We start from the raw sequence: 461,373 nt of genomic DNA, 5'->3' as shown, positions 1-461,373 counted from the left end.
TTTATTCACGATCGCAGCATGCGCGAAAGTGGTCATGATACAACCAATAGACTGGTCGGAATCTGTGCTAATTTGAATACGGTTGCCATAAATAGTCTGCTTTATAAATATGAAACTGATATTGCTTTTTTGATCGGAAAATATTTTAAAAACGAATTTCAATATTTTGAAGACAAATCTTTTTCGAGTGAATATTGGATTTCAAAAGCGGCTTCCAGAAAAGAAAAGATCAATATAATGTGCTGGAATCCCGAAAACGGAATTTATTTTGATTACAATTTTGTAACCGAGGAACAGCATTTCTTTGAAGCTGCTACAACATTTTATCCGCTTTGGGCAAAAATAAGTACGCCTGAACAAGCAGATATTTTGGTAAAAAAGACGCTTCCAAAATTTAAAATGAAAGGCGGAATTGCCGGAAGTACAAAGGAATCAATTGCAGAATTAGATGACAATTCACCAATTCGCCAATGGGATTATCCTTTTGGCTGGGCACCTCATCAAATGCTTTTGTGGGAAGGTTTGCTGAATTATAATTTTAACGAAGAAGCGCAGGAAATGGTGTATCGCTGGCTTTGGCTAATTACCAGAAATGCTGTCGATTATAACGGAACCATTCCGGAGAAATTTGATTTATCCATCAGTTCGCACAAAATCTTTGCAGAATACGGAAATGTAGGAACCGAGTTTGACTATATAACCGAAGAAGGTTTTGGATGGATGAACGCCTCTTTTCAATACGGCTTAACCATTTTAGAAGAGGATCTAAAACAAAAATTATCAGCTTTAGTTGATCCTGATGAATTGTTTTAATTTTTAAAATGACAAACCCGACAGGTTTTAAAAACCTGTCGGGTTTACTATCCTTGGAAAAGTAGACTAGACTTTTCTTCCCATTAAATTTTCACCAAAAGTTCTCAAAATATTTTTCTTTTCGGCGTTAATATCCATTTTTTCTAACGTTTCAAAGGCTTTAAAAGTGTACATTTCAATGGCTTCCTGAGTCGCTTTTGAAGCTCCGGATTCGTTAAAAATCGCTTTTGCCGTTTCTATTTTTTCTAAATTATCTTCTAATTGCAATCCAAATAATTGTTGTAATTCTGCTGCTTTTTCTTCAGATGAAAATTCAATTGCTTTTAGATATAAATACGTTTTTTTGTTTTCAATAATATCTCCTCCAACCTGTTTTCCAAAAGTTTCCGGATCTCCAAAAGCATCTAAAAAATCATCCTGTAACTGAAATGCCAAACCTAAATTAAGTCCGAAATCATAAATTAAATCGGCTTCTTTTTCAGAAGTTTTGGCTACAATTGCTCCCATTTTCATGGCTGCGGCAACTAAAACTGCTGTTTTATATTCGATCATTTTCAGGTATTCCGGAATGGTCACATTGCTTCTTTCTTCAAAATCAACATCCCATTGTTGTCCTTCGCAAACTTCAAGTGCTGTTTTGCTGAATAATTTCGCTAAATCCCTAAAAATTGTTGGTTCGTATTGTTCAAAATACTGGTAAGCCAGAATTAACATCGCATCACCAGAGAGAATTCCGGTGTTGATATTCCATTTTTCATGAACGGTAACTTGTCCTCTTCGTAAAGGAGCATCATCCATAATGTCATCATGAACTAACGAAAAATTATGAAAAACTTCAACCGCCATTGCTGCCGGAAGTGCTATTTTATAATCGGCATCAAAAACTTCTGAAGCCATTAAGGTAAGTACCGGACGCATTCGTTTTCCGCCAAGCCCTAAAATATAGGTAATAGGTTCATAAAGATTTTTGGGTTCTTTGTCTATGCTTTGGTTTTCTAAATAACTAATAAAAAATTCCTGGTACTGACTTATATCGTGCATAAAAATGAAAATCTGTTTATCAAGGCTCAAAGATACAACTCAAATGTTAATTGATGTAATTAATTTGTAAGACAAAAAAAGAAACAACTTTGTTTTTTAAATTCAGGATTACTTTAAAATATAAAGCCGTTTTGATAATTATCAAAACGGCTTTATATTTTAAAAAGTTGTTGTCTATTTAATTTTAATAATCACTGATGATTATTTTTTCAGTGAAAGTATTTTTTTCTGTTACGACTTTTAAAATGTAAATACCTGATTTTGATTTACTGGATAAATCAATTTGTAATTCGGTTTGATTACTAAATTTTGATTCTTGAAGTAAAATTGAGTTTTGATCAAAAATTTGATAATTACCAGATGATATTTCCCCTAAAGTAAATTTAAAAACTCCCGTTGAAGGATTTGGAGAAACTATAGGTTCAATTTTTGCAATTCTATTTTCTGCGCAGGGTGCTGGTGGGAAAACATTGAAAACTTTGCAAGTTATCACACCTGTGCATAAATTTTTGTTACATACTGTAAATGGTGTTGCTTTGTTAGGTCTATAGTGTATTTCATCTCCAGGTCCCCATATAAAAGCCGGAGTAACTGTGGTTATACCATTATTGAATCCATTAGATGCTGTAAAAGTAACATTAAATGTAGTGGCAGTACAGATGCTGCTTTCGTTTTCCGGCAATGTTACATTAAAATAACCAGCGGGAGTAGGAGGCACTGTACTACTTAATACTTTAAATGATGATGCAGTACTAGTAGCTGTGCAACCACCAATAAAGTTGGCTACCGCACTAATTGCTATTGTGCTTCCAACAGTGGCTGAAGTAGTTGGGTAAATTGTTACTTGTCTTATTCCGTTTACAATTGTTTCTGCAGATATGTTGCAATTTGGCGCATTCCAAGTTACATTAGTCAAACCAGTTTGATCAGGATATTTAAAAACAAGTCCCGCATCTCTGCAGATATAGTCTTGATTAGCAGGACTAGTTACAAATGATATTGATCTTGCAGATCTGGTTATTATTTTTGTACTTGTAGCTGTATAATTTGATAATCCATTAATCCTTTTTACTAAACATGTTGCTGTAATATTTCCATTTACGTTTGGAGTAACTGTTATACAGCTAGAACCTTGCCCGGAAATAATTGTTCCCCCACTAATTATCCAAGTAAAAGAATCGGCATCATCATAATCACTGGCGCATATTTGTACATTATCATTACTGCAATCTAAAATAGATGTTGGTGAAATTGTAGGGGCTTTTATTGTATGAACTCTGACTGCATAAGGTCCTGTTGCTCCAATTATGCCAGTATAAAGCCCATTTATGTCTTTAAATTGTCCTACGGCTATTGGTGTAATTGCGCTAAAGCGAGGTGCTTGATCTCCAAAAGTAATGGTAGCCGTTATAACTGATGGGCTGGTTGCTGATACATTTGTGCCGGAGGATTGGGTGTATTGATATGTTGTAACATTCTGCCCGTTTATATTCCCGCTGATAGCACTACTGCCACTTATTGGAGCGGTTATAGTCCAATAATTTAGTGAGTAAGTTGTGCTTGAAGTAGTAGGAGGTATCGGATTATAAACAAAAGTAAAAGTATTAGCTTGTCCAACTTCAACTTCTAGGGGACTGTTGATTATATTGACAGTTCCTCCCTGAGCAATTAATAAATTAGTGCAGATGGTAACACATAAAAGTAATAGTTTTTTCATAAAATTATTAAGTGATTAGTTCTTTTCATTTTTGTATTATACTGGGCTGAAAAGTATTGTTGTCCCTTTATTATTAATTAATTAGAATGATAAATATTGTACGAAAAATATGTAATATAATTGTTATTTCCTACAAAATTTTATTTTATTGATTTATTCATTTCCTTTTGTTAACATTTAAATTAAAAAAAATCTCTTCAAATTAAAAAAAACTTGGAAACTTGTTTGGTGTTTAGAGTTTCCTGTTTATATTTGCACTCGTAATTGGAAACCAAGAACACTTAAAAAGTTTCCATATGAAGTTTAGATAATTTATAAACTAAACAAAACCAAATAGTTATGAAGACAACATGGACCTTAGATTCTAGCCAATCAGATGTTTTGATTAAAATGAGACATTCGATAATCGCCTACTTAGGAGGAACTACAAATAAATTTGACGGGTATGTTAATATTGAAGACAATGAAATTGAAGATGCTTCAGTCGAATTTTCATTAGATATTAATAATAAAAATGACAGTTTTCAGCAAATCGATTCTCATATGCAGTTGAATGACTTATTCAATGTAAATGAGCATCCGATTATCAGTTTTAAATCGACATCCTTTCAGAAAATTAATGATAATATTAATTTCTTCAAAGGAGATTTGACTATAAAAGATGTTACTAAAGTAGTGGAACTTGATGCAGAATTTATTGGTGTCCACTCTTACAACGGGCAAAAGAAAGTTGCTTTTGAAATTAAAGGAGATATAAAACGCCAGGATTTTGGTTTAGATTATAATGCACTTAACTACAATGGAGGTTTGGCATTGGGAAAAGATATTAAACTTATTGCAAATTTAGAATTTAGTATATAAATCTTACATAATGAATAAATTAATGTAAAATTATTACAAATATAATGGAAACTATTTTTTTAGGTTTTAGATCCCTAATTATATTTGTAATGCAATTTGAATTAAAATGAAAGAGAAAATCATATCAAAGGCGAGTGAATTATTTTTAAGACTCGGTTTTAAAAGTGTTACGATGGATGATATTGCAGGTGAAATGTGTATTTCTAAAAAAACGATTTACAAATATTTCTGCAATAAAGAGGTGCTGATTGAAGAAAGTACTTCAATGGTTCATAAACAAGTTCATGAGGTTATTGATACCATTGTTGCAAAAAATTATAATGCCATTCATGAGAATTTTGAAATTCGTGAAATGTTTCGGGATATGTTTAAAAATGCAAGTGATACTTCGCCTCTTTATCAGTTAAAAAAGCATTATCCGGAAATCTATCATAATGTAATGACACATGAAATAGATCAGTGCAATCATTATTTTAAAGATAATATCGTAAAAGGAATAAGTGAAAATTTATACAGAGCAGATTTGAATATTGATATTTATGTGAAATTTTATTACACGCTGATTTTTCATATTAATGAAACTACTGTCTCTGAAAGAGAAGCCCAAAAAATAGAATTAGAAGCGTTGGAATATCATACCAGAGCTATGGCAACCGAAAAAGGAATAATCGAATTAGAAAAACAACTTAAAAAAATTAGTACTTAATTAATCAATCTATATGAAACGAATAATTCTTATATTTTTGTGTTCAATTGGCTTGACTGCCAACGCACAAGTCAAAACCCTAACCTTAAAAGAGGCACTTACATACGCGTTGCAAAACAAAGCGGATGCTAAAAAATCTAAACTACAGGTTGAAAATAGTGAGTATCAAATTCAGGAAATTCGCTCAAGAGCTTTACCACAAATTTCGGGTAACGCAAGTTTAACTTATAATCCAATTCTACAAACAAGTGTAATCGATGGAGGATCTTTTGGCCAGCCGGGAACTTCTATTCAGGCTACTTTTGGTCAAAAATGGACTTCAGGAGCTGGAATTTCTTTGAGCCAGGCATTGTTTGATCAGTCTGTTTTTACAGGATTAAGAGCTGCTAAATCGACTCGTGAATTTTATCAAATAAACGATCAGTTGACAGAAGAGCAAGTTATCGAAAGAGTTGCAAATAACTACTATGGAGTATATGTTCAACGTGAAAGATTAATTTTATTAGATAGCAACTACGTTAATACTACTAAAGTTCGTGATATCGTACAGGGGCAATTTGACAACGGTCTGGCTAAAAAAATTGATTTGGACCGTATTATTGTAAAAATGTCAAACATTGATACAGAACGTCAACAAATTAAAAACCAGATTACTTTACAGGAAAATGCATTGAAGTTTTATATGGGTATGCCAATTGAAGCTCAAATCGAGATTCCAAAAGAGGAATTTGAAGTGGTTCCTGCCGCATTAACTGAAGTTCCGAATGTTGAAAACAGAACAGAATATTTGCTTTTGAAAAAACAAGAAGAATTATTAGTCTTTAATAAGAAAGCTGTTGAAGCAGGTTATTATCCAACATTATCTCTGGTTGCAGGTTATAATTATATAGGTCAGGGTCCTGAAATGCCTCTTTTTGCTAAACCAAAAGACGGAGTATACTGGTCTGATTACTCTGCAATTGGATTGAATTTACATGTACCAATCTTTACAGGTTTCGGAACACGTGCCAAAGTAAGACAAGCAGATGTTCAAATCAGATCGCTTCAGGAAGATATTAAAGATACCAAACTTTCATTGGATCTTGATTACAGAAACGCAATGGCTCAAATAGAGAACAACCTTATCACGATTAATAATCAAAAGGAAAACATGCGTTTGGCTAAAGAAATTTTAAGCGATACAAAAAACAATTACCTTCAGGGGTTGGCATCATTAACCGATTTATTGGATGCTGAAAATGAATCTCTTGAAGCTCAAAATAATTTTACAAGAGCAGTTTTAAATTACAAAATTGCTGAAATAACACTAATCAAATCGAAAGGCGAACTAAAAACTCTTATTAAATAACTAATTACAATGAAGAAAACTATTATAACAATCGTAATCATAATCGCGGCCTTAGGGGTGATTGGATATATCTTAAATAATAATAAGAAGGAGAATAAAGCTAAAACCGATATCGTTGCTGAAAAAAATGCTGCGGTTTCAGTAAAAATTTCTCCGGTTAAAACAGAAGAAGTTTCACTTGACTTCGTTGCAAATGGAAATTTCCAACCAATTCAACAACTTACTTTCTCTGCTGAGAAATCAGGAAAAGTAATCAGCGTTTTGGCAAAAGAAGGAGATTACGTAAGAGTGGGTCAGACTTTATTGACAATGAGAGGAGACGTAATCAATGTAAATGCACAGCAAGCACAAGCTGTATACGCAAACGCAAAATCGGATTATGCGAGATATGAAAATGCTTTTAAAACAGGTGGTGTTACAAAACAGCAATTGGACCAGGCAAAATTAGCCTTAACAAATGCGCAATCTAGCTTAACTGAGGCAAACATTAATGTTGGAGATACGAGAGTAAAAGCACCAATCAACGGATTTATCAATAAAAAATATATTGAGCCAGGATCTATCTTGACAGGAATGCCGGCAACTGCATTGTTTGATATCGTTAACGTTTCTAAATTAAAATTAGTAGTTACAGTAAACGAAAATCAGGTGGCAAGTTTAAAGGTTGGGAATACTATCAATGTAACTGCTAGTGTTTATCCTGATAAAACTTTCTCCGGAAAAATTACTTTTATTGCTGCAAAATCAGACGAGAGTTTAAACTTTCCTGTTGAAATCGAAATTGCAAACAATACAAATAATGACCTGAAAGCAGGTATGTACGGAACTGCAAATTTTGCTTCAAACCAACAAAAACAACAGTTGATGGTTGTACCTAGAAATGCGTTCGTAGGAAGTGTAAGCAGTAACGAAATTTTTGTAGCTGAAAATGGTATCGCAAAATTGAAAAAAGTAACTGCTGGAAGAATTTTAGGAGATCAGGTAGAAATCATCAATGGATTATCTGATGGCGAAAAAGTAATTACTACAGGTCAGATTAACTTACAAGACGGTAACAGAGTAGAAATTATTAAATAAAGTAATTAGTGATTAGTACATAGTACTTAGCCTTAGAGTTAGTCAAACTAAATAACTCCATGTACTAAGGACTAAAAACTAAGGACTTAATAAATTTAAAAGAAATATATGAAATTAGCCGAAATATCCATAAAACGTCCGTCGTTAGTAATTGTATTGTTTACAATTCTGACACTTGGTGGATTGTTCAGTTACAGCCAGTTAGGTTATGAGCTGATCCCTAAATTTGAGCAAAACGTTATTACAATTTCTACCATTTATCCTGGAGCTTCTCCAAGTGAGGTAGAAAATACAGTAACCAAGAAAATTGAGGATGCGATCGCATCTTTAGAGAATGTCAAGAAAATTGATTCGAAATCATACGAAAGTTTATCTATTGTTTCGATTACCCTGACATCAAATGCAAAAGTCGATTTCTCATTAAATGATGCGCAGCGAAAAATCAATGCGATTATTAGTGATTTACCAGATGATGCTGAAACCCCTTCGTTAACCAAATTCTCGCTGAGTGATTTACCAATCATGACGCTTGGTGCCAACGGAAAAATGGACGAAGCGGAGTTTTATGACTTAATTGATAAAAAAATTGCTCCTATTTTGTCTCGTGTACAAGGTGTGGCGCAGGTAAATATTATTGGTGGTGAGGAACGTGAGATTCAGGTAAATCTTGATGCATTAAAAATGCAGGGTTACGGATTATCTATTCCACAGGTTCAACAAAATATTTTGAGTTCGAATTTAGATTTCCCAACAGGAAACATCCAAACCAGAAATCAAAAAATATTAATTCGTTTAGCGGGTAAATATAAAAGTGTTGAAGAATTAAGAAACTTAGTTGTTTCTTCTCAAAACGGAATTCAGGTTCGTTTAAGTGATATTGCTGATGTTCAGGATACTCAAAAAGTAGCAGAGAAAATATCTCGTGTAGATCAAAAAAGTGCGATTGTTTTACAAATCGTTAAACAATCTGATGCAAACGCGGTTGCAGTAAGTGAGCAATTATTGAAAACAATTGCTACTCTTGAAAAAGATTATGAAAAGAATCACTTAAAATTAGAAGTTGCAAAAGATAGTACAATCTTTACTTTAGAAGCAGCAGATTCTGTTGTTCACGATTTATTGATAGCGGTAATTCTGGTAGCATTTGTAATGTTGTTCTTCCTGCACAGTATTAGAAACTCGTTGATCGTAATGGTTTCTATTCCGGCATCTTTGATTGCTACGTTTATTGGTATTTATTTAATGGGATATACTTTAAACTTAATGAGTTTATTAGGACTATCTCTGGTGGTTGGTATTCTGGTCGATGACGCGATTGTGGTCCTCGAGAATATTTATCGACATATGGAAATGGGTAAAAGCCGAATCCGTGCATCATATGATGGAACAGCGGAAATTGGTGGAACCGTAACTTCGATTACCTTAGTAATTGTGGTGGTATTCTTGCCTATAGCTATGAGTTCAGGTTTGGTTTCTAATATTATTACACAATTCTGTGTTACGGTAATTATATCAACTTTGCTATCACTTTTAGCTTCATTTACTATTATTCCATGGTTATCATCTCGTTTTGGTAAATTAGAGCATATTGAAGGAAAGAATTTATTTGGAAGAATTATTCTTGGATTTGAAAGTTATTTGACACGTTTCACCAACTGGGTTTCTGAATTATTGACTTGGTGTTTAGATCATTATATTAAAACTATTTTAGTTGTTTTGGTATTGTTCTTTGGATCAACAATAGGATTAATGGGTGGAGGTTTCATTGGAGGAGAGTTTTTCGCATCTTCTGATAGTGGAGAGTTCTTAGTTCAAATTGAAATGCCGAAAGATGCGTCGTTAGAACAAACAAACTTCATGACCCAAAAAGCAGAAGCTTATTTGAAAGCTCAGGAATATGTTCACAGTCAGATTACAACAGTAGGACAAACTTCTGAAGGTTTTGGAGCATCTCAGGCTACAGCTTATAAAGCAGAGATAGACGTAAAAATGATCGAACAAAAAGATCGTACAGATGATGCAAATGTTTACGCTGCAAAAATCAAACGTAAATTAGAAAAAGTATTGGTTGGAGCAAAAGTAAAAACGGTTCCGGTAGGTATCTTAGGTACTGCTGAAGATGCAACTTTAGGATTAATTGTAACAGGTCCTTCAACTGAAGCAGCTATGGCATTCGCCAAAAAAGCCGAAGCCGAATTACGTACTATTCCTGGAACAACAGAGATCAAATTAACAGTTGAAGATGGTAACCCTGAGATTAACGTTAAGGTAGATCGTGATAAAATGGCTGCTTTAGGATTGACATTACAAACAGTTGGTTTAACGATGCAAACAGCTTTTAGTGGAAATACAGACGGTAAATACAGAGCTGGTGAATACGAATATGATATCAATATCAGATACAATGCATTCGACAGAAAAAGTATTACGGATGTTAGTAATTTGATTTTCATTAATGCTGCAGGTCAACAAATTAAATTATCTCAATTTGCAACCATTACAGAAGGTTCAGGACCTAGCCAATTAGAGCGTAGAGATAAATCAGCGTCGGTAACTGTAAAAGGACAAAACGTTGGGGTTCCTTCAGGAACAATTGTTACACAATGGCAGGCGAAGTTAGACAAACTTCAAAAACCAGCTGGTGTTAACTATATCTGGGGAGGTGACCAGGAGAATCAATCAGAAGGGTTTGGTACTTTAGGAATCGCTTTATTAGCCGCTATTATTTTGGTTTATCTTGTAATGGTGAGTTTATATGACAGTTTCGTTCACCCGTTTGTGGTATTGTTTGCGATTCCGCTTTCGTTTATTGGTGCGATGTTGGCATTGGCTTTAACAAATAACTCATTAAACATCTTTACCATTTTAGGTATCATCATGTTGATTGGTCTGGTGTGTAAGAATGCGATCATGCTTGTCGATTATACGAACCAAAGAAGAGCAGCCGGAGAATCAATCAGAACGGCATTAATTCAGGCGAATCATGCTCGTTTGCGTCCGATTTTGATGACTACTATTGCGATGGTATTTGGAATGTTCCCAATTGCATTAGCATCTGGAGCCGGAGCTGAATGGAAAAACGGTTTGGCTTGGGTAATTATTGGAGGATTAATTTCTTCTTTATTCCTAACCTTGATTGTGGTTCCGGTTATTTATAACATCATGGAGAAAATAATTGCTAAAGTTAGCAAAGGAGATAAAATCGATTACGAAGCTGAAATGGTTGCTGATTATGAGCATACAGAATTAAGTGAAGACGGTTTTAATCCGAAACATACCCATTAATTGTTGATTTAATTTTAGATTGAAAAAATCCCAAATTCCGAAAGGAGTTTGGGATTTTTTATTATTTCCAAATAAAGCTTAGTTTGGAATTTTTGGAATTTTTGGAATTTTTTTTATTGGAATCTAATCCCTTTATTTCTTCACAATTTTGACTGTTTTCGTTTTTCCTTCTGATTTTACTTTTAACAAATAAACCCCTGAGGAGACATTTGATAAATCAATTTCAGAGTAATGAACCTTTATGTTGTGAATAAAAAATAGTTGTTCTTTATTTTTAATTTCCGTTCTTGTTTGATACATAGAATTTAGATTGAAAAAATCCCAAATTCCAATTAAGGAGTTTGGGATTTTTCATTGTTTCCTAATGAAGCGTCAGTTTGGAATTTGGACTCGAGCGCTAGCGAACAGGCGAAGCAATTTCTTTATTGGAATTTAACTCCTTTATTTCTTCACAATTTTGACTGTTTTCGTTTTTCCTTCTGATTTTACTTTTAACAAATAAACCCCTGAGGAGACATTTGATAAATCAATTTCAGAGTGATCGCTATTTATTGTTTTAGATAAAATAGATTGTCCGGTAACTGAAACTATTTCAACCTCATCAATAACAGCGGTATTGTTTATAGTTAAAGTATACTGCACAGGATTTGGATAGAATTTAAAATTAGCTAATACAAAATCTGGTGTTGAAAGGGCACCATTCAATTTGGCGGTTACCGCAAGACGTTCTTTGCTTTCAATTCCGTTGACAGTTTGAGACGCATAATATGTCGTTCCGTTAACCAAAACTGTTGATAATGGCAGAGGGTTTTCGTTTGTTTTGCTGGTTTTTCCTTCTAAAGTATTAGGAGTGCTATACCACTTAATATTTTGTCCATTAACAATAAGATCTGCTAAAGTTTGCCCGGGTTTAAAATCAACAGTTATTGCCTCTTTATTTTCTATTAAAGGAGCTGGCGGATTAATAACAAAATTCAACATTACATAACATCCACTTTCGTCCCGAACAATTACAGTGTAGTTGCCGGCTTCTAAATTTGTGAATGTATTATTTGCAGAAAATAAATTTGTATTAGGAGAAATGGCATAGAGGTATTTACCCGAACCACCCACAGCGGTTATGGTTACAGTTTGATCTACAACAGTTAAAGAGGCAGTTATAGGCAGTGGTGCTGTTAATTCTACAGCTGAAATTGCTGTACAGCCATTGCTGTCCCGAACTGATATAATATGAGAACCTGCAGGCACATTAAAAAGGTTACTGCTTTGAAATGGGCTTCCATTCAATGAATAAACATATGGTGCCTGACCACCAATAACATTAGCTATAATTGATCCATTCTGCGTACAAGTTATTGGTGAAACAATAGTTGCCATTAATAGTAAAGGATTTACAGGATCGATTGTTGCAACAAGCGAAGTTGTATTATATTGGTAGTCGCGCACTTTTATAGCATAACTTCCAGGTGTAGAGGTACTAAACACATTCGAAGTTGTATAAGTAATTCCGTTGTCAAATGAATATTGATACGGAGCAGTTCCTCCAATTGCACTTACCGTTATAATTCCATTAGAATTGCACGTTAAAGGAATTACACTCGTCGTAGCAACAAGTGCCGGCGGCGATACGATGGTAATTCCTGGTTGTAAAAATGTACATCCACGTGCATCTGTAAGCTCTGCAACATAAGATCCAGATGTTAAATTTGTAAAGATGCTAAAGGTTTGTGGCGCGATTATTTCTGTTCCATTACTATTTTTAAGAGAATAAAAATAAGGAGCGGTTCCTCCGGAAGCAGCAACAGTTATTTTTCCGTCACTATTCATTGATGATGTAGGATTTATAATGCTGACTGATAGTGATAAAGACGCTGGCTGTGCTATTATTATTGTAGACGTAGTAGTACATCCGCCAACATCTTTTGCAGTAATATTATATAGTCCGGGAGCTAAACCACTGAAAGTATTTGATGAGGTATATCCGGTTCCTATTGAATACGTATAAGGAGCATTTCCTCCGGTTGCTGTTGCTGTTATTTTTCCATCTTGAGATCCGTTACAATTAACATCACTTTTAGTTAAATTAATTGCTAAAGAATTAGGCTGAGAAATTGTCGTATAAAATGACATAGAGCACCCTTTACTGTCCTTAACAGATACATTATAAATTCCAGCGATTAAATTATTAAAGGTTTTATTTGAAAAATAATCAGTACCATTTATAGAATAGCTGTAAGGAACTGTGCCACCAGAAGCATTTACAGTAATTGTTCCGGTAGCCGAATTAAAGCAAGTTGCATTTGTAATATCAATAGTAGATGCCAGGGCTGAAGGCTGAGTAATCACTGCAGGTTTTGTAACAATACAACCTAGTTTGTCTTTTACTGAAACAGTATAGTTGCCTGGTGCTAAATTACTAAATGTATTACCAGACTGGTATCCTGCACCAATTGAATACGTAAAAGGAGCAATTCCGCCAGTTGCAGTAACTCTTATCAATCCGTTATTATTACCGTTACAAGAAACATTTGTAATTGCAGTACTCATAGCTATTGGAGTATATGGTGCAATAGTGATGACCTTTCTAACAATACAACCAGCATTATCCAGAATATTTACCGTATAATTACGGGCAGCATATACGTTAAACGTATTTGTAAGACTGTTAGGTCCATTATCTACCGAATATAAGTATGGAGCAAGTCCGCCAGTTACAGTAGCTTTAATCGTAGCACTACCAGTACAATCGAGAGGTCTAATTATAGCAACATCAACAACTAATGGTACAAGCGGATCGATTACTATAGTAGTTGTGTTCGAAATCGTATTGGCAGCATCTTTTACCACTGCATTATACGTTCCGGCATTTAGAGTAGTAAAAACATTGGCCGTTTTGTATGTTAATCCACCATCAATTGAATATTGATAAGGAGCTATTCCTCCGGCAGCGGTAACAGTAATTGTTGCCTTAACACCACAATTTAGTGGTTTGGTAATAGCTGCTGTAGAAGTTAAAGGAATTGGATCTTCGATAGTTACATTGTATGAAGACTCACAACCATTTGCATCTTTTACAAATACATTATGTTGTCCCGAACTTAAATTTGTAAAAACGTTCCCATACTGAAAATTCACATTATCTGCAGAATATTGATAAGGAGCTGTTCCTCCGGTAGCGATAACAGTTACAGTTTGGCCTTCAATATTAATATTGGAAAGTATAGAAGTTGGTTGTGTTATTACATATTCGAACTCTGATGAACAGCCAATGGCATCTCTTGCTCTAATCGTATAAGTTCCGGCGTTAAGTCCACTGTAAATATTGCTAATAGTATAAGGACTATTATTTATAGAGTATTCGTAGGGAGCTTGCCCGCCAACAGGATTAATTATTATAGACGCAGTACCGCCGTAACATGATATTGAAGTGTCTGATGCTGTTATAACTAAAGGCGAAGGAGATTGAACTATTGTAGATAGTATTGGTGAAACACAACTATTGCTGTCTTTTATAACTATATTATAAGTTCCAGTAAGAACATTAGTAAAAACATTAGCAGGGCCATAAGTTACTCCTCCATCTATAGAATAAATATAGGGTACTTGTCCTCCTGTTGCCTGAACAGTTATTGAATTATTAATACAATCTGAAGGTGTAACCACAGTAGTTGCAGTTATCGGACTAGGTGAATTTACTACAATTGTGTTTGAATTAGAGAACGTATTTGCAAAGTCTTTTACTTTTACAGTATACGTTCCGGCCGGAACATTAGTAAAAGTATTGGTCAATTGATACGATGCTCCCCCATTTATTGAATATGCGTATGGTGGTTTGCCACCTGCAGCATTAACAGCTATAGAAGCACCACTTATACAATCTGATTCTTTAACGAGTATTGCCGAAGAAATTAAAGGATCCGGAACCACAACCGATGTCGCAAATGTTCTTGTACAGCCGTTAGAATCTCTTACTTCTATAAGATAATTTCCTGAAGTTAAAACAGTAAAAACATTACTAGTTTGATAAGAACCCCCATCTAAAGAATATTGATAAGGAGCAGTTCCTCCAGATGAAGTTAAGGTTATGTTCTGGCCTGAAGTCGATAAAAGTACAGTTAAAACTGTTGGCTGATTGATTGCATGATAAATAGTTGATACACAACCAGCAGCATCTCTTACTTTAAGTGTATAAGTTCCGGCATTAAGTGTGGTGAAAATATTGCTACTCGTATAAACGCCATTATTTATAGCATATTGATATGGAGCCTTTCCACCAGTAGCAGTAATTGTTAGGGAAGCATCACCAACACCGTTACATAATATTGAAGTATTTGAAGCAGTTATAACTAAAGGTGTCGCAGGCTGTATTGTTGTGGTTACAGATGAAGATAAACATCCTTTACTGTCTTTTACAATTATAACATAAGTACCAGGATTTGGAGCGCTAAAAACATTAGAAGAAGTAAAAGTCATTCCGCCGTCAAATGAGTAAATATAGGGCGATTTTCCTCCTGTAGCTATAGCAGTTATTGTTCCGGTACTACAATTTGTTGGGTTTATAACAAGAGCAGTTGCGCTTAAAACAACAAGTGGATTTATTGTTATTGCAGTTGGATTTGAAATCGTATTTACCGCGTCTTTTGCAGTTATAGAATATGTTCCTGCTGGTAAATTAATAAAATTATTATTGACTTGGAAAGGACTACCATTTAAGGAATAAGTATAAGGAGATTGTCCACCAGCAGCAAATACAGCTATTGAAGCGTTGCTATTTGCACTACAATCCATTTCCTTGGTTATAATAGCCGTAGCAGTTAAAGCAGGTAGCACAGTTGCAGGAACAGTTGCTATACAACCGTTGCCGTCTCTTACCATAAAAATATGGTTTCCAGGTGTTAAGTTTTGAAAAACTGGACTTGGCTGATAGTTTATTCCTTCTAAAGAATATTGATAAGGTGCAGTTCCTCCAATTGCCGTAATAGTTGCCATTTGGCCCGAAACCATTGAGGTTGTATTTAATGTTGCAGGTTGTGTTATTGTGTAATTAATGGTAACATCAGGACAGATAGGGTTATTGCCTCGTACTTTTATAGTATAAACTCCGGCTACCAAATTATTATAATGATTGTTACTTGTAAAGAGACTGCCATTTATTGAATATTGATAGGAGCCACTTGGAGAAACATTAATGGTCAACGATGCCGTATTGCTTCCCTGACATAACACTGGTGTATTAGAAGCTGATACATTTAAAGAAGGAAATACAGTAAAGTCAAAATAATTAGTTGAAATAGTTCCATTATTATCTATTCTTCCGTAAATTTTTGTTATCCCCGGAGTACCAATATAATTCGTTGGGTTGGCAATGACATTTGTGTTATTAGTTGCATCTTCCAGACTCAAATGATAACTTACAGTAGTTTCATCCGGATTTAAATTACCAATGAAATCTGCTTTTAAAGAAGTCAGATTAAAAGGTTCCGTTTCGCAGATGGTAACCTTGGTAACTTGGGCATAAAATAGATTGGTAAACAAGAAAAGAAAACAAAGTAAAGTTTTTTTCATAGTATTAGATTTGTTAAAATGGACTTAACAAATGTAACACAATAAATATTGTTAAAATTACGGTATCCCGTAAATACATAAAAATTTGAACCTAAAATGAAGCTTTCATTTTAAATACAAACAATGGTTATAATAATCTATAATAGCCTTACCCTCCAATAAAACATCCGCACCTATAATACCATGAACAGCTTTTGCTTTGTAAGCTTCCAAGGCTTCATTAACATGTGAAAGATCAAAAATAACAATACTAAAATCCTGATTTTTCCAGCTTCCCAATTGTAATAAATTGTTGCCTGAAATTTCTGTTTTCATTCCGGTTCCGCCGGCTCCTGAAGCTTTTGTTTTAGATTTTTTTGAGGCTAATTCAAAACGTTCAATACTTTCAAATCCTACACAGGAATTAGAAGCTCCGGTATCTAAAATGAAATTACCAGAAACACCATTGATTTTAGCTTTTATCAAAAGATGTTGTGTTTTGGTGACTTTGAATTTTATTTTTTTGTAATTCTCTTTTTTGAGAATCTGGTGAAGATTTTCCATTTCTGATAATGATTGAAAATCAAAAATAAACCAATTACAGTCAAAAAGCTAATGATGTAATAGATATAATTATTTGATTCTTCTTCAGATGAAATGGAGCCGTAATACACAAACGAGCTCCAGTAATAAGGAGATTTCTTTGCATTTGAAATGGTCTTATCATTTAAAAAAGCAATTTTAGCATTGGCATTGGCTTCAAAATACGGAACATCATTTTTGATATTTTTATAAAAATCAGTCATGAAAACGGATGTCGTATAATCGTTTACTTTCCATAAAGAAAATAGCAAATTTTGTGCGCCGGCAAACTGAAAACCTCTTGCAACGCTCATTGCACCTTCTGCTTTATAGAGTTTTCCAATTCCGGTTTCACAGGCACTTAAAACTACTAAATCCGGATTGAGGTTGAGGTTATACAATTCAGTATATAAAATTTCCTGATCATAAAATTTAATACTCGCCGGAGTTTCAATATCGCCTGAAGAGGCATGGGTACTCAAATGCAAAATCGAATAATTTGCAGCATTCTTTTTAAAATTGGTGAAACTGGCTTTCGAATTTTCTAAATATTTTCCTTTGAAATTATTTCGAATAGATTCTAATTCTTTTTTCGAATAAGACAATTCAAAAGCCGTTTTTTCAAATATTGGAAAAACGCCTAAAATTGTTTTTTCTGAATTTGAAACAGGTTTTGAATTCAAATAAAAACTAGCCGAAGTATTATAAGCAATCTTAAAGTCATTCAACAAATAATGCATTTTGGCAAAATTGGTTGTCTTTGATTCTTTGGTAATCAAAGCTTCAAAAGGCAGAAAATTCAAAATGCCATCTGGAATAATGATGAGGTTTTTATATATTGCGTTTTGAGGTAATTTCAACATGTCGTAAAGCACTTTTCCGTATTTATTATATCCGGAAATATCGTTTGTAATAGCATCTGCGGAATTAAAATAATCTATAAATTGTGCAATTTTAGGAATTGCAGTATCTGTAATATTAATAAGTTGAAGATTAATTTTCTGATTTTGTAAAGTGAAATAAAACAAATTTTCATCACCCATAAAATAATAAACCATTAACGCTTTGTCTTTTTCCAATTTTGACAAAAGAGTTTTCAAATCGAAATTTTCAGAAATTGAAGTAGAATTTTTAAATTGAATTTGCTTCAGCGAAAGCATTAATTCGTTTTGTTTTTTTATTGCCGAATTAATATTTGAAATATTAGCCGAATTTCCTTTTTGTTGTTCTTTTAAAATATTATTATTTAAGTTTTGAAATTCTTTTAAAAGTAATTTTTCTTGTGTCGAAGCCAATTTAATAGTGTTGCGATAACCTTTTAAAATTCCGGATTTTGTTTTTTCTGATAATTGAAAAGCTTCTTCTAAATATTGAATTTTGTTTTCTGCCTGATACAAACGTTCGTAAATCGAAAGACATTTTTCAGTACGGTTTCTGGCTCGCATTTGAGTAATGATTTTTGAGTTTTCATGAACCAAAACATTCATCAGTAAATCTTCAATATGAAAAGAAAGTAGATAAGCTAAAAGTGCTTTTTTGGGTTGATTTTGTTTGATATAAATAGCAGCTTTCAAATCAAGAACATCTAATAAAGCTGTCTCAGCATACAAATCATTTTGTTTTGGCAGAATGGTTTTTGAATTGTAATTTGGAATTAAAACTTTAAAAACAGCTTCAATTTCTTTAGAACTTTCAGTATATTTTCGTTGTTCAAATAGTAACAAAGCCTTTTCATAATACAATTTTGCGATTTGTCTCGGTTGTTGATTCGGAGTTTCAAAAAACAATTTTTCTGCCTTTTTTAAATAAAAATTAGCAAGCTGGTAGTTTTGCCATCTTATGTTTAACGAAGCCAAATTTCTGTAACAATTTGATAAAGTTCCTGATTGATCTTTTTCCTTTTCCAAATATTGAATTGCAGCTTTAAATGATTTCTCAGTATTATCAGTTGAACTCACAACAAATAAAAACTTATTAGAATTCAACATATAATTATTCCCCAAATTATTCAATAAAATCCCTTTTTGAACATTCGATAATTTCTCCGTCTTCAAAGTATTTTCCAATAACTCAATCGCAAAAGAAATCTTGCCAGAACTCTGATAAACATTTGATAAATTCAAAATTGCAGCAAATTTTTGTTTTGAGGCGTCAGGATAATTTTTGGAAGTATTGACAATAAAAAAATATTGTTTAATGGTGTTTTCGGCACTGTCATAATCACCCAAAACCGTGTATAAATTCCCTAAAGGTTTTAGACAAAATTCAATAATATCATAATTAGAGAGTTGTTGCTTTTGATAAATTTGCCAGGCTTTTTCATAACTCGAAATCGCTTTTTCGGTTTGTCCGAATTGATTTTCATAATACGCTTTATTACAGTTTAAAACCACAATCGCCAGCAATTCATCGGAAGTTTTTGGTTTGGAATTTTTCCAGAAATCAGCTTCCGTTTTCGTTAAATTTTGTAACGCTTTCGCGGAAGGATGAGCGACGAAAACATCAATTGCATTATATATTTTATCTTCCTGATGCTGTCCAAAAACATTCAGATTTATAAAAAAAAATATAAACCAGATAAGATTACGTATTTTTCTTCCACCATATAAGTAATATAAGTTCATATTATATTGTTGCGTATAATTCTAAGATTAAAATAAATAGGTCATATAAGCTCTATAAATACTATGTTAGTTCTTAAACATAAAGAAGCATATTTCGATAATAAGTAATCAGCTTTTAACATGAACTTATATTACTTATATGATGAAAAAATCAAAACTTCCATATCCCATAAAACTGGAAATAGTTAAAATTCTGTTCAAAGTTGATTACGTATCTCGCGCCCAAACTCGGACCAATTCTCGCAAAACCTGCCGTTAAATCAAACAAAAGGCCTGTTTTAAAATCAGCAAAAGAATTTTTTATCGTATTAGATGTTGTGGTGGTACTAATTAAAAAATTCTCTTTATCACCTTCAAAAGTTTCGATTTTTATATTCTGATTTTGTTCTTCAGAGACATTGATGTTCGCCTGAATTCCGGCACCAATTCCAATATAATTATTAATGTTGTACCGAATCAAAAGCGGAACTTCCCAATTGACATTTTTGTTTTCCGTTTCAGTTGTTGTACGGACCAATTGTCTTACTCCGTTTGCGTTTGTATTTATTACATTTTGAATATCAACTTCGCTATCATATTTATTTAAAGCATTAACCCATTCTGCCTGCCAATAAAAACGATACGATTTAAAAGGCGATATTGTGGCACCCACAAAATAACTCGTCGATTTTTCTAAATCGGGATAGAGATTATAACCAGCTTTTGCACCAATCGAAATTCCGGGTAAGAATCGGGTAGTAGCGTAATTGGTAATTATAGGTTCGTTTTTATCAAATATAATTGCCGTTCGGCTTCGGGTTTTTACTTTATGAAAGTCTTCTGCAAACTTCATTGAATATTTTACAAAACCTTTGGTAGAATCTTTTTCATGTACATTTTTCTGTTCGCTTCCGGGTAAATAAATGTTTTTGAAAGTAAAGAAAATCTGTTTTTGTTTGATGATCGTATCCAGACAACTTACGGTTGGTTCTTCGTCTTTTGGACAAATCGGACATTTAGGATACATGTCTTCAATCTGAAAAGTCTTTTTGTCAAACATATCCGGAATATCCGTTTCTAACCGAATCATTCTCGCCGGACCTTCGCCGTTGTTTTGAAAACGGGTTTTAAAATTCACTCTTTTAAAACGCACCAATCTGTAATTCATAAAACTTCCGTTGGATCCCATTTTGTTTGGGTCGTGAGAAGTTACGATTTCCATTTCGAGATTTTTTATTTTATGGTTTTTATAACTTCGATTTGGAACAAAAATCCCACGCATTGTAACCGTTGCGCTGGTATCTTTAATCATTTCCGGAGTAGTTTTAAACGTATAAAAAACATTGTGTGTTTCGCCAGGATTTGTATCATCAAATTCTAAAATATTGACATTATGATATAATTTATTTGCTTCTGATAAGGAAGCATCCAAATCTTCTTCAGCGGTTGTATTTCGGTATTTTTTGAGTTTGATTGTATTTTCGGCGGAAGCCAGATAATTTTTAGAATCATCAAGATCATCTACTGAAGCAACAGTGTTTTCTTTTACTTCACGTTCGTTGGCATAGGTTCTAAAATCGACCAATTCAAAATTATTGTTTTTGAATTGCTTTTCATTATAAAACAAATACAGTTTTCCGCTCGCAACATAATGCTCCAAATTTTGATAACCTACTACGACTACCATTTCCTGTTCGGGAATAGGATCGCAGTTTTTGATAATCGCAAATCCGTTTTGATCTTCTATGGAAGCGATGTCTTTATAGTTGGTATCTGTAATATCATTTACAGCTACTTTTTTAGGTCGCGTTGCCGGTGGTTTTCCGTTATCGTAATTGTTGGTTACGGCAAGTTTTGTGGTGTAAGTTCCTTTGTTCTTATAAACGTGTTTCGGTTCGGCTTCTTTACTGTAATGCCCGTCACCGAGTTCCCATAAATAAGAATAACTTGGTTTTGGCGCACCTGCAATCGGAATCAAGGGCGGTGTTTCTGGCTTAAAAGTAACGGCATTTCCGTTTTGAATAAAACCAATAGAGGCTCTTCGGGTTATGGTGTCTTTTACTTTGGTTTGTCCTATTGAGAGAATAGAAAATAGAATAAAGAAAATAGACAAAAGTGGTTTCATAGCTAGTAGTTTTTTAGCCCTGATAGTAGTGGAAATCCTTTTGCTGGCTCCTTTAGACAGGAAAAGATTGCAACGAATAGCAGGATTAGCTTCTAAAAATCATCAAAGTTAATTTTAAAAACTGGATTAAATGTAAAAAAAAGTGATGAGCAAATCACCACTTTTTCTTAAAAAGTATTTTGTAAGTTACTGAATAGCATTGATTGCGGCTATCAGTTGTGCTTCGGTACCGACTACAGTTTCAGCAAGTGTAAAGGTGTAAACATCGTTTGCAGCAACAGTTACGGCTTTTATTGCATAACGCCAATTGCCATTCTCCTCAGTCACAAAAATCACGTGACATTTTAAACCAATCGGAATTTGACCGTAATGTTCGCTGAATAATCCTGCGGCTGTGTAAGTATCTAATTTAGCCAATGCATTTTGTCCTTCACCATCGTAAGACAAATAAACAGCGCTATTGTTATTGTCATAACCATCAGGAGCATCTACAAGAAGGGTTGTTTTAGGTCTTGGGTCGCTGTAGAAACGATCCACATTTGTCCATCCAAAGTTTCCAAAAGTTACATAATAGTTGGCACCTTCACCCTGAACACCACCTTTTCCGCCATTAGCATCTTTGGCTTCTCTCCAGGCTAATTCTCCTTTATCGTCGATTACACCAGCCCATAAAGTCATGGCATTGTCTAAACCATCTGTTAAAGCAGTCGGAATCATCATATTCATAGAACAGGAATTTTGAAGCTCAACGCCGCCCTGAGTGGCTTTGATAAAGATTTCACCTCCGGAAATTAATAGGTTTTTCTTTCCGTCAGCCGTAATTCCCATTGTTGGTTTATTCGTAACCAACATATTTCCTTTGTCAAAAAGCTCGATGTATTCGATGTCTACAGTTCCTGTTACCGGATTTCCATTTTTAGTTAAACAGTTTCCGTTGATATTTACTTTTACTCCTTTTGCAGAAGTAAAGGTTACTGCTCCGGCTCCGGCTGTAATAGTAAAATTTTGTGTGTTTCTTTTAACTCCTTTTTCACTGATACTTTTAAATGCTGCCGAAGTTGGAGGCGAAATAATAATGTCATCACCATCACTGTTAGTGTCGCAACTTACTAACGTGATTACTAATAAAAATAAAAGACTGATAGTTTTAAATTTTGTGTTCATGATTTCTGGTTTTTATAAATCTGTCTTGATTCGTTTCAAGTGGTTTTCAGATTCTGGTTGTTAATTTTAATTTTATATTCTTATATCAATTCGGGTTTGATATTGTTACCCTTATTTTCAAAATTTATTTTTTAAGCTTGTTTATATGGTTATATCAACTCGTCATTAAAATTGTTACCTCTGTTTTTTATTTTTTTAATTCATACTGAGAGGCATTTGTCTTCAAAGAGGTTTCCGTCTTCATCAACGGCGACCAGTATGTTCTTTTTCTGCGAAAGCGTAATTATTAGATACAACCAGACAAATGACCAAAGTCCAAATGTCAGACAAGTCAAAAAGAGATGGAAGGAATGTTTGATGGCTTTTTTTTCTTTGGATAAAACCACATAAGGCAGCTTCTCGTTATGTTCAATAACTACAAAACCATTTCGTTTTTTGGCCGAAATCATTTCGTAAAATTGATCCAGATTTTTATTGTTTGTAAATTGATACGTTTCCATTTCTCTTAATTTTTTATTGTTTTAAAAGATTGTTGTACCGTTATATCAATTTGATTTTGTAATTGTTACCCTTGTAAAAGAGATTTAATTCAGATTCTTTTTCTAAATTAGCTATCAAAAAGTTTTTTATGGGCGCAAATAAAATTCATCCTGACCAAATGTATATTGAAGGACTTGCTGCAAATGATTCGGCAATCATTCAGTCTATATATAAGAAGTTCGTTCCAAAAGTCGTTTTTTTCGTCATGAATAATTCCGGCGATAAAGAACAGGCACAGGATATTGTTCAGGAAGTCATGATTTTGCTTTTTAATCAGGCGAAAGCCAATACATTAAAATTAACCTGCCCGTTTGATGCCTACTTTTTTTTATTATGTAAAAGGAAATGGCTCAATGAGTTTAAAAAAAGATCTAATAAAGGGGTAACAATTAATGAAGATGTAGTATCTATGAATGAATCTGCACTCGAATTAATTGGACAAACAGAAGAATTTGACGAAAAACAACAACTTTTTGATACCATGTTTCAGAAATTGGGAGATAAATGTCAGGAGCTTTTAAAACTAAGTTTTTCAATTAAATCGATGGAGGAAGTTGCTGAAAAACTCAACGTTACTTACGGCTATGTCCGTAAAAAGAAATCGTTGTGCGTGGGTCAGTTAACGCAGTGGATTCAGGAAGCCAAAAATTTTAATTCTCTAAAAAACAATTAGTCATGAACGAAGAACGCTATATATTATTTGACCAATATCTTCAAAGCGAAATGACTGCTGCTGAAAAAACTGATTTTGAAAAGCAATTAGCCGAAGACCCGGAATTTGCATCAGAATTTGAGACTTTCAAGGCTGTACAACTTCAATTGGAAAACAAATTTGGATTTGAAGCCGAAAGAGAAGCGTTTAAGGAAAATCTGACTCAAATTTCAGAAAAGCATTTCAATAATAGTAAACCAAAAGTAGTATTGATGCGTCCGTGGTATTTAGCAGCGGCAGCCTCTGTAATTATTTTATTCGGATTGTTCTTTTTTGACTATAATCAGAATCCGTCTTTTAACGATTATAATCATCCAGGACAAGCTCATTTTACAGAAAGGAGCACTACAAATGTGCATTTATTGCAAGCCGAAAAAGCTTTTAATACCAGAAAGTTTAAGGAAGCCATTCCGTTTTTTGAGGCAGCTTTAAAAGAAAACAAAGCTCCGGAAGTTCAGTATTATTATGGGATTTCTTTATTACAAGTTAGTCACTATCAAAAAGCCGAAGCTGTTTTTAACGAATTGAAAGCCACAAGCCCGATTTATAAAGACAAGTCACTTTGGAATCTGGCTTTAATAAAATTAAAACAAAAAGATTATAAAGGCTGCAGGCAGATCCTGCAAACCATTTCTCAGGATTATGAGGATTATGACGAAGTTCAGGAGCTTTTAGATGCTTTAGATTAGTTTTATTTCACAGAGATACACGAAGAATTATTCGCAGAGTTTTAAAAAGCTTTGCGAATTTTTTTTAACCGCAAGGTGCACAAAGGGTTTACGCAATCCCGAAGCCTCGGGACGCAAAGTTTTTAATTTTCTTTGCGTTCCATAGCGTAAACCCTTTGTGCACCTTGCGGTTAAATACTTTTTCGCCTTTACGTAAAGCCGTAATTAAATTCGAATTTTAATAACTACATTCGAACTTATTTTATGCCAAAATACCCAAATCTATTTATAACCTAACCATTATTAAATGAAAAAAATTACCCTCTTTTTTCTTTTAGTTCTCACACAAATTACCTTCGGCCAGGCCAAAATTACAGAAACCGAAAAACTTGCCGCAATCTGTAAAGTTTGGGGATTCTTAAAATATTATCATCCAAAAGTAGCCAGTGGAGAGTTAAATTGGGATCAACAACTTCTCGATATTTTACCAAAAATTGATAAGGCACAAACCAAAGCAGAATTCTCTTTAGTTCTGGAAAATTGGATTGATGATCTTGGTCCGGTAAAAGAAATTGCGCCAATTGCTACACCAAAAGATGTCAGGTTTTTTGACAAAAATTTTGATTTAAGCTGGATTAATAGTAATAAATTGTTTTCAAAAAGGCTTTCGAAAAAGCTCAAATTTGTTGAAGAAAACAGATTTCAGGGCAAACAGTTTTATGTTGAAGGAAAAGAACATGTTGAGAATGTCTCTTTGATAAATGAGCGTTATGATGATCCCAATTTTAATGATAAAAATTCCAAACTTCGAATGATATTTATGTACTGGAATGTTGTCGAATATTTTTTTCCGTTTAAATATTTAATGAGTCAGAAATGGGATGAAACTTTAACAGAAATATTACCTGAGGTTGTCAAAGCTGAAAATCACAATGATTTTTACATAGCAATGAAAAAAATGGTTTCAAAAATGGATGACAGCCATACAGAGTTTTTTGTATATCAGTCGGCTTCGACAGGAGAAGGAAAAAGCAGATTTTTTCCTGCTGACGGAAAAATTATTGATGAAAAAATAGTGGTGACAGAAATTTTAGGCGACAGTCTGGCCGAGGCTTATGACATTAAAGTAGGCGATGTAATCACGAAAATAAATGACAAAACAATTAAGGATATTATCTCAGAAAAGAGAGATGTAATCTGTGCTTCAAACGATGCTGCTTATTTAGACAAACTGACAAAGATTATCTTGATGAATTCCTCAGATAATGTTAAAGTAGAATTTCTGAAAGATGGGAAATACGAAACAAAAGATATGATTTGGTTTGATTATCATGATTCTCACAGAAATGAATTTAAAAAGGGAGCCATGAAAAAGAAAGACAAGTTTAAGCTTTTAGATAATAATATTGGCTATGTCGACATGGGGATTATTAAACCGAGAAATATTCCAGCAATGATTGAAGCTTTAAAAGCTTCCAAAGCAATTGTTTTTGATATGAGAAATTATCCAAACGGAACTTTTAGAGAAATATCACAATTTTTAAATTCTCAGGAAAAAGAATTTGCCATTTACACGCGCCCATATTATGGTTATCCGGGAAAATTTATTTGGGATGGCGGAACGAAAAGCGGTTCTGAAAACAAAGATAATTACAAAGGAAAAGTGATTGTTTTGCTTAATGAGAACTCAATTAGTCAATCTGAATGGACTGCAATGTGTTTCCAGACATCGGGCAATACGACAATTATTGGAAGTCAGACAGCAGGGGCAGATGGAAATGTAAGTCAGTTTGACTTTCAGGGATTCCATACTTTGTTTTCAGGAATTGGGGTTTATTATCCTGACGGAAGAGAAACACAAAGAATAGGTATCGTTCCGGATATTGAAGTAAAACCAACCATAAAAGGAATTCAGGAAGGAAAAGATGAGGTTTTAGATCGTGCTTTGCTTTTTGTTGAGACTGGGAAATAACACCTGGTTTGTCATCCTGAGGAACGAAGGATCACACACGTAATTCTACAAAGATTGGCAATTTACTTTGCGGAGCTTCTTGTGTGGTCTTCGTTTCTCAGGATGACAAGATTCATCAAGATTATTTTCAAACAGAAAAATCAGCGTCATCCGTGTGCCATTTGCCACCATTTCCTCAAGATTGGGAAAGTTTTTAATATTGTCGTAATTTTGGCTTTTTAAAAATTACACCATTGAATTCAACAATCATAATTACCGATACACACACACATTTATATTCTGAAGAGTTTGATCAGGATCGTGACGAAATGATGCAGAGAGCCATAAATTCAGGAGTAACACGTTTTTTTATTCCCGCAATTGATGCTGCTGCAACACAATCTATGTACGATTTAGAGCAAAACTATCCTGATTATGTTTTTTTGATGATGGGTTTGCATCCCACTTACGTAAAAGATAATTATGAGGAAGAATTAAAACACGTCGAAACCGAATTGGCCAGAAGAAAATTCTATGCTGTCGGCGAAATCGGGATTGATTTGTATTGGGATAAAACGCATTTGAAAGAACAGCAAATTGCTTTTAGAAGACAAATTCAATTGGCAAAACAATATAAATTGCCAATCGTAATTCATTGCCGTGAAGCTTTTGATGAAATTTTTGAAATTTTAGAAGAAGAAAAATCAGATGATTTATTTGGAATTTTTCATTGTTTTACAGGAACTCATGAGCAAGCTTTACAGGCAATATCCTATAATATGAAACTGGGAATTGGCGGAGTCGTAACTTTTAAAAACGGAAAAATCGATCAGTTTCTAAATCAAATCGATTTAAAACATATTGTTTTGGAGACCGATTCTCCTTATTTAGCGCCGATTCCGTACCGTGGAAAACGAAATGAAAGCAGTTATTTAGTGAATATTTTGGTAAAATTATCTTATATTTATACTATTTCTGAAGAAGAAATAGCAAAAATTACCACGCAAAATTCAAAAGACGTTTTTGGTATTTAATAGACAACTAACAATACTTTAATTTTTTTTTTGTTCTTTTGCCCACCTAAATAAATAAAATAGATATTTATAATGCAGAGATTTGATGCCATTCGACCGTTTTATGATTCAGAAATAAATGAAGCACTTCGTGATGTTGTGAATCATCCGATGATGAAAACCATGATGAACTTTACTTTTCCGGAAGTAAATGATGAGGTTTGGAAAGAGCAGCTTAAAAAAACACATTCAATTCGTGATTTTCAATGCAATTTTATTTATAATACAATTCAAAAGGTTCTTGAAAAAAGTTCTGAAGGTCTTACAACTTCAGGATTTGAAAAACTTGAAAAAAATACTTCTTACTTGTTTATTTCTAATCACAGAGATATTTTACTGGATACAACTTTGTTAAATGTCTGTTTGTTCGAACATGGTTTGGTCATGACAGCGTCTGCAATTGGAGACAATCTGGTAAAAAAAGCATTCTTAAGTACTTTGGCAAAATTGAATAGAAACTTTTTGGTTTTAAGAGGTTTAACACCAAGAGAAATGTTGCAGAGTTCTAAACTATTGGCAGAATATATGGGGCAATTATTGCTTCGCGAAAATCGTTCAGTTTGGATTGCTCAAAGAGAAGGAAGAACAAAAGACGGAAATGACGAAACGAATCCGGGAGTTTTAAAAATGATCGGAATGGGTTCAGACGAAGCTAATTTGATGGATTATTTTAAGAAATTAAAAATCGTTCCGGTTTCAATTTCATATGAATATGATCCGACAGATGTTTTGAAAATGCCACAATTAATGGCAGAATCAAAGAACGAAGTTTATATTAAAGAAAAAAATGAGGATTTCATGACCATTTTAAGTGGTATTATGGGAACCAAAAAAAGAATACATATTTCAGTTGGCGATGTTTTAGATACTGAAATTGATCAGATCGTTGCTGAAAATGACAACGCCAACAAACAAATCCAGGCGTTGGCACAAGTTATTGATGACTCCATTTTATCTAGTTACCGATTATGGCCAACAAACTTTATTGCTTACGATATTTTAAACGAAACGGATAAATTTTCTCATTTGTATAGAGAAAGTGAAAAATCACTTTTTGAACGTCGTTTAGAAATGAGAATCGGATGCAATAATCCGGTTACCAGACAAGGATTTTTATCAATGTATGCCAATCCGGTTGTCAATAAATTAAAATATCAGGATGTCATCTAAAGCTAAAATACTCTTGATTTATACCGGAGGAACCATCGGTATGAGCAAAGATTTTGAAACTGGCGCACTCAAAGCGTTCAACTTTGGAAAACTGTTGCAAAAGATTCCGGAAATCAAACAATTAGATTGTGAGATTGAAACCGTTTCTTTTGAACATCCTATAGATTCATCGAATATGAATCCGGAAATGTGGACCAAAATAGCCACGATAATTGAGGAAAATTATATCGCTTATGACGGATTTGTGGTTCTTCACGGATCAGATACCATGTCCTATTCCGCTTCAGCATTGAGCTTTATGTTGGAGAATTTAGCAAAACCAGTTGTGTTTACGGGTTCTCAATTGCCAATAGGAGATTTACGTACTGATGCCAAAGAAAACCTGATTACGGCAATCCAGATTGCTTCACTTCAGGAAAATGGACAACCAGTTATTACCGAAGTTTGTTTGTATTTTGAATATAAATTGTACCGAGGCAACCGAACTTCAAAAGTAAATGCTGAACATTTCAGGGCCTTTACAGCACCAAATTATCCTGAATTAGTTGAATCCGGAGTTCATCTTAAATTAAACAGACATTTATTTCTTCCCATAAAAAAAGACGCCAAACTGATTGTCCACAAAAATTTAGACAATCATGTAGCCATTATAAAAATGTTTCCCGGAATGAGCGAAATCGTTTTGTCTTCGATTTTATCCATTAAGGGTTTACGCGGAATTGTCCTTGAAACGTATGGTTCAGGAAACGCTCCAACCGAAGATTGGTTTTTGAATTTAATTCAGAAAGCGATTCAGTCTGGTTTGCATATTGTAAACGTAACACAATGTTCAGGAGGAAGCGTCAATATGGGGCAATACGAAACCAGTACAGCCTTAAAATCACTTGGCGTTATTTCAGGAAAAGACATTACTACAGAAGCCGCAATTACAAAATTGATGTATTTGCTAGGACATAATATTCAGCAGGAAAATTTCAAAACTATTTTTGAAACGGCGTTGCGTGGGGAGATTTCGCTGTAATTTTCTTTACCATAAGTGATATAAGTTCATCTTAGAAAAGTAAAAGCGACATAGTTTTGTCATCCTGACGGAGGAAGGATCACACTAGAAGCTCCGCACAGTAACTTTCCAATCTTTGTTGAAATACGAGTGTGATCCTTCCTCCGTCAGGATGACAAGATTGCGGATAATTGGAATTTTCTTTCCTAAGATTGGAATTTGGATTTTAATTTTTTGGATTTCTATACTGAACCGGACAAGTCTCCAATTCTTCCTCAGTACTATGTCTTTTATAATAAACATACACAATTACTGAAATAATACAAATGATTCCCTGAATTGCAACTGTATTTCGGGTTCCGATACTATGTGAAACATATCCAATTATCAAACTTCCCACAGGAATCATTCCCTGATACGCCATTAAATAATAACTGATACTTCTTGAACGCATATTGACTGAACTTTGTGTCTGGACATAAATGTTTATAGCTGAGGTTTGCGCCATCATTCCCACACCGCTCAGAGCCATACAAATAAGCGCAACAGTTAAACTATTTGAATAAGCAAGTATAATAATGCTAAAGCCTAATAATAAGCTCGCAGCGATCATTATTTTGTTCATATTGTCGGCTTTTTTAAGATTAGCCAAATAAATGGCTGATACAATAGATCCAATTCCGGCAGCGCTTTCGAACCAACTGAAAGTTTGGGCGTTTCCACTAAAAAGGTCCTTGGCAAAAACCGGCATTAAAGTATTAAAAGAAATCACAAATAAACTACTGCACATTAACATCAATAGCATTTTTGCCATATCAGTTTCTTTTTTAACGTAATCTAAACCTTCAATAAAATCATCCCACATTTTTAATTTGTCAGTTGCTTTAATGTGTGGCGTGATTTTCATCATTAATAATGAAATCAAAACCGGAATATAGCTTAAGAAATTTCCAATAAAACAAATGTCTTCACCGTATTGATGTAAAATAATTCCCGCTAAGGCCGGACCGGCAATTCGGGCAAAATTATTTAAGGTTGAGTTTAAGGCGACCGCATTTGGTAAATCTTCCCTATCATCAACGATATCAATCATCATAGTTTGTCTGCAAGTCATGTCGAACGAATTGATAATCCCCTGAAATAAACTTAAAGCCAAAATAAAATTGATGTTATATATTTTTAAATAAATCAGCAAAGCCAAAGCTCCAGCCTGAAACATTGACAACGACTGTAGTAAAATCATGCTTTTATGTCTGTCGTAACGGCCAATGATGCTTCCGGCAATTGGCGCCAGAAATAAAGACGGAATCATACTTAAAAAAGTGGCTAAACCCAATAAAAAAACAGATCCGGTAACGCTGTAAACCATCCAACTTACAGCTGTTTTTTGAAGCCAGGTTCCGATAACAGAAACCGATTGTCCATAAAAGAACAATTTGAAGTTTTTTGATTTTAACGCTTTAAACATAACCGTTGATATTTTTTTACAAAGTTCGGAATTATGATTTCATTAGAAAAATTAATAATTTTACTGATAACAAGTAGTAAAACTTATCGATATGGAAATCTATCAACTTGAATATTTCATTAAAACAGCTGCCGTTTTGCATTTTACTAAAGCAGCCGAATTGTGTTTTGTAACCCAATCCGGACTTTCACAGCAAATTAAAAAACTGGAAGAAGAACTCGGAATGCCTTTGTTTGTTAGGATTGGAAAGAAAGTTCAGCTTACAGAGGCAGGATCTGTTTTTTTAATTCACGCCAAACAAATTATAGAAAATGTGCAAAGTGGCAAACAGGCTATTGATGATTTAAACCACATGATTGGTGGAGAATTACGAATTGGTGTAACGTATATTTTTGGGCTTTTGGTTTTGCCAATCGTCGATTTGTTTGCCAAAACCTATCCGCATTTAAAAATTGTTGTCGAATATGGCACAACCGAACCTTTGGAACAAAAACTATTGAATAACGAATTGGATTTGGTTTTGGTTATTTCTTCAAATGAAATTGAATTACCTTTTCAAAAAGTACCATTATTTACTTCAAAGTTGGTTTTGGCGGTTTCAAAAACGCATCCGTTAGCGGTTTTAGATAAAATTTCTTTTAAAAAAATAGAAGATCTTCCGCTTATTTTACCTGTGAAAGGGTTTAATTCAAGAGAATTTCTTGATGAATTGTTTTTGAAAAACAATATGAAGCCCACCGTTTCGATTGAATTAAACGCGGTTCATGCTTTATTACGATTAGTAGGAGATAGCGATTATTGGGCAACAATTGTAACCGAGAAAGCCTTAAAAGGCTGGGATAATATCAAAGCAATCAACATTACAGGAGTTGCAACGCAACGAGATTCGTTCATGCTAACGATAGAAGGCGCGTATCAAAAAAAGGCAGTAAAATTATTTATGGAAGAGTTTAGAAAAAGTATGTAAACTAATTTTTGATTTTGTTTTTGTAACTCAGTTTTTTTTGTGTTCTTTGCAGACCAATAAAGAGAGGTGTCCGAGTGGTTTAAGGAGCTAGCCTGGAAAGCTAGTATATGGGTAACTGTATCGAGGGTTCGAATCCCTTCCTCTCTGCAAGAAGAAAATCCCTTATGAAAATTCATAAGGGATTTTTTGTTTTAAAAATTACTATAGTTTTATCTCAAACAAACTAAAAGAGCCTTCTTTATAATGCTCCGGTAATTCTCTTGTCCATTCAATAGTGCTAATTCCTTTGTAATCGAAACCGCAACTCGTGTAATATTTATTTATTCTTTCATTACCGCTGTGTGTGTCTAGTCTGATGTATTCTTTGCCATTTTCTTTGGCATAAACTTTAGCCCATTCTACAATTTTTGTGACATAGGATTTTCCTCTGAATTTTGGATTTGTTGCAATACGATGTAAGTATATGGCAGGATCTTTAGCAGCTTCTTTCCAGATAATCAAATCATTAAAAGTAAGTACAAAGGTGCAGGCAATTTCATTTCCTTCTTTGATAATAAAATGACGGTTTTCGTCAATTTCTTTTTCGATCAGGGATTTTTCAAAACCTCTCCAGCTTTTATTATTGACTGTTTTTTGATAAGATGTCGCCTGATTATAGATGTCGAAAACAGCATCGATATCTTGTTCTGTAGTTTTTAAAAATTCCATTTTTAAAAGGTATTCTGTAGATTAATGAATTCTTCAAAGATAAATTTTCAGCTGTTTAAAGTTTGATGAATTGTATTAGTTTTAACTTTTTTCATCAGCATTTAACCAAACCACATTTTGCTCTGATTTGTGATCCTGACCAATAATATCCCGATATAAATCTGGTCTTCGAGCTTTTATATAACGATTTCCTCCCGCCTGAAAACATTTTTCAGGAGTAATTATTGCGGTCGCGAAAGAGTCTTCAAAAGTTCTGCATTCGGCTAAAATATCTCCGAATGGGTCAATAATCATAGAACAGCCATTTTTTAATTGATCATCATCCATGCCAATCGGATTAGAAAATATCGCATAAACTGCATTGTCATAGGCTCTCGCAGGTAACCATTTCATTAGCCAGTCGCGACCTTTCATCCCGTCGAATTCTAATCGTAAAGAGGTAGGATCAGCTTCACGGTTTTCCCAAAGTTGAGGCGCAACAAAACCAGCGCCCGGTCGGGTAGAAGGTGTACACATTGTAACGTGAGGCATGAAAATAATATCGGCACCTAAAAGTTTTGTAGCCCGAACATTTTCGATAATATTATTATCATAGCAAATTAAAATCCCGCATTTCCACCCTTCAATTTCAAAAACACAATATTGATTGCCTGGTGTGAGATATGGATTTATAAAAGGATGAAGTTTCCTGTATTTTGCAACTAAACCATTTTTATCTACACAAACATAAGCTTTGAAAAGATTGTCGTTTTCGTCCTTTTCAAAAAGTCCCGCCAGAATTACGATATCATTCTTTTTTGCAATTTCAATAAGTTTTGAAATACTTTCTCCATCTGGAATACTTTCTGCCAAATCCAGCATTTGTTCTTTCGATAAATGCCTTGCAAACGTGTATCCTGTAATTGAACATTCGTGAAACGAAATAACATTGCAACCCTCGCCGGAAGCTTTCTGCGAGAGCTTTTCGATTACAGATAAATTGTATTTTTTATCGCCACTCTTATTTTCAAACTGAGCCGTAGCTATTTTTATATTTTTCATTTTTGAAGCTATTAATTGGAATCAAAAATAGCAATAGGAAAAATTTATAAATTGTATAAAACCGACATTTTATACTGTAATGGAAGGAAATGTTTTCAGGAGATTATTGGCCAATTTCCCCGTATTATGTAAATATTCTGTTGGAGTGATTCCGGTTTGTTTTTTAAATTCTTTTATTAAATGCGATTGATCTGAAAATCCTGCATCGTAACAAATTGCTGTCAGATTAAGATATTCGGTTTTGTGTTTTAATAATTTTAGAAAATGATGTAGCCTTACAACGTTGCCAAATTTCTTCGGATTTAATCCGATACATTCCTTAAATTTTCTTTCAAGATGCCTTTCGGTATACCCGGTATGATCAACTAATTGTTTTACAGAAAAACATCCTTTATTGGCAAGAATAAAATCTAAAGAACTATTTATTATTAATTGGTTTGATTCTGATTTTTTAGAGATAAGAGTTTTAAAAAATTCATTTAAGAGCTTAATTTTCTCATTAGTATCATTTTTTTCAGATAATCTTTCCTCAAGAGAAATACCTTTTTTGCCAAAAACAGCATCTGTACTAATAATTGAATCCTGAAATTCATTGGCCGAAATTTGTAATAACTGATTTATTCCATTAGGTTGAAAAACAACAATTACTAAAGCAATTTCATTATCAGAATAAATGTCTTTAAAGCCATTGAGCTGTCCGTACAAAAAAGAGCCTGGCAAATAGGTTTTTATTTCATGATTAGTAATATCAGAAATGAGTTTGCTTTTTAAAGAAAAGACAATACCCATATTACCATCAGAAAACAAACGAAGTTTTTGAATAGTCGTTTCCTTATTATCCAGAAAAAGATAATGTTTGATATAAGGAGATAATTCTTTTGACGGTAAAACTTGCATGAAAGTATTTTAATCAAATTTAAAAAGAAATTCTGAATTTGTTTTAAAACGATGAAAAACAGATCAATTTATCTTGAAATTTGAAAAATTTTAATCCTGCAAAGCCATTTTTACCTGAGGCAGCATTTTTTCTACAAACATTTTATAAGCCAACTCAGAAGGATGTAATCCATCAGAAGCAACTAAACTAGTATTGTTTAATCCTTGTCTGGTAATATCAGTTATAGAAACAAAAGTGATTCCGTTCATCATACAATAATTCTCAGCAAACGTATTGTATTTGTTTATTTCGGTACTAATTTTTTCCTGATTCATTGACATTTTTCCAAAAGGGGTGTAAGCATAATCAGGAATAGAAAGAACAATGACATTTTTTTTATCGCCTTTCGCTAAAGCAATTGATTTGGTTACTAATTGCGGAAACTCCTTTTCATAGATAGAGAAATCTCTACCCTGATATTGATTGTTTACACCAATTAAAAGAGTAGCCAAGTCATAATTAGCATCTGGATTTTGAGTGTTTATTGCTGAAATTAAATTGGTAGTTGTCCAGCCGGTAGTCGCAATTATTTTTAATGAAAAATTACTTTCCGGATAGATAGACTTTAAACTTGATTTGAGCTGTTCAGGAAAACGGCAAGTTTCACAAACACTTTGCCCAATAGTATAGCTATCACCTAAAGCTAAATAATTTATTGATTTTGAAATTGGAATAGTTGGAACCGGAATAGTTGGAGGAATAACAGCCGGAGGATTTACTGCCGTTTCTGAACTTGATTCGTCAGCACTACAGCTTAACAAAAAAGTGGAAAGGATAACGATAACTATTTGTTTGAATTGCGATTTCATAATTTGAATAAATTAGATTCTGAATTATTCTAAACAAATAGTTACGTTAAATAACTTGTTTTGGTTTTATGCATTGCTGTTTTTACCAGAGTTTTGATCTCTTTTATAGTTTTTCGGCCTCCTTATAAATGTTTCTGTCCATAACGATATTTAATCTTTCAAACATTTCGGAAATATTAAAACCTTCTTTTTTATATTCGGACTGAACAGTTTCTTTTGCTTTTTTCAAAACAGCTTCGTTTTCCCAAACGGCAATTGTCATATAAATTAAATTTCCGTTTTCATCAGTGCGCTCATAAGCGTCATCTTTTATAAATCCGTTTAAGTGTTTGATAAAGTTTCTATTAATGCGTACCCTTTCTAAGAATTCTTGTTTTGATTTTTCGGGAACGATAAATTTATCGATAAAAATTTGTTTCATGGCTTCTGATTTTTTGGACTCTGTATGTGAGTTTACAATTGCTGTTTGTGCATGTGTTTTACTACTAAAGAATGCCAAACAGATGACTCCGATTAAAAGATTTGTTTTCATAATTCTTAATTTTTGTTGATGTAAAATTTAGAATTGCAAGCATCAAATCATTGTAAAAAATCAGTGATTTACCAGAAGGAAGGAAATTTGAAAAATTCAGACGGAGTTTGGCCGGTAAATAATTTGAAGTCTTTATTAAAATGGGACTGATCAAAATATCCTGCATCAAATACCAAATCGATGAGGTTTTGATTGTCTTGTTTTTGGTCGATAATTGCTTTTATCCGCACAACATAACAAAACTGTTTTGGAGATGATCCAATTGTCTTTCTAAACCTTTTTTCAAAAGCATCCTGACTGATATAAAGTGCGTCGGCGAGTTCTTTTATTTTGATAACACCATTTTTAGATTGGATTATGGCAACTGCTGCTGAGATTAATTTATCGGGTTTGTAGTCGTGCAATCTTGATACAAGAAATTGTTCTATAATAGCAATTTTTTGGTTATTGGTTTTTGCTTCCGCTAAAAGTTCTTCTATGATTGCTGTTTTTTCCTGCGGAATAAAATTATCCAGTGAAACACTTTCTTCAAATAATTCATGAAGCGGTTCTTTAAAAAAGGCTTTGGCTCCGGCTTCTTTAAATTGAATGACTATGGTTGTAGTATCTTTTGAGTAATTGATCAGACGCACAGATTTACGAATTCCTGAAATTGTAGAAATAGGTAGATTATCTTGACAATTTTCTCTGATATAATTTACATTTCCTTTGCAGCGAAAGGCTATAGCAAGAGAAGTGTTGGGCAAAACCCTATTTACCACTTCATCCTGACTTTCTATAATTTTGTAAGTCCTTACGAAAGGTTTTAATTGTTCTGTTGGTATGAAATCTACAATTTTCATTTTATATGTAGTTTACAATCAGGGAATACCAAAGATATGGAAAACAATTTTTAGAATAAAACGGTATTGTTTAAATAATAAAATCCCAAAACTTAAAATGAAGCAATGTCCAATTAAGTTTTGGGATTATTTTGATTAAGTATCGAGTCAGTACTATTGTTATGGTTTTATACCATCTCTGCTTTCATGATAATTTCTTCTTCAATGGCATTCCAAAGTCCGATTCGTTTTTCTAAGGCCAAAATCGAAATTTCTTCGACATCTTTCCATTTTTGAGCATCCTCTTCGCATAAATCTGTGATCATTTGCATTGCCATTGGACCATGTTCATCAGCATCTAATTCAATATGTCTTTCAAAATAATATAGTAGTTTGCTTAAATCAGTTTCAGGTAGATTTTTTTGAAAGTTTTTTAAGATTGCAGTAAACATACTCGGAATCAGATCTTCTCTTCCAAAAGTAAAGGCTGCAGCAATTTCATGTGGTTTTCCTTGTTCGATAACTCTGAAGGTAAAATCTAAAAAAGCTTTTACATCAGGATGTAGTGAGCTCTGTTTTATGGCAACAAAAATATTATGCAGCGAATGTACTTCAGACAAAAACTTATTTATTCCAGTGGTGTCAGCATCACAATCTTCCATGGCTTCAAGATACATTTCGTAATGGCTTTGCCTTCTTCCGTCAATTGTCAAATCAGTTTCTTCGGCAAGAACAATTTCATTGATCAAATATCTTGTTTCAGGATTTTTTGTAGCAAACCAAGGAGTTGTTGTGCAGGTAAGTTTGGCTTGTAAAGCTTTTAATAGTGACATAAAATCCCAAACGGCAAAAATATGATTTTCTAAGAAAACGTGTAAATCATCAATGCTTTGGATTTTGTTATATAAAGAATGTTGTAAAAGTTGTTCTTTTTGAGGTTGAATGCTATTGTTTATAGTTTCAATATTCATTTGCGGTATTTTTTGCAAATATAAAAAGCTTCCTCATAAGAAGAAGCTTTTAGTATTGTTTTTGTATATATTTTAATAGTTATCTCTTATTTAAAGGCCGAAATTCCAGTTACATCCATTCCGGTTATCAATAAATGAATGTCGTGAGTACCTTCATAAGTGATCACACTTTCAAGATTCATCATATGACGCATAATTGAATATTCGCCGGTAATTCCCATTCCGCCTAACATTTGTCTGGCTTCGCGTGCAATGTGAATCGCCATATCGACATTATTACGTTTTGCCATCGAAATTTGTGCCGTTGTAGCTTTTCCTTCGTTTCTTAAAACACCTAAACGCCAGGTTAATAATTGGGCTTTGGTAATTTCGGTAATCATCTCTGCTAATTTTTTCTGTTGCAATTGCGTTCCTCCAATTGGTTTTCCAAACTGAATTCTTTCTTTGGCATAACGCAAAGCAGTATCATAACAGTCCATCGCAGCACCAATTGCACCCCATGCAATTCCGTATCGGGCAGAATCTAAACAACCAAGAGGAGCTCCTAATCCTGATTTATTTGGTAACAAATTTTCTTTGGGAACTTTTACATTATCAAAAATTAATTCACCGGTTGATGAGGCACGAAGCGACCATTTATTGTGCGTTTCCGGAGTTGTAAAACCTTCCATTCCACGTTCAACGATTAAACCGTGAATTCTTCCTTCTTCATTTTTAGCCCAAACCACTGCAATATCTGCAAAAGGTGCATTTGAAATCCACATTTTAGCACCGTTTAAAAGATAATGGTCTCCCATATCTTTAAAATTGGTAATCATACTTCCCGGATCAGAACCGTGATCAGGCTCAGTTAAACCGAAACAGCCCATGAATTCTCCGGTAGCTAGTTTTGGTAAATATTTCATTCGCTGTTCTTCGTTCCCGTATTTCCAGATTGGATACATTACCAATGAAGACTGAACAGATGAAGTCGATCGTACACCAGAATCACCACGTTCAATTTCCTGCATGATTAAACCATACGAGATTTGATCTAATCCCGCACCACCATATTCAACGGGAATATAAGGTCCGAAGCCACCAATTTCTCCGAGTCCTTTTATAATTTGTTTAGGAAATTCTGCCTTTTGAGCGTATTCTTCTATAATAGGAGAAACTTCTCTTTTTACCCATGCACGTGCAGATTCGCGAACTAATTTATGTTCGTCTGTCAATAAATCGTCAAGGTTGAAATAATCTGGAGCCTGAAATAAGTCTGGTTTCATTTTTTGATAGTTTTACAAAACAAATTTACGCAATAAAAATATAACAAAACAAAGCTAAATTGTTATATTTTTTTAATTTCGCAACAAAATTAACAACAGTATGGCAAATAAATTTTAGTTTATTGAAAATTTAAGCGTTATTTTTGAAATCCAAAAACAAATAAATGAGGCTAATCATCTCTTTTTTACTACTTTTTGTTCTAAATATTGGTTTTTCTCAAAAAAAACAAATTAGTGAACAGGAGTATTTAGCGTTGCAAGAAAAAATTCGCATTAGTTTAAGTACTAACTTCGATACTAGTCTTGCATATGCTAAAGAAATGATGAAATCTAAAAATTATAAGCATTTGGCTTTTGCCAATAGTGCTGCCTCATATTTATTTCAAATAAAAGGAAATGTTAATAAATCTGATGAAAGCTATAAACGGGCTCTTGAATATTGCAATAAAATACCTGACTCTCCAGAAAAAACAAAACTTAAAGGATACATTTACAATTTCAGAGGTTTAACAGAATGGAATAGAGGAAATTTTAGTAAGGCTCTTGAAAGCTACCAAACTGGAATTAAATATTCCCTAGAAGTCGGAGATGTAATTCAAATTGTAAAATTTAAAAGTAACATTGCCTTAGTTAACGAAGAAGTTGGTAATTATCAATTAGCTATTAAAAATTTAAGACAAAATAATGATTTTATTGACCAGAATGAGAGAGTCTATCCTTCCAATCAATTTCAAAATAGTAAAAGTAATATAAATCTTGACTTAGCAAGTACTTACGAAGGGTATTATATGAAAAACCGAAGCAAGATGCATCTACTTGATTCGGCTGAATATTTCTATAAAAAGTCAATCACATATTCTCAAAATTTTACTAATAATAAAATTAGTGCAAAATTGAGTTTAGGTAATATATATTTAATCAAAAAAGATTATATAAATGCCGAAAAAACGTACTATGACATAATATTTCTATCAAAACAAAATAACTTCGAGGAAGTTTTTCAAATAGCAAACTACAATTTGGGCGATCTGTATTACTCTATGAAGAAATATGATAAGGCATTAATTTTTTTTAAGAAAGTTGATTCTATTTCGTTAAAAAATAAGTCTTTAGATAAAAGTTATTTAAAATCAAATTATTATCAGGCTAAAATTTATAGCTTAAAAAATGAACCACAGTTAGCTTACAAACATTCGAGAATATATCTGGATACTTATGACAAATCTCAAACGAAACTAAGAGATGAATCCCAGGAAGTTAATTATAAGCTTGGAGTTGAGAGCGTTGGTGATGAAATGATGAATATTCAGGAAAAATATAAATATGAAGTATTTTGGAATAAGGCACTAAGAGTTTTCTACGTTTTGCTTGTTGTTACAATTGTATTTTTATTAATAAAAAACATTAGAGATAAAAATAAGGCACATAAAAAGATGAATGCCTTAATTGAAGAGTTTAAAGCTAATTTAGAGAAAAAAGAAAAGGTCTCTTATATTGATGAAATTGAAATGGTTGAATCAGAGGATGTGCAACTTAAAAAAGACAATGTTAATTTAAGTATTGATGAAGCTAAAGAAAATAAAATTGTTGAGAAATTATTAGTACTTGAAAGCAAATTGGAATACTTAAATCCGGATTTTACTTTGTCATATGTTGCTAAAAAAATAAAAACAAATACTACTTATCTATCTTATGTGGTTAATAAAAGATTTGGTAAATCTTTTGGTGAATATTCTAATGAACTAAAAATTAATTATGTAATCAATGAAATGATTACCAATCATATGTATAGGAAATATTCTACACAGGCTATTGCAGAAAGTGTAGGTTTTAAAAATGCTGTTTCTTTTGCGAAGTCTTTTCGTAAAAGAACCGGTGTATCTCCCGCTCAATTCGCAAGTAATATCTAAATCTATTAATATCTTTTAAAAATTGATATTTAAAAAAAATGGATTTTTATTATAATATTTGTTTAACAGAACTGAACAAAATTTTAGAGAATTGATTATTACTAAGAAATATAGTCTTTAAAAAAAATATTCGCAAAAGAACCAAAATTTTGGGACTTGTGCGAATAATAATTATTGTTTAAGAATTTTCTCACGGATTACCTGATCCTCCTTTTTTGTCAGGATTATTAGGATCAATTTCCCCATCTCCTCCTCGAACGGTTTTTTGTTGGTTCTTAGATAATTTTTCTGCTTCGAAATCTTCGAATTTTGATTTTTGATTTGCCATGTTATTATGTATTAGGATTATTACACACCAAAACTAGACAAAAAGGAAAACGCTTCGTCAAGATTAGGGTTTTAAGGGTTTTTAGGAAACACTTATGCTATTAACACCTTATTAATCAATTGATTATGCTTTTATTCGGAGTGATATAATTTATAAATTGTATGTAGTATAATTGATAAAATGTCTGTGTTGAGCGTTTTTTTTTGGATAAAAACACTAATCTTTGTACTGTAATCATGATTTAAACGATTCGAAAAGATGTTAAAACTTGTCCAAAAATTTTTACAAATAAATAGATACTCAGATATAAAAAATGAGTTTAAGGATTTGTTTCTTTCTCATCCAAATTATCCAAGTTTATTTGCGATAACAGATTCGTTAGATCTTTTGTCAATAGAAAACGCAGCAATAAGAGTTCCGAAAGAACAGATAGTAGATTTGCCGGCAAATTTTTTAGCATACTTTCAGGATGAACTTATATTGGTAGAAAAAGCCAAAAATGATGTTCGTATTACAACAGAAAAAAAAGGACCATTTAAAATGGCTTATGAAAAATTCCTTTTAGACTGGAATGGAGTAATTGTAGCGATCGAACCAAATAATGTAATTGCAAGAGAGAATTTAAAAGTAGAATATAATTGGTTAAAATATTCGTTACCTCTTTTTCTTTTGGTTGGGCTATCGTTTTTTTATAATACCTATAATTTGTTTAGTCTTGTTTTTTTAACAACATCTATATTAGGTCTTATTGTTAGCATATTTATAGTACAGGAGAAGTTAGGTTTTAAAAATAGTATAATTTCAAAATTTTGCAATCTGAGCTCCAATTCTTCATGCAATTCTGTTATGAATGCCAATGAAGGAACTCAGAACAAAATGTTTAATTTTTCAGATTTACCGTTGATTTTTTTCGGTTCAGGTTTGATTTCAATTTTAGTGAGCCCTTTTAATTCGGCAATCTTTATCGGATTTTTAAGCATGCTGGCTATTCCTGTAATAGTATCGTCTATTTGGATTCAGAAATTTGAGATTCAAAAATGGTGCGTAATGTGTCTGGTAGTTTCGTTCTTAATTTTTACGCAAAGTGTAATATGGTTTACATCAGACTTTTTTACACTGACTTTTGCTTTTGAAAGTATATTCCCATTCTTGTTTTCTTTGGTTCTTCTTGTCCCAATGTGGCTTGTTGCAAAACCAATGATAAAAAATATACTGAAAAGTGATAACTCTATTAAAGATCTGAAAAAATTCAAAAGAAATTATTCCTTGTTAAACTTTTTGTCCAAAAAAGTGATAAATACAAATGGATTTGAAGATTTGAGAGGGTTGAATTTTGGTAACAGAAATGCAGCAGTAAAACTTTCTGTAATTATTAGCCCGAGTTGTGCACATTGCAATACGACATTTCAGGAAGCATTTGATTTGGTTTTGAAATTTCCGGACAGAATATTTTTAAAAGTTTTATTTAATATCAATCCGGAGAATACTGATAATCCATATAAAGCAGTTGTAGAAAGGCTTTTAACAATAAACAGATCAACACCCGGAAAAACGGTTGAAGCAATTTCGGATTGGCATATCAAGAAAATGAACCTGAAAAAATGGTTGAAAAAATGGCATGTAGAATCTGTAAGCATGATGATTAATCAGGAGATTAATAAACAATACGAATGGTGTTCTAAGAATAATTTTAATTATACACCGGTTAAAATTGTAAATGAAAAATTATTCCCGAACGAGTATGAACTAAACGAATTGAAATATTTTCTAAACGATTATATTGAAGATATTGAAGTTCTTGAAAAAATCGCATAAGAGTAGAAGAGAAAGAAGACAGAAGCTTCAAATGTCTTAAAAGGATTGAAGCCAAAAAAAATAGAACCTATGTTAAAGAATATTTTAAACCTCGAAGGGACACAGGAATTAACAGCAAATGAGCAAAAAATGATCATTGCTAGTAATGTAAAAGAAGCATCTTCAAGATGTGAGGCCTGGATTAATGACGAAGATTGTGCAGCATAGTCTTTGGTTGAAAAAAATTATTGGCAATTAAATTTGATTAAAAATTAAAGCACAATTCGCTTTTGGTTTTTTAATTTTTATAAGTATTACAATATAAAGCCTTATCAGAAATTTAGTCATGTTTTTTTTTGAATTTGTAGGCGCTCGATCGTGGAACATTGAGCAAATATCCCAACATTGATGATTGGTGTCGGGATTCTCAGGAAATTGGTCACTGTGTTGATTTTATTTGGTTAGGGTTAACCAGTGCCATGTCCTAGAGAAATTGTATTGCTAAATTTTTATTTTTTAGATAGTTAGACAGAGAAGATTTATTTCTTCTCTGTTTTTTTTTACTATTAAATCAAAAAATATAATCTTAAATTGCTCCGGAATAAATTAATTAGAAATTGAAAAAATTTACGCATTATCAGCAAGCTGATTTTAAAGATTGCGGACCAACATGTTTGAAAATTATTGCCAAACATTACGGCAAAACAATCAATATTCAGGATTTACGAGACATTAGCGAAACAACTCGTGAGGGAAGTAATTTGCTTTTTTTAAGTGATGCTGCAGAGAAAATTGGTTTTAGGACTTTAGGCGTAAAATTAAATTTAGAGAGATTACAAGAAGCACCTTTGCCATGTATTTTGCATTGGAACAAAAATCATTATGTAGTTCTCTATAAAATCAGGAAAAATACTTATTATATTTCAGATCCGGGTTTTGGGCTCATCGAATACAGTAAAGAAGATTTTATTAAATTCTGGATTGGAAATAATGCCGATAATACAACAAAGGAAGGTGTAGCATTATTGATGGAAGCAGCACCTAAATTTTACCAGTCTGAATTTGATAAAGAAGAAAATAAAGGATTAGGTTTTAGACTGTTATCACAATATGTATTGCGTTATAAATCTTTTCTCGCTCAGTTAAGTATTGGTTTGGTTGCCAGTAGTTTATTAATGCTTATTTCGCCATTTCTAACACAAAGTATTGTTGATGTTGGTATACAGAATCAAAATCTTCATTTCATTTATTTAATTCTTTTTGCACAATTATTCCTTTTTGCAGGAAAAACGGGTTTAGAACTTATCAGGAGCTGGATTTTGCTTCACCTTTCTACCCGAATAAATATCTCGCTCATTTCAGATTTTTTTATTAAACTGATGAATCTGCCAATTTCGTTTTTTGATGTCCGAATGACAAGTGATATCATGCAGCGCATTAATGATCATCGTCGTATCGAAAAAATTCTGACGACATCATCTTTAAATGTCTTGTTTTCAATGATTAATATGGTTGTTTTGGGAGCTGTTCTGGCTTACTTTAACCTGAAGATATTCCTGGTGTTTTTTATAGGAAGTCTGCTGTATTTTGGATGGATAACTTTATTCTTAAAAAGAAGGGAAATTTTAGATTACAAACGTTTTGCTGAGGTCTCGCAAGAGCAAAGTAAGGTGATGGAACTGATCAATGGAATGCAGGAAATTAAACTTCATAATGCTGAAAAACAAAAACGCTGGGGTTGGGAATATGTTCAGGCAAGACTTTTCAGGGTTTCCATAAAAGGATTGATCTTAGAACAAACCCAGACGACAGGCTCTTCTTTTATTAATGAATTGAAAAATATTTTCATCATATTTCTTTCGGCTAAATTGGTTATCGACGGCTCAATTACACTCGGAATGATGCTGGCAATCAGTTCCATTGTTGGAAGTTTAAATGGACCAATAACACAACTTATAGAATTTGTCAGAGAATTGCAGGATGCCAAAATATCATTGGCACGACTTTCTGAAATTCATGAGAAAGAAGATGAAATACAACAGGAAGTACATCAGACAAATGAAGTTCCAATTGATTGTGATATTACGCTAAAAAATGTTTCTTATCGCTATTTGGGATCCGATATTCCTGTTTTGGATGATTTGAATTTAACGATTCCGGCCAATAAAGTAACGGCAATTGTGGGCGTTAGCGGAAGCGGCAAAACAACCCTTATGAAATTGCTTCTTAAATTTTATGAACCCGAAAAAGGAGAAATAAACATTGGAAATGCACAACTAAAAAATATTGCTCAAAAAGCCTGGCGATCTAATGTTGGCGCAGTAATGCAGGAGGGATTCATTTTTAGCGATACGATTGCTAATAATATTGCTTTTGGAGTTGATAAAATAGATAAAGAACGTTTGGTATATGCAGCAGATGTAGCCAATATAAAAGAATATATTAGTGGCCTGCCATTGGGTTACAATACAAAAATTGGCGCAGAAGGAGTGGGAATGAGTACCGGACAAAAACAAAGATTATTGATTGCAAGAGCAGTTTATAAAAACCCGGAGATATTATTTTTTGATGAGGCAACATCAGCCTTAGACGCTAATAATGAAAAAGCAATTATGCAAAAACTAGATATCTTTTTTAAAAATAAAACGGTTATCGTGATCGCACATCGACTCAGTACAGTAATGAATGCGGATCAGATTGTCGTTTTGGATAAAGGAAAAATTATCGAAATTGGAAATCATTCAGCATTGGTAGAACAAAAAGGGAATTATTTTGAGTTGGTTAAAAATCAATTGCAATTAGGGAATTAAATTATGGTAGAAGATAATACTACATTCGAATTAAGAAGTGAAGAAGTTCAGGACATTCTCACCAAAGTACCACATTGGATGATCCGATGGGGAACTGTTTTGATATTTGCCATCATCTTTATACTCTTTTTTGTTTCCTGGTTTATAAAATATCCGGATGTTGTAAACACCGAAATTGTGATTACAACCAATATTCCACCGGAAAAGATTGTGTCAAAATCATCGGGGAGAATTGAAGCTATTTTAGTAAAAAATAAAGCCACGGTTTCAAAAAACACTACGTTAGCCATTATAGAAAATACGGCAAATTATAAGGATGTTTTTTTATTGAAAAGTATAGTTGAAAATTATAATATCAACGATTCGGAAAAAAATTTTCCGTTTGCTTTATTAAAGAATAAGCAATTGGGAGAAATTGAAAGTGCTTTTGCTGTTTTTCAAAAAGATTATGAAGCAGAGCAGCTCAATAAAAATTTACAGCCTTTTGAAGTCGAAAACAGAGCACAGATTTCTGAGAAGGTTCAGATAAAGGAAAGACTGGATATTTTGCAACAGCAAAAAGTTTTAAACGAAAGTGAATTGCAACTACAAAAAAATGAAATTGCCCGTTTTGAAACGCTGTTCAATAAAGGAATTATTTCAGCCCAGGAAATGGAAGCTAAAAAACTGGGTTATCTTCAGGCGCAAAAGAGTTATAAGGGCTTATTAACGTCAATATCTCAATTAAGGTCTTCCTTGATTGATAACAAAAAATTGAGCCAGAATTCGCAGATAAGCGGCACTAAAGAAGAAGTTAACCTTGGAAGAAACATGGCGCAATCATTTTATCAGCTTAAAAAAGTTATAAAAGACTGGGAATTGGCCTATACCTTAAAATCATCTGTAAGTGGTGTGGTTACTTTTTTGCAGGTCTGGACAGAAAACCAAACCATAAATTCCGGCGATAATGTGTTCTCGATTATTCCTGATGCAAAAAATGGTTTTATAGGAAAAGTAAAAGCTCCGGCATTAAATTCGGGTAAAATAAAAGTGGGACAAAAAGTTAATATCAGATTGGCCAATTTCCCGGACAGAGAATTTGGGGTATTAAGAGGCAAAATTCAAAATATCTCCCTTGTTCCGGATAAAGATGGTAATCTGCTTTTGGATGTTGCACTCCCAAACGGATTACAAACTTCTTATAATAAACAAATTGTATTTCAGCAGGAAATGAAAGGAACTGCTGAAATTGTAACCGAAGATTTACGATTAATTGAAAGAATTTTATATCAGTTTAAGAGTATCTTCGAACAAGTTTAAAAAATAACCACAAACTATATTAACCAACCAAAAACCATTCTAATGAAGAAAACTTTATTTCTTGTCCTTATTTTAGTATTTCAAAATGCATTTTCAAAACCCATTACTGAAACTCAAAAACTTGCTGCGACTTGCAAAGTTTGGGGATTTTTAAAATTTTACCATCCTAATGTGACAGACGGCAGTAAAAATTGGGACGAACAATTGTTTCAAATTTTACCAAAGGTTGAAGAAGCGCAAAGCTCAGAAGCATTTTCTTTGATAATCGAAAATTGGATAACTTCTTTAGGAGAAGTAAAAGAATATAAAACGCCTAAATCAACTTCAAAAAAAGAGTATTTTGATAAAAACTTCGACTTGTCATGGTTTTCAAAAAATGATTTATTCTCGAAATCACTTTCGAAAAAATTAAAATTTATTGAAGAAAACAGAATTCAGGGCAAACAATTTTATTACACATCAGATCCATATATAAAAGTCCAAAATGAAATTAAATATCCTGATTTTAAATGGACCGATAAAAATTTGCGCCTTTTAGCTCTTTTTCGTTATTGGAATCAAATGGAATATTTTTTCCCGTACAAATATAAAATGGATGAAAATTGGGATGCTGTTTTGGTGGAAATTTTGCCAAGATTTATTTCCCCGGAATCAGAAAAAGATTTTGTACTGGCAATGCGAGAAATATCAATAAAATTGGACGATACACACGCGTCAACACAAACAAGCAAAATGTTTGATTATTTTGGAGATAAATTTACACCTTTTGATGTTGCATTTATTGATAATAAAGCCGTGGTTGTTAATCTCAAAAACGATTCATTGGCTAAAAATGATGATATTAGAATTGGTGATGTAATAACAAAAGTAGACGGAAAAAAGGTTGAAGATTTAATTAATGAAAACCTGAAATATGCCGAAGGATCAAACAAACCTGCCATTTTAAAAAATATTTACTGGGCTGTCTTTAATGGAAAAACACCATCTATCGGAATTGAATTTAGTCGTGAAAATAAGATTTCAAATAAAACCATTAAAAGGTATAAATATCAGGATTTAAAAATTCAATTTCATGATACAGAGAAGTGGAAACTTTTAGAGGATAATATTGGATATGTTGATGTTGAGTCGATTAAAGCCGATGAGCTTCCGGCTGTTATGGAAAAATTCAAAAATACAAAGGCCATTATTTACGATGCCAGAAAATATCCGCAGGAAGATAATATTGAGGAAGATCTTGCCTCATATTTGTATCCGGAAAATAAAGCTTTTGCCAAATTTATTGACGCTGATTTGACTTATCCGGGCAGATATATTTGGAGAGAAGATCAAAAAACCGGTAAAACAAATCCCGATTATTATAAAGGCAAAGTGATTATTTTAGAAAATGAAAAAACGCAAAGTCACGGAGAACATTTAGTAATGTGTTTACAAGCAGCGCCAAACGCAACAATTATAGGAAGCCAAACCGCTGGTGCTGATGGAGGTACCTGCAGATTTGAAATTATAAAAGGTTATAATACAATATTTACTGGTTTTGGTATTTTTTATCCCAATAAAAAAGAAACCCAACGCATTGGTATCGTTCCTGATGTTGAAGTAAAGCCAACAATTTTGGGGATTCAGCAAGGAAAAGATGAGGTTTTGGACCGAGCAATTTTATTTGCTAAAAACGGAAAGTAAAAATTATGTAATCTTTGTCAAAGTTTTAAACTTTGACAAAGATGCTTTTTACATCTTCAAATAAAACTCCTTCGTCAATTCAATATATTCAGGAGTGTAAACATGTCGGTCTATTTCAATAACTAATTCATCGAATTCAATTTCATTAGTTTCATTTCGGCTAAAAGCCAATAAACTGCGCTTGATTTCAGATTTTGGAGTTCCTTTTACACGCGTAATTTTGATTGGATATAATTCAGATTCTTTTGCTAAGGCGATGAATTTTTCTTCTTCCTTGAAAGGAATAATTAAAGCGAATATTCCGTTTTCTGAAAGCAATAAATCGGCTGCTTCTACTAATTCTTCAAAAGGCATAGCATCCTGAAAACGGGCTAAATCGCGATGTTCATTTTCTGTTTTATAATCTTCAGCATAAAAAGGTGGATTCGAAACAATCAGATCATATTCATCTTCAGGTTCTTCAATAAATTCATCCAGACCGGCGTGAAAGCAAAATAAACGATCACCCCAAGGAGAATTTTCAAAATTTTCTACTGCCTGTTCATACGCATCCTCGTCAATTTCAAGAGCATCAATTTGTTCCGCATGAGTTCGCTGGGCAAGCATCAAAGCGATAATTCCTGTTCCTGCACCAACATCTAAAATGCTAAACGGATTGTGATGAATTGGAGTCCAGGCTCCTAGTAAAACACCGTCAGTTCCTACTTTCATAGCGGTTTTATCTTGTTCGATAGAAAATTGCTTGAAAGTGAATTTAGACATTGCTGAAAAATTTAAAATAAAGATTTATGAAATAGCGAGCAACTGAAAACTGCGACAGAAAACTGAAAACTTTTTACAAGTACATTTCCACCAATCCTTCTGGAAGATTCATGATAACCTTCTTGTTTTCTCGGTCAATTTTTACAAGGAAATGGTCAATCATCGGAATTAGCATTTCGACTTCACCATTTAAAACTTCAAAAAGTGGTTGTGCAGTAGTATCATTTACAGCGACGATTTTTCCAAAAACGCCTACACGTTGGTCTTCGATTTCAAAACCAATAACCTCGTGGAAATAAAATTTGTTGCCGGAAAGTTTTGGCAGCATATTTAAAGGAAGATAAATAGCATTGCCCATTATAGCATCTGCATCTTCTTCAGTGTTCATGTCTTCAAAACGGATCCTGAGAAAATCGTTTTTGTGCAATGAACTTTTTTCAATAAAAAAAGGAACCAGGTGTTTGTTGCATTCAACAAACACTGATTCCAGATTTTCGTATAACTCAGGTTCGTCCGTGTCTAAATAAGCCAGAACTTCACCTTTGAAACTAAATTTTTTAGCGATTTTACCTAAATAAAAACAATCTTCTTTACGCATTCTCGCTAAGTAAAATTATGCTTCAGTTGTTTCGTTATTTTCTTCAGCAGCAGGAGCTTCTTCAGTAGCAGCTTCCGCTTCAACTTCAGCAACTTCTTCTTCTTCAACTGCAGGAGTTGCAGCAGCGATAGCATCAGCTTCAGCCTGAGCTGCAGCAGCTAAACGTTTAGCGTTAACTTCTTGTTCTGCTTTAAAAGCTTTAGCTTTAGCATCAGCTTGCGCTTTTGTTAAACCGTCTTTTTTAGCATCAACTTTTCCAGCTTTAGCATCTAACCAGGCAGCTAATTTAGCATCAGCTTGTTCTTGAGTTAAAGCACCTTTACGAATACCTCCATCAAGGTGGTGTTTCAATAAAGCACCTTTGTAAGAAAGAATTGCTCTGGCAGTATCAGTTGGCTGTGCACCATTGTGCAACCATTTTACAGCGCTATCAATGTTTAATTCGATAGTTGCAGGGTTTGTGTTTGGATTGTAAGTACCGATTTTCTCTAAGTATTTACCATCTCTTTTTGAGCGTGCATCTGCAGCTACAACCCAGTAAAAAGGTTTTTGTTTTTTACCGTGTCTTTGTAATCTAATTTTTACTGACATAATCTTATGATTAAATTTTGAGGTACTCGACCTCTGTTAATTAAGGGCGCAAAGATATAATTTTTTTGTGAATTATACGTTCCAAACAGTATTAAATATATTTCAGGTAAATTTTTGCCATTTTTTAAGGTTTTTATAATCAATTTTTTAAATATTTATTTCAAATAAGGTACTTTTGTATCAAATTCATTCTACATGAAAAAAATCTTTTATTTCCTATCACTTCTTTTTATCATTACATCTTGTACTGAAGATGTTAAGTTCAATAATCCTGCTTTTCAAGGCTTGAAGGATAACGTTTTTTGGAGAGCAAGTGGGTATAAGGCAAATACGTTAACAAATGGGAATGTAATAATAGAAGGTGATTTGGGATATGAAAAAGTGATTTTAAAAATTCCATTCACAGCCGAGAAAACCTATGTTCTTGGCGTAGATGATGTTTCAACGGCATCTTATTCAAATACATTTCCGGGACAATTGGCAGATTTTGCAACCAGTACAAATAAGGGAAGTGGTCAAATTGTGATTACCGATTATGATACTGAAAACAAGACCATTTCAGGAACTTTTAAATTTACGGCCTTGAACAAAGATGCAACTGATACTGAAAATTCTAAAGTTATTTTTACCGAAGGGGTTTTTTATAAAATCCCATTTCCATCTAATTTAGAGTACTAATTTTTTTAAGTTTTTAATTTACAATCATTTGGTTTTGGTTGATTTTGTCTTTTTAAATCAAAATAAAAACATAAATAAACTAATATATAGTAGATTACGGAAAAATAAGACTACATTTGCTACATTATTATAAATAAGTACATATGAACATTTTTGTTGGAAGCCTTCCATTCAGTATTGAGGAAGCAGATTTAAGAGAGTCTTTCGAGGCTTACGGAGCAGTAGATTCAGTTAAGATCATTACTGATAAATTTACAGGAAGAAGCAAAGGTTTTGGTTTTGTTGAGATGCCAAACGATGCTGAAGCTCAAAAAGCAATTGATGAATTGAACGGAGCTACTGTTCAAGGTCGTGCAATTGTGGTTAATAAATCTGAACCGAAACCAGAAGGCGAAAGAAGAAGCTTCAACAATAACAGTCGTGGTGGAGATTCACGCGGAGGTTATGGTGGAGGAAACAGCCGTGGTGGAAATGACCGTGGTGGTAACAGAGGAGGATATTAATATTTTTTTCTAAATATATAAAAGGGATCAACGAAAGTTGATCCCTTTTTTTATGTGGTAAATTTTGTTTCAGGTTTGATTTGTTTCAAGTTTCAAGTTGGAAAACCTGAAACCTGAAACAAAAATTAACTATAAGTTTTCTACAAGCCAATCTCCAACTTCACTGGTTTTGTATGCTTTTGATCCTTTTGGAGCTAAATCTTCAGTAACAATTCCTTGTTCTAATGATTTATTTACAACTGCTCTAATGGCTTCAGCTTCGTCTTTTAATCCGAAAGCATCTTCGAACATCATGGCTGCGGATAAAATAGTCGCTAATGGATTAGCAATATTTAATCCGGTAGCTTGTGGGTAAGATCCGTGGATTGGTTCGTATAAGGATGTATGTTCTCCAACAGAAGCAGAAGGCATTAATCCCATAGAACCTGAAATTACAGACGCTTCGTCAGTTAAAATATCTCCGAATAAATTTTCAGTAATTAATACATCATAAGAGTTTGGCCATTGAACCAATCTCATGGCAACAGCATCAACAAATTCGTATGAAACTGTAACTTCAGGGTAATCTTTTTCCATTGCCTGAACTGTTTCTCTCCATAAACGTGAAGTTTCCAAAACGTTTGCCTTATCAACACAGCATAGTTTTTTGCTTCTTGTCATGGCTAATTCAAAACCTTTTTTTGCTAAACGTTGTACTTCAGCTCTTGTGTAAACACAGTTGTCAAAAGCAGTTTCTCCATTGTCTCTTCTTCCTTTTTCTCCAAAGTAGATTCCGCCAGTTAATTCTCTTAAGAAAACCAAATCAGTTCCTTCGATTCTTTCTCTTTTTAAAGGAGAATTATCAATTAAAGAAGGGAAAGTAAAAGTTGGACGTACATTAGCAAACAATCCTAATTTTTTACGCATCAACAATAATCCCTGCTCCGGACGAACTGGTGCGCTTGGATCATTATCATATTTTGGATGACCAATTGCTCCAAATAAAACAGCATCGGCTTTCATACAAACTTCGTGCGTTTCATCAGGATAAGGAACTCCAACTGCGTCGATAGCGCATGCTCCTGTAAGAGCCGGTGTCCATGTTATTTCGTGATTGAATTTTTTTGCAATAGCATCAGATACTTTTACAGCTTCATTTATTACTTCTGGTCCGATTCCGTCACCGGCTAAAAGGGCTATGTTAAATTTCATTTTTTTTAAAGTTTCTAAGATTCTGAGTTTCTAAGATTCTAAGTTTTTATCTTAGTTAGTCAGAATTCTAATTTATAATTGTTTTTAGGTTTTTATGTTTCAAAGTTTCTGAGTTGTTAAGATTCTAAGTTCAAAGAAAAACTTAGAACCTTAGAATCTTAGCAACTTAGTACCTTAGGCTATTACATTAAGCATTTTTTGCGTCGCAATAATCGCCGCAACGGTTTGATCCGAATCTAAACCGCGGGTTTTAAATTCTTTTTCGTTGTTTACCCAGGTGATGATCGTTTCGCACAAAGCATCAGAACTACTTCCGGGCGGAATTCTTACGGCGTAATCAATTAATTTAGGAAGCGTTAGCTTTTTGCTTTTGTAAATTTTTGATAAAGCATTCATAAAAGCATCAAACTGACCATCGCCCTGAGCATTTTCCTCAATGACTTCGCCATCAATTTTTAAAAGCAAAGTAGTTGACGGACGCATTCCTTTTGAGTGTACTAATATATAGGACTCGATTGTAATTTTTTCTTCGTAAGTATGGCTGTCCAGAACATCAGAGATAATGTATGGTAAATCTTCCTTGGTAACGGTTTCTTTTTTATCGCCCAGTTCAATGATTCTTTGGGTAACCAATTTCAAATCTTCCTGGTTTAATTTCAAACCTAATTCCTGAAGATTTTTTTCGATATTGGCTTTTCCGGAAGTTTTTCCTAAAGCGTATTTTCTTTTTCTTCCGAAACGTTCCGGAAGTAAATCATTAAAGTATAAATTATTTTTATTGTCACCGTCAGCGTGAATTCCGGCAGTTTGCGTGAAAACATTATCGCCGACAATTGGCTTGTTGGCAGGAATTCTATATCCGGTAAAAGTTTCAACCAGCTTACTTACGGTATATAAAGAGGTTTCCTTAATATTGATGCTAACTTCCGGCAAATAGTCATTTATTACTGCAACAGTACTTTCAAGCGGCGCATTTCCTGCACGTTCTCCCATTCCGTTTACGGTTACGTGAAGTCCGTTTATACCGGCTTTTATCGCTTCCATAACATTGGCAACGCTTAAATCGTAGTCGTTATGCGCGTGAAAATCAAAATGAATGGTTGGATATTTTGCTCTGATTTTTGAAATAAATTCGAATGTAAAAGACGGAATTAAAACGCCTAAAGTATCAGGCAATAAAATTCTTTTAATAGGCTGAGTGGCTAAGAAATCCAGAAACTGAAATACATAATCGGGGGAATTTCGCATTCCGTTGCTCCAGTCTTCCAGATAAACATTGGTTTCAATATTATTTTCTTTTGCTAAAGCGATGATTTGTGCGATTTCTGAAAAGTGTTGTTCCGGTGTTTTTTTCAATTGATGCGTTAAGTGATTCATTGAACCTTTGGTCAACAAATTTTGCACTTTGGCGCCTGCTTTTTTCATCCATTCGATAGAAACTCCTCCGTCTACAAACGAAAGTACTTCAATTCGGTTGATATACCCTTTTTCAGTTGCCCAGGTCGTAATGCCTTTTACAGCCTGAAATTCGCCTTCGCTTACGCGGGCAGAAGCAATTTCGATTCTGTCAATATTTAATTCCTCCAACAATAATTGTGCAATGGTCAATTTTTCTGCAGCAGAAAAGGATACTCCTGAGGTTTGTTCACCATCACGGAGCGTCGTGTCCATTATTTCAATTTTTCTTTTTTCCATTTTAATATTGTTTGCTTTTAATAAGCATGAGTAATCTGAATATTCTATTTTTTCGTTATCAGAATTAAACCTGTCGACCAGCACATTTTTGTTAATTGAATGTCTTGTCTTTTTTCTAATTCCAGAATAAGCTTTTCAACGTTTTTGTCGTGATTTGCCGGCCAATTTCTTTGAGGCAACATATCGTCTATTAAATAGATGCCTCCTGAATTCAATAAGTTTAGGGTTTCATCTAAAACTACATATTTGCCAGGCCAGGCATCTGCAAAAATCAAATCAAATTTTAAACCTTTATAGTTTAAAATCCATTTTTCAGCATCTTCACAAACGAATGAAATATTTGATTTTTGAAAATATTTTTTTGCAATGTTTTGATATTCTGCTGAATTGTCAATTGAAATCAATTTTGAGTTTTCACTCATTCCTTCAACCATCCACGCAAGTGATAATCCGGTTCCGGTTCCTAATTCTAAAAAGTGGCCGTCTTTTTTTGTTGCAATTAATGTTCTGAGCAAACTCCCCGTTTGTAAATCTGATGGCATTGAAAACGAAATTTTTTCAGAACCAGTTTTGATTTCTGAATACCATTTAGGTAATACAATGTTGTTGTCGTTCATTTTTGGAAAAGTTTGTTCAATTAATGCTTCAATATCAATTCAAAAATTAAATCAAATGCAGTTACTAAACCCAACCCAAAAGGAGAAGTTTTTAGTAACTGCATTTTTATAGGTTATTTTTTAGTAAGGAAGTTTATCGGCGAAAGCCACAATATCTTCTTTAATATTTTGTAAATAATCAATGTCATCGAAGCCATTAATCATGTTATTCTTTTTGTATCCGTTAATTGCAAAAGATTCTGATTGACCAGTTGCCAATAAAGTAATCGTTTGGTTTGGCAAGTTGATTTCTAATTCTGTTTTAGGATCAGCTTCGATCGCTTTAAAGATTGTATCAGCAAATTCCGGGCTAACCTGAACTGGCAAAACACCAATATTCAAACAGTTTCCTTTGAAGATATCAGCAAAGAAACTCGAAACTACAGCTCTAAAACCATAATCGTAAACTGCCCACGCAGCATGTTCTCTTGAAGATCCTGAACCAAAGTTTTTTCCTCCAACCAGGATTTTTCCGTTGTAAGTTGAATCGTTTAAAACGAAATCAGCTTTTGGGGTATCATCTCCGTTATATCTCCAGTCTCTAAAAAGATTGTCGCCAAAACCTTCACGTTTTGTCGCTTTCAGGAAACGAGCCGGAATAATTTGATCCGTATCTACGTTCTCAATTGGCAGTGGCACTGCACTGCTGGTAAGTATATTAAATTTATCGTATGCCATTTTTGTTTTGCTTTAGGCTGTAGGCAATAAGCTTTAAGCTTTTTTCTACAGCGTTTATTTTAGTATTGAATTTTAGCTTAAAGCCTATTGCTTAAAGCTTACAGCGGAATTAAAATAATTCTCTCGGATCAGTTAGTTTTCCTGTAACAGCAGCAGCGGCAGCCATAATTGGACTCGCTAATAATGTTCTTGAACCAGGACCCTGACGACCTTCAAAGTTTCTGTTTGATGTACTCACCGCATATTTTCCAGCTGGAACTTTATCATCGTTCATTGCCAAACATGCTGAACATCCTGGCTGACGTAATACAAAACCAGCTTCAGTTAAGATATCTAAAATACCTTCTTCTTTAATTTGAGCTTCAACTACGTGAGAACCCGGAACTAACCAAGCCGTAACATTATCAGCTTTTTTTCTTCCTTTTACAATTTCGGCGAAAGCCCTAAAATCTTCAATACGTCCGTTTGTACAACTTCCTAAGAAAACATAATCAATTGGTTTTCCAATCATCACATCATCTTCCTGGAAGCCCATGTAAGCAAGCGATTTTTTGTAAGTTTCCTCACCTCCTTCAACCTGGTTGGCATTCGGAATATGTTTAGAGATACCAATTCCCATTCCAGGGTTAGTACCATAAGTAATCATTGGCTCAATGTCTGCAGCGTTGATGTTTAATTCAGCATCAAAAACAGCATCAGCATCAGTTTTAAGTGTTTTCCAATATTCAACAGCTTTAGTCCAGGCTTCTCCTTTTGGAGCATATAATCTTCCTTCAAGGAAATCAAAAGTCTTTTGGTCAGGCGCGATCATTCCACCACGCGCACCCATTTCGATACTTAGGTTACAAACCGTCATACGGCCTTCCATAGTCATGTTTTCGAAAACATCTCCGGCGTACTCAACAAAATAACCCGTTCCTCCAGAAGTAGTTAATTGTGCAATAATATAAAGTGCAACATCTTTTGGACCAACACCTTTACTCAATTGACCGTTTACGTTGATACGCATTTTCTTTGGTTTTGGCTGCATGATACATTGTGTAGAAAGCACCATCTCAACCTCAGAAGTTCCGATACCAAAAGCAATAGCTCCAAAAGCACCGTGAGTAGAGGTATGTGAATCTCCACAAACAATAGTAGCACCTGGCAAAGTAATTCCGTTTTCAGGACCAACTACGTGTACAATTCCATTTTTAATGTGACCTAATCCCCAGTGTGAAATTCCGTATTCGGCAGCATTATCTTCAAGCGCTTTAAGCTGATTGGCAGATAGTGCATCTTCAACTGGTAAATGTTGGTTTATGGTTGGTGTATTGTGATCTGCAGTTGCAAAAGTACGCTCTGGGTAAAGAACCTTAACGCCTCTGGCTTTTAATCCTAAAAAAGCAACAGGACTCGTAACTTCATGAATGAAATGACGGTCAATAAAAAACACATCTGGTCCATCTTCAATTTTACGCACTACATGTGAATCCCACACTTTGTCAAATAATGTCTTACTCATTTTTTATTTTTTTTAATTGTAATTTCTATAATCACAGCAATTTTCTGATAATAGCAAAACAAAAGTAAAAAAAGATACAAAGTGGTCAATTTCAATATTTCATTATATACGATACCCAAACTAAATACAAATTGCTATTCGTAATTTATCCGTTTAATTTTGGTCGGAAAATGAATGATAAATCACTTTTGTTTTTCTTTTTTAGATTAATTTTGACTGGATTGCTTTTAATTTTAATAGTTTGCAAATTTATCTCAAAATCAATATGAAAAATAGGTTTTTGTTCTAAAAAATGTAACAAAATGAATAAAAATAGTAATAATTGTTAGTTTTTGATTCTTTAGAAGAATTTGAGAAGTTGTCAATTAATATGATTTTGAAGGCTGAAAAATCAATTTAGAATGGATATTGGTAAGTTCAATTTTAATTCAAATACTACGACATCCAAGAAGTGTATTTTTATGAAAATTTATGAATTTTAAGAGGAAAATTGAGTTGGAATATGGTGAGAATTTATTCAAAAACTAATTCAGTGAATTTTTAAACTCTAATGGTGTCAGGCTGGTTTTCTTTTTGAATAGTTTACTGAATGATTGAGGATATTCAAAACCAAGTTGATAGGCTATTTCGGCTACCGAAAGATTGGTAGAAATGAGGAAGTCCTTAGATTTTTCAATCAATTTGGAATGAATGTGTTGTTGTGCATTTTGTCCGGTTAAATTCCGGAGCATGTCGCTTAGGTAATGTGTGGAAACATTAATTTGTGAAGCAAGAAAATCGACTGTAGGTAATCCTCTTTTTAAGGTTTCGGCATTATTCAGATAATTGTCAAGTGTTTCTTCTACTTTGACTAATAAATCACTGCTGATTGTTTTTCGTGTGATGAATTGGCGTTTGTAAAAACGATTGCTATAATTAAGTAAAACGTCAATATAGGAAACGATTACGTCCTGACTCATTTCGTCTATCGCGGTGTGAAGTTCGTTATCAATGCTGTTTAATAATCCTATGATAGTTGTTTTTTCAGTGTCAGAAAGATGTAGCGCTTCGTTGGTATCGTAGGAGAAGAAGCCATATTTTTTGATGGTTTTCCCTAAAGGATAATTTCTAATAAAGTCCGGATGAAAAAGCAGTGTATAGCCAAAATATTCAATTCCTTCTTGATTATCGGTAAAAATCAATTGATTGGGAGATGTAAACATTAATCCGCCTTCATTAAAATCATAATAACCCTGGCCGTAGCCCATTTTTCCATTAGTAGAATATTTATAGGATATTTTATAAAAATCGAGCAGGAAATGATTATTAGTTAAATCAGCATTTATAACCAGTTTGGTATTATCAACCAAAGTGATCAGCGGATGAAGTGGTTTTGATAAGTTAAATAAACTATGAAATTGAGATATAGAGGAAATTCTTTTCGGATTATTGTTTTTCTTTTCCATGATATAAATGTATAAAAAAATAAAAACTAATACCGTACAGATGATCAAAACCTGAACGGTATCAGTAATAAATTATGCTCCCAGAAATTGTTTTCCCAATGCAGCGCGAAAAACTTCATCGCCTTGTTCTAGTCTTTGTTTGTACAGCGCTTTAGCGTCTTCTCCCGCTACATATCTCAGTTGGATTTTTCCATCTGTTGCAGCTTCATAAACTACATCGGCAATTTGTTCCGGAGTCGATGCCATTTCAAACATGGTATCAACACTTGCAAATAAGCTGTTTGTCATTGCTTCGTATTCAGGTTTAGTTCCTGAATCAAGCGAGCCATGAAGGAATTCTGTTTTGATACCGCCCGGAGAAACTGTTTTTATATTTACTCCAAAGGAATTTAATTCATAAGCCATACTTTCACTCCAGCCTTCCAATGCCCATTTGGTTGCGTGATAAACAGAGCCTAAAGGAAAAGCAATCAATCCGCCGATAGAAGTAGTTGAGATGAATAATCCGCTTTTTCTTTCTCTGAAATAGGGAATAAAAGCATTGGTAACACGAATTACTCCTAATAAGTTAGTGTTAAGTTGTTTTGTGATCTGATCGTCGTTAAAGCTTTCTAAGGGACCAATTAAACCATATCCTGCGTTGTTAAAAACAACATCAATATCTCCCAATTCAAGAGCTTTTTGAACCGTACTTTGTATTTGATCATAATTGGTAACATCCAATGGTAATAGCGTTACATTTTTTAAACCGGAAAGTTCTGTTTCCTTTTCAGGATTTCTCATTGTTGCGATTACATTCCATCCTTGTTTATGGAATAATTTTGCTGTAGCTTTTCCTAATCCTGAAGAAGCGCCTGTAATAAAAATAGTTTTCATAATGAATTGTTTTAAATTGTTGAGGCAAAGTTCAGGATAGAGTGCAATTTAAAAGTGTTCATTTTGGTGCAATGAGTATCCAAAATGAATAATCGAAGTTTTTAGCTTCAAAAAATGAAATTCGATGCTTTTGTTAACAACTTTCGCTTCGTTATTTCTGTAAAAAAAGCGTAAATTTGAACCTCCTCCATTTTCTATAAGGTGATTTTTTATCCTCCATATAATCAAATGTTTATATTGGAAAAATTGGAATTTGGAATTTAATTTTTGCTATTTAAACGTATGTATTTAATATTCGATACCGAAACAACCGGATTACCAAAACGCTGGGACGCCCCAATAACCGATTCTGATAACTGGCCTCGCTGTATTCAGATCGCATGGCAGTTGCATGACGAAATGGGGACGCTTGTTGAACATCAGGATTATTTGGTAAAACCGGACGGATTTAATATTCCGTACGATGCCGAACGTATTCACGGAATTTCGACTGAATTGGCTGAAGCCGATGGAATCACGCTGGCAGAAGTTTTGGAGAAATTCAATATCGCTTTAAGCAAAACCAAATTTATTGTTGGTCAGAATTTAGGTTTCGACGTTAATATTATGGGAGCTGAATTCCATAGAATGGGCGTGGATTCTCCAATGAGTACGATGCCGGTTTTGGATACCTGTACTGAAGTTACTGCTTCATTATTACAGCTTCCCGGAGGTCGTGGAGGAAGATTCAAATTACCTACTTTAACAGAGTTACACAGCTATCTTTTTAATAAACCTTTTGCGGAAGCGCACAACGCAACTGCCGACGTTGAAGCAACTACGCGTTGTTTTTTAGAGTTAATCAGAAGAGAGGTTTTTACTAAAGAAGAATTAGATGTTCCGAAGGATTATTTTAAGGAATTTCAAGATAGAAATCCACAGGAATTTCCTTTAATCGGATTAAAACACATCAATTTAAAAGCCGCTTCTGATAAAATCAGGGAGCAAATTAAAGCTTTACAGGTTGATGATGTGCAAACTACGGTTTCGGCCTCTGACAGAGCCGATTTTAAAGCAGCAAAATACGCGCATTTACACAATCATACACAGTTTTCAGTTCTTCAATCGACTATAGGAATTGGGAATATTGTTGCTGCTACAGCCAAAAATGGAATGCCGGCGGTTGCTATGACAGATACAGGAAACATGATGGGAGCTTTCCATTTTGTGAGCGCTGTTATGAACCACAATAAAGCGGCATCCGGAAAAAACAAAGCTTTGGTGGAAGCTGGAGAGGAGCCAACAGAAACGGAAATAAAACCAATTGTAGGTTGCGAATTTAATGTTTGTGAGAATCACTTAGATAAAAGCAAAAAAGACAACGGAAATCAGGTTGTGTTATTAGCCAAAAATAAAAACGGTTATCATAATCTGGCAAAAATGTCGTCGATCGCATTTACAGAAGGTTTTTATTATGTTCCGAGAATTGATCGAAATATCATCGAAAAATACAAGGAAGATATCATGGTTTTGTCCGGAAATTTATACGGAGAAATCCAGAGTAAAATTCTGAACATTGGTGAAAACCAGGCCGAAGAAGCTTTGATTTGGTGGAAAGAACAATTTGGAGATGATTTCTATCTGGAAGTCATGCGCCACAATCAGGAAGATGAAAATCGTGTAAACAAAACTCTGATTGAATTTTCTCAGAAGCACAATGTCAAATTAATTGCGACCAATAATACTTACTATTTAAATAAGGAAGATGCTAATGCGCACGATATTTTATTGTGTGTAAAAGACGGTGAAAAACAGGCAACACCAATTGGCCGTGGCCGTGGTTATCGTTACGGATTGCCAAATCAGGAATATTATTATAAGTCGGAAGAAGAGATGAAAAAACTCTTTGCCGATTTGCCCGAAGCGATTATCAATATTCAGGAAATCGTTGATAAAGTTGAAGGTTATTCACTTTATCGTGATGTATTGCTTCCAAAATTTGATATTCCGGAAGAATTTATTGTTCCCGAAGATGAAGCCGATGGAGGTGTAAGAGGTGAAAATAAATATCTGCGACACCTTACCATGGTGGGTGCGAAAAAGAGATATGGTGAAATTACAGAGTCGATTGAGGAACGTTTGGATTTTGAGTTGCTAACGATTTCAAATTCCGGATATCCGGGTTACTTTTTGATCGTTCAGGATTTCATTGCGGAGGCAAGAAATATGGACGTTTCGGTAGGGCCGGGTCGTGGATCTGCGGCCGGATCGGCCGTTGCTTACTGTTTAGGAATTACCAATATTGATCCGATTAAGTACGATTTGCTTTTTGAGCGTTTCCTGAATCCGGATCGTGTATCCATGCCCGATATTGATATCGATTTTGATGACGAAGGCCGTGGTCGTGTTATGGATTACGTAATCAATAAATACGGGAAAAATCAGGTAGCACAGATTATCACTTATGGTAAAATGGCAACCAAATCAGCGATTCGTGATACGGCACGTGTATTGGATTTACCTTTATTTGAAGCCGACAGAATTGCAAAACTGATTCCGGCAATGATGCCGTCGAAGTGGAATTTGGCGCGTTTTATTTCTGAAAACGAAGATGAAGTTAAAAAAGCGCTTCGTTCTGATGAATTCGAGAATGTAAAAGAATTGATAGCCATTGCTAATGAAGATGATTTGGCTGGAGAAACCATTCAGCAGGCAAAAATCCTTGAAGGTTCGATGCGAAATACCGGAATTCACGCCTGTGGTGTAATTATCACGCCATCGGATATTACAAATTTCGTTCCGGTTACAACCGCAAAAGATTCTGATTTATATGTAACGCAGTTTGATAACTCGGTTGCTGAAAGTGCCGGATTACTAAAAATGGACTTCCTGGGTCTGAAGACCCTTACCTTAATAAAAGATACGGTTAAGCTGGTAAAATACAGAACAAATATTGATTTAGATCCGGATACTTTTCCTATTGACGATGTTGAAACGTATGCGCTTTTCCAAAGGGGAGAAACGGTTGGAATCTTCCAATACGAGTCACCCGGAATGCAGAAATACATGAAAGATCTGAAGCCGACAGTTTTTGGAGATTTAATTGCCATGAACGCCTTGTATCGTCCGGGGCCTTTAGAATATATTCCGTCTTTTGTTCGAAGAAAAAATGGAGAAGAGGAAATCAAATACGATTTAGATGCTTGTGAAGAATATTTAGGAGAAACTTACGGAATTACAGTTTACCAGGAGCAGGTAATGCTTTTGTCGCAATCGCTGGCTGGTTTTACAAAAGGTGAGGCCGACGTTTTGCGTAAAGCGATGGGTAAAAAACAAAAGGACGTTCTGGATAAAATGAAACCGAAATTTGTTGAACAGGCTGCCCTAAAAGGTCACGATGCCAAAATTTTAGAGAAAATCTGGAAAGACTGGGAAGCATTTGCGAGTTACGCTTTCAATAAATCGCACTCTACTTGTTACGCCTGGATCGCGTACCAAACAGCATATTTAAAAGCGCATTATCCTGCAGAATATATGGCGGCGGTGCTTTCGAATAATATGAACGATATCAAACAAGTTTCGTTTTTCATGGAAGAATGTAAACGTATGGGATTGCAGGTTTTGGGTCCGGATGTGAATGAGTCGTATTATAAGTTTACAGTAAACGATAGTTACGCTGTTCGTTTTGGAATGGGAGCGATTAAAGGTGTAGGTTCCGGAGCTGTGGCAACAATTGTGGAAAACAGAAAAGACGGCAGATATAAATCGATTTTTGATTTAGCGAAGCGAATTGATTTGCGCGCTGCCAATAAAAAAGCGATTGAAAATCTGGCTTTGGCCGGAGGTTTCGATTCTTTTGAAGGAACTACAAGAGCGCAGTATTTTCATGATGATGGTGACGGAATTACGTTTTATGAAAAAGCGATACGCTACGGGTCAAAGTTTCAGGAAAACGAGAATTCATCCCAGGTAAGTTTGTTTGGTGAAGCAAGTGAAGTTCAGATTGCCGAGCCTGTCGTGCCTCCGTGTGAAGACTGGAGTACAATGGAAAAACTAGCCAAAGAAAAAGAAGTTGTCGGGATTTATATTTCGGGTCATCCTTTAGATGATTTTAGATTTGAGATGAAATACTTCTGTAATGCCAGATTAGAGGCATTGAAAAGCATGGAGCTATATGTGGGTAAAAATCTAAATTTTGCCGGAATTATTAATAACGTGCAGCATCGTGTAGCCAAAAATGGAAAAGGCTGGGCAGTATTTAACTTAGAGGGATACGATGAAAGTTATGAGTTTAAGATTTTTGGCGAAGAATATTTAAAATTCAGGCATTTCCTGATTCAGAATAATTTTGCCTACCTGAAAGTTTTAATAAAAGATGGCTGGGTAAATCACGATACAGGCAAAAAATCAGAACCAAGATTGCAGTTTGTTGAGGTTAGGCAATTGCAGGATATATTAGAGGTTTTTGCTAAAAAGCTAATTCTGCTGTTGAATATTAAAGATTTGCAAACTGATTTCATTCATACACTGAGTCATTTATTTAATGCTTATAAAGGAGATAATACAGTGACTTTTGAGATCATGGAATTAGAAAACATAAAACGTTTGGTTGAGGTCGAAACCAATACTGACTTTGAAGAAACTGAAGACGCTGTTTTTGCAGATGAAAATGAAAATGAAGATGTTGATTCGCCATTAGGAGAAACCAAAATTCAGGAGCTAAAAGAAGTTGAAGAAATAAAAGTAGTAACGAAATTAACCATGCCAAGCAGAAGACTAAAAGTGAGAATTTCTACGGAGTTATTACAGGAATTAGAGAAGTTGCAGGTAAATTTTAAGCTAAATTAAATTTTAACAGTTAAAATTTAGAACTATGCGAAATTTTTATGTTAAAAATATGCATGCATAGTAGTTTTTTAGTAATATTGCCCGAAATTACAACGATTTCGTGCCAAGTCTAACTTTGCAAACCAACAGAATATGTTAAAATATTATAAGTTTGCATAAATTAATTAAATCAGAATTATGAAAAAGAACCTATTTTTATTAGGATTATTAGTTTGCTCTATGGCCACAATGGCGCAAACAGAAAAAGCAGATAAACCAGAAAGCTGGTATTTTAAATTAGGAGGATCATATTTTGTTCAAACAGCTGCTACAGAATTTCCAATTGTAAATGGTGCATTACCTAATACAGATGTTTATGCTGCAGATGGTACAACTTTAATTTCAAGAGAAACAAATCATGGCTCATTTGGAGAAGGCTTCCGTACAGGTCTAACTGCAGGATACCGTTTTTCAACTCGTTTAGGTGTAGAAGTAGGATTTAACTATTTCAGTAGTGCCAGTAAAACTATGGTGCAAACCACTAATAGATTAGTTGCAGCTGGTCCTGTTTTTGCTAGTGGAAAAGCAGTGGGAAAAATTCAGGCTTTTGATGTTGCTCCAGCGCTTGTATTGTTTTTAGGTGAATCTAAAGGCTTTGAACCTTACACTAAAGTAGGAGTTATTGTTCCTGTTCATGGAGATTTGACAATTAAAACAGATAGAACTTATACAACTCCGGCAGGTACTGTGAATAGTTATGCTAAAGATGTAGTAAAGCCTAACCCAACAGTTGGATTTTTGGCTGCATTAGGAACATCTTATAAATTAGGAACACACATTGCTATTTTCGGAGAATTAGAATACCGTAACTTTACAGTTCATGGTAAAACTAAAGAAACTGAGGTATATACTGAAAACGGAGTAGATAGATTAAATACACCTACAAATTTCCGTCCTGATGCATCATATTCTGCAAGCCATACTAAATATGTTGAGCAAATTAACACAACATCAAACAGTAAAGTAACTAATGCTGCAGGATTTGATAACACAAGAGCTACAGATGATATTAGTTCTTATGTTGGAATTTCTGGTTTAGGTTTGACTTTAGGTTTAAGATACAGCCTATAATTCTAAAGAAATTTAAAGTTTATAAAAAAAAGAGGGTATTCGAAAGAATATCCTCTTTTTTTGTTTTACGGCTTTTTGTCATCCTGAGGAACGAAGGATCACACAAGGAGCTCGACAAAGATTGACGTCCCTTTGCGGATTTTCTTGTGTGATCCTTCGTTCCTCAGGAGGACAATACTAGTCGACAAAATCATTTTATTTCGAATTTCTAAACTCCTTCAAAACTTCATCAATAACCCAGCTTGTTCTGGCAGCCGAAGTTCCTTTAGAAGGAGAAAGTCCTTCATTACCTAAAAGTTCATTAACTACAGTTTCAATAAGTGGTTGTTGAATATGAAGAGGGTTTTCAATTTCGAAACTTTCTTTTTCTCCATTTGCATATTGAATATGAATAGGATCATTCCCAAAAGTTGAAAAAGATATTTTTCCTTTATCGCCAACAATTTCGGTATTATCATAACGTTCAAAACTCGCGAAATTCCATAAACCTGTTCCGTGAATCCCATTTTCAAATAGAAAAGACATGGATACCGAATCTTCGGCAGGATAGGCTTTAAGTTGAGAACTTGCATGTCCACGAACAGATTGGATCGGACCTAATACAAAATCAAGAAAATCTAAAGTATGGCAGGCTAAATCAACAAATATTCCACCACCAGAAATGTGTGGTAAAACGGTCCATGGCAAATTGATTTCGTCGTCATAACGTTCTTCAAACGGATGATATAAAACACAGTTTACATGTCTTACAGTTCCAATTTTATTCTGATCAATTAGTTCTTTTATTTTTAAGAATCTTGGCAAACTTCTTCTGTAATAAGCTACGAATAAAGGAACGTTATGTTGTTTGCAAACACTAATCATTTCGTTGCATTCTTCAAATGACAAAGCCATTGGTTTTTCGACGTAAACAGGTTTTCCTGCTTTGGCGCACAAAATCGTATATTCTTTATGAGAAGATGGAGGAGTGGCGATATAAACGGCATCAACTTCCGGATCGTTTATTAAGTCAATTGCATTCGAATACCATTTGGGAACATTATGACGTTTGGCGTAATCTTCGGCAAGTTTGGCATCTCTTCGCATTACAGCTACCAATGCAGAGTTTGGAGTTTTTTGAAAGCCCGGACCACTTTTAACTTCGGTTACATTGCCACAGCCTATTATTCCCCATTTTATGATTTTCATTTTTTCATTTTTTAGTTAATTCAAATTTAAAAAGGTTTGCCACGAATTACACCAATTTCCACGAATTATTTTTTCACGCAGATTTAAAGAGATTTAAGCTGATGCGCGCAGATTTTTTATTTATTAAATCAAATAATATCTGCCTAAATCTGCAGAATCTGCGTGAAACAAATATCTATGCAGACTTAAAAAATAAGCCATGAATTACACGAATTTAATTAGTAAAAATTCGTGTAATTTGTGGCAAAAAAATAGCCACGAAATCACAAAATAATTCGTGAATTCGTGGCTAAAAGAAACTTAAGTTTTATTTACTTTTTCGGCAAAGCTGTAAAGCCCATATTGTAAAGCGTGAACGCCTGAACATCTACATTTTCCTGAATAGAGGCCGCAACAGATTTTCCTGCTCCGTGACCGGCTTTTACATCAATACGAATTAATACCGGATTGTCACCCGTTTGTTTTTCCTGTAATTCAGCAGCAAATTTAAAACTGTGTGCCGGAACAACGCGGTCGTCATGATCTCCTGTTGTTACCATTGTTGCAGGATATTTAATGCCTGTTTTTACGTTTTGAACCGGAGAATACCCTTTTAGATATTCAAACATTTCTTTATTATCCTGAGCCGTTCCATAATCGTATGCCCAACCAGCTCCGGCCGTAAAAGTATGGTAACGCAACATGTCCATAACACCAACAGCTGGCAATGCTACTTTCATTAAGTCCGGGCGTTGTGTCATGGTTGCACCAACTAATAAACCTCCATTAGAACCTCCACGAATGGCTAAGAAATCTGATGAGGTATATTTTTGAGTGATTAGATATTCGCCAGCTGCAATAAAATCGTCAAACACATTTTGTTTTTGCAATTTCGTCCCGGCATCATGCCATTTTTTTCCATATTCACCACCACCTCTTAAATTGGCAACGGCATAAACACCTCCGTTTTCCATCCAAACCGCATTTGCAATACTGAAAGCGGGTGTTAAACTGATATTAAATCCACCATAACCGTAAAGAATTGTTGGGTTTTTACCGTTTAATTTTAATCCTTTTTTATAAGTAATAATCATCGGGATTTTAGTTCCGTCTTTTGAAGTGTAGAATACTTGTTTTGATTCATAATCTTCACTTTTGAAATCTACTTTCGGTTTTTGATAAATTTCAGATTTACCTGATTTTGGTTCCAGTGAATAAATGCTTCCTGGAGTTGTGTAGTTTGTAAAACTGTAATACAAAGTTTTTTCATGTTTTTTTCCACCAAATCCGCTTGCAGTTCCTACTGCCGGAAGTTTGATCTCACGAACTAATTTTCCGTTATAATCGTATTGTTGTACAAACGAAACGGCGTCTTTAGTATAATTGGCAAAAAAATATCCGCCGCCCGTTGAAGGCGATAAAATGTCTTGCGTTTCTTTGATAAAATCTTTCCAGTTTTCTGGTTTCGGATTGCTTACATCTACCGTTACAACGCGTTTGTTTGGCGCATTTAAATCAGTTTCGATAAACAATTTGCTTCCTTCGTTTTCAATAATTGAATTGTCGCTGTTGAAGTTGTCTACAATAGTTACAATTGGACTGTTTGCAGCAGTTAAATCCTTAATGTATAACTCGTTTCCATAGGTCGAATTTGCTGCTGAAATCACTAAATAACGATCATCTTCCGTTACATAACCACCAACATATCTTCTTTTTTGATCTGCTCCAAAAATTACTTTGTCTTCTTTTTGAGAAGTTCCCAGTTTATGGAAATACAATTTATGCTGATCTGTTTTAGCAGATAATTCACTTCCTTTTGGTTTGTCATAACTTGAATAATAAAATCCGTCGTTACCGTGCCATGAGATTCCGCTGAATTTTACATCAACTAAAGTATCTTCTAAAACTTTTTTAGACAAAGCATCAATAATAATTACTTTTCTCCAGTCGCTTCCGCCTTCAGAAATGGCATAAGCTGCTTTTGATCCGTCCTTAGAAAAATCCAGTCCGCCAAGTGAAGTAGTTCCGTCTTTAGAAAAAGTATTTGGATCCAGGAAAACTTCTTCTTTTCCATCTTGTCCTTTTCTGTAAATAACAGACTGATTTTGAAGTCCGTTGTTTTTTGAATAGTAAGTATATTTTCCTTCAGTAGAGGGGGCGCTTATTTTCTCATAATTCCAAAGTTTTTCCATTCGTTTTTTTAGCTCATCACGAAACGGAATTTTATCCAAATAGCCATAAGTAACTTTGTTTTCAGCTTGAACCCAAGCCCCGGTTTCGGCCGATTTATCGTCTTCAAGCCAACGATACGGATCGTTTACTTTAGTGTCAAAGTACACATCGACAGTTTCGCCTTTTTTTGTTTCCGGGTATTGAATTTTATTTTGTCCAAATGAAATTCCTGCAGTTGTAATAGCCATTATAAGAAATGTTTTTTTCATTGTTTAAGTTTAACGGTTTTAACAAAAATAGCATTTTTTGTTAGATGATAAATATTTAACCGCAAAGTGCGCAAAGTGTTTTACGCAAGGGTTGCAATGTTTAAAATAAAGCTTTGCGAACTTAGCGTAATTCCTTAGCGTTCCTTGCGGTTAAATTAAAAGTTACAGATTAAAATTTACTCCTAAAACAATGTTTCTTCCAATATTCGGGATGCCATCTGTTTTTAATCTGGAAAGGTGTGCAATATATTCTTTATCAAATAAATTGTTTCCGTTCAGGTTTACATCGAAAGCAGTTTTACCCAATTTTACAGTTCCTCCAAAACCTAAGTTTACCAAAGTATAACCTTTTGAAGCCGTTTCAAAGCCACTTACATTATCCTGTTTAAAAGTTGAGGAAACGTTTAAAGTTGCGAAACCTTCCTGTAACCAATCTTTGATTTTGAATTCAGTTCTAATTGTATTGTTCCAATTGTTAGCCGGAATTAATGGTAAGTAATCTTTGTTGTCTTTTTTACCCGTTACGGTTTCAAAACTTGTTTCAAAATGCAACCAGTCTAACGGATGCGGGTGAAAATGCAATCCGGCTTCACCACCATACAATTGTGCGTTATCCTGTACGTAGGCAAAAACGTCATTGTCATCACGAGTTTCTCCGGTCGGCGAAGTATAGATATAATTGTTTATGTGATTGTAAAATCCGTTTACGAAGAATTCAAAGTGTGAATTTTTATATTCTAAGTTTAAATCCGTCTGAACGTTTTGTTCGGTTTTCAAATTAGCGTTTCCAATTTCATAACGGTTAGTTCCTTCGTGAACTCCGTTTGAAGTTAATTCGGCTAAATTTGGCGCTCTAAATCCTGTTGCGACATTCAATCGAAGTGTTAAAGGTTCTGCTAATTTGGTTTTATAGCCCAAAGAAGCATTAAAGCTGTCGAACGATCTGTCTAAAGCCTCAAAATAACCTTCTTCGCCTGAAATTCCGTGCGCTTCTGAAGTAACGTTTCTATTGTCAAAACGTAATCCGGCTTGTAAAACACTATTATTCCATTCATAATTTGCTGTTCCAAAAACACCAAAATCATTTGTTGTTGCATCCGGAATCAAATATTCTTCACCAAAATTAGTATTGGTTTGATGCATTCCCTGAACGCCTAAAATTGTTTCAATTTTGCCCATTTTTGGGAAATGATATTTTGCGTTGTAATTGAACGTATTCAGTTTCATTCGTAAAGAGGCGTTGTTACTGTCTTCAAATTCGCTTCTGTCGTTGGCGATATAACCCAAATCAACATCTAATTTTGAGTTTTCAAAGAAAATAACATTGTTTAAACTCAACAAATGATTGAAAATTCCCTGTCTCGGAAATTGTGTGTCTTTGCTTGAAGATTGTTCTGCAATTCCATCTTCCGGCATTCCAAGATCCAATTTATTGTAATTGTATCTCAAAACACTTGAGAAGCTTGAATTACTATATCCAATTCCGGTTTTAAAATCGGTTTCATTATAACGTGAATTTGTTACTCGGTCGCCATCAGCAATTTTATAGTCAGAGTGTGTATTGAAACTTCCTCTGGCCAAAAATTTCCAGTTGTCTGTAGACGTTTTTAATCCAATTGATGAATTGCTTCCTTGTGTATTCGTGAAATATTTTTGACTAAAATTAGCCTTGAAAGTATTAGCATCGGCAAATTTTTCAGGATTGAAATATAAAACGCCACCTAAAGCATCAGAACCATATAATAAAGAGGCAGGTCCTTTAATTACTTCGACGCTTTCAATTCCGGCATCGTTTAAACCTAAACCATGTTCGTCTCCAAACTGCTGATTTTCGATACGAACACCTTGAGAATAAACCAAAACACGATTACCGCTTAAACCACGAATAACCGGTTTTCCGATAGAAGTTCCGGTTGAAATTTGAGAAACTCCGGGAATTGTTGCCAAACCTTCGATTAAAGTTGAGGTTCCTTTTTGTTGTAAGGTTTTGATACTTTCATGCTCGACTTTCATAACGTTTTGCGATTGCAATTTGTTGAAAGGAGTCGAAACCACAACTTCATCCATTTCAAAAACAGATTCTGAAAGTGTAATGTCTAAAGTGTTTTCTTTTAATAATTTAGCAATTGTCTTGTTTTGAGTGGTAAAACCAACAAAAGTAAAAGCAACCCTAAAACTTCCGTTTGGGAGATTGGTAAATTCGTATTTTCCGTTTGCGTCAGTGGTTGTTCCTTTATGTAATTCGGGTGCATAAACTGAAACACCCGGTAATGGTTGATTTTGAAGATCAGTTACGATTCCGGAAACAGAATTTTGAGCAGTTAGTATGCCCGAAAACCCTAAAATAAGGGCTAATATGATTTTTTTCATTTGAAAATGATGCTATAGTTTAATTGATTTTTCTTTTAGAATAAAAACAGAAATCAGAGCAAACTTGCCAATCCGGATAGTTTCAGGAGGGAAAATTTATTCTTTTTCTCATTTTATAATAAGAATTTGAGTTTACTTCGAATATTTCGAAATCTAGGAAACTATAACCGTAGGAGGACCACGCAGTAAATAAGCACTTCCTGAAAAAGAAAGGATGCTTTCTGAGAAGACAAAGAAAAAAGGTATTTCTTCATGAAAAGTTTGAAATGCGAAAGAAAAATTTTCAGGAACAATATAGCTTCCAAAAGCAAAATGACATACATAACACAAATCATAATCATGATGCTGATGCGTTATTTCACCACTCGGATCACTATAGTCGTGGTGACATTGTTTTTCTGAAAGTTGCTTTACAATATGCTCATAACTGTGTATCGACTGAAACAATATCGAGAACAATATTGTCAGTGCGAAAGAAACACTTAATATGAGCTGCTTTTTTTTCATGCAGGACAAAGGTATAAAAGAGCAATGAAAAATTGATTCATTTTTTAGATTCTGTTGCTAATTTGTTGAAAAAAAAGCAACAAATAGTTTTATTCGTCGTGAAAAAGAGAATAATTACTTTCAAATGGTATCCTGAACTGGCATTATATTATATTTGTGTGAAATAAATCAAAGCTAAAAAACGTTTATTTGAAAACCACATTAAAACCAAAATACGATATGCGATTCCTTTTTAGTTGTTTGTTTTTAGTTTCGTTTTTAAACGTTTTTTCGCAGGACGAAGTGAAACCTGAAATAAAACCTGTGATTAAAATTGATTCCCTATATCGTGAAGATCAGTTTTATTTTACGGTAACATATAATCTCTTGGTTCAGGGACCTCCAGGCTTAAAACAGGATAAGTTTTCTGCCGGACTTTCCGGAGGTTTTCTGCGCGATTTTCCCCTCAATAAAAAACGAACATTTGCCATAGCTCCTGGTTTAGGAATAAGTTATCAGAATTATTATCAAAATCTGACGGTTTCAACAGCTATTGACGGATCATTACTTTATGGAGTAAACAGTTATGACGAATTTGTCTCGAATAGGTTTAGACAATATTCAGTTGATTTACCAATAGAATTTAGATGGAGAAATTCTACTTTTGAAAGTACTAAATTCTGGAGAATTTATACAGGAATAAAATTTAGCTATGTTTTTGCAGCTAAATCTGTTTTGAAAGACGGAGAGAACACTTATAAAATTAAGAATAATCCGGATTTAAATGATTTTCAATATGGAGCTTACATTTCAGCAGGATACAATACCTGGAATATTTATGCCTATTATGGTTTAAATCCGTTGTATAAATCTACGGTAAAGACTATAAACGGAGAAAGTGTCAATATGAGAACATTAAACCTTGGATTGGTTTTTTATATTCTATAGCCACAAATATAAAAACAATAGCTGCGGTAAAACACCGAGTAATAAACCAATCAGTATTTCTTTACCTGTGTGAGCTTGCATTTCTAATCTTGAAGAAGCTACAATGCCGGTCATTAAAATCATAAAAGCAGCCCAATACGGATTTTGCATTTGCAAGTGGATATTCAAACCAATTACAAAAATGCTAAAACCGCTCATGGCCATAGTATGCAGACTTGCTTTTATCTTAAAAAGCGAACATATCAATGCTAAAATAGTACTGAACAACGCACCCAAAAAAAAGAAATGAAGTTCAGGATAACGCGCAATAACGATGCTTCTTTTTACCAGAAGGATATATAAAAAACACTGCAAAACAAGTGGAATTTTACGTTGTGATGTTTCCGCAACCATTATAGAATCGACATGTCCGGTGGAACGAAGCAGCAAGAAAAACAAAACCGGTACTAAAATCGTAATAATCAGAATTTGAAATAACACATAATATTTCTCCTGATTGGTGAAAATATCTCCTTTGCAAAAAAGATAAAACAAAGTAGCATACATCGAAATAAAAATCGGATGTAGGATATAGGAGAATAGTGGAAGTATCTTTTTCAAAACGCTGTATTTTGTGGTATTCAGCAAATATAATAATGTTTTTTGCCACGCATTACACAAATTTTCACAAATTATATTTAAAATCTTTACCTCATTTTAGAAACGAATAAGAATTAAATCTATGAAAATCTCTTAATCTGTGGCTAATTATTTAAGCCAAATATTAGTGAAAATTTGTGAAATTCGTGGCAAACCTTTTTCTAAATTTGACAAAAGAAACTTTCTAAATGAGCATAAATTTAAAAAACCTTATTTCAGTTCTTGACGCCAAATGGATCGGTCCTGATACTGATATTTTTATTGATCATATTTCTATCGACAGCCGTTCGTTGCAAAACGGATCAAAAACATTATTTTTTGCTTTATCCGGCGTTAATAATGATGCTCATTTATATATTCCGGAGTTGATAGAAAAAGGAGTTAAGAATTTTGTAGTTCATCAAATTCCGAAAAACAGTGAAGGGAAAGCTAATTTTTTGGTAGTAAAAAACACGCTCAAAGCTTTACAACAGTTTGCAGGTTATTATCGGGCCCTTTTTGATTTTCCGATACTCGGAATAACCGGAAGCAATGGAAAAACGATTGTAAAAGAATGGCTTAATTTTTTATTAAGTCCCGATTATAATGTTATCAGAAGCCCTAAAAGTTATAATTCTCAGGTTGGTGTTCCGCTTTCAGTGATTGCCATTAACGAAAAACATAATTTGGGTATTTTCGAAGCCGGAATTTCGACGGTTAACGAAATGAGTAAAGTCGAAAATATCATTAAACCAACGATCGGAGTTTTAACCAATATTGGTCCGGCACACGATGAAGGCTTTGACAATTTAGAGCAGAAAATCAAAGAGAAATTATTGCTTTTCAAAGAATCGGAAGTTATTATTTATCAAAAAAATAAACTTGTTGATCAATGTTTAAAGATCTTTTCTGAGGAATATCCGTTAAAAGAAAGGGAACTTTTTTCCTGGAGTTTTAGCGATAATTCTGCAGATGTATTTATTCTGGAAAAGGAAAACAGAAATGAAAAAACCACTATTCAATATCAATATCAAAACGAATTTTTCGATTTAGAAATTCCTTTTCAGGATGCTGCTTCTATTGAAAATGCGATTTCCTGTTTATTGGTTTTGCTTTACTTTAATTATGATTTTGAAACGATTCAGGGTCGCATGAAAATGTTGTATCCGGTCGAAATGCGTTTGGAAGTAAAGAACGGAATCAACAATTGCAGCATTATTGATGACAGTTATAGTTCCGATTTTCAATCCTTAAAAATTGCTTTGGATTTTCTGGAAAGCCAGCAAAAAAAGAACGCAACGAAAACCGTTATTTTATCTGATATTTTCCAAAGCGGATTTTCAAACGAAGAGTTGTATTCTAAAGTGGCTCAGCTTATTGCCGATAATAAAGTTAATAGAGTAATTGGAATTGGAGCGACTATTACATCTTTTAAAAACAAATTTCTGAATATCATCACATTTAAAAATACAGCCGAATTTATTTCGAAGTTCGAAAGTTTAAATTTCAATAATGAGACGATTTTGATTAAAGGAGCGAGATCGTTTCAGTTTGAAGAAATTGTTTCTTTGCTTGAAGAAAAAACGCATGAAACGGTTCTTGAAATAAATTTAGATTCTATTAGTCATAACCTGAATTTCTTTAAAGCGAAACTGGATCCAGAAGTAAAAATCATGGTCATGGTAAAAGCTTTCGGATATGGAAATGGAGGTTTGGAAATTGCAAAATTACTCGAACATCATAAAGCAGATTATTTAGGTGTGGCTTTCGCCGATGAAGGAATTTCATTGAAAAACGGTGGAATTAAACTACCCATTATGGTTTTGAATCCGGAATCGACCAGTTTTCCTTCGATTATTCAATATCAATTAGAACCAGAAATTTACAGCATAAAAGGATTAAATGCCTTTTTGAAAATTGCCCGCGAGAAGAATCTGAAGAATTTTCCAATTCATATAAAATTAGATACCGGAATGCATCGTTTGGGTTTTGAAGAAAATACGATTGATGAATTGATTGAAACTTTAAAAGGAAATACAACCGTTCGCATTCAGAGTGTTTTGTCACATATGGCAACGAGTGACGAAATGAAGCATTATGAGTTTGCGCTTTCGCAGATTAATTTATTCGAAAAATTATCTTCAAAAGTAATTTCAGAATTAAACATTAATCCAATTCGCCATATTCTGAATACATCCGGAATTAGCAATTTCCCGAACGCGCAATATAATATGGTTCGTTTAGGAATTGGTTTATACGGAGTTTCCAATGATCCATCGGAACAAAAATATTTAGAAAACGTGGGAACATTGAAATCGATTGTTTCTCAGGTTCGAACGATTCCTGCAGGCGATAGCGTTGGTTACGGACGTCGTTTTATGGCAGAGAAGGAAACAAAAATTGCTACAATTCCAATTGGGTACGCTGACGGAATCTCCAGATTATGGGGAAATCAGGTTGGATTTGTTACGATTAAAAATCAAAAAGCATTTATTGTTGGAAGTGTTTGTATGGATATGTTGATGGTTGATGTAAGCGAAATTGATTGCAAAGAAGGAGATTCGGTTATTATTTTCGGCGAAAGCCCAACGGTTATCGAAATGGCAGAAGCTTTAAAAACAATTCCGTATGAAATTATGACAAGTATTTCACAACGTGTAAAAAGGGTATTTTTCAGATAGTTTTCAGTATTTTTTAAAGAAAATTACGTATTTTCGATATACTTAATTATAAATTTAAAGAAACAATTATGAGTGTACTTTCGGAATTTAAGGAATTTGCAATGAAAGGCAACGTAGTCGATTTGGCTGTGGGTGTCATTATTGGAGCTGCTTTTGGTAAAATTGTAAGCTCATTAATTGAAAATGTAATTACTCCATTGATATTAAAACCTGCATTAGATGCGGCGCATTTATCGACGATCGAAGAATTAACAGCTTTTGGAGGAGTAAAATATGGGCTGTTTATTTCGGCTGTAATTAACTTTATAATTGTTGCATTTGTATTGTTCTTAATTATTAAAGGAATAAATAAAATGAAGAAGAAAGATGAGGTTGTTGTGCCACCTGCAGGACCAACGCAAGAAGAATTGCTTACGCAAATTAGAGATCTATTAAAAAATAAACAATAATATACTATACCGCTACACTAAGTCTAACTTAACCGTTCCTTAATTGGAGGGGTTTTTTTTATATAATGTTTAATTTGTAACATTTTGTTATTTTTTGTGAAGCATCTTGTTTTGACTTTTATTATGTATACTTTTGCATTATAATTTAGATTTAATTCATACTAAAAATATAAAAATGAGAATAGCGGTTGTAGGTGCCACTGGTATGGTTGGCGAGGTAATGCTTAAAGTTTTAGCGGAAAGAAATTTTCCGGTTACAGAATTGATTCCTGTTGCATCTGAAAGATCAGTAGGAAAAGAAATTGAATATAAAGGAACAAAATATAAAGTTGTAGGAATGCAAACAGCAGTTGATATGAAAGCTGATATTGCAGTTTTCTCTGCCGGAGGTGATACTTCATTAGAATGGGCACCAAAATTTGCTGCAGTCGGAACAACAGTTATTGATAATTCATCGGCATGGAGAATGGACCCTACAAAAAAATTAGTAGTACCTGAAATCAATGCTGACACCTTAACAAAAGAAGATAAAATTATTGCAAATCCAAACTGCTCTACTATTCAAATGGTATTGGCATTGGCTCCTTTGCACAAAAAATACAACATTAGAAGAATCATAGTTTCTACTTACCAATCGATCACCGGAACTGGTGTAAAAGCGGTAAGACAATTAGAAAACGAGTATGCCGGAATTCAGGGTGAAATGGCTTACAAATACCCAATTCACAGAAATGCGATTCCACATTGTGATAGTTTCGAAGAAAACGGATACACTAAAGAAGAAATGAAGTTAGTTCGCGAAACTCAAAAAATTCTTGGTGACAACACCATCAGAGTGACGGCTACTGCAGTACGTGTTCCGGTTGTTGGCGGACATAGTGAAGCGGTAAATGTTGAGTTTACAAATGATTTTGATGTAAATGAAGTTCGTGAAATTTTACACCATACTGATGGAGTAGTAGTTCAGGATAATTTAGATACTTTTACATACCCAATGCCATTATATGCAGAAGGTAAAAATGATGTTTTTGTTGGGAGAATTCGTCGTGACGAAAGCCAGCCAAATACATTAAACATGTGGATTGTTGCTGATAACCTAAGAAAAGGAGCCGCTACAAACACCATTCAAATCGCTGAGTATTTAATTTCAGCTGGTTTAGTATAATTAGAGATTAAAGAAAATTGTTATAAAGGAAAAACCGTAATTGCAGTAATGTAATTACGGTTTTTTTGTGGAATTAATTTATGCAGCAAACCCGATAGGTTTTTAAAACCTGTCGGTTTAATTAAGCGCATAAAAAAAGCGAGAATCTAAATTCTCGCTTTTTTATTTTAATATTAAGCAGGATATTTTAAGCAAAAATTCCAAATTCCATAGTCAAACTATTGGAATTTGGAATTTTAAAATATTGTAATTTATTCTTTAATATTCAGGAGCCAGTTCTAATTCCAGTCCTTCTAATTCTGTAGTAATTGGAATCTGACAGCCTAAACGACTATTAGATTTAACATAAAACGCTTCCGACAGCATGGCTTCTTCTTCATCTCCCATTTCAGGTAATGCAACATCATTTAGAACGTAACACTGGCAAGAGGCGCACATGGCCATTCCGCCACAGGTTCCTTCAACAGGAAGTTCGTATGCCTTGCATAACTCCATTATATTCATTGCCATATCAGTTGGAGCCTGTAATTCGTGTATAACTCCTTCTCGATCCTTAATCTTTATTAATACATCCATTTTTAATTAATTGGAATTTTAGGGGTCAGGATTTTATAACGTGAAAAAATCCTTGTTTATAGTTAACTAGTTGGTTTTAGGCTAAATGCGTATTCCTTTTTACTGCTCTCTTTAAGATGCATTTTTAAGCCAAGTGTGTTACCACTCTTTTCTAATATTGTTACTATTGCAATAACAGAATAATAATCTTTGTCTGACTGAAAAATTAAAGTTCCCTCATATGTTGAGTTTACTACACCTTGTTTATCAGTTGTTACAGTTAATTTTCTCGGATGTGAAAATTCTGCAGCGCTATATGTTGCCTTGTTTGAAAATTTTGGTTTTCCTTCGCAGATATCATATAGAAAATCATAATTGCCAATTCTTAAACTTCCTTCCTCAGCAGCAGCATTAGTTGAAAAAACGATTTGTCCTGCATATTTAAAATCTGACCATTCTTCAGAATCATTTACCCAGGCTTTGTCAACAATTAAAGTTTGACTTTGTTGTGCGTAATTTACGGAAACAAAAAATAACAATAAAAATAGAGCGTAGTAGTTCTTCATAATTAATGATTTAGGGATTATGTTACAAATTTAAGTTAAAATGTAATAAACCCTCAACTAAAACTCTTAATTCTTTAGCTTGTTTTTTACTGATTCTGTAATATAAGCGGTAATTTTGAGTGATTTGTTTATGATTTATAAAGAAAACATTCAAAAGAACTATTATTCTTGTTAATGGACTGAAGCCGCAAGGACAGAAAAACGCCTGTTTGTTACATGATATTTACCACAGTTTCAATCTGTGGCGCATATTTTTTAATTGTTGTTTCAACCCCTGCTTTTAGCGTCATTTGATTTACGCTACAGCTAATACATGCGCCTTCGAGACGAACTTTAACATGTTTGTCGTCGTCTATAGAAATAAGCGTAATATCTCCTCCATCAGAATTTAAAAAAGGTCTGATCTCATCCAGAGCTAGTAATACGTTGCTTGTTAATTCTTCTGTTGTCATAATTTTATATATCAATTAGAGAATTAGATAATCAGAAAATGTGTCAATTAGATAATTGTCTTGTGCTCATTATCTAATTATCAAATTATCTCATTATCTAATTTTATCTCAATTATCTAATTCTTTTTAACTGCTGAACATCCAGCCATTGTTGTAATTTTAATGGCTTCGGTTGCTGGTAAGCTATCGTTTCTGTTTACTGTTTCCTGTACCACATTTCTGGTAATTTCTTCAAAAATAGTTTCAATTACAGAAGCCGTTTGTAAAGCTGCCGGACGACCGTAATCTCCTGCTTCACGAATTGACTGTACAATTGGCACTTCTCCTAAGAATGGAACATCTAAATCTTCTGCAAGATTTTTAGCTCCTTCCTGTCCAAAGATATAGTATTTATTGTCAGGTAATTCTTCTGGTGTAAAGTACGCCATATTTTCAATGATTCCCAAAACAGGAACATTAATATTGTCCTGCATAAACATTGAAACTCCTTTTTTAGCATCTGCAAGTGCCACAGCCTGAGGTGTACTTACAACTACAGCTCCGGTTATTGGCAATGATTGCATAATCGAAAGGTGAATGTCTCCGGTTCCAGGAGGTAAATCGATTAGCATGAAATCTAATTCTCCCCAATCTGCATCAAAGATCATTTGGTTTAAAGCTTTTGCAGCCATAGGACCTCTCCAGATTACTGCCTGGCTTGGTGCTGTAAAGAATCCGATAGAAAGTATTTTGACTTCAAAACTTTCGATTGGTTTCATTTTTGATTTCCCGTCAACGGTAATCGAAATTGGTTTTTCATTTTCAACGTCAAACATAATTGGCATCGAAGGGCCGTAAATATCAGCGTCTAAAACTCCAACGGCAAAACCCATTTTGGCAAGTGTTACGGCAAGATTTGCAGTAACAGTTGATTTTCCAACGCCACCTTTTCCAGAGGCAACGGCAATAATATTTTTGATTCCCGGAATTGCTTTTCCTTTTATTTCGTTAGGATTTTCCTTTGCTTCAACTTTAATATTTACTTTAACTTTAGCTTCGGGCGATACCAATTCGTGAATTGTTTTTTTGATATCATCTTCGGCCCTTTTTTTAATATGCATTGCCGGTGTGTGCAATAGTAAATCTACGACAACTTCATCACCAAAAGTAATAACATTGGCAACAGCACCGCTTTCAACCATATTTTTTCCTTCTCCGGCTATGGTAATTGTTTCCAGAGCTTTAAGAATTTCTTTTCTATCTAATTTCATTTTTAATGTAGGTGTTTCTATTGGTGAAACTTATTTAAACACTATCTTTATTTAAACTCGTTTCAGACTGCAAAGATAACAGATTATGTTCGGATTTCTGCCCTTTTTGAATCGTATTTATTGATATCGAAATTATTCAAAATGATACTATTGCGCTTTTTTGGCCAGCAAATAAAAATTATGAACTTTAATAACTTAGTTTATAAGAAAAGAAACCCGTCAGATTTAGTAAATCTGGCGGGTTTCTTAAAAAAAATGGTCTACAAGTTTATTCGTATTTTAGATATTTTAAAATGTCTATTTTGGTTACCTGATAGGCTTTTGCCAAAACAATCATTAACGTTAAAACCAATAAAGAAACTAATGCAATGCTAAAGGGAATCACTGAAACATTGATTCTGAAAGCGAAATTCTCCAGCCATTTTTGCAACAAAATATAAGCAGGGACAATTCCGATTGCAAATCCCAGCAAACAAAAAATAACATATTGTTTTGATAATTCTTTTAGCAAAATATCAGTTTCGGCTCCCAATGTTTTTCTAATCGCAATTTCTTTCAATCTTCTCTCCATCGAAAATGATGCCAAAGCAAACAGTCCAAAAATGGCAATTACAATCACAATTAAGTTCAGGATAAAGAATAAATCTTTTTGTTTTACCTGCTCCTGATAGGTTTTTGCAAAACCCTTATTTACAAATTCATAGTCAAAAGGATAATCGGGATTTACATTTTTCTCCCAATAACTTTTTAGTTTGGCCAGTGTTTCGCTTAAATTATTCGGTGAGACTTTTACATAAACATTATTAAAGTTATTCCACTTTAAAGTTTTAAGGTTGACAAAAACCATCGGCGGAACTTTGTCCTGAAGTCCTGTAATATGAAAATCTTTTACAACGCCCACGATTTTAAATTTCAAATTTTCTCCATCGTCGTCTCCCCAGCCAGATGTTATAATCGTATTTATTGGGTTTTTAAGGTTTAAAGTTTTAACCAGGGTTTCATTCATCAACATATTACTAACCGTATCTGAAGCAAACTCCGGAGATAAATCACGACCCTGAACCATTTTTATTTTCATCATTTCAAGGAAGCCAAAATCCATTTCAACATTTCTTGGTTGTACGGCAATACCATTGTGGGTAAATCCTGAACTCGAATTGGTACTGTTTCCAAAAGTTCCTGCAAAAGTAGAAATTTCCTCAACTCCTGATATTTTTTTGATTTCCTGCTTCATAGCAAGATATTTGTCTGTTCTTTGTTTTCGTTCAGGAGTATTAAACGGAATTCTTAATACCTGATTACCACTAAAACCAAGTTCTTTGTTCATCATATAAGCAACCTGAGAATTTACAATCAAGGCACCAATGATAAAAAAGGCAGCAATTCCAAACTGAAAAATCAACATCGAATTCCGTATCCAGATTCCACTTTTACTTCGGGAAAAATTTCCTTTTAAAACTTTTAAAGTTTCAAAATTGGAGATATAAACGGCAGGGAAAATACCCGCAAGAACAATTACTAATCCAAATATAAAAATGAGCTGCAGGTAAAATTCACCACCATTCATGGTTAAAGTTTTCTTCAAAAAGTTGTTGTAGTAAGGCAGGGAAAGTTCCACAATTGCCAAAGCGAATATTATAGATAGAATAACAATTATGGCTGTTTCAAATATAAACTGCGTTGTAATCTGACTTTTTGTGGCGCCTACAATTTTACGGACACCCACTTCTTTTGCACGTTTTATTGCCGAAGCCGTTGCGAGGTTAATATAATTTACGAGAGATAAAACCAGAATCAAAATAGATAAACCAACCATAATATAAAGCAATTGCAAATTGCCTCTTCCTTCCGGAAAATTAATTCCCTGAGAAGATTTTGTTCCATATAAACGAGCCGTTTGCAATTGGTCGATGATAACCGTTGTTTCACCATTTTCTTTAAGATATTGTGCTACAGTCTGGCCACTTTCTTTAGCGTCTTTTACGGTCCTGTTGACAAAATTTACATTTTGCATTTTCTTTAAAAGCGCAATGGGATCAGTGCCTTTTTTGACTTTAATCATCATGCCGTAATTGAAATTTCCCCAGCTCGTTTTGTCCCCTTCACGCTGAACGCCTCCAAAAACGTAGTTAGGTTGTATAGAAGACGGTTTCATTAAACGGTAAACGGATTTTACAGTATAAAACTTATTACCATAATTGATCGACTGACCAATTGGATCCTGATTGTTAAAAAGCAATTTGGCCGTTTCTTCAGCTATTGCAACGCTATTGTCTTCTTTCAGGATATTAGTCTTGGCTCCTTGTACAATTGGAAAGGGAAAAACATCAAAAAAACCATTGTCGGCAACTGTGATTTTGTCTGCCATTATTTTTTTGTTCTGATATTTAATTGGAGCATTATCATACCAGGTATTGTTGAAAAAACAAATAGATTCAATTTCAGGAATGGTGGCTTTACAGGTTTCTCCAAAAGGAATAGAATTTGATGCCCAGGTATTGCCTGTTCCTCCAATTTTGTTCAAAACCTGATAAGTGTTTTCTTTTTCAGGATTCCATTGATCGTAGGCGTTTTCGTTATTCCAATATAAAATAGCGAAAATTACTCCGGCAACCCCAATGCTTAATCCTAAAACATTTAAAAACGAAAACAGTTTGCTTTGCTTTAAATGATAAATAAATATTTTAAACCAGTTAAAAATCATGGTGTGTTTTGTTTATGATTAGTTATTTTTTAAGGTCTAATAGGTTTTAAACCTTTTAGATCATTGCTAATATTTTGCAAACAAATCCAATTAGGATTGTGATCGCAGTTACAATAAATTTTATCATCTTGAAATTATTTAGCGTCCATAAAAACATCTACATTTCTCTGATTGAATCGCTCAGAGAATATTACACCGTCTTTCATATGAATCGTTTTTTGCGAAAACGAAGCATCATAATCAGAGTGGGTTACCATCAAAATTGTCGCGCCTTTTGCGTGCAAATCTGTTAAGAGTTCCATTACCTCATTACCATTTTTACTGTCCAGATTTCCGGTTGGCTCATCGGCTAAGATGATTTTCGGATCGTTTACCAAAGCTCTCGCAACCGCAACTCTTTGTTGTTGTCCTCCCGAAAGCTGTTGAGGATAATGTTTCAAACGATGAGAGATATTTAATTTCTCGGCAATAGCCTCAATTTTTTGTTTTCTTTCTGATGCTTTTACGTTGTTGTACAATAAAGGCAATTCGATATTGTCGTAAACAGAAAGTTCGTCTATCAAATTGAAATTTTGAAAAATGAATCCGATGTTTTCTTTACGAACAGCAGCTCTTCCTTTTTCTTTTAGACCAATCATTTCCTGATCTAATAATTTATAACTTCCATCGGTAGCACTGTCCAAAAGTCCGATGATATTTAGTAAAGTCGATTTTCCACAACCTGAAGGTCCCATGATAGTTAAAAAATCACCTTTTTTAATTTCTAAAGAAATACCGCTTAAGGCTGATGTTTCTACTTCTTCTGTTCTAAAAACTTTGGTTAAATTTTGAATTGTTATCATAATGGTAAAGCTGTTAAATGTTATTATTCGTTTTTTGATTGATGATTTTGATTGATGATTGAAACTCTTTTTTTAGTTATGAATTATGAATTATGAGTTATAAGTTGTGAGTTGACTGCGACTGAAAACTGTTACTGTGAACTAATCGATAACTCTTCTACATCTTTATAATCTGTATAAGAGGATGTGATCACAGATTCACCTTCTTTTAAGCCTTCCAGAATTTCATAATACGAAGGATTTTCTCTGCCTAATTTGATGTTTCTCCTTTCGGCTTTATTTCCTTTGACTACAAAAATCCATTTGCCGGCAGTTTCCTGATTGAAGCTTCCTTTTGGAACCACTAATGTTTTGTTTTTCTCTGATAAAATCAGTTTTACACCAAAACTAAGTCCGTCTTGCAAAACGATTTCTTCTTTAGAAGTAAATGCCAATTCGACTGTAAAGTGACCACTTTTTACTTCCGGAATTACTTTGGTTACTAAAACCTCTAAAGTTTTTCCTTTAAATTCTACCTGACCTTTTAAACCTTCGCGAACTTTTTCCAGATAAAACTCATCAACATCGGCAGCCAATTTGTATCCTTTTTTTGAATCGATTTTTCCGATGCTTTCTCCTGCCTGGAATGTTTTTCCTAAAACGGGTTCAAATGAGGTTAATCTTCCAGATTCAGGAGCAGTGATTAAAAAGTTCTTTTTGTTGTTTCTCAAAATATCCAAACTTTTTTCCATCGTCTGAATCGAACGGTTGATTTGTGAAATCTGAACCTGATTCGTTTGTTTCTCTTTTTGGATACTTTGCTGAATCGTTCTTTTTCGTTCTTCCTGAAAACGTAAACTTTCTTTGAAGGTATTCCAGTCGTTTTTAGAGATTACTTCCTTCTCATATAAACGAGCATTCATATCGTATAATCTTTTGGCATCGTTATAATCGTGTTCGATCAAAACCAAATCTTTATTTAAATTTAATTCCTGATTTCTAATGTTCAGTTTTCCGGTATTCAAGTTGTTGATTTGCTCAATAATGGCGGTTTCCTGAGTAAGATAATTTAGTTCTGTATTCGGATTGTACAAACGGGCCAATGATTGCCCTTGGGTTACCATCGCGCCATTTTCAACAAAAATCTCTTTTACAGATCCTCCTTCTGTAACGTTTACAAGCATTACGTTCAAAGGTTCAACTTTGGCCTGAAAAACAACAAAATCTTCAAAAAAGGCTTTTTCGATTTTTTGAACGGATAGTTCTTCGGCTTTTACATTTAAACTTCTTTTGGTGTTAAACGAAAAAAAGATGATGACAGCCAAAACTAAAAAAACTCCAATTGCTATTGTGAGATATCTAAATTTTCTATTTTTACGAGGAATTACCTTGTCCATTTTATAAATAATTTGTTGATTACCAATAGGTAAATATTGTGCCACAAAATTTATTATTTGTAAAGCCTTGATTTTAAAGAAGCTTTAAAAACCATTCAAAAAAAGGAGTGTTCGATAATGAACAGTTGACCGTTCAAAATCGGACAAAAACAGACAGATGCGAAAAAAACTAGCCCAAATATTAATTGTTGACGATCAGGAAGAAATTCTTTTTTCGGCAAAAATGATTCTCAAAAAACATTTTGAAACCATTTTTACCACAAACAATCCCAAAAAAATCATTTCTCTTTTAAGCGAAAATGAAATAAATGTGGTTTTATTGGATATGAATTACCGCATTGGTTTTGAAGACGGTCGCGAAGGAATTCATTGGCTGAAAGAAATCAAAACGCTTTCGCCTCAAACCATTGTGATTTTAATGACGGCGTTTGGTAAAATCGAAACCGCTGTTGAAGGCATAAAAATTGGTGCTTTTGATTATGTTTTGAAACCCTGGCACAACGAAAAATTATTGGAAACGATTGACAAGGCTGTCGCCGAAAGCAGAAAAAACAATAAAAAACCAGTAATCGAAAAAACCGAAAAAAGATATTTCACAGGAACTTCCCAAAAAATAAAACAAGCGTATTCTATAGCTGAAAGAGTAGCGAAAACCGATGCCAACGTTTTGATTTTAGGCGAAAACGGAACCGGAAAATATGTTTTTGCCGAGTTTATTCATCAAAATTCAGAACGAAAAAACCAGCCTTTTGTTCACGTTGATTTGGGTTCTCTAAGTGATAATTTATTTGAAAGTGAACTTTTTGGCTACGCAAAAGGCGCTTTTACCGATGCTAAAATGGATACTCCGGGAAGATTCGAAATGGCTTCAAAAGGCACTATTTTTCTCGACGAAATCGGAAATATTCCATTGCATTTACAAGCCAAATTGTTACATGTTCTACAAACTAAAACGGTTACACGCTTAGGCGAAAGCAAACCAAGACCTTTAAATGTCCGCATTATTTCGGCAACCAACAGCGATATTAAAGCAGAGGTAAAAAACAAAACCTTCCGTGAAGATTTGCTTTACCGAATCAATACTATGGAAATTCAGTTGCCCTCTTTACGTGAAAGAAAAGATGATATTGTTCCGATGGCGAATTTTATCCTCGATCAGATTTCCGAAAAATACAATCATGGTCCCGAAGCTTCGGGATGGCAATTTGAAGAAAATGCAGGCCCGTATCTGGAAAAATATCCATGGAAAGGAAATGTCCGCGAAATGGAGAACAAAATCGAACGCGCTTTGATTTTAGCCGATAATAATACGATAACGGTTCACGACTTGGATATCTTAGATTTTGAAGAAGTTCAGGAAAACGATGAAAATCCGTTATCTGAAATGGAGAAAACAGCTATCGAAAAAGCCTTATTCAAACACCACGGCAACATCAGCAAAACTGCGGAAGAACTAGGTTTATCAAGAGCAGCTTTATACAGAAGAATTGAGAAATACGATTTGAAAAATACTTAAGCACTGGGTTGATTTTACCGCAAAGCACGCTAAGTATTTTTTTTGTTGTGTTTGTAATTGTCTTTATTAAGTTCGCAAAGCTTTGTGTTATGACCATTGCGTAAACCCTTCGAACTCCTATGAGTGCGTTAATTTTACCGCAAAGCACGCAAAGTATTTTATTCGTTGTGTGTGCAGTTGGCTTTATTAAGTTCGCAAAGCTTTGTGTAGCGACCTTTGCGTAAACCCTTTGCGAACTTTGCGGTTAAATTTTAAGCATTATTAAGAAAAAAAATAAATGAAAAATTGGAAGTTTTATAACGCCTTATTTGTGAGAGTCTTGTTTGTCATGATGCTCTTTTTCTTTTGCGTTTTTCTGATCTATAAAATGTTTTATTACAATGCCATTTTGGTTGGACTTTTTGCCGTAATAATGTTGTTTGAAATGTATTTTTTCGTCAAAAACCAATTGCTGTTTTATGACAGAACATTGCTTTCCATGCTTCAAAAAGACTTTTCAACCAATTTTCCCGAAGAGAATAAAAAAGACAATTTTGAGAGTTTATACCTTTTATACGAGGCTTTAAAAATTCAGCAGCAAGAGCAAACCTCAAAAGAACTGGTATACCAATCTATATTAAATAGCATTGATACCGGAACGCTGATTTTAGAAAAAGAAAATGACGAGTGGAATATTTTTCTGATGAACGATTGTTTCTCTAATTTGTTTAAAGTGCCAAAAGTCAGTCATTGGAGTTACTTAAAAAACTATTTGCCATCACTTTGTAATGAAATCGAGAAATCTGATTTTGCCGAAGTAAAGTCGGCTATTTCGATAAAAATTGAAGAACAGGATTTGCAGACTTTTGTGCTTCAAACCTCACTTACCAAAACGTATAACAAAGAATATTTCATTATTTTATTGGATAGTATTCAGCGTGTGATTGAGAAAAAGGAAAAAGAAGCCTGGATCAATCTGATGAAAATTATTTCGCATGAGTTAATGAATTCCTTGACGCCAATTCGCGCGCTTTCGCAGAATTTACTCCAAATTGTCGATCAGGAAAAACTCGAAGAAGATGATTTCGAGGACATTAAAAGCAGTATTTCGACAATCATAAACAGAAGTGATCATATTCAGGTTTTTGTTGAAAATTATCGAAAATTGGCGATGCTTCCGACTCCTACAAAAGAGATGACACCAATAAATGCGCTTTTCGAAGATTGCCTGCGAATCATGAATCCGATTTTAAAGGCTGAAAATATTGAATTGATAAATGATATAAACAGTTCACGTTCGATTTTAATTGATAAAAATCAGATGGAGCAGGTGATCATCAATTTGATTACCAATAGTATTTATGCTTTAAAAGAGAAAAGCGAAAAGAAAATGTTTCTGTCAAGTTACACCGAAAACAATCGTTTTTTCATCACGATATCTGATAACGGAAAAGGAATTGATTCTGAAATTAGAGACAAAGTTTTTCTACCCTTTTTCACCACCAGAAAAGACGGCGCGGGAATTGGTTTAACGCTTTCCAAAAACATCATCGAAGCGCACGGAGGTTATTTAAGTTATCAAACTGATGAAGATAAAACGAGCTTTGTTATTTGTTTGATTTGATACGGATTCATCTTTGTCAAGATTTGTATGCTTATTTTTGTCATTCCGAGGAACGAGGAATCCCCGCAAGTAACTCCGCAACGAAAACCCAATCTTTGTCGAGCTTCTCGCGGGGATTCCTCGTTCCTCGGAATGACAAGATTGTGGTTATTTGTTATGTAGAAAAAAAAACTTAGTATTCCATTTCAGGCGTCCAAAAATGTTTTTCCAAATCTATAATTTGATTGTCTATAACTTCAATGCCTTCACTTTCCAAAAGTTGCTGCATTAAATTCGTTCCGTCAAAATGGTGTTTTCCGGTCAAAAGTCCTTTTCTATTGACAACGCGGTGCGCGGGAACATCATCCCTATTATGACAGGCATTCATGGCCCAGCCCACCATTCGGGCAGAGCGGGCAGTTCCTAAAGCTTTTGCAATAGCGCCATAAGAAGTCACTTTCCCGTACGGAATTTGTCTGGCGATCTCATAAACTCTTTCAAAAAAATTATCTTCAGCCATAAGTTTAAAATTGGTTTCACGCAGATTTTGCAGATTTGAGCAGATCAAATATAAATCTTTTAATCCTTAATAAGTTGAATATTTTACCAAATAGAAGATAGGTTTAGTAAAAAAATATATCCCTTTAAATCTGCTTAAATCTGCAAAATCTGCGTGAAATATTTTTTTACCACAAAAGAGCAAATCCCTTAATCTGTGGCAAACTAAATCTTTACCCGAAATAGTAATTCAAAATATTAAAAAGAGTAACCACAGCAACTAAACCGGTAATACTTCCAATAATAGTATTCATATTACGCATCAGGTAATCAGTCTTCTTTTCTATTTTTCCGAAGAAGCCAATATAACTGTATAGTGCAGCAAACGAACCCAAAACAGAACCCATTACAAAAGTAAAAATGATATTGCTTTCAAATACAAAAAGGTGGTAAGAAGCTAAAGTAACACTTACCAAAACGTAATATGGAATCGGGAAGAAGTTCAGGCCTGAAAGCAACATTCCTAAGAAGAAACGGCTTTTTTTACTGCTCTTTTTGATTTTCGATTTCTTTTTGGTTTTCGGTTCTTTGGCAATAAATAAAAAGTATATCGTCAAGATCGAAAAAATAACAAATCCTACTTCGCGCAGCAACGTTACAACATCAGGGCGATTGTCAATAACGTGCGCAAACAGAAGAGCTACATAAACCTGAAAAAAAATCACTACAAGCGCTCCCAAAACAAACCATAAAGCATTTTTTCTTCCTTCTTTCAAATTTACTTTAGCTGCGGTCATGTTGATTAAACCAGGCGGAATAATCCCAATGAAAGCGGCAATGAAACCTGAAAGTAATGGAGTAATTAAGACCATTCAGTTGTTTGATGGGTTAGTGAAATCTGTTTTTCAAAATTAAATTAGTCTTTAATTTTGAAACGAATATACGTAATTGCCTTGTTAATTTCTAAATATTGTTTTTCGTAAAAAGTCTGAAAAGCAGTAACTTCTTCCGGACTTCCTTCGTTTTTATATACATTATGGTTGGCATATAAAACCTCGTGGCCTTCACCATGAAGCAATCCAAGGGTGTAGCCGTGCATGAATTCACTATCGGTTTTAAGATTTACGACACCGTCTTTTTTAAGGATTTTTTTGTACAATTTCAAAAACTCAGAATTCGTCATTCTGTGTTTTGTTCTTTTGTATTTGATTTGCGGATCCGGAAAAGTAATCCAGATTTCGTCTACTTCATTTTCGTTAAAAATATGGTCAATCAATTCAATTTGAGTTCGAATAAAAGCGACATTATGCAATCCGTTTTCAACAGCGGTTTTAGCACCTCTCCAGAAACGTGCTCCTTTAATATCAATTCCGATAAAATTTTTGTCCGGATATCTTTCTGCTAATCCAACAGAATATTCTCCTTTTCCACATCCTAATTCTAAAACTAATGGATTGTCATTTTTAAAGAAATCAGAGTTCCATTTTCCTTTTAAAGGCATTAAATCGCCTACAACTTCTTCTCTGGTTGGTTGAAAAACGTTTTGAAATGTTTCGTTTTCTCTGAATCTTTTTAGTTTATTTTTACTTCCCACTTTTACAAAAATTTTCAGCAAAATTAAGGAATATAAACGAATGAAAATAGCGCAATTACGTTTAAAGTTTTTTGCTACGATTTTTTATATTGAGGGTCTTTTTTTTAACCGCAAATTTCACAAATTTCCGCGAATTAATATCAATGAGCAAAGTCAAAAAAATTTGTGGAAATTTGTGTAATTTGTGGTAAACTTTTTAATATCACCCGTAATGCGGTTCCGTAATTGGTTTTGATTTTGGATCTAAAGTTTCATCGTGTTGTGATAAATCCAGTCCGATGTGTTCTGATTCTTCTGAAACTCTTAGTGGGATTATGAAATTCGTCACTTTGAATAAGAAATAAGCTCCGAAGAAAGTAAAAATAGAAACCAGTACCAACGCCATCATATGATGTCCGAAAACACTCCAGCCTCCGTGTAACAAACTCGCATCTTCACCGTGAGCGAAAATAGCAGTCAGAATCATTCCCATAATTCCACCAACACCGTGACAGGCAAAAACGTCAAGCGTATCATCAAATCTTTTAGAGAAACGACAGTTTACTACTGAATTTGAAACCAAGGCGGTAACGAATCCAAAAAACATGCTTTCAGGAACCGATACAAATCCTGCAGCAGGAGTAATGGCAACTAAACCTACTACAGCACCAATACAGGCTCCTAAAGCGGATACTTTTCTGCCGTTCATACGGTCAAAGAAAACCCAGGTTAACATGGCTGCTGCCGATGAAGTGGTCGTTGTTGCAAAAGCCATTGCAGCAGTTCCGTTGGCCGCAAGCGCTGAACCCGCATTGAACCCGAACCAGCCAAACCAAAGCATTCCGGTTCCTAATAACACAAACGGAATATTGGTTGGAATATGGTCGCTGTTTTTTCTTTTTCCTAAAACCAGAACTCCGGCCAAAGCAGCGAATCCTGAGCTCATATGCACTACTGTTCCTCCGGCGAAATCTTTAACGCCAAAATAACTTCCTAAAACTCCGGTTGGATACCAAACGGCGTGACATAAAGGAGCGTATATGAAAATGGTAAATAAACTGATAAAAATTAAATAAGAGATAAAACGAACGCGCTCTGCAAACGAACCTGTAATAATTGCCGGAGCGATAATCGCAAATTTCATTTGGAACAAAGCAAAAAGCATAAACGGAATCGTGCTTGCCAGTTTTTTATGTGGTAAAATATTAACGTAATCCATAAAGGCAAAAGTGGTTGGATTTCCGAAGAAGCTGTAAAAATGTTCTCCCGATCCAAAACCTACCGGATCTCCAAAAGCTAAACTGAAGCCAACGACAACCCATAAAAGCGTTACAACGCCCAAACAGATGAAACTTTGTAACATGGTTGAAATGACATTTTTCTTACCTACCATTCCGCCATAGAAAAAAGACAATCCTGGCGTCATGATCAAAACCAGACAGCAAGACGTTAACATCCAGGCAACATCGGCAGGAACGATTTGATCTAAAGTGCCAAATTCTGATAACACGTAATTGTTTTCGGTAACTGTTGGCCAAAATGCGCCCGTAATACAAACTAAACTTATAATAATAAAGGAAATGATCCAGCGTCTTTCTATTTTCATTTTTCAAATACTTTATTGAACCCTATTTTTTTTGGGGTCAAAGTTAAAAAAAAATAAAGATTTTGATTTTGAGGGCTGTAAAAATAGAGGCTAAGTTTTTATTTTAGTCAATATTGTAAAATTCGGGTTGTTTTTTTGAGACAATGTTATTTTGGGCTTCTAAATTTCGGCTAATATTGTCAATTACATTATAATTAAATTGATATAATTTTTTGTAAAGCCTTAGAAAAGTTAGGATTATAAGAAGAAACTTAGAAAATGTTTTATTTTTTCTTTAGCTTCTCAATCAAAGCGTCTTCGATTGGTGCTTTTATTTTAATTGCAGCATTCACTTCGTCATTCGGAACGGTCATCGATAAAACATAATGCTGAATTTTCCATTCTTTTCCCACTTTAACCAAAACGCCAGAACCGCGACAAATTTTCATTTGTGTATTAAGCAATTCATCAAACCAGGCAACATTTCCGGTTTTATCAAAAAAGATATGACGTTCTAAAGCCGTAAAATTCCATGTTTTGCCACTTTTGAAAAAAGGTTGTGCCCATTTTTGAAAGTCTGGTTTTACCCAGTTTTCCGTAGCATCCGTCCCAATGAAAATCGCATCTTCGGTCATGGCATTAAAGTAATCGTCAAATTTTACATCGGCGGCTGCTTTGTGCCAGGCATCGAGTGTTTTGTTGATTTTTTCTTTTTCCGCATTTTGAGCATTTAGAAAAGTAGTAACAAATAATAAAAGTAGGATGGTTTTTTTCATGGTAAAGGTTATTTGAGTTAAAGGTAAGGAAATATTTTTTCACCATATAAGTGATGTAAGTTCATTTAAATGGGATGTTTACTTTGTGCTTAATTTTTTAAATAGAAGCTCATATAAGTATTGGAGATAGGAGTCGCAAGGCTTATTTGTCATCCTGAGGAACGAAGGATCACACAAGGAACTCGACAAAGATTGGCGAGTCTCTATGCGGAGCTACTAGTGTGATCCTTCGTTCCTCAGGATGACAAACTGAACCTAAAAACAAAAACTTTGCGCCTTAGTGCCTTTGTGTGGAAATTCATAAAAACTTAAATTTTCTTAAATTACTTATATGGTTTAAACATAAACATTCATTTACTATATTTGAATGCTCTAAAATACCACATCATGAATCCGAAAATATTTATCAGTTCGATCGTTATTACTTCTTTGCTTTTTGTGTCTTGCAAAAAGGAATTAGAACCTCAGGAAAGTACACCCACTTCTGAATTAGTTAAATTGGGATTGGTAAAAGATACGGCAAAAGTCAAGTCGGTAGTAGAGGCAGCACAGCCACAAACCAATCCGAATACGGTATTGGGAGAAACAAAAGGAATGAATCCGGCACACGGACAGCCAGGACACCGTTGTGATATTGCAGTGGGCGCGCCGTTGAATTCTGCTCCAACGCAAGGACAAACGGCAACGGCTCAGCCAACACAAACAGTACAGGTAAATCCGAATCAGAAAAATATGGTAACCACAACAACGGTTGCGGCTCCGGTAAAAGTGGCAAAAGGAATGAATCCGTCACACGGACAACCAGGTCATAGATGTGATATTCCGGTTGGAGCGCCTTTAAATTCTCCGGTTGCAAAACCAGTTGCTGCAACTTCAACATCAGCACAAAGCGGAAGCACCTCGCAGACTTTTACAGTTACACCACCACCGGCTACAAACGCCAATGCAGTTCCAGCCTTATTAAGTACCGAAGCACCAAAAGTTGCCGAAGGAATGAATCCGGCTCACGGACAACCGGGACACCGTTGCGACATCGCAGTAGGTCAGCCTTTACCGAAATCCTAAATTTTTCCACCATATAAGTGATTATAAGTTCATTTAATTGGGGTGTTTACTTTGCGCTATTTTTTCACCATATAAGTGATTATGAGTTCATTTAATTGGGATGTTTACTTTGCGTTAAATTTGTAAATAATAGAAGGTCATATAAGATTGAACTTAAATTTCACGCAAAGTCGCGAAGTCGCAAAGAAAAATAAACTTTGCGACTTCGCGACTTTGCGTGAGAATTGCCCACCATACGCAACCTAATATGTACTTTTATTATGTCCAGTAAAAAAAATAAGCGCAAAATTATTAAATGAACTTATAATCACTTATATGGTGGAAAATTAAGCACAAAGTTATTAAATGAACTATATCGCTTATATGGTGAAAAAAACGCCCGCTATATATCTAAAATGTTTTCTGTTTCTCGAAAGTAGTGGTCAATGTTTTTTTAGCTTTAGCCAAAGCGCCACTAAAAGCTTTTTCAAGTGTATCTGAGTGTTCTGTAACGGTTATGGGTTGTAGTTTTGCTGTGCGGACTTCGATTACACATTTTTTATCGTTTAAGCTGAATTTCTCGCCATTTTCATCTCCGAAATGTACTTCAACGCGGGTAATTTTTTCTTCAAAACGGGTAAGCCCTTTTTCTAATTCTCCAGAAAAATAAGCTTCTAATCTTTCGTGTCCTTCGATGTTTTTGTCGGTATTGATTTGAATTTTCATATGGTTTATATTTTAATGATTATTCTCAAAGCTATCTTTTTTAAAATGGAAAGCCAAGTGAGTTAATAAAACATTATGAAATTTTAAGCTCATTTTCTGTTATTGCGATTCCGAGGCTTCGGATGAGGAATTCCTATAGTATTGTAAGGCTAAACGAAGTCGTTTGTCAGGCTGAGCGGAGTCGAAGCCCCCGCAAGTAGCTCGACAATCAAAAGCAAATCAAAACTAAAATTATTCCCTGTAATTTTTTTAATTGATACTGAACGCCCGCGTTTTTTGGTATCTTTGCAGTCCTAAACTTCAAGATTATGAATTCAGAAAAACTTCTTGCCCATGTGGTATGCTGGCGGTATTGGAAACAACTGCAACGCTTTCTTGAAGGCGTAGGACAGCTAACCCACATGGGTTTTATATTTCCTAAACTTCAAGATTATGAGTACCAACACGCTTTCAAAAGAAGCCGAAGTCCGGCTAATTGATTTTTTCAACAAATCAGTCGATCCGGAAACTATGGCAAAAACAATTAGACGAATAAATTACCTTTTCGCCTTAAGTGTAATGCGAGAATGCGAAACGCTTCAAACTAATATTACAACCATAGAAAATGGTTTTTATTGGCTGAATGAATTAGCAGAAATTTTAAATCCTTATTTTGAGGTTGAATAAATTAGAATGGAAAAGCCACTGTGAAGTGGCTTTTTTTGTTTTGTTTTCCTGTGTGTTTTGTCATTTTGAGGAACGAAGAATCCCCGCAAGTAGCTCGACAATCAAGAGTAACTAAAAAGAAATATACTATTTTCTAAAGTCTTTTCTTATTTCGTTGCTTACTTCTCCGAGCAAAAATATAAATGCATTCTCAACTATTTCTGTAGATGAAAATTTAAGTGCATCAGATTTCCAAACAACATTTTTCGAGTAATCTAAATCAAATTTGTATTCAATTCTTCTAAGAAGTTGTGGTTCATTATTTGTTGAATAAAAACGATTGTTGTGTTGACTAATGATACCTTTTAGACGTCTTTCCTCAAAGGATACGTGCTGAGCGGTATTTGAATATTCAATATTAAACTGAAAAGTTATACTAAATTTTTCACATCGAATAACTGCAAAAGAAATATCATTGGATTCATAAGCAAAATTCAAGCCTGTGGAATCCTTATATAATGCTACTTTATCATTCAATTGCTTATTAAAATTTTCCATTTCATTTTTCAAAATGACCGCACCGCCAAACGAGTCAATAAGAGCATTTAATTCTTGATTAATTTTCCTTTCGTTTAATAATGCTTTTGCAGTGTCGATAATCGGGTCAATTACTGGCTTGTCAAAATTTGGAATAGCTCCCAATTTTGGAATTTTAATAGCTGGTTGGTCGTAAATGAGTTTTGCTAATTTATGCAATTCAGAATAATAGATTTTATCATCAACCATATTATGATAAATCTTTGATTTAAGGAATCTTGGTGAACTAGTTTTTGAGTCACCTATTCTAAGGATAGGTAGAAATTTAATTTTGGTAATTGGTGATTCAAAAATTTCTTGGGTAATCATCAAGCTTTCATATCCAACTCCACTTTTTCTTTCTTCGGCTCTTGCTTTATAATTAGGTGTAAGTATTATTAAAACCTTATCAGCCTTTTCAATAGACTGTTCCATAAAGTATGTTAGGTCTCTTCCTGCACTTAGCTCGAATTGGTCTAAAATAACTTTTACACCATACTCTTCCATTAAATCAGTTGCAAGCTTTAAAATCCATTCTTGATGTACGGTGTTATCCCAAGAATAAGAGATAAATACTGTTTTTCTTTTTTCTTCCATCTATCAGATACCCTACCTTAAAAGTTTATGATTTTCATCGCTAATGTAAGATTATTTTCCAACTCAGCATTACTGCATTATATTTGTTTTTTTCCAATTACAAATTGAGAGGGCTATATTTAATCTGTATAAAAAATACGTGTTTTAAACAATTTTAACGCGTTGTTTAATAAAAGCAATACAGATTACCATAAATGTGATATTTTAGCTTAAAACAAATAAAACAAGGCTAAAAAGCCATGGTGTGAAGTCGTATTTATTAACAACACAACAAGTGCACTTGTCTCTCATTAATCGGAATATCTGTAAAATACATTTTAAGTAATTGATTTACAGTGCATTAATGCGTGTTTTTTAATTCGTGCAATTTGCCAATATATGTTAATAACAAAATTACTACATAAGTATATTATGAAGTATCTTTACAACAAGGAAAAAGGCATAGAAAATTAGGTAACATTGAAGCCTTGCCTACAACACAAGAAAGGAGTAAATTTGCTCTGGAAATATTATAATAAGAAAAACGTATGAAGATGTACGTAATGATATGTGTAAGTGTACACCCGAACCTGCAAAGCCATCAATGATGGCAGGGTTCATAGGCTTGGTTAAAACGATATTGCTTCGAGGCTCTTTAGTTTTAATCCAACATATTATCGAAAGATATATGTAAATCTTAGAAGGCTCGATAGTTCCCGCTATCGGGTCTTCTTTTTATTATAAAAAGTGTCCTTTACAGTAGTGCAAATGTATCAAATTATTTCGCATATATACAAATTATTTGACAATATTACGTCAAATAATTTACATAAGATTGTTTGAAGTCAGTGTTTTAGCGCAAGTACATATTTGAATAAACGTTAGTTCTGACACCCTTACATAGTTTTATCCAGTATTGCTTTAACCTTTTGAACTGTACCAAGAGATACATCAGCAATGCTACACTCAATTTATCCCAAGTGTATATAGTCAAATATAAAATCATTGATGTCTTCTCCTTCAGAGTCAAATTTTAAAATTATTCTAGAACATAAATTATCAACCCAATTTTCAATTTCTTCTAAAGAATTAATGTCATTGAGAAAAGACAAAAGCTCATTTTGATTTGTAAAATCATCTATAAACATAAGAATGTCTTCCTTAAAGCTATCTGCATAATTTTCATTTGGTTGCGACAAGTAATTTTCTAAATGTTGAATTTTTCCATTAAAGCTTAACATAAGATTTTTATTTCAAAGATAAACAAAACCCGGACTATACTCCGTTGTTTTAGAGTCTACATTTTGCAACTTTTGTTAACATGGATATTAAGCAAAAATTCGGACTTAAAATAAAGGAGTTTAGAAAACTCAAAGGATTGTCTCAAGAAAAGCTAGCCAATTTAGCAGAGATAGACCGAACCTATCTACCAACGATTGAAAAAGGTGAAAGAAATGTTTCTATTGAAGTTGTTGAGCGATTAGCGAAAGCTTTAGAAGTAAAAGTAAGAGACTTATTCGATGAATAGGGCTTATTACGCCAATTCTATTTTCGACTTTTGTATCGAAAATGGAAACAGTATTTATGGGAAAATATCTGGTGAATATGATTTTAATAAACTGACAATTCAGCAATCTAATGCATGGAAAAGTCAAATTGAAATTTTAAAACAAACAATCTTAAGTTTTAACGGAAGAATTTATTTTGAATTTACTATTCCTAGAATGGGCAAAAGAGTTGATAATATCTTAATTATTGATAATTGCATTTTTGTTTTAGAATTTAAGATTGGTTCAAATGTGTATGATAAATATGCAAAAGATCAAGCCTTTGATTATGGTTTGGATTTGAATAATTTTCATGAAGGAAGTCATAATAAAATTATTATTCCCATTTTAATTGCTGACAAAGCAAGCAATATTAGTAATGTCTACAAAAAGAGTTTTGATGCTTTATATGAGACAATTGTAGCAAATGAAAATAATTTATCTGAAGTAATATCCGAAACTTTAATAAAGTTTAAAAGCTCAGAAACTATAAATGTTGAAAATTGGGAAAATTCAATATATAAACCAACTCCAACAATTATAGAAGCGGCTACAGCTTTATATAAAAAACATAATGTTTCTGAAATTTCAAGAAGTGATTCTGGCGCAGAAAATTTATCTGTTACTTCAGAATGTATTTCTGAAATTATAGATTATTCGAAAAATAAAAGTAGAAAATCAATTTGCTTTATAACTGGAGTTCCGGGCGCAGGAAAGACATTAGCGGGATTAAATATTGCAAATTTGCGTTCAAACTATAAAGAGGAAGAACATGCTGTTTTTCTTTCTGGAAATGGTCCGTTAGTTGACGTTTTAAGAGAAGCGTTAGCTAGAGATAAATTTGCAAGTGCAAAAGAGATAAATGAAAAAATAACGATGGATTCTGCTAGATCTAAGATAAAATCTTTTATTCAAAATATTCATCATTTTAGAGATGATGCTATAAAAGATCCCGAAAACTCGCCTATTGAAAAAGTAACCATTTTTGACGAAGCACAAAGAGCGTGGACAAGAGAAAAAGCTTCAAATTTTATGAAAAAGAATAAAGGACTTTTGGACTTTGATAAATCGGAACCAGAATTTCTTATTGAAGTAATGGATAGACATGAAGATTGGTGCACAATTGTTTGTTTGATTGGAGGTGGCCAGGAAATTAATACAGGAGAAGCTGGTTTAGAAGAATGGATTAGACCATTTTTAAATAAGTTTCAAGATTGGGATATTTACTATTCGTCTAAAATTATTGAAGATGAAAATTATATCAAAGACAATGGAGTAATGGCAATTTTAAGTGATAAGAATGCAATAAAGAAAGATGAATTGCATTTGTCAATTTCATTGAGATCATTTAGAAGTGCCCAATTATCTAGTTTTATTCAGGAAATAATAAATAATAATATTGAAAAGGCTAAAGAAATCTATGAGTTTTTTATTAAAGAATCTTATCCAATAAAAATAACTCGTGATCTAGATAAGGCTAGAAATTGGTTAAAAATTTCTGCAAAAGGATCAGAAAGAATAGGTATCGTAGCCTCATCAGGAGGAATTCGTTTAAGACCTTTTGGATTAAATGTGAAAGCTAAAATTGATGCACCAATTTGGTTTCTTAATGATAAGAATGACATTCGTTCATCTTATTTTCTTGAAGAGGTAGCTACAGAATTTGATATACAAGGGTTAGAATTAGATTGGACTTGTGTTGCTTGGGATGGCGACCTATTTTATGACAGTAATAAGTGGAATTATAAAAAATTTACAGGAACTTCTTGGAAAAATATAAATAGTGCTGAAATTACAAATTACTTAATTAATTCTTATAGAGTTTTACTAACAAGAGCCAGACAAGGAATGGTAATTTATATTCCATACGGCAATAATGAAGATGTAACGAGACAGGAATTTATGTATGATGGAACTTTTGAATTTTTTAAATCTTTAGGGATAGAAGAAATTTAATTTTTCTAAACCTTCTCATAAAACCAAGTCCCCTAGCCCTGATAGAAGCGGTATCCTTTTGTGCCGGTGTTCGGCACAAAAGATACAAGTGGATAGCAGGAAAGAGCTCCTAATGAAAAAGAAATTCCAAAATTTAAATTGCTTCACCTATTCGCTATCGCTCGGGTCCAAATTCCAATTCTTTCTTTGTGTAGACTTTGGTGCCAATCTTTGGCGAGTTTCTAGTGTGATCCTTCCTTCGTCAGGATGACAAGATTGTGGCAACTTTGGCGAGTTTCTTGCGTGACTCTTCGACTTCGTTCAGAGTGACAAACTGCGCGTTGTAAGGCGTAATAAATGGATTATCTCTCCTTTTTATTCTTCCCCTTATCCTTCTTCCCCCACTTAATTTTCATTTTCCCGCCATCATCAACAGCAAGTAAATGCAAAACAATGCCACGATCACGTACAGCGTCGCGTTCGGCTTTGGTGGCGAGTTTGGCGTCGTCTTTGGAGTTTCGGAGGGGGATGGTGAGGGCTAAATTGGTGCCGCGGCCAAAGGAATAAATACCCTCGGCATCGAAGTTGAGCACGCTGGAACTTATCGTTAGTTTATTGACATCGACGAGTTCGCCACGAAGTTTGAAATCGCCGGATAAATCGCTGAAGGTGATGTTTTCGACATCGCGAAACGGAAACGCAAATTTGCCCACTTTCATTATAGGTTCAAAGTTGACTAAAGCGCCGTGGCTGACATTGAAAGTCAGATTTCCGTGTGTCGAATTAGGAACCAATTCGCCGTTGCTGTTGATCATACCGGTTACATTGGCCTTGCTGGTGAGTCTTCCGCGGATGTTATTGGGAGAAAACGATTTGATGCCGAAGTTGCTGAACGACTTTAAAAAACTGGTAATATCTACCTGATTGACCTGTGCGTTGGAGGCGAAACTATAATTTTTGCCCGTTGGAGAAAGTGTGGTGTTAAAATTAATGCTTCCGTTACAGGTTTGCAGTGAACCGTTTTTAATCACCAATCGGGAATCGATCATCTGGATTTGGGCTTTTGTATTGGTGGCGGTGAGTTTATTGTAGATGATTTTATCGGCTTTGAGGTTAATGTCGACAATACATTTTTCGATTGCGTCTCGTAATTGATGCGACATAGAAGGTTTTTTTGAAGTCACTTTCTTTTTTTGAGAAGTAGCCAAAACGCCCAGAAACTGTTTGACATCAATACTTGGGCAATAGATATTCCAGTTTACGACCATTTTTTCGGGTGCATCGTAATAGAGATTCAGGAAATTATTGATTCTTCCGTCTATAAAAATGGTGTTGTTTTTATTTTTATAGGCAATTTTATTAATGATCAAAGCTTCTTGTGTAAAATCAAGCTGCACATTGATTTTTTCGGCGTGAACGTTTTTCGGAATAAAATGGAAAGAAACATTTTTAACGTCTACGTTCCCAATAAAACGTGGTTTAGTGATGTATAAATTGACAATATCAAACTGAAATTTTAAGTTGATCGTGGCATGGCCTTCAGTAAAATGAATCCATTTTTCGGTGTTTTCTTCGTTCATAACCGGAAGGTCAAAATCAGAATTTACAACTCCGGTTGCCAAAGGTTTTTCGAGATTGTTGATCGATAATTGCGCAATTTTAAGTGGTACATTTCTGTATTTGGCAGAAAAACGCGTTAGAATTACAGCCGAATTAGCATCGCTAAAACCTTCCTTTGGTTTGAAATTATTGGTAAAAATACCTTTGAAGTCACAATCGGTCAATAAGCCATCCGGAATGCTCAATTCGTTATTGTGCACTTCGGCCTGAACCACAATTCGGGGATCACCTTCGGCATTAAAATCGCCTTTGATGTCGCAATTCACATCGATTTCTTTTTTTAAATTAAAGTGATTCAGCTTGGAACTGATGTTTGCCGATAATAAATTGGAAGCATTTTGCCATAAAATCGTGGTGCTGATATTGATTCCGAATAGCGCGCTGCCTTTGGCTAAATTGAAAAAAGCAATAATATCAAATGCATCGGATCCAATCTTTAAGCCATCGGTTTTTACGTCTATTTTTTCTCTTTCTGCGGAATAAGTAACGGCAAAAGTTCCTTTGAGTCGTTTTTGTTTGGCAAAACTTCCATGAACGGTATTAAACGCCAAACTTCCAATTTGAGTGTCTAAAAAAACATCGGTTTCCCAATCGTCTCCATCGTAATTGACTTTTGATTGTAAACTGGCCACATCAAAATCAAATAATTTATGTCCGATTCGATTGTCTAAAATAAAATGAACTTTGCTGAGGTCGACCTCATCGATTGTGGTTTCACTATCCGATTGGGTTTCGGGTGCTTTTTTCTTTTTCGGTTTAAAGATATCCGAGTTCGAATAGCCGTTTTCGGCTTTATAAAGATAAACCTGAGCGTCGTTGATCAGGATTTTATGAATGTTGATTTCCTTTTGCAGCAGACTCCAGACGTTTAAACGCACTTCTATTTCTTTGGCTTTTAGTAAAGTATGTTTGTGGTTTTTCCATTGTTTGTCTTTGAGTTCGACATCTTTTAGCGCCAAAGTAAAATTCGGCAAACCGGTTAAAAATTTATACTGAAAATCGCCAATATGAAAATCACCGTTTATATTATCGTTGATTTTAGTATTGATTTTGGCCATGATCTCGGTTTTGTTCCGATTAAAATAAATCGATAGTCCCGCACCGGCAATTAAAACTAATGCAATAAGTCCCAAAACAAAAAAGCCAAACCATTTAGCGTATTTTTTAAAACGTGCCGACTGTAAAAATTGTTTTATTTTATGTAAAGTTGCTGCCATCTGGACGAATTTTCTTAATCATTAAAGATAAGATAAAAATTGGTGTCATTTTAATATTTTGGTTTTCAATTTATTAAGATGCAAAGGCTTGTGAATTACAGACATGAAAATTATATAACTATTGACAATGCATTTATAATCAAAACTAATTTGGGAATGGTGTTTCATTCGTATTTAATTTTTAAATTTGTACTCTAGTTTGAAGATTAATAATTCAGACATAATTTAAACCTAAGATATTATGGCATTAGCAATAACAGATGCTACTTTTGACGAAGTAGTTTTAAAATCAGATAAACCAGTAATGGTAGATTTTTGGGCAGCATGGTGTGGTCCTTGTAGAATGGTTGGTCCAATCATTGACCAATTGAGCGATGAGTACGCAGGTAAAGTAGTTGTTGGTAAGGTAGATGTAGATGCAAACCAGGAATTCGCTGCAAAATATGGTGTGCGTAACATACCAACCGTTTTGGTTTTTCATAACGGTGAAGTTGTAGGTAAACAAGTAGGAGTTGCTCCGAAACAAACTTACGCAGATAGTTTAGACGCTTTGTTGTAATCGTAAGATTATAATTGATATAAAAAAGGTTTGGCGAAAGTCAAGCCTTTTTTATTGGATAAAGGTTTTTTTTTGCCACGAATTGCACGAATTTTCACTAATTGAAATGGCTTGAATTGTTGTCTTTTAACCACAAATTACACAAATTTTCGCAAATTAAAATGTTTGAAAGTTAGGATCGATTTTTTGACAAAGATTGGGAGGATTAAAATGATTTTTTATCTGTAGCAAGATAAAAAATTTGTGAAAATTTGTGCAATTTGCGGTAAACCTTTTTTTAAGCACAATCAAAATAAAATTAGTGCAATTGCTTCGCCTGCTCCCTTCGGTCGGGTAGTGGCAACCCTTTTTTCTAAAACACGATTGTAAAAGTAGTTCCGGAATCTGGTTTTGAAACGACTTCGATTTTAGCATTGATTGCCGTTGCCAGATCGCGGATTAAATGCAGGCCCAAACCAGATTTGATTCCGATGACTTCTGAGTCGTCATAAAGGGCTTTAAATTTTTCCTGTGTTCCGCCCGGGCCGTTGTCGGTTATGGAAAGAAAGGTTTGATTGTCTTTTTGCCAGGCTTTCCAGATTATTTTTCCGTTTTCCGTTTTGTCGAGTGCTTTTATGGCGTTTCCGGTTAGGTTTCGGATGATGGTTTTTAGGTAATTTTCATCAGTATTTAAGATGAGGTTTTCAGGATCTTCAAAGGAGATTTCGATGTTTTCTACGCTTGAGAAATGCTTTTGGGTTTCTTCAAATAAAACAGCAATCGGAAAAGGATGAAACTGCGGTTTAAAGTTCTCCATCTGTCCTTTGCTCCACAACAAAATATCTTCCATAGACGATAATAAATTCTCAGCTCCTGAAATTACTTTGCTCTGCATTCTTAAAGCCGTCGCCTCATCAATCAGTTCCGGGTTTTCTTTTTGAAGATGCAAAAAGTGAATTAAATTCGAAACCGGACTTCTCAAATCGTGATTTAAAATCGCAAAGAAACGGGCTTTTGTCTTATTCGCTTCGTCTAATTCGGCATTCAAAAGCTGTAATTTCTGATTGGTTTTCTTTCGGTTTTGACTTTGTTTGAATAATAAAAGAAGAATAATGCCAACCAGTGCCAACCCGGAAATGAGGAAAATACGCTGTTTTTTAGCATCTGCAATCTGAATGTTTTTGATGGTATTTTGAGCCGAGAGATTTTTAATTTCCTGACCTTTAGCTTTGTTTTGAAAACGGGCTTCGGCATTGGCAATATTCTGTTTTGCCGATTCGAGCATCATTTCGTCACTGGCTTTGCTGTAAATCTCGTTGTATTTGTAGGCTTCTTTCCAAAGTCCTAACGCTGCATAACTTTGCGATAGTTTTTTATTGATGTTGACATACGATTCTTTATCATAGGTATAAGCATTTTTTGAGGCCAGCGTCAGGATTTCGATAGCTTTTTTATAATCTCCTTTTTCATATAAAACCCTTCCCATAACAGCATTGGCTTCCATAATAATATCATCGTCATTTGATTTTTGCCCGAGTGAAACTGCTTTTTTAGCGTAATAATAAGCGGCATTGGTCTGGCGTTCGTTTACGTAATATTCAGACAGGCTTCGGTTGGCAAAACTCAAATTCAGAAATAATGAATCTTTAACGGTTGGATAGGTATAAATCAGCTTGTAATATTTTTGAATGCTGTCTAATTTTTTCATCGGAACAAAACACTGCAAATAATAATTGCACAAAAAAGCACTCACGTAGGGTGAAGTTTTTACATAAGGCTTTGCTTCATTTAAATATTCGAGTGCTTTTTCATATTGTTTCATTTTGGTGTAAGCCGCCGCAATTTGACTGTACGAAATTCCGGTATTTTCTGTATTCGCAACACTCTGTGAAATTTGCTTTTTGAAATTGATTGCTTTTAACTGATAATCAATAAAGGTTTCGTATTGGGCATTGTTGAGGTAATATTCAGCTATGCTTCCGTAAAGAACGGCTTTTGTATAGGTGTTTTTTGTGGTGTCCAGTACTTTTTTTACGTAGTTGGCCAGCGCTTTGTTTTTAGCCGTTTCATTCAGCGCATAATACATATAATTAAGACGTGATAATGCAATGGTCAAATTTTTAAGATGCCTGGCTTTTTTAGCATACTTCAGTGATGATTCATAATTGACTAAGGCTTCTTTGTATTGATTGTTGCTGAACTCATACGCATAACCTTTAAAATAATAGAATTTACTCAGAAAGGCCGGATGCTTTTGTGAAAGGTTTATTCCTTTTTCGGCAACCGCCAAAAGTGCTGAATAATGTTCTGCACTTTGAATTTCATTACAATATTTTACCCAGGCAAAAAGTTTTTGTTCGGTAGTTTTAAATCGTACTAAATTGGGTTCCGGCTGTGCAAAGGCAGCGCATGTTATAAAAAGCAATAACAGGAATCCCAGTTTTTTCATGAAATAAAGTTTAGGTTTTCTTTATAACTTCTTCCCACCGGAATAGCGATATTGTTGTTTAAAATGATTTCTGATGTATTTATTTTTTGGATAAACTGTTTCTGCACTGCAAAACTTCTGTGAATTCGGATGAAGGACTGAAAATGATCTTCCTTCAAAAGATTTCCGATACTCGATAAAACACAATGTCTTTTTTTATTGGTAATAATCAAAGTGTAGTCTTTTAAGGCTTCGAGGTATAGAATTTCGTGCAGTTTTACTTTTGTCTGTTCGTGACCTTCTTTGATATAAATGGTGTCGCCGCCAATGCTGGCTTCAAAAAGAGAGGCTTTGAGTTTTACTTCCATAAACTCTTCAATTCGGCTTACGGTTTGTGAGAAACGATCTAGTTTTAAGGGTTTTACGATAAAATCAAGGGTTTCAATTTCAAAACTTTCTACCGCATGTTCCGGATGTGCGGTTATAAAAATACATACCGGAATTTCCAGTGCTTTTTTTCGGAACTCAATTCCGCTTAAACCCGGCATATCAATATCGAGAAATAAGATATCAAGATCTGTGGTGTCAATAAAAGGAAGCGCCTCTTCAGTCGATTCAAAAACGCCCAAAATATCCAGAACAGGAAATTTTTTAGCAAACGATACTACCGTCAGCCTGTCAATTTCGTCGTCGTCAATAATAATACAGGTGTATTTTTTGGTCATTTATTTGATTTTTGCGTCGTCTGTCTATTTAAAATGTCGTCTGTCTATTAGTGGTTTTTAGGCCGATTTTAATCCTGCAAATTTGTCTCGTAATACTTCATCAGCGAAAAATAAACAAGCTTTTGACTTTTACAAAAATAATGCTATTGAATTAAATAAGAACCATTTAATAAATTTTTAAACTAAATTATTATGAAAATTTTAAAAACCATTTTGACGCTTTTTTCTATCGCAATTTTCGCTGCTTCTTGCAGTAGTGATGATGGAGTTGACGGAACTAACGGAGTTGATGGACAGCCAGGGGCACCCGGAGCAACAGGAACGGCAAATGTTATTTATAGCGCATGGATAAATGCTCCGACAGCCGTTGCAGAAACGGTAGACGGAACTTCCGGAATGTCTACAACAATTAATGCACCGCAATTATCAGCTGATATTCTTGCAAAAGGGACCGTATTGGTGTACGTGTCTTTTGGATCGGGAACATTCGCAGTACCTTATACCTCGACTGCAGGCGGATTTGTGAATACAATTACCGCTATTTCTTCTCTTACAAAAATCAAATTATTCCGCTTTAGACATGATCAGGCAGCAACTGTAAACATTCCAACCTCACTATCATGGCGCTATATTTTGATTCCGGGTGGCGTTGCCGCTGCAACAGCAAAAACTGCTAAACCAGATTATACTAAAATGAGTTACGAAGAAGTTTGTGCGCAGTTAAATATTCAGCCTTAATTTTTTGAACAACAATAAAAACAGATAAGAACACTAAAAAATATATTATTATGAAATCTTTAAAAACCCTTATTACCCTTTTAGCAGTTACCTTATTTACCATTTCCTGCAGCAGTGACGACGACAAACCAGAGGCAATTCAATATAATGAAGAAAATCCTTTAGACGCTTATATGGCGGGATCTGGTTTCAGCCAAAAAGCGGTAGACGTAAAAAATTCAGGAATTTATGAATATGGCTTTAGTTTTAAACCAACCGTAACCGGTAAAATTAACGCGTTAATTGTAAAAATTCCAGACGTAAACAGTGCGTTAAGAATAACTGTTTGGGATGCAGCAACGAAGACAGTTATAAAATCGGAAACTATAAATGTTCCGACAGCGAATGTTACCGTAGAAAAAAGTATTACTCCAATTACTTTAACAAAAGACAAAGAATACTTTTTCACCGTAAACAGCGACGACTGGATTAACAGAACAAAAACCGACGGATCTGCTGCGACTTATCCTATAGTAGCAGGAAACATTACGATTACAGGTTATGCTTATATCTCAAGTACGGCGGCAGAAACTATTTTTCCAACCAATGCGCGTAATACCTATTACGCAGGTGATATGACTTTTAAATTTCAACAAACGGAGTAATTTGTTTTTGGATAGTTTGAATTAGTAAGTTTTGAAAAGGTCTGGCAATCGTCAGACCTTTTTTTAGCATTAAGGGTTTTCAATTTTTTTTCGCCACGAATTCACGAATTATTTTAAAATTAATTAATATAAAATTCGTGAATTCGTGGCGGTTTTTTTTAAACAACAGACAGAATGTCTTCCAGAACCAATCCTTTTTTTTATTTTTAACGAATCTTATATTTCTTAAAAATGAAAATCCGCTACAGCTTTCTTTGTCTTTTTACTTTTATTACAATTGGTTTTTCGCAATCCAAACAAAAAGGGAATCCTGTTTTAGAAAATGGCGTTTCAGAGCAAATGGCTATTTTTCGCAAACAGCAAATCTCGAATGTTTCTTATGGATTGTCTTTTGAGATTCCGAATCAGAAAGAGCAGGATATTATTTCCACTTTAAATTTAGAATTGACTATCTCAGATTTAAGCCAGCCTTTGTATTTGGACTTTAAGGAGAAATCTGCGAATATAAAATCAGTTTTGGCAAACGGAAAAAACATTGCCATTTTGCACGAAAAAGGACATATTGTTATTCCGGTTGAAAGTTTAATTTCAGGAAAAAATACCATTACCATTTCTTTCATCGCAGGCAATTTATCGCTGAATCGTAACGACGATTTTTTATACACTTTATTAGTTCCGGATCGCGCCAGTACTTTATTTCCGTGTTTTGACCAGCCGGATATAAAAGCGACCTATAAGCTGAGTTTGACCGTGCCAACAGACTGGTCGGTTTTGGCTGGAGCTGATGTAAAAGAGAAGGTTGAAAAAGGCGATTTTACAGCTTATACTTTTGGAGAATCAGACAAAATGAGTACCTATTTGTTTTCTTTTGTGGCGGGGAAATTTAAAAGCGTAACACAAAAACCCGGCAATTTAGAAATGACCATGTTGTATCGCGAAAATAATCCGGAGAAGATTCAGGTAAGTACCGATACGATTTTTAAACTACACCAACAATCGTTAGAATTCTTAGAAAAATATACTAATTACAAGTTCCCATTTCAGAAGTTGGATTTTGCTTCGATTCCTGTTTTTCAGTATGGCGGAATGGAACATGTTGGGGCGATTCAGTACAAAGAATCGACTTTGTTTTTGGATAATAGCGCTACAGATAGTGAGAAATTAGACAGGGCAAAACTGATTGCCCACGAAACTTCGCATATGTGGTTTGGTGATTTGGTAACGATGAAATGGTTTGATGATGTGTGGATGAAAGAAGTGTTTGCGAATTTTATGGCAGACAAAATCATGAATCCGATTTTCCCGAAAGTGAATCATAATTTGCAGTTTTTTAGTGCGCATTATGCCAACGCTTACGCGGAGGATCGCTCTTTGGGTACACATCCGATTAAACAGCATTTAGCCAATTTGAAAGATGCAGGTTCGCTTTACGGCGCCATTATTTACAACAAAGCACCAATCATGATGCGTCAGTTAGAAGCTTCAATGGGAAAAGAAGCCTTCCAAAAAGGAATTGAAAAATACATTAAAAAATACGCCAACGACAATGCCGACTGGAATAATCTGGTTGAAATTCTGGATGCCGAAACGCCGCTCGACATGCAAAAATGGAGTCAGGTTTGGGTGAATAAATCGGGGAGAGCCATTTTTAGCAATAAAATAGAATATGATGCTAAAAACAAAATCAAGAAGTTTGAAATAGAGCAAAAAGCAGAAGATAAATCAGGAAATGTCTGGCCTCAGGTTTTTCAGGTTGGGTTGGTTTACGCGGATAATGTGAAAGTCTTAAACGTCAATATAAAAGAGAAAAACCTTCTTTTGAAAGAAGCTGTTGGGCTTGAGAAACCGATACTTGTTGTTTACAATTACAATGGTTTTGGATACGGTGTTTTTCCGCTTGACGGGAATCACTTAGAAGCTATTTCAAGTTTGAAAGATGAGGTTGCAAGAGCTTCTTCTTACAGCAATCTTTATGAAAAAACTTTAATTGGAAACATTCCCCCGATCAAAGCTTTTGATTGTTTCTTGAAAGGAATTCAAACAGAAGAGAATGAATTGGTTTTAAAAATTGCTTCCAATAATTTGAATTCAGTTTTTTGGAAATTCCTTACAGAGAAGCAACAGCATAAAGTTCAGCAACAACTTGAGACTATCTTATACGAAAGATTGCAAACGAATTTGACCAGTAATATCAAAAAGACGTTATTCAATTTATTTAGTTCCATTGCCTATTCTGATTCGGCGAAAGCCAAATTATACCAGATCTGGAATAAAGAAACTGTGATTCCGAATTTGAAATTAAACGAAGACGATTACACCAATATCGCGATGAATCTGGCAATTTTTAAACATGAAAAGGCAGATGAAATTTTGAATAAAACAAGAACAACCATCACCAATCCTGACAAACAAAAGCGATTTGAGTTTTTATTACCTTCATTATCCAAAGACGAATTGGTTCGTGGCGCTTTTATGGAATCCTTAAAAGACGATAAAAACAGAGAAAAAGAAGCGTGGGTTTCGGTTGGTCTGGCGAATATTCATCATCCGTTGCGTCAGGAAAGTGCACAGCAATATATCCGATTTTCATTAGATTTGACAGAAGAAATTCAGCACACCGGAGACATTTTCTTTCCGAAAGACTGGCTGAATAATACGATTGGGAAATATTCGTCGAAATATGCTTTTGATGAAGTGCAGCGTTTCTTAAAAGAAAACCCTAATTTTAGTCCGATATTAAAACGAAAATTATTTCAGGCGACAGACGGTTTGTACCGCGCCCAAAATATTAAAAAAGAAACCGAATGAAAATTGAATCGGAAATAGAGAAAGTCTCCAGTTTTCAGCATCTCGAAATGCTGGCGAATCAGGTTGTGGAAGGTTTTATATCCGGAATGCACAAGAGTCCGTTTCATGGATTTTCGGCTGAATTTGCCGAGCATAAAGTCTACAACGCAGGAGAAAGCACCAAACATATCGATTGGAAATTATTTGCCAAAACGGATCGTTTGTACACGAAACGTTTTGAGGAAGAAACCAATTTACGCTGTCATCTTATTGTCGATAATTCGTCGTCGATGCATTATCCGGAACTAAAATCGAATCAGCCTTTTTATGAAAAGAAGATTGGTTTTGCGGTTTTGGCGTCGGCAGTTTTGATGAATATTTTAAAGAAACAACGCGATGCCGTTGGATTAAGCGTTTTCTCAGACAGCTACGAATATTATGCTCCCGAAAAAGGAAGCGACCGTCACCATAGAATGCTGCTCAATAAACTGGAACAATTATTAGAACAACCAAAAGTCAAAAAAAGCACGGATACTATTACGTATTTGCATCAGATTGCAGAGAAAATGCACCGCCGTTCGATGATTATTTTGTTTACCGATATGTTTCAGTCCGAAGACGACGAAAAGCTTTTTAATGCGCTACAACATCTAAAACACAACAAACATAAAGTAGTTTTGTTTCATGTGGTTGATCATGAAACCGAGTTGAAATTCGATTTTGATAACACACCAAGGAAGTTTATTGATGTAGAATCAGGTGAAGAAGTATCGATTTTTGCTGATAATGTCAAAATAGAATATGAAAAAAGGGCAGAAGCGTACTTTAAAAACCTGGCTTTAACCTGCGCGAAGAACCAAATTAAGTACGTTCCGGTGAATGTCGGTGATAATTTTGAAAAAATCCTGACTACATATTTAGTTGAAAAACAAAACTTTGGCTAAGGATTTAAAAATATATTTAATTTTTTTTAGCAAAACACTTGCAGAAATGAAATTCTGTACTATCTTTGCAACCGCAATAACGCAGAGGTTTGGTAGTTCAGTTGGTTAGAATACATGCCTGTCACGCATGGGGTCGCGGGTTCGAGTCCCGTCCAGACCGCAATATTGGGGAAAGCCTTTCTTTTAAGAAAGGCTTTTTTGCCCAAAAACGGTATCTAAGATTAGTTGTGTTGTTTGCTACGACTTTGTAACTCGTAGCTGGTTTAGTAGTTAGACCAATGAAAAGCTTTCCACTTTTGTGGATGGCTTTTTTGATTTACGACACTTTTGTTTTAACCGCAAAGGGCGCTATCGGGATACGCAAAGTCCGCAAAGTTTTTTTAAAGCTTTGCGGACTTTGTTCTTTATAATGATTTATTGAATTGGATTTTAAACATAGCCCGTGGTTTCAACCACGGGGGCACAATCATGAATACAATCCGGAATCCCCGTGGTTGAAACCATGGGCTATGTTAAGCAAGATGATGGATGTTTCTGTACGAAAAACCTTTGTCAAAGTTTCAAACTTTGACAAAGGTTTGCGTATTAAATTAGAATTTGGCGCCGATGCTTCGGGATAAAATATTGGAATTTAGGGAATTAAAATTTTCTCAATTTTAATTCCCTAAAACCCTTGCAGAATCAAAGTTCTATCGTATTTTTGCAATCACAATAACGCAGTTGGTTTGGTAGTTCAGTTGGTTAGAATACATGCCTGTCACGCATGGGGTCGCGGGTTCGAGTCCCGTCCAGACCGCAATATTGGAAGAAGCCTTTCTTAACGGAAAGGCTTTTTTGTTTTTAGATGCTTCTTAAAATTAACAAAAAAAGATAGTTAAGTTTCAGAATTTACATTTTATTATTTTTCGAATAAAATTATCTGTTCAGTTTTGGCGAAGTTCTTTTTACTTCTTTTGCTATTTTTAGCCAAGATTGTATTCCCTAATCCGTTACCTTGGGATTTTACAAAGATCAATTTTTAGTAGATACGCATAACTGCCCTATTTTTTTCTTCAATTGACCATTGAACCTGCCATGCTCTACCGTCAATTTGATCAATCATGATAAAATTATATATATTGGTTGTTGGATAAAGAAAAAATCTACCATTTTTCTCTTCTTCTTTATTTACTAGAGATATGTCCGATAGTGTCGTTTCAAACCTGTTTTCGTTTTCAGTGCTCCATTGAACTTGTCGCATCTGTCCGTTTCTTGTGTTTAATTTTATAAATGTATACATATTTCTTGTCGAAAAAAGCCTATATACAACAGTGCTATCTGTAGAAATGTTTTGAATAGGAGCTTGTGATGTACTTTGAGCAAACGAAATCGTTGCAAATAATACAAAAAACAGTGTGATTAATCTTGTTTTCATAATTATTATATAGTTAGGTCTTGAATTCCTGATGGGTCATTATATATTAACCACTAAATAAGTGCTAATATACAAGCAGTTTAAAGCAAGTTTTAATGCTCGAAAGAACTTATAAGCTTTAATACGAAATAATTACTTAAATGCTTAGAATTATTGCTATCAGGCGTATTTCTAACAAGTAAAAGAATTAAGAGCTTTAGGACTTGTGTTAGGCGTTCTTAGTTTGTACTATGGATAATCGTTCTTGTGTCTTAATTGTTATTTTACTTATAGTCGTTTATAGTATTAAGCTAATTTAGCTAATAAATAATACCCTTATTATACTAAACGCTCTATTTTTAATTTAAGAGCTTGATATAGTTCGTTTTTGTAATCAATTTTTTTGTCTAAAAACATTTCGTAATTTTTAATAAAGGCTTTAGTTTTTGTGCTTCTATTTGTAGAGGTGTTGGAAAGGTCAAATTTTTCCAGTTCTTTGTGAAAACCACTTCTCTTTATTGTTTGAAATTTTAAGTGTTTTTCAGTATCTCTCTTGCTAATTTTATCAAAATCGATTATTTTTTCTTCTGAAATTAAATCTACAAATTGTATTTTTTCGAGACGTTCTATCAATTTATTGTTTAGTTTTTTCCAATTTTTAATTATGTCATTAATGGTTCGGGCATTTTCTTTAAAAAAGGGTATTCCTGAAACTTTTTTAATAACTATTTCAAAACGGAAAAAGAAGAATTTCTTATGCACGTTTATTTTAATTGGGTCAGTACCAAAGTTTTTATTGTTTTTGTTGATTTCTAAATATTTTTCATAAAATTTATATTTGATGTTGTTCTCCTTTTTTTCTTTATTTTTTTTGCCCTTAAAATAAATTGTTGTGTCCTCAACTTCTCTTCTAAAACTGCGATACTTTACAAAACAATTTATTAATTCTTTAAGTTTAGATTTTAATAAAAGTGTTACTCCGATTTCTAATTGTTTTACTTTTGCATTTAATAAATCTTCTTCTTTGATGCCGATTTTAAGACTTAAAAGGTTTATGCAATCTATAAATTGATATAAGGACAAATTTTGTCTTGTATTTCGTCCAAAATACCATTTTCTTATACTCCCATTGAAACCAATTGTGCATTTATTTTTTCCATAATCGTAATATAATAACACGTTTATATGAAATGGATTTTTAACGCCTGATTTTTCATTTACAATTCTACGGCTAAAAATACATCTATTGGGATATTTGCTTTTACGATAACTATCAAGTGACCAATAATTTTTCACGGGTGTAAATTCTGATATTTTTACTTTAATTCTATCCATGATTTAATTATTTTTTTTGAATAAATTTTTCTAAGTCTGTCCGTCTAATCAGTATTTTTCCATTGACAATTTTTTGATTACTTTTCAAACCTTTTTTTCTGTATCCATCAATGATTTTTCTGCTTAATCCAAACTCGGTTTCAATATCGTGTATAGATAACCATTCTTTATTGTATTCAGGACGTTCTGATAATTCCAATAATAGTTTTCTCGTTTCAATAGCAAGCTTTACAAGGTTGCTATAGGCTTTTTTCTCAATTAAAATCTGTGTATTCATAGTTTTAAGTTTTATACTTTCTATATATAATACCAGAATAACAATATTTTTGTTTTGTAAAATTCTATAATTAACATTTTTGATTTATAAAAAACAGTAAATCAAAGTGTTATAAAACAAAAAAAACGGCTTTAGTAGCCGTTTTCCTTTTTCAATAATTATATTTTTTTAAGATGCGTAAAGTTTAAATAAAAAATGATGCAACATAAATTCATTTCCGTTTCGTGTATGTTTACTTGTAAAAGTAAAATTATTATTTTCAATAGAATCTAATTCTATTCCATTTTGGATTAAATCTCCATTTGGAGATAAGTCAGTTCCAGTATTTAACTTTGAAATTATAGAGTTTTTTATCTTATCAACTTCTCCTTCTAATACAAATCCTAACATCCCTCCAAAAGTATTAAACTGAGCGTACTTACCGTTAAAGTGTCTATATACTCCTCCATCTTTTTTTGATTTATTATAAACATATTCATTTATGGAAACAGTGCTATTTGTTAAGTTTTTACATTCAACCGAATAATATTTTAGCGTTTCTTTTTCAATATCAATCCAATCACTATGCTGAAATTTTATATCATAAAAACCTGGTTGATTATATTTAACTTTAGGCTCAAGATTAATTATAATTCCTTCAATGAAAATTCTTTTATCTTTTGTTTCAAACCAATTGTTTATATAATCCTTAATTAAGTCTTCGATATGTTTTCTTTTTGTTTTCTTTTTTTCAATTTCAATTAACGTAGTTAATTCATCAAAGTCAAATTCTTTATAGAATTTTAATAAATGAAAATGTATTAGTTTAATCCAAAATTCATCATCTTTGATTCTTTTTTTTCTACTACTATCAGGAAGGATATAGGTTTTTGGTAATCGAATATATTCTCTGTCCATATTTATATTCGATTTAATATTTCCTGACCATCTTCGAAGGCTTTAGTTTCGGTCCAGTTTGTATTATCATCTTTACGAAGTATATAAATACAATTTTTACCGAATATTCTTTCCTGAGAAGCTAAGAAGTTTTCACTTGGATTTTGTATAAAAATCTCATTTATAATAAATTTTGAAACTTTTTCGGTTGTTACTTTTTCATTTTCAGAATTAAAATAAATTCCAAAAACAACAAGTTTAAACTCAGTATAATGATGATGTTTAACAATGATCCTATTTTCGAAATAAACTTCTATAGATTCAAGAAGAGCTATTTCGAATTTTTTTAATTCAGCTTTATTAACCTTATCTTTTTTCGTAAAAAAATCATTTATTCTTAGTCTGTCTATAAAATTAATTTTATATAAAGAAAAAATTAAATCATTAATTTTTTTTTCGACCTTATCGGTGTACTTAATTTTTTGAACAGCTAAATTTTTGCTTATTTCAGTTATCTCAGTTACTAAGGTGTCATCTAAAACTTTTGGAATTGGAATCATTTTAATATCATCAATTCCAATTCTAGGAAACGAATCGAGAACTCTTTTTCTTAGGTATTGATTAATAAAGTAATCACATAATTTTGAATTTAAAATAGCAGAAATTAAATAGTATAATTCTGGATTAGCTAACTTTAAAATATATACAGAAAAATCAAAATAATTTTTTTCACTTGAGTAAACAGCCCTTAAATTGTTTCCCAATCTTGATAAAATTATTTTTTCTCCAGTATAAATATCTTCGGTTCTAGGTCTATGAAAATTTTCTAAGTTATTTATATATCTTAAACCACTAGAAATATAGAAAGGATTAAGGTCTTTAGGTTTAATATAGCAAGTGTTATAGTCTAGTTTTTTTTCATCACTAAAATATTTTTCTACAAATGAATTCAATAATTTATGTTTCGATTTATCATCTAGTTTTTTCCAATCATTTTCATCAAGATTAAACTCTTTTTTTCTAGCATCTTCACCCCAAATTTCAAATCCTCGATGGATAAAACTTTCACCTTTTTTATCACATTGAATAAAATCATTAAGCGTTTTATTATTCGCTATTTTTTTTAACAAGAGTTTGTCAAATTCATTTCCAATTAAAAAATCACGCAATCTAATTTCTTCTTTGATTATACTTTCTTGACTAATTTCAATTACTTTGTCTTCCTGTATGATTAGTAGTTCAAATGGTTTTTCAGAAAATAACCCCATTTCAACTGGATAATATTCAATTATATTTTTATTTGTAATATTATTAAATATTAAAGCATTTACACTTTCTTTAGCATTTTCAAAAAGTATATTTTTTACTTTAGATAATTCATATATTTTTTCAATCCCATAGTTTTCATAAAAGTATCTTTGGAATTTTTTAGAATTATCATTATAAAAATTCGAATTATTTGAGACGAAACCAAAACGAGTATTTTCGTTGCTCCAATCTTTTATTTTCATTAAAAAACATTGTGAAATTTGGTGCTTTCCAACAATTTCCTTTGCTTTTAATTCTTTTCCTAAATAATTTACTAAATATTCATTTAAAAACTCAACTTCTTCATCACTGGATTTGATTTCAAAAAAAGGTGGGTTTCCAACTATATAGTCAAATTTTTTATCAAAAAAAGGAGCTTCTTTAGTATCTAATGAATTATGACAAATAATATTTTCAAAAAATGAATATTTTTTAAATAACCGAACTTCATTTTCATTCTTTAACTCAGCTGAAATAAATTCTTTTATTTCTTCAGGGTCTAAATCTCTAAATATTTGTAATGATAAAGAAAAAATTGTAAATCTCTGTGCAATAGATTTTTTTTCAATTCCAAAAATATTTTCAGAAAGTAATTTAATTCTATGTTCTATTTTTTCAGATACTTTTTTTGCACTACAAGGATTGTTCTCGAGAAGTTTTTGAAAAGCAACAATTAAAAACATTCCAGAACCACATGATGGATCTAATACTTTGCCTATTTTTTGAATTGGGATAACATCATCAATTATAAGTTGAGCTAATTTTTTTGGTGTATAAAAAATCCCACTTTTTTTCTGATCTTCTTTTAAAAAGATTTCATAAATATAACTTATAAATTCTACGGGGATAATGCTGAATTGAAAATCAAAAAGCGAAAGTTGTCCATTTAGTGTAGTTCCAGAGATTGAATGATAAATTAAGTCTAATACATTATCATTAAGATAATCAACGCTTATCTCGGGAGTTACGAATAGATAATTATTAAAAATTTCATTAATTATCTTAAATAAGTGATTAATCTTTTTAGCTTCCTTTTTTATTAATAAGTCCTTGTACGATAATGGGTTGTCTATAAAGTGGTGTTCGTAAAAAAAAGAATTTATAATATGATTGTCTTCTAAATATTTAATGTATAAAGTTCTATCGATTAAGGCTTGAACAATATCTTCATTTTTAGTTTCGGTAAATAAATCTTTTTTTAAGTTTTCGAGTGTGTAAACAAGTTCTTTATCAATAGTTTTTGATTTCTTAATTTTATCAATAAAGTTTTTATAATTTAACCAAAATGCACCACTATCAAATTCCCATTTATTTATCTTATCTAATTTATCGTTATCAGTAAAATTTCCAGAAAAAGTATCAATCTTATAATTATATATTTCTGATATAGGAGATGTTTTGGCATAAAAAAGATCCAATATAAAATTATCTGCAAACAGGTTAGTTTTGTTTGGTTCTTGAAGAGAGAAAATTAAATCAGCTTTATCTTCGTTCCAGATATATTTTCTAATCTCTTTAAATTCTTTATGAGATAGGGTTTTAGTGATTAAATAAAATGAAGTTTTAGTTTGAGGAGGGCATTCATAAAAAAAGATGTGATTCTCAATTTTTTCAGACAGAACCTTATCGGTTTCAAAAAAAACCTTTTTTAATTTTAAATTATCTTTAAAATTAAATCCTTTTGAAAGAAAGAAATCTTTTATAGTACTCATTTAAAAGGATAATGGATTGATATTTAAGGGCTTATGGATGTTATTTTGTTGTTTTCATCCTAACCAACAAATATAGAAGTTAATTTTTACAATTCATAAATTAAAAAGTTAATAGGTGATTATATTAGAAAATTTATGTTATTCCTTAATTCTAAGTTTGTTTTGATTGCAACTATTTTGAAAGACAATGAAGGATTTGATTTAAGAACTTTTATTTTTAATATGTAGTGTGTTAAAAATTGCTTAAATTGTTGCCTTAACAAGTAATCTTCTAAAATATGTCAAATTTCACGGTGCGAGTTGAATTACACACAGGACACAAAACATACGATCCATTAGATAGTAAGGATTATGATAATTTACATACAGCTATGAAAGCGGAAGGATTTTCAACAACAATTAAGATAGATAAGATTTCTTATCATTTACCAAGGGCAGAATATAACAAAGTTACTGACAACAGCAAAGACGAGGTTATGAATGCAGCAAAAAGAGCTTGTGCAAAAACTGGTAGAGAATATTCGTTATTAATTACTGAAGATATAAATCCAAGAGGTATCTTTAATTTGAAACATGTTTTAAAATAAAACTTAAATCGGAATTATGTTTGCTGTATATGTTTATAAAAGGCATTTTAAAGCAATGTTTTGATTTTAAGACTTAGTTGTACTCTTTTTTTAAATTAGATTAGAGAAATGGAGCTTTTTGTTTTTATATTTTTTTCTTTATTATAGTTTTTGAATCATTTAGAATTGGTATTGATATTTCAATTTTATAAGTTCCTTTGTTTTCAAATTTATTATTAAGATATATTTCTATAATATTGTTATTGCTCATAAAATTGTAATAGTCCTTAGTCTTTTCTACAAGTTTAAATTCGGATTTGGTTAACTCAAGGATGATATCATCTAATAGTTTTTTGTCTGAAAACTCAAAAGAAGTTGTTCTTACATCATTTCCAATTCCATTATCTCTCGCAATATAACTTTCTATATGCTGATTAGAATTTATGTAAGAATACCATTCGTCAACAGGCTCTAAGTTTTTTGGATAATTAACTAATTTCCAATCAGAATTTAAAATTGTAGAAATTTTATCAGAAGAAGTTTTAGATATTCGAAGCAAGTCAGATATTTTTGTCAATAGATTAATTTTTTTAATCGTATTGGTTTTTGAGTTAGAAATATTGTTTAGAGGGTTTGTTTTTTCAGGAACAATTACTCTCGTTTCTGTATTCTCTGATAAGTATCTACCGTTATTTTTTTTGTTTATAATAACATTGATTGAATAGCAATTTTGTGGCAGAGGATAGTCATTGTCAGATTTCGTTTGTATCGTTACAATTCTATTACCATCTTCATACATTGAATTAGTTGAAGGTTTTCCTTTTAAAACAAATCCTTGATAAGTTAAGTTCTTCCTGATCCTGTTTAATAAGTCTTTATCGTCAGAAATAAAATTTGTAAACCAAAACGTTTGTTGAGTGTTTAAATCCATTTTACCACACTTTTTTAGGACTTGTTTCTGCTTGTCTTTATTGAATGTAAATGTATATCGTTCTGTAACAAAACCTCTTTCCGATGTGTCCTGAATAGGTGGTTGTAATTTCCAAGTATATTGCAATTCATTAACCATTTCTTCTGCGTTTAGCTCAGAAATTTCTAATAAATCTTTTAGATTATTGACTTGTGAATTACCTTGAATAGTTGAGGAAATAACAATTAAAATTGTAAATATTAAACGTTTCATATGATTACTTTTCAGCTAAAATAATAAAAAAGTATATTATATGCGGTTTATTTTATGAGGTAAATTATATGCGGTAAAATTTCAAATTTCGTTTAATGGAAAATTTGGACAAAGATATCGACACTATAATCCTGCAAATTGCTGAAAAGATTAAAGCATTAAGAAAAGAAAAAGGTTTCACTAGCTATGAAACCTTTGCCTTCGAATACGATATTAATCGAGTTCAATATTGGAGAATTGAAAAGGGTAATAATATTACGCTTAAAACCCTTATCAAAGTTCTCGCAATTCATAATTTAACACTGAATGAGTTTTTTAAAGATTTGTGATTTTGAGCATTTTCCATTGTTTAGTTTTTAGAGTTAAAATTTACATTATTCATTATGTTTTTCATCTGAGTAACATCTACACCAGTATATGAATAAGTTTGGCTTAGCTTTTTATGTCCCATCATTTTTGAGATATAAAATACATTTACATTATTATTTAGTAAAGTAGTGCCAAAGGTGTGACGAGCAAGATGGAAATGAAGTGTTTTTTTTATTTCAGCAATTTCTCCAATTGTTTTTAAATATCTATTTACAGTTTGGTTTTCTATCGGAGGGAAAATGCTTTCATTATCTTCTCTTTGATTATAAAATTTGCAGATTATTTTTTTTGCATTTACATTAACTGGCACTTTTAAATCGACATTGGTTTTAATTTGTTTTAAAGTAATTATTCCATTTTTATAGTTTTCTTTTTTCAAAGCAACAACATCGCTAAAACGCATTCCAGTATAGCAACTGAAAAGAAACATATTTCTGGTTAGTTCTAGATGCTTTTTTAAAGAGAGATCACATTTGATAATTTGATTAATTTCAGGAACGGTTAAATATTCCTCTCTTGTTCTAGGAGAAACATTTTGTAATCCTTTCCAAGATTCGTTTTTTAGAGCATCTAATTTTACAGCTTCTTTCAAAGCCCTTTTCAGAAATTTAATCATATTGTATCTTCCACTATTGGTTTCAATTAAATAGTTGTCAAATTCAATCATAAAAGCGTAATCGATTTCTGAGAGTTTTAAATTTGGCTTAAAATCTTTCAATTTCTTGCCTAAGGTTACATAATGTATTTGGGTACTTTTTTTTATGGTAAGAAAATGCCTTTTACAAAATGATTCATAAAATTTAGAAAACAATAGCTCATCTTCTGAATCGGATTTCCCATTCCAGAAATTAGAAATTTCATCTTTAGAAAGTGATTTACCAAGGCTTTTGCTTTCTCGAATAAAGTCTTCAAGTTTTTGCTTCTTTTTTTTAATTACAGCATTTAGATTTCCAAAGCCTTTTCCAATACCTTGTTCGATGTTTTTATCCCAATACCTTTCTTCTATAAACTCAGAAGAAGAAAATTTTTGCGTTACATTATTGCGTTGCAATACAATGTGAATTGGACAAGTTCCATCTTTTCTAATTTTGTCCGTTCTTAAAACCGCTCGTACGGTAAAGTAGTTTGTTTCCATATAATATTATTTTGGAGTTATTGCTTTATTTAATAACTCTAGTAAGCTTTTTTTTCTCTCACGAAATTTCGGCTAAATTATATATAAAACCTTACAAATATTAAATAAACTTCTCATATTCTGATTGTTGTGTGTTTTTGCAATTTTTAAAGTTTAACATTTTCAGTTATTTATGTAAGTAAAAAACTATAAGAAATATCTAAAAAATAGCTTTGTAGAGCATGAAAAACTTGGAAGGCAGACTTTTTTTAATTCAATTGATCAATATATTTGTAATTGAAATTTATAGGAAACATCCCCTAGGACATTCCCCTTAAATTCTTAGCCTCTTTAAAGTATTGGATTTACTAACAATATATGGAGAAGTTCGAGTCCCGTCCAGACCGCTTAAATTTTAAAATGCCTTTCTTAACGGAAAGGCATTTTTGTTTTTTGGCTTAACCGCAAAAGGCGCTAAGATTTACGCATTCCGAAGCCTCGGGATGCAGGACTTTTTTAAAATTTTGTATTTCAACATAGCCCGAGGTTTCAACCTTGGGAGACGTATTGAGATGCTTTATATCGTCATTATACATTGCGCTCCCAAGGTTGAAACCTTGGGCTATGTTGGTAGCTTTGCGAACTTTGCGTTTTTAACCTTGCGAACTTTACGGTTAAATTTCTTTCTTATCTTTATAATAAGAAACCACAATAATGGAACGATCAACCTTCAAAATAGACAAGTACTACCTCACAAAAGTAGATGCTGATAAAAAAAGCATTTATTGTCACCATGATTTGATGGGAGAGTTGTTGGTTCCGACGCACAAACATGATAAAGCACAAATGCTTTATGCCGAAGGTGATGTGGTTTTTGTAACGACGGAAACGAAAAGCTATTTTTTACCGGCAAGACATTTTATCTGGATTCCGGCTGGCGTAGAGCATAGTATTCAGCCAAAGTCGGAAAATGTGATGATGCGAAATCTATATTTTCCGGTAGAGAAAGATGAAGATCTCTTTTATAAAAACGAAGGTATTTATCCGGTAAATAATTTACTGCTTCAAATGATGCTTTTTACCAATCAGTGGAATGGCGATTTAAAGAAAGGTTCTCCAAACTTTACAATTGCCAAAGCAATAAAAGCAATTCTTCCTCAAATTTGCACTAACAATCTGCCTTTGGAATTACCACAGCCAAAAGACAAACGACTAGGAAAAATACTTCGACATGTTGAGAATAATTTAGGAGAAACAATTCTCTTTTCTGAAGTTGCTCATGAATTCGGTTATAGCGAACGCTCTTTGTATCGCTTGTTTCAGAAAGATCTTAAAATGTCTTTTATTCAGTATTATACTATCAGAAGAATTTTAAAAGCAATTGAATTGCTGCTTGACAGAAAACTTTCGGTTAAAGAAGTGGCACAGGAAGTCGGCTATAGCAGTGTACCGACATTTAGTAATACGTTTTTTAAAATCCTTGGACAAAGACCTTCTGATTATTTAAATGGGGAAGATGTTTTGAAAAGCAGATAAAAAATTATTTCTCTCGCAGATTTTGGTGATTTAGCAGATAAAAAAGAAAAAAATCTGCCGACTCTGCTAAATCTGCGAGAGACTTTAAAATAATCACTGCCACTTCTTAATTTGCAATAAATTGTTTTCCAGTGTTTTAATATAGCGTTTTCGAAAATCACAATTTTAACATTTGTCCGAAATGAATATGTTATTGACTTTTTAGAATTATCAGTCAACAAAATAATATGGGAACTTTGCACCATAAAATTATTTATGTAATCATGTTCCTTAAAACAACAAATTCTACAGAAGATTGTTTTCTCAAAATCGGGCTGTTATTTCTAATTGTATTTACATTCAATAGTGTACAAGCACAGGAAATTCATTCAGTTTCATTAAATGAAGCTTTGAAACTAGCTAAAGAAAACAACAAAAAAATCCTCAGATCGCAATTAGAGGCGACGCTCTCAGAGCAAAACATCAAAGAAACAAAAGAACTTCGTCTGCCGGACATCGAATTAAACGGCGAGTATTCCCGAATTACCAATATCACTGAATTCAAAGGAAACGGTTTCCTGAACGGCAAAGAAGTAACGAAGGCAATTCCTGAAATCTATCAGGTGAATTCCACTTTTAAAATGCCAATTTATGCTGGAAATAAGATCAATAACGCCATCAAAATTGCTAATCAGGAAAGTGAAATTGCCAAAATAAAAACAGAAAAGGCAGAAAACGATATTGAGATTGAAGTGGTTGCAAATTATTTAGCGATTTATAAAATGATGGAACTTCAAAAGATTTTTGAAGAAAACATCAAAGAAGAAAAAAGCCGATTGAAAGAAGTACAGTCGCTTCAAAAATACGGAACGCTTACCAAAAATGAAGTTATTAGAGCCGAATTACAGCTTTCGGATCGTGAGTTAAATGCGCTAACAAATTCCAAAAACATAAAAATTGCGCTTCACGATCTGAAAACTTTAATTCAGTTTCCGGAAAACGAAGAAATCACAATTGATACAACGTCAAATATTGATGAAATGAATGGCTTAGATCCGTATGAATTTTATTTGAGTAAAGCTTCTCAGAATGAAGAAATGCGAATCGCGAGTCAGGAATTAGCCATCAAAAAAACGGAGCTAAAATTGGTTAAAGGAAATTATCTGCCAACGGTAAACTTCTTTGGAAATTATGGTTTTTATTATCCGAACTACAAATTTTTTCCACCAAATCCGTATTTATACACTTTAGGACAAGTAGGTATTGAAGCTCATTTTGATATTTCGGCTTTGTATAAAAACAAAACTAAAATGCAGCAGGCCAATACCAAAATCGAATGGCAGCAAATGCAGTCTGAAATTATAAAAGATGAAATTCAGGATAAGCTATACAAAGAGCATACGCAATATCAGGAAATCCTTGAAAAATTTGTAGTGGTAGACAAAGCTTTGGATTTGGCCAATGAAAATTACCGCATTGTAAAGCTGAAATACTTAAACCAATTGGTTTTAATAACAGAAATGGTGGATGCTGATAATGCTTTATTACAGGCGAAATATAACAAAGTTTCGACCCGATTGGATGCTGTTCTGAAACATTATGAGTTGTTGCATACGGCGGGAATACTTCCTCAGAGTTAGCTCAGTAGAGGCAAGAAGTTAGAAGCAGGAGACAAGATTTTAGATTTTGGAAAATAGAATATAGAGAATAGAAAATAGACAAGAAAATATATTTAAAGGTTATGGTTAAGATAAAAAATGAAACTAGAAGAAACAGAACGTTTCATATACTAATAACAATTATTGCGTGTTCGCTTGTCGTGAGCGGGGTTATTTTGGGAATTTGGTTTTATGTTTTCAATAGCAATCACGAGGAGACGAATGACGCTCAGGTGGAGCAATATGTAACACCCATTATGTCAAGAATTACGGGTTATGTACAGGAAGTTCGTTTTGACGAAAATCAATTTGTGCACAAAGGCGATACTTTGGTGGTAATTGATAACAGGGAATACAAATCGAAATTGAATGTGGCGCTTGCCGATGTGCAAAGTGCGCAGCAAAGTAGTGTTGTGGCTCAAAAAAATGTAGCAAATACAGCAAGTACAACCGCAATTGGAGAATCGCAATTAGATGCTGCCAAATCGAATCTTTGGAAAACAAAATTAGAATACGAAAGATACAAGGCTTTGGTAAAAGAGGAAGCGGCGACTTCACAGCAATTGGAGAAAGTAAAAGCAGATTATGAATCGGCGCATGCGCATTTTCAGGAAATGAAAGACAGAATTCATTCCTCTAATTTAAGTACCTCAGTTGCTGAAGCCAATGTTCCTACAACGCAGACTAATATTGCTTCTAAACAAGCTGTTGCTGATAATGCGGCATTATTTCTTTCGTACACGATCATTACAGCTCCTTATGATGGCTGGGTTGGAAAAAGAACTTTGCAACCTGGACAATTGGTAAAAGAAGGGCAGTCTTTACTTTCGATTGTAAGCAAAGAAAAATGGATTACCGCCAATTTTAAAGAAACACAATTGCAATATTTAACCGTTGGACAGGAAGTTAAAATTCAGGCGGATGCCATAAACGATAAAGAATTTACCGGAATCATCACTTCGTTATCTCCGGCAAGCGGAGCAAGATTTTCTTTGCTTCCTCCGGATAATGCAACAGGAAACTTCGTGAAAATCGAACAAAGAATTCCGGTTAGAATTCAGTTGAAAGACAACGATAAACAAACCGATTTTTTAAGAGCCGGAATGAATATCACGGTTATCGCCGAACACCACTAAAATGGAAGATAAAAGCATTTTTAAATCCTGGGTTCCAAAATGGGCAATCATTATTATTTTGTTTGTCTGTTTGCTGCATTCCATGATTTTATTGGGAGTTTATACTTCAAACGTAACCTACGCGGCAAGTTTTCTGGACATTGAACCAGAAGATTTGCAGTTTGCGATGTGCGTGACATACGGAACTTTGCTGGCCACAATTTTGATCGAAAGCCGATTTTCGAGTTTTTTCCCTGCAAAGAATTATCTGATGGCGGTTTATTCGGTAATCGGAATTACGATTATTTCATCGGCGTACATTACCAACTTTTATCTTTTTTTACTGCTGCGAGTTGTCGAAGGAATTTTAATGGCGCTTCCGGTAATTACGATCAGACAATTGCTGATCGAGCAGTTTAATTCTAAAAACGCGATTATAATTGGTTTCTCCTTTTATTACGGTTCATTGTTATTGTCAACGCCATTTATTATGAATATTGCCGTATGGTTTCTTGATCATTATGATTGGAAATACATGCTGTATGTTTCGGGCGGACTTCAGGTTTTGAATGTCTTTTTGATCCTGGTGACTTTTAGAGGGCATAGAATCACAAAGAAAATTCCACTGTATCAAATTGACTGGCTGAGTTATATTTTGGTTTTAACCGCCATTCTTTGTGGTGCTTACTTCTTTGTTTATGCAGAGAAAAAATACTGGTTTCAGTCTTCTGAAATGGTTTTAATGTTGATAATTGCCCTGATAACAGGAGGTTTGTTCATCTTTAAAGAGCTTTTGGTAAAAAGACCAACTTTTAATTTTGAAGTTTTTAAATATGCCAATTTGCGCATTGGCTTTCTATTATTTTTCCTTTTTTATATCAGCAGAGCAACGCTAAGTCTTTGTCATTCTGCGATGTTCTCCATTTGGAATTGGGATCCGTCGCGCGTTGCGGGCGTGCAATACATTAACGGATTAGGAAATGTAATCGGACTGATTTTGGCTGCTTATTTTTTGATGAAATCCGTTTCGACCAAAGTTATTTTTATCATTGGATTTTCTCTTATTGCGTTGTTTCATTTCTGGTTTACGTTTCTGTTTGTACCCGATGTGGCTTTATCAGATATTATAATTCCGTACATTTTGCAAGGTATTGGAGTTGGATTTTTATTCGTTCCGTTAATCTTGTTTACCACATCTTCCGTTCCGGCTAAGATGGCGGTTTCTTCGGGAATTGTTGGTGTTTCTGGACGTTTTTGGGGAAGTACAATTGGATTTTGTGTTATGCAGAATGCAATGGTATTTTTAAACAAAAAACACTTTTTAAAACTCAGTCAGTTTGTAACCGGCGAAAGCCCCGAAGCACAACAAACCATTGCGTCAACAGCACAGAGTTTTATGGCAAAAGGATATTCGCTTGACGAATCAAATACTTTGGCGCTTAAAAAAGTTTTCGGAACCATTACCAAACAATCCACTTTATTGGCAGATATGGAGATTTATACCATTGTTGGTTATGGTTTGGTTGTTTTGATTATTCTTATTGCATTAAATCAGCATTTAAAAGAGACCATGACTTTGGTTAAGAGCAAGATTTGGATTGGCTGATAAAAGTTTTTTTTGTTTCAGGTTTCTCCTCATTTTTGTCATTTCGAGGAACGAGAAATCCTCGCGAGAAGCTCGACAAAGATTAGATATTCGTTGTGGAGTTACTTGCGAGGATTTCTCCTACGTCGAAATGACAAACAGTACGTTCAATCCATTTATTTAATAACAAATCTTTATGAATCTCTGCGAGAAACCTCCGCGCGACTCTGTGAAATTAATTATCTTGCGACCGTTAAAAAAACAAAATATATAATGAAGCAGCAATGTGTTATTTTTGATATGGACGGCGTGATTTGTCACACGAATCCACATCATGCAAAAGCTTTCGAGGCGTTTTTCGATAAATATGAAATTCGGCATTCAGAACAAGAATTTGAAGAACATATGTACGGAAAACATAACGGTTATATCATGTCGCATTTCTTTAAGCGTGCGATTACCGGAGAAGAACTTACAAAACTGGAAGACGAAAAAGAAGGAATGTTCCGTGAGGTTTATAAAGATAAAGTCGAAACGATTCCGCATTATTTGGATTTTTTAAGCGAATTGAAATCTCGTGGTTTTAAAACGGCTGTTGCAACATCTGCGCCACGCGCGAATTTGGATTTGATTGCGAACGTCTTAAAACTAGATGAAAAAATGGATTCAATGATGTCAAGTGAAGATGTAAAACATCATAAACCAAATCCGGAAGTATATCTAAAATCGGCAGAACGTGTTGGCGTTTCTCCTTCGGATTGTGTTGTTTTCGAAGATTCTTTTTCGGGCGTTACAGCGGGATTAAATGCAGGAATGAAAGTGGTTGGCGTTTTGAGTACGCATACAAAAGAACAATTGCCTCCTTGTGATTTTTATATTAATGATTATAGTGAGGTTAATGTGGAGAAGATTTTGGAGTTGTTGAATAATTAAGACCTGTTTTACGCATCGTGTGTCATTCTGAGGAACGAAGAATCACACTAGCGACTCGACAAAGATTGGCGACATTCTGTATGGAGTTCCTTGTGTGATTCTTCGTTCCTCAGAATGACAAATATTGTGCTTACTGTATTGGTTTAGACCTCCAGATCTATTTCACAGATTTTAAAAACGTTCTTGGAACATCTAGAAACTCCTGATAGCAAGTATTACTTGGACAATTATCATTTAATTTTGAATGTTCTGCGATTCTGATACTTATCGTTTCTTTTCCTTCATCAGTTCCTTTGTAAATCTCCCCAACTTTAAAAGTTCGTCTGACTATTCCAACAACACCGCCAACGGTTATAGTAGCAGAATATTCAGCTGTAAATTGAAAATCTCCGCTTGCAGGTGTAGGTGTGCTTTCATCAGAGTTACAAGAAATTATTCCTAAAGTCAGAATAAAGAAAAATAGAATTTTTTTCATAAGTATCTTTTTTTATTAGATGCTTAATTATCAAATAGGTTGCGTCTAATTATGATTTTTTTGAAGACTATTAAAATAATTAAAATTCGATAAAGAAATAAAAGATTTCTTTTGAATAGCCTTCAGTTTTAACGAGAGATTTTTTTAGTTTTCTTCCCAAAACATTTTTTTATTGTGCTCTACGAGATATAAACAGACATTTCCTTTTTCATCTATTTGTTTTTTTAAATCAAAGCTATAGGATCCTTTAGATTTTGTATTTCTTCCTGTACCGCACCAGCTCCAATTGAGTTGATGTATTTTTTTATTATTTATAATCGAGCTAATTTGCTCGTATGGTAAGTCATCATCAAATCTAAATTCTTTAAAGTCGATATATTCTGTTGAACCATCACTTTTCAGATGTCCAATCAAAGTTCCGGCGACAATTAATGAATCAAGATCTTCTCCGGTTTTGTTGTGGAATTTTATATGAATGTTTCTAAAATTTATAAAACTACTTAAGATGATTAAGCTTAATAAACCCACAATAAACAGTTCGATCTTTCTCTCTTTGGATATTTGCATCTCCTTATAAATGAATTTGTTAAAATGTGAATTTATAAATTTTTTACATAACAGGTAAAAGGCTTTAGCCGAAAAATTATTCGTTCTTAATCGATTTTATCTTAATGTTCCTGAAATCAATTGGCGAGCGCTCATAATTCAAAGAAATTTTACCTTCTGTCGAAGAAGCCTCCGTGCATTCATTTACCAATTTCCCGTTTAAATATTGTGTAATTTTTCCGTTATAAGATTTAATAACAATAGCATTCCATTCACCATACGGATTTTCATTAGCTAAAAACTTAGGAGAAACTACACTTGCACCGGCTTCAATTAATTTTCCATTTACTTTTGCCGTTACCTGATCGAGGAAAATAAAATCTCCCGTAGTATTTTCTTTTATTTGAAATTGAATTCCTTTCGGCCAGATTTTGTCAGAGCCATCTAAAGGAATATTATACATTACACCGCTATTTTTTGTGCTGGTTGTTTTGTATTTCTCTTCGAGATTCCATCTGTATTCTAAGGTAAGTTCAAAATTTTTATAGCTTTTTTTGGTCATTAAACAGCTATTGTCATTTCCATGCATGCGAATCATTCCGTCTTTAAACTCGTAAATATCTGATGGTTTCTGCTGTGCTGTATTGGTTTTAGTAAAAGCATACCAATCGTCCATTTCCAAGCTTTTTTGCTGAACGAGACAGGAGCTTAAAATAAAAAGAACAATAATAGCAAAAGTTGATTTTTTGAACATAGGGAAAAGTTTAAAGCTGATTGATGATTAGTAAAAAGTAAAAATAAGGATACCCGCTAATATAAAAAATAGACTTTTCTGTTTTTTTGTTTTGAAACGGTTTTTAAACCATATAAGGAATATAAGTTCATTTAAATAAAATGAGCATAATAATGTTCAGTTTTAATTGGAGATTTTTTATGGTTGAAAGGGAAAAGCTTGAGCCGAATTTATGCGATTACAAACATTAAAGCCATATATAAAAAGACAGATAAGCTTAATAGAATCCATAGAATTTTGTGAACGATTTTCATTCTTAAATCCCGAATAATTAAAATAGAGTTTACCAAAGAAAAAAGGATAAGAAAACAACTTAAAAATAAAGTTATAGTACTAACAGATGCGTATAGCCAAAGAAATTCACCTGAACCTCTAAACCTTGAAACAAGTTTGTGTATTATACCACTTAGTAAAAATAAAATTGGAATCAGAATTGCAAATTGCTGTGTTTCATCAAGATTTCTATATTTTTTCAATAGAATGTTCTTCATTATTATTTTAAAGGGAAATCAAACAATTCCTTAGGCTCAACATCTAAAGCATTGGCGATTTTTACAAGAGTTTTTATGCCAGTATTTAGCTTGCCAACTTCCAATCGTGCTATTTGAGATTTGGTAATATTGCAGTCGTCGGCCAAACCTTGTTGGGATAAGCCTTTCTTTTCACGCAGCTGTCTAATGTGAATTCCAAGATTTACAATAAAAGTTTCTTCTGAAATATTCATATTTCAAAAGTCACAAGATTTATTTTGTTCATGTAGGCAAATTTGCCTACAATTTATTATATTTGACTGATCAAAAAAATAAGACAATGACTACAGAAAACCTTTCCAAAGAAACTGAAATCAGATTAATAGAATTCTTCACAAAGACTATTAATTCTGAAGATATGGCAAAGACAATACGACAAGTAAATTATGTTCTTTCGTTATGCGCAATTAGAGGCTGCGAAACCATAGAAACTGAATTCAACAATCTTGAAGATAATTTTTATTGGCTGAATAAATTGGCGGAAGTTTTGGATCCTTATTTGGAGGTTGAATGAAGTAAAGTATGTTTTCGGACAAACATTGCAAGTTACCTTGTGATTTTGATGAAAGCCTAAAAAAGTATTTAAAAGAAATTAATTTTTAATAATAAATTAAATAGTATAAAAAAAAAGCGGTTACACTGAATGTCGTAATAATGCTTAATAATGAATAGAAATTTGTTCTTGTGATTCTTTTTCCATGCGAATCATATTTGTCGAATGGTTGAGTTTTAATAGATGATTCAAATCTACTTTTCTCCATCATTTCGTATTCAATAAATATAAGGAAGCAAAGATTTAATATGGGAATAAAAATTGTTTTTACTGGGATTGGATTTTCAATTTTTGATAAAGCAAAAAAGCCAGCGATTAAAATATTATTGAATACAAATAGTTTATCATGAATTCTGTCAAAATGCTTTAGAATATTTTTTAATCCTTCTTCTTCTGTGCGAGTGAAGTTACGGTCAATTCTTTCCTGTTCTCTTTGAGATTCTTCAAAATCAAAATCTTCCATAATTGTTATTTATTTTTATCAAATCATTAATTTTGGCTATTTACAAGTCTATAGAATTTCTTTCCAGTCTCAGTTATTGAATATAAACTGTTGGATTGTTTATGAATTATATCGTAAGATTCTAATAATGTTAAAAATTTACCACTTACATCTGTTTTTTCCACAGGAGAATAATCTCTTTGGATATAATCGATAATATTTTCATATTCTTTAAGTTCCTTTGGATTATTTCTTACTCTATTAGCAAAAATAGATAATTCATCATTAGAATTTATATTGTCGTTTGAATTATTAAGAAGCTTTTCTAAAGTTACTGTTGGTTCTTTTTTTTGATACTCTTGTATTTGTAAATTTAGATGTTTTATTTCTAGGTTCTTATCTTCTACTAGCTTTGCAAATCTTTCTTCTTGTTTAGATATTTGTTCTCTTAATTCAATTGATTGTTCGATACTTAAAAGTTGCTTCTTGTCTACAATGTTTTTTTGATCAACTCTCCACTTATTAAATTTTAGAGATAACCAATATGCACCATTTGTTATAAATGGAACTATCGTAATGATAATTATCGATGAAACAAAGGGAAAAATAAGGATATTTCCTATGCTTGAAAAATTATTGACTATATAATCAATTTTGTTTGAATCAATTTTATCTTGAGAAACAAAAAAAGTTAAATATATAATTTTCCAATTCCATATAGACCATGAAATTATAAAAGAACCATAAAAAGGACTAGTAGTTCTTTCATATATAATCTGATCAAAAGACTTTTTTAAATCGGCTATCATTTTTGTGATTATTTAATAAATTGTTTTATAGGACTATATTTTATTTCTTTTCAAATGTAATTATAGAAAAGATAGATGCAGTGTTGTAGCAGATTGTTTATCAACAACTTTAACAACAAAAAACAAAACGAAGTAAAAACAAAAAAGCTCCTGAGTTATCTCAGAAGCTTTTTCAGTGCGGATAATAGGCGCACAAGTATGTATTTACATGCAAATCCATTCGAATCCAGTTATTGGAAAACCCTTATTTTTCAATGTATAACAAGAGTTTAGATTTTTATTCTCGCACTGACTAGCACATTTATACATAAATTAAGGGGGAAATACGGGGGAAAAATATATCTTTGAATTATGGCAACAGTTAACTTTAAGATACAGAAAGACCCTAAGTCAGACCCTACTCAGATTTATGTAAGATTCAAAGGTAATGGTTTTGATAGAGAAGCTCCCATTGGAATTTTGGTTTCAAAAAAAGAATGGAGTCAACCAAAACAAAGAATCAAAACGACTTTTGATTCTGACAGCACCAGAAACATGATTAACAGTCAATTGACGGAGCTTAAAGCAGAAATAATCAATCAATACAATGAGGATAGTCATAATGGTATTGAAATTTCTATCCAATGGTTAAAGAATCTTATTAATGTTTTTCATAACAAACCTAGCTCAAATGAAGGTGACGCAAAAATATTCTTAACCGCCTTCTCTGATAAATTTTCAAAAGACGCCGAAAACAAAACAAACGTAAAGACAGGTGAAAAGTTGAATATAAGAACCATTCAAGACTATCAAAATTCATCTAATAAATTAAAATCCTTTGAGTCATATGCTGGAAAAAAACTAAAAATTGATTCAATTGACTTAGTTCTACATAAAGAACTAATAGATTATCTAAGGTCTGTTGAATTATTAGGAGAAAATACGATTGGTGGTATTATTGACAATCTTAAAGCTTTTCTAAGAGAAGCACAAAAGATAGGATTGAAGGTAAATCCAATTTTTAAAGACAAAAATTTCTTTTCACCCTTTTTAAAAACAAAAGACATTTATTTTGATGAAGAAGAAATTTTAAAAATAAAGGAGCACCATTTTGAAATTAATACCTACTTAGACAATGCTAGAGATTGGCTTATTATTGGTGTGTGGACAGGTTTGAGAGTTTCTGACCTTTTAACTTTAAATAAAAAAGATTTTAAAAATGGATTCATTGACAATATAAATTTTAAGACCGAAATTCCTGTAACTATACCAATCCATCCTTATATAAAGGAAATTTTAGATAAAAGAAATGGTGAATTACCTAGAGAAATAAGTGAGCAAAAATTCAATGACTATATAAAAGATGTTGCAAGAGAAGTTGGATTTAAAGAAAAGGTCATTGGCTCAAAAACGATGGAAATAAAAGACGAACAAGGAAAGCCAAAATTAGACATAAATGGCAAAAAAATCCATCGTAAAGTTGTTGGGTCTTATTATAAATATGAATTGGTCAAGACCCATATTTGCAGAAGGTCTTTCGCCACCAATTTATACGGCAAAATAGACACTTTAACGATAATGAAAATCACTGGGCACCAAACAGAAAAACAGTTTTTATCTTACATTAAAACAACTGAAAAACAACATGCTGTTAGACTAAGTGAACATTGGGCAAATTACTATAATGAAGCACTCTAGCTCAGAGACCTCATATACTCATTAACATCAGAGTTTTTAAACTTCACACTCCTACCTAGACCACATTTTTTTAATTTACCCTTAGTTACAAGATTGTCAACTTGACGAACCGATATTCCTAATTTTCTTGCTACTTTAATCTTATCCAACAAATAATCATCGAAATAATAATTTTTCGATAATTCTTCCAATAAGTTATTTTTAAACTGTTCGAATTTTATTGCTGTAAGTCTTTCGACTTCATTGTTAATTTGCGTTTGTAACGCTTCTTGATTAATAATACTACTAGTTAACATGACACACAGCTACCACATCTCAGTTTTTTATAAAGGTAGCGAGAGTTATTTTTCCTCAATTAGAGGCTTTAAGAAGATTACCTTCTCACTAGTAGCCAAAATAAAGAATCAACCCAAATTGACTAGAAATAGCATTCAGAGTGCTATCCTTACGAAGATACGAATTTAAATTGATAGTGTCAAGTAGCCAATCGAAAAAAGTTACGTTACAGGCTCTTCTATATTCAAAATATTAAGGAAAAAGCTATATTAGCCAAACAAAAATTTTACCATGACCATCCAACAATATCTGACTAAAATCGAAACGCTCTATAAAACAGGAAACGCAAGAGAACATTCTTATCGTGGCGATTTGCAAAATCTTATCATGGCAATTTTGCCAGATGTTCTGGTAACAAATGAACCTGCTAGAGTTGCATGTGGAGCACCCGACTATGTTTTGACCCGTAAGGACATTCCCGTGGGTTATATTGAAGCAAAAGACATTGGAGTTGATTTGGGTAGCAAGACATTAAAAGAGCAATTTGAACGCTATAAATCAGGATTGTCAAATTTGATTTTTACTGATTACATGGATTTTCATTTTTATAAAGATGGCGAACTGACCACCAAAATTGCGATTGCTAAAATTGAAGATGGTGTCATCTTGCCATTAACGGAAAATTTTGAACAATTTTCTGAACTGATTAAAAACTTTGCATTAACTGTTACTCAGAGCATCAAATCGCCAACCAAACTGGCTCAGATGATGGCGGGAAAAGCAAAGCTGATGGCGAGTGTGATTGAGAAATCTTTGAACATTGACGACCAACAAGAACACCGCTCACAGCTAAAATCACAAATGCTTTCGTTTCAACAAATGTTGATTCACGACATAGACAACAAAGCGTTTGCCGATATCTATTCGCAAACTATAGCTTACGGAATGTTTGCGGCTCGCTACCACGACCCAACTTTGCCGACATTCTCACGAATGGAAGCGGCTGAGCTTATCCCAAAATCAAATCCGTTTCTTAGAAAATTATTTCAGGACATTGCAGGTTTTGACCTTGATACTCGTTTGACATGGATAGTGGATGAATTGGTCAATATTTTTCTTGCTTCGGATGTTGCACAGATTATGAAAAACTTTGGTAGAAGTACCAAACAGGAAGACCCAGTAGTTCACTTTTACGAAACTTTCTTAGGAGAATACAACCCCGCATTAAGAAAAGCTCGTGGAGTTTGGTACACGCCTCAACCTGTAGTAAATTTTATTGTTCGTGCCGTTGATGATATTTTAAAGACTGAATTTGATTTACCGCAAGGTCTAGCTGATACAAGCAAAATCAAAATCAAGAAAAAAGCAATAACCCAAACCAAAGCTAAGGACGCCAAAATAAAAGAAGTTGAAACTGAAGTTGAAGTACACAAAGTACAAATTCTAGACCCAGCCACAGGAACAGGGACATTTTTAGCTGAGGTTGTAAAGCACATTCACAAGAAATTTGAAGGGCAACAAGGTATTTGGAGCAAATATGTCACCAAAGACCTTATTCCTCGTTTGAACGGCTTTGAGTTATTGATGGCATCATACGCAATGGCACACCTTAAAATGGATATGTTACTGACCGAGACAGGATACAAACCAACAGACGAGCAACGTTTCAGGATTTTCTTAACCAACTCCTTAGAAGAAGCCCATCCTGATACTCAAACATTGTTTAGCTCTTGGCTTTCTGATGAAGCCGACCAAGCTAATGCCATAAAACGTGACGCTCCTGTTATGGTAGTTATGGGAAATCCTCCTTATAGTGGTGAAAGTGCTAATAAAGGGCAATGGATTATGAACCTTATGGAAGATTATAAAAAAGAACCAGGCGGAAAAGAAAAACTAAGAGAACGTAATCCGAAATGGATAAACGATGATTATGTGAAATTTATGCGGTTTGGTCAATACTTTATTGACAAAAATGGGAGTGGTATTTTAGCATTTATTAATCCACATGGATTTTTGGATAATCCAACTTTTAGAGGAATGCGTTGGAGTTTACTACAAAGCTTCGATAAGATTTATACTGTCGATTTACATGGTAATAGTAAGAAGAAAGAAACCTCTCCAGATGGTTCAATTGACCAAAATGTTTTTGACATTATGCAAGGTGTATCCATAAACCTTTTAATTAAAACAGGGAAAAAGAAAAAAGATGAACTTGCGCAAGTTTATCAATACGATTTATTTGGAAAGCGAAATTTGAAATATGATTTTTTAACTAACAACAATATTAATTCTATAAATTTTAATTCTTTAAGATTAATAGAACCTAACTTTTATTTTAAAGCTAGTGATGTAGAAATCGAAAGTATATACAAAAAATTTATGCCTTTGAACGAGTTATTCATAAAATCAACAATTGGAGTACAAACTCACAGAGATGAATTAGTTGTTGATTTCAATAAGAATAATTTAGTATCTCGCATAAACTCAATTTTTGATTCAACTGAGTTAAATCCTCTAATAAGTAAGCATAATATTAAAGAATCAAAAAGTTGGAATTTAGAATTAGCAAGAAATAAAACTAAAGAATTCAAAATAACGGAAATTAGAGAACTTTGTTATCGTCCTTTTGACAATCGATTCATTTATTATAATGACAATTTTGTTGATAGAACAAGAAGAATAGTAGGAAAAGAAATTATGAGAGATAATTTAGTTTTAAATTTTCCTAAAATTGTAAAAGTAAATTGGAATCATTCCCTTATTACAAAAGCGATACCAACAGCAATTTCTATGGATATAAACGGTACTTATTTCGCACCACTTTACCTTTATCCTGAAACTACTGCCCAACAAACATTAGATGGCAATATTCAAAGAATCCCTAATTTAAATACAGAAATTGTAAAACAAATTGCTGAAGGAGCAGAAATGTCTTTTACCAATGAAAAAGAAGGAACACCAAATACCTTCGCTCCAATAGATTTGTTGGATTATATCTATGCTATTTTGCATTCACCAAGTTATCGAGAGAAATATAAAGAGTTTTTAAAAATTGATTTTCCACGTGTGCCGGCTCCGCCGGACAAGATTAAATTCTGGGAATTAGTTAAATTAGGTGGAGAATTAAGAGGAATCCATTTGTTAGAAAGTTCTATAGTAGAAAAGTACATCACCCAATATCCCGAAGATGGTGACAACATGGTTACAAAATCCAAGTACGAGCAACGTAACTTTGTAGTTGAAAACGATACTATTTCACATAACGACACCCCTGAACCTATGGGAAGAGTTTACATAAACGATACCCAGTATTTTGAGAATGTTCCAGAAGTATCTTGGAACTTTTACATTGGTGGCTACCAACCTGCTCAAAAATGGCTCAAAGACCGTAAAGACCGAGAATTGAGTTTTGAGGATATTTTGCACTACCAAAAAATTATCGTGGCTCTAACGGAGACTGATAGAATTATGAAAGAAATTGATACGATTGAAATTTAAGACATGGCATCTAGTGATGTAATGAAGATATTTAATAAAACCGATAAATTAGATACTTTACAGAAAAATCCAAAAGTTAGAATCGGTGTTTATTATAAATAGTACTCAAAAACTTAAAACAACCTTTGACCAAAATATCGAAGGTTGTTTTTTTAATTATAAAGTAATTTTGAAAAAATATTCAATATAAGTAACACCTGTTAAATATCGTTATTAAGTAAATTTGTGATGAATCTGCTCCGCAGGTCAATCACAAATAATAACGTTTGTTTTTATAGAATTTATTAAATTTTTAATTTCATAACTTGGTTCAAGGAACATGATTTTTAAATAATCAATACAAGTGACGTTACTTTTAGAATGGCAAATCATCTGGTTCTTCAACTTTAATTTCGGCATTGTAATCAAAATGATTTCGGTCAATGGCTTCTGTTATTAAATTCAACACTTCCTCTGGTAAATCAAGCAAGTGTTTACTTATTTCGTCTCTGATTTTTAATTCTTTAGGATTGTTTGAACTGGTAAGAGCAGATACTTCTGTAAATCCTCGTAGTTCAAATCTTTTTAGAATTGAAGAATAGCTTCTCGACAATTTGTTAGGAATATCATTAATTTCTTCCCATTCCTTAATATGGTCGATTTCATTTTGTTCTTGCCAACCTGTCATTAATTTAAATCTTCCTGTTTCAATTATGTAATGCAACAAAATAAGCTCGTCATCTTTAAGCTTTTTCGAAGTTATTATGCTTATAAACTTTGAAAAAAGGTCTGTTGGATTTGAAGAAATTGTTTTTAATGGTTGTGTCGGTTGTGGCTGTACTGTTAGAGGTTGTACTATTGTTTTGCCTTCTTCCTTTATGATAGGTTTTTGTACAGCCTCACTTAAAACAGGAGGTGTAATGATATCTGATTTATAATTGTTAATTTCCGCTATAAACTTCTTTACACTTTGGGAAATAATAATGTGACTTTTAGATATGTCGAAGTCCTCGGAAATCAATTGTAGAAATGATAAAATCCTCTCTTCATCATTGATGTAAAACCCAATTTCTCTTGGGTCTAATGCACCACTTTGAAACTCTTTGCTTGACAAGTTAAAGTTAGGTGTGAAAATTGCCGCATGTTTATTCTCGATAATCCAAGCCGCACCCATTTCATTTAGACAAGCAATACTTTGATAATATTCTTCTGATAAGAGGTAAATCACAAATGGCTTTTCTGTAATTTGAGATTTTAGCCAGTTAAATATATTTTGGCTAACAGGAATTCCGTATGCTGTATTACTTGTAAAAATTATTTCATTCTCTTTAAGACCGACACTCCTTAATAATTCCACTAATCTATCTCCATAAAATTTATTCCTGGATGAATGTGAGATGAATATTTTCATTTATATGTTTTTGTTTTAAAATTGCTGATAATTTTCTCTTGCCTTTTGCTGTTAGTTGCTTAATCAATGAGAAGAAGAATCGTTCACAACGTTTATTAAATCTTCCTTTAGCCACTCAGAAAACATTTGATTCAATCCTTCAATCTCTAATTCAACAGAAGTTTCAAGTTCTTGTCCTGTTTTTCCTTTCTGCAATTCTAGTATTTCAACTTGTCGTTTTAATATTGATTTTAAGTAGTAACTATTCATAAGATTCGTTGAATGGATGTTCATCAAAAAAGTACCTATGTCAATTTTAAATGTGGGATTATTTAATTCGTCTTTTATATCGTCAAAATTCATGTCATTTATTTTAAATTAGTAATTTGTAGTTCTATTCAGTTTTTAATACAAAGATTTCCTTCTTAAACGATTCTCAACCCAATTTGGGCGATTGTTTTCAACAAATTCATAGTCAGCTTCTGTTGGATTATTGGTCAAGCCGATGTCTTCTAATTTTAAATGCCTGTCTACGAATTTACTTAATGATACAGAAGCGTTCATTCCGTTCATAATAAAACCATTTCCAAATTGTTGATTTATAAAAATAATTTTTTTATTTATTAATCCAGTTATTGTTGAATTGTCAATTGGAACTTCTAAAGATGAGCTTTGATTGATTATAAATTCACGTAAGACAGATTGTTCGTGATAATCAAGATTTCGAAGTTTCTCAATGTATTCTTTTTTAATTTTCCTAAACTTCAATTTATTCGAAATACTTTTAAAAATCCATATTATGGAATTTACAAATACAAGTCCAGAAGTCGAAATAAAAACTAACCCTACAATCCAGCCATACGAATCATTCAGTTTTTCCAAATGAAGTCGTTTAAGCAATTCTGCATCAGAAAACAGAATAAACCCAGATAGAACAGCAAACAGAAAAAAGAACTTTGCAGGAAGTTTGGTTAAATCAAATAATGCTTTTAGATTGTCCATAGTGTTGTGGTTTTTCAGTATTGTTCTTTAAAAGAAATTTAATCAAATATAGAAAAGAATTCGTATGAATTATTTTGGAGACATAACTTATATAGAATATTCTACACAAACTGTATCAAAAGCTTAACTGTATCAAAATAAATCTATCAAACATATTTTTTGATACGTTGATATGTATCAAAAATATTCTTTGATTTATTTTGTCATGTCCCGAAATACCTGGACTTTTGATTTATCGAAAAACAAAAAATTATACACGCCATGCAAAACGCTATCATTATTTCAAGATGTTCATCTAACGACCAAAGACAAGATGTCTACAGACAACAACAAGAACTTTTATCGACATATGGAACTCAATACAATATTGTAAAAGAATTCACCTACTATAAAAGTGGAACTAAAAATGATGAGGTTAATGCAGAAATTTTGGAATTTGCCATCAAAAATAATGTGAACCATATTATTGCTTTAGAGATTTCGAGAATTTCCCGCAAAATATCATCGTTCGCCTTGTTTTTGGAAAAATGCAACGAAAACAAAATCAATATTATTATCGATAATTTTAAATTGCACACTCTTTTGTCATCAGGAGAAATTAACGGTATGGTTCAGACTATGCTTTCTATAGCTTCGACCTTTGCCTCTTTAGAATTATCTATGATTTCTGAACGTTTAAATTCAGGAAGAGCAAAATATATTCGTGATGGTGGAAAACTTGGGCGTAAACTTGGCTCAGAAAAAGACACCAAGAAACTAATTACAGAACATGCTGACATTGTGAAGTTCTTAAAACAAGGTCAATCAATTAGAAATACCATGGTACTCACAGGAAAATCAAGTGGGACAGTACAAAAAATAAAAAAATTAGTAGCATAGGTATAAAATAAAAATCCTCACATAATTTGTGAGGATTTTATTTTTGTGAAACAATGCACGCACCACATGATTGTAATATCTGTTTCTAAGCTCTAAAACGACATTTCTATAAGTAGACCATAGAACAAATACCTGTATGATTGCCTACCATAAAGAACCATTTGGAACAATAAAACACCTAAAAAACCCCAAAAAAAAATTTGAGCACCTATCCAATGTACCATGTTTTTTAATGAAAATTCAGTAAAAACAAGGTAGGTAACGACACTATTCTCTACTTAGGAAGGAAGGGAGTACTAACCCAATTGCTCTATCCGTTTTCTAATTTGTTCAATTTCCCTCTCCAATTGCAATCTCTGCAACTGCTTTTGTAGCTCTTGTTTGTGCTGAGGTTCATTCTCAATTTGGATTTGCATTTGCTTTAACCTGATTTTGTCATCAATACTAGTTACCATGATAATTCTAAATATCGTTGAGGAACATATCTGAATTTATAAAAATCACTTTCCTTGTATAATTCATCGCATTTAAGTTCCCATCTTTCTTTTAAAACTTCATTTCCCCAATGGGTAGAAACTTGCAGTCCACATAGTATTTTCCATTCCGTACCATTCCTTCTTAGTTGTTCATAAACTGGTTTTGTTAGATTTGGGTTAAATGCTTTATATCTTTCATAATTGTATGCCTGCAATGGATTTGGTTTTAACCCCATATCCTTTTTGAATTGTTCATTATCAAATTCTTTTTTCATAATTGTTTATTTTAAATTATTGTTATTGTTCCACTTTTTTTCAAGTAGTTTGTGACACTACTACGATTATTTATTTTCTCAACCTGAAACCTATAATCGCTCTTGTTTATATATTTTTCTAGCACCTCATTAACAGCATTTGTCATCTCATTATTATAGCCATCAGCCAAAGCGTGAACATGATTAAAATTCCTTCTGTCCTTCTCAATAACATACGCAATATTGCAACTTGGTAATTTTTCTTTAACCTCATTAATCAACTGGGTGTGGTATTTGACATCATAATCATATTTCAAATTCCAAGTCACCAAAGTTTCCCATTTATGATTTGTTAGAGTAGTTTGTGATTTTGTATAAATTGGCATGAATTCATCAATTATCGTGTAGTGGATTTGCCATGCTCTAGCATTTCGTTTAAGTAAATTTGGCATGTTGGCATATTTTTCACTTACCAATTTCATGCGATATTTTAAGGTTCTAGGAGATAACCCTGTTATTTCTTGTAGCTGATTTAGTTGATAATAGATTTTAACTCTACTACTGTTAATATTATTTATTATTTCTTTAGCGTTTACTTTCATAATTTTAATTTTAAACTTGATGTAATTAGGACAAGAGAGGTTTAATCCAATATGCCCTTTCAAATAAATATGCACCAAATAGAAAAAAAATTAATTATTTGCACTTATTTCTTCAACGATACTTCTTATTTAAAAATAAGTCAAGCGAATTAGAATCGGAAATGCAAAAAGGGTTGAAACAGGAATCGAAAGCCCTTTATTCATTGAGAGGAAAAGAATAAAAAAATAAAATAATTTTGGATGCGTAGAAATAGAAAGCAAAAAAATAATTGTAAGTTGAGGTTTGTAATTTTATACCATGAATAAGAATTGCACCTATAATTTCAAGTTTAGGAATTAAATATAATCATCATTGGAACATGAATCCTTTACTAATCTTTCAATGGATTTAAAATGATTTTGGGGGAAATACGGGGGTAGACTAAAATAAAAAATCCTTTAAACGTTAGTTTATAACGGTTAAAGGATTTTTAAAGTGCGGATAATAGGACTCGAACCTACACGCCTTGCGGCACCAGATCCTAAGTCTGGCATGTCTACCAATTTCACCATATCCGCGTAATTGTGGGTGCAAAGATAAGCATAACTTCGAATTTTCAAAGCATTTTCGAAAAAAAATATTAATTCTCTTTTTTGTATTTTTGAATTTCTATAAAAATAATTTAAATGGAAAATATTAAGTCGTACGTTCAACAACATAAAGATCGCTTTATCAATGAGTTGATCGAATTATTAAAAATTCCGTCGGTAAGTGCCGACACCGCATATTCGCAAGATGTTATCGACACCGCAGAGGCTGTAAAAGAAAGTTTATCAAAAGCAGGCTGCGATTTTGTCGAAACTTGCGATACTCCGGGTTACCCAATTATCTACGGAGAGAAAATAATCGACCCAAATTTACCAACCGTTTTAGTTTACGGACATTATGATGTTCAGCCGCCAGATCCAATGGAATTATGGACATCACCACCATTTGAACCTGTTATCAAAAAAACCGAAATTCACCCTGAAGGAGCCATTTTCGCGCGTGGTGCCTGCGACGACAAAGGGCAAATGTACATGCACGTAAAAGCGTTAGAATATATGGTACAAAGCAATACGTTGCCTTGTAACGTAAAATTCATGATAGAAGGCGAAGAAGAAGTTGGTTCGGCAAGTTTAGCCTGGTTTGTAGAACGTAATCAGGAAAAACTGAAAAATGATGTTATCCTAATTTCAGATACCGGAATGATCTCCAACCAACAACCGTCAATTACAACAGGTTTAAGAGGTTTGAGTTATGTTGAGGTTGAAGTTACCGGTCCAAATCGTGATTTACATTCAGGTTTATACGGTGGAGCAGTAGCAAACCCGATAAACGTTCTGGCTAAAATGATTGCTTCATTACACGATGAAGACAATCATATTACGATTCCGGGATTCTACGATAAAGTACAGGAATTATCAACTGAAGAAAGAGCCGAAATGGCGAAAGCACCTTTCAGTTTAGAAAAATATAAAAAAGCTTTAGACTTAAATGATGTTTACGGCGAAAAAGGATATGTAACCAACGAACGCAACTCAATCCGTCCAACATTAGATGTAAACGGAATCTGGGGTGGTTACCAGGGTGAAGGAGCAAAAACGGTTATTGCGAGCAAAGCTTTTGCTAAAATCTCAATGCGTTTGGTTCCAAATCAGGATTGGCATGAAATCACAGAACTTTTCACTAAACATTTCACAAGCATTGCACCGGCCGGAGTTACGGTAAAAGTGACACCGCACCACGGAGGTCAGGGTTATGTTACGCCAATTGACAGCATTGGATATCAGGCAGCAAATAAAGCATACACAGAAACGTTTGGCGTTCCTGCCATTCCGGTTCGTTCAGGAGGAAGTATTCCGATTGTGGCTTTGTTCGAAAAAGAACTAAAAAGCAAAACGATTTTAATGGGCTTCGGTTTGGATTCTGATGCGATTCACTCGCCAAACGAGCATTTCGGAATCTTCAATTACTTAAAAGGAATCGAAACTATTCCGTTGTTTTACAAATATTTTGTGGAATTAAGTAAGTAAGGTTTTGCCACGAAGGCGCTAAGACGCTAAGTTTTTTAAGTTTCAGCTCTTTGTCAAAGTTTAGAACTTTGACAAAGATTAATTTCAAACATATAAATCCGTTCAGAAATGAGCGGATTTTTTTTGTTTCAAAAACTTTGTGTCTTTGATCCTTCGTGGCTGAGGAAACCTTAGATCCTTAGCAACTTAGCTCCTCAGAACCTTTTTTTAAAAAAAAACTTGCACATTAAAATTTTATCTCTACATTTGTAGAGCGACATCTATAAGTGTAGAGATAAAAAAAAAGAAAGTATGCGTTATCTGTTTGTAATATTTTTTTTCGGAGTGCTGCTTTCAGGCTGTAAAAGCAAACCCATCAATCAGAAGATCGATCATAAAAAAGAAGGCGTTTGGATGGATGACTACACGCAAGATAGTGTCAGATACAAATCGTTTGAATATTACAAACACGATGAACCGGTAAAAAAGTGGAAATCCTACATTGGAGGAAAAATTTACAAAACGGAGAAATACAAAAACGGAGTTTGTATGGTAACATATTATTACGAAAACGGAAAAATACAATCAAAAGGAAAAACAAAAATAGAAGTCAATGCAGCAGAAACACATTGGTTCTATTTTGGAGACTGGAAATTCTATTCGGATAAAGGAAAATTAACCGAAATCAAAAAGTATAATAACGGCGATTTGATCTCGGAGGAAAGAATAAAGAATAAAGAATAAAGAATAAAGAATAAAGAATAAAGAATAAAGAATAAAGAATAAAGAATAAAGAATAAAGAATTTAATCTTAGCAACTTAGTATCTCAGAACCTTAGAACCTCAAAAAAATGCAATTATCAAACTCAGAAGAACAATTAATGGAACATCTCTGGAAGCTTGAAAAAGCTTTTATGAAAGATTTGCTGGAAGCGTATCCGGAACCTAAACCGGCCACAACAACCGTTGCTACGCTTTTGAAAAGAATGATTGACAAGAAATTTGTCGCCTATAATGAATTCGGAAATTCAAGGGAATATTATCCGCTGGTTAAAAAGACGGTTTATTTCTCGAAACATGTAAACGGATTAATTAGTAGTTTCTTTAATAATTCGGCCTCACAATTTGCTTCTTTTTTTACAACCGAGACGAATTTGTCGACGTCGGAATTAGAAGAACTTAAGAAAATAATTGACAGTCAAATTCAAAAAAAGAAAAAATGATAACATATCTTTTAAAATCCGGAATACTGCTTTTTATTTTTTATGCAATTTATAAATTGCTTTTAGAAAACGAAAAAATGTTTCATTTCAATCGTGCTTATTTGTTAGGGAGTTTAGTTTTTAGTTTGATAACTCCGTTGCAAATTATTTCGTTTGAATCTTCTTTTTCGAACAAAACCGGACTAGTCCAACTCGATGAATTGGTAATTCAGAAAAGCACTGAAAATCTTGTGTCGGTCTCCGTGAATGATTTTTTAACTGTTTTAATCGCAGTTTCTTACGGTGTGGTGGTTTTGTTGTTAATGCTTCGGTTTATTTTGAATTTATATTCATTTTATAAGAGAACAAAAAGAAGTGAAGTACGATTTATAGAAGATGAAAAAGTAGTTTTGATAGAAGAGCCTATCTTGCCACATTCGTTTTGGAAATCTATTTTTATCAATAAAGAAGCATTTGATAATGGTAAGATTCCATCTGAATTAATAGCGCATGAAAAAGCGCATTTAGAACAAAAACATACTTTGGATATTCTTTTTGTTGAAGTTTTACAAATTGTGTTTTGGTTTAACCCGTTGTTTCTTTTCTATAAAAAAGCGATTAAACTTAATCACGAATTTTTGGCAGATGAAGCCGTAAATAAGCAATTTGGTAAAGTTAAAAGTTACCAAAAGCTATTGCTGGATTTTGCAGCAATTGAAAACACAATTTCGCTTGCAAGTACTATTAATTATCAAATAACTAAAAAACGTTTACTCATGATGACCAAAAAAGAATCTTCGATTAAAATTGTATTAAAAGTGTTTAGTGTAGGTGTAGTTTATGCTTTACTATTATTTGTTTTCAGTACAAAAACTATCGCTCAAACAGTTAAAAATAAAGCTGAGGTTGCGGAAAAAGATATCTATGAAAATGATGCAATCGAAAACCAGCCTGAGTTTCCGGGTGGTGTGACAGCTTTTTATAAATTTGTTGGATCCAATTTTAAAATGCCTGCTGAAGCCGATAAAAATAAAATAGAAGGAAAAGCGTATATGCAGTTTGTTGTTGAAAAAGATGGAAGCTTATCTGACTTGAGAACAATGAAAGATATTGGTTACGGAATAGGAGATGAAGTAATTCGTGTATTAAAACTTTCTCCAAAATGGACTGCAGGCTCTATAAACGGAAAACCGGTTCGCGTAATGTATAGTCTGCCAATAACAATTCAGGCAGCGAAATAAGTGTTTAAGAAAAAGGTTCAAAGGAGCAGAGGTTCAAAGGGACAAAGGCTTAACTCCGGACTCTTAGAGGTTTAGTAATTAATACATTTCAATAGAAACCTTTGCACCTTTGTCACTCAAAAAAAAATCCGCTTCCAGACATTAGAAGCGGATAAAATTAAAAACTAAAAAAAAATTCTCAAAAAAAGTAATCAGAACTAAAACAGGTCCGGATTATATCCAAAGTAAGGCATGGTTTGTTCGTTAAAAACAACACCATACTCTTCTAATTCTTTTAAAATAGGCAGGTAAACTTCTTTTTTAATAGGAAGCTGTACGCCCGGAGTTGTAATTTTTCCATTCAAAATCAATAAGGTTGCCATAGCCACAGGAAGTCCGACTGTTTTTGCCATAGCAGTATAAGTTTGATCGTCTCCAATGCAAACCATTTTCGAATCGATTTGTGTTTTTTCACCATACAATTCATAACCGAATTTATGATACATCACAATCATATCTTTGTCATCTGGTGCTAAAGTCCAGCTATCAGCTAATATTTTTTCTAATATTTGAGCAGGAGTGGCATTTGGTAAATTCACCTTTTTGTCAGGATTAAATAAGTCCAGTTCCAAAAGTTTGTCCCACATAATATCGTCCTGATCAATCTTTAAGATCAATCGCATTTTAATTTCAACAGAATCCGTTGGATGATAAGGCAAAAAAGAGTTTGTAAATTGGCGGTAACTCATGTTTTCAGAATCTTCCATAATATAGCTGTCATCTGTCATTCCGAGTTGGACAAACATATTCCATGCTTTCGAAAAACCAACTCTTCTGACCGTTCCCCGATATAAAGTCAGTATATCATCTAAACCATAAATAGAGCGATATTTAAGCGAATCACGGTTGGAATAGGCCTCAAATTTACCGTAGCCCTCTACTTCAAGAAACTCCGTTCTGCGAAATAAAGTTCCGTATGGAATGTATTTATAAGTGCCTTCCTGGATAAATTTTGCTGCACCACCCTGACCCGCCAATACTACATTTCTTGGAGCCCAGGTAAATTTGTAATTCCACAAATTATTATCTGATTCCGGGGCTACCAAGCCGCCACAAAACGATTCAAAAAGCAGCATATTACCGCCTTTCGACCTAATTTCATCAATAACTTTCATGGCACTCATGTGGTCGATTCCGGGGTCAAGACCAATTTCATTCATGAAAATCAGATTGTTCTTTTTTGCTTCTTCATCAAGTGCCTGCATTGCATCACTTATATAAGAAGCTGTTACAAGATGTTTTTTGAACTGAAGGCAATCTTTTGCAATTTCTATATGCAGATGAGCCGGCAACATCGAAATAACAATAGAGGCGCTTTCTATCGCTGCTTTTCTTTCGTCGGTATCAAATATGTTTAAAGCAATTGGAGTAGCATTAGGATGATTTTCTGTCTTTTTTTCGGCTAAAGCCAATGATAAGTCGGCTACAATAAGATGTAGATTTTCGCTTTCTGATTTTGATAGTAAATAACGTATCAATGAAGAGGCTGATCTTCCGGCTCCGATAATTAAAATGCTTCTCATATTTTAAATATATAACACAAATATATTAAATTGTTACAAATATAACAATTGAAATGATTTAAAAAAATGAATTCTTTTTTATTTCTGACAAAAAAGTAAAGGATTCTTTTTCCGCAAAAAGATTTTAGAAAGTAAAAAGCTTTTTGAATACTTTGAAGTATTTTTGTTTTAAATTAAAAGTATAGAAAATTATGAAAAGAAGAATCATACTCACTGGTGCATTTATTGGAATGTTAGCTATTATTTTGGGAGCTTTTGGAGCACATCTTCTAAAAAAATATTTATCAGTTGAGCAGCTGGTTACTTTTGAAACCGGAGTTCGTTATCAGATGTATCATGCTTTCTTTTTGTTTTTTCTTTCAACCCGAAAAGAGTTTACTCCTAAAGCTTTAAAAACAATCTATAATCTAACGGTTGCCGGTGTCGTTCTGTTTAGTGGTTCTATCTATTTATTAGCTACAAAAAACCTTACATTATTCGATTCTAAAATTATCGTATTCGCAACACCTTTAGGCGGTTTTCTATTAATTCTCGCTTGGTTGGCATTATTCGTTAGTATTTTTAAGCAAAAATCATAAAATACAGAATAAAAAATTCTATCTAAAAATTAATCTTTAATTTTGTCTCATAAATAACATAAAACTTTACTTCTGTGAATTTTTATTCTTTTTAGTCGTTATCGATAAAAAATATAACAATTCAGTATCCTTTAATATAAGTATTTAAGAATCAGAATGAAGAATGTTTTTGTACTCAAAAAAATAATATACACAACGACAAAATTATGGACACTCACACACTTTTCTCGCAATCGATTTCGTTAAGCGAATTAGGAATTGAAAATGCTAAAGTTCACTATCAATTATCAGCAGATGAACTGCATGCTATTACAGTGCAATCAGGACAAGGTGTCGAAAATGCTACAGGCGCATTGGCGATCAATACAGGCGAGTTCACAGGACGTTCTCCGCAAGATCGTTTTATCGTAAAAGATAGTATTACAGAAGATAAAGTTTGGTGGGGAAATGTAAATATTCCGTTTTCATCAGAAGCTTTTGAAAAATTATATAATAAAGTAACACAGTTTTTATCTAATAAAGAAGTATTTGTGCGCGATTCATACGTTTGTGCAGATGCTAATTACAGATTAAATGTTCGTGTAGTAACAGAAACGGCCTGGTCTAATTTGTTTTGCTACAATATGTTTTTAAGACCAGAAGAGTCGGAACTAGCCAACTTTACACCGGAATGGACTGTAATTTGTGCACCAAGTTTTATGGCAGATCCTGCTGTAGACGGAACACGTCAGTCTAATTTTGCGATTTTAGATTTTACAAAAAAAGTAGCACTTATTGGAGGAACAGGATATACAGGAGAAATGAAAAAAGGTATTTTCTCTGCCTTAAACTTCATTTTACCAGTTTTCGAAAATACATTGCCTATGCACTGTAGTGCGAACGTTGGTGAAGCGGGAGATACTGCGATTTTCTTCGGATTATCAGGAACAGGAAAAACAACTTTATCTGCAGACCCAGCACGTAAATTAATTGGTGATGATGAGCACGGATGGACTGCTGAAAACACTGTCTTTAATTTTGAAGGCGGTTGTTATGCTAAAGTAATCAACTTATCTGAAGAAAATGAACCGGACATTTTTAGAGCGATCAAAAAAGGAGCGCTTTTAGAAAATGTGGTTTTCAAAGCGGGAACAAACGAAGTGGATTATGATGATGTATCGATCACTCAAAATACGCGTGTAAGTTACCCAATAACGCATATTGACAATATTCAGCCAGGTTCTATTGGCCACAATCCAAAAAATATATTTTTCTTAACGGCAGATTCTTTCGGAATTTTGCCTCCAATCTCAAAATTGACTCCAGGTCAGGCTGCTTACCATTTTATTTCAGGATATACTGCAAAAGTTGCCGGAACTGAAGCTGGTGTAACAGAACCACAACCTAACTTTTCAGCTTGTTTTGGAGCGCCATTTATGCCTTTGCACCCAACACGTTATGCAGAAATGCTGACTAAAAAAATGAAGGATGCAGACGTAAAAGTTTGGTTGATCAACACAGGTTGGACAGGCGGAGCTTACGGAACAGGAAGCCGTATGAAATTAAAATATACCCGTGCTATGATTACCGCTGCATTAAACGGTGAATTAGATAATGTAGAATTTAAAAATCACGCCGTATTTGGAATTGCAAAACCACAATCTTGCCCGAATGTTCCAGAAGAGATTTTGAATCCTAGAAATACTTGGGAAGACAAAGATTTATATGATAAAAAAGCGTTAGAATTAGCTGCGAAATTCAAAGCTAATTTTGCCAAATTTGAAGAGTTTGCGAATGCTGAAATCTTAGCAGGCGCACCGATTACAGAATAAAAGGGGATTATTTGATTCAAACTAAAAAAAGCTGTTCATTATGAACAGCTTTTTTGTTTGGTCTTCAATCGCAGTAAAAAAAATAAAAAAATAAAACACTGAAACCTGCGATTGAAAAACCTAAATAATTATTTTTTAGCTTGATCAATACATTCCTGCATCAAATCCCAGGCATAATAATGAAAGGTCATTCCGTTGCTCATGGCTACAAAAAGTCCGTTTTTATATTTTCCTCCTAAATTAATACTGGTTGCATCAGCACCATCACATTCTATTGTTGAAGTTGGAATTTCAGCCAATAAAGGATAATTGTTCGGATTACCTTTTGCACCTTCTCTTGGATATACCATAAAAGTATTTGCCTGTTGGTTGGATACTAAAATGTATCCGGTAGAATCTGTTTTTTTATAAATTGCGATTCCTTCATTATCGGCTGTAAAACCAGTTTTTCCGAATAAGGACATTTCTTTATTATCATTTAAAGCAGGATCAGCTTTGTATTTTCTGATTCCGAATTGTTCGTCGCAGTATAAAATCGTTCCCAATTCATTATCAACCGCAATGGCTTCGATTTCTTTCTTTCCGCTATAAGCTCCAAATTTGCGAACAACTTTTCCAGTTGCAACTTTTCCATTTCCTGAAAGTTCATATTGCCATAAATAACTTCCTGACGGCCCTGATTTTCTTCCAACTACAGCAAAAATTTTATGATCACTTGGTCGTGTGTATAAAGCAACTCCCATTGGATCGCGTAATTCTTCATTTTCAAAAACCGGAATTCCGCCGTTGTCAATTGCTTTTAAATCAGGTAAGCTGAAAATTCTGATTTTGTTAGTTTCACGTTCTGTAGTAACGGCTACGTCAACTTTTTTTCCATCAATTACTAAACCGTAAGCGATATCAACATTATTCGGACGTTTTAGAACTTCTGATTTACCGACCATTTTTCCATTTAAATCAAAAGCATACAAACCGCCATCAGTATCTTTATCTGTTCCGACAATTATGCTTTTTGTGGAATCCGTAGGATGAATCCAGATTGAAGGATCATCGGTATCGTGAGGCAAGGCTTCTGTAACTGCTGTTGGTTTAACGGCATTTTTAGCAACGGGCGCTAATTTATCATCTTTACAAGAAATGAATAAAACACTTAAAAGTAAAAAAATGATTATAGAGTTGTTTTTCATTTGAGTTTCATTTGAATAAATTAGACAGAACCGCAAAGTCCTGTCTAATTTAAGAATTTTATAAATGGTTATTACAAGTCAAATTTCAATCCCAAATTATATCGGGCCTGATAATATTCTGCTTGTTTGGTGTGCGCTTCAACTCCTTGGTAGTAACGCAACGGTTGGTTTGTTAAGTTGTTGGCTTCAGCAAAAACGCGAAGTTGTTTTGTAATTTTGAAAGAAGCATTTGCATCTAAGAAAAATTGCTTGTCATAATAGCTGTCTTTGTAAGATTCAGAACCCAATTCATCTAAATAATCTGATGTGAAGTTGGTTGAAATTCTTGCTGAAAAACGTTTGTTTTCCCAAGATAAAGAACCATTAAACATATGCGGTGTTGTTCCCGGAAGACTGATGTCGTTTCTTTCATTTCCATCTTCATCGGCAATTCCTTTTGCTTTTGATTTTGTATAAGTGTAGTTCAAATAGATTCCAAATCCTTTTAAGAATTTCCCTGGTAAGAAATCCAACTGACGTTGAAACGCAACTTCAAAACCATAAACATCAACTTTATCTCCGTTTCTTGATTGCACGAATGACCAGTTTTCGCCAACCGGAATTGGGTTGATCTGATTTGGAAAATCAGTAGCAAATTTTACGCTGTCGTATTGATTATCGCTATAATTGTAAATGAAATCATTTAATCTTTTGTAGAAAACACCCCCAGAAATCAAACCAACTGATTTGAAATAATTCTCAGCCATGAAATCATAGTTATAAGAATATGTTGCATCAAGGTCTGGATTTCCAGCTGTAATTTCTTTATCTGCAGCAATATTGTTTACATAAGGAGCTAATGCATAATAGTTTGGTCGGGCCAAAGCTGTTGTCGCAGCGGCTCTTAAAACTAAATCTTTTGTGGCATTATATTGAAATGAAATGCTTGGCAATAAATTAGTGTAAGAGTTTGTATTGTTGATTTTGCTCTCTAATTCTTCTTCATCCAAAACTCTGTTTCCTGTATAATCAATATGAGTGTTCTCTAAACGGAAACCTAAAACCATCGAAAGTTTGTCGTTAAAATCCTGATCCCATCTTACATAAGCTGCATAAATATTTTCCTTAGCGTTGTAATTAACCGCCAGATATTCTGATGGACTTGCCTCTTTATCAAACAAAGCAGGATTATTCAAGTCTAAACTTCCTAAAAAGTTAGCCGAAGCAAAAGTTCCCGGAACATATTTACTTCCCGGATTAAATTTGATACCATCGTAATAACTTGTTGAAACTTCAGATAATAACCCCATTCCGTCATTGATTGGCTCATAAGAATAGAACATATTGTTTCTTTCTTTTTCTTTCAAACGAAGTCTAAGACCGGTTCTCAATCGTCCTTTTTCAGATGGAATAATCGTGAAAGGAAAACGAATGTTGATTTTTGCACCAAATTCACTTTCGCTTGTTTCATCTGTATTTTCAGTAACCGAATCAAATTCAAATTCATCTGTAGATTCGCCAACGGCTGTCATTAAAGGAAATCTTGGATCAGATAAATCTTCCATCATTTCTAAACCTTTCTGACGGTATTCGATATAACGTTCCTGCGGACGATATTCTCTCGCTTTTGCATAATTTGCAGACCAGTCTAAGTCTAATTTAGAGTTGATCAAATGCTCTCCACGAATCGAATAATTTTGAACACGCTGATCTTCTAATCTTCTGTTTTTGTTTCTGTTGTTGTCAACTCCACCTTTTGTCTGACGTTTTACACGACCTTCAAAACCAATAATTTCTTCTCCATTATAAAGAGGTTCAATATCGTCATAAGTAGTTCTGAAACGGTTTTCTCTATCGTCTCTCCAGTTGTAAATGGCATTAGCGAAAATCGTATTATTTTCATCAAATTTATAATCTAAAGCTACAGAACCGCTTCGGCGAATACGTTGCACATCATATTTTCGAACTTCAGAAGCTTGTAAATATTCATTTCCGAAATCATCTTTTACCCATTCGTTTTCGATATTATCAGATCCGTAATCTACATTATTGTATGACCCACTGAAAACGGCTCCTAATTTATTGTCAAAAAAACAATTTCCGTAAACTAATCCTGCAGTGTAAGAAGCATGCTCGCGAATTGGCAAATAACCTCCAGCAAGTGTTGCTGAGATTCTTTCGCCATTTGGAGTTGCTCTTGTAATTAAGTTTACAGAACCTCCAATTGCATCGGCATCCATGTCTGAAGTTAAAGTTTTGTTTACTTCAATAGTCGAAATCATATCAGATGGAATCAAGTCCATTTGTACGTTTCTGTTGTCTCCTTCTGCAGATGGAATTCGGTCTCCATTCAAAGTTACCGAGTTCAATGACGGAGCCAAACCTCTAATAATAATATTTCTGGCTTCACCCTGATCATTTTGCATTGTGATACCCGGAACACGTTTTAAAGCGTCTCCAACGTTAGCATCAGGAAAACGCCCCATTTGATCAGATGAAATTACGTTTCCAATATTTTTATTATTTTTTTGTTGATTTAAAGCTTTAGCCTGACCTTTTAAAATGTCTCCAACAACCACTTCGTTCAATTCTGTTCCTGAAGTTTTAAGTGCAAAATCAATAACGTTATTTTTTCCTGCTTCTACTTTTATTTCCTGAGTTATAGCAGTGTATCCTATATATTTTACCTGAACCTGATAAGTTCCTTCGTTAATGTTAAGCAATTCAAAACGACCATTGTAATCTGAAACGGTGTATTTGTTTTCGCCTACAATCTGAATCATTGCTCCAGGCAACGGAAGTTTGTCATCAATATCTAATACTTTTCCGGAAATTATGGCTTTTTGAGCGTATCCTGAAAAGGCAAATAACATAAAAGTTAGTAATAAATAAATTTTTTTCATTTTGGTTTAGTTTGATTTGTTGCGAAACTATAACCTTAGTGTTACTAAAACCCTTTATAGAAATTAACATACTGTTATGATTAATCTTATAAAAAGCAAACTTATTAATGTTTAAATAACTTTAATCAACCTAAATAATCTGGTCGCAAGTAAAAACAAATCAACTATTTACCTCAGAATTAAATTTTTGGCGCTAAATTTGCCCTATCAATCAATCAAAAATCATCAATCATGTTAAAACAATTTTTTATCCTTTGTTCTGGCGCCGACAGAGATCTGCTCGAAGGCTGTTCAGAAGGCGAACAAACCAAATATGTTGGTATTGGGGCCACCGTTTTTTTTACCGCAGTTATGGCTTTCCTTGCCAGTGCTTATGCACTTTTTACTGTTTTTGATTCAATTTATCCCGCCCTTATTTTTGGATTTGTCTGGAGTTTACTGATCTTCAATTTAGACCGATTTATTGTTTCGACTATCAAAAAAAGAGATCGTTTCATGGATGAATTTCTGCAAGCGACTCCCCGAATTATATTGGCTATTATTATTGCAATCGTAATTTCGAAACCATTGGAAATTAAAATCTTCGAAAAAGAAATCAATACTGTTTTATTGAAGGAAAAAAACGAAATGGAATTGGCCAATAAAAAACAAGTTGGAAATTATTTCAAATCAGATTTAGATAAAAACAAATCAGAAATTGCTTCTTTAAAAGCAGATATTGTAAAGAAAGAAAAAGAAGTAAACGCTTTATATTCCACTTACATTACAGAAGCTGAAGGAACTGCCGGAACTAAAAAATTAGGGAAAGGCCCTGTTTATAAAGAGAAACGCGAGAAACACGACGCCTCTTTAAAAGAATTTGCTGAATTAAAAACAATCAACGAAGCTAAAATTGCTGAGAAGGAAAAAACAGGCAAACAATTACAAGCTGATTTAGATAAAAAAGTTTCGCAAACGCAACCTATTATTGAAGGTTTTGATGGTTTAATGGCACGTATAAATGCGTTGAATAAATTGCCATGGATGCCATCATTCTTTATAATGCTTTTATTTTTAGCAATCGAAACTTCTCCAATTATTGCCAAATTATTAGCACCAAAAGGTGAATTTGACATCAAACAGGAAGAAGCAGAAACGGCTATGAAAGCGACGTTAGAGCAAAACAAATACCAACGCGAATTGCTGATTAAAACGAGCGCTGAAATGCATGACAGAGTTTATGCTGATATTGCAGAGGATAAAAGCCTGTACGATCTGCAACGTAAAAATGCAAAGGAATTATTAGAACTGCAATCCAATAGTTTTGTAGAAAAACAGAAAGCTACACTTTAAAATTTAACCGCAAAGTTCGCAAAGATTTTACGCAAGGTTCGCAAAGTTATATAAAAAGAAAACCATCAGCCCAGCTGATGGTTTTTTTTGCTTTTCCTTGTGTACTTTGCGTAAAATCTTTGCGAACCTTGCGGTTAAGCCTTATTACATATAACTCAAAATGTCTTTTTTATAAGCATCATATTCACCTTGCATGATCAATCCGTTATCAAGAAGTTTTTTATAATTCTGTAATTTATCAAAAAGCTCTTCTTTAGATAATTCACTTAATTTGCGTTCTCCTGAAGGTTGTGCTGGCTGAATTGGCTCAAAAGTTTCTGTGTAAGAAGGCGTTGTAGCTGGCATAATTTCAGCATAATTGGTCACCTCTTCTGTTTCAACTTCTTCAACTGCTTCTTCTTCCTCTTCATATTCTGGTTCAACAACTTCCTGAATAGGTGTTGCAGTTATAACTGGGTTTTTCAAGATGTCCAATTGTTCTTTGGCGTAAGTGAAAATCTTTCTGGCCTGAATTTTCGGAATATAATCGATAGAAGCCTGAATATCAGTTTTTGTAGAAAAAGAAAACTCTGAACCTAAAATATTTTCTTTTACAAAAGTACCCACGATTTCATCCCAGGTGTAATCTGTAAAGTCCATTGAAAGACCTAAGTTTTTAGGTTTGCAGATAATAATTCTTTTGTTTGTTAATACAATACTATCTGGAAAAACAGTAATTGCTGGTTTTTTTTGAACCGCGATATATCCAACTTCTTCACCTTTCATCAATAAATCATTGAGTTTTGAAGTGATTTTTTCAATCGCTTTTGGATCTTGTTCTTCGTTTAGAAATTTTTTAAATTGTTCTTTCATGTTTGATAAATTGCTAAGTAACTGAGTTGCTAAGTTTTTGATTGACGTTGCAAATGTAATGCCTAATTTTCTAATTCGATAATTTCGTTCTGAATTTTCTTTGTCAAACTTTTGAAAACCAATTCATACGAATGATCGATGAGTTCTTTTATAAAAGCTGTCGACAAACTGCTATTCAGCGCAATAGTATTCCAGTGTACTTTGCTCATATGAAAACCTGGTTTTATCTCATCATATTCGGCTCGTAGTTCCTGGGCACGTTCAGGATCACATTTTAAATTGACCGATGGTTCGTTCTTTTCCCATTGCGATAGGGAAGATAAAGCAAACATTTTTCCGCCCACTTTAAAAACCAATGTGTCTTCATCAAAAGGAAAATGTTCGCTGACACCTTTTTTCGAAAGACAATATTCGTAGTATGTTTCTAGATTCATAATCTTTATTATTTACCAATTTCACCTAAATGTGTGTACTTAAAACCACTTTCATATTTTAAACCGTAACCAAATATCCGATCCATTGCTGAATGTGAAAATAAAATAATTCCAATCAATTGTAAAAGTTCAAGTTTTAAATAGTAACCTAAAATATAAACTAAAATCGCGATTCCACGATGATGAAATATATTGTAGAAAAATGCTCCGCTCTTATTTCCAAAGACATAACCAAACATTGATAAATCTGGAGCTAAGATTAAAATTAAAAACCACCACCATTCAAAATTTAAAAGGCTAAATAAATAAATTCCGAGGATAAATAATCCTAATTCTTCAAGTTTGATTATTGTTTTCATAATTTCTTTTCCATCATTTTTTCGGGATGTTCCAAAGCTTTAAAACCAAATTTCTCATATAAAAAATGGGCATCGGTTGTGGCCAATCTCCAAATTTGAATGTTTTTTAAAATGGATTCGTTCATCATGTTTTCAATTAAAATAGATGAGTAGCCTTTACCACGATGTTCCTCAGTCATAAAAACGTCCATTACATATCCAAAAACCACATAATCTGTAATTACGCGTGCGAAACCAATTTGTTTGTCGTCAAGATAAATTCCGAAACAAACCGAAGCATCAATGGTAGTCTGCACCTCTTCAATCGTTCTTCCGGCGGCCCAATAAATGTCTTTTAGGAAGTTTTGTATGAAGGGAACATCAAGTTTGGTTTTATCAGTCGAAACGGTAATTTGATTCATGTTTTTTGAATAGTTTCTGAGTTGCTAAGATACTAAGAGGACTTAGCTTCTCAGAATCTTAGAACCTTAGCAACTTTGTATTACATTTTAATTTTATTGTCAATTTTTTCAACGGGTTTTGCAATAAAACCCGGTGCATCAAATCGGTAACCAAAATACAATAATCCGTAAACTTTATCATTACTAATCCTATTGTTTTTGTCTTCATTATAAGAACTGACGCTGAAATTTAAACTGGCGCCAAAAAGTATTCGATCCGAATTATATCCCATCTTTAAGCCTCCATCTAAATTTCTGGTGAAATAGGTTTCTTTCTCTATCGTTTCAACTCCGGCATCTTTACTTTTATCCTTCATGAATTTTACTCCAATGGATGGAGATAAATTGGGAGCGATATAAAAATTTTTATGGATAATAAAATTGTAATAATATCCCGCGGCAAGCTTAAGGTCAAACTCTTTTTGTTTGCCATCGAGATCATCTGATTTAGATCGGATCGTGTTGTAACTATAAATCAACGACGGAAGAAAACTTCCGGCGCTCTTTTTTTGCCATTCTGTAAATGAGGTAATGCTTTTAAGAGAGAATTTAGGATTAAAAAGATAAGAAGTCGACATTCCTAATTGCAAGGTTTTAAAATCCGGAAATTGAATATAAGGATCTTTTCCTTCAATCCAGGTTGGATCAAACTCAGACATGTTGGCAACATAATAGCCTTTTGTTTTGCTGTAATTTACGGTTTGAAGCCATCTTCCTAAAAAGAAACGAAAGTTATAATCTGAGAAAGTAGATTTTCCTTTGAGGTCTTCGTCTTTATTTCCGCCAAAAAACTTCGGGTAAAATCCGTAACTGAAACCGATGAATTTATAATCGACACTTAGAAATAGTTTGTAGCTATTATTGGTTTCCAAATCCAGATTTGATCCCTTTTTATTATTGAGCAAATAATTGTCGCTTTGGGTGCTCAAATTTGCTCTGATCATTATTTTATCCGGATAATAAATAAAATTAGCTGTATCTAGAGGTTTCTCATTTTGGCTATAAAGTGAGGAGAAATTCAGGAAAAAAATCGTCAGAAAAATACATATAAGCGTATACTGATTGGTCTGATTTGCGATTTGTTTTGTAGCTGTTTTCAATTCAAAAATAGTTACTTAATTAGTACTAATATAAAACTAGTAATTAATAATCAATAATTTACTATAGAATATAAAATAGGTTTGCTCGGACTTGCATCGTTTTCAAAAGAGGCGATTTGTAGGTTTAAAACGTAATTTCCATCCTGAATTTCGTCCGGAACAAATATCATTTCTGTAATCGTTGCATTGAATTGTGCGTCGGTATTTAATTGATGTGTGTCTTTGACATTCCAAAACGCTTTATGAGCCAATAATTTTCCTTCGTCATGCTCTTTGTCAACACTTGGCAAATCGATCAGTAAATGCTGAATTTCGCTTTCGCGGATGAAAATCGCCGCTTCCTCAGATAAATAAGGCGGATTTGTATTGGAATATTTTCTTGATTTTTTCTCCTTTTGATTTGGAAGAGTTCTGATAATAATGGCTTCTGTTTTTGTTCCATTTAAAGAAGCCGAAATTTGATCTTTTGTAATAACGAAATCCTCTCCAATCTTTTCAGGTTCAATTGTAATCAATTTAGCAAAAAAGAAAAATCGCTTTAAAGCCTGATTGATGCTGTAAAAATCATTTGTAATATGGCCCAGACATTCCGTATGCGTACCATGTCCGTGCGGATTAAAGAAAATATTATTGAAGTTAGTCGATGATTTCCCGTCCGAAACTTTACCAATCCAATCGCCAAAAACAACGGGTTCAATAACCGGTTTTTCGATGTACCAGGCAATTGGATTTTCGTCTGTATTGGTTAACGGAATAGAAATATCAATGGGTTTTGATAAGTCGATTTCGAAGTTGTTGATTTTTGCTAGCATGATTATTTAACCGCAAGGGTCGCTAAGGGTTTACGCAAGGTTCGCAAGATTTATTTTTTGCTTCTAAATTTAGAATCTATAGTTTATTTACAACTCTCTTAATCCCGTTTTTTATTAAAATGACATTAAAATTTAGCAATAAACCTAATTTGCAATCTGTTAATTTTAAATAGGTCAACAGTTGAGCAAAATGAATTTCATTTAAAGCATCAACTGATTTTATTTCCAAAATTAATTTATTTTCAACTATAATATCTAATCGATAGCCAATTTCTAGTTTTATTTCTTCGTAAATTAATGGTAATGGTTTTTGTTTTTCAATTCTTAAACCTGTCTTCTTCAATTCAAAATAGAGGCATTCTTCATAAGCGCTTTCTAAAAGTCCCGGGCCTAAAGTTTGATGGACTTTTAAAGCACAATCAAAAACGATTCTTGATAATTCATTCTCTGACATAAAGTAACCTTTAATTATATTTTTAATGTTTGTAAAAATACAATTAAATTTATAAATATAAGATTATTCTTATATATAAAAAGCTTTGCGACCTTTGCGTAAACACTTAGCGCACCTTGCGGTTAAGCTATTCTTCCAAATTTAAATAAAATAAATCTGAAGCAATTCCATCCGTTAAGAATTTTCCTTTTGCAGTTGGTTTTAGAATGTTATTTTCGATTGAAAGTAAATCATCGTTTAAGAATTTCTGACTTTGTTTTTGTAGATAATCCAAATATTCCAAACCAAATTCCTTTTCAATTCGTTCTAAGGAAACGCCCCAAATCGTTCGCAATCCCGTCATAATATATTCGTTATAACGATCCGATTTTGAGAGGATTTCAGTTTCAATCGGTAAAATATTTTCCTGAATCGATTTCAAGTAAAGTGAATTATTCGCCACATTCCAGCCTCTTTTTTCGCCGTCATAACTGTGTGCAGAAGGACCGATTCCGATATATTTTTTTCCTAACCAGTACGCCGAATTGTTTCGGGAGAAATAATTCTCTTTCCCAAAATTCGATAATTCGTAATGTATAAAACCATTTTTTTGAAGGGTGTCGACCAAAATCATAAAATGATTCGAAGCGACTTCGTCTTGTGGTTCAGCAATTTTTCCGGTATCAATTAGTTTTCTCAAGGCTGTTTTCGGTTCAACTGTCAAAGCATAACTCGAAATATGCGGAACACCAAAACTTAAAGCGGTTTCAATATTTTGCTTCCACATTTCATCGGTTAATCCTGGAATTCCGTAAATCAAATCCAACGAAATATTATCAAAATATTTGACAGCTTCTTCTAAACATTTTTTGGCTTCCGCTGAATTATGCGCACGATTCATCATTTTCAAATCGTCTTCATAAAAAGACTGAATCCCGATACTCAAACGGTTTATCGGACTTTTGGATAATGCTAAAATACGCTCAGAAGACAAATCATCCGGATTGGCTTCCAACGTAATTTCCGGATTTTCTGAGACTTTATAGTTTTTGTAAACTTCTGAGATTAGAAAGTTTATTTCTTCGTTTGACAATACAGAAGGAGTTCCGCCGCCAAAATATATGGTTTCAATTTGATTGTCACTTCGAGCGGAGTCGAGAAGTTCAAACTCATTTTTACGCATGCCGATTTCTTTGGCCAAAGCCAAAACCATTTCATCTTTCTTCTTCATCGAAGTTGAAAAATGAAAATCGCAATAATGGCAAGCCTGTTTGCAAAAAGGGATATGAATGTAGATACCGCTCATTTTAGTATTCAGTGTTCAGGTTTTTAGTGTTCAGATTTTAGTGTTCAGTGTTCAGTTTTTTAGTATTCAGATTATAGCAATAACTAAAAACGGATCACTGATTACTCCTTTCTGACTCCAAACTTCTCTGGGTTTAGTAGCATATAGTTTAATAATTTGCCTATTTCAATACTTTCGGATAAAAGTTGATTATACGATTCGTTTGAGATATATTTACAATTAAGGGCGAATTCCAGCCAAACTTGTGTTTCAGAATTTTCACCATCAGAGTCAGTTAATTTACTATAAAAATGTTTCGGATAAATACGTTTTCTGTAAGCTTCAGCGATAGTAACTGGAACACTTCTGGATGAACGTCTAATTTGATCTGTTAATGAATAGGTTTCCTCTTTCGGAAACTGTTTTGTAATATTAAATATCTTCATTGCTAAAGAAAAAGACTTTTTGTAAGCCAGTAAATCTTGAAATTTCATTATGTTTTTTATTCATAACGATTGTTTTGTAAGAAAATTATACATAAAAAATTCTTTTATAGCTAATAACTGATCACTATAAATCTGACCACTGAATACTACTTCCTCACTTTGTCTTCATTTTGTTTCACAAAAGCATCCCAACCCGAATAACTTTTCCCGGCTACAATTTTTCCGGAATTAAAGAAATGACAAACGGCTGCTGCCAAACCATCGGTTGAATCGAGATTTTTTGGTAATTCTTTTAAACCTAAAAGCTGTTGTAGCATTTTGGCAACTTGTTCTTTGCTGGCATTTCCATTTCCGGTAATGGCCATTTTTATCTTTTTTGGTTCGTATTCTGTAATCGGAATATCTCTTGAAAGTCCCGCAGCCATGGCAACGCCTTGCGCACGTCCTAACTTTAGCATCGATTGAACATTCTTTCCGAAGAAAGGCGCTTCAATCGCAATTTCGTCTGGATGATGCGTTTCGATTAATTCGATGGTACGCTCAAAAATGATTTTTAGTTTTTGGTAATGATTGTCATATTTGGACAATTGCAGTTCGTTCAACTGCAAAAACTCCATTTTTTTATTGGTGACTTTTATCAATCCAAAACCCATGATTGTGGTTCCTGGGTCGATTCCTAATATGATGCGTTCTTTTGTCAAGGAGTTTTTTGTTTCAAGTTTCAGGTTTCAAGTTTCAGCTCTAGAAAATTGACTCATTTTCTAATTTTCTAATTGGCACATTCTCATTGCCACCTTTTCAAATTGATTACTTTTGCGGCATGATTTCAATTCCTCACAAAGCTAAGCAATTCCTAGTTCTTCTGATCAAACTTTTGATTGTAGGCGGTGCATTTTATTTTATTTACAATCAGTTGGCAAACAACGATAAACTCGATTGGCAAAAGTTCATTGTATTGTTTCGTAAAAATCAATCGGTTTTAGGAATTGGATTTATATTGCTTTTGAGTGTTTTGAATCGGTATTTCGAGATTTTAAAATGGCAGAATCTGGCAAAAGTTATTCATCAGATTTCTTTAGGAGAAGCGACAAAACAAGTTTTAGCCGCATTAACTGCCGGAATTTTCACTCCAAATGGAGTAGGAGAGTATGCCGGAAAAGCGTTGTATTACCCGAAATCTGAAGCTAAAAATGTCATTTTTCTGAATTTAATCTGCAACGGAATCCAGATGATTTTGACAGTGATTTTCGGAACAATCGGTTTACTTTTTCTAGGCTACTGGAAATGGGTTCTAATAATAATCGCAATATCTATTTTCTTTCTTCTATTTTCTATTTTCTTAAAAAGTATAAAAATCAAAGGTTATTCCATCGAAAAACTGATTCAGAAAATTAATGAGATTCCGAAACCAATTCATCGGAAAAATATACTGTTAGGAATCTTGCGTTATTTGGTTTTCTCACATCAATATTACTTTTTATTTTTAGTTTTTGACGTCAATTTGCCTTATTGGACTTTGATTTCAACCATTGCTGTTGTTTACTTTTTGGCATCTTCACTACCAACTTTTCAGTTTTTAGATTTTGCCGTGAAAGGAAGTGTTGCGGTTTATTTCTTCGGAATATTACATGTAAACGAATGGATTGTGGTTTTTATAAGTACATTAATGTGGTTTTTAAATGTGGTGTTACCAGTGGTTTGGGGAAGTTATTATGTGCTGAATTTTAAAACAAAAACGATAGAATGATTTTGGTTTTATTTTCCATATTGCTAATTTATTCTATCAGTATAAGTATGTTGATTTTTGGCTTTAGCCGAATAAAAAAATATCAAAAGGCAGCTTTAGTGCCAAAAACGAGTTTTACGATTATAGTTCCGTTTCGAAATGAAGAAGAAAACCTTCCGAATCTTTTAGATAGTTTCTCAAAATTAAATTATCCAGCAGAGTTGTTTGAAGTTATTTTAGTTGATGATAGTTCTCGGGAAAAATTTCAAGTTTCAGGTTTCAGGTTTCAGGTTTCGGTAGTTGACAACATGAGAGCATCAAATTCTCCTAAAAAAGACGCTATTACAACAGCAATGCAGCACGTAAAAACCAATTGGGTAATTACGACTGATGCGGATTGTCTTGTTCCTGCAAACTGGCTTTTAACGTTCGATAATTATATTCAGGAAAATCAGGTTTCGATGTTGGCTGGAGCTGTTTCTTATAATTGTGAAAATTCATTTTTGCATCATTTTCAGCAATTAGATTTAACGAGTCTGCAAGGCGCTACAATTGGAAGTTTTGGAATTAGTAAGGCTTTTATGTGTAATGGAGCTAATTTTGCGTATACAAAATCTTTGTTTGAAAAACTTAACGGATTTGACGGAAATAATAAAATTGCCAGTGGTGATGATGTTTTTTTATTGCAAAAAGCAGTAGAAAAATTCCCAAAAGAAGTTCATTATTTAAAAGCTGAAGAAGCGATTGTAACAACCAAACCAGCAGAAAATTGGAAATTGTTATTTTATCAAAGAGTACGCTGGGCAGCCAAAACAAGTTCTTATAAAAGCACTTTCGGGAAGTTTTTAGGGTTGATTGTTTTCTTCGGAAATCTGAGTTTTGTAATCGGATTTTTCTTTTTACTGTTTGGAATTTGGTCGTATCCAATTTTTGTTTTGTTCGCCTTTTTTAAATTTGGGATTGATTTTGTTTTGCTTTACATCTCGAATCAATTCTTGATAAGAAGCCGAATTAAAAGCGTGTTTTTGAGTAGTTTACTTTATCCTTTTTTTAGTTCGGCTGTGGCCTTGTACAGTTTGTTTGGTTCTTATGAATGGAAGGGAAGAAGATTTAAAGTTTAAATCCCAATTTTATAAATTCCAAATTCCAGAACGTATAAACGCAATCTTGTCATCTTGACAAAGATTACAGTAGAAGTTCTAAAAGAAATTTGCCAATCGTTGTCGAGTTCCGAGTGTGATCCCTCGTTCCTCGGGATGACAAATAAAACGAAGCGTCTTTTGAAAAGGAGTGCCCTAGCCCTGATAGCAGCGGTATCCTTTTTCTTGCTCCTTTAGCAAGGAAAAGATACAAGCGGATAGCAGGAAATAGCTCCTTAAAATTCTGATGATTTATTTCTGATCTTTAGCCTTAATAATAACAGGCAGAATAAATTGCGTTTTTACGGGAATGCCGCGTTTGATCGCAGGATTTACTTTCGGGAAATCGACTAAACGGGCGTGCAGAATGCTGTCAATTTTGATGGTATCGTAAGCAACAGAATCTTTAGGAAACTGTGGTTCGAATTTCATCGTTGCATTTGGAAAAACGGTTACTTTGACTTCGATGGTGTCCAATTCCGGATAAAGAATTGATAAAGTGTCAATGTCTAGTTTCGCCTCAATAAGTTGTCCCATAACCTCAAAAAAACATTGTTGACGCAGTTTTTTGTCGGCTATTTTTTCACATTCGGCGACTGACGGATATTCGTCAACTTCTTTCCAGTTAATTGCTTTTAATTCTTTTTGAAGTAATTCTTTTTCAGACGGAACCTGCTTCTCAAAATATTGACAAGAATTAAAAAAGATAAAAACTAAAAAAATAGGAAACTGCTTCAAGGTTTTAATATTGATTGTAAACGAATTAGATTATAAAAATACGATTATTTTTTTTGAGATGCTTTGTATTGCAAATATTCTTCGTAGCTTTCTGAGAGCCATTTTTCTTTGTTTGTCGCGGCAATTTCTTTCTGATCAGGATATAAATGCGCCAAGCGATCTGAAAAAGTGGCAATCTGAACCGTATAATTGTAAAATTCGGTTTTTGTTAAAGTAATATTTGGATCATTTTTTCGATTAAAATACTCGAAGAAAAGGGCATCAAATTCCTTCATAGAAAAATTTAATACTTTTTTCTTATTACTTTTATAAATACTGTCCTGAAGTAATTGATCATCGACAGATAGTTTTTTAACTTGTGCATATGCAATATTATTGATCGGGCAGATCAAAAAACAAATAAAAAATAATTTTAAAAGTCTAAACATTGTCTAATTTTTCTGACGGCTTGAAGACAAATTTACAAAAAAATATATGGATTTACTACTGTTTACACTTGGATTTATATGCATTATTGTTGGGATTTTTGGTAGTTTTCTGCCCGTTTTGCCTGGTTTATCGAGTTGCTGGGTTGGACTGCTATTATTGTACTTAACAAAGGCTGTCGAAAATAATTATTGGGTTCTGGGCATAACTCTTTTAATAACTATTGTAATCACAGTTCTGGATTACATAATTCCCGCAAAGGGAACTAAAAAATTTGGCGGTAGTTCGTACGGAATTTGGGGAACCAATATTGGTTTAATTGTAGGGATTCTTTCTCCAATTCCTTTTGGCGTTATCATAGGGCCATTTGTTGGGGCACTTATTGGAGAACTTATTTATGACTCCAAAAACCACAAAAGAGCGTTAAAAGCTGCTACTGGATCTTTGCTTGGTTTTCTGGCTTCTAGTTTTATTAATTTTATGTTTTGTATTATTTTTCTAGGTATTTTTATACATATAACATGGGAATATCGAAACTTATTATTTTAATTATGTAACATTGCCCTAAGTTTTTTCCTATTTTTTTAAAATTTTAATGTAAGGCTTTAACTTTTTTTAAAAAATATTTTCTTTTTATTTTGATAACGAAAGGGTTATGTTTATTGGTGATACGAAGTTTTTGCCCAAAATAAATGTTAAATTCACCATTAAATTTTTAACTTAATCTTTGGAAATGTTAAAATATTTTATATTTTTATCCTGATAAACGATAAAAAAGCCCCTTTTATCGATTATTTTGAATTAATTTAAATAATTTTTAAATGATTAAATTATGACTCCTAACCTACAAATTGAACTTAGACGTTTTATTTCTTCTAATGTTGTTTCAAAATTGAACAAGTTTTATTTTGAAAATGATGCACTTTTAATAAAAGGAATCGATGTATCGATCGGAACCGTTTTAATGGGATTGTATAATAGGGCCGAGGAGTCGGGTTTTTACAAAGAACTTACCACATTAATTGCAGAGGATTCCACCTTTTATCAGGAAGTCGATTTTGCATCAGGCAGAATCTTATCAGTTGACGATTGTTATCGTTTAGAAGGAAACGCGTTATTGAAAGGAATTTTCACGGAAAAAAAAGGAAGAATTTCTGAAATGATTTCAAACGAAGTCGGAATCAAAAGCGAAACCGCAAGAGAAATACTTAACTTCTCAGCATTACTAGTAGTTTCTTACCTTAAGAACAACCTGCAGTTACTAGACAGTTTAAAATTACTTCTTGAAGAACAAAAAAGAGAAATTTTAAACAGCATTCAACCCGGAATCAAAATTATCTTAGGATTTTCATGTCATGAAGTAGTTGAAGACAAAAATCAAACCATGGGAAGATCTATTTTTACCCTTTTCGGACACAACTTTTTCAGTTTCTAAATAAAAAAATCCCATCTTACAAAAGTAAAACAGGATTTATATTCTTGAATTTGAATCGTTTCTTAAACGTTTTTCAAATTGATAATTTCTTGTTCGGTCAAAAAGCGCCAATTACCTCTTGGTAAATTCTTTTTGGTTAAACCGGCAAAAGAAACACGATCTATACGTAAAACATCATAATCGAAGTTTTCGAAAATAGCGCGAACCACTTTTACATTCGATGAACGTAATTTAAGACCAATTTCGCTCTTTGGCTCATTATCAATATAACTAACTTCTTCAACAAATACGCGGTGTCCGTCAAGAACCAAACCTTTGCTGATTTTTTCTAAATCCTCAAATTTTAAGTTTTTGTCTATTGAAACCTGGTAAATTTTGGACGATTTCTGACTAGGTAAAGTAAATTTACGAATCATATCTGTATCGTTGGTGAATAACAACAAACCAGTAGTGTTTTTGTCCATTCTTCCAATCGGAGCAATTTTTGCTGTGGTAGAACCACGAACCAATTCTAAAACGTTACGATATTCCTGACCTTCGTCAAGTGCAGTGGTAAAGTTTTTAGGTTTGTTCAGTAAGATGTATTCTTTCTTTTCAGGAGTTAGAGTAACGCCGTCAAAATTTACAACATCGTCTAATTTTACTAAATAACCCATTTCAGTAACCGGAACGCCATTTACTTTAACGTTTCCAGACTGAATGTATATATCGGCATCACGACGCGAGCAAACACCTGAATTAGAGATGTATTTGTTCAAACGAATCTCGTCTGCAGCTTTCTGTCTTTTCGGAGCCTGATTTTGTTTTTTAATTTTTTCTGCTTTTTCTTCTTCAGCAGCTTTAACAGCCGGCTTCACTTTTTTTGGCCCTTGCGCACGCTTCGCCATAGGAGGTTTTGGCTTGCTAGAGTTTGATTTCGAGCTGTTTGGTCTCGAACCACCTCTTTTATTATTGCCTTCCTTATTGTTCATAAATTCTGTAATTTGTGCAAAGATAGTTTATTCTTGCTAAATAATCTTAAGTTCATTGTTCTTAGATTAATAGCTGTTGTTTTTAGGCGTTTCAGGAGCGTCATAATTGACTTCTTTTGAGGATTTTGAAGTAAGCTGTTTCGCAGAGATTCACAAAGTTAAACAAGGAGTTACACAAAGTTTTAAAAAAATCTCTGCGAATCTTTGTGGAATTCTCAGTGAATCTCTGTGTAATAATTTACTAAAACCTGGAAATAAGAGCTTTCCCGTGCCACAATACACTGGGATTAATCAAAACAATGCAACAAACACCTGAAACAATCAGGAATTTCAAAACATTATGAAGCAGTAGGTATTGTTCTTTTGAATTCGATTTCCATAAATAAATCAGGAAAAAAAGCAACACTCCAAAACAGACATAAAAGTAAATGTCCATATAGCCAACATCATAAACGTTGATCAAAACATACACCGGAAGTACAGTCAAAATGGTCAAAACCGTAATAATTTGTTTAGAAACCGTTTCGTTATAAAGTATCGGAATTGTTCTGTAATCGTTTGCTAAGTCGCCTTTTAAGTTTTCTAAGTCCTTTATCATTTCCCGAATCAGCAATAATAAAAACAAGAAAACTGCATGTGCTGAAATCACCATAAAATGACTCATATGGTCTTCAATTTCTTCAAATGAAATCTTGTTGTAGAAATATAAAAGAATTGCAAAAAAGGGTATAACGGCCATGAATGCAGCCATTAAATTGCCAACGATTGGATATTTTTTAATTTTATGAGAGTAAAACCAAATCAGAAAAATATAAGCCGAAAAGAATAAAAAAGCACGCCAGGAAACAATGAACGCCATCAAAACAGCAATGAAATTCAAAGTAAAATAAACGGATAATTTTGTTTTCTGACTTACCAGCCGGTCCAACATTGATTTATTGGGGCGATTGATTAAATCCTTCTGGCTGTCGTAAAAATTATTGATAATATAACCCGAAGCAATAGTGATTGCAGAAGCAAAAACAATTAGAAATAAATTAAAATCAAGCAAAATATCCAGTGCTCTTTTCTCTGGAGCCAGGATGAAAATAGCAGATAAATATTGTGCTAAAACAATAATTGGAATGTTATAGCCTCTCACGACAGAGAACAAACTAACAATTTTCATTACTAAAAGTTTGTGCTGTCTGCTTAACATTTTAAAATTTAAGTTTGGGATTATGACGTAATTTAAGATTTTTTGCTGAAGTTGTATTTTAGTTAAAGTTAATTTTAACAATTTAGAAATGTTTACTAATTCGTTTCTACACCACTAAACAATAAAATCATTGTACTAAAACAATAAAATCTAAAAAAAGTACTTAATTTTTAGAACTGATAAACTACTTCTAATTTATAGTCTTTTAAAGAAGCTTTAGCGCGTTCTAAATCTTCGGTAAAACCAAGAATATAACCGCCACCGCCAGAACCGCAAAGTTTTAAGTAGTAATCGTTAGTGTCAATTCCGTGTTGCCAGATTCCATGAAATTGCTCCGGAATCATTGGTTTGAAGTTATTTAAAACGACCTTAGAAAGCTTTTTAGTATTGGTAAACAAAGATTTCATGTCGCCATGCAAAAAGTTTTCTACGCAGGCATCTGTATATTTAACAAATTGGTTTTTAAGCATCGCACGGAAACCTTTGTCTTTTAGGTTTTCCATGAAAATGTTTACCATTGGAGCCGTTTCACCTACAATTCCTGAGTCTAATAAAAAAACAGCGCCTTTTCCGTCAAAACTTTGAGTCGGAATTCCGGTTGCTTCAATATTATCTTTAGAATTGATTAAAATCGGAATGCTTAAATAACTGTTTAAAGGATCTAAACCAGAGCTTTTTCCGTGGAAAAAACTCTCCATTTGAGAAAATATATTTTTTAGTTGTAGCAGTTTTTCGCGAGTTAAATTCTCTAAAACTGTTATTTTGTGAGTCGCATATTTATCGTAAATCGCAGCAACCAAAGCACCACTGCTTCCAACTCCGTATCCTTGTGGAATACTTGAATCGAAATACATTCCGGTTTCAACATCATTTTTCAAAGCCGCCAAATCAAAAGCAACCAAATCCGGTTGTTCAGTCTGTAAAGTCTCAAGATAAGTTGCAAAACGTTTTAAACTTGCGTTTGATGCTATTGCTTCTGTCGAAGGATCTTCGATTCTCTTCAAAGCACCATTGTAAAAATTATAAGGAATAGAAAGTCCTTTAGAGTCACGAATGATTCCGTATTCTCCAAAGAGTAATATTTTTGAGTAAAATAATGGTCCTTTCATAATGTATTTAAAGTCTAAAAATCTAAATTTTAATTAAAGATACGGAAAATTATAATGCAATTGATCCTTCTCCAATTTCATCGCAAATGTACTGACCATTCTGACAAAATACAACTAATTCGTCCTTAATAAATTGTAATACTTTTTCGCTAACGTTTTCGGGATAAAGTACATGCACATTTGCACCCGCATCAAGCGTAAAACAAACCGGAATCTGGGTTTCATTTCTGAATTTCCAGATCGCATTGATGATTTGCAAAGTGTTTGGTTTCATTAAAATAAAATACGGCATTGAAGTCATCATCATAGCGTGCAAGGTCAACGCCTCACTTTCAACAACTTTAATGAATCCTTCCAGATTTCCACTTTCAAAAATGGCAATTAACTGATCCAGATTTTCATGTGCCTGAGCAAAACGTCTTTCGGCATATGGATGATCGTGCATCAAGTCATGTCCAACTGTACTCGAGACTTGTTTTTCTCCTTTATCAACTAATAAAATTGTATCCTGATAATTCTTAAAATTCTCATGAATAGCATATGGAAATTCAACCCCAAATAAATCTGAACTTCCTTCAATATTTGCCTGATTTCCCCAAACCACAACATTTCCTTTTACACTTCTACAGGCACTTCCAGAACCTAAACGTGCTAAAAATGATGCTTTTTGATAGAAGTAGTCATCTGCCATTTCAGGATTCAGCACTTTCTCCAAACTCATGAAATTCATTGCCAAAGCCGCCATTCCTGATGCAGAAGAAGCTATTCCGGAACTGTGTGGAAACGTATTTTGCGTATCAATTGTAAAATGATATTCTTTCAAAAATGGAAGATAAACTTCAATTCGTTCTAGAAATTTCTGAATTTTTGGTTTAAAATCTTCTTTTGGTTTTCCTTCAAATAGTAAATCAAAAGAAAATGTATCGTTTGTCACATTGAGCGAAGTCGAAATGTCTTTTTTCGTAAAGCCCAACTTCGTAATCGTTTTACAGTTATTCAACGTAAAACTAACTGAAGGATTTGCCGGAATTTGATTGTCTTTCTTTCCCCAATATTTTACTAGTGCAATATTGCTGGGAGCGCTCCACTCAAAATTTCCGTTTTCGATTGTAGAAGTATATTTTTTAGGAATAAAATCAGTTGTTGTAAACATGAAATATAAATTTTGGCAAAGATAGTTTTTAAAATATTTCACCATATAAGTTATATAAGAAAATGTAAGCGGGACTAAAACTAAAATGAACTTATATGACTTATGTGGTTTAAACTTTCTTTTTAGTTATTTTTGAATAAAAAAGAAATAAAAAAGAAATAAAAATGAACAAAATAACACGAATCGCGATCGCTGTAATCGTTTGTTTAGCGGTAGGATATTCTTCCTCTACTTTTACTAAAGCAGGGGTGGAGACTTGGTATCCAACAATTTTAAAACCAAGTTTTAATCCGCCAAATTGGGTTTTTATGCCCGTTTGGACGTTGCTTTTTATTTTAATGGGAGTTGCAGCCGGTTTAGTTTGGGATAAAATAAAGGAGCAAAACGAAGAAGTAAAAAAAGCTCTGGGTTTCTTTTTGGCCCAATTGATACTAAATGCAGTGTGGTCGTATATTTTCTTCGGATTAAAGAACCCAATGTTAGCTTTAGTCGAAATTGTGCTGTTATGGCTGATGATTTATGAAACGTACTTAAAATTCACCAAGATCAATAAAACTGCTGGTTATTTACTGATTCCTTATATGGCTTGGGTAAGTTTTGCAGGAATTTTGAATGCTAGTATTTGGTGGTTGAATCGATAAATTTTAGTTTCAGGTTTAATTAATCCGTTTTACTTTATGAATAAATTCAGGGCATTTTTGGTTATTTTGATTTTGGTTTCGTTTAAGTCTTTTGCCTGTTTAAATGGTGAAACTAAGATTCTTAAGAATGGAGCTTATGTTTATATAGATTATAGAGGGCTTGTTCCACACGGACATCATTTTTTAAGTAGGGAATTTCCTCAGATTATAAAACAACTTGACAGCTTATATAGAAAGACAAATGATATTGATTATTTGTCTGATAAAGGATATGTTTTAATTGTTCAAAAAAAGTATGACGAAGCATTAAAATTGTATTTGAACATTGAAAAAATTAAGCCTAATCGATATTCAACAGCATCAAATATTGGAACTCTTTATGAGTTAATGGGAGAAAACCAAAAAGCGTATAATTGGATTAAGAAATCTATCGAAATAAATCCTGAATCACATAATGGTTCTGAATGGTTACATCTTAATATATTAAAAGCAAAGATTGAAAAGATTGACGATGCTAATTTGGGACAATTTTTAATAAACAATAGTTTTGGCAAAGATGTAATTCCAAAAATAGATTTGCCAAAAGCAACATTAAAAGAGTTAGCCAATTCAATTTATTATCAGGTTAATGAGCGTATGAGTTTTATAAAACCAAAGGATAAAATTATTTCAACTCTTCTCTTTGAACTTGGTAATGCGGTTAAGATAATTGGGGAAAATGAAAATGCGATACAAATTTATAATTTATCTAAAGAATATGGTTTTCAAGATGAATTAGTTAATCAGAGAATAATTTATTGCTATCAAAGTAAAAATAAATATGTTGAAAAAGAAAATCAGAAATTATACGAAAATATTACAAAGGTAAAACGAAGTAAACAAGGTGTTGATGTTGATTACGTTGATCAAATAGAAAGCGGATTAATTATTTTATCCATTATAGCTGCACTTTTATTAATTGTTTCAATTATCCTTTATTTGAAATTGAAGAATCTAAGGGATTATATTCTTCTAAATGATTTTTCGAAATAGTTTAGTTTTTAATCTCAACTTTCAACTTCTTAAATTCATCATTTTTAGCAGTCAAAAAATCCATTGTTGCCAAAATATTAGGATGGTCTAGTAGTGTTTTAGATTTTGGATCGGCATCACAAAATTGAAGAAAAAGTTCTTTTTCTTCAGCGTTTAATTTTAAATCTTGAGAAAAAAAAGTTTCCGGAACTGATGTCTGGACAAGTTTTTTAAAGTCAATCTTTTCTATTTTCTTTTTGGGTTTTTCTTTTTCTTTTTTAAATAAATCAGAAATTAGACTCCCAACTGCTATAAAATTTACACCATTTGTAATAGTTCCGTCATAAACTCCTGTATATTTTTGCAAAGAGCGAGACGGTAATACAGTTGAACCTTCGCCAGCAGCGCCTACATGAGGAAAATTTATTTTTGTTATTACAACTTCATCTAATTCTTCTGGCTTTAAAATCATATTAACCACAAGATTATTAGTTTCAATATTTTGAGATGTTACTTTTAATCTTGAAAAGAGATAATCCTTAGAAAAGAAAATCAAACTGTCTTTTACATTGGCCAAAATATCGAACTCCCCTAAACTGTTTGTAGTTGTGCTGGTTTTAGCTGTTTTATTAATAACCTCGATGCCTTTGAGAACGGAGTTTTGAGAAAGAACTTTTCCATGAAGTAATTTTTCTGTTTGAGAAATAGAAAGTTGGTAAGTGAAAAAAGAAATTGTTGTGAGTAATTTTACTTTCATCTAATTAATTTTTTTCGTTTCCAATTTCTTAAACTCTTCATTTTTAGCATATAAAAAATCCATTGTTGCCAAAACATTAGGATGCTCTAAAAGTGTTTTAGATTTAGGGTCGGCATCGCAGAATTTTATAAAAAGTTCTTTTTCTTTAGATGTAATATTTAAGTTTTTAAGAAAAAACTCAGGTGGACAAGAAGTGATAATTAGTTTTTTGAAAAGGTCATCATGAGGCTCAATTTTTTTCTTCGGTTTGTCAAAAATTGGGTAACTAAAATTCATAGCATTTTTAATTTTACCATCATAAACAGTAACCTTTGTAGTAACATTATCAAATTGCTTGCGAATTTTAATTTTATTTATTTCTTCTCTATTATTTGCGATCTTTTTAAGTTCAGTTTTGTTAAAAACAGATCTTGAAACTACGACATTCTCCAATTCTTCGGCTTTTGGATTCATCTCAATAATGAGATAGCTTTTTTCCAGATCTTTCAAAGTTAGCTTCAATCTTGTAAATAAGTAATCCTTTGAAAAAAACAATAAACTGTCCTGCTCTTTTGCTAAAATAGAAAACTCTCCCAATTCATTTGTTCTCGTACTAGTTTGGGCATTTTTGTTTATGACTTCAACATTTTTAAGTACGAGTTCTTGAGAAATGACTTTTCCGTGAAGAAGTTTTTCCGTTTGAGAAATAGAAAGTTGGTAAGTGAAAAATGAAATTGTGGTAAGTAATTTTACTTTCATCTAATGGTATTTAGTTGATAGTAAAATTATTAGAATTGTCTTAACGAAAACTTACAGAATCTGTAAATTCTTGTTAATTCGGTTTTTTTGAAGTTTTCAGTCACAGTCACAGTTTTCAGAAGGACTGCGACTGAAAACTGCGACTGTGTACTTTTTATAAAATCTCAATTAAATCTGAAGGTGTATTTATGATCAATTTTGCGCCGCTGGCAATCAGTTCTTCTTCCGTTCTGTAGCCCCATGAAACACCAAGCGGAAACATATTGGCATTGGTTGCTGTTAGCATGTCAATATCAGAATCGCCTATAAAAATGATTTCTTCTGTTTTTAAATTCCAGTTTTTGCTTATTTCAAGTGCTTCAAACGGATTAGGTTTTTTAAGCGCTTCGGTACTTAAACCAACGGCAGTATTAAAATAATCCGGGAATATTTCTGATGCTATCTTTTTCGTAAGCTCATCTGCCTTGTTTGAGAAGACCGCTAATTTGATATCTCTTGAAACTAAATTATCCAGCAATTCAACAATTCCTGCGTAAGGTTTTGTTTTGAGCGTACAAATTTCACGATAGGCTGTAATCATATTTTCGAAACAAACTTCGATTTCATTTTCAGAATTGTTTGTTGCAGGTAAAGCTTTGCTTACCAGATTTCGCAATCCGCTTCCGATAAAATATTGATAAGCATCATAAGTATGCGTTGGATAATTTAGATCAGTTAACACAGTATTCATTGCATCTGAAATGTCTTCTAATGAGTTGACTAAGGTTCCGTCTAAATCAAAAATAATTCCTTTGTATTTCATTTTTTTTAAATATTATTGGCTAAAATAAACCCGCTTGTCCAGGCATTCTGAAAGTTAAAACCTCCGGTAATTGCATCAATATTTACTATTTCGCCTGCAAAATATAGGTTTTGATGTAATTTACTTTCCATGGTTTTAAAGTTGATTTCTTTTAAATCGATTCCGCCGGCTGTTACGAATTCTTCTTTAAAAGTACTTTTTCCGTTTACCTGAAATTTTGCTTTTGTGAGTTGAGAAGCTAAATTCTGTAATTGTATTTTAGATAGATCAGCCCATTTTGTTTCCGGCTCAATTTCAGAAGCTAAAACCAAACTTTCCCATAAACGATTCGGAAAGTCGAAAGGAGATTTTTTTGAAACGGCTTTTTTGGCGTGTTCCTGTTTTAAGTCTTTTAGTATTTTCTCCGCATCTTCGGTATCGACATCATTTAACCAATTCACGAAAATCGTAAACTGATAATTTTTGTCGAATAAAATGCGTGCGCCCCAAGCTGACAGTTTCAGAATCGCAGGGCCGCTCATTCCCCAATGGGTGATTAATAAAGGTCCAGTTGATTCTAGCTTGGTGTCTTTTACGTTTACGGTAACTTGTGCCGCAACGCCGGGCAATTCTTTAATACGTGAATCTTTTATGTTGAAAGTAAACAGGGAAGGGACAGGGCTCACAATCGCGTGTCCTTTCTCCTGAAGCATTTCCCAGATTTTAGGATTGCTTCCGGTCGACAGAACTAATTTTTCGGCTATAAATTTATCGTTTTGAGTGTCGATTTTCCAATGATTTTCTGCTTTGTAAATCGATTGTACGCTTTGACCCGTCAACACTTTTATGCCTAATTTTTCTGTTGCTTTTAAGAAACAATCAATTATGGTTTGAGAAGAATTGGAGACCGGAAACATTCTTCCGTCGTCTTCGATTTTTAGTTCAACACCATGTTTTTCGAACCATTCAATGGTATCTCCAGAACAAAATTGATGAAAAGGACCGCGAAGTTCTTTTTCACCACGCGGATAAAATTTGACCAATTCATTCGGTTCAAAACAGGCGTGCGTTACGTTGCATCGTCCGCCACCGGAAACGCGGACTTTAGAAAGTACTTCTTTCCCTCTTTCTAAAATGGCAATTTTTAGTTTCGGATTTTTCTCTGCAATATTTATCGCCGTAAAAAAACCTGCAGCGCCTCCACCAACAATTAGGATGTCGAAATTTTGAGTCATATTATTTTTTTTGCCACGAATTTCACGAATTGGCACTAATTTTTTCTGCCACAGATTTCACAGATTCAAAGGATTTTAAATCTGTGTAGATCCTTTAATCTGTGGCTATATTTTTCTTTATAATTTATCTGGAAAATCAGTGATTATTCCGTCTACTTTAAAACTTTTTATTTTTTGAATATCTTCCTCGATATTTACTGTCCATGGCAAAACCAGAAATCCTTTTTTTTGTATTTCAGGAGTGTTTTCCTCATTCAATAAATGATAATAGGGGTGAATGGCCTTTGCTTTTATTGTTTCGGCGAAAGCCAAAGCCAAATCAAGATTGGTTTCTGTCAAAACGCCAATCGGAATTTTTGAATCGAAATTATGAACTTCCTGCAAGGTATTCCAATCAAAACTCGAAACAATAAAATGATCGTAACTCCATTTTTTTTCTGAAACATATTCATCAATGAGAGAAACGACCTTTGTTAATGTATCTCCATTTTTCAATTCTATATTGATGAAACATTTTTTGTTTACCAAATCAAAAACTTCATTTAAAGTTGGAATTTCATGCTTTTCAGCAATCAAAAACGATTTTAACTCCGGCAAAGATAAGGTATTTACAAAACCTTTTCCGTTGGTCATTTTGTCGATAGTTTCGTCGTGAATTACGATTATATGTCCGTCGGCACTTAAGTGAACGTCGAGTTCGATTCCGTCAGCATTTAGGTCTAATGCTTTCTGAAAGGCTTGTAAAGTATTCTCGGGTTCGTAGCCTTTGGCACCGCGATGTGCAATCTTGAGCATGTCTTGAGAGTTTAACCGCAAAGGTCGCAAAGTTTTACGCAAAGTGCGCTAAGGATTTATTAAAAAAGTTTGCCACGAATTTCACAAATCTCCACGAATTAATTTATCATATTTAATTTTGTGAAAATTTGTGAAATTCGTGGCAAAAAAATATATTTTGCGAGCCTTGCGCAAAACTTTGCGCTCCTTGCGGTTAAGTACGTTCCAATAAAACAATATCAAATTCGCTATCAATAGTGACTTTCCCATCGATAACTTCGACGTTTTGATCTGAATAACTATCTTTTAATTTTGTTCCATTTTCGAAAATAGCATTTACCGGAATTTCTTTTGTGCCTTTTGGTAAATCTAAACCAATAACGACTTTATCTTCGAAAGTTCCTTTGGAGAAAGTTCTGGAGAAAACATAAAATTCAGAACTAATTTGCTGATGAATTCCTCCGCCAATTGCAGGATGATTTCTTCTGAACTGCCCTAATTTCTGCCAATGTAAAAGTGTTTGTTTGGTTTCCTGATTGTTTAGTATATCATCCCAATTCATGTTGGAACGTAAAGTTGCATCGCCATTTGTTCCTTCTACAACTAAAGATCTTCCAGATTCATCTCCATAATAAACTTGCGACATTCCCGGAGACAATAATAATTTGGTTCCGGCCTCGATGCCTTTTGTTCTGTTGGCGTCAAAAGGCTGACCATCGTCATGAGAAGACATATAATTAAGGACAGAATATCCTTTTAATTCATTGTTTAAAGCATTTGAATATTTCGAAAATAAACCTTCATAATTGTTTTGAGCAGCGTTCCATTTAAATTCAAAATTGATCATGCTGTTGAAACCATTCTGAAAGTAATTTACTTTTCGGTCTCCAAAATCATAATCCTGACCACCGCTGATTCCGTAGCCGTAAACTTCGGCAATCGTATAAAACGGATTTTGATCTAAAACCTGCAACGGATGATGTTTCTTCCAGGTTTCAAAAGCGTAATCACATTCCTTTTTAAAATCTGCCCAAACGTCTTCGTTGGTGTGTTTTACGGTATCGGCTCTGTAACCGTCAATTCCGAATTCAACGATATAATCTGTAAGCCATTTAATGATGTAATATTTAGGTGTTCTTGGATAATTTGTTCTTTTGAAAAATTCATCCAACGAAGCTATTTCTTTTTCATAACGGCCTTCTTTTTTCCATTTTTCAATTAAAAAAGGAGGGAGTTGCACTTCCTGAGTGCTTTCTGTTCTTACATCCGGAAGATTATCAACTAAAGTACACATCGTTGTGTTTTCAAACGATTTGTAATCGCAAACGACTCCTGTTCTAACCCAATCAGAAGGCCAAACAGGATCTTCAGGAGTTACGGGACCGGTATGATTGATTACGCCATCTAGAATAATTCTGATGCCTTTTTCATGTGCTTTTTGAACAAGATTGGCCAAATCTTCTTTGGTTCCGAAATTCGGATCCAAAGCTGTCCAGTCTTTTGCCCAATAGCCATGAAAGCCATAACTCAAGCCAGTTCCTTCGTCAACACCATCGTGAATTTGCTCTACTATCGGCGTAAGCCAAATGGCATTTATTCCTAATCGCTCAAAATAGCCTGATTCGATTTTTTTTGTAATTCCGATAATATCTCCGCCTTCAAATCCGCGTAGTTTTCCAGGCGTTTTCGTTCTGTTGAAGTTTAAATCGTTTTCCGTATTTCCATTATAAAAACGATCGGTAAGTAAAAAGTAGACATTTGCTCCTTCCCAAACGAAAGGTGTTTTTGAAGTATTTTCGTTATGCATTGAAACTGATTTTGAGCCAGAACAACTCGTGATTAAGAATACTAAAGGTAAAAAAAGGAAAATGTATTTTTTCATTTATTCTGAATTTAACAAGCATTTATAATTTGTTCTAAATAAAATTTCCGCCACGAATTACTTCGTCTGTTCGTCCTTCGTCCTCGAGTCACGAATTATTTTAATACTCTCTGAAAATATAAATTCGTGAATTCGTGGCGGAAAAATAGTTGCCTAAATTTTTAAACACATAGAAACATAGGTTTTCCTTCTTTTGAAAAGGTTGAAAAAAAATGACAAATCATTTTACACATAGCTATGTGTTTTAATGCAAGTGAAACGCCTTTTTTCAGACTATCAAAAACTATTTCTCTATGTGTTTGAATAAAATATTTATTCCAATTCTAAAATCAAAGCTGATTTTGGCTCCAATGTAATTTCAGTGGCTAAATCGAATGTTTTTCCTGTCAAAACATCTTTTCCTGATTTAAAGTTTTTGATATTTTCTTTAAAACGATTTGTCTTCACAGTTTGTGCTTTTGCATTGTTATTGAAAACCACCATTACCGTTTTTGTATCAGTATATCTGAAATAAACATAAGTGTTGTTTTCAGGAATATAATGCGTCATTTTCCCTGTATGAATAGCTTCATTTGATTTTCTCCAGTTGAATAATTTTGAAGTAAAATCGAAGTATTGTGCTTGCTCAGCTGTCCTTCCTGCTGCGGTCAAGCCATTGTTTTTGTCGCCAGCCCATCCGCCAGGAAAATCTCTTCGAATGTCTGCGTCGCCCTTGCCTTTGTCACCGCCCATTCCAATTTCTGAACCGTAGTAAACTTGTGGAATTCCACGAACTGTGGCCAATAAAGTCATCGCCAGTTTGTATTTGGGAAGATCGTATTTAAACTTCTCATTCATACGATCGGTATCGTGATTTTCGGCAAAAACCAAAATATTATTTGTATTTGGATATAAATAATCCATTGCAAAATTGTTATAGAATTTAATCAACCCGTTGTCCCAGCTTGGTTCGTCTTCGTTGAAGGCAGAAGTAACCTGACTTTGAAGCGTAAAATCCATTACACTTGGTAAATTCGAATTGTAATTTTCAATGGCGCCAATTTTACTGTCTTTTTGCCAATACGCTAAATTTGCCTGATTGTGCATCCAGATTTCACCAACAATATTAAAATTAGGATATTCATTCGTAATTGCTTTTGCCCAATTAGCCATTGCCGTTTGGTCAGAATAATTATAAGTATCTACTCTAAAACCGTCAAGATTAGCATATTCAATCCACCAAATGGCATTTTGAGTCAGGTATTTTGCCACTAAAGGATTTCTCAAATTCAAGTCTGGCATAGAAGGTACAAACCATCCATCAACACAAATTTCCTGATCTATTTTTGACGCATGAATATCTGTAATTACTTCACGTCTGTGGTGCGTTTGTGTGAAGTTTTCAAATTGATTGAACCAGCTTTTGGTTGGCATGTCTTTCATCATCCAGTGGGTAATTCCCCAGTGATTGGTAACATAATCCATAACCAGTTTCATGTCTTTTTTGTGCATTTCTGCAGATAAGCGAACGTAGTCTTCATTGGTTCCATAACGAGAATCTATTTTATAAACATCAGATTGTCCGTAACCATGATACGAATGTTTTGCGTCATTGTCCTGGCATAAAGGCGTACTCCAAACCGTTGTCGCACCTAAAGACGAAATATAATCTAAGTTTTTAATAATTCCTTCAATATCTCCGCCGTGACGCCCGCCTGGTTCTGCGCGATTTCCTTTTTCTGTTAAAATGGCATCACTGTCGTTTTTCGGATTTCCATTAGCAAAACGGTCCGGCATGATTAGGTAAATCAAGTCTGATGAATCGTAGCTTTTGCGGTCAGCCGAATTGGCTCTTCTTTCTTTAAGAGCATATTTTTGAGTAAAAGCGACTTTGTTATTGGCTTTAAAAGAGAAAACCAATTCTGAGGCTTTGAGGTTTTGTGTGTCGATTGTTACAAAAAGATAGTTCGGGTTTTCTGTTTTTTCGACATTTTTAATCGCCACATTGTTTGAAACCGAAGCTTCATATTGTGCAATATTTTTTCCGTAGAACATAATCTGCAACTCCGGATTTTTCATTCCTGCGTACCAAAATGGCGGTTCTACTTTCTGAATTTGCGCTTTCGCGGAAGCAGAAAAGATCAGAACGAAAAGGAGTATTTTGAAGAATGTGTGGTTTGTTTGAAATGATGTTTTTTGGATGTTCATAATATCTAGATGTAATTATCTTCATTGTCAGTTCGAGCGGAGTCGAGAACCTTTGCGGCATCTCGACTCCGCTCGATGTGACAAAAAATATGTTATTAAAAAAAAAGACAAGTGATTTTGGGGAAAATCACTTGTCTTTAAAAAAATTATTTAGTTTCAATTATGCTGATTGCATAACCTCCGCCTGGAGCAGATAACTGTGATAATTGTGATTTATTGGTTACAGCAATTTTCCTGATCGTATAAGCTTGCGGATTTGTTTTGTAATGCGCATCTTTTGCATCAGCATAAATTGTTGCTGTGTATTTTTTGCCTTTTTCAAGGAAACTGAAATCGATGTTTGATGTACGCGAATTGTCTCCGTTTACGTTTCCAACAAACCAGTTGTTTGTCCCTTTTGCTTTACGTGCAACTGTAATAAAATCGCCTGGTTCAGCCTCAATATATTTACTTTCAGACCAATCTACAGCCACATCTTTAATGAACTGGAAAGCATCTGGAAAACGGTTATAGTTCTCTGGAGTATCAGCCGCCATTTGTAACGGGCTGTACATCGTAACGTATAAAGCCAACTGATTACAGATGGTACTGTTTACATGTGATTTGTTATCCGGATTCATTTTGCTGATATCCATTTCGAAGATTCCCGGAGTATAATCCATTGGACCTCCAATTAATCTTGTGAATGGCAATACCGTAACGTGATTTGGTTTAGAACCTCCAAAAGCTTGGTATTCTGTTCCTCTTGCAGCTTCGTTTCCAATTAAGTTCGGGTACGTTCTCGCAATTCCTGTTGGGCGAACTGCTTCGTGAGCATTCACCATAATTTTATAATCAGCTGCTTTTTCGACGGCATATTGATAATGGTTTACAATCCATTGATCGTAATGATTTTCACCGCGAGGCAAAATGTCTCCAACGTATCCACTTTTTACAGCATCGTATCCGTTGTCTTTCATGAATTGGTATGCTTTGTCCATATGACGCTCGTAGTTACGAACTGAACCTGAAGTTTCATGGTGCATGATGATTTTGATTCCTTTAGATTTTGCGTATTCGTGCAAACCTTTTACATCAAAATCCGGGTAAGGTGTTACGAAATCAAAAACATAATCTTTTGAATGTCCAAACCAGTCTTCCCAGCCTTCGTTCCATCCTTCAACCAAAACAGCGTCGAAACCATTTGCAGCAGCAAAATCAATATATTTTTTTACGTTAGCATTGTTTGCTCCGTGTGTTCCGCTTGGTTTTGCTTTTGAGAAATCAGAAACACCCAATTGTACTGTTGGAAAATCGTTTGTGTACGACCAAGAGCTTTTTCCTGTAATCATTTCCCACCAAACACCAATATATTTTACTGGTTTAATCCAGGAAGTATCATCAATTTTTGACGGATCGTTTAAGTTGTAAGTCATTTTTGAAGCTAAGATTTCTCTCGCATCATCGCTCACCATAATTGTTCGCCACGGCGAATGGCTCGGTGCCTGCATATAACCTTTGTCTCCTTTTGCATCCGGCGTTAACCAGGATTCAAAAATCATGTTTTTGTCATCTAAATTCAAATGCATACAAGAATAATTGATCAAAGCCGCTTCGTGCAGGTTGATGTAGATTCCGTCATTCGTTTTTAACATCAAAGAAGTCTGAACTCCTGTTGGAGAAAAAGATTTTTGAGAAACGTTTGCTGTATATGCTTTTTGAGATAAACCTCGAATTTCAGATAATTTCGATTTTGTATAATCGTATTCCTGTGTATCATAATCTCCCGGAATCCAAAAAGCCGTGTGGTCGCCCGCCATTGCAAATTGTGTTCTTTCTTCTTTGATTACGAAATACGTAAGGTTCTTTTGAGTTGGGAATTCATATCTAAATCCAAGTCCGTCATCAAATAAACGGAAACGGATTACGATTTGTCTGTCTGTGCCTTTTTGATTTAAAGTAACAGCCAGTTCATTATAATGATTTCTGATATTGTCCACTTCTCCCCAAACCGGTTTCCAGGTTTCATCAAAAGTGGAAGTTTTAGTATCAACAACCGTAAAATCATTCAATAAAGATTTTTTGTCATCTTTAAGTTCAAGACCTAATTTACTGGTTTTTACTACGTCTTTGTTTTTGTATTTTAAGCTGTAAGTTGGCGTTCCGTCATTTTGAAGCGAAAATTCCATTACGAACTTTCCTTCGGGTGATTTTAATTGTTGTGCATTTGCAAGCGAGCTAAACGCAAACAAGATTAAACTTGCGAAAAATAAGTTTTTCATGTTTTTTATTTTTAAGGTATTAATCAATTTGTACAAATTTACTTGCAATTATAGAATTTCCGTTCACTACAATTGTTAAATCTTGGTCACCATCAACGGTAAAAGTTGTTTCGTTATGATTTACAGTTACTTTCAAAATTTGATTTCTGAAATTAATTTTAAACGAATAGCCTTTCCATTCTTTTGGGATTTTTGGAGAGAAATGAAGCTGGTCATTTTTAACACGCATTCCTCCAAAACCTTCTACAATGCTCATCCATGTTCCGGCCATTGAAGTAATGTGACAACCTTCTTCTACTTCTTTATTATAATCATCTAAATCCAGACGAGAAGTTCTCAAATAGAAAGTATAAGCCATATCCATTTTGTCTAAATGGGCAGCCTGAATCGAGTGAACGCAAGGCGAAAGTGAACTTTCATGAACCGTAAATGACTCATAAAAATCAAAATTACGTTCTAATTCTTCTTTAGAAAAATGATCTTCGAAGAAATAGAAACATTGTAAAACATCCGCTTGTTTAATGTATGGAGAACGAAGAACGCGATCCCAAGACCATTTTTGATTGATTGGGCGTTGTGAACGATCTAAATCTTTTACCGGAACTAAATCTTTGTCCAAGAAGCCGTCTTGCTGTAAGTAAATACCCAATTCTTTTGAAGTAGGGAAGTACATATCATCGGCTACTTTTTTCCATTCCTGAATTTCATGCGCCGAAAGGCTTACTTTTTCCAAAATGCGTTTGTGATCTGCAGGATATTCTAAAGCTACTTTTTTAATTTGTTCCGATGCATAATCGATACACCATTTTGCAATATAATTGGTGTAAAAATTATTGTTGATGTTATTTTCATATTCATTTGGACCTGTAACGCCCAAAATCACATATTGATTTTTTTCTTTAGAAAAAGAAGCTCTCTGATGCCAAAAACGAGCAATTCCGATTAATACTTCTAAGCCTTTTTCAGGAATATATGAGTAATCCCCGGTAAAACGGTGGTAATTGTAAATGGCAAAAGCGATCGCACCATTTCTGTGAATTTCTTCATGCGTGATTTCCCATTCGTTGTGGCATTCTTCTCCATTCATGGTAACCATCGGATACAGCGCTGCGCCATTTTTGAAACCTAAATTGTCCTTTGCATTTTCAATCGCTTTATCCAATTGATTGAAACGATATGTCAATAAGTTTCTTGCAACCTGCTGATCTTTTGTCGCCATGTAAAACGGAATACAATAAGCCTCAGTGTCCCAATAAGTAGATCCACCGTATTTTTCTCCGGTAAAACCTTTTGGTCCGATGTTCAAACGAGAATCTTTTCCTAAATAAGTTTGATTTAATTGGAAGATGTTGAAACGAATTCCCTGTTGTGCTTTCACGTCGCCATCAATAGTAATATCTGACATTTCCCAGATTTTGCTCCAGGCGTCAATTTGATTTTGAAGTAAAGCATCATATCCTAAATTAACGGCAGCTTTAATTGTTTTTTCGGCTGCAGCCAAAGTGTTTTCGTGATTTAAAGAAACCGTATATCCCCCAATTTTTTGAATCGATGAGGTTTTTCCTTTAGCGATAATAGTTCCATAAGTAAACTGAACTTTATCTGTCGTTGAGTCGATTGTTGAAGGCGAAATGTTTACGTTTTCTCCGTTTGCAAAAATCGTATTATGCATGAAAGTCGTAACTTTAAAATGCGTTTTAAAAGTCTGCGCCGTTACAAAAGCTTCGTTTGCTCCTTTTTTTACTTCAAGAGGTTCCCAGAATTTTTCTTCCCAGTTGGCATCTTCATTGGTAACTCCTGCGTCAATATAAGGTTTGTAAACAATTTTGGCGTCTTTGTTTAAAGGCGTGATTTCGTATTTGATAATTCCGGCTTCATCCAAATCCAAAGAAAGAAAACGGCGAATGTTTACGGCAATTTCGGTTCCGTTTTTCAATGTCGCTTCAAAAGAACGGTTGTACCATCCTTCTTTCATATTCAATTCTCTGCGGAAGTTTTTAACCTCCGTACAAGTATTTAAATCTAAGTTTTCTTCGTTGATTTTAACGTCAATTCCAATCCAGTTTGGAGCATTTAATACTTTCGCAAAATATTTTGGATATCCGTTTTTCCACCAGCCCACTTTAGTTTTGTCCGGGTAATAAATTCCGGCGATATAACTTCCCTGAAAAGTTTCGCCAGAGTATGTTTCTTCAAAATTGGCACGTTGTCCCATAGCACCGTTCCCGATACTAAAAAGACTCTCAGACGATTTTACTCTTTCTACATCAAATCCTTCTTCTATGATGGACCAATTGTCTGGTTTTATATAATCTTGATTCATTTTTTCTTTAATTAGATAATTGGGCAATTAGATAATTAGAAAATGTGCCGATATGATAATTAGATAATTACTTCTTTTGGCTATTCTAATTTTGATTTTATCTTTTAATTGCTCGTTTGTACTATTTTACTTTTTTAATTAGTTGATTTATTTTTCAAGCCAATTAGATACTAGTCAATTAGAAAATTAGAAAATTCAAGTTTGGAGAATTATCTAATTTTCTAATTGGCACATTTTCTAATTAATTAGTTTCTCAATAAAGCTTGTTTCGATTTGGGTAAAATCTTTAAAAATATAATCAGCTTCATGTAAAATTGTTTCCTCACCAATTCCAACACTTACCATTTCTCCTATGTTTGCAGCCTGAATTCCGGCAACAGAATCTTCAAATACAATTGCATTTTTTGGATCAATATTTAATAATTGAGCCGCTTTTAAGAAAACCTCCGGATCCGGTTTTGCATTGGTAACGTCGTTTCCGTCAACAATAACATCGAAATAAGAAAGGATTCCCGTTTTTTCAAGAATTGGTCGGGCATTTTTACTCGCTGAGCCTAATGCAATTCCCTGGTTTTTATCTTTTAATAATTGCAGAATTTTAAAAACTCCAGGAAGAATCTCGCTTTCGTCCATGTCAACTAAATAAGATAGGTAATCTTCATTTTTTTGAATTAACCATTTGTCTTTGTCTTCCTGCGAAGCCTGAACATTTCCTAATCCAAGTATAATATCTAACGAACGTACACGGCTCACGCCTTTAAGCAGTTCGTTGTCTTCATGCGTAAAATTTATGTTTAAAGACTGAGCGATTTTTTGCCAGGCTAAAAAATGGTATTTGGCGGTATCAACGATCACGCCGTCAAGATCGAATATGAATGCTTTTTTCATTATAAGGGAAATTCTTATTTATGATTTTTGAATAGTGTCGTCTACATCTTTTACTTTATAGACTAAAAGAGCAGCAATTAGAAAACTTACACCACTTGTAATTAAGGCGTAAATAGCATCGCCATTGTAAAGATATTTTACAATTGGACCTCCAATAAGTGCATTTACAATTTGTGGAATAACAACGAAGAAGTTGAAAATCCCCATATAAACACCCATTTTTTTAGGAGCAATTGATCCTGCAAGAATAGCGTAAGGCATAGCCAAAATACTGGCCCAGGCCACGCCAATTAAAATCATTGGAAGTACAACCCAGTCTTCATTTGGCATAAAGTAAATCGAAATTAATCCGATTCCCCCAATGATAAGTGATACGGCGTGAGTTGATTTACGACCGATTTTTTTAGCGATAAACGGTAAGAAAAACAAAGCGATAATGGCAGAAACTAAATTGTAAACTCCAAATAAAATTCCGACCCAGTCACCAGCATCCTGATATTGCTGACTTGATGTGTCCTCTAAAGGCAGTCCGTAAATGTGATGTGCAATGGCGGGAGTTGTAAAAACCCACATTCCGAATAATCCAAACCAGGAAAAAAACTGAACCCAACTCAACTGACGCATTGTTGTTGGCATTTTTGCAAAATCAGTAAAGATGTCTGTTAGTTTAGATTTTTCCTCAGATGGAATATCTTTTTCACTTTGTGGATCTTCAAAATTGGACAATTCTTCCGGCGTATATTCTTTTGTTGTAAAAAGCGTTACGAGGATTGAACCAATTAAAACTGCAGCTCCAATGATAAACGATAATTTCAGATTTAAAGGAATACTTCCCGGAACCGCATTGTTTGAAATGTGACACCATTTTGTTAAAACATAAGGCAACGCAGAACCAATAACAGCTCCAAAACCAATTAAAGAAGTTTGGATACTGAATCCTGCAGTACGCTGATCTGTTCTTAAATTATCACCAACCAAAGCACGAAATGGCTCCATGGCAATGTTGAAAGAAGCATCCATGATCATTAACATTCCGGCTCCAACCCATAAAGCAGGCAGTACAGAAATGAAAATATTAGCCTGTGGCATTAAAATTAATCCAACCGAAGCTAAAATAGCACCTACCAGAAAAAAAGGCTTTCTTCTCCCAAAACGTCCCCAGGTTTTATCACTGTAATGACCAATAACAGGCTGTACTATTAATCCCATAAGAGGAGCAATAATCCAGAACCATGATAGTTCATGTACGTCGGCACCAAAAATTTGAAGAATTCTGCTGGCATTTGCATTCTGAAGTGCAAATCCCATTTGTATTCCTAAGAAACCGAAACTCATGTTCCAAATTTCCCAGAAACTTAATTTACGCTTTTCCATTATCGTAATTAAAAAATTAATTAGACGATAAGCGCTTTGCTTATCAAAACTTACTGTTTTTTCGAAGTAAAAGTAAAAGCTTTGACGGCCGTAAAAGTATAAATTATTTTTAGATATAGCCTAACAAAAAAGCCATAAATATTATTTATGGCTTTAGAAAAGGTTGATTTTAAGAATTTTAGTCAGTAGATTCTCTTTTTATTAAGTGCGTTTCTATAACTTCAGTAGTATAATTTTCATTTTCTTCTTCGTCATCATCATGTCCGGCTTCCAACCTTTCAATTAGCATTTTAGCGGCTTTATTACCCATTTTTTCACCACTTTGACTTACGGTTGTAATGCTTGGGGTTGAGTATTTTGATATAATTCCGTCGGTAAATGCAATTACGGCTAGATCTTCAGGAACTTTAAGTCCCATTTTGTTAGCTGTTTTGATAATTGTAACGGCAAAAAGCTCATTTACAGCAAAAACAGCATCAAAAGCTCTGTCATGTAAAAGCTGACTGATAGTAATTTCACAGGTATCTACATCTTCAATTTTGATGATTAAATCCTCGTTGAAAGGTAATCCGTTGTCTAAAAGTGCTTTTTCGTACCCGTCAGTTCTTAATTTTCCAACGCTCACATAATCGACAGTGGTAACTAGAGCGATCTTTTTTCTGCCATTATCAATTAAACTCTGAACTGCTTCATAAGCAGCAGCCTTATCATCAATAATAACTTTATCGCACAAAATATCATTGGTCACACGGTCGAACATTACAACCGGCATTCCCTGATTTATAACTTCAGTAATATGGTGAAAGTCACCTTTATACTGGGTTTCTTTAGAAAGAGACATGATGAAACCATCGATACTTCCGTTGGCTAACATTTCCATATTTAAGACTTCCTTGTCGAAAGAATCATCAGATAAACAGATGACAACACTGTAGCCATTTTCGTTGGCAACCTGCTCTATTCCGTTGATTACAGTGGAGAAAAAATAATGTACAATTTCCGGAATGATAATACCAATACTTTTGGTTTTTCGATTTTTTAAACTAAGGGCAATATTGTTGGGTTTATAGTTATAAAACTTTGCAAAAGCCTGAACTTTTAAGCGCGTTTCTTCTCCTATTTCCAGACTGTTTCTTAGTGATTTTGAGACAGTTGAAATAGAGACGTCCAGTTCCTTTGCAATCTGTTTTAGGGTGATTTTACGTTTCATATGTATTATTGAAAAAAATCTAATTAATAATAAAGGTATCTTTTATTTTCTGATTTAGCATTTTTTGACTTAAAAGATTACAAAAAATAGAAAGTTTTCAACACTACCACGTTTTCGTAAACCAATTAAAATGACCTCTTGTTGAGCGTGTTAATTAATTCCTAATTTTGAAATTCGAAGTAAAATTAAAAACTTAACTAACAATCACAAACTCAAACTAATTTAAACAAAAAGTATGAAAACAATTTACAAAAAGTTGTTATTTTTATTCCTATTGTTGCCGTTTTCTGTGTTAGCTCAAAACACTTTAAGCGGGACTGTTGTCGATAAAGCAACAGGTCAGCCAATACCGGGAGTAAATGTAAATGTACAAGGTGCTCCAAGCGGTGCATCAACAGGATTTGATGGTAATTACCAACTATCAAATGTTAAAAGCGGAAACAAAATTGTCGTTTCTTTTATTGGATACAAAACGCAAACCCTTGATTTCAATGGGCAAAAAACACTAAACGTTTCTTTAGAAGAAGATACGAACCAACTTAAAGAAGTTGTGGTACAAGTAGGTTACGGTACTGTTAAGAAAAAGGACGCAACCGGTTCTGTATCGCAAATCGCTGCAAAAGATTTTAATAAAGGAATTAATGTTACTCCAGAGAGTTTAATTAGTGGCCGTATTGCAGGTGTTAACGTTACAGGAGGCGGAGCACCAGGAGCAAAAGCGGATATTAGAATTCGTGGAGGATCATCATTGACTGCTTCTAATGAGCCATTAATCGTTTTGGATGGATTGCCTTTAAGTAACGCTGTTCCGAGTGGAGCAACAAGTATCTTATCGACTATTGATCCTAATGATATTGAATCATTTACAGTTCTTAAAGATGCAGCAGCAGCAGCAATCTACGGATCGAGAGCAGCAAATGGTGTAATTGTTATTACTACTAAAAAAGGAACAAAAGGTGGTGTAAAAGTTAACTTTAGTTCTCAGGTTGGTATTAATACAGTAGCGAATCAGGTTGATGTATTAAGTGCTGATCAATTTCGTGAATTAGTAAATACAAAAGGTTCAGCTGCTCAACAAGCTTTAATGGGTACTGCAAATACAAACTGGCAGGATGAAATTTTCCATACTGCATTAACAACCAACAATAACATATCTGTTAGTGGTGCTTTATTTAATAAATTACCAGTACGTTTATCTGTTGGAAATGTTGATAATCCAGGAATCTTAAGAAACACTTCTTTTGAAAGAACTACGACATCGTTATCGTTAAATCCGGTTTTGTTTGATAACCATTTAAAAATTGATATTAGTGGGAATTTATCTTTTGGAAAAAACCAATTTCAGGATGAAGCTGCAGTAATAGGAAGCGCTATAGGTTTTGATCCAACGCAGTCAGTTTACAGTGCAGGTTCTCGTTACGGAGGATATTTTGAATGGTTAGAAAGTAATGGAAATTTACCATTATTGCCAGCAAGAAACCCTGTGGCAAGATTAAACCAAGATGAAAGAAGAGCAACTTCAACCAGAAAATGGGGGAATGTTAGATTGGATTATAAATTCCATTTCTTTGAAGATTTAAGAATCGTTGCTGAAGCTGGTATTGACAGATTTGATAGTAGTGGTTATACTGAAGTTAGTACCCAAAGTGCTTTAGGATATCAGCCAAATCCATTTAGTTCAGGAAATTGGACTAATTTCGGAAACTACTCAAGCTATACTGATATGTTGCAAAACAAAAACTTAAATACTTATTTCAACTATACAAAAGATTTAGGTAAATTTAAAATTGACGCGACAGCAGGTTATAACTACCAATTGTTTCAAAAAGAGAAGTATCAATCTGGAGAAATAAGACAACCAAATCCTAATGAGGATGTTATTACTGATCCGGACATTAACTTACAGTCTTACTTTGGACGTCTGAATTTAGGTTATGATAGCAGATACTTAGTTACTTTAAACTATAGAAGAGATGGAACTTCACGTTTCTCTGAAGAAAACAGATGGGGTAATTTTGCCGGAGTTGCTTTAGCATGGAATGTTGCTGAAGAAGCTTTCTTAAAAGATAACGAAACTTTATCAAGCTTAAAATTAAGATTTGGATATGGTACAACCGGACAACAAGATATTCCGGCACAGTATGATTATTTAAGACGTGTTACTTTAGGAACAATTAACACACAGTATATTTTCGGTGGAAAAGTATATTCTACTGCAAGACCTGAAGGTTATAACGAAAATATTAAATGGGAAGAATTAGCTGAAACTAACGTTGGTGTTGATTTTGGTTTCCTTAATGACAGAATTACTGGTACAGTGAACTACTTTGATAAAAAATCAAGTGATTTATTAGCTGATGTAGTAGTTCCTGACGGAGCAAATATCAGAAACCAAGGTACTTATAACATTGGTAGCGTAAGAACTAAAGGTATTGAATTTAATATTCAGTCAGATATCGTTAAAAATGATAATTTAACGTGGAATGTTGCTTTTAATACAACTTATATTGATCAAAAAATCACAGATTTAGGAATTACTGTTCCTGGTTTCCAAGGTTACCTTTCTGGAGATAATATTGCAGGAGGTGCCGGAAATAAAATTCAGGTTAACTCAGTAGGTTATGCGCCTAATTCATTTTTAGTATACGAGCAATTATATGATGCTAATAAAAAACCAATTGCCGGTGCTTATGTTGACAGAAATGGTGATGGAAAATTAGACGATGGAGATCGTTACAGATTCCACAAACCAGCACCGGATTACACATTCGGTTTGTTTTCTACTTTAAACTACAAAAAGTTTGATTTTACAATGAACTGGAGAGCTAGTTTAGGGAATTACATTTTTGATAACGTAAGTTCTAATTTAGGTTATTCTGATGCAGGTTTAAGAAGGCAAACAGATTTATCTAACGTAAGTTCAGATTATCTTAATACTGGTTTCACTTTTGAAGATAATGGTACATCTCGTTATTTGTCTAACTATTTTATTAAAGATGCTTCTTTTATCAAACTTGACAATGTAACTCTAGGATATACTTTTGATAAGACATTACTAAAAGCAGCTTCTTTAAGATTTACTGCAGGAGTTCAAAATGTTTTTGTTCTTACTAAATACGACGGTTTAGATCCTGAGAAATTCAACGGAATCGATAATAATGTTTACCCAAGAGCCAGAACTTTCTTGTTTGGAGTAAATGCAAGCTTCTAGTAGAATATTGAAAACAAATTTTAAAAACAAATAAAATGAAAATATCATTTAAATATATATCTTATTTTTTCCTATTCATTTTAGGATTAAGTATGACGCTTACCTCGTGTACGGACGATTTAAACGTGACACCGGGCGATGATGATGAGTTTCTATCTGAATCATTTTTTAAAGATCCGACATCATATAAACAAGTATTGGCAAAATTATATGCGGGATTATATGTAGGAGGAAATGACGGAGATTCAACACCGGATATTGCAGGAATTGGAGGAGATTTCAGTAGTTACTTAAGATTACTTTTCGTAACACAGGAGCTTCCAACAGATGAGGCGATTATTGCATGGGCTGATGGTACTTTGCCAACAATAAATACACAAACATGGTCACCTGCAAACGAATTTTTAGCAGGGACATTTTCAAGAGCATTCTATGAAATTAGTGTTGCTAATGAATTTTTAAGACAGACGACAGATGAAAAATTGAATGAAAGAGGTGTTGATGCAAATCTTAAGGCTGAAATCGCAACTTTTAGAGCTGAAGCTCGTTTTTTAAGAGCGTTTTCTTATTATAATTTAATGGATTTGTTCGGAAATGTGCCAATAACTACAGAAAACGACCCTGTTGGTTTCTTTTACCCGGAACAAAAAACAAGAGCAGAAGTTTTTACTTTTATTGAATCTGAATTGAAAGATTTAGATACAAGTCTTGCTGCGCCAAAAACAAATGAATATGGAAGAATCGATAAAACTGCTGCTAAATTTTTACTAGCACAGATTTATCTAAATTCTAAAGTTTACACTGGTACTGACAGAAATAATGATGCGGCAGTATTGTGTAATGATATTATTACAACTTCAGGATACACTTTTGCTAATGTTCCTTACAACTATTTGTTCTCTGCAGATAATGATAAAAATGGTGCACAATCAGAGTTCATCTTCCCAGTTATAGGTGATGGAAATGCTATTAGAGCAATTGGTGGAGGGATGAGTTTTATTATACATGCTTCGATCGGAGGAACTATGGATGCTTCATCAAGAGGTATGGACGGTGGATGGTTTGGAACCAGAACCCGTAAGGAGTTTGTTGCCCTTTTTCCTGATGTAACTGCGACTGGAGATAAAAGAGGAACATTTTATACAGATGGTCAATCTTTAGATATTAATAATGTTGGAACTTTCACAGATGGATATGCAGTTACAAAGTATATCAACAAAAAGGCTGATGGTAGTGCAGCACAAAGAACTGATATGCCGGATACAGATTTTCCTATGTTCAGATTATCTGATGCTTATTTGATGTATGCTGAAGCAACGGTAAGAGGTGCTTCTTCAGGAAATATTGCAACGGCAGTAGGTTATATCAATAAAATCAGAACCAGAGCAAATGCTACACAAATTAGTGCTGCAGATTTAACTCTTGATTTTATTTTAAATGAAAGAGGAAGAGAATTGTTCTGGGAATGTCACAGAAGAACTGATTTAATTCGTTTTGGAAAATTCACAGGCGGATCTAAAATCTGGCAATGGAAAGGCGGTACTATGAATGGTACTTCAACTGAATCTTATAGAGATTTAATGCCTATTCCTTCCAGAATTATTCAGGCAAATCCAACTTTGAAGCAAAACCCAGGATACTAACACCTTTATAAAACAGTAAAATGAAAAATATATATAAAATTTTAATCGCATTTATTGGTGTATTGGCAGTGTCATGTAATGCTGATGCTGTAGATGACAGACCAATAGTTTCAGCTGTTTCGGCACCAGAAATTACTGCACCGGCTACAGGATCAAAATATGTTTTGGATGCTAATAAACCATCAGAAGTAGCCGCAAAATTTACATGGTCAGCTGCAACCTATTCAACAGCTGTAGTTGTAAAATATACTTTGTTAATTGATAAAAAAGGTGGTGATTTTAAAGCTGCTAAAACCCTTGCAACAACAACTAGTATAACGGAAGCCTCAGTACTTGCTAAAGATTTAAATCAGGCAGCAATTGATCTTGGTGCAGCAACAGAAGTTGTTTCTCAGTTTGATGTAAAAATCACTTCAAGTGTTGCAGGAGCTATTCCTCAGGAAGGTAAAACACTGATCACAATCAGTGTAACTCCTTACACAGGTAGAGTTGATTACAACTTTAAAGAATGGTACCTGGTTGGAGACGCTACGGTTTCAGGATGGGACAATAATAAAGGAAACCAAATCTTATTCAGAAATCCAAAAAATGCAAATGAATATAAATTTACAGGATTCTTTAAAAAAGGTTATTTCAAAACCATTACAAACTTAGGAAGCTGGGCTCCAATGTATGGAGGCTCAGGAGGAACTTTAGTGTATAGAGGAACAGAGGCGGCTCCGGATCCTGCTAGTTTTGAAATTCCGGCTGATGGATATTACACTTTCATTATGGATGTTGATAAATTAACCTATAAACTTACCCCTTATGATGCTTCTGCTGCAAAATCATATGCAACAGTGGGTATTATTGGAGACAGTACACCGGGTGGTTGGGATTCTTCAACACCAATGGTAAAATCTACTTTTAATGGACACATTTGGAGCCTTGGAAAAACTGCATTGAAAGATGGCGGACTTAAATTTAGAGCAAATGATAATTGGGATGTTTCGTGGGGCGGAAATACTGCTTTCTCAGGAGGTGGCACAGGAGACAACATACCAGTTGCAAAATCGAAATATGTTATTTATTTCAATGATTTAGACGGAAGTTATTTAATGATTCCAAATCAAGAGTAATATTTTTAAATATTTAAAGGGCTATCTATAAGGTAGCCCTTTTTTACTCCAACTAATCAAACTAACCACATTATGAAAAAAACTTTACTATTGATCACATTTTTGTGGTCTGTGGCTACTTTTGCCCAGTTGCAAACGATAAGTTACTCCATAAATCCTCCTACTTTTGAAGATACAGCGTCTATTACTATTACAATTGATGGAAAGACAATTAATGAGAGTGCTTGGTCAGTAACAGGAAATGCACTATATCTTTGGTCATGGTCTTATGATGTAAATGACACAAATCAAATGGATTCTCCATCTAATGGATCCTGGACAGCGTCAAATGAAGCTAGTAAATTTACATACAACGCAGGAACGGATACTTATACCAAAACATTTATTTCATCAGTTTACTTTAATAGAAACGGAATTGGAAAAATAGGCTTTTTGGTTAAAGCAAAAGACGGATCCGGAACAAAACAATCCCAGGATATTTTAGTTGAAGTTGGTTCTTTTCAGGCAACACTAACTTCTCCGGCTGAAAATAGTACTACAATTATTGCTTCTGGTTCTAATTTCAATATTGCAGCTACAAATACAAACGGAGCGGCAAGTTATATATTAAAAGCAAACGGTACGACAATCGATTCAAATGCAAGTACATCTTCTTATTCATTTAATCATATCAATATAGTAGCCAATCAAAGTTATGAATTGAGTGTAGTTCAGGGTGCGACAACTATAGTTAAAAAGTTTTCGTTAATAGTAAATCCAACTACAGTTTTAGAAGCTATGCCCGCAGGATTAGTTGACGGAATTAATTACAATACTTCAGACGCAACAAAAGCAACTTTAGTATTAGATGCGCCTTTAAAGGACTTTGTCTATGTTGCCGGAAGTTTTAATAACTGGCAGCCTACAACAGCGTATGCTATGAAAAAAGATCCGGTTTCAGGTAAATTTTGGTTAGAAGTAAGTGGGTTAGTTTCAGGTGTAAATAATACGTATCAGTATTGGGTAGTCGACGCAACTCCACTTACAAATTCGCCGGCAATGGTAAAAACAGCAGATCCTTATTCTACGCTGATTCTATCTCCTTATGATGATGGTGGAATTCCGGCAGCTTCTTATCCAAATATGCCCGTTTACCCAGCGGGGCAAAACTTTGAAGTTACGATTCTTAAAACGGGACAAACTCCGTATAATTGGCAGGTAACTAATTTCAGTAAACCTGAAAAAGATAAATTGGTTGTTTACGAGGTTTTGGTTCGTGATTTTGATGCAAGTAGAAATTATCAAAGCTTAATTGATAGAATAGGTTACTTTAAAACACTTAAAATAAATGCAATCGAATTGATGCCGGTAATGGAATTTGAAGGCAATGAAAGCTGGGGATATAATACTTCATTTCACATGGCTTTAGATAAGTTTTATGGTACTTCGGATAAGTTAAAAGAACTTATTGATGTATGTCATCAAAATGGAATTGCGGTTATCCTTGATGTGGCTTTAAACCACGCTTTCGGTAGAAATCCGATGGTAAGAATGTGGATGAATGATCCTGATGGAGATGGTTTTGGATCGCCAACAACAGAGAATCCTTATTTTAATACAGTTGCGAAACACAGTTATAGTGTGGGAGAAGATTTTAATCATCAATCGGCAAAAACACAATATTATGTAGATCGCGTTATCAAACAATGGATTGAAGAATATAAAATTGATGGCTTCCGTTGGGATTTAACCAAAGGATTTACACAAGAATGTACTGCTGCAGATGAATCTTGTACAAATGGATATCGCCCGGACAGAGTTGCGGTTTTAAAGAAATACGCTGATTACTCATGGAGTTTAGATCCTACACATTACACTATTTTTGAACATTTAGGATCTGATGCTGAAGAACAGGAATGGGCAAACTACAGAATCGCTGAAACGCCAAGCAAAGGAGTGATGATGTGGGGAAAAATGACAGATCAGTATAATCAATTGTCAATGGGATATGCTACAGATAATAATATTTCAAGAATGATGAGTTCCAGTCGTGGTTTTACAGCAAACCGTTTAATGGGTTATGCTGAAAGTCATGATGAAGAACGTTTAATGTATAAAAATGTACAATACGGTAATTCGGCAGGAACTTATAATGTAAAAACATTGAATACCGGATTGTCAAGAATGTCTGCAATTGGTGCGGTTTCATTATTAATACCTGGTCCAAAAATGATTTGGCATTTTGGCGAATTAGGCTGGGATGATTCTATTTTTACGTGTAAGGACGGAAGTGTAAATGATGCTTCAGGAACTCTTTCAGGCGATTGTAAATTAGATACCAAGCCACAGCCACAATGGAGTGAAAATTGGATAGGAGATACAAATCGAAATAAAATTTACTACGATTGGGCTAAAATGATTAACCTGAAAGTAACAGAGCCGGTATTTCTTGGGACAGCTACAATGGCAAATGCAAACACGTTAACGGTAAATGTGAAAATTACAAATAGCAATCTTGCTGTGACACAATTAAAAGATGTGCTGATTTTAGCCAATTTTGATGTGACAGCCCAAAATGTTGCCACTGGTTTTCAATACACCGGAACCTGGTATAATTTAATGGATAATACTTCTCTAAATGTTACTGATGTTAATGCCACAATAAATTTAGGTCCGGGAGAATATAGAATTTACGGAAATAAAACAGCCAATCTGGCGATTCCTGAATTCGAAAAAGCAAACTCGGTTAATTTATATCCAAATCCGGTTTTGAACCATTTTACTTTAAATATTGCAACAACAAAAGTTCAGGTTTATGCAATGTCTGGTCAATTGGTAAAAAGTTTTACTCCGAATGGGAATATAGATTTTCAATTTGGCGTAAGCGAATTAAAAACGGGATTATATATAGTGAAAGCAATTGATGAAAATAATAAAGTTCAGGTTATGAAATTTATTAAAAAATAAAATTAGAAGTACAGTCATTATTTCTAATGATGAATGTTTGGTTAGTTTAGTAATGCGAAAGGGCTGTCAAAAAAATTGACAGCCTTTTCAATTTTAAGTTGATTTGGTTATTTTTTCTGATCGTATTCGCCAATCATAGAAAAATAACCAAAAGTTCCCAAGCCTAAAACGATTAATGGGGTAAGAATAAATAGGATAATAATTCCAAAGACTAAATCATCCTGCTGGTCCGATAGAAATTTGGGCAAACCAAATTCAAAGACACAAAAATAAGCCGCGGCAATGGATAGTATAATCCACAAAACACCTAAAATTTTTTTAACTGTATTCATATTATGTAGGTTTTAAAGGTGATTCGTTTTGTTTTTATTATCGATGTAAACCATTCCTATTACAAAACAGACCGATGCAATAATAATTGGATACCAAAGTCCGTCAAGATAAAAGTCGGCTTTTCCACTGGCTTTTGCATGTGTTACAAAATAGGTCGAAATTGCAGGAAGCAAACCTCCAAAAATTCCATTCCCAACATGATACGGCAACGACATCGAAGTGTATCTGATTTTTGTTGGAAACATTTCTACTAAAAATGCAGCAATAGGTCCGTAAACCATTGTTACAAATAACACCTGAACAAAGACCCAAAAAATTAAAGCCCACTCATCTTCAGAATTTATTTTGATTGAAATAGTACTTTGAGATGTTTTTTTATTGGCAAAATCTGTTTTCTTTTCTATATACGAAGTTCCGTCTGTATAGGTTTTAGAGATAGTGGTTACAATATCATTATTCTTCGTTGTTTCAATGTTTTTCGTTGTTTTTTCAACGATTTCGGTTTTGTAACTCACATTAGTAGTGTTGTACATTTCTTTGTATATAGAACGATAAGATAAAATCGCGAGTAACATTCCAAACATCATAATGTATTTACGACCTACTTTGTCGCTCAGCCATCCAAAGACAATAAAAAATGGAGTTCCTATTAAAAGTGCAATTCCTAAAAGCCCGTCAACTTGTGAAGAATCTACATTCATAACGGTTTTCATAAAACTCATGGCATAGAACTGTCCCGTATACCAAACAACACCTTGTCCCATTGTTGCTCCAAAAAGGGCTAATAAAACAAATTTTAAATTATATCGGTTTCCAAAACTTTCTTTAAGCGGATTTGCACTGGTAGTTCCTTCTTTTTTAGCCTTGGCAAATACAGGAGATTCGTCCATATTTTTTCGGATTAAATAAGAAACTCCAACCATAACGATAGAAACCCAAAACGGAACTCGCCATCCCCAGGAATCAAAGTCTTCTGCTGAAAGGACATTTTTAGTTGCCAGTATCACCATTAACGAAATGAATAAACCAACAGTAGCTGTGGTTTGAATCCAGGAAGTCCAATATCCTTTTTGTCCAACAGGAGCGTGTTCTGCAACATAAGTCGCTGCCCCTCCATATTCACCACCAAGAGCAAGTCCTTGTAACAAACGTAGAATTAGCACTAATAAAGGAGCTAGAAAACCTATAGTTTCATAACTCGGAATACATCCTATTAAAAATGTAGAGCCACCCATTAATAATAAGGTAGCCATAAAAGTATATTTACGACCAATAATATCACCAAGTCTTCCAAAAAACAAAGCACCAAAAGGGCGAACCACAAATCCGGCAGCGAAAGTCGCTAATGTTGATAAAAAGGCAGCTGTTGGATTATCACTTGGAAAAAATTTGGTAGAAATTACAACAGCTAAGCTTCCAAAAATATAGAAATCATACCATTCAATCATTGTTCCCATCGAGGAAGCTGAAATAACTTTCCAAATGCCTTTAGTCGAAGTTTTGCTCATAAAACGCTCTGTGTTTTTAATAGTAAATAAAATAGTAAAGTATGATTTTACGAATATATAAGATATTTTTTTATTTAGTTGATACTTTTTTAACAAAAACAACTTAATTGTTGACTTTACACTTTTTAGTAGTAATAAAGTTTCAAAGTGAAAGATTTTAACCGCGAAGAGCGCTAAGATTTACGCGAGGGTCGCTATGTTTTTCTGCAAAAAGATAAGATATAATGGTTTTTGTTTGTTCAAAAATCGAAGAATCAAAACGAATCTACATAATCAAGAACATAGCCTACGTTTCAACCGTTGGGACACTAATATACATGCATTATCAATATGTATTCCCAAGGTTGAAACCTTGGGTTATAAAAAGGTAGAATTTCAGAGTTGTAACCTTGAGTTTTTCTTTAACCGCAAACACGCAAAAAAAAGCGCGGTTCTCAAAGTTTAATAAAACCCTGTGAACTTTGCGTAAACCTTAGCGTTCCTTGCGGTTAAGCTTTATTGGAATTTGGAATTTAAATTTTCTCAAGGTATTAAAAACAAAAAACCCACTCAGTTGAGTGGGTTTTGGTGGTACCTCCAGGGATCGAACCAGGGACACATGGATTTTCAGTCCATTGCTCTACCATCTGAGCTAAGGTACCGTGTTGTGCTCATTGCGGGTGCAAAGATAGAATCATTTTTCGTTTATCCAAAACATTTTTTTAAAAAAATCAATTCGTATCTTCGCGTTGATAAAAAAACAAACATGGTTTTAGCGGTTGATGTAGGAAACACTCGAATTAAAGCGGCTGTCTTTGAGGGAAGTACTGTTGTTGAAAATTTTATTTTTGAGAAAAATGAACTCGAAAAAAAAATTAAAATAATTTTAGAAAAATTTCAAAACTGCACCGATTTGGTCGTTGCTTCGGTTGGAAATGTCGAAAGACAGTCTTTTTTGACATTCGAAGGTCAGCTAAAAATTCATTTTTTAACTCATGAAGATGTTTTCCCTTTCATCAATAAATATGCAACGCCAAAAACTTTAGGAATTGATCGAATGGTTTTGGCTGCCGGAGCTACGTTGCAATTCCCAAAACAAAATAGATTAGTAATTGATGCCGGAACTTGCATAACTTACGATTTTATCGACGAAAATGATAATTATCTGGGCGGAGCGATCTCCCCAGGTTTGCGATTGCGTTACGAAGCATTGCATAATTTCACGGCCAAACTGCCTTTATTAACACTAGATACTCCTGAATCCTATATAGGAAACTCTACCAAAGAAGCGATTCATTCTGGTGTTGTCAATGGGTTCGTCTATGAGATTGATGGTTTTATCGATGAATATCGGGAGAACTTTTCAAATTTTATAATAATTTTAACGGGTGGCGATGCAGAATTTTTGGCTAAACGATTAAAAAATACCATATTTGCCAATTCAAATTTCCTTTTGGAAAGTTTGAACCAAACATTTCAATATAAAATCGACAATGATTAAAAAAATTATAATAAGTGCTTGTTTACTTATCTCGTTCGTTTCATTTGCTCAGCAAGGTACAGCTTCTCCTTATTCTTTTTACGGAATTGGTGATGCAAGATTCAAAGGTACTCTTGAAAACAGATCTATGGGTGGCGTATCAGTAGAGCAGGATAGTATTCACTTGAATATTGATAACCCTTCAAGTTATGCGAGTTTAAGACAGACTACATTTACGATTGGAGGAACTTTTGGAACATCTACATTAAAAAATACTAATGAATCTGCAAAAGCGCAAAGATCTACTTTTGATTATTTAGCAGTAGGAATTCCGATGGGTAAATTTGGAGCTGCTTTTGGTTTGGTTCCGTTATCTTCTGTGGGATATAAAATTATAAATAATAATTCTGATGTAACTGGTGCAACAAATAGTCAGTTTGAAGGAAAAGGTGGTGTTAATAAGGTATTCTTTGGTTTAGGATATAAGATTTTGCCAAATTGGAATATTGGAGCTGATGTACAATATAATTTTGGACAAATTACAACAACAAGTATTGAAGGTATTACAGACGTTGCAAGTGTAACCCGAGAAACGAATCAATCTGAATTATCTGGTGTGAATTTTAACATTGGTACTATGTATCAAAGAAAGATTTATAAAAAAACGACTTTATTTACTAGCTTAAGTTACACTTTTGCAAGTACTTTAAAATCGGATAATGCGAGAATTATTTCGGTTTCCGGAGATCCGGATCCTTATGAATATCCATCAACAGAAACTAATTTAAAATTACCTAATAAATTAACGATTGGTGTTGGTGTTGGAGAGGCGAGAAAATGGTTAGTTGGTACTACATTAGCTTTTCAGGGTGATGGACGATATGCAAACTACTATAACTCTAGTGATGATGTACGTTACGAGAAGTATTCGAAATATGCGGTTGGAGGATATTACATTCCAAATTATACTTCGTTTTCAAGTTACTTCAGCAGAATTACCTATAGAGCTGGTTTGAAATATGAGAAAATTGGTTTAGTAATTAATAACCAGTCAATTAATGATGTCGGAATGACTTTAGGGGCTGGATTCCCTATTACCGGATCTTTTTCAAATGTGAATTTAGGAATTGAATTTGGTAAAAGAGGAACTACATCTGCAGGTTTGATCCAGGAAAATTATATGAACTTTAGTTTAAGCTTCTCTTTTAACGACAGATGGTTCGTGAAGAGTAAATTCAATTAAACATAAACTGTTGTGTTTTTTTAAGCTCATTACAATTTACTACATTTGGCAAATGAATTTACCAAAGAAATATATTATAACCGCTGTCACAGTTCTTGCTGTGACACTGTTTTTTGGATGTGAAAGTAATTTTAAGGAAGTTCAAAAAATTAACTTTTCAGAATTTGTTCCGGGAAGTGATGCAGATACGGTTAACATAAAATATACTGATTCAGGACGCATTACAGGGGTTCTTAAAAGCCGAAAAATGCTGGATTATTCTAATCTGGAATTTCCTTTTACTGAATTCCCAAAAGGAATTGATGTTACGCTTTATGATAAAAAACAAAAGCGTACTTTTATAAAAGCAAATTACGCGGTTTCCTATAAACAAACCGGAATTATAGATTTACAGGGTAAAGTAAAAATTACTTCAGAAACCGGTCAGATGCTCGAAACAGAACAACTGTATTTCGACCAGAAAAATGAATGGTTTTATACCGAAAGAAAATTTAAACTTACCGATGCTAAAGGAGTTTCAAATGGTCAGGGAATTGACTTTAGTAAAGATTTTAAAGTGATAAATTCACAACGAATAACAGGCGAATTAGAAGCCAACGAATAAAACAATTATGGGTTACTTAAAATATACACAATACGTTTACATTGCATTTGCGGTTTACTTTATTTACGACGGAGTTATTAAGTTAAATGAAGGTAATGAAAATTATGCCTTGAGCTTTATAATTGCCGGAATGGCAGTTTTTATGTTTTTCTTCAGAAGAAAATTTGTCAAGAAATTTGATGATCGTAATAAAAAACAGTAAAAATGGAAATTAGTATTATAATACTTTGTTTAATACTATCAGCCTTTTTTTCAGGAATGGAAATAGCTTTTATTTCCTCGAACAAAATTTATCTTGGGATCGAAAAAAAACAAGATAATTTTGCTTCCCAGATTTTAACCAAACTTACAGAGAATCCCTCAAAATTTATTGCCGCAATGCTTATTGGTAATAATGTCGCTTTGGTTATTTACGGGTTTTTTATGGGTGATTTAATTTTAAAATGCATCACCAAATTAGGATATCATTTTTCGGATATTACCAGTTTATTGGTTCAGACCCTGATTTCAACTTTTATCGTTTTAATTACCGCTGAATTTCTACCGAAAGTCTTCTTTCAGATTTATGCCAATTCTTTGATTAAGATTTTGGCTGTTCCTGCTTATTTGTTTTACCGTTTGTTTTATTACATATCTACTTTTTTTATATGGATTTCAGATTTTGTTTTGAGAAAATTCTTTAAAACAGAAGGGGATCAGGTGCAACTCTATTTTAGTAAAGTGGAACTTGGAAATTATATTACGGAACAAATGAATTCAGTTGAAGATGACGATGAAGTAGATTCTGAAATTCAGATTTTTCAGAATGCATTAGAATTTTCAGGTGTAAAAGCGCGCGATATTATGACGCCGCGTACCGAAATCGTTGATATAGATTTATTTGACAGTATAACAGATCTTAAAGAACTTTTTATAGAGACTGGTTATTCTAAGATTGTAGTCAGTCAAAACTCACTCGATGATATTGTAGGTTATGTGCATTCATTCGATTTATTCAAAAAACCAAAGACGATAAAATCAGTTTTGATGACAGTTGAGTTTGTTCCTGAAACTATTTTGATAAAAGACGCTTTAAATCTTTTGATTAAAAAGAGAAAAAATGTCGCTGTTGTTTTAGATGAATATGGAGGTACTTCCGGAATTATTACGATAGAAGATATTGTGGAGGAGTTGTTTGGGGAAATTGAAGATGAACATGATTTAGATGAAGAATTAATCGAGCAGGAATTGGGTGAGGGTAAGTATTTGTTTTCTACAAGATTAGATGTTGAATACCTAAATGAAGCCTATAAATTAATGATTCCTGAAGAAGACTCATACGGGACTCTGGGAGGGTTTATAGTGAATTTTACGAAGGAAATTCCTTTGAAAGGAGAAGAAATTGTAATAGATAACTATCATTTCGTGATAGAAGAAGCCACAAATAAGAAAATTGAATTAGTAAAAATGACAATAAAAGAGTGATTTCTTTTATTAATTAAAAAAATTGTGCAAAAAAAATTGCTAGTTGTATTGTTATTAACTAGATAATTGTATTTTCGCAAACTGAATATAAAATTAACGATAATAAAAATGGCAGTTTTAGCAAAAATTAGACAGCGTTCCGCATTATTGATAGGAGTTATTGCACTTGCATTATTTGCATTTATAATACAAGATCTATTCAACAGCGGTACTTTTGGTCAAAGTTCAAAAGATGTGGGAAGCATCGATGGAAAAGATATTTCATTTGAAGACTTTAGAGTTAAAGTTAGTAATGTTGAAAAAAGTGGGCAGGGAATTACTTCCACTGAAGCTGCAAACAGAGTTTGGGATCAAGAAGTTTCAATCGCATTATTATCAGCTCAGTTTGATAAATTAGGATTGAGAGTTGGAGAAAAACACTTAATTGAAGTTTTGAAAGCAGATCCGAATATTGGAAAAAACCCAATGTTCCTTAATGCTGCAGGTATGTTTGATATTGTGAAATTTAAAGAGTATTTCAAAACAAACCCTGAAGCAGCTCAATATATTTCTGCAAAAGAAAAAGATGCTGAATTAAATGCAAAATTTCAAATCTACAATACGTTAATTAAATCTGGACTTTACACAACTGCTAGTGAAGGAAAGTTGAAATACGAAATGGAAGCTAACAAAGTGAACTTTGCTTATGTTGGTGCATTGTATTCTTCTATTAAAGATAGTGATGTGAAAATTTCTGATGATGAGATTGTAGCTTATATGAAGAAAAACGAGAAGAAATTCAAAGCGGACGAAACTCGTGAGATTCAATATGTTTTAGTAGAAGATAAAGCTTCAAAAGAAGATGAAGCTGAAATTAAAGCTAAAATCACAGGATTATTAAACGGAAGTGTTGTTTACAATGCTAAAACTGGTAAAAATGATACTTTAGCTGGTTTCAGAAGCGCAACAAATGTTGCTGAATTTGTAAACGCAAATTCTGATGTTCCTTATGATTCTACATATGTGCCTAAAAATAGTTTACCTGCAGTAGATGCTGATAAATTATTCAGCTTACCTGCTGGTGCAATTTATGGACCTTACGTTTTTGGAAGATACTACGCTATTTCTAAGTCTTTAGGATTTAAAGCTGGAGTAAATGCAAAAGCAAGTCATATCTTAATTGGTTACGAAGGATCTCAAACTCCAAACCAAAAAGAAAAAAGAACTAAAGAAGAAGCTAAAGCTAAAGCTGAAGAAATTTTAGCTCAGGTTCAGGCTAATCCTGATAGCTTCATGATGTTGGCTTTTACAAGCTCTGATGATTCATCTGCACAGCAAGGTGGTGATTTAGGATATTTTGGTCCAAATCAAATGGTAAAACCATTCAATGATTTTGTATTCAATAACGGAATTGGAAAAGTTGGTTTAGTAGAAACTCCTTTTGGTTTCCACATTATCAAAATTACAGATAAACAAGACGGAATTCGTTTAGCTACAATCGCTCAAAAAATTGAGCCATCTGAAGCTACTTCTGATAAAGTATTTACATTGGCAACTAAATTCGAAATGGATGCTGCTGATAAAGATTTTGCTGCTACAGCAAAAGAATTAGGTCTAAAAGTTGCTGCTCCGGTAACTGCAAAAGCTATGGATGAAGCGTTTGGTCCATTAGGAAACCAACGTAACATTGTAAGATGGGCATTTGACAAAGAAACTAGTATTGGAGATGTAAAACGTTTTGAATTAGCTAATATTGGTCACGTAATTGCTCAATACAAAAGCGAAAACAAATCAGGTTTAGTATCTGTTACGATGGCCAGACCTTATGTTGAGCCAATCTTGAAAAACAAGAAAAAAGCTGAAATGTTAAAAGCTAAATTGACTGGATCAAGCCTTGAAGCTATTGCTAAAAGTGCAGGTGTAGCTGTTCAACAAGCTGCTAACGTTACTATGGATAATCCTGTTTTACCTGGCGGAGTTGGACAAGAGCCAAAAGTTGTTGGAAACGCATTTGCTTTAACGGCAAATAAAGTTTCTGCTCCAATTGAAGGAAATACAGGTGTATATGTTGTAAAAAACATCAGTACTATAAAAGCTCCGGCAATTGCTAACCACGCAGAATATGTGGCTAAAGTAAAAGCTCAAAGCGCATCTGATTCAAGCAGAATTTTACCAGCGTTGAAAAACAATGCTAAAATAGAAGATAACAGACTGCAGTTTAACTACTAAGTAGTACTTAATAAATATAAGAAACCCGAAGCATTTTAAATGTTTCGGGTTTTTCTGTTTTTAATAGGGTTGTCACTTGTTTTTTGTAATAAAGACCTATTTGTTTTTCTTTAATTATATAGGAATAATCGAAATATAATTTAAAAAATTTGTGATATTCAAAATTATACAGTTAATTTGCTCGAATTTTTGTTGTAGGAAAATAGATTTGATTTTAATGAATGTTAAATAAAAATTGTGAAGAAATGATACAAAACTACCCTAATTATCAAGTGTTTAATGTTTTTCATGTTTAATTTTTTTAAAAGAAAGCCCAGAGTATATTCCAAAATAGAAAATCATATCTATGGAATAATAACGGAACTTTTAAAAGTCAGCAGTACCGACATCAATGTTGATGAGCTGGGAGGTAAGTACTATTTAAGTAATGAAGAACAGCATTTTAAAGTTACTATATTGAGTAACGATTATGTTATAAGGTTGACTAATACACGCGATTCTGTTGCTGAAAAGTACGATAAGATTTTTGTAGAAGATGTTTTAAAAGCAGTTAAGGAAGAGAAACATCGCAGAATGGAATTGGTGTATGATTCTATCAACAACAGTATAGAAAAAATGGCAGAACGTTTACACAATACGCTTATTGAATCTAATGAGCAGGAAAGCCAGAAGGTTCGTCGCCTGGAGACAAAAGATATTAAAAGCAAAAAAGTGAATTATTAAAGTCACTTTTTTGCTTTTAGGTAGGTTATCCAATATTTTTATTGCTGCAAAATCATTTCGTCATAAGTAAGGATTGTTTCGTATCCTTGTGAGGTGAAATATTCTTTTGGGTTTTCTTTTGAAATTGCCATTACAAAATCTCCACCCCAGGCACCAAGACTTTTTACAACTCCATTAAAGTCTGGAAATACAATTTCTTTAATAGTTTGTAGTTCCAGAATGTTGCTCAAATGTATTTCATGCTTTTCTACAAAATGTGCAAATTCGTTAAGTGTTTTTGCTTCCAGTATAGCTCTTGTAATTTTATTGTTATCCTGAATATTTTCTGCTAAATTTTCATTTTTGTTGTTGTAATAAGCTTTGATGGCGATTTTACTACTTTGTTTTTTATTTAGGTAAACAAAAAAGATGTTTTTAGTAAATTCAGGATTGAATTCTACCTTTTCTACGATTGGCAAATTTTGCTCTAATCGATAAATAATAGGAGTATTATTTTGAGCGCAGGCAATATCATAACCACTACCTCCAAAACTGTTTTTAAGCAAAGTAAAAGCATCAATTTTTGTCCACCGCGCTACATTGTTTAATAAAGTTGATGAAGTCCCTAATCCCCAGTTTTTTGGAAAAGTAAGATGAGTGCTGATTTTATATCCCTCAGAATTATTTATAAAATCGGGATTTAAAAGATAAGCTTCGTGTAAAATGTTAGTTAAAGTTGTTTTTACAGTTTCGATTTTTGACTCAACATTATTTATTATTTCAGAAAATGAAATAGTATCTTCAAACCACAAGTGATCATCAAAATTATAACTTTTCCATTGTATTTCCTGGTTTGAACCCTTTTCTACAACTAAATCCTGGCCAAATTTTGTAGGTAAGGCAAAGGCTTTGGCGCCATCTAAAACCAGATATTCGCCTGTTATTAAAAGTTTTCCGTTACTATAAAAGGTTTTTTTCATTCTGTATTTTTTAGCCTCAATATATTGTGTTTTTATAATAAATTCAATATTTTAAAATTGCTTCGCCTGTTCGCTGGTGCTCGAGTCCAAATTCCAATTATTGTTGGGATTTGGAATTTTTTCGGAAACTATAATATTTGGAATTTTTTATTTGTTTTATTTTCGTAAATTCTCGATAAATTCAACTACAGCGCTATGTGAAACGACATTTTTCTTAAAATGTGATTTAATTAAATGACGTTCTTCTTCGTTGGCTTCAAATTGATTGATAATATTGTTTAAGTGCATTTTCATATGTCCTTCCTGAATTCCGGTTGTCGTTAAAGAACGTAAGGCAGCAAAGTTTTGTGCCAGACCTGCAACCGCAACGATTTCCATTAATTCTTGTGCCGATGGTTTTTCAAGCATTTCAAGACATAGCTTTACCAACGGATGTAAAGAAGTAAGTCCGCCAACAGTTCCTAAGGCAAGTGGGATTTCTAACCAAAAAGTAAATATTCCGTTTTCGATTTTAGCATGTGATAGACTCGAATATTGACCATTGCGAGAAGCGTACGCATGAACGCCAGCTTCAACTGCTCTAAAATCGTTTCCGGTAGCTAAAATTACCGCATCGACTCCGTTCATAATACCTTTATTGTGTGTTACGGCCCTAAAAGGCTCAACTTCGGCAATTTGAACAGCCTGAACAAATCGTTCGGCGAAATCCTGTGGATCGGTGATATGCTTCTCTGCTAAATCTTCTATTGGGCAGGAAACTTCAGCTCGAACAAGGCAATTCGGAACATAATTGGATAAAATGCTCATAATTACTTTGATAGTCTCGTTTTCTGAAAAAAGATCAGAATCCTGAAATTCATTTTTTAAAGTTGTGGCAAATTGCTCTAAACAGGAATTAATGAAATTAGCTCCCATACTGTCTTTCGTTTCGAAAGTAGCATGAAGCTGAAAGTAGTTTTCTAATAAACTTCTTTTGTCTTTAAGTTTGATATCTAAAATTCCGCCACCGCGTTGTTGCATATTTTTGGTTATACTTTGGGTATCAGAGAAAAATTTAGGTTTTATTTGGTCAAAGAAAGAGTGTAGTTTTTCTGTATCTCCATTAAATGTAAAATGAACCTGACCAATTTTTTCGGTATTAATAACTGTTGTTTTAAATCCGCCACGAGTAGCCCAGTATTTTGCAGATTTTGAAGCTGCGGCAACAACAGAACTTTCTTCAATTGCCATCGGAATTGTTTTATATTTTCCGTTGATTAAAAAATTAGGAGCAACTCCCAGTGGAATATAAAAATTTGTGATCGTATTTTCGATGAATTCATCATGCAATTGTTGAAGCTTCTCATCTGAATTCCAGTAATTTCTTATGATATTAAGTGCCTCATTTGGGGTAGAAAAATATTCATTGGCGATCCAGTTTATTTTTTCTTTTTTGGATAATTTAGAGAATCCGGCAACAGCATTGTTCATTTTCAGTATATTAAATAATAATGTTGTGGCAAAGATACCAATTTAAGAGTTTTGTTTACAATCTATTTGAAGTTTGAAAAGTACGCAATCGTTATTTTTTTTAACATTTAACACTTAAAATGTGTATTATGTTTATTTTTTTTACTAAAATTGGGCTCTTTTTATATTTAAAACAATTCTAATGAATACAAGTAAAATAACGGTAGTACTTTTATTTTTAGTTGCTACTGTATTTGGACAACAAAAAATTACTGTCGAAAACATTTATGGAGGGACATTCAAGGCGAAAGGAATGGACGAACTTCAATCACTAAAAAACACAGATCAATATACTGTTTTAAATGCTGATCAGGCCAGCAGAAGCATGCAAATCGACTTATATGATTTTGCAACTTTAAAAAAAGTGTCTAATTTAATTGATACAAAAAATCATAAGGAACTTTCGAACGGAATTGATAGTTATACTTTTGATGCCTCAGAAAAAAAGATTTTAATTGCATGCAATACGAATAAAATCTTCCGTCACTCTTTTACTGCAGATTATTTTTTATACGATATTTCTTCAAAATCCTTAATCAAACTTTTCGATTTTCAGGTTCAGGAACCAACTTTCTCACCTGATGGGGCTAAAATCGCTTATGCCAGAGAAAATAATCTTTATGTATATGATGTAGCTTCTAAAAAATCAACAGCAGTTACTACTGATGGGAAGAAAAATGCCGTTATTAATGGTATTACGGATTGGGTTTATGAAGAAGAATTTGCATTTGTCCGGGCTTTTGACTGGAGTAAAGACAGTAAGAAACTAGCTTATATTCGTTTTGACGAAAGTGCTGTTCCAGAATTTTCAATGTCAATGTTTCATAAAGATTTATATCCAACCATTGAAACGTTTAAATATCCAAAGGCAGGAGAAAAAAATTCAGTAGTTTCATTACATATATATGATGCAGCTGCAAATGCAACCAAAAAAGTTGATTTAGGAAATTATAATGACTTTTATATTGCAAGGCTACAATGGACAAATGATAATAATGTATTATCAGCTCAGGTTTTAAATCGTCATCAGGACAATCTTGATTTGTTATTTGTAGACGGAACCACAGCTGCTGCGAAAGTGGTTTTAAATGAAAAAGACAAAGCTTACATAGATGTTACAGATAATTTGACATTCTTAAAAGATAACAGCTTTATCTGGACAAGCGAAAAAGATGGTTTTAATCATATTTATGTATATGATAAAACAGGAAAACTTAAAAATCAGGTTACAAAAGGAAATTGGGAAGTGGTGTCTTACTACGGTTTCGATGAAAAAACAAAAACTATTTTCTATCAATCTACAGAAAATGGTTCAATCAACAGAGATATTTACAGAATTGGTTTAGAGGGAAAAAGCAAATTACGTTTAACAACAAAAGTTGGAACAAGCGTTGCGACTTTCAGCCCTAATTTCCAATACTTCATTAATACTTTCTCAAGTAATTCACAGCCTACAACTTATACTTTAAACGAGGCAAAAACGGGAAAAGAAATACAGATTATCGAAAATAATCAGGCACTTGCCGATAAGCTAAAATCGTATAATCTTCCTGCAAAAGAATTCTTCGTTTTAAAAACGGCTAAAGGAAACGAACTTAATGCATGGATTTTAAAGCCAAAAGATTTTGATCCTTCTAAAAAATATCCTGTCTTCATGTACCAATATTCAGGCCCGGGATCTCAACAAGTAAATAACGACTGGAATAATTCTGATGATTATTGGTTTTTGTCACTTACACAGCAAGGCTATATTGTAGCTTGTGTTGACGGAAGAGGAACAGGTTTTAAGGGTGCTGATTTCAAAAAAATTACTCAAAAAGAGCTTGGAAAATATGAAGTTGAAGATCAGATTGATGCTGCAAAAGTAATTGGAGCTTATCCATATGTTGATGCTTCAAGAATTGGAATCTTTGGATGGAGTTATGGAGGTTTTATGGCTTCAAACTGTATTTTTCAAGGAAACGACGTTTTTAAAATGGCAATTGCAGTAGCTCCGGTAACAAACTGGCGTTTTTACGATAGTGTTTACACAGAAAGATACATGCAGACGCCTCAGGAAAATGCAAGCGGATACGATCAGAATTCTCCAATAAATCACGTTGATAAATTAAAAGGTAAGTTTTTATTGATTCACGGATCAGGTGATGACAACGTTCATGTGCAAAACTCAATGCAAATGATGGAAGCATTAATTCAGGCTAATAAACAATTTGATTCTCAGATATATCCAGATAAAAATCATGGTATTTTTGGAGGCAAAACGAGAATTCAGCTTTATAATAAAATGACTAACTTTATCAAAGAAAACTTATAATCTAAATCTTTTAACCTTAAATAAATAATGAATAATATGGGAGAAACTCAAGTAAAAACTGCGCATCCAAAAGGACTTTGGGTATTGTTTGGAACGGAGATGTGGGAGAGGTTCAATTTTTATGGAATGCGAGCTTTATTGACTTTATTTCTTGTGAACTCATTATTAATGAAAGAAGAAGAAGCTTCATTAATTTATGGTGGTTTTTTAGGGCTTTGCTATTTAACGCCAATGTTAGGCGGTTTTGTTGCTGACCGTTTTTTAGGAAACAGAAATTGTATCTTATTAGGTGGATTATTAATGGCAACAGGACAAATGTTGTTGTTTACTAGTGGAAGTATTTTTGAAGGTAATTTAGAAATGGCCAAAGCTATTATGTACTGTGGATTAGGTGTTATTGTTTTTGGTAACGGATTCTTCAAACCAAATATTTCTAGTATGGTTGGAAGTTTGTATCCGAAACAAGAAAAAACAAAATTAGATACCGCTTTCACGATTTTCTATATGGGAATTAACATGGGAGCTTTCTTAGGGCAGTCTATTTGTCCTTTGTTAGGAGATGTTAAAGATGCTGGCGGAATTAGAGATATTCATGCTTTCAGATGGGGGTTCTTAGCTGCTTCAGCGGCAATGCTTATCGGAACAGTTCTTTTTTACTTCTTAAAAAATAAATATGTGGTTTCTCCGGAAGGAAGACCATTAGGTGGATTGCCTTCTAAAAATGTAGCAGCTGATTTTGAAGAAGGAGAGGCACAAAAAGCCAATTTTTCTTCTAAAGCATTAACTATTGCCGGAATTGCATTTATCGCTTTAGGTTTCTTTTTCCACTATGTCGTAGGTCAGAATTTAATTTACACTTTGATTTATTCTAGTGGATTGGCATTGGCCGGATTAATTATCTCGGATACTTCATTGACTAAAATTGAAAGAGACAGAATTATTGTAATTTATATTGTGTCATTCTTTATTATTTTCTTTTGGGCTGCATTCGAGCAGGCTGGTTCTTCATTGACTTTTATAGCCGACAATCAAACTGACAGACATTTCTTTGGTTACTTAATGCCGCCATCAATGGTTCAAATTTTTAATGGATTATTTGTGGTAATTATGGCAGTTCCATTTAGTATTCTCTGGGATACATTAAGAGCAAAAGACAGAGAACCAATTTCTCCGGTAAAATTGGCTGCGGGCTTAGTAATAATTTCGATCAGTTTCTTTATGATCGCAACTCAGGTTTCATACATTGGAACTTCTGGATTGCTTTTAGTAAAATGGCTTATTTTATTGTATTTCTTAAATACATGTGCTGAGTTGTGTTTGTCTCCAATTGGTTTGTCGTTGGTAGGTAAATTATCTCCAAAGCGTTTTGCTTCGTTACTTTATGGAGTATTCTTTTTGTCAAATGCTTCGGGTTATGCTTTAGGAGGAACTTTAGGTTCTATTTTGCCTGCAACCGGAGATAAATTTGAAAAAGCAAAAGAATTAGGAATCGATCTTCAGGCAGTTTTAGATAATAAAATTGTTCCAACTGCAGAGCAATTATCTCTTTTAGAAAAACACCAAATCAGTGCGCATAACCACTTTTTTGCCGGATTCGAAATTCATAACTTATATGAGTTCTTTATGGTATTTGTGGTTCTTACAGGTATCGCTGCAATTATATTATTTGCTTTGACTCCGTTCCTGAAAAAAATGATGCACGGGGTTAGATAACATGGAAAGCAATACAATTACGTTAGAAGAAATACAAAATTTTAAAGGCAAGTACCCAAAACAATTGTGGTACTTGTTTTTGGTTGAAATGTGGGAGCGTTTTTGTTTCTACGGAATGAGAGGGGTTTTAGCGTTTTTCATGGTTGATCAATTAGGTTTACTTGAAGGAAAAGCTAATCTTCAATACGGGGCTATTCAGGCTTTTGTATATGCCTTTACTTTTATTGGTGGAATCTTTGCTGATAAAGTTTTAGGTTTCAAAAAATCATTACTGTTTGGAGGGATTATCATGATTTTGGGGAATTTGCTTATCGCTGCCTCTCCTCATGATTTCTTTTATTATGGAATAACTTTATCAATTATTGGAACTGGTTTCTTTAAACCAAACGTATCTTCAATGGTAGGGGAATTATATCATGAAAGTGACGGACGCAGAGATGCGGGTTACGGGCTTTTTTATGCCGGAATCAATATTGGTGGAATGCTTGGAGGTGCAATTCCGATTTATTTAGGAAAAAATTATTCCTGGAGTTTGTGTTTCCTGTCTTCAGCAGTTGTTATGATTATTGGAGTGGTTACATTTCTTTTAACCAAAAAGCATTTGGCTCCAATTGGAAATTCTCCATTAGAAGGACAAACTCCTAAAAAGAGAAGAATGAACGAGATTGCGGTTTATCTTGGTTCAATAGTAGTAATTCCGTTTATTTATATTATGGTAATTAATTCTGATTATACAGATTATTTCATGTATACTATCGGGGTGATTGCACTAGGATATTTTTTCTTTGAATTATTGAGAATCAAGGAAAGAAAGCAGCAATATAAATTATTAGCGGCTTTCATTTTTATCTTTGGGTATTTTATGTTTATGGCAATTTCCGAGCAATCCGGAGGATCTTTATCCTTATTTGCAAAAGATAATTTATCAAACAAATTGTTGTTTTTTAATATTGACCCCAATGTGGTTAATAATAGTATCAATTCGCTATATGTTATTATTTTTAGTCCTCTGGTTGGTATTTTATGGATTTTTCTCTACAAAAGAAAAATTGAGCCTAATACCGTAATCAAATTTGGGCTTTCTTTTATATTATTGGCAGCTGGTTTCTTTATTTTTTACAGTGCCAGATTTTTTATTAATCCGGAAGGATTAAGCTCTTTAAATGTTTTTGCTTTAGGATATCTGATTTACACGCTTGGAGAATTATGTATTGGCCCAATTGGAATGTCGGTAATTACTAAATTGTCGCCTAAACGTTTGTTCGGAATGATGATGGGATTATGGTTTCTTTCAAGTGCTTTTGGTCAATTAGCGGCAGGAAAGTTAGGTTCAGAAATGTCAAATGCAAATACGGGAGCAACTTTAATGTCTAAACTTATTGCTTATACAGATGGGTATTATCAGTTGGCACTTTATTCGCTTATTGCGGGTATCGTTTTGATTGTGACAACTCCCTTAATTAAAAAATTAATGCAAGAAGTAAAATAGACGGCATTTTGCAATGTATATTTTGTTTAAATTTGTAAAAAATTAAAGCAGTATGAAAAAAATATTTTTGATTACCTTTTTTTTAACTGGTGTGTTTGCAATGCAATCACAAGAGTTGAAATGGTATACTGATGTAAAAGAAGCTATTACTGAGAGTAATAAAGTACATAAGCCAATGTTGATGTTTTTTACAGGAAGTGATTGGTGTGGATGGTGTATTCGTCTTCAGAATGAAGTTTTAAAAACGCCTGAATTTACAAAATGGGCTGCTGAAAACGTAATTTTAGTTGAATTAGATTATCCAAGAAGAACACCTCAAACTCCTGAAATCAAAAATCAGAATAACGAATTGCAACAGGCTTTTGGAATTCAGGGATTCCCTACCATTTATTTTACAAGTGCAGAAGCGAAAGACGGAAAGGTAAACTTTAAAGGTCTTGGTCAAACAGGATATGTTGCCGGTGGACCTAGTGCATGGTTAGCGGTTGCTAATGGAATTGTAACTCAAAAAAGCACTAATTAGATAAAATTAAAATTTAAAAATACTTTAAAACCTTATACTTTGTATAAGGTTTTTTTTGTTTAGTAAGAAAAGGTGTCCTTAATTTTATGTTCAATTGTTAATTTGTTATTTTATTGTAATTAAAAAAACACATTGTGTATTTTTTGTATTAATTAAAATTGGAAAATTAAAATAATATGTTAATTTCGTCTCACTAATCTAACCAAAACCGAAATCATATGACCAAAAAATTACTTATCCTACTATTTTTTTTAGGTTCATTTTTTACGCATGCTCAGAACTTAGTTTGGAGAACTAATATGACTGACGCAATTGCTATTAGTAATGAACAAAGAAAACCAATGTTAATTTTATTCACTGCCTCAGGTGTAGGGGAAAATCTTCAAAATGAAATATTTAAAACGCCCGACTTTGCGGTATGGTCGCGTGATAATGTCATTTTAGTAAGACTTGATTTGTCAGACTCAGCTGCATCTGACGGTGACAAAGAACAAAATATAAAACTTAAAAATGCTTTTGGAGTTGAAGAGCTGCCTGAAGTATGTTTTGCGCTGGCATCCATCCGAAAAAACAAAACTACCTTTAGTGCTTTAGGGAAAATTGCCTATAAGCCTGGGGGAGCAAAAGCGTGGATTGCAGAATCTAACGCACTATTGCATCCTAGTGAATAGTAAGCTTTGAATTAAGTTGATTAATAATCCCTTTTTGCCTGATGGTAAAAGGGGATTTTTTTTTTGAATTGATTGTAATTGTCACAAAGAGTTTTGTAATTTATTACATGATTTTTTTTCATTTCCTTAAAAATTTGATGTTTTATTAATAAATTCCGTTTTTTTGTATTTTTATTAACTTTTTTGTCTAAATAACACTTGTTTCATAGAGATATTATATTAATTTAGTCGCATAAACCTACTTAAAACCCAAATTATTATGATCAAAAAATTACTAATCCTACTGTTTTTTTTAGGTACATTTCTTACGCATGCACAAAACTTAGTTTGGAAAACGACTATGACGGATGCTGTTGCTGCAGGTATGGAACAAAAAAAACCGCTCTTAATATATTTTACAATTGAAGGGGCACCACAAAAAATTCAAACTGAAATATTTAATACTCCAGATTTTGCAGTTTGGTCGCGAGAAAATGTTATTTTAGTAAAGCTTGACTTGTCAGATCCTAAGATTTCAGATGCTGAAAGAGAACAGAATACTAAATTAAAAAGTGCATTTGGTGTGGATGAATTACCTGAGGTTTGTTTTACCATAGGTTCTGTTAGAAAAGAGAAAACTACTTTCAATTTGTTAGGTAAACTTCCATATAGACCAGGAGGAGCAATTCCGTGGCTAAAACAATCTAATCTGATTTTGAATCCGGAATAATAATCTTCAGTTTAATTTGTAGAATCCCTTTTCGCTTGTAGAGTGAAAAGGGATTCTTTTTTTATGACAGGAACTTTTCCAGTATTTTTGAAGTGAATACGAATTGGAGCCATCCGCAATAACTAATTTTGGATGTAAGTCTTTTAAAACACGGTCCATGTTTATTTTTGGAGACGCTGTCAACAAAAGAATGTCTGGTTTAATTCTATTTTCAGAGATACCGGAACTATCTATTATCAATATTTTTCTTCCATTAAAAAACAAGATGTTTTTGATTTTATTTATTGATTTTAAAACTCCAAAATTTGCAACTAAATAAGCTTCCGAAACGTTATTTTTTGATTCTTTTTCTGAAAGAACATTTGTAAAAAGTGTGATGTCTTTACCAATTCTTTCAGTGATGACTGTTTTTTTCTTTGCGTTGTAAACAATTAATTCTTGCTTGCTTTCGATTTCTTTTTTGGTTTGAATGAATGTAATCTGAATCATAATTATTGTGACAAGGACGATAATAAGTTTATTGTGAGAAGGTCTTTTAAACCAAATAATGGCTGCAATTAAAAACAAGTAAAAAGAAATTAAATGATAGGAATTAAAGCTAATATTTTTGATTACAAATGATTCGAAAGAAGCTACATAATGTATAATTTGATTTAAAACATAAATGCTTTTTTCAAAAATTTGAATTAGAATCAAAGGGCAGTTTGTGAATACAGAAATGAGCATAACTACAATACCAACTATCATTATAAAAGATAGCACAGGTAGAATTAGAATATTGGTTACAAAAAAAAGTGCCGGAAACTGATGAAAGTAATATAAGCAAATTGGGAATGTACCAATTTGAGCTGCGAATGAAACAGTTAATGCTTCCCAGATATATTTGACTATTTTATTTTTAGGAAGCCAAATGTTCTTTAATAATGGCTGTAACCAGAGTATCGAAAATAATGCGATATAACTTAATTGGAATCCGACGTCAAACAAAAAGTAAGGTTCGAAAAGTAATATCAGTAAAATGGAGACTAATAAGGTATGGTAAGTATTACTGTTTCTATGTAAATGATTTCCAATAGCCAAAAATGAAAACATTACTACTGATCGCAAAACGGGTGGCGAGAGCCCTGAAATAATTGCAAAAAGAGATAGTGAAATTAAAATTGTAACCAATTTTATGAAAGAACCCTTTTGAGTGTTTGGGATTGGTTTGAGTATAAATAATATAAATAACATTATAAAACCAACATGTAGTCCTGAAACAGACAAAACGTGAGTTGCACCCGAATATTGATAATCCTGAATAATATCTGAAGAGATTTCTTGCTGCTGACCAAGGATTAATGCAAGTGCAACATTCATTTCTTCTTTATTAAATTTTGCTTTTTCAAGATTGTAAACTATTCTTGTATTTAAACGAGAAGCATAAAACCAGATGTCTTTTTTGATTTTTTTGTTGACGGCAATTTCTACTTTTGAAGTATAGATCTGAGCATATATTTGTTTATTGGCAAGATATTGAGCGTAATCAAATTGATTTGGGTTTTTAGGTGAATTAGTATGTTGAAGGACGGTTTTAGTTCTGATACTATTTCCAATAACGAAATAATTTTTGATACTGTCTTTCGCTATGTTTACAATGATTCTGCCGGAATAATACTTATTATCGATGCTATTTATAAGAGCAATGTAACGATCATTGTAAGTATTACTTTTTAGTTTTTCGCGCAATGTAATGTCGATACAATGCGGGCTTTCGAATGCATTTTTATAATGTATATAATTGGAGCTTTGAAAAGAATCGGTATTGATTGATAATGCAATTATGCCAATACAAAATGAAGTGTAATAAGTGCTTAAACCGAAGAATATATTCAACTTTTTATTTTTTTTTGAGAAAAAATAAAAAGTTGAAAGAAGCACTACACCAATAAAAAGATATAGTACTGAAATTGTAATTAAAGGTAGCCTATAATATGCGGCCACAATACCAAAACCAGAGCCAAAGGTTATTTTAGCCAATGGAAAATCTAATACTTTCATGGCTTAAAAGTATTAAAAAATTGTAAGAAAAATAATATTTATTTAATAATATTATTCGACGACTCTGTTAATCTGAGCAAAAGAATTTTTGTAATAAGGTTCTTTTGTGGAAGAAATGATAACTCCTTTTGAAGTGGAAGAGTGCACAAATTTTATCTCATCAGATTTAACTTCCGTAATTAAACCAACGTGATTAATTTGTTTGCTTTTATTGGTTTTAAAGAAAATTAAATCGCCTTTTTGAGCGTCGTCAATATTAATTATTTTTCCAATTTTAGATTGCTCATTAGAGCTGCGTGGTAGTTTTATATTTTCAGATTCGAAAGTGGTAAATACTAATCCTGAGCAATCAAAGCCGCTTTTTGTTGTTCCACCGGCTTTGTATTTTACTCCAATATTATCAGTTGCATTTTTAATTAAATGATTGACTGTAGATTTATTTTCTCTTTTACTGTCTCTATTATTTACGGCAGAAGAAGTTGATTTACAAGAAGTAAAAACTATAGACAGGAAAATAAAAATCAGTACTTTTTTCAAAACAATAAGTCTTTAATGTTGCTTTAAATCTGCTACAATTAGTTTTGCAGTTTTTTTACTGGCACCAACACCGCCTAATTTCTGTTCCAAAATATCATAATTTTTAAGCAACTTTTCTCGATAGTGCGGTTCAAGTAACTTTTGAAGTTCTTCTTTAATTCGTTTGGTGTTGCAGTCAGCCTGAATTAATTCGGTTACAACCTCTTGGTCCATAATTAAATTGACAAGGGAAATATATTTCAGCGTAATAATTCGTTTTGCAATTTGATACGAAATTGAACTTCCTTTATAGCAAACTACTTCGGGAACTTTAAAAAGAGCTGTTTCTAATGTTGCTGTTCCTGATGTTACCAGAGCAGCTGTTGAGGAACGTAATAAATCGTACGTTTTGTTCGAGACAAATTTGATGTTTTTATTGCTGATAAATTGCTGATAAAACTCGTATTCCTGGCTTGGAGCGCCGGCAATTACAAATTCATATTCCTGAAAATCATCAACAACACTTAGCATTACGCTTAGCATTTTTGTGATTTCCTGTTTTCGACTTCCTGGTAAAACAGCAATAATGGGTTTTTCTCCCAATTGATGTTCCTTTCTAAAAACAGTTTCATCAAAAGAAGGTTGATTCTGGATGGCATCAATCAAAGGATGTCCCACAAAATCTACCGGAAAATGATGTTTGTCCTCGTAAAAGCTTTTCTCGAAAGGTAAAATCACAAACATTTTATCGACATCCTGTTTTATGGCTTTAATCCTGTTTTCTTTCCAGGCCCAGATTTGGGGTGAAATATAGTAATGTGTTTTGTAATTTAGTTCTTTGGCCCATTTTGCAATACGCATGTTAAAACCGGGATAATCAATAAATATGATAACATCTGGTTTGAACTCCAATATATCTTTTTTGCAAAAAGTAATATTGCTTAAAATAGTTTTCAAATTAAAAACAACTTCAATGAAACCCATAAATGCCAGTTCGCGATAGTGTTTTACTAAAGTCCCGCCGTTTTTTTGCATTAAATCGCCACCCCAAAATCTAATATCAGCCTGAGGGTCCTCCTCATATAATGCTTTCATTAAATTGGAACCATGTAAATCTCCGGAAGCTTCACCAGCAATGATGTAATATTTCATATGATTTTTTTTGAGAACTGTTTCTGTTATTAAGAGCAGAATTTTTTTTGCAGTACAAAGATAAGATTTAAATGAACAAAGTTGAAATTGCCAGAACAATCACGGCTAAAACAACACCTCGAGCCATTAACTCCTTGTCTCTTTTTAATAAAATTAAAAATACAGCCAGATCTAAAAGAGTGCCCAGAGTAATTATTTTTCCTAAATAACCATAATGCTTAATGGTCTCAATACCTGATGAAAGATCAAAAGTGGTAAAGAATGTGATAAACAAATAGCTTCCAAGAAGAGCAGTAAATATTCCAATAATAAAACCAATAAGAATGTCTTTTTTATTCATTTAATTTCCAGGTATTAAGTTGTTGCATAGTATGATGTGCTGTTAAATCAAATTGAACGGGAACGACTGAAATGTATCCATTTTCCAAGGCCCATTCATCAGTGTCTTCACCTTTATCTTCGTTAGTGAATTTTCCTGTAAGCCAGTAATAATCTTTTCCGTAAGGAGTTTGGCGTTTGTCAAATTTTTGAGCATAATAGGCTTTCGCCTGACGGCAAATTTTTATTCCTTTAATTTCTTTTTCCTTTAATTTCGGAAAATTAACGTTTAAAACTACTCCGGCAGGTAATTTATTGGCAAGGGTTTCGAGTGTTATTTTTTTGACAAATGATTTAACGGGCTCAAAATCGGCATTCCAGTCAAAATCTAATAAAGAAAAACCAATTGCCTGAATACCTTCAATTCCTGCCTCAACCGCGGCGCTCATTGTTCCTGAATAAATAACATTTATAGAAGAATTTGAACCGTGATTGATTCCTGACACACACAAATCAGGTTTCCTGTGCAGGATTTCATTTACCGCCAGTTTTACACAATCTACAGGTGTTCCGGAACAGCTATATTCGGTAATAGAAGCATTTTCCTTTGAAATTTTATCCAGAAATAAGGTATTATTGATGGTAATGGCATGTCCCATTGCGCTTTGAGGTTTGTCAGGGGCAACCACGATTACATCGCCAATAGTTTCCATCACACTTATCAAAGCTCTGATTCCGGGTGCTAAAATTCCGTCATCATTAGTAACTAATATTAAAGGTTTTTCATTTTTCATGCCGGGATTTCATTTTTGATTTGTCAAAATTAAAGCTTGTTAGAGCAAATGTAGTAACAGATTTTGGTAGAATACTAACAAATAAATAAAAATTGTCAACTAAATTAAAGAACGTTTTCGTGCATCAAACATTTTTATATCTTTAACAAAAAATTATAGTGAACTTGGCTGTCTTGGCATAGTTTTTACCGTAACTTAGATTAAAAAATTGATGAATGCTATTATTAAATTTATGAAAAGAAATTATAAAATACTTATAGCCGTATTATGCTTGTCATTAACATTATTTGCTTTTAAAATTAATGCAGATAAGTCAGTAGATCCGGATCCAAATAGAGATAAAACACTTTTAGAATTACTTGCCTTTGTTATTGAAAAAGGACATTACAGTCCGGCTGAAATAAATGATGAGTTCTCTAAAGGAATTTTTAAAGACTATATTGATGCTTTAGATCCTTCAAAAAGGTTCTTTTTGCAGTCTGATATTGATGAATTTAAACAATATGAGCTACAATTAGATGACCAGTTTTTGAATAAGGATCTGACGTTTTTCAATCTGACTTATACGAGATTGATGAAGAGAATGGAAGAGAGTAAAAAACGTTACAAAACGATTTTGGCACAACCTTTCAATTATAACGTTGACGAAACTTTTAATGCAGATTATGAGCATCTTCCATATGCTAAAAATGCAACTGAAATTAATGAAAGATGGAGAAAACAGATTAAATTATCTACACTTTCATCTCTTGTTACTAAACAAAAATTAGAAGAAGATAAAAAGAAAACAGATGCTGCTTACAAAGCAAAATCTTTTGAAACTTTGGAAAAAGAAACTCGTGAGAGTTCTTTAAAATCTTTAGATGATAATTTTAGTTTAATTAAAGATTTGAATAAAGAAGATTGGTTTTCTGTGTACGTAAATTCAATTATGACACGTTTTGATCCGCATACAAGCTACTTTGCACCAGAGGAAAAAGATCGTTTTGATGTAAATATCAGTGGAAAATTAGAAGGTATTGGAGCTAGATTAACTAAGAAAAATGACTTCACTCAAATTGATGAATTAATTTCAGGAGGACCCGCATGGAAAGGGAAACAGCTTGAAGCTGGTGATTTAATTTTGAAAGTAGCTCAAGGAAATGAGGAGCCTGTAGATGTTGTAGGTATGCGTTTGGATGATGTTGTGAAAAAAATTAAAGGACACAAAGGAACAGAAGTAAAGCTTACAGTTAAAAAGGTTGATGGAAGTATAAAAGTAATTTCAATCATCAGAGATGTGGTTGAAATTGAAGAAACATATGCAAAATCTAGTATTGTTGAAAGAAACGGATTGAAATATGGGGTAATTTATTTGCCTAAATTCTATATTGATTTTGAAAATAAAGATGGTCGTGATGCCGGAAAAGATATTGCTCTTGAAGTAGAAAGATTGAAAAAAGAAGACATCAACGGAATTGTGCTTGATGTTCGTGATGATGGTGGTGGATCTTTATCTACAGTAGTTGATATTGCAGGTTTGTTTATTGAAGAAGGACCAATTGTTCAGGTAAAATCTGCAGGTAAAAAGAAAGAAGTTTTATACGATAAAGATAAAAAAATCGAGTGGGACGGACCATTAGTAATTATGGTAAACAGCTTCTCAGCTTCGGCTTCAGAAATTTTAGCAGCCGCAATTCAGGATTACAAACGTGGAGTCATTATTGGAAGTAAACAAACTTACGGAAAAGGTACAGTACAAAACGTTTTAGACTTGAATCAATTTGTTCGTAACGCAAATTACGGAGATTTAGGAGCTTTGAAAATTACTGGGCAAAAGTTCTACAGAATTAATGGTGGTTCAACTCAGTTAGAAGGGGTTCATAGTGATGTGGTTATGCCGGATCGTTATGCTTACTTAAAAATGGGTGAACGTGATATTGACAATGCAATGCCATGGGATAAAATTGATCCGGCGGATTATAACACCTGGACTTCAAATGAGAAATTTAATCAGGCGATTGCAAACAGTAGAAGTAGAATTGCAGGTAATGCTCAGTTTAAATTAATTGAGGATAATGCTAAATGGATTGATGTTAAAAATAAAGAGAACACCTATAGTTTAAATATCAATAGTTTTAAAGCAACTCAGGAACAAGTTGAAAATGAAGGTAAAAAATACAAACCAATTGCTGATTACAAAAACAATCTGGTTTTTAAATCTTTACCTTACGAAGAACTTGAAATGAATAGCGATGCTACCTTAAAAGAAAAAAGAGATGCCTGGCATCAATCGTTAGCAAAAGATGTTTATGTAGAAGAAGCATTAAACGTATTAGATGATTTACAAACTAAAGGTTTAGTAAAAAATAGTATTACACCTAAAATGAAAAAAGATAAATTAGTAAAATCTTAATTTTAGAAAGATGATTTGTTATTAAACGCTCCGGAAAATTTATTTTTCGGAGCGTTTTTTTTGTAAGTTTAATTAATAAAGATATTCTATAGATGAGAAATTATATTTTGTTTGGTTTGATGATTTCACTATCAATTTCCTGTAAAAAAGAAATGATAAATAGTAATGTTAAAAATGATTTGAAAGAGACTGAATCCAATTTTGTGTCAAATCAGAGTCGTACAGATTCGGTTTATACTTTTGCTTATTTACCAACTTCAACAACGAAACAAATTGTAAAACATAAATATTATACACTTTCTTATAATGAAAAATTTGAGCAGGCTGAATGGGTTGCTTATGAGTTAAAGAAGGAGTATTTAAAAAATAACGATTTTAAAAGGCCTTATTTTATCGAAGATCCAAAAGTGACAACAGGTTCTGCTGATTGGAGAAACTATAAAAAATCAGGTTATGATAAAGGACATCTTTGTCCTGCCGGGGATATGGAGTTTGATAAAAGTGCTTATACGGATACTTTTTTTACTTCAAATATATCTCCTCAAAAACATGATTTTAATAGCGGTGTCTGGAATAGATTAGAACAAAAAGTACGTTACTGGGCTGGTAAGTATAACGACATATATATTGTAACTGGTGGAATTTTGAAAGATTCAAATGAAAAAATAGGAACAGAAAAAATATCTGTTCCTAAATATTTTTATAAAATCATTTTGGCTAAATCAGGAAAAGAGCATAAGGCTATCGCTTTTTTGGTCCCGAATGAAGATAGCGATAAGTCACTTTATGATTTCGTAGTTCCGATTGAAACTTTAGAAAAAATGACCGGAATTGATTTCTTTCCTAATTTGAAAAATTTAGAAAGTAGTAAGAGCTTTTAATTCGGCAATAGTTTGAGTAGGATTCTCTGCTCTAAAAACAAAGCTTCCGGCAACTAAAACATCGGCTCCGGCTTCTACCAATTGTTTTGCATTTTTGCTGGTTACACCGCCGTCAATTTCAATAATGGTTGAAGCATTTTTACGTGCAATTAAGGCTTTAAGCTTTGCAACCTTAGTATAAGTGTTTTCAATGAATGATTGTCCTCCAAAACCAGGATTCACACTCATGATAAGTACTAAGTCAATATCGTTGATTACATCTTCTAATAAATCGATATTGGTATGTGGATTTATCGCAACTCCTGCTTTCATTCCTTCCGCTTTAATGGCTTGCAAGGTTCTATGTAAGTGGGTACAAGCCTCATAATGTACAGTTAAAATGTTTGCACCTAAATCTGCAAAAGTTTTAATATAACGATCCGGGTCGACGATCATCAAATGTACGTCGATTGTTTTTTTAGCATGTCTCGAAATGGCTTCCAAAACTGGCATTCCAAAAGAAATATTCGGAACAAAAACTCCGTCCATAATATCAATATGAAACCAATCAGCCTGACTGTTGTTGATCATTTCGATATCACGTTGCAAATTAGCAAAATCAGCTGCAAGAACAGAAGGAGCAATAAGTGTATTCTTCATTTTGTGTAGTTGTGTGTTATTTTGGCAAAGATAATTTTTTAACCGCAAAGTTCGTAAAGGTTTACGCAAAGTTCGCAAAGTGTGTCTACATATATTTCAATAAATACAGAGTTCACAAAGCTTTGTGAACTTTGTGTTTTTACTACATTCTATAAAAAAATCTTTGCGAACTTTGCGGATAATAATAAAAATAAAAAACTCCGGTAATCAGCCGGAGTTTCAATCATCAATCAAAAAACGAACAGTCAATCAAACTGTTGTTTGCTTTAAGGTCCAATATAAGTAGTTTCGAAATAAATTCCAAATTCCAATAAAATAATTGGGATTTGGAATTTCTAATATTGGGTTTTGTGGGTTTTTTACCCAAGATAAGTTTTAAGAATTTTACTTCTTGAAGTATGTTTTAATCTGCGGATTGCTTTTTCTTTAATCTGGCGTACACGTTCACGGGTTAAGTCGAAAGTTTCTCCAATTTCTTCTAATGTCATTGGGTGTTGATCACCAAGACCAAAATACAAACGAACAACATCAGCTTCTCTTGGAGTTAATGTTTCTAATGAACGTTCAATTTCAGTACGTAATGATTCGTGAATTAACTCTCTGTCAGGATTTGGAGATTCTCCAGAACGTAAAACGTCATAAAGGTTAGAATCTTCTCCTTCAACAAGAGGGGCATCCATTGATAAGTGACGACCAGAGTTTTTCATAGACTCTTTTACGTCATTTACAGTCATGTCAAGTTCTTTTGCAATTTCTTCAGCAGAAGGTGGACGCTCATTAGATTGCTCTAATAATGCATACATTTTGTTGATTTTATTGATAGAACCAATTTTGTTTAATGGTAAACGAACAATACGTGATTGTTCTGCTAAAGCCTGAAGGATTGATTGACGAATCCACCAAACTGCGTAAGAAATAAATTTAAAACCACGAGTTTCATCAAAACGTTGAGCGGCTTTAATTAATCCTAAGTTTCCTTCGTTAATTAAATCAGGAAGCGTTAATCCTTGATTTTGATATTGTTTTGCTACCGATACTACGAAACGTAGGTTGGCTTTTGTAAGTTTTTCTAAAGCTCTTTGATCACCAGCCTTTATTCTTTGTGCTAATTCTACCTCTTCATCAGCGGTAATTAGGTCAACTTTTCCGATTTCTTGTAGATATTTATCTAACGATGCAGTTTCACGATTGGTTACCTGCTTGGTGATTTTAAGTTGTCTCATTGTCTTGTCTCCTTATTTTTAAAGTGTACAAATGGTTATACGTAAGAAGTTTCAAAAAAGTTACAACAATTTGAAAAATATTTTTAAAATTTATAATTGACTCCCGTTTGTAAAGCAAAACTATAAGGCTTCGCATCGCCATTTTCTTTAAAAGTGCTCAAATAATACTTAAAAAGTGGATTTATATCTAAACCAAATTTATCGTTTAATTTATAACTGATACCTAGTCCTAAATTGTATGAAATATTAACGCCCGAAATGTTTTTTGCTTCGCCAATATGCTGCATTGAAACGTTTTCCGATTTTAAATAAAGTTGGTTTTTATCTAAAATTAAAAAGCTAAATCCGGTAAAAACATCCATTCCAATTTTAGTTTCATTCTTTATGATCGCATAATTAAATTCCATTGGAAGTTCATAATAAGAAAGTTTTTGTACTAAATCAATGTTATTAGAATTACCAAATGTTTGTTGTATGTTAACATCTGACTTTAATGCTATATTTTTGAAATTAGTAATTAAGTTTTGATCCAGCCTTGTTGAAATTTTTAAGTTTATCTTAGAAAATCCTGCCCTAAAACCAATTCTGTCATACATGTTTTTGACATATATTCCGTAATGAGAAGTTATGGGATGACTTTTTGATAGGTTATTCAATGTTGGATTAATCATCGATTCGCTGTTTAACGACCCAAAAATTGCTGGACCGTAAAAAATATGCACGCTAAAATCCGGGTTTGATTCCGTGGTTTTATTAATGTATTCTTTCTTTATATATTCTCTTTTTGGAGTTGTTGTTTTCTTTGAATTTAGACTGTCAATTTTTGCAATAGTGTCTTTTTTTATTTCGCAGATTTCGGGGACAATTTCTGTATTATTATATTTTAAAGTATCTTTTTCTGATATTCTATTTTTAGGATTTTTAACGATTAATGGCTTCGTTGCAATCTTTTTATTGTTCTTAGTACTATTATTTATAATAGTTTTTGTTGAATTTTTCTTTAAAGTTTTGTTCGTTTTAATTACTGCTTTTTTGCTTTTATTAAGACTTGGTTTGGTTGTTTTTTTTGCAGCACTTAATTTTAGCGGTTTTGTATTAATTTGTTCTTTTTTAATAACAACTTTATATTTTTTTACAACCTCATATTCTTCATATTCATTTGTGGTCGATACTAATTTGCTTGATTCTTTTACCAGTTTTATGCTTTTGGTTTTTTTAATTGTGGTAGTTTCGTCTGAGCCTGATTTTTTTAGATTTGGATTTGAATTTATACTTTGAACAGAAGTTTTATTTGATTTTGAATTTGAAACTTCAGTTTTTAATTCTTTTTTTGCTGAAACTTCTTGTTTTTGATTTTTATCTTGAAAATCAAAATTATAATAAAGTAATGATGATAAGAACGCAATAGCTGCCACGCTTGGAATTAACCAAAATAGAAGTCTTTTGTTTCTTTTTTTATTCAGATCTGTTTCAATTTTTGACCAAACAAAATCATTTGGAGTTTTATCCAAATCTGCTAATTTATTTTTGATCGCTTTTCCTATTTCAGTTCTATTTTCCATTTTTCTGCTTAGAATAATAAAATGTACTTTTTGATTTAATTTTTTCTTTCAAAATCTGTTTTGCTCTATGGAGGTTTGATTTCGAAGTGCTTTCAGAAATTGATAACATACTGGCAATTTCCTGATGCGAATAATCGTCTAATTCATATAAACTGAAAACCAATCTATATTGATGGGGGAGTTGCTGAACGAAAGATAATATTGTGTCAATGGAGAAATCTATTTCGTTTTCATCGATGCTATCATCTTGAGGATAATCATCTTTGATGGCTGTCAAAGTATAAGACTGCTTATATCTGGTTATAGCTTTATTAATGGTTATTCTTTTAATCCAACCTTCAAAAGTTCCATTTCCCTTGTAATTTTTTATATTGGTAAATATTTCAATAAAGGAGTCATGAAGGTTATCTTCAGCTTCAGCTTCATTAGGGCAATACTTAAGACTTAGCACAAAAAGAGTTTTTTTATACGTTTGGTATAATTCTTCTTGTGCTTTTCTATTTTGCTTGCTGCAATCCTTTATGAGTTGATCTAAATTCAATTTTTAGTATTATAATTTTGAGATTTCTACTGTACTCTGACAGGAGAATCCTTGCGCTCCTTTGCCGTATCCTGAAATGGTCCCTTTTGTGAAATCTTTAGCAAAATAAAAGGTTGCCTCGGTACCTTGTCCTTCTATTAAAATGATTGAACCACTAACTACAGTCCATTCGATGTCATCTAATTTGAAATTTGCTTTATAGGTATATTTATAACTGTTTCCCGCTTTAACTAATATTCTTCCATCAGTATCGCAGCACGTGCCGGTTGTTTTTATTTGATTACAGTCTGGATCTTGGTCTAAGTATTTACTTTCATCAACAGAATTCGCCTGATTATATGAATCATTACTGCATGAAAATGTAAATAATACCACTGTTGCTAAAATTATTGATGTGATTTTTTTCATAGCTTGATTTCTTTTTATAATTAATAGTATTTAAAAAATAAAAAGGTTGCGTATAAAACATAAAAAAACCCCGGTCCAAATTTTGAAACGAGGTTCTTAAAAATTATTTCTAATTTTAGTTTAAGTTAGATTCTTGAATTTCAATGATTTTATTTATAAAAACAGGTTTTCCATTAGCTGAAAATCCTTCCAAAATTATTTCGTATTTTCCTGCTACATCAGAGCTATAAAAAGAAATATTGGAGTTTGAGCCGCTCAAATCAACTTTTGGTATCCATAACAATTGATGTCTGTAATCCGGAATTCTTTCATTTTGATTGTTTGAGTAATCTGGCTGAAAATATTCTTTTTTATATTGAGGTCTTAAAAGTTCAGGTCTAAGTATAAAATTGCCTTTAAGATTAGTATCGTAATCTCCATTTTTGGTTGTAAATGAAACAATTCCATTAAATGATTTCGAACCATAATAATAAAGTCCTTTTACAACATTAACTTTATAAATATTTTTAGGATTGTAAGTGAACAATTCATTTACATTTTGAATAATTAATCCGTCAACTATTATTAGAGCTGGTATTGTCGATTCATAATTGGGGTCATAATCATAAACGTGTATCGAATAATTGTTGTTTTCTTTTTTAAAGTAAACACCTGCAACAACTTCTGTAATAGTTTCTGCCATGGTCGGGAATCGTGTAAATACATCCAATTTATATTCTTTCGATAAAGAGCCATAAAATGCAATACTATCATTAGGAATTATAGTGCTGTCTTTCTTTTTGGTATAATAAGCATTTTCGATTTGAGTCGAAACTAATCGCTCGGTTACATTGTTTACAAATTCGAAATTAAATTCAAAAACAGGGAAGTTTAAATTTGAAATATCTATGTCTTGAGGTTGATCCATTACAACTTTAAAATCTTCTTTGTTATCCTCAATAACCTGAACAATAATGTTTGAATTTGGATTCGGTTTTTCCAGGTTAAATTGGAATTTACCATGATCATCCGTTTTCGTTAATTTTAAAATATTGTTTTTGCCTACAATGGAAAGAGCTACTTTTTTATTTTTAATTTCCGTTGTGTTAGAGGATAATTTTCCACTTATAATTTCTCCACGTAACTCCGGAAGTGAAAAATTAGTATTGTTTATTTCATTGCTAAAATTTGTGTTTTGTTTTTTTGTTTGTAATTCATTGAAATTTATTTTATTTTGAGATAGTAAACCATCTGCTTTTCTAACAGATAAAATATAATTTCCTTTAGCAAATTCCTGAGAACCCGTATTTATTTTAAGTTCTATTTTATCTCTGTTTTTAAATATTCTGTTTTTTAAATCAAAAGAAATATTCTCATTCGTTACAATTTCTGATGATAGCGTTTTCTGAGAAATACTATTCTTTGATTTTTCTTTATAAGGATTTATTATAAAAATATCCTGAATAAAATATCCTGAAACGTTTTTGTTCAGCATCCAGTTCGTATAACCAATTATCTTATAGCTTCCGGTTTCCAATGTAGTTGGAATAAAAAAATCGCCATTTGAAATTCCGTTTTCAAGGAATAGTTTGTGAGTAAAAATGGTTTTCTTATTACTGTCTATTAGTTTTAGATAGGCAACTTTGCTATATTTTGATTGAATATTTGTTGTGCTATTTACACAGAAAAATTGGTAGAGTAAAGTTTCTCCGGTTAGGAATGAATTGCCATTTGTGCTAACGTAAATTGACTCGTTTAACTTTTTGTCAATTTCATTCAGTTCATTTATAGAATTGTTTTTCTGAGCAAAAGAAATTTGCTGAAAACTTACCATTAAAGCTATAACTAATATGTATTTTAATCTATCCAAAATGATGGTTTTATGTTTGATGAAAATGACGTACAATCTCCGCATTCGATAGGGTATAATAAATATTGAGTACCGTCATTTGGAAAAAAGACTTTGATTTTTGTTCTGATATATTCTACTATTAAATTTCCCTGGCAGCCTGCGTTTGGATTTGTTGAAAAGCAATAATTGAAAAAATATTGTCCAAGATCTATCTCTGGGATTTCGGTAGGACAATCATATGGATATGGTGGCTTCGTTATAGTAAAAAGATCTGTATAATTGAAAAATAATCTTTTTTCAGAACAAGACGATACATCAAAGTAGCCTATTACTTTTTCAGAAGGATTATCTACAGATTTAATATTTCCGTAAAAGAATCCTGGTTGTGTCTGAGATAAAATACTTCCATTGTTCGATATTTCTTTTAATGTTTCAGAAAAAGTATGAGCAGCCAAACTTTGAACATATTGTTTTACTAAAATGCTGTATCTATTCCTTATAAAATTATCTGTTCTAGGGATAAATCTAACAGGAAAATTGCTTACTTTATCTTCTGATAAGTGACTAGTACTAGTTAATAACAAAGTGTTTGATTTTTCTGTTGTATAGCAAATCCTGGCTTCAGTTGTTCTTGGTTGTAAACTCACGGCTCCGTTATTTACAACTAATTGTTCTCTAAACCATTTTGGGGCAATTATTTGAGAAGTTTCTTCATATTCATATCTGTAATATTTTGATGAATTAGTTGGGTCGGTACTATTTACAGTAATTTCTGCTCCAAGAATTCCTTCTTTAGTTATTGCTGCAACGTTCAAACTTTCAATCTGGGTTTGTTGCGGTAATTTTTCTGCGCTTGAAACGTATGATCTTCCATCTTGTGTGCGAATATGCAATTCATAAGTTCTGCCCGGACTTGCCTGAAATTGATTTATCGAAGTATAAGATGTTGCATTTTCTTTAAAATCATATTTGTTTCCCTGATCATCGGTCACAAAAACAATAGCTTTGGTTTCGAATGTTGGTATTTTTTCTTCAAGCTTATAGGTTCTGGTAAGTTTTATTTCCTGAGTTTTATATTGATCAGTTATAGTGGCTTCTATTGTAATAACATCATCAAATCCGTTAGTTTGATATTCATACGGAGTAGTACACCCAATAGTTGCTAAGAGTACTAATATTGTGAGAAATCTAAATAAGACTTTCATGACTTTAAAATTTAAAATTATAAGTAATAGTAGGAATGGGAACTGCAAAAATCGAGGTCTGATAGGCTTTTATCTGTCCGTCCTTTGTTACAAAAAAGATGGAGTAAGGATTATTTCTTCCCAATACATTGTAGATCGAAATATTCCAGAAACTATGTGCTAATTTTTTTATTTTATGATTTCCTTCAATGTTAAGTCCTATGTCAAGTCTGTAATAGTCAGGTATCCTATATTTATTTCGGTCACTGTACATTGTATATTCAGCACCTTGATAAGTATATTTACCAATTGGGTAGGTAACCGGTCTTCCGGTTTGATATACAAAATTAGACGAAAAACTATAGCGATGTGTAAATTTATAATTCATTACAATGCTAAAGTCATGTGGCTTGTCAAAATTGGTTGGGAAATATTCACCGTTATTTACTTTTTCATCATTAAACTGACTGTCTAATTTTATAAATGCTCTTGAATAAGTATATCCAATCCATCCATTAAGTCTTCCGTTAGGTTTTTTCAATAAAAATTCAACTCCATAAGCTTTTCCATCTCCTTGCAATAATTCGGTTTCTAAATCCTGATTTAAAAGAATATTAGCGCCTACTTTGTAATCTAAAATGTTTTTAGATGTTTTATAATATCCTTCCAGACTTAGTTCAATATCGTTATATTCTAGTTTTTTGAAAATTCCAAGAGAATATTGTAGTCCACTTTGAGGCTTAACATTTAAATCAGATAATTTCCAGGTATCAGTTGGTGATTGTGTTGTATTAGTTGTTAGCAAATGGATATACTGGTAGTTTTTGTCGAATCCTGCCTTTACAAATAAACTTTCATCAAAAATATAGCGCAAACCTATTCTCGGTTCAAAACCACCCGAGGTATTAATTACGTCATTATTGCCATATGTTTTTTCTTCAACAACAGTTGAAGGTGTCATAGGAACTCCTTCCTGATAAATTTTTTGTGTGGATGGACCTAAAGCCGCATATAAAGAATATCGGGCTCCAATATCCAGTAATAATTTTTCGGTTATGGTAAATTTATCAGAGAAAAACAGAGCCGATTCCAATCCTTTTTCATCATCAACTTTTTTAGGACTCACGATTGAAGTTGTACCATTGGGTGTTAATTCTCCCGGACTAATATTGTATAATTTGCTTTCGATTCCGTAAGTGAATTTATGTTTTTCATTAAATTCACTATTGAATTTTAAATCTACCTTAGTCTCATTTATTTTAAATTTAAACAGAAATGATTCAGGATTAGTTGATTCATAATTAATGCTGTATTTATAACCGCTGTTGGTAAAGTTTAATTCACTACTGTTTTTTTCGTTAAAAGCATGTTTCCATTTCAAAGAAACAAGACTATTGCTGTATTTATAAATAGAATCAGGAGTTATACTGTAAGCGTCTTTACTATAATATCCTGTTCCTTCTACCGAATTGTTTTTGTTTATTTTGTGACTGTATTTTGCAAATAAATCATAAAAAGAAGCCTGGCTATTTTTTAGATTTTCATCATCAAGTTGCTTTAGAATCCAATCTGAATACGTGGCTCTTCCGCCCACTAATAAACTTGCTTTGTCTTTTACAACAGGAATTGAAACTGTAAGATTGCTTGTTACCGGGCCAATCCCGCCTTCTCCTGAGATTTTTTCTGTATTTCCATTTTTAGAAACAATATCAAAAACAGAAGATAATCTACCTCCGAATTCTGGTGGTATTCCGCCTTTATAAATATCAACTTTGTTTATTGTATATGGATTTACAGATGAGAAAAATCCAAAAAGATGCGTAGGATTATAGATGGTTGCATTGTCTAATAATATCAGGTTCTGATCTTCTTTTCCTCCTCTGACATTAAATCCTGAAGAACCTTCACCAGCAGTTTTTATTCCGGGAATAGTTAATGCAACTTTAAAAATATCACGCTCTCCAAGTACTAATGGGATATTTTTAATTCCCTCAGCTTCAATAGTTGTTACCCCTGTAATAGCGGTTCTGATATTTTGGCTGTCTTTCCCTTTTACCAATACTTCATCTAATTGATTTATTTTTTCGATAATCGAAAAATCTAAAGTACCGTTACTATAAATCATGATTTTTCGGGAAGCACTATTATGAAATATAGATTCAATTTCTATTGTGCTTAGTCCTGTCGGAAGTTTTAAACTGTAAAACCCTTCAGCATTTGTAATAGTCGATATTGCAGTATTTTTTGCTTTTACCGTTATATCTGCCAGAGGTTTACCATCTTTTAAATCCGTAATATGACCAGAAAGTGTATAAAGTTCAACATCTGAATCTAAAGTTTCTTTACCAATTAATGCAATTGGTGCTGCTGCTTTTGATTTATTTCTTTTAAGGGAATCATATTGTTGAAAAAAGATTGGCGCATTAGAATCTTTTGTACCATTACTTGGTAATTTGCTATAAATGATACTGTTTTTGGTTAGTACGATTTTATTTTTATTAATGAAAAAATTAAGGTCGGTATCTTCTAAAACTTTTGATAATAATTCTTCAATAGTCTTATTTGAGTAATCGCCTGAAATTAAAACAGTATTGTCCAACCAATCGTCCTGGAAATAAAATTTATAATTGGTAGAGGCTTCAATTTTTTTTAAAACATCAACTCTGCTGATGTTGTTGTAATTAATGTTAATCGTGTTTTTTTGAACTTGCGAATACATTAATTGATTAAAACCGAAAAATAATAAAAGGATAGTAAATATTCTCATTTGGATGATTTCTGCAAATTTTAATTATTAATGTATTTGATAAGGTTTTTCATGAATAGAGAAGGATTACCTTTTCTTAAGTCTCTATTCATAAGATAGAAATCATTTATTTTTCTTTTACTGTCAGGAAACAGCGTTATAATTTCTTTTTTTTCACTTATCAAATTATACTTGTTTTCTTTCAATAAGATAAACTCGTATTTTGGTATATAATCAATTAAATTAATTTCATCCTTGGCACTTTTCTTTTTTTCTTTATAATATTTGATATAAAGCTTGATATTATTTTTAATTAATACTTCTTCATAATACCCACCTTTAAAAATTGCCGTATTTAATTCTTTAAGGTTAGTAAATTTCTCATTGCCAATAGTAAAAGATTTGATTTTATCTTTCACAAGGTTTATTTTGGTTGTATTAGCTTCATCATAAGGTCTTAAAACTAATTCGTCACTATAAATATCGTATTTCAAAAACAAATCAAAATAGATTTGCTCATCGTAATTAATGCTTCCTTTCTTGAATTCATCAGTTAAGTAACGATTTTGATTAGTAGGAGTCTTGTCAAAATTTAAATGTGCTAATCCATTTTTGAAGTCCAGAGATTCTAAACCTAAATTTTTGTCGAACCAATTATAGACTATAATATCATCATTTGTTTGACTTTGGGCGTGGTAAATATTTAAGAATAATCCAAATAAAACAAGGAAAATAGTTTTTTGTTGATGATTTTTCAAAGGATTGGCCGTTTAAGTGATTTGTTTTGGTTGATTTCAAAAGTATTAAAAAAATGTTATAGATTATGACTGCATATGTTAAAATGTGATAAAATATTTGTTTTTATTAACGAAAAATCCCAATTCAAATAAATGAATTGGGATTTTTTATGAAAAAACCTTTTTAAAATAAGGTCTATAATTCTTAATATGAGAAAAACTAAATCTTTTTAATTAGCAGTTACATTTTTCACTTCGATAGTTTCTTTTAAAGAAACTGGAATTCCTTTTTCCGTAAATCCTTCCAAATTTATTTCATAAACTCCAGGTACATCAGAGGTGAAAAAATAAATTATATTTTCAGCTTTTTCTAATGTTAATTCAGGTTGCCAAAGCAATTGATATCTATAATCAGGAATTCTGTCATATTTAGTTCGGTCTGTATAATCTTGTTTAAAATATATAGTTTTATTTAGCGGTCTTTGAATTTCGGACTTTAGAATGTAGCTGCCTGTTGTTTTACTCAGGTAATCTTTATTTTTTGTAGTAATGCTAATGATACCATTAAATGCTTTTGGTCCATAAAGATAAATTCCGGGAACAACACTAACCTTGTATATATTCTCAGTTTTATAATCAACTAATTCATTAACATTTTGAATTAATAATCCGTCGACTAGTACCAACGCAGGTTCTGAAAAATATTTTAAATCGTAATTTATATCTCTCACATTTAATGTGAAATTATTATTTTCTTCACGATAATAAACTTCTTTAATCACCTCTGTAACTGTTTCTTTTAAACTTGGAAATTTTGTGTAGTCTTCAAGAATGTATTCTTTTTCTAACGGATGGTAAAAAGGAGTTGTTTTAGTGTTGCTTTCTATACTATCTTTTTTGATAGAATAATAGTTATTCTCAATTTGATTTGCAATTGATCTCTCTTCAATACTTTTTTTGTAATCAGAAGTAAGATTTAGTTCATTTATAAATTTCAATTTTGACAAGTCGTATCCTTTATCTTTATCAATTTCTATTTTGTAATCATTTTTATCATTTTCAACAACCTGAAAAATTGCATTAGGATAATTTGGATTTTTATCTAAAATAAAATTGAATTTACCATGTTCATTAGTTTCGGCAATTTTAAAAGCAAAACCTGTTCCTGGTATTGATAATGCCACGTCTTTACCCGCAATTTGTTTTGGGTCTTTTGTATTTGTAATGCTGCCAGAGATTATTTCTCCTCTAAGTTCAGGTAAAAATAGTATACTATCATTAACTGTGTTTGCTAATTGATTATCAGTATTTGATTTTGCAAATTCATAAGAATTCATTGGTTTTATTCCTGGTAAATTGTCTATTTTTTTTATGGAAAGTGAAAAACTTCCTTTATTAATAATAGAATTAGATGATCTTATTTTAAGTAAAATTTGCTCTCTTTTTGCTGCTGTCTTTTTATCCAATTCTAAAGTAAAAGATTCATCTTTTGGTTGGTTATTACTCAATCCAGCCTGTGGAATTGTTACTTTTTGAGTATTAGGATCTTTATTTACATAGTTGTTTTTATTTGTTGAATAAGGATTTATTACAAAAAGCTCTGTCTCAGAAATTTTTGAATCTTTTTTGTTCAACATCCAGTTGGTGTAGGCAATCAGTTTATAATTTCCTGTGGTAAATGTTGTCGGAATAAAAAAATCACCTTGCCCAGTTGCATTGTCAAGATAAATTTTGTTCATTAAAACAACCTGATTTTTGTCGTTAACAATTTCTACATGAGCTATTTTGCTTATGTTGCTTAAGTGATTGTTCGCTGGATTTACACAATAAAGCTTACAATGTAATGTCTCACCAACAACTAAAGTTGTGGTGTTTAAATGAACAAATATATTTTCGCTCGTCGCTTTGTTTATAGTTTCATTTTTGCTTAATGAACTATTCTGTGCAATAGCAGGAGGAAGTGCCATTAACATCACGATACTTATTATTTTTTTTAATCTATCCAAAATAAAGGTTTAATGTTAGATGAAATTTTGGTGCAGTCGCCACAAGGTGAGGGAACAAATATAATTACTTCCATATTATCTCGAGATCCATAAAATATTTTCTCAGGTACAGGTGATTTAATTAAGGCAAGTATTGTTGAGCCCGCACAACCTTTGGCGTCCCAACAGTTTAATAATTCTGCTGATGTACAGTCATAAGCAAATGGCGGATACGGATCATCTGCAAATAACGCTCTAAAATCTACAAAGATTCTTTTTGATGAAACAGAAGACACTTCAAAATAACCGATTACCTTCTCATCAGGATTGTCATCAGATTTTAAATTACCGTAATTAAATCCGGGTTGAACCTGAGAAAAAAGACTTGAAGATGTAGAGAGGGTTTTTAGAGTGGTATAATACGTATACGATTCTAAGTTTTGAATATATTGACGTACAATAATACTGTAGCGCTCATTAAGTACCGGATTTTTGATATCTATAAATCTTATTGGGAGATTGATACGGTCTTCACTCAAACCCACTGTACTCAAGAGAATCAAATCATCTGATTTTTTTGTCGAATAGCATATTCTGGTTTCGCCTTCCCTTGGAACAATAAGATATTTTGGTTCCTCTATGTTTGGACTGTTTGGATCTACTATAAGTTTATTACGATTCCAATAAGGAGATACTACTTTGTATGTTTCTTCATATTCGTATCTGTAAAACCGTGATTTTCCGTTTGGATCAAAGCTACTTACCATTATTTGTACGCCTTTATTTCCATCAATAGTTGCTGCTTTTGACTCTACCTCAATTTCATTAACTTCGGTTAAAGTTTGTGCTGCAGAGGAATACGATTTTCCGTCTTTTGTTATAATGTTTAAGCGATATGATTTTCCTGGAATTGCCTGAAAATCATTTTTTGAGACATAAAGACCCGAAAATTCCTCAAGTTCAAACTCAAAAGTATTTTTGTCGCTGTCAGTTACATAAACATTTGCTCCTTTTTCAAAAGTTGGTCCATTTTCTTCAAGACGATATGACCTGGTAATTTTTATTTCCTGTTTTTTTAATTCATTTGTAATATTTGCCTGAACTACAAGTATACTTTCAAACGTAGAATTTGTTTGAAAAACGTATTGCTCTGTACAACTACCAATAGAAAGACAAAAAAGTATTAAAACAAATGTCTTATATAAAAGTCTGATAGGTCTGATTATAAATTTCATTTATTCTAATTATTAAAATTTGACATTATAAGTTATGGTCGGTATCGGCACAGAAAATATAGAAGTTTTATAAGCTTTTATCTGACCATCTGTTGTAATAAAAAAGATAGAATAAGGATTATTTCTTCCTAAGACATTATAGACAGATATATTCCAGAAACTATGTGATAATTTTTTTATTTTATGGTTGCCTTCAATATTAAAACCAAGATCTAGTCTGTAATAATCAGGAATTCTAAATTTGTTTCGATCACTATATAAGGTGTATTCCATGCCATTATAAATATAACTTCCAATAGGATAGGTAATTGGTCGTCCTGATTGATATACAAAATTACCAGATAAACTATATCTTTTGGTGAATTTATAATTTAAAACAGCACTTACTTCATGAGGTTTGTCGAAGTTTGTTGGAAAATAATGTCCATTGTTAACTTTTTCATCAATGAACTCGGTGTTTATTCTAATAAAAGTTCGGGAATAAGTATATCCTAACCAACCATTAAGTTTTCCTGCGTTCTTTTTTAATAATACTTCAACTCCGTATGCCTTTCCTTCGCCTTGTAAAAGTTGAGTTTCGGTATTTTCATTTAGTAACAATTCAGATCCCACTTTATAGTCTAATAAATTATTTGATTTTTTATAATAACCTTCTAAACTTAGTTCGATATTATCATTATCAAGATTTTTATAAAAGCCCAATGAAAATTGTTGTGCTTCTTGTGGAGCAATATTTAAATCAGACAGCTTCCACGAGTCAGTTGGTGATTGTGTAGTATTATTTGTTAGTAAATGAATGTATTGAAAGGTTTTGTCATAACTTGCTTTCACAGAGAAATCATCAGTAAACAAATAACGTGCTGCTATTCTTGGTTCGAAACCGCCATAAGTTTTAATGACTTCATTTTTCTTATAATGCTGTGTTCCAATAACGGTATTGTCATTAACGGGCGCATTACTTTCGTAAATTCTTTGCGTAGATTCACCAAGTGCAGAATATGTAGAGTAACGTAATCCCATGCTAATTAATATTTTTTCACTAAGCGTGTAATTGTCTGAAAAATATATTGCCGATTCCAAAGCTTTTTCATCTTCTATATTTACTGGAATTATGGTTGATTTAGGATCTTTCGGATTAAGATATCCCGGATCAACATTATAAAGTTTGCTTGAGACACCATAGTTAAAGGCATGTTTACTATTGAGTGCATAATTAGCATTGGCTATAAATTGGGTTTCATTTAATTTGTACCCATAATCAAAAGAATTTGGAGTTCCGTTATTATAGTCAATATTAAATTTATAATTACTATTGGTAAATATTAAGTCGGCCTTGCTTTTGCTACTAAAGGCGTGATTCCATTTCAATGAAACCAATGCATTACTATATTTATAAACCGAATCAGAAGAAATACTAAAACGATCTTTACTATAATATAGCGTAGATTCAATATTGTTATTGGTATTTATTTTGTGATTGTATTTTATAATTCCATCAAAAAATGCTGCCTGACTATTTTTTAAGGATTCATCATCCAGCGTTTTTAAAATCCATTCGGAATAAGTAGTTCTTACACCAACTAATAAACTGGATTTGTTTTTTACTATTGGAGTTCCTATGGTAAGATTACTTGTGACAGAGCCAATTCCACCTTCACCAGAGAATTTCTCGGGATTGCCATTTTTAGAAGCAATGTCAAAAACAGAAGATAATCTTCCGCCAAACCTCGCAGGAATACTACCTTTATATATGTCTACTTTGCTTGTCGTATAAGGATTAACAGCAGAGAAAAAACCTAAAAAGTGAGAGGTATTATATAAAACTGCATTGTCTAAAAGAATTAAATTTTGATCGTCTTTTCCTCCTCTAACATTAAATCCTGCAGAACCTTCTCCTGTAGTTTTTATTCCTGGTAAGGTTGTAGCAACTCTAAAAATGTCTCTTTCGCCAAGAACAAGAGGGATATTTTTTATTCCTTCAACATCAATGCTGGAAACCCCTGCAATAACATTTTTTACATTTTTGTCTGCATTCTTCTTTATAATGACTTCGTCTAATTCGTTTATACTTTCATATAAAGTAATGTCTAATTGACCATTATCATAAACCATTAGGGTTTCTACTTCTTTCTTGAAATTGATCGATTCGATTTCGATGTAATTAAGCCCAAATGGTACCTGAAGCGCATAATAGCCTTCATTATTAGTTACCGTACTTATGCTTTGATCACGAACTTTAATGCTTACATTAGAAACTGTTTTTCCTGTTTTTTTATTTTTTATAAATCCCGAAAGTGTATAGAATTTGGATTCCCTACCTTTTTTTTCTTTTCCAATATAGGTAATGCCTGAATTAATATTATTGTGTTTTAATGTATCATATTGTTGCTGAAATACAGGTTTTGCTAAAACGACAGCTTCAACCTTGTTTGGCTGGGTAGTAGTCGAAGGTTCAAAATAATCATCAGGTAGCGAATCGTAAATAATGCTGTTTTTTATCAGGATTATTTCTTTATCAGTTATAAAATAATTGAGATCGGTTTTCTCAAAAATACTGGTTAATATATCTTCAATTGAAGTATTCTCGTATTTTTTATTAATGATAATGGTTTCGTTTTTAAACCAGGCCTGATTGAAATAAAATTTATAACCAGTATTTTTTTCAATAGCTTCTAATGCTGATTTTAAATCTGTATTGTTAAATTCAACAGATATTTTTTTTGTTTTTTCCTGACTAAAAGATAATGCATGAAAAGTTAATAAAAATAGCGCTAGTATAATTTTTCTCATTTTTAATTGGATACATTATTGGAAATAGTGTTTATTTCTTTTATTAAATTTTCAATAAAAACTTTATTATCTGATTCCTCTACTTGAACATTCTTAGTGTAATAATTTTTTATTTTGCTTTTATATTCTGGAAAAATTTTGATAACGTCACTTTTTGAACTTATTCTATAATAGGCATCTTTGTATTTTAAAATAAATTCATTTTTTTCTTTAAACTCATCTGTGCTATTTTGATTAACCCCATCAGAAATAGTTTTGGTGTCAATTACTTTTGTTCTGCTTTTATGATGTTTAATATAAAGAATGTTGTCTTTAGAAAAGATAATTTCCTGATAATAGCCAGTCATATCTGCCGGACATGAAGGATTGTTGTAATTAATATTAACAAACTGCTTGTTGTAAATGTTGAATCGGGCGGTTTTTTCTTTAATGACATTTATTCCCATATAGTCAAATTCGCCAATTGGCCTACAAACTAAGATATCATTATTAACATCGTATTTAAGTTCGACATTATAATAATCCTGATCTTCATATTTAAGAGAACCAGTGGTAAATTTTCCTGAAATATAATAACTATGGCTATTGTCCAGCGTTCTGTAATAATTTACATGACGGGAACCATTATAAATGGCTAAATTTTCTTTGCCGATTGTAGTGTCAAACCAATTATTGATGGGAGTTTTATCGTGGATTGTTTGACTGTGAGTGGCGTAAATGTTTAAGAATAATCCAAATAAAGTAAGGAAAATCGATTTTTTTTGATAATTTTTCAAAGGATTCTGTGGCTTTTGATGAATTGTTTTGGTAATTTCAAAAGTATCAAAAAAATGTTACAAATTTCACGTTTAAGTGTTAAATTGTAATATAATATATATGTTTTAAAACGAAAAACCCCAATTCAAATAAATGAATTGGGGTTTTCTATGAATAAACCTTTAGTAAACTAAGATCTGATTACTCTTTTTTCTCCTCACGTGGAGGTCTTTGTAAAAGTGCTTTTCTTGACACTTTTTCTTTTTTAGTTTTAGGATCAACACCTAAGTATTTCACTTCAAAAACATCACCCATGTTAACTACATCAGTAACATTTTCAGTGCGTTCCCAAGCTAACTCAGATACGTGTAATAAAACTTCATTTCCTGGTGCAGCAGTATATTCAACTACAGCTCCAAAATCTAACATTTTAATTACTTTTACTTCGTAAGCTTCTCCCATTTGTGGTTTAAAAGTGATTGACTTAATTTTAGCCAATACTGCTTCAATTCCAGCAGGATCTGTACCTAAGATTTCGATAACACCTTCTTCGTTTACTTCGTTGATTACAATAGTTGTTCCAGTAGCTTTTTGTAATTCCTGAATTACTTTTCCTCCAGGTCCAATTAATGCTCCAATAAAGTTTCCAGGAATAGTTCTGGTAATGATTTTAGGAGAATGTGCTTTAACATCTGCATTTGGTTTTGCAAGAGTTTCAAGTAATTTTCCTAAAATATGCAAACGTCCATCACGAGCCTGAGCTAAAGCCTGCTCCATGATTTCGTATTTCAATCCGTCAATTTTGATGTCCATTTGACAAGCTGTAATACCTTCTGAAGTTCCAGTTACCTTGAAATCCATATCTCCTAAATGATCTTCATCACCTAAAATATCAGATAAAACTGCAAAACGCTCACCATCAGTAATCAATCCCATCGCAATTCCAGAAACTGGACGAATCATTTGAATACCAGCATCCATTAATGCTAATGTTCCAGCACAAACTGTTGCCATAGAAGATGAACCATTTGATTCCAATACTTCAGAGACAACTCTGATTGTATATGGATTTTCAACAGGAATCATGTTTTTCAAAGCTCTTTGTGCAAGATTTCCATGTCCAACTTCTCTTCTTGAAGTTCCTCTTAACGGACGAGCTTCTCCTGTAGAAAATGGTGGGAAGTTATAATGCAAATAAAATTTTTCTTCTCCTTGTTCAGATGGTGAATCAATTTGGTTTGCTTCTCTAGACGTTCCTAAAGTTGCTGTTGCCAAAGCTTGAGTTTCTCCACGCGTAAATAATGCTGAACCGTGAACAGATGGTAAATAATCTACTTCACACCAGATTGGTCTGATTTCTGTAGTCTTTCTTCCGTCAAGACGAGTTCCTAAATCTAAAGTTACATTACGAACAGCTTCTTTATTAGTTTTATAGAAGTATTTAGAAACTAAATCTCCGTTTTCTGCCAATTCTTCTTCCGTAAATAATGCTTTTACTTCTTCTTTTACAGCATCAAATGCAGCAGAACGTTCATGTTTAGCTGAACCTTTGCTTGCAATGGCGTAAATCTTATCATAAGCCGCTGCTTTTACTTTTGCGTAAATGGCATCGTCTGTTTTTTCAGTTTCATAAGTACGAACTTCTTTTTTTCCAAAAGCAGCAGCTAATCTTTCCTGCGCTGCAATTTGTACTTTAATATGTTCGTGAGCAAATTTAATTGCTTCTAACATTTCTGCTTCTGAGATTTCTTTCATTTCTCCTTCTACCATTGCGATAGAATCGGTCGAAGCTCCAATCATCATATCAATATCAGATAATTCTAATTGTGCACGAGATGGATTGATGATAAATTGACCGTCAATTCTTCCAACTCTAGCTTCAGAAATTAAAGTTTCGAAAGGAATGTCAGACAAAGCAAGTGCTGCCGAAGCTGCCAATCCTGCTAGTGCATCTGGCATAACTTCATCATCATGAGACATTAATTGAATCATAACCTGAACTTCTGCGTGATAATCACTTGGGAAAAGTGGACGCAAAACACGGTCAACTAATCTCATTGTTAATACTTCGCTATCACTAGGGCGAGCTTCTCTTTTAAAGAAACCTCCAGGAAAACGACCTGCTGCTGCAAATTTTTCGCGATAATCTACCGTCAATGGTAAAAAATCGATACCTGGGCTTGCTTTTCTTGATGATACAACTGTTCCTAAAATGACAGTTTTACCAATTCTTACTACTACAGAACCATCAGCTTGTTTAGCTAAACGACCCGTCTCGATTGTGATGCTTCTGCCATCACCTAAATCGATCTTTTCTACAAATAATTGTGGAATCATAATTTTTCCTTATTGGTTATACAATGGGTTTTAGTTGTGTTGTAGTTGTTGTGTGTAGTTGTTGTTTCTAAAACCCAATGAAAAACCAAACTTTTTTTAATGTCAATATCAATTTCAAAAATCAATATTAATGTGTTTGTAAAGTTAAAAATCTAAAATCTGATTTTTAAAATTTTAAATAAAAAAAGAGGCACTTTCGCACCTCTTTCCTATATTGATTATTTTCTGATATTCAATACTTTGATAATCTCACGATATCTGTTGATTTCTTTCTTTTTCAAGTAATCCAACAAAGCTCTTCTTTTACCTACTAATAGTACAAGTGAACGCTCAGTGTTGTAATCGTGACGATTTTTTTTCAAGTGCTCAGTTAAGTGTGAAATTCTGTAAGTGAACAATGCAATCTGACCTTCTGCACTTCCAGTGTTTGTAGCACTTCCATGTTGTGCAAAAATCTCTTCTTTCTTTTCTTTAGTTAAATACATTCCAATATTATTTAATGATTTTTATGTATGTCTTTACAACTTTTGTAAGACGGGTGCAAAATTAGAACTTTTTTTTGAAAAAAAAGAATTTTATCTCCCATTTTTTGTAATTGTGATAGGTAAGGAGTAAAATGCCCTTTCCGGAATGCCTCTTTTTAAACCCGGATTCCATTTTTTTGCATTCTTAATCACGTTAAGAACGCTTTCGTCTATTCCATAGCCAACACCTTTTAGTATTTTAGGATCAACAAGCGTTCCATCCTTATCTACTATAAAGGTCATGTATATTTTTCCTGTTACATCTCGGGCGTCAGCCGGAATAATAATTGATTTTGCCACATAACTATAAAAAGAATTTATACCTTTTTTAGGAGTAGGACGCTGTTCGATAGTGGTATATGGATGTTCAATATTTAATGAATCTATGCTTACTCCTGAAACGAGTTTTCCGTTTTGATGATTTTCTGTAAAGCTATATTTTGATTTTAGAGATTTTCCTTTCCAAATTCCATCTCGCAAACCATCCTTTACTTTTCCGGCTTCTTCAATAAACTTATCCTTGTATTCCATATCCCCATTACCGGAAATTATTTTTTGTTCCTTTTTATCGTTCCAGTAATTATTGAGTTTATAATTGGTTTCGTTGTTTTTATTGGTATAATACTCAAATTCAGACTGTATATTTCCGTTTTCATACCAGTTGAATTCTTTACCTGTTTTTTTATTATCTAAATAATTAACAGTTGATTTTTTGTTGCCATTTTCATAATAGTAAACAAACTGGCCTTGACGTTTAAGTATATCTTTATCAGATGAAGTTCCTATCGTTTTTAAAGCTTTAGATTTGTAATATTCTTTAATGATGTAGGATTTTTTTTCTGAATAATATTCTTCGACAATTCTAATATACTTATAGTTGTCCTCAGTGCTTTCAACCCAGCTAGAATCCAGATAAATTATTTTGCCTGCCGGAATTGCAGTTTGAGAAAATAGTTTTGTAGAAATTGCGAAAAAAAAGAATACACGTAAAATTAGTTTCATAAAATGATTAAAAGTAAAGTTTACGCGAATGTATTATTTTTAGTACAATTTAGCAACCTCTTGATTTACAAACTCCAAAAATCTTTCGTCAGCTTCAGTAAACGGATCAATAACATGGCTGTCAATATCGATCTGGCCAATATTTACTCCATTTACAAATAAAGGAACCACAATTTCAGACTTTACTGTAAAGCTGCAAGCAATATAATTGTCCTGAGCGGCAACGTCCGGAACAACAAAATTAGCATTGCTTTCTGCAACTTGTCCACAGATACCTTTGCCAAAAGGAATTACAGTATGATCTGTTTCTGTCCCTACATAAGGACCAAGATGTAAGGTTTTATTTTCGTGATTCGCAAAATAAAATCCAACCCAGTTGTAATATTCTACATTTTCGTTTAATAGCTGGCATATTGCCAATAATTTTTCGTCTCTAACGTTATTATTATCAGCAACAATAGCGCTTATTTTTGGTTGTAATTCCTGAAATGTCATGATATAAAAATTTTATACAAAAGTATTTAAAGCTAATATCAAAAAATACATAAATTTGAAAAAAAATTCTCTTGAAAAAATATTTAGTACAATTTAAGCCTTTCTTGATTTTTATAGGCACTTTCTTTTCGGCTTATATTGTGCTGACCTTACTTTATAAATTTTATTTAAACAGTTTTGCGGCCAATGATGTTGATGGAATAACGGCTATTGTTAGTCATAATGTAGAACAGTTAATGCAGTTATTTAATTGTGATATCATTATTCACAAAAGTGTATTACATCCTTATTTTGAAGTGTGGTATAAAGGAAAATTTACAATCAGAATTATCGAAGGTTGCAATGCAATAAGTGTTATTATTCTATTTGTCTCTTTTGTAATTGCTTTTTCCGGAAAATTCAAAACGACTTTATTGTTTATAATAGGAGGAAGTGTTTTAATTTATATTTTAAATGTGATTCGCATTGCAATTTTAACTGTTCTGCTATTTTGGTTTCCTGAAAATGAACATATTTTGCATGGAGTTTTATTTCCTTTAATTATTTACGGATTGGTTTTTATCTTATGGGTATTTTGGGTTAATAAATTTTCAAAATATGCTAAGTAAATTATGGGAGCATAAGGTTAAAATTCTAATCACAATATTTATTGTAATGTGTTTTGGATTGATAAGAACTTTTGAAAGTCAATTGTTTTATGATCCATTTCTGGATTATTTCGAGTCAGATTTCAAAAATTTACCATTTCCTCCGTTTGATGTTTTTAAGCTTTTTTGCGGGCTCTTCTTTCGATATTTTTTAAATACTGTTTTATCGTTGATACTTATTTATGCACTATTTCGCGATAGAGAAATTTTAAAGTTCAGTACTTTTCTTTATGTGTTTTTTTTAGCATTACTCTTGGTGCTGTTTTTTGTAATTCTGGATTATTTTCCTGACGGAAATTGGTTGCTTTTTTATGTGCGACGATTTATTATTCAGCCGATATTCGTTTTGCTTTTTATTCCTGCATTTTATTATCAGCAAGTAAATTTCAAAAAATAACATTTCATTTAATCTTTTCTGCGGTTTTTTAAATAGTTTTGCAGTATGAATTTAAAAAAGTGCACAGGATTATTTTTAGCGTTCCTATTGTTGGTTTCCAACATTGGGTTTGCTTTTGATGTGCATTATTGCGGAGGAGAAATCGCTTCTGTTTCATTAAATACTTCAGTTTCGGCATCTCCGGAAAAGAGCTGCTGCGGATCTTCCGAAAAAAAATCATCTTGTTGTAAAGATAAAGTAGTGCATTTCGAAAAGAAATCGGATAATGCTACTTTCAAAATATTCTTTTTTCAAATTGCTTTTCCGGCCGTAATTCAAGAGTATAAACCAATTGCGTTTTTATCTGTTCCAAATTTCAAAAGCAATCAAATCATTTCGTATTACTCTGATGCGAATGCGCCCCCCTTATTCAAGTTATATAATCAATATATTTTCTACTCCTGATTTTAATGTTTTAGAATCAAGTCTTTTTATGGCTTGAAGTATGCTGTTTTTTAGTTTTTCTGTTTTGAAGATAAACTTTGAAAAACAGTTTTCTAATTACTATTAAAAATCATTTTTTATGCAAAAAAATATCATGCTGTTTAGTATGATTTTGCTTTCTGTATCTGTTTTTTCACAAGAAGATTTACAGGAAGTAAAAATAACTAAAAAGCAAAAAGGAATAAAAAAATCCTATACACTTACTGCCAATACAACGGTAATTACAAGTAAAGAATTATTAAAAGCGGCTTGTTGTAACCTGGCCGAAAGTTTCGAAACAAACCCATCGATAGATGTTAATTTTTCGGATGCCTTAACAGGGACCAAACAAATAAAAATGTTAGGTTTAACAAGTCCGTATTTGATGATTACGGAAGAAAACATTCCGTCAGTTCGTGGAGCTTCTCAGGCTTATGGATTATCTTTTACACCCGGAACCTGGATCGAAAGTGTTCAGATTACCAAAGGAGCTGGTAGTGTTATTAACGGTTATGAAAGTATTTCAGGGCAAATAAATACTGAGCTTTTAAAGCCACTGAGCGATATTCCGTTTTTCCTGAATGCTTACGGGTCTACTGATGCCCGTTTTGAATTGAATACACACTTCAATAAAAAAATATCTGATAAATGGGCAACAAGTTTATTCGTTCACGGAAACACTCGTGTAGCCAAAAACGATATGAATAATGATGGATTTCTTGATAATCCGTTAGGAAAACAAATCAATGTTTTAAACCGATATCAATATTATAATCCCGAAAGCGGTCTGGTGAGTTTTATCAATTTCAGATATATGAATGATAAAAAACAAACCGGCGAAGTTGATTTTGATAAAGACAGAGATCGCGGAACAACGAATCACTGGGGTTCTGAAATCAATACCGAACGTTTTGATGTGTCGACTAAAATTGGTTATGTTTTTAAAGATATGCCTTACCAGAGTATTGGTTTTCAAAATGCTTTTAACAGCCATAATCAGAACTCTTATTTTGGATTAAATCTTTATGATATTAAGCAGAATAGTTTTTATTCGAATTTAATTTTCAATTCGATTATAAATAATACGAAGCACAAATTTACCACGGGCTTAAATTTCACCTATGATCAATATCAGGAATTTGTGAATGTAACAGATTATAGCCGAATTGATAACTCAGTCGGAGCATTCTTTGAATACACTTATGATAATACAGATAATTTCAGTTTAATATTAGGTGGAAGAGTGGACAATCATAATCGATTAGGTTTTTTTGTAACACCTCGTTTGCACATGCGCTATAATCCCTGGGAAAATGGTGTAATTCGTTTTTCCGCTGGAAAAGGAAAGCGTTCAGCTAATATTTTTGCCGAAAATCAACAGCTTTTTGCAAGTTCCAGAGCTTTTTCGATATTAGATAATAATGGAAAAATTTACGGTTTGAATCCTGAAATTGCCTGGAATTACGGACTAAGTTTTTCGCAGAAATTTAGACTTTTCAATAAAAATGCCGAAGCTGGTTTTGATTTTTACAGAACCGATTTCCAAAATCAGGCTGTTGTCGATTTGATGCAAAGTCCACAGGATGTTTTGTTTTATAATTTAAAAGGAAGTTCATTTGCGAATAGCTTTCAATTGGAATTTAATTATGAATTAATTCATAATTTGAATTTGAGAACAGCATATAAATATTATGATATTCAAACAGATTATTTAAGGGGGACTTTTCAGCGCCCGTTGCAGGCCAAACATCGTTTTTTAGGGAATTTAGAATATGAAACTCCAATGAATGACGATAAACAATGGAAGTTCGATTATACTTTTAATTGGTCAGGAGAACAACAATTACCTTATACTGCATCGAATCCGGAAGAAGACCAGTTTCCTGAATTTTCGCCTTCATATGCTGTTATGAATGTTCAGATTACAAGAGTTTTTTCGCCAGTTTTCGAAGTATACATTGGTGGAGAAAACATTGGGAATTATAAACAGCAAAAAGCAATTCTGGGTGCCGAAGATCCATTTGGACCGAACTTTGACGCTTCTGTAGCTTACGCACCAATTTTTGGACAAATGTATTATGCAGGATTACGTTTTAAAATAAAATAAGAAATACAATATCAATTTTAAAAATCAATTACAATAACACTAAATAATTAATACAATGAAGAATTTAATTTTAATTGCAATGATCGCTCTTTTAGGTTTTTCGGCTCAGGCTCAAACTAAAAAAAATAAGAATTTAAAATATACTACTGAAGTTAATGGAAACTGCGAGCAATGTAAAAAGCGTATAGAAAAAGCGGCATTTAGCGTACCAGGAGTTAAGACTGCCAGTTGGGACATTAGTTCGCATCAGTTGACGGTTATTTTGAATGAAGAAAAAAGTTCACCGGAGGATTTGAACAAAGCCATTGCGAAAGTAGGGCATGATACAAAAGAGGTAAAAGCAACACAAACAGATTACGATAATTTACATACGTGTTGTAAGTACGAAAGAGACTAATATTTTTTAGAAAGCCAAGTATTGGCTTGGCTTTCTTTATCGTTAATTTATCTTTAAAATGCCGTAATTTATTGTGGTTAAACTAAATTATTCTTACTTTCACAAACTTATAAATGTAACCAAACTCATTTTATGAATAATTTTGATTGGACTCAATTAGTCAACCCTGAATTTTATATAACTTTAAGTATCGGCGGTTTTCAAATTGGTTTATACATAGTGCTGTTTATCGTTTTTGCGGAAACAGGACTTTTTGCAGGTTTTTTTCTTCCCGGAGACAGTTTACTTTTTTTGGCAGGTATTTACAGTCGTGACTTAGTTCAAAATGTATTTTATATTCCTAGTGATTTTTTAAATGTTTTTTTACTTTCAACTCTAGTAGCCATCATGGGTGTTTTAGGAAACATGACAGGGTATTGGTTCGGTGCTAAAAGCGGTTATTATTTATTTAAGAAAGAAGACAGTTTTTGGTTTAAAAAGAAGTACTTATTACAATCAAAAGATTTCTTTGAAAAATATGGTGGAAAGGCAATAATTTACGCTCGTTTTTTACCAATTTTTAGAACTTTTGCCCCAATTATAGCCGGTATTGTTTCTATGGATAAAAAGAAATTTATGTTCTATAATATTTTAAGCTCTTTTTTATGGTCTTTTATATTGATTTTTTCAGGACATTATTTATACGGAGTCTTTTTAGAGCGAGGAATAGATCTAAAAGAACATATAGAATATATTATCATAATCATAATTATTATATCTACTTTCCCTGTTTTGCTTAAGCTATTAAAGAAAAGACCGATAGAAAAGATATAAGACTACAAATCAAGAATAAAAAAAGTCCGAAGTTCATAAAAACTTCGGACTTTTTTTATGTTTAAGAAACTTAAAGCGAGACATCCACAGTTCTTAAGTTGATTATATAAATATTTAAATTATAGCACACGGTTTCAATAGTGAGAGATTGTAATAGTGTTAGTATTCTGCCTCAATGTTGAAATCGTAAGCAATAATATATTATAGGTTTCGAATTATAATCCAAATCTATTTGATATTGGAATTTGGAATTTTAAAAATTGATTATTAGTGTTTTACCATTCATTTACTTTATTAGCATCCATTTTTAAGAATATAAACAGTAAAATAGTAAAGCCCCAGAGTCCGGAACCCCCATAAGAAAAGAAGGGTAACGGAACTCCAATTGTTGGGAAAATCCCGATAACCATTGCAATATTCACAAAAAAGTGTGTGAATAAAATGGCAGCAACGCAATAACCATATACCCTGCTGAATTTTGTTTTTTGTCTCTCAGCTAAGTATATTACACGTAAAAATAAACCAACAAAAAGCGCAATCACCACAAGTGACCCGGCAAATCCCCATTCTTCACCCACTGTTGTAAAAATATAATCGGTATGTTGTTCTGGTACAAATCCGCCTTTAGTTTGAGTTCCTTCTAAGAAACCTTTTCCAACCCAGCCACCTGATCCAATAGCAATTTCTGACTGATTGGTGTTGTATCCAATACCTTTCATATCGACTGTTTTTCCTAATAAAATATTAAAACGATCTCTATGGTGTTGTTTGAAAACGTTATCAAAAACATAGTCTACGGATAAAACAAAAGCTGAAATACCAACTAGTATTAAGCCGCTTAAGATTATATTTCGGTCTACAACCCTTCCTTTAAAATGAATAATCATTAGAACCCCTAAGGCGATTAAAATAACCACATAGGGCTCTAAAACGAGTGTCAGGACAAATAGTAAAATGGTTATAAAACCTGTCCAAACATACCATGATGGTAAGCCTTCCCTGTACAATACAATAATAAAAATACTGTAAATAAGAGCACTACCGGGATCGGGTTGGGGTAAAATTAGTAATACAGGTAAAAAGACAATTGCTAAAGCCTGAACTTGCCTGTTTACGTCTTTTAGATTTATTTGAGTGTCACTTAAATATTTGGCCAATGCCAGTGAAGTTGCAGCTTTTGCAAACTCAGAAGGCTGTAATGTGAAGCTTCCAATTGCATACCAGCATCTTTGTCCGGCAATTGTTTTTCCGAATACAAATAATCCTGCCAATGATAATAAGGAAACTCCGAAAATAATACTGGCGTATTTTTCGTAGAATTTTCCATCAACAAAAAGGACAACGAATATTAAAGGTATAGTACAACCAATGAAAATTAATTGCTTTTGATAGGTTCCTTCTGTAGATAGTAATGATGAAGAATATATATTCAGCCACCCTAATATTACTAAAGCAGTATAGATAAAGACACTTATCCAGTCGATATTATTTTTTACACTTTGATTTCTCATTTGAAATAATCTTTCTTAGTTGTCTGTGGTGTCTGTGGTTGTTTTTTTAATTTCGGTCTTAGGATTTACTACTTTTGGAACGATAATTTTAGCTTTTAAAACAGAATCTTTTGGAGTTGTTTCAATAGCGCTTGCTTCAGTCATTCCTCCTAATTTTGCATATTCAACTGCTAAACTTTTATTTAAAACTCTCGTTTCTAAATCTGTTCGGGTAATCTTTTTTCTAAGATATTTTTCGATCATCAAACTAGCAATCGGACCAGCAACGGTTGCACCAAAACCCCCATTTTCAATCATAATAGCGATTGCAATTTTCGGGTTGTCTTTTGGAGCAAAAGCCACAAAAATAGAGTGGTCTTTTAGTTTTGTTCTTACACCATCAATTTTTGCAAAGTTCTCAGCTGTACCTGTTTTCCCACAAATATCAATTCCTTCTACTCTAAGAGCATAAGCAGTTCCTTTGTTATACACATCAAATAAACCAGCTATAACTGGTGGAAAATACTTTTTATCAATAGTAGTTTCGTGTTTGGTTGTATATTTAGCGTCTATCTTTTTACCTTCAATTTTTTTAATAATGTGAGGCGTGTAATAATAACCCTGATTTGCAACCGTCGCCATCATATTAGCAAGCTGAATAGGAGTCATTAAAACTTCTCCCTGACCAATAGCGTTAGAAACAATTGTTGTACTTCTCCATCCGCCATTAGGGTATATTTTTTTATACGTTTTAGAAGTTGGTATGTTTCCTTTTTTACCAGTTGGTAAATCATATCCCATAAACTGACCTAATCCAAAACTTTTTACGTGGTCACTCCAAATATCTACTGCCTGACCAGGATCTTTATATTTATTGATGGTTAGCATGTAAGATTGTGCAAAATACGTATTGCAGGAGTTGTAAATTCCATTATTTAATTGATGCGGCCCAAAACCGTGACATTTCATAAATCTGCCTCTACCATAACTAAAACCATGATGACACATAAAAGTAGTCTGCTCATTAATTACACCTTCCTGAAGTGCCACCAAACCAGTTAGGATTTTAAATGGAGATCCCGGAGGATATTCTGCCAGAAGACCTCTGTCGTATAAAGGTTTTGCGATCGAATCGTGATATAAAAGGGTGTAGTTTTTAGATCTTTGTCTTCCAACCAAAATACCCGGATCATAAGACGGAGCAGTAACTAAAGCTAAGATTTCACCTGTTTTTGGTTCAATTGCAACGATTCCACCTCTTTTATTGATCATTAATTCTTCGCCGTACTTTTGTAGTTCAGCATCAATAGTCAGATTAATGTCTTCTCCGGCAACAGCGATCGTATCATATTTTCCATTTTTATAGGAACCTATTTCTCGGTTGTATTTATCCTTTTGAATGTATTTTACACCTTTTATACCGCGTAAAACTTCTTCGTAGCTTTCTTCAACACCTTGCCTTCCAATTAAGTCACCACTATTGTAATAAGGATTTTTAGCAATTAATTTTTCATTTACCTGTAGAATAGAACCAAAAATATTGGCGCCATAATCTACTTCATAATCACGAAGCGATCTTTTTTGGAAATAAAATCCTTCAAACTTTCTGATTTTCTCCTGAAAAGCAGCAAATTCACTTTTGTTTAATTGAGATAAAAATACAGAAGGTAATCTAGGGCTATATACTCTCGCTTTGGCAACTCTTTTTTCGTAATCTTCTTTAGTAATATTAAGTAAAGTACAGAATTCATCAACATCCAGGTTTTCCTTAATATCGCGGGGAATAACCATAATATCATAAGAAGCCTGATTGGCGACTAATAATTTACCATTTCGGTCATAAATATAACCTCTTTCAGGATAGTCATACTGTTTTTTTATTGCGTTGTTATCAGATTTTAATTTAAATGAATCATCAATAATTTGCAGATAAAATACCCTGATCAACAGCAAAGATGCTGCGATAATAATTAAGGAGGGCAGCAAAACTTTTCTCATCGTTTATTGGGCTTAATAAGATATATTATTATGATTGAAATAATTATTGTAAAAATGGTACTAAACAGAGTTCTAAGTAAAATATCCCAAATAAATTTAAACTGAAAAGCTTCGAGTATAAATAATATTATGTGATGTAATAAAACAGAAACCAGTATGAATGAAAAACGTTCAGGTGTTAGGGATTCGTTTAATTTTATCGTTTGATATTCATAACTCAGTCCAAATGAAAATTTAAAAATATACGGTCTGTAATAGGCCAGAATAACACATGCAGTCGCATGAATTCCTCCCGAATTACAAAACATATCCATTGTAAGACCAAGTAAAAAACTTGAAATTATTAAACCTGATCTATTGCTGTTTACAGGATATAGAATAATATACAGAATGTACGGAAAAGGACTTATGTATCCTAAAAAATTCATATTATTAAAAATAACAATCTGAATTGCCAGTAACATAATAAATCGAAAAATATTGACTAACAATGCGCTATTCATCTTTTTCCTTTTTTTCTAAATTAATAAGTTCTTCTCTATCCTTGCTTTTGATAATATATACGTGGCCTAAGTTTGTCATATCATTAAACAACTTAACTTTTATAACATAATAACTTGTGCCTTCTTTTTTGTAAACAATATCTACCGTACCAATATTAATTCCTTCTGGAAAAATTACAGACTGTCCGCCTGTAACAATGGTGTCTCCTTTTTTTACAGACGCTAGTCTAGGAACATCTTCTAATTGAACAAATCCAGTGCTTTTTCCGTTCCAGGTTAATGAACCAAAGTGATTTGATTTTTTTAGTTTCGCGTTGATTTGCGATTTCATATTTAAAATACTTATCACTGTTGAATATCTTGGCGATGTGTTATCTATGACTCCGATAATCCCCAAGCTATTAATTACTCCCATATCTGGTTTAACACCTTCATTTTCTCCGGAATTTAACGTAATATAGTTTTCGTGTCTGTTATACGAGTTATGAATTACTTTTGAAACAATAATGTCAGCAGGCTTTACTCCTTTTACACTATCTGCCAACGGTATTTTTGTAGTGTCCTCTTTATTAAAAAGAAGACTTTTTAATCTTGCGTTTTCAAGTACAAGTTCGTCGTTTTCGGTTCTTAGATTCAAATATTCATTAATATGATTAATTTTCTCATAAACACCTCCGCTTAAAAAATTAGCTGAACTGATTACTTTGCTTCTGTGATATGAATGAGATTGAATGCTGAGAACCAACGAAATACCTAAAAGCAGCAAAAACAGCAATCGGTTACTGTTTCTTATAATGAAATTAAAAATTTGCTGCATTTCTTGTTTGGTTATTTTGTTTCAGGATATGCTTTAAGGTTTCAAATTTTATGAGAGTCAAATTTGATCATTTGACTCTCATAAAAAATATTAGTTATTGTTTTGAATCTTATTTAATTAAGATACTTTTAAATTTTGCAATGTTTTTTAATGCCATTCCAGTTCCACGAACTACCGCTCTTAAAGGATCTTCGGCAATGTAAACAGGTAAGTCTGTTTTTAGTGAAATACGTTTGTCAAGACCTCTTAACATAGATCCACCACCAGCTAAATAAATACCTGTGTTATAAATATCGGCAGCTAATTCAGGAGGAGTTTGAGATAAAGTCTCCATTACAGCATCTTCAATACGTTGAATTGATTTGTCTAATGCTTTTGCAATTTCACGATACGAAACATCTACTTGTTTTGGTTTTCCGGTTAGTAAATCTCTACCCTGAACTGACATATCTTCTGGCGGTCCGTCTAAATCTTCGATAGCAGCCCCAATCTGAATTTTTATTTTCTCAGCAGTACTTTCTCCCACAAAAAGATTGTGTTGTGTACGCATGTAATAAACAATATCATTTGTGAAAACGTCACCTGCAATTTTTACAGATTTATCACATACAATTCCACCTAATGCAATAACAGCAATTTCAGTTGTACCACCTCCAATATCAACAATCATATTTCCTTTTGGTTGCATGATATCGATACCAATACCAATTGCTGCTGCCATAGGCTCATGAATTAAATAAACTTCTTTTCCGTTTACTCTTTCACAAGATTCTTTAACAGCTCTCATTTCAACCTCAGTAATTCCTGATGGAATACATACTACCATTCTTAAAGCTGGAGTAAACATTCTTTTTTTCAATGCCGGAATACTTTTAATGAACATATTGATCATTTTTTCTGAAGCATCAAAATCGGCAATTACACCATCCTTCAAAGGCCTTATGGTCTTGATGTTTTCATGCGTTTTACCTTGCATCATGTTGGCTTCCTTACCAACAGCAATGATTTTGCCTGATATTCTGTCACGTGCAACGATTGACGGACTATCAATAACAACTTTATCATTATGAATGATTAAAGTGTTTGCGGTACCAAGGTCTATCGCAATATCCTCGGTCATGAAATCAAAAAATCCCATAAGTTTTTTAGGGGTTTAAAATGTTATAAATAATTATCGAACAAAGTTAAACAAATTAATGTTTAAAATGACGTGTTCCTGTAAATACCATTGCAAGATTATTTTCGTTGCAATAATTGATGCTTAATTCGTCTTTTATTGATCCACCAGGCTGAATTACAGCTGTAATTCCTGCTTTTTTGGCTAATTCTACACAATCCGGAAAAGGGAAAAATGCATCACTTGCCATTGAAGCTCCTGTTAAATCAAATCCGAAAGCTTTTGCTTTATCAACAGCCTGCATCAAAGCATCAACTCTTGATGTCTGACCAGTTCCTGATGAAATTAAAGTTCCGTTTTTAGCAAATACGATTGTATTTGATTTTGTGTTTTTACAAATTTTAGAAGCAAAAATTAAATCTTCTATTTCTTGTGCAGTTGGCTCTGTTGTAGTAACGGTTTTTAAATGCTCTTTAGTATCTGTAATATTATTTCTGTCCTGAATTAACAAACCATTAAGACATGTTCTCACTTGTCTTGAAGGTAATTCAATTTCATTTTGAACTAATATAATTCTGTTTTTCTTTTCTTGTAAAACAGCAATTGCATCATCATCATAACTTGGAGCAATTACAACCTCGCAGAATAATTTGTTAATTTCTTGTGCTGTCGATAAATCAATTTTAGTGTTTGCAATCAAAACTCCACCAAATGCTGATGTTGGATCACAAGCTAAAGCTGCTAAATATGCTTCGCTAATTGTTTTTCTTGAAGCTAAACCACAAGCGTTATTATGTTTTAAAATAGCGAATGTTGGTCCGTCAGTTTTAAATTCATTAATTAAATTTACTGCAGCATCAACATCTAATAAATTGTTGTACGACAGCTCTTTTCCGTGAACTTTTTTAAACATTGCATCAAAATCTCCGAAGAAAAATCCTTTTTGATGAGGGTTTTCTCCATATCTTAAAACCTGACCACCTGCAATGCTTTCTTTGTAAATAGTTTCGTCAGTATTAAAATAATTAAAAATAGCACCGTCATAATGAGAAGAAACGTGGAATGCTTTTGTAGCAAGTAATCTTCTGTTCTCTAATGTTGTTGCTCCGTTTTGTTCTGTAATCAAATCTAAAAGCAAGCTGTACTCATTTACAGAAGCTACAATTACCGTGTCTTTGAAGTTTTTTGCACCGGCACGAATTAATGAAATTCCGCCAATATCAATTTTTTCAATAATATCTTGTTCACTTGCACCAGATGCAACCGTTTTTTCAAAAGGATATAAATCAACAATTACTAAATCAATCTGAGGAATATCAAATTCTTTCATTTGCTGAACATCACTTTCATTATCCTGACGATTTAAAATTCCGCCAAAAATTTTCGGGTGTAAAGTTTTTACTCTTCCTCCAAGAATTTCAGGAAATGAAGTAATGTCTTCTACAGGAACTACAGGAATTCCAAGGTTTTTTATAAAATCTTCAGTTCCTCCAGTCGAATATAATGTTACGTTTTGTTCATGCAATTTTCTAACGATTGGCTCTAGTCCATCTTTCGAAAAAACAGATATTAATGCTGATTGAATTTTTTTTGTTGTGCTCATTGTGTAGTTATGTTTTTCAGACTGCAAAAGTAGTTTTTTTAAATATTATTTTAAAGAAAATTAATGTAACATTCTCTTAAAAAAAACTACTGATGAGTAAGTTAACTTTTATTAGGTTTTTGATTTTAATTTATTGAATTTTACTTTATTGAAAAATACGAAAATATGCTACTTTATTTAAGATTATTAAAGGAAAGTCTGAGCTTTGCCATAAATGCTTTGCGAAATAATAAATTGCGTACATTATTGTCGTTGTTAGGGGTTACGATTGGTATTTTTTCGATTATTGCTGTTTTGGCTGCCGTTGATTCTCTCGATCGTAAAATTTCTAAAGATTTGAGCAGCTTAGATAAAAATACAATTTATTTAATGAAATTTTGCTTTGGCCCATCTGAAATTCCACAATGGAAAAGAGAACAGTTTCCAAATGTGAAATATGATGAATATATCGCTTTAAAAAACTCGCTAAATAATACACAACAGGTCGGTTATCAGCTTTTTGTAAATAGAGAAAGTTTAAAATATGATTCAAAAACTGTTGCCGATGTAAATATGGTTCCTTCTTCTTATGAAATGGTTGATATTGATGGATTAACTTTTGATAAAGGAAGATTTTATACCGAATCGGAATCTAATTCCGGATCACCAGTAATTGTTCTGGGTTATGAAATTGCGACTGGACTTTTTGGTTCTGACGATCCTATCGGAAAAAGTATTCGTTTGTATGGACAACGTTTTACTGTTATTGGCGTTATGACAAAACAAGGCGCGGGATTTTTTGGAGATAGTAATGATACATCTGTTTATTTTCCGGCTAACTTTTTACGAAGAATGTATGGTGATAGTGATGCTATGACGCCTGTAATTGTTTTAAAGCCTGTCAAAGGAATTGATATGGATGCTTATAAAGCTGAAGTGGCGCAGAAACTGAGAGCTATTCGTGGAATGAAAGCTGGCGAAATAGATAATTTTTTCATAAATGTACTTTCTGGATTCACTGATTTTATTGATGGAATTTTAGGTCAGATGAACGTTGTTGGATGGATTATCAGTGGATTTTCTCTTTTAGTAGGAGGGTTCGGAATTGCGAATATTATGTTTGTTTCGGTTAAAGAGCGAACGAACTTAATTGGAATTCAAAAATCATTGGGAGCAAAAAATCGTTTTATATTATTTCAATTTTTGTTTGAAGCTATAATCCTTTCTGTTATCGGAGGAATAATTGGACTTTTAATGGTTTGGGGGATTGCACTGATTTTAACGAAAGTGCTTGATTTCGAATTTGTTTTAAGCTTTGGGAATATAATTTTAGGAACTACGTTAGCAGCTATTATTGGATTAATATCCGGAATTCTTCCGGCAATTTCTGCAGCCAATTTGGATCCGGTTGAGGCTATTCGAACTGGAATGTAGAATATTGTTTTTGTGTTATTAATTGTGATTTTTTTTAGACGAATAGATAATTAGATACTTACTTTGGTAAGTAAGGAATTTAAATCAATAAATAAATGAGCTTTAACTTGAAACCCGTCGATACCGTTGAGTCTATTTCTAGAGAAGATTTTAAAAAGAACTATTTAGATAAGAGAAAACCTTTAATTATAAAAGGATTAACAAAAGACTGGCCTGCAAGAGACAAGTGGTCAACGGATTATTTTAAGCAAATTGCAGGAGATATTGAGGTGAAACTAGTTGACAATTCCAAAGCAGATCCTACAAAAATAATCAATGCTTCTATTGCCAGTATGAAATTTGGTGATTACCTGGATTTAATAAAAAGGGAGCCAACACAATTGCGTATTTTTTTCTTCAATCTTTTCAAACACAGACCAGAATTAATTAATGACGTGAAAGTTCCCAAAGAATTAATGGGTGGTTTTATAGAAAGTATGCCTGCCATGTTTTTTGGAGGCTCAAGTGCCTTCACCTTTTTACATTATGACATCGATTTGCCACATCTTTTTCATACGCATTTTGGGGGAAGAAAACATATTATATTGTTTGACTACAAATGGAAGAAAAGACTTTATTGTGTTCCAAATACTACTTACGCTTTAGAAGATTATGACGTTTCCAATCCTGATTTTGAAAAATTTCCCGCTCTGAGAGGCGTAGAAGGATATGAAGTTTTTCTGGAACACGGAGATACTTTATTTATGCCAACCGGGATGTGGCATTGGATGCGCTACATAGACGGTTCTTTTTCACTAAGTCTTCGTGCATGGGATCAATCGATAACCCGAAAAATGGCCAGTGTTTGGAGTTTGTTCATGCATGGCGCAGTTGATAGTGCCATAAAAATAGTTTTTAGAGAACGTTATGCTATATGGCGTGAGAAGCTATCTTTTAAAATAGCAGAAAAAGAATTGAAAAAGGGCAGGCCAAAAAATTAATGCACAATTTATAGTTGCTATTTTTGGACAAGAGAAAACATAAAAAAATCCCAAGAATATTTTTCCTTGGGATTTTGTGTTTTTAGAAGTTTTAAAACTATCTAATTGTATTATTTTGAATCAAATCGATATACAAGTTGATCTTGTCTTTCAATTCTTTTCTAGGCGTGATAAAGTCTAAGAAACCATGCTCTAAAAGAAATTCAGCAGTCTGGAAACCTTCTGGTAAATCTTTACCAGTTGTGTCACGAACAACACGAGGTCCGGCAAAACCAATCAAAGCACCTGGCTCAGAAATATTAATATCTCCTAACATAGCATAAGATGCAGTTGTTCCTCCGGTTGTTGGATCTGTACAAAGTGAAATGTAAGGTAATTTTGCTTCTGCCAATTGAGCCAATTTTACTGATGTTTTTGCTAATTGCATTAACGAATAAGCAGCCTCCATCATACGAGCTCCACCAGATTTAGAAATCATTACAAAAGGCAATTTGTTTTTAATCGCGTGATCAATACCTCTGGCAATTTTTTCTCCTACAACAGCTCCCATAGATCCTCCGATAAAGGCAAAATCCATACAGCAAATTACAAGTTCTCTTCCTTTAGATTTTCCTACTCCCGTACGTACAGCGTCCTTAAGGTGTGTTTTTTCCATCACATCTTTTAATCTTTCTGCATATTTTTTTGTATCCACAAAATGCAGAGGATCTTTTGATGTCATGTTTTTATCTAACTCAACAAATTCGTTGTTGTCGAATAAAATTTCAAAATAGGTTGCGCTTCCAATTCGAACGTGAAAATCATCTTCAGGGCTAACAAACAAGTTTCTGGCTAATTCGTCAGCATCAATAATTTTTCCGGTAGGAGATTTGTACCACAATCCTTTCGGAACGTCCATCTTATCTTCTGTAGCGGTCGTAATCCCTTTTTCCTGTCTTTTAAACCAAGCCATATTTATTAATTTTGTTGTTTCAGGTTTCAAGTTGCATAACTTGAAACCTGAAACTTTAAACTTTTACTTATAGTGTATTCACGTTATTCAAGTCTGCAAAAGCTTGTTCAAGTCTTGCATTGAATGTCACTTCGCTTTCACGAACCCATCTTCTTGGGTCATAATATTTTTTGTTAGGAACATCAGCACCTTCCGGGTTACCAATTTGAGATTTCAAATAGTCAATGTTCTTAACCATATAATCACGAATTCCTTCAGTATATGCAAATTGTAAATCTGTATCAATGTTCATTTTGATAACTCCGTAGCTAATTCCTTCTCTGATTTCTTCAAGCGTAGAACCTGAACCTCCATGGAAAACAAAATCTACCGGGTTATGTCCAGTGTTGAATTTGTTTTGAACGAAATCCTGAGAATTTTTTAAGATTTTTGGAGTTAATTTTACGTTTCCTGGTTTGTAAACCCCGTGAACGTTTCCAAAAGCAGCTGCAATCGTAAATTTAGGACTTACTTTAGATAATTCTTCGTAAGCATAAGCTACTTCTTCTGGTTGTGTGTATAATTTTGAACTGTCAACATCAGAGTTGTCAACACCATCTTCTTCACCACCTGTAATACCTAGCTCGATTTCTAATGTCATACCCATTTTACTCATTCTTGCTAAATACTCTTTACAGATCTCAATATTTTCTTCGATTGGCTCCTCAGACAAATCGATCATATGTGAACTGAATAGTGGCTTTCCTGTTTCTGCAAAATGTTTTTCAGATGCATCTAACAAGCCATCAATCCAAGGTAATAATTTTTTTGCACAGTGGTCAGTGTGTAAAATTACAGTTGCTCCGTAAGCTTCTGCCAATGCGTGAATATGTTTTGCTCCTGCAATTCCACCAGCAATTGCTGATTTCTCACCTGCGTTAGACAATCCTTTTCCTGCGTTAAATTGTGCTCCTCCGTTTGAAAATTGAATGATAACTGGCGCATTAAGTTTCGCTGCAGTTTCAAGAACTCCATTAATTGTGCTTGACCCCGTAACATTTACTGCTGGAAGTGCAAATCCTTTTTCTTTCGCATAATTAAAAATCTCTTGTACCTGATCTCCTGTAGCTACTCCTGGTTTAATATTGTGTGCCATTGTAATTTTTTTTAGTTGTTTTTAGGTTTTTAGGTTGCAAAAATAAGAATTAATTAGCATTAGAAAGGATAATTTATTCCAAAATTTAAAACGGAGTGCCCAAAATTGTACTCTTTGAACCAGCGGTCTCCCTTCTCATGTGCCGGATTATAAGTCTTGAAGCCTAAATCTAATCGAATTACAAAAAAGCTTAAATCGTATCGTAATCCGAATCCTGTACCTAAAGCAATTTCAGCTAAATCGTTTACGTTGGAGAATTTTGCCTTCTCGTCGGTGACATTATCGAGCACATTCCAGATATTTCCGGCATCTGCAAAGATAGCTCCCTTAACATCTCCGAAAACCTTGAATCGGAATTCGGCACTCAGCGCAATTTTCATATTTGCCTCGTTAAAATCATCCAAAGCATCTGTACTTCCCGGACCTAATGAGTAAGGTTGCCACGCACGATTATCATTTGAACCTCCGGAATAATAACTTCGTGAAAACGGAATATAATCTGAATTGCCAAAAGGAATCGCAATTCCGAAAAAGCTTCGAACGGCTAAAACTTTCTCTTTTCCGAAATCCCAGTGTTTGATATAATCGAACTCTGTTTTAAGATATTCTGAATATTCTAAGTTGAATATTTCATAATTGCCATTTATATTTTTTTGAAGATTTGCTATATTAGAAACAGCAGATAATAAAGTTCCAGCCGATTCTATTTTAGCCTTAAACTGATAAAAAGTATTGTCAGCAAGATCTTTTTTTGTTGTTTTAGTAAACGTATAGCTTGAAGCCAAAATGAAGTCATTTTCAGTTAAACGAACTCTTCGTTCTTCTATACTCTTTACGTCTTGATATTGCTCATCCGCTGGTGTTAAGAGTGTCTGTTCTGTCAGCACATCATTAGTAAAGCCAGTAGTTCCCTTCGGAATAGTTAGATTTTTTTTATCTTGTTCTTCTGGTACATCTCCCCAGTTGAGAGGGTTAATATTGTAGTCTTTACCAATGTTATTTAGTTCATCATAAGAAGAAGTATAAACATTAAAGTAATTATCCGGATTTAAGTTACGCACGAATTGTGCATTCAATACTTCAAGCTTAGCAGTATTAAGACGTTTTGGGGACCAGTTGTAAGATAATCCACCGGTAAAATTTTCTTTATCCAAACCAATATTTCGCTGTTTTGAGAAACCTGCAGCAATAGTGGTCGAAGGAATCATCCTTTTTGGAATAATTTTTTCAGTTCCAAAAGGCATTAAGATCCTTGGGAAATTAAGTTTTGTGTCAATTCCGTATTCCGAAACATTAAAAAAATTATCATTCGGATTAGCCATGTCTTTTGATGAACCAACATTTACACGTGCCGAAATTTCTAATGTTTCAGCTCTGTTAAAGACGTTTCTGATTGTCTCTGAAACACTGGCTCCAATTCCAAAATCCTGAATGTTGGAGTGTGTAACATCAAAGGTGGCACCGAAACTATATTTTTTCCTTGGTGTCAGATAAACATTCGCTATTAATGACTGAGCTGTTGAATCTCGTTTATCGACTTCATATTGTATCGAAGGATAATTAAAAATCTTCAGGTTGTTTAAATAACGAGAGGAAAGTGTTGTTCTTGTATCAGAGTAGGTACTTCCTTTATTAATAAAAATAGCATCAGTAATCGCGCGTGGCTTATATTTTAACTTTTTGTAACTGTACAAATTAAAGTTTTTGTAAGTTGTACTATCGTTTATTTTGTTTTTTGCATTAGCCGCTGAATAATCAGTATAAATATTGACGTCACTTATTTTGTACAATTTAAATGGTTCAGTTCTGCTTGAATCTCTTTCCTGAATATTATTATTGTTAATTTTTAAATTAATGTCTGCCTTATTTTTTTTGCCAATTGTATCTATATCAAAAGTAATATAAGTTGGCTGGAAGAAATAAGCACCATGATTTCTGAAATAAGTGGTTATACGATTTTTCTCTTCTTCAAAATCTGAAGTTTTATATTGCTTTCCGGATTTTAAAACTGAAGGTTCCGGATTTGTTTTATATAAGGAATCTAAAGCCGGAGTTAAAATAGTTGTTCTGATAGAGTCTAAAGTATAGCCCGGACCAGTAAGAATATTGTAATTTATTCTTGCTTTTTTTGGTGCTATGCTATCAATTGTGTAATCAGTTTTCACATTAAAATAACCATTATTGAAATAATAGAATTTTAAACGTAATAAAGATTTTTTTGTTTTTGTAGTATCAATAATAACTGGCGGTTCACCAGTGTTTTTTAAGAATTCGTGTAAACCTTTGTACAAAAATGATTGTCCAAGTCGGTCAACTTGTTTTGCAGATAAAAATTTTGCCTGACGTTCGTACAGGCCCGGATTATTTTTAAATTTTGCCTGATAAGTAGAATCTGGATTTAAATTAGCTAAATTGTACAAATTTAAACGCAATTTATACCCTAACAGAGTACCATTTGGTTTTTGATACATCTGATTTGATGCAGTTTCATCATTGGTATTCTTTCCATTAACAAGAATATTATTTTTTACAAGAAGTTTTTTTCCATCAGGAACTCTTTTTACAGCATCACAAGCGCAAATAAATATTGCTATTAGAATAAATGCTATTATTTTTGTGGAATTATTTTTCAAGTGTTCTAAAATATTTAATTCAAAAGTACATTATTTTATGGTTAGTAAAAACCAAATAAAACTTATAACAGGTTTGCATCAAAAAAAGCAACGTTTTGCAAATCAATTATTTTTTGCCGAAGGAGTAAAAGTAATTCAGGAATTGTTGCAATCCAATTTTGAATTAGAGCATTTATACACGACTTTAAATGATTTTGAGACTGTTCAGTCTTCAAAGCGTACTCTTGTTAATGAGCAGGAACTTAAAAAAATAAGTGCTTTGGCAACTCCAAATTCTTGTTTAGCTGTATTCAAAATCCCTGCCGAAAATAAAATAATCGACTCTGGATTAATCATTGCGCTAGACGATATTAGAGATCCCGGAAATTTGGGAACAATTTTACGTCTTTGTGACTGGTTTGGTATCAAACAAATCATTTGCTCTAAAGAAACAGTAGATATTTATAATCCAAAGGTAGTCCAGGCCACAATGGGTTCTATTGCCAGAGTAAATGTCAACTATATTGATTTAAAAACTTTTATCACACAAACAAAATTACCGGTTTTTGGAACTTTTATGGACGGTGCTAACATATATCAATCAAGTTTGCCTCAAAATGGAATCATTATTATGGGTAATGAAGCTAATGGTATTTCAGCAGAAATTGAAAAAATAATAACCAGCAGAATCTCAATTCCAAGGTTTGGAGAACTACAAAAAACGGAAAGTTTAAATGTAGCTACCGCAACAGCAATTATTCTTAGTGAATTTAAACGAAATAGTTAAGAATTTGTTTTAATGAAAAGTGAAATTTATTAAAATTGCCCGCGATTTCATAGAGTCGATATTATCCGTCCATGGACTTGGTCCTTTTGCAGGGTTATCACGAATTAATTCATCAGTGATTCCAAACATACCTCTGATCGAAGGAGAGAAAATAAAATATTCCGAGAAGATATCAATCCCAAAACCTATCTCATAAGCTGCAGTCCAGGGTTTTACTCTAAATTTAGCCTCGAAATTGTCATCTTGCGATTTTGAATTACTAGATAAATTTAGTGTAGTTGACATTCCGCCTACTAAATAAGGACGAATGTTTCCCGTTCTTAAGGCTGAGAATTTCAATAACAAAGGAAAATGAATATAGGTACTGTTTACTTCTCTTAAGTAATCTTGTTCAGAAGCCATATTAGGAAAATACAAATCACGTTTTGTATAATACAAACCTGGTTCAAAACGTAAATTAATGTATTCCTGCAATCTTAAATCGGCAACAACGCCGACATTAAAACCAGTAGTCTTTTTTACCTGAATATCAGGACCGGGATTTTTGTAGTCAAATTTAAAATCAAAACTATTAAAACCTAAATAATAACCAAAATACAGGCGTTGTTTTTGCCAGTTTTCAAGATTGATTATAGGGTCTTTGCTAAACATACTTTTAGCAAATTGCGAATATCCTTTTGTCGATAAGACTAATAAAAGTAAGATTACTGTTTTTTTCATACTATTTTTTAGAAGCAGAATAAATGGTTGCAACTCCAAAAGTTTGAGGCATTGCCACAACATCTATAAACCCAATTTTTCTCAAAATATTGTTTAAGGCTTCTCCGTAAGGAAAAACGGCTGCAGATTCTGATAAATAGCCATAAGCCGAATTATCTTTTGAAAATAATTTTCCGATTATTGGAAGTATATTTTTGCTGTAAAATCTATAACCTTGTTTATATGGAGTTTTATCCGGAACTGAAGTTTCTAAAATAACAAATACACCGCCTGGTTTTAAAACTCTTAAGATTTCAGAAAAACCTTTTTCCAGGTTTTCAAAATTTCGTACTCCAAAACCAACGGTAATGGCATCAAAGTAATTGTCTTCAAAAGGAATATTTTCAGAATCACCTAAAACTAAATCTATAATATTAGAAAGGTTTTTATCTTCAACTTTCTTTTTACCAACTTCAAGCATTCCTGCCGAAATATCCAAACCAATGATTTTTTCAGCCTTTGTCTGAGCCATTAAAATAGCTAAATCACCAGTTCCTGTTGCAATATCAAGAATGATTTTCGGATTAGTGTCCGATACGATTTTTAATACTTTTTTTCGCCATTTAATGTCGATTCCAAATGAAATTACGCGATTCAAATTGTCGTAATTCCCAGAGATGTTATCAAACATTTGGGCAACCTGTTCTTTTTTACCTAAAGAAGAGTCTTTATATGGGGTTATTTTTTCAGACATTTTTTTTATTTACGCAAATATAATACAATCTGTGTTAACTGTAATTGCGTTTTTTAATTTGTAAATCAAATGTTTTAAAATAAGCTTTTTAGAAGGTATTTGGTTTTTAATTTTGTGCTCACCAAAAGCAGGTATTTTCAAAAAATCACTAAAAGTGGGTATTGTGAGATGCCGAATATATAGCCAATTTTGCTAAAGATAAAATGATGAAAATTTTAATGATTGATAGAATAAAATGACTTAAATCAAATGAATACTTTCTTGCACTGGTAATTTCATTTGTTCTTGTAGTAGTTTTGAAAGTGTTGTTTTTAGACCGCAATACTATTTTTTATAAGTGCAAAATACGTTCTTAGGATTAAATTTGTTTTTGGAAATTTTAATTTTCTTGCCTTTAATATCTTAGTGGTATTTGTTATTAAAGGCTCTTTTTGAGATTTATTCTCAAATAACTTTAAATGTTATTCAGTTAATTCAAATGTTTTAGACATTTGTGATTTTTACAAAAACTATTCCTGAAAGAGTCAGATCTAAAAAAATCAATCGTTTTAAAAAACATCCTTCAAAAGAGGATGTTTTTTTATTTATCGTCGAATGTAAGTTTCGTAAGTGTAATCATAAAGATGTTTTTCATCTTTGAAATTTTCTTCAGATTCAACTAATTGCCAGTCGGTTTTGTCAATTTCAGGAAAATAAGCATCAGCATCAAAGCTATGATGGACTTTAGTTATTTCTAATATATCTGCATGCTCCATTCCTAAATTGTAAATTTCGCCTCCGCCAATGATGTATGAATCTTCATTTTCAGGACAAACAGCAATCGCTTTTTCTATACTGTCAACAACAATACAACCTTCCGGATTGTAATCTTTTTGTCGTGTTATTACAACATGAACTCTGTTTGGTAATGGTTTTGGGAAGCTTTCAAAAGTTTTTCTTCCCATAATAATATGATGATTTGTTGTAAGCGATTTGAATCTTTTGAAATCATTTGGCAAATGCCACACTAACTCATTATTTTTTCCAAGAGCATTATTTTCTGCAACAGCCGCTATCATTATAATCATGGTATTCTAACTAAATTTTATTATCGGTATCCTCATTAACTCTGGACTCTAATTGACTGATTCTTTTTTGTTGCAAAGCAACAAGCCTGTCAATTTGTTCTCTTTCCCATTTTTTGTTCATGAAACGATCTGTGATGTAGACTTTTATAAAATGTAAAATGAAGATAAAAAACCAAATTGTAATGCCCCAAATACACCAATTTTGATCCGTGTTAGCTCCAAAACCAAAAAATCTGTTCGCAATAAATAAAAATAAACTGCCTAAAAGAAAAAGCACAAAATGAAAATATAGGATTTTCTTCTGTCTAAGTCTTCTACGGGCATATTCATATTGTTCGTGCACTTCCTTTTCCATAAGACAATTAATGAATTAATGAGGTTATAAAGTTAAAATTTATTTTGAAATCATGGTATTTTTGATCGTAGAATATTTGTATTCAACAGAATGGTAAATGAGAAACACGAAATTATAGGTGCTTTAAATTATTGATAAGGTTAAAAAAACAAGCTGTTTTTGCTATAATCATAAATCGGTAAGGGGGCTATTGAATGTTAGGTTGAATTTCTGTAATTTAGATGTATAAATCTAAAAACTAAATAGTTATGTCTTTAAAGAAACAATTTATCAAAACAAAACCAGTGTGTAAAGTTACATTTTCTGTGGAGGCTAAAGATGCAAATTCAGCTGCTGTAGTTGGAGATTTTAACAATTGGAATCCGGAAGAAGGAACTTTGAGCAAGTTAAAGAACGGAACTTTTAAAGCAACTTATGACCTAGTAAAAGATGCAATTTATGAGTTTAAATATGTAATTGACGGATTGTATGTAAATGATCCTGAAGCTGATTCTTATAAATGGAATGACTTTGCCGGAAGTGAAAATAGTGTTTTAGTTGTATAAAAAATCCGCTTAGTATGAGCGGATTTTTTTTATTTATACAGCAACACTTCCTTTTATACCAGCATGTGGTTCATAATCTAAAAGTGTAAAATCGTTATAATCAAAATCAAAAATATTCTTGATCTCTGGATTTAAAATCATTTTTGGTAATGGTTTTGGGTCACGGCTTAATTGCAGCTCTAATTGCTCAATATGATTGTTGTAAATATGTGCATCTCCAAAAGTGTGAATGAATTCGCCTGCATCTAAATCACAAACTTGGGCGATCATCATGGTTAACAGTGCATAAGAAGCAATATTAAAAGGAACACCTAAAAAGATGTCAGCACTCCGTTGATACAATTGACAAGAAAGTTTGCCCTTTGTCTCGCCTTTTTCAACATCGGGACTTGAAACATAAAACTGAAAAAAGGCATGACAAGGAGGTAAAGCTGCCTTATTATTGGCTACGTTTTCTTCAAATGATTTTTTTGTATCCGGTAAAACAGACGGGTTCCAGGCTGAAACCAACATTCTTCGGCTATTTGGATTTGTTTTTAGTTCTGTAATCAACTCAGAGATCTGATCAATTTCTTCGCTATTCCAATTGCGCCATTGATGCCCATAAACGGGACCTAAATCTCCATTTGAATCTGCCCAGGCATCCCATATTTTTACTCCGTTTTCCTGAAGATATTTGATATTGGTATCGCCTTTTAAAAACCAAAGTAATTCGTAAATGATAGATTTTAAATGTAGTTTTTTGGTCGTAACCATTGGGAAACCTTCACTTAAATCAAAACGCATTTGGTAGCCAAAAACACTTTTCGTTCCTGTTCCTGTTCGGTCTCCTTTTTGGCAACCGGTTTCTAAAACATGTTTTACTAAATCTAAGTATTGCTTCATGATTGCTTTAAGCTTTAGGCTTTAAGCTTTAGGCTTTTTCCTAATGCTTATAGCTTGTTTTTTATATTTTGTGCTTTAGCTTATAGCCTAAAGCTTATGGCTTACAGCCTTAAAATTATCTTTTCGAAATTTCGTCTCTAATTTTTGCTGCTTTTTCATAATCTTCCTGAGAAACGGCCTGATCTAAAAGCTCATTTAGTTCCTGTAAAGTATGTTTTGCATAAACATCACCAGATTGATTGCTTTCTTCTTCATGGCCAAAAGTCTCCGGGTTAGAAAGGACATCGTCAATTTCCTGAGCGCCAGAATCGGTGTCAGCAGTATTAGATTTTAAATAAATTCCCGCTTTATCAAGAATGTTTTTGTAAGTGAAAATCGGAGCATTAAATCGAAGTGCTAAAGCAATCGCGTCAGAAGTTCTGGCGTCAATAATTTCTTCTATTTTATCTCTTTCGCAGATCAAACTTGAATAAAAAACACCATCAACCAATTTGTGAATGATTACTTGTTTTACAACAATATCAAATCTTTCAGCAAAGTTTTTGAATAAATCGTGTGTTAATGGGCGAGGAGGTTTAATTTCTTTTTCTAAGGCAATAGCAATCGATTGGGCTTCAAAAGCACCAATGACAATTGGTAATTTTCTTTCACCATCAACTTCATTCAAAATTAGGGCATAAGCGCCATTTTGAGTTTGACTGTATGAAATTCCTTTTATGGACAATTTTACTAGACTCATATATATGGGTAAAAAAGGGCAATTAATGCCGCATTTTAATACTTTTTTTGATTGAAAAATAAAGGTGCAATTTTAATCAAAAAATATGGAACAAAAAAGCTACCTAAAACAAAGATACGATTATCTTGTTTTTAGGCAGCTATATTTTTATAGAGAATTTTAAATTAAGAATGTTGTGCTTTAAAAGCTTTTAATTTCTCAATTAATTTTGGTACAATTTCAAATGCATCTCCAACAACTCCATAATCAGCAACTTTAAAGAAAGGCGCTTCGGGATCACTGTTGATTACTACTTTTACTTTCGACGAGTTGATACCGGCAATGTGCTGAATCGCTCCTGAAATTCCAACTGCAATATATAAGTTTGTTGCAACTGGTTTTCCTGTTTGTCCAACGTGCTCGCTGTGAGGTCTCCATCCTAAATCAGAAACTGGTTTAGAACATGCTGTTGCAGCACCTAATACAGCTGCCAAATCTTCGATTAACCCCCAGTTTTCCGGACCTTTTAATCCACGTCCTCCGGAGACGACTACATCTGCATCAGCAATAGAAACTTTTCCGCTTACTTTTTCTACAGATTCTACTTTTACTCCAAAATCATTGTCTCCAATAGATGGGTTGAAATCTTCTTCAGTTGCAGATCCTGCACTTTCAAAAATTCCGTAAGAATTTTTAGCTAAACCAAGAACTTTTACATCTGTACTGATTTCCGTAATGTTGAAAGCTTTGTTTGAGAAAGCATTTCTTTTTACCTGAAATGGAGAAGTGCTAACTGGTAATCCAACGACATTTGAAGCAAAACCTGCATTTAACGCCACTGCAACTAATGATGAAAGATAGATACTATCTGTTGTAGAAGAAAGTAATACTAATTTTGTTCCTTCTTTTTCAGCAGCCTGTTTGATCACATCGGCGTAAGCCTTAGCTGTAAAACCTGCTAATTTATCGTTGTTTACTTTTAGAACTTTATCAACTCCGTATTTTGACAGCTCACTTACATCGCTTGTGTTAACTGTCAAAGCCGTTACGGTTGTTCCTAACGATTCTGCTACTTTTTTAGCGTAAGAAGCTAATTCAAAAGCAACTTTTTTAAATTTTCCTTCTGCAGATTCTGCATATATTAATATTGACATAATTTTTTGTTTTGAAGTTTAAAGTTTCAGGTTTCATGTTTTGCAACTGAAAACTGGGACTGAAAACTGATTACTAGATTACTTTCGCTTCGTTGTGTAATAAATTAACTAACTCATCTAAATTATCAGGAGAAACTAATTTCACTGCTGATTTAGGAGCTGGTTTTTCAAATTTCACTGCTTTTGTATTTACAGGAGCATCAACTGGCTCAAGAATAGTCAAGGCCTTTGTTCTTGCTGTCATAATTCCTCTCATGTTTGGAATACGTAAATCTTTTTCTTCAACAAGACCTTTTTGTCCACCAATAATTAAAGGCAGAGTAGTGCTTACAGTTTCTTTTCCACCGTCAATTTCACGAACTGCTTTTACATTGCTTCCATCAACAGTTACGCTTGTACAGGAGTTCAAGAAGTTAGAACCTAAAATTCCTGCAATCATTCCGGGAACCATTCCACCATTATAATCTAAAGATTCTTTTCCTGCAATTACAAGATCGTAACCTCCGTTTTTAATTACTTCTGCTAATTGTTTTGCAACAAAAAAACCATCCGTTGGATTAGCATTTACACGAATAGCTTCGTTTGCACCAATTGCTAATGCTTTACGCAAAGTTGGCTCTGTATCTGGACCTCCAACATTCACAACAGTTACAGTTGCTCCTTGTTGTTCCTGAAACCAAATTGCACGTGTTAAACCAAACTCGTCATTAGGATTAATTACATATTGTACACCGTTGGTATCGAATTCTGAATCACCATTGGAGAAGTTAATTTTTGAAGTAGTATCAGGCACATGGCTGATGCAAACTAATATTTTCATAAGTATATATTTTGATATTTATAATATGGTTTGACAAATTTAGAAATTAAAATCGGAATAATATACTATGCATGCATAATATTTTTTAAAAACTATTACGTTTTCGAAGATTATGGAATTTGAAAGTGCTTTTGTTGGAATACGAAATTGAAAATTCAGTTATTTAGCCTGATTCTTAGGAATTTTGCAATAGCGTTTCATTGAACAACTGTTAAACTTACAGGCAATTTATACTACTTTTTGATTTGTTTCGTTAATACGATGGAATTTGCTGAAATCAGAATTAAACAAATAAGCCAGAGTTTGTCTGAAAAATGTTTTTATGTGCGGAATAATCATAATTATATCGATTTCGTAAATATCACAATAAAATTTTAAAAGTTAAAAGCAGTGAAGAGGCGGAAGTTCGTGTGATTTTAAATTCAATTTATGCTTTTAAGTTATTTAAAATATTTATTTTTGCTCTTCAGAAAATTCAACATACAATATAAATATGAGAACAATACAATTTAGAGAGGCCATTTGCGAAGCGATGAGCGAAGAAATGCGTCACGATGAATCCATATATTTAATGGGCGAAGAAGTTGCAGAATATAACGGAGCATACAAAGCTTCAAAAGGAATGCTTGCTGAGTTTGGCGAAAAAAGAGTAATTGATACTCCAATTGCTGAGCTTGGTTTTACAGGAATTGCAGTAGGATCAGCTATGAACGGCTGTCGTCCTATTGTTGAGTACATGACTTTCAACTTCTGTTTAGTAGGTATTGATCAAATTATAAATAACGCTGCTAAAATGCGTCAAATGACAGGAGGACAATTTAATGTGCCTATCGTTTTTCGTGGACCAACTGCTTCGGCAGGTCAATTAGGAGCTACTCACTCTCAGGCTTTAGAAAACTGGTTTGCAAACACTCCAGGACTTAAAGTAATTGTGCCTTCAACTCCTTATGATGCAAAAGGACTTTTAAAATCTGCTATTCGCGACAATGATCCTGTAATTTTTATGGAATCTGAGCAAATGTATGGCGACAAGGGAGAAGTGCCAGACGGGGAATATACAATTCCATTAGGAGTTGCTGATATCAAACGTGAAGGAACAGATGTTACTATCGTTTCTTTTGGAAAAATCATCAAAGAAGCTTTTATTGCTGCTGATGAATTAGCTAAAGAAGGAATTTCATGTGAGATTATCGATTTAAGAACAGTTCGTCCAATGGATAACGAAGCGATCTTAAAATCAGTTAAAAAAACAAATCGTTTAGTAATTTTAGAAGAAGCGTGGCCATTTGCAAGTATTTCTTCTGAAATCACTTATATTGTTCAGGAACAAGCTTTTGATTTTCTTGATGCGCCAATTCAACGTATTACAACTGCAGATACTCCTGCGCCTTACTCTCCTGTTTTACTAAAAGACTGGTTGCCAAATGCAGCTGATGTAGTAAAAGCAGTAAAGAAAGTAATGTACAAATAATCAAATAAACAATACTTATAAAACTTCATCAGTCATATTAATTGATGAAGTTTTTTTTTGCCAGATGATAAAGAAAATAATTTTACTCAGCCTGTTTTTTGTATTTGCATTTGCGAATATAGCTACTGCACAAACTAAAGTGAGCGGAATTGTTTTGGATAAACTGAATCAGCCTATTCCGTTTGCAAATATTGTTTTTAAAGGTTCAAACACCGGAATAGTTTCCAATGAAGATGGTCGTTTTTATTTGGAATCACCAAAAACGTATACCGCTTTATTAGTTACATCTGCAGGATTTTCAGATAAGGAAATTCCGTTGGAAAAAGCTGTTAATTATAATTTTAAAATAGTTTTAGGCGAAGCCGAAGCCTTAAACGAAGTTGTAATTTTTACTGGAAAAACATCTAAAAAAAATAATCCGGCATTAGATATTTTGAGGAAAATTTGGGAAAGAAAGCGTAAAAACGGTTTGTACCAATTCAATCAGTATGAAATGCAGAAGTACGAAAAAGTCGAGTTTGATATGAACACGATCGATAGTGCTTTTATGAAGAATAAACTCTTCAAAGGGATGGAGTTTGTGTTTGATCATGTGGATACTTCTGATGTTACCGGAAAAACCTATCTGCCAATCTTTATCAATGAATCAGTTTATGACGTTTACGGCGACAATAAATTAAAGAAAGTAAAAGAGAATATTAAAGGAAGTAAAACTTCTGGTTTCAATGGAAATCAACAGATTTTATCTTTTGTAAAAGATCTTTATTCTGAATATAATATTTACGATAATCACCTTACCTTTTTTGATAAGAGTTTTACAAGTCCGCTTTCAAAAACGGGTATTGACGTTTATAACTATGTCTTAAAAGACAGTGCTTATATCGATAAAAAATGGTGTTATAATATTGTTTTTTATCCAAGACGTAAAAATGAGTTGACTTTTAAAGGAGATTTTTGGGTAAACGATACCACTTTTGCAATCAAGAAAATTAATATGGGTGTTACTAAAAGCGCCAATATTAACTGGGTTAAAGATATTTATATCGAACAGGAATTTGATGTAGAAAATGATTCTGTTTTCCTTTTGACCCGTGATTATATGATGTCTGATTTTGCCTTGAATAAAAAGGAAAAATCAAAAGGAGTCTACGGAAAACGAACGACTTTATATCGAAATCATAAATTCAATATTCAGAAGCCTGAGAAGTTTTACAAAGAAGAAGTTAATTATATAGACAACGCGGTTTATGACCGGCCTGATGAATTTTGGGACGAGAATCGTTTTGAGAAATTAAATAAAGATGAGTTGGGTATTTATAAAATGCTCGATACTTTGCAGACCGTCAAGCGATTCAAGCAAATATATAACTTAGTATCCATTTTAGGAAGTGGGTATATAGAGTTCAAAAACTTTGATTACGGTCCTATTTTCTCCACATTTGGCTACAACGAAGTCGAAGGTTTAAGAGTTCGCGTAGGAGGAAGAACGTATTTTGGACCAAATGATTCGTGGCGTGTACAAGCTTATACGGCCTATGGTTTTGATGATAGTAAATTTAAATATGGTGTTTCCGGAAAATGGATGCTTGATAAGAAAAAACGATTCATTATTTCTGGAGGAAACAGGCGCGACATCGAGCAAATTGGAGCAAGTTTAACGACAACTAATGATATTCTCGGACGAAGTTTTGCTTCTTCTGCGTTGTTTACAACAGGAAGTAATGGAAAATTAACGAACATTAATTTGAGTAACATTTCATTTGAAATGGAACCCATGAAGAATTTTGTTGTTCAGGCGGGTCTTTCCTATAGAACTTTAGAATCGGCGTCGCCTACTTTTAGTCTGGATTATTATACTACTTTACCAAGCGCTTCTAATCCTGCGGGAGTTGTTGCAAGTGCAGTAACACAATCGGAAGCTAATATTCAGTTTGAGTTTATGCCAAATCGAAAAACTATTGGTTTTGGAGTAGAACGTGATCTTGTTGATAGTCCGTTTAGTCATTTCTTTGTGAATTTTAGTTATGGTTTAAAAGGAGTTTTCAATAGTGACTTTGCTTATGAAAAAATACAGATTTATTACAAACAACCTATCATTATTGGTGCTCTGGGAAGATCAAATATTATTTTGGAAACCGGAAAAACTTTTGGTACAATTCCGTTAGGATTAATGAGTGTAATTCCGGGTAACCAGACTTATTTCACAATTGAAAATACGTTTAGTAACCTGAATTTCTACGAATTCATAACAGATCAATATACAACTTTGCAATGGAATCATGATTTTGGAGGAAGGCTGTTTGCCAGAATTCCATTTATGAGAAAACTGAATTGGAGAGAATTTGTAGGTGTAAAAGGAGTTTACGGAACTATATCAGATGCAAATAGAGCCATTAATGCTTCAGATCAGCCTTATAATGCGCCAGAAAATGTATACTGGGAATATAATGCCGGAATCGGAAATATCTTCAAAGTTTTCAGAATCGATTTCTCCTGGAGAGGCAGTTATTTAAATGCTCCGGATGCTAATAAATTTGCAGTAAAAGGATCTTTCGGATTTTATTTCTAGATATAAAGCGAAAGCTTACAATTTAATAATCTCGCAAAGACGCCAAGTCGCTAAGTTTTAAATTCTTTGCGTCTCTGCGTCTTTGCGAGATTCTTTTTTATTTAATTTTGAATTAGACTTAAGAGTAAAGAAATGCAAGAAGCAATAGATTTTCTATCAACTAAAAATCCAATATTTCAGGAAATTATTGAGAAATATGGTTTGCCGCCAATTCCGAAACGTCCTCAGGGTTTTGAAACTTTGGTATTGCTGATACTTGAACAACAAGTTTCTATAGATTCGGCGAAAGCCACATTTTTAAAAATCAAAGCGTACACAACTTGCAATCCTGAAAACATGTTTGCTTTATCTGATGAAGAATTTCGTGCATTAGGTGTAAGTCGACAAAAAACAAAATATATCAAAATACTTTCGGAAGCCGTTTTGAATAAAGAGATAGATATAGAAAGTTTAGCTGTAAAATCTGCAAAACAAGTTCGGGAAGAACTCATAAAATTAAAAGGAATTGGAAATTGGACTATTGATATTTATTTAATGTTTTGTCTTCAGGAGCCGGATTTGATTCCGCTTGGTGATATTGCAGTGGTCAATACAATCAAAGAATTATTAGATATTCACGACAAAAACGAAATGGAAATTCATGCTGAACAATGGAGTCCTTATCGCTCTTACGCAACCTATTTGTTGTGGCATTATTACTTAAATAAACGAAATCGAAAAATTACCTATTAACTATCTGTTATATAAAAGGAAAGTATATTAATTTATCGATAAAATCCATAGATTAATGTACTTTTTTCATTGTAAAAAAGGATTCTTTAGGTTACTTTTGCAATCGAATTTATAGAAATAATAAAAAACGAAAATGACCGCAGACAAACTAACGACTTTCGATGTATTAATCGAAATACCAAGAGGAAGCAGAAATAAATACGAATACGATTTTGAAATCAAAAGAATGCGTTTCGACAGAATGTTATTCTCTTCAATGATGTACCCGGCTGATTATGGATTTATTCCGGAAACTTTAGCTCTTGATGGTGATCCTCTTGATGTATTGGTTTTGATAAATGAACCAACTTTCCCTGGATGTGTTATAGAAGTAAAGCCAATTGGTGTTTTCCACATGGCAGACGATAAAGGACCAGACGAAAAAATCATTTGTGTACCAGTTTCAGATCCAATCTGGAATTCATTAAATGACCTTTCAGATATTAATGGACACTTATTGAAAGAAATCGAGCATTTCTTCCAGGTTTACAAAGACCTTGAAAACAAAAAAGTTGATGTTGAAGGTTGGGGAGATGTAAACGAAGCATTTGCAATTATTGCTGAGTGTACGAAGCGTTTTGATGATATCGAAAATAAACCAGAGGGATTATTTAGTATTAAATAATTTTTACCCTATTCTATTATAAAAAAAGCAATACTCCGTTAGGAGTATTGCTTTTTTGTTTAAATTCGTTTTAGTTAGTTTATTGACTATTAACCAAAACCATTACTATATTATGAATGCATTTATGATTTACTTGCCAATTGTCATGGCAATTTTAGGATTACTTTTCATGGGAATAAAAAGGACTTGGGTTTTAAAACAAGACGCCGGAGATGGTAAAATGAAAGAAATTTCAGATCACATTTATGAAGGCGCCCTCGCATTTTTAAAAGCTGAATATCGATTGTTGACTTTCTTCGTAATTGGTGCCAGTTTAGTATTAGCAGGAGTTTCTTTTATCGTTCCTACCACACATATATTAATAGTAGTTGCTTTTATTTTTGGCGCCTTTTTCTCAGCCTTAGCTGGAAATATGGGAATGAAAATAGCAACTAAAACGAATGTAAGAACAACGCAGGCCGCACGTACAAGTTTGCCTCAGGCTTTGAAAGTTTCTTTTGGAGGCGGAACCGTAATGGGATTAGGCGTTGCAGGTCTTGCCGTATTAGGATTAACGGGTTTCTTTATCGTTTTCTTTCAAATATTCATGAACGGTACCTGGACATCATCTGAAGATATGACTAAGGTTTTAGAGACTTTAGCCGGGTTTTCGCTTGGTGCAGAATCAATAGCATTATTCGCCAGAGTAGGTGGTGGAATTTACACGAAAGCAGCCGACGTTGGTGCCGATTTAGTTGGTAAAGTAGAAGCAGGAATTCCCGAAGATGATCCTCGTAATCCAGCTACTATTGCCGATAACGTGGGTGATAATGTGGGAGATGTTGCCGGAATGGGAGCTGATTTATTTGGTTCATACGTAGCGACAGTTTTAGCAGCTATGGTTTTAGGTAATTATGTGATCAAAGATATGGGCGGTTCTATTCAGGACGCTTTCGGAGGAATTGGTCCAATTTTACTACCAATGGCAATTGCCGGTTTCGGAATTTTATTTTCGATTATCGGAACTATGTTAGTAAAAATCTCTGATGATAATGCTAAAGAAGCACAAGTACAAAAAGCATTAAATATAGGAAACTGGGTTTCAATTGCATTAACGGCAATTGCATGTTTTTTCTTAGTTCAATATATGTTACCAGAGACGATGCAGATGAGTTTCTTTGGAGAAGGCTCTAAAGATATTTCATCAATGCGTGTTTTTTATGCCACTTTGGTTGGGTTAGTAGTTGGTGGAGCAATTTCATCAGTAACAGAATACTATACAGGATTGGGTACAAAGCCCGTTATGGCGATTGTACAAAAATCATCTACAGGAGCAGGAACAAACGTAATTGCCGGTTTAGCAACCGGAATGATTTCGACTTTCCCGACCGTTTTATTATTCGCCGCAGCAATCTGGATTTCTTATGCTTTGGCTGGTTTTTACGGAGTTGCTTTGGCTGCTTCAGCAATGATGGCAACAACAGCAATGCAATTAGCAATTGATGCTTTCGGACCTATCTCTGACAATGCCGGAGGAATTGCCGAAATGAGCGAATTGCCGAAAGAAGTGCGTACAAGAACAGATATTCTAGATTCGGTAGGAAATACAACTGCTGCAACCGGAAAAGGTTTTGCAATTGCATCAGCAGCTTTAACTTCGTTGGCTTTGTTTGCTGCTTATGTAACTTTTACTGGAATTGACGGAATTAATATTTTTAAAGCGCCAGTTCTGGCAATGTTATTTGTCGGTGGAATGATTCCGGTAGTTTTTTCAGCATTAGCAATGAATTCTGTGGGGAAAGCCGCAATGGATATGGTTTACGAAGTACGTCGTCAGTTTAAGGAAATTCCGGGAATTATGGAAGGAACCGGAAAACCAGAATATGGTAAATGCGTAGAGATTTCTACAAAAGCGGCTTTACGTGAAATGATGTTACCTGGAATTTTGACAATTGGTTTCCCGATTGCAATTGTATTATTGGGTAAATTAGTTTACGGAGATAACAATCAGTTAATTGCTGAAATGTTAGGTGGATATATGGCAGGAGTTACTGTTTCTGGAGTGCTTTGGGCAGTTTTTCAAAACAACGCCGGAGGTGCTTGGGATAATGCTAAAAAATCTTTTGAAGCCGGAGTTATGATTAACGGTGAAATGACATACAAAGGTTCTGATGCACATAAAGCTGCGGTGACTGGAGATACTGTTGGAGATCCGTTTAAAGATACTTCCGGACCATCAATGAACATCTTAATTAAATTGACTTGTTTAATTGGATTGGTTATTGCTCCAATTTTAGGAGAAGGTCATTCGTCTTCAGCTATGGCTGAAAAGGGTTCTTGTTGTAAAATGGAAATGAATGCAGCTGGTGCTTCTAAATGTGGAGATCTGTCAGGAATGACAAAAGAAGAATGTATTAAAATGTGCAAAGAAAAAGGATGTACCGCTGAAGAAACAGCAAAATGTCTGGCTCATTATGATGCAAACGGAAAATACACTCATCAAAAAACAGATTGTTTCGATACAACCAAATACAGTAAAAATAGAGTTGAGGTTAATTTGTCAACTACGAATGGTGTCACAGTTGGAACCGTAACCAAAACTGAAAACGGAAAAACGACAACTGAAGTTTACGAAGGAACTGAAGAAGAAGTGAAAGCAAAAATTGAAGCTGCGAAATAAAAAATGATTGATACCTTTGTCAAAGTTTAAAACTTCGACAAAGGTTTTAAATAAAAAAATGCCTCTAAATTTTTTTTAGAGGCATTTTTTATTCGTGCATATCCGTGGAATTTGTGTTTCTAAAACAATCCGTTCAATTCAGCATCAATTCTATTAATGATGTTTCCTAAATCTTCTGGATTATCTACGAAGTTGATATTGTCAACATCTATAATCAAAAGTTTTCCTTTAGTATAAGTCTGAACCCAGGCTTCATATCTCTCGTTCAATCGACTTAAATAATCAATTGAAATTGAATTCTCGTATTCTCGTCCGCGTTTGTGAATTTGACCCACTAAATTCGGTATAGAACTTCTTAAGTAAATCAATAAATCAGGAGCTTTTACTAACGATTCCATTAATTCAAAAAGAGAAGTATAATTTTCGAAATCACGGCTTGTCATTAATCCCATTGAATATAAGTTGGGAGCAAAAATATAAGCATCTTCATAAATCGTTCTGTCCTGAATGATTTTTTTTCCGCTTTCACGAATTTGTTGCACCTGACGAAATCTACTGTTTAAGAAGTAAATCTGCAAATTAAATGACCAACGCTCCATCTGGTGGTAAAAATCATCTAAGTACGGATTGTCAACAACATCTTCATAATGGGGTTCCCATTTAAAGTGTTTGGCTAATAATTTAGTTAAAGTTGTCTTTCCTGCGCCTATATTTCCTGCTATTGCTATGTGCATTACGGTGTTACGATTTTATAATTGGTGATTTCTTTAGCTGTAAAAATAGATAAAATTTGGTCTTTGTAGCAGAATTTATCAAAGCTTTTTTGCAAAATTTCAATTTCAGAAAAGGTATCCAAGTCAGCACTTGTTTTGTCTTTAAAATACAGCAGATTAGCTTTTCTAAAAATGTAAGAATTTGGATTTATAATTTCGATTTGGTCAAAGGCAGGTATTTTTCCTAAAGCAGTTATTTTTCCAAAAATATCACAAGAAAAGAAATTGTTTTTTTTATCAATCCAATAAAAAGTATTAAAGTCAGTCTGATAATATTTTATCCCTTCTGTTAAAGGTGTAGAAACCGTTTTGTATTCATTTTTTAAATAATCAAAAAGACCAATTTGTTGATTTAAGGTGTTGAAAATCCACAACTGATTTTGGGTTGACATGCCAATAGCTGGTACAACAATAGGAATACTGTTTTGGGAAAAATTAATTTCTGTCATTTTATTTAATTGATTATCTAATAAAACAACGGTATTAAAATCTTCATAAAACAAAACTATTTTAAGAGGATTTAGAATGTCAACTTTGGTAATATTTCCCAATGAAACATTTTTGTACTCAAAAATCTCATTTCCTTTAGTTTTTCTAAAAACATTATTTTTAATATGATAAGAAAATCCAAAAGAATCATATCCTAAGAAATCATCAATATCAGTATTAAATTGAGAGATTAAGGTTGCGTTTGTTTTTTGATTTTGTGCAGAAACAGCTGAGAATGAACAGGCAATAAAAAGTAGAATTAAAATTTTTTGCACTGTTTTGCTCATAAGAAGTAGGTTTCAAAAGAGCCAAATTACAAAAAACTATAGTACGAAATGGCTTAAATTGTATATTAAGTTTGATTTTGTCTTTAAAACTTTTCAAAATTGCAACAATCTAATTAACAACTGATTTCGTCGATAGGTTATTGGTATTGATATATTTAATTTTCAGTATTTTAAAATTAATAATACATTTGAGAGTAAGTTTTATTGATTTACTCAATTTAAAAGAAGATGCAATGAGAAAAATATTTATATATATGTCTTTGATACTCGTATTTACTCAAATGCGTGCACAAAAAGATTTTCAGGGAATGGCTGTTTATGAGTCAAAAACGCAGGCACCTAAAATGGATGGAATGCGTGCGAACAGAGATATTACACCTGAAATGCAGAAAAACATGGAAGAGCGCATGAAAAAAATGCTGGAGAAAACCTTTATTTTAAATTTTGATAAATCGGCTTCTATTTATAAAGAAGAAGAAAAATTAGAAACTCCGGGGCAACAAGGCGGGGGAATGCGAATCATGATGAACTCTTTTATGGGAGGTGGTGGCACTTTTTATAAAGATGTAAAAAGTAAATCGTATACCGTAGATAAAGAATTTATGGGAAAAGAGTTTCTGGTGATAGATTCTCTGCCAAAATTAAACTGGAAAATGGAATCTGAAACCAAACAAATTGGTGGCTATACTTGTTATAAAGCAACAGCGGTAAAAGAAGCCAGCAAAACTGATTTTAGAAATTTCAGACCTAAAAATGGCGACGACAAAAAGCCTGAAGACAAAAAAGAAGATACCAAAAAAACTTCAGGAGAAACAAAAACCAATTTTGCAGACAATTTTGAAATTCCAAAAGAGATTATCATAACTGCATGGTATTCTCCGGAAATTCCCGTAAACCAAGGGCCAGAGAATTATTGGGGTTTGCCTGGTTTGATTTTAGAAGTAAATGATGGAAGAACCACTATTTTATGTTCAAAAATTGTTTTGAATGCAAAAGATAAAGTTGAGATAAAAGCGCCTACAAAAGGTAAAGTGATCTCTCAGAAAGATTACGACGAAACCGTAATTAAAAAAATGGAAGAATTTAGAGAAATGAACCGTGGCCGCGAAGGTGGTCCGGATGGTGGACCAGTACTGATCAGACGTTAATTTAACTACATCATCCTTTAGATTTTTCCCATGAAAAATATACTTCTCTTCGTTATTTTATTAATGACGTCTATAACCTTTGCCCAAACTGTACGTTTTGATGGTGTTATTCAGGACGAGCAAAAGAATCCGTTGGAGATGGCCAATATTATGGCCGTAAACAATGGGACAAAGGCAATGGATTCATACGGAATTACAAACGATAAAGGAAAGTTTCAGCTTACTTTAAAGCCTAATACTTCGTATACGGTTAAGGTAAGTTATCTCGGAATGAAATCGAAAGAAATGGCTATCTCAACTAACACTGAAAATATAGTTCAGAATATTGTGATGGATGGCGCAGGAATTGAACTTGAAGACGTTGAAATTGTACGTGAAATGCCAGTTTCCATAAAAGGTGATACCATTGTTTATAATGCCGATTCTTTTAAATCGGGAACAGAAAAAAAGCTGGAAGATGTCTTAAAAAAATTACCGGGAGTTGAGGTAAATGCTGACGGTGAAATTGAAGTTGAGGGAAAAAAAGTAAGTAAATTAATGGTGGAAGGAAAAGATTTCTTTGATGGAGATACCAAATTGGGTGTGAAAAATATCCCTGCCGATGCGATTGATAAAATTCAGGTTTTGCGAAATTATAATGAAGTTGGCGCCTTAAAGGGTTTAGAAAACGATCAGGATAATGTCGCTATGAATATCAAACTGAAAGAAGGCAAAAAGAACTTTTGGTTTGGTGATGCAACTGCCGGAATTGGAGTTGCAGAACGCGACAGTCGTTATATTATTAATCCGAAATTGTTTTATTACAGTCCGAAATACTCCATTAATTTAATTACCAATTTTAATAATATTGGAGAGCTCCCCCTCACAGCTCAGGATTATTTTAAATTCACGGGCGGATTTAAAAATATGATGAAAAAGGGCGGAAGCAATTTTAATGTTTCATCAAATGATTTGGGAATTTCAATTTTGAGAAATAATCGTGCCAAGGAAATCGAAACGAAATTTGGTGCAACCAATTTTGCTTATTCTGTTACAAAAGCATGGAATATTAGCGGCTTCGGAATACTTTCTGCATCAAAAACAGATTTAGAAACGAAATCCCAAACAACTATTTTAGATTCTGGTGATCAACAAAAGCGAGATGAATTAACACATCAGAAAAACAATTTGGGTCTTTTTAAATTGAGTTCAACTTATAAGCCCAATGATAAATTTCAGTTTGATTATGATATCTTAACCAAATTATCCAAACAAGATGAGGATACAGAATTATTACGTGAAGCTGTAGAAAGTAATGTAACTTCAATTGAAACAATCTTCACAAATAAAAAGCAAGATCCCACATCAATAAATCAAAATTTAAGTTTGTATTATACTCAAAGTGATAAAAATATTTTTGCTTTTGAAATGCAGCACTTATATCAGGATGAAAATCCTTTTTACAATGCCAATTTACGAACACAACCCTTCGATTTGTCAGGTTATATTCCAGTTCCGGAGAATGAGAGAAATGATTTAAATCAGAACCGTTTTGTGAAAACAAATAAACTAGATGCAAAACTGGATTACTATTATATGGTAACGCCAAAAAGTAATATTAATATCACTTTAGGAAATACCTATTCATATCAGGATTTTAATTCTCATATCTTTCAGATGTTGGATAACGGTGATCGAAATGATTTGAATGATCCTCAAAATAATAATCAGGTAAATTATAATTTTAATGATACTTTTTTAGGTTTTCATTATAAGATTTTATCTGGTAAATTTACATTGACACCAGGAGTAAGTTTGCATTCTTATTCAATGACAAACACACAGTTGGGAACAGATTATTCTCAGAACTTCACCAAAGTATTACCTGATTTTTTTGCCCTATATCAAATCAAGAAATCAGAGACATTGACTTATAATTTCTCTTTATCGAACGATTTTACAGATATAAACCAATTGGCGGCGGGTTATGTTTTATCAGATTACAGCAGTTTGTTTAGAGGAAATCGATTTTTAGAAAATGCCACTTCGCAAGTTCATTCGCTACGCTATTTCAAATACAATATGTTTAATTTCGAGAACATTTTTGCCAATGCAACATACACTAAAAAAGTAGATGCCATTAAAACCAAAGCTGATTTTGATGGGATCAATCAATCTTCAGTACCCTATAATTCTAACTTGGCAGATGAAACTTTTTCAGGAATGGGAAGTTACGGACGCTCTTTTTTAAAGAATTATAAAGCATCAGCAGTTGCAAGTTTTAACTGGTCAAAATTCAATAATATTCAGAATGAAAAATTAACAACAACGGAGAGTTTTACTCAGAGTTATACCGTTAGAGCTTCAACAAATTATAAAAACTTTCCGAATTTAGAAGTAGGATATAACGCCTTAATCAATCAATACAGTGGTTCAACCTATTATACAGACAAACCTTTTGCACGATTGGATTATTACTTTTGGAATAGTTTTTCGTTTGTTTCAGAGTATGAATTTTATCATTATTATAATACTGATAAAACGGTCGACAACGAATACGATTTTTTAAGTGCCAGTTTGATTTATCAAAAAAAGGACAGCAAATGGGAATATAAAATTGCTGCAACCAATCTATTAAATACAAGATATCTTAATGATGACAGTTTCTCACAGTTCTCTACAAGAGTTTCTCAATACACTGTTCAGCCACGATATATTATCTTTTCGATGAAATATAATTTATAGTATTTTAATTACAAAGCTTCTTTTTTGTGATTTGTTTAATCAGGAATACAATATCTTTACGCATGATATTAACAGCCAAAACTTTAAGTATGCGTAATTTTAAATGGAGTTTCTTATTCGTTTTTTGTGTAACATTTGTTTCGTTTTCTCAAACAAAAGGCATTCAAAAAGGAACTTATCTTTCTGCAAATAAAGGAGAAAAAATCAAATTAAATTTATTAGAGAATAATAAATATGAGTTGGTTTTTTATTCCGGAGATTATGAGATTAAAGGTGATTCACTTTTATTTTTACAAAAGGTTAAATCAGAAAATGCTTTTGATGTTGCTTTTGCAACTGATAAAAAAGCGCAAAAAATTAAAATTAAGTTTTTAGAACCTTCCTATTATTCGTTCTATATCGGAACACAAAACTCAAACGATCCTGTTAAGTATCAAAAACTCAATGATATTAGAACTAAAGTTGATCCGGATTTTATACAAACAAATTTAGAATTTGAAATAGATAAAGCAGATTATTTGTATTTGGTTTATGAAGACTACAATGGCGAGAGTAAATTGTCAAAATTTGCGTTGCCAAAAGATGTTTCTGAAGTGACTATTAATTATGAATTAGCTGCATTAGGTGATCTAAAACTTGCTGGTTTTTTTGATCAAAAAACAAATGAGTTGAGAATTTCTGAGCAAAAAGGAAAGAATCCATTAGTTTTTTTAAATGAAAAAGATGCTCCTCAAGCTGCAGTTTCAAAAGTTATTCCAGTTGAAAGTCAAACTATTTCGAACTGGACTTATCCGGGAAAGGAAGCATTAATAAGTGATGATTTTGGCGCAGATGCTACGGTTGATAGTGCCGCAGTTGTAGATTCTTATCCTTCAACTAAATTTGATTTTAAATTTAAGATTGAAAACAATTTAAAAAATGCTATTTCGGCCACAAGAAACAAGCTTTTGGTTGTTTATGTTGATAGTAAAAGTCCTTCAGCAAAAAGTGATTTTGATACTTTTATAAAAGATCAGGAAACACAAGTTGGATATACTATGTATGATGCTTATCATGCAGAATACGATCTTTTTAATTATTATTTGGCTTCCGCCGAAGATAAAAAATGGTTAAAAATGAATAAAATCACAGACAATCCAGGCATAATTGTTTTGAATGAAAACGGAGATATTTTAGCAACTTCGAAATCTAATTTGAAAGACAAACAAGCTCAGTTTAATTATTATGACGGATTTTATAAAAAAGCGCAAAGAGTAAATGCTCTTCTGTCTTTTGATAAAGTGATTAAAAATAAAAAAGCTACGGATGCCGATTTGATTATGGCATTTAATAAAGCAGCTGTTCTCGAAATGCCTTACGATTATGATTATGCCGAAGCAAGTGCGGAGAATCCTGAGGATTTTAAGCTTGTAAAAGTGACACTGGATAAAAAAACAGTTTCTCAAACCTGGAAAAAATTAATTGAAGCACATCAAAAAGATGCAAAACCGAACATGTATTTGGTAGAAACAATTCTGAAAGAAATTAAAAATCAAGGATTTTATAAGCAATTTTTTAATGTAGACAAAGTATTGACCGATACTGATTTTCTGTCCATTGATTATTTGATAAAACATGCTGATGCTATAGAAACTCAAAGAGTAGCTTTTAATGAAAAAGAAGGGGAAATACATTTGGTTGGTAATGTAATTGCTGAAATTACTTCAGCACTGCAACAAAATGCCTATATAGAAATAGATGGAATTTCCGGAGAAGCAAATAAAGACAAGACAATATCAGTTTATAAAAAACTAATTACTGCCGGAAAAGGAAACTTTGAATGTTATAAAAATTACTTTGCCTATTTAGGTGAAGTCGAAGATAAGGACGGTTCAAATACGAGTTACTTAAAGGAATTTAGCAGTTATTTCAATGCCAATTTAGCAATTGATAAAGGAGGTGCCATTGAACGATTAGATGAAATGTATGCAACTTTAGACCCAATTTCTGATTATTCTTATAACGGTTGGAACGCGTTTAAAGAATACCATTCAAATTTATGTAATTCTGCTGCCTGGATTGTAGTTTTGAAACCTGCTAATGCTAACTTTTTAAAGTCGGCAATTACCTGGTCTGAATATAGTTTAGTAGTTACTAAAAACAATCCTTATTATTTAGATACTTTGGCCCAGCTATATTACAAGGATGGACAAAAACAAAAAGCTATCGAAACTCAAACACAGGCAGTAAAATATTTAAGCGCTGAGATAGAGCAGGAAACAGCTACTGAAATCCGTGAGACCTTAACTAAGATGCAAGACGGAACGTATTAGATTTCTGTTATTAAATAAAAAGTAAACCCGACACATTTTTAATCTGTCGGGTTTTTGTTTGATTATAAGAAGAAGAGTTTTCTTTAGAGATCTTTCAAATTTAAAAAGAGCTTTTTTTGTATATAAATTAGTAAGTTTGGAATACTAAATTAAAACGTATGAAAAACAAAATGATCTTAGGTTTGATTATTTGTGGAGGGCTTGCTTTTTCGCAAACAATCAAAAAACCTTTAGTTGCGGCAATAACTGATAAGGATCTTAGAACTGATATGTACCAGATGGCTGGCGACCATTTTAACGGTCGTGAGGCAGGAACTTTAGATGAGTTAAAAGTATCGATGTGGCTGGCTAATAAAGCGAAAGAGGCAGGAATGGTTCCGGCTGGTGATGACGGAACTTATTTTCAGTTTTTCGATCTATTCAGGCATCAGGTAACTTCCAATACAAAATTTAAAATTGGTCAAAAAGATTACAAACTTTGGAAAGAAGTTTTGGTAGCAGAAACAACCAATATAAAAGTAGAGGGTTCTTTAGTATATCTGGGTGCGGCGACAAAAGAAGAAATTGAAAAAGCCGATGTAAAAGGGAAAGTAGTTGTTTTATTAGCTTCTAAAGAAGGAATTGCTGATGATATTTCGCTTTTTGACAGACGTTATCCGGGATTGGTAAGAAACAAATATTATGACCTTGTAGTTAAAAAAGGCGCTGTAGCACTTATTATGGTGGCTGACGAATTAGCAGAACAAAGCTGGTCTCAGGTCGAACCCCAAATGACAAGAGGAATTTACGGAATTGAAGGTTTTCGTGATAAAATTGGTTCAACAATGCCGGTTTTCTGGGTACATGGCGATCAATTAGAATATCTGAAAAACACGAAAGATGTTTTGTCTGCAGAAGTGGTTTCGGAAACCTATAAATATCCGTCAGTAAATGTGGTGGGGACAATTGCAGGAACGGACCCGAAATTGAAAAATGAATACGTTCTTTTTAGTGGTCATCAGGATCATGACGGTGTAAGACAAAAATATGGTAAAGATTCAATTTATAACGGAGCTGATGATAATGCGAGTACTTGTGTTGCGATGTTGGCGATTGCAAGAGCGTACAAAAAACAACCGGGAAAAAGAACAGCTTTGTTTGTATTTCATGGTTCTGAAGAAAGAGGTTTGTTAGGGTCACGTTGGTATGCAGCGCATCCAACAGTTCCTGAAAAAGATATTGTTGCCGTTTTAAACGGAGATATGATCGGGAGAAATAATGTGAATCAGGCCGCTTTATTAGGCTCAAGTTCTCCTCACGAAAATTCTTCTGATTTGGTGGCTATTGCTAAAAAAGCAAATGACGAAGGACCAAAATTTGATTTGGATAAACTTTGGGACAGACCAGAACATCCCGAGTATTTTTATTTCCGTTCAGATCATTTGCCTTATGCCCGCAAAGGAATTCCGTCTGTGTTTTTTACCAGTGTTTTACACAGTCAATACCACACTCCGATGGATGAAGCAGAAAATATCGATTACGTAAAACTGCGTAAAATGACAGAGTGGATGTATCGCACAGGATGGATTTTATCAAATGATGCAACTCGTCCTAAAACTTTACCGGATGTAAAGCTGGAAAGATAAGGTAGTTTTTGATATAATAAAAAACCCGATTTCTAATTTTTAGAAATCGGGTTTTTTTATGTTTAAGACTAAATAGTTGTCAAGAAAAATCTAACAATCTAAGTTAGTCTAATAGTCTAGATTTACAATCCGAATTCCGCTTTTACTTTGTCAACGAAATCAAGTTTTTCCCATGTAAACAATTCAACAGTAACCGTTTTTACATGTCCTCCCGGAGCAGAAAAAGTTTTAGTTACTACTTCTGGTTTACGTCCCATATGTCCGTAAGCAGCAGTTTCACTGTAAATTGGGTTTCTTAATTTCAAACGTTGCTCAATAAAGTAAGGACGCATATCAAAGATAGCTTCTACTTTTTTAGCGATTTCACCGTTTGTTAAGTTTACTTTAGAAGTTCCGTAAGTATCAATAAAAATACCCATTGGTTCTGCAACTCCAATTGCGTAAGAAACCTGTACTAAGATTTCGTCAGCAACTCCTGCAGCAACTAAGTTTTTAGCGATATGACGTGTTGCGTAAGCAGCACTTCTGTCTACTTTACTTGGATCTTTTCCAGAGAAAGCACCACCACCGTGAGCTCCTTTTCCACCGTAAGTATCAACGATAATTTTTCTTCCTGTTAAACCAGTATCTCCGTGAGGTCCTCCAATAACGAATTTTCCTGTTGGGTTAATATGGTAGTTGATTTTATCATTAAATAAATGAGCGTGAGCTGGATTTTTAGCGATAATTCTTGGAATAAGGATTTCGATAATATCTTTTTTGATTTTAGCTAACATTGTAGCTTCTTCGTCAAAATCATCGTGCTGTGTTGAGATTACAATAGCATCAATACGAGTTGGTTTGTTATCGTCGCTATATTCTAAAGTTACCTGAGATTTTGCATCTGGACGTAAATAAGTAATTTCTTTGTTTTCACGTCTTAAGATGGCTAGCTCTTGTAATAATTTATGAGATAAATCAAGTGCCAATGGCATATAGTTTTCAGTTTCGTTAGTTGCGTAACCAAACATCATTCCCTGGTCACCTGCACCTTGCTCTTCTGGCTTAGCTCTGTCAACACCCTGATTAATATCAGCTGATTGCTCGTGAATTGCTGATAAAATTCCACAAGAATTTGCTTCAAACATATACTCGCTTTTAGTGTAACCGATTTTACGGATTACTTCGCGGGCAATTTGCTGCACATCAAGATAGGTATTCGATTTTACTTCACCTGCTAAAATTACCTGACCTGTTGTAACAAGTGTTTCACAAGCTACTTTCGAATCAGCGTCAAATGCCAAAAAGTTATCAATTAATGCATCCGAAATTTGATCTGCAACTTTGTCTGGGTGCCCTTCACTAACAGATTCTGACGTAAATAAATAAGCCATAATAATTTATTAAATTAAAATTAAGCGAGGAGAAATAATTGCTGAAAAGGCTAAAGGAGAATTCCTGCTTTAGCATTTTTTAATACTGAAATCAAATCTTCAGCATTCATAATGAACCATTTCATTATGAAGAGGTTGCAATCAGTTCAAATTTTTCCTCTGTATTCGCGTGCAAAGGTATGAAACCATTTTGATTTGCAAATTAAAGTTCAACTTTTTTTATTTTTATAAGCAGAAATTTAACAGAAGCATACTAAATAGATAGGGTAATAGAAATTAAATTGCTTTTTGTTTGGTCGATTAAAAAATAGTTCGCACATTTGCCTCATCAATAAAAGAAAAAATGAAATTAACAATTTGCAATATGTCTTGTATGATGCCGGAGCCTTCCGCAGAGACGCTATTGTAGTATACTTTCAATCCTATATATAGAACCTCTGCATAACTGCAGAGGTTTTTTTTTGTTTGAAAGTGAAATGAAAATCAAAATTTATTGCCTCTAATTGATCGATATTACTGAGATGATAAAATTTTAATGTTAAATATCAATATTTGATTTGGTGGTTCGAAAAATACTTATTACATTTACTCTATCGAATTAGTCGAGTTTAAAAAAAAGAAATTAATTTTAAATTAAATGAAAATGAAAACAATAGCAAGAACAAATATGATGTGTTGTAGTATGATGCAAATGTGCATCCAACCTTGCTGTTGCCAAAAGTAAAAGATACAATCTTTGTTATAGTTAAACTATAAGCCCTTTTGGTCGCCATCCGGAAGGGCTTTTTTCATTTCAACATTTTAAATTTTAAATCATGAACACATTAGATATAAATACAATCGCATTTCAGTACTTATTGAGAACGGATTCTCAAAAAAATAATAATAAATCTGAAGAGCCAGCAAATGAAGCCATAAAGTATGATCCTGCACAATATATAAAAGGTCAGAAATCTTTATTGTTTCACATGTATAATCTTGAAGAAGAAGATCTATACGTTTAAACAATATCAATTACAATATCAATATATCGTATTAACAATATTTAAAATTAAGAAATTATGAGTACACAAAAATTTGCAACAAACGCACTACATGCAGGACACGACGTAACAAAAAACGGAAGCACCAGAGCGGTTCCAATTTATCAAACATCATCGTATGTTTTTAATAGTGCAGATCACGCCGCGAATTTATTTGGTCTTGCCGAAGCCGGGTTTATCTACACACGATTAAATAATCCAACAAATGATGTTTTAGAACAACGGCTTGCAGCGCTTGAAGGCGGACTTGCAGCTGTTGTTACGGCATCTGGAGCATCAGCTATAGCAACAACTTTCCTGACCTTGCTAAAAGCAGGAGATCATATCGTGGCTTCGAATAGTTTATATGGAGGAACTTACAATCTATTGAAAGTAACTCTGCCAAGATTAGGAATTACAACCACTTTTGTAGATCCTTCAAAACCGGAGAATTTTACGAAAGCAGCAAAAGAAAATACGAGAGCTTTCTTCGTTGAATCTTTAGGGAATCCAAAATTAGATGTTTTGGATCTGAAGGGAATTTCGGTGGAAGCCAAAAACTTCAAAGTACCTTTTATTGTAGATAATACGGTAGCCACTTCTTATTTACTAAAACCAATTGAGCACGGAGCCAACATCGTTATCCATTCCTTGACGAAATATATTGCCGGAAACGGAACTTCATTAGGAGGAGCCATTATCGATGCCGGAAATTTTGACTGGTCTAACGGAAAATTCCCGGAATTTACAGAGCCATCTGCTGGATATCACGGATTAGTCTATCATGAAGCTTTGGGAAATGCTGCCTTTATTGCAAAAGCCAGAATTGAAGGTTTGCGTGATTTTGGTGCCGCTTTGAGTCCGTTTAATGCTTTTCAAATCATTCAGGGATTAGAAACATTGCCAATCCGAATCAAAAAACACAGCGAAAATGCTTTGGCTTTAGCTGAATGGTTAGAGAAACAGGAAGAAGTAGTTTGGGTGAATTATCCAGGTTTGAAATCGAATAAATATTATGATTTAGCACAGGAATATCTGCCGGAAGGGCAAAGTGGAATCATCACTTTTGGATTAAAAGGTGGTTTTGAAGCGGCTAAAAAAGTGGTGGATCAAACTAAATTGTTCTCGCTTTTGGCAAACATTGGTGATACAAAATCATTAATTATTCATCCTGCAAGTACAACCCACCAACAATTATCTGATGATGAACAGTTAGAAACAGGAGTCTCAAAAGATTTGATCCGACTTTCTGTTGGAATTGAAGATATAGAAGATCTTATTGCTGATCTGCAAACCGTTTTCGAAAGCGTTACGCAATCACAATATAGCATCAATAAGAATTAGGTTTTTTTGTTTTTTGTTTGAAAAATTGCCTTTAGCGATGTGGTGTTGCTAGAGGTGATTTTTTATAAAAAGAAATTCAACATAAATTTTCACCATATAAGTCATGTAGAGACGCGCTTTAGCGCGTCTAAATAGTAGCGACACACAGCAGCACGTCTAAATACAATACAGGTTTAGTAGCGACACAGCAGCACGTCTAAAATTATAGACATTGATAAATTAAATGGACTTTACCACTTATATGGTTCAAAATTAACCCCAATAAATAAAAATTATGTCAAAGCTTAAAATAAATATCATCCTTTTTGGAATTGGAAATATCGGAAGCACTTTGATTAATCAGATTATTGAAAGCCAGGAATTTTTTCTTCAAAGTAAAAATATTGATTTTCATTTTCCGATTATCACCAATTCTACAGTTGCCTTTTTTGAGAAAGAAGGAGTTGGATATGCCTGGGAAACCAATTTTAGAGAATTGGCTGTTCCTTTTAAAATAGAAGATATTGTAGAATTTGCTAAAGAAAATGAATTCGAGAATCTGATTGCGGTTGATGCAACGGCTAGCGATGAATTGATAGGGCACTATAATACATTGATTCAGAATGGATTTAATATTGTAGCGGTAAATAAAAAAGCCAATACATTGCCAATTGATCTTTATAAAGAAATTAGGGAGAATCTTAAAAAACACGACAAAGAGTTTTTGTATGAAACCTCAGTTGATACTGGTTTTCCGGTTTTACAAACTTTAAGGGACTTGTATTATTCAGGAGAGAAAATCACAAAAATCAGAGGTGTTTTTTCAGACAATCTGAGTTATGTATTTAATCGGTTTTCTACCGAAGAAAATTCTTTTTCATCAATCCTAAAAGATGCGAGTTTGTTAGGATTAATGCGTTCTACTTTTAGGGAAGATTTATCCGGAAATGACACGGCCAGAAAATTGCTGATTTTGACAAGAGAAATTGGGAAGGATTTCGATTTTACAGATATAAAAATCAATTCTCTTATTAAGGAGGAGCATTTAGAGAAAAACGGAATCCTTGATAAAGAAGCAGTCGACAGATCATTTAAAATTGCCAAAATTACCCAGGCTGACAATTATGTTTTAAGATATGTAGGAGAATTTGATGTAGAACGAAATTTATTAGAAGTTAAATTAATTTCGGAACCCATTACATCTGCAATTGGTCAATTAAAAGGTTCTGATGCTATTTTCGAAATTTATACGCAATCGTATGCTAATGTCCCAATTGTTATTCAAGGCGCGTCTCCTTGTAAACAAGCTATTTCTAGAGGAATTATTACAGATATTTTAAAAGTGGCAGAAAAAATTAAAAACAAAGAAGCAGTCTGGCTTTAAAAACTAAAGTCGGAATGACTTTGTGAAGTTCTTTGATAAACTGATTTGTGGAGATACTGTAAGTAAAAATGAGTTTTTGTAAGTTTTTTACCTTTGTTTTATTAAGCGAAAGTTTTGTAAGATGTTTTATAGCCTAAAAAAGTAGTTTTTTGTCGGATTTTCGTATTAATTTATTGTTTTTTATTTGTTTAATTAAAATAATATTTGCATATTTGTTAAACCCAAAAGCTACTGAATCAATGAACTTAAATGTCTATAAAATGTTTTGCGCCATTTCGGTTAATACCGTTGGGAAGTCTTTTGCTTAAATTGTAAGAAAACAACAATATTATATGCAAAGCCTCCCAATAATTTTAGGAGGCTTTTTAATTTTATAACAAAATGCAAGAATTTAAATTAATAAATAAATCACAGATGAATAAATCCCTACAGATGAACAAGATGTTCACTGTCGCATTTATTTGCGTACGCGTCTGTTGATTCCAAAAGAATATATGAGTTTAAAAACTTAAACCCTTTTGGCATCTAAACCAAAAGGGTTTTTTTATTTCATCCAGCTGGCTTAACATTAAAATAAACGAATAATAAAGATAAATACACAAACTAAACTAAACTTAAATATCATGAGCACATTAAACTACTTATCAAGAACATTTTCAACATTGAAAAACAGGACAAAAAAAAATAATCCTCCGCCAAAAAATGAATTGATCCATCCAAGATTCGGAATAACAGAAACGGATCAAAAAGCAGATAAAAAAGAACCAAACTCTTTATTGTTTTTGATGTATTCAAAAGAAAATGAAACGCTTTTTATCTAAATCGAAAAGTATCATAAAATAGGTGAATACCTGCTTAATTTTACTGGACTTTTAGTTCGGTAAATTTTTGCGTATACTAGTTTTAGTTTGAATTATATTTATGAAATTGAGGAATCAGTTTCGATAAAATTTGTTTGTTTGAGAAAATAGTAGTTAATTTGCACCTTTAAGTTCAAAAACGTATTGAAATGTTATAAAGAAAGGACGAGGGATTAGACCCGATGAATCCTTAGCAACCCTTCGGTAAAGCGAAGAAGGTGCTGCATTCTACCACGCCCAAACGTGGAAAGATAACAACAAGAATTTTTCTAGTTTCACTCTAGACTTTTCTTTCTAATATTTCCAGATACAAATCAATAATACAACAGATTTGAAATTGGAAAATATACCAAACCCCATTATAATTCAGGATTTCATCACAGAGAGTGGTGCATCATATCCGTCATTACCCTTAAGTTTTACACTTTCTGGCTTACCATTGCATACTGCGCCTATTGTTTTGGTCAATCATGCTTTGACCGGAAATGCACAGGTAACGGGTGAAAATGGTTGGTGGAACGATTTAATTGGAGACGAAAAAACAATTGATACCAACAAATATACTGTTTTGGCATTTAACGTTCCGGGAAACGGAAATGATTCTTTCATAATTGAAAACTATCAGGATTTTACCACCAGAGATATTGCCAGAATATTTATAAAAGGAATAAAATCTTTAAAAATTGAACAGGTTTTTGCAATAATTGGAGGTTCTGTTGGTGGCGGAATTGCCTGGGAAATCCTGGCTTTAGAACCAAATATTACCGAAAATTTAATTCCGATTGCAACCGACTGGAAATCGACCGACTGGATGATTGCTAATTGCTATCTCCAGGAACAAATTCTGAATAATTCATCAAAACCAATTGAAGATGCCAGAATTCATGCCATGTTGTGTTATCGTTCTCCAGAATCATTCAAAGAAAAATTTAAGCGTACGATTAATCAGGATCTTTTAATTTTTAACATAGAAAGCTGGTTGGCGCATCACGGCAAAAAGCTACAGCAACGTTATCAGTTATCATCTTACAAATTGATGAACCAGTTGCTCAAAACAATAGACATTACTCGAAATAGTGCTGATTTCGAAGCTTTAATATCAAAAACAACTGCGTCGATTCATATTATCGGAATCAATTCGGATTTGTTTTTTACACCAAAAGAAAACCTGGAAACTTTTCAGGAGTTGAAGAAGTTTAAAGACAATGTTTTTTACAGCGAAATAGATTCGGTTCACGGACATGACGCTTTTTTAATCGAGTACAAACAATTAGATCATTTACTTGCCGATATTTTTAAGGCAGAAACAATAGAAAAATAAAATGAAAATATTAAAATTTGGAGGTAAATCGTTATCAAACGGAGAAGGACTAAACAAAGTAGTTTCAATCATTTCTGATAAAGTAAATCAAGGAGAAAAAATTGCCGTTGTAGTTTCGGCCCGAGGAAATGCTACAGATGAATTAGAAGATATTTTAAGAATTGCAGCAAAAAACGGAAACTACAAACCTTTGTTAGAAAGTTTTAAAGCGTATCAAACTTCAGATTATCCGCAAGTCGATTTATCAGAAGAGTTTAATATTTTAGATAAACTTTTTGAAGGCGTAAGTCTAATTGGCGATTACAGCAACAAAATTAAAGATCAGATTTTGTCTAAAGGAGAATTGCTTTCGGCTAAATTATTGACTTCAATTTTAGTGGGAAAGGGAATTCCGGCAAATTTTGTTGATACCAGAGAATTGCTTAAAACCGATTCTAAATTTGGAGATGCCCAGCCTTTAGAGCAGCTTTCTAAGAAAAACGTAATCAATTATTTCAAGCTTCATAACGGTTCAACAGTAAATATTGTTACAGGTTTCATCGGATCAAACAACAACAACGACACAACCACTTTAGGAAGAAACGGAAGTAATTACACAGCATCATTAATTGCAAACTATTTAGATGCCGAAGAATTACAAAACTTTACACACGTTGACGGAATTTATACGGCAAATCCAGATTTAGTTGCGGATGCCAAAAAAATCGAATATTTGTCTTTTAATGAAGCAAATGAGCTGGCTAATTTTGGAGCAACAATTCTTCATGCAAAAACCATTATTCCATTATTGGAAAAAAATATACCGCTTCGTATTTTAAATACTTTCAATCATGAAAATCGTGGAACTTTAATTACTTCAGATTCTGCTAAAGAAGGAATTAAAACTTTATCAGTTTTAGAAAATGTCTCTTTAGTAAATCTTGAAGGACGTGGTTTGCTTGGAAAAGCCGGAGTTGATGCCCGAATTTTCAAAGTGATGGGTGATCATAATATCAGTGTAAGTATCATTTCGCAAGGTTCTTCAGAAAGAGGAATTGGGCTTGTTGTGGCAACTGAAAAAGCAACAACAGCAATGGTCGAATTAGAAAAAGAGTTTGAAAACGACTTTTATTCTAAAGATGTAAATCAAATTACGGTGACAGACAATGTTTCTGTAATTTCGATTATTGGCCAGGATTTAAGCACTTTCCACAAACCTTACACCGCTTTAATCAGAAATAAAATTGTTCCGATATTATTCAATAACACGGTTACGGGTAAAAATGTGAGTTTAGTTGTTAAAAAAGAAGAACTAAACAAAGCCTTGAACGTAATTCACGGAGAGATTTTTGGAGTTTCTAAAAAAATCAACATTGCTATTTTTGGACACGGATTAGTTGGCGGAACTTTAATCAACCAGATTTTAGAATCGGCTTCAGCTATTGAAAAACGTAAAGGCGTCAAGTTAAATGTTTTTGCAATTGCGAATTCTAAAAAACTGCTGTTAAATAAAAATGGAGTAGCCTCAGACTGGAAAAATGATATTGCCAGTAAAGGTGAAGGATATACGATAAAAGATATTATCGATTACGCAAATGAATATCATTTAGAGAATTTAATTGCGATCGACAATACCGCAAGTGCGACTTTCGTAGAAAACTATATTCCGCTTGTAGAAAGTAGTTTCGATTTGATTTCTTCGAATAAAGTAGCTAATACATTGAGTTATGGTTTTTATAAAGAACTAAGAAAAGCTTTGGAAGATAACCAAAAGAATTATTTATACGAAACCAATGTTGGTGCTGGATTACCATTAATTGATACTATAAAATTATTGCATCTTTCAGGAGAAAATATTACTAAAATAAAAGGTGTTTTTTCTGGAACTTTGAGTTATTTATTCAATAATTTCTCAGCAAAAGAAGTTCCGTTTAGCGAAATTTTGAAAGAAGCAATTGACAACGGATATACAGAACCAGATCCGCGTGAGGATTTATGCGGAAATGATGTGGGAAGAAAATTATTGATTTTAGCAAGAGAATTAGATTTACAGAATGAGTTTGAAGAGATCTCTATTCAGAATTTAATTCCGGAGCATTTACGTGATGGGAATGTGTCTGATTTCTTAACGAAACTAAAAGAATTCGATCCAATTTACGAGAAAATAAAAGCCGATCAAAAGCCAAACCATGTATTAAGATACATTGGTGAGTTGTCTGGAGATTTACAGAATGATAAAGGAATTCTTGAAGTAAAATTAGTTTCTGTTCCTTCAGATACTGCTTTAGGCGGATTAAAAGGTTCTGATTCTTTCTTCGAAATCTATACAGAATCTTATGGAGATCGTCCAATCGTAATTCAGGGAGCTGGTGCAGGTTCTGCGGTAACAGCGAGAGGCGTTTTTGGTGATATTTTGAGATTGTCGGATAAAGGATAAAAAGTCTAGTTTGTCATTGCGAGGAACGAAGCAATCACATTTGCAAAATCAAGCTTTGTGTAATTGTTAGTGAGGTTGCTTCGTTCCTCGCAATGACAATAAACAAAAACAATAAAACAAAAAAAATGAAAGTAACCTTAAACAGAGTAAACGACGCGTTTCATTTCAAATTAAAAAATGAAAGAGGTCATGTAGTTGATGTTGATAGCAGAGCCGAATTTGGGGGAAGCGATTTAGGTGCAAGTCCAATGGAATTAGTATTGATGGGCGTTGCGGGATGCAGTGCTATCGATATGATTTCGATTCTAAAGAAACAACGTCAGGAAATAACATCCTTTAATGCTGAGGTAGAAGGCGAGCGTGTTCAAATTGAAGAAGCAAAACCTTTTAAGGAAATCAATGTGGTTTTCTATTTAGAAGGCGATATCAATCCTGAAAAAGCACAAAGAGCAGCACAACTTTCTTTTGAGAAATATTGCTCAGTTGCCAAAACCGTAGAGCCAACAGCTACAATTAAGTATAAAGTTGTTTTGAACAACGAAGCTTTATAGAATTTAAAATTAGAAAATTAGTCAATTAGAGAATTAGATAATTCTTAACTGATATTAAGTAATAAAAATTCGCATAAATCCTTAGTTATCTCTGAGTTTCTTTGCGAGTCTTTGTGAAATTATAAAAACAGGCGAATTAGTGCTAATCAGTGCAATTCGTGTTAAACAAAAAAATAATGAGCGATCAAGAATTTGGTTTTGAAACCCAGGCCATCCGTACACATTTAGAAAAAACACAATTTCAGGAACATTCAACTCCTTTGTATTTATCATCAAGTTTTGTATTTGAAGATGCAGAGGATATGAGAGCATCTTTTACAGAAGAAAAAGTACGTAATATCTACTCTCGTTTTAGCAACCCAAATACAACAGAATTTGTTGACAAAGTTTGCGCGATGGAAGGTGCTGAAGCTGGTTATGCTTTTGCAACCGGAATGGCGGCCATATATTCGACTTTTGCCGGATTGTTAGAATCAGGAGATCATATTGTTTCTGCGGGAAGCGTCTTTGGATCGACGCACGCTTTATTCATGACCTATTTTCCAAAATGGAAAATCGAAACTTCTTATTTTGATATAAATCAGCCGGAAACTATTGAAAGTTTTATTAAGCCAAATACTAAAATTTTATACGCTGAAACGCCTACAAATCCAGGTGTCGATGTAGTTGATTTAGAATTGTTGGGTCAAATTGCAAAAAAGCACAATTTGATTTTAATAATTGATAACTGTTTCGCTACGCCATACATTCAGCAGCCTATTAAATATGGCGCACATATCGTAATTCATTCGGCTACAAAATTAATAGACGGACAAGGTCGCGTTTTAGGTGGAGTTGCAGTTGGAGATGCTGAATTAATTCGTAAAATTTATTTGTTTTCAAGAAATACAGGACCGGCAATGTCTCCTTTTAATGCTTGGGTTTTATCAAAAAGTTTAGAGACTTTGGCTGTTCGCGTTGACAGACATTGTGAAAATGCTTTAAAAGTGGCTGAGTTTTTAGAAAATCATCCTAGTGTTGCGAGTATAAAATATCCGTTTTTAAAATCACACCCAAAATATGAAATCGCCAAAAAGCAAATGCTTTTAGGCGGTAACATTATTGCAATTGAAATTAAAGGCGGCCTTGAAGCAGGAAGAAAATTTTTGGACAAAATCAAATTATGTTCACTTTCGGCAAATATTGGAGATGTAAAAACAATTGTAACACATCCGGCCTCAACAACACACAGTAAATTGTCTGTTGAAGAAAAGTTAGCAGTTGGGATTACAGAAGGTTTAGTACGTGTTTCGGTAGGTTTAGAAACGGTAAAAGATATTATTGCCGATTTAGATCAGGCGCTTTCTTAAATAAATTTTAGAGTTTAGACTATAGATTTTAGATTATTATAACAACGATTTTTAACTGTAAATTAAATGCAGTTAGAAATCGTTTTTTTATTTTAGATTTGTTTTATCGATGTTAATTTTTATTATCAGAAAATTTATAAGTATAAATCAACTATGATCTGAATTTAATTGGTAATAACGAATTAAATTGATGGGTTAGGTAGAATATAAATTTGATTCTGTTATTTTTCTCATAGAAAAAGTCTATTTTTGTTGCAGAAAAACATGTAAGATGTTTGATTTCAATCAGAAATCTAAAATCTGCAATCTAAAATATTTAAAAAGTGCTTTCAAAGAAAACAAAATACGGAATTAAAGCTTTAACTTATTTGGCCAGACGTGAAAATAATGAGCCTGTACAAATTGCTGAAATTGCCAAAAGCGAGCATATTTCGATTAAATTTCTGGAAAGTATTTTATTGTTACTTAGAAACTCTGGTTTTCTTGGAGCAAAAAAAGGAAAAGGCGGCGGCTATTATCTGATTAAAGATCCAAAAGATATCAGCATGGCTAAAGTCTATCGCATCCTTGAAGGACCAATAGCATTGCTTCCTTGCGCCAGTCATAATTTTTATGAAAAATGTGATGACTGCGACGATGAGTCAACCTGTGCTGCCAGACGTTTAATGACTGAAGTTCGTGATAATACACTTAAAATACTTGAAAGTAATTCTTTGGCGGATATTGCTTTTTAATCAATTCTATTTTTAATCAAAATAAAAAAGAAAGACCATTTCAATATTTTTTGAAATGGTCTTTCTTTTTATAAATAATATTGTTTGTCTAAAAAACTAATTTATATCCGGCCAGGAAAAGCATTATGGCGATTGCATTTCTCAGAAATAGATCGGGTACTTTTCCGCTTAACATACTTCCCATAAAAATTCCGGGAAGTGATCCCATTAATAATTGGCCTAATAATCCTAAATCTAAATTTCCCATTGAGGCATGTCCAATTCCCGCTACAAGAGTTAATGGGACAGCGTGAGCAATCTCAGTTCCAACCAAACGTGGTGTTGGTAAAAGCGGATAAAGAAAAAATAAAGTTACAGTTCCTAATGCTCCGGCGCCAATAGAAGTAAGTGTTACCGTTGCTCCTAGTAAAACGCCAATTCCAATAGTTAGCATATTTTGGGTATGGCTTTCGCTATGAAATTTATCTCCGGCATGTTTTTGAGAAAATACTAATAGTTTCTTTTTAAATAAAATAGCTATTGATGTAAAAAGAAGTGCCCAGCCTAAACTGTATTTGATCACAGCATTTATCGTAGAAATATCGGTTTTAATGCTATGTAAAATCCATAAGGTAAGTAAAGCTGCAGGAACGCTCCCTAAAGTAAGCCAGCCCGTGATCTGCCAATTGATATTGCTTTTTTTATGATGCACAAATACACCGCCCATTTTGGTAAATGCGGCGTATAATAAATCGGTACCAACGGCTGTTGTTGGAGGTATGCCAAAATATAATAATATAGGAGTCATTAATGAACCACCGCCAACACCTGTCAACCCCACAACAAAACCAACGAGTAAACCCGCAATAACAAGACCGATTTGAAAATCCATATTAAAAATTTGCCGTAAAAATAACAACAATTTTACAATTATCCTATGGAATTGATAGACTTTAAAATGCTATATTTGTAAACGAATATCATTAATAGTGTATTTGGTTGTAATACAGTGTAATATGGATTTTTAGGTTAAGAAGTTATTTTACAAATTGCAAAAAAAAGCTTGTTGCTTAACGTAAAGAGAATTAGAGCAGTAAAAAAATTAAATAAAGTTTTGATATTTAGAAATAAGTATTAATTTTGCATAGTAATCTATTAACCCGATAGGGTAATAGATTTTGCAACAAAGCCAAGCCTTGAGTATGGAAAAAGAATTGAAAATGAATAGTTATGAAGTTAGATCTGAAGGATCCGTAAAAGAAAAGTTATGGATTTTAATTCCTATTGTTTTATTAGTGGGTTTATTATCTACACTGATATACAATCATCACGCAGAGTTTTCAGTAGATGGACTAATTGCAGGATTTAATCAAGAGTTTTTAATATTTTTTGCTATCGGAGTTTTTGCTCAATTGGTGGATGGGACATTAGGAATGGGTTATGGAGCAACTTCGACGTCATTTTTGTTAGCTTATGGAGTTCCGCCGGTTGTCAGTAGTACAGGAGTTCATGTTGCAGAAATGTTTACAACCGGAGCGTCGGCAATTTCACATCATAAATTCGGAAACATCAATAAAAAGTTAGTAAAACATTTGTTGATTCCGGGTGTTTTGGGTTCTATTACAGGGGCTTATTTATTGTCTGATGTAATTAACGGAGATGTTATAAAACCGTTCATTGCTGTATATATGATTGTTTTGGCAATCATCATTATCAGAAAAGCATTAGCCAAAAGCATCGCTAAAAAGAAAACTAAAAAATTAGGATATTTAGCGACTTTTGGAGGATTTATGGATGCGGTTGGCGGTGGAGGCTGGGGACCAATTGTAACTTCTACATTGTTAGGAAGAGGAAGAAATCCAAGATATACGATAGGTTCTGTAAATGCTGCAGAATTTGCAATTTCATTTGCAAGCGGAATTACCTTCATGCTTTTTGGAGGAATCCATGGCTGGCAGGTAATTATAGGTTTGATTTTAGGAGGCGTAATTGCGGCACCACTGGGAGCGTATCTGGTAAATAAAATCAAAAGAAAACCAATGATGATTGCAGTTGGAATTTTAATAATACTATTGAGTTTAAAAACATTATCTAAATTATTGTAAGCAGTTTTTAGAAAGGAAAAGAGAATATGAGCGCGACAGTTATACAGACATTATTAGATAAAACGAAAGATTTTTCGCTTGATGAGACTTTAGTTTTTTTAGCTAAAGAATATCCGGGGAAAGTAATTTTTTCGACTTCTTTTGGTCAGGAAGATCAGGTAATTACAGATTTCATTGCAAAAAGCAATACTGACATTACCGTTTTTACTTTAGATACCGGAAGATTGTTTCAGGAAACGTATGATGTTTTTCATAAGACATTAAAAAAGTACAAAAAACCAATTGAGGTTTATTTTCCGGAAGCAACAGCAGTAGAAAATTTATTAAAAGAAAAAGGTCCGAATAGTTTTTATGATTCGGTTGAGAATAGAAAAGAATGTTGTTTCATCCGAAAAGTAGTTCCATTAAGGAAAGCCTTGGCAGGAAATTCAGTTTGGATAACAGGTTTAAGAGCGGAACAATCTGAAAACAGACAAGATTTAAATTTATTTGAATACGACGGAGGTTTTGAAATCATCAAATTTAATCCATTATTAAAATGGTCTTTAGAAGAAGTTGAAACCTATTTATCAGAAAACAATGTTCCTCAAAATGCTTTACATAAACAAGGTTTCGTAAGTATAGGATGTGCACCTTGTACGAGAGCGATTTTCCCTGGTGAAGATATCAGAGCCGGAAGATGGTGGTGGGAATCAAGTCATAAAGAATGTGGATTGCACAGCGCTAAAAAAGAATAGAGAGAATAGAACAAAAGAGAATAGAGGCAAGAGCAAAGAAGCAAGAGAGTAGAATCAAGAGAATAGAATAAAACAATAGTTGAGAATTTTAGAGTCACCACAAACTTGAAACCTGAAATTTGAAACTTGAAACAAAAAAACACAATGAGTTCAGTATTAAAAACAAACGCTTTAGAGAGTGAAGCAATATACATTTTCAGAGAAGTAATTTCACAGTTTGATAAACCGGTTTTACTTTTCTCTGGAGGAAAAGATTCTATAACATTAGTGCGTTTGGCGCAAAAAGCCTTTTTCCCTGCAAAAATTCCGTTTCCTCTATTGCACGTTGATACGGGACATAATTTTCCTGAGACAATTGCTTTCAGAGATAAATTGGTTGAAGAATTAGGATTAGAGTTAATCGTTCGTAATGTTCAGGATGCTATTGATGAAGGAAAAGTGGTTGAAGAAACTGGAAAATACTCTAGTAGAAACAGTTTACAGACGATCACGCTTTTAGATGCAATTGAAGAATTTAAATTTGATGCTTGTATTGGTGGTGCACGTCGTGATGAAGAAAAAGCAAGAGCTAAAGAACGTATTTTTTCTGTACGTGACGATTTTGGTCAATGGGATGAAAAAAATCAACGTCCGGAATTGTTTGATATTTTGAATGGAAAAATAGAAAATGGTCAAAACGTTCGTGTTTTCCCAATTTCAAACTGGACAGAATTAGATGTTTGGAGTTATATCGAAAAAGAACACATCGAGATTCCATCAATCTATTTTTCACATAAAAGAAAAGTTTTTTTGAGAGACGGTTTAATCTGGTCGCATTCTCCTTTTGTGTATCAGGAAGAAGACGAACAAATCGAAGAACGAATTGTTCGCTTCAGAACCGTTGGAGATATGAGTTGTACAGCCGCTGTTGAATCTTACGCAGCAACAATTCAGGAAGTTGTTGGGGAAATTAGAACTTCAACTATTTCTGAAAGAGGAGCCAGAATCGATGACAAACGTTCTGAAGCTGCAATGGAGAAAAGAAAACAACAAGGGTACTTTTAATTAATTATTAATTGTGAATTGTAAATTATTAATGCAATTCAGAACGTAATTAAAGTCAAAATCAGAAAAACAAAAACATACAGTTTTAAATTTTAGTTCAAAGGGAAGAAACCTGAAACTTGAAACAAAAATTTAAACTTGAAACAAAAATATTAGAATGGAAGTTTTAAAAATAGCAACAGCAGGAAGTGTAGATGACGGAAAAAGTACTTTGATTGGAAGATTATTGTACGATACAAAATCATTGACTACAGATAAAATTGAAGCAATCGAAAAAAGCAGTAAACAAAAAGGTTACGATTATTTGGATTTCTCTTTGGCAACTGACGGATTAGTAGCAGAAAGAGAGCAAGGAATTACAATTGACGTAGCGCATATTTATTTTTCGACTGCAAAGAAAAGTTACATTATTGCTGATACTCCGGGTCACGTAGAATATACAAGAAACATGGTTACAGGAGCTTCGACTTCTCAGGTTTCTATCATTTTAATTGATGCCAGAAAAGGCGTAATTGAGCAAACGTACCGTCACTTTTTTATCAATAATTTATTGAGAGTAAAAGAGGTAATTGTTGCGATTAATAAAATGGATTTAGTTGATTATTCTGAAGAAGTTTACAACAAAATCAAAGCTGATTTTCAGGCATTAAATGCTAAAAGTACTTTCAAAGAGCAAAACGTAAGTTACATTCCGTTAAGCGCTATCAACGGTGGAAACGTAGTGGATCAATCAAAAGATATGCCTTGGTACACAGGTCAAACTGTATTGGAACATTTAGAAGGATTGCATTCTTCAGATGTTTTTGAAGCAGGAAAAGCACGTTTCCCAGTTCAGACTGTGATTCGTCCAAAAACAGAAGAATACCACGATTTTAGAGGTTACGCTGGAAAATTATACGGAAACTCTATTAAAGTTGGAGATGCGGTAACCGTTCTTCCTTCTTTAACCGAATCAAAAGTGACTAAAATTCACTTTTTCGATAAAACATTTGATGAAGCTGTTGCAGGTTCTTCTATCACAATCGAATTAGAAAATGATATCAATGTTACAAGAGGCGATATGATTGTAAAATCATCAGAACTTCCAAAAATTGAGAAAGAAATCACAACAACTGTTTGTTGGATGGATAGCAAAAAACTGGTTGCCGGTACAAAATATATCGTTCAACACAATACAAATTCAGTTTTAGCAAAAGTTGAAAGTATAAAAAATACAATCTCAACTGACTATTCAGGAACCAAGGAAGCATCGCAATTAGCGATCAACGAAATTGGAGAAGTAACCATCAAATTAAGCAAGCCTTTATATTTTGATGCCTATAACGATAACAAATCAAACGGAGCATTCATCTTAATTGATACAGCAACGAACACAACAGCAGGAGTAGGATTTATCAGGTAAACCTGCTATAAGCTTTAAGCTATAGGCTTTAGGCTAAAAAAAAACAGATCAGGTATTTAGGGAAGCTTAAAGCTTACTGCCTAAAGCCTAAAGCAAGAATGTAAAAAAGCTTATAGCCTAAAGCTTAAAGCCTAAAGCGTAAAAAGAAATGGAAAGTTTTAGAACAGAAATAGAAAATCCGATAGTTCAAAAAGAGATTATCGATTTAGAAAAAAAGATTCATTTATTCCGTGGAGGAAAAATTGATGATGAGCGTTTTCGTAGTCTTCGTTTAGCGCGCGGAATTTACGGGCAACGTCAGGAAGGCGTTCAAATGATTCGTATTAAATTGCCTTACGGTAAAGTTACCAGCGAGCAATTGGTGCGTATCACTAAAGTTTCTGATGAATATTCTACAGGACGTTTGCACATTACAACGCGTCAGGATATCCAGATTCACTATGTGAGTTTGGACAGAACTCCGGAACTTTGGGCAAATTTGGCTAAAGACGATGTTACGTTACGTGAAGCTTGTGGAAACACCGTTAGAAATATTACAGGAAGCGAATTAGCGGGTGTAGATGTAAACGAACCATTTGATGTTTCGCCTTACGCACACGCTTTATTTCAATATTTATTAAGAAACCCAATTTGTCAGGAAATGGGACGTAAATTCAAAATTTCGTTCTCTTCTTCAGACGAAGATACAGCTTTGAGTTATTTACACGATTTAGGGTTTATTCCAAAAATTGTCGACGGACAACGCGGATTCAAAATCATGTTTGGTGGAGGTTTAGGATCTCAGCCAGCACATGCTGAATTGCTTTCAGAATTCGTTCCGGCAAATCAAATCATCCCGACAGCAGAAGGAATCATCCGTATTTTTGACCGATATGGTGAGCGTGCAAAAAGAATGAAAGCGCGTATGAAATTCTTGATCAAAGAAATGGGAAGAGATGTTTTCCTTGATTTGGTTGAAAAAGAGAAAAAAGCAATCGCTTTTGAAACATACGAAATTGATACAACCGCTTTTGACGGACCAATTGCAGAACCTTTATTAGAGGTTCCGAAAGTTATAATTGAAGATACCAAAGCTTATGAAGCCTGGAAAAATTCAAATGTGATTGCGCAAAAACAAGAGGGTTATTATGCGATTGGAATTAAAGTTTTATTAGGAGATTTTTATACTGATAAAGCCAGATTATTAGCCGCTTTAATTAAAAATTACGCAGCAAATGAATTACGTTTTTCATTGCGTCAAAATATTGTAATACGTCACGTAAAAGAAGAGAATCTTCCTTTCTTTTATCAGGAATTAGCCAAATTAGACTTTGTTCATTTAGGTTATAATTCTACTGTAGATATTACGGCATGTCCTGGTACTGATACTTGCAACTTGGGGATTGCAAGTAGTACCGGTATTGCAGAAGAACTGGAAAAAGTGATAAGTGCAGAATATCCTCAGTACTTAAACAACCGTGAAATTGAAATCAAAATTAGTGGTTGTATGAATGCTTGTGGACAACACAATATGTCAGCAATTGGTTTTCAGGGAATGTCAATAAATTCAGGAAAATTAGTAGCTCCGGCATTACAGGTTTTATTAGGAGGAGGAAGATTAGGAAATGGAGAAGGACGTTTTGCCGATAAAGTAATTAAAATTCCAAGCAGAAGAGGTCCAGATGCTTTACGTACGATCTTAAATGATTTTGATGCTAATGCAAACGGAGAAAAGTTCCTAAACTATTACGATCAAAAAGGAGAAAAATATTTCTATGAAATTTTGAAACCTTTCGCAGATGTAACCAATTTAACCGAAGCTGATTTTGTGGATTGGGGTAACGCCGATAACTATGTAAAAGCAGTTGGAGTTGGAGAATGTGCTGGCGTTGTGATCGATTTAGTAGCGACTTTATTATTAGAAGCCAAAGATAAATTGACTTTCGCACAAGAATCTTTTGACGAAGGAAAATGGTCAGACTCTATTTATCACGCTTATGCCGGATTTGTAAATGGAGCTAAAGCTTTATTACTTTCTGAAAATGAAAAAACAAACAATCACGCAGGAATTGTTGATTTGTTTGATAATGTTTTCATCGTAACAGGAAAAATCGAATTGGCAACATCATTCAAAGAATTAGTGTATCAAATCAATAAAAATGAGCCTTCAGAGGCTTTTGCAAAACAATACATTCAGGAAGGAATTGCATTTTTTGATACCATTGAAAAATATAGAGCTCAAGAATTAGCAAATGCTTAATATTAAACCAAAAGTAACTTTAGTCGGTGCAGGACCCGGCGATCCGGATTTGCTTACGCTGAAAGGCGCAAAAGCATTGGCTGAAGCGAATGTGGTTTTGTATGATGCATTGGCAAATGACGAAATATTAGCTTACGCACCCAAAAATGCAATTAGAATTTTTGTTGGGAAAAAAATTGGGAATCATGCATATACGCAAGATCAGATCAATCAACTAATTGTTGATAACGCACTGACTTACGGAAATGTGGTTCGGTTAAAAGGCGGTGATCCGTTTATTTTTGGGCGTGGAAGCGAAGAAATAGAATTTGTAGAAAGTTTCGGAATCGAGACCGTTGTCGTTCCTGGAATTTCTTCAGTTGTTGCCGTTCCCGCAAGTCTGGGAATTTCAATTACAAAAAGAGGCGTTTCAGAAAGTTTTTGGGCGATTACAGGCACAACTTCTGACAGAAAATTATCTGCAGATGTAGCTTTGGCCGCACAGTCATCAGCAACAGTGGTTATTGTGATGGGAATGCACAAATTGCCTCAAATTATTGATTTATTTCAAAAAGAAGACAAAGGAGATTTGCCTGTAGCGATCATTCAAAACGGAACAACTTCAGAAGAAAAAATAGGAGTTGGAACCGTAAATTCAATTTTAGAAATCGTAAAAGAGAAGCAACTGAGTTCGCCAGCGATTATTGTTCTTGGAGAAGTGGTGAGAGAAAGCAATAAATTAAAAGGCTTTTACGAAGAATTTCTATCAAAAGAAATCGTTCGATAAAATATAAATCATCTAATTTTGATTAGATGAAAATAAAATAAAATGGAACAGAATGAATTATATCCAATATTCCTAAAGCTTCACAATCTGAATGTGTTGATTGTGGGTGGAGGAAATGTCGGATTAGAGAAGCTTTCTTTTTTGCTAAAGTCAAGTCCAAATGCAAATGTTGAGGTCGTAGCACCCGACTTTCATTTAGAAATTAAAGTTTTAGCCGAAAATCATCCTTCAATTAAGTTGACGGAATCGAAGTTCAAAAAGAAAATGCTCAAAAAACGTCATATGGTAATCGCTTGTACTGATGATCTAAAAGTCAATAAAAAGGTATATGATTTATCCCGAAAGCGTTATTTGATTTGCAATATTGCCGATACGCCAGATTTATGTGATTATTATTTAGGCGGAATTGTAACAAAAGGAAATGTAAAAATCGCCATTTCGACCAACGGAAAATCGCCAACAACTGCTAAAAGATTACGCGAGTTTTTCGAAGAGGTAATTCCGGAAGATATCAACCAAATGGTAGAAAATCTAAACGAATACCGAAAGACATTAAAAGGCAATTTTGAAGATAAGGTTAAGAGAATGAACGAAATTACCGCTTCATTAAAAAATAAAGAGTAGAAATTACGCAAAGAAATCAATGATAAAAATCATTGGCAGTAGAATAAATTATTCGTTTCTTTGCATTATTAAGAATGATTATAAACAACAACCATAATGATTAAAACAGATATACTTATAATTGGAGCAGGGCCAACAGGTTTATTTGCCGTTTTCGAGGCAGGATTATTAAAATTAAAATGTCATATTTTAGATGCTTTACCACAAGCAGGAGGACAACTTTCAGAATTGTATCCAAAAAAGCCTATTTATGATATCCCTGGTTTCCCGGAAGTTTTAGCAGGAGATTTAATTGATAACTTACAAGAACAGATTAAGCAGTTTGAGCCAGGTTATACATTAGGAGAAAGAGCTGAAACAATCGACAAGCAAGAAGACGGAAGTTTCATTGTAACATCAAATAAAGGAACTAAATTTCACGCGCCGGTTATTGCTATCGCTGGAGGTTTAGGAAGTTTTGAGCCACGCAAGCCACTTATTGAAGATATCGAGTTTTACGAAGATAAAGGAGTTAAATACTTCATCAAAAATCCGGAAAAATTCAGAGACAAAAGAGTTGTAATTGCCGGAGGAGGAGATTCAGCTTTAGACTGGAGTATCTTTTTGGCAAATGTAGCTTCAGAAGTAACTTTGATTCACAGAAGAAATGAATTTAGAGGAGCTCTTGATTCTGTAGAAAAAGTACAGGAATTAAAAACATCTGGAAAAATTAAATTAATTACACCGGCAGAGGTAATCGGAATCAACGGTGCTGAGCATGTTGAATCGTTAGATATCGAAGAAAACGGAGCACACCGTAAAATCGAAACAGATTTCTTTATTCCACTTTTTGGATTAACACCAAAATTAGGTCCAATTGGAGACTGGGGATTAGAGATCGAGAAAAATGCGATTAAAGTAAACAATGCCTTAGATTACCAGACTAATATTCCGGGAATCTTCGCAATTGGAGATATAAACACTTACCCTGGAAAATTAAAATTAATCCTTTGCGGATTCCATGAAGCTACACTTATGTGTCAAGCTGCTTACGGAATCATCAATCCAGGTAAAAAATACGTTTTAAAATATACAACAGTTTCCGGAGTAGACGGTTTCGACGGAACACGTAAAGAAGCGCCAAAAGCGGTTGTGAAAGCGATAGTCTAAGTTACTAAGATTCTGAGACGCTAAGACTCTAAGATTTTATATAAAAAGCTCAAACTTTTAGTTTGAGCTTTTTATTTATATAACACATAGCCAATGGTTTCAACCACTGGAACGCAATGCATACACACATCGCATTACCGCAACATATAAACGCAACGTATAATCAATATACATGATCACAACACAAACGAATTATCACAATAAGTTCCCCGTGGTTAAAACCGCGGGCTATATTTGAAAAACAAAAGCCAAACTTTAGTCTTAGTATCTTAGCATCTCAGCACCTTAAAAAAAACCTTAGAACCTCAGAATCTTAGCCCCTCAGACCCTTTAAAAAAACATTTGCAAATCGCAAGGCTATTTCATACCTTTGCACCGTTCCTAAATTTATTGAAAGTTATCACGAAAGGCGGAGGGATAGACCCGATGAAACCTTAGCAACCCTTTATCATAAAGAAGGTGCTAAATTCTACTTTACACTAATTCATAGTATTAAAGATAGATAACACAAATACATAAAGTATTTCCTCAACTTTTCCTGACAACCTTACAATATTATTTTACTGAATTCACAGTTTAATGAGCGAATTATTGGCGCATTTATGCCAACATCGTTCCCGCTGTCCACAATATCCTTTTATCCGCCGCGGCGGATAAAAGGATATTTGCTCCCATCGGGGCTAATTGGCTGGGCAATAGTGAATTTTTGGAATCAATGTGAATCAAAACGCATATCCTAACAGGTTTTCAAAATGTTAGGTATGTTTTAAATAATAGAATAAAAAAGCTTTGCGCCTTAGTGCCTTAGCGGCAAAAGAATATGGCAATTACGATACAAGAAGCAATTAAAAAAAATATCCTAATCCTTGATGGAGCAATGGGAACAATGTTGCAACGCTATAATTTCTCTGAAGAAGATTTCAGAGGAGAGCGTTTCAAAGATTTCCCGCATCCGCTAAAAGGAAATAACGATTTACTATCCATAACACAACCACAAGCGATCCGCGATGTTCACGCTGCGTATTTTGATGCTGGCGCTGACATCGTAGAAACCAATACTTTTTCAGGAACTACGATCGGTATGGCCGACTATTTCCTGGAAGATTTGGTTTACGAATTAAACTACGAATCGGCTAAAATCGCCCGTCAGGTAGCTGATGAATTCACCGCTAAAAATCCAGAGAAACCTCGTTTTGTAGCTGGTTCAATCGGACCGACAAACAGAACGGCAAGTATGTCTCCAGACGTAAACGATCCGGGTTACAGAGCCGTAACTTTTGACGATTTGCGTATTGCTTACAAACAACAAGTGGAAGCCTTACTGGATGGCGGATGTGATTTACTTTTGGTAGAAACCATTTTCGATACGTTAAACGCAAAAGCAGCACTTTTTGCAATCGAAGAAGTAAAAGACGAACGCAATCGGGATATTCCAATCATGGTTTCAGGAACGATTACTGATGCTTCAGGAAGAACACTTTCAGGACAAACGGTTGAAGCGTTTTTGATTTCAGTATCACATATTCCGTTATTGAGTGTAGGTTTTAATTGCGCTCTTGGAGCCGATTTATTAAAACCGTATTTGAAAACATTGTCTCAGCATACACAGTTCAACGTTTCAGCACATCCAAACGCAGGTTTGCCAAACGCATTTGGACAATATGATGAAACACCTGAACAAACTCAGGCTTTAATCAAAGAATATTTGGATGACAATTTAATCAACATTATCGGTGGTTGTTGCGGAACAACTCCGGATCATATTCGATTGATTGCTGAAGTGGCAAAGGATTATAAGCCGAGAGTGGCGCCGGTATTGGTATAATGATTTTCATTTCCTGCAAGGTTTTCAAAACCTTGTAGGTATAAATTTAGTAGTTGGTTTTAAAGTTTAAACTAATTAATGGAAAAAGCAGAGCATATAGTGTATTCGGAAAACGGAGAAGTTTTTAAAGCATTTTTAAATTCTAATTGGTACGATACAGTGAGTCCCTATATGTATTGTGTTTCAGAATTAAAAAGTATTAAAAGCAAGATTGACAATAACAAAAAATTCAAAATAGAAAGTAATGGTAAAATATATCATATTACGACCAATTTAGAATTTAAGAACTGGATAGAAAAGGTGTTTTATGGAGGTTTTGAAAAACATGTTTTTATTGATTAAAAATTAATAACAAACTTGTAAGGTTTTGAAAATTTTAAAGAAGGCATAGAGTGAAAATCTTTTTAAAAAAGTTCCGGAGGAATGAAATGTTGGTAGCAACGGAATTTATTCCGTTGAAAACGATTCACGATCCCAATAATAGTTCCATAGGAACGAAATATAGAATAGGTTCAAAAGATTTGAAAAAACGATAATTGAAAACAAATATACCTACAAGGTTTCGAAAACCTTGCAGGAAAAAAAAGAATAAAAAAACTCAGAACCTAAGCATCTTAGGATCTTAGTAACTTAGAAAAAATGGCAGAAAAAAGAAGAGACCTTGTATTAGCAGGATTAGAACCGTTGATTATTACGCCCGAAAGTGTTTTTGTAAACGTTGGGGAACGTACGAATGTAACCGGTTCACGAAAATTCCTTCGTTTAATCAAGGAAGAGAAATATGACGAGGCGCTTGATATTGCAAGACAACAAGTAGAAGGTGGAGCACAGATCATCGATATTAATATGGATGAAGGAATGCTTGATGGTGTTCAGGCAATGACAAAATTCCTGAATTTAATTGCATCAGAACCGGATATTTCTAGAGTGCCAATTATGATCGACAGCTCGAAATGGGAAATCATCGAAGCGGGTCTGAAAGTAGTACAAGGAAAAAGTGTTGTAAACTCGATTTCGTTGAAAGAAGGTGAAGAGGCCTTTATTCATCACGCCAAATTAATCAAACGTTACGGAGCTGCGGCAATTATCATGGCTTTTGACGAAGTGGGTCAGGCTGATAATTTTGACCGAAGAGTTGAGATTTGTCAGCGTTCGTATGATATTTTGGTTAACAAAGTTGGTTTTCCTCCACAGGATATCATTTTCGATTTAAATATTTTCCCAGTTGCAACCGGAATGGAAGAACATCGCTTAAATGCTTTGGACTTTTTTAGAGGTACAAAATGGGTTAGAGATAACTTGCCACACGCACATATTAGCGGTGGTGTGAGTAACGTTTCGTTTTCTTTTAGAGGAAACGATCACGTTCGTGAAGCGATGCACTCGGTGTTTTTATACCACGCGATCAAGAACGGAATGACAATGGGAATCGTGAATCCGGAGATGCTTTCGATTTACGATGATATACCAAAAGATTTGTTGGAACATGTTGAAGATGTGATCTTGAACAGACGCGACGACGCTACTGAGCGACTTTTAGATTTTGCCGAGAATGTAAAAGGCGAAGTAAAATCAGATGAAAAAGCGATTCAGGAATGGCGTTTAGGAACGGTACAGGAGCGTATTACGCATTCGTTAGTAAAAGGAGTTGATGCCTTTATTGAAGAAGATGTTGAAGAAGCAAGATTAGCGGCTACAAAACCAATTGAAGTTATCGAAATCAATTTGATGACGGGAATGAATGTGGTTGGAGATTTATTTGGAAGCGGAAAAATGTTCCTGCCTCAGGTGGTAAAATCTGCACGTGTAATGAAAAAAGCGGTTGCTTATTTATTGCCTTATATTGAAGCAAGTAAACAAGCCGGAGACAAACAAGGAAATGGAAAAATCCTGATGGCGACTGTAAAAGGAGACGTTCATGATATTGGTAAAAATATTGTTTCGGTAGTTTTAGCGTGTAACAATTACGAGATTGTAGATCTTGGTGTTATGGTACCTCCGGAAAAAATTATTGCGGCTGCGATTGAACATAATGTTGATATCATTGGTTTAAGCGGACTGATTACACCTTCGCTTGACGAAATGGTGTATCTGGCCAAAGAATTAGACAAACAAGGAATTAAAATTCCGATTATGATTGGTGGAGCAACCACTTCGCGCGCGCATACTGCCGTGAAAATCGCTCCGCAATATAGAGAAACTGTAATTCACGTAAACGATGCTTCGCGCGCTGTGACTGTGGCAGGAAATCTATTAGACCACAATCGAAAAATATATGCAAGCGATATTCGTGCAGAATACGATTCGTTTAGAGAAACGTTTTTAAATCGTTCGAGAGATAAAAATTTCTTAAGCATTGAAGATGCCCGTAAAAATAAAATGCAGTTAGACTGGAGCGAATACACTCCAACCAAACCAAAATTTATTGGAAAACAAACCGTTGAGGTTGATCTGGATGTTTTGGTTCCGTATATCGACTGGACGCCATTTTTTCAGACCTGGGAATTGCACGGAAAATATCCGGCAATTTTAACGGATGAGGTTGTGGGTAAAGAAGCAACTTCTCTTTTTGCAGATGCTCAGGCGATGCTGAAAGTAATTTTGGCTGAGAAAAAACTACAAGCAAAAGGTATTTACGGAATTTTTCCTGCGAATCAGGTTGATGACGATGATATCGAATTACGTGATGAAAACGGAAAAGTGTTGGAGAAATTCTTAACGCTTCGTCAGCAATCACAAAAAACAAAAGGCGCACCGAATATTGCATTGTCTGATTTTATTCTGCCAAAAGAAAGCGGAATAGAGGATTATATGGGAGCATTTTGTGTGACAACCGGTTTTGGTGTTGACGAATGGGCAGCAGAATTTGAGAAGGATTTGGATGATTATAATTCGATTATGGTTAAGGCATTGGCAGATCGTTTTGCTGAGGCTTTCGCCGAATATCTTCACGAGAAAGTTCGTAAAGAGTTTTGGGGTTATGATAGAGAAGAATCTTTAACAAACGAAGAATTGATTAAAGAAAATTATAAAGGAATTCGTCCGGCGCCAGGATATCCGGCTTGTCCCGATCACCTCGAAAAACCAACGATTTGGAAACTATTAAATGTAGCCGAAGAAATTGGAGTGACCTTGACAGAAAGCATGGCGATGTGGCCGGCTTCATCTGTTTCTGGATATTATTTCGGAAATCCAAAAAGCAGGTATTTCGGACTAGGAAAAATAAAAGAAGATCAGGTGGTCGATTACGCCAAACGACGCAGCGTATCAACGGAATATGCATCAAAATGGTTAAACCCTAATATAGCAGATTAAGAAAAGTTTCTTTTGTTTCAAGTTTCAGGTTTCAAGTTATCCAAAGCAACTTGAAACCTGAAACTTGAAACTTGAAACAAAAAGATATTTGATTTATGTTTTTTGATTCAGATTTTTTACACAAACAACTCAAAACTCATAATTCATAACTCATAACTTAAATAATGAAAGTAACAGAACATATAGAAAACGCCAAAGGAAATACCTTATTCTCATTTGAACTTATTCCGCCTCAAAAAGGGAAAAGCATTCAGGAATTATATGACAATATTGATCCGTTGATGGAGTTTAAACCGCCATTTATTGATGTAACGACTTCTCGTGAAGAGTACATCTATATTGATAAAGGAAATGGTCTTTTAGATAAAAAATTGACTCGTATGCGTCCGGGAACACTTGGGATTTGTGCTTCTATAAAACATAAATACAATGTTGATACTGTACCGCATTTGCTTTGCGGAGGATTTACCCAGGAAGAAACAGAATACATGCTGGTAGATTGTCAGTATTTGGGAATTACCAATGTAATGGCACTTCGCGGAGATGCTATGAAAGACGAACAATCTTTTGTTCCTAAATTAGGAGGTAATCATTTTGCTATAGATTTAGTTCGCCAAATCAACGATTTAAATTGCGGTAAATACCTTCATGAAGTTATGGATGTAGACAATAAGGCTGATTTTTGTATTGGAGTTGCGGGTTATCCTGAGAAACATTTAGAATCTCCTTCGTTACAATCAGATTTGAAAAGATTGAAAGAAAAAGTAGATGCAGGTGCTGATTACGTGGTAACACAAATGTTTTTTGACAATGCTAAATATTTTGAGTTTGTCAAAAAGGCAAGAGAAATAGGTATCACAATTCCGATTATTCCTGGAATTAAGCCAATTGCTGTGCAAAGACATTTACAAATTTTACCACAGATTTTCAGAATCGATTTGCCTGAAGATTTAATTGATGCTGTAGATAAATGTAAAAATAACGCTGAAATCAAACAAGTCGGAATCGAATGGGCGATTCAACAATCTCTTGAATTAAAAGCAGCTGGAGTTCCGGTTTTACATTATTATTCAATGGGAAAATCTGAGAATATTCGCCAGATCGCGAGTCAGGTTTTTTAATGTCATAGCGAAAAACGAAGCAATCTCATGCTGTATCTTTGTTAGTGTGGTTGCTTCGTTCCTCGCAACGACCAAGCTTGGAATTTGGAATTTATCCCGAAGCTTCGGGATTGGAATTTAATTTTTATTTTATGAAAAAAGAAGAATTACAAGCAATCGCGGCTCAGCTAAAACATCCAACAGGAGAAAAAGGGATAGAAATGGCGAACATGATGCATGAAACCAATATCAACATGACACGTCATTCTGTTCAAAATCTAAATATTAAAAACGGAAATTCTATTTTAGAATTAGGTCACGGCAATGCAGGGCATGTAGAATTTATATTCGAACAGGCTGAGAACCTGAAGTACTATGGACTTGAAATGTCTGAATTAATGTTTCAGGAAGCACGCCAGATCAACAGAAATTTTGTCTCCCAAAAACAAGCTTTCTTTTCGCTCTATGACGGAAATATAATTCCGTTTCAAGATGCTTTTTTTGACAAAATATTCACAGTAAACACCATTTATTTTTGGCAGGAACCGGAAAAATTGCTTTCGGAAATATACCGTGTTTTAAAGCCAAATAGTGTTTTCTGTATCACTTTTGCAGAAGAAAGTTTCATGAAACAGCTTCCTTTCACCAAATTCGAATTTGAACTTTACAGCACTGGAAAAGTGGAGCAATTAGTCCAAAAAACATCTTTCAAAATCTTATATAAAGAGACTTTAACCGAAAAAGTAAAAACCAGAACAGGAGAATTAGTTGATCGGGACTTTACCACGATTGTTTTAGAAAAATAGTTTTTGAACTCTTTTTTTTAAGTAATTTAATTGATTATTATTTCAGGTTTCCATTTCAGCAAATCCTAACACTTTAAAAAATTATGGAGGTTAAAAAAATCAATTTTCTCAAAAGTTATAGTAGCATTTTATTACTTCTTGGCGGAATTATTCTCGGCAGTATTTTAGGGTTGTTCTATGGTAAAGATGTCTTAGTTATAAAACCACTCGGAGATATTTTTCTGAACTTGCTTTTTACCGCTATTATTCCACTTATATTTTTCACAATTGCTTCTTCTATTGCCAATTTAGAACGAACAGAAAAATTAGGAAAACTGTTTGTAATTATGGTTGCCGTTTTTCTGACGACCATCCTTATTTCTGCAATTGTCATGATTTTTGCAGTTTATCTTTTTCCAATTCATCAAAATATTATCATTTCTAAAGTTCCAATTGAAAATATTCAGTCCGGAAGTATTGGAGATCAGATAGCGCAATTGCTTACTGTAAATGATTTCTTCGAATTATTATCGCGAAAAAGTATGCTCGCCTTAATAATATTTTCTTTTCTAATTGGCTTTGCAAGTTTGCAATCAGGAGAAAAAGGAGGTGCTTTCAGAAGTTTTCTGGATTCGGGAAATGAAGTGATGAAGCAACTTTTGAACATGATAATGAAATTGGCCCCAATTGGTTTGGGAGCTTATTTTGCCTATCAGGTTGGGGTTTTTGGACCGCAGTTATTTGGAGTTTATGCCAAACCTTTGGGGGTTTATTATGGTGCCTGCATTTTTTACTTCTTTGTATTTTTTAGTTTATATGCTTTTGTCGCAGGTGGAAAAAGAGCTTTCATTGTATTTTGGAGCAATAATATTACACCGGCTTTAACCGCAGTCGGAACTTGCAGCAGTATCGCAACAATTCCGGCAAATCTGGAAGCGGCTGAAAAGATGAACATACCAAAACATGTTCGCAATTTAGTTATTCCGCTTGGGGCGCCTTTGCACAAAGACGGATCGAGCATGTCTTCTATTTTAAAAATAACCGTTCTTTTTGCGATGTTTGGAAAGGATTTCACAGAACCTTCAACGATACTTTTGGCTTTAGGAATTACCGTAATCGTCTCAATTGTAGAAGGCGGAATTCCGAATGGAGGTTATATAGGAGAAGTTTTGGCGATTACAGTCTACGGACTGCCAATGGAACAGGCTTTGCCAGTTGCCATGATTTTGGGAACATTAGTTGATCCAATTGCGACTTTATTAAATGTAAATGGCGATTTGATTTGTTCGATGATGATTTCACGGTTCTCTGAAAAGACGAAATGGTAAAATAAAATTACAATTACTTCAAATTACACGTAATGAATACAATACTAAAAAACGATTTAAATAATCTGTCAACTATTCTTGACAGAACAAAACAACAAGGAATAGATTTTTTGAATAATCTCGAAAACGTTCCAACTTCTACCAAAAACTCAATTGATCCAAACAGAGAACTAAACGAATTAGGTTTGGGCTCATTGGCTGCATTAGAAGAATTTAATGAAAGATTAGCTCCTTTATTGGTCAGCTCACCAGGGCCAAGATATTGGGGATTTGTTACAGGAGGATCAACGCCGGCTTCGATTGTGGGCGATTGGCTGGCTTCAGTTTACGATCAAAATACGCAGGCTGTAAAAGCACAGGGTGGAGTTTCGGCTTTAATTGAATTTGAAACCATTAATCTATTGTTGCAGTTATTACAATTGCCGGATATATTCTTAGGCGGATTTGTTACGGGGGCAACTATGTCAAACTTCACGTGCTTGGGAGTAGCCAGACAATGGTTTGGAAAACAATTTGGAAAAGATTTCGCTAAAAACGGAATTTCAGAACCAATCAATATTTTAACTGCAACACCACATTCATCATCAATCAAATCATTGGCGATGTTAGGAATTGGAAGTAATAATTTCAGCACAATTAAAACTATAGAAGGTAATCGCGAGGCCATTGATATAATCGATTTAGAAAAAAACATTCAAAACTTAAACGGCAAACCTTTCATCTTGATTTCAAGTGCCGGAACCGTAAATACAGCAGATTTTGATGATTTTCAGGCAATTTCAAAATTAAAAGAAAAATATAAATTCTGGTGGCATATTGATGCTGCCTTTGGAGGATTTGCAGCGGTTTCAGATAAATTCAAACATTTTGTTGAGGGTTGGGAAGGAGCAGACAGCATTACAATTGATTGTCATAAATGGTTGAACGTACCTTATGAAAGTGCTTTTTATTTGATTAAAAAAGAGCATACTAGTTTGCAGATAGAAACTTTTCAGAATTCGAATGCACCTTATTTAGGAAATCCGTTAGAGAATTTTAATTATCTGAATGTATTGCCGGAAAATTCAAGACGTTTAAGAGCGTTACCTGTTTGGTTTTCTTTATTAGCATATGGTAAAGAAGGTTTTTGCGATATTGTGGAGAATAGTACATCATTGGCGATGCATTTTGGAAATGAATTGATCGAAGAAGGGAATTTTGAATTGCTGGCTCCAATTCGCCTTAATAATGTTTGTTTTACACTGAAAGGAAATCACAATCAGGAAAAAGTAAGCGAGTTTTTGACGCTTTTAAATGACAAAGGAAAAGTATTTATGACACCGACAGTTTATCAAAATCGTAAAGGGATAAGAGCTTCATTTGTGAACTGGCGTACAACAGAAGAAGATATTAAAATCGTAATTGAAGAAATGAAAGAAACTATTTTGGATTTAGAGATCTAAAATGAAAAGAGCCTGTTGAACAGACAGGCTCTTTACTAACATCAAAAAAAACAAAAAAACAAGGATCTAAAAAACAAAAAAACAAATTTTGATTTAAATTTATAATTAAAGACTAGTAAAAAATCGGCTTGCTTTATAAATTAATATCGAAATTATGAGAACAATTATATTCGTCATTATGCTTTATTTTGTAATTCATGAGGCAAATATAACACTATTCATAATAAGTCTAAATAAAAACAAATACAATTTACGAAAAAAGATATAACAGGTTGAAAACGAGGTAATACTAAAATTACAATTCATAAAAAAACTAAAATATTATTTTTGAAATGATAAATTTTCCAATTATAATGGGTATTACAAGCGGTGCGGTATTCCTTTTAGGGTTCTTACTGATTGCTCATCCTCGAAAAGTCAATATAGTTGCAAATAGATTTTTAGGATTGTTTATCATCACAGTGGGTTTCGCAATGCTCGAAGTACCATTATTTTATAAAAACTTTCATTTAAGCCATCCAAATCTATTTGAAATGATAGGTTTGTCCCGGTTTCTTTCTGCACCTTTTCTCTATATCAGTATTTTATATTTTACTTCGATCTGTAAAGAATTCAAGCCTAAAAATTTATGGCATTTTTTACCTTTTATATTATTTTTCATCTTCAGAATTCCATTTTTTGTCACTGGAAAAAATATTGAATTTGATGAGGAAGAACGAAAAATAGTTTTTTTTATTTTGAGCACAGCATTGCCGTTACAGATACTAATTTATTGGATTCTGTCTTTTGCAACACTTCAAAAACATTTAAAAAGCATAAAACAATTTTCATCCTCTATTGAAAAAAATGATTTACTGTGGCTAAAATATTTTCTCTTGATTTTGTTAGTTATTGTATTTGCCTGGTTTAACCTAATATTTTTTGGGTTAAAAAATCTAATTGACCTGACACCATTTCTGTATTTGTTGAGTGTTTTTTTTCTTGCCTATTTTTCATTGCAGCAACGTGAAATTTTTGATTTTAGTCAGAATGAATTAAATGAACTTTCATCTATCAAAATATATAAAAAAGAAAATTCAAAAAGGGTTTCAAAGAGTCGGCTGACTGAATTAAATGAAAAATTGAAAATACTCCTAAACTCAGAAAAATTATATCTGGATAATGATTTAAGTCTGCCTAAATTGGCTAGAAAATTAGAGGCAACCAGTAATGAAACTTCGTTTTTAATTAACGAATTGTATCAGGAAAATTTCTATAATTTTATAAATAAACATCGTATCGAAGAGGCAAAAATGTTATTGTTGTCTGAAAAATACAGTCAATTAAACATATTAGGAATTGCTTATGAAGCTGGTTTTAATTCGAAAACAACTTTTAATACTACATTCAAAAAATATGTTGGTATGTCTCCAACAGAATTTGTAAAATCTAATATTACTTTGATTAAAAAAGAAGCTTAAAATCTGTTCGAAAGGGTACATCGGAACATTTGATTTTTGATTAATATTCAAATTTGCTTGATATTAACTCAAAAATAAAAAATCATGTTAGAACAATCTTTAGAAATTTCAAATTCAATTTTTAAAAAAATCAGCGCTTCCTTGATTCTTGGCCTTGAAATCGCAACTTTACTTTTGTTGCTGGGCAATGGAGGAAATATTCCCTGGCTGCCGCCAGTTTTAGTTTTTTCGGGAGTTGGAGCTGCATTACTGCTTTCAATTTTATTTCCATTTTTCTGGCATGTTTTGGAACAAAAACAAAAAATAAATTCTACTAAAGTCTATGCCATTTTATATAGTGGTATTCGATATTGCATCGCTTTTAATATAGCCAGTTTTGGCTGGAAAAAGTTCTACGGACTTCAATTTATTGTTCCGGCAGAAATATCAAATATGCCCATGAATCAGCAATCAGGCGAGTGGCTAACCTGGTTTTATTTTGGATATTCACATGCTTTTGGAATTATAATAGCAGTAACTCAAATCATTGGTGGCTATTTGTTATTGTTCAAAAGAACATTGTTAATTGGATCAATACTATTGTTCTCATTGTTGTTGAATCTGACATTAATTAATATTTTTTATCATATGAATGCAGGTGCTTTGTTGCAGTCCATATTATTAATGATTGGTGTTTTATTTCTGGTTTTATTAGATTCAAAGAAATTGATTGATTTTTTCTTTAAATCAAAATCGAATTTACAATCAGTTAATGTCAATGGAGTTTTTCTGAAAAACATTTTGCGACTTTCAGCAATTTTGCTTTCGTTATTATTTACAATCTATCTGAAGAATTTAATGAAATAAAAAAGAGCTCGTTTAAATAAATATTTAAACGAGCTCTTTTTATAAACTGTGACTGTGACTGAAAACTACTTAGTAATCTCTCTAAAAACAGCTTCCAGGTTTTTATTTTTCTGATTCAATTGTAGGGTTTTCAAACCGTTTTCGTTAGCAAAATCAAAAATAGATGGACGCATATCTTTATCTGCTAAGAAAGTTAATTCCCAGGTCATATCGTGAGTGTTTTTATATGAAGTAATATTTGGGAGCTTTGCCAAAAGCTGTTCTTCAACCTGATAATCAAATTCAACTTCAATGACTTGTTGTTTATCTTCAGAAACTAAATGATCTAATTTTTTATCTGCAACGATTTGTCCTTTGTCAATAATAATGACACGATCACAAATGGCTTCCACTTCCTGCATAATGTGTGTTGACAGAAAAACGGTTTTATCTTTCCCGACATTTTTAATCACATTTCGAATTTCCATTAACTGATTCGGATCCAGACCTGTAGTTGGTTCGTCTAAAATTAAAACATCCGGATTGTGTAATAAAGCATTGGCAAGTCCCACACGCTGGCGGTATCCTTTAGACAGTTGTGCTATTTTTTTATGGCTTTCGGCTGACAGGCCTGTCAGTTGAATTACTTCCTCGATTCTTGATTTTGGTACTTTATAAACATCGGCATTAAAAGCCAAATACTCACGAACATACAAATCCAAATACAACGGATTATGCTCTGGTAAATAACCAATAGAACGTTGCACTGCTTTAGTATCCGTCATGACATCGTGACTGTTTACAAGGGCTGAGCCTTCATCTGCTAATAAATAAGTCGTTAAAATTTTCATTAAAGTAGATTTTCCTGCGCCATTTGGACCAAGAAATCCAACAATTTCTCCTTTTTGAATGGAGAATGAAATTCCGTTTAAGGCTTTCTGAGATCCGTAACTTTTTGATATGTTGTTTACTTCTATCGACATGACTTTTTATTTGGTACAAAAGTAAAGAGAAATACTTTTGATTGCTACATTTTGTGTTTCAAAGAATTTATAAAAAAATTAAATTCTTCTTAATTCACGGCATCGTTATTGTTAAAGGACTATTAAAATTTTTAAATATCACACATGAAAAAAATGTTAGTTGTTCTTGCATTAGCTATGGTTAGCTTTGCAAATGCTCAAAAAAAAGGATCTATTTTAGTTATGGGAAGTATTGAATACAATTCTCAAAATGTATCTAATTCTGGTTCAGAGAACAAACAAAGTTATTTTGGTTTTTCTCCAAAAGTAGGATATCAATTTCACGAAAACTGGACTGCAGGTATTGAGGCTGGAGTTGGTACTACAAAACAAGAAACAGGAAATAATACCGAGTACAAAACAAATAATTTCTCTCTAGGAGGTTTTTTACGTTATTCTAAGCCATTAAACCAAACTTTTTCTGCTTACGCTGATTTAGGAGTTGGTTACCAAAGCAGAAAAGTAACACAGGATGTAGGGCCAGTAAATACAATAAATGAGGGAGATGGATTCTATATTGGAATTACGCCGGCAATTTTAGTTAATGTTGGTAAAGGATTTGGTTTGAACTTTAATGTTGGAGGTTTAGGGTATGATACTTTAAACTATGACGGAGATAACGGAAACGGAGACAATGTTAAAAATTTCAACTTTTCTTTCGGACAACAATTTTCTGTAGGGATTTCAAAGAATTTCTAATCTTAGAATATATTTCAATTTTGAAAAAGCATCCGCCAGGCGGATGCTTTTTTGTTTTCTGCCTGTAATCTTTTGAAAATAAAACATTCTTGTCTAGCCCCGATAGGAGCGATATCCTTTTGTGTCCGCCGCGGCGGACACAAAAGATATAGCGGATAGCGGGACCGGACGTGTGTTGAAAAAGAAAACTTCTGCTTCAAAAAATTAAAATAGGATCTTTTAAATTGAAAAAAATAATGCCAACATAAGTGAAATCGAAATTAAATCATAACTACAAGAATTTTCGATTCCACTTGTTGGCACTAAAAAACAAAAATATATTCAAATGAAATTATACAGTTGCACCGCTTTCAACGGCAGCTCTCATTTCCTGAGCGGCTGCAACCATTTCGATCAACGCTTTTTTGGTTTCATCCCAATGACGTGTTTTTAAACCACAATCAGGATTTACCCATAATTGATCTACCGGAATTACGGCAGAAGCTTTTTCTAATAAACGGACCATTTCAGCACTTGAAGGCACGCGTGGTGAGTGAATATCGTAAACTCCAGGGCCAATTTCGTTTGGATATTTAAAGTTGGCAAAAGCATCTAAAAGTTCCATTTGCGAACGCGAACATTCAATTGTAATTACATCAGCATCCATATCGGCGATATTTTGAATGATATCGTTAAACTCGCTGTAACACATATGAGTGTGAATTTGCGTGTCGTCCTGAACGCCGCTTGCAGAAATACGGAACGCTTTTACTGCCCAATCTAAATAGTTTGTCCATTCTTCTTTACGCAACGGTAAACCTTCGCGAATTGCTGGCTCATCAATTTGAATAATTTTGATTCCGGCTTTTTCAAGATCTACAACTTCATCACGGATTGCCAATGCAATTTGAGTACAAGTTTCAGAACGTGGCTGATCGTTACGAACAAACGACCATTGTAAAATAGTTACCGGGCCTGTTAACATTCCTTTTACCCATTTTGGAGTTAAAGACTGCGCATATTTTGACCATTTTACCGTCATTGGGTTTGGTCTTGAAACATCACCGTAAATAACAGGAGGTTTCACGCAACGGCTTCCGTAACTCTGAACCCAGCCATTTTTAGTGAAAGTAAATCCGTCCAATTGCTCGCCAAAATATTCCACCATATCATTACGTTCGAATTCTCCGTGGACCAAAACATCAATCCCGGTTTCTTCCTGAAAACGAATCGTAGCTTCGGTTTCTTTTTCGATCAAATCATTGTATTGTTGGGTAGTCAATTCTCCTTTTTTGAATTTTGCTCTCCAGCTTCTCACTTCGGCTGTTTGCGGAAAAGAACCAATTGTTGTAGTTGGGAATAAAGGTAAATCTAAAGCCTCAATCTGGCTTTTTCTTCTTGTTGCAAAAGTGCTTTTACGTTTGTCATCAGAAGTTGTAATTCCGGCAACACGCGTTTTAACTTCGTTATTATGAATTAATTTTGAAGTTTTTCGGTTGTCGTTTGCAATTTTATTTCTTTCAAAATCAATCGAATTTTTAACATCAATTTCGTTGGAACCGAATTGTTTTAAAAGTACAATTTCGTTGATTTTTTGTTTCGCAAAAGCCAGCCATTGTTTGATTTCCGGAGTTAAAGTTGCATCATTTGTCTCTAAATCTAAATCACACGGACTGTGAATTAAGGAACAGGAAGGTGCTACTAAAATTCTGCTTTCTCCCAAAGCATCAGTTGCTTTTTGGATCAATTCTAAAGATTTTTTGAAATCATTTTTCCAAATATTTCTTCCGTCAACCACTCCCAATGAAAGGTTTACATTTGAAGCCAATTGTCCGGATTCTAAAATATCATCTAATTGAGAAGGACAACGAACTAAATCTAAATGGAAAGTGTCAACTGGCAAAGCCAATGCAGTTGCCAAATTCTCTCCAAAACAATCAAAATAATTCGCTAAAATGATTTTGATTTTAGGGAAACGAATGTTGATTTCGTTGTAAACTTCTGTGAAAGTGTTTCTTTCTTTATCTGTTAAATTCAAAGCTAAAAATGGCTCGTCTAACTGAATATATTCTACATTTTCTGCTTGTAACTTTTCGAAAATTTCGAAATAAACAGGAAGCAATTTATCAATAAGATCAATTCGGTGAAAACCTTCTTCTTTTTCTTTTCCTAAAAGCAAATAAGAGATTGGTCCAATTAAAACTGGTTTTGTAGCAATTTTTAAAGTATTTGCTTCTTTGAATTCATTGATTATTTTTTCAGAAAACAATTCGAATTTTTGGTCCTTTCTGAATTCAGGAACAATGTAGTGATAGTTGGTATCGAACCATTTTGTCATTTCCATTGCTACAACATCCTGTCCGTCTTTTTGCGCGCCTCTTGCCATTGCAAAATACAAATCGATAGTCGAATTTGTTTTGGCGAATTCCTGGTAACGTTGCGGGATTGCCCCAACAGTCAAGGTCAAATCGAGGACCTGATCGTAAAAAGAAAAATCATTAGACGGAATCAAATCAACTCCTGCTTCTAATTGCAAGTGCCAGTTTCTGCGACGAATGTCTTTTCCGGTTTCTATTAATTCATCTACAGAAATTTTTCCTGCCCAATACAATTCTGAGGCTTTTTTTAATTCTCTGTTGCTGCCAATTCTTGGGTAACCTAAATTATTTGTTTTCATTTTTGATTCAGTATTTTTTACTGAACAAATTTATTGTATTAGATTTTATAACTTATATTTGGTGATTATTTAAGTAAATAGTCTTTTAAAAATGACTTTTTAAAGATTATAATACTGTAAAATTCTTTTTAAAGAACCTTTAGCCGTAAAAATTACTATGGAAAATCTCGATAAAACCGATTTACTCATCCTGAAACACCTTCAGGAAAACTCAAATATCAACACAAAAGACCTTGCCAGTAAATTATTTCTTACTGTAACACCAGTTTATGAGCGTATAAAAAGATTAGAACGGGATGGATATATTACGAAATATGTTGCTCTGCTCGATAAGAATAAAATGAACCGGGGCATGACTGTATTTTGTAATGTGCGTTTAAAAGAGCACGCAAAAAATGTAGGAAGCAATTTTGTGAGAGATATTGTAGCACTTCCTGAAATTATAGAGTGTTATAATATTGCCGGCGATTATGATTTCATGCTGAAAATTTTAGTCAAGGATATGGCTAGCTATCAGGATTTTGTAATGAATAAATTATCAACTATTGAAAACATCGGGAATACGAATAGTATTTTTGTAATGGGAGAAATTAAGCATAGTACGGCATTGGAGTTTTAATGACTTTAAAATCCTAAAATAAAATGTATTTTTGATCATTATAAAATCTATCCCGAGGCTTCGGGACAACAATCTGAAATCTAAAATAGAAAAATGAACTGGGAACAACTTTTATCACTAAAGCGCCAAGGCGATACAACCAAAAGATTACGTGTAGAACAAGATGACACGCGATTAGGTTTTGAAGTTGATTACGACCGAATTATTTTTTCGGCGGCATTTCGATCTTTGCAGGATAAAACTCAGGTTATTCCGCTTTCAAAGACAGATTTTGTGCATACGAGATTGACACATAGCTTAGAGGTTTCGGTTGTTGGACGTTCTTTAGGACGTTTGGTTGGAAAAAAAATTCTTGAAAAATATCCTTACTTAAAAGAAATTCATGGGTATCATATGAATGATTTTGGAGCGATTGTGGCAGCAGCTTCGTTGGCACACGATATTGGAAATCCTCCTTTTGGACATTCAGGCGAGAAAGCAATTGGTGAATATTTTTCAATAGGAAAAGGATTGAAGTACAAAGATAAACTGACTGCAAAACAATGGCAGGATCTAATAGATTTTGAAGGAAATGCCAATGGATTTTCGGTTCTTACGGCAAGTCGTCCGGGAATTGAAGGTGGGTTAAGAATTTCATATGCAACCTTAGGTGCTTTTATGAAATATCCGAAAGAAAGTCTTCCTAAGAAACCAACCAACAATATTGCAGATAAAAAATACGGCTTCTTTCAGACAGATAAATCATTCTTTGAAGAAGTTGCCAATGATATGGGAATGATCGCCAATAAATCTGATGGAGATATTGGTTTCGAAAGACATCCTTTAGCTTATTTGGTGGAAGCTGCAGATGATATTTGCTACACCATTATCGATTTTGAAGACGGAATAAATCTAGGATTGGTTTCTGAAGATTATGCGTTGGAATATCTTATAAAATTGGTAAAAGATAATATTGGAGTTGCCAAATATAAATTATTAGAAACCAAAGAAGACCGAATCAGTTATTTGCGTGCTTTGGCAATTGGTGCATTAATTAATGATGCTGTTGATGTTTTTATTGAAAATGAAGAAGCAATTCTGGCTGGTGAATTTCCATATGCTTTAACCGATAAAAGCAAGTACAAAGCACAAATGAATGATATTATCAACTTAAGTGTTGAAAAAATCTATCAAAGCCGCGAAGTAATTGAGAAAGAAATTGTGGGTTATCAAATTATTCAAACTTTGCTGGATAAATTCATAACAGCTTTTAATAATAAATATGATGGGACTGCTTCAAACTACGACAAATTGATTTTGAAAATGTTGCCTGAAAAACATCATTTAGACAAAGGTAATTTATACGAACGCCTGCTTCATATTTGTCATTATGTTTCGCTTTTAACGGATGGAAATGCGTTAGAATTATTCGAAACAATTAATGGAAGAAAAAACAATTAAATAGAATTTATCAGATTTAATTAAAATAAAAATCCCCATAAAAACATGATTTTTTATGGGGGATTTTTTATTCTATGAATATTGAGAAATAAGATTTTAATTATTGAAAGGCATAAACCAAGCCAACACCTAAAACTTGTCTTAACTGCGCTCTTGGCCCATCATTTACCTGAGTTGTTGTTCCGGTAGTTGGGTCAACAACATCCTTTTTAGTTTTGATATCATCGTCATATACTAAATGTATACCAATATTTGCTTTTACATAAGCATTTACGACAAGATCTAAACGGGTATCATAATCGACATCAACGTTTCCGAATTTGTTTAAATAGTCAGTATAAAGGCTTAACCTGTTTTCGTAAAATATATTTTTAAAAACCTCACTTTTCATATAGGCAGTAAACAAAATACCAAATTCGGCTTTTACTTTTTGTCCTTCTTCAACTAATATTTGAACTGTAGGATCAAGCGGATCTGGTACGTAAACTGCTTTTCTAACACCAAAAGATCCCTGATTAGCTAAATAATCGTCTAGTACCAACGTTGTCTTTAAAGTGATTGGTGAGAAATAAAATGTTCTGTTTTTCTTTTTGTTTGAATTTTCAGCTCCGGCTCCTAAAAAGATATAAGCTGGTGCAAAAGGTTTCGAAATTGCGATATCTCTGTTTGGATAATTGTAACCGTTCGAAAATTGTGTATTGAAATTAAATTTAGCTGAATAATACCAATTTGATATGGTATCTTTTCTAAATCCGTAAGTAGAATTGACCAAAAGTGCATCGTCTGTTTTTCTTAACTCAGTACCGTCTTGTTTGTTTAAACCATATTTTACAATAAGTTCGTTTACCCATTTATGATTTCCCTTGGCATAAGTTCTCCCAAATTCACCTTTAAATAAACCTGAAATAGAACTTGTTCCCCCGGCACTCCAGTTCACAAAAGCAATTTCTGAAATATCAAAACCGACTTGATTTTTTTTAGTCCAGTTAGAAGGCAGTTTTGGTAACTGATTAGGGTCTAAAGTAGTTTGGATAATTTGAGCAAAGTTATTTGAAGTACACAAAAGCAACAGCAACAAAAAGGTAGAACGCAATAATTTCATTAGGTTGATTTTAATATTTTGGTTGTGCAAAATAATTATTTTGAATCGGTTGAAAAAAGATTTACCAAACTTTTAACGTCAATTTTACACAATTGTTGTAATTGATTTACGGTTCCATGCTCAATAAATACGTCAGGAATACCCAAAATTTGAATATCATTTTTGTAATTATTTGCCGCAGCAAACTCTAAAACAGCACTTCCAAATCCTCCATTTATTGTAGCTTCTTCGATAGTAATTATACTCTTGGAATTAGAAAAAATAGAGTGTAAAATATTGTTGTCTAGTGGTTTAATAAAAGGAAAGTCATAATGCGCAATCTCGTCAGAATTTGAACATTCATTTAGTGCTTTAATAACATTGTTACCTATGCTTCCCGTTGATAAAACAGCAATTTTTGTGCCGTTTTTTAGGCAGTTTGCTTCGCCAATTTTAATTTTCTCATAATGTCCGAAATTTTCTACTTCCCACTTTGGTAAAACGCCTCGCCCGCGCGGATATCGAATGGCGATAGGATGATTTAAGCCTAATTGAGCGGTATATAAAACATTTTGAAGTGCAGTTTCGTTGATAGGCGCATAGATAATCATATTCGGAATTGCTCTTAAATAAGCGATGTCAAAAACGCCATGATGCGTAGCACCGTCTTCGCCAACCAAACCGGCACGGTCTAAACAAAAAATAACAGGAAGATTTTGTAAAGCCACATCGTGAATAACCTGATCGTAAGCGCGCTGTAAAAAAGTCGAATAGATATTGCAATACACAATCATACCCTGAGTTGCCATTCCTGCGGCAAGGGTTACGGCATGTTGTTCTGCAATTCCAACATCAAAAGCGCGTTTGGGAATTTCATCCATCATAAACTTTAGAGAGCTACCAGATGGCATTGCTGGTGTAATTCCGATGATTTTTTCATTCTTTTTGGCCAAATCTAAAATGGTTAGGCCAAAAACATCCTGATATTTTGGAGGTAAATTTTCTTCTGATTTTAAAAGAAGTTCTCCTGTTGAAGCATCAAATTTTCCAGGTGCATGATATTTTACCTGATTTTCTTCAGCCTGCTGTAAACCTTTTCCTTTTGTGGTTACAATATGAAGGAATTTAGGACCTTTTATGTTTTTTAATCGATTTAATTCTTTAATTAAATTAGGAAGATCATGACCGTCAATTGGACCTGAATAATCAAAATTCAGAGACTTGATCATATTATTTTTCTTCGGATTTTTTCCTTCTTTTACGGCAGTAAGATATTTTTTAAGAGCACCAACACTAGGATCAATTCCGATAGCATTGTCATTCAGAATAACCAGTAAGTTAGCATCGGTAACTCCGGCATGATTTAAACCTTCAAACGCCATTCCGCTTGCAATTGAAGCGTCGCCGATAACTGCAATATGTTGTTTATCAAAATCGCCTTTTAATTGTGATGCAATCGCCATTCCCAAAGCGGCAGAAATTGAAGTGGAAGAATGTCCAACTCCAAAAGTGTCGTAAACGCTCTCGCTTCTTTTTGGAAAACCAGAAATACCTCCGATTTGTCTGTTGGTATGGAAATTTTCTCTTCTTTCGGTAAGAATTTTATGTCCGTAGGCCTGATGACCCACATCCCAAACTAATAGATCTTCCGGGGTATTAAAAACATAATGCAAAGCAATTGTCAATTCAATAACACCTAAACTAGCGCCTAGATGGCCTTCTTTTACAGAAACAACGTCAATAATAAATTGACGTAATTCTTGCGCGACTTCAGGAAGCTGTTCTTCTTTTAAAAGACGTAAATCAGCTGGATTGAATATGTTTGAAAGTAAATTGCTTTTCATTGTAAGGTAAAAAGCAAATTTACGGTTTTAAATTTAATTTTTTAAGTGAGATCTTATTCCAATACAATTGGCAAGGAATATTGCATTCTTATTTTTTTTCCATTAGATTCTCCCGGATGCCATTTTGGAGATAAGCTTAAAACTCTAATAATTTCTTGTTCTATTGTTTTGTCAACAGCAGGTACTGATTCAATATAGGACAGAGACCCGTTTTTTTCTACTGCAAAGGAGATTCTAATTTTGAGATTTTTGGTATTTATATTTTCTGGCGTTTTAAATTCATTTCCAAAAAAGGTATAAAATGGATCAATCCCTCCAGGAAATTCTGCATTTATCGAGATTACCGCGCCTGTAACAAATTGCGAATCATCTTCTGTGACTTGCTTTGAAGATTTTTTATCTTTAGTGGTTTCGCTGCAGTTTGTAGGAACTGGTTTTACAAACTTAACCTGATCAACTTTTGGAGGCGGTGGTGGAGGAATTTTGTTTTCTCCTCGCAGTGTTTTTCCTTTAGTTATATTTTTTTCTAATGCTTTTTTTTCAACAACTTCAACTTTATCAATTTTTTGCTTGTTTCCGTTTTTATCCTGACAACTGAACAAAGTTGTACCCATTGCAATAAACAAAGCCAGTAAAAACATTTTATGATAATGAATTTGAGAATATAAAACCTGACTCGGAATTTGAATTGTGATAGTTTCTAATTGAGAATTTTTAAATCTTCCACAGATATTCTGGTTTTGATTTTGGATGAAAAAATGCTGTACTTCATTAGGCAACATCGAAGTGAAATCAATTACGGTTTTAGAACAGCTCATACAAAAACGGCCATTGTCTTCAGGAGTCATTTCGTTCCAATTTTCATTGCAGGGTTCCGGAATTGCTATTTTGAATTTTCTTTCCATTATTTAATTGTGATTGGTAAAATATAAGAAGAACGGACGATTTTGCCGTTAAGCTTTCCGGGAATCCAATTTGGAGCTGTTTTTAAAACTTTAATTGCTTCTTCTCCAATTTCTTTTGATGTATTTTTAAAGATGTTGAAATTGCTTAAAGTGCCATCTTTTTCAACGACAAATACAACAAAACCTCTTCCTTTAAATTCTTCTGTAGTTTTCGGAATAACATAGTTTTGTTTAAAAAACTCAAGGAATTTTTTCATTCCATTTTCCGGAACTGGAGAAATATCTAAATCAGTTGAATTATAAATAATATCATACTTTAAAGGTTCTCTCTCCATCATTAGTACTCCAGTGGTAAAGAAGCGGTGAGGAGGTTCTTCTATATGTTTTACTCTTTTAGATTCGAATTGATGTCCATAACATACTGAAGGGGCTTCACTTTCATCTTGATTCTGTTCTGTATTATTAACAACCTCTATAGAAGCAATTTGCTTTCTGTTTCCATCTTTATCCTGACAACTAAATAAAGTTGTTCCCATGGCAATAAATAATGCCAGTAAGAATATTTTATGATAATGTGTTTGTGTGTATAGAATACGATTCGGAATTTGAATCGTTATGGTTTCTAATTGAGAATTTTTAAACCTTCCACAGATATTCTGGTTTTGATTTTGGATGAAAAAATGCTGTACTTCATCAGGTAACATCGAAGTGAAATCGACAACGGTCTTTGAACAACTTAGACAAAAACGACCATTTTCGTTTGGCGTCATTTTGTCCCAGCTTTCTGTACAAGGTTCAGGAATCGTTAATTTATATTTTCTTTCCATGTTTGAAATTTCAATATTTAAATGTAATAAAAAATAAATACGAAAACAGTATTTTTGCAACTATGATAAATCCTTTCACAGACGAATACTTTATGAAAAAAGCTTTGCAGGAAGCTGAAATGGCCTTTGATAAGGGTGAAATTCCTGTTGGAGCCGTTATTGTAGTGGCCAATAAAGTAATTGCAAGCAGTCATAATTTAACCGAATTGTTGAACGATGTTACGGCTCATGCCGAAATGCAATCGATAACGGCTGCGGCGAATTTTCTTGGTGGAAAATATCTTAAAGATTGCACTTTATATGTGACTCTTGAGCCTTGCCAAATGTGTGCCGGCGCTTTGTATTGGAGTCAGATTTCGAAAATTGTTTTTGGTGCCCGTGACGAACAGCGTGGCTTTATGGTTATGGGAACAAAATTACATCCCAAAACTACTGTCGTTTCTGGAATTATGGCTGATGAAGCAGCCGATTTAATGAAACGATTTTTTCTGGAAAGACGGAAATAATCACTTCCTTATTTAGTTCAAAAAAATAATTTCACTTACCGAATTTTCCTCTTAAAAAATCACAGAAAATACTTTACATTTACTACAATATAATTGGCATTTCGCTAGTTATGGTTTTAATAGTAAAATGTTAAAACGTTCTGTCATTTTTTAAAATTCGTAACCCATTAACTCTAAATAAAAGTGAAAGCAAAAGGATTAGTTCTCGTGTTTTGTGTGTTTTTTATTTTTCAATCTTGCGGCAGAAAATCAGCAGCCGATTTCAATTCCGATTTTTCATTATTTAAAGAGTATATAGTCAGTTTCACCGGGGGGATAGTCTCGTCGGAATCTGATATTAGGGTGGTTTTGGCATTCGATAAAAAAGATTGGAAAGCCGGCCAGGTTTTAGACAGTGATTTGTTTGATATTTCTCCAGGTGTCGACGGAAAAGTCGTGGCACTTTCGCCTAATACAATTGCTTTTATTCCGGAAAAAAAGCTGAAACCGGGAACAGAATATCAGGTTACTTTAAACTTAGATAAAATCATCACGCTTCCAAAAGAGAAAGAAAAGGAACTTTCAGATTTTAATTTTACCGTCAAAACCATCAAGCAGGATTTTACCATAAATACGGCAGATATTCAATCGTACAGCAAAGAATACCAATACCTCAACTGCGTTCTTAAAACAGCAGATAATATTGATATTGAAACCGCTAAAAAGCTAGTTGAAGCCAAACAAAAAGGGAATAATCTTAAAATTAAATTTGAGAAAAACTCCGGTTCCGGAAAAGAATTCCATTTTATAATTGATAGTATTCAGCGTTATTCTGAAGCAACAAATTTGGAGATTATTTACGACGGAAGTGATTTCGATATTGATCAAAAAGGTCAAATCGATGTTCCGATTACAAATATAAACGAATTTAAAATCGTCAAAGTTGAGGTGCCGGACGGAAGTAATCAATCGGTCTTGATTAACTTTTCTGAGCCTTTAGAAAAAGGACAGGATTTTGCAGGTTTGGTTTCAATTCAGAACACGAATAACCTGAAATTTTCAACTCAGGGGAATTTGCTGAAAGTGTATTTCAATAATGAAAAAGCGCCCGTTCAAAAAGAAGTTACTGTTTCTGTTCCGGTAGAAGAAACGGCAGTTTCATTGGTTGACTCATCAACAGTTGTGGTTGATAGTGCTGCGGCGGTTGTTGATGATGCTGTAGAAGTGGTTCAGGAAGAAGAAACCACAGCCGAACCTGAACAAATATTGGCCGGAGATTTATTGATTGAAGTTTTTCAGGGAATCGAAAGTCAGTACGGTAAAAAGATGGACTCAAATTATACTGAGAAAATCTCTTTTGATCAAATCAAACCAAGTATCAAATTCATTAAAAACGGAACTATTTTACCAAGTTCTAATAATTTAAAACTGAATTTCGAAGCAGTAAATTTGAGTGCTGTAGATGTAAAAGTCTATAAAATTTACAAGAATAATATTCTGCAGTTTTTGCAGTACAATGAATTAAACGGAGCTCAAAATCTCAAGAAAGTGGCTCAGCCCGTCGCCAAGACAACGCTGAATTTAATTGAAAGTAAATTGATAAACCCAGGTAAGTGGAATACTTTTGCGTTGGATTTGTCTAAAATAATCACGCCGGAACCGGGAGCAATTTATCGAGTAGAATTTGTTTATAAAAAGAAATATTCCTTATACAAATGTGAAACTTCAGAAGCAGATTCAAATGAAGAAGAGGAGGAGGAAGTTGATGAAAATGATGTAAACTATAGCGAGAACTCTTACGATGATTACTATTATGACGATTACGAATGGAGAGAAAGCCAGGATCCTTGTACCAGCTCTTATTATTATAATGCTAAAATCGCAACTAATATTCTGGCAACAGATTTAGGTGTAATTGCAAAAAGAGGCGAAAATAAATCGTATTTATTTGCCGTAAACAATATTGTAACAACAGAGCCAGTTTCGAATGCAAGAGTGGATTTGTATACGTATCAACAACAAAAAATCGCAACCGTAGCTACAAGCAGTGAAGGGATTGCTTCTTTTCAGTTGAATAAATTTGCCTATTTCGCTATTGTTTCCTTAGGAAATCAATCCACTTACGTTAAGCTGGATGACGGACTTTCGTTGTCTGTCAGTAATTTTGATGTTGCTGGCGAAACCTTGCAAAAAGGATTAAAAGGCTTTATTTATGGAGAACGTGGCGTGTGGCGTCCGGGCGATAATCTGTATTTGTCTTTCATCTTGAATGACGCATCAAATAAACTTCCGAAATCACATCCAATCAAATTTAGACTGAATGATCCGAATGGTAAAACCGTTTATCAGACCGTTCAAAAAACGAATGAACTAAATCATTATGCTTTTACGGTTCCAACAAGCCAGGATGCACCAACAGGAAATTGGGAAGCAATGGTAAGTGTTGGTGGTGCTAAATTTTACAAAAGCATTAAAATTGAAACGATCAAACCCAATCGTTTAAAAATCAAAAATAATTTCTCCAGAAAAACACTTTCGTCTTCTTATCCAAATACTGATAATCTCGAAGTAACCTGGCTTCACGGTGCCATTGCTAAAAATTTAAATGTAGAAATGCAGGCGAAGTTTTCTCAGCAAACAACCACTTTCAAAGGATATGAGAAATTTAGTTTTGATGATTTAGTACGTCAATTCAGCACAGAAGAAATAAATGTTTTCTCAGGAAAATTGAATGAAAACGGAAAAGCGTCAGTAAATATTCAGCCAAAATTACAAGGTCAGGCCCCGGGAATGCTTCGTGCTTCGTTTATCACAAAAGTGTATGAAGAAGGCGGAGATTTTAGTACCGATGTAATTTCGACGACTTATTCGCCATACAAAACCTATGTCGGAATTAAAGCGCCGGAACCTAACAAATACGGAATGCTGGAAACCAGAACCAATAACCGTTTTGATATTATGACAGTTGATGAAAATGGAAGACCAAAATCGGTTAGAAATCTTGAAGTAAAAGTATATAAGGTAGAATGGCGCTGGTGGTGGGATGCTTCAAGTGATAATTTATCCAATTATAATTCTTCGAACGCAACAACTTCATATAAAACATTTGTAATCAATACCGATTCCAGTGGAAAAGGAAGTGTTCAGTTTTCATTAACCGATGAAGAATGGGGACGTTATTTGATTCGTGTTTCGGATACTGCAGACGGTCATGCAACAGCTTTAACGGTAAATATTGACTGGCCAATTTGGTCTGGAAAAACACGTAACAGAGATGCTTCTACAGCCAATATGTTGGTTTTTTCTACAGATAAAAAGAATTATGCGGTTGGCGAAAAAGCACAAATCTCTTTCCCTTCAAGTGAAGGCGGACGCGCTTTAATTTCTATCGAAAATGGATCAAAAGTAGTACAGACCATATGGGCTAAAACACAAAAAGGAGAAACAAAAGTTGAGGTTCCAATAACTTCAGCAATGGCTCCAAATGTGTATTTTAATATTACCTTATTGCAACCTCATGCTTCAACGAAAAACGATTCGCCAATTCGTATGTACGGCATTGTTCCGATTGAAGTGGTGGATAAGAATACCATTTTAGCGCCAACATTATCAATGCCGGATGTATTAAAACCAGAGCAAACCTTTACGGTAAAAGTGGGAGAGAAAACTGGAAAAGAAATGACTTACACAATCGCGGTTGTTGATGAAGGTTTATTGGATTTAACCCGTTTTAAAACACCAAATGCCTGGGATAGTTTTTATGTTCGTGAAGCTCTGGGCGTTAAAACCTGGGATATTTATGATGATGTAATAGGAGCGTATGGCGGGAAAATAAATCAGATTTTCAGTATTGGTGGAGATCAGGATTTAGGGGGCGGAAAAGCTAAAAAAGCAAATCGTTTTAAACCTGTTGTATTGTATTATGGCCCGTTTAAATTAGAAAAGGGTCAAACGAAATCACATCAATTAAAACTGCCGAAATATATTGGTTCTGTTCGAACCATGGTGGTTGCGGGCGATGCAAACACAAGCGCATACGGAAGTGTAGAAAAAGCAACTCCGGTTAAAAGTCCGTTGATGGTTTTGGCTTCACTGCCGAGAAAAATTTCTCCTTCAGAAAAAGTAACGATTCCGGTTACGGTTTTTGCAACGGAGAATACTATCAAAAACGTTTCGATTCAGATTAAAACGAGCAATGGTTTAAAAGTTATGGGAAGCGCAGCGCAATCCTTAACTTTTGCTTCACCTGATGAAAAAATGGCGTATTTCAATTTGGTTGTGGGTTCTGCTACCGGAATTGCAAAAGTGCAGGTTATTGCCACTTCTGGAAAAGAGAAATCAGTGTATGATGTCGAAATTGATATGACAAATCCGAATCCGGTTACGAATACTTTTACAGATGTTATTCTGCCTCCAAAGAGTACCAAAACGATTTCATGGAAAACTTTTGGTGTGGCAGGAAGTAATAAAGCAAGATTAGAAGTTTCATCAATGCCAACCATGAATTTGAATGGAAGATTGCAATATCTTATTCAGTATCCTCATGGCTGTGTGGAGCAAACCACTTCTTCTGTTTTTCCACAGTTGTATTTGAATGATGTTGTTGATTTAGATGCAACTCGAAAAGGAATTATTCAAAAGAATATTACTGCCGGAATTACAAGATTAGGAAGTTTTCAATTGTCAAATGGAGGAGTGGCGTACTGGCAAGGCAATACAATAGCAGATGATTGGGGAACTTCATACGCAGGACATTTCTTAATTGAAGCAGAGAAAAAAGGATACGTTTTGCCAATTAATTTCAAATCAAAATGGATTTCGTACCAACAACGCGAAGCCAAGCAATGGCGTTTTGAAGCGAAATACGGAAATGATTTGGCTCAGGCATACAGATTGTACACTTTGGCTTTAGGCGGAAATGCTGACTTATCTTCAATGAACAGATTGAGAGAAACCAAAGGAATTTCAAACGAAAGTAAGCTGCGCTTAGCTGCGGCATATGTTTTGGCAGGTCAAAAATCGGCAGGATTGAATTTGTTTTTACATAGTAAAATTGAAGACGAATCGAGTAATTATAATTATTACTATTATGGCTCAAGCGAAAGAAACAGGGCAATGGCTTTGGAAACTATGTTGCTGTTAGGACAAAAACAAAAAGCATTTAATATGGCTTCAAAATTGGCAAAACAAATGTCAAATAACCAATGGATGAGTACGCAGACCACGGCTTATTGTTTGTATGCAATGTCTAAATTCGCTGTGAGCAACGGTCCCAAAGGAATTAATATTCAGTTTAGCAAAAACGGAAAAGGTGAAACGATAAACACGCAAAAAACAATCGCAGACAGGAGTTTGGTTGTTCAAACGGGATCTAACAGCGTAACGCTGAAAAACATTAAAAATAATACGGTTTACGTTCGTGTTTTGAATACTGGAATATTACCAATCGGACAAGAGAAAGCAATTGAGAGTGATGTTTCGGCGTCTATTGTTTTCAAAAACAGAAAAGGAAGTGTTATTAATGTTTCTAAAATTAGTCAGGGAACAGAATTTGTTGCTGAAGTAACGATAAGAAATCAAAGAAATGAGCATGTAGAAAATGTAGCATTATCGCAAATTCTGCCTTCAGGTTTTGAAATCGTAAATACCCGTTTTACCGATTATGGAGACGCAACAAACAACATCGCAGACTATATTGATATTCGCGATGACCGAACTAATTTCTATTTTGGAATGAAAGCAGGAGAAACAAAAGTCTTCAGAATTTTGCTGAATGCTTCTTATCTTGGAAATTATTATTTGCCAGGTTTACAATGCGAGGCGATGTATGATAATACTTTCTTAGCCAGAACAAAGGGATTCTGGGTGGAAGTGGTTAAATAAAATAATTAGCCACAGATTACAGGGATTAAAAGGATTTTTAAATCTGTGTTAATCTGTGTAATCTGTGGCAAAAAGAAACTTTGCGAACTTTGCGTAAACCTTTGCGCTCTTTGCGGTTAAATAACTACTCAGTTGAAAAATAAATTAATAGCGTTCTCACAACGCATTATAAATTGGATAAAAAAGAATAAAATAAAATCAGCAATTGTATTTATACTCTTGCTGATTTATTATTTTTCCTTACCGCGAACCTTATTCCAAGAACCTTATTCTACGGTAATTGAAAGTAAAGAAGGAGAATTGCTTGGTGCGAAGATAGCCGATGACGGACAATGGCGTTTTCCTGCGCAAGACAGTGTGCCTGATAAATTCAAAAAATGCATAGTCTATTTTGAAGACGAATACTTCTACAAACATCCCGGATTTAATCCCGTGGCGATGGTAAATGCCATTAAGCAAAACAATAAGGCAGGAAAAGTAGTTAGAGGCGGAAGTACATTGACACAACAAGTTATTCGGTTATCCCGAAAAGGAAAAGGAAGAACTTACTTTGAAAAGTTTATCGAAATTATTCTGGCAACCCGATTAGAATTGGGATATTCTAAAAATACAATTTTAGAAATGTATGCGGCTCATGCTCCTTTTGGCGGAAATGTCGTTGGTTTAGAAATGGCTTCATGGAGATATTTTGGGGTTCAGTCTAATCAATTATCCTGGGCGGAGAATGCGACTTTAGCCGTTTTGCCAAATGCTCCAAGTTTAATTTATCCGGGAAAGAATCAGATCAAATTATTGAATAAACGCAACCGACTTTTGTTGAAATTGCATCAGGAAGGCATAATTGACAAACAGACTTACGAATTGTCAATTGATGAACCTTTACCACAAAGGCCATATGATTTACCTCAAATTGCACCTCATTTATTACAGCGTGTGGCTAAGAATGAAGAAGGCACTCGCGTAAAAACTACGATTGATTACGCTTTACAAAATAGAGTCAATCAAATTGCGAAGTATTATTACAATCAGTACAAGCAGAATGAAGTAAACAATCTGGCAATTTTAGTTATTGATGTTTCGAATCGGAATGTAATGAGTTATGTTGGAAATGCTCCAACAGATAATAATCATCAGAAAGATGTTGATATTATTGATGCTCCAAGGAGTACGGGAAGTATTTTAAAACCGCTTTTATACGCAGGAATGCTCGATGACGGCGAATTACTGCCGAATACTTTAGTAGCTGATGTACCAACGCAGATTGCTGGCTATACACCGCAAAATTTTAATCTCACATTTGATGGAGCCGTTCCGGCACATCGTGCGTTATCACGTTCCTTAAATATTCCAGCAGTTTTGATGCTTCAGGATTTTGGCGTAAATAAGTTTTATGAAGAGTTACAAAAATTCAAATTAAGAGATATCAATAAAACGCCGGATCATTATGGATTGTCGCTTATTTTGGGCGGTGCCGAAAGTAATTTATGGGATTTATGCCGAACGTATGCAGGTTTATCTTCAACAGTAAATTATTATACAAAAAACCAGGCAAAATATCGAACTAAGGAATTTGCAGAGCTGAATTACAAAAATGATTTTGAGCCCGATTTTGGTTCAGAAACCGATCAGAAGAATATAATCGGCGCGGGAGCAATTTGGCTGACCTATAACGCAATGGAAGAAGTAAACAGGCCAGAAGGAGATGAAGCCTGGAAATTTTATGACAGCTCGTTGAAAATTGCCTGGAAAACAGGAACCAGTTTTGGAAATAGAGATGCCTGGGCAATTGGTACCAATTCAAAATATGTAGTTGGAATCTGGGTTGGAAATGCAACAGGCGAAGGAAGACCAACTTTAACCGGAGTGACGAGTGCAGCACCTATTTTATTTGATGTTTTTAATTTATTGCCGAGACAAAAGTGGTTTGAAACGCCTTATAAAGATTTAGAAGAAGTTGAGGTTTGTCGTTTGAGCGGTTATCTGGCGAAAGAAGATTGTCCGAAAATCAAACAATGGGTTTCTAAAAGAGGTAAATCTACGGCTGTTTGTCCGTATCATAAAAAGGTTCATTTAGATAAATCGGAGCGACTTCAGGTCAATAGCAGTTGTGAAAGTGTCGATAATATTGTGACTAAAAGCTGGTTTATTTTGCCTCCAGTGATGGCGTGGTATTATAAAAGCCAGCATATTGAATATTTGCCTTTACCACCATTTAAGGAAGATTGTCAGGGAACACAAACCACCACAATGGATTTTATTTATCCGAAAACGAACAGCAAAATTTATTTGACGAAGAATTTTAATAGTGAAGTGCAGCCTGTGATCTTGAAAGTGGCTTATTCTGAAAGGGATAAAGAGCTTTTTTGGTATGTAGATGATGTTTATAAAGCGACAACTAAAACATTTCATGAATTGCCAATTACGCCAACTTCGGGAACTCATTATATTACGGTTGTTGATGCTTTTGGAAATGAAATTAGAAGGAAAATTGAAATTGTGAGGGAATAAAAGGGAAAATAAATTCCAATTTAGAAATCCCAAATTCCAAAAACTTAAAAAATATCTTAGAAGTGATTGTTGTTATGAAAATGAGTGCCTAGCCCAGATAGAAGTGGAAATCCTTTTATTTTTTTCTTTAAAAAATAAAAGATTGGAACGGATAGCTGGAAATTGCTCCTAAAAAACAAATTTCAAGTTTAAAATCCCAAATCCAAAGTTGAAATTGAAGTGCAAAATGAGATTGCTTCGTTCCTCGCAATGACGCATAAAAAAACCGCCAATCTTTCGAGAGGCGGTTTTTATTTTATTCTGAAATAGCATTTCCTTTTTTATCATAGAAATGGTATTCTAAGTACGTGTAAGCGTCACGAGGTATGATTTTCACCCATTTCTTATGTTCAAAAAACCATTTTGAACGTAAGGATGGAAAACCTTTACTGAGGTAAGCAGCCACAAAAGGATGTACATTAAGCACAACATTTTTGTGGGTTTTTAAAAGTCTGTCTAAATCCAGTGCGATTTTATCAATGATTAAAATTGGCGCTTCAATTTCGCCATGCTCATTGTTTGGATCTTCTTCTCTGGTTTTAATATTAACTTCTGGTCTTACGCGTTGTCTGGTAATTTGAACTAAACCAAATTTACTAGGTGGTAAGATTTTATGTTTAGCTTTATCGTCGCTCATTTCTTCTCGCAAGAAGTCGAACAAGACTTTCCTGTTTTCAGGATTAGACATATCGATAAAATCAACTACAATTATTCCGCCCATATCACGCAAACGAAGTTGTCTGGCAATTTCAGCAGCTGCAATCATATTCACTTCCATGGCAGTGTCTTCCTGGTTAGTCGCCTTATTAGAACGGTTTCCGCTATTTACGTCAATAACGTGAAGAGCTTCAGTGTGTTCGATAATAAGATAGGCGCCTTTACTCATGGAAACGGTACGTCCAAATGAAGTTTTGATTTGTCTCTCTATATTGTATTTCTCGAAAATTGGAGTGTCATTTGATTGATAAAACTTTACAATCGATTGTTTTGAAGGTGCAATTTCTTGCAGATATTCCTTCGTTTGGTGGAACAACTCTTCGTCATCTATCTGAATACCGCTGAAGGTATCATTGAATACATCTCTTAATATTGAAGAAGCTCTGTTAAGCTCTCCTAATACTTTTGATGGATGATGAGCAGTTGGTAATTTTTTACACATTGCAGTCCATCTGCCAAGCAGGTTCTGCAAATCTTTTTCTAATTCGGCTACGTTTTTGCCTTCGGCTACTGTGCGAACAATAACACCAAATCCTTTAGGTTTGATCGATAGAACAAGTTTTTTTAGACGATCCTTTTCCTTTTTGTCTTCTATTTTTTGAGAAATAGAAACACGGTCAGAAAACGGAACGAGAACAATAAATCTTCCTGCCAATGAAAGCTCAGCGCTTATCCTTGGACCTTTGGTCGATATAGGTTCTTTTACAACTTGAACTAAAACAGATTGATTGGCACTTAAAATATCAGTAATGATGCCATCTTTGTCAATCTCTTTTTCAAACTGAAAGGTTTTTAGGGAGAAATCTTTTATTTTACCTGCGCTTACAAGTTTTATGAATTTCAGTTGGGAAGCTAAGTTAGGTCCTAAATCGTGATAATGTAAAAAGGCATCTTTTTCGAAGCCTACATTTACAAAAGCAGCATTAAGTCCGGCAACTGGTTTTCGTATTTTGGCAATAAAAATATCACCAACCTGAAAGTTGCTTTTCTCTTCTTCTTTGTGTAATTCAATTAGTTTTCCATCTTTTAATAAGGCAAAATCTACGGCTTCAGAACTAGATCTAATGATTAATTCTTTATTCACACTGTAAATTTTTATCTGTTTTTTCAGAAAATAGAAAAAAGAGAGAAGAGTATAGATTGTAAAAATCTAAAATCTTAAGTCTAAAGTCTAAAATCTTATCTACAGATGGATTAAACAATATTTTTAACAGGTATTGAACCCGGGGAAAAGAAGATTAATAGGGAATAGAACAAAGAGCATAGACTTTTACATCTATATTCTATTTTCTTTACTCTTTCATCTTTTTTCAATTTCAATGAACGTTTAAAAAGAAAAAAGTAGTTTAAAACTACTTTTTCTTTTTGTGACGGTTAGCTCTCGCTCTTTTTTTTCTTTTGTGAGTAGCTACCTTATGTCTCTTTCTTTTTTTACCACTTGGCATATCGTGTCGATTTTATGATTAATTAATAGTATTATTTTGCTTCGTTGTTCGTTTTAACTCCCTCTACAAATACTTTTGCAGGTTTAAAAGCAGGAATGTTGTGTGCAGGAATTTTGATTGTGGTGTTTTTTGAAATGTTTCTTCCTGTCTTTTCAGCTCTGGTTTTTACGATAAAACTTCCGAAACCTCTTAGGTAAACATTGTCACCAGTTTCTAAAGAAGTTTTAACTTCTTCCATAAAAGTTTCTACTGTTGCTTGAACATCTCCTTTTTCAAGACCTAGTTTCTCTGAAATTTTCGCTACGATATCTGCTTTCGTCATTTTCTTTCCTATTTTATTTTATAAATGATGTACTATTTTTTTGAGTTTGCAAATATAGGAATTAAAAAAATAATTAATCAAGCTAATTCGTTAAATTTTAATTACATAAACATTTACTTTTGTTTTCAAAGGATTTTACAATGGATTTTCATAACATATTGATAAGTTGGTATTTACAGAACAAGCGTGATTTGCCATGGCGAAATACGGTCGATCCGTACCTAATTTGGCTCTCAGAAATTATGCTGCAGCAGACAAGAGTCGCGCAGGGAATGCCTTACTTTTTCAATTTTACGCAAGAATTTCCTACAGTGTTTGATTTGGCAAATGCATCAGAAGAACAGGTTTTGAAACTTTGGCAGGGTCTGGGGTATTATTCCCGAGCCAGAAATTTGCATAAAACAGCTCAATATGTAGCAAATGAGTTAAATGGAGTTTTTCCTGAAAATTATACAGCGTTATTAAAATTAAAAGGTGTTGGTGAATATACTGCCGCTGCGATTGCTTCTTTTTCTTATAATGAAGCTGTTCCGGTTGTTGATGGAAATGTTTTTAGAGTGCTTTCCCGTTATTTTGATATTGAATCGGATATTGGTCTGCCTGCAACAAAAAAAGAATTTACAGAACTGGCTTTTGAATTAATGCCAAAAAATAACCCTGCAATCTTTAATCAGGCGATAATGGAATTTGGCGCTTTGCAGTGCGTGCCTAAAAATCCGAATTGTATGATTTGTGTTTTTAACGAAAGTTGTGCGGCTTTGCAAAAAAAGAAAGTGGATGCTTTGCCGGTAAAATCAAAAAAAGTAAAAGTCACAAATCGCTTCTTTAATTATTTGGTTTTGGAAGACGCTTTAGGAAACACTTTAATCCAAAAAAGAACTGCAAAAGGAATTTGGCATAATTTATATGAATTTCCTCTTTTAGAAACAGATGGAATTGTTGATTTTGACGTTGTCTCAAAAGCAGTTCAATTTGATATTTTTCCTTCCTATAGTATTATAGGTATAGAAGAATGTGCGGAAACGACTGTTATTCATAAACTTTCGCATCAACATCTTCATATTCAGTTTTGGAAAGTGAAAATCAATGAAAAAATAGGGAACGGTGTGAATTCCAGTGATTTAAAGACTTTTCCTTTTCCAATTGTGATTTATAATTTTATAGAAAAGCAGGAAATAAATTGCTAAAAAAATGTATCTTTGGGGTAAATACCACTAAAAACTATGAACGGAACTTTAAATAAGGTGATGCTGATTGGCCATTTGGGCGACGACGTGAAAATGCATTATTTTGATGGAGGAAACTGCATCGGTCGTTTTCAGTTGGCTACAAATGAAGTATATATCAATAAAACGACTAATGAAAAAATAACTTCAACAGAATGGCATAATTTAGTTGTACGCAATAAAGCAGCTGAAATTTGCGAGAAATATTTATCGAAAGGTGATAAAATATATGTTGAAGGGCGTATAAAATCGCGCCAGTGGCAGGCTGAAGACGGTACAACAAAATACACAACCGAAATTCAGGTTACTGAGTTTACTTTCCTGACTACCAAAAAAGAAACAGGAAATCATAAGCCACATCAGGATCAGGAATCCGCAAAAAACACTAACTTTGATGCGTCAAACGAAAGCTTGCCTATAAACGACTTGCCTTTCTGATTGTTTAACTAATCTTTTTTAATTTGGACCCGGAGCCCAGTTTATTTTTTACTACAACTTTAGACATCAATTTAATAATTGGTTTTGTCGGAATATTTATTTTGCTGTTTCTATCGGCAATTGTTTCTGGTGCCGAAGTAGCACTTTTTTCTTTATCTCAAAAAGATATTAATGAGACTTTACAAGACAATCACCCAAAAGGTAGAATCATTTCTAATCTTTTAGATAAACCCAAAAAACTTTTAGCGACCTTATTAGTAGCCAATAACTTTTTAAACATTGGTGTCGTAATTCTGTTCTCCTTTATAGGACAAAATATTTTTGACGATATCAGTTCTCCAGTTTTAAAATTCATTTTAGAAGTAATTCTGGTTACGTTTTTGATTTTGTTATTTGCAGAAGTTTTGCCTAAAGTTTATGCAAGCAGAAATAATATAAAATTCGCTAAATGGGTAGCGTATCCAATTTCACTTTTAGATACATTACTCTCGCCTATAAGTTTGCCAATGCGTAGTGTTACATTATATTTGCAGCGTAAATTAGGTAAACAGAAGAACAGCTTTTCAATAAATCAGCTTTCTCAGGCTCTTGAACTTACAGATTCTGAAGGAACATCAAAGGATGAACAAAAAATATTAGAAGGAATTGTTTCCTTTGGGAATACGGATACAAAACAGGTTATGAGTCCGAGAATTGATATTTTTGGTTTAGAAATATCGGAATCATTTGAAGCCATTTGTCCGAAGATAATCGAAAAAGGATTTTCAAGAATTCCGATTTATCGCGATAATATTGACCAGATTGAAGGTGTTTTATTCGTTAAAGATTTATTACCACATATTGATAAGAAAGAATTTGACTGGACGACTTTAATGAGAGAAGCTTTTTTTGTTCCGGAGAATAAAAAACTGGACAATCTGCTAAAGGATTTTCAGAGCCTTAAAAGTCATTTGGCGATTGTGGTGGATGAATATGGCGGAACATCGGGATTGGTTTCTTTAGAAGATGTTATTGAGGAGATTGTAGGGGATATTAGTGATGAGTTTGATGATGAGAATTTGAACTTCTCGCAAATCGATGAAAAGAATTTTCTTTTTGAAGGGAAAATTAACATGAAGGATTTCTATAGAATTGTTGATGTTAATGAAGATATTTTTGAATCTCACAAAGGCGAAGCGGAAACATTAGCTGGTTTTATTTTAGAAATCTTAGGCAATTTCCCGAAAAAAGATCAAAAAATTGCTTTTGAAAACTGTGTTTTTACGATAGAAACAGTAGATAAAAAGCGAGTAAAACAAATAAAAGTAACAATAGAATAAAATGCTTAAAAGAATAATTTCAATAACTTTAATTTTGCTGACATTAACAATTGTAAGCTGCAAGGATGATGTTTTGCCTAAGCCGGCAAGTTTTCTGCGCTTGGATTATCCGGAAGCTAAATATGTTAATTTTGAAAATAACTGTCCGTTTACTTTTGAGATGAATGAGGGGGCTATTATTAAAGGTGAAAAAGATTGTGGTTTTGCGATTACCTATCCAAAAATGAAGGCTACAATTTACCTGACTTATAAACCTGTAAATGGGGACATAGTAAAATTGCTGAAAGATGCTCAAAAATTAACCTATGAGCATGTAATTAAGGCTGATGATATTTTAGAACAACCGTATTTAAACCCCCACAAAAAGGTATATGGAATGTTTTATCAGGTTGATGGGAATGCTGCGACAAACTCACAATTTTATGTGACCGACAGTACAAAACACTTTATAACTGGATCGGTTTATTTTTATGCTAAACCTAATTTTGATTCGGTTATGCCGGCCGCAAGTTATATCAAAAATGATATGCAAAGGCTTATGGAAACCTTAAAGTGGAAATAGAAAATCAGAACATAAAAAAAGGCGTTTAGTTTATAAACGCCTTTTTTTTATATCTTAAGAATAGATTTTAATTTAAGCGAAATACCTAATTTGGAATCTAGGAAAACAACTAGCTTTGCTAAGTCTCCTGACTCCTTACGCACGTCAATGATCCACAAAGAAAATAAAACTATTAAAAAGGATAGAGTAAAAGTGAGGAGACTTCCTATGGCACTGAATTCGCGAAGCATTAATAAATTTTATTTTTCATGAATATTTTTTGTAAAGCAATATCAAAAGTATTTTGGATCTGTCATCCAAGTCACTCCATCATCTTCATGAAATATTGGACAAAGAATTATCTTTTTTTCACCTTTCTCATTAATGATATACCAATCAGTGGTATCGATTATTAAATCAAGAAATTTTGTTTCTTCTTCAGCTAAATTCATATCAGTTTCTTCAACTCCTTCGTCTAATAAGATGCTATATTTTATAGAGAATTTTATATAGTCTGCCAAATGTTTATTTTTAGATGGCTCAGCCAAATAATCAAACTTAGACAAAAGACATCCAAAACTTCTCATATCCCAGTTGGTTTCAACAATCGATCCGATATTGAGATCTTTCCAGTACAATTCGAACTTCTTCATTTCTTTTATTTTCTAACAAATATAAATAAAAAGGCACCCAGATAGAGTGCCTTTTGTAATTATTGAATTTAGAATTTACGATTTAGTATTCGAAACTTTATAAGTTTTTCCGTCTCCGGTTGACTGAACAACTTTAGTTAAATTTTCCTGATTTTGAATCGTTTTGTCAAATACAACAGTAGCTGTTTTTTTATCAAAATCAACAGTTGCTTTTTCTACTCCGTCAAGATTAGTAAGTTCTTTTTCGATTGTTTTTGCACATCCCATAGCACAAGTCATTCCTTCGATTTCGAAACTTGCAGTTTGTACATTTTCAGTGGCAATTGCTTTGTGTTCTTTTGGAGCTGTTTCTACGGCTTTTATATTCGCTAAATTTTTATCTTCTTCTTTTTTACAGCTTACCAATACTAAACCTGCGATGGCTAACGTTGCTATTGTTTTTGTGAATTTCATTCTATATAGATTTTAATTTGTCAATAAGTTCGTTGCAAAATTAATAAAAATGAAGCGGTCGGTTCGTAAAATTATTACAAATTTGCAGTAAAATACTATTTATGGATGCAAAACAATTAAAGTGGGCTTATTTATTGGTTCTTTCATTAATCTGGGGAAGTTCTTTTATTTTAATTAAAAGAGGATTGGTTGGATTAACGGCAGTTCAGGTTGGTTCGTTCCGAATTATTTTTGCAGCCCTATTTTTATTGATTGTTGGTTTTAAAAGTTTGAAGAAAATTTCACGTCGTCAATGGAAATTTGTTGCCATAACGTCGCTTTTCGGAACTTTTACTCCGGCATATCTTTTTGCAATTGCCGAAACTGAGGTTGATAGCTCCATTGTAGCGATTTTAAATTCGCTAACGCCTTTAAATACTCTAGTTTTAGGAATTCTTATCTTCGGAATTCAGTTTCAAAAACGTCAGGTTTTAGGTGTTTTCGTTGGTTTAGTTGGTTGCTTGTTATTGGTTTTAAGCGGTGCATCTGCACATCCTGGACAAAATTATTATTATGTTGTTTTGGTGGTGATTGCGACCATTTGTTATGCTATAAATGTGAATTTGATTAAAAAGTATTTGTCTGATTTGAATTCGGTGAGTATTACAACTGGGAACTTCGCGGTTTTGCTAATACCTGCACTAATCATTTTAAGTACAACTGATATTTCACAGAGAATAAATTTTGAAGCTACTCAGCATTCGATATTCTTCGTAATGATTTTGGGTGTTTTAGGAACCGGAATCGCGAATGTATTGTTCTTTAAATTGATCCAAATGTCTTCGCCGGTATTTGCAACATCGGTAACCTATTTAATTCCGATAGTCGCTTTTTTCTGGGGATTATTAGATAATGAAATGCTGACGCCAATTCAGTTTTTTGGTGCATTTATTATTTTGATTGGAGTTTATTTGTCTGCTAAAAAGTAAAGGCAATTTACCTGGTAACGATATGTCGCCCTGAGCGAAGTCGAAGGGCACACCAATTGAAACATGGCTTCGACTCCGCTCAGCCTGACAAAAAAAGCATATAAAAAAAGCTTTGCCAAAGTTTCAAACTGTGGCAAAGCTTATAAAAATCTTAGTCCCGAGGCTTCGGGATAGTATCTTAGTCGCTCAGAACCTTTTTCTAAAGAAAATCTGCATCAGAAACTCCTTCGTTAATCTTGATATCAGTCATTTTGATATCTAATTCAAAACCTACATTCTGAATTAAGTTGAACGGAACTTTAACGCCCTTTACTTCTTTGTAATCATTGAAGTTGGTGATTTGGGTTGAAGATTGACCGGCTTGTTCACGAACTTTAGATTCAGCTACTTTTAAACCAGATTTTACATCGTAGAAATAAGTAGTTTTTCCGTCTTTTATGGCATACGCATCGCTGCCGTTAATTGGTTCGATTGAGTCTACTTTTAGATCAGTTCTTTTGCTTAGTTGTAATTCTTCAAAAGGAGCAGCATTGGCTTTCATTTCAGCAAGATCAGTGCCTTCAAGGTTTTTGCGTTGCCCTTGTTGTTCGATATAAGCACCTTTTTCATTTACCACTTGCTTCATTAAATTCATAGTTCCCATGGCTAGTGAAACCATCATTTTACCTTTTGAATCTAATTTAGAAGTAAAAGTCAAAGGCCCGGGAGCTTGGGGAACAGTAGTTGTTCCGTTCATTGCTAATGTTTTTACGGCTGAAACTGCTTTTTCTCCACCAATAGCCTTAAGGTAATTTTCAAAAACTGTTTTTGCAGTAATTCCTGTTGGAGCTTCTTTTTTAGTAACTGGTTTTTCAATTGAATTTCCGTATTTATCAAAATAGAAAATTGGAATTTGAAGTTTTTCTAAACCAGGAATTACGTCAGAACCTTTTCCGGCAATTACAATTCGCATATTGTCCAAAAGGAAATATTTGTTAGCTACGCGGTAAATATCATCGGCCGTAACATTATTGATAGTTTGAATGTATTTTTCGTAGAAATCGGCTGGAAGTTTTTCAGTTTCGATGTTCAGTGCATAACGTGCAACGGCTTGTGGTTTTTCAACCTGCATTACAAAACGTCCAATGTAACCTGCTTTTACATTTTTTAATACATCTTCAGATACCTTTTGCGTTTTGATTCGTTTTATTTCTTCCACAAATTGTACAACTGCACTATCGGTTACAGTATTTCTAACAGCAGATGAAGCTTTGAATTTGGTTACATATTTTCCGCTTCCAATGCTTGAACTTGCGCCGTATGTCCATGCGTGTTTTTCACGTAAATTCATGTTTAAATAACTGTTGAAATCGCCACCCAAAATTTGATTTGCAATTACAGCGGGGAAAAAATCAGGATCGCTCATTCTTAAATTTACTGTATTTACTAATGAAATTTCAGATTGAACTGCATTCGGAACATCTACAAAATCAATTTGAAGTTTAGAAACATTTTGCGGATCCGGATAAGTGTTTTTTGGAGCGTTTTGTTTTTTCCATCCACCAAAAAGTTTTTCAACTGCTTCTTTAGTTTCTTTAAATTTTATGTCTCCAATAATTACCAAATAAGCGTTTTCAGGAACGAAATAAGTGGTGTAATTCGTCTGAACATCGGCCAGGGTTACGTTTTTAACCGTTTCTTCAGAAAGATATTCTCCCGCTGGATGATTTTTTCCAAAAGCTAGAACATCAACTACACGGTTTGCAATCGCCGGAACGCTTTTTTCATCGGCTTTAAGCCCTTCGATTAATTTTGCTTTTTCTTTGTCAAATTCTACTTGGGTAAAATTTGGCTGTAAAGCACCTTCGGCCAAAAGTTCTAAAACGCGTCCTGAATATTTTGAAAGTGCACTTGCGTATGCGCCTTGCGAAGTAAAATTGATGTTAGCACCGTAAAAATCAATTTCCTCATTAAAAGCTTCTTTAGTGGTTTTTTTAGTTCCATTTCCAATCAAACTGCTTGTTAATTCATCAACACCTTTTTTGCTTCCTTCAGTAAAAGGAGCATTGTCTAAAGTAAGATTGAAACTTACTCTGGGTAATTTATGATTTTCAACCACCAGAACTTTCATGCCGTTTGCCAAAACAAAAGTTTGCGGTTTTTTGATGTTGACTACTGGTGAATTGCCTGGTTTTGGTTGTGGACGATCTTGTGCTTGCATAATTCCAGTTAGGAATAAAAGGATTAAAACTGTATGTATTTTTTTCATGATTCGAGGCTCTTAATTTTGAACTTTTGTTGATGGAACATATTCTAAAACTAAACGTTGATTCGGATTTAGATACTTTTTAGCAACTTCTCTTATCTCTTCTCTTGTGATAGAGTGATACAAATCAATTTCTGTATTGATAAGATTTACATCTCCATAAAGTAAGTAATAAGAGGCAAGATTTTCAGCAATTCCTTCAACGGTTGCGTTTGCGTTTACAAAGTTATTATCGAACTTATTTTGCAATTTTTCATAGTCTTTTTCAGAAATCAAATCGGTTTGGATTTTTACAATTTCTTCATCCATTTCTTTTAAGATATCAGCCATGGTGTAAGTTCCCATTGGTAAACCGTATAAAATATACATTCCGTAATCTTCCTGACTAAAACCTACAGCGCCAATTTGAAGCGCCATTTTTTTGTCATCAACTATTTTTTTGTACAATTTTGAACTTTTTCCGTCACTTAAATAAGAAGAGATCAAATCTAAAACCCTGGCATCTCTGGTTTTCATTGATGGAGTTCTGTACGATGCAATTACCATCGGAATCTGAATATTTGGATCCTCGTAAGTTGCTTTTATTGTTTTATTAATGGGTTCTTCGACAAAAGTTTGTTTTTTAACCACTTCACCTTTCGGAATTGGACCAAAATATTTCTGAATCCATTCTTTGGTTTTGGTTTTGTCAAAATCTCCGGCAACTACCAAAACAGCATTATTTGGCGTGTAGAATTTTTTATTGAAAGCCTGAAATTCTTCTAAAGTTGCAGCATCCAAATCTTTCATAGAACCGATAGTGGTCCAGCGATACGGATGATTCTTAAACATATTTTCCTTAACAACAGGTAGAATGTTTCCATAAGGCTGATTGTCATAGCGCATTCTTTTTTCTTCTTTTACAACTTCATTTTGTGTATCAACACCAATTTTGTTAATGATGGGATGCATTAATCTTTCAGATTCCATCCACAAACCCAACTCTAAACTGTTTGATGGGAAAACTTCATAATAGTAAGTTCGGTCATCTGATGTGTTGGCATTGTTAACTCCTCCATTTGCAGTAACAATTTTCATCCATTCACCTCGTTTTATATTTTGAGTTCCTTCAAATAATAAATGTTCAAAGAAATGCGCAAAACCTGTTCGGTCAGGACGCTCATCTTTTGATCCAACATGATACATTACCGATGTAATGACAACCGGAGCAGAAGGATCGTTATGCAAAATCACATGCATACCATTATCTAAATTGTATTCTTCAAAAGCTACTTTTTGAGCATGAGCAACTCCGCCAAGCATTAGTGCAGCACTTAACATCATTATTGAATTTTTCATAGAGATTAATAATTTATATTTACCTAAATAAATAGGTAGCCAAGAGTTGATTATAGTTACATCAAAAATAAGTTTTTTTAGTTATCTATTGGGAATCCATATCCATTTTCATGATACTTTAACAGTCATTTACTTTAAAAATGATTTTTTATGCGGCTAAAACACCTTGAAAAACAGACTTTAAGACGAAATAAATATTTTTGAAATAAGAGATTGCACAGTAAATTATTAATTGTATATTTGCAACCTTAAAAATCAATAAATCAATTTGGTATGTATGCAATCGTAGAGATAGCAGGGCAACAATTTAAAGTAAGCAAAGACTTAAAGGTTTATGTTAACCGTTTGACTAACGAAGAAGGTTCAAAAGTTTCTTTTGACAAAGTTCTTTTATTAGACGATAACGGAAACGTAACTTTAGGCGCCCCAGCTATAGAAGGTGCTTCAGTAGAAGCTAAAGTGTTACAACACTTAAAAGGAGATAAAGTTATCGTTTTCAAAAAGAAAAGAAGAAAAGGATACAAAAAGAGAAATGGTCACAGACAATATCTTACTCAAATTGTAATTGAAGGTATTACTGCAGCAGGAGGAACTAAAAAAGCAGCAGCTAAAAAAGCGGTTGTGGCAGAAGAAGTAGCTACTGAAGAAGTAGAAGCTCCTAAAGCTAAAAAAGCAGCTCCAAAAGCAAAAAAAGAAGCTACTAAAGAATAATAACAATATTTAAACTCATACGTCATGGCTCACAAGAAAGGTGTCGGTAGTTCGAAGAATGGTAGAGAATCAGAATCAAAACGTTTAGGCGTTAAGATTTTTGGTGGACAAGCTGCTATTGCTGGGAACATCATCGTTAGACAAAGAGGTTCAAAACATAATCCAGGTGAGAACGTTTACATCAGTAAAGATCACACACTACACGCAAGAGTAGCTGGAGTTGTTAAGTTCCAAAAGAAAAAAGATAACAAATCTTATGTATCTATCCTTCCATTCGAAGCATAATCATTAGATTACTTATTATTACAAAACCCGTTCGCCTTGGCGAACGGGTTTTTTGTTTTCTATAGAATTTGAATTTGATTATCGGCGCATATAATAGAATAAACGGTAAAATTTATTCTTTTATTATAGAGGGCAGTATATAATCCAATACAATTTTATCTGCTTGCGCATGTTCGTAGGGCTTGTTGTGCACTCGATGTCATTCAATCGAGCAAATTCTTTTGTTGATCTGACTGTAAATGAAAATTATGAATAGAATTTGCAATAAAAGAAAAACCTGCTCATAATGAACAGGTTTATGGTATTTTAATTTGTATAACTTTCTTATTCCAAAAAGTCAGACAAGTAAAGAATTGGAATTTGGACCCGAGCGCCAGCGAACAGGCGAAGCAATTTAAAATATTGAATTTTATTATTCAGTATCTTTCGTTTCTTCCAAATCCTGAGATTTTCGTCCCACTTTTATTTTTGGGTTATCCTGCGTTCCTGTAACCATCAGCGGAATTCCAAAAATGCCAAGAGGAGGCAAGCCAAGACGCATTTTTAAGTTCAGTTTTCCGTCTAAACTTGTTGTGCCTTCAATTCTTGGTCTGAAGCCTGCAAACTTAAATTTAAAACGCTCTACTGTCATGATGTTGTTTTTGATAGTGGTTTTAATATCCACTTTCGAAAGGTCAGGATTTTTCATGGCATCAGAGCTTGTTTCCTTGCTCACGGCATTAAACATTTTTAATCCTCTTACTTTTACATCTTTTACAGACAATGTTCCGCCTCCAGTTAATGATGGATAAACAGGTTCCATGTTTCCGTTTAAACGACCTTTTAATTGATAATCTAAAGAAACAATTCCTTGTGCTTTTTCTGCAGCGCTGGCCATTTTTCTGAAGACTTCAATTTCGTTATAGGCTCGTTTAATATCAAAATCAGAAGCTTTGATGTTATAGTCGAAATTTGCTTTTTGAGTAGTTACAGCTTGATAATTAGCATTCATAACGACATTGCAGCCAATTAAATTAAAACCGGTATTCTGCATAGTCAATTTGCCTTTGTTCATTTTTAAATTTCCGGTAGCATTTTGTAGATTTAATTTATCAAAATATACTTTTTGGGCATTTGCTGTTAACTGCAAATTCAAATTGCTTGGAATTATAATAACCCCGGTTTGTTCGACTCCTTTTTGTGGCGCCGAAGTTTCTTTTTTATTTTCCGTTACTGATGTGTTTGCCGTTGTACTTGACATGAATTCATCAACATTGATATAATGCGCAGCGACAGTAAACGAGCCTCTTAAAACGCCTGTATTTGTGGTTGCATAATTGAAAACATTTTGTAAATAACCATTCATTCTAAAATCAGATTGGCCGTAAGCAGCTAAAAAATTATTGAACGACATTTTATCCTGATTGATTTTGAAAATACCCTCCTTAATGATGAATTTCTTCGGAAGGTATTCTGATGCAATACCAATATTTCTCAGTTCAAGTGTTCCTTTGTTGTGTAATTTGCTGTAATTTCCTTTTTCGGCATCGCTTTGTTTGCCTTTCAAAACTAAATCGGCTTTTACGAAACCATCCAAATCAAGTCCTTTTTGAGAGAAAACTTTATAGACTTTGTTGACATCCAATTCTCCTTTTGCCTTGATGTCATAAGTTAAATCATCAAAGTTGCTTAAATCGGCTTCAATAAAAACTGGTTTTCCTTCAAAGGTAAATTGAGCAGGTTTAAGATTAACTTTCAAGTCATCAAAAGTTCCTTTGTTGTTTTCAATTTTAGATTTAATTATAATATTGGTGATTGGATTTGGATAATATTTAGTTTTTAAATACCCATTTTCCAAATCAATAATTCCTTTTGTAACTGGAAAAAGCTTGTTTTTTTGATCAAATTTCCCATTTGCTTTTACGTCCCCAATTAAACTTCCTTTTAGTTCAATGTCAGGAATTCCAAGTGCTTTTGTCAATTTTTCAAGATCAATTTTAGCCTTAAATTCACCATTAATATTTGGTGTATTGGCACCTTTTATGTAAAATTTAGATTTTAAATAATCTTTATTAATGTTTAACGATAAATTTTTGGCATCGACAATTAAAAGATCCGGATTTAAGGATGGAACTTTAGTTTTTATATCGAGGTTCAGGTTAGAAACCGGAAAAACACTTTTGTTATAATTCACGAATCCACTGTCTATTTTAATATCTAAATTAAGATCTGGAGCTATTTTTTGAGAAGCAATATAATCTCCTTTTAGAGTAAAAAGCAAGTTTGTGTTTCCTTTTATTTCGGTTTTAGAAAGCCAGGTTACATATTTTGGTGGGAAAGCTGTAAAAACATCTTTCAAATTGCTATTAGTCGATTTTATAACAAAATCCATGTTGTAGCCATCTTTTAAAAAGTCAAAATTCCCTTTGAAATCAACTAACAACTGATTGATTTTAAGGTTGTTTTGCTGGAAGAAAAAGGATAAGGAATTGACATTTACTTTGGTAATTAAATCAGCGTCAATCTTTTTATTCATTAAATAAGGTTCACCTTCGTAAATGATATTTAGTTTTTCAATTTTAGCAACAGAATATAAATCAAAAACGGCTTTGTCTAGATTTCCTTTTCCTTTATAATTAAATCCAAAGGCGTCAAAGTGAACTTTGGTAGATTGGTCATCATAAATTATTTTACTATTTAGAATTTCAATTTGCTCCAGTTTTAAAGCTGTCTCGGTGCTGTCTTTTGGATTTGAAGGTTTACTGGATTTGTAAACGTTATAATTGGCTTCACCTTTTGCATTGACTTTTACATTAATGAAAGAATCAGATAAGTATATCTGGTCAATTTTTACTGTTTTACTAAAAACCAAACTGGCTACATTTATTCCGAAAGAAACCTCTTTTGCAGTTATGAATTTCTCGTTTTTGTATGGCGCAGATCCGTTAAGATTTAGGTCGCTTAAAGTTAAAGTCAACGACGGAAAGTGATGAAAAAAAGAAAGCGAAACATCAGAATAATTTAATTCGGCACTTAGTTTTTCGTTCGCTGTTTTTTTAATTTGTTCCTTAATTGTATCAGCAAAAATGATAGGTATCAAGAAAAGTAATCCTAAAATAACGACAAAAGTTATTCCAAAATATTTAGCGATTTTTAATAAAATGGACTTCGTTTTACTTGCAGACATAACAAATTGTAGTATTTAGAGATAGATAATATTCGGATAAGAAAATAATTTACCCGTGAACAGTTTCGTTTTTTCCGTAATTCGTAATAATCGAACCTTCATATTCAATCCATTCTTTCCAACGCTTGTCAACATCAACATTATCAGCATACTTTCTTGCAAATCCTAAAAAAGTAGTATAATGTCCGGCTTCAGAAATCATCAAATCGCGATAGAATTTGGCTAATTCTTCATCGTTTATATTTTCAGAAAGTACTTTAAAACGCTCGCAGCTTCGGGCTTCAATCATGGCTGAAAATAATAAACGATCGCAAAGTGCGTCTTTCCGGCTTCCGTCTTTTTTCATGAATTTAAAAAGTTCATTTACATAATGATCTTTTCTTTCACGTCCCAGAGTGAGTCCTCTTTTTTTGATAAGATCATGAACCATTTGCAAATGTTCAAGTTCTTCTCTGGCAATAACAAGCATTTCGGTTACTAATTCCTCTAGCTCAGAGTTATAAGTAACTAAACTGATGGCGTTTGAGGCCGCTTTTTGCTCACACCAGGCATGATCCGTCAAAATTTCTTCGATATTTGATTCGACTATATTTACCCAACGAGGGTCTGTGGCTAATTTTAATCCTAGCATAATTTTATAGAAAAAAGTATTTTGCAAAATTAGTGTTTTTTTATGACCGAAAGTCAGTAAATATGGTGCAAATCAGCGTAAATTAGTATTATTTTGTAACTTGAAACAATTAAAATGAATCAGACAAAAAAACTTTTAATTATTGGTTTTGTATGGCCCGAACCAAATTCGTCTGCGGCTGGTGGCAGAATGATGCAATTGATTTCTATTTTTAAGGAAAATGGATTTGAAATTACATTTGCAAGTCCCGCTTTAGATAGCGATTTTATGGCTGATTTATCTGAATTTGGAGTGGAAAAAAAATCAATTGAATTGAATAATTCGAGTTTTGATGATTTTATAAAGGAACTCAATCCGGATGTTGTTTTGTTTGATCGTTTTATGATTGAGGAGCAGTTTGGCTGGCGTGTGGCTGAAAATTGCCCACGAGCGATTCGATTATTAGACACTGAAGATTTACATTGTTTGCGCGTTGCAAGGCAAAAAGCATTTAGAGAAAACAGAACCTTTGAGTTAAATGATTTATTATCAGAAGAAGTAGCAAAACGTGAAATTGCCAGTATTTTAAGATGCGATTTGTCCTTTATTATTTCTGGATTTGAAATGAATGTTTTGAAAGAGGTTTTTAAAATTGATTCGGATGTATTGTATTATTTGCCATTTTTGGTGTACGAGATGTCTGATTTGGATCTTTTGAAATTGCCTTTATTTGAGGAACGCAAAAATTTTGTTTTTGTCGGAAATTTTCTTCATGAACCCAACTGGAATACCGTTCAATATTTAAAAGAATCCATCTGGCCTTTAATTAAAAATCAATTTCCAGAAGCTGTTTTAGAAGTTTATGGCGCTTATCCATCGCAAAAAGTATTGCAATTACATCAATCAAAAAGTAGTTTTTTTATTAAGGGAAGGGCAGTAGATGCAAATGAAGTGGTGAAAAATGCCAGAGTGGTTTTGGCGCCAATTCGTTTTGGAGCAGGTTTAAAAGGAAAATTATTGGAAGCCATGCAATGCGGTACGCCAAGTATGACCACAACAATTGGTTCTGAGGCGATGTATGCTAATTTACCCTGGAATGGTTTTATTACAGATGATATTGAAACATTTGCAAAAAAAGCAGTTGCATTATATCATGATGAAAATTTGTGGAAACAATCTCAAAAAAATGGCGTTGCAATCGTGAATGAATGTTATCAGTTAAGCAAATACTCGACTGTTTTAATAGCAAAAATCAATTCGTTGTTGAATGATTCTGAAAGCCATCGTCTTCAAAATTTTATGGGAAGTCTGTTGCAGCATCACACTCTAAAAAGCACCAAATATATGGCCAAATGGATCGAAGCTAAGAATAAAAATTAGCCTGCCATTTTTCCAAATCCTACTGTTTCCCGGTACAATTGAGGCGACACATCGGCATTGGTTTTAAAGAATCGGCTAAAATAATGTTCGTCATCATAACCTAATTCATAAGCGATTTCTTTTACCGTTTTATTGGTCATGTACAATTCTCTTTTAGCTTCAATGATGATTCTCTCGGCAATTAAATCGGTCAGCGTTTTATTGAAATAATTTTTGGATAATTTGGCTAAGGCTTTCGCCGAAATATTTAGCATGTCAGCATAATTCCCAGCAGAATGTTTAGTTTTGAAATTGTCTTCGATGGCATCTTTTAGGTTCTGAAGAATAAAAGGTTCTTTAGAATTCGGAATTGATTTCATTTCTTCTAATTGCTGATTTTTTAATCTTGAAGCGGTGATCAAAAAGATTTTTAAATAAGAAACCAGAGATTCATATTGAGCCAGGTCAGTGTTTTGAATTTCAGTTTTCATCTGATCCAAAACCATTTTAAAAGTAGCAGAAGCTTCATCAGTAATTTTGACAAATGGAGGTTGGTAAACATTATTAAATAAAACGCCGCTGCAGGAAACCTCTTTTTGATGCATGTGAATGCAATAAAAATCAGGATGAAAATGAATTGCAATTCCTTCAATTGGTTCGTTTACGCAAAGCATAAAAGGCTGATAAGGCGAGAAGGCAAGGAGCGAGTTTTCTTCAAAATGATGCTCGGCAAAATCTGCTTTTACCTTTCCTTTTCCTTTAGTCACCCAAATTAAAGAGAAAAAATTATTACGTTGCAAATGATCAAAATGGCTATTATCGCCAAAAGGAAGGAGTTTGAAAGCCAGATTACCCGTTTGCGGATTTATAAGTGTAAAAACATTCTGATTGCTCATCATCTATAGCGTTTTTAAAAATATAAAGATAGTCATGAATGAATTCACAACTATCTTTATAAACTGTTTTTTGTATTATTAGTTTTGTAATTCTAAACTTGGAACTGCAGGAAAATCGATTTCAGTATTTGCTGTATTATTGAAATAGTTGGTTAAAACATTTAAGGCAACGTGAGCAACAGTTTCTGCAATTTCGGCATCTGAAATTCCTGCATTTTTTACTGCATCTACATCTTCGTTGTTAACTAAACCATTTTTACTTACTAATGTTTTAGCGAATTTTAAAATTGCAGCTGTTTTTGCATCGGCAGAATTTCCTGTTCTTGCAGCCTGTAAAACTTGTTCGTCAGTTTTTAATAGTTTTCCTCCAATGAAAGTATGAGCGGCAACGCAGTAATCACATGAATTACTTTCTGAAACTGCTAAAGCGATTAATTCTCCTGTTTTTGAAGTTAATTTTCCATGGCTCAAAGCACCGCTTAAATTTAAGTATCCTTCTAATACTGCTGGAGAATTCCCCATTGTTCTCATCATGTTTGGAACAACGCCTAATTTAGTTTGTACGGCATTGAATAAATCTTTTGTTTTTCCTGTTACTTCTTCGGGGTTTAATGCTGTTAATCGTGTCATCTTATTTAATTTTTATGTTGTTATTTATTTGTTGTCTTTTGACATTACAAAGGTGCGACCATTACAGATTTTAGAACATGGAGAATTAACGCTATGTGATGGACAATTTTCCCTTGGAGTTTTGGAATAAAAAAAATCCCCGATTACACATTGTAATTAGGGATTTTTTTTGGTCTCAGTCTCAGTCTCAGTCTCAGTTGGGATAGCGTTAAGCTGTAATCTGAAAACTGCGACTGAGACTGCGACTGAGACTGAAAACTGCGACTGAAAACTATTTCAATAAATCTCCAACAGCCTGAACAGTCGTTGCATGATAGCCAGATTTTGCTTTTTCAAAAATCTGTTTTGCCCAAATTTTTCCTTCCGGAGTTTTTACTAATTCTTTATAAAGCGACATCAATGACCCAGTTCTGCTTGTTGCAATCATAAATTGTTCGATTGCAGGATAAGCCGTTTTGTACTGATGGCGAATCGCCTGAATAAACCATTGGCGTTTAATAACGAAGTTTCCGTTTTTGGTAAAACTGAATTCATTATCAATTGCAGTCATTTCATCAGCAGTAATGTCAGCAGGCAAGTAATCGATAAAATGCTGTTTTTCGGTAGTTGATTTTATCTTCTCGCTCAATCCTTTAACGCCAGTTGTTCTCCAGTTTTTCTGAATATTATCTATTGCTGTAAAATCTTGAGAAGAAACAGCAGTAATATTTGATGGTACTCCTGGTTTGTAAATCCAATCGTCTAATTTGATTTTATCAGCTAGTGCTTTATCATCTTTGATGAGATTTTCTTTTAAATATTTTACAAAATCTTCTGTTGTGATAGATTGAAAAGCATGTGCATCAAAATAGTTTTTAATAAACGGGTCGAATTTTTCACGACCAACAGCTGCTTCGATTACTTTCAGGAAGTTGTATCCTTTTACATAAGGAATTTGACTAATTCCATCATCCGGATTTCTGTTAGTAAGACTTACTTTTAATCTCGTGTCCGGATTTGTTGCGCCATATTCTGCAATATTATCGTCTAAATCTTTACGGGTTAAAACATCTTGCATTTCAGCTTCTTTTTTGCCGAAAATTTCTTCTCCAATTCTGTGTTCAACATAAGTTGTAAATCCTTCATTTAGCCAAATGTCATCCCAGGTTGCATTGGTAACTAAATTTCCGCTCCAGCTGTGGCCTAATTCGTGAGCTAATAAACTGGTTAATGAACGATCGCCTGCAATAACGCCAGGAGTTAAAAAAGTTAAGTTTGGATTCTCCATTCCGCCATAAGGGAAACTTGGAGGTAAAACTAAAACATCGTAACGTCCCCAGCGGTATGGACCGTATAGTTTTTCGGCAGCACCAACCATTTTTCCTAATTCAGCAAATTCCCATGCTGCTTTTTTTAGTAACGAAGGTTCTGCATAAACACCGGTTCTATTATCGATAGCTTGAAATTCGATATCTCCAACGGCAATAGCCATCAAATAAGAAGGTATTGCTTTGTCTTGTTTAAAAGTATAAACTCCGGTATTATTTTTTTTCTGAGGATTTACTGCAGCACTCATTACGGCCATTAAATCTTTAGGAACCGTAACTTTTGCATTGTAAGTAAAACGAATTCCCGGCGAATCCTGACATGGAATCCAGGTACGTGACCAAATACTTTCACCTTGAGAGAAAACGAAAGGACTCTTTTTATCTGCAGTTTGTTGCGGATTTAACCATTGTAAGGCTACTGCATCTTTTGTTGTGCTGTAGTAAATGTTTACTTTAGTAGTATTTGGTTCAATAGTAACATGAAGTGGTTTTCCGTGAAATTCTACGGCTGTACCTAATTCAAATTTGGTTTCTTTTTCTTCGTCTCCTAAAGTTACTTTTGTAATGTTAAGAGTGTTTTCATCGAAGATAATTTCATTTCCTTTACTAACATTATCAATTTTCCAGGAAGCTTTTCCTGAGATAGTCTGTGTTTCAAAATCAACTTTGATGTCGAGATCCAAATGTTTTACTACAGCAAGTTCTGGTTTAGAGAAACTGTGTTCGTCTGTAACAACTGCTGGTTTTTCGGTTTGATCTTTTTTCTGGCAGGCAATTGCTGTCAGGAATAAAGTTACAAGGATTAGTTTTTTCATTTTATGAAGTATTGAATTTTGAGGATGAAATTAAATAAAAAATCCCGTTTTGCGTAAACAAAACGGGATTTAAATATAAAATTAACAGCGATTACGCCAACATTGTAACTGGGCTTTCGATGTATTGTTTTAATGTTTGTAAGAACTGAGCACCAGTTGCACCGTCAATTGTTCTGTGGTCACAAGCTAATGATAGCATCATTGTGTTTCCAACTACAATCTGACCGTTTTTAACTACGGGTTTCTCAACAATTGCACCTACAGAAAGGATAGCAGAGTTTGGTTGGTTGATAATTGAATTGAATTCAGTAATACCAAACATTCCAAGGTTAGATACTGTAAAAGTACTTCCTTCCATTTCTTGTGGTCCTAATTTTTTGTTTTTAGCTCTTCCGGCAAGATCTCTTACTGACGCACCAATTTGAGATAAACTCATAGCGTCTGTAAATTTCAATACAGGAACTACTAATCCGTCTTCAACAGCAACAGCAACTCCAATATTAACGTGGTGGTTGATGATGATAGCATCTTCTTTCCACTGAGAGTTAATTTTTGGGTGTTTTTTCAAGGCTAAAGCACAAGCTTTAATTATCATATCGTTGAAAGATACTTTTGTATCAGGAACAGTATTGATTGTCGCTCTTGCGCCCATTGCTTCGTCCATACTTACTTCGATCACTAAGTTGTAGTGAGGAGCTGTAAATAATGATTCTGCAAGACGTTTTGCGATAATTTTACGCATTTGAGAATTTTTGATCTCTTCTGTGAAAACTTCTCCGGCAGGAACAAATACTTTTGGAGCAGCAGGAGCAGTAGCTTCTTGTGGCTTAGCAGCAGAAGTTGCAGCAGGCTGAGCTTGCGCAGATGGAGTAAAGTTTTCGATATCGCTTTTTACGATACGTCCGTTTTCTCCGGAACCTTTAACCTGAGTTAATTGGATTCCTTTATCAGAAGCGATTTTCTTCGCTAAAGGTGAAGCTAAAATTCTTCCTCCATTTGATGAAGTTTCAGCAACAGCTTCAGTAGCTTTTTCAGCAGTTGGAGCAGCTTTTTCTTCAGTTGCAGGAGCACTTGCAGTTGCAGTACCTCCGGCAGTATAATTTTCAGCAATTCCGGAAATGTCAGTTCCGGCAGGCCCAATGATTGCTAATAAGCTATCAACAGGAGCTGTATTTCCTTCCTGAATTCCGATGTATAATAATGTACCTTCATTGAAAGACTCAAACTCCATAGTCGCTTTGTCCGTTTCAATTTCTGCTAAGATATCTCCTTCAGCAACAGCATCACCTACTTTTTTCAACCAGGTTGCTACTGTTCCTTCCGTCATTGTATCACTCAAACGAGGCATAGTTACGACCACAACACCTTTAGGTAATGCAGCAGCAGCTTTTGCAGGAGCGGCAGTTTCTGTTTTTGTTTCAGCAGCAGGAGCTTCTTTTGTTTCAGCCTTTGGAGCTTCAGCAGCAGGAGCATCTCCACCAGCCAATAAAGCTGAAATGTCTTCTCCTTCGTTTCCGATAATTGCTAATAAGGAATCAACAGGAGCAGTTTCTCCAGCCTGAATTCCAATATGTAAAAGAGTTCCTTCGTTAAAAGATTCGAACTCCATTGTTGCTTTGTCTGTTTCAATTTCAGCAAGAATATCTCCTTCGCTAATTTTGTCGCCTACTTTTTTAAGCCAAGTCGCTACCGTTCCTTCCGTCATAGTATCGCTCAAACGAGGCATTGTTACTTTTATCGCCATAATATGTTATAGTTTATGAGGTGTAAATGGATAGTCTTCTTGTGCGTATACTACATCGTATAATTGTTGTAATTCAGGATATGGAGATTCTTCAGCGAATTTCACACACTCTTCAACCAGGTCTTTAACTCTTTGGTCAATTACTTCAATTTCTTCTTCTGTAGCATATTTTTGATCCATAATTACATCTAAAACTTGTGTAATAGGGTCAATTTTTTTGTACTCTTCAACCTCTTCTTTAGAACGGTATAATTGTGCATCAGACATAGAGTGTCCTCTGTAACGGTACGTTTTCATTTCAAGGAAAGTTGGTCCGTCTCCACGACGAGCTCTTTCAATTGCTTCAGTCATTGCTTCCGCAACTTTTACAGGATTCATTCCGTCAACTGGTCCGCAAGGCATTTCGTATCCTAAACCAAGTTTCCAGATGTCAGTGTGATTTGCAGTTCTTTCAACAGAAGTTCCCATTGCATAACCGTTGTTTTCAACGATAAATACAACCGGAAGTTTCCATAGCATTGCCATATTGAAAGCTTCGTGTAGTGAACCTTGTCTCGCAGCTCCATCACCAAAGTAAGTCATGGTAACACCGCCAGTTTCAAAATATTTATCAGCAAAAGCTAAACCAGCTCCTACTGGGATTTGTCCGCCTACGATTCCGTGACCTCCGTAAAAACGGTGTTCTTTAGAGAAAATGTGCATAGAACCTCCCATACCTTTAGAAGTTCCTGTTGCTTTTCCTAAAAGCTCAGCCATTACACGTCGAGGATCAACGCCCATACCAATTGGCTGCACGTGGTTTCTGTAAGCAGTAATCATTTTATCTTTGGTCAGGTCCATAGCGTGCAAAGCACCCGCTAATACAGCTTCCTGACCATTATATAAGTGTAGAAAACCTCTAACTTTTTGTTGAATGTATAATGCTGCAAGTTTGTCTTCAAACTTTCTCCAAAGCAGCATGTCTTCGTACCACTTTAAATATACTTCTTTTGTAACTTCTTTCATCTGAATTCTTTCTTTTGCTAAAGTTGTTTGTGTTATCAATTGTTGCCTATAACGCAAAATAGTTTCCTCCCACAAATTTGCGCCCGAAAGGTCGGGATGCAAAAATAAGACATTACATTTAAGAACTAAAATTTAAACGCTACTTTTTGGCTTTTTTTTACAAGAACTTTTTATCAAACATAAAAGGAAGCAGATTTTTTAGGGATGCTGATTGGTAAACTTCACCTATTTCGCCCATAAAATAGATTTCTATAGGGGTGTCTTGCCTGATTTCATATTCTGCAATTGATTGTCGACAAGAACCGCAAGGCGGAATTGGAGCTGTAGTTTTATTCGTATCCGAAGCTGCTGTAATGGCCATTTTTAAGATTTTAGCTTCAGGATAAACACTGCCGGCGTAAAAGATAGCCACACGTTCTGCACATAAACCTGAAGGATAAGCTGCATTTTCCTGATTTGATCCTAAAACTATTTTACCATTATCTAAAAGTAATGCCGCGCCAACTCTAAATTGAGAATAAGGCGCGTATGCTTTTTTGCGAATTTCAACAGCCTGATTCATTAAATCCTGAATTTCAGCTGAAAGTTCTTTTAAATTGTCATATACTATAAATGATGATGTAACGCTTATTTCTTTCATTATTTTTATGGGAAAAAAAATCCAAATTCCTAAAAAATAGAAATTTGGATTGTTATTGTTTTTTATTTTGTCTTTTTAATATTCTTCGTATTTGTCGCCAAAGTTAAACGTTAAAGAAAAACGAAGTGTATTTTCTAACGGATTTTTAACTTTTGAAGTGGAGAATAAATAAGAGACATCGATTTTTACGATATTATATTTGAAACCAGCGCCTAAAGAGAAAAATTGTCTTGCTCCTTTTTGCGGACTTTCATGGAAATAACCTGCTCTTACAGCAAATGAATCCTGATACATATATTCTCCGGCTACACTATAGGTGATTTCTTTTAATTCTTCACTAAAGCCATCCGGAGCATCTCCAAATGATTTAAAAATTCCTTCAACCCAACCTATATCATTGTAGTTGTTGTAATTGATAGTATTTGCTTGTTCCTGTGAGATATCTCCCGGATCTGTAAAATCTCCATCTCCATTTGCATCGACTGGTGTTCCAGGTCCCGGAGGAGTAGGTACTAAAAGTTTAGCAAATTCAACACTAACGCCAACTTTATTATAATCATCTAAAATAAAATCGAAACCTCCACCTAAACGTAAATTGGCAGGCAAAAAGTTAGCACTCAAATCATCATTATCATAGCTGATTTTAGGACCTAAATTTTGAACATTGAAACCCGCTCTCCATCTACCGTTGAAATCCGAATAGGCAATTTCTTCCGATTGATAAAATCCGGCAACATCGACAGCAAAAGAACTAGCGGGAGAAGCATCGATATCTTCTGAAGCGATTTTTAGATTGGAACGAATATATCTTCCTGCAACAGCCATAGAAAATTTTTCGCTAAGTTTTAGAGAGTAAGAACCATCTAAAGCAAATTCGTTTGGTGAAACTATTCTGGCAGCTTCATTAGGATCTCCTGTTGTTCTTAGTTCGATATCTCCAAAGCCAAAATAACGAAAGCTTCCTGCAAAGGCACTTTTTTCGTTAATCCTATTATAATAGGTTAATTGACCAAGTGAAATATCATTGGCTAAATCTGTTAAATAAGGTGTGTAACTAATTGAGAGACCCTGTTTGTCTATTGCAAAAGCATATTTTGCAGGATTCCATTGTTGAGAATAAGCGTCAGCGGAAGTTGCTACACCCTGATCTGCCAAACCTGCTGCTCTCGCATCAGCGGCTACTAATAAAAATGGAACTCCAGTTGTAATAGGTCGATCTTGGGCTTTAACGTATGCAACAATTAAAAAACAAAGTAATAAAAGTGATATTTTTTTCATTTATAGGGCTAATGGTATTTATGATACAAATATATATATTATTATAATATGACAAGCTTTTCGTACTTTTCTGCTTTTTTATTTGTTAAGTTTGATTTGACAGTGAGTTTGTAAATGTAAACTCCTTTTCCAATTCGGTCCCCAAAATCGTCTTTTCCGTCCCAGGTTATGTCTCTTGATAAAAAGCCTTCTGTTGTGACAATTTGATTTTTTGTCCAGACGACTTTTCCGGTAATAGTCATTACCTGAACCTGCACATCCAGGGGCTCATAAGGTCTGTTGTGTGAAAACCAGAATTGGGTATAAGTTGAAAATGGATTCGGATAATTAAGAACATGGGTTAATGTCAATGATTCATCTCCAACTACAACAAATTGTATTTCACTTGTAACGGGATTGTTGTAAACATCCCAGGCTGTAAAACTTATTGTATGTATACCCGCCGACAAATTTCGTAATGGAAAACGTAAATTTCCATTCGTATAATCATCTAATTTTGTTTGATAATAATCATTCAAAATATACGGATTGCTTACGTCGCCATCTAAAATTGCAACAATATCGTGACCAATTCCACTAGCGGTATTTATACCATTTTCATCTTCTAATAGCGCCAAAAGAAACGGGGAGCTATTCGTAATACCACCTGAAACAAACGTTTCGTCGTTCATATATAACTTAACTTTTGGACTTATATTGTCCTGAGGTGCATTTTCATTTATTCCCCCAATTTTAATAATGTTACTATAGCCCGATTGATTTTCTAATAGCTGATTTTTTTTCGAATAAAAACTGATTTTTCCATAGTCAACAGGAATTCGGATGTCTCTCGGAACAACAAAACTAAATTCAAACTGACCATTGGTTACAGTGGCATTTCCTCTAAATATAGTTTCTCCAAGAGTTTTGAATGACATTGCAGGACTATATCCATCATTATTTAAGGTCGAAGTCGTAATTAATTTATCAAAAATAGCTGTAGCTAATTCACCGTTGTAATTACTTAATAATGTGTTGTTCTCATCTGTAATTTCACCTGTGATTTTAATTTTTGAAAGCGATTTAAGGTCTGGAATCGGTTGTGAAATCACAACATCGTTTACTTTTGTTAAATTTATTCGTGGTTTCGGAATCGCTAACATCAAAGCGGGATCTCCAATGTAAAAAATAACATTACTGGAATAACTCGGGTTTTCATTTTTTGAAATTCGAAGTGCTTCTGCAATAGTGGTATATTGATTTGAGTCGTAAGAAAGCAGGTTTTTGCTTAAATTATCATTGAAGTTTTCAGCATTAAACTGGCCAATTGCCCTGATCGTAGTCAGCATCGAAATAGCACCTCCTTTTGGATTCCAAAAAGTATATTCACCGGCCGTTGGTCTTGTCGGATCATCAAATCTTGAAAATTCGCATGTAATAGTGATGAATAAAGGATATTTATATTGGTTGTTTAAGTTTTGGCCGTCTGATTTTTCCCAAATTCGCTCACTTGCCAAACCATCTTCACCACCATGTCCTAAATAATTAAAAACTAAAGCTCCTTTTTCAAAAGCATTAAAAAGATCAGTTCTTGCTTTTGGATATCTTGATCCTCCTGCTGAAGTTTCTTGCGTATAAGAATCTAAAATAATTTTGTCAATATTAAAAAACGGTTTTTCAGTTGCAATAACATCTGCTAAACTATTTTGGCGTGACTGTAAAGAAGCATCAGAACTTTGGTCTGAATCATCACTGACTAAAACAACGTTATTTCTCCAGTTGCCGTACGATTTTGTATCATGATATTCCAATACTTTATTAACCATTTCTCCGGCCTGAGCATTGTCTGAAACCAACATCCTTCCTACGGCTATATCAATTCCACCAAAAAATGAAATGATATTTCCTTCATCCGGATCCATGAGTCCGTAAAAATCATCAGAAGCAAATGATGATTCTCCAATTGTGTTACTATTTAAGGAATGATATATAGGTACAATATTAGTGTTGTTCGAAATTCGGTCTTTGTAGTCAAATGAAGCATCTCCAAACAGATTTACATATTTTATTCTTTTTTCTGGTGAAGAAGCATTTTCATAAATGTATTTAATGAAATTTCGGATGGCTGCAATGTCTTGTTTTCCTGAAGAGAATTCCTGATAGATATTTTCTAAGGCAATTACTTTGGTGTTCAAATTAGAATAAGTGCGATGAAAATTGGCTAATTTTTCAGCTTGAGAAATTAAAAACTTTGGAGCTATAATTACATAATCGATGTCCTGAAAACTATTTTGGGCATTTTTAAAAATGGTTCCTTTTAGATTCTGATTAGTGATTTTTGATTGGCTCTCTTTTAAAGGAGTAAAATAATCTGACGGATCAATGGCAATATATTTTCGAACTTCTCCTAAAGAAGCTTTGAAGCTGAATGTTGCCTGATTTGGGTTTTCAATTTTTGATACATTATATAGGTCTGTGATGTCCCAAATTTGAGAAATGCCTGAGGCGTTTCCAATCGTGTAATTTACAATTCCGGTAGTTGAACCGGCTAAATCATATTGAAATTTAAATTGTTTTCCGGTACCTAATAATTTTCGTTTGGCAATTAAATTGATGTAATCCAGATATCCTTTCGATCCAGGAACTCCGTTATTATTATAGGTAAGTTTTATTTTTACGTTTTCGGTTCCTGTAAAAATGCTATTAACAGGTAGTTTTCCGGTGTAAAACTTTATGTCTGAACTTGAAACTAATGCATTGAAATTAATATTACCAATACTTTGACCATTAGCGGCAATTGCAAATGAAGTAGGAGTAAAGGCAGCCGATGCGGCACTAACGTCAATTTTCACAGGTACGGAAACATCAATATTAGGGAAGGTAAATGAGAATTCCTGTTCCTGATTAATATCAAATGATTCTCCAAACCATTGACGGCCCAAGTGAGCAATATTGGTCTGGTCAATTTCGTGAGATTGATAGTCATCAAACGTGTTTAACTCCACAGTGGTGTTTGCAGAAGGCTGATTCAGGTTTGGGATTCGCTTTCCATCTCCACCAATTACTGTTATGTAATAATATGATTTAGTGTCAAATAAATTTAGGTTTGTCTGATTCTCAGTATTCCAGTTGTCCGTTCCCTCAGCATAAAAAAGGATATAGTCTTCATTGTTAAAAACACCATCGGATTCACCAATAATCTGAATGGTGTTTTCAATTAAGTCATCGGGGTAATAAGTGCTATTCATTAAAGGAAGCATTCTTCCTCCATTACCATAAATTTTAATTCTTTTAGGATCTGTTTTAGAAGGATCAAACCCTAAACTTTGCAAAAACGCTCTTGAAATTTTATAAACGCCTGATTTTTCGATGTAAAAGCGATACCAATCTCCACTCGCTAACACTGAATTTTGAATGATATTTGATTTTTGTGTGAGAGAAGTAGTGTTGCTTTTGGATGTGTTATTGTTTAAATTATAAGAAAATGATCGAATTCTTTTAAAACTGTTTCCTTCTTTAATAATAGGTGAAAGTGAGATGAAAATTTGTTTTTTATCTCTTGAAGAGGCAATTTTTAACGTTTCATTTGGTTTTTCGGGGATGTTCCCGAGAGATAAATCACCTAAATCAGAGATTGTGACTGATTCATAAATTATGTTGGAAATTTGAACAGAAGAACTGTTAGAATAGTTAGATTGGTTCAAATTAAGCAATACTGTTATGCTTTTTTTTGAAATATCATATCTGAAACTATTCCCTGAAAAGTAAGGTATGATCGTTTTGAAATCGCCAAAACTCATTTCTTTTTTAGTTTGCCAATCTACTGTAAAGTCCCCATTTATCTGAGAAAATGCCAAAATTGGAAGCAGAAAAAAATATAAGATTAAGGCTTGTTTCATAAGTTGAAAAGTAGAAATTATTTTTAAATTATTTTACTAAGTAAAAATATAGTATTTCATGTTATAGTAAATAATAAAAAGTATATTTTTGCGTTCGTAACTATAGGTTATTTTCTGGTAAAAAACAGTGAAATAAAATTATTAGAACAGATGTTGCTAATTAAATGTTAATTATTATATTGCAGCACCTAAATTTATCACCTAAGAATGAGTATGAAAGTAAACAAAATTGTAGCCCTGCAATTAATGATGTCAATGGTATTGATGTTAGGCACGGCTAGTTGTAGCAAAAAATCGAGTTCCAGTCACGCTTCTCGAGCAACAGGTTGGGACGTAGATAGTCAGAATGGAACTTCTGCCAGAAATGCAGGGAAAAAACAACAGGCTGGTCCTGGTTTAGTTTTTGTTGAAGGAGGTACATTTACTATGGGTAAAGTACAGGATGATGTTATGCACGATTGGAATAACACGCCAACTCAACAACATGTTCAGTCATTCTACATGGATGAAACCGAAGTTACGAACGGTATGTACTTAGAATACCTGGAGTGGTTGAAGAAAGTTTTTCCTCCAACAGAAGAAAATTACAAGAATATTTACGAAGGAGCATCGCCAGATACTTTAGTATGGAGAAATCGTTTAGGATATAACGAAACGATGACTAATAACTACTTAAGACACCCTTCTTATGCAAACTACCCTGTAGTTGGTGTAAACTGGATTCAGGCAGTTGAATTTAGTAAATGGAGAACAGACCGTGTAAACGAAGCTGTTTTAGAAAAAGACGGATATCTTAAAAAAGGTGCTAAAACTACAGACGTAAGTGCTGAAAGTTTATTTAATACTGAAGCTTACCTTGCTTCACCTTCTACTACTTACGGTGGTAACGAAGAACTGGTATTAAAGAAAAATCCAAACGGAAGAAGACCAAAAGCTAATAAAGATGGTGTTGTAGAAGAAAAAAATGTTTACGCACAACGTTCTTCCGGAGTTATCTTACCAGAATACAGACTTCCTACAGAGGCAGAGTGGGAATATGCTGCAGCAGCTGATGTTGGACAAAGAGAATACAATATATATAAAGGACAAAAGAAATACCCTTGGTCTGGAGATTATACACGTTCATCTAAACGTAAAAACAAAGGAGATCAATTGGCTAACTTTAAACAAGGAAACGGTGATTACGGTGGAATTGCAGGTTGGTCTGATGATGGAGCTGATATTACAAACTCTGTAAAAAGTTATGCGCCAAATGATTTCGGATTATACGATATGGCTGGTAACGTTGCAGAATGGGTTGCTGATGTTTACAGACCTATTATTGATAATGAAGCAAATGATTTTAACTATTATAGAGGAAATCAATATGCTAAAAACAAAATTGGTAAGGACGGTAAAATTGAAATCGTTTCTACAGCAAATATAAAATACGATACTTTAAGCAATGGTAAAGTTGTAGCAAGAAATCTTCCGGGAGAAATTGCTCAGGTTCCTGTTGACGAACAAGAAACATATTTGAGAACAAATTTCAGTACAAGCGATAATATCAATTATAGAGATGGTGATAAACAATCTTCCAGATATTTTGATTTTGGAGATTCTGAATCAGGACCAAAAACAGATCAGGCAATGTATAATTCTCCTAAACATAATATCACTACTGATAGTTTAGGTAAGATGACTAGAAAATATGACAACTCTAGCAAACGTACTACTTTAATCGATGATAAAGTAAGAGTTTACAAAGGAGGTTCATGGAGAGACAGAGCATATTGGTTAGATCCGGCTCAAAGAAGATATTTCCCTCAGGATATGGCAACAGATTACATCGGATTTAGATGCGCTATGTCTAGAGTAGGTTCAAAAGCTGAAAAAAGAAAATCGCCTAGAAACTAAGTCTTAGAAATTTTAATAACAAAAATTCCAAATTCCAAAAGCTGAACATTTCAGTATGGAATTTGGAATTTTTTGTGTTTATTTTTTTCTACTTTTACGGTCTATATAAAAATTTTATAAATGAATATTCAAGAAATTCATAACCTATTTTTACAATGTAAATCTCTTTCAATTGACACAAGAAAAATTGAAAAAGATTCTATTTTTTTTGCTATCAAAGGCGAAAATTTTGACGCAAATACTTTTGCGAAGCAAGCACTTGAATTAGGAGCGTTATTTGTTGTTATAGACAATGGGTCTTATTTTATAGATGAAAGAACTATTCTTGTAGAGAATACTTTAGAAACGCTACAGGAACTGGCAAAATTTCACCGGGCTTATCTAAAATTACCAATTATTGCCCTGACAGGTAGTAATGGAAAAACTACAACTAAAGAGCTTATTAATGTTGTTTTGTCTAAAAAATACAAAACAAAAGCTACAGTTGGAAATCTAAATAACCATATTGGTGTTCCGTTAACATTGTTGAGTTTTAATGTTGAAACTGAATTTGGAATCGTGGAAATGGGGGCAAATCATAAAAAAGAAATTGAATTTTTATGTGAAATTGCTCAGCCAGATTTTGGATATATAACGAATTTTGGGAAAGCACATTTAGAAGGCTTTGGTGGTGTTGAAGGTGTAATTGAAGGAAAGAGCGAGATGTATCAATATTTGGTTAAAAATGATAAATTGGCTTTTGTAAATCTTGAAGATCCAATTCAGATTTCAAAATCTGTTGGTACAAAATCTTTTACGTTTGGTATTGATAATGATAGGGCTAATGTCAAAATCAAAAATATTACCGCAAATCCTTTCGTTGTTATAGATTATGATGAATTTAGTGTTCAGTCCCATTTAATTGGATTGTACAATGCAAACAATATTAATGCAGCAGTTTCTATCGGGCGTTATTTTAAAGTGGATGACGAAGCTATAAAAGAAGCAATTGAAAGTTATATTCCGGAAAACAACAGGTCTCAATTATTAAAAAAGGGATCAAACCAAATTATTCTGGATGCTTATAATGCTAATCCGAGTAGTATGGCTGTTGCTATTACCAATTTCCTTCAATTGGATAGCGAGAATAAAGTAATGGTTTTAGGTGATATGTTTGAATTGGGAAGAGAAAGTCAGCAAGAACACAAAATCGTTGTTGATTCCTTATTAAACCAAAATAAATCAATTTGTTATTTGATCGGAAAGGCGTTTTACGAAAATAAGACCTCAAATGAAAACATTCATTTTTTTGACACTTTTGAAGATTTTTCAAATCATCTGAAAACCACGCATTTTGAAAATAATACTATTTTAATAAAAGGCTCCAGAGGTATGGCTTTGGAACGAACTTTAGAATATATTTCATAAACAACAAAAAAGCCATTCGCGACAACGAATGGCTTTTTGTTTCTTAGATACTCATTAGAAAACCTATTAGGTTTTCTTTTTTATTCAGGCCTAATTTTTTTCTTAAACGGTAACGAGCCAGCTCAACCCCTCCAGTCGAAATATTCATGATTTCGGCAATTTCTTTAGTTGACATGTTCATCAATAAATAAGTTGATAAGTCAAGTTCACGCGGTGAGATAGTTGGATATTTTTCTTTTAAACGCTTCAAAAATTCAAAATGAACGTTCTTGATATGTTTTTCCAGATCTTTCCAGCTTTTGTCGGTATTAACTTCTTTTACAATGCTCTTATTTAGTTTACTAACTTGAAACTTCGTCGAATCATCAAGGGCTTCAACATCAATTTCTTTTAGTTTATGAATAATTCCATTTAATATTTTATTCTTCTTTACAACTTGTAGAGAATTGTTTACTAGTTCTTTATCTTTTGCTAAGATTTTAATTTGAAGCTTATCATTTTTCAGTTTTTCAATTTCTTTTTCAAGATCATATTGTTCTTGTCTAATTCTTGATTCTTTTTCAAGATACAATCTTCTTTGTTCTATAGTTTCGTAATATTTGTTCTTTCTAATCTTCATTTTAATTCGGTTAGAAATAACATAAATTCCGACTATAATCAAAACAAAATAAATGATAAGGGCTAAAAAATGCCTGTACCAAGGAGGGGAAACCGTGAATAAAAGCGTAGACGGTTCGGATTGAATTCCGTAACTGTTTCTAACTTTCACATTCATTTTATAATCTCCTTCACGAAGATTTGTATATTCTTTAATTGAAATAGTTGACCAATTGCTCCATTTATCGTCAAAAGGCTCTAATTGATAAGAGAATTCGACATTTTCCAGATTTTCATAAGTTGGGGATGAAAATGTAAAACGGACATGATTTGAAGAATACGGAATTCGAATATTTTCAATTTTATTCTGATTATTCCCTAAAACAATTGTATCACCCGGAAAAGAAAAACTTCGGATAAAGGCTTTCGGTTTCGTTACAAAATTGTTCAATAACTCAGAGTCATAATGTGCTAATCCGTCGGTTAATCCTATAAAAATGTTCTTAGAATCAATTGTGTTTACAGATAAGTAGTTACTAACTAAATTCCCTGTTAAATTTGAAAATGGAGCAACAATATTAGTGTAATATTTATTTCGCTTCATTAATACACCTAAAGATTCATCAAAGGCATACCATAAGTTAGATTGGGAATCTTCGCTTAGAGCATTTATGAGAGGAATGTTTTTAAATAATTTAGATAAGTTTTTATCTTCATAGAACAAATCCTGTTCCTGCGAATATTTGTAGAAATGATTATTGGTTTGGAAGTATAATTGGTTGTCGATTTTCTGAATACTTCCAATATTTTTATATTTAGGAGTTAGTCGGTCTATTTTTTTGATGGATGAAAATCTTGTTAAATCATTACTCAGAGACATTCTATAGATTGATTCGTCTTTCTTAAGCCATAAATAAGATTCATCAAGTTCAAAACTGTTTGATGATTTGTCAAAACCAATAACCTGATTCTTGTATATTAATCCTCCAGGTGTTTTTTGGAAGACTGCAAATCCGTCATAATTTGATCCTATAAAAAAACCAGGTCGGTTTGGAATACTTTTAAAACCGAAGTAACCTTTAGAATCTATCATATTGGTTACCCTTCCGCCTTTTATAACTAAAGCACCTCTGTTGTTTGAGCAAATTAGTTCATTGTCTATGACTTGTACGTTCCATGATTGCGCGGTAGTTCCTTCTACAAGCTTAAAGGTATCCGCTTTAAAGCTGTTGTTCCAGGCATGATAAAAAACACCTTGGTTTGTTGCTACATATAGATTACCTTCATGAATTACAGAAGCATAAACAGTACTAATGTCGTAACTGAAACCAAAGTAAGTAAAAGGTGATCCTTCATTTACAAAAGCAATACCGTTGTCAAGGCCCAGCCATAGGTTGTTTTTATTGTCAATAAAGGATGTTAGGACAGTATTATTCTGCAAACCTTTTTTGCGATTAAGATGTTGGATTATTTTACCATTAAAATCACAAATTGCAATACCATCTAATACGGAGTTTAAAACAATAAAGTTATTTTTAATTGTTACTCCACCTAATGAATTGTTTTTTTTGACAAAATTATTGGCTTCAGTATTCCATGGTTTTACTGTATTGTTCTCGTATATAAAAAGTCCTTTTTCAAGCGTTATAATTAAGATTTTGTTTTTATCAAGTGCATACATTGCCCAGATTTCAGTGTTGTTAAAACTGGTGGTATTTGGTAAGGAATATAGCTTACCATTTTTGTATTCTAAGATTCCTTTTCCTTCATCCTGAAAATAAAGTTTGTTTTCAACTACAAATGAAAATTGAAATCGCTTTGGGGCTTCTAAAATGGTTAATTTATTGTTCTTAAAAATATAGGCTCTGGCAAAAGACTGAAAAATAGTTTCATTGTTTAAGGTGTGAATCTTCCAAATGAAGTCAATTATTTTGATTTTGTTTTTGTCTACGCTCTTTGCTAACGATGTATATTTAAGTTTTCCTTTTTCATTTGGTTGAAAATAACCGAATTCATTATAACCACCTACGAAAATCTTGCCTGAATCATCAATTTTTAGACATCGTACAGAAGTTAAATTAGGTAGCGGATATTTCCTCCATGAAGAGCCATCAAATTGTAACAGCCCGTTATTATTAGCAAAATATAAGTTTCCATTTTTATCCTGTCCAATATTCCAGTTTTGTGTTCCTCCTTTGTATTCGTTTCGCTTGTAATTTCTTACATCAGGCAAACCAATGCTTTTAACTTGTCCAAAAAATGATATTGAGAATAATGTAAAAAAAGTAATAATAAAATATGATTTAATCAATTTCATAAATTTTTTAATTTATTTCGGTTTTTATTGTGTAACTGATTGTTTTTCAATATTTTGATGTGTTTTTGTAATTACTATATCGAGATAGTACGGCGTTTTATTGATAAAAATAAGCAATCTAATACAAGTGTAGTGTTTATTTTTACAATTAACATTTTGATAACATCTTGAATTTTATTTTTAAAATATTAAAAATCAATAAATTATAAAAAAAATGATGTGTTTTTGTAATGTGATAAATTTTACTTTGATGTGTTTTTGTAATGAATTTTAATTGTTGATAGTAAAAAAATAACATTATTATTGCATCAAATTACTAATTAATTAACCAAAATTTTTAGAAAAATGAAATTAACAAAATTACTTATTTTTTGTGTTTCATCTTTGTTATTCTCGGTTATAGCTGTGGCTCAGGATGTCACGGTAAATGGGATGATAAACGATGAAAGTGGAATGCCAGTTCCAGGTGCAACAGTTGTATTAAAAGGAACAACAAAATCAACGGCATCAGATTTTGATGGAAAATTCCAAATTCAAGTACCTTCAAGCGGTGTTTTGGTAGTTACTTTTATTGGATATGCTGCAGTTAATGAGGCTGTAAATGGAAGAACAAAAATTACAATTCAATTAAAACCAGAATCACAATCATTAAATGAAGTTGTGGTTGTAGGATACGGTACTCAGAAGAAAGCAGTAGTAACTGGAGCTATCTCTAGTGTAAAAGCGGCTGATCTTGAAAAAGTACCAAACGGAAGAGTTGAGCAGGCTTTACAAGGTAGAGTTGCAGGTGTTACAATTGCATCAAGTTCAGGGCAACCGGGTTCGGCTTCTACAATTCGTATTCGTGGTATAACTACTTTTGGAGATGGTGGAAACAATCCTCTGTGGGTAGTTGACGGTAACGTTGTTGATGCGGGAGGAATTGGTTATTTAAATCAATCAGATATTGAATCTATTGAGGTTCTTAAAGATGCTGCTTCTGCTGCAATTTATGGAACACGTGCTGCAACAGGGGTAATCTTAGTTACTACCAAAAAAGGAAAATCAGGTAAAATATCAGTAAACTATACTGGTTTCTCTGGAGTTTCTTCTGCAGCAAAAAAACTTGATCTATTGAATGCTACACAATATGCTACTATAATGAATGAAAAATCATTAGCAGATGGTGGAGCAATTAGATACGCAAATCCTAATGCTTTAGGAAATGGTACAAATTGGCAAGATGCGATCTTTAATGATCAGGCTTACAGATATTCTCACGAATTAAGCATTAGTGGAGGAGGAGAATCTTCAACTTTTTATGCTTCTTTTGGAGTTCAGGATCAACAAGGTATCGTAACAAGCGAAATCTCTAATTACACAAAAAAGAGTTTTCGTTTAAACTCTACGCACAAAATATCTAAGTATTTTACTTTCGGGCAAACTTTTGGATACACGAAACAAAAGACTTTAGATGTAGGGAATAAAAACAGTGAATTTGGTGGACCTTTAAGTTCAGCTATCAACCTTGATCCAACTACACCATTAGTAGTTACTGATCCGGTTGTTGCTAACGCAGCTCCATATTCTACAAATCCTGTAATGCGTGACGAGAATGGAAATCCTTATGGTATTTCTACTGTTGTTGGTCAGGAAATGACAAACCCTTTAGGATATGTTCAAACTAGATTAGGAAGATACAATTGGTCTGATGATTTTGTTGGAAACGCTTATCTTGAAGCAAACATTATAGATGGCTTAAAATTTAGAACTACACTTGGTGGTAAAATGGCCTACTGGGGAGAACAAGGTTTTACACCTGTAAACTTCTTAAGCGCAAACGTAAATACACTTAAAAACAGTTACTATCAAATAAACAGAAAATCATTTGCATGGAACATTGAAAACGTTCTTACTTATGCAAAGAAATTTGGAGATCATAATGTAAGCGTTTTATTGGGACAGGGAACGTATGTTGAAAACATAGGTGGTGAAGTAGGAGCTACAATGTTTGGTTTACCGATTACTAGTTATAAAGATGCATCATTTGATTTTGATATTCCACAATCAGACAGAAGCAGTTCGACAGATGATTATATTCAGCATAAAGTAACGTCTTTATTTAGCCGTCTTAACTATGATTATAAGGAGAAATACCTTTTCATGGGAGTAGTTCGTCGTGATGGATCAACTCGTTTTGGAGAAAATAATAAATTTGGAGTTTTTCCTTCATTCTCTTTAGGATGGGTAGCTTCTAAAGAAGATTTCTGGAAAGAAAATAATGTAGTTAATACATTAAAATTCCGTGGAGGTTATGGAGTTGTAGGTAATGACCAGGTAGCTGATTTCAGATATATCTCTTTAGTATCTGGTGGATATAACTATTCTTTTGGAAATACCGGATCTATAACAACTGGTTATGCTAATGTAACTCTTGATAACCCTGATTTGAAATGGGAAGAAACTTCTCAGGTAGGATTTGGTATAGATGCAAGATTGTTTAATGATTTCAACTTCACTTTTGACTATTACAAGAAAAAAACAACAGGTATCTTAAGACCAGTAGTTATTCCTGGATATGTAGGTGTTGCAGAGCAACCATGGGCTAACGTTGCTGATATGAACAATAGTGGTCTTGAGTTTGAACTTGGCTACAAGAAAAGATTAGGTGAGTTTAACTTAGGAGTAAACGGAAACGTTGCAACTTTGAAAAATGAAGTTACTTATGTAGGACCTGATACTCAATTTATCATTGGAGATGCTTCTTTCCAATCTATGGGGCCTGTTACAAGAACTCAGGTTGGTCATTCATACAATGAATTTTTTGGATACAAAACAGCAGGTATTTTTCAAAACGAAGCTGAAATTGCTGCTTATACAAATGCTGCTGGCGGATTAATTCAACCAGGTGCTAAACCAGGAGATTTCCGTTGGGTTGATAATAATGGAGATGGTTCTATTTCTGATGACGACAAACAATTCTTAGGAACAAGTTTACCAAAATTAACTTTCGGTTTAACTGTAAACTTAGATTATAAAAACTTCGATTTCATGGCATTTGCTCAAGGAGCTTCAGGAAACAAAATTTTTCAGGGATTACGCAGATTAGATATCTTAAACGCTAACTATCAAACAGAAGCTTTAGGGCGTTGGACAGGTGAAGGAACATCAAACGATTATCCTAGACTTGCAAACAATGACGGAAATGGAAACTTTAGTAAAATGTCTGATTTCTATCTTGAAAAAGGAGATTACGTACGTTTGAAAATTGTTCAATTTGGATACACACTTCCTCTTAATTTGTCTTCTAAAATCGGCGCAGATAAGATTCGCTTCTATGTTACAGGTGAGAATTTAATAACGTTTACTAAATATACTGGATACGATCCAGAAATTGGAGGTCAGGTATTAGGTATAGACAGAGGTATTTATCCACAAGCAAAATCATTTATGCTTGGAGCTAACTTACAATTTTAATACATAAAGAATCATGAAAAATATAAAATTTAAATATATATACATTGCTGTGGCAATGGCTGCTTTGGCAGGTGCTTGCTCTGAAGACTTTGTCACCATTGAACCAAAAGGATCTTTCCTTTCAACAAGTTATTATTCTAATGAGCAACAAGCAACAGCCGCGCTTGTTGGGGTTTATGATCCTTTGAGAAAAAATACTGGCGGATTTGAAAATTTAGTAGCAATGCTGAATGCCGGTTCTGATGATTTTTATGCTGGTGGTGGTGGTGCTTCCGATGGTACTGGAATTCAGAATTTTTCTACGCACTCATTAAGTTCCTTACTTATCCCGGGAAGTTTCTGGAATGATCATTACCAAGGTATTTACAGAGCTAATGTCTTGTTATCAAAAATGTCTGGTGTTGATATGTCAGATGCATTAAAGGTTAGATTCACAGCAGAATCAAAAGCATTGAGAGGATTTTACTATTTTAACTTAGTAAGATTGTTTAAAAATGTTCCTTTAATTCTGGAGCCATTAACGACAGCTAGCATCTTAGATGTAGAACAGGCAACTCCTGAAGCTGTTTATGCTCAAATTGAAAAAGATTTATTAGAGGCAATTCCTGGTTTACCAACAAGTGTTGATGCTACAACAGGATCAGGACGTTTGACCAGAGGTGCTGCTCAGGCATTATTAGGAAAAGTTTATTTATTTGAAGGGAAAAAACCTGAAGCTGCAGCTATTTTGGCACAGGTAAACGGAACTCCTGGAGCAACAAATCAATACGGAAATAAATTGCTTGTCAGCTTTAGCGATTTATGGGTAACATCTAACAAGTTCAATGCTGAATCACTTCTTGAAGTATCACACACAAGTGCTGGTAACTCTGATTGGGGATTCTGGGGATCTGGTAGAGACGAAGGAAACTCATTAAATGTTATGGTAGGGCCAAGAGGTTATTCAAGACCTGCAAATTCTACAGCTCCCGATCTTCCTTCAGGATGGAGTTTTAGTATACCTACACAAAAATTGTATGATGCCATGAAAGATGATCCAAGATTCGAGGCTACAATTTTAGATGTAAAAGCATTAAAAGCAGCTGGAAAAGCAGATTATATTGGTGGATATCAGGACACAGGATATTTTCTGAACAAATTTTTACCAAGAAAATCTGATGTTCGTACTGGTGGAGGTGCTGCGGAGTTAAACTACAAACAAAATTCGTATATCATCAGACTTGCTGATACTTACTTAATGGAAGCTGAAGCATTAGGTTCTGGAGCAAGAGCTCAGGCATTATTAGATGCTGTTAGAGCAAGAGTTGGATTGGCACCTGTTCCTGTAACATTGGCTGCTATTAAAAATGAAAGAAGAATGGAACTTGCAGGTGAAGGTCACAGATTCTTTGATTTAGTACGTTGGGGTGATGCTGCAACTGCTTTAGCTGATAGAGGTTTTAATGCTGGTACTGATGAGATTTTTCCAATTCCATTTGTTGAATTGACTGGTACTAAATTGAAACAAAATCCTAATTACGAATAACCAATAACCAAAAACCAAAAAAAATGAACCTAAATATAAATTTGAAAAAAAGTGTATTCCTAATGCTGGCTTTAGCATTAGGTACACTAATAAGTTGCGAAGATGAAGTTGGAAATGGTAATGGCTTAACCGCTACTAATGTTGATGCTTCATTTACTGTAACTCCAGTTACTGGCGCTGTAAATACTTATCTTTTAACAGCACAACCAAAAGGTGTTATTTCATCAAAATGGAATACAGGCGACGGTGAATATGCTGGTAAAATGAATGAAACTATCGTATTGCCAGATGCAGGAACTTATACAATAACACATACAGCTATTGGAGCCGGAGGAGCGACAGGAATAACTACTTCACAGATTGTTGTTGCTACTTCTGATCCTGTAAAAGGAAACTTAGTAAAAGGAGGCTCATTTCTGACTGCTTCTGACCAGGCAAACTGGAAAAAAGTAGCATATGAAGCAGGTGGTGACTGGACGTACAGTTCTAAAGGGGCGACAGTTGCCGGGGGACATGCCGGTATTTATCAGGCTATTGATGTTGTAAAAGATAAAGAATATACAATTGATATGACTGTTACTGCTGGTGCATCGACTAATATGTGGTTTGAAGTTTACGCAGGTAAAGCTGATCCGGCTGTAACTAGTGGTGATTATAGTGACGGAGGAAAAGTAATGGGACTGAACACTTGGGACGGTTGTGGTAATGCTGTAGTTTCAGGTAAATTATCGGCTATTGGATGTACTAAGAACGCAAAATTAGATAAAATTAGTAACGTAGTTAAATTTGATATTACGGGAAAAATTTATTTAATGATTAGATGCGGAGGAGGAATTGCTCCAGGTGGTATTACTATCAAAAGTGTAGAATTACGCGGAAAATAATAAGTTTAAGTTAAGTTTAAGTTTGGTTGTAAATAGCCCATAATCATTATGAGTATGGGCTATTTTTTAAATCCTTAAGCAATGAAAAATTGTTTTTTGAAAAGCAATTTCTCTAAAAACTTCAATTAGAATTTAATAATAAGAAAAGAATGAAAAAAAATAGTTTTAAAATTCTATGTTTTTTGTTTTCGTTGACTGCTTTTGCCCAACAACCAAAAACAAAAAAAGAGTTTACAACCAATGGAAAAAAAATAACGGTTTATACTACTGCTGAAAATTCAAATTTAAGAATTACTTCTACAGATAATTTAACCTTTTCAGCATCAAAACAACCTCTTGAAATTGAAACATCAGTTTTTGTAGAGCCATCAAAAAAATTCCAGACTTTCATGGGAATTGGTGGTGCTATTACTGACGCAAGTGCCGAAATTTTCGCTAAACTTTCAAAAGAAAAACAAACAGAATTCTTAAATGCCTATTACGATAAAAACAAAGGTATTGGCTATTCTTTGCTAAGAACAACGATACAAAGTTCTGATTTTAGCAGTGGAAGCTATTCTTATATTGAAGAAGGTGACAAAGATTTAAAAACGTTTTCTATTGATCACGATAGACAATATCGCATTCCGTTACTAAAACAGGCGATTCAGACTGCCGGAGGAAAACTGTTAACTTATGTTGCTCCATGGTCACCAAATGCTTTCATGAAAAGTAATAAAGATGTGTTGAAAGGCGGAACATTATTGCCGGAATATTATCAGACCTGGGCAAATTTTTATGTCAAATTTATAAAAGCGTATGAGAAAGAAGGAATTCCAATTTGGGGAACTTCTACTCAAAATGAACCAATGGCGGTACAAACATGGGAATCTTGTATTTATACTGCTGAAGCAGAAAGAGATTTCATTAAAAATTTCCTTGGGCCAACATTGAAAAAAGAAAAACTTGGGGACGTAAAAATCATAGCCTGGGATCATAACCGTGATTTAATGAATTACAGAGCCAATGTTATTTACTCTGATCCTGAAGCTTCAAAATATGTTTGGGGAATGGGTTTTCACTGGTATGAAAACTGGTCAGGAGGCGCTTCAATGTTTGATAATGTTGCCAAAGTAAAAGAGGCTTATCCTGATAAAGGTTTAATGTTTACTGAAGGTTGTGTTGAAAAGTTTGATGCCAAAAAATATCAATTTTGGGGTAACGGCGAAAGATACGGTATCTCTATGATTAATGATTTTAATAATGGAACTGCTGGTTGGACAGACTGGAATATTCTTTTAGATCAAAATGGTGGTCCTAACCATGTTGGAAATTTTTGTTTTTCACCAATTCATGCTGACACTACAACGGGAGAGTTAATTTATACGCCTTCTTATTATTATATCGGGCATTTTTCAAAATTCATTCGACTGAATGCTGTAAGAGTGAGTTCTGCGGTTAGCAGAAGCGCTTTATTAAGTACTTCATTTTTGAATACTGACGGAACTATGGCAACAATTGTTATGAACCAAACCGATAAAGAGGTTACTTATAATCTAATCATAGCTGCTGAAAAAACAGTAGTTAAAATTCCTGCGCATGCTATACAGACACTTGTATATTAATATTTTATAAAGAGTAAGAGAGTTAATTGAATCATCCATTTTAACCCTCGATTACTTGAATTTTAAATTAAATCCTTTTTTTGAAAAGTAACAATGAAAGCCATAAATAGAATTTTAATAGCTCCAATACTAATTCTGCAATTAAGTTGCTCTTCTTCAAAGGTTGTGGATGAAACTACTGTTTCTACCTCTAAATCAAACAAAAAAGTTCAGGTATATACTACTGCCCAAAACACTAATTTGAGATTATCATTATCTAATAATTTAATTTCAAATACACAACAAACAAATTCAACAGTATCTATTGTTATAGATGGTGCAAAAACAGATCAGACTTTTTTAGGAATTGGTGGCGCCATTACAGATGCAAGTGCAGAAGTTTTTGCCAAATTATCTCCTAAAAAACAACAGGAATTCCTGACTGCCTATTACGATAAAGACAAAGGAATTGGTTATTCATTAGCCAGAACCAACATTCATAGCTGCGATTTTAGCAGTGAAAGTTACACTTATGTTTCTGAAGGTGACAAAGAATTAAAAACCTTCAATATTGATCACGATAGAAAATATCGAATTCCATTACTCAAAAAAGCAATTGAAACGGCCGGCGGGAAATTAACCTTATTTGTTAGTCCGTGGAGTCCCCCAGCTTTCATGAAAGACAATAATGATATTTTGCACGGCGGCGTTCTATTGCCTGAGTTTGCACAATCATGGGCAAATTATTATGCTAAATTTATTAAGGAATATGAAAAAGAAGGTATTCCCATTTGGGGATTAACCATTCAGAATGAACCAATGGCCAAACAGAGATGGGAATCTTGCATATATACGCCAGAAGCTGAAAGGGATTTTCTGAAAAATTTCCTCGGACCAACTTTAGAAAAAGAAGGATTAGGTTCTAAAAATATTATCATTTGGGATCACAATCGCGGTGATCAGTTAGAAACCAGAGCTAACCTTGTTTTTTCAGATCCTGAAGTTTCAAAATACGCCTGGGGAATTGGATTTCACTGGTATGAAACCTGGAGAGGCGGACTTCCACAATTCCAATCTGTGGCGAACGTACACAAGGATTTTCCAAACAAAAATTTAATTTTTACAGAAGGCTGCGTTGAAAAATTTGACGCCACAAAATTTCAATTTTGGGGAAATGCAGAGCGTTATGGACTGAACATGATTAATGATTTTAATAATGGAACTGTTGGCTGGACAGATTGGAATATTCTCTTAGACCAAAATGGAGGACCTAATCATGTCGGGAATTTTTGTTTCGCGCCAATTCATGCTGACACATCAAAAGACGAATTGATCTTTACGCCAATGTATTATTATATTGGACATCTCTCAAAATTTATTCAGCTAAATGCTAAAAGAATAAATCAAACAATTAGTGATCAAACCCTTTTAAGTACGTCGTTTAAAAATCCTGACGGAAAAATGGCCACTGTCGTTATGAACCAATCTGATAAAAATGTTGTTTATAGTTTAATAAATAATACTATAAAAACCACTATAACTATTCCGCCACATGCTATACAAACCATTGTATACTAATGGCACTACTAACTAAAAACTAAAAAAATGAAACTAAATTTTAAAACTACTATAAAAGCATTGTTTTTTGCGATAGCAATATTCGCACAGGTAAAATGCTCTTCATCAAACGATGCAACAGATCCGGCACCGCCACCCGTTATTCCTCCGGTAGTACCGCCAGTTGTAGTAACAAATGATGTGGATTTCTGGTTGACTAAAGGTGATCAAAGTGTTTTATTGGCAAAACAGACCGGAACTTTAGGATTTGGAACTGCTCCTAATACTTATAACAATATCGAAGTAAGTGAATCTCAAAAATATCAGACTGTTGATGGTTTCGGTTACACTTTAACAGGTGGAAGTGCTGAAATGATTAACCAATTAAACGCTGCAAAAAAGAGTGCCTTATTGCAGGAATTATTTGGTTCAGGCGAAAATTCAATTGGCATAAGTTATCTTAGAATTAGTATTGGGGCTTCAGATTTAAATGCAACTCCATTTACCTATAATGATCTTCCTAGTGGAGATACTGATTTAGATTTAGCAAAATTTAGTTTAGATAAAGATAAGGCTGGTGTAATTGCCCTTTTGAAAGAAATTCTGGCAATCAATCCAAAGATTTTGATTATGGCAACACCATGGTCAGCTCCAATTTGGATGAAAGACAAAGACAGTTTTATTGGAGGAAAATTACAGACAAAATATTATGATGTTTACGCAAAATATTTTGTAAAATACATTCAGCAAATGAAGGCTGAAGGAATTACAATTGATGCCGTAACACCTCAAAATGAACCCTTGCATGATGGAAACAATCCAAGTATGTACATGTCTGCAGGAGAACAAGCCAATTTTATTAAAAATAATTTAGGTCCGGCTCTTAAAGCAGCAAACCTTAAGGTAAAAATCATTGCTTACGATCATAATTGTGACAATCCAAATTATCCTAAAGCAATTTTGGCTGATGTCGATGCCAATCCTTTTGTAGACGGATCTGCATTTCACCTTTATGCTGGAGACATCAGTGCTCTTACAAATGTTTACAATTCTTATCCGAGTAAAAATGTGTATTTCACAGAACAATGGACTTCTTCTGCAGGTGAATTTGGAGGTGATTTAAAATGGCATGTCCGAAATGTAATTATTGGTTCGATGAGAAATTATAGTAAAAATGCATTAGAATGGAATTTGGCCAACAACGGCGCATTCGAACCTCACACAACAGGTGGCTGTACTATGTGTAAAGGTGCTTTAACAATAACTACAAGTGAAACTTTTCAGCGTAATGTTGCTTATTACATCATTGCACATGCTTCAAAATTTGTTCCGATGGGCTCTGTTAGAATTGGAAGTAATTCGAGTGGAGATCTTCAAAATGTTGCTTTTATTACACCATCAGGATCAAAAGTTTTAATTGTTGAAAATGACGGAACAGCAAGCCAAATCTTCAATATCAAATTTAATGATAAATGGGTAACAACGTCTTTAGATGCTGGAGCTGTTGGTACTTATACCTGGAAATAGTCATATAAATTATAACGAAAAATAATCATTTTCCAGATGAAAAAAAAAATTATAGCAGTACAACTTTTGCTTTCTATTACGGCTTTCGGGCAAGGTTTTTTGCATAGGGACGGGCAAAATATTGTTGATGGAAACGGTAAAAATGTAATATTAAGAGGTCTTGGTTTAGGCGGGTGGATGGTTCAGGAAGGATATATGTTACAGACACAATCTTTTGCGAGTCCACAATATCAGATTAAACAAAAGATTCAGGAAGTTGCCGGAGAAAAGGGAACCAAAGAATTTTATGCAGCTTATAAAGCAAACGGAATCACAAAACGTGATATTGATTCGTTGGCAGCATGGGGTTTCAATTCGGTTCGTTTGCCAATGCATTATAACTTGTATACACCATCAATTCAGGAAGAAAAAAATGGTGAAATTACCTGGATTGAAGAAGGTTTTACCATGACAGATAATTTACTGAAATGGTGCGCAGAAAATAAAATGTACCTGATTTTAGATTTGCATGCAGCCCCGGGAGGGCAAGGAAACGATGCTGCAATTTCGGATTATGATACTACAAAACCAGCATTGTGGCAAAGTGAAGCCAATCAGAAAAAAATGATTGCCTTATGGAAAAAATTAGCTTCCCGTTACAGAGATAATCCCTGGATTGGAGCTTACGATATTATTAATGAACCAAACTGGAACTTTACCGGAACTAATAAAAACGGTTGTGACGAAAATTCAAACGGTCCATTAAGAGATTTAATGGTGGCTGTAACAAAAGCAATTCGTGAAGTTGACACGAACCACATGGTCATCATTGAAGGAAATTGCTGGGGAAATAATTACAACGGAATTTTTCCTTTATGGGATGAAAATATGGCATTGAGTTTCCATAAATACTGGAATTACAATGATAAAGAATCAATCCAAAAAATGTTGGATTACAGAACGCAATATAACGTTCCGATTTGGTTAGGGGAAAGTGGAGAAAATTCAAATGTTTGGTTTAAAGATGTACTTACATTAATGGAAACCAACAATATTGGATGGGCGTTTTGGCCGATGAAAAAAATAGAAAATATTGCGGGAGTGACTTCGGTTACAAAAATTCCGGAATATGATATTTTATTGAAATATTGGAAAGATGGAGGACAAAAACCATCAGAGGATTTTGCTAAAAAAACTTTGATGAAAATGGCAAATAATTACAAAATGGCAAATATAACGGTTAAGCCAGATGTTATTGATGCAATGTTCAGACAAGTTCAGACTAATGATACCAAACCCTATAAAAAACATATAATTCCTGGAAAAGTTATTGCAACACAATATGATTTGGGAACAAACGGATATGCCTATTCTGATAAAGATTTTGTGAATTACAGAGTGGCGACAGGAAATTTTGATCAATGGAACAAAGGAAACATCATGAGAAATGATGGTGTTGATGTTTTGCCATGTAAAGATTCAGGATCAAACGGTTATCAGGTATCTTTTATTGAGGATGGAGAATGGTTACAATTTACTTCAGAAGTTAAAAAACAAAATACATACAAGGTTGCTATTCGTTACTCAAGTGAAAGTTCAGAAGGTAAACTTCATTTAGAAACAGAAAACGGAAATAAATCTGAAACTATTACACTTGCTCCAACGGGTGATAATAACAAATGGAAAACGGTTGTTTTATCCGGAATAAACCTGAATGCAGGTGTAACCAAAATCAAAGTGGTTTTCGAAAAAGGAGGTTTTAATCTGAATTATCTTGATTTTTCAGAAGGTAAAAAAAGTGCTTCAAAATAATTAACTCAAATCAAAACAAATGAAAATTAATAGTCATATTAAGAAGTTAGGCTTTTTAGCAATTGTTTTATCATTTGTCTCTCAATCCTGCAGCGGCGGTAATGATTCTGGTGATGAAACACCGGCTATTGCGGCTCCTTCAAATCTTTCGGTTCAGATTGATGTAATAGGTAAAACCGTGGCAAATCCTGATGGAGATGGAAGCGGAAAAGTACATTTTACGATTAATGCAGCAAATGCAATTTCGTATAAAGTTTTGATTGATGGGCAGACAAAAGACCTGACAACTGGCGATTTAACGTATGAATTTACAGCGTCGGGAACTAAAAATTATCCCATAATTGTTTCAGCGTACAATGCCGCAGGTCAATTTGTGAGTACGACAACTTCTGTTAACGTTTTTGTGGCCAGAAAAACACTTTGGGCAGATGAATTTGATGTAGATGGTGCGCCAAATACTGCGAAATGGGGATACAATACAGGAACTGGCGATGGCTGGGGGAATAACGAATTAGAATATTACACAACCCGACCGGAAAATGTAATTATTTCAAATGGTACTTTAAAAATTAAAGCCATTAAAGAAGAGTATATGGGCAGTCATTACACTTCAGCAAGAATGCTTACAAAAGGTAAGTTTTCATTTAAATACGGAAGAGCCGAAGTTCGTGCAAAACTACCTGTTGGCGGTGGAACATGGCCTGCATTCTGGATGCTGGGTGCCAATATCGATACTGCTGGTTGGCCATTATGTGGTGAAGTAGATATTTTAGAATCTGTTGGGAATAATCCAAACGTAAATCATTCTTCATTGCATTCCCCTGGACGCTCAGGAAATACGCCAGATACTGCCATTACTACCGTACCAAATTCAGCAACAGAATTTCATGTTTATGCCGCTGATTGGTCTGCAGAAAGTATAAAGTTTTATGTAGATGATAAATTGTTTTACACCTATGCAAATAGTGCCACAACACCTTTTAATCAAAACTTCTTTCTGATTTTGAATTTGGCAATGGGCGGGAATTTTGGAGGAACAGTTGATCCAAATTTCACCACTGCAACCTTCGAAGTCGATTATGTAAGGGTATATAATTAACATAAATTTCAAACTAATTTTTTTCAGTAAGGCGTCGGAAACCCTAGCTTTACGAGATTAAAATTTTTTAAAGATGAAAAAGATAAATAAAATTGTTTTTGTGGTAATGATGCTTTTGATAAGCGGTTCATTTTATGGTCAAAGTTTAAAGTTAATGACCTATAACATTCGTTTAGATGTAGCTTCTGATGAAGAAAATGCATGGCCAAACCGAAAGGATTATTTTACTTCTCAAATACAATTTTACAGTCCGGATATTTTTGGAGTTCAGGAAGCACTGCCAAACCAGGTTATTGATATCGCCTCAGCTTTTCCAAAATACAACAAGTTTGGAATAGGAAGAGAAGATGAAGGAACTGGAGAAGCATGTACGATTTATTATAAAAAAGATCGCTTTAAAGTTCAGGATTCTAATACATTTTGGTTATCAGAAACTCCGAATGTAGTTTCCAGAGGATGGGATGCCGCTTGTAACAGAGTTTGTACGTATGGACTTTTTACAGATGTGAAAACAAAAAAAATATTTTGGGTTTTTAACCTGCATCTGGATCATATGGGTGAAGAAGCAAGAGTAAAGGGAGTGCAGTTGGTGCTTTCGAAAATTGCAGCGATTAACAGCAAAAAATATCCTGTTTTTTTAATGGGAGATTTTAATTCAGAACCTGATACCAAACAAATTGCAGAGATTAGAAAAGTAATGGATGATACCAGAGATGTTTCTAAAGAAAAACCTTTTGGGCCATCAGGAACTTTCAACGGTTTTAAACATGATAAGCCAGTAACATTATTGATAGATTATATTTTTGTATCTAAAAATAGTGGATTAAAAATTGAAAAATACGCAGTTCTAAGTGATTCTAAGGATTTAAAATATCCTTCAGATCATTTGCCTGTCTTAATAGAAATAGATTAAATATGAAAAATAGCATCAAAAAACTTCAGATTTTACTTTTACTGCCTCTTATTGCAGTTCAGATAAAATGTGGATCTTCAAAAAATGCAGCTGCCAATTCTGGTAAAGCTGAATCCTGGATCACAACTACAGATGAATCATCAAAATTGCAAAAACAGAATGATTTGGTTTTCAATTCAGAAACGAATTCAAATCAAACCATTTCAGTTGATGCCTCTCAAAAATTTCAAACTATCGAAGGTTTCGGATTTTCCTTAACAGGAGGAAGTGCTCAGACAATTTTGAAATTGGATAAAGCGAAAAAAGAAGCATTGCTTCAGGAGCTTTTTTCGAGAAAAGAGGATGCCATCGGTTTGAGTTATTTAAGAATCAGTATTGGTGCTTCTGATTTGAATGAAACTGTTTTTTCGTATGATGATATGCCGGAAGGCCAAACCGATTTAAAACTGGAACACTTTAATCTTGGTCCGGATTTAAAAGATGTAGTGCCCGTTTTAAAAGAGATTTTAGCTATAAATCCGAAGATAAAAATTATGGGTTCTCCATGGTCTCCGCCAGTTTGGATGAAAGACAACGGAAGTTCAAAAGGAGGAAGTTTACAGTCTAAATATTATCAGGTTTATGCCGAGTATTTTGTAAAATATATTCAGGCAATGAAAGCTCAGGGAATTATTATTGACGCTATTACACCGCAAAATGAACCATTGCATCCGGGAAATAATCCAAGTTTATTGATGCTTGCAGAACAACAGGCAGATTTCATTGGAAATCATTTAGGTCCCGCTTTCGCAAAAGCAAATATTAAAACTAAAATCGTGGTTTACGATCACAATTGCAACAAACCGGAATATCCTTTGACAATTTTAAATGACCCAAAAGCATTGCCTTTTGTAGCTGGTTCTGCTTTCCATTTATATGAAGGAGATATTAGCGCTCTTTCAACAGTTCACGATGCATTTCCAAACAAAGATTTATATTTTACGGAACAATATACAGGATCAAAAAGCAGTTTTGAATCAGATTTAAAATGGAGTGTAAAAAATGTTGTGATTGGTTCGATGCGAAACTGGAGTGTGAATGCACTTTCATGGGGATTGGCAAATGACGAATTCTACAAACCTTTTACACCAGGTGGATGTTCCACTTGTAAGGGCGCTTTAATGATCGATCAAAATCAAAATATCAAAAGAGAAGTTGGGTATTATATTATCGGACACGCTTCAAAATTTGTTCCGGAAGGATCCGTAAGAATCGGAAGTAATATCAGCGGAAATCTTTATAATGTTGCTTTCAAAACGCCATCAGGACAAATTGTTCTAATTGTAGAAAATGATGGAACTACAGCAGAAACATTCAATATTAAATACAATCAAAAACAAATTTCAACTACTTTAAATGCAGGTGCTGTTGCTACTTACGTTTGGTAATCAAAATTAAATTCATGAAGAAATTAACCACATTTGCCTTGTTGATGGTCTCGTTTTTTGCGGCCGCACAACAGGAAACAATCGATCAGAAAGTAAATGCCTTGCTGAAAAAAATGACTATTGAAGAAAAAATAGGTCAGCTTAATCAGTATACCGGAGATAATTCAGCAACAGGGCCAATCACCATAAATCCAAATAAACAGGCCGAAATTAAAGCAGGTTTAGTAGGTTCGATGTTAAATATCATCGGAACAAAATATACCAGGCAATATCAGGAATTAGCGATGCAATCACGTCTTAAAATCCCATTGTTGTTTGGACAAGATGTTATTCACGGTTATAAAACAACATTCCCAATTCCGTTAGCAGAGGCTGCAAGTTGGGATTTACAAGCAATTGAATTGGCTGCAAGAGTTGCTGCTACAGAAGCTTCGGCAAGCGGTATTCACTGGACATTTGCTCCAATGGTAGATATTGGACGTGACCCAAGATGGGGAAGAGTGATGGAAGGTGCCGGAGAAGACACTTATCTGGGTTCTAAAATTGCTTATGCAAGAGTAAAAGGTTTTCAGGGAAATAAATTGGGCGATTTAAACTCGGTTATGGCCTGTGTAAAACACTTTGCGGCTTACGGTGCAGGTGTCGGTGGAAGAGATTACAACTCTGTTGATATGAGTGAAAGAATGTTGCTTGAAACCTATTTACCTCCATTTAAAGCAGCTTTAGATGCGGGTGCAGCAACGTTTATGAATTCATTTAATGATCTAAACGGAATTCCGGCAACTGGAAATGCACATTTACAACGCGATATTTTAAAAGGAAAATGGAACTTTCAGGGATTCGTAGTTTCTGACTGGGGTTCAATTGGAGAAATGGTCGCACACGGTTATTCAAAAAATCTTAAAGAAGCTGCCTATTCAGCAATTACTGCAGGAAGCGACATGGATATGGAAAGCAATGCTTACCGATATAATTTGGCCGAATTGGTTAAAGAAGGTAGAGTTTCTATCGATTTAATCGACGACGCTGTGAAACGTATTTTACGTAAAAAATATGAATTAGGTTTATTTGATGATCCTTACCGATATTCAGATGATAAAAGAGCTGAAAAAGCACTAAGTAATCCTGAAAACAGAAAAGCTGCACTTGAAGTAGCTGAAAAAAGTATTGTTTTGTTAAAGAATGAAAACCAAACTTTACCACTTTCTAAAAGTGTAAAAACAATCGCTTTTATTGGTCCAATGGTAAAAGAATACAAAGCCAATATGGGATTTTGGTCAGTTGAATTGCCAGAGGTAAATTATGATAAATGGGTTGTTTCGCAATGGGATGGTTTACAAAATAAAGTGGGTAAAAATACTAAATTATTGTATGCAAAAGGTTGTGAAGTTGACGGAGATAACAAAGATGGTTTTGCCGAAGCTGTAGCCACTGCACAACAAGCTGATGTTGTTATTTTGAGTATTGGTGAAAGACGCGACATGAGTGGTGAGGCAAAAAGTCGAAGCGATCTTCATTTACCAGGTGTTCAGGAAGATTTAGTAAAAGCAATTCAGGCGACAGGAAAACCGGTTGTGGTTTTGGTAAATGCAGGAAGACCACTTATTTTTAACTGGACTGCAGATAATGTGCCGGCAATCGTTTATACGTGGTGGTTAGGAACTGAAGCAGGAACCGCAATTGCTAATGTTTTATTTGGAGATTACAATCCGTCTGGAAAATTGCCTATGACTTTTCCAAGAGAAGTGGGGCAGGTGCCAATTTATTATAATCATTTCAGCACAGGAAGACCAGCTAAAGATGAGGATTCAAAAAATTATGTTTCAGCTTATATCGATTTGAAAAACTCTCCTAAATTTCCTTTTGGATATGGCTTGAGTTATACTAAATTCAATTATACTGATTTGAAATTATCCTCAGCAAAAATTAAAAGTAACGAAACAATTAAAGTTTCTTTTCAATTATCAAATGTTGGCAAAGTTACCGGAGAAGAAGTTGTGCAATTGTATTTGAAAGATAAATTCGGATCTGTTGTTAGACCAGTTTTAGAATTGAGAGATTTTCAAAAAGTAAAATTGAATGCAGGAGAATCTAAAATAATTGAATTTACAATTGACAAAGAGAAACTTTCTTTTTACAATAATAAATTAGAATGGGTTGCTGAACCAGGAGATTTCGAAGTAATGATTGGAGCTTCATCAGCAGATATTAAACTAAAATCAGATTTTGAGTTAGTACAATAATATAGAATGTCAATTAAAAATTGGCGTTATGGATTTTATAAAGGTTTTGAATTATTTCAAAACTGTATTTATAAAATCCATAGCGCCAATTCCTTTATAAGTTGCGTATAACGCTTTATCAAAAGCTTCGCGTTTTGCTTTTTTATCTTTTGCATCATTTTCAACAATCATTTGGTTGAAAATTTTTTCCTGCTGTTGACTGTATTTAATTGATTCTTCTAAAAGATAAGTTTTAGAAACAAATCCGAAAGAAGTCCAGATTTTGGTTCTGATTTTTTGATTTATATTTTTTAACGGATTGGTATTCATATCTCTTGCATTGACTTTCTTATTTGTGATGAAACTAAAAAAAATAAAAATATTCTTACTTTTTGGTTTCAATAATAACAAATGTTTTAATTAATGTGTTATTATGACGCAATGTACTTATTTTTTTTAAATTTGATTTTAATTTTAAGTTAAAATTGTAATCCCAACACTTCTTTATTAAGCACCGGTTTTTTATTGATTTATTATTTTGGATTCCGAAAAATGGTTTGGTTCTGTAAAATGAATTAAATTGCAGAGTTATTCGTAGCAAAAAATTGTATTTAATTGACATTGAATGTTAAAAGACATTATAGAAAATAATCAAAATTACCAACCCGGACTGTCGATCGACTGTGTGATTTTTGGATTTCATGACAATCAGCTTAAGGTTCTTTTGATTAAAATTCCGCATCGTGAAACGTGGTCTTTGCCTGGCGGATTTATTCCGGTAGATCAGGATATTGATGTGGCAGCGGTAACCGTTTTAAATGAAAGAACAGGTGTAGAGGGTATTTTTTTAAGGCAATTTGCCACCTTCGGAAAAGTGAAACGAAACGATCAGCACTTTGATAAAAAGGTGTTGGAGTATTTACAAATTGAAGAAGAAAAAGGGAAATGGCTCATGCGACGTTTTGTGACGATTGGTTATTATGCATTGGTTGATTTCTTAAAAACCATTCCGAAGCCAGCCAATAGAGACGAAGTGATTGAATGGATTGATCACAAAGAAGTTCCCGAACTTATTTTAGATCACAAAGAAATTCTCGATAAAGCTTTAGGTACTTTAAGATTAGAATTAAATTTAATGCCAGTTGGATATAATTTACTCCCAGAGAAATTCACCATTCCGGAACTTCAAAAATTGTATGAAACGATATTGGATAAAAAACTGGACAGAAGAAATTTTCTCCGAAAAATAACCAACATCGGAATCCTGACAAAACTCGACGAAAAGAAAAGTAACGTCGCACACAAAGCCCCAAATTTGTATATTTTTGATAAAGATAAATACGAAGAAGTCCTTAAAAATGGACTGAATCAAGGCTGGTAAAAAATTAGGATTAATTTAAAATTAGGGATTATGGTCTCCATCGAAACATTTAGAAAATTAGCCCTGTCATTTCCGAATGCAACAGAAGAGCCTCATTTCGAGAAAACTTCTTTTCGTGTCAACAAGAAAATCTTCGCCACTTTTGATGAAAAAAATAATCGGGCAGTTTTAAAATTAAATGAAATCGATCAATCTGTTTTTTGTGCTTCAAGCGAAATGATTTTTTATCCAATTCCAAATAAATGGGGAAAACAAGGCTGGACAATTGTCGAACTTTCAAAAGTAAGACCCGAAATGTTTGAAGACGCCCTGATCCGATCTTATGAAAATGTAATTTCAAAAAAGAAATAATTTTCTATCTGACAATAGTTCTAAAAGTCAAATTCACTCTGGGTTTTGAGGTCGTTTTGGTCGGTGGTAAACGATGTAACCAATGCGTTTGTGTTTCATCTTTCATCACTAATAAACTACCATGTTCCAAAATTAATGAAACAACTTCTTTGGTTTCTTTATGTTTGAATCCAAACTTGCGTTCCGCCCCAAAACTAACCGAACCAATTGCACCATTTTTCTTTAAATCTTTTTCGGCATCACTATGCCACGCCATTCCTTCCTCTCCGGAATGATATAAATTAAGCAAACAGGAGTTGAAAGTTTCTCCTGTTTTTTCTTCTATAATCGCTTTTAATTCTAAAAGTTCCTTTGTCCACGGAAGTGCTTTTTTGGTGGTATTCGAATACGTATATTCAAAACCAGAATCGCCGTACCAGGCTACTTTTCGTTTGGTTAAAATTAATTTCCCGAAGATTATGGCTTCGTCATTTTTCCATTCGATAGTATTCAAAAGCACTTCTAAATAATGGTTTGAATCTTCACGAGAAAATAATTTTCCGTAATAATTCACGGTTCCATCTTTCGGAAGCAAATTGGTCGTTTCGTTTGTATGGGGATTAAATAAGTCCATTTTTCCAGTTTTGGTATTCGGTTTTCATGCAATGCCCGCAAGGTCTGAAACCATTTTGTCTGGCCTCATTTTGGGATAAAAAGAAAACCCGATTTTCACGTTTCATTCTTTTTCCCGAACTGCATTTTAATGTTCCGTATATTTTTAGTTTTCGGTTTCCACCGAAGCAAATTTCCGCATTTTTAATTTTATTTCGAAGATCAGAATCAAGAATTTTAGAATGTTCTATCATAATATTTTTTTGTTTTTCTGCCATATTTTACACGTAAAGACGCACAGCAGTGCGTCTACGCAACGATTGATTTTTTGCCACAGATTAAGGATTTAAATTAATTTTTCACGCAGATTAAAGCAGATTTAATTAAAAAATAGTTGCAAATAACAAACTGCGCACATCTGCTTAAATCTTTTTAAAATCTGCGTGAAATAAAAAATTTGCGACTCTGCGACTTACGAGATTAAATTTATTACGAGAGTGCATCATGAAAAATAATCCCTAACGTATGTCGTTCTCCTGAATGAATCTCGCTCACGCCATGTTTCATATTCACACGATAATAGCCTTTTGTGCCTTTTATTGGTCTGAAATTCGTCGTAAAAACTAAAACATCTCCTTTTTTAGGTTTCAAAACAATCGCTTTCGATTGTGCTCTCGGTGTTTGTTGCGTTAAGACAAATTCTCCGCCAGTAAAATCTTCATCGGGTTCGTTTAGGAAGATTACGATTTGAATAGGAAAATAAATATCGCCGTATAAATCCTGATGCAAAGTATTAAAACCACTTTTACCATATTTTAAAATTAAGACAGTTGCTTTTAGTTGATTATTAGCGTGACATTGTTCGAGTAATTTTTCATGTGTTTCCGGAAAAATTGTATTGATGTTTAATACTTTCATCCAGGCATTTGCAATTGGAGCCAGCTTTGGATAAATGGCTGAACGAATGTTTTGAATCAAATTCGGAAGCGGATAATTAAAGTATTTATATTCTCCCAAACCAAATCGATACCGTTCCATAACAACTGTTTTTCGATATAAATTTGGATTATCATAATCGAATTTTAAATCTTCACATTGTTCGTTATTAAGCAAATTTGGAATGACTGCAAATCCATTTTCTTGCATAGATTCGGTGATGCTTTCCCAATTTTGAGAAGCAATTTTTGATTGTATATTTTGCATGGAATTTTTTTTTGTAGAGGCGCACTGCCGTGCATCTTAGTTCTGTAATTTTTAAATTTCTGAGTCAGATTGCGCGCCTTCCCAGCCAATTATAGCCGTTTTACGAGTGTTTCCCCACATATAGCCGCCAAAGGTTCCTGTGGATTGAATAACACGATGACACGGAATTAAAAAAGCTACCGGATTGCTTCCAATAGCCGTTCCGACAGCTCGGGAAGCATTTGGTTTTTCGATTTGATGCGCAATGGAGCCGTAAGTTGACAATTGTCCCATCGGAATTTTAAGCAACGTTTCCCAAACCTTCAATTGGAAATCGGTTCCTTTTAAATGCAGTTTTATTTCAGATAATTTACTCCAGTCGTTTTGGAAAATAAACAAGGCATTTTGTTGTATTAAATCCAGTTTTCGGGAGAATGTGGCATTTTGAAATTTACTTTTTAAATCTGCAAAGCCAATTTCTTCATTTTCGGCGAAAGCCATAAAGCAAATGCCTTTTTGAGTCGAAGCCACAATGATATTCCCAAACGGACTTTCGGCAAAACTGAAATTTATTTCTAAATTCTTTCCGCCATTTTTATATTCGGCTGGCGTCATTCCTTCAATGTTGACGAATAAATCATGCAGACGGCTCGTTCCGGAAAGTCCGGTATCAAAAGCAGCATCAAATAAAGTTGCCTGATTGTCTTCTTTCAGAATTTTTTTAGCGTGTTCGACACTGATATATTGCAAAAACTTCTTCGGACTTGTGCCGGCCCATTCGGTAAACAAACGCTGAAAATGAAACGGACTTAAATGCACTTTTTCGGCAACTTCATCAAGATTGGGTTGCGCTTTAAAATTTGCTTTGATATAATCGATCGCATCTGCAATCCGATTATAATTGATGTTTTCCTGTGTGTTCATTTCTTTCAATTTTATAATGCAAATATCGAACGGTTTTTGCGGGTATAAAATCCGAAACTTGCGAAGTTTTAGTTTTGTTTCAGGTTTCAAGTTCAGCGACAATCTGAAACTTAAAACAAATTCAGCTATAATTTCATTTTAATTCTTCTTTTCTGAATGAAACACTTATTAGTTTATATCCATTTTCGGTTCTTAAAAACTCAAAATGATCTTGTTCGGAATCATTTTTATTTTGAGGAGAAATAATAATGATTTTTACAGGATTAATCCAGTCTTTGGCTTGACGACAATTATCAAAATATTGATCATATTCATCGGCTACATAGATAAATTGATTTAAACTTCCGGAAGCGATATCATATTTAGAATTAGCCATTTTTAGTTCTAATAATTTGGATTTTAAGTGTTTGTAGTTTTGTTTTATAAATTCAGCTTTAGGTCTACTGATCCAATTGCTATCTTCTTTTGTTTTCCAATATGTAATTTTATCGTAAGAATGTCTGAGTAAATTTTCTTTTGATACATCAGTAAGGAAATCATTTTTAAGCCACGCTTTAAATTCTTTGTCAAAATTAATGAACGAATAATAGTGCCCGTCGACGCCAATGAAATTATCTCTTAAAGGATTTTGATTTTTTTCTTTTGATTTTTGTAACGAATAAAAATTTAATTCATCATTGTAACTAAAATTTTCTATAAGAATTTTGTTGTTGATATCTAGTAGAAATTTTTTTCCTCCACTCCAAAAAAAATGTTCACCATCTTGTTTTTTGGTGGCATCTTTTAAAGCTATAATCATTCCGTTTCGAACTCTTGTTAAATCGCTATATTCAGTCGGAATTATAATTTCTCCGTTACAATTAAAGAAACCCATTTTATCTGTTTTAGGATCTCTAAAACGAATAAAACCTTCATTTTCACAATCTGGACCATTGTCAAAAATATATAAGCTGTCGCGGCCAACTATATTTCCATTTTTGATTAAATAATAGCTTTTCCAACTGTCTTTTTCTTCTTCGGTTACAGCAATTATGTTTTGGAATCTATTAGCAATAGTCATCCCCATAAATTTAGGTTCTATTTTGATATTACCGTTTTTATCTTTAAAACCAATATGTGTAGTGTCTTTATCCCAAAATGAAAACCAGGTATCATTTTTTTGTGCCAATAACGGGCAGTTTACAAAAAGAACTAAAAGAATAAGGCGCTTCATGAAAAGTATTTCTAGTAAATATAAGGCAAGCTTTTGAAAAAGAAAAACCTTTCTAAACTGAAATAAATTCAGTTTAGCAAAGGTTCAGTATGTTGTTTTAATAATGAGGGTTAATCTTTGACCTCTTTTTTCTCTGCTTTTTCTTTTTTTTCTTTTTCCTTTTCTTCTTCTTTTGCTTTCTTTTCTTCTTCTTGTTTTTTCTCCAGTTCTTCTTTTTCTGACTTAGATGTTTCTACTTGTTTTTTGAAATCGTCTACCTTTTTAGAACTCGTTTCTAATTTTGTTTTGGCTTTGTTTAATTTTTCTTCAGACTTCGCTACTTTCTGTTCAGATTTTTCGATGTTTTTTTGAAGATCAGGATTGTTATTGTTTTCGGAGTTGTTTTTAAGAGCCGATAATTCATCTTGATTTATTTTTAAATCAGCATTTAATTTCTCTGCTTTCTCTTCGAGTTTCTTTTTGTTTTTTTCTTCTTTGGCGAGTTTATTTTCTACAGCCTGAATTTTATTGGTGTGTTGAGACATCATATTTCTCATTTGCCATTGCTGATCCGATGTTCTGCGCTCACTTGCCCATTTTTGATTCTGATTGTTCATTTGTTGATGCATGGCTCTGGCTTGGTTGTTGAATTGTGCAGAAGCAAAAAATGGTAACATTATTAATACCATTATAATAAAGCGTGTTCTCATAATTTGAGTTTAGGTTTGTTTTGGAATTCAAATGTATAGTATAACTTAAAGGTTATTCAAAAATATCTGATTAATTTTTATGTCTTATTACTGTTTAAGATAATAAAATTTCATATTTCTAAGTTTCCTTAAATATAAAACCCGACAGATGTTAATCTGCCGGGTTTGAAATCTTATTTTAGTTTTAGTCGTGTCTTGTGAATTTAGCTGTTTCTATTGCCTTCTCTAATTCTTCAACTTTTTTTGATTCTAATTCTACTTCCTCCTTTACTTTATTTACTTTATCCTGAGATTTTGCTATTTGCTTTTTTAAATTTTCTTTATTTTTTTGATATTCAGGATTATTGCTCTTTTCGGGGGTATTTTCAAGATTTTTTAATAGCCCTTGCTCCTTTTTCAAATCATCTTCTAGACCCCAAGCTTTTCTTGCTAATTTTATTAGTTTTTGTTCTTCTCTTTCTAATTTAGCTTGTGCCTTTTCTATTTGTGTTAAAGTAGAGATTGGTTTCATGGTTGGTAGTTCTACTAACTTAGGTGGCTTCTCATCTCGAACCCCAAATAGGAGATTTTGATTAAATTGTCTTGTAGGCGGATTAAATGTTTGTGCGTTTACGAAGAGTGGTAATATTATGATTTTTAATGTAATCAGTAAGGTTCTCATAATTTGGTTTTTGGTTTTCAAAAATAGACTTATATTTTAAAATGCATTAAAATAAAAATAATAATTTATTGTTTCTTGATTACCATTTGCGTGAGGGATAGAAGGAAGCTACCGAAGTAGTCCGGATAGCCCGACAGCATGCCGATAAGAGGGCGAATACGCGCAAAGTAATTTTGCCCTCTTACCGGGATGGTGGCACGCCCTAACTATTTTAGATTATGGATTTCTGACTTTAGATTAAAAACAAAACCCGACAGATTTTTAAAGTCTGTCGGGTTTGAAATATGAATTATAAATCTAAGATCTATAATCTTAAATTATTTAGTATCTGTAGTACTCTGGTTTGAATGGACCTTCAACCGGAACGCCAATATAAGCAGCCTGATCATCACGTAAAGTTTCCAATTCAACTCCTAATTTAGCTAAGTGTAAAGCAGCAACTTTTTCATCTAAATGTTTAGGTAACATGTAAACGTCATTGTTGTAAGCAGCACTGTTTTTCCATAATTCGATTTGTGCTAAAGTTTGGTTTGTAAATGAGTTACTCATTACAAAACTTGGGTGACCTGTAGCACAACCAAGGTTTACTAAACGACCTTCAGCTAAAATGATGATATCTTTTCCAGCAATAGTATATTTGTCAACCTGAGGTTTGATTTCGATTTTAGATGCACCGTGGTTTTTGTTTAACCAGGCCATATCAATTTCGTTATCAAAATGTCCAATGTTACAAACAACAGTTTTGTCTTTCATTTGCTCGAAATGACTTCCAAGAACGATATCTTTATTTCCAGTAGTTGTAATGATGATGTCAGCATTAGCAATTACAGTGTTTAGTTTTTTAACTTCATAACCGTCCATTGCAGCTTGTAAAGCACAAATTGGGTCAATTTCAGTAACTGTTACAATAGATCCCGCACCTCTGAAAGAAGCAGCAGTTCCTTTTCCAACATCACCGTATCCACAAACGATAACTCTTTTTCCAGCTAACATTAAGTCAGTTGCACGACGTACAGCATCTACAGCAGATTCTTTACAACCGTATTTGTTATCAAATTTAGATTTAGTAACAGAATCGTTAATATTGATTGCAGGCATTGGTAAAGTTCCGGCTTTTACTCTTTCGTAAAGTCTGTGAACTCCAGTTGTAGTTTCTTCAGATAAACCTTTGATTCCAGGAACCAATTCCGGGAAACGGTCAATAACCATATTTGTTAAATCTCCACCATCATCCAAAATCATGTTCAATGGTTTTCTGTCTTCACCAAAAAATAAAGTTTGCTCAATACACCAGTCAAATGATTGCTCATCAAGACCTTTCCATGCATAAACCTGAATTCCGGCAGCAGCAATAGCAGCAGCAGCCTGATCCTGAGTAGAGAAAATATTACAAGAAGACCAAGTAACTTCAGCACCAAGAGCGATTAAAGTTTCGATCAAAACAGCAGTTTGAATCGTCATGTGCAAACATCCAGCGATACGAGCACCTGCAAGAGGTTGTTCGTCTTTATATTCAGCACGAAGTGCCATTAAACCTGGCATTTCAGCTTCAGCTAGTTCAATTTCTTTTCTTCCCCAAGCCGCTAGAGAAATGTCTTTTACTTTGAAAGCCACAAAAGGCGTAGTTGTAGTACTCATTTATAGTATATTTGTATATTGTAAAATTTTTGCAAATTTACGGAATACCTTTGGAATTTTTACTATTTCTGTAAGATTTGTGAAATGTTTAATTTCTTAATCTTTAGAATATTAGTTCATTAGTATAAATATCATATTGAGCGTAGTCGAAATAAGAAGCTAATCCTGCTGTCCACTATATTTTTTGTGTCCGCCGCGGCGGACACAAAAGGATGCCGTTCCCATCAGGGCTAAAAGACAAGACATTAAATTACAAGTTTAGTTTTAAAAGAAATAATTCATAACTCAAAACTCATAATTCATAATTAAAAGAAGTAATGCCTTTATTTAAAACCATACAGTGTAACGAAACGACCAAACTTTTAATTTGGGAAATAACAGAATCTTTTGAGGAGTTGTTGAGCAAAGTAGTTTTAAAAGAAAAAACGCAACGCAGGCTAGAGGGAATGAAATCCCAGATGCATCAGCGTGCTTTTTTGAGCGTTCGTATGTTGATTCAGGAAATGGGTTTTACAGATAAAGACTTGCATTATGATGAATTCGGAAAACCTTATTTCGATTGTCATAATTACATTTCGATTACACATTCGTACCATTATGCAGCCATTATCATCAGTCATGAAACTGTGGGAATCGATATGGAATTACAGCGTGAAAAAATCCTCAAAATTGCAGATAAATTTGTCGACACCGAATTTGAATACTTAAATCCGAACTTCTCAGAGGAATATATCAAGAAACTTACCGTAATCTGGGGCGCCAAAGAAGCGATTTTTAAAATTAGAAACGAAAAAGGAATCAGTTTTAAAGATCATATTAGGGTTGGAGATTTTTCTTTGGATAAAAAGCAAACCCAGGCTAGTCTGCATTTTGATGATTTGATTAAAGATTTTAATGTGCATTATGAAGAAATCAAATCAGATAAGTCAGAGCAAAATTTTACTTTGGTTTATGCTTTTGAGAAATAGTTTTTAGAACAAATTCCAATTTAGAAAACTCAAATTCCAAGGATTATATAAATCTTGCCATTCTACGAACAAGGAGGCTCAACAAAGGAAGAGACAAAAAAGTTAACATTATCACTTGTTTTTTTACGATGCTCAAACATACTCACAAACAAAAAAGTGCTCATTTTTCGGGCGCGTCTTTTAAGCGTGTCTGCGTTTTCTCCTTCAAAATGTTCATCGATAGTTTGGAACCAATGATTCAGCCATATTCCGAATTCGTTTGAAGTAATTTTGCCATCAAAATGGGCATCAACTTCGTTGTGCACTTCATGGGGATTGCCTTTGTATTTTTTTACGGCGAATAAATTGGTTTCCCAAAAATCAGTCAGTTTTTCGAGATGTGCCTCCCAATCTTTTATTATAGTATTAAAATAAAAGCCGATTTCTTCATCGGCCCTTATTTTAGTATAGAATTGATGTACTAAAAATTCGACATCAGTTCTATTTTCTATCTGTTTTCTCATAGTACAAAACTATTCAGAAATATTAGTAAAACACTTAATATAGCGCTTAAAATAATAAGGTTAAAAACTATTTTATGTTTCATTTGTGCTAAAATTGAAGTGTTGGCAAAAACACAAGCCAATACAATAATGGCCAGTTGAATCATTTGCCCAATAGAGGTTCCGTGTGAAAGAATGTACATTGCAGCCGCACCACCTAAACAGCTTTGACCAATTACAGCCATTGCTGCAGAACCCATGTAATTTTTATTGAAATTTTCGAATGTTGTTTGATATAGTGTCATGATATTGAGATTTTTACACTACAAAGGTACATGCACTATGCAACTCTATTTTATGACTTTAATCATAAAACAAGAATTATTTTATCTGTATACTTTCCTGTTTATAATCTTCAAAAGACCTTTTTTCTCCAAAGATTTTATCGTTCTTATTACGGTTTCGACGCGCAGACCGGTTAAGTCTCCAATTTGTTGTCTGGTAAAATTAATGAGGTAGCCGTTTGCATCTTTCTTAAAATTAAAATAAACGATTCCGTGATCGATTAATTTTAAAACTCTGTGTTCTGGCTCCTGAGTAGACATTTCAGCCGCCATAACCGATTTATAATACAATCGCTGTGCTAAATTTTCGATTATTTTAAGACTTATGGTCGGGTTTTCTTCCAGTAATTTCAGGAAATTATTTTTGGGAAGAAGAAAAATGTCTGAATTATCTACCGCAATGGCATTTGCCGGATAGTTTTGATTCAAAAATAGGGGAGGTTCTCCAAAAGATTGTTCTTTATAAAAAATTCCCTGAATGAATTCGCGACCATCATCATTGTAATTGCTCATTTTTACTTCTCCCGAAATAATTTGATAGTAATGGGTTGGCAAATTTCCTTCTTCAAAAATAATTTCATTTTTATCGAAAGACTTCTTTACGGCACCATATTTTTCTAATAATTCAGAAGTAATCATACATTCATTTCTTTATTTACCAAAAGCGATTGTACAAATATAATTCATTCAAAATAGTTCTTCTGCATTAAAAAACTTTTACTTTTACGGCCGTTATGAAACAAAAAATAGCCAATATACACCAGCAGATTTTAGAAGCTAAAAAGAATGGTCAAAAATTACTGGCCATACTTTTAGATCCGGATAAAATTATATGGAAAAATTTAGATCATTTATTACATAAAATAAATCAATCACCTGCAACACATCTTTTTGTGGGAGGAAGCATTGTGCAGGCTACAATTTTAGAAGATTTAATTGAGCAATTAAAACAAAATACAAACTTGCCCGTTGTTATATTTCCGGGTGATCCCTCGCAAATTTCGGCTCAGGCCGATGCTATTTTGTTTTTGTCTTTATTGTCAGGAAGAAACCCGGATTATCTGATTGAATATCAGGTCCAGGCGGCGCCAATTCTTAAAAAGACTAATTTAGAAGTAATTTCGACTGGTTATATTTTGATAGAAAGCGGCAATGAAACGGCTGTTGCACGTGTGAGCAAAACAAAACCGCTTAATCGTGAAAATCTGGATTTGGTTTTGGCAACTGCGCAGGCTGGAGAAATGCTAGGGAATAAATTGATGTATTTAGAAGCCGGGAGCGGGGCCAAGAATGCAGTGCCATTGAAAATGATACAGTTAATAGCGCAAAATATCGAAATTCCTATCATTGTTGGAGGAGGAATTGTAGATTTGCACGGAATTCAAAATGCCTACAAAGCTGGCGCCGATTTAGTAGTTATTGGAACTGCTTTTGAAAACGACAGCCATTTTTTTGAATTATAAAACATAACCAAACCACCAACTCAAATGATTGATTTTTTTCTTGACAGTTACAAAAATGCTCCTTTATGGCACATTGCTTTAGAGTTTTTAGTTTTTGTATGTGGAATATTAAGTGTTTGGTTTGCTAAAAAGGAGAATATCTGGGTTTATCCGACAGGGTTAATCGCTACTGTAATTTCAGTATATCTTTTATATATTGCAGGTTATATTGGTGATATGATTATAAACGGATATTTCTCAGTAATGAGTATTTATGGCTGGTATGTGTGGGCAAAAGGTGGAACAAAAGAGGATAATATGCCCATTACCCGGACAAATAGTAATGAAAAAATAATAGGGATCGCCCTGTTTATTATTACTGTTTTTGTAGTTTTCGGGATTTATAAATATTTCGATTATGAAATTAAAAATGACAATTATGTCGATATGATTTCGTCAGGAATATTTTTTGCAGGAATGTGGTACATGGCCAGAAAAAAAATCGAAAACTGGACACTTTGGATTATAGGTGATATTATTGTAGTGCCTCTTTATGCTTATCGTGGCTTAGGGATGTTGTCACTTCAGTATTTAATTTTTACAATTTTAGCTATTTCAGCTTATTTAGAATGGAGAAAAATCTTAGACAGCAAAAAACAAATATCATAAAAATTGCTTTATTTGGCCCTGAGAGCACAGGGAAAACCACTTTAGCAAAACAGCTTGCAGATTATTATGAAACCGACTGGGTTCCTGAGTTTGCACGTGACTATTTACAAGAAAAATGGGAAGAGAATCAGCACATTTGTATTGCTGATGATATGCTTCCTATTGCATATGGCCAGACGGCATTAGAAAATGAAAAACTTTCAACAGCGAAGAAATATTTGTTTTGCGATACCAATTTAATGGTTACCAAAGTTTTTTCTGAAATGTATTATGGTTTTTGTGATCCCATGTTAAATCAAGCAGCGGTGGAACATGAATACGATTTGTTTTTTCTGACGGATATTGATGTTCCTTGGGAAAAAGATGATATTAGAGATACGCCTAATGGTCGGGAAACGGTCTTTTCCGTTTTCAAACAAAGTCTCATAGATACTAACAAACCGTTTATCACCCTTTCTGGTGATAAAGAAAGTCGTCTGATAAAGGCATCTTCAATTATCGATAATTTGGCTATAGCTAAAGATCGGGGCTTTTCTTCAGCTGATTTTGTTTACATATACAATAAAGGAATTCCTTTTGCTACTATCTTAAAACAATTGGATATTTTAAAAAACGGAATTACAAAAAGTAATTTAGTAAGTCCCGGTACAATTAATAATGGGATTTTAAGCTTATCTCAGGACGAATTCGAAGAAAAAGCTGTTTTTTTTGATTCTCAAAAGAAAAAGCTGAAAATAAAGAAATTTGTCCCGGCTTCAGGAGCGGCAACAAGAATGTTTAAGTTTTTACGAACTTTTCTGAACGATTTTAATATTGAAAAAGAAACTATAAATGCTTATATCAATAGGAAAAAAGATAAAGAATTGCCTATTTTTATTGTAGCAATGGAAAAGCTTCCTTTTTTTGAAGCTGTATATTCAAAACTAAAAGAAATTTATACTGATTTTGATACTTTAGACAGAGATTATAAAAATTATTACTTTATAAAATTATTGCTGTCTGCTGATCATTTTGACTTTGCCAATAAGCCAAAGGCTGTTTTACCTTTTCATAAATATAAAACACATATTGCAAATCCTATAGAAGAACATTTGAACGAATGCGCGCATTATGCTTCATCAAATCAGCTTTCTAATCTTCATTTTACAGTTACCGAAGCGCATCAAAATTTATTTGAACAAGCAGTTGAGCTCGTTAAAGAAAAAGTAGAAAAGGATTCAGGAATTCGAATCAATATTAATTATTCATATCAAAATAAAGCTACTGATTCAATTGCCGTTGATCTTGAAAATAATCCTGTGAGGGATAATAAACATAACGCATTGGTTTTTAGGCCAGGTGGACACGGTGCTTTAATTGAGAATTTAAATGAGCTTGAATCAGATATTATATTTATCAAAAATATTGACAATGTAATTCAAAATCATATTGAGAAAATTACCTTATATAAAAAGGCCTTGGCAGGTGTTTTAATTGAAATTCAACAAAAAGTCTTTAGTTATCTTAAAGCTATCGACAAACAAGAAATTAAAGAAGATAATATTGATGAAATCATTCGTTTTTTATCGGATAAGCTCAATGTTGAGATGACCAATGATTTTAATAAATTTACTTTTGAAAATAAAATTTCTAAGATAAAAGAATTGCTTGATCGGCCAATTCGTGTTTGTGGAATGGTTAAGAATGAAGGAGAACCCGGAGGCGGGCCATTTTGGGTGATGAATACTAAAGGTGTAGTTTCTTTGCAAATTGTAGAAGCTTCTCAAGTAGATACGGGTAATAAAAAACAACATAAAATTTTAAAGGAGGCGACACATTTTAATCCGGTAGATTTAGTGTGCGGAATTAGAAATTATAAAAACAATAAGTTTGATTTAATGCAATTTACAGATCAAAATGCAGGGTTTATTGTAGAAAAAAACTTTGAAGGAAAAACAGTTAAAAGTTATGAATTACCTGGATTATGGAATGGTGCAATGGCCAATTGGCTTACCATTTTTGTAGCGGTTCCGTTGATAACCTTTAATCCGGTGAAAACAGTAAATGATTTATTAAAAGCGGCACATCAGCCACAATAATGGATACCGAAAAAATCATATCAGAATTAAGTTTTAAAGCCGTTCGGAGCAGTGGCGCCGGCGGACAAAACGTAAATAAAGTATCATCAAAAGTGGTGCTGACTTTTGATTTGAATACATCGCAAGCCTTATCGGAAGAAGAAAAAGTGCTTTTACTGACGAATATTGAATCAAGGTTAACAACTGAAAACATTCTGATTTTAAATTGCGATGAAGACCGAAGCCAGCTTAAAAACAAAGATATTGTAGTAAAACGTTTTTTAGAAATCATCAAAAAAGGATTGCATGTCCCTAAAATTCGGAAAGCAACCAAGATTCCAAAATCAGTTATCAAAAAGCGAATTAAAGACAAAAAGAATATTTCTGAAATAAAACAATCCCGGAGAAAACCAAACATAGATTAAATCCCAATCCCGAAGTTTCGGGATAAATTCCAAATTCCAAACAAAGCCTACTTCATGTAGTTTTCAATTGGAATTTGGGATTTTAGTTTTTGGAATTTTATTTAATCTGTGAGTTTTTGGAATTTGGAATTTAATTTATGAGTTTTTTAGAATTTGGAATTTAATTTTTTGGAATTTGTTTTTTAACACTACATTTGCACTGTCTCAAAGGGGTGCTCTAAATAACGAGCTGAGATCATACCCAAAGAACCTGAGCGAGTAATGTCGCTAAGGGAAAAAACGACAATGGTTAGCGTGCACACTATATCTTGTCGTAAGAAACACATTTATTAATTTAACAAAAAAGAATAATTCCCCCTTTTATTCGTAATTTTTTTACGGATGAAAACATTTTACAAAGGTACTAAGGTGCTAAGTTACAAAGGTTCTAAGTTTACTGAAACGAGAAGAACCAAATCTATTCTCTTTCTTCTATTCTCTTTCTCCTTTACTCTATTCTCTATTGCTCAGGAAAAAGATTCTGTCAAGGTAAACTCTCTTGATGAGGTTTTGGTTTCAGCAGTTCGTGTTACTACAAAAACACCAGTTACATTTAGTAATTTGGATAAAAAAGACATCAAATACAGAAATCTGGGTCAGGATATTCCAATTCTTATGAATTATTTACCTTCTGTTGTTACAACTTCTGACGCTGGTAACGGAATGGGTTATACCGGAATTCGTGTTCGTGGAAGCGATGCAACACGTGTTAACGTTACTATTAATGGAATTCCATACAATGATGCTGAAAGTCAGGGAACATTTTGGGTTAATATGCCTGATTTTGCTTCTTCGGTAGAAAGTCTTCAATTACAACGTGGTGTTGGAACTTCTACAAACGGTTCTGCAGCATTTGGTGCCAGTTTAAATATGCTGACCGATAATTATGCCTCTAAAGCAAATGGCGAAATTTCAAGTTCTTACGGAAGTTTCAATTCTCAAAAAAATACAGTAAAATTTAGTACAGGTTTATTAAATGATCATTTTGAATTGGCCGGACGTTTGTCCAGAATTAAATCTGATGGTTATGTAGACAGAGCGAGTTCTGATTTGAAATCTTATTTTTTACAGGGAACTTATGTAGGTAAAACGACTTTAATTAAAGCATTAGTATTTGGCGGAACAGAGAAAACATACCAATCCTGGAACGGAATTGATGCTGAAACCCTAAATTCAAACCGTACTTTCAATTCTGCCGGGATGTATACAGACGAAGCTGGTAATATTCGTTTTTATGATAATGAGACTGATAATTATCAACAAGATCATTATCAATTGCATTGGAGTGAGGCATTGTCTGATAAATGGAGCTCAAACCTGGCGGTTCATTATACTAAAGGAAAAGGATATTACGAAAACTACAAGGAAGATGCTGATATGTCCGACTATAGTTTACTGCCGGTTGGAGCAATAACAACAACCGATTTAGTGCGTCAAAAATGGTTGGATAATGATTTTTATGGAACAACATTCTCTGTGAAATATAAAGATGAAAAGCTGGATGTTATTTTTGGCGGAGGCTGGAACAAATACGAAGGTGATCATTTTGGGAAAGTGATTTGGGCAAGATATGCCTCTCAATCGGAATTGGGAGATCATTATTACGATGATTTTTCAACTAAAACGGATGGGAATATTTTCGCGAAAGCCAATTATCAATTCACTGACAAATTAAGTTTTTATGGTGATTTACAATATAGAAATGTAAAATACAAAGCCAATAGTGCAGAAACAGGTTTGATTGATGATAATTTCAATTTCTTTAATCCGAAAGCGGGTTTGAACTACGAAATCAATCAAAAAAACACCCTTTATTTTTCATACGCAAGAGCCAATCGTGAACCAAACAGAACGGATTACGAAGGCGGAAATGTAAAGCCGGAAAAACTAAATGATTTCGAATTAGGTTGGAGATTTAATTCGGAGAAATTTCAACTAAATTCGAATTTCTATTATATGGCTTACAAAGATCAGTTGATCTTAACCGGAACATTAGACGATGTTGGAGCGCCAATTCGTTCAAATACAGATAAAAGTTATCGTTTAGGATTTGAAGTTGATGCAACAATTAAACTTTCAGATAAATTTATATTTCGTCCTAACTTCACTTTAAGCAGCAATAAAAATGTTGATTTGGCTGTTGAAGGTCAGAATTATGGAACAACTAAAATCGCCTATTCACCAGAAGTAATTGCAGGAAATATAATTGTTTATAGCCCGCTTGAAAATTTACATATTTCGTTATTACAGAAATATGTTGGTGAGCAATACATGAATAATATCGAATTGCCATCAGCAAAACTGGCTGATTATTTTGTGAACGATTTGAATGTGTCTTATGAAATTAAGCCAAAATCTGTTTTTAAATCGATAATGATTACAGGATTGGTAAATAATATTTTAGATAAAAAATATGTTTCTAATGGGGCAATGTGGGATATCTATCCATACTATTATCCACAAGCGGGAATCAATTTCTTAGCTGGACTAACTTTGAAATTCTAGACTAATACAAAAATAAAAAAGCCTGAAAGTTTTAAATTTTCAGGCTTTTTGTTTTTAGTTGTATACGTGAATTGTGGTTCCTATAACTTCAACGCGATATTGTTTCAGCGGATATTCCTTACCTCCAAGTCCGGTAAATAAACTGTATGCAGTTTTATCGCAAGAGCAAACGGCATTAATACCATCAATGGTCATTGCTGTGCACGAATTTAAAGCCTGATTTGGGCACGCAGCATCAAATGCATTGTATCCGCTTCCAGCGTTAAAAATGATAACCCCTTTTGCTCCAAAATTCGGAACAATAACCCCGTTGCTTACAAATTTAAGATTTGAATACGCAGGCAGATTCATGTCTACAGATAAGTTAACGGAATAATTAGGTATATTAGGATTATTATTGCTTCGTTCACTATCACCACAAGAGAAAAGTATGGAAACAAATACGATTAAGAGCCAGAATTTTTTCATTGATTTTAATAAGAATTGGTGAAACAAAAATAAATTATTTAGTTTTGAATTTTATATGATTAACATATAATTATGTACTATTAAAAATAATAGTATATTTGTAATAAGAAATCCCGTCCCGATGGGATTTTTTGTATTTATATAAACGATGAAGTTATGAGTAAAGTATCTTATTATACCGCAGAAGGATTAAAAAAGTTGAAAGATGAGTTGGAGCATTTAAAAAGTGTAATGCGTCCGAAGGCATCTCAAGATATAGCAGAAGCAAGAGATAAAGGTGATTTGTCTGAAAACGCCGAATATGATGCAGCAAAAGAAGCGCAGGGTTTATTAGAAATGAGAATTGCTAAACTGGAAGAAGTGTATTCGAACGCCAGATTAATAGACGAATCACAATTAGATGTTTCAAAAGCATTGGTGCTTTCTAATGTAAAAATTAAGAACCAAAGCAACGGAATGGAAATGAAATATACGCTTGTTGCTGAAAGTGAAGCCGACCTAAAAACTGGAAAAATCTCAGTAACATCTCCTATTGGAAAAGGTTTACTTGGAAAATCAGTTGGGGAAGTTGCCGAAATTACAGTTCCAAACGGAGTTCTGAAATTTGAAATTCTTGAAATTTCAAGAGACTAAGTCATGCGAGGAACGAAGCACCCGAGCGAAGCGAACGGAGCGTAAGCTAATCTCACTATTAGATTTTTAAAAATTACACAATGAGCATATTCACGAAAATAGTAAATGGAGAAATTCCCTCATATAAAATTGCTGAAGATGATAATTATTTGGCTTTTTTAGATGTAAATCCAAATGCGAAAGGGCATACACTTTGTATTCCAAAACAAGAAATCGATAAGATTTTTGATATGGATGATGAATTGTATTTAGGATTAATGAAGTTTTCTAAGAAAGTAGCAATTGCTTTAGAAAAAACCGTTCCTTGTAAAAGAGTGGGCATGGCAGTTGTTGGTTTAGAAGTTCCCCATGCACACGTTCATTTGATTCCTTTAAATCATATGGATGAAATGCGTTTTCAAAATAAAGTATCACTTTCTAAAGAAGAATTTGAAGCTTTGGCTAAAAGTATTCAGGTGAATTTGTAAAAAAAATATCGGACTTCGACTTCGCTCAGTCTGGCAAAAATAAAAAAGAGTAGTAAAATTATTTACTGCTCTTTTTTATTTAGTAAAATCTGAAATGTAGTTCCTTTTCCAATTTCAGAATGCAAAACTTTTATTTTGCCACGGTGATATTCTTCTACAATTCTTTTGGTTAAAGAAAGTCCTAATCCCCAACCACGTTTTTTGGTTGTAAAACCAGGTTCAAAAATGGTTTTGAATTGTTTTTTTAAAATCCCGGTTCCTGAATCTTTGATGTTTATTTTGATATGATGTGCATCTTGTTCAATATGAAGATCTAAAGTTCCTTTTCCTTTCATAGCATCAATGGCATTTTTAACAAGATTTTCAATAGTCCAGCTATGGAGCGTTGGATTTATCATGGCGAAAATGGGTTCTTTCGGAGCATCATAAGAAAACGTGACTTGTTTTGAAAATCGGGATTGCAGATATTCGTAACTACTTAAAGTTTCAGAAATAATATCATGGATTTCTAAAGCGGGAACCGAACCAATTTTAGAAAAACGATCTGTAATGGTTTGCAATCGGTCAATATCTTTTTCAATTTCCACCGTTATGGATGGATCAATTTCTTCCGTTCTTAAAATTTCAACCCAGCCGATTAAGGAAGAAAGAGGCGTACCAATTTGATGAGCCGTCTCTTTTGCCATACCCGCCCATAGCTTATTTTGCGTAGCCATTTTGGTGCTTTTGTAAAAATTGTAAATTAAGGCACCAAATAAAAAGATAATCAGTAGTAAAGCAATCGGATAATATTTGAGTTTATTGATTAACTCAGAGTTTCCATAATATAATTTCTGAAATTTTCCCGGAGCGTATTCAATAACAATCGGATCATTTTCCCGCTTTAGATTTTTTAAATAAGACAGCGATTTTTTCTCGTCTTCCATTATTTTTTCCGGCACATTGACAGAACTGATAATTTTATCGCCATACATTGTTAGCATTACCGGAACGGAGTGGTTGTTATTTAAAATTTCAAGCGGTAAGTCTAAGTCCGTGTTTTCATCTGCATTGACCAACGCCTTCTGTGCATTCGCTAAAAGATTCATTTTTAACCTTTCCTCGTTTTTGAAAACCTGAAAAAAGATATAGGTATTCCAAAGAATCAGAGAAATGATTAAAAAGGAGATGGAAATGATAATCCAGCGGGTAGTATTTCTTCTTTCGGAAAAAGACATAGGTATTTTTTTGAGGTATAAATATAACGAAATAAACACATTTTATATTTTGTTATTTACTAAAGATTTTTGTTTTTATGTCCTAAAGTATTTCTTTGGATTAAACGATTTCTCTACTTTTGCAGATACCGAAATGAGGTTCGGTTAAAAAGAAAAAATATGATTAGCATTGATCCAAAAGAAATACCAACGGTAAAATTACACGGTTATCTGCAAAGCGCTGTAGGGCCAAGGCCAATTGCTTTTGCCAGTACAATCAGCACAAAGGGAATTCCGAATTTGTCACCTTTTAGTTTCTTTAATGTATTTAGTGCCAATCCGCCCATTTTGGTTTTTTCGCCGGCACGGCGCGTACGTGATAATACGGTCAAACATACACTGATTAATGTTGAAGCAACACGAGAAGTTGTTATCAATGTTGTTAATTATGATTTAGTGCAGCAAACATCATTGGCAAGTACAGAATATGCAGAAGGCGTAAACGAATTTATCAAAGCAGGATTAACACAAATTCCGTCAGATCTGGTAAAACCCTATCGTGTAAAAGAGTCGCCGGTGCAGTTTGAGTGCAAAGTCACGCAGATTATTCCATTAGGAACAGAAGGCGGAGCAGGAAATCTGATTCTTTGTGAAGTGGTGAAAATGCATATTCATGAAGCTGTTTTAGATGAAAATGGAGCTATCGATCAACATAAAATTGATCTGGTTTCAAGATTGGGAAATAATTGGTACTCAAGATCAAACCAGGGACTTTTTGAAGTGCCAAAACCATTAACGACTTTAGGAGTTGGAGTAGATGTAATTCCGAATTTCATCAAAGAAAGCTCAGTTTTCAACGGAAATGATCTTGGAAAATTAGGTAATATAGAAGCCTTGCCTACAACAGAAGAAGTTAGTATATTTGTGAAAGAAAATTTTTCAGTGAAAGGAGTTTTAAGCTCAGATGATCAGGAAAAAATTCATTTAGAAGCCAAAAAATACCTGAATAATGATGATATTTCATCGGCTTGGAAAGTGCTTTTAGCCAAAAAATAAGAATAGAAACAATAATTAATATAGACGAAGATGGAAGTTACAGGAAAAGTAAAAGTGGTTAATCCAGAGCAACAAGTTAGTGCTGCATTCAAAAAAAGAGAGTTGGTTGTTACTACAGATGAGCAATATCCTCAACATATTTTGATTGAATTTACTCAGGATAAATGCGATTTGTTAAGCAGCTACAAACAAGGTGAAGCTGTAAAAGTTTCTATCAATTTAAGAGGAAGAGAATGGGTTAATCCACAAGGAGAAACTAGATATTTTAATAGTATTCAAGGTTGGAGAATCGAAAGATTAGCTCCGGAAGGGCCTGGTCAAACGCCACCAATGCCTGCTGCAGAAACTTTTGCTCCGGCAACAAACTTAAACGAAGACGAACCAGACGATTTGCCTTTCTAATAAGTTTAAATTCCAAAAAATTTAAATTCCAAATTCCAAATCATTCTGTGTATTGGGATTTGGAATTTTTTATATCCTATTAGATCTTTGTCAAAGTTTTAAACTTTGACAAGATTTTCTAAGCGTTTGGAATTTGGAATTTAAAAATTGATTATTTTAAAAGATGTATTATTTATTTGATGATATAGTTTTTCCTCCCGTTTCAGAAGCTGATGAAGAAGGCATTCTGGCAATTGGCGGTGATTTAAATCCAGAAAGATTAAAGCTGGCTTACAAAAGCGGAATTTTCCCTTGGTTTAATGAAGGAGAACCTATTTTATGGTGGTCACCGGATCCCAGAATGGTTTTGTTTTTGGATGAATTAATTGTGTCCAAAAGCATGCGTAATATCTTGAATAGAAATCAGTTTAAAGTTACCTTTAATCAAAATTTTGAAGATGTAATTTCGAATTGTCAAAAGATAAAACGAGACGGTCAGGACGGAACCTGGATTTCAAACGAAATGATCGAAGCCTATTGTAAACTTCACGCTCAGGGAATTGCAAAATCGGTTGAGGTTTGGCAGAGTGAGGTTTTGGTTGGGGGGTTGTACGGAATTGATTTGGGCGATATTTTTTGTGGAGAAAGTATGTTTTCAAAAATTTCTAATGCTTCAAAAGTTGCTTTTATCGCTTTGGTAAATAAATTAGAAAAAGAAAATTATAAGCTATTGGATTGTCAGGTTTATAATCCACATTTAGAGAGTTTAGGCTGTCGCGAAATTGATCGTGATGAATTTATATCTATTTTAAAAAGTAAGTAAAATGAGTGCAATTCACGTTGTAAAAGAAATTTATATCTATCCGATAAAAAGTTTAGCTGGAATTAGCTGTCAAAATGCTAAAGCTGAAGAAATGGGCTTTGAAAATGATCGTCGTTGGATGTTGATGGATGCCGAAAATCAAATGATAACGCAAAGAGAATATCCTATCATGAGTCAGTTTTATCCGCAAATTTCAGATGGAAAAATCAGCATTACTTTTCAGGATCAAAAACATGAATTTTCTACAACGGAACATTTAGATAATCCAATCCAAGTAAATGTCTGGGATGATAAAAGCGAAGTTGTTGAGGTAAATCAGACAACTTCAAAATGGTTCAGCGAACAATTGGGTTTTGAATGCAAATTGGTTAAAATAATTAAAAATGGAGATCGCAAACATGAAAGTTCCCGACTAAAAGAAACTTTCAATGTAAGTCTTGCTGATGGATACCCGTATTTGTTAATCGGCACAGAAAGTCTGGATTTTTTGAATGATAAATTAGCAGAAAAAATTACCATAAAAAGATTTCGTCCGAACATTGTAATCAGTACTCAAAAAGAACATGAAGAAGACAATCTTGATACCTTCAAAATTGGAGAAGTTCAATTTAAAAATGTAAAGCCTTGTGGAAGATGTATTATGGTAAATAATGATCCGCAAAAAGGTATCGTTAAAAAAGAACCTTTGAAAACTTTAAGCAAGTATAGAAATGTAAATAACTCCGTTTTATTCGGAACTAATATTGTTAGTTTGAATTCAGGAGTTATCAGCGTAGGTGATAAAATTGTTTTTTAAAAATTCAGCTTTGTAAAACTCCAATTCAAGGTATTAAAAAGTACCAGTTCATTTTTTAAAGTTGGTAATTCTAAAATTAATTTGAGGGTTTCGTGCGCCATCATCGTTCCGATAATTCCTGGCAAAGTTCCTAAAACGCCATTCAAATTACAATTTGGAACCTCTTTTGGATCTGGCATCACAGGAAATAAATCGCGCAGGTTTTTACTACCATTATGATTAAAAACAGCAACCTGACCTTCAAATTTTAAGATACTTCCATAGACCAAAGGTTTTTGAAATTGAACACAAGTATCGTTTACCAAATAACGTGTGGTAAAATTATCAGACCCATCAACAATAACATCATATTGCTGAAGGATTGTTGCTGCGTTTTCAGTTGTCAATTTCATATTAATAGCTTCAACCTCAATTAACGGATTCAATTTAGAAACGACTTCTTTGGCGACAAGTGCCTTTTCTTTCCCAATTTCATTTTCAGTATATAAAATCTGTCGATGTAAGTTGTGAATCTCAATGGTATCAAAATCCATAATTCCAATAAAACCAACTCCGGCCGTTGCAATATATTGTAAAATAGGACAGCCCAAGCCACCAGCACCTATTACCAATACTTTTGCTTTTTTTAGTTTTTCCTGACCTTCATCGCCAATTTCAGGAAGAATGGTTTGTCGGTTATAACGTAGAAATTCTTGTATAATGCTCATTTGAGAGTTAAATGTTATGTGTTAGAAGTTGTCTGGTTGAGTAGAGTCGAAACATCTGATTGTCGATTTTAGATCGAGGTTGGAATTTGGAATTTAAAGTTTGGAATTTTTTAATGATAACTCCTGTCCCAATCCTTCCAGACCGGTTCGTAACCTGATTTTTTTATGATTTCTGCTATTTCTTTTGCAGATCTTTCGTCGCTGATTTCGAATTGTTCCAAAGATTGTGGATCAACGACATAGCCTCCCGGATTAGTTTTAGAACCGGCACTCATGCTGGTTACACCAATCGGAATAATATTGTTTCTGAATCTTTCATTTTCACGAGTCGAAATGGAGATTTCCAGATCTTCGTTCCATAAACGATAAGCACAAATAAGTTGTGTTAGATCTTTATCATCCATAATAAAATTGGGTTCGATAATGCCTTCAGCCGGACGCAATCTCGGAAAGGAAACAGAATATTTCGTCTGCCAATATTTCTTTTGCAAATAATCTAAATGCAGCGCGTTGAAAAAACTGTCGGTTCTCCAATCTTCCAAACCTAATAAAACGCCTAAACCAATTTTATGAATTCCGGCAGTTCCAATTCGATCGGGAGTTTCCAGTCGATAATCAAAATTTGACTTTTTCCCTTTCGTATGATACTTTTTGTAAACTTCCTGATGATAGGTTTCCTGATACACCAAAACGGAATAAACACCAGCTTCATGCAGACGTCCATAATCTTCAGTAGAAAGGGGCTGCACTTCGACAGAAATAATCGAAAACTGTTCTCTTATTAAAGCAATGGCATTCAGGAAATAATTAATGTTTACGGTGTAATTTGCTTCTCCGGTAACCAATAAAACATGGTCAAAGCCAACTTTTTTTAATGCTTGAACTTCGAGTTTAATCTCAGCATCTGTAAGTGTTTTTCGTTTGATTTTATTATCTAAACTGAAACCGCAATAGGTGCAAATGTTCTGGCATTCGTTGCTTAAATATAGCGGTGCATACATTTGAATTGTTTTTCCGAAACGTTTCTTGGTGATTTCATGACATTGCTGTGCCATTTGCTCCAGATAGTTTTGGGCAACAGGAGAAATCAAAACTAAAAAATCATCGAGAGTTCTTTTTGTTTTTGCCAGCGCACGTTCGACCTCCTGAGAAGTTGTCTGGTATATTTTAGATTGAATGGAATCCCAATTGTAATTGTCAAAAACGGATTTAAATGTTTTCATTGGATTGTGTTTTTCTTAACCGCAAAGTTCGCGAGGTTTTTACGCAAGGTTCGCAAAGCTTTACGACTGTTTCCAATAAACACAAAACCATTGCAAACCTTGCGTAAATCTTAGCGTCCTTTGCGGTTAAATAATTTTACTCATATAAAAATGATGTCAAAGGACTAGAAGCAACAGCATAATTTTGCTGATTTGCAATTTTAGCTTCAAAAGCTTTTCGGCCTGCAATAACGGCTTCTCTAAAAGCTTGGGCCATTAATTTTGGATTTCCGGCTACGGCAATGGCAGTATTAACCAAAACAGCATCGGCCCCAATTTCCATTGCTTTTGCAGCGTCAGATGGAGCGCCAATTCCGGCATCAATAATTACAGGCACATTACTTTGTTCGATAATAATCTCTAAAAAATCAATAGTCTTTAAGCCTTTGTTACTTCCAATTGGAGAACCTAACGGCATTACTGCCGTCGTTCCTGCATTTTCCAGATGTTTACACAAAACAGGATCTGCATGAATGTACGGTAACACAAAAAATCCAAGTTTGGCCAATTCCTCTGTTGCTTTTAAAGTCTCAATCGGGTCGGGCATTAAATATTTTGGATCGGGATGAATTTCAAGTTTTACCCAATTTGTTTCGAGTGCTTCTCTTGCTAATTGAGCTGCAAAAACAGCTTCTTTAGCATTTCTGGCTCCTGAAGTATTGGGCAATAAATTGATATTTGGATGTTTTAAATGTGACAAAATAACATCGGTATCAGTCTCAAGATCGATACGTTTTAAGGCCACTGTTACCAATTCACTTTCTGATGCCAAGATCGCTTCTTCCATTTGGATATTAGAACCAAACTTTCCTGTTCCCAAAAACAAACGGGATCTAAAGCTTTTATCACCAATATTAAACACTGACATTTGCATATAATTTTTCATTGAGTTGTTGAATTAATTTTTCTTTTTGATCACTTTTCGTAATCATTCCAGAAACAGCTATTCCGTGAATTCCGGTTTCCATTAACAGACCTATATCGTTGAATGTGATTCCGCCAATAGCATAAACAGGAGTTTCTATTTTGCTATTTTTCATTTTTTGAAGAATAGTATGGTAGCCAGACAAACCTAAAATTGGGCTTAGTTTTTCTTTTGTATCGGTAAAACGAAAAGGCCCTAATCCGATGTAATCACAACCATTTTTCACATGATTCTCAATATCTTCAAAGGTGTTGGCTGTTCCTCCAATAATTTTGGTATTTCCCAGAATCGCTCTTGCCTCGGCAATATTCATATCGGTTAAACCTAAATGCACACCATCTGCAGCGATTTGCTGTGCCAGATATAAATTGTCATTTACAATAAAATTGGCGAGATATTCTTCGCATAAAAATTTTACCGCTTCCGCTAAAGCAAAAGTGTCTTTGGCCGTTTGATTTTTGAAGCGCATTTGTATCCAATCGCATCCTGCATCTAAGGCGTGATGAATATTATACAATTGCTCTTCGATTATTTTTCCTTGCGAAATGTATTGTAGTTTATTGTACATAGTGATATCCAATTAAAGTTGATGTTGAATTCAGGTATTTTTCTATGTAGGTTTTAGCATTTTTACAAGCTTCTTGCAAAGTTTGATCTAATGCCAGATTTGCGGCGATTGCTGCTGATAAAACACAGCCTGAACCATGTTTTTCAAAGCATTTTTTTTCTGATGGAGCTAACTCAATAATTTCATTTTTTAAGAACAAACGATCAGTACCAATTGCTGATTCGTTATGTCCTCCTTTTAGTAAAATGTTGGTTGGGATTTCATTTTGGAGCCAAAGTTTGTTTGGGACAAAACCAGAAAATAAAATTTCAATTTCGTTGTAATTAGGCGTAATTAAATCAATTTTTGAGAGCACTTTATTAAGATCGGAATCTTCTTCAATGTTCAAAAATTCGAATTTGGTCGTGGATTTTAAAACCGGGTCCCAAACAATTTTAGTTGCTGGAGACAACAATTTTATCGTCGAAAGAATTCGGTTTAAATAGTGCAGACTTGGCATAATACCGATTTTTACCGTTTTGATTTTATAACTTAGAAATAGCGTTTCGATCGAACGGATTACGAAACTCAAGTTGATCCATTGAATTTCATAAAAGCCGTTTTCTGTCTGAATTGTATTTGCCGTTACAACAGCAAAACCTGTCACCTGATGTTGTTCGAATGTTTTAACATCTGCCAAAACACCCGCGCCACCAGAAGGATCAAATCCTGCTATGCTAAGTACGAATGGGCGATTTGCTGACATAATTTAAATTGTTTTACCGGGTTTTCACTATTCCAGATGCTGCCTAAAAGCGCGACATCATCAAAACCTTTTTCAAGTGTTTTTTTGATGTTTTCGCGATCAATTCCGCCTAAAGCGATAACTTTTGTCTTAAAATTTGTTCTTGATTTTAAAGCTTCAAAAAGATCTTTTTCGGGCTTGTAATTTTCCTTTGAAATACTTTTAAAGACAGGGCTTAAAAAAGAATAGTCGAAGTCTTTTTCTAAAGAATTAAAATCTTCAATGGAATGCGTTGATGTCGAACAAATCTTTCCGGGAATAGTTCTTAATGTTCTATCTTTTCTATCTTTTTCAGAAAAATGAATTCGGTTAATTCCAAAGCCTTCTGCCAATTGATGATGACTGTGTAAAATCAAATTAGATCTGAATTCTACTTTTATCTGATTAATAAATTGCCTCATTTCAGGTTCAGAAAAATCAGGTTTGCGAATATGAAGCAAAGACAATCCTTCCTCAAATAAAGAATCAATAATACTGATTTCGCCAGAAATTGCAGAAGGATTAGTAATCACAATCATATCTTTACTCTTGATTCTATTCTCTTTATTCTTGACTCTATTTTCTACTAGATGTAAATCTCTTTCCCTTGTTCAATAAACTCCTCTGATTTCTCCTGCATTCCTTTTTCTGCTGCAGCGACATCTCTAATTTCTTGAGATATTTTCATAGAGCAGAATTTTGGGCCACACATCGAGCAGAAATGAGCCACTTTAGCGCCATCAGCAGGAAGCGTTTCATCATGGAATTCTCTGGCAGTATCAGGATCAAGAGATAAATTAAATTGATCTTCCCAACGGAATTCAAAACGGGCTTTACTCAAGGCATTATCACGATATTGTGCTCCCGGATGACCTTTGGCCAAATCTGCAGCGTGTGCTGAAATTTTATAAGTGATTACACCATCTTTTACATCTTTTTTGTTCGGTAAACCAAGATGTTCTTTTGGAGTTACATAACACAGCATTGCACAGCCGTACCAGCCAATCATGGCAGCCCCAATTGCTGAAGTAATATGGTCGTAACCCGGTGCAATATCAGTTGTTAGAGGTCCAAGAGTGTAAAAAGGAGCTTCGTTGCAATGTTCCAATTGCTTGTCCATGTTTTCTTTAATCATGTGCATTGGCACGTGACCCGGGCCTTCAATAAAAACCTGAACATCATGTTTCCATGCGATTTTGGTTAATTCTCCAAGCGTTTCTAATTCGGCGAATTGTGCAGCGTCGTTAGCGTCAGCAATCGAACCCGGACGTAAACCATCTCCTAAAGAAAAGGCGACATCATATTGTTTCATGATTTCGCAGATTTCCTCAAAATGGGTGTATAAGAAGTTTTCTTTATGATGAAACAAACACCATTTTGCCATGATCGATCCGCCACGCGAAACGATTCCGGTAACACGATCAGCCGTTAAATGAATGTAGCGAAGCAAAACTCCGGCGTGAATTGTGAAATACGAAACGCCTTGTTCTGCCTGTTCGATTAAAGTATCGCGGAAAACTTCCCAGGTTAAATCTTCGGCAATTCCTTTTACTTTTTCCAAAGCCTGATAAATAGGAACCGTACCAATCGGAACCGGTGAATTACGAATAATCCATTCTCTGGTTTCGTGAATATTTTTTCCTGTTGACAAATCCATAATGGTGTCAGCTCCCCAGCGACAAGCCCAAACTGCTTTTTCAACTTCTTCCTCAATACTCGAAGTCACAGCGCTATTACCAATATTGGCGTTTATTTTGACTAAAAAATTACGACCAACGATCATTGGTTCGCTTTCAGGGTGATTAATGTTGTTTGGAATAATGGCTCTTCCGCAGGCAACTTCAGATCGAACGAATTCAGGAGTGATTTTGCTTTTTGGCGTATTTGCCCCAAAACTATGCCCGGCATGTTGACATTGCATTGCTTTGGTTTGCTCGTTTAAAAGTTCGATACGTTGGTTTTCACGAATCGCAATATATTCCATTTCAGGAGTTATGATTCCTTGTTTGGCGTAATACAATTGCGTTACGTTTGCACCTTTTTTGGCACGTTTTGGCTGATGTAAATATTCAAATCGAAGATGATTTAAGCTTTCGTCTTTCAAACGGGTTTGTCCGTAATCAGAAGTTATTTCATTTAAAATTTCAACATCATTTCGATCCAGAATCCAGCTCTCCCGTAAGCGTGGAAGCCCTTTCCTAATGTCTATTTCGATGTTCGGATCTGTATAAGCACCTGATGTATCATAAACCGTTACAGGTGGATTTTTCTCAATTCTGCCATTTGAAAGTTTGGTGTCGCTTAAAATGACTTCGCGCATCGCCACTTTTATGGGATGAATTTCGCCATTGACATAAACTTTTTTTGAATTCGGAAAAGGTGTTCTGGAAATTTGTTCTTCTGTTGTCATAAGGAAAGAAGTTATGAGTTATAAGTTATGAGTTATTGTAGAGGCGCACAGCAGTGCGTCTACGTCCTATAAGAAATTGGAAATTGGAATTTATTTTTTGGAATTTATCCCGATAGCTATCGGGACTATCCTCCCTGAGTAGCAGAAATAATCAGAATTTCGTCAGTTTCTTGTACGAGATGTTGGTTCCAATTGATTCTTGGAACAACGGTGTTGTTAATGGCAACGGCAATTCCGTTTTGTTTGTTGGGAATTTCGAGATCGAGCAATGATTGAACGCTTAGCGATTCAGCATTGAATTTTTTGATTTGTTGGTTGATTTTTAGTTCCATTCCTTTTTGAATTAGTATAGTTATACTTTAGGAATGGCTACAAAAACGCATAAAAATGCGCGCAGAAGTCATCTTACTTTTCCCTACGCTAGTATGAACTAGATCAGGTTCAGAGGGTAAAATCTCAGCCTGCTTATTAGCAGACACCCCTAAAGTGTGAAGCAAATATATGTAATTTTTGTTTAAAAGTTTCAAGTTTCAGGTTTCAGGTTGTGAAAATCTGAAAACTGAGAGTGAAAACTGCGACTGTTTACTTAGCTCTTTTCCAGCAATCTTCGGCGTGATCATTGACCATTCCGGTGGCTTGCATGTGTGCGTAAATTACGGTTGAACCAACAAATTTAAAACCTCTTTTTTTTAAATCTTTACTGATTTCGTCAGAAAGGGGAGTAGTGGCCGGAGCATCTTTTGACGTTTTGAGATTGTTTATGATTGGTTTTCCATTGGTATATTTCCAAATAAAATCAGAAAAACTGCCAAACTCTTTCTGTACTTTCATAAAAGCCTGTGCGTTAGAAACGGCCGCCTTAATTTTCAGTTTATTACGGATGATTCCGGTATTTTGCATTAATTCTTCGATTTTATCGTCAGAATAATGCGCTATTTTTTTATAATCGAAATGATCAAAAGCGTTTCTAAAATTCTCTCTTTTGTTTAAAATAGTAATCCAGCTTAAACCGGCCTGAAAGGTTTCCAAAATCAAAAATTCGAATAAAGTAGGGTCATCATAAACAGGAACGCCCCATTCTTCGTCGTGGTACTTTTTATATAAATCACTGGAAGTGCACCAGCTGCATCGAATTAAATTTTCGTTTTCCATTATTTACCAATTTGCCAATGATACCCTTTTACGCTTGGTATATAAGCGGAGTGGCCTATAATTATTAAATCATTATAAACTTTTCTATTGTATTTAATGCCAATTGCTTTGCCAGACATAAACATTTTATTGGCCTGAAATCTAATTTTCATTTTACCATCTTCAAGTTCGGCATCGGATACTTTTTCTACAAGCCAGGTTGAACGCCATTTTACAGCTAATTCGTCATGTGCGGTTCTGGTAACACTTTTGACCAGTTTAACGGCTTCCTCAGGAATTTTAAAATTTTGTGTCAGATCTTTTTGACTCATGGTTTGGCCAATTTTAGTCCCGGACAGGATTTTCCGTAGGTTAACGAAATTCATAAAGTTTTCGCTTTTTTCCTTTTTTGTAGTAGTTTCAGGTTTTTCTGCTGTGGTTTTTGCAATTGGAGTTTCTGCTGTAACAATGGATTTACTAACAGTAAAAACCGTTTTTTTAGTAATGGGTGAATTGGTGTCACTATCTTTCGCAACTACTATTTTAGAAGAAATGGGGTCGAGTGATTTTTGAGGAACAGGTTTTAAAGAACTAACAGGATATACTTTTTTATTTGGTTGCTTTTTTTCATCGTTGCCACAGCTATAAAAGAAACAGCTTATTGAAAATAGTAATATAACATTAGTTTTTTTCATAACAATAAATCTTAATCCTTATGAGAAGAAATATCTTCTTCCAAATATTTTTTAATCAAATGATGTCCTGCGTAAATTAATGGTGTCAATACAATAGCGGTACACAATTTAAACGTGTATCCAATCAAAGCTGAGGAAAGAAACGTGTCGAAGTCGATTTTCCCCGGTAGCCAAAACGCTATTCCAAGTACAATAAACGAATCAAATAATTGCGAAACAACGGTTGACCCTGTTGTTCGTAACCATATTTTTCTTTCGCCTGTTCGTCTTTTAAAAAACCAAAATATCCATACATCAATTAATTGAGATACCATAAAAGCAATTAAACTACCCACAATAATCCACATACTTTGTCCAAAAACTGCCTGAAATTGTTCGTCATTTACGGGACTTATTCCTTTTGCTGCCGGAATTACAATGGCCATAAATAAAATTAAAAAGGCATATGCAATTAAACAAGCCGTGATAAAAGAGAGTTTTTTAACTCCTTTTTCTCCAAAATATTCATTTATTAAATCGGTTGTCAGGAAAACCACTGGCCATGGTAAAATACCAATACTCATTACAAACGGTCCAATCTGAATTAACTTTCCTCCAATAAGCTCTGCGACAACTGCATTTGTTATAAAAATTCCCGCCAGAATTACAAAGACAATTTCTTTTTTGGTTTTGAACATAAATACGTACTATAAAATCTGATAATTCAAAGTTAACTATTTTTATGCTGAAAATTGATTTAATATTCTACACCAAGTGATAACTCGTCTTCTTCCTTTTCTTTTTCAAAACTCGCTCTGATATGATCTCCATTCAAAGTCTCATTGATAATAAGAGCATATGTTTTCTCCGGATCCTCTTCAATACTTATTGTTTTTATTGGAGCGATAGTGTAGGCCAAAGGATTTATTTTTTTGTTTTCGTTTAAAAAAGCAATGGTATATAATTGTTTTTTGACCGATTTTGTTTCGTCATTTTTTCTTTGAATTTGGTAAAAGTAAAATGAAATTTCATGATTGTCCTTTTCTACAATTTGTTTTTTTAATAAAGTTATAGAATCCTTTTTAGCCAGATTTTGAAAATTTAAGGCTGCCGATTTTGCAATCTCATCATCTGTAAAATGGATCAGGTCTTTTTTGTTTTGATTCAATAACAAATTGATTGTTACAAATTGAGTTTTAGGATCGTTTAAAAAACTTTCAATTTCAGATGTATTTAGCATGTTATGTGTAACTCCTAATCGGGCTAATTCTATATTTAATTCCGGAATATCGAGGCTTTTTATTTTTTTTAATACTTCCTTTACAGCATTGTCATCGGTATAATTATAGATTAAATTGGTGTAATTTATCAAATCTGTCAATGATCTAGATGATTCAGAATAAAAAGTTATTTCGTCTTCTGTTGTTGCAGCTTCTTGTGTAGCTTTGTTTTTTTCATTCCAGCTTGCTACTCTTTTGTATTCAAGTTTTGTGTTGGTAAGGATTATTTTTTTAAATGCTTTTAGTTTTTTAACCGAAATCAATTTTTGCTCTAATAATGAATTACAAAAGCTGATGATTGGTTTGTTGTATTCTTTGATACTGTAATATTGAAAAATTTCAGGAAACAGTTCTTTACTGTTTTCCGGATCTCTTTCAAACGTATAAAACAGGCTTCCAATTTCATATTGTAAATCTGAAATTGGTAAATCGTACTCTAATAACTCATTGATTTTTTTGTACGCTGCTTTTGATTTTTGGTACGAAATACTTTTTAAGATACTAATTTGTACATCTGTTTTAGTCGATTCTTTTTTATAATAATTCTCCAGATACGGAATTACTCGTTGATCATCAATTTTACCAATTTTTTCCAGTAATGAAGTTACAGCATCGGTTTCACTTTCTTTAAAATTAAAAGTATTGATGAAATTGGTAATGGCTTCAAAATCATTTTTCGTAATATCCAGATTGTCAATTGTGTTTAAAGCCGAATAACGAATGGTGTCTTTTTCGCTTTTTGCATCTTCTATAAAAAGTTTGACTTTGTCTTCAGCTGTATCCGTTTTGATGTTCTCAACAAGATCTAATGAGTTAAAGGCTTTCTCTATAAAAGGATCGTCATTTTTGTAGTTTTTCTCAACCAGAGTATTCAGTAAATAATAAGCATTGTTTTTGTAAAGAACTTTGTATTTAATGGACTGGGTAGCGTTTGGTTTAGAAATGAGTGCATTAATTGTATAACTATTTTGTTCTTTGTCAAAAGTGGTGCTTTCGGATAAAAACTCATAATTATCTTTTTTGTCAGCAAGAATTTCATCCCAAAGTGATCTTGAAAATCCTTTTTTAAGGAACAATTCCGAACTTAATAAAGAAGTTGCAGTTTCATAACTTTCATCTTCGGCTTCAAAATAATTTTGTTGAGGATCTTCATCGTATTGGTTTAAAAAATCTTTTTTAAGCATACGTTGAACAGAATCAATAGATAATGTTCGCTCGTATTTTGGGAATTTATGATAAGTCAATTTAATTTTCCTGCCCGTTTCAGAATTAAATGCCTGATACTGATTTACAACTTTAAAAGCATTTTTTGCCTCGCGTTGGTTTTTGTTTAATTTTAAAAATAGATTTTCGTTTTCCTTTTCCGGAATTTCTATTTTATAGTTTGCGATTGAGTCTATTAAAATTTTTGATTTAGATTTATAATCAAACGGAGTTAATAAAAATGAATTAAAAAAGCGATTGGTGTTTGCTTCCGACGCATTTACAGAACCCAACATATAATATTTGTTTCCGGAAATAACAGTTTTTAATTTGATATTTCGGTCACCAATTTTAGAGGATGAAACAAAAGAATTTTCGATTTTGTTATATTGGGTAGCAGTCGAATCCTGATTTTGTTGCAGATAAAATTGATAGTGAATTTGTTTTTGTTCGTATTGAGAATTTTCAAGGAAACTCGTATCATTCAACGTTTTTTCTCTTAAAAAATAATATGCTTTTTCCTGATTATCATAGGCCTGAATGTCAATATTCGTTCCTTTTTCGGCACTGTTTCCAAAAACAAAATTATACGAAGGAACTTCTGCTTCAAAACCACCTTTCAAAGGTTTGATCTTTTCCCATTCGTTTTTAAAAGGTTTTATTTTAATATTTTCAAAAACTTCATTTTCATATTGTCGAACATAATTCGCAGGTCCTGTCATCGAAATAGAAATGATTTCTAAAGGTGTAATATAAAATTTAGAATGCTGGGCGTTTCCTGTTTTTGTAATGTTTTTTATGTCATAACTGGCATAATTCGCTTGTTCAGAATATTTTTTTTCAATAATATCTCCGGGGATTTTTTCAAAAAACAAACTATCTAATGATTTTGGATTATAAGTATTATTGACGGCTTTAAGAAAATAATTTAGCGGAATTCTTTTTATGGTAATTGCACCTCCATTCGTGAAATCCGGCGAGCCCATGCTTTCGTTTTCTTCGATAGTGGTTTTGTATAATGGCAATTGTACCATTTTATCTTTGGTCTGCGAAACAGTAAAATTAGGATTTGGAAAATAAGCTTCAATAGTTTTCTTCTGATTTTTTCCGTTTTCAGTAAAAGTGTCAATTATAGGCTTTACGGTATATCCTTTTTTTCTTAAAAGTTCGATTATACCATCGTTACCTGCTAAATGCGCTGCTCCAACTGCTGAAAACAAACTTCCTGTTTTAGCAATAGAATCAATGCTTTTGGTCATGATTTTGTTGCGATTAACAATAAGGGCATTGTGCGCTTTTTTAGAAAATAGTAGTTTATAAACTGAGTCAAGCATAATAATATCCTTCTCTCTGTAATATTCTTTTAGAACCTCCTGAGGATTTCTGTTTTTTAAGATTTTTACTAAAGCAAGTTTGTTCTCTTCCTTTGGTTTTGCGTCCTCATCAATAATTTGCAATATCGATAGCATGGATTCTTTGGCATCTTCCAGACCAACAATTTTCTTTTTGTATTTTTTCCCGGTTTGAAAAATAAACATGTCCAAAACCGTATCTTCTTGAAAATCTGCCTGATCTCCTTCTGCTCCGGATAACATGTTTCTGAAATATTTGGAATTGTCATTAATAAAAATGGTCTGAATATTCTCTTTTGTTGTTGGGAAGAGATAGAATTCAGTATAGAACTTTTTATAGGAATTAAAATCATTGTTCTTCATCAAATCATTCAAATCTCCCCATGTTTCAGGATTACTTTCGTTGGCCACAATATCTGAACCTAAAAGGTTTTTAAAGAACGAATCTGACAGATGAAAAGAAATTTTATCATTGACATGCATCGTGCCGTACAAGTAAGAGTTTTTGGTTAAACCGTTGCCGGAGATTTCCCAAAATAAACTTTTGTTTTGTGCCTGAAGGACAGAAGTTATTAGTAATGAGATATAAAGTAGTTTTTTCAAGAGGGTTGGTTTAGTGGTTTTGCTAAACAAATATAAAATAGATTGTGGTCTTTTCGTTTATGAATATGGCTTTTTCTTTGTTTTTTATCAGGGATTTTCTTAAAAACCAAAAATGACTTTTGTGATGTGTGATGGTTTATGCAGTCAATCTTTTTTAAGGCAATTCAATTTGCTTTTGATTGGTAATTTTTAGGTACTTTTGGAATAAGAACAAGTTCTATTATTTAAAATCAAATTAATGAGAATGAAAAAATTAATGTCAATTTTTATCATGGGTACAACCTTTTTTGCAGCTACCGCACAAAACAATTCTGATAACCCGTTGCTTAAACCATGGACTGGTCCTTATGGAGGGGTTCCTGCTTTTAATGAGTATAAGGTGTCAGATTTTAAACCGGCAATCGAATTTGCTATTCAGGAAAAATTAAATGAAGTCGATGCTATTGCCAATAATCCAAAAGCGCCAACTTTTGATAATACGATTGTAGCTTTAGAGCTTTCTGGTAAAACAATGTCCAGAATTTCGACATCTTACGGAATTTACAGATCTACTTTAAGTACCCCGGAATTTAATGCTATTGACAGAGAGATGTCACCAAAATTTTCTGCGTTTTCTGATAAAATCAATCAAAACAAAAAGTTATTTACCAGAATAGAAACGCTTTATAATTCGAAGGAAAGTAAAAAGCTTACCGGTGAGCAACAGCGTTTAATTTGGTTGTATTATACTAATTTTGTTCGTCAGGGTGCTAAGCTAAATGATGCAGACAAAGAAAAAGTGACTAAGATTAATCAGGAACTGGCAACGCTTTTTACTCGTTTCAGTCAGAATTTATTAGCAGAAGAACACAATCAATACCTGGCTTTAAAAACAGAAAGTGACTTTGATGGTTTACCATTAGAAGTAAAAAATGCTGCCATTGCAGAAGCAAAAGACAGAAAATTGGATGTTATGGGATGTATTGCCAATACTCGTTCCTCTATTGAACCATTTTTGACTTTCTCAACTCGCAGAGATTTAAGAGAAAAGGCATTTGATATTTTTGTGAAACGAGGAGATAACGGAAATGCAAATGATAACAACTCGACACTAGTTTCTATTTTAGAATTGCGTACTCAAAAGGCTAAATTACTTGGATATCCAACTTTTGCTCATTGGAGTTTATCTAATAAAATGGCAAAAGATCCTCAGAAGACATTAGATTTAATGATGTCAGTTTGGGAACCAGCTGTAGAAAAAGTTCATCAGGATGTAGCTGAAATGCAAAAAATTGTGGATGCTGAAGGCGGAAATTTCAAAATTCAACCTTGGGATTACCGTTTTTATGCTGAAAAAGTTAGAAAAGCAAAATATGATTTAGATCAAAATGAGGTTAAGCCTTATTTGCAATTAGAAAACTTACGTGAAGGTATGTTTTGGGTTGCAGGAGAATTATTTAACTTAAGTTTCAAACAAATTACAAATGTACCAGTATATCATCCGGATGTTCGTGTTTGGGAAGTAAGTAATAAAGTTACCGGAAAAGTAGTTGGATTATGGTATTTTGATCCTTATGCTCGTACAGGAAAACGTTCCGGAGCATGGATGAATGCTTATCGTGATCAACAAAAGTTAGGTGGAGATGTGCTTACTATCGTATCTAACAACTGTAATTTTATTAAAGGAACTGCAAACGAGCCGGTTTTAATCTCATGGACAGATGCAACAACTTTATTCCATGAATTTGGACATGCACTTCACGGATTGTGTTCAAATGTTACTTATCCAAGTTTAGCAGGAACAGCTGTAGCCAGAGATTATGTTGAGTTCCCTTCTCAATTGTTAGAGCACTGGTTGCCTACTCCTGAAGTATTGAACAAATTTGCTTTGCATTATAAAACAAATCAGCCGTTGCCACAGTCTTTAGTAGACCGAATTAAAAAAGCGGGTAACTTTAATGAAGGATTTTCTACTGTAGAAACCATTTCAAGTTCTTTAATTGATATGAAACTGCATTTAACAACAACACCTATTGATCCTCATAAATTCGAAAAAGAAACGTTAGACGCGCTTCATATGCCATCAGAAATTGTAATGCGTCACCGTATTCCACAGTTTGGACATATTTTCTCAAGTGATGGATACGCTGCCGGATATTACAGTTATTTATGGGCTGATGTAATCAATGCAGATGCCTGGGAAGCTTTTACAGAAGGAAAAGGACCTTATGATAAAGCAGTTGCAAAAAAACTATATGACAATGTTTTCAGTGTTGGAAATACGATTGATCAGGAAAAAGCATATGAAAACTTTAGAGGAAGAGCTCCTAAATCTGATGCTTTAATGCGTGCGAGAGATTTTCCAATTGTAGCGAAGAAAAAATAAGAAATCTTCAATAAATTATAGACGCATTTCGGTGCGTCTATAATATTTGAGATGAGACATAAAAAAAGCCCGAATAAATAAATATTCGGGCTTTTTATATTGAAATAATATATTAACCTAAAGTAACTCTTTTGAAACCTGTGATTTCAACGTTGTATCCTTTAACATAATCACCAACTTTTTTACTATCATCTTTAATGAAGTTTTGATCTAGTAAAGCTTTTTCCTGATCTAAAGTAGTGTTGTCAGAAATGAAACGTTGTACTTTTCCTGGAATAATTTTATCCCAAATTTGCTCTGGTTTACCTTCAGCTTTTAATTCAGCTTTAGCATCTTCTTCAGCTTGTTTGATAACTTCTTCAGTTAATTGAGAGTAAGAAATATATTTAGGAACATTTTTTAAAGTTTTTCCTAAACGTTTTGCCTCTTCATTATCCTTTTCGATTACAGCAATACGAGCAGCAAGTTCAGATTCAACGAAAGCAGGATCAAAATCTTTGTAAGATAATGTATCAGCTCCCATAGAAGCAACTTGCATAGAAACATCCTTAGTTAAAACGTCAGCGTTAGGAATTGCAGCAGAAATTGCAGTTAATGCAGCAATTTTGTTAACGTGAACATAAGATCCAACAAAAGCACCTTCTAAAATTTCGAAACCACCGATTTCGATTTTTTCTCCGATAACTCCAGTTTGCTCGATTAATTTTTCAGCAACAGTAATTCCGTTGAAATCTGAAGCTAAGAATTCTTCTTTACTAGAGAAGTTAATAGCTCTTTCTACTAATTCTTTAGCCAAAGTTACGAAAGCCTCATTTTTACCTACGAAATCAGTTTCGCAGTTTAAAGTGATGATAGCTCCTCTAGTATTGTCAGCATTGATAAAAGAAACAGCAGCTCCTTCAGAAGACTCACGGTCAGAACGGTTAGCAGCAACTTTTTGTCCTTTTTCTCTAAGGACTTGTATAGCTTTATCGAAATCTCCGTCAGCCTCAACTAAAGCTTTTTTACAGTCCATCATTCCGGCACCTGTAGTTTGTCTTAATTTATTTACGTCTGCAGCAGTAATTGTTGCCATAATATTTTGAATTTTAATGTTAAAAGTAAAAATTCCATCTTTTAAATCCCAAACTCCAATTTTAATAAATTATCAACATAACGTTTTTAATTATTCTTGGATTTTGGAATTTAAAATTTGGAATTTAAATGTTTATTTATTCTTCAGTTGCAGGTGCGGCAGCCTCAACAGCTGGAGCAGCTTCAACAGCCGGAGCAGCAACTTCAGTAGCTGGAGCTTCTTCTGTGAAAACTTCAGTTTCTTTGTCAGAACCTCTGTCAGAAAGACCGTCGATTACAGCAGCAGTAACTAAAGATAAAATTTTGTCAATTGATTTAGAAGCATCATCATTTGCAGGAATAACGTAATCAACCTCTCTTGGGTCAGAATTCGTATCAACCATTGCGAAAACTGGAATGTTTAATTTTTGTGCTTCTTTTATTGCGATGTGTTCAGCTTTGATATCTACTACGAACAATGCAGCTGGTAGTCTAGACATGTCAGCGATTGAACCTAAGTTTTTCTCTAATTTAGCACGTAGACGATCAACTTGCAAACGCTCTTTTTTAGATAACGTCATGAAAGTACCATCTTTCTTCATTTTATCAATAGAAGACATTTTTTTCACTGCCTTTCTGATAGTTACGAAGTTAGTTAGCATTCCACCAGGCCATCTTTCAGTGATGTAAGGCATGTTTGCAGCCTTTGCTTTTTCAGCAACGATGTCTTTAGCTTGTTTTTTGGTAGCTACGAATAAGATTTTTCTACCTGATGCAGCGATTTTTTTCAAAGCTTCATTAGCTTCTTCAATTTTTGCTGCAGTTTTATATAGATTGATAATGTGAATACCATTACGCTCCATATAAATGTAAGGGGCCATGTTTGGATCCCATTTTCTAGTCATGTGTCCAAAGTGAACACCTGCTTCTAGTAAGTCTTTTACTTCTATTTTGTTTGCCATTTTTGTACTAGTTTACGTTCTGTTGATTAGCAATGTATAAATGGCGGTTTCCCAGGCTTTATACATTTAGATGCTAAACTATTTCCTACCTCGATAGGAGAGCAACAACAACTGTGTTTTTTAATTTCAATAAATTGATCATGTCTTGTACCATATGCACAAGACAGGTAATATTAACGTTTAGAGAATTGGAATCTCTTACGAGCTTTCTTCTGACCGAATTTCTTACGCTCAACCATTCTTGGATCTCTTGTTAATAAACCTTCTGGTTTTAAGATAGCTCTGTTTTCAGCATTTACTTCACACATAACGCGTGCTAATGCCATTCTTACAGCTTCTGCCTGACCAGTTGAACCACCTCCGTAAACGTTTACTTTAACGTCAAAGTTGTTTACATTTTCTGTCATAGACATTGGTTGTAAAACTTTGTATTGTAAAGTTGCAGTTGGAAAGTAAGTTGCGAATTCTTTTTTGTTTACAGTGATTTTTCCTGTTCCTTCAGAAACATAAACACGTGCAACAGCGGTTTTTCTTCTACCGATTTTGTGAATAACTCCCATTACTTAAGATCGTTTAGGTTAACAGTTCTAGGTTTTTGAGCTCCGTGAGTATGCTCAGCACCTACAACAACATTTAGATTTCTAAAAAGTTCAGCTCCTAATTTGTTTTTAGGTAACATTCCTTTTACAGCTTTTTCTACTAATAATGCAGGATTTTTAGATTGCAATACTTTAGCAGTTAAAGTTCTTTGTCCTCCTGGGTAACCTGTATGACGCATGTAAATTTTGTCATTCATTTTTGTACCTGTAAGGTTAATTTTTTCTGAGTTGATAACAATTACGTTATCTCCACAGTCAACGTGTGGTGTGTAACTTGGTTTGTACTTACCTCTTAAGATCATCGCAACCTTTGAAGCAAGACGACCTAAGTTATGACCCTCAGCGTCTACAACGATCCACTCTTTCGTTACAGTGGCTTTGCTAGCTGAAATTGTCTTGTAGCTTAATGCGTCCATAATATTATTTTAATTAAACATTCCATCCCCAATAAAGGGGATGCAAAAGTACAATTAATTATTTTAAAACCAAATACCTGAAAAGAATATTTTATCTGTTGAAAATCAGGCCTTCAGTTTTTTATTTAAAAGAATAAAAAAAACCACCTTAACAATTACGCGAGGGTGGTTCCTTTTTCTTGAAATATTTTTTACTATACAATAAATATATTTGCGATATCTACAACTTGTTGTGTTGTAAGTGGCTCATCATAAGCTTCTGATCCCGCAGCTGCCCCAAATAAGCTGGCCGTATTATAACCTGCCTGCATGGTAACGCCTTCGCCATCATAAACTGCTTGTGTGGCTGCTGGCATTCCGGCGCCTCTTTCGGCGTTTGAGATCCAGCCTTTTAATCCTCGTAATCTTCGTACTTCTGAGGCGTGTCTCGCTTCAACAGAATGAATTTGCAATGCTGCAGTTAATAAATCCGGAGTTGAAATTAAATTAGCAGCCTGTCCTTTATAAGCTCTCACTCCTGTATCTTCAAAAGCTTGTGCCAATGCCAGAAAGGTCGGATAATCTCCAAAAGGATTAAATGCACCTCCCACAGTAAAATCAAAAGTAGGTTTTGGAACAAAATTAGCACTCATCGTTCCGCCCAGTCCTGCAATTAAAAATTTTACGTGGTCTGATTCGTGAGCAGCAATTTGTTGAAAAACTTTTCTATCACGTCCACCGTTTTCAGATGCCGGTATTACTCCCGAATCTAACGCCATAGCATAAAATTCATTTTCAAGATATTCTAAGGTCAATGCAAATTGCAAAGCTCCAATAGGAGTTGCAGGAGTTGCTGTGATGTCTTTTGCTAATGCTTTATTGGCCAAAGCCGATAATCCGAAGGGGATAGAAGCCATCGCTAGATTTTTTCCAATATTTCCAAACTGATTAAAACTGTCTCTTCTGGAACCAGTACTTCTCATTAAACTATCATCAGTAAAGGTTTCTATAAATTTTAAAATATTCATAATTTCTAAGTTTTAGTTGGTTAGGATTAAGGTAAATATTTGGCAGTAAATTTTGTGGTAATAAAACCTCCGGCAATGGGTAAAATTTTAGAAGGATCGCTGGCAACATCTAAACCTGTAGATGTATTTACAATATCATCTCCGGCAAAGTCACTAGAATTTGGGTTAATCAAACTTCTTATTGCTGAAGCATGTCTGGCTTCTACCGAAACAATTTTTCCGGCCAATAATAAATAGTCTGCACTTTTAATCAGTTTTCCCGCTCCGTTGTAGGCGGCAACTCCGGTATCTTCTAAAGCTTTTGCAGTTGCAAGAACTTCGGTACGGCTGTTGAAGTTTAGAGAACCGTAATTAAATGCCAAAGAAGGAAGTAATTGTGAGCTCGGATCAGGAAGCGCTCCGGTTAAAGCAGCTTTGAAAAAATCTCTGTGAATTACTTCATGATGATATAAATCAGTTAGAACTTGTTTTTCAATAGTATTAAAAGTCGAATTAAAATTTGAGGCATTTACAACTTTGGTATAAAAATCAGCTTCTAATTGTTCCAGGGCATAAGCATAAGTCAATACTCCAAAATCACCGGAGCCTAAATCAAACACACCATTTTTTATTCCGGGCAGGGTATTGTCCTGCATATTATCTTCATTATCATTATCGCTGCAGCCAGCTAAAACCAAACCTGCGCCAACTAATGTTAAGCCGCTTAGCTTTAGAAAGCTTCTTCTGTTATTCAGTGAAGGGTCAACTTCATGAATTTTAACTTCGTTTTTCATAATCAAGGTCTTTTAAAGGTTAATAACATATATTAAGGTATTAACGAGATTTAATGACCGCCGGTTTTGAAAAACGGACGTATTTTTAAATTTATTCTAAAAAGCCTTATAATTTTAAATACTGGTAGGTGTTTTTTGTTTTATTTTAGGTAATTCTACTATATTTGTATTAATTACATAAAATTTTAATAGATGAAAGCTAAAGCAACTCTAAAACAAATTGCGAAAGAACTTGGTGTTTCTGTATCTACGGTGTCTAAGGCATTAAATGATAGTCCGGAAATTAGTGAGCAAACCAAGGTGAAGATTAAGGAGTATGCCAAACTCAAAAATTATAAGCCAAATGTTATTGGTCTGAATCTGAAGAATCGTAAAACCAAAACAATAGGTGTAATTATACCTAATATATTAAACTCCTTTTTTGCAAAGGTTTTTAGTGGTATCGAAAAAGTAGCCGATAAAAAAGGATACAATGTAATTACCTGTATTTCGAACGAATCTTTAGAGAAAGAAATTCATACGCTTGAAATGTTGAGCAACGGTACAATTGACGGATTTATTCTATCGGTTTCTCAAGAAGCTCAGAAATTACAAGATTACAGTCATTTTTCTGCTATTATTAATGACGGAACTCCAATTGTAATGTTTGACCGAATTGCAGATGAAGTAGAATGTGACAAAGTTGTAGTTGATGATTTTGATTCAGCTTTAAATTCAACACAACATTTAATCAATTTGGGATGTAAAAATATCGCCTTAATTTCTTCGGTAGATAATTTAAGTGTTGGAAAATTAAGAGCTGATGGATATTTGAAAGCTTTAGCAGATAATAATATTCCGGTAAACGAAAAAATTATTCTTCGTACCGATTCGGAAGATGATATGAAGAGTAAAATTGATGCCATTTTTGACAATAAGATTGACGCCATTTTTGCTTTGGATGAAAATGATTCAGTTGCCGCTTTGAGAGTGAGTCTGAAAAAAGGTTATAAAGTTCCTGAAGATATTTCGATAATTGGTTTTGCCGACGGGATTTTAGCTTCAAGACGTTTATCGCCAAGTTTAACAACGGTTAGTCAGCACGGAATTGAAATTGGAGAAGTTGCTGCCAAAAAACTAATCGAAAGACTGGAAGAAGCTGAAGGAGAAACCTCAGATTACGAAACAATCGTAATTAAAACAAAATTGAAAGAACGAGAGTCTACAAGAAAGGCTTAAATTATAACAAAAAACCATTCGCCGCGGCGAATGGTTTTTTGTTATAATGAATAGGGGAATTTAGAATTTTTATACTTTTTTAATTTTTCAAAAGGTACTAAAAAAGATTCTTCACAAGATCTGTCTACTCTGGGAAAGTAAGGCGTAAATTCGATGCCTTTTTCAGTATAGTTCCAGGAAATAAAATCCCAATATTCTGTATTGGTATAATCGCAGGAATCATCTCCGTCTTTTGGTTTTACAAAATGCTCAATTGAAGTGATAACGGCAAGTAAATTTGGTGCAAAATAAGTCGATCGATATTTTGAAAAGCTTGAAAAATCACTTTGTTTCTCTGTTGTTGCACTTTTGTCAAAAGCAATGATATCATCGATTTCATAGTTTCTTCCGTTGTTCAGATCAATTAGAAAACCATTACTTCCAAAATCGGGATGAGCACCTCCACAGTCCCAGAATCTTGAAATTTCAAACCCTAATAAATTTTCATTTAAAAAGTTTATGGTCGAATTTCCTTCAATTCCTTTTCCTTCGCTATATTCAAAACCAGAAGCACAATTAAGTTGTGCTAATGTATTTTCAATGTGTATGTTTTCTAAAATAGGATTAATGAGAACTTTGTTTTTCTCTGAGAAATTATTTCCTAATCTAAAAAAAACCGAATTACAATGTTTCTCAGAATACCAGATAAATTCTTTGTGATTGTAGAGAGTAGTTTTTTCTTTTTTGAATTCCAAAAATTTACATTTCACAAGATTTAATTTCTCATCTGCATAATATGGGTCCAGGTTTGATTTGTAATTTGAAAAGTTGATAGGTTGTAATTGAACCTGAAGTTGTTTTCCATCAGCATTATACCAGGATCCTTCAAAGTGGTTATTAGCCACTTTCTTCAAATAAAATTTTTCAGTTATTACATTGTCCGGCTTAAAGAAGAAAGTATAAGTGTCGTTTTTTAAAGCAGCTTCTAACTTAATGTCTTTTAGCGAATTCTGATAAAAATAAGTGGCACTTAAGTTTGTTTCTTTCCCATCTTTATAAATCTCAATTTTCATATAGATTTTACTTTTTGCCAAAGTTCCTTCCAAATAAAAGGTTTCCTGACAAAAAGTAATTGTTGAATAAAATACAAAAAATAGAAAAAAAGTTTTCTTCATTATTCGTTTATCGCGTAGTGGTTATAAGAAAATCTAAATCAACACTCTAAAATCTAAAATCCTTTAATGCGCTGCCAGCCAATCTGCACCCAAACCTAATTCAACATCCAAAGGAACACTCATCATAAAAGCATTTTCCATTTCGTGTTTGATCATCGGTTGGATTTTTTCTAATTCGTCGTTGTGTACATCAAACACAAGCTCATCATGAACCTGAAGCAACATTTTAGATTTCCAGTTTTCTTCTGTCAATTTTTTATGAATGTTGATCATTGCGATTTTAATCACATCGGCAGCGCTTCCCTGAATTGGTGCGTTTACTGCATTTCGTTCTGCAGCACTTCTTACTACAGCATTTGCCGAGTTGATATCTTTTAAATAACGACGACGACCTAAAATAGTTTGTACGTAACCTTTTTCGCGCGCAAATTCTATTTGTTCATTAATATAGGATCTTAATCTCGGATACGTTTTGTAATAGGCTTCAATCAAAGCAGCACTTTCGCTTCTTGATAATGAAGTCTGATTACTCAATCCGAAAGCAGAAACTCCGTAGATAATTCCGAAGTTTACGGTTTTAGCATTACTTCTTTGTTCACGTGTTACTTCCTCCAAAGGCACGGCAAAAACTTTTGAAGCTGTTGCTTTATGGATGTCTTCTCCATTTTGAAAAGCAGCAATCATATTTTCTTCACCACTTAAAGCGGCAATAATTCTTAATTCTATCTGAGAGTAATCCGCAGAGATTAAAGTGTGATTTTCATCGCGAGCAACAAAAGCTTTACGAATCTGGCGACCTCTTTCTGTACGAATCGGAATGTTTTGCAAGTTCGGGTTATTAGAGCTCAAACGTCCTGTTGCGGCAACTGTTTGCATATAATCCGTATGAACGCGTAACGTTTTTTTGTCTACTTGTTCTGGCAAAGCCAAAATATAAGTGCTTTGTAATTTCACCATTTGACGCCAATCCAAAATTTCTTTTATAATCGGATTGTCATTGGCTAAATACGTTAAAACGTCTTCGCCAGTCGCATATTGACCGGTTTTGGTTTTCTTTTGTTTGGCACCGCCAATTTTCATTTTATCAAATAAAATATCTCCCAATTGTTTCGGTGAAGCCAAATTGAATTTCTCGCCGGCAGTTTCGTAGATTTTTTGTTCCAAAGATTTAATCTCAACCTCCATTTCAGTCGACATTTGTTTTAGAAAATCAACATCCAAACGAATTCCTTCAGTTTCCATAGCTGCTAAAACACTTACTAATGGAATCTCAATTTCATCAAATAACTTTTTGGTTTCCGTTTTATCTAATTCTGCAGTAAAAAGTTCTTTTAATTGAAAAGTTACATCAGCATCTTCAGCAGCATATTCCTTAATGTCTTCAAGAGCAACATCGCGCATCGTAATTTGATTTTTTCCTTTTTTTCCAATTAAAGTTTCAATTGATTTTGGAGAATATTTCAAATACGTTTCAGCTAAAATATCCATATTATGACGCATATCCGGATTAATCAGATAATGCGCAATCATTGTATCAAAAAGTTTTCCTTTCACAGTAATACCATAATTAGAAAGGATTTTTAAATCGTATTTTAAGTTCTGACCAATTTTTTCGATGCTTTCATTCTCGAAAAATGGTCTGAATTTTTCAATTAAAACCTGAGCTTCTTCCTGACTTTCCGGAAACGGAACGTAATATGCCTTTCCTTTTTCATAAGAGAATGACATTCCCACTAATTCCGCATTTAAAGCATCTAATCCAGTAGTTTCGGTATCAAAGCAAACAGAAGTTTGTTTTTGTAAATTTTGCAAAAGTAATTTAACTCCTAAATCGCCTTCAATTGCCTGATACGAATGCGGTGTGTTTTCTAAAGTATTGTAAAATGAATTTCTGGAAGCTTCAATATCTTCATCAGAAGTTCCTCCGCCTCCAAAAAGATCAAATTGATCTTCATTCTTAGGTTGTGGTTTTTTGTATAATTTAGCATCAGAAGCAGGAGCTGCTGAAGTAGCTAATTCATTTCCTCCACCCACTTTAAATAAATTGTCAAATTGTTCTGCCATTCTTCTGAATTCTAATTCCTGAAAAATAGCATCTGTTTTTTCGATATCCGGACGTGAAAGTTCGTAGTCGTTTTCATTAAAAACAACATCACAATCGCAGATAATGGTCGCTAGTTTTTTAGATAAAATTCCTTTGTCTTTATTGGCTTCGATGTTTTCTTTCATTTTACCTTTCAGTAAATGCGTGTTTTCCAGAAGATTTTCCATTGTACCAAATTCCTTCAGGAACTTTTTGGCAGTAACTTCACCAACACCTGGTAATCCGGGAATATTATCAACAGCGTCTCCCATCATTCCAAGAAAATCGATAACCTGATCCGGTCTTTCAATTTCAAATTTTGCCAAAACTTCAGGAACGCCCCAAATTTCTATTCCGTTACCCATACGGGCTGGTTTGTACATAAATATATTCTCAGAAACCAATTGTGCAAAATCCTTATCTGGAGTTACCATAAAGACTTTGTAGTTTTCTTTTTCTGCTTGTTTGGCAATTGTTCCAATTAAATCATCGGCTTCACAACCTTCTATTTCAATAATCGGAATATGCATTGCTCTTAACAGTTCCTGAATATACGGTACAGCAATTTTAATCGCTTCCGGAGTAGCATCACGATTAGCTTTGTATTCGACAAACATTTCGGTTCTTACGTGACTTCCGCCTTTGTCAAAAGCAACAGCCAAATGATCTGGTTTTTCACGTTTAATAACATCCAAAAGCGAATTCATGAAGCCCATGATCGCTGATGTATCCATTCCTTTAGAGTTAATTCTCGGATTTTTTATAAAGGCATAATAACCACGGAAAATTAATGCATAAGCATCGAGAAGAAAAAGACGTTTTTGAGTTGACATAAAAAAAATATTAGTCTGTAAAAATAAACAATTGGGTTCTCAAAAATAAACTTAAAAGATTTTTTTTCCACCATATAAGTTATATAAGTTCATTTAGTAGAGTCGCACAACAGTGCGTCTATGGTTTTAGTTGGCACACAACGGTAAATCTGAGATTATGTTGATGAAATTAAATGAACTTATATAACTTATATGGTGGAAAATATTTAAAAAGTTAATGTCAAGTTAAAGTATTTATATTGATGTGATTCTTCATTTTGCCTTCATTTTACGAGAGTACATTTGATCTGTAAAATAAAAGGTATTAATTTAAAATTTAGAAATCATGAGAAATTTATTGATGTTACTAGTAGCCGTTTTAGGAACAAGTGCAATGGTACATGCATTTCCTCCTGCTGTAAAAGTAGGCCCTGTAAAAGAAGTAAAAGCACTTCCTGCAAAAGAAGTTAAATCTACAAAACATCCTAAACACAAATCTGAAAAAAAAGCGAAAACTGAGAAAAGTGAAACTTCTAAATCAGAAACAGCAAAAGTGAAAAAATAAGTATTGCTTTTGTTTTGTTTTCAAATCATGGTAAAAGAAGACAAAACAGGAATAATGGTTATGGAATGTGGATGAGAAAGCTGATGAAGAAATTTGTCAGCTTTTTTTGATTCGTTAATTTTTTAATAATGCACAACGGAGCTTTTTTTAATTGCTTAAATTTAGTTGCGCTTAAATGCTGTTTTTATGAATATTTTAATTGTTGAAGATAATAAGGAGCTTGCCGTAGAAGTCTACGATTTTTTGTGTAACGTGGGTTATATATGTAAGATAGCAAATAGTTGCAGTGATGCTCTTGAAGAAGTGGGAAGTAATGATTATGATGCGATGTTACTTGATCTTGGTTTGCCTGACGGAGATGGTTTTGAAGTCCTGAAAACCATTCGTAAAACAAAATCTAAAATAGCTGTAATTGTCCTGACGGCGCGCGGAGAATTAGATGACAGGATAAACGGATTACATTTAGGCGCTGATGATTACCTGACAAAACCATTTGCTTTGACCGAATTAAGCGCAAGATTATTTGCGGTTATTCGCAGAATTCATGGGTTTACTTTGAACAATTTAGAAGTACATGGTTTCTTATTGCAGTTGCAGGATTATAAAGTGAGTTATGATGAAATTCCAATTAATTTAACTAAAAAAGAGTTTGATATTTTTCAATATTTGGTTTTGAATAAAAACCGTGTCATAACCAGACTACAGCTTACAGAGCATATTTGGGGCGATATTTTAGAGGTTAATTCCGATTCAAATTTTATTGACGTTCATGTTCGAAATCTTCGAAAAAAGTTGGACAAACACACTACAATAAATTGGTTCGAAACCGTACGAAATGTGGGTTATCGTATAAACGAGTAAATAGATTTCTGTGAAAATAAAACACCAATTAGCTATTTTTAATGCGCTGACAAGATTGTTGGTGATTTTGATTTTATGGCTGATGTTGCCCATTTTAGTTGAAAATGTGGTTTACAGACATATTAATAATGGATTGGTGGAGAAAAAGAAAAAATTTATTGATCATTTGAATCAAAATGAAATCAATGATTTTATCGAAAACTCAGATGATTCTACTGAAACGTATTCGCAATTTTCGACCTTGCACAGCGAATTTTTGGTACTTTCTAAAATTCCTTTAAAGCCAAATCAGAAGAAAACAACTTTCAGCAATGATTATCGGGTGATTGAAGGCGAAGAAAATGAATATCGAATTTTGCAATATCATTTTACCTATGAGAATCAAGGTTATCAGTTGGAAATAGGAAGTAGTTTAAGTGAAGTAAACGATCTTACTTTCATAATTCGGTTCTTCATTATTATCGTTTTGGTCGTTATTCTTTTAGTGACTTTTTTGGCAGATACGGTTTATATCGAATACCTGCTTAAGCCTTTCTATAAAATTATTGATACTAAAATCAGGCGTGTTAACGAACCGGAAGCCTTTGATCATACTCCAATTAATGCGAGATCAAGAGATTTTCGCGAACTAGATTTGGTTTTAAATCAAATGATGGACAGAATTACGGAGCTCTTCAAAAAAGAAAAACAATTTATTTCGAATGTTTCCCATGAATTGTTAACCCCAATTGCTTTACTAAAAAATAAGTTTGAAAATTTATTGCAGAATGAATCTTTAGACGACAATGCTTTTGATAAAATCGCAGGAGCACTAAGAACATTAGATATGCTGAAAAAAATCATCAATAATTTATTGCTGATTTCCAGAATCGAAAACAATCAGTACGAGGCTAATGAAAAAATCAATTTCAAAGATATTTTAAAAGATTTAGAAGAAGATTTACAAGATAGAATTGAGGACAGAGAAATTCAGTTTTCAAGCAATATAAACCAGAATTTTGTCTTCACCGGAAATAAAACGTTGATTCACATATTGATTTATAATTTAGTTACGAATGCTATAAAATATAATAAACCAAAAGGCAGTATTATAGTTGAAGATGGGTTTTATAACAATCAATATTTTATTGCCATAAAAGATTCCGGTATTGGAATGAACGTCACACAAATCGAAAAGATATTCAACAGATTTGCCCGAATAAATTCTGATCAGGACGGGCAGGGTTTAGGACTTGCTATTGCTGAAAGTATTGCTCTTTTTCATCATATTGAGATTAAAGTTATTTCTGAAATAAATGAAGGAACAAACTTCACACTTTTGTTTCCTGAAGCACATTTACACAATTAAAAGTTAAATTTTGAGAACTGCTTCAATCTTCATTTTGTCTTCATTTTCCGATTATATCTTTGAGCTATAAATAATAAGATAATAATCAATAAAAACTTAAATCATGAAAAAATTAGTAATGTTAGCAGTAGCTGTTTTAGGAACAACTGCAATGGTAAACGCTCAAACAACTCCAGCTCAAACAGCTCCGGCAAAAGAAGCTAAAGTTTCTAAAAAAGATAAAAAAGCAGATAAAAAAACTAAAAAAGCAGAAGCTAAGCCAGAAGCGGCAAAAGCTCAAAAATAAGAAAGCATAAGTTTATTTATAAACTTTATTGTGGATTAAAAGGTTTTAAAAAATTTGGTAGAGAAAAAGCTGGTGGAGAAATTTGCCAGCTTTTTTTGTTGTTATTTTGAGTTAAATTTTTGATAATAAAAAGTGATAAGATTTTCATTCTTTGTTACTTTGCTTAAAACTACAACTACATGATCCTTCGTTTTGTAATTCTATGTGCTCTATTTTTATTTATTGAGTTTTATTCTTATCAGGCTTTCCGAACTTTAATCAAGTTAAGATGGGCTTTGATTAGTTATCAGGTTATAAGTTTACTTCTTCTGGTTTTTATTATTTATTCATTTACGCAGTTTGATCGTTCAGTTGGGCAAACCAAACAAACCATGTTTACAATGGGTTTGATGTTACTGGTATATGTGCCTAAAATTGTACTGACACTTGTAATGTTTGGAGAAGACATATTTAGAATAGGGGCAAGTCTATTAAATTATTTTATGTATAATGCTCCAAGAAAAGAAATGATGCCAGACAGGCGAAAGTTTATCAGTCAGATAGCATTAGGTTTGGCGGCAGTTCCTTTTTTGTCGCTTATTTACGGAATCTTCGAAGGAAAATATAATTTCAAGGTATTTAAGCAAACCGTCTTTTTTCCTGATTTACCAGATGCTTTTGATGGTTTTAGAATAACTCAGATTTCAGATGTTCATAGTGGAAGTTTTGATAATCCTGAAAAGATAAATTACGCGATTGATTTGATCAATGAACAAGAAGCTGATATGATTTTGTTTACGGGAGACATTGTAAATACACATGCAAAAGAAATGCATCCCTGGCTGGAGACTTTTAATCGTATTAAAGAGTATAAATATGGTAAGTTTTCTGTTTTAGGAAATCATGATTATGGGGAATATGTTACCTGGCCATCTGAAAAACAAAAAAACGAAAATTTTCAGGAGATTAAGAGTCTTTATGGAAAAATAGGGTTTCAACTTTTGCTAAATGAACATACTTATATTCAAAAAGGGGACGATAAAATTGCCTTAATTGGAGTGGAGAATTGGGGAGTTAATTTTAAAAAGGCAGGTGATTTAAATAAAGCATCAGAAAATGTTCATCAGGATGATTTTAAGGTCTTAATGAGCCATGATCCTAGTCATTGGGAAGCTGAAATTAAAGAACATCCCAAAAACTTCCATTTAACATTGTCAGGCCACACGCATGGTATGCAGTTTGGAATAGAAATTCCGGGCTATTTTAAATGGAGTTTGGCGCAATATATTTACAAACAATGGGCTGGTCTGTATGAAAATGTTGGAAGATATGTTTACGTGAATCGCGGATTTGGTTTTCATGCGTATCCTGGACGAGTTGGTATCATGCCGGAAATAACAGTCATCGAACTAAAAAAAGGCAACAATGTGGCTTAATTCGTTAAAAATGCTACATTTGTATTAATTATCTCTTTTTAATAGATTAAAAGAATTAAATTTTTGGTTTATGTCAAAATTTGGAGAACTTATAAATGCTCAGGTTCCAGTGTTAATAGATTTTTACACAGATTGGAACGAATCATCTGTATCAATGCATCCTGTTATTAAGGATGTAGCTGCTGCACTAGGCGATAAAGCCAAAGTAATTAAAATTGATGTAGATAAAAATCAGGAACTTGCTGAAGCCTTGCGTATAAAAGGACTTCCTACTTTAATGATTTATAAAGAAGGACAAATGATATGGAGGCAATCAGGAGAACTTGATGCAAATACGATTATAGGAATTGTCCAGGATCAATTCAGTATTTAAAACTCCTTCTCAAGTTGGTATTGTTAATGAATGATATCAAACGTATATCCATTTTCTTTTAAAAAGTGTAAAGTTTTAGGTAACGCAAATTTTAAATTCTGCGATGCTTTAATACTGTCATGAAAAACGATTACACTTCCCGATGTTACATTTTTAGTTACGTTTTCAAGACATTTTTCAGGTGTAATACTCTGGTCGAAATCGGCACTTAAAACATCCCACATTACTATTTTGTAGCCTAAACTTCGTAAAATTTTAGATTGGGCTTTTTTTATTTTCCCATAAGGGGGGCGAAATAGTAAGCCATTCGGCCTTTTTTCATTTGATAAAATAGAAGCACAAGTTTTTACATTCTCAATATAATCATTTGTTTGACTTTTCCATCCATTGATATGGTTCATGGTATGATTTCCAATAGAATGCCCTTCTGTAATTAATCTTTCAAATAAAGATGAATTGGCGTTAATGTTTTTTCCAATACAAAAGAAAGTGGCTTTTGCATCAAATTTCTTTAATTCAGATAAAACCCAGTCTGTAACTTCAGGAGTTGGGCCATCATCAAAAGTGAGGTATATTTTCTTTTCTTGATTTGGAATATCCCAACAATACTTAGAAAACACCCTTTTTATAAATGAATTTGTTTTTACCCAATAAAAGCTCATTGTGAAATGATTTAGAGATATGTAAAAATAAAAAATGCAGCGCTATTTAACTAGTAGCGCTGCATTTTTTTAATCAGTATATTTTTCGTATCTTATTATTCTTTTTCGCGTCCAAAACGTTCAAAAACATTTACATACGTATTAAAAGTAACTTTGTGTTTTTCGTAGAATGCTTTATCCTTGTTGTGTTCCATAACCTGTAGCAGACTTCTGTAACGCTCAATATCAGTGATAATATCCATAGCCAAATCGGTTTGATCGCCGGGAGTTAATGTTGCGTAATAATTTAAGTTCTCTTTATATTTCTGAACTAATTTATTTAGCAGGTCATGTGCTTTCGCAGTTTCACCAACTTTGTAATACCCATTTGCAAAAGGTTCTACTAATGAATAATATCCAAACTTATCCACAGGTAATTTTGTCATTGCCAAATTAATCACATTTTTAGCTTTGTCTATTTTACCTTCTGCAATTAATTGATCACTTAAACGAGATAAATTAGTGCGGTATGTAATGCTGTTTCTTCTGGTTTCAGGGTCGTGGTAAATTTTATCACTATCACTGTTACCCCAGTCCCATTTCATTACAATATCATACATTTTATCTGCATCAATTTGTCCCATATCCATTGGTCCGCCTTCTTTTGAAGGAACATTTCTAATAGGAACTAACTTGTATACCATTCCATCTAATTGTAAATAATCTTTTAACCATAAATAATCTTCATCGTCAAAAGCACCACCACTAAAGTAGATCGGTCTTTTCCAGTTATTATTGGCTAAAATATCAAGCATCATCAAGCGGTTCTTGTAGATTGCACTTCCTTTGATGTCGATATCCATATATGGAACGATAGAATCGTTATACTTAGCATTAACAACTTTGTTCTTGATAATTAGATTTTTATCTACCGGAACTCTGATTTTATTAGTTGGATAAAAATGAATCGTTTGTCCGTTTTGTAAACCTACAGTCGATTTTGGATTTTTAATGAAACTAATAAAGTCATTGATGTTCCAACGTGTGTCAATTTTCTGAATGTAAGCCACGTAGTCTAATTTGTCACCCACATATTCATCATGCGTGAATGATATTGGTAATGGATCAGATTCATATGATTTTGCCTTCATTTGATCAATATACCAATCTGTCATAAATAGACTAGTATTCACGATTTTCACGTCTGTTCGAATGCCTTCGATTTCCTGGGCGTACCACAGCGGGAAAGTATCATTATCCCCAATAGTGAATAGGATTGCATCTTTATCGCATGAAGTTAAATATGCTTTAGCCATTGCAACTGCAGTATATTTGTTTGATCTGTCGTGATCATCCCAGTTTTGAGAAGCCATTAAAATAGGTGCTGCTAATAAACTTCCGGCAATAATAATGGGTCCGGCAATTCTAGGAGTAATATAATTTTGAAGGGTTTCGTATAGGGAATAAACTCCAAAACCTATCCAAATCGCAAATACATAAAAGGACCCTACAAGAGCATAATCTCTTTCGCGAGGTTCAAAAGGTCTTTCATTTAAATAAATTTTCAATGCAATACCGGTAAATAGAAACAATGCCAAAAGCACATAAAAGCTTTTAAGGTCTTTATTAGCATGATACATTATTCCTATAACTCCTAAGATAAATGGAAGGAAAAAGTAAACATTTCTTCCTTTGTTGTTTAAAACATCAGAAGGTAAGTTGTCCTGAGATCCAAGATGCAATGAATCAAGAGCTTTAATCCCGCTAATCCAGTTTCCGTCTAAATTATCGTATTTTCCTTGTTCGTCACTTTGACGCCCAACAAAATTCCACATTAAATATCTCCAATACATATATCCAAATTGATATTCGAACATAAAACTGAAGTTATCTGCAGTTGATGGTTTTTCTATGATTAAATAATCTTTATAGCTATTTAGGAATTTGACATAGCCTTCATTGTCAATTTGTTTTTGCGAGTAAGCTTTTCTGAATTCAGAAACGGTTTTTTCAACCTCGTTTCGTAGTTGAGCTGTAGCTTTGTTGTATTCCTCTTCGCTTAACTGACTCGCATCAATACCGTATTTAGCTAAATCATCTTCATAAGGATAATTTGGATTTATTTTAAAGGCAGGAGGATTAGTAAAGCTGATGTAATTTTGAATGTGTCCGGTTTCGGTGCTCCACATTCTTGGCAAAATCGTTTTTTGATTATCATCAGAATTTTGATCTGCATTTTTATAATTATTGGTAATGACGTATTTACCAGTTTTATAATCTCTTTCGTAGTTAGGTTTTTTATCTAAATAAGGAGTTTTTTCGTCAAGTCCGGAAAAAACTTCAGTGTATTGAGGACCATAAAATAATGGATTTACACCATATTGTTCACGGTTGTAATAGGCTAAAACCTCGGTAGCATCTGATGGTTTGTTTTCATTGATAACTGTATTGGCATTTGCACGAACAGGCAGCATTATCCAGGTTGAGAAACCAATCAGGATAAATAAAACACAAAGAATAATAGTGTTGTAGAAAACTAAGCCTTTTTGCTTTGTATATTTTAATCCAAAATAAAAGAAAGCAATAAAAAGTAAAGCAACGAAAATGGATCCTGAATTAAAAGGGAGTCCCATACTGTTTACCATGAAAACTTCTGTTTTTCCAAAGAAAGCCATGGTTAAAGGCAAAAGTAATTTGAAAATGAATAATAAAATAGCAATTACAACAGCGTTCGCAATAATGAAATTCTTAACAGTGACTTTTTCGTAATGTTTAAAATAATATAGAAAACCAATTGCAGGAATTGTCAATAAAGCCATAAAGTGAACTCCAAAAGAAAGTCCAATAACAAGTGAAATGATTAACAGCCATTTATTTCCTTTTGGTTGATCCATATCCTGTTCCCAACGAAGGCCAAGCCAAAAAAGCAATGCAATTAATAAGGATGCCATTGCATAAACTTCGGCTTCAACAGCATTAAACCAAAAACTATCAGAGAAAGTATAGGCTAATGCGCCAACAAATGAACTTCCTAAAATAACAATTGAATTGTTTTGATCAATTTCTGTAAAACGAGCTACAATTTTTTTCAAAATCATAGACGATGACCAAAACATAAATAAAATAGTAAAGGCGCTAGAAAAAACAGACATCATATTTACCATTACCGCTATATGTTGATTGTCTATAGCAAACATGGCAAAAAAAGCTCCCATCATCTGGAATAAAGGTGCCCCTGGTGGGTGACCAACTTCTAGTTTGGCGGCTGTAGCAATATATTCGCCACAATCCCAGAAGCTCATAGTAGGTTCAACAGTCAGTGTATAAGTAGTTAAAGCGATTGCAAATGCAAACCAACCAATAATTGTATTCCATTTATTGAAATTGAATTGTGCCATATTTAGATGTTAAAATTTTGTATGTTTTCTATTCTACAAAGAAAATGTTTTTTTGTGTAAAGAAACGAGCATTAACAAAAAATTCTACAAAACTATTTGATTAAAGTAACGTATTGTTTGTGAAATACTTGTGAAAGTATTACAAGTTTTGGATGCAAAAAAACGTGGAAAAAAGATTTTTTTTCGCAAAAAAGTTTGCGTAAACTAAAAAAAGCTT

The 461,373-nt window shown here is 33.5% G+C and carries 382 protein-coding genes, 5 tRNA genes, 2 pseudogenes and 3 riboswitches (1 of these 392 running past the window's edge); of the genes and pseudogenes, 179 read left to right on the top strand and 210 right to left on the bottom strand.

Annotated elements, in window-relative coordinates; all coding sequences use genetic code 11:
• Positions 1-813, top strand: partial view of a trehalase family glycosidase gene (locus AC6CH4_RS03955; protein WP_498100354.1) — the end only. Its footprint begins 1,053 nt before the window's first position; 813 of the gene's 1,866 nt are visible here — the last part of the coding sequence; the start codon falls outside the window, past its left edge; the stop codon is at positions 811-813.
• 66 nt (positions 814-879) lie between these two features.
• Here the strand turns inward: AC6CH4_RS03955 and AC6CH4_RS03950 are convergent, their stop codons facing one another.
• Together AC6CH4_RS03950 and AC6CH4_RS03945 are read right to left on the bottom strand one after the other, a co-directional pair.
• The gene (locus AC6CH4_RS03950) at positions 880-1,854 is read right to left on the bottom strand and encodes a polyprenyl synthetase family protein (protein ID WP_498100352.1); all 975 of its coding nucleotides are present in this window, start codon (positions 1,852-1,854) and stop codon (positions 880-882) included.
• A 184-nt stretch (positions 1,855-2,038) separates the two neighbouring features.
• Positions 2,039-3,571 carry a T9SS type A sorting domain-containing protein gene (locus AC6CH4_RS03945; RefSeq protein ID WP_498100350.1) on the bottom strand — a complete coding sequence of 511 codons (1,533 nt, stop codon included), beginning with the start codon at positions 3,569-3,571 and terminating at the stop codon, positions 2,039-2,041.
• Positions 3,572-3,910: 339 nt separating this feature from the next.
• Between AC6CH4_RS03945 and AC6CH4_RS03940 the strand changes: the two genes are divergently transcribed.
• The 5 genes from AC6CH4_RS03940 (at position 3,911) to AC6CH4_RS03920 (ending at position 10,848) form a co-directional block, all read left to right on the top strand.
• Complete coding sequence (locus AC6CH4_RS03940; RefSeq protein WP_498100348.1) at positions 3,911-4,432, top strand: YceI family protein; 522 nt, start codon at positions 3,911-3,913, stop codon at positions 4,430-4,432.
• Positions 4,433-4,538: 106 nt separating this feature from the next.
• Positions 4,539-5,138 carry a TetR/AcrR family transcriptional regulator gene (locus AC6CH4_RS03935; protein WP_498100346.1) on the top strand — a complete coding sequence of 200 codons (600 nt, stop codon included), beginning with the start codon at positions 4,539-4,541 and terminating at the stop codon, positions 5,136-5,138.
• Positions 5,139-5,151: 13 nt separating this feature from the next.
• Complete coding sequence (locus AC6CH4_RS03930) at positions 5,152-6,486, top strand: TolC family protein (protein ID WP_498100344.1); 1,335 nt, start codon at positions 5,152-5,154, stop codon at positions 6,484-6,486.
• 9 nt (positions 6,487-6,495) lie between these two features.
• Entirely contained in the window at positions 6,496-7,563 is a 1,068-nt protein-coding gene (locus AC6CH4_RS03925) for an efflux RND transporter periplasmic adaptor subunit (RefSeq protein ID WP_498100342.1), read from the top strand.
• Between the two features lie 108 nt (positions 7,564-7,671).
• Positions 7,672-10,848, top strand: a complete 3,177-nt coding sequence (locus tag AC6CH4_RS03920; RefSeq protein ID WP_498100340.1) for an efflux RND transporter permease subunit — start codon at positions 7,672-7,674, stop codon at positions 10,846-10,848.
• A 132-nt stretch (positions 10,849-10,980) separates the two neighbouring features.
• Here AC6CH4_RS03920 and AC6CH4_RS03915 read toward each other — a convergent pair whose 3' ends face one another.
• From AC6CH4_RS03915 to AC6CH4_RS03885, 7 genes are all read right to left on the bottom strand, one after another.
• On the bottom strand, positions 10,981-11,148 hold the full coding sequence (locus tag AC6CH4_RS03915; RefSeq protein ID WP_498100338.1) for a T9SS type A sorting domain-containing protein: 168 nt from the start codon (positions 11,146-11,148) through the stop codon (positions 10,981-10,983).
• A gap of 141 nt (positions 11,149-11,289) precedes the next feature.
• Complete coding sequence (locus AC6CH4_RS03910; RefSeq protein ID WP_498100336.1) at positions 11,290-16,413, bottom strand: T9SS type A sorting domain-containing protein; 5,124 nt, start codon at positions 16,411-16,413, stop codon at positions 11,290-11,292.
• 105 nt (positions 16,414-16,518) lie between these two features.
• A complete protein-coding gene (locus AC6CH4_RS03905; RefSeq protein WP_498100334.1) occupies positions 16,519-16,956 on the bottom strand; it encodes a retropepsin-like aspartic protease in 438 nt (145 codons plus the stop codon).
• Complete coding sequence (locus AC6CH4_RS03900) at positions 16,908-19,598, bottom strand: CHAT domain-containing protein (protein WP_498100332.1); 2,691 nt, start codon at positions 19,596-19,598, stop codon at positions 16,908-16,910. The genes AC6CH4_RS03905 and AC6CH4_RS03900 overlap by 49 nt, the downstream gene beginning before the upstream one ends.
• Before the next feature lie 151 nt (positions 19,599-19,749).
• A complete protein-coding gene (locus tag AC6CH4_RS03895) occupies positions 19,750-21,702 on the bottom strand; it encodes a PKD domain-containing protein (RefSeq protein ID WP_498100330.1) in 1,953 nt (650 codons plus the stop codon).
• Positions 21,703-21,888: 186 nt separating this feature from the next.
• Positions 21,889-22,866: a hypothetical protein gene (locus tag AC6CH4_RS03890; RefSeq protein WP_498100328.1), complete on the bottom strand. Its 978-nt coding sequence runs from the start codon at positions 22,864-22,866 to the stop codon at positions 21,889-21,891.
• A gap of 200 nt (positions 22,867-23,066) precedes the next feature.
• Entirely contained in the window at positions 23,067-23,366 is a 300-nt protein-coding gene (locus AC6CH4_RS03885) for a hypothetical protein (RefSeq protein ID WP_498100326.1), read from the bottom strand.
• Positions 23,367-23,494: 128 nt separating this feature from the next.
• Between AC6CH4_RS03885 and AC6CH4_RS03880 the strand changes: the two genes are divergently transcribed.
• From AC6CH4_RS03880 to AC6CH4_RS03855, 6 genes are all read left to right on the top strand, one after another.
• Positions 23,495-24,079, top strand: coding sequence for an RNA polymerase sigma factor (locus AC6CH4_RS03880; protein ID WP_498100324.1), 585 nt, complete (start codon positions 23,495-23,497; stop codon positions 24,077-24,079).
• A 2-nt stretch (positions 24,080-24,081) separates the two neighbouring features.
• Positions 24,082-24,807 (top strand): tetratricopeptide repeat protein, encoded by a 726-nt coding sequence (locus AC6CH4_RS03875; protein ID WP_498100322.1) that lies wholly within the window; start codon positions 24,082-24,084, stop codon positions 24,805-24,807.
• 286 nt (positions 24,808-25,093) lie between these two features.
• Positions 25,094-26,758: a S41 family peptidase gene (locus AC6CH4_RS03870; RefSeq protein ID WP_498100320.1), complete on the top strand. Its 1,665-nt coding sequence runs from the start codon at positions 25,094-25,096 to the stop codon at positions 26,756-26,758.
• A gap of 233 nt (positions 26,759-26,991) precedes the next feature.
• Positions 26,992-27,771, top strand: coding sequence for a TatD family hydrolase (locus AC6CH4_RS03865; RefSeq protein WP_498100318.1), 780 nt, complete (start codon positions 26,992-26,994; stop codon positions 27,769-27,771).
• Positions 27,772-27,843: 72 nt separating this feature from the next.
• Entirely contained in the window at positions 27,844-28,980 is a 1,137-nt protein-coding gene (locus AC6CH4_RS03860) for a 1-acyl-sn-glycerol-3-phosphate acyltransferase (protein ID WP_498100316.1), read from the top strand.
• Positions 28,970-30,001 carry an asparaginase gene (locus AC6CH4_RS03855; RefSeq protein WP_498100314.1) on the top strand — a complete coding sequence of 344 codons (1,032 nt, stop codon included), beginning with the start codon at positions 28,970-28,972 and terminating at the stop codon, positions 29,999-30,001. Before AC6CH4_RS03860 ends, AC6CH4_RS03855 begins: the two co-directional genes overlap by 11 nt.
• Positions 30,002-30,206: 205 nt before the next feature.
• On the opposite strand, the gene AC6CH4_RS03850 is transcribed toward AC6CH4_RS03855, so the two are convergent.
• Positions 30,207-31,448: an MFS transporter gene (locus AC6CH4_RS03850; RefSeq protein WP_498100312.1), complete on the bottom strand. Its 1,242-nt coding sequence runs from the start codon at positions 31,446-31,448 to the stop codon at positions 30,207-30,209.
• A 91-nt stretch (positions 31,449-31,539) separates the two neighbouring features.
• On the opposite strand from AC6CH4_RS03850, the gene AC6CH4_RS03845 reads away from it, so the two are divergent.
• Both AC6CH4_RS03845 and AC6CH4_RS03840 read left to right on the top strand, forming a co-directional pair.
• Positions 31,540-32,415 carry a LysR substrate-binding domain-containing protein gene (locus AC6CH4_RS03845; protein ID WP_498100310.1) on the top strand — a complete coding sequence of 292 codons (876 nt, stop codon included), beginning with the start codon at positions 31,540-31,542 and terminating at the stop codon, positions 32,413-32,415.
• A 60-nt stretch (positions 32,416-32,475) separates the two neighbouring features.
• Positions 32,476-32,562: transfer RNA gene (locus tag AC6CH4_RS03840), tRNA-Ser, on the top strand.
• A gap of 54 nt (positions 32,563-32,616) precedes the next feature.
• Here the strand turns inward: AC6CH4_RS03840 and AC6CH4_RS03835 are convergent.
• From AC6CH4_RS03835 to AC6CH4_RS03800, 8 genes are all read right to left on the bottom strand, one after another.
• On the bottom strand, positions 32,617-33,123 hold the full coding sequence (locus AC6CH4_RS03835) for a GNAT family N-acetyltransferase (protein WP_498100308.1): 507 nt from the start codon (positions 33,121-33,123) through the stop codon (positions 32,617-32,619).
• A gap of 81 nt (positions 33,124-33,204) precedes the next feature.
• On the bottom strand, positions 33,205-34,164 hold the full coding sequence (locus tag AC6CH4_RS03830) for a nitrilase family protein (RefSeq protein WP_498100306.1): 960 nt from the start codon (positions 34,162-34,164) through the stop codon (positions 33,205-33,207).
• A 69-nt stretch (positions 34,165-34,233) separates the two neighbouring features.
• Positions 34,234-35,061: a helix-turn-helix domain-containing protein gene (locus AC6CH4_RS03825; protein ID WP_498100304.1), complete on the bottom strand. Its 828-nt coding sequence runs from the start codon at positions 35,059-35,061 to the stop codon at positions 34,234-34,236.
• A gap of 90 nt (positions 35,062-35,151) precedes the next feature.
• Positions 35,152-35,910 (bottom strand): SGNH/GDSL hydrolase family protein, encoded by a 759-nt coding sequence (locus AC6CH4_RS03820; protein WP_498100302.1) that lies wholly within the window; start codon positions 35,908-35,910, stop codon positions 35,152-35,154.
• A gap of 103 nt (positions 35,911-36,013) precedes the next feature.
• Positions 36,014-36,442, bottom strand: a complete 429-nt coding sequence (locus AC6CH4_RS03815) for a hypothetical protein (protein ID WP_498100300.1) — start codon at positions 36,440-36,442, stop codon at positions 36,014-36,016.
• Between the two features lie 68 nt (positions 36,443-36,510).
• Positions 36,511-37,284: an AraC family transcriptional regulator gene (locus AC6CH4_RS03810; RefSeq protein ID WP_498100298.1), complete on the bottom strand. Its 774-nt coding sequence runs from the start codon at positions 37,282-37,284 to the stop codon at positions 36,511-36,513.
• Between the two features lie 167 nt (positions 37,285-37,451).
• Positions 37,452-38,234, bottom strand: a complete 783-nt coding sequence (locus tag AC6CH4_RS03805; protein WP_498100296.1) for a DUF3050 domain-containing protein — start codon at positions 38,232-38,234, stop codon at positions 37,452-37,454.
• 86 nt (positions 38,235-38,320) lie between these two features.
• Positions 38,321-39,499 (bottom strand): acyl-CoA dehydrogenase family protein, encoded by a 1,179-nt coding sequence (locus AC6CH4_RS03800; protein WP_192186301.1) that lies wholly within the window; start codon positions 39,497-39,499, stop codon positions 38,321-38,323.
• 164 nt (positions 39,500-39,663) lie between these two features.
• On the opposite strand from AC6CH4_RS03800, the pseudogene AC6CH4_RS03795 reads away from it, so the two are divergent.
• Both AC6CH4_RS03795 and AC6CH4_RS03790 read left to right on the top strand, forming a co-directional pair.
• A pseudogene (locus AC6CH4_RS03795) lies at positions 39,664-40,584 on the top strand (tetratricopeptide repeat protein); the annotation flags it as partial.
• A 423-nt stretch (positions 40,585-41,007) separates the two neighbouring features.
• Entirely contained in the window at positions 41,008-41,409 is a 402-nt protein-coding gene (locus AC6CH4_RS03790) for a helix-turn-helix domain-containing protein (protein WP_498100609.1), read from the top strand.
• Positions 41,410-41,599: 190 nt separating this feature from the next.
• On the opposite strand, the gene AC6CH4_RS03785 is transcribed toward AC6CH4_RS03790, so the two are convergent.
• The gene (locus AC6CH4_RS03785; protein WP_498100294.1) at positions 41,600-41,737 is read right to left on the bottom strand and encodes an rSAM-modified peptide; all 138 of its coding nucleotides are present in this window, start codon (positions 41,735-41,737) and stop codon (positions 41,600-41,602) included.
• 258 nt (positions 41,738-41,995) lie between these two features.
• On the opposite strand from AC6CH4_RS03785, the gene AC6CH4_RS03780 reads away from it, so the two are divergent.
• The 5 genes from AC6CH4_RS03780 to AC6CH4_RS03760 all read left to right on the top strand — a co-directional run bounded on the left by AC6CH4_RS03780 (position 41,996) and on the right by AC6CH4_RS03760 (position 49,323).
• Positions 41,996-43,552: a vitamin K epoxide reductase family protein gene (locus AC6CH4_RS03780; protein ID WP_498100292.1), complete on the top strand. Its 1,557-nt coding sequence runs from the start codon at positions 41,996-41,998 to the stop codon at positions 43,550-43,552.
• Between the two features lie 69 nt (positions 43,553-43,621).
• A complete protein-coding gene (locus AC6CH4_RS03775) occupies positions 43,622-43,759 on the top strand; it encodes a hypothetical protein (RefSeq protein WP_498100290.1) in 138 nt (45 codons plus the stop codon).
• Positions 43,760-44,148: 389 nt separating this feature from the next.
• The gene (locus AC6CH4_RS03770) at positions 44,149-46,341 is read left to right on the top strand and encodes a peptidase domain-containing ABC transporter (RefSeq protein ID WP_498100288.1); all 2,193 of its coding nucleotides are present in this window, start codon (positions 44,149-44,151) and stop codon (positions 46,339-46,341) included.
• Between the two features lie 3 nt (positions 46,342-46,344).
• Complete coding sequence (locus AC6CH4_RS03765; protein WP_498100286.1) at positions 46,345-47,640, top strand: HlyD family secretion protein; 1,296 nt, start codon at positions 46,345-46,347, stop codon at positions 47,638-47,640.
• Positions 47,641-47,682: 42 nt separating this feature from the next.
• On the top strand, positions 47,683-49,323 hold the full coding sequence (locus tag AC6CH4_RS03760; RefSeq protein ID WP_498100284.1) for a S41 family peptidase: 1,641 nt from the start codon (positions 47,683-47,685) through the stop codon (positions 49,321-49,323).
• 48 nt (positions 49,324-49,371) lie between these two features.
• On the opposite strand, the gene AC6CH4_RS03755 is transcribed toward AC6CH4_RS03760, so the two are convergent.
• The 3 genes from AC6CH4_RS03755 to AC6CH4_RS03745 form a co-directional block, all read right to left on the bottom strand.
• Entirely contained in the window at positions 49,372-50,085 is a 714-nt protein-coding gene (locus AC6CH4_RS03755; RefSeq protein ID WP_498100282.1) for a tRNA1(Val) (adenine(37)-N6)-methyltransferase, read from the bottom strand.
• Positions 50,086-50,158: 73 nt separating this feature from the next.
• The gene (rimM, locus tag AC6CH4_RS03750) at positions 50,159-50,683 is read right to left on the bottom strand and encodes a ribosome maturation factor RimM (RefSeq protein WP_498100280.1); all 525 of its coding nucleotides are present in this window, start codon (positions 50,681-50,683) and stop codon (positions 50,159-50,161) included.
• 15 nt (positions 50,684-50,698) lie between these two features.
• Complete coding sequence (locus tag AC6CH4_RS03745) at positions 50,699-51,274, bottom strand: 30S ribosomal protein S16 (RefSeq protein ID WP_498100278.1); 576 nt, start codon at positions 51,272-51,274, stop codon at positions 50,699-50,701.
• Between the two features lie 195 nt (positions 51,275-51,469).
• On the opposite strand from AC6CH4_RS03745, the gene AC6CH4_RS03740 reads away from it, so the two are divergent.
• Positions 51,470-51,952 (top strand): DUF6252 domain-containing protein, encoded by a 483-nt coding sequence (locus tag AC6CH4_RS03740; protein WP_498100276.1) that lies wholly within the window; start codon positions 51,470-51,472, stop codon positions 51,950-51,952.
• A 143-nt stretch (positions 51,953-52,095) separates the two neighbouring features.
• Complete coding sequence (rbp, locus tag AC6CH4_RS03735; RefSeq protein ID WP_026982652.1) at positions 52,096-52,455, top strand: RNA-binding regulator; 360 nt, start codon at positions 52,096-52,098, stop codon at positions 52,453-52,455.
• Positions 52,456-52,584: 129 nt separating this feature from the next.
• Here rbp and leuB read toward each other — a convergent pair whose 3' ends face one another.
• From leuB to AC6CH4_RS03700, 7 genes are all read right to left on the bottom strand, one after another.
• Entirely contained in the window at positions 52,585-53,646 is a 1,062-nt protein-coding gene (gene leuB, locus AC6CH4_RS03730) for a 3-isopropylmalate dehydrogenase (protein WP_498100274.1), read from the bottom strand.
• A 174-nt stretch (positions 53,647-53,820) separates the two neighbouring features.
• On the bottom strand, positions 53,821-55,341 hold the full coding sequence (locus AC6CH4_RS03725; RefSeq protein WP_498100272.1) for a hydroxymethylglutaryl-CoA lyase-like TIM-barrel protein: 1,521 nt from the start codon (positions 55,339-55,341) through the stop codon (positions 53,821-53,823).
• 44 nt (positions 55,342-55,385) lie between these two features.
• Entirely contained in the window at positions 55,386-55,958 is a 573-nt protein-coding gene (locus AC6CH4_RS03720) for an O-methyltransferase (RefSeq protein ID WP_498100270.1), read from the bottom strand.
• 120 nt (positions 55,959-56,078) lie between these two features.
• On the bottom strand, positions 56,079-56,675 hold the full coding sequence (leuD, locus tag AC6CH4_RS03715) for a 3-isopropylmalate dehydratase small subunit (RefSeq protein WP_056189860.1): 597 nt from the start codon (positions 56,673-56,675) through the stop codon (positions 56,079-56,081).
• 109 nt (positions 56,676-56,784) lie between these two features.
• Positions 56,785-58,179, bottom strand: a complete 1,395-nt coding sequence (leuC, locus tag AC6CH4_RS03710) for a 3-isopropylmalate dehydratase large subunit (protein WP_498100268.1) — start codon at positions 58,177-58,179, stop codon at positions 56,785-56,787.
• 524 nt (positions 58,180-58,703) lie between these two features.
• Positions 58,704-59,624 (bottom strand): helix-turn-helix domain-containing protein, encoded by a 921-nt coding sequence (locus tag AC6CH4_RS03705; RefSeq protein WP_498100266.1) that lies wholly within the window; start codon positions 59,622-59,624, stop codon positions 58,704-58,706.
• Positions 59,625-59,696: 72 nt separating this feature from the next.
• Positions 59,697-60,500 carry an SDR family oxidoreductase gene (locus AC6CH4_RS03700; protein ID WP_498100264.1) on the bottom strand — a complete coding sequence of 268 codons (804 nt, stop codon included), beginning with the start codon at positions 60,498-60,500 and terminating at the stop codon, positions 59,697-59,699.
• 282 nt (positions 60,501-60,782) lie between these two features.
• Here AC6CH4_RS03700 and dnaE point away from each other — a divergent pair, with 282 nt between their 5' ends.
• Both dnaE and AC6CH4_RS03690 read left to right on the top strand, forming a co-directional pair.
• Entirely contained in the window at positions 60,783-65,327 is a 4,545-nt protein-coding gene (dnaE, locus tag AC6CH4_RS03695) for a DNA polymerase III subunit alpha (protein ID WP_498100262.1), read from the top strand.
• Between the two features lie 177 nt (positions 65,328-65,504).
• Positions 65,505-66,437 carry an outer membrane beta-barrel protein gene (locus AC6CH4_RS03690; RefSeq protein WP_498100260.1) on the top strand — a complete coding sequence of 311 codons (933 nt, stop codon included), beginning with the start codon at positions 65,505-65,507 and terminating at the stop codon, positions 66,435-66,437.
• Positions 66,438-66,632: 195 nt separating this feature from the next.
• On the opposite strand, the gene AC6CH4_RS03685 is transcribed toward AC6CH4_RS03690, so the two are convergent.
• The 4 genes from AC6CH4_RS03685 to AC6CH4_RS03670 all read right to left on the bottom strand — a co-directional run bounded on the left by AC6CH4_RS03685 (position 66,633) and on the right by AC6CH4_RS03670 (position 72,922).
• Entirely contained in the window at positions 66,633-67,625 is a 993-nt protein-coding gene (locus tag AC6CH4_RS03685; protein WP_498100258.1) for a Gfo/Idh/MocA family protein, read from the bottom strand.
• A 311-nt stretch (positions 67,626-67,936) separates the two neighbouring features.
• Positions 67,937-70,045 carry a prolyl oligopeptidase family serine peptidase gene (locus tag AC6CH4_RS03680; protein ID WP_498100256.1) on the bottom strand — a complete coding sequence of 703 codons (2,109 nt, stop codon included), beginning with the start codon at positions 70,043-70,045 and terminating at the stop codon, positions 67,937-67,939.
• 162 nt (positions 70,046-70,207) lie between these two features.
• Positions 70,208-72,415 carry a TonB-dependent receptor gene (locus tag AC6CH4_RS03675; RefSeq protein ID WP_498100254.1) on the bottom strand — a complete coding sequence of 736 codons (2,208 nt, stop codon included), beginning with the start codon at positions 72,413-72,415 and terminating at the stop codon, positions 70,208-70,210.
• Between the two features lie 153 nt (positions 72,416-72,568).
• A complete protein-coding gene (locus AC6CH4_RS03670) occupies positions 72,569-72,922 on the bottom strand; it encodes a hypothetical protein (protein WP_498100252.1) in 354 nt (117 codons plus the stop codon).
• A 189-nt stretch (positions 72,923-73,111) separates the two neighbouring features.
• Here AC6CH4_RS03670 and AC6CH4_RS03665 point away from each other — a divergent pair, with 189 nt between their 5' ends.
• Positions 73,112-73,849, top strand: a complete 738-nt coding sequence (locus AC6CH4_RS03665; protein ID WP_498100250.1) for a porin family protein — start codon at positions 73,112-73,114, stop codon at positions 73,847-73,849.
• On the opposite strand, the gene AC6CH4_RS03660 is transcribed toward AC6CH4_RS03665, so the two are convergent.
• Positions 73,844-74,449: a hypothetical protein gene (locus tag AC6CH4_RS03660; protein WP_498100248.1), complete on the bottom strand. Its 606-nt coding sequence runs from the start codon at positions 74,447-74,449 to the stop codon at positions 73,844-73,846. The two genes, AC6CH4_RS03665 and AC6CH4_RS03660, sit on opposite strands and share 6 nt — an antisense overlap.
• Before the next feature lie 227 nt (positions 74,450-74,676).
• Between AC6CH4_RS03660 and AC6CH4_RS03655 the strand changes: the two genes are divergently transcribed.
• From AC6CH4_RS03655 to AC6CH4_RS03645, 3 genes are all read left to right on the top strand, one after another.
• Positions 74,677-77,148 carry a bifunctional UDP-N-acetylmuramoyl-tripeptide:D-alanyl-D-alanine ligase/alanine racemase gene (locus AC6CH4_RS03655; RefSeq protein ID WP_498100246.1) on the top strand — a complete coding sequence of 824 codons (2,472 nt, stop codon included), beginning with the start codon at positions 74,677-74,679 and terminating at the stop codon, positions 77,146-77,148.
• A gap of 68 nt (positions 77,149-77,216) precedes the next feature.
• Entirely contained in the window at positions 77,217-77,597 is a 381-nt protein-coding gene (gene mscL, locus AC6CH4_RS03650) for a large conductance mechanosensitive channel protein MscL (protein ID WP_498100244.1), read from the top strand.
• Positions 77,598-77,772: 175 nt separating this feature from the next.
• Positions 77,773-78,762, top strand: a complete 990-nt coding sequence (locus AC6CH4_RS03645; RefSeq protein ID WP_498100242.1) for an aspartate-semialdehyde dehydrogenase — start codon at positions 77,773-77,775, stop codon at positions 78,760-78,762.
• Between the two features lie 258 nt (positions 78,763-79,020).
• Here the strand turns inward: AC6CH4_RS03645 and AC6CH4_RS03640 are convergent, their stop codons facing one another.
• The 7 genes from AC6CH4_RS03640 to AC6CH4_RS03610 all read right to left on the bottom strand — a co-directional run bounded on the left by AC6CH4_RS03640 (position 79,021) and on the right by AC6CH4_RS03610 (position 86,507).
• Positions 79,021-79,338, bottom strand: coding sequence for a 2Fe-2S iron-sulfur cluster-binding family protein (locus tag AC6CH4_RS03640; RefSeq protein ID WP_026982672.1), 318 nt, complete (start codon positions 79,336-79,338; stop codon positions 79,021-79,023).
• 62 nt (positions 79,339-79,400) lie between these two features.
• On the bottom strand, positions 79,401-79,883 hold the full coding sequence (locus tag AC6CH4_RS03635) for a hypothetical protein (protein WP_498100240.1): 483 nt from the start codon (positions 79,881-79,883) through the stop codon (positions 79,401-79,403).
• A gap of 212 nt (positions 79,884-80,095) precedes the next feature.
• Positions 80,096-80,335 (bottom strand): NifU family protein, encoded by a 240-nt coding sequence (locus AC6CH4_RS03630; RefSeq protein ID WP_026982674.1) that lies wholly within the window; start codon positions 80,333-80,335, stop codon positions 80,096-80,098.
• 116 nt (positions 80,336-80,451) lie between these two features.
• Positions 80,452-81,585, bottom strand: coding sequence for an Mrp/NBP35 family ATP-binding protein (locus AC6CH4_RS03625; protein WP_498100238.1), 1,134 nt, complete (start codon positions 81,583-81,585; stop codon positions 80,452-80,454).
• 268 nt (positions 81,586-81,853) lie between these two features.
• Positions 81,854-84,289, bottom strand: a complete 2,436-nt coding sequence (locus AC6CH4_RS03620) for an ABC transporter permease (protein WP_498100236.1) — start codon at positions 84,287-84,289, stop codon at positions 81,854-81,856.
• Positions 84,290-84,423: 134 nt separating this feature from the next.
• Positions 84,424-85,131, bottom strand: a complete 708-nt coding sequence (locus AC6CH4_RS03615; protein WP_498100234.1) for an ABC transporter ATP-binding protein — start codon at positions 85,129-85,131, stop codon at positions 84,424-84,426.
• A 131-nt stretch (positions 85,132-85,262) separates the two neighbouring features.
• On the bottom strand, positions 85,263-86,507 hold the full coding sequence (locus AC6CH4_RS03610; RefSeq protein WP_498100607.1) for an efflux RND transporter periplasmic adaptor subunit: 1,245 nt from the start codon (positions 86,505-86,507) through the stop codon (positions 85,263-85,265).
• Positions 86,508-86,664: 157 nt separating this feature from the next.
• On the opposite strand from AC6CH4_RS03610, the gene AC6CH4_RS03605 reads away from it, so the two are divergent.
• Together AC6CH4_RS03605 and AC6CH4_RS03600 are read left to right on the top strand one after the other, a co-directional pair.
• Complete coding sequence (locus AC6CH4_RS03605; RefSeq protein ID WP_498100232.1) at positions 86,665-88,023, top strand: sigma-54-dependent transcriptional regulator; 1,359 nt, start codon at positions 86,665-86,667, stop codon at positions 88,021-88,023.
• Between the two features lie 277 nt (positions 88,024-88,300).
• Positions 88,301-89,626, top strand: a complete 1,326-nt coding sequence (locus tag AC6CH4_RS03600) for a sensor histidine kinase (RefSeq protein ID WP_498100230.1) — start codon at positions 88,301-88,303, stop codon at positions 89,624-89,626.
• A 172-nt stretch (positions 89,627-89,798) separates the two neighbouring features.
• Here the strand turns inward: AC6CH4_RS03600 and AC6CH4_RS03595 are convergent, their stop codons facing one another.
• The 5 genes from AC6CH4_RS03595 to AC6CH4_RS03575 form a co-directional block, all read right to left on the bottom strand.
• Complete coding sequence (locus tag AC6CH4_RS03595; protein ID WP_498100228.1) at positions 89,799-90,125, bottom strand: MGMT family protein; 327 nt, start codon at positions 90,123-90,125, stop codon at positions 89,799-89,801.
• Between the two features lie 211 nt (positions 90,126-90,336).
• Entirely contained in the window at positions 90,337-90,975 is a 639-nt protein-coding gene (locus AC6CH4_RS03590; protein WP_489237492.1) for a LysE family transporter, read from the bottom strand.
• A gap of 44 nt (positions 90,976-91,019) precedes the next feature.
• Complete coding sequence (gene trmB, locus AC6CH4_RS03585; protein WP_375031154.1) at positions 91,020-91,697, bottom strand: tRNA (guanosine(46)-N7)-methyltransferase TrmB; 678 nt, start codon at positions 91,695-91,697, stop codon at positions 91,020-91,022.
• A 202-nt stretch (positions 91,698-91,899) separates the two neighbouring features.
• A complete protein-coding gene (locus AC6CH4_RS03580) occupies positions 91,900-93,282 on the bottom strand; it encodes an ammonium transporter (protein ID WP_498100226.1) in 1,383 nt (460 codons plus the stop codon).
• Between the two features lie 263 nt (positions 93,283-93,545).
• Positions 93,546-94,037 carry a nuclear transport factor 2 family protein gene (locus AC6CH4_RS03575; protein ID WP_498100224.1) on the bottom strand — a complete coding sequence of 164 codons (492 nt, stop codon included), beginning with the start codon at positions 94,035-94,037 and terminating at the stop codon, positions 93,546-93,548.
• Positions 94,038-94,424: 387 nt separating this feature from the next.
• Here AC6CH4_RS03575 and AC6CH4_RS03570 point away from each other — a divergent pair, with 387 nt between their 5' ends.
• Positions 94,425-95,102 (top strand): hypothetical protein, encoded by a 678-nt coding sequence (locus AC6CH4_RS03570; RefSeq protein ID WP_498100222.1) that lies wholly within the window; start codon positions 94,425-94,427, stop codon positions 95,100-95,102.
• Between the two features lie 390 nt (positions 95,103-95,492).
• Here AC6CH4_RS03570 and AC6CH4_RS03565 read toward each other — a convergent pair whose 3' ends face one another.
• Positions 95,493-95,807 carry an HPF/RaiA family ribosome-associated protein gene (locus AC6CH4_RS03565; RefSeq protein WP_026982687.1) on the bottom strand — a complete coding sequence of 105 codons (315 nt, stop codon included), beginning with the start codon at positions 95,805-95,807 and terminating at the stop codon, positions 95,493-95,495.
• Between the two features lie 432 nt (positions 95,808-96,239).
• Between AC6CH4_RS03565 and AC6CH4_RS03560 the strand changes: the two genes are divergently transcribed.
• Positions 96,240-96,473 (top strand): hypothetical protein, encoded by a 234-nt coding sequence (locus AC6CH4_RS03560; protein ID WP_498100220.1) that lies wholly within the window; start codon positions 96,240-96,242, stop codon positions 96,471-96,473.
• A gap of 126 nt (positions 96,474-96,599) precedes the next feature.
• Here AC6CH4_RS03560 and AC6CH4_RS03555 read toward each other — a convergent pair whose 3' ends face one another.
• Together AC6CH4_RS03555 and AC6CH4_RS03550 are read right to left on the bottom strand one after the other, a co-directional pair.
• Positions 96,600-97,625 (bottom strand): toll/interleukin-1 receptor domain-containing protein, encoded by a 1,026-nt coding sequence (locus AC6CH4_RS03555; RefSeq protein WP_498100218.1) that lies wholly within the window; start codon positions 97,623-97,625, stop codon positions 96,600-96,602.
• A 950-nt stretch (positions 97,626-98,575) separates the two neighbouring features.
• Positions 98,576-98,845, bottom strand: a complete 270-nt coding sequence (locus AC6CH4_RS03550; protein ID WP_498100216.1) for a hypothetical protein — start codon at positions 98,843-98,845, stop codon at positions 98,576-98,578.
• Between the two features lie 80 nt (positions 98,846-98,925).
• Here AC6CH4_RS03550 and AC6CH4_RS03545 point away from each other — a divergent pair, with 80 nt between their 5' ends.
• Positions 98,926-99,132 carry a helix-turn-helix domain-containing protein gene (locus AC6CH4_RS03545; RefSeq protein WP_498100214.1) on the top strand — a complete coding sequence of 69 codons (207 nt, stop codon included), beginning with the start codon at positions 98,926-98,928 and terminating at the stop codon, positions 99,130-99,132.
• Complete coding sequence (locus tag AC6CH4_RS03540; RefSeq protein WP_498100212.1) at positions 99,125-101,107, top strand: DUF2075 domain-containing protein; 1,983 nt, start codon at positions 99,125-99,127, stop codon at positions 101,105-101,107. Before AC6CH4_RS03545 ends, AC6CH4_RS03540 begins: the two co-directional genes overlap by 8 nt.
• A 341-nt stretch (positions 101,108-101,448) precedes the next feature.
• On the opposite strand, the gene AC6CH4_RS03535 is transcribed toward AC6CH4_RS03540, so the two are convergent.
• Positions 101,449-103,923: an AsmA family protein gene (locus AC6CH4_RS03535; protein ID WP_498100210.1), complete on the bottom strand. Its 2,475-nt coding sequence runs from the start codon at positions 103,921-103,923 to the stop codon at positions 101,449-101,451.
• Positions 103,924-104,164: 241 nt separating this feature from the next.
• Here AC6CH4_RS03535 and trxA point away from each other — a divergent pair, with 241 nt between their 5' ends.
• Positions 104,165-104,482 (top strand): thioredoxin, encoded by a 318-nt coding sequence (trxA, locus tag AC6CH4_RS03530; RefSeq protein WP_012023423.1) that lies wholly within the window; start codon positions 104,165-104,167, stop codon positions 104,480-104,482.
• 352 nt (positions 104,483-104,834) lie between these two features.
• On the opposite strand, the gene AC6CH4_RS03525 is transcribed toward trxA, so the two are convergent.
• Positions 104,835-106,910 carry a tetratricopeptide repeat-containing sensor histidine kinase gene (locus AC6CH4_RS03525; RefSeq protein ID WP_498100208.1) on the bottom strand — a complete coding sequence of 692 codons (2,076 nt, stop codon included), beginning with the start codon at positions 106,908-106,910 and terminating at the stop codon, positions 104,835-104,837.
• A complete protein-coding gene (locus tag AC6CH4_RS03520; RefSeq protein WP_498100206.1) occupies positions 106,907-107,614 on the bottom strand; it encodes a LytR/AlgR family response regulator transcription factor in 708 nt (235 codons plus the stop codon). Before AC6CH4_RS03520 ends, AC6CH4_RS03525 begins: the two co-directional genes overlap by 4 nt.
• A gap of 192 nt (positions 107,615-107,806) precedes the next feature.
• Between AC6CH4_RS03520 and AC6CH4_RS03515 the strand changes: the two genes are divergently transcribed.
• The 6 genes from AC6CH4_RS03515 to AC6CH4_RS03490 all read left to right on the top strand — a co-directional run bounded on the left by AC6CH4_RS03515 (position 107,807) and on the right by AC6CH4_RS03490 (position 113,523).
• On the top strand, positions 107,807-108,352 hold the full coding sequence (locus AC6CH4_RS03515) for a hypothetical protein (RefSeq protein WP_498100204.1): 546 nt from the start codon (positions 107,807-107,809) through the stop codon (positions 108,350-108,352).
• Positions 108,353-108,402: 50 nt separating this feature from the next.
• Positions 108,403-108,996, top strand: a complete 594-nt coding sequence (locus AC6CH4_RS03510; RefSeq protein ID WP_498100202.1) for a hypothetical protein — start codon at positions 108,403-108,405, stop codon at positions 108,994-108,996.
• A 231-nt stretch (positions 108,997-109,227) separates the two neighbouring features.
• On the top strand, positions 109,228-111,804 hold the full coding sequence (locus AC6CH4_RS03505; RefSeq protein ID WP_498100200.1) for a M1 family aminopeptidase: 2,577 nt from the start codon (positions 109,228-109,230) through the stop codon (positions 111,802-111,804).
• Positions 111,801-112,727: a DUF58 domain-containing protein gene (locus AC6CH4_RS03500; protein ID WP_498100198.1), complete on the top strand. Its 927-nt coding sequence runs from the start codon at positions 111,801-111,803 to the stop codon at positions 112,725-112,727. Before AC6CH4_RS03505 ends, AC6CH4_RS03500 begins: the two co-directional genes overlap by 4 nt.
• Positions 112,728-112,813: 86 nt before the next feature.
• Positions 112,814-112,887: transfer RNA gene (locus tag AC6CH4_RS03495), tRNA-Asp, on the top strand.
• A gap of 562 nt (positions 112,888-113,449) precedes the next feature.
• A tRNA-Asp gene (locus AC6CH4_RS03490) sits at positions 113,450-113,523 on the top strand.
• A gap of 222 nt (positions 113,524-113,745) precedes the next feature.
• On the opposite strand, the gene AC6CH4_RS03485 is transcribed toward AC6CH4_RS03490, so the two are convergent.
• From AC6CH4_RS03485 to AC6CH4_RS03465, 5 genes are all read right to left on the bottom strand, one after another.
• Positions 113,746-114,141 carry a hypothetical protein gene (locus tag AC6CH4_RS03485; RefSeq protein WP_498100196.1) on the bottom strand — a complete coding sequence of 132 codons (396 nt, stop codon included), beginning with the start codon at positions 114,139-114,141 and terminating at the stop codon, positions 113,746-113,748.
• A 318-nt stretch (positions 114,142-114,459) separates the two neighbouring features.
• Positions 114,460-115,455 carry a hypothetical protein gene (locus AC6CH4_RS03480; protein WP_498100194.1) on the bottom strand — a complete coding sequence of 332 codons (996 nt, stop codon included), beginning with the start codon at positions 115,453-115,455 and terminating at the stop codon, positions 114,460-114,462.
• Positions 115,456-115,462: 7 nt separating this feature from the next.
• On the bottom strand, positions 115,463-115,732 hold the full coding sequence (locus AC6CH4_RS03475) for a hypothetical protein (RefSeq protein ID WP_498100192.1): 270 nt from the start codon (positions 115,730-115,732) through the stop codon (positions 115,463-115,465).
• Between the two features lie 168 nt (positions 115,733-115,900).
• Positions 115,901-116,629, bottom strand: coding sequence for a hypothetical protein (locus AC6CH4_RS03470; protein WP_498100190.1), 729 nt, complete (start codon positions 116,627-116,629; stop codon positions 115,901-115,903).
• A 2-nt stretch (positions 116,630-116,631) separates the two neighbouring features.
• Complete coding sequence (locus AC6CH4_RS03465; RefSeq protein WP_498100188.1) at positions 116,632-119,628, bottom strand: N-6 DNA methylase family protein; 2,997 nt, start codon at positions 119,626-119,628, stop codon at positions 116,632-116,634.
• A 278-nt stretch (positions 119,629-119,906) separates the two neighbouring features.
• On the opposite strand from AC6CH4_RS03465, the gene AC6CH4_RS03460 reads away from it, so the two are divergent.
• Positions 119,907-120,215, top strand: coding sequence for a hypothetical protein (locus AC6CH4_RS03460; protein ID WP_498100186.1), 309 nt, complete (start codon positions 119,907-119,909; stop codon positions 120,213-120,215).
• 124 nt (positions 120,216-120,339) lie between these two features.
• On the opposite strand, the gene AC6CH4_RS03455 is transcribed toward AC6CH4_RS03460, so the two are convergent.
• Entirely contained in the window at positions 120,340-121,377 is a 1,038-nt protein-coding gene (locus tag AC6CH4_RS03455; protein WP_498100184.1) for a hypothetical protein, read from the bottom strand.
• A 95-nt stretch (positions 121,378-121,472) separates the two neighbouring features.
• On the opposite strand from AC6CH4_RS03455, the gene AC6CH4_RS03450 reads away from it, so the two are divergent.
• Positions 121,473-121,706: a helix-turn-helix domain-containing protein gene (locus tag AC6CH4_RS03450; RefSeq protein WP_144336404.1), complete on the top strand. Its 234-nt coding sequence runs from the start codon at positions 121,473-121,475 to the stop codon at positions 121,704-121,706.
• Positions 121,707-121,726: 20 nt separating this feature from the next.
• On the opposite strand, the gene AC6CH4_RS03445 is transcribed toward AC6CH4_RS03450, so the two are convergent.
• Entirely contained in the window at positions 121,727-122,881 is a 1,155-nt protein-coding gene (locus AC6CH4_RS03445; RefSeq protein ID WP_498100182.1) for a site-specific integrase, read from the bottom strand.
• A 693-nt stretch (positions 122,882-123,574) separates the two neighbouring features.
• On the opposite strand from AC6CH4_RS03445, the gene AC6CH4_RS03440 reads away from it, so the two are divergent.
• The 5 genes and pseudogenes from AC6CH4_RS03440 to AC6CH4_RS03420 all read left to right on the top strand — a co-directional run.
• On the top strand, positions 123,575-124,396 hold the full coding sequence (locus AC6CH4_RS03440) for an AraC family transcriptional regulator (RefSeq protein WP_498100180.1): 822 nt from the start codon (positions 123,575-123,577) through the stop codon (positions 124,394-124,396).
• A 227-nt stretch (positions 124,397-124,623) separates the two neighbouring features.
• The gene (locus tag AC6CH4_RS03435) at positions 124,624-126,015 is read left to right on the top strand and encodes a TolC family protein (RefSeq protein WP_498100178.1); all 1,392 of its coding nucleotides are present in this window, start codon (positions 124,624-124,626) and stop codon (positions 126,013-126,015) included.
• Between the two features lie 101 nt (positions 126,016-126,116).
• Entirely contained in the window at positions 126,117-127,169 is a 1,053-nt protein-coding gene (locus AC6CH4_RS03430) for an HlyD family secretion protein (RefSeq protein WP_498100176.1), read from the top strand.
• Position 127,170: 1 nt separating this feature from the next.
• Positions 127,171-128,754: an MFS transporter gene (locus tag AC6CH4_RS03425; RefSeq protein WP_498100174.1), complete on the top strand. Its 1,584-nt coding sequence runs from the start codon at positions 127,171-127,173 to the stop codon at positions 128,752-128,754.
• Positions 128,755-129,006: 252 nt separating this feature from the next.
• A pseudogene (locus AC6CH4_RS03420) lies at positions 129,007-129,534 on the top strand (HAD family hydrolase); the annotation flags it as partial.
• A gap of 289 nt (positions 129,535-129,823) precedes the next feature.
• Here AC6CH4_RS03420 and AC6CH4_RS03415 read toward each other — a convergent pair.
• From AC6CH4_RS03415 to AC6CH4_RS03400, 4 genes are all read right to left on the bottom strand, one after another.
• A complete protein-coding gene (locus AC6CH4_RS03415; protein ID WP_498100172.1) occupies positions 129,824-130,141 on the bottom strand; it encodes a hypothetical protein in 318 nt (105 codons plus the stop codon).
• Between the two features lie 144 nt (positions 130,142-130,285).
• A complete protein-coding gene (locus tag AC6CH4_RS03410) occupies positions 130,286-130,708 on the bottom strand; it encodes a hypothetical protein (protein WP_498100170.1) in 423 nt (140 codons plus the stop codon).
• A 76-nt stretch (positions 130,709-130,784) separates the two neighbouring features.
• Complete coding sequence (locus tag AC6CH4_RS03405) at positions 130,785-131,441, bottom strand: 3-keto-disaccharide hydrolase (RefSeq protein ID WP_498100168.1); 657 nt, start codon at positions 131,439-131,441, stop codon at positions 130,785-130,787.
• Between the two features lie 532 nt (positions 131,442-131,973).
• A complete protein-coding gene (locus AC6CH4_RS03400) occupies positions 131,974-132,204 on the bottom strand; it encodes a helix-turn-helix domain-containing protein (RefSeq protein ID WP_498100166.1) in 231 nt (76 codons plus the stop codon).
• 86 nt (positions 132,205-132,290) lie between these two features.
• Here AC6CH4_RS03400 and AC6CH4_RS03395 point away from each other — a divergent pair, with 86 nt between their 5' ends.
• Complete coding sequence (locus tag AC6CH4_RS03395) at positions 132,291-132,524, top strand: hypothetical protein (RefSeq protein ID WP_498100164.1); 234 nt, start codon at positions 132,291-132,293, stop codon at positions 132,522-132,524.
• 85 nt (positions 132,525-132,609) lie between these two features.
• On the opposite strand, the gene AC6CH4_RS03390 is transcribed toward AC6CH4_RS03395, so the two are convergent.
• Together AC6CH4_RS03390 and AC6CH4_RS03385 are read right to left on the bottom strand one after the other, a co-directional pair.
• Entirely contained in the window at positions 132,610-133,026 is a 417-nt protein-coding gene (locus AC6CH4_RS03390; protein ID WP_498100162.1) for a hypothetical protein, read from the bottom strand.
• A 26-nt stretch (positions 133,027-133,052) separates the two neighbouring features.
• A complete protein-coding gene (locus AC6CH4_RS03385; protein WP_498100160.1) occupies positions 133,053-133,814 on the bottom strand; it encodes a hypothetical protein in 762 nt (253 codons plus the stop codon).
• 351 nt (positions 133,815-134,165) lie between these two features.
• Between AC6CH4_RS03385 and AC6CH4_RS03380 the strand changes: the two genes are divergently transcribed.
• On the top strand, positions 134,166-135,491 hold the full coding sequence (locus AC6CH4_RS03380) for a phage integrase SAM-like domain-containing protein (RefSeq protein ID WP_498100158.1): 1,326 nt from the start codon (positions 134,166-134,168) through the stop codon (positions 135,489-135,491).
• Here AC6CH4_RS03380 and AC6CH4_RS03375 read toward each other — a convergent pair.
• Positions 135,488-135,787, bottom strand: coding sequence for a helix-turn-helix domain-containing protein (locus AC6CH4_RS03375; RefSeq protein ID WP_498100156.1), 300 nt, complete (start codon positions 135,785-135,787; stop codon positions 135,488-135,490). The two genes, AC6CH4_RS03380 and AC6CH4_RS03375, sit on opposite strands and share 4 nt — an antisense overlap.
• A gap of 271 nt (positions 135,788-136,058) precedes the next feature.
• Here AC6CH4_RS03375 and AC6CH4_RS03370 point away from each other — a divergent pair, with 271 nt between their 5' ends.
• Entirely contained in the window at positions 136,059-139,265 is a 3,207-nt protein-coding gene (locus AC6CH4_RS03370; protein ID WP_498100154.1) for a type ISP restriction/modification enzyme, read from the top strand.
• Between the two features lie 355 nt (positions 139,266-139,620).
• On the opposite strand, the gene AC6CH4_RS03365 is transcribed toward AC6CH4_RS03370, so the two are convergent.
• The 3 genes from AC6CH4_RS03365 to AC6CH4_RS03355 all read right to left on the bottom strand — a co-directional run bounded on the left by AC6CH4_RS03365 (position 139,621) and on the right by AC6CH4_RS03355 (position 141,636).
• Positions 139,621-140,655 carry a toll/interleukin-1 receptor domain-containing protein gene (locus AC6CH4_RS03365; RefSeq protein WP_498100152.1) on the bottom strand — a complete coding sequence of 345 codons (1,035 nt, stop codon included), beginning with the start codon at positions 140,653-140,655 and terminating at the stop codon, positions 139,621-139,623.
• A 63-nt stretch (positions 140,656-140,718) separates the two neighbouring features.
• A complete protein-coding gene (locus AC6CH4_RS03360) occupies positions 140,719-140,997 on the bottom strand; it encodes a hypothetical protein (protein ID WP_498100150.1) in 279 nt (92 codons plus the stop codon).
• A gap of 42 nt (positions 140,998-141,039) precedes the next feature.
• Positions 141,040-141,636 carry a super-infection exclusion protein B gene (locus AC6CH4_RS03355; RefSeq protein WP_498100148.1) on the bottom strand — a complete coding sequence of 199 codons (597 nt, stop codon included), beginning with the start codon at positions 141,634-141,636 and terminating at the stop codon, positions 141,040-141,042.
• 261 nt (positions 141,637-141,897) lie between these two features.
• Between AC6CH4_RS03355 and AC6CH4_RS03350 the strand changes: the two genes are divergently transcribed.
• A complete protein-coding gene (locus AC6CH4_RS03350; RefSeq protein WP_498100146.1) occupies positions 141,898-142,515 on the top strand; it encodes a recombinase family protein in 618 nt (205 codons plus the stop codon).
• 448 nt (positions 142,516-142,963) lie between these two features.
• Here AC6CH4_RS03350 and AC6CH4_RS03345 read toward each other — a convergent pair whose 3' ends face one another.
• The 3 genes from AC6CH4_RS03345 to AC6CH4_RS03335 all read right to left on the bottom strand — a co-directional run bounded on the left by AC6CH4_RS03345 (position 142,964) and on the right by AC6CH4_RS03335 (position 144,405).
• Positions 142,964-143,266: a hypothetical protein gene (locus tag AC6CH4_RS03345; protein ID WP_498100144.1), complete on the bottom strand. Its 303-nt coding sequence runs from the start codon at positions 143,264-143,266 to the stop codon at positions 142,964-142,966.
• A gap of 11 nt (positions 143,267-143,277) precedes the next feature.
• Complete coding sequence (locus AC6CH4_RS03340; RefSeq protein ID WP_498100142.1) at positions 143,278-143,847, bottom strand: hypothetical protein; 570 nt, start codon at positions 143,845-143,847, stop codon at positions 143,278-143,280.
• Between the two features lie 476 nt (positions 143,848-144,323).
• Positions 144,324-144,405 (bottom strand) — tRNA-Leu (locus tag AC6CH4_RS03335).
• A gap of 108 nt (positions 144,406-144,513) precedes the next feature.
• On the opposite strand from AC6CH4_RS03335, the gene AC6CH4_RS03330 reads away from it, so the two are divergent.
• The 4 genes from AC6CH4_RS03330 to AC6CH4_RS03315 all read left to right on the top strand — a co-directional run bounded on the left by AC6CH4_RS03330 (position 144,514) and on the right by AC6CH4_RS03315 (position 148,324).
• Positions 144,514-145,902, top strand: coding sequence for a dipeptidase (locus AC6CH4_RS03330; protein ID WP_498100140.1), 1,389 nt, complete (start codon positions 144,514-144,516; stop codon positions 145,900-145,902).
• A gap of 291 nt (positions 145,903-146,193) precedes the next feature.
• The gene (locus AC6CH4_RS03325; RefSeq protein WP_498100138.1) at positions 146,194-146,625 is read left to right on the top strand and encodes a hypothetical protein; all 432 of its coding nucleotides are present in this window, start codon (positions 146,194-146,196) and stop codon (positions 146,623-146,625) included.
• A gap of 107 nt (positions 146,626-146,732) precedes the next feature.
• The gene (locus AC6CH4_RS03320; protein WP_498100136.1) at positions 146,733-147,104 is read left to right on the top strand and encodes a BlaI/MecI/CopY family transcriptional regulator; all 372 of its coding nucleotides are present in this window, start codon (positions 146,733-146,735) and stop codon (positions 147,102-147,104) included.
• Positions 147,101-148,324 carry a M56 family metallopeptidase gene (locus AC6CH4_RS03315; protein ID WP_498100134.1) on the top strand — a complete coding sequence of 408 codons (1,224 nt, stop codon included), beginning with the start codon at positions 147,101-147,103 and terminating at the stop codon, positions 148,322-148,324. Before AC6CH4_RS03320 ends, AC6CH4_RS03315 begins: the two co-directional genes overlap by 4 nt.
• A gap of 197 nt (positions 148,325-148,521) precedes the next feature.
• On the opposite strand, the gene AC6CH4_RS03310 is transcribed toward AC6CH4_RS03315, so the two are convergent.
• On the bottom strand, positions 148,522-149,886 hold the full coding sequence (locus AC6CH4_RS03310) for a saccharopine dehydrogenase family protein (protein ID WP_498100132.1): 1,365 nt from the start codon (positions 149,884-149,886) through the stop codon (positions 148,522-148,524).
• Between the two features lie 191 nt (positions 149,887-150,077).
• On the opposite strand from AC6CH4_RS03310, the gene AC6CH4_RS03305 reads away from it, so the two are divergent.
• Both AC6CH4_RS03305 and pckA read left to right on the top strand, forming a co-directional pair.
• Entirely contained in the window at positions 150,078-150,464 is a 387-nt protein-coding gene (locus tag AC6CH4_RS03305; RefSeq protein WP_498100130.1) for a DUF423 domain-containing protein, read from the top strand.
• A 206-nt stretch (positions 150,465-150,670) separates the two neighbouring features.
• Positions 150,671-152,275 (top strand): phosphoenolpyruvate carboxykinase (ATP), encoded by a 1,605-nt coding sequence (gene pckA, locus AC6CH4_RS03300; RefSeq protein WP_498100128.1) that lies wholly within the window; start codon positions 150,671-150,673, stop codon positions 152,273-152,275.
• 128 nt (positions 152,276-152,403) lie between these two features.
• On the opposite strand, the gene AC6CH4_RS03295 is transcribed toward pckA, so the two are convergent.
• Positions 152,404-153,462, bottom strand: coding sequence for a phytase (locus tag AC6CH4_RS03295; protein ID WP_498100126.1), 1,059 nt, complete (start codon positions 153,460-153,462; stop codon positions 152,404-152,406).
• A gap of 71 nt (positions 153,463-153,533) precedes the next feature.
• Positions 153,534-156,344, bottom strand: a complete 2,811-nt coding sequence (locus AC6CH4_RS03290; protein WP_498100124.1) for a TonB-dependent receptor — start codon at positions 156,342-156,344, stop codon at positions 153,534-153,536.
• Between the two features lie 231 nt (positions 156,345-156,575).
• On the opposite strand from AC6CH4_RS03290, the gene AC6CH4_RS03285 reads away from it, so the two are divergent.
• Positions 156,576-157,676, top strand: coding sequence for a DUF4407 domain-containing protein (locus AC6CH4_RS03285; RefSeq protein WP_498100122.1), 1,101 nt, complete (start codon positions 156,576-156,578; stop codon positions 157,674-157,676).
• A 144-nt stretch (positions 157,677-157,820) separates the two neighbouring features.
• Here AC6CH4_RS03285 and AC6CH4_RS03280 read toward each other — a convergent pair whose 3' ends face one another.
• The 10 genes from AC6CH4_RS03280 to ruvC all read right to left on the bottom strand — a co-directional run bounded on the left by AC6CH4_RS03280 (position 157,821) and on the right by ruvC (position 164,538).
• Complete coding sequence (locus tag AC6CH4_RS03280; protein WP_498100120.1) at positions 157,821-158,528, bottom strand: PH domain-containing protein; 708 nt, start codon at positions 158,526-158,528, stop codon at positions 157,821-157,823.
• A gap of 62 nt (positions 158,529-158,590) precedes the next feature.
• Positions 158,591-158,962 carry an MmcQ/YjbR family DNA-binding protein gene (locus AC6CH4_RS03275; protein ID WP_498100118.1) on the bottom strand — a complete coding sequence of 124 codons (372 nt, stop codon included), beginning with the start codon at positions 158,960-158,962 and terminating at the stop codon, positions 158,591-158,593.
• Positions 158,963-158,970: 8 nt separating this feature from the next.
• Positions 158,971-159,321 (bottom strand): DUF4260 domain-containing protein, encoded by a 351-nt coding sequence (locus tag AC6CH4_RS03270; protein WP_498100116.1) that lies wholly within the window; start codon positions 159,319-159,321, stop codon positions 158,971-158,973.
• Positions 159,318-159,722 carry a GNAT family N-acetyltransferase gene (locus AC6CH4_RS03265; protein ID WP_498100114.1) on the bottom strand — a complete coding sequence of 135 codons (405 nt, stop codon included), beginning with the start codon at positions 159,720-159,722 and terminating at the stop codon, positions 159,318-159,320. The genes AC6CH4_RS03270 and AC6CH4_RS03265 overlap by 4 nt, the downstream gene beginning before the upstream one ends.
• A gap of 80 nt (positions 159,723-159,802) precedes the next feature.
• The gene (locus AC6CH4_RS03260; RefSeq protein WP_498100112.1) at positions 159,803-160,861 is read right to left on the bottom strand and encodes a DUF4421 family protein; all 1,059 of its coding nucleotides are present in this window, start codon (positions 160,859-160,861) and stop codon (positions 159,803-159,805) included.
• Between the two features lie 50 nt (positions 160,862-160,911).
• Positions 160,912-161,673: a cyclase family protein gene (locus tag AC6CH4_RS03255; protein ID WP_498100110.1), complete on the bottom strand. Its 762-nt coding sequence runs from the start codon at positions 161,671-161,673 to the stop codon at positions 160,912-160,914.
• Between the two features lie 76 nt (positions 161,674-161,749).
• Positions 161,750-162,127: a GxxExxY protein gene (locus AC6CH4_RS03250; RefSeq protein ID WP_498100108.1), complete on the bottom strand. Its 378-nt coding sequence runs from the start codon at positions 162,125-162,127 to the stop codon at positions 161,750-161,752.
• Positions 162,128-162,254: 127 nt separating this feature from the next.
• Complete coding sequence (hemW, locus tag AC6CH4_RS03245) at positions 162,255-163,412, bottom strand: radical SAM family heme chaperone HemW (protein WP_498100106.1); 1,158 nt, start codon at positions 163,410-163,412, stop codon at positions 162,255-162,257.
• Positions 163,413-163,513: 101 nt separating this feature from the next.
• Positions 163,514-163,885 (bottom strand): four helix bundle protein, encoded by a 372-nt coding sequence (locus AC6CH4_RS03240; RefSeq protein ID WP_498100104.1) that lies wholly within the window; start codon positions 163,883-163,885, stop codon positions 163,514-163,516.
• A gap of 98 nt (positions 163,886-163,983) precedes the next feature.
• Positions 163,984-164,538 (bottom strand): crossover junction endodeoxyribonuclease RuvC, encoded by a 555-nt coding sequence (ruvC, locus tag AC6CH4_RS03235; RefSeq protein WP_007804801.1) that lies wholly within the window; start codon positions 164,536-164,538, stop codon positions 163,984-163,986.
• 119 nt (positions 164,539-164,657) lie between these two features.
• Between ruvC and AC6CH4_RS03230 the strand changes: the two genes are divergently transcribed.
• The gene (locus AC6CH4_RS03230; RefSeq protein ID WP_498100102.1) at positions 164,658-165,584 is read left to right on the top strand and encodes a hypothetical protein; all 927 of its coding nucleotides are present in this window, start codon (positions 164,658-164,660) and stop codon (positions 165,582-165,584) included.
• Positions 165,581-166,684 (top strand): glycosyltransferase family 2 protein, encoded by a 1,104-nt coding sequence (locus AC6CH4_RS03225; RefSeq protein WP_498100100.1) that lies wholly within the window; start codon positions 165,581-165,583, stop codon positions 166,682-166,684. The genes AC6CH4_RS03230 and AC6CH4_RS03225 overlap by 4 nt, the downstream gene beginning before the upstream one ends.
• 270 nt (positions 166,685-166,954) lie before the next feature.
• On the opposite strand, the gene AC6CH4_RS03220 is transcribed toward AC6CH4_RS03225, so the two are convergent.
• Positions 166,955-167,440: a hypothetical protein gene (locus tag AC6CH4_RS03220; RefSeq protein ID WP_498100098.1), complete on the bottom strand. Its 486-nt coding sequence runs from the start codon at positions 167,438-167,440 to the stop codon at positions 166,955-166,957.
• A 44-nt stretch (positions 167,441-167,484) separates the two neighbouring features.
• Entirely contained in the window at positions 167,485-167,868 is a 384-nt protein-coding gene (locus AC6CH4_RS03215; protein ID WP_498100096.1) for a hypothetical protein, read from the bottom strand.
• Between the two features lie 46 nt (positions 167,869-167,914).
• Between AC6CH4_RS03215 and AC6CH4_RS03210 the strand changes: the two genes are divergently transcribed.
• Entirely contained in the window at positions 167,915-168,415 is a 501-nt protein-coding gene (locus AC6CH4_RS03210) for a DUF456 domain-containing protein (RefSeq protein WP_498100094.1), read from the top strand.
• A 283-nt stretch (positions 168,416-168,698) separates the two neighbouring features.
• Positions 168,699-169,301, top strand: a complete 603-nt coding sequence (locus AC6CH4_RS03205; RefSeq protein WP_498100092.1) for a DUF937 domain-containing protein — start codon at positions 168,699-168,701, stop codon at positions 169,299-169,301.
• 62 nt (positions 169,302-169,363) lie between these two features.
• On the opposite strand, the gene AC6CH4_RS03200 is transcribed toward AC6CH4_RS03205, so the two are convergent.
• The 4 genes from AC6CH4_RS03200 to AC6CH4_RS03185 all read right to left on the bottom strand — a co-directional run bounded on the left by AC6CH4_RS03200 (position 169,364) and on the right by AC6CH4_RS03185 (position 173,732).
• A complete protein-coding gene (locus AC6CH4_RS03200; protein WP_498100090.1) occupies positions 169,364-170,272 on the bottom strand; it encodes a pseudouridine synthase in 909 nt (302 codons plus the stop codon).
• A 241-nt stretch (positions 170,273-170,513) separates the two neighbouring features.
• Positions 170,514-171,470, bottom strand: coding sequence for a geranylgeranylglycerol-phosphate geranylgeranyltransferase (locus AC6CH4_RS03195; RefSeq protein ID WP_498100088.1), 957 nt, complete (start codon positions 171,468-171,470; stop codon positions 170,514-170,516).
• Positions 171,471-171,640: 170 nt separating this feature from the next.
• Positions 171,641-172,579 carry a mevalonate kinase family protein gene (locus AC6CH4_RS03190; RefSeq protein ID WP_498100086.1) on the bottom strand — a complete coding sequence of 313 codons (939 nt, stop codon included), beginning with the start codon at positions 172,577-172,579 and terminating at the stop codon, positions 171,641-171,643.
• Between the two features lie 49 nt (positions 172,580-172,628).
• Positions 172,629-173,732 carry a diphosphomevalonate decarboxylase gene (locus AC6CH4_RS03185; protein ID WP_498100084.1) on the bottom strand — a complete coding sequence of 368 codons (1,104 nt, stop codon included), beginning with the start codon at positions 173,730-173,732 and terminating at the stop codon, positions 172,629-172,631.
• Positions 173,733-173,896: 164 nt separating this feature from the next.
• Between AC6CH4_RS03185 and AC6CH4_RS03180 the strand changes: the two genes are divergently transcribed.
• Entirely contained in the window at positions 173,897-174,373 is a 477-nt protein-coding gene (locus AC6CH4_RS03180; RefSeq protein WP_498100082.1) for a TspO/MBR family protein, read from the top strand.
• 36 nt (positions 174,374-174,409) lie between these two features.
• Positions 174,410-175,405: a tetratricopeptide repeat protein gene (locus AC6CH4_RS03175; RefSeq protein WP_498100080.1), complete on the top strand. Its 996-nt coding sequence runs from the start codon at positions 174,410-174,412 to the stop codon at positions 175,403-175,405.
• Between the two features lies 1 nt (position 175,406).
• Here the strand turns inward: AC6CH4_RS03175 and AC6CH4_RS03170 are convergent, their stop codons facing one another.
• The 12 genes from AC6CH4_RS03170 to AC6CH4_RS03115 all read right to left on the bottom strand — a co-directional run bounded on the left by AC6CH4_RS03170 (position 175,407) and on the right by AC6CH4_RS03115 (position 191,794).
• Positions 175,407-176,141 carry a BamP family beta-assembly machinery protein gene (locus tag AC6CH4_RS03170; protein WP_498100078.1) on the bottom strand — a complete coding sequence of 245 codons (735 nt, stop codon included), beginning with the start codon at positions 176,139-176,141 and terminating at the stop codon, positions 175,407-175,409.
• Positions 176,142-176,879, bottom strand: coding sequence for a BamP family beta-assembly machinery protein (locus AC6CH4_RS03165; RefSeq protein WP_498100076.1), 738 nt, complete (start codon positions 176,877-176,879; stop codon positions 176,142-176,144). It abuts the gene before it with no gap.
• A 154-nt stretch (positions 176,880-177,033) separates the two neighbouring features.
• Positions 177,034-177,681, bottom strand: a complete 648-nt coding sequence (locus tag AC6CH4_RS03160; RefSeq protein ID WP_498100074.1) for an HAD family hydrolase — start codon at positions 177,679-177,681, stop codon at positions 177,034-177,036.
• Between the two features lie 5 nt (positions 177,682-177,686).
• Positions 177,687-178,895, bottom strand: a complete 1,209-nt coding sequence (locus AC6CH4_RS03155; protein ID WP_498100072.1) for a BaiN/RdsA family NAD(P)/FAD-dependent oxidoreductase — start codon at positions 178,893-178,895, stop codon at positions 177,687-177,689.
• Positions 178,896-179,012: 117 nt separating this feature from the next.
• Positions 179,013-179,690: a glycerophosphodiester phosphodiesterase gene (locus AC6CH4_RS03150; RefSeq protein ID WP_498100070.1), complete on the bottom strand. Its 678-nt coding sequence runs from the start codon at positions 179,688-179,690 to the stop codon at positions 179,013-179,015.
• Between the two features lie 193 nt (positions 179,691-179,883).
• A complete protein-coding gene (locus tag AC6CH4_RS03145; RefSeq protein WP_498100068.1) occupies positions 179,884-181,551 on the bottom strand; it encodes an alpha-amylase family glycosyl hydrolase in 1,668 nt (555 codons plus the stop codon).
• Positions 181,552-181,863: 312 nt separating this feature from the next.
• Positions 181,864-183,738, bottom strand: a complete 1,875-nt coding sequence (locus AC6CH4_RS03140) for a glycoside hydrolase family 13 protein (protein ID WP_498100066.1) — start codon at positions 183,736-183,738, stop codon at positions 181,864-181,866.
• Between the two features lie 146 nt (positions 183,739-183,884).
• Positions 183,885-185,999, bottom strand: a complete 2,115-nt coding sequence (locus tag AC6CH4_RS03135) for a glycoside hydrolase family 97 protein (protein ID WP_498100064.1) — start codon at positions 185,997-185,999, stop codon at positions 183,885-183,887.
• A 19-nt stretch (positions 186,000-186,018) separates the two neighbouring features.
• A complete protein-coding gene (locus AC6CH4_RS03130; RefSeq protein WP_498100062.1) occupies positions 186,019-188,322 on the bottom strand; it encodes a glycoside hydrolase family 65 protein in 2,304 nt (767 codons plus the stop codon).
• Positions 188,323-188,559: 237 nt separating this feature from the next.
• Entirely contained in the window at positions 188,560-189,213 is a 654-nt protein-coding gene (gene pgmB, locus AC6CH4_RS03125; RefSeq protein WP_192188128.1) for a beta-phosphoglucomutase, read from the bottom strand.
• Positions 189,214-189,228: 15 nt separating this feature from the next.
• Positions 189,229-190,584 carry an MFS transporter gene (locus AC6CH4_RS03120; protein ID WP_498100060.1) on the bottom strand — a complete coding sequence of 452 codons (1,356 nt, stop codon included), beginning with the start codon at positions 190,582-190,584 and terminating at the stop codon, positions 189,229-189,231.
• A 178-nt stretch (positions 190,585-190,762) separates the two neighbouring features.
• The gene (locus AC6CH4_RS03115; RefSeq protein WP_192186211.1) at positions 190,763-191,794 is read right to left on the bottom strand and encodes a LacI family DNA-binding transcriptional regulator; all 1,032 of its coding nucleotides are present in this window, start codon (positions 191,792-191,794) and stop codon (positions 190,763-190,765) included.
• A gap of 235 nt (positions 191,795-192,029) precedes the next feature.
• Between AC6CH4_RS03115 and AC6CH4_RS03110 the strand changes: the two genes are divergently transcribed.
• The 4 genes from AC6CH4_RS03110 (at position 192,030) to AC6CH4_RS03095 (ending at position 200,712) form a co-directional block, all read left to right on the top strand.
• Positions 192,030-195,005, top strand: coding sequence for a SusC/RagA family TonB-linked outer membrane protein (locus AC6CH4_RS03110; RefSeq protein ID WP_498100058.1), 2,976 nt, complete (start codon positions 192,030-192,032; stop codon positions 195,003-195,005).
• A 35-nt stretch (positions 195,006-195,040) separates the two neighbouring features.
• Positions 195,041-196,648 carry a RagB/SusD family nutrient uptake outer membrane protein gene (locus AC6CH4_RS03105; RefSeq protein WP_498100056.1) on the top strand — a complete coding sequence of 536 codons (1,608 nt, stop codon included), beginning with the start codon at positions 195,041-195,043 and terminating at the stop codon, positions 196,646-196,648.
• 20 nt (positions 196,649-196,668) lie between these two features.
• Positions 196,669-197,766 (top strand): SusE domain-containing protein, encoded by a 1,098-nt coding sequence (locus tag AC6CH4_RS03100; protein ID WP_498100054.1) that lies wholly within the window; start codon positions 196,669-196,671, stop codon positions 197,764-197,766.
• Between the two features lie 72 nt (positions 197,767-197,838).
• Positions 197,839-200,712 carry an alpha-amylase family glycosyl hydrolase gene (locus AC6CH4_RS03095; protein WP_498100052.1) on the top strand — a complete coding sequence of 958 codons (2,874 nt, stop codon included), beginning with the start codon at positions 197,839-197,841 and terminating at the stop codon, positions 200,710-200,712.
• A 107-nt stretch (positions 200,713-200,819) separates the two neighbouring features.
• Here the strand turns inward: AC6CH4_RS03095 and AC6CH4_RS03090 are convergent, their stop codons facing one another.
• From AC6CH4_RS03090 to AC6CH4_RS03080, 3 genes are all read right to left on the bottom strand, one after another.
• Positions 200,820-201,044: a DUF6814 family protein gene (locus AC6CH4_RS03090; protein ID WP_492967506.1), complete on the bottom strand. Its 225-nt coding sequence runs from the start codon at positions 201,042-201,044 to the stop codon at positions 200,820-200,822.
• Positions 201,045-201,056: 12 nt separating this feature from the next.
• On the bottom strand, positions 201,057-202,553 hold the full coding sequence (locus AC6CH4_RS03085) for an MFS transporter (protein WP_498100050.1): 1,497 nt from the start codon (positions 202,551-202,553) through the stop codon (positions 201,057-201,059).
• A 565-nt stretch (positions 202,554-203,118) separates the two neighbouring features.
• Positions 203,119-203,194: transfer RNA gene (locus AC6CH4_RS03080), tRNA-Phe, on the bottom strand.
• Between the two features lie 104 nt (positions 203,195-203,298).
• On the opposite strand from AC6CH4_RS03080, the gene AC6CH4_RS03075 reads away from it, so the two are divergent.
• The 7 genes from AC6CH4_RS03075 to AC6CH4_RS03045 all read left to right on the top strand — a co-directional run bounded on the left by AC6CH4_RS03075 (position 203,299) and on the right by AC6CH4_RS03045 (position 210,254).
• Positions 203,299-204,033: a type III pantothenate kinase gene (locus AC6CH4_RS03075; RefSeq protein WP_498100048.1), complete on the top strand. Its 735-nt coding sequence runs from the start codon at positions 203,299-203,301 to the stop codon at positions 204,031-204,033.
• Positions 204,026-205,255 (top strand): BamG family beta-barrel-assembly machinery protein, encoded by a 1,230-nt coding sequence (bamG, locus tag AC6CH4_RS03070; protein ID WP_192186203.1) that lies wholly within the window; start codon positions 204,026-204,028, stop codon positions 205,253-205,255. The genes AC6CH4_RS03075 and bamG overlap by 8 nt, the downstream gene beginning before the upstream one ends.
• 52 nt (positions 205,256-205,307) lie before the next feature.
• Positions 205,308-205,859, top strand: a complete 552-nt coding sequence (gene lptC, locus AC6CH4_RS03065) for an LPS export ABC transporter periplasmic protein LptC (protein ID WP_498100046.1) — start codon at positions 205,308-205,310, stop codon at positions 205,857-205,859.
• A gap of 7 nt (positions 205,860-205,866) precedes the next feature.
• On the top strand, positions 205,867-206,061 hold the full coding sequence (locus AC6CH4_RS03060; RefSeq protein WP_192186201.1) for a hypothetical protein: 195 nt from the start codon (positions 205,867-205,869) through the stop codon (positions 206,059-206,061).
• 2 nt (positions 206,062-206,063) lie between these two features.
• Positions 206,064-207,323, top strand: a complete 1,260-nt coding sequence (locus tag AC6CH4_RS03055) for a hemolysin family protein (protein ID WP_498100044.1) — start codon at positions 206,064-206,066, stop codon at positions 207,321-207,323.
• Positions 207,324-207,431: 108 nt separating this feature from the next.
• Positions 207,432-209,531 carry a peptidylprolyl isomerase gene (locus AC6CH4_RS03050; RefSeq protein ID WP_498100042.1) on the top strand — a complete coding sequence of 700 codons (2,100 nt, stop codon included), beginning with the start codon at positions 207,432-207,434 and terminating at the stop codon, positions 209,529-209,531.
• Between the two features lie 279 nt (positions 209,532-209,810).
• Complete coding sequence (locus AC6CH4_RS03045) at positions 209,811-210,254, top strand: hypothetical protein (protein ID WP_498100040.1); 444 nt, start codon at positions 209,811-209,813, stop codon at positions 210,252-210,254.
• A gap of 38 nt (positions 210,255-210,292) precedes the next feature.
• Here AC6CH4_RS03045 and AC6CH4_RS03040 read toward each other — a convergent pair whose 3' ends face one another.
• Both AC6CH4_RS03040 and AC6CH4_RS03035 read right to left on the bottom strand, forming a co-directional pair.
• A complete protein-coding gene (locus AC6CH4_RS03040; RefSeq protein WP_498100038.1) occupies positions 210,293-211,213 on the bottom strand; it encodes a GYDIA family GHMP kinase in 921 nt (306 codons plus the stop codon).
• 156 nt (positions 211,214-211,369) lie between these two features.
• A complete protein-coding gene (locus tag AC6CH4_RS03035) occupies positions 211,370-212,683 on the bottom strand; it encodes a hydroxymethylglutaryl-CoA reductase, degradative (RefSeq protein WP_498100036.1) in 1,314 nt (437 codons plus the stop codon).
• 181 nt (positions 212,684-212,864) lie between these two features.
• Between AC6CH4_RS03035 and AC6CH4_RS03030 the strand changes: the two genes are divergently transcribed.
• The 6 genes from AC6CH4_RS03030 to AC6CH4_RS03005 all read left to right on the top strand — a co-directional run bounded on the left by AC6CH4_RS03030 (position 212,865) and on the right by AC6CH4_RS03005 (position 220,141).
• On the top strand, positions 212,865-215,036 hold the full coding sequence (locus AC6CH4_RS03030; RefSeq protein WP_498100034.1) for a S9 family peptidase: 2,172 nt from the start codon (positions 212,865-212,867) through the stop codon (positions 215,034-215,036).
• Between the two features lie 36 nt (positions 215,037-215,072).
• Entirely contained in the window at positions 215,073-216,749 is a 1,677-nt protein-coding gene (locus AC6CH4_RS03025) for a peptide MFS transporter (RefSeq protein WP_498100032.1), read from the top strand.
• A gap of 1 nt (position 216,750) precedes the next feature.
• The gene (locus AC6CH4_RS03020; RefSeq protein WP_498100030.1) at positions 216,751-218,238 is read left to right on the top strand and encodes a peptide MFS transporter; all 1,488 of its coding nucleotides are present in this window, start codon (positions 216,751-216,753) and stop codon (positions 218,236-218,238) included.
• Positions 218,239-218,290: 52 nt separating this feature from the next.
• Complete coding sequence (locus tag AC6CH4_RS03015; protein ID WP_498100028.1) at positions 218,291-218,761, top strand: thioredoxin family protein; 471 nt, start codon at positions 218,291-218,293, stop codon at positions 218,759-218,761.
• Positions 218,762-218,979: 218 nt separating this feature from the next.
• Entirely contained in the window at positions 218,980-219,432 is a 453-nt protein-coding gene (locus AC6CH4_RS03010; RefSeq protein ID WP_498100026.1) for a thioredoxin family protein, read from the top strand.
• 259 nt (positions 219,433-219,691) lie between these two features.
• Positions 219,692-220,141, top strand: a complete 450-nt coding sequence (locus AC6CH4_RS03005) for a thioredoxin family protein (RefSeq protein ID WP_498100024.1) — start codon at positions 219,692-219,694, stop codon at positions 220,139-220,141.
• A gap of 6 nt (positions 220,142-220,147) precedes the next feature.
• Here the strand turns inward: AC6CH4_RS03005 and AC6CH4_RS03000 are convergent, their stop codons facing one another.
• The 5 genes from AC6CH4_RS03000 to surE all read right to left on the bottom strand — a co-directional run bounded on the left by AC6CH4_RS03000 (position 220,148) and on the right by surE (position 224,961).
• On the bottom strand, positions 220,148-222,181 hold the full coding sequence (locus AC6CH4_RS03000; RefSeq protein ID WP_498100022.1) for a ComEC/Rec2 family competence protein: 2,034 nt from the start codon (positions 222,179-222,181) through the stop codon (positions 220,148-220,150).
• A 51-nt stretch (positions 222,182-222,232) separates the two neighbouring features.
• Complete coding sequence (locus AC6CH4_RS02995) at positions 222,233-222,718, bottom strand: C40 family peptidase (protein WP_498100020.1); 486 nt, start codon at positions 222,716-222,718, stop codon at positions 222,233-222,235.
• 12 nt (positions 222,719-222,730) lie between these two features.
• Complete coding sequence (lpxB, locus tag AC6CH4_RS02990) at positions 222,731-223,849, bottom strand: lipid-A-disaccharide synthase (RefSeq protein WP_498100018.1); 1,119 nt, start codon at positions 223,847-223,849, stop codon at positions 222,731-222,733.
• A gap of 67 nt (positions 223,850-223,916) precedes the next feature.
• Positions 223,917-224,189, bottom strand: coding sequence for a hypothetical protein (locus AC6CH4_RS02985; protein WP_056190111.1), 273 nt, complete (start codon positions 224,187-224,189; stop codon positions 223,917-223,919).
• Positions 224,182-224,961 carry a 5'/3'-nucleotidase SurE gene (gene surE, locus AC6CH4_RS02980; protein ID WP_498100016.1) on the bottom strand — a complete coding sequence of 260 codons (780 nt, stop codon included), beginning with the start codon at positions 224,959-224,961 and terminating at the stop codon, positions 224,182-224,184. Before surE ends, AC6CH4_RS02985 begins: the two co-directional genes overlap by 8 nt.
• A gap of 211 nt (positions 224,962-225,172) precedes the next feature.
• Here surE and AC6CH4_RS02975 point away from each other — a divergent pair, with 211 nt between their 5' ends.
• Together AC6CH4_RS02975 and AC6CH4_RS02970 are read left to right on the top strand one after the other, a co-directional pair.
• A complete protein-coding gene (locus tag AC6CH4_RS02975; protein WP_498100014.1) occupies positions 225,173-227,356 on the top strand; it encodes a carboxy terminal-processing peptidase in 2,184 nt (727 codons plus the stop codon).
• 92 nt (positions 227,357-227,448) lie between these two features.
• On the top strand, positions 227,449-228,237 hold the full coding sequence (locus AC6CH4_RS02970; RefSeq protein ID WP_498100012.1) for a DNA/RNA non-specific endonuclease: 789 nt from the start codon (positions 227,449-227,451) through the stop codon (positions 228,235-228,237).
• On the opposite strand, the gene rpe is transcribed toward AC6CH4_RS02970, so the two are convergent.
• The 17 genes from rpe to AC6CH4_RS02885 form a co-directional block, all read right to left on the bottom strand.
• On the bottom strand, positions 228,214-228,876 hold the full coding sequence (gene rpe / locus AC6CH4_RS02965; protein ID WP_498100010.1) for a ribulose-phosphate 3-epimerase: 663 nt from the start codon (positions 228,874-228,876) through the stop codon (positions 228,214-228,216). The two genes, AC6CH4_RS02970 and rpe, sit on opposite strands and share 24 nt — an antisense overlap.
• 359 nt (positions 228,877-229,235) lie before the next feature.
• On the bottom strand, positions 229,236-230,099 hold the full coding sequence (locus AC6CH4_RS02960; RefSeq protein WP_007804760.1) for a sigma-70 family RNA polymerase sigma factor: 864 nt from the start codon (positions 230,097-230,099) through the stop codon (positions 229,236-229,238).
• A gap of 83 nt (positions 230,100-230,182) precedes the next feature.
• The gene (locus AC6CH4_RS02955; RefSeq protein WP_498100008.1) at positions 230,183-231,661 is read right to left on the bottom strand and encodes a hypothetical protein; all 1,479 of its coding nucleotides are present in this window, start codon (positions 231,659-231,661) and stop codon (positions 230,183-230,185) included.
• Positions 231,651-232,202, bottom strand: a complete 552-nt coding sequence (locus AC6CH4_RS02950; RefSeq protein ID WP_498100006.1) for an RNA polymerase sigma factor — start codon at positions 232,200-232,202, stop codon at positions 231,651-231,653. The genes AC6CH4_RS02955 and AC6CH4_RS02950 overlap by 11 nt, the downstream gene beginning before the upstream one ends.
• A 9-nt stretch (positions 232,203-232,211) precedes the next feature.
• On the bottom strand, positions 232,212-232,610 hold the full coding sequence (locus AC6CH4_RS02945; RefSeq protein WP_498100004.1) for a hypothetical protein: 399 nt from the start codon (positions 232,608-232,610) through the stop codon (positions 232,212-232,214).
• A gap of 115 nt (positions 232,611-232,725) precedes the next feature.
• On the bottom strand, positions 232,726-234,459 hold the full coding sequence (locus tag AC6CH4_RS02940) for a hypothetical protein (RefSeq protein WP_498100002.1): 1,734 nt from the start codon (positions 234,457-234,459) through the stop codon (positions 232,726-232,728).
• Positions 234,447-235,646, bottom strand: coding sequence for a DUF4249 domain-containing protein (locus AC6CH4_RS02935; protein WP_498100000.1), 1,200 nt, complete (start codon positions 235,644-235,646; stop codon positions 234,447-234,449). Before AC6CH4_RS02935 ends, AC6CH4_RS02940 begins: the two co-directional genes overlap by 13 nt.
• Before the next feature lie 4 nt (positions 235,647-235,650).
• Positions 235,651-238,392 carry a TonB-dependent receptor gene (locus tag AC6CH4_RS02930; protein ID WP_498099998.1) on the bottom strand — a complete coding sequence of 914 codons (2,742 nt, stop codon included), beginning with the start codon at positions 238,390-238,392 and terminating at the stop codon, positions 235,651-235,653.
• 20 nt (positions 238,393-238,412) lie between these two features.
• Complete coding sequence (locus AC6CH4_RS02925; protein ID WP_498099996.1) at positions 238,413-239,129, bottom strand: hypothetical protein; 717 nt, start codon at positions 239,127-239,129, stop codon at positions 238,413-238,415.
• 209 nt (positions 239,130-239,338) lie between these two features.
• Positions 239,339-241,114: a hypothetical protein gene (locus tag AC6CH4_RS02920; RefSeq protein WP_498099994.1), complete on the bottom strand. Its 1,776-nt coding sequence runs from the start codon at positions 241,112-241,114 to the stop codon at positions 239,339-239,341.
• Complete coding sequence (locus AC6CH4_RS02915; protein ID WP_498099992.1) at positions 241,102-242,328, bottom strand: DUF4249 domain-containing protein; 1,227 nt, start codon at positions 242,326-242,328, stop codon at positions 241,102-241,104. The genes AC6CH4_RS02920 and AC6CH4_RS02915 overlap by 13 nt, the downstream gene beginning before the upstream one ends.
• Before the next feature lie 12 nt (positions 242,329-242,340).
• Complete coding sequence (locus AC6CH4_RS02910) at positions 242,341-245,118, bottom strand: TonB-dependent receptor (RefSeq protein ID WP_498099990.1); 2,778 nt, start codon at positions 245,116-245,118, stop codon at positions 242,341-242,343.
• A gap of 2 nt (positions 245,119-245,120) precedes the next feature.
• The gene (locus AC6CH4_RS02905) at positions 245,121-245,894 is read right to left on the bottom strand and encodes a hypothetical protein (protein WP_498099988.1); all 774 of its coding nucleotides are present in this window, start codon (positions 245,892-245,894) and stop codon (positions 245,121-245,123) included.
• Between the two features lie 181 nt (positions 245,895-246,075).
• Complete coding sequence (locus AC6CH4_RS02900) at positions 246,076-248,211, bottom strand: polyribonucleotide nucleotidyltransferase (RefSeq protein WP_056190137.1); 2,136 nt, start codon at positions 248,209-248,211, stop codon at positions 246,076-246,078.
• A gap of 218 nt (positions 248,212-248,429) precedes the next feature.
• A complete protein-coding gene (gene rpsO, locus AC6CH4_RS02895) occupies positions 248,430-248,696 on the bottom strand; it encodes a 30S ribosomal protein S15 (RefSeq protein ID WP_029271792.1) in 267 nt (88 codons plus the stop codon).
• A gap of 90 nt (positions 248,697-248,786) precedes the next feature.
• Positions 248,787-249,737 carry an energy transducer TonB gene (locus AC6CH4_RS02890; protein WP_498099986.1) on the bottom strand — a complete coding sequence of 317 codons (951 nt, stop codon included), beginning with the start codon at positions 249,735-249,737 and terminating at the stop codon, positions 248,787-248,789.
• A 39-nt stretch (positions 249,738-249,776) separates the two neighbouring features.
• Positions 249,777-250,232, bottom strand: a complete 456-nt coding sequence (locus tag AC6CH4_RS02885) for an XrtF-associated fRMsr-like GAF protein (RefSeq protein ID WP_498099984.1) — start codon at positions 250,230-250,232, stop codon at positions 249,777-249,779.
• A gap of 71 nt (positions 250,233-250,303) precedes the next feature.
• On the opposite strand from AC6CH4_RS02885, the gene xrtF reads away from it, so the two are divergent.
• From xrtF to AC6CH4_RS02855, 6 genes are all read left to right on the top strand, one after another.
• Positions 250,304-250,840 (top strand): exosortase family protein XrtF, encoded by a 537-nt coding sequence (xrtF, locus tag AC6CH4_RS02880; RefSeq protein ID WP_498099982.1) that lies wholly within the window; start codon positions 250,304-250,306, stop codon positions 250,838-250,840.
• Positions 250,830-251,276 (top strand): exosortase F system-associated membrane protein, encoded by a 447-nt coding sequence (locus AC6CH4_RS02875; RefSeq protein WP_498099980.1) that lies wholly within the window; start codon positions 250,830-250,832, stop codon positions 251,274-251,276. The genes xrtF and AC6CH4_RS02875 overlap by 11 nt, the downstream gene beginning before the upstream one ends.
• A 45-nt stretch (positions 251,277-251,321) precedes the next feature.
• Complete coding sequence (locus AC6CH4_RS02870; protein ID WP_498099978.1) at positions 251,322-251,720, top strand: HYC_CC_PP family protein; 399 nt, start codon at positions 251,322-251,324, stop codon at positions 251,718-251,720.
• 118 nt (positions 251,721-251,838) lie between these two features.
• Positions 251,839-253,845 (top strand): TonB-dependent receptor plug domain-containing protein, encoded by a 2,007-nt coding sequence (locus tag AC6CH4_RS02865; RefSeq protein WP_498099976.1) that lies wholly within the window; start codon positions 251,839-251,841, stop codon positions 253,843-253,845.
• 55 nt (positions 253,846-253,900) lie between these two features.
• On the top strand, positions 253,901-254,242 hold the full coding sequence (locus AC6CH4_RS02860) for a heavy-metal-associated domain-containing protein (protein ID WP_498099974.1): 342 nt from the start codon (positions 253,901-253,903) through the stop codon (positions 254,240-254,242).
• A gap of 132 nt (positions 254,243-254,374) precedes the next feature.
• Positions 254,375-255,055, top strand: coding sequence for a DedA family protein (locus AC6CH4_RS02855; protein ID WP_498099972.1), 681 nt, complete (start codon positions 254,375-254,377; stop codon positions 255,053-255,055).
• A 275-nt stretch (positions 255,056-255,330) separates the two neighbouring features.
• Here the strand turns inward: AC6CH4_RS02855 and rodA are convergent, their stop codons facing one another.
• The 6 genes from rodA to purH all read right to left on the bottom strand — a co-directional run bounded on the left by rodA (position 255,331) and on the right by purH (position 262,583).
• Positions 255,331-256,566, bottom strand: coding sequence for a rod shape-determining protein RodA (rodA, locus tag AC6CH4_RS02850; protein ID WP_498099970.1), 1,236 nt, complete (start codon positions 256,564-256,566; stop codon positions 255,331-255,333).
• Between the two features lie 15 nt (positions 256,567-256,581).
• Entirely contained in the window at positions 256,582-258,543 is a 1,962-nt protein-coding gene (gene mrdA / locus AC6CH4_RS02845; protein ID WP_498099968.1) for a penicillin-binding protein 2, read from the bottom strand.
• Positions 258,540-259,046: a rod shape-determining protein MreD gene (locus AC6CH4_RS02840; protein WP_074660407.1), complete on the bottom strand. Its 507-nt coding sequence runs from the start codon at positions 259,044-259,046 to the stop codon at positions 258,540-258,542. The genes mrdA and AC6CH4_RS02840 overlap by 4 nt, the downstream gene beginning before the upstream one ends.
• The gene (mreC, locus tag AC6CH4_RS02835) at positions 259,039-259,863 is read right to left on the bottom strand and encodes a rod shape-determining protein MreC (protein ID WP_498099966.1); all 825 of its coding nucleotides are present in this window, start codon (positions 259,861-259,863) and stop codon (positions 259,039-259,041) included. Before mreC ends, AC6CH4_RS02840 begins: the two co-directional genes overlap by 8 nt.
• A gap of 109 nt (positions 259,864-259,972) precedes the next feature.
• Complete coding sequence (locus AC6CH4_RS02830) at positions 259,973-261,001, bottom strand: rod shape-determining protein (RefSeq protein WP_026983887.1); 1,029 nt, start codon at positions 260,999-261,001, stop codon at positions 259,973-259,975.
• A 55-nt stretch (positions 261,002-261,056) separates the two neighbouring features.
• Positions 261,057-262,583, bottom strand: a complete 1,527-nt coding sequence (gene purH / locus AC6CH4_RS02825) for a bifunctional phosphoribosylaminoimidazolecarboxamide formyltransferase/IMP cyclohydrolase (RefSeq protein ID WP_498099964.1) — start codon at positions 262,581-262,583, stop codon at positions 261,057-261,059.
• 165 nt (positions 262,584-262,748) lie between these two features.
• On the opposite strand from purH, the gene AC6CH4_RS02820 reads away from it, so the two are divergent.
• Together AC6CH4_RS02820 and AC6CH4_RS02815 are read left to right on the top strand one after the other, a co-directional pair.
• Complete coding sequence (locus AC6CH4_RS02820) at positions 262,749-263,996, top strand: ABC transporter permease (RefSeq protein WP_498099962.1); 1,248 nt, start codon at positions 262,749-262,751, stop codon at positions 263,994-263,996.
• Positions 263,997-264,091: 95 nt separating this feature from the next.
• Complete coding sequence (locus AC6CH4_RS02815; protein WP_498099960.1) at positions 264,092-264,976, top strand: cupin-like domain-containing protein; 885 nt, start codon at positions 264,092-264,094, stop codon at positions 264,974-264,976.
• 97 nt (positions 264,977-265,073) lie between these two features.
• Here AC6CH4_RS02815 and accD read toward each other — a convergent pair whose 3' ends face one another.
• The 3 genes from accD to tamL all read right to left on the bottom strand — a co-directional run bounded on the left by accD (position 265,074) and on the right by tamL (position 269,696).
• Positions 265,074-265,928, bottom strand: coding sequence for an acetyl-CoA carboxylase, carboxyltransferase subunit beta (accD, locus tag AC6CH4_RS02810; protein WP_026983883.1), 855 nt, complete (start codon positions 265,926-265,928; stop codon positions 265,074-265,076).
• 67 nt (positions 265,929-265,995) lie between these two features.
• The gene (gene fbaA / locus AC6CH4_RS02805; RefSeq protein WP_056190175.1) at positions 265,996-267,063 is read right to left on the bottom strand and encodes a class II fructose-bisphosphate aldolase; all 1,068 of its coding nucleotides are present in this window, start codon (positions 267,061-267,063) and stop codon (positions 265,996-265,998) included.
• 59 nt (positions 267,064-267,122) lie between these two features.
• Positions 267,123-269,696, bottom strand: a complete 2,574-nt coding sequence (tamL, locus tag AC6CH4_RS02800) for a translocation and assembly module lipoprotein TamL (RefSeq protein WP_498099958.1) — start codon at positions 269,694-269,696, stop codon at positions 267,123-267,125.
• A gap of 37 nt (positions 269,697-269,733) precedes the next feature.
• Here tamL and AC6CH4_RS02795 point away from each other — a divergent pair, with 37 nt between their 5' ends.
• A complete protein-coding gene (locus AC6CH4_RS02795; protein ID WP_498099956.1) occupies positions 269,734-270,462 on the top strand; it encodes a TrmH family RNA methyltransferase in 729 nt (242 codons plus the stop codon).
• Positions 270,463-270,471: 9 nt separating this feature from the next.
• On the opposite strand, the gene porT is transcribed toward AC6CH4_RS02795, so the two are convergent.
• From porT to AC6CH4_RS02775, 4 genes are all read right to left on the bottom strand, one after another.
• On the bottom strand, positions 270,472-271,182 hold the full coding sequence (gene porT, locus AC6CH4_RS02790; RefSeq protein WP_498099954.1) for a type IX secretion/gliding motility protein PorT/SprT: 711 nt from the start codon (positions 271,180-271,182) through the stop codon (positions 270,472-270,474).
• Between the two features lies 1 nt (position 271,183).
• Complete coding sequence (gene ubiE / locus AC6CH4_RS02785) at positions 271,184-271,915, bottom strand: bifunctional demethylmenaquinone methyltransferase/2-methoxy-6-polyprenyl-1,4-benzoquinol methylase UbiE (RefSeq protein WP_192186157.1); 732 nt, start codon at positions 271,913-271,915, stop codon at positions 271,184-271,186.
• A gap of 584 nt (positions 271,916-272,499) precedes the next feature.
• Complete coding sequence (locus AC6CH4_RS02780; protein WP_056190185.1) at positions 272,500-272,982, bottom strand: dihydrofolate reductase; 483 nt, start codon at positions 272,980-272,982, stop codon at positions 272,500-272,502.
• Between the two features lie 10 nt (positions 272,983-272,992).
• The gene (locus AC6CH4_RS02775) at positions 272,993-273,337 is read right to left on the bottom strand and encodes a 2TM domain-containing protein (RefSeq protein WP_056190186.1); all 345 of its coding nucleotides are present in this window, start codon (positions 273,335-273,337) and stop codon (positions 272,993-272,995) included.
• A gap of 248 nt (positions 273,338-273,585) precedes the next feature.
• Between AC6CH4_RS02775 and AC6CH4_RS02770 the strand changes: the two genes are divergently transcribed.
• Positions 273,586-273,882, top strand: a complete 297-nt coding sequence (locus tag AC6CH4_RS02770; protein WP_056190188.1) for an isoamylase early set domain-containing protein — start codon at positions 273,586-273,588, stop codon at positions 273,880-273,882.
• Between the two features lie 33 nt (positions 273,883-273,915).
• Here AC6CH4_RS02770 and AC6CH4_RS02765 read toward each other — a convergent pair whose 3' ends face one another.
• The 4 genes from AC6CH4_RS02765 to AC6CH4_RS02750 all read right to left on the bottom strand — a co-directional run bounded on the left by AC6CH4_RS02765 (position 273,916) and on the right by AC6CH4_RS02750 (position 277,459).
• Positions 273,916-274,767, bottom strand: a complete 852-nt coding sequence (locus AC6CH4_RS02765) for a thymidylate synthase (protein WP_498099950.1) — start codon at positions 274,765-274,767, stop codon at positions 273,916-273,918.
• Positions 274,768-274,882: 115 nt separating this feature from the next.
• Positions 274,883-275,506 carry a bifunctional nuclease family protein gene (locus AC6CH4_RS02760; RefSeq protein WP_056190192.1) on the bottom strand — a complete coding sequence of 208 codons (624 nt, stop codon included), beginning with the start codon at positions 275,504-275,506 and terminating at the stop codon, positions 274,883-274,885.
• A gap of 164 nt (positions 275,507-275,670) precedes the next feature.
• Complete coding sequence (locus AC6CH4_RS02755) at positions 275,671-276,639, bottom strand: electron transfer flavoprotein subunit alpha/FixB family protein (protein ID WP_056190195.1); 969 nt, start codon at positions 276,637-276,639, stop codon at positions 275,671-275,673.
• Between the two features lie 73 nt (positions 276,640-276,712).
• The gene (locus tag AC6CH4_RS02750) at positions 276,713-277,459 is read right to left on the bottom strand and encodes an electron transfer flavoprotein subunit beta/FixA family protein (protein WP_498099948.1); all 747 of its coding nucleotides are present in this window, start codon (positions 277,457-277,459) and stop codon (positions 276,713-276,715) included.
• A gap of 493 nt (positions 277,460-277,952) precedes the next feature.
• Between AC6CH4_RS02750 and AC6CH4_RS02745 the strand changes: the two genes are divergently transcribed.
• From AC6CH4_RS02745 to AC6CH4_RS02725, 5 genes are all read left to right on the top strand, one after another.
• Positions 277,953-278,930, top strand: coding sequence for a pyruvate dehydrogenase complex E1 component subunit beta (locus AC6CH4_RS02745; protein WP_007804867.1), 978 nt, complete (start codon positions 277,953-277,955; stop codon positions 278,928-278,930).
• A gap of 67 nt (positions 278,931-278,997) precedes the next feature.
• On the top strand, positions 278,998-281,499 hold the full coding sequence (locus AC6CH4_RS02740) for a DUF5686 family protein (RefSeq protein ID WP_498100605.1): 2,502 nt from the start codon (positions 278,998-279,000) through the stop codon (positions 281,497-281,499).
• 132 nt (positions 281,500-281,631) lie between these two features.
• Complete coding sequence (locus tag AC6CH4_RS02735; protein ID WP_498099946.1) at positions 281,632-282,231, top strand: DNA-3-methyladenine glycosylase family protein; 600 nt, start codon at positions 281,632-281,634, stop codon at positions 282,229-282,231.
• 133 nt (positions 282,232-282,364) lie between these two features.
• The gene (locus AC6CH4_RS02730; protein ID WP_056190205.1) at positions 282,365-282,895 is read left to right on the top strand and encodes an inorganic diphosphatase; all 531 of its coding nucleotides are present in this window, start codon (positions 282,365-282,367) and stop codon (positions 282,893-282,895) included.
• A gap of 112 nt (positions 282,896-283,007) precedes the next feature.
• Positions 283,008-285,554, top strand: coding sequence for a sodium-translocating pyrophosphatase (locus AC6CH4_RS02725; RefSeq protein WP_498099944.1), 2,547 nt, complete (start codon positions 283,008-283,010; stop codon positions 285,552-285,554).
• Positions 285,555-285,673: 119 nt separating this feature from the next.
• Here AC6CH4_RS02725 and AC6CH4_RS02720 read toward each other — a convergent pair whose 3' ends face one another.
• Together AC6CH4_RS02720 and AC6CH4_RS02715 are read right to left on the bottom strand one after the other, a co-directional pair.
• Positions 285,674-286,288 (bottom strand): deoxynucleoside kinase, encoded by a 615-nt coding sequence (locus tag AC6CH4_RS02720; protein WP_026983862.1) that lies wholly within the window; start codon positions 286,286-286,288, stop codon positions 285,674-285,676.
• Positions 286,288-287,103 (bottom strand): hypothetical protein, encoded by an 816-nt coding sequence (locus tag AC6CH4_RS02715; protein WP_498099942.1) that lies wholly within the window; start codon positions 287,101-287,103, stop codon positions 286,288-286,290. Before AC6CH4_RS02715 ends, AC6CH4_RS02720 begins: the two co-directional genes overlap by 1 nt.
• A 233-nt stretch (positions 287,104-287,336) precedes the next feature.
• On the opposite strand from AC6CH4_RS02715, the gene AC6CH4_RS02710 reads away from it, so the two are divergent.
• From AC6CH4_RS02710 to AC6CH4_RS02695, 4 genes are all read left to right on the top strand, one after another.
• The gene (locus AC6CH4_RS02710) at positions 287,337-288,251 is read left to right on the top strand and encodes a GLPGLI family protein (protein WP_498099940.1); all 915 of its coding nucleotides are present in this window, start codon (positions 287,337-287,339) and stop codon (positions 288,249-288,251) included.
• Positions 288,252-288,281: 30 nt separating this feature from the next.
• Positions 288,282-290,975 (top strand): carboxypeptidase-like regulatory domain-containing protein, encoded by a 2,694-nt coding sequence (locus AC6CH4_RS02705; RefSeq protein WP_498099938.1) that lies wholly within the window; start codon positions 288,282-288,284, stop codon positions 290,973-290,975.
• A gap of 89 nt (positions 290,976-291,064) precedes the next feature.
• Positions 291,065-293,287: a hypothetical protein gene (locus AC6CH4_RS02700; RefSeq protein WP_498099936.1), complete on the top strand. Its 2,223-nt coding sequence runs from the start codon at positions 291,065-291,067 to the stop codon at positions 293,285-293,287.
• Between the two features lie 158 nt (positions 293,288-293,445).
• Positions 293,446-294,912: a M28 family peptidase gene (locus tag AC6CH4_RS02695; RefSeq protein WP_498099934.1), complete on the top strand. Its 1,467-nt coding sequence runs from the start codon at positions 293,446-293,448 to the stop codon at positions 294,910-294,912.
• A gap of 122 nt (positions 294,913-295,034) precedes the next feature.
• On the opposite strand, the gene metK is transcribed toward AC6CH4_RS02695, so the two are convergent.
• Positions 295,035-296,285 (bottom strand): methionine adenosyltransferase, encoded by a 1,251-nt coding sequence (gene metK / locus AC6CH4_RS02690; RefSeq protein ID WP_192186144.1) that lies wholly within the window; start codon positions 296,283-296,285, stop codon positions 295,035-295,037.
• Positions 296,286-297,100: 815 nt separating this feature from the next.
• Between metK and AC6CH4_RS02685 the strand changes: the two genes are divergently transcribed.
• The 9 genes from AC6CH4_RS02685 (at position 297,101) to AC6CH4_RS02645 (ending at position 307,245) form a co-directional block, all read left to right on the top strand.
• The gene (locus tag AC6CH4_RS02685; RefSeq protein ID WP_056190221.1) at positions 297,101-297,289 is read left to right on the top strand and encodes a hypothetical protein; all 189 of its coding nucleotides are present in this window, start codon (positions 297,101-297,103) and stop codon (positions 297,287-297,289) included.
• Positions 297,290-297,346: 57 nt separating this feature from the next.
• The gene (locus AC6CH4_RS02680) at positions 297,347-298,651 is read left to right on the top strand and encodes an O-acetylhomoserine aminocarboxypropyltransferase/cysteine synthase family protein (protein WP_498099932.1); all 1,305 of its coding nucleotides are present in this window, start codon (positions 297,347-297,349) and stop codon (positions 298,649-298,651) included.
• A gap of 274 nt (positions 298,652-298,925) precedes the next feature.
• Positions 298,926-300,014 carry a homoserine dehydrogenase family protein gene (locus tag AC6CH4_RS02675; RefSeq protein ID WP_498099930.1) on the top strand — a complete coding sequence of 363 codons (1,089 nt, stop codon included), beginning with the start codon at positions 298,926-298,928 and terminating at the stop codon, positions 300,012-300,014.
• A 623-nt stretch (positions 300,015-300,637) separates the two neighbouring features.
• Entirely contained in the window at positions 300,638-300,835 is a 198-nt protein-coding gene (locus AC6CH4_RS02670) for a hypothetical protein (protein ID WP_498099928.1), read from the top strand.
• A 188-nt stretch (positions 300,836-301,023) separates the two neighbouring features.
• A riboswitch (SAM riboswitch) is annotated at positions 301,024-301,132 on the top strand.
• Between the two features lie 73 nt (positions 301,133-301,205).
• Positions 301,206-302,195 carry an alpha/beta fold hydrolase gene (locus AC6CH4_RS02665; protein WP_498099926.1) on the top strand — a complete coding sequence of 330 codons (990 nt, stop codon included), beginning with the start codon at positions 301,206-301,208 and terminating at the stop codon, positions 302,193-302,195.
• Position 302,196: 1 nt separating this feature from the next.
• Positions 302,197-304,611, top strand: coding sequence for a bifunctional aspartate kinase/homoserine dehydrogenase I (gene thrA / locus AC6CH4_RS02660; protein WP_498099924.1), 2,415 nt, complete (start codon positions 302,197-302,199; stop codon positions 304,609-304,611).
• Positions 304,612-304,736: 125 nt separating this feature from the next.
• Positions 304,737-305,162, top strand: a complete 426-nt coding sequence (locus tag AC6CH4_RS02655) for an OsmC family protein (RefSeq protein ID WP_498099922.1) — start codon at positions 304,737-304,739, stop codon at positions 305,160-305,162.
• A 176-nt stretch (positions 305,163-305,338) separates the two neighbouring features.
• Complete coding sequence (locus AC6CH4_RS02650) at positions 305,339-306,511, top strand: trans-sulfuration enzyme family protein (RefSeq protein WP_498099920.1); 1,173 nt, start codon at positions 305,339-305,341, stop codon at positions 306,509-306,511.
• A 323-nt stretch (positions 306,512-306,834) separates the two neighbouring features.
• Entirely contained in the window at positions 306,835-307,245 is a 411-nt protein-coding gene (locus tag AC6CH4_RS02645) for an RrF2 family transcriptional regulator (protein ID WP_012023576.1), read from the top strand.
• A gap of 88 nt (positions 307,246-307,333) precedes the next feature.
• On the opposite strand, the gene AC6CH4_RS02640 is transcribed toward AC6CH4_RS02645, so the two are convergent.
• On the bottom strand, positions 307,334-308,116 hold the full coding sequence (locus AC6CH4_RS02640; protein WP_498099918.1) for a sulfite exporter TauE/SafE family protein: 783 nt from the start codon (positions 308,114-308,116) through the stop codon (positions 307,334-307,336).
• A 310-nt stretch (positions 308,117-308,426) separates the two neighbouring features.
• On the opposite strand from AC6CH4_RS02640, the gene AC6CH4_RS02635 reads away from it, so the two are divergent.
• The 17 genes from AC6CH4_RS02635 (at position 308,427) to AC6CH4_RS02555 (ending at position 329,391) form a co-directional block, all read left to right on the top strand.
• Positions 308,427-309,329 (top strand): sulfite exporter TauE/SafE family protein, encoded by a 903-nt coding sequence (locus tag AC6CH4_RS02635; protein ID WP_498099916.1) that lies wholly within the window; start codon positions 308,427-308,429, stop codon positions 309,327-309,329.
• A 26-nt stretch (positions 309,330-309,355) separates the two neighbouring features.
• The gene (locus tag AC6CH4_RS02630) at positions 309,356-310,066 is read left to right on the top strand and encodes a phosphoadenylyl-sulfate reductase (RefSeq protein ID WP_498099914.1); all 711 of its coding nucleotides are present in this window, start codon (positions 309,356-309,358) and stop codon (positions 310,064-310,066) included.
• Between the two features lie 144 nt (positions 310,067-310,210).
• Entirely contained in the window at positions 310,211-311,110 is a 900-nt protein-coding gene (gene cysD / locus AC6CH4_RS02625; RefSeq protein ID WP_072970415.1) for a sulfate adenylyltransferase subunit CysD, read from the top strand.
• Positions 311,111-311,267: 157 nt separating this feature from the next.
• Positions 311,268-312,512, top strand: a complete 1,245-nt coding sequence (locus AC6CH4_RS02620) for a sulfate adenylyltransferase subunit 1 (RefSeq protein ID WP_498099912.1) — start codon at positions 311,268-311,270, stop codon at positions 312,510-312,512.
• A 148-nt stretch (positions 312,513-312,660) separates the two neighbouring features.
• Positions 312,661-314,751, top strand: coding sequence for a ferredoxin-like domain-containing protein (locus AC6CH4_RS02615; RefSeq protein WP_498099910.1), 2,091 nt, complete (start codon positions 312,661-312,663; stop codon positions 314,749-314,751).
• The gene (gene cobA / locus AC6CH4_RS02610) at positions 314,744-315,517 is read left to right on the top strand and encodes a uroporphyrinogen-III C-methyltransferase (RefSeq protein WP_498099908.1); all 774 of its coding nucleotides are present in this window, start codon (positions 314,744-314,746) and stop codon (positions 315,515-315,517) included. The genes AC6CH4_RS02615 and cobA overlap by 8 nt, the downstream gene beginning before the upstream one ends.
• Positions 315,518-315,559: 42 nt before the next feature.
• Positions 315,560-316,141, top strand: a complete 582-nt coding sequence (locus AC6CH4_RS02605; protein ID WP_056190253.1) for a precorrin-2 dehydrogenase/sirohydrochlorin ferrochelatase family protein — start codon at positions 315,560-315,562, stop codon at positions 316,139-316,141.
• A gap of 96 nt (positions 316,142-316,237) precedes the next feature.
• A complete protein-coding gene (locus tag AC6CH4_RS02600; protein WP_498099906.1) occupies positions 316,238-317,290 on the top strand; it encodes an NAD(P)/FAD-dependent oxidoreductase in 1,053 nt (350 codons plus the stop codon).
• Between the two features lie 394 nt (positions 317,291-317,684).
• Positions 317,685-317,799, top strand: a riboswitch (SAM riboswitch).
• Positions 317,800-318,110: 311 nt separating this feature from the next.
• A complete protein-coding gene (locus AC6CH4_RS02595; protein WP_498099904.1) occupies positions 318,111-319,115 on the top strand; it encodes a homocysteine S-methyltransferase family protein in 1,005 nt (334 codons plus the stop codon).
• Positions 319,116-319,193: 78 nt separating this feature from the next.
• Complete coding sequence (locus AC6CH4_RS02590) at positions 319,194-319,457, top strand: hypothetical protein (protein ID WP_498099902.1); 264 nt, start codon at positions 319,194-319,196, stop codon at positions 319,455-319,457.
• A gap of 297 nt (positions 319,458-319,754) precedes the next feature.
• A complete protein-coding gene (gene metH, locus AC6CH4_RS02585; RefSeq protein ID WP_051239236.1) occupies positions 319,755-322,430 on the top strand; it encodes a methionine synthase in 2,676 nt (891 codons plus the stop codon).
• A 164-nt stretch (positions 322,431-322,594) separates the two neighbouring features.
• Positions 322,595-323,551, top strand: a complete 957-nt coding sequence (gene metF, locus AC6CH4_RS02580; protein WP_498099900.1) for a methylenetetrahydrofolate reductase [NAD(P)H] — start codon at positions 322,595-322,597, stop codon at positions 323,549-323,551.
• A gap of 131 nt (positions 323,552-323,682) precedes the next feature.
• The gene (locus AC6CH4_RS02575; protein WP_498099898.1) at positions 323,683-324,336 is read left to right on the top strand and encodes a class I SAM-dependent methyltransferase; all 654 of its coding nucleotides are present in this window, start codon (positions 323,683-323,685) and stop codon (positions 324,334-324,336) included.
• A gap of 83 nt (positions 324,337-324,419) precedes the next feature.
• Positions 324,420-325,643 carry a dicarboxylate/amino acid:cation symporter gene (locus tag AC6CH4_RS02570; protein WP_498099896.1) on the top strand — a complete coding sequence of 408 codons (1,224 nt, stop codon included), beginning with the start codon at positions 324,420-324,422 and terminating at the stop codon, positions 325,641-325,643.
• Between the two features lie 32 nt (positions 325,644-325,675).
• A complete protein-coding gene (locus AC6CH4_RS02565) occupies positions 325,676-327,085 on the top strand; it encodes a pyridoxal phosphate-dependent decarboxylase family protein (protein WP_498099894.1) in 1,410 nt (469 codons plus the stop codon).
• A gap of 332 nt (positions 327,086-327,417) precedes the next feature.
• Complete coding sequence (locus AC6CH4_RS02560) at positions 327,418-328,545, top strand: helix-turn-helix domain-containing protein (RefSeq protein WP_498099892.1); 1,128 nt, start codon at positions 327,418-327,420, stop codon at positions 328,543-328,545.
• Positions 328,546-328,629: 84 nt separating this feature from the next.
• Positions 328,630-329,391, top strand: a complete 762-nt coding sequence (locus tag AC6CH4_RS02555; RefSeq protein WP_498099890.1) for a hypothetical protein — start codon at positions 328,630-328,632, stop codon at positions 329,389-329,391.
• Between the two features lie 65 nt (positions 329,392-329,456).
• On the opposite strand, the gene gldA is transcribed toward AC6CH4_RS02555, so the two are convergent.
• Positions 329,457-330,353, bottom strand: coding sequence for a gliding motility-associated ABC transporter ATP-binding subunit GldA (gene gldA, locus AC6CH4_RS02550; protein ID WP_498099888.1), 897 nt, complete (start codon positions 330,351-330,353; stop codon positions 329,457-329,459).
• A gap of 144 nt (positions 330,354-330,497) precedes the next feature.
• Here gldA and AC6CH4_RS02545 point away from each other — a divergent pair, with 144 nt between their 5' ends.
• On the top strand, positions 330,498-331,091 hold the full coding sequence (locus tag AC6CH4_RS02545; RefSeq protein ID WP_498099886.1) for an outer membrane beta-barrel protein: 594 nt from the start codon (positions 330,498-330,500) through the stop codon (positions 331,089-331,091).
• A 331-nt stretch (positions 331,092-331,422) separates the two neighbouring features.
• Here AC6CH4_RS02545 and metE read toward each other — a convergent pair whose 3' ends face one another.
• Positions 331,423-333,747 (bottom strand): 5-methyltetrahydropteroyltriglutamate--homocysteine S-methyltransferase, encoded by a 2,325-nt coding sequence (metE, locus tag AC6CH4_RS02540; protein ID WP_498099884.1) that lies wholly within the window; start codon positions 333,745-333,747, stop codon positions 331,423-331,425.
• A 157-nt stretch (positions 333,748-333,904) separates the two neighbouring features.
• Here metE and AC6CH4_RS02535 point away from each other — a divergent pair, with 157 nt between their 5' ends.
• Both AC6CH4_RS02535 and AC6CH4_RS02530 read left to right on the top strand, forming a co-directional pair.
• The gene (locus tag AC6CH4_RS02535) at positions 333,905-334,366 is read left to right on the top strand and encodes an Lrp/AsnC family transcriptional regulator (protein WP_498099882.1); all 462 of its coding nucleotides are present in this window, start codon (positions 333,905-333,907) and stop codon (positions 334,364-334,366) included.
• 93 nt (positions 334,367-334,459) lie between these two features.
• Positions 334,460-335,806 (top strand): deoxyguanosinetriphosphate triphosphohydrolase, encoded by a 1,347-nt coding sequence (locus AC6CH4_RS02530; RefSeq protein WP_498099880.1) that lies wholly within the window; start codon positions 334,460-334,462, stop codon positions 335,804-335,806.
• Between the two features lie 100 nt (positions 335,807-335,906).
• Here the strand turns inward: AC6CH4_RS02530 and AC6CH4_RS02525 are convergent, their stop codons facing one another.
• The 4 genes from AC6CH4_RS02525 to AC6CH4_RS02510 are packed head-to-tail and all read right to left on the bottom strand — an operon-like array spanning position 335,907 to position 340,463.
• Positions 335,907-336,908: a DUF3078 domain-containing protein gene (locus AC6CH4_RS02525; RefSeq protein WP_498099878.1), complete on the bottom strand. Its 1,002-nt coding sequence runs from the start codon at positions 336,906-336,908 to the stop codon at positions 335,907-335,909.
• A 35-nt stretch (positions 336,909-336,943) separates the two neighbouring features.
• On the bottom strand, positions 336,944-338,731 hold the full coding sequence (locus tag AC6CH4_RS02520) for a 1-deoxy-D-xylulose-5-phosphate synthase (RefSeq protein WP_498099876.1): 1,788 nt from the start codon (positions 338,729-338,731) through the stop codon (positions 336,944-336,946).
• Between the two features lie 53 nt (positions 338,732-338,784).
• The gene (locus AC6CH4_RS02515) at positions 338,785-339,636 is read right to left on the bottom strand and encodes a hypothetical protein (RefSeq protein WP_498099874.1); all 852 of its coding nucleotides are present in this window, start codon (positions 339,634-339,636) and stop codon (positions 338,785-338,787) included.
• A complete protein-coding gene (locus AC6CH4_RS02510; protein WP_498099872.1) occupies positions 339,636-340,463 on the bottom strand; it encodes an energy transducer TonB in 828 nt (275 codons plus the stop codon). The genes AC6CH4_RS02515 and AC6CH4_RS02510 overlap by 1 nt, the downstream gene beginning before the upstream one ends.
• Positions 340,464-340,525: 62 nt before the next feature.
• On the opposite strand from AC6CH4_RS02510, the gene AC6CH4_RS02505 reads away from it, so the two are divergent.
• The 3 genes from AC6CH4_RS02505 (at position 340,526) to pbpC (ending at position 349,339) form a co-directional block, all read left to right on the top strand.
• A complete protein-coding gene (locus AC6CH4_RS02505) occupies positions 340,526-340,969 on the top strand; it encodes a nucleoside deaminase (protein WP_498099870.1) in 444 nt (147 codons plus the stop codon).
• A 183-nt stretch (positions 340,970-341,152) separates the two neighbouring features.
• Positions 341,153-346,831: an alpha-2-macroglobulin family protein gene (locus tag AC6CH4_RS02500; protein WP_498099868.1), complete on the top strand. Its 5,679-nt coding sequence runs from the start codon at positions 341,153-341,155 to the stop codon at positions 346,829-346,831.
• 132 nt (positions 346,832-346,963) lie between these two features.
• Positions 346,964-349,339 (top strand): penicillin-binding protein 1C, encoded by a 2,376-nt coding sequence (gene pbpC / locus AC6CH4_RS02495; RefSeq protein ID WP_498099866.1) that lies wholly within the window; start codon positions 346,964-346,966, stop codon positions 349,337-349,339.
• Between the two features lie 295 nt (positions 349,340-349,634).
• Here pbpC and AC6CH4_RS02490 read toward each other — a convergent pair whose 3' ends face one another.
• Both AC6CH4_RS02490 and AC6CH4_RS02485 read right to left on the bottom strand, forming a co-directional pair.
• The gene (locus tag AC6CH4_RS02490) at positions 349,635-351,179 is read right to left on the bottom strand and encodes an Rne/Rng family ribonuclease (RefSeq protein WP_056190510.1); all 1,545 of its coding nucleotides are present in this window, start codon (positions 351,177-351,179) and stop codon (positions 349,635-349,637) included.
• Between the two features lie 392 nt (positions 351,180-351,571).
• Positions 351,572-351,862 carry an HU family DNA-binding protein gene (locus AC6CH4_RS02485; protein WP_007805026.1) on the bottom strand — a complete coding sequence of 97 codons (291 nt, stop codon included), beginning with the start codon at positions 351,860-351,862 and terminating at the stop codon, positions 351,572-351,574.
• A gap of 140 nt (positions 351,863-352,002) precedes the next feature.
• Between AC6CH4_RS02485 and mutY the strand changes: the two genes are divergently transcribed.
• The 4 genes from mutY to gldD are packed head-to-tail and all read left to right on the top strand — an operon-like array spanning position 352,003 to position 355,407.
• Positions 352,003-353,049 carry an A/G-specific adenine glycosylase gene (gene mutY, locus AC6CH4_RS02480; RefSeq protein ID WP_498099864.1) on the top strand — a complete coding sequence of 349 codons (1,047 nt, stop codon included), beginning with the start codon at positions 352,003-352,005 and terminating at the stop codon, positions 353,047-353,049.
• 36 nt (positions 353,050-353,085) lie between these two features.
• Complete coding sequence (locus tag AC6CH4_RS02475; protein WP_026983816.1) at positions 353,086-353,526, top strand: single-stranded DNA-binding protein; 441 nt, start codon at positions 353,086-353,088, stop codon at positions 353,524-353,526.
• A gap of 23 nt (positions 353,527-353,549) precedes the next feature.
• On the top strand, positions 353,550-354,845 hold the full coding sequence (locus AC6CH4_RS02470; protein ID WP_498099862.1) for a gliding motility-associated protein GldE: 1,296 nt from the start codon (positions 353,550-353,552) through the stop codon (positions 354,843-354,845).
• A 1-nt stretch (position 354,846) separates the two neighbouring features.
• Positions 354,847-355,407, top strand: coding sequence for a gliding motility lipoprotein GldD (gene gldD / locus AC6CH4_RS02465; protein WP_498099860.1), 561 nt, complete (start codon positions 354,847-354,849; stop codon positions 355,405-355,407).
• 272 nt (positions 355,408-355,679) lie between these two features.
• Here the strand turns inward: gldD and AC6CH4_RS02460 are convergent, their stop codons facing one another.
• Both AC6CH4_RS02460 and AC6CH4_RS02455 read right to left on the bottom strand, forming a co-directional pair.
• Positions 355,680-356,039 (bottom strand): hypothetical protein, encoded by a 360-nt coding sequence (locus tag AC6CH4_RS02460; RefSeq protein ID WP_498099858.1) that lies wholly within the window; start codon positions 356,037-356,039, stop codon positions 355,680-355,682.
• Positions 356,040-356,114: 75 nt separating this feature from the next.
• Positions 356,115-356,492 (bottom strand): heavy-metal-associated domain-containing protein, encoded by a 378-nt coding sequence (locus AC6CH4_RS02455; RefSeq protein ID WP_498099856.1) that lies wholly within the window; start codon positions 356,490-356,492, stop codon positions 356,115-356,117.
• A 101-nt stretch (positions 356,493-356,593) separates the two neighbouring features.
• Here AC6CH4_RS02455 and AC6CH4_RS02450 point away from each other — a divergent pair, with 101 nt between their 5' ends.
• On the top strand, positions 356,594-357,460 hold the full coding sequence (locus AC6CH4_RS02450) for a DMT family transporter (RefSeq protein WP_498099854.1): 867 nt from the start codon (positions 356,594-356,596) through the stop codon (positions 357,458-357,460).
• Positions 357,461-357,659: 199 nt separating this feature from the next.
• On the opposite strand, the gene AC6CH4_RS02445 is transcribed toward AC6CH4_RS02450, so the two are convergent.
• Entirely contained in the window at positions 357,660-359,708 is a 2,049-nt protein-coding gene (locus AC6CH4_RS02445) for a M16 family metallopeptidase (protein WP_498099852.1), read from the bottom strand.
• Between the two features lie 12 nt (positions 359,709-359,720).
• On the bottom strand, positions 359,721-361,043 hold the full coding sequence (locus tag AC6CH4_RS02440) for a M16 family metallopeptidase (protein ID WP_192186093.1): 1,323 nt from the start codon (positions 361,041-361,043) through the stop codon (positions 359,721-359,723).
• A 273-nt stretch (positions 361,044-361,316) separates the two neighbouring features.
• Here AC6CH4_RS02440 and rplU point away from each other — a divergent pair, with 273 nt between their 5' ends.
• On the top strand, positions 361,317-361,754 hold the full coding sequence (gene rplU, locus AC6CH4_RS02435; protein WP_194658520.1) for a 50S ribosomal protein L21: 438 nt from the start codon (positions 361,317-361,319) through the stop codon (positions 361,752-361,754).
• A 24-nt stretch (positions 361,755-361,778) separates the two neighbouring features.
• Complete coding sequence (rpmA, locus tag AC6CH4_RS02430; protein WP_017497241.1) at positions 361,779-362,039, top strand: 50S ribosomal protein L27; 261 nt, start codon at positions 361,779-361,781, stop codon at positions 362,037-362,039.
• A gap of 412 nt (positions 362,040-362,451) precedes the next feature.
• Here rpmA and AC6CH4_RS02425 read toward each other — a convergent pair whose 3' ends face one another.
• Positions 362,452-365,205 carry an AsmA family protein gene (locus AC6CH4_RS02425; RefSeq protein ID WP_498099850.1) on the bottom strand — a complete coding sequence of 918 codons (2,754 nt, stop codon included), beginning with the start codon at positions 365,203-365,205 and terminating at the stop codon, positions 362,452-362,454.
• A gap of 49 nt (positions 365,206-365,254) precedes the next feature.
• Complete coding sequence (locus tag AC6CH4_RS02420) at positions 365,255-365,836, bottom strand: MiaE family protein (protein ID WP_498099848.1); 582 nt, start codon at positions 365,834-365,836, stop codon at positions 365,255-365,257.
• A gap of 114 nt (positions 365,837-365,950) precedes the next feature.
• Between AC6CH4_RS02420 and AC6CH4_RS02415 the strand changes: the two genes are divergently transcribed.
• A complete protein-coding gene (locus AC6CH4_RS02415) occupies positions 365,951-367,195 on the top strand; it encodes a glycosyltransferase family 4 protein (protein WP_498099846.1) in 1,245 nt (414 codons plus the stop codon).
• On the opposite strand, the gene AC6CH4_RS02410 is transcribed toward AC6CH4_RS02415, so the two are convergent.
• From AC6CH4_RS02410 to porU, 8 genes are all read right to left on the bottom strand, one after another.
• Positions 367,192-368,073, bottom strand: a complete 882-nt coding sequence (locus tag AC6CH4_RS02410; protein ID WP_498099844.1) for a helix-turn-helix domain-containing protein — start codon at positions 368,071-368,073, stop codon at positions 367,192-367,194. The genes AC6CH4_RS02415 and AC6CH4_RS02410 overlap by 4 nt on opposite strands.
• 75 nt (positions 368,074-368,148) lie before the next feature.
• Positions 368,149-368,700 carry a carboxymuconolactone decarboxylase family protein gene (locus tag AC6CH4_RS02405; RefSeq protein ID WP_498099842.1) on the bottom strand — a complete coding sequence of 184 codons (552 nt, stop codon included), beginning with the start codon at positions 368,698-368,700 and terminating at the stop codon, positions 368,149-368,151.
• Positions 368,701-368,971: 271 nt separating this feature from the next.
• Entirely contained in the window at positions 368,972-370,822 is a 1,851-nt protein-coding gene (locus AC6CH4_RS02400) for a hydrolase/aminopeptidase (RefSeq protein WP_498099840.1), read from the bottom strand.
• Positions 370,823-370,913: 91 nt separating this feature from the next.
• On the bottom strand, positions 370,914-372,566 hold the full coding sequence (locus tag AC6CH4_RS02395; RefSeq protein WP_498099838.1) for a dihydrolipoyl dehydrogenase family protein: 1,653 nt from the start codon (positions 372,564-372,566) through the stop codon (positions 370,914-370,916).
• Positions 372,567-372,572: 6 nt separating this feature from the next.
• Complete coding sequence (pdhA, locus tag AC6CH4_RS02390; RefSeq protein ID WP_134147759.1) at positions 372,573-373,571, bottom strand: pyruvate dehydrogenase (acetyl-transferring) E1 component subunit alpha; 999 nt, start codon at positions 373,569-373,571, stop codon at positions 372,573-372,575.
• A gap of 157 nt (positions 373,572-373,728) precedes the next feature.
• Positions 373,729-374,211: a cytidine deaminase gene (gene cdd / locus AC6CH4_RS02385; RefSeq protein WP_498099836.1), complete on the bottom strand. Its 483-nt coding sequence runs from the start codon at positions 374,209-374,211 to the stop codon at positions 373,729-373,731.
• Between the two features lie 75 nt (positions 374,212-374,286).
• Entirely contained in the window at positions 374,287-375,489 is a 1,203-nt protein-coding gene (gene porV / locus AC6CH4_RS02380; protein ID WP_498099834.1) for a type IX secretion system outer membrane channel protein PorV, read from the bottom strand.
• 41 nt (positions 375,490-375,530) lie between these two features.
• The gene (gene porU / locus AC6CH4_RS02375) at positions 375,531-379,367 is read right to left on the bottom strand and encodes a type IX secretion system sortase PorU (RefSeq protein WP_498099832.1); all 3,837 of its coding nucleotides are present in this window, start codon (positions 379,365-379,367) and stop codon (positions 375,531-375,533) included.
• A 213-nt stretch (positions 379,368-379,580) separates the two neighbouring features.
• Here porU and gldJ point away from each other — a divergent pair, with 213 nt between their 5' ends.
• Both gldJ and AC6CH4_RS02365 read left to right on the top strand, forming a co-directional pair.
• Positions 379,581-381,263: a gliding motility lipoprotein GldJ gene (gene gldJ, locus AC6CH4_RS02370; protein ID WP_498099830.1), complete on the top strand. Its 1,683-nt coding sequence runs from the start codon at positions 379,581-379,583 to the stop codon at positions 381,261-381,263.
• 120 nt (positions 381,264-381,383) lie between these two features.
• Positions 381,384-382,670, top strand: a complete 1,287-nt coding sequence (locus tag AC6CH4_RS02365; RefSeq protein ID WP_498099827.1) for a UDP-N-acetylmuramoyl-tripeptide--D-alanyl-D-alanine ligase — start codon at positions 381,384-381,386, stop codon at positions 382,668-382,670.
• Between the two features lie 43 nt (positions 382,671-382,713).
• On the opposite strand, the gene AC6CH4_RS02360 is transcribed toward AC6CH4_RS02365, so the two are convergent.
• The gene (locus AC6CH4_RS02360; protein ID WP_498099825.1) at positions 382,714-385,584 is read right to left on the bottom strand and encodes a helix-turn-helix and ligand-binding sensor domain-containing protein; all 2,871 of its coding nucleotides are present in this window, start codon (positions 385,582-385,584) and stop codon (positions 382,714-382,716) included.
• 345 nt (positions 385,585-385,929) lie between these two features.
• Between AC6CH4_RS02360 and AC6CH4_RS02355 the strand changes: the two genes are divergently transcribed.
• The 11 genes from AC6CH4_RS02355 (at position 385,930) to AC6CH4_RS02305 (ending at position 403,589) form a co-directional block, all read left to right on the top strand.
• Positions 385,930-389,040, top strand: coding sequence for a SusC/RagA family TonB-linked outer membrane protein (locus tag AC6CH4_RS02355; RefSeq protein ID WP_498099823.1), 3,111 nt, complete (start codon positions 385,930-385,932; stop codon positions 389,038-389,040).
• Between the two features lie 13 nt (positions 389,041-389,053).
• Positions 389,054-390,565: a RagB/SusD family nutrient uptake outer membrane protein gene (locus AC6CH4_RS02350; protein ID WP_498099821.1), complete on the top strand. Its 1,512-nt coding sequence runs from the start codon at positions 389,054-389,056 to the stop codon at positions 390,563-390,565.
• Between the two features lie 23 nt (positions 390,566-390,588).
• The gene (locus AC6CH4_RS02345; RefSeq protein ID WP_498099819.1) at positions 390,589-391,449 is read left to right on the top strand and encodes a hypothetical protein; all 861 of its coding nucleotides are present in this window, start codon (positions 390,589-390,591) and stop codon (positions 391,447-391,449) included.
• A gap of 149 nt (positions 391,450-391,598) precedes the next feature.
• Positions 391,599-393,053, top strand: coding sequence for a glycoside hydrolase family 30 protein (locus tag AC6CH4_RS02340; RefSeq protein WP_498099817.1), 1,455 nt, complete (start codon positions 391,599-391,601; stop codon positions 393,051-393,053).
• Between the two features lie 93 nt (positions 393,054-393,146).
• On the top strand, positions 393,147-394,610 hold the full coding sequence (locus AC6CH4_RS02335; protein ID WP_498099815.1) for a glycoside hydrolase family 30 protein: 1,464 nt from the start codon (positions 393,147-393,149) through the stop codon (positions 394,608-394,610).
• A gap of 27 nt (positions 394,611-394,637) precedes the next feature.
• A complete protein-coding gene (locus tag AC6CH4_RS02330) occupies positions 394,638-396,116 on the top strand; it encodes a glycoside hydrolase family 30 protein (protein ID WP_498099813.1) in 1,479 nt (492 codons plus the stop codon).
• Positions 396,117-396,152: 36 nt separating this feature from the next.
• Entirely contained in the window at positions 396,153-397,907 is a 1,755-nt protein-coding gene (locus AC6CH4_RS02325) for a cellulase family glycosylhydrolase (protein ID WP_498099811.1), read from the top strand.
• Positions 397,908-397,926: 19 nt separating this feature from the next.
• Positions 397,927-399,006, top strand: coding sequence for a glycoside hydrolase family 16 protein (locus tag AC6CH4_RS02320; protein ID WP_498099809.1), 1,080 nt, complete (start codon positions 397,927-397,929; stop codon positions 399,004-399,006).
• A gap of 73 nt (positions 399,007-399,079) precedes the next feature.
• Complete coding sequence (locus tag AC6CH4_RS02315) at positions 399,080-399,919, top strand: endonuclease/exonuclease/phosphatase family protein (RefSeq protein WP_498099807.1); 840 nt, start codon at positions 399,080-399,082, stop codon at positions 399,917-399,919.
• Positions 399,920-399,921: 2 nt separating this feature from the next.
• The gene (locus AC6CH4_RS02310) at positions 399,922-401,346 is read left to right on the top strand and encodes a glycoside hydrolase family 30 protein (RefSeq protein WP_498099805.1); all 1,425 of its coding nucleotides are present in this window, start codon (positions 399,922-399,924) and stop codon (positions 401,344-401,346) included.
• Positions 401,347-401,360: 14 nt separating this feature from the next.
• Positions 401,361-403,589, top strand: a complete 2,229-nt coding sequence (locus AC6CH4_RS02305; RefSeq protein WP_498099803.1) for a glycoside hydrolase family 3 N-terminal domain-containing protein — start codon at positions 401,361-401,363, stop codon at positions 403,587-403,589.
• Positions 403,590-403,640: 51 nt separating this feature from the next.
• On the opposite strand, the gene AC6CH4_RS02300 is transcribed toward AC6CH4_RS02305, so the two are convergent.
• Complete coding sequence (locus AC6CH4_RS02300; protein WP_498099801.1) at positions 403,641-403,970, bottom strand: hypothetical protein; 330 nt, start codon at positions 403,968-403,970, stop codon at positions 403,641-403,643.
• 223 nt (positions 403,971-404,193) lie between these two features.
• Here AC6CH4_RS02300 and AC6CH4_RS02295 point away from each other — a divergent pair, with 223 nt between their 5' ends.
• On the top strand, positions 404,194-404,949 hold the full coding sequence (locus AC6CH4_RS02295; RefSeq protein ID WP_498099799.1) for an NUDIX hydrolase: 756 nt from the start codon (positions 404,194-404,196) through the stop codon (positions 404,947-404,949).
• Positions 404,950-404,979: 30 nt separating this feature from the next.
• Complete coding sequence (locus AC6CH4_RS02290; RefSeq protein ID WP_498099797.1) at positions 404,980-405,300, top strand: MmcQ/YjbR family DNA-binding protein; 321 nt, start codon at positions 404,980-404,982, stop codon at positions 405,298-405,300.
• Between the two features lie 4 nt (positions 405,301-405,304).
• Here AC6CH4_RS02290 and AC6CH4_RS02285 read toward each other — a convergent pair whose 3' ends face one another.
• From AC6CH4_RS02285 to ahcY, 8 genes are all read right to left on the bottom strand, one after another.
• Positions 405,305-405,913, bottom strand: coding sequence for an alpha-ketoglutarate-dependent dioxygenase AlkB family protein (locus AC6CH4_RS02285; RefSeq protein ID WP_498099795.1), 609 nt, complete (start codon positions 405,911-405,913; stop codon positions 405,305-405,307).
• On the bottom strand, positions 405,900-406,145 hold the full coding sequence (locus AC6CH4_RS02280) for an Ada metal-binding domain-containing protein (RefSeq protein WP_498100603.1): 246 nt from the start codon (positions 406,143-406,145) through the stop codon (positions 405,900-405,902). The genes AC6CH4_RS02285 and AC6CH4_RS02280 overlap by 14 nt, the downstream gene beginning before the upstream one ends.
• Positions 406,146-406,380: 235 nt before the next feature.
• Positions 406,381-407,094 (bottom strand): 2OG-Fe(II) oxygenase, encoded by a 714-nt coding sequence (locus AC6CH4_RS02275; RefSeq protein ID WP_498099793.1) that lies wholly within the window; start codon positions 407,092-407,094, stop codon positions 406,381-406,383.
• Positions 407,095-407,145: 51 nt separating this feature from the next.
• The gene (locus tag AC6CH4_RS02270) at positions 407,146-407,997 is read right to left on the bottom strand and encodes a methylated-DNA--[protein]-cysteine S-methyltransferase (RefSeq protein WP_498099791.1); all 852 of its coding nucleotides are present in this window, start codon (positions 407,995-407,997) and stop codon (positions 407,146-407,148) included.
• Between the two features lie 133 nt (positions 407,998-408,130).
• Positions 408,131-409,210, bottom strand: a complete 1,080-nt coding sequence (locus AC6CH4_RS02265; RefSeq protein WP_498099789.1) for a WG repeat-containing protein — start codon at positions 409,208-409,210, stop codon at positions 408,131-408,133.
• Between the two features lie 110 nt (positions 409,211-409,320).
• A complete protein-coding gene (locus AC6CH4_RS02260; RefSeq protein WP_498099787.1) occupies positions 409,321-409,899 on the bottom strand; it encodes a hypothetical protein in 579 nt (192 codons plus the stop codon).
• Between the two features lie 184 nt (positions 409,900-410,083).
• Positions 410,084-410,560: a hypothetical protein gene (locus AC6CH4_RS02255; protein ID WP_498099785.1), complete on the bottom strand. Its 477-nt coding sequence runs from the start codon at positions 410,558-410,560 to the stop codon at positions 410,084-410,086.
• A gap of 321 nt (positions 410,561-410,881) precedes the next feature.
• The gene (gene ahcY, locus AC6CH4_RS02250; protein WP_041516432.1) at positions 410,882-412,198 is read right to left on the bottom strand and encodes an adenosylhomocysteinase; all 1,317 of its coding nucleotides are present in this window, start codon (positions 412,196-412,198) and stop codon (positions 410,882-410,884) included.
• 317 nt (positions 412,199-412,515) lie between these two features.
• Here ahcY and AC6CH4_RS02245 point away from each other — a divergent pair, with 317 nt between their 5' ends.
• On the top strand, positions 412,516-413,166 hold the full coding sequence (locus tag AC6CH4_RS02245) for a 4'-phosphopantetheinyl transferase family protein (RefSeq protein ID WP_498099783.1): 651 nt from the start codon (positions 412,516-412,518) through the stop codon (positions 413,164-413,166).
• 62 nt (positions 413,167-413,228) lie between these two features.
• Here the strand turns inward: AC6CH4_RS02245 and AC6CH4_RS02240 are convergent, their stop codons facing one another.
• From AC6CH4_RS02240 to AC6CH4_RS02230, 3 genes are all read right to left on the bottom strand, one after another.
• Entirely contained in the window at positions 413,229-413,669 is a 441-nt protein-coding gene (locus AC6CH4_RS02240) for a group III truncated hemoglobin (RefSeq protein ID WP_498099781.1), read from the bottom strand.
• On the bottom strand, positions 413,666-413,953 hold the full coding sequence (locus AC6CH4_RS02235) for a hypothetical protein (protein WP_498099779.1): 288 nt from the start codon (positions 413,951-413,953) through the stop codon (positions 413,666-413,668). The genes AC6CH4_RS02240 and AC6CH4_RS02235 overlap by 4 nt, the downstream gene beginning before the upstream one ends.
• A gap of 81 nt (positions 413,954-414,034) precedes the next feature.
• The gene (locus AC6CH4_RS02230; protein WP_498099777.1) at positions 414,035-414,631 is read right to left on the bottom strand and encodes a Crp/Fnr family transcriptional regulator; all 597 of its coding nucleotides are present in this window, start codon (positions 414,629-414,631) and stop codon (positions 414,035-414,037) included.
• A 95-nt stretch (positions 414,632-414,726) separates the two neighbouring features.
• Here AC6CH4_RS02230 and AC6CH4_RS02225 point away from each other — a divergent pair, with 95 nt between their 5' ends.
• From AC6CH4_RS02225 to AC6CH4_RS02205, 5 genes are all read left to right on the top strand, one after another.
• Positions 414,727-415,455 (top strand): phosphoglycerol geranylgeranyltransferase, encoded by a 729-nt coding sequence (locus AC6CH4_RS02225; protein ID WP_498099775.1) that lies wholly within the window; start codon positions 414,727-414,729, stop codon positions 415,453-415,455.
• 24 nt (positions 415,456-415,479) lie between these two features.
• On the top strand, positions 415,480-416,103 hold the full coding sequence (pnuC, locus tag AC6CH4_RS02220) for a nicotinamide riboside transporter PnuC (RefSeq protein WP_498099773.1): 624 nt from the start codon (positions 415,480-415,482) through the stop codon (positions 416,101-416,103).
• Positions 416,064-418,181: a DUF4301 family protein gene (locus tag AC6CH4_RS02215; protein WP_498099771.1), complete on the top strand. Its 2,118-nt coding sequence runs from the start codon at positions 416,064-416,066 to the stop codon at positions 418,179-418,181. Before pnuC ends, AC6CH4_RS02215 begins: the two co-directional genes overlap by 40 nt.
• Positions 418,181-418,585, top strand: a complete 405-nt coding sequence (arfB, locus tag AC6CH4_RS02210) for an alternative ribosome rescue aminoacyl-tRNA hydrolase ArfB (RefSeq protein WP_498099769.1) — start codon at positions 418,181-418,183, stop codon at positions 418,583-418,585. Before AC6CH4_RS02215 ends, arfB begins: the two co-directional genes overlap by 1 nt.
• A gap of 381 nt (positions 418,586-418,966) precedes the next feature.
• On the top strand, positions 418,967-421,129 hold the full coding sequence (locus tag AC6CH4_RS02205) for a TonB-dependent receptor (protein WP_498099767.1): 2,163 nt from the start codon (positions 418,967-418,969) through the stop codon (positions 421,127-421,129).
• A gap of 54 nt (positions 421,130-421,183) precedes the next feature.
• Here the strand turns inward: AC6CH4_RS02205 and AC6CH4_RS02200 are convergent, their stop codons facing one another.
• Positions 421,184-421,597 carry a Rieske (2Fe-2S) protein gene (locus AC6CH4_RS02200; RefSeq protein WP_498099765.1) on the bottom strand — a complete coding sequence of 138 codons (414 nt, stop codon included), beginning with the start codon at positions 421,595-421,597 and terminating at the stop codon, positions 421,184-421,186.
• A gap of 156 nt (positions 421,598-421,753) precedes the next feature.
• On the opposite strand from AC6CH4_RS02200, the gene greA reads away from it, so the two are divergent.
• Together greA and AC6CH4_RS02190 are read left to right on the top strand one after the other, a co-directional pair.
• A complete protein-coding gene (gene greA / locus AC6CH4_RS02195) occupies positions 421,754-422,230 on the top strand; it encodes a transcription elongation factor GreA (protein ID WP_029271926.1) in 477 nt (158 codons plus the stop codon).
• Between the two features lie 80 nt (positions 422,231-422,310).
• Positions 422,311-422,697, top strand: coding sequence for an HIT family protein (locus AC6CH4_RS02190; RefSeq protein WP_498099763.1), 387 nt, complete (start codon positions 422,311-422,313; stop codon positions 422,695-422,697).
• A 62-nt stretch (positions 422,698-422,759) separates the two neighbouring features.
• On the opposite strand, the gene AC6CH4_RS02185 is transcribed toward AC6CH4_RS02190, so the two are convergent.
• Positions 422,760-423,914, bottom strand: a complete 1,155-nt coding sequence (locus AC6CH4_RS02185; RefSeq protein WP_498099761.1) for a sensor histidine kinase — start codon at positions 423,912-423,914, stop codon at positions 422,760-422,762.
• A 159-nt stretch (positions 423,915-424,073) separates the two neighbouring features.
• On the opposite strand from AC6CH4_RS02185, the gene AC6CH4_RS02180 reads away from it, so the two are divergent.
• The 4 genes from AC6CH4_RS02180 to AC6CH4_RS02165 all read left to right on the top strand — a co-directional run bounded on the left by AC6CH4_RS02180 (position 424,074) and on the right by AC6CH4_RS02165 (position 426,949).
• Positions 424,074-424,949: a flavin reductase family protein gene (locus AC6CH4_RS02180; protein ID WP_498099759.1), complete on the top strand. Its 876-nt coding sequence runs from the start codon at positions 424,074-424,076 to the stop codon at positions 424,947-424,949.
• A 30-nt stretch (positions 424,950-424,979) separates the two neighbouring features.
• A complete protein-coding gene (locus AC6CH4_RS02175; protein ID WP_056190401.1) occupies positions 424,980-425,351 on the top strand; it encodes a DUF3127 domain-containing protein in 372 nt (123 codons plus the stop codon).
• A gap of 163 nt (positions 425,352-425,514) precedes the next feature.
• Positions 425,515-426,153 carry a leucyl/phenylalanyl-tRNA--protein transferase gene (gene aat, locus AC6CH4_RS02170; protein WP_498099757.1) on the top strand — a complete coding sequence of 213 codons (639 nt, stop codon included), beginning with the start codon at positions 425,515-425,517 and terminating at the stop codon, positions 426,151-426,153.
• 1 nt (position 426,154) lies between these two features.
• Positions 426,155-426,949 (top strand): MOSC domain-containing protein, encoded by a 795-nt coding sequence (locus AC6CH4_RS02165; protein WP_498099755.1) that lies wholly within the window; start codon positions 426,155-426,157, stop codon positions 426,947-426,949.
• On the opposite strand, the gene AC6CH4_RS02160 is transcribed toward AC6CH4_RS02165, so the two are convergent.
• The 12 genes from AC6CH4_RS02160 to AC6CH4_RS02105 all read right to left on the bottom strand — a co-directional run bounded on the left by AC6CH4_RS02160 (position 426,946) and on the right by AC6CH4_RS02105 (position 439,827).
• Complete coding sequence (locus AC6CH4_RS02160) at positions 426,946-427,656, bottom strand: HesA/MoeB/ThiF family protein (protein WP_498099753.1); 711 nt, start codon at positions 427,654-427,656, stop codon at positions 426,946-426,948. The two genes, AC6CH4_RS02165 and AC6CH4_RS02160, sit on opposite strands and share 4 nt — an antisense overlap.
• Before the next feature lie 110 nt (positions 427,657-427,766).
• The gene (gene thiH, locus AC6CH4_RS02155; RefSeq protein WP_498099751.1) at positions 427,767-428,879 is read right to left on the bottom strand and encodes a 2-iminoacetate synthase ThiH; all 1,113 of its coding nucleotides are present in this window, start codon (positions 428,877-428,879) and stop codon (positions 427,767-427,769) included.
• 136 nt (positions 428,880-429,015) lie between these two features.
• Positions 429,016-429,786 carry a thiazole synthase gene (locus tag AC6CH4_RS02150; protein ID WP_498099749.1) on the bottom strand — a complete coding sequence of 257 codons (771 nt, stop codon included), beginning with the start codon at positions 429,784-429,786 and terminating at the stop codon, positions 429,016-429,018.
• A complete protein-coding gene (locus AC6CH4_RS02145; RefSeq protein ID WP_498099747.1) occupies positions 429,773-430,411 on the bottom strand; it encodes a thiamine phosphate synthase in 639 nt (212 codons plus the stop codon). Before AC6CH4_RS02145 ends, AC6CH4_RS02150 begins: the two co-directional genes overlap by 14 nt.
• A complete protein-coding gene (locus AC6CH4_RS02140) occupies positions 430,401-431,156 on the bottom strand; it encodes a hydroxymethylpyrimidine/phosphomethylpyrimidine kinase (RefSeq protein ID WP_498099745.1) in 756 nt (251 codons plus the stop codon). The genes AC6CH4_RS02145 and AC6CH4_RS02140 overlap by 11 nt, the downstream gene beginning before the upstream one ends.
• Positions 431,123-431,713 (bottom strand): thiamine phosphate synthase, encoded by a 591-nt coding sequence (locus tag AC6CH4_RS02135; RefSeq protein WP_498099743.1) that lies wholly within the window; start codon positions 431,711-431,713, stop codon positions 431,123-431,125. The genes AC6CH4_RS02140 and AC6CH4_RS02135 overlap by 34 nt, the downstream gene beginning before the upstream one ends.
• 47 nt (positions 431,714-431,760) lie before the next feature.
• Positions 431,761-433,584, bottom strand: a complete 1,824-nt coding sequence (gene thiC / locus AC6CH4_RS02130; RefSeq protein WP_498099741.1) for a phosphomethylpyrimidine synthase ThiC — start codon at positions 433,582-433,584, stop codon at positions 431,761-431,763.
• A 125-nt stretch (positions 433,585-433,709) separates the two neighbouring features.
• A complete protein-coding gene (thiS, locus tag AC6CH4_RS02125) occupies positions 433,710-433,916 on the bottom strand; it encodes a sulfur carrier protein ThiS (protein ID WP_026983746.1) in 207 nt (68 codons plus the stop codon).
• A 63-nt stretch (positions 433,917-433,979) separates the two neighbouring features.
• A riboswitch (TPP riboswitch) is annotated at positions 433,980-434,077 on the bottom strand.
• An 89-nt stretch (positions 434,078-434,166) separates the two neighbouring features.
• A complete protein-coding gene (locus AC6CH4_RS02120; protein ID WP_498099739.1) occupies positions 434,167-434,736 on the bottom strand; it encodes a DNA-3-methyladenine glycosylase I in 570 nt (189 codons plus the stop codon).
• Positions 434,736-435,410 (bottom strand): hypothetical protein, encoded by a 675-nt coding sequence (locus AC6CH4_RS02115; RefSeq protein WP_498099737.1) that lies wholly within the window; start codon positions 435,408-435,410, stop codon positions 434,736-434,738. Before AC6CH4_RS02115 ends, AC6CH4_RS02120 begins: the two co-directional genes overlap by 1 nt.
• A gap of 11 nt (positions 435,411-435,421) precedes the next feature.
• A complete protein-coding gene (locus AC6CH4_RS02110; protein ID WP_498099735.1) occupies positions 435,422-436,087 on the bottom strand; it encodes a queuosine precursor transporter in 666 nt (221 codons plus the stop codon).
• A gap of 59 nt (positions 436,088-436,146) precedes the next feature.
• Entirely contained in the window at positions 436,147-439,827 is a 3,681-nt protein-coding gene (locus AC6CH4_RS02105; protein ID WP_498099733.1) for a TraB/GumN family protein, read from the bottom strand.
• A 244-nt stretch (positions 439,828-440,071) separates the two neighbouring features.
• On the opposite strand from AC6CH4_RS02105, the gene AC6CH4_RS02100 reads away from it, so the two are divergent.
• Entirely contained in the window at positions 440,072-442,192 is a 2,121-nt protein-coding gene (locus AC6CH4_RS02100; protein ID WP_498099731.1) for a M3 family metallopeptidase, read from the top strand.
• Positions 442,193-442,304: 112 nt separating this feature from the next.
• Here AC6CH4_RS02100 and tsf read toward each other — a convergent pair whose 3' ends face one another.
• The 6 genes from tsf to AC6CH4_RS02070 form a co-directional block, all read right to left on the bottom strand.
• Positions 442,305-443,267, bottom strand: a complete 963-nt coding sequence (gene tsf / locus AC6CH4_RS02095) for a translation elongation factor Ts (RefSeq protein WP_498099729.1) — start codon at positions 443,265-443,267, stop codon at positions 442,305-442,307.
• Between the two features lie 136 nt (positions 443,268-443,403).
• Positions 443,404-444,207, bottom strand: coding sequence for a 30S ribosomal protein S2 (gene rpsB, locus AC6CH4_RS02090; RefSeq protein WP_498099727.1), 804 nt, complete (start codon positions 444,205-444,207; stop codon positions 443,404-443,406).
• 173 nt (positions 444,208-444,380) lie between these two features.
• On the bottom strand, positions 444,381-444,767 hold the full coding sequence (gene rpsI / locus AC6CH4_RS02085; protein WP_007808909.1) for a 30S ribosomal protein S9: 387 nt from the start codon (positions 444,765-444,767) through the stop codon (positions 444,381-444,383).
• Positions 444,767-445,222: a 50S ribosomal protein L13 gene (gene rplM, locus AC6CH4_RS02080; RefSeq protein ID WP_026983738.1), complete on the bottom strand. Its 456-nt coding sequence runs from the start codon at positions 445,220-445,222 to the stop codon at positions 444,767-444,769. The genes rpsI and rplM overlap by 1 nt, the downstream gene beginning before the upstream one ends.
• 194 nt (positions 445,223-445,416) lie before the next feature.
• On the bottom strand, positions 445,417-446,229 hold the full coding sequence (locus AC6CH4_RS02075; RefSeq protein WP_498099725.1) for a ferritin-like domain-containing protein: 813 nt from the start codon (positions 446,227-446,229) through the stop codon (positions 445,417-445,419).
• 26 nt (positions 446,230-446,255) lie between these two features.
• The gene (locus AC6CH4_RS02070; protein WP_192186025.1) at positions 446,256-447,002 is read right to left on the bottom strand and encodes a ferritin-like domain-containing protein; all 747 of its coding nucleotides are present in this window, start codon (positions 447,000-447,002) and stop codon (positions 446,256-446,258) included.
• A gap of 192 nt (positions 447,003-447,194) precedes the next feature.
• On the opposite strand from AC6CH4_RS02070, the gene AC6CH4_RS02065 reads away from it, so the two are divergent.
• Entirely contained in the window at positions 447,195-448,220 is a 1,026-nt protein-coding gene (locus AC6CH4_RS02065) for a LacI family DNA-binding transcriptional regulator (protein WP_056190436.1), read from the top strand.
• Between the two features lie 41 nt (positions 448,221-448,261).
• On the opposite strand, the gene AC6CH4_RS02060 is transcribed toward AC6CH4_RS02065, so the two are convergent.
• Together AC6CH4_RS02060 and polA are read right to left on the bottom strand one after the other, a co-directional pair.
• Positions 448,262-449,272, bottom strand: coding sequence for a hypothetical protein (locus AC6CH4_RS02060; RefSeq protein ID WP_498099723.1), 1,011 nt, complete (start codon positions 449,270-449,272; stop codon positions 448,262-448,264).
• A gap of 165 nt (positions 449,273-449,437) precedes the next feature.
• Positions 449,438-452,290 (bottom strand): DNA polymerase I, encoded by a 2,853-nt coding sequence (polA, locus tag AC6CH4_RS02055; protein WP_498099721.1) that lies wholly within the window; start codon positions 452,288-452,290, stop codon positions 449,438-449,440.
• A gap of 325 nt (positions 452,291-452,615) precedes the next feature.
• Here polA and AC6CH4_RS02050 point away from each other — a divergent pair, with 325 nt between their 5' ends.
• The 6 genes from AC6CH4_RS02050 (at position 452,616) to AC6CH4_RS02025 (ending at position 457,117) form a co-directional block, all read left to right on the top strand.
• Positions 452,616-452,834: a hypothetical protein gene (locus AC6CH4_RS02050; protein ID WP_498099719.1), complete on the top strand. Its 219-nt coding sequence runs from the start codon at positions 452,616-452,618 to the stop codon at positions 452,832-452,834.
• A 186-nt stretch (positions 452,835-453,020) separates the two neighbouring features.
• Positions 453,021-453,695, top strand: a complete 675-nt coding sequence (locus AC6CH4_RS02045; RefSeq protein WP_498099717.1) for a response regulator transcription factor — start codon at positions 453,021-453,023, stop codon at positions 453,693-453,695.
• Positions 453,696-453,705: 10 nt separating this feature from the next.
• Positions 453,706-455,043, top strand: a complete 1,338-nt coding sequence (locus AC6CH4_RS02040) for a sensor histidine kinase (protein ID WP_498099715.1) — start codon at positions 453,706-453,708, stop codon at positions 455,041-455,043.
• A 103-nt stretch (positions 455,044-455,146) separates the two neighbouring features.
• Positions 455,147-455,329, top strand: a complete 183-nt coding sequence (locus tag AC6CH4_RS02035) for a hypothetical protein (RefSeq protein ID WP_498099713.1) — start codon at positions 455,147-455,149, stop codon at positions 455,327-455,329.
• Positions 455,330-455,508: 179 nt separating this feature from the next.
• A complete protein-coding gene (locus AC6CH4_RS02030; RefSeq protein WP_498099710.1) occupies positions 455,509-456,744 on the top strand; it encodes a metallophosphoesterase in 1,236 nt (411 codons plus the stop codon).
• A 70-nt stretch (positions 456,745-456,814) separates the two neighbouring features.
• Positions 456,815-457,117: a thioredoxin family protein gene (locus AC6CH4_RS02025; RefSeq protein WP_056190453.1), complete on the top strand. Its 303-nt coding sequence runs from the start codon at positions 456,815-456,817 to the stop codon at positions 457,115-457,117.
• A 23-nt stretch (positions 457,118-457,140) separates the two neighbouring features.
• Here the strand turns inward: AC6CH4_RS02025 and AC6CH4_RS02020 are convergent, their stop codons facing one another.
• Both AC6CH4_RS02020 and AC6CH4_RS02015 read right to left on the bottom strand, forming a co-directional pair.
• Complete coding sequence (locus AC6CH4_RS02020) at positions 457,141-457,779, bottom strand: polysaccharide deacetylase family protein (RefSeq protein ID WP_498099708.1); 639 nt, start codon at positions 457,777-457,779, stop codon at positions 457,141-457,143.
• A 95-nt stretch (positions 457,780-457,874) separates the two neighbouring features.
• Entirely contained in the window at positions 457,875-461,156 is a 3,282-nt protein-coding gene (locus tag AC6CH4_RS02015; RefSeq protein ID WP_498099706.1) for a glycosyltransferase family 117 protein, read from the bottom strand.
• Positions 461,157-461,373: the final 217 nt, after the last annotated feature.

This window comes from Flavobacterium sp. GQ95, from assembly GCF_059758655.1.
Note: the sequence above shows the minus strand (reverse complement) of the source record. Positions and strands in the feature narration are given on the sequence as shown.

Excerpts from the sequence above, each read along its gene's own strand:
- AC6CH4_RS03950 (WP_498100352.1), bottom strand. The coding sequence starts at position 1,854 with ATGCACGATATAAGTCAGTACCAGGAATTTTTTATTAGTTATTTAGAA.
- AC6CH4_RS03945 (WP_498100350.1), bottom strand. The coding sequence starts at position 3,571 with ATGAAAAAACTATTACTTTTATGTGTTACCATCTGCACTAATTTATTA.
- AC6CH4_RS03940 (WP_498100348.1), top strand. The coding sequence starts at position 3,911 with ATGAAGACAACATGGACCTTAGATTCTAGCCAATCAGATGTTTTGATT.
- AC6CH4_RS03935 (WP_498100346.1), top strand. The coding sequence starts at position 4,539 with ATGAAAGAGAAAATCATATCAAAGGCGAGTGAATTATTTTTAAGACTC.
- AC6CH4_RS03930 (WP_498100344.1), top strand. The coding sequence starts at position 5,152 with ATGAAACGAATAATTCTTATATTTTTGTGTTCAATTGGCTTGACTGCC.
- AC6CH4_RS03925 (WP_498100342.1), top strand. The coding sequence starts at position 6,496 with ATGAAGAAAACTATTATAACAATCGTAATCATAATCGCGGCCTTAGGG.
- AC6CH4_RS03920 (WP_498100340.1), top strand. The coding sequence starts at position 7,672 with ATGAAATTAGCCGAAATATCCATAAAACGTCCGTCGTTAGTAATTGTA.
- AC6CH4_RS03915 (WP_498100338.1), bottom strand. The coding sequence starts at position 11,148 with ATGTATCAAACAAGAACGGAAATTAAAAATAAAGAACAACTATTTTTT.
- AC6CH4_RS03910 (WP_498100336.1), bottom strand. The coding sequence starts at position 16,413 with ATGAAAAAAACTTTACTTTGTTTTCTTTTCTTGTTTACCAATCTATTT.
- AC6CH4_RS03905 (WP_498100334.1), bottom strand. The coding sequence starts at position 16,956 with ATGGAAAATCTTCACCAGATTCTCAAAAAAGAGAATTACAAAAAAATA.
- AC6CH4_RS03900 (WP_498100332.1), bottom strand. The coding sequence starts at position 19,598 with ATGAACTTATATTACTTATATGGTGGAAGAAAAATACGTAATCTTATC.
- AC6CH4_RS03895 (WP_498100330.1), bottom strand. The coding sequence starts at position 21,702 with ATGAAACCACTTTTGTCTATTTTCTTTATTCTATTTTCTATTCTCTCA.
- AC6CH4_RS03890 (WP_498100328.1), bottom strand. The coding sequence starts at position 22,866 with ATGAACACAAAATTTAAAACTATCAGTCTTTTATTTTTATTAGTAATC.
- AC6CH4_RS03885 (WP_498100326.1), bottom strand. The coding sequence starts at position 23,366 with ATGGAAACGTATCAATTTACAAACAATAAAAATCTGGATCAATTTTAC.
- AC6CH4_RS03880 (WP_498100324.1), top strand. The coding sequence starts at position 23,495 with ATGGGCGCAAATAAAATTCATCCTGACCAAATGTATATTGAAGGACTT.
- AC6CH4_RS03875 (WP_498100322.1), top strand. The coding sequence starts at position 24,082 with ATGAACGAAGAACGCTATATATTATTTGACCAATATCTTCAAAGCGAA.
- AC6CH4_RS03870 (WP_498100320.1), top strand. The coding sequence starts at position 25,094 with ATGAAAAAAATTACCCTCTTTTTTCTTTTAGTTCTCACACAAATTACC.
- AC6CH4_RS03860 (WP_498100316.1), top strand. The coding sequence starts at position 27,844 with ATGCAGAGATTTGATGCCATTCGACCGTTTTATGATTCAGAAATAAAT.
- AC6CH4_RS03855 (WP_498100314.1), top strand. The coding sequence starts at position 28,970 with ATGTCATCTAAAGCTAAAATACTCTTGATTTATACCGGAGGAACCATC.
- AC6CH4_RS03850 (WP_498100312.1), bottom strand. The coding sequence starts at position 31,448 with ATGTTTAAAGCGTTAAAATCAAAAAACTTCAAATTGTTCTTTTATGGA.
- AC6CH4_RS03845 (WP_498100310.1), top strand. The coding sequence starts at position 31,540 with ATGGAAATCTATCAACTTGAATATTTCATTAAAACAGCTGCCGTTTTG.
- AC6CH4_RS03835 (WP_498100308.1), bottom strand. The coding sequence starts at position 33,123 with ATGGAATTTTTAAAAACTACAGAACAAGATATCGATGCTGTTTTCGAC.
- AC6CH4_RS03830 (WP_498100306.1), bottom strand. The coding sequence starts at position 34,164 with ATGAAAAATATAAAAATAGCTACGGCTCAGTTTGAAAATAAGAGTGGC.
- AC6CH4_RS03825 (WP_498100304.1), bottom strand. The coding sequence starts at position 35,061 with ATGCAAGTTTTACCGTCAAAAGAATTATCTCCTTATATCAAACATTAT.
- AC6CH4_RS03820 (WP_498100302.1), bottom strand. The coding sequence starts at position 35,910 with ATGAAATCGCAATTCAAACAAATAGTTATCGTTATCCTTTCCACTTTT.
- AC6CH4_RS03815 (WP_498100300.1), bottom strand. The coding sequence starts at position 36,442 with ATGAAAACAAATCTTTTAATCGGAGTCATCTGTTTGGCATTCTTTAGT.
- AC6CH4_RS03810 (WP_498100298.1), bottom strand. The coding sequence starts at position 37,284 with ATGAAAATTGTAGATTTCATACCAACAGAACAATTAAAACCTTTCGTA.
- AC6CH4_RS03805 (WP_498100296.1), bottom strand. The coding sequence starts at position 38,234 with ATGAATATTGAAACTATAAACAATAGCATTCAACCTCAAAAAGAACAA.
- AC6CH4_RS03800 (WP_192186301.1), bottom strand. The coding sequence starts at position 39,499 with ATGAAACCAGACTTATTTCAGGCTCCAGATTATTTCAACCTTGACGAT.
- AC6CH4_RS03790 (WP_498100609.1), top strand. The coding sequence starts at position 41,008 with ATGGTTGAATCAGAGGATGTGCAACTTAAAAAAGACAATGTTAATTTA.
- AC6CH4_RS03785 (WP_498100294.1), bottom strand. The coding sequence starts at position 41,737 with ATGGCAAATCAAAAATCAAAATTCGAAGATTTCGAAGCAGAAAAATTA.
- AC6CH4_RS03780 (WP_498100292.1), top strand. The coding sequence starts at position 41,996 with ATGTTAAAACTTGTCCAAAAATTTTTACAAATAAATAGATACTCAGAT.
- AC6CH4_RS03775 (WP_498100290.1), top strand. The coding sequence starts at position 43,622 with ATGTTAAAGAATATTTTAAACCTCGAAGGGACACAGGAATTAACAGCA.
- AC6CH4_RS03765 (WP_498100286.1), top strand. The coding sequence starts at position 46,345 with ATGGTAGAAGATAATACTACATTCGAATTAAGAAGTGAAGAAGTTCAG.
- AC6CH4_RS03760 (WP_498100284.1), top strand. The coding sequence starts at position 47,683 with ATGAAGAAAACTTTATTTCTTGTCCTTATTTTAGTATTTCAAAATGCA.
- AC6CH4_RS03755 (WP_498100282.1), bottom strand. The coding sequence starts at position 50,085 with ATGTCTAAATTCACTTTCAAGCAATTTTCTATCGAACAAGATAAAACC.
- rimM (WP_498100280.1), bottom strand. The coding sequence starts at position 50,683 with ATGCGTAAAGAAGATTGTTTTTATTTAGGTAAAATCGCTAAAAAATTT.
- AC6CH4_RS03745 (WP_498100278.1), bottom strand. The coding sequence starts at position 51,274 with ATGTCAGTAAAAATTAGATTACAAAGACACGGTAAAAAACAAAAACCT.
- AC6CH4_RS03740 (WP_498100276.1), top strand. The coding sequence starts at position 51,470 with ATGAAAAAAATCTTTTATTTCCTATCACTTCTTTTTATCATTACATCT.
- rbp (WP_026982652.1), top strand. The coding sequence starts at position 52,096 with ATGAACATTTTTGTTGGAAGCCTTCCATTCAGTATTGAGGAAGCAGAT.
- leuB (WP_498100274.1), bottom strand. The coding sequence starts at position 53,646 with ATGAAATTTAACATAGCCCTTTTAGCCGGTGACGGAATCGGACCAGAA.
- AC6CH4_RS03725 (WP_498100272.1), bottom strand. The coding sequence starts at position 55,341 with ATGGAAAAAAGAAAAATTGAAATAATGGACACGACGCTCCGTGATGGT.
- AC6CH4_RS03720 (WP_498100270.1), bottom strand. The coding sequence starts at position 55,958 with ATGAACGACAACAACATTGTATTACCTAAATGGTATTCAGAAATCAAA.
- leuD (WP_056189860.1), bottom strand. The coding sequence starts at position 56,675 with ATGGCATACGATAAATTTAATATACTTACCAGCAGTGCAGTGCCACTG.
- leuC (WP_498100268.1), bottom strand. The coding sequence starts at position 58,179 with ATGAGTAAGACATTATTTGACAAAGTGTGGGATTCACATGTAGTGCGT.
- AC6CH4_RS03705 (WP_498100266.1), bottom strand. The coding sequence starts at position 59,624 with ATGGAAAAGAAAAACAATAATCCGAAAAGAATTTCCTCTATATCTCAA.
- AC6CH4_RS03700 (WP_498100264.1), bottom strand. The coding sequence starts at position 60,500 with ATGAAAACTATTTTTATTACAGGCGCTTCTTCAGGATTAGGAAAAGCT.
- dnaE (WP_498100262.1), top strand. The coding sequence starts at position 60,783 with ATGTATTTAATATTCGATACCGAAACAACCGGATTACCAAAACGCTGG.
- AC6CH4_RS03690 (WP_498100260.1), top strand. The coding sequence starts at position 65,505 with ATGAAAAAGAACCTATTTTTATTAGGATTATTAGTTTGCTCTATGGCC.
- AC6CH4_RS03685 (WP_498100258.1), bottom strand. The coding sequence starts at position 67,625 with ATGAAAATCATAAAATGGGGAATAATAGGCTGTGGCAATGTAACCGAA.
- AC6CH4_RS03680 (WP_498100256.1), bottom strand. The coding sequence starts at position 70,045 with ATGAAAAAAACATTTCTTATAATGGCTATTACAACTGCAGGAATTTCA.
- AC6CH4_RS03675 (WP_498100254.1), bottom strand. The coding sequence starts at position 72,415 with ATGAAAAAAATCATATTAGCCCTTATTTTAGGGTTTTCGGGCATACTA.
- AC6CH4_RS03670 (WP_498100252.1), bottom strand. The coding sequence starts at position 72,922 with ATGAAAAAAAAGCAGCTCATATTAAGTGTTTCTTTCGCACTGACAATA.
- AC6CH4_RS03655 (WP_498100246.1), top strand. The coding sequence starts at position 74,677 with ATGAGCATAAATTTAAAAAACCTTATTTCAGTTCTTGACGCCAAATGG.
- mscL (WP_498100244.1), top strand. The coding sequence starts at position 77,217 with ATGAGTGTACTTTCGGAATTTAAGGAATTTGCAATGAAAGGCAACGTA.
- AC6CH4_RS03645 (WP_498100242.1), top strand. The coding sequence starts at position 77,773 with ATGAGAATAGCGGTTGTAGGTGCCACTGGTATGGTTGGCGAGGTAATG.
- AC6CH4_RS03640 (WP_026982672.1), bottom strand. The coding sequence starts at position 79,338 with ATGGATGTATTAATAAAGATTAAGGATCGAGAAGGAGTTATACACGAA.
- AC6CH4_RS03635 (WP_498100240.1), bottom strand. The coding sequence starts at position 79,883 with ATGAAGAACTACTACGCTCTATTTTTATTGTTATTTTTTGTTTCCGTA.
- AC6CH4_RS03630 (WP_026982674.1), bottom strand. The coding sequence starts at position 80,335 with ATGACAACAGAAGAATTAACAAGCAACGTATTACTAGCTCTGGATGAG.
- AC6CH4_RS03625 (WP_498100238.1), bottom strand. The coding sequence starts at position 81,585 with ATGAAATTAGATAGAAAAGAAATTCTTAAAGCTCTGGAAACAATTACC.
- AC6CH4_RS03620 (WP_498100236.1), bottom strand. The coding sequence starts at position 84,289 with ATGATTTTTAACTGGTTTAAAATATTTATTTATCATTTAAAGCAAAGC.
- AC6CH4_RS03615 (WP_498100234.1), bottom strand. The coding sequence starts at position 85,131 with ATGATAACAATTCAAAATTTAACCAAAGTTTTTAGAACAGAAGAAGTA.
- AC6CH4_RS03610 (WP_498100607.1), bottom strand. The coding sequence starts at position 86,507 with ATGGACAAGGTAATTCCTCGTAAAAATAGAAAATTTAGATATCTCACA.
- AC6CH4_RS03605 (WP_498100232.1), top strand. The coding sequence starts at position 86,665 with ATGCGAAAAAAACTAGCCCAAATATTAATTGTTGACGATCAGGAAGAA.
- AC6CH4_RS03600 (WP_498100230.1), top strand. The coding sequence starts at position 88,301 with ATGAAAAATTGGAAGTTTTATAACGCCTTATTTGTGAGAGTCTTGTTT.
- AC6CH4_RS03595 (WP_498100228.1), bottom strand. The coding sequence starts at position 90,125 with ATGGCTGAAGATAATTTTTTTGAAAGAGTTTATGAGATCGCCAGACAA.
- AC6CH4_RS03590 (WP_489237492.1), bottom strand. The coding sequence starts at position 90,975 with ATGGTCTTAATTACTCCATTACTTTCAGGTTTCATTGCCGCTTTCATT.
- AC6CH4_RS03580 (WP_498100226.1), bottom strand. The coding sequence starts at position 93,282 with ATGAAAATAGAAAGACGCTGGATCATTTCCTTTATTATTATAAGTTTA.
- AC6CH4_RS03575 (WP_498100224.1), bottom strand. The coding sequence starts at position 94,037 with ATGAAAAAAACCATCCTACTTTTATTATTTGTTACTACTTTTCTAAAT.
- AC6CH4_RS03570 (WP_498100222.1), top strand. The coding sequence starts at position 94,425 with ATGAATCCGAAAATATTTATCAGTTCGATCGTTATTACTTCTTTGCTT.
- AC6CH4_RS03565 (WP_026982687.1), bottom strand. The coding sequence starts at position 95,807 with ATGAAAATTCAAATCAATACCGACAAAAACATCGAAGGACACGAAAGA.
- AC6CH4_RS03560 (WP_498100220.1), top strand. The coding sequence starts at position 96,240 with ATGAGTACCAACACGCTTTCAAAAGAAGCCGAAGTCCGGCTAATTGAT.
- AC6CH4_RS03555 (WP_498100218.1), bottom strand. The coding sequence starts at position 97,625 with ATGGAAGAAAAAAGAAAAACAGTATTTATCTCTTATTCTTGGGATAAC.
- AC6CH4_RS03550 (WP_498100216.1), bottom strand. The coding sequence starts at position 98,845 with ATGTTAAGCTTTAATGGAAAAATTCAACATTTAGAAAATTACTTGTCG.
- AC6CH4_RS03545 (WP_498100214.1), top strand. The coding sequence starts at position 98,926 with ATGGATATTAAGCAAAAATTCGGACTTAAAATAAAGGAGTTTAGAAAA.
- AC6CH4_RS03540 (WP_498100212.1), top strand. The coding sequence starts at position 99,125 with ATGAATAGGGCTTATTACGCCAATTCTATTTTCGACTTTTGTATCGAA.
- AC6CH4_RS03535 (WP_498100210.1), bottom strand. The coding sequence starts at position 103,923 with ATGGCAGCAACTTTACATAAAATAAAACAATTTTTACAGTCGGCACGT.
- trxA (WP_012023423.1), top strand. The coding sequence starts at position 104,165 with ATGGCATTAGCAATAACAGATGCTACTTTTGACGAAGTAGTTTTAAAA.
- AC6CH4_RS03525 (WP_498100208.1), bottom strand. The coding sequence starts at position 106,910 with ATGAAAAAACTGGGATTCCTGTTATTGCTTTTTATAACATGCGCTGCC.
- AC6CH4_RS03520 (WP_498100206.1), bottom strand. The coding sequence starts at position 107,614 with ATGACCAAAAAATACACCTGTATTATTATTGACGACGACGAAATTGAC.
- AC6CH4_RS03515 (WP_498100204.1), top strand. The coding sequence starts at position 107,807 with ATGAAAATTTTAAAAACCATTTTGACGCTTTTTTCTATCGCAATTTTC.
- AC6CH4_RS03510 (WP_498100202.1), top strand. The coding sequence starts at position 108,403 with ATGAAATCTTTAAAAACCCTTATTACCCTTTTAGCAGTTACCTTATTT.
- AC6CH4_RS03505 (WP_498100200.1), top strand. The coding sequence starts at position 109,228 with ATGAAAATCCGCTACAGCTTTCTTTGTCTTTTTACTTTTATTACAATT.
- AC6CH4_RS03500 (WP_498100198.1), top strand. The coding sequence starts at position 111,801 with ATGAAAATTGAATCGGAAATAGAGAAAGTCTCCAGTTTTCAGCATCTC.
- AC6CH4_RS03485 (WP_498100196.1), bottom strand. The coding sequence starts at position 114,141 with ATGAAAACAAGATTAATCACACTGTTTTTTGTATTATTTGCAACGATT.
- AC6CH4_RS03480 (WP_498100194.1), bottom strand. The coding sequence starts at position 115,455 with ATGGATAGAATTAAAGTAAAAATATCAGAATTTACACCCGTGAAAAAT.
- AC6CH4_RS03475 (WP_498100192.1), bottom strand. The coding sequence starts at position 115,732 with ATGAATACACAGATTTTAATTGAGAAAAAAGCCTATAGCAACCTTGTA.
- AC6CH4_RS03470 (WP_498100190.1), bottom strand. The coding sequence starts at position 116,629 with ATGGACAGAGAATATATTCGATTACCAAAAACCTATATCCTTCCTGAT.
- AC6CH4_RS03465 (WP_498100188.1), bottom strand. The coding sequence starts at position 119,628 with ATGAGTACTATAAAAGATTTCTTTCTTTCAAAAGGATTTAATTTTAAA.
- AC6CH4_RS03460 (WP_498100186.1), top strand. The coding sequence starts at position 119,907 with ATGTCAAATTTCACGGTGCGAGTTGAATTACACACAGGACACAAAACA.
- AC6CH4_RS03455 (WP_498100184.1), bottom strand. The coding sequence starts at position 121,377 with ATGAAACGTTTAATATTTACAATTTTAATTGTTATTTCCTCAACTATT.
- AC6CH4_RS03450 (WP_144336404.1), top strand. The coding sequence starts at position 121,473 with ATGGAAAATTTGGACAAAGATATCGACACTATAATCCTGCAAATTGCT.
- AC6CH4_RS03445 (WP_498100182.1), bottom strand. The coding sequence starts at position 122,881 with ATGGAAACAAACTACTTTACCGTACGAGCGGTTTTAAGAACGGACAAA.
- AC6CH4_RS03440 (WP_498100180.1), top strand. The coding sequence starts at position 123,575 with ATGGAACGATCAACCTTCAAAATAGACAAGTACTACCTCACAAAAGTA.
- AC6CH4_RS03435 (WP_498100178.1), top strand. The coding sequence starts at position 124,624 with ATGGGAACTTTGCACCATAAAATTATTTATGTAATCATGTTCCTTAAA.
- AC6CH4_RS03430 (WP_498100176.1), top strand. The coding sequence starts at position 126,117 with ATGGTTAAGATAAAAAATGAAACTAGAAGAAACAGAACGTTTCATATA.
- AC6CH4_RS03425 (WP_498100174.1), top strand. The coding sequence starts at position 127,171 with ATGGAAGATAAAAGCATTTTTAAATCCTGGGTTCCAAAATGGGCAATC.
- AC6CH4_RS03415 (WP_498100172.1), bottom strand. The coding sequence starts at position 130,141 with ATGAAAAAAATTCTATTTTTCTTTATTCTGACTTTAGGAATAATTTCT.
- AC6CH4_RS03410 (WP_498100170.1), bottom strand. The coding sequence starts at position 130,708 with ATGCAAATATCCAAAGAGAGAAAGATCGAACTGTTTATTGTGGGTTTA.
- AC6CH4_RS03405 (WP_498100168.1), bottom strand. The coding sequence starts at position 131,441 with ATGTTCAAAAAATCAACTTTTGCTATTATTGTTCTTTTTATTTTAAGC.
- AC6CH4_RS03400 (WP_498100166.1), bottom strand. The coding sequence starts at position 132,204 with ATGAATATTTCAGAAGAAACTTTTATTGTAAATCTTGGAATTCACATT.
- AC6CH4_RS03395 (WP_498100164.1), top strand. The coding sequence starts at position 132,291 with ATGACTACAGAAAACCTTTCCAAAGAAACTGAAATCAGATTAATAGAA.
- AC6CH4_RS03390 (WP_498100162.1), bottom strand. The coding sequence starts at position 133,026 with ATGGAAGATTTTGATTTTGAAGAATCTCAAAGAGAACAGGAAAGAATT.
- AC6CH4_RS03385 (WP_498100160.1), bottom strand. The coding sequence starts at position 133,814 with ATGATAGCCGATTTAAAAAAGTCTTTTGATCAGATTATATATGAAAGA.
- AC6CH4_RS03380 (WP_498100158.1), top strand. The coding sequence starts at position 134,166 with ATGGCAACAGTTAACTTTAAGATACAGAAAGACCCTAAGTCAGACCCT.
- AC6CH4_RS03375 (WP_498100156.1), bottom strand. The coding sequence starts at position 135,787 with ATGTTAACTAGTAGTATTATTAATCAAGAAGCGTTACAAACGCAAATT.
- AC6CH4_RS03370 (WP_498100154.1), top strand. The coding sequence starts at position 136,059 with ATGACCATCCAACAATATCTGACTAAAATCGAAACGCTCTATAAAACA.
- AC6CH4_RS03365 (WP_498100152.1), bottom strand. The coding sequence starts at position 140,655 with ATGAAAATATTCATCTCACATTCATCCAGGAATAAATTTTATGGAGAT.
- AC6CH4_RS03360 (WP_498100150.1), bottom strand. The coding sequence starts at position 140,997 with ATGAATTTTGACGATATAAAAGACGAATTAAATAATCCCACATTTAAA.
- AC6CH4_RS03355 (WP_498100148.1), bottom strand. The coding sequence starts at position 141,636 with ATGGACAATCTAAAAGCATTATTTGATTTAACCAAACTTCCTGCAAAG.
- AC6CH4_RS03350 (WP_498100146.1), top strand. The coding sequence starts at position 141,898 with ATGCAAAACGCTATCATTATTTCAAGATGTTCATCTAACGACCAAAGA.
- AC6CH4_RS03345 (WP_498100144.1), bottom strand. The coding sequence starts at position 143,266 with ATGAAAAAAGAATTTGATAATGAACAATTCAAAAAGGATATGGGGTTA.
- AC6CH4_RS03340 (WP_498100142.1), bottom strand. The coding sequence starts at position 143,847 with ATGAAAGTAAACGCTAAAGAAATAATAAATAATATTAACAGTAGTAGA.
- AC6CH4_RS03330 (WP_498100140.1), top strand. The coding sequence starts at position 144,514 with ATGGAAAATATTAAGTCGTACGTTCAACAACATAAAGATCGCTTTATC.
- AC6CH4_RS03325 (WP_498100138.1), top strand. The coding sequence starts at position 146,194 with ATGCGTTATCTGTTTGTAATATTTTTTTTCGGAGTGCTGCTTTCAGGC.
- AC6CH4_RS03320 (WP_498100136.1), top strand. The coding sequence starts at position 146,733 with ATGCAATTATCAAACTCAGAAGAACAATTAATGGAACATCTCTGGAAG.
- AC6CH4_RS03315 (WP_498100134.1), top strand. The coding sequence starts at position 147,101 with ATGATAACATATCTTTTAAAATCCGGAATACTGCTTTTTATTTTTTAT.
- AC6CH4_RS03310 (WP_498100132.1), bottom strand. The coding sequence starts at position 149,886 with ATGAGAAGCATTTTAATTATCGGAGCCGGAAGATCAGCCTCTTCATTG.
- AC6CH4_RS03305 (WP_498100130.1), top strand. The coding sequence starts at position 150,078 with ATGAAAAGAAGAATCATACTCACTGGTGCATTTATTGGAATGTTAGCT.
- pckA (WP_498100128.1), top strand. The coding sequence starts at position 150,671 with ATGGACACTCACACACTTTTCTCGCAATCGATTTCGTTAAGCGAATTA.
- AC6CH4_RS03295 (WP_498100126.1), bottom strand. The coding sequence starts at position 153,462 with ATGAAAAACAACTCTATAATCATTTTTTTACTTTTAAGTGTTTTATTC.
- AC6CH4_RS03290 (WP_498100124.1), bottom strand. The coding sequence starts at position 156,344 with ATGAAAAAAATTTATTTATTACTAACTTTTATGTTATTTGCCTTTTCA.
- AC6CH4_RS03285 (WP_498100122.1), top strand. The coding sequence starts at position 156,576 with ATGTTAAAACAATTTTTTATCCTTTGTTCTGGCGCCGACAGAGATCTG.
- AC6CH4_RS03280 (WP_498100120.1), bottom strand. The coding sequence starts at position 158,528 with ATGAAAGAACAATTTAAAAAATTTCTAAACGAAGAACAAGATCCAAAA.
- AC6CH4_RS03275 (WP_498100118.1), bottom strand. The coding sequence starts at position 158,962 with ATGAATCTAGAAACATACTACGAATATTGTCTTTCGAAAAAAGGTGTC.
- AC6CH4_RS03270 (WP_498100116.1), bottom strand. The coding sequence starts at position 159,321 with ATGAAAACAATAATCAAACTTGAAGAATTAGGATTATTTATCCTCGGA.
- AC6CH4_RS03265 (WP_498100114.1), bottom strand. The coding sequence starts at position 159,722 with ATGAATCAAATTACCGTTTCGACTGATAAAACCAAACTTGATGTTCCC.
- AC6CH4_RS03255 (WP_498100110.1), bottom strand. The coding sequence starts at position 161,673 with ATGCTAGCAAAAATCAACAACTTCGAAATCGACTTATCAAAACCCATT.
- AC6CH4_RS03250 (WP_498100108.1), bottom strand. The coding sequence starts at position 162,127 with ATGTCAGAGAATGAATTATCAAGAATCGTTTTTGATTGTGCTTTAAAA.
- hemW (WP_498100106.1), bottom strand. The coding sequence starts at position 163,412 with ATGAGCGGTATCTACATTCATATCCCTTTTTGCAAACAGGCTTGCCAT.
- AC6CH4_RS03240 (WP_498100104.1), bottom strand. The coding sequence starts at position 163,885 with ATGAAATTTCAAGATTTACTGGCTTACAAAAAGTCTTTTTCTTTAGCA.
- AC6CH4_RS03230 (WP_498100102.1), top strand. The coding sequence starts at position 164,658 with ATGATTTCAATTCCTCACAAAGCTAAGCAATTCCTAGTTCTTCTGATC.
- AC6CH4_RS03225 (WP_498100100.1), top strand. The coding sequence starts at position 165,581 with ATGATTTTGGTTTTATTTTCCATATTGCTAATTTATTCTATCAGTATA.
- AC6CH4_RS03215 (WP_498100096.1), bottom strand. The coding sequence starts at position 167,868 with ATGTTTAGACTTTTAAAATTATTTTTTATTTGTTTTTTGATCTGCCCG.
- AC6CH4_RS03210 (WP_498100094.1), top strand. The coding sequence starts at position 167,915 with ATGGATTTACTACTGTTTACACTTGGATTTATATGCATTATTGTTGGG.
- AC6CH4_RS03205 (WP_498100092.1), top strand. The coding sequence starts at position 168,699 with ATGACTCCTAACCTACAAATTGAACTTAGACGTTTTATTTCTTCTAAT.
- AC6CH4_RS03200 (WP_498100090.1), bottom strand. The coding sequence starts at position 170,272 with ATGAACAATAAGGAAGGCAATAATAAAAGAGGTGGTTCGAGACCAAAC.
- AC6CH4_RS03195 (WP_498100088.1), bottom strand. The coding sequence starts at position 171,470 with ATGTTAAGCAGACAGCACAAACTTTTAGTAATGAAAATTGTTAGTTTG.
- AC6CH4_RS03190 (WP_498100086.1), bottom strand. The coding sequence starts at position 172,579 with ATGAAAGGACCATTATTTTACTCAAAAATATTACTCTTTGGAGAATAC.
- AC6CH4_RS03185 (WP_498100084.1), bottom strand. The coding sequence starts at position 173,732 with ATGTTTACAACAACTGATTTTATTCCTAAAAAATATACTTCTACAATC.
- AC6CH4_RS03180 (WP_498100082.1), top strand. The coding sequence starts at position 173,897 with ATGAACAAAATAACACGAATCGCGATCGCTGTAATCGTTTGTTTAGCG.
- AC6CH4_RS03175 (WP_498100080.1), top strand. The coding sequence starts at position 174,410 with ATGAATAAATTCAGGGCATTTTTGGTTATTTTGATTTTGGTTTCGTTT.
- AC6CH4_RS03170 (WP_498100078.1), bottom strand. The coding sequence starts at position 176,141 with ATGAAAGTAAAATTACTCACAACAATTTCTTTTTTCACTTACCAACTT.
- AC6CH4_RS03165 (WP_498100076.1), bottom strand. The coding sequence starts at position 176,879 with ATGAAAGTAAAATTACTTACCACAATTTCATTTTTCACTTACCAACTT.
- AC6CH4_RS03160 (WP_498100074.1), bottom strand. The coding sequence starts at position 177,681 with ATGAAATACAAAGGAATTATTTTTGATTTAGACGGAACCTTAGTCAAC.
- AC6CH4_RS03155 (WP_498100072.1), bottom strand. The coding sequence starts at position 178,895 with ATGACTCAAAATTTCGACATCCTAATTGTTGGTGGAGGCGCTGCAGGT.
- AC6CH4_RS03150 (WP_498100070.1), bottom strand. The coding sequence starts at position 179,690 with ATGCTCAAGATTGCACATCGCGGTGCCAAAGGCTACGAACCCGAGAAT.
- AC6CH4_RS03145 (WP_498100068.1), bottom strand. The coding sequence starts at position 181,551 with ATGAAAAAATACATTTTCCTTTTTTTACCTTTAGTATTCTTAATCACG.
- AC6CH4_RS03140 (WP_498100066.1), bottom strand. The coding sequence starts at position 183,738 with ATGAACATCCAAAAAACATCATTTCAAACAAACCACACATTCTTCAAA.
- AC6CH4_RS03135 (WP_498100064.1), bottom strand. The coding sequence starts at position 185,999 with ATGAAAAACTTATTTTTCGCAAGTTTAATCTTGTTTGCGTTTAGCTCG.
- AC6CH4_RS03130 (WP_498100062.1), bottom strand. The coding sequence starts at position 188,322 with ATGAATCAAGATTATATAAAACCAGACAATTGGTCCATCATAGAAGAA.
- AC6CH4_RS03120 (WP_498100060.1), bottom strand. The coding sequence starts at position 190,584 with ATGGAAAAGCGTAAATTAAGTTTCTGGGAAATTTGGAACATGAGTTTC.
- AC6CH4_RS03115 (WP_192186211.1), bottom strand. The coding sequence starts at position 191,794 with ATGAAACGTAAAATCACCCTAAAACAGATTGCAAAGGAACTGGACGTC.
- AC6CH4_RS03110 (WP_498100058.1), top strand. The coding sequence starts at position 192,030 with ATGAAAACAATTTACAAAAAGTTGTTATTTTTATTCCTATTGTTGCCG.
- AC6CH4_RS03105 (WP_498100056.1), top strand. The coding sequence starts at position 195,041 with ATGAAAATATCATTTAAATATATATCTTATTTTTTCCTATTCATTTTA.
- AC6CH4_RS03100 (WP_498100054.1), top strand. The coding sequence starts at position 196,669 with ATGAAAAATATATATAAAATTTTAATCGCATTTATTGGTGTATTGGCA.
- AC6CH4_RS03095 (WP_498100052.1), top strand. The coding sequence starts at position 197,839 with ATGAAAAAAACTTTACTATTGATCACATTTTTGTGGTCTGTGGCTACT.
- AC6CH4_RS03090 (WP_492967506.1), bottom strand. The coding sequence starts at position 201,044 with ATGAATACAGTTAAAAAAATTTTAGGTGTTTTGTGGATTATACTATCC.
- AC6CH4_RS03085 (WP_498100050.1), bottom strand. The coding sequence starts at position 202,553 with ATGAGCAAAACTTCGACTAAAGGCATTTGGAAAGTTATTTCAGCTTCC.
- AC6CH4_RS03075 (WP_498100048.1), top strand. The coding sequence starts at position 203,299 with ATGGTTTTAGCGGTTGATGTAGGAAACACTCGAATTAAAGCGGCTGTC.
- bamG (WP_192186203.1), top strand. The coding sequence starts at position 204,026 with ATGATTAAAAAAATTATAATAAGTGCTTGTTTACTTATCTCGTTCGTT.
- lptC (WP_498100046.1), top strand. The coding sequence starts at position 205,308 with ATGAATTTACCAAAGAAATATATTATAACCGCTGTCACAGTTCTTGCT.
- AC6CH4_RS03060 (WP_192186201.1), top strand. The coding sequence starts at position 205,867 with ATGGGTTACTTAAAATATACACAATACGTTTACATTGCATTTGCGGTT.
- AC6CH4_RS03055 (WP_498100044.1), top strand. The coding sequence starts at position 206,064 with ATGGAAATTAGTATTATAATACTTTGTTTAATACTATCAGCCTTTTTT.
- AC6CH4_RS03050 (WP_498100042.1), top strand. The coding sequence starts at position 207,432 with ATGGCAGTTTTAGCAAAAATTAGACAGCGTTCCGCATTATTGATAGGA.
- AC6CH4_RS03045 (WP_498100040.1), top strand. The coding sequence starts at position 209,811 with ATGTTTTTCATGTTTAATTTTTTTAAAAGAAAGCCCAGAGTATATTCC.
- AC6CH4_RS03040 (WP_498100038.1), bottom strand. The coding sequence starts at position 211,213 with ATGAAAAAAACCTTTTATAGTAACGGAAAACTTTTAATAACAGGCGAA.
- AC6CH4_RS03035 (WP_498100036.1), bottom strand. The coding sequence starts at position 212,683 with ATGAACAATGCTGTTGCCGGATTCTCTAAATTATCCAAAAAAGAAAAA.
- AC6CH4_RS03030 (WP_498100034.1), top strand. The coding sequence starts at position 212,865 with ATGAATACAAGTAAAATAACGGTAGTACTTTTATTTTTAGTTGCTACT.
- AC6CH4_RS03025 (WP_498100032.1), top strand. The coding sequence starts at position 215,073 with ATGGGAGAAACTCAAGTAAAAACTGCGCATCCAAAAGGACTTTGGGTA.
- AC6CH4_RS03020 (WP_498100030.1), top strand. The coding sequence starts at position 216,751 with ATGGAAAGCAATACAATTACGTTAGAAGAAATACAAAATTTTAAAGGC.
- AC6CH4_RS03015 (WP_498100028.1), top strand. The coding sequence starts at position 218,291 with ATGAAAAAAATATTTTTGATTACCTTTTTTTTAACTGGTGTGTTTGCA.
- AC6CH4_RS03010 (WP_498100026.1), top strand. The coding sequence starts at position 218,980 with ATGACCAAAAAATTACTTATCCTACTATTTTTTTTAGGTTCATTTTTT.
- AC6CH4_RS03005 (WP_498100024.1), top strand. The coding sequence starts at position 219,692 with ATGATCAAAAAATTACTAATCCTACTGTTTTTTTTAGGTACATTTCTT.
- AC6CH4_RS03000 (WP_498100022.1), bottom strand. The coding sequence starts at position 222,181 with ATGAAAGTATTAGATTTTCCATTGGCTAAAATAACCTTTGGCTCTGGT.
- lpxB (WP_498100018.1), bottom strand. The coding sequence starts at position 223,849 with ATGAAATATTACATCATTGCTGGTGAAGCTTCCGGAGATTTACATGGT.
- AC6CH4_RS02985 (WP_056190111.1), bottom strand. The coding sequence starts at position 224,189 with ATGAATAAAAAAGACATTCTTATTGGTTTTATTATTGGAATATTTACT.
- surE (WP_498100016.1), bottom strand. The coding sequence starts at position 224,961 with ATGAAAAATGAAAAACCTTTAATATTAGTTACTAATGATGACGGAATT.
- AC6CH4_RS02975 (WP_498100014.1), top strand. The coding sequence starts at position 225,173 with ATGAATGCTATTATTAAATTTATGAAAAGAAATTATAAAATACTTATA.
- AC6CH4_RS02970 (WP_498100012.1), top strand. The coding sequence starts at position 227,449 with ATGAGAAATTATATTTTGTTTGGTTTGATGATTTCACTATCAATTTCC.
- rpe (WP_498100010.1), bottom strand. The coding sequence starts at position 228,876 with ATGAAGAATACACTTATTGCTCCTTCTGTTCTTGCAGCTGATTTTGCT.
- AC6CH4_RS02960 (WP_007804760.1), bottom strand. The coding sequence starts at position 230,099 with ATGAGACAACTTAAAATCACCAAGCAGGTAACCAATCGTGAAACTGCA.
- AC6CH4_RS02955 (WP_498100008.1), bottom strand. The coding sequence starts at position 231,661 with ATGGAAAATAGAACTGAAATAGGAAAAGCGATCAAAAATAAATTAGCA.
- AC6CH4_RS02945 (WP_498100004.1), bottom strand. The coding sequence starts at position 232,610 with ATGAAAAAAATCACATCAATAATTTTAGCAACAGTGGTATTATTTACA.
- AC6CH4_RS02935 (WP_498100000.1), bottom strand. The coding sequence starts at position 235,646 with ATGAAAGTCTTATTTAGATTTCTCACAATATTAGTACTCTTAGCAACT.
- AC6CH4_RS02930 (WP_498099998.1), bottom strand. The coding sequence starts at position 238,392 with ATGAGAATATTTACTATCCTTTTATTATTTTTCGGTTTTAATCAATTA.
- AC6CH4_RS02915 (WP_498099992.1), bottom strand. The coding sequence starts at position 242,328 with ATGAAATTTATAATCAGACCTATCAGACTTTTATATAAGACATTTGTT.
- AC6CH4_RS02910 (WP_498099990.1), bottom strand. The coding sequence starts at position 245,118 with ATGAGAAAAATTATACTAGCGCTATTTTTATTAACTTTTCATGCATTA.
- AC6CH4_RS02900 (WP_056190137.1), bottom strand. The coding sequence starts at position 248,211 with ATGATTCCACAATTATTTGTAGAAAAGATCGATTTAGGTGATGGCAGA.
- rpsO (WP_029271792.1), bottom strand. The coding sequence starts at position 248,696 with ATGTATTTAACTAAAGAAAAGAAAGAAGAGATTTTTGCACAACATGGA.
- AC6CH4_RS02890 (WP_498099986.1), bottom strand. The coding sequence starts at position 249,737 with ATGAAACTAATTTTACGTGTATTCTTTTTTTTCGCAATTTCTACAAAA.
- AC6CH4_RS02885 (WP_498099984.1), bottom strand. The coding sequence starts at position 250,232 with ATGACATTTCAGGAATTACAACCAAAAATAAGCGCTATTGTTGCTGAT.
- AC6CH4_RS02875 (WP_498099980.1), top strand. The coding sequence starts at position 250,830 with ATGCTAAGTAAATTATGGGAGCATAAGGTTAAAATTCTAATCACAATA.
- AC6CH4_RS02870 (WP_498099978.1), top strand. The coding sequence starts at position 251,322 with ATGAATTTAAAAAAGTGCACAGGATTATTTTTAGCGTTCCTATTGTTG.
- AC6CH4_RS02865 (WP_498099976.1), top strand. The coding sequence starts at position 251,839 with ATGCAAAAAAATATCATGCTGTTTAGTATGATTTTGCTTTCTGTATCT.
- AC6CH4_RS02860 (WP_498099974.1), top strand. The coding sequence starts at position 253,901 with ATGAAGAATTTAATTTTAATTGCAATGATCGCTCTTTTAGGTTTTTCG.
- AC6CH4_RS02855 (WP_498099972.1), top strand. The coding sequence starts at position 254,375 with ATGAATAATTTTGATTGGACTCAATTAGTCAACCCTGAATTTTATATA.
- rodA (WP_498099970.1), bottom strand. The coding sequence starts at position 256,566 with ATGAGAAATCAAAGTGTAAAAAATAATATCGACTGGATAAGTGTCTTT.
- mrdA (WP_498099968.1), bottom strand. The coding sequence starts at position 258,543 with ATGAGAAAAGTTTTGCTGCCCTCCTTAATTATTATCGCAGCATCTTTG.
- AC6CH4_RS02840 (WP_074660407.1), bottom strand. The coding sequence starts at position 259,046 with ATGAATAGCGCATTGTTAGTCAATATTTTTCGATTTATTATGTTACTG.
- mreC (WP_498099966.1), bottom strand. The coding sequence starts at position 259,863 with ATGCAGCAAATTTTTAATTTCATTATAAGAAACAGTAACCGATTGCTG.
- AC6CH4_RS02830 (WP_026983887.1), bottom strand. The coding sequence starts at position 261,001 with ATGGGATTTTTTGATTTCATGACCGAGGATATTGCGATAGACCTTGGT.
- purH (WP_498099964.1), bottom strand. The coding sequence starts at position 262,583 with ATGAGCACAACAAAAAAAATTCAATCAGCATTAATATCTGTTTTTTCG.
- AC6CH4_RS02820 (WP_498099962.1), top strand. The coding sequence starts at position 262,749 with ATGCTACTTTATTTAAGATTATTAAAGGAAAGTCTGAGCTTTGCCATA.
- AC6CH4_RS02815 (WP_498099960.1), top strand. The coding sequence starts at position 264,092 with ATGAGCTTTAACTTGAAACCCGTCGATACCGTTGAGTCTATTTCTAGA.
- accD (WP_026983883.1), bottom strand. The coding sequence starts at position 265,928 with ATGGCTTGGTTTAAAAGACAGGAAAAAGGGATTACGACCGCTACAGAA.
- fbaA (WP_056190175.1), bottom strand. The coding sequence starts at position 267,063 with ATGGCACACAATATTAAACCAGGAGTAGCTACAGGAGATCAGGTACAA.
- AC6CH4_RS02795 (WP_498099956.1), top strand. The coding sequence starts at position 269,734 with ATGGTTAGTAAAAACCAAATAAAACTTATAACAGGTTTGCATCAAAAA.
- porT (WP_498099954.1), bottom strand. The coding sequence starts at position 271,182 with ATGAAAAAAACAGTAATCTTACTTTTATTAGTCTTATCGACAAAAGGA.
- ubiE (WP_192186157.1), bottom strand. The coding sequence starts at position 271,915 with ATGTCTGAAAAAATAACCCCATATAAAGACTCTTCTTTAGGTAAAAAA.
- AC6CH4_RS02780 (WP_056190185.1), bottom strand. The coding sequence starts at position 272,982 with ATGATTATAATGATAGCGGCTGTTGCAGAAAATAATGCTCTTGGAAAA.
- AC6CH4_RS02775 (WP_056190186.1), bottom strand. The coding sequence starts at position 273,337 with ATGGAAAAGGAAGTGCACGAACAATATGAATATGCCCGTAGAAGACTT.
- AC6CH4_RS02770 (WP_056190188.1), top strand. The coding sequence starts at position 273,586 with ATGTCTTTAAAGAAACAATTTATCAAAACAAAACCAGTGTGTAAAGTT.
- AC6CH4_RS02765 (WP_498099950.1), bottom strand. The coding sequence starts at position 274,767 with ATGAAGCAATACTTAGATTTAGTAAAACATGTTTTAGAAACCGGTTGC.
- AC6CH4_RS02760 (WP_056190192.1), bottom strand. The coding sequence starts at position 275,506 with ATGAGTCTAGTAAAATTGTCCATAAAAGGAATTTCATACAGTCAAACT.
- AC6CH4_RS02755 (WP_056190195.1), bottom strand. The coding sequence starts at position 276,639 with ATGTCAATATTAATATATGCAGAATCTGCAGAAGGAAAATTTAAAAAA.
- AC6CH4_RS02750 (WP_498099948.1), bottom strand. The coding sequence starts at position 277,459 with ATGAAAATATTAGTTTGCATCAGCCATGTGCCTGATACTACTTCAAAA.
- AC6CH4_RS02745 (WP_007804867.1), top strand. The coding sequence starts at position 277,953 with ATGAGAACAATACAATTTAGAGAGGCCATTTGCGAAGCGATGAGCGAA.
- AC6CH4_RS02735 (WP_498099946.1), top strand. The coding sequence starts at position 281,632 with ATGCAAGAAGCAATAGATTTTCTATCAACTAAAAATCCAATATTTCAG.
- AC6CH4_RS02730 (WP_056190205.1), top strand. The coding sequence starts at position 282,365 with ATGACCGCAGACAAACTAACGACTTTCGATGTATTAATCGAAATACCA.
- AC6CH4_RS02725 (WP_498099944.1), top strand. The coding sequence starts at position 283,008 with ATGAATGCATTTATGATTTACTTGCCAATTGTCATGGCAATTTTAGGA.
- AC6CH4_RS02720 (WP_026983862.1), bottom strand. The coding sequence starts at position 286,288 with ATGCACATAGCAATAGCAGGAAATATAGGCGCAGGAAAGACAACTTTA.
- AC6CH4_RS02715 (WP_498099942.1), bottom strand. The coding sequence starts at position 287,103 with ATGAGCAAAACAGTGCAAAAAATTTTAATTCTACTTTTTATTGCCTGT.
- AC6CH4_RS02710 (WP_498099940.1), top strand. The coding sequence starts at position 287,337 with ATGAGAAAAATATTTATATATATGTCTTTGATACTCGTATTTACTCAA.
- AC6CH4_RS02705 (WP_498099938.1), top strand. The coding sequence starts at position 288,282 with ATGAAAAATATACTTCTCTTCGTTATTTTATTAATGACGTCTATAACC.
- AC6CH4_RS02700 (WP_498099936.1), top strand. The coding sequence starts at position 291,065 with ATGCGTAATTTTAAATGGAGTTTCTTATTCGTTTTTTGTGTAACATTT.
- AC6CH4_RS02695 (WP_498099934.1), top strand. The coding sequence starts at position 293,446 with ATGAAAAACAAAATGATCTTAGGTTTGATTATTTGTGGAGGGCTTGCT.
- metK (WP_192186144.1), bottom strand. The coding sequence starts at position 296,285 with ATGGCTTATTTATTTACGTCAGAATCTGTTAGTGAAGGGCACCCAGAC.
- AC6CH4_RS02685 (WP_056190221.1), top strand. The coding sequence starts at position 297,101 with ATGAACACATTAGATATAAATACAATCGCATTTCAGTACTTATTGAGA.
- AC6CH4_RS02680 (WP_498099932.1), top strand. The coding sequence starts at position 297,347 with ATGAGTACACAAAAATTTGCAACAAACGCACTACATGCAGGACACGAC.
- AC6CH4_RS02675 (WP_498099930.1), top strand. The coding sequence starts at position 298,926 with ATGTCAAAGCTTAAAATAAATATCATCCTTTTTGGAATTGGAAATATC.
- AC6CH4_RS02670 (WP_498099928.1), top strand. The coding sequence starts at position 300,638 with ATGAGCACATTAAACTACTTATCAAGAACATTTTCAACATTGAAAAAC.
- thrA (WP_498099924.1), top strand. The coding sequence starts at position 302,197 with ATGAAAATATTAAAATTTGGAGGTAAATCGTTATCAAACGGAGAAGGA.
- AC6CH4_RS02655 (WP_498099922.1), top strand. The coding sequence starts at position 304,737 with ATGAAAGTAACCTTAAACAGAGTAAACGACGCGTTTCATTTCAAATTA.
- AC6CH4_RS02650 (WP_498099920.1), top strand. The coding sequence starts at position 305,339 with ATGAGCGATCAAGAATTTGGTTTTGAAACCCAGGCCATCCGTACACAT.
- AC6CH4_RS02640 (WP_498099918.1), bottom strand. The coding sequence starts at position 308,116 with ATGGATTTTCAAATCGGTCTTGTTATTGCGGGTTTACTCGTTGGTTTT.
- AC6CH4_RS02635 (WP_498099916.1), top strand. The coding sequence starts at position 308,427 with ATGGAAAAAGAATTGAAAATGAATAGTTATGAAGTTAGATCTGAAGGA.
- AC6CH4_RS02630 (WP_498099914.1), top strand. The coding sequence starts at position 309,356 with ATGAGCGCGACAGTTATACAGACATTATTAGATAAAACGAAAGATTTT.
- cysD (WP_072970415.1), top strand. The coding sequence starts at position 310,211 with ATGAGTTCAGTATTAAAAACAAACGCTTTAGAGAGTGAAGCAATATAC.
- AC6CH4_RS02620 (WP_498099912.1), top strand. The coding sequence starts at position 311,268 with ATGGAAGTTTTAAAAATAGCAACAGCAGGAAGTGTAGATGACGGAAAA.
- AC6CH4_RS02615 (WP_498099910.1), top strand. The coding sequence starts at position 312,661 with ATGGAAAGTTTTAGAACAGAAATAGAAAATCCGATAGTTCAAAAAGAG.
- cobA (WP_498099908.1), top strand. The coding sequence starts at position 314,744 with ATGCTTAATATTAAACCAAAAGTAACTTTAGTCGGTGCAGGACCCGGC.
- AC6CH4_RS02605 (WP_056190253.1), top strand. The coding sequence starts at position 315,560 with ATGGAACAGAATGAATTATATCCAATATTCCTAAAGCTTCACAATCTG.
- AC6CH4_RS02600 (WP_498099906.1), top strand. The coding sequence starts at position 316,238 with ATGATTAAAACAGATATACTTATAATTGGAGCAGGGCCAACAGGTTTA.
- AC6CH4_RS02595 (WP_498099904.1), top strand. The coding sequence starts at position 318,111 with ATGGCAATTACGATACAAGAAGCAATTAAAAAAAATATCCTAATCCTT.
- AC6CH4_RS02590 (WP_498099902.1), top strand. The coding sequence starts at position 319,194 with ATGGAAAAAGCAGAGCATATAGTGTATTCGGAAAACGGAGAAGTTTTT.
- metH (WP_051239236.1), top strand. The coding sequence starts at position 319,755 with ATGGCAGAAAAAAGAAGAGACCTTGTATTAGCAGGATTAGAACCGTTG.
- metF (WP_498099900.1), top strand. The coding sequence starts at position 322,595 with ATGAAAGTAACAGAACATATAGAAAACGCCAAAGGAAATACCTTATTC.
- AC6CH4_RS02575 (WP_498099898.1), top strand. The coding sequence starts at position 323,683 with ATGAAAAAAGAAGAATTACAAGCAATCGCGGCTCAGCTAAAACATCCA.
- AC6CH4_RS02570 (WP_498099896.1), top strand. The coding sequence starts at position 324,420 with ATGGAGGTTAAAAAAATCAATTTTCTCAAAAGTTATAGTAGCATTTTA.
- AC6CH4_RS02565 (WP_498099894.1), top strand. The coding sequence starts at position 325,676 with ATGAATACAATACTAAAAAACGATTTAAATAATCTGTCAACTATTCTT.
- AC6CH4_RS02560 (WP_498099892.1), top strand. The coding sequence starts at position 327,418 with ATGATAAATTTTCCAATTATAATGGGTATTACAAGCGGTGCGGTATTC.
- AC6CH4_RS02555 (WP_498099890.1), top strand. The coding sequence starts at position 328,630 with ATGTTAGAACAATCTTTAGAAATTTCAAATTCAATTTTTAAAAAAATC.
- gldA (WP_498099888.1), bottom strand. The coding sequence starts at position 330,353 with ATGTCGATAGAAGTAAACAACATATCAAAAAGTTACGGATCTCAGAAA.
- AC6CH4_RS02545 (WP_498099886.1), top strand. The coding sequence starts at position 330,498 with ATGAAAAAAATGTTAGTTGTTCTTGCATTAGCTATGGTTAGCTTTGCA.
- metE (WP_498099884.1), bottom strand. The coding sequence starts at position 333,747 with ATGAAAACAAATAATTTAGGTTACCCAAGAATTGGCAGCAACAGAGAA.
- AC6CH4_RS02535 (WP_498099882.1), top strand. The coding sequence starts at position 333,905 with ATGGAAAATCTCGATAAAACCGATTTACTCATCCTGAAACACCTTCAG.
- AC6CH4_RS02530 (WP_498099880.1), top strand. The coding sequence starts at position 334,460 with ATGAACTGGGAACAACTTTTATCACTAAAGCGCCAAGGCGATACAACC.
- AC6CH4_RS02525 (WP_498099878.1), bottom strand. The coding sequence starts at position 336,908 with ATGAAATTATTGCGTTCTACCTTTTTGTTGCTGTTGCTTTTGTGTACT.
- AC6CH4_RS02520 (WP_498099876.1), bottom strand. The coding sequence starts at position 338,731 with ATGAAAAGCAATTTACTTTCAAACATATTCAATCCAGCTGATTTACGT.
- AC6CH4_RS02515 (WP_498099874.1), bottom strand. The coding sequence starts at position 339,636 with ATGGAAAGAAAATTCAAAATAGCAATTCCGGAACCCTGCAATGAAAAT.
- AC6CH4_RS02510 (WP_498099872.1), bottom strand. The coding sequence starts at position 340,463 with ATGGAAAGAAAATATAAATTAACGATTCCTGAACCTTGTACAGAAAGC.
- AC6CH4_RS02505 (WP_498099870.1), top strand. The coding sequence starts at position 340,526 with ATGATAAATCCTTTCACAGACGAATACTTTATGAAAAAAGCTTTGCAG.
- AC6CH4_RS02485 (WP_007805026.1), bottom strand. The coding sequence starts at position 351,862 with ATGACGAAAGCAGATATCGTAGCGAAAATTTCAGAGAAACTAGGTCTT.
- mutY (WP_498099864.1), top strand. The coding sequence starts at position 352,003 with ATGGATTTTCATAACATATTGATAAGTTGGTATTTACAGAACAAGCGT.
- AC6CH4_RS02475 (WP_026983816.1), top strand. The coding sequence starts at position 353,086 with ATGAACGGAACTTTAAATAAGGTGATGCTGATTGGCCATTTGGGCGAC.
- gldD (WP_498099860.1), top strand. The coding sequence starts at position 354,847 with ATGCTTAAAAGAATAATTTCAATAACTTTAATTTTGCTGACATTAACA.
- AC6CH4_RS02460 (WP_498099858.1), bottom strand. The coding sequence starts at position 356,039 with ATGAAGAAGTTCGAATTGTACTGGAAAGATCTCAATATCGGATCGATT.
- AC6CH4_RS02455 (WP_498099856.1), bottom strand. The coding sequence starts at position 356,492 with ATGAAATTCACAAAAACAATAGCAACGTTAGCCATCGCAGGTTTAGTA.
- AC6CH4_RS02450 (WP_498099854.1), top strand. The coding sequence starts at position 356,594 with ATGGATGCAAAACAATTAAAGTGGGCTTATTTATTGGTTCTTTCATTA.
- AC6CH4_RS02445 (WP_498099852.1), bottom strand. The coding sequence starts at position 359,708 with ATGAAAAAAATACATACAGTTTTAATCCTTTTATTCCTAACTGGAATT.
- AC6CH4_RS02440 (WP_192186093.1), bottom strand. The coding sequence starts at position 361,043 with ATGAAAAATTCAATAATGATGTTAAGTGCTGCACTAATGCTTGGCGGA.
- rplU (WP_194658520.1), top strand. The coding sequence starts at position 361,317 with ATGTATGCAATCGTAGAGATAGCAGGGCAACAATTTAAAGTAAGCAAA.
- rpmA (WP_017497241.1), top strand. The coding sequence starts at position 361,779 with ATGGCTCACAAGAAAGGTGTCGGTAGTTCGAAGAATGGTAGAGAATCA.
- AC6CH4_RS02425 (WP_498099850.1), bottom strand. The coding sequence starts at position 365,205 with ATGTCTGCAAGTAAAACGAAGTCCATTTTATTAAAAATCGCTAAATAT.
- AC6CH4_RS02420 (WP_498099848.1), bottom strand. The coding sequence starts at position 365,836 with ATGCTAGGATTAAAATTAGCCACAGACCCTCGTTGGGTAAATATAGTC.
- AC6CH4_RS02415 (WP_498099846.1), top strand. The coding sequence starts at position 365,951 with ATGAATCAGACAAAAAAACTTTTAATTATTGGTTTTGTATGGCCCGAA.
- AC6CH4_RS02410 (WP_498099844.1), bottom strand. The coding sequence starts at position 368,073 with ATGATGAGCAATCAGAATGTTTTTACACTTATAAATCCGCAAACGGGT.
- AC6CH4_RS02405 (WP_498099842.1), bottom strand. The coding sequence starts at position 368,700 with ATGACACGATTAACAGCATTAAACCCCGAAGAAGTAACAGGAAAAACA.
- AC6CH4_RS02400 (WP_498099840.1), bottom strand. The coding sequence starts at position 370,822 with ATGAAAAAACTAATCCTTGTAACTTTATTCCTGACAGCAATTGCCTGC.
- AC6CH4_RS02395 (WP_498099838.1), bottom strand. The coding sequence starts at position 372,566 with ATGGCGATAAAAGTAACAATGCCTCGTTTGAGCGATACTATGACGGAA.
- pdhA (WP_134147759.1), bottom strand. The coding sequence starts at position 373,571 with ATGAAAGAAGTTACAAAAGAAGTATATTTAAAGTGGTACGAAGACATG.
- cdd (WP_498099836.1), bottom strand. The coding sequence starts at position 374,211 with ATGAAAGAAATAAGCGTTACATCATCATTTATAGTATATGACAATTTA.
- porV (WP_498099834.1), bottom strand. The coding sequence starts at position 375,489 with ATGAAAAAAATATCACTTTTATTACTTTGTTTTTTAATTGTTGCATAC.
- porU (WP_498099832.1), bottom strand. The coding sequence starts at position 379,367 with ATGAAACAAGCCTTAATCTTATATTTTTTTCTGCTTCCAATTTTGGCA.
- gldJ (WP_498099830.1), top strand. The coding sequence starts at position 379,581 with ATGAAAGTAAACAAAATTGTAGCCCTGCAATTAATGATGTCAATGGTA.
- AC6CH4_RS02365 (WP_498099827.1), top strand. The coding sequence starts at position 381,384 with ATGAATATTCAAGAAATTCATAACCTATTTTTACAATGTAAATCTCTT.
- AC6CH4_RS02360 (WP_498099825.1), bottom strand. The coding sequence starts at position 385,584 with ATGAAATTGATTAAATCATATTTTATTATTACTTTTTTTACATTATTC.
- AC6CH4_RS02355 (WP_498099823.1), top strand. The coding sequence starts at position 385,930 with ATGAAATTAACAAAATTACTTATTTTTTGTGTTTCATCTTTGTTATTC.
- AC6CH4_RS02350 (WP_498099821.1), top strand. The coding sequence starts at position 389,054 with ATGAAAAATATAAAATTTAAATATATATACATTGCTGTGGCAATGGCT.
- AC6CH4_RS02345 (WP_498099819.1), top strand. The coding sequence starts at position 390,589 with ATGAACCTAAATATAAATTTGAAAAAAAGTGTATTCCTAATGCTGGCT.
- AC6CH4_RS02340 (WP_498099817.1), top strand. The coding sequence starts at position 391,599 with ATGAAAAAAAATAGTTTTAAAATTCTATGTTTTTTGTTTTCGTTGACT.
- AC6CH4_RS02335 (WP_498099815.1), top strand. The coding sequence starts at position 393,147 with ATGAAAGCCATAAATAGAATTTTAATAGCTCCAATACTAATTCTGCAA.
- AC6CH4_RS02330 (WP_498099813.1), top strand. The coding sequence starts at position 394,638 with ATGAAACTAAATTTTAAAACTACTATAAAAGCATTGTTTTTTGCGATA.
- AC6CH4_RS02325 (WP_498099811.1), top strand. The coding sequence starts at position 396,153 with ATGAAAAAAAAAATTATAGCAGTACAACTTTTGCTTTCTATTACGGCT.
- AC6CH4_RS02320 (WP_498099809.1), top strand. The coding sequence starts at position 397,927 with ATGAAAATTAATAGTCATATTAAGAAGTTAGGCTTTTTAGCAATTGTT.
- AC6CH4_RS02315 (WP_498099807.1), top strand. The coding sequence starts at position 399,080 with ATGAAAAAGATAAATAAAATTGTTTTTGTGGTAATGATGCTTTTGATA.
- AC6CH4_RS02310 (WP_498099805.1), top strand. The coding sequence starts at position 399,922 with ATGAAAAATAGCATCAAAAAACTTCAGATTTTACTTTTACTGCCTCTT.
- AC6CH4_RS02305 (WP_498099803.1), top strand. The coding sequence starts at position 401,361 with ATGAAGAAATTAACCACATTTGCCTTGTTGATGGTCTCGTTTTTTGCG.
- AC6CH4_RS02295 (WP_498099799.1), top strand. The coding sequence starts at position 404,194 with ATGTTAAAAGACATTATAGAAAATAATCAAAATTACCAACCCGGACTG.
- AC6CH4_RS02290 (WP_498099797.1), top strand. The coding sequence starts at position 404,980 with ATGGTCTCCATCGAAACATTTAGAAAATTAGCCCTGTCATTTCCGAAT.
- AC6CH4_RS02285 (WP_498099795.1), bottom strand. The coding sequence starts at position 405,913 with ATGGACTTATTTAATCCCCATACAAACGAAACGACCAATTTGCTTCCG.
- AC6CH4_RS02280 (WP_498100603.1), bottom strand. The coding sequence starts at position 406,145 with ATGATAGAACATTCTAAAATTCTTGATTCTGATCTTCGAAATAAAATT.
- AC6CH4_RS02275 (WP_498099793.1), bottom strand. The coding sequence starts at position 407,094 with ATGCAAAATATACAATCAAAAATTGCTTCTCAAAATTGGGAAAGCATC.
- AC6CH4_RS02270 (WP_498099791.1), bottom strand. The coding sequence starts at position 407,997 with ATGAACACACAGGAAAACATCAATTATAATCGGATTGCAGATGCGATC.
- AC6CH4_RS02265 (WP_498099789.1), bottom strand. The coding sequence starts at position 409,210 with ATGAAGCGCCTTATTCTTTTAGTTCTTTTTGTAAACTGCCCGTTATTG.
- AC6CH4_RS02260 (WP_498099787.1), bottom strand. The coding sequence starts at position 409,899 with ATGAGAACACGCTTTATTATAATGGTATTAATAATGTTACCATTTTTT.
- AC6CH4_RS02255 (WP_498099785.1), bottom strand. The coding sequence starts at position 410,560 with ATGAGAACCTTACTGATTACATTAAAAATCATAATATTACCACTCTTC.
- ahcY (WP_041516432.1), bottom strand. The coding sequence starts at position 412,198 with ATGAGTACTACAACTACGCCTTTTGTGGCTTTCAAAGTAAAAGACATT.
- AC6CH4_RS02245 (WP_498099783.1), top strand. The coding sequence starts at position 412,516 with ATGCCTTTATTTAAAACCATACAGTGTAACGAAACGACCAAACTTTTA.
- AC6CH4_RS02240 (WP_498099781.1), bottom strand. The coding sequence starts at position 413,669 with ATGAGAAAACAGATAGAAAATAGAACTGATGTCGAATTTTTAGTACAT.
- AC6CH4_RS02235 (WP_498099779.1), bottom strand. The coding sequence starts at position 413,953 with ATGACACTATATCAAACAACATTCGAAAATTTCAATAAAAATTACATG.
- AC6CH4_RS02230 (WP_498099777.1), bottom strand. The coding sequence starts at position 414,631 with ATGATTACTTCTGAATTATTAGAAAAATATGGTGCCGTAAAGAAGTCT.
- AC6CH4_RS02225 (WP_498099775.1), top strand. The coding sequence starts at position 414,727 with ATGAAACAAAAAATAGCCAATATACACCAGCAGATTTTAGAAGCTAAA.
- pnuC (WP_498099773.1), top strand. The coding sequence starts at position 415,480 with ATGATTGATTTTTTTCTTGACAGTTACAAAAATGCTCCTTTATGGCAC.
- AC6CH4_RS02215 (WP_498099771.1), top strand. The coding sequence starts at position 416,064 with ATGGAGAAAAATCTTAGACAGCAAAAAACAAATATCATAAAAATTGCT.
- arfB (WP_498099769.1), top strand. The coding sequence starts at position 418,181 with ATGGATACCGAAAAAATCATATCAGAATTAAGTTTTAAAGCCGTTCGG.
- AC6CH4_RS02205 (WP_498099767.1), top strand. The coding sequence starts at position 418,967 with ATGAAAACATTTTACAAAGGTACTAAGGTGCTAAGTTACAAAGGTTCT.
- AC6CH4_RS02200 (WP_498099765.1), bottom strand. The coding sequence starts at position 421,597 with ATGAAAAAATTCTGGCTCTTAATCGTATTTGTTTCCATACTTTTCTCT.
- greA (WP_029271926.1), top strand. The coding sequence starts at position 421,754 with ATGAGTAAAGTATCTTATTATACCGCAGAAGGATTAAAAAAGTTGAAA.
- AC6CH4_RS02190 (WP_498099763.1), top strand. The coding sequence starts at position 422,311 with ATGAGCATATTCACGAAAATAGTAAATGGAGAAATTCCCTCATATAAA.
- AC6CH4_RS02185 (WP_498099761.1), bottom strand. The coding sequence starts at position 423,914 with ATGTCTTTTTCCGAAAGAAGAAATACTACCCGCTGGATTATCATTTCC.
- AC6CH4_RS02180 (WP_498099759.1), top strand. The coding sequence starts at position 424,074 with ATGATTAGCATTGATCCAAAAGAAATACCAACGGTAAAATTACACGGT.
- AC6CH4_RS02175 (WP_056190401.1), top strand. The coding sequence starts at position 424,980 with ATGGAAGTTACAGGAAAAGTAAAAGTGGTTAATCCAGAGCAACAAGTT.
- aat (WP_498099757.1), top strand. The coding sequence starts at position 425,515 with ATGTATTATTTATTTGATGATATAGTTTTTCCTCCCGTTTCAGAAGCT.
- AC6CH4_RS02165 (WP_498099755.1), top strand. The coding sequence starts at position 426,155 with ATGAGTGCAATTCACGTTGTAAAAGAAATTTATATCTATCCGATAAAA.
- AC6CH4_RS02160 (WP_498099753.1), bottom strand. The coding sequence starts at position 427,656 with ATGAGCATTATACAAGAATTTCTACGTTATAACCGACAAACCATTCTT.
- thiH (WP_498099751.1), bottom strand. The coding sequence starts at position 428,879 with ATGAAAACATTTAAATCCGTTTTTGACAATTACAATTGGGATTCCATT.
- AC6CH4_RS02150 (WP_498099749.1), bottom strand. The coding sequence starts at position 429,786 with ATGTCAGTGTTTAATATTGGTGATAAAAGCTTTAGATCCCGTTTGTTT.
- AC6CH4_RS02145 (WP_498099747.1), bottom strand. The coding sequence starts at position 430,411 with ATGTACAATAAACTACAATACATTTCGCAAGGAAAAATAATCGAAGAG.
- AC6CH4_RS02140 (WP_498099745.1), bottom strand. The coding sequence starts at position 431,156 with ATGTCAGCAAATCGCCCATTCGTACTTAGCATAGCAGGATTTGATCCT.
- AC6CH4_RS02135 (WP_498099743.1), bottom strand. The coding sequence starts at position 431,713 with ATGATTGTGATTACTAATCCTTCTGCAATTTCTGGCGAAATCAGTATT.
- thiC (WP_498099741.1), bottom strand. The coding sequence starts at position 433,584 with ATGACAACAGAAGAACAAATTTCCAGAACACCTTTTCCGAATTCAAAA.
- thiS (WP_026983746.1), bottom strand. The coding sequence starts at position 433,916 with ATGGAACTAAAAATCAACCAACAAATCAAAAAATTCAATGCTGAATCG.
- AC6CH4_RS02120 (WP_498099739.1), bottom strand. The coding sequence starts at position 434,736 with ATGGAAAACGAAAATTTAATTCGATGCAGCTGGTGCACTTCCAGTGAT.
- AC6CH4_RS02115 (WP_498099737.1), bottom strand. The coding sequence starts at position 435,410 with ATGAAAAAAACTAATGTTATATTACTATTTTCAATAAGCTGTTTCTTT.
- AC6CH4_RS02110 (WP_498099735.1), bottom strand. The coding sequence starts at position 436,087 with ATGTTCAAAACCAAAAAAGAAATTGTCTTTGTAATTCTGGCGGGAATT.
- AC6CH4_RS02100 (WP_498099731.1), top strand. The coding sequence starts at position 440,072 with ATGAAAAAATTAATGTCAATTTTTATCATGGGTACAACCTTTTTTGCA.
- tsf (WP_498099729.1), bottom strand. The coding sequence starts at position 443,267 with ATGGCAACAATTACTGCTGCAGACGTAAATAAATTAAGACAAACTACA.
- rpsB (WP_498099727.1), bottom strand. The coding sequence starts at position 444,207 with ATGGCAAACAAAATAGAAGTAAAAGACTTACTAGAAGCAGGTGTTCAC.
- rpsI (WP_007808909.1), bottom strand. The coding sequence starts at position 444,767 with ATGGGAGTTATTCACAAAATCGGTAGAAGAAAAACCGCTGTTGCACGT.
- rplM (WP_026983738.1), bottom strand. The coding sequence starts at position 445,222 with ATGGACGCATTAAGCTACAAGACAATTTCAGCTAGCAAAGCCACTGTA.
- AC6CH4_RS02075 (WP_498099725.1), bottom strand. The coding sequence starts at position 446,229 with ATGAATATTTTAAAATTTATAGAAACCTTTACTGATGATAGTTTAATG.
- AC6CH4_RS02070 (WP_192186025.1), bottom strand. The coding sequence starts at position 447,002 with ATGAAAAACGAAGTTAAAATTCATGAAGTTGACCCTTCACTGAATAAC.
- AC6CH4_RS02065 (WP_056190436.1), top strand. The coding sequence starts at position 447,195 with ATGAAAGCTAAAGCAACTCTAAAACAAATTGCGAAAGAACTTGGTGTT.
- AC6CH4_RS02060 (WP_498099723.1), bottom strand. The coding sequence starts at position 449,272 with ATGAAAATTGAGATTTATAAAGATGGGAAAGAAACAAACTTAAGTGCC.
- polA (WP_498099721.1), bottom strand. The coding sequence starts at position 452,290 with ATGTCAACTCAAAAACGTCTTTTTCTTCTCGATGCTTATGCATTAATT.
- AC6CH4_RS02050 (WP_498099719.1), top strand. The coding sequence starts at position 452,616 with ATGAGAAATTTATTGATGTTACTAGTAGCCGTTTTAGGAACAAGTGCA.
- AC6CH4_RS02045 (WP_498099717.1), top strand. The coding sequence starts at position 453,021 with ATGAATATTTTAATTGTTGAAGATAATAAGGAGCTTGCCGTAGAAGTC.
- AC6CH4_RS02035 (WP_498099713.1), top strand. The coding sequence starts at position 455,147 with ATGAAAAAATTAGTAATGTTAGCAGTAGCTGTTTTAGGAACAACTGCA.
- AC6CH4_RS02030 (WP_498099710.1), top strand. The coding sequence starts at position 455,509 with ATGATCCTTCGTTTTGTAATTCTATGTGCTCTATTTTTATTTATTGAG.
- AC6CH4_RS02025 (WP_056190453.1), top strand. The coding sequence starts at position 456,815 with ATGTCAAAATTTGGAGAACTTATAAATGCTCAGGTTCCAGTGTTAATA.
- AC6CH4_RS02020 (WP_498099708.1), bottom strand. The coding sequence starts at position 457,779 with ATGAGCTTTTATTGGGTAAAAACAAATTCATTTATAAAAAGGGTGTTT.
- AC6CH4_RS02015 (WP_498099706.1), bottom strand. The coding sequence starts at position 461,156 with ATGGCACAATTCAATTTCAATAAATGGAATACAATTATTGGTTGGTTT.